Source organism: Paraburkholderia sp. SIMBA_053, assembly GCF_046534895.1.
In the GTDB taxonomy this organism is placed as follows: Bacteria; Pseudomonadota; Gammaproteobacteria; order Burkholderiales; family Burkholderiaceae; genus Paraburkholderia; species Paraburkholderia caledonica.
The window spans coordinates 230,290-657,157 of the sequence record NZ_JAWRXU010000003.1 but is presented as its reverse complement, the minus strand read 5'-3'; the positions used below and the strand labels follow the sequence as shown (position 1 = coordinate 657,157).

The window sequence follows — 426,868 nt, the reverse complement described above, 5'->3', positions numbered from 1 at the left end:
CGATCAACACGACGGACAACGGCACGATCAACATCAGCGGCAACTCGACTGATGGCACGGGCGTGATCGTCGATCCGGACGGTTCGATCAACATCTCCGGCAACGGCTCGGGCGAAATCTCGGGTAACTCGACGAACGGCAACGGGACGATCATCGACGGCAACGTGAACGTGACGGACAACGGCACGGTTGTCATCATCGACAACGGCACCATATTGACCCCCGGCGACAACGGCGGTAGCAACGGCGGCGACAGTGGAGGCAACAACGGCGGTGACAATGGCGGCAATAGCGGCGGCAACAACGGCGGTGACAACGGAGGCAACACGCCGCCGGTCGACAACGGCGGTAACACGCCTCCTGTCGACAATGGTGGCGCCGCATCAGCCGGTGGTTCGAGCGGCGGTAGCGGTGGCATTGCAGCGGGCGCAATTGGCGCGATCGGAATTGGCGGCGCAGCGGCCTATTTCATGAGCGACATGCTGTCGGCCCACTGGTATCTGGAATCCGAGCAGGCGTTGACGCTCGAATCCGGTGACCCGGTGTTCTGGGCAGATGCCGAGCTGGAGCACGTCACGGTCGACATGACGACGAACTCTGCCGACGTGCAGTTGTTCACGCACGCTGGTGCACTGGACCGTCATCTGGCGTACCGCGACGGCGCGGAAGGCGTGAAGCACTTCACGTACGAAGATCCGCAGCAGAAGACGAAGGCGGACCTGTCCGTCAACATGCAGACGCATGAGTACTTCTACACGGAAAGCGGCGTGAAGGACGGCAAGGCGTACGTGGTCAAGTCGCATGGCTGGCTGAAAATGGGCCTCGCGCCCACGGGCAGCCCGGCACGCGCCTCGATCCAGGGCGCAGCCTGACAACCTGCACCGCGCCGGCTGTAAAGCATGTTGAGGCGCGATGAGACGGCAACTGGCTGATCGTCTGCAGTAGGACGATCAGCCCAGCAAGTTCGTGTTTCGTCGATAGAGGGCGGTGCTATATGCACCGCCCTTTTTTATTCCGAATTCCCAATGACGTTGGGCATTAATGAACGCTGTGTTTGTTCGCTTTTCGATGCATTGACAGACCAAAAAAACTTCAACAAACAAGATTAATAGGAATAGTCCTATTTACTGTGGTAATTGTGCCTGTGGCACTTCCAAAACTCCCGTAAGGGCGCTCCACAGCACCCGCGCAGATCCGAAAATCTTTTTTACGATGCTCAGAGTTTTTTTGGAATAGTCCTATTCGCTTCGAAACGCCCGACTCTTAATCTCTTATGTATGGGGCGACGCAGTTTCGGCAGAAAATCCGTAAATCGTGACGCCATGGTATTTAATCTGAGTGCAAGGTTAATTCGATGTTGTCGCAGAAAAGCAAAGTAAATCGGCAAATAACTCGCGCAATGTGGGTTTTGCCATTTTTGACGGCAGGAGTTGCTCACGCCGAGCCTGTCGCAACTGTGAATGCCAGTCTGCCCGCCGTTCAGGCAGCCGTTGCTTTCAAGGTGATTCCCGCAGGTAGCCGCGAAGAGGCAGCCATGACCAAGGTGTTGCGCGAGAAAGCGGCAATGCTCGGCGCTGCTCCCGCGAACGTTGGGGATGTGAATCTCTGGTCCGAACGTCTGACGGACGCGCTGCGTCAGGGCGGCTTCCCGGTCGCCCAGGTGTTGATGACCGACGACGACTGGCGCGCCGCCCAACGAGGCGCCCAACCGGTGTTCGCGGTTTATCCCGGAAGAATCCGGAAAATCGTGGTCCAAAACAAATCCCGCGTCGACGATGCCCGCCTGCAGCGCCTCATTTCACACGCGTTGTGCAACGGCGATCCGATCAACGGCATCTGCGTGCTGAGCACGCCGCACCTTGAACGCTCCACGCAGTTGCTGCAGGACGTGCCGGGCGTCGCGATCGAAAAAGCGCCACAGATTGCGCCCGGCTCGGGCGTAGGCGACATCGACGTGGTGTTCAGCATTGCTGCGAAAGGTAAGCCGATGCAGGCCGACTTGATCATGGACAACCAGGGTATCGAGTCCACCGGCAGCTATCGGTTTGGCGTCACCGCTTCGGGAAACAACTACTTCGGCGCCGGCGAGAGCTACGCATTCACGCTCATGGCCACCGACAAGAAGATGTGGACGGGCTCGCTGACTGGCAGCGTGCCGATCTTCGACGACGGTCTGCGTCTGACGGGCGGCGTCACGCGCCAGCAGTACTCGATCAACGCAGGAACCCCGGTCGCAGGCGTCGCGACCACTGCTCAGGCTGGCGTGCTTTATCCGTTCATGCGTGGTCTGGACGCGAACGTCTGGGGCGCAGCGTCGCTTCTGCACAGCCAGGCTGCGACGACATACAAGGACTTCGGATTCGCTGCGCACAGCACGCTCGATTCTGTACGGCTGTCGGTGCAAGCGGACAACGGCGACCGTCCGCAGCAACTGCGCACGAACATCTTGAGCGGACAGGCAGCCTTGACGCTCGGTCATCAGCGCAACGACGAGCCCGCGCTCGACGCCGGACCGCACCGCGCAGGCAACTACGCGAAGCTCACCGGTTTCGGTTTCGGCACCTACGCGCTGACGCGCAGCGGCAATCTCTTCCTGACGGGCCGCGTCAATTCGCAATTCGCAAGCCGCAATCTGGACTCCAGCGAAAAGCTCACGGCGGGCGGTCCAGACGCAGTCCGCGCCTATCGGACAGACGAAGTTTCGTTCGACGACGGCGTGATCGTCAACGCGGGGCTGTATCAGCGGATTCCTGTCGCCACGGGCCACCAGCTCCAGTTCGGCGTGTTCACAGACTTCGCTGTCGGCCGCGTGAATCACTCGCCGTGGGCTCATTGGGAGCAAAGCTACGTCGGCGTTCCCAACGTCACCAACAGCCGAACGCTAGCCGGCTACGGCGCGAGCGTGGACTGGCTTACGCCGATCGGCGCGACCGTCTCGGCCTCGGTATCGAAACCCTATGGATTTTCCTCGGCTTCATGGGTCGACCCCGGCAAGAAGCCGCTGCAGTACTGGCTGTCGGTCACCTGGAAACATTAACGATCGATGCCGCCTCGCGCACCGATCACCTCATCGCAAGCAATACATCATCCCTCCCGGAGAGCGTCATGAAATTCAGCATCAACAAATTCGAATATCTTTGCTATCGCCGTGAGCACGAAAAGGCGAGCCGTGAACTGCTTCAGCTGCTCAGCAAGATCGACCAGCATTACGGCATCCTGATGGACGTCGACGTCTGGGCTCAATCGAATGAAGCGCAGGACATCATGGACGATCACCTGCTCGCACGTCTCACGTCCGCGATTACGAGCCTCGTGACTGATCCGAAGTTCACGTTCTCCGACGCAGGTATCGTTCGCACGGCCTTGTTCCAGCGTTGGCTTGCCGCGATGTTTGCTGCGAGCCCATTCCGCAACGCCGATCATATTCTTCGCTCGCTTGGCGTCGACGAGCACGCGCGCAACGCCATCGAGCTGCGCAACAGCGAAGTCCGCAAGTTCCAGCTGTTTTATCTGCCCGAGTCGGAAGTCCGTCTCGACTGGGACGCTCTGTGGAAACTCGACAAGACGATGGCGGCATCTCTTGCGATGACGATCATGTCGTCGCGTTTTCTCGGCACGCCGTCGGCGCACCAGAAGCGCGAACTGCTGCTGCGTTGGTTGCCCGAGCGGCTGGAGCAGATCGATAGCATCGATTCTCTGCCGATGGGCGTCTTGCACGACGTCTACATGCACTGCAGCTACGCGGACATGGCAGCCAAGCACGACATCAAGAAGCCGATCAACGCGCTGATTCGCCGCAAGCTCGAGTCGCTAGGCATTTCGGACGTGACGCGCACGGCTGCTCGTGTCGAGGGTGAGAAGCCGGTGCTCCTGGTCGTGCTCGAATGGTTCTCGAAGAACCACTCCATCTATCGCACGCATTCGCAGACGCTCGTCGCGATGCGTGACAAGTTTCACCTGATCGGCATGGGCTACGACGGCCGTGTTGACGGCGCCGGCAAGGCGGTATTTCATGAGTTCATTCCGCTGCAAGGCGCGAACGTGTGGGAAGCCGCGCGTCATGTGCGGGACACGAGCGAAGCGCGCAACGCGCAGCAGATGTACATGCCGAGCGTCGGCATGTTCCCGATCACGATGGTCCTCGCGTGCCTGCGCGTCGCGCCTTTGCAATTGATGGCGCTGGGTCATCCGGCCACGACACACGGTCATGCAATGGATTACGTCGTGGTCGAAGAAGACTATGTGGGCGACGAAGCATGCTTCAGCGAAAAGCTGTTGAAGCTGCCCTCTGACGGCATGCCGTATCGCGCGCCGGCCGCCATGCTAGAACTGGAACTGTCGGCTGAGAAAGAGCCGTCTAATGTCGTGAAAATTGCAGTGGCGGGCACGACGATCAAGCTCAACCCAGGTTTCCTGCACACGTGCGCAGCGATCGCCCGCGAAGCAAGCGTGCCAGTGGAGTTCCATTTCCTGGTAGGTCAGGCGACGGGTCTCGTATTCCCGCAGGTGCGCAACCTGATACGTCGATTGCTTGGGAAAAATGCTGTCGTTCACAAGCATCAGGGCTACGCCGGTTACATGAAGGTGATCGCCGGTTGCGACATGTTCCTGAACCCGTTCCCGTTCGGCAACACGAACGGAATCGTCGATACGGTCTGGGCCGGGCTCGTGGGTGTCTGCAAGACAGGCCGCGAAGTGCATGAACATATCGACGAAGGTATGTTCCGCCGCCTCGGTTTTCCCGAGTGGACCATCACGAAGACGAACGACGAATACAAGGCATCCGCGCTGCGTCTGATTGAAAACGCGCACGAACGCCGCGAGTTGGCCGCGGCAATGGCAGGCCCGAAGGCCATTGAAAAACTGATCTTCCACGGACGTCCGGAAATCCTGGGTGAGCGTATGCAAGCGTTGTGGCTCGACAAGCTGCATGGAGCGCAGTGAGACGAACATGAAAGAGACCAGCAAATCCGCTATGCGTCGCGCACGCGACCCGTCGTTCCAGCAGCACTACTTCGCGGGCAAAGGCATTGACATCGGCGCCGGCGACGACCCGCTGAACGCGCATGCACACGCCTTTCCGCGCGTGACGGAGATCATGTCCTGGGACAAGGCGCAAGGCGACGCGCTTCGCATGGCGGGCGCACCGGACGCATCGTTCGACTTCGTGCACTCGAGTCATTGTCTCGAACACCTGGCCAATCCGTTTCAGGGACTGGCCAGATGGCTGGAACTGCTCAAGCCGGGCGGCTATGCGATCCTGACTGTTCCCGACGAAGATCTGTATGAGAAGGGCAAGTGGCCGAGCCCGTTCAATCGCGAGCACAAGGTCAGCTTCACGATCTGCAAACCGGAGAAAACGCTGCCGGGCTCAGTGAACGTGCTGGATCTGGTGCGTGCATTCGCGCCGGTCGCGTCGTGCGAACGCGTAACTCTGGTGCGTGAGAATTACGATGAGCGGCGTGCGCATGTCGATCAGACAGCGCGTGGCCTCGCCGAATGTGCGATCGAAATCGTGCTGCGAAAGCGCGCGGTACCGAGCGCGCGCGACATGATGAACGTTGCGTCGAAGGCGCGAGACGCGCAGGAAAGTCTGCGTGCCTGGCGACTCGCCGTGAAAACGTATCCCTACCGTTTCGAGGTCTATCACGGTGCGATGCTTGCATGGTTGCGCTGGGATCTGATCGAAGATATCGACCGACTGTGGGCTCAATGCATCGAATGTCTGCCGGATCAGCATCTGCCGCGGCTCTATCACGCGTTGCACACCATCGCGCGAGGCAAGATACAGGAAGGTTTCCGCACGCGCGAATCGTGGATGAGCAAGTTCGGATGGCAGCGCCGCACGACAGTGCAACCGCCGTCGACGATTCGTGCCTGGTCCGGCGAGCCGCTTGGCGGGAAGTCGATCGTGATATGGAGCGAGTTCGGTCTCGGCGACGAAATATTCTTCTTGCGATTCGCGCGTATTCTGCGTGAGCAATGTGGCGCTGCGCAGGTGTCGGTGATATGTCAGGCACCGCTCGTCACCTTGTTCGAACGCTCAGGAGAGGCCGACACGGTGCTCAGCGTCGCGCAAGCCGCCGAGTTGCCGCCGCACGACTACTGGGTGTTTCCGCATGCGATTCCCGCTCACGTCGCGTTGGACCTCCAAGCGTTGCCGAAGTCGGTGCCATACCTGCACGCGCCGGGCACAACCGGGTTCGCTGCGTTGACGGAAAGTAAGAGCAAGCTGAAAGTGGGCGTCGTGTTCAAAGGCGCGCCGACCCATGAGAACGACAGGCAGCGGTCATTGCCGTCGCTTTCTGTGCTGGACGACCTGTTCAAGGTAGATGACGCGGAGTTCTTCAGTTTGCAGAAGGGCGCAGGTGCCGACGAAGCTGCGGACTACGCGAAGCGCCTGCCGAACTTCCACGATGTCGGCGCTTCGCTGCGCACAATGGACGAGACCGCCAACGCGATCGCCGCGCTCGACGTCGTGCTGACCGTGGATACGTCGGTCGCGCATGTGGCGGCTGCAATGGGCAAGCCGGTGTGGTTGATGCTGCCGTTCTTCGGCGACTGGCGCTGGCACTACACACGCAATGACAGTCCGTGGTATCCGACGATGCGGCTGTTCCGTCGGCTTCCGGGCGGCGACTGGTCGGAGGTGGTCGCGCGCATTCGCGGCCGCTTGCTGATGGCGCTGACCTCGGGCGACGCAAACTTGTGACTACCCAGGTGTCCCTTCGAGCGACACAAAACAAACGGGCTCCCTCGGGAGCCCGTTTTGCATTCGGGTAAAGCAACACGCAGCGATCGCGGATTGCTCCGCTGCGTAACCCTTCATCCGTCTGTCCCGATCCTTCTGCGCGCAATCAGTTCCTTCGCATCGGCCAGTTTCTCCGCAAGCTCCGGCCCGCGTTTCAGCGCGACGCCCACAGCGAGAATGTCGCCGATCGCAAGATGCGAAGTGCGCGAGGTCATCGGCGAAAAGATATCGGTGTCTTCGTCGATGTTGGCGAAAAGTCCTACCGACGCAATCCGCGCGAGCGGCGAGTTGCCATGCGTCACGGCAATCACTTTTGCGCCGCCCGCCACAGCCGACCTGGCTGCATCGACGATATCGCGCGTGCGCCCCGTGTTCGAAATCGCGACCACGACGTCGCCCTGGCCGAGCATCGCTGCCGACATCAGGAACGTATGCGGGTCCGAGTAAGCGACGCTAGGCATGCCTAGCCGGAAGAACTTGTGCTGCATGTCGAGCGCGGTGATACCCGAACCGCCGGCGCCGTAGAACTCGATCCGCTTTGCTTGCGCGAGTACGTCGATCGCCGCCGCGACACTATCTGACGACAGATTGTTGCGCACTTGGATCAGCGCGCCGATCGTCCGGTCGAACACCTTGGCGGCGACGCCCGGCGCCGGTTCGTCCGCGCGCACGTCCCGATAAACGGCAGGTACTTCAGTCGCAATGCCTTGCGCGAGCCGGATCTTGAACTCGCGGAATCCCGAGAAGCCGAGCGCATGACAAAAACGCGCTATGGTCGGCTGGCTCACGCCCGCACGCGCGGCGACTTCCGTCATCGAAAGATCGAGTACCTCGCGCGGCGCCTCGATCACGTAATCGGCCAGCTTGCGCTCGGAGGGGCGCAACTGCTCGCGCATCTCTTCAACCTGGGACAGCATCATCGGAAATCTCGCACTATGCTGAAGAATGCGTGGACTATAACTGATTGCCTAGTATGTACAAAAACTACATCTGTGCCGTAGGTGTTATCCCTTAGCTCTTTGCTGAATGTCGCGGAACAGCCGTCAGCAAGGCGTTGAGCGGAATTTTCGATGTCGCATTGCAGCAGGGAATCCGATTGCGGACGTGTAGTTTTTCTACTAACATTGCCGTCGTTGGTTGATTCGACTCTCCGCGATATCTATCTCGCATCATGTCCGCGCGCCTGCCGCCAGCGACGAAGGAGCTCCGATGGTTTCCCCGCATTCGCAATTGTTAAAGGTCACGCAGCGCGTGGTCGAACGCAGCAAGCCGACTCGCGAGGCGTACCTCGCGCGCATTCACGAGGCGCAGGGCAGGTTCCCGGCGCGCGGCGCACTTTCCTGCGCCAATCTGGCCCACGGTTTCGCGGGCCTGGAAGGCAATGACAAGCTCGTCATCAAGCAGATTCGTGAACCGAACATCGGCATTGTCTCCTCGTATAACGAGATGCTGTCGGCTCACGCGCCGTACAAAAACTACCCGGACATCATCAAGCAGGCTGCGCGCGAGAACGGCGGCGTCGCTCAGTTCGCGGGCGGCGTGCCGGCCATGTGCGACGGCATTACGCAAGGCAACGCGGGCATGGAGTTGTCGCTCTTCTCGCGCGAAGTCATCGCGATGAGCACCGCGGTTGCGCTTACGCACAACATGTTCGACGCGGCGCTGTGCCTCGGCATCTGCGACAAGATCGTGCCGGGTCTGTTGATCGGCGCGCTGCAGTTCGGCCATCTGCCGACCATCTTCGTGCCGGCCGGCCCCATGACGAGCGGTCTTTCGAACGACGACAAAGCCAAGACGCGCCAGCAGTTCGCGACCGGCCAGTGCGGCCGCGACGCGCTACTCGAAGCGGAAGCCGCCGCCTATCACGGCCACGGCACCTGCACGTTCTACGGCACCGCGAACAGCAACCAGATGCTGATGGAAATCATGGGCCTGCATCTGCCCGGCTCGGCTTTCGTGCATCCGCATACGCCGTTGCGCGACGCGTTGACGGCGCAGGCCGCGCGCCGCGTGCTCGACCTGACCGTCGAGCGCGGTCACTACATGCCGATTGGTCACGTGATCGACGAGAAAGCGATCGTCAACGGTATCGTCGCTCTGCTGGCGACGGGCGGCTCGACCAATCACACGCTGCACCTCGTCGCGATTGCGCGCGCCGCCGGCATCGTGATCGATTGGGACGACTTCGACACGCTGTCGCAAGCAGTGCCGCTGCTCGCGAAGATCTATCCGAATGGCAAAGCCGACGTGAATCATTTCCACGCCGCCGGTGGCGTGGCGTTTTTGGTGCGCAATCTGCTCGAAGGCGGCTTGCTGCATGAAGACGTCAACACGGTGGCGGGCAAGGGCCTTCATCACTACACGGAAGAACCGAAGCTGCTCGACGGCAAGCTGCAATGGGTTCCCGGCGTTCAGGCCAGCGAAGACACCGCGGTGTTGCGCGGCATCAAGGAGCCTTTCCAGGCAGACGGCGGCCTGCGTTTGATGCAGGGCAAGCTCGGACGCGGCGTGATCAAGATTTCTGCTGTCGCGCAGCAGCATCGCAAGGTGAAAGCGCCGGCCATCGTATTCGACTCGCAGGAAGCCGTGCAGGAAGCGTTCGATAACGGCGAACTGAAGCGTGACTTCATTGCCGTGGTGCGTTTCCAGGGCGCGCGGGCAAACGGCATGCCGGAACTGCATCGTTTGACGCCGCTGCTCGGTGTGTTGCAGGATCAAGGTTTCCATGTCGCGCTGGTCACGGACGGGCGCATGTCCGGAGCGTCGGGTAAGGTGCCCGCGGTGATCCATCTGTCGCCGGAAGCACTGCTGCAAGGGCCGATCGGCAAGGTGCGCAGCGGCGACATGCTGGTGATCGACGCCGAAGCCGGCGTGCTCGACATCGAAATCGACCCGGCCGAGTGGGCTGCGCGCCCGAACGCTGTGCCGCTGCATCAGGCGGAAAACGAAGTCGGTTTCGGCCGCGAGCTGTTCGGTGTGTTTCGCGCGGCGGCAGCGCCTGCGGAGCAGGGCGCGTCGGTGTTTGGGCCGATGGTGGGCGAGGGGACGCTTGTGGACGCATCCGGGCGCGCAACGCATGGCGCTCCGCAAGCCAGCCAGCACGAGAAGTCCCACACCAGCATCACGCAACCCAGCTGAATCCAGCCGAACCCAGTTATACCCAATTAAGCAGGCGTAACAGGCGACTGCGGAATCAAGGAGTTTGACAATGACGTCGAAAACAGTAAGCGATATCGTGCGCCTCGGTCCGGTGATTCCGGTGCTAGCGTTCGATTCCGCCGAGCAGGGCGAACACGTGTCGCGCGCATTGCATGCGGGCGGCGTGAAGGTGCTCGAAATCACGCTGCGCACGGCTGCCGGCCTGGAAGCGATTGAGCGCGCGAGCCACCTTGCCGATGACATCGTGGTCGGCGTCGGCACGATCACCCGACCCGAGCACTGCGCTCAGGCGAAGAAAGCAGGCGCGCAGTTCGGTGTCTCGCCGGGCCTCACGAAGGACATGCACAAAGCTGCGCAGGACGCCGGATTGCCGCTTCTGCCTGGCGTGATGACGCCGAGCGACATCATCACCGCGCTCGAACTCGGTTACGAGATCGTGAAGTTTTTCCCGGCGCAGCAAGCGGGTGGTGTGCCAATGCTGCAAGCTTTTCATGGCCCGTTCCCAACGCTGAAGTTTTGCCCGACCGGCGGCATCACCGCGGAAACGGCCACGCACTTCCTGTCGTTGCCGAACGTGGTGTGCGTCGGCGGATCATGGCTCACGCCGAAAGCTGCATTGGCCGCGCAGAACTGGGAAGAAGTCACGCGTCTCGCGCGCGCCGCGAGCCAGTTGGCCGCGCCCGCTCACTAGTTCTTATCCGCCGCGTCTAGCCCGGTCAACGAGCCAGGAAAGCAAAAGCCTCGTCGATACAGCCGCTCCGGCTGTCGCGGCGAGGCTTCGTTGCAAATATGCTCGTTAGTTTCGCGGGCATTTCGAGACAACAAACAGTAAAATTCAGCGTCCGCGCGGTTCGCACAGTTCTGATGCGTGCCGTCGCCATGAGACGAGGTGGCTGCTGTCTTGCGCACCCACAATCAATAACGCAAAAAGGAGGAGCTTCATGGAAGCTGTTCACGGCAGCACGCTGCTGGTATTCGGGGTAATCGCCATTGCCTTGCTGATCTTGTTGATCACGCGCTACAAGGTCTATCCGTTCCTCGTTCTGATCATCGTGTCGTTGCTGCTCGGGCTCGCGTCCGGCATGCCGATGGCGACCATCGTCAAATCGTTCGAAACGGGCAACGGCAACACGCTGGGTCACATCGCGGTGGTGGTGGGCCTCGGCACGATGCTTGGCAAGATGATGGCCGAATCGGGCGGCGCCGAACGCATCGCAACGACGCTCATCAACTGGTTCGGCGAGAAAAACATTCACTGGGCGATGATGGTCGTCGCGATCATCGTCGGTCTGCCGGTGTTCTTTGAAGTCGGCTTCGTTCTGCTGATTCCGATTGCCTTTAACGTCGCAAAACGCACCAATAAATCGCTGCTGCTGGTCGGCCTGCCGATGGTCGCAGGTCTGTCCGTCGTGCACGGGCTGATTCCGCCGCATCCGGCCGCAATGCTCGCGGTGCAGCAGTATCACGCCGATATCGGCAAGACGATCGCCTATGGCCTGATTATCGGCGTGCCGACGGCTATCGTCGCCGGTCCGCTGTTTGCGCTGCTGATCAGCCGCTACGTCAAGCTGCCGCAAGAAAACGCGCTGGCCGCGCAATTCCTCGGTCACGACGACGCGGCGAAGAACGGTGCAACGAACACAGCGCCGAAGCGCGAACTGCCGAGCTTCGGCATCACGCTCTTCACGGTTTTGCTGCCGGTGATCCTGATGCTGGTGGGTAGCTGGGCGGACCTCGTGTTCACGCCGAAGACCTTGCCGAACGACCTGCTGCATTTCGTCGGCAACTCTGACGTCGCGCTGCTGATCGCGGTGCTGGTCAGCTTCTGGACCTTCGGTGCGAGCCGTGGCTTCAATCGCGATCAGATTCAGAAATTCTGCGGCGAATGTCTTGCGCCGATCGCGGGCATCACGCTGATCGTCGGCGCGGGCGGCGGTTTCGGGCGCGTGCTGATGGATAGCGGCATTTCGAAGGAAATCGTTGCTGCAGCCACTGCAGCGCACTTGTCGCCGTTGCTGTTCGGCTGGCTGGTCGCGGCGCTGATCCGTCTTGCTACGGGTTCGGCGACGGTCGCAATGACCACTGCCTGCGGCATCGTCGCGCCAATCGCGGCGGCAAGCGGTGTGCAAGTGAAGCCGGAACTGCTCGTGCTGGCAACGGGCTCGGGCTCGCTGATTTTCTCGCACGTGAACGACGGCGGTTTCTGGCTGATCAAGGAATACTTCGGTATGACGGTGGGGCAGACCTTCAAGACATGGTCGCTCCTCGAGACCATCATTTCGTTGATGGGTTTGGGCTTGACCTTCGCGCTAGCGGCGGTCCTGTAAGGAGTTTTTGATGATTTTGATCGCAATGGGCGTGTCGGGCGCCGGCAAAACGAGAATTGGCGAGATGCTGGCGGAACGCCTGCACTGCGCGTTCACCGACGGCGACGCGTTCCACAGCGCCGCCAACAAGGAGAAGATGCACCACGGCATTCCGCTCACCGACGAAGACCGGTGGCCGTGGCTCAAAACTATCCGCGCCGCGATCGAAGAAAAGCAGAAGGCGGGCGAGACAGCGGTGTTCACATGTTCGTCGCTGAAACGCTCGTATCGCGACATTCTGCGCGACGGCGACAAGGACGTGTGCTTCGTCTATCTGAAGGGCTCGCGCGAGGTGTTGGAACAACGTCTGACCACGCGTACCGGGCACTTCTTCGATCCGTCGTTGCTGCAGAGCCAGCTCGATACGCTCGAAGAGCCGGGGCCAGACGAAGCAGTGACGGTGAGCATTGAACTGTCGCCGGAACAGATCGTGGACGAGGTGTTGAAGCAGGTCCAACAACGGTAAGCTCCGGCGCAGTGTTTGCCGGTTAGATAAAAAAAGCCGCTCGATCGAGCGGCTTTTTTTTGACCTGTAGAGCGACGAAGGCTTTTAGCGGATGCGCTTCGCCAGTTCGACGGCCTTGCCGATGTACGAACCCGGCGTCATGGCAAGCAGGCGGTCTTTCGCGTCTTGCGGAATGGCCAGGCCACCCACGAACGTTTGCAACGCCTCGCGCGTGATGCCCTTGCCGCGCGTCAACTCCTTCAACTGCTCGTACGGATTCTCAATGCCGTAGCGGCGCATCACCGTTTGCACCGGCTCAGCCAGCACTTCCCAGCAATTGTCGAGGTCTTCGTTCAGGCGTTGTGCGTTCACTTCGAGCTTGTCGAGACCGCGGATCAGCGAGTCGTACGCGAGCAGCGAGTAACCGAACGCGACGCCCATGTTGCGCAGCACCGTGGAGTCGGTCAGGTCGCGCTGCCAGCGCGAAACAGGCAGCTTGTCGGCGAGATGTCGCAGCGTAGCGTTTGCGAGCCCCAGATTGCCTTCGGAGTTTTCGAAGTCGATCGGGTTGACTTTGTGCGGCATCGTCGACGAACCGATCTCGCCGGCCTTCGTGCGTTGCTTGAAGTAGCCGACCGAAATGTAGCCCCACACGTCGCGGTCGAGATCCAGCAGGATCGTATTTGCGCGCGCGACCGCGTCGAACAGCTCGGCCATGTAGTCGTGCGGCTCGATCTGGATCGTGTACGGATTGAATGCGAGCTTCAGACGCTGTTCGACCACTTCACGCGAGAACGCTTCCCAGTCGAACTCCGGATACGCCGACAGATGCGCGTTGAAGTTGCCGACCGCGCCGTTCATCTTGCCGAGCAGTTCGACCTTCGCGATACGGTCGATCGCGCGTTCGAGGCGCGCGGCCACGTTGGCGATCTCCTTGCCGAGCGTGGTCGGGCTAGCCGGCTGGCCGTGCGTGCGCGAGAGCATCGGCTGCTCCGCTTGCGCGTGAGCGAGCGCAACGAGCTTCTGATGCACCGTGCGCAGCGCCGGCAGAATGACGTGTTCGCGGGCGCCCGCAAGCATCAGGCCGTGCGACGTGTTGTTGATGTCCTCCGACGTGCACGCGAAGTGGATGAACTCGCTCGCGCGCTCCAGTTCTTCCTGACCTTTGACCGATTCCTTCAGCCAGTACTCGACCGCTTTCACGTCGTGATTCGTCACGCGCTCGATTTCCTTGATGCGCGCGGCGTCGTGCGCGGTGAAGCGCTCGGCCAGTTGCAACAGGAATTGCTCGGAGGCATCGGAGAAGCGCGGCACTTCCGCGAAACCCGCGCGCGAAAGGGCGATCAGCCAATGAATTTCGACCGTCACGCGATTGCGCATGAACGCGGCTTCCGAGAGCCAGTCGCGCAGGGCTTCGGTTTTCGACGCATAGCGTCCGTCGAGCGGAGAAAGCGCATTCAGCGCGAACAGGGTGTCGGGGCGGGTGTCGGACATGATGGCGGCTGGCTCTGGGCGTTGAGCGCTCACTAAACTCACGGTGAGCGGATCGGAACGGAAGGGAACCGCGAATTTTACCACTAGAGCAGCATCCGCCCGGAGCGCCGGCCGCCGGAGCGCCGGCCGCCGGCCTTCATTGAACGTTCCGCGACGAAAGGCTGCAACGCTCAAGCCGGCGAGCCTTCGTAGCAAGGGAATAGCGTAGGCAGGATGAACGAAGGCATCGAGTAGCGCGAGAAGCAGCGCGACGTCGAGCCCGGATGCACGATATGCAAGCAACTCGCCTGCGGATCGTCCGCGGCAATGACTTTGCGGCCTGCTTCGACCACGGGCCGGATAAAACTTTCGTCGTCGCATAGGTCGATATCGTCGAAGGCGGACACCGCAGCCAGCGCCTTTTCGTACACGTATGAGAAGCCATAGAACAGCACGAAGTCCGCGCCTATCTGCATTTTTTCGTGGAACTCCACATGATTGACCGACTGGCCGCTCAGTTCGTAATGCAGGCCAACTTTCGCGTTGAGGTCCATATAGCCGAAGAATCGCGTGTGCGGCGCATACATGAAAAAGCCCGACAGCTTGACGAGATCGGCGCGGTTTTCACGCATCGTCGAGACCATATGGGCGAGGTAATGCGGCGCATAGTGGTCGTCGTCGTCGAAATGGGCGATCACCGTACCGCGCGCTTCGCCGATCAGAAAGTTACGCTTCGAGCCGATCGACATTCGCGCCGGCGAATGAAAATAGCGAACGCGTGCGTCCTGCGAAGCCAGCGCCAGCAGATAGGCGCTCGGCACGGCGCTGTCATCAAGAATCAGCCATTCCCAGTCGACTCGCTGACGCAACACGCAGCGCGTGATGGCCGGCAGCAGGTGCTCGCGATTGGCGGTCGGCGTGATGATCGAAACGAGTGGCGGCATGGGCGGGGCCGCGTTGCGCGGCAAGGTGAGTAGATGGTTCGACCGATGTGTGCCGGCTGTGTCCGCGGTGGCGGTGTAGCGCGATGAGGGTTGACCGCCCGCGTCGCGCGCCGACGCAAGATAGCGACGCGCGGCGCGCGGGCCTATCGGCAAAATCCGATTTTTTGGCGTAGCTGCGATAAAGCATTCGCCGCCAACGCCGGCGCCGCTGCGACACCCACTAGAATGCTGACTTCTTCTTTCTCGCCGGCAGCAGGCCTCGCATGGAACTGAAATGGCTGGAAGACTTCGTTTCGCTCGCGGAAACGCGCAGTTTCAGCCGCTCGGCTGAGTTGCGTCATGTCACGCAGCCGGCGTTCTCGCGGCGCATTCAGGCGCTCGAGGCGTGGCTCGGCACCGAACTGATCGACCGCTCGGTCTATCCGACGCGGCTCACGGCGGCGGGGCAGGTCTTCAACGAGCAGGCGCTCGCGATGCTGTCGCAGTTCCACGAAGCCCGGGCGCTCCTGCGTGGCCATACAGCGACGCCGCAAGCGACCATCGAGTTCGCCGTGCCGCACACGCTGTCGCTTACGTACTTCCCGCGCTGGCTTCAACGCATCGAGGCGCAGATGGGCCCGATCCATACGCGGCTGCGCGCGCTCAACGTGCACGACGCGGCGCTGTCGCTGGTGGAAGGCGGTTGCGATCTGATGATGGGTTATCACCATCCCAGTCATCCAGTCGCGCTCGATCCCGGCCGCTACGACATGCTGACGCTAGGCAACGAGCCGATCAGCCCATTCTCCGCGCCGGGGCGCGCAGGCCGGCCGCGTCATACGTTGCCGGGCACGGCCGAAGCGCCCACGCCGTATTTGTCGTACACGCCGAATGCGTATCTCGGGCGCATGACCGAGGTGATTCTCGCGAACGCGCACGAACGCCTCTATCTCGACCGGCTCTACGAAACCGACATGGCGGAAGGCCTCAAGGCGATGGCGCTGGCCGGTCATGGCATCGCCTTCCTGCCGCACAGCGCGGTGGAAGACGCGGTCGCGGACGGCAAGCTGATCCGGCTCGACCGCGGTACGCGCGGCACGCCCGAAGGCCAGCTCACGCTGACCATGGAAATTCGTCTGTACCGGGACAAGCTGGCCGCGAAGAGCGACGACGCGCGGCAAATCCTCGTGCGGCAGTTGTGGGACGTGGTGTCGGAAGAACTTGCGCACGGCAGCGCTTGAAGCGACCCGTTACCAACCTGCTTGCCTACGACGCAAATTTGCGGCTTCTCGCAGGTTATGCAAAAAAAACATAATCGGATAAGGAAACGGCATTGGATTTCAAAACGGCGTTTTTCGACAATGCTGCTATTCGAACAACGCCGGAGCGTTCATGTCTTCCCAGCAGCAAGTCGCACAATCTGCCTCAACGTTGCAGTCCGTTCCCTCCTACCTGAATAGCGAAGACCTCGGCCCTTGGGGTAACTACCTGCGCCAGGTCGACCGCGTCGCGCCGTACCTCGGCTCGTTGTCCCGCTGGCTCGAAACCCTGAAGCGCCCCAAGCGCATCCTGATCGTCGACGTGCCTATCGAACTCGATAACGGCACCGTCGCGCACTTCGAGGGCTACCGCGTGCAGCACAACGTGTCGCGCGGTCCGGGCAAGGGCGGTGTGCGTTATCACCAGGACGTGACGCTGTCGGAAGTGATGGCGCTGTCCGCGTGGATGTCGGTGAAGAATGCTGCGGTGAACGTTCCTTACGGCGGCGCGAAGGGCGGCATCCGTGTCGATCCGCGCACCTTGTCGCGTGGCGAACTGGAGCGCATGACGCGTCGCTATACCAGCGAAATCGGCATCATCATCGGACCGAACACCGACATTCCCGCGCCGGACGTGAACACGAACGAGCAGATCATGGCGTGGATGATGGACACGTATTCGATGAACCAGGGCCAAACGGCGACCGGCGTCGTGACCGGCAAGCCCATCACGCTCGGCGGTTCGCTCGGACGTCGTGAAGCGACGGGGCGCGGCGTGTTCGTGGTCGGTTGCGAGGCGGCGCGCCGCATCGGCTTCGACATCGAAGGAGCTCGCATTGCCGTGCAAGGTTTCGGCAATGTCGGCGGGATTGCCGCGCGTCTGTTCCAGGAAGCGGGCGCGAAGGTGGTCGCGGTGCAGGATCACACGGGATCGCTCTACAAGTCGACCGGTATCGACGCGGTTGCGTTGCTCGATCACGTCGCGAAGACGGGCGGCGTCGGTGGTTTCCCTGAAGCCGACGCGGTCACGAATGAAGAATTCTGGACCGTCGAATCCGACATCCTGATCCCGGCTGCGCTGGAAAACCAGATTACCGAAAAGAACGCCGGCAAGATCAAGACGAAGATCGTCGTGGAAGGCGCAAACGGCCCGACCACGACGGCGGCCGACGACATCCTGCACGATCGCGGCATCCTCGTCATTCCGGACGTGGTGGCCAACGCAGGTGGCGTTACGGTGTCTTACTTCGAGTGGGTGCAGGACTTCTCGAGCTTTTTCTGGACCGAAGACGAGATCAACCAGCGCCTCGAACGCGTGATGCGCGAAGCATTTGCCGCTGTGTGGCAGGTGTCGAGCGAGCAGAACGTGTCGGTGAGAACGGCGGCGTTTATCGTCGCGTGTAAGCGGATTTTGCAAGCGCGCGAAATGCGCGGCCTGTACCCCTGATCGCGGGTTGTAACTGCAGGAAACGGCGGGTCTGTTACCTTACCGATCCGTCGCGCATTTCACGTGAATGCGCATGCTCGAACGCGATCCACAAGAGCGCGTGTTTTGCCCGGCGGGCGGCATCGTTACGATGCCGCCCGCCTTTGTATATGCCGAAACCCCGGCCTACTGTGCGAAGCGCCGCCAGGCAATAGCGGCGTGCGCGCAACAACAATGGTTTATAGCCATACTTTCAGAATAATTACTTTGCTAAACTGGCGCCGGTTCTTGCCAAGGAGATCAAACATGAAGGTTAAAAAAGCTGCGCTGCTGCTCGCGACTCTCGGACTGTTTACGGTTGGCGCGCACGCGCAAGACGCCGGTACGCTGAAGAAAATCAAGGACACGGGCGTGATTTCGCTGGGTCATCGCGAATCGTCGATTCCGTTTTCCTACTATGACGACAAACAGAACGTCATTGGCTATTCGCAGGAATTCGCACTGAAGGTGGTTGACGCAGTCAAGCAGAAGCTGAACATGCCGAACCTGAAGGTGAAACTGACGCCGGTCACGTCGCAAAACCGTATTCCGCTGGTGCAGAACGGCACCGTCGACATGGAATGCGGCTCCACCACGAATAATGCAGAGCGCCAGCAACAGGTGGCGTTCTCGAACACGATCTTCGTGATCGGCACGCGTCTGATGACCAAGAAAGATTCGGGCATCAAAGACTGGGCCGACCTGAAGGGCAAGACGGTCGTCACGACCGCCGGCACGACATCCGAGCGCCTGCTTCGCAAGATGAATCAGGACAAGAGCATGGGCATGAACATCATCAGCGCGAAGGACCACGGCGAGTCGTTCCTGACGCTGTCCACCGGTCGTGCTGCTGCCTTCATGATGGACGACGCGCTGCTCGCCGGCGAGCGCGCAAAATCGAACACGCCCAACGATTTCGTGATCGTCGGCGCGCCGCAATCGCATGAAGCTTACGGCTGCATGCTGCGCAAGAACGATCCGGAGTTCAAGAAGGTTGTCGACGACGCAATTGCGAAGGTCGAAACTTCGGGCGAAGCCGATCAGATTTACAAGAAGTGGTTCGAAACGCCGATTCCGCCGAAGGGCCTGAACCTGAACTTCCCGGAAAGCGACGACATCAAGGCGCTCTTCAAGAGCCCGAATGACAAGGCGATCGACTAAACCTTAGCTGTTTTTTTGAAACGCTGAACGAAACGGAAGGGGCCACGCGCTTCTTCCGTTTCTTTTTGCTGGAGTCTTGGTCATGTCATATCACTGGAACTGGGGCATTCTGCTGAGTCCGGTCTCCACCGGCGAGCCGACCACCTATCTGGGCTGGCTGCTGTCGGGCTTTTGGGTGACGATTACCGTGTCGTTGTCGGCATGGGTGATCGCGTTGATCGTCGGTTCGTTGTTCGGCGTGCTGCGCACGGTGCCGAACAAATGGGCGTCGGGCATCGGCACGCTCTACGTCGCGATTTTTCGCAACATCCCGCTGATCGTGCAATTCTTCATCTGGTATCTGGTGATACCCGAATTGCTGCCGGTCTCGATGGGCACCTGGTTCAAGCAACTGCCGCCTGGCGCGCAGTTCTTCTCGTCGTCGATCATCTGTCTCGGGCTCTTTACCGCCGCGCGCGTGTGCGAGCAGGTGCGCTCGGGCATCAACGCATTGCCGCGCGGCCAGCGCGCCGCGGGTCTCGCAATGGGCTTCACGCAATGGCAGACGTACCGCTATGTGCTGCTGCCCGTCGCGTATCGGATCATCGTGCCGCCGCTCACGTCGGAGTTCCTGAATATCTTCAAGAACTCGGCGGTCGCGTCCACAATCGGTCTGCTGGATCTGTCCGCTCAGGCACGCCAACTCGTCGACTACACGTCGCAGACGTATGAGTCGTTTATCGCGGTCACGCTGGCCTACGTGCTGATCAATCTGGTCGTGATGCAACTGATGCGCTGGGTCGAAGCCAAGACCCGGTTGCCCGGCTATATCGGAGGCAAGTGATGCACCACTTCGACTGGAGCGGTATTCCCGGTGCACTGCCCACGCTGTGGACCGGCGCGGTGGTCACATTCAAGATCACGCTCATCGCGATCGTGATCGGCATTGTCTGGGGCACGGTCCTCGCCATGTTGCGGTTGTCGTCGTTCAAGCCTTTCGAGTGGTTCGCGAAGGGTTACGTGACGATTTTCCGCTCGATCCCGCTGGTGATGGTTCTGCTATGGTTCTTCCTGATCGTGCCGCAGGTGCTGCAGAACGTGCTGGGCCTGTCGCCGGATATCGACATTCGTCTCGCGTCCGCAATGGTCGCTTTCTCGCTGTTCGAGGCGGCGTACTATTCCGAGATCATCCGCGCGGGTATTCAGTCCGTGCCGCGCGGGCAGGTCAACGCGTCGTTCGCGCTCGGCATGAACTACGCGCAGTCCATGCGTCTCGTGGTGCTGCCGCAGGCGTTCCGTGCAATGGTGCCGCTGCTGCTCACGCAGGGCATCGTGCTGTTTCAGGATACGTCGCTCGTCTACGTGATCAGCCTCGCCGACTTCTTCCGCACCGCCACGAATATTGGCGATCGTGACGGCACGAATGTCGAAATGGTACTGTTCGCGGGCGCGTGTTATTTCGTGATCTGCGTGATCGCGTCGAGCCTCGTCAAAGGTCTTCAGAAAAAGGTCGCAAGATGATCTCTATCAAGAATGTTTCGAAGTGGTACGGCCAGTTTCAGGTACTGACGGACTGCACGACGGAAGTCAAAAAAGGTGAAGTGGTTGTGGTGTGCGGACCGTCGGGTTCCGGCAAGTCGACGCTGATCAAGACCGTCAATGGTCTCGAGCCGTTTCAGAAGGGCGAGATCGTCATCAACGGTCAATCGCTGACTGACAAGAAAACCAATCTGTCGAAGCTGCGTTCGAAGGTCGGCATGGTGTTCCAGCACTTCGAGCTGTTCCCGCATCTGTCGATCGTGCAAAACCTCACGCTCGCGCAAATCAAGGTGCTCGGCCGCTCGAAAGACGAAGCGTCCGCGAAGGGACTGAAGTTGCTCGATCGCGTCGGTCTGCGCGCGCATGCGGACAAATTTCCGGGCCAGTTGTCGGGCGGTCAGCAGCAGCGTGTGGCGATTGCGCGCGCGTTGTCGATGGATCCGATCGCGATGCTGTTCGACGAACCCACGTCGGCACTCGACCCGGAAATGATCAACGAAGTGCTCGACGTGATGGTCGAACTTGCGCAGGAAGGCATGACCATGATGTGCGTGACGCACGAAATGGGTTTTGCGAAGAAGGTCGCGCATCGCGTGATCTTCATGGACAAGGGCTTGATCGTGGAAGACGACCGCAAGGAAGACTTCTTCGCCAATCCGAAGTCCGATCGCGCAAAGGATTTTCTCGCGAAGATCCTGCACTGAGATTGCGAGTGTCGCGTCGTTTCGCATGCGACCTGCCCGCCAGGGCCGCAACAAAAAAAGCCGCTCGAAAGAGCGGCTTTTTTATTGCTGGAATGCGGCTGAAACGCTGCTGATTCGGGTGTGATCAGGACTCGAACGCCGCGGCGTCGTCCGCCGCTTCGAGATCGACTTCGACTTCCATGGCGGGGGCGGCCGGCGCCGACGCCGCGATCGTACTCGCCGAAGCGGACGCATCCAGCGCGGGATTGCGCATCTTTTCCAGCACCGAAGCCGGCACAGGCACATTGACGCGGCCAATTACGTCGCCGTGCTGGAACATCAACAGATCGCCGGGTTCGAACGCGCTCCACACTTCGTTGTCGGTCAGCGGCTGCGTCGCGATCACTGCAACGCGGTCTTCGGGCGTGGTGTATTTGGCGAAGTCGATCGAGACGTCGGCGTCGACCAGATGCGCGGTCGAAAAAGGCCAGCGCCGCACGATGTAGTGCAGATGCGTGGAGCAATGCGCGAACAGCGCCTGACCATTCGACATCAAAAAATTGAACACGCCGAACTGCGTAATCTCGCGCGTAAGTGTTTCGAGCGCGGCGAAGAGTTCATTGAGCGGCGGTTGCTGAGCGCCGGGAAACGCCTTGCGCAGGCCTTCGAGCAATGCGCAAAAAGCAAGCTCGCTGTCCGTCGTGCCGACTGGCTGATAGACGCCCGAGAGTACTGGCGAAAAGTCTTTCAGATCGCCGTTGTGCGCGAAAATCCAGTGGCGCCCCCACAGTTCGCGCATGAACGGGTGGCAGTTTTCAAGCAGGATGTGCCCTTGCGTCGCCTTACGAATATGCGCGATGGTGTTCTTCGACTTGATCGGATAGCGCTTGACCATTTCGGCGATCGGCGAGGTGGCCGACGATTGATGGTCGATGAACAGGCGACATGCTTTGTCTTCGAAGAAGGCGATGCCCCAGCCGTCGGCGTGGTGGTCGGTGACGCCGCCGCGCGCCGCAAAGCCGGTGAACGAGAACGTGACGTCCGTCGGCGCGGCGCAGTTCATTCCGAGAAGTTGGCACATGTTGCGGGTAAGCCTGTGAACGGGGCGAGCCGTTACAATGATGATTGTTCAAGCATATCACCGAGCCAGAAACGCCAAATAGCAAAATAGACGTGTGTTCAGGCCGCAACACGGCGGTTTGACCTCATTGCTGGCGCATTGCTCGCATTTTCAGCTGCCCCTGTTCCGTTCTCGCTCTCCTCTCGCCATGACCGATTTCAACGCTTCTCCTGATTCCCGCGACTCGATCACGCTCGCACGCCCGGACGACTGGCACTTGCACGTGCGCGACGGCGCAATGCTTGCAGCCGTGTTGCCGGACACAGCCCGCCAGTTCGCTCGCGCGATCATCATGCCGAATCTGAAGCCGCCGGTCACGACCACGGCGATGGCGCAGGCGTACCGCGAGCGCATCGTCGCCGCCATCCCGGCTGGCGCGAAATTCGAGCCGCTCATGACGCTGTATCTGACGGACAACACGCCGCCGGACGAAATCCGCCGCGCGCGCGACAGCGGTTTCGTGCATGGCGTGAAGCTCTACCCGGCGGGCGCTACGACCAACTCGGACGCCGGCGTGACCGACATCATGAAGTGCGCGAAAACGCTTGAAGTGATGCAGGAGACCGGCATGCCGCTCCTCGTGCATGGCGAAGTGACGGACTCGTCGATCGATCTGTTCGATCGCGAAAAGGTGTTCATCGACCGGGTCATGACGCCGTTGCGCCGCGACTTCCCTGCGCTGAAAGTGGTGTTCGAACACATCACCACCAAAGACGCGGTCGACTACATCCGCGAAGCCGGCGTTGCGCCGAACCTGCTCGGCGCGACGATCACCGCACACCACTTGCTGTACAACCGCAACGCGATTTTCCAGGGCGGCATCCGTCCGCATTATTACTGTCTGCCCGTGCTCAAGCGCGAGACGCATCGCGTCGCGCTGGTCGAAGCGGCAATCTCGGGCAATCCACGTTTTTTCCTGGGTACCGACAGCGCGCCGCATCCGAAGGGTTTGAAGGAGCACGCTTGCGGCTGTGCCGGTTGCTATACGGCGCTGCACGCGCTGGAGCTGTACACCGAAGCCTTCGACCAGGCGGGCGCGCTCGACAGGCTCGAAGGCTTCGCGAGCTTCTTCGGCGCGGACTTTTACGGTCTGCCGCGCAATCAGGAGAAGGTCACGCTGCGTCGCGAAGAGTGGACGTTGCCTGCTGAACTGCCTGTCGGCGACACGCCTGTCGTGCCGCTGCGTGGCGGTGAGTCGATCGGTTGGCGGCTGATTTGAGGCGCTGCTAGATGCAGAGCGAAGCAGGCTCGGGTGTGGTCGACGGCGAAGGCTCGGGAGCACAGGTGGGTGCGGAACCGGTGCCGGGCGCGGGGGCCGGGGCGCGCTTCGCCGCTATCGACTGGTCAAGGCCGTGGTTCGCGCAATTCGCCGAGCGCGGCCAGCGCTGGCAGCGGGCCGCGCTCACGAGTTACGCCGCCTTGCTCGCCGAAATGAATGCCGACGCCGCTAACACGTGTCAGACCACAGGCCGCGGCCAACGCCTCGCGTTCATCGCGCAGGACGAACTACCGCCCGGCGCCGCCTACGAGGCGCACATCGCGTCGACCGGCCGCGTGCCGACGCGCCACAATCTGCACGACTTCTTCAACGCGTCGATGTGGTTCGCCTTCCCGCGCATCAAGGCCGCGCTCAATACACGGCAGTCGGCGGCGATCGACCTGCTCGGCGTCGGCTCGACGCGCGGCAGCGTGCGCGATGCGCTGACTCTCTTCGACGAAAACGCACTGTTGTTTGCGTGCAGCGATCCAGCGTTGAGCGCCGCGCTGCGCGGCTTCGACTGGCAGACGTTGCTGCTCCAGCGGCGCGACGCATGGGGTTCGAGCTGCGAGGTGCGCTGCTTCGGCCATGCGCTGCTGGAAAAACTCATCGCGCCGTTCAAGGGCTGCACGGGGCATGCATGGATCGTCGACGTACCGTCGGCGTACTTCGAATGGAACGCCGCCGTCCGCGACGCGTGGCTGGACGAGGCGGTCAGCGCCGCGCTGCTGACCACCGACGCGCTGACGAGCCGGCTGTTCGCGCCGCTTCCGGTGCTCGGAATTCCGGGCTGGTGGCCCGACAACGAGACACCGGCCTTCTACGACGACAAGTCTGTATTCCGCTCCGGGCGGCGCGTGGGTGTTAAAATCGGCGCCAGCAAAGCAGGCCAGGCAGTCGCGGCCTCAGCGGCTTCGGCCAAAGAGGGCGAGGAAAGTCCGGACTCCACAGGGCAGGGTGATGGCTAACGGCCATCCGTGGCGACACGCGGAACAGGGCAACAGAAAGCAAACCGCCGATGGCCCGGCGCAAGTCGGGATCAGGTAAGGGTGAAACGGTGCGGTAAGAGCGCACCGCGGCTGCTGCAAGGCAGACCGGCACGGTAACCTCCACCCGGAGCAATTCCAAGTAGGCAGGCGCGCATCTTCGAGATGCAGGACGGGGCCCCCGTCTCGTCTGCGGGTAGGAAGCTTGAGCGTGTCAGTAATGACTCGCCTAGAGGAATGGCTGCCACGCGCGTCGCGTCTTCGGACGTTGCGCGTGCACAGAATCCGGCTTATCGGCCTGCTTTGCCACCTCATAAAAAATGCCGGCGTCTTTTCAGGACGCCGGCATTTTCGTTTCTCCGTGCGAGGCTTCGGTCAGGACCACCCGCGCGGCTCGTGCTTTCGCCGTGACACTGCGCTCAGTTCGCCACGATATCGAACGAGTGCGTGAGTTCGGCCGTCTTCGCGATCATGATCGACGCCGAGCAGTATTTGTCGTGCGACAGGTTGATCGCGCGCTCCACGGTAGCCGGGTTCAGATTCTTGCCGGTCACGGTGAAGTGGAAGTGGATCTTCGTGAACACTTTCGGATCTTCGCTGGCGCGCTCGGCCTTGAGCGTCACCGAGCACCCGGCGACTTCCTGGCGGCTTTTCTTCAGGATCATCACGACGTCGTAGGCGGTGCAACCGCCCGTGCCGAGCAGAACCATCTCCATCGGACGCGGTGCGAGATTGCGGCCGCCGCCCTCGGGCGCGCCGTCCATCGCAACCAGGTGGCCGCTGCCCGTCTCAGCAGCAAACGCCATCCCGTCTTGCCCCATCCAGCTCACTTTGCATTCCATGCTGTACTCCACCACGCATCGCTATATCGAGACGGCATTGTAGCCCGGCGATCCAGCGTTCGCCCGAGGCGGCTCGCGAGCCAAATATGCGAAATGACGTCTTCTGTGCTGCAGCGCGGCATGTTGAGACGTGGTTCGGCAGATTGCCCTGCGTTTAGGGGATTTACTCTAGTAGCGCTGGCTCGCCCCGCGCAACCGGGCATGCCTCATTGCGGTGGCTCGTTTGGGCGGACGCTCCCGCCGCCCAGTTTCATCCGCATTATGAAATCGAATTTCACATTGCAAATGTTCTTGCGTTGCACAAGCTTGCTTCATATAATTGCTCCATCGGTTGCGGCAGTTCGCAACCTCCGCTGTCTCCTCCACCTCCTCCTTTGGTGGATTAAACCCGAACCGCTCGTTCGGGTTTTTTTTCGCCCGCGTTCTCACGCGCTCCGAAGGCCTCACGAAGGCACATTCGGTATCAAGTCCAGCACGTTTTGACTTGACGTCGCAAATTCCTTTATAATTCAGGGCTTTTCCGCATTCGCGCCCGCGGAGGAAGAAACAGGGAGAGCCTGCACGCGCCTCGATGCGCACACTACAAGCAGGAAAAAACACATTTGGGCGCAGCAATTTTTTTGGATCGATCATGAAGACGTTTTCCGCAAAAGCCCATGAGGTGACGCGCGAATGGTACGTGATTGACGCGACGGATAAGGTTCTCGGGCGTGTCGCCAGCGAAGTGGCACACCGTCTTCGCGGCAAGCACAAGCCTGAATTCACTCCGCACGTCGACACCGGTGATTTCATCATCGTTATCAACGCCGGCAAGCTGAAGGTCACGGGCAACAAGGCTACTGACAAGAAGTACTATCGCCACTCGGGCTACCCGGGCGGTATCTATGAAACGACGTTCGGCAAGATGCAGGAACGCTTCCCGGGCCGTGCGCTCGAGAAAGCGGTCAAAGGCATGCTGCCGAAGGGCCCGCTCGGCTACGCGATGATCAAGAAGCTGAAGGTCTACGCTGAAGCAACGCATCCGCATTCGGCGCAACAGCCGAAAGCGCTCGAGATCTAAGGGGAGCCCACATGATCGGTAACTGGAATTACGGCACGGGCCGCCGCAAGAGCGCCGTCGCACGCGTGTTCATCAAGGCAGGCAAGGGCGAGATCATTGTGAACGGCAAGCCTATCGCCGATTACTTCTCGCGCGAAACGTCGCTGATGATCGTTCGTCAACCGCTGGAACTCACGAACCACGGCGTCACGTTCGACATTAAGGTCAACGTGAACGGTGGCGGTGAAACGGGTCAAGCCGGTGCAGTTCGCCACGGCATCACCCGCGCGCTGATGGACTACGACGCAACGCTGAAGCCGGAACTGTCGAAGGCTGGCTTCGTTACGCGTGACGCTCGTGAAGTCGAACGTAAGAAGGTCGGCTTCCACAAGGCACGTCGCAGGAAGCAATTCTCGAAGCGTTAATCGCTTCGGGTGCGCACCGGCTCCAGGGCCGGAACGCAGCAAAAGCCGCCAACGCTGTCGCGATGGCGGCTTTTTTTATGATTACGGCCCCGCTTGGGGCAATGGCGCGGTCGCCGCTCGGCCCCCGTCGGCGCCGATGCGGGCAGGACTGCGCGCAACGGCAGTGTCGATCGAAGCGACTGTAAGAACCCATTGATTTTGTGGGCTTCGGCACGATATTGAGATCAGCCCTACAATAGCGGTTAGAAGCTTTTTGGAGAGTTCGAATGAACGCAGTCACCGACACACCCGTGACCGAGATGCCCGCCCCCTTCGTCTTTACCGACGCAGCGGCTGACAAGGTCAAGCAACTGATCGAAGAAGAAGGCAATGCGGACCTGAAACTGCGCGTTTTCGTGCAGGGCGGCGGCTGTTCCGGCTTCCAGTACGGCTTTACGTTCGACGAAGCCGTCAACGAAGACGACACCGTCATGAACAAGAGCGGCGTGCAATTGCTGATCGACTCGATGAGCTACCAGTATCTGGTCGGCGCTGAGATCGACTACAAGGACGACATCAACGGCGCGCAGTTCGTGATCAAGAACCCGAACGCGACCACTACGTGCGGTTGCGGTTCGTCGTTCTCGGTCTGACAACGGAAAGACGAAGCGTTGGAAAGCAACGGGGCTTCGCGCCCCGTTTTTTATTGCCTGCGCAAGCCGGCGAGACGCGCTCCCGCGCGACCTCTGCAACCGCGCACGCTCAATGGCCACCGCGTCAACGCGGGTAAATTGCTCCCAACACGCGTTCCGCGCTCGCGCCGGTAACAGCCGGCAAACTTCCCGGCAGGCGCGCGACACAGCGCATCGCGAGCCACGCAAAGGCCAGCGGCTCGACCTGGCTCGGCGGCACGCCGAGGGCGTCGGTCGTCATTACGGGAACGCCGCTTACGCCGCTGTCTTCCAGTGCCTGCTGCAGCGACTTCAGAATCTCGGGATTGCGCGCACCGCCGCCGCACACGTAGACCGCTCGCGCGTCCGGCGCGTGCCGCTCGATCTCGCGCGCGACCGTCACGGCGGTCAGCGCGACCAGCGTCGCTTGCACGTCGGCCGGCGCGAGTCCGCCAAACGGGCGCAGCTTGGCATCGAGCCACTCGGCATTGAACAGGTCGCGACCGGTACTCTTGGGCGGCTGTTGTGCAAAAAACGGTTCGTCGAGCAGCGCGTTCAGCAGTGACCGGTCGACCTGGCCGCTTGCCGCGAACTGACCGTTTTCGTCGAATGGCTTGCCGAGATGGCGCTGCGCCCACTCGTCGAGAAGCGCGTTCGCCGGCCCGCAATCGAAGCCCCGCACGCTGCCGGTCGCATTCAGAATCGTGATGTTGCTGATGCCGCCGAGATTGCACACCACGCGCGTCTCGTCTTTCGCGCCAAAGATGGTCGCATGAAACGCCGGCACGAGCGGCGCGCCCTGGCCGCCAGCGGCCACGTCCCTGCTGCGGAAGTCGGCGACCACGTCGATATGCATCATCTCGGCAAGCAGCGCCGGGTTGTTGATCTGCCGCGTGTAGCCTTTTTCCGGCCTGTGCCGCACCGTCTGCCCATGCACGCCGATCGCGCGCACTTCGGCGGCGGAAACGTGGCAACCTCGTAAGAGCTCGTGACAACACACGGTATAGCGCGTGGCGAGCGCATTGGCGGCCAGCGCTTCCCGTTCGATCTCGTTTTCGCCCGGCTGCTGCAGCGCGAACAACGCGTCGCGCAAGCCAGCCGCAAAGCCGACGAACGCCTCGGCCAGCACCACGGGCGGTTTCCCTTGCGCGAACCGGACAGCCACGCCGTCCACACCGTCCATGCTGGTGCCGGACATCAATCCAAAGTAGACGCCGTCTGCGGGGTCTTGCGCCACGTTGCTGCTCCTGATCATGGTTCGTTGCTCTTTCATTGCCGCTGCTTTGCGAAGGTTTTAGCAGATTATCGATGCAAGCGCGCTCGAATATAAAGCGCGTCCCGGGCGAAGGGACGCGCTGCAGCCGGGATGCGACGTCCAACCCGCACCGTCAGAACGCGCTCTCACCCCTGCCGGTGGGCGCGGCGGCGCGCATCTATGGGACAATCTACCTTTTCCGCGACTTCCCGTTTCCAGCATGAGCACCGAGTCCACCAAGCCTAACGCCGCCCCCGCCTTCCCGATCACCGACGAAGTCCGTCACGCGCTCGCCGTCACCAAGCGAGGCGTCGACGAATTGCTGATCGAAGAAGAATTCGCGCAAAAGCTCGCGAAGAGCGCGGCGACCGGCACGCCGCTGCGTATCAAGCTCGGGCTCGATCCGACCGCGCCGGACATTCATATCGGCCACACGGTCGTCCTGAACAAGATGCGGCAGTTGCAGGATCTCGGTCACACGGTCATTTTCCTGATCGGCGACTTCACGTCGCTCATCGGCGACCCGTCGGGCCGCAATGCCACGCGCCCGCCGCTCACGCGCGAGCAGATCGAATCGAACGCGAAGACCTATTTCGAGCAGGCCGCGCTGGTGCTCGACCGCGAGAAGACCGAGATCCGCTACAACAGCGAGTGGTCGATGCCGCTCGGCGCCGACGGCATGATCAAGCTCGCGTCGCGCTACACGGTTGCGCGAATTCTCGAGCGTGAAGATTTCACCAAGCGTTTTCAGAGCGGCGTGCCGATTTCTATCCACGAATTCCTGTATCCGCTGATGCAGGGTTATGACTCGGTCGCGCTGAATGCCGACTTGGAACTCGGCGGCACCGATCAGAAGTTCAACCTGCTGGTCGGCCGTGAACTGCAGAAGCAGTACGGCCAGGAGCAGCAGTGCATTTTGACGATGCCGCTGCTCGAAGGCCTCGACGGTGTCGAGAAGATGTCGAAGTCGAAGAACAATTACATTGGCATCAGCGAAAAGCCGACAGAGATGTTCGGCAAGCTGATGAGCATTTCCGACGTGCTGATGTGGCGTTACTTCGAATTGCTGTCGTTCCGTCCAATGGACGAAATCGCAGGCTTCAAGAAAGAGATCGAGGCCGGCCGCAATCCGCGCGATTTCAAGGTCATGCTGGGCCAGGAAATCGTCGCGCGCTTTCACTCGCAGGCCGATGCCGAGCGTGCGTTGGAAGACTTCAACCACCGCGCGAAGGGCGGCGTGCCGGACGATATCCCGGCGGTGACGCTGGCGGGCGCACCGCTAGCCATCGGCCAATTGCTCAAGCAGGCCAACCTCGTGCCGTCGACGAGCGAAGCGTTGCGCAACATCGAGCAGGGCGGTGTGAAGATCGACGGCGCGACTGTGTCGGACAAGGGCTTGAAGGTCGAGTCGGGCGAGTACGTCGTGCAGGTCGGCAAGCGCCGCTTTGCGCGCGTCACGCTGACTGCCTGAGTGTGCGGGCAATGAACCGAACTTCGCAGCCGGAGACTGCCCGATGATCGCGTTGATCCAGCGCGTGCGGCGCGCCGAAGTGCGCGTGGCCGACCGCGTGACGGGCGCGATCGACGCGGGCCTGCTCGCGCTCGTGTGCGCGGAGCGCGGCGACACCGAAGCGGCGGCCGACCGGCTGCTCGCCAAAGTGCTCGGCTACCGCGTGTTTAGCGACGCCGCAGGCAAGATGAACCTTTCTGTGCAGAATCTGGACGGCGCCGGGCGCGCTGGCGGTCTGCTGCTGGTTTCGCAGTTCACGCTGGCCGCGGACACCAACAGCGGCTTGCGTCCGAGCTTCACGCCGGCCGCGCCGCCAGACGAGGGCAAGCGCCTGTTCGACTACTTTGTTGCGGCAGCGCGCGCCAGGCATCCTATCGTCGAGACCGGCGAATTCGGCGCCGAGATGCAGGTGTCGCTCGTCAACGACGGGCCGGTCACGTTCTGGCTGCAGACCAACGCCTGATTTCGAGCAGTTCTTGCAACCATAGCGGTTCGGCACAACCGGCCAACAGCGCCCAACTGGATCCCATGACCACGCAGATTCTGTTTATCCGGCACGGCGAGACCGACTGGAACCGCATCAAACGCATTCAAGGGCACATCGACATTCCGCTCGCGGCGGTAGGACTTGCGCAGGCGCAAAGCCTTGCACGCCGCATCGCCGATGAAGTGAAGCACGGCGCGCGGCTCGATGCGATCTATTCGAGCGACCTGCAGCGCGCGCGGCAAACCGCGCAACCCTTCGCGGACGCGCTAGGTTTGCCGGTGCATCTACGCGAAGGTTTGCGCGAGCGCTCATACGGCGCGTTCCAGGGTCACGACAGCGATGAAATCGCCGCGCGTTTCCCGGACGAATACGCACACTGGCAGACCCGCGACCCCGGCTTTACGCCGCCCGGAGGCGAGTCGCAGCGCGCGTTCTACCACCGCGTGCTGCACGCGATCGAACCGCTCGTCGCCGCGCATCCGGGTGGGCGAATTGCCTGCGTCGCGCACGGTGGCGTGCTCGATTGTGTGCGTCGCTTTGCATGCGGTTTACCGCTCGATGCGCCGCGTGACTACGCGCTGCTGAACACTAGTGTGAATGTGGTGGACTTCGACAACGGCCGTGCGACGGTGGTGTCGTGGGGCGACATCTCGCATCTCGACGCGCCTGGCGCCGACGATAGCTTCAAGAAGGGTCCGGAACTGGGGCGTTGATCACTCGCGCCGCGTCGCGTCAACTCGTGTCACGCCGTTGAGCGAATATCCGAGGCCGCGCGCCGCAGTAGCCCGCCGACGCGCGCGTTCGAACACGCCGTTCATTCCGTTAATCTGATTACTGGCCGCGACGACCCGCACGCGCGTCAGGTTGCTCAACCGGCCCAGGAATAGCCGCTCGCGCCGAGATCCGGCTTCAGGTCGCAGCCGAGTCCCACAGCCCAGGCAACGTGCTGGACGCGTCCGGCGCAGCGAGCCCGAAGTGCCGGTAAGTCAGCAGCGTGGCCACACGGCCGCGCGGCGTGCGTTGCAGGAAGCCTTGCTGGATCAGATACGGCTCGAGCACGTCTTCAATAGTGTCGCGCTCTTCGCCAATGGCCGCTGCAAGGTTGTCTACGCCGACCGGTCCGCCGTCGAACTTGTGCAAAATCGCTTCCAGCAGCTTGCGGTCCATCAGGTCGAAGCCGACCGCGTCGACGTCGAGCATTCTGAGCGCCGCGTCGGCGACTTGAGCGGTGATGTTGCCGTCGGCTTTAACCTCGGCGAAATCGCGCACGCGGCGCAGCAACCGGTTGGCGATACGCGGCGTGCCACGCGCGCGTTTGGCGATTTCGAACGCGCCGTCAGGATGAATCTGCGCATTCAGCAGCGAAGCCGAACGCGTAACGATGCGCGCGAGTTCCTCGGCGTTATAAAACTCCAGCCGTGCAACGATGCCGAAGCGATCGCGCAGCGGATTGGTCAACATGCCCGCGCGGGTGGTCGCACCGACCAGCGTGAACGGCTGCAAGTCCAGCTTGACGCTGCGCGCGGCCGGCCCTTCACCGATCATGATGTCGATCTGATAATCCTCCAACGCGGGGTACAGAATTTCCTCGACGACCGGTGAGAGCCGGTGGATTTCGTCGATGAACAACACGTCGTTGGCTTCGAGGTTGGTCAGCAGCGCGGCCAGGTCGCCGGCGCGCTCCAGCACCGGCCCGGAGGTTTGCCGCAGATTGACGCCCATTTCCCGCGCGATGATGTGCGCGAGCGTGGTTTTGCCCAAGCCCGGCGGCCCAAACAGCAACACGTGGTCGAGCGATTCGGAGCGGCGCTTGGCTGCCTCAATGAAGATTTCCAGCTGACCGCGCACTTTTTCCTGCCCGACATATTCTTCGAGCTGGCGCGGTCGCAACGCTCGTTCGAACGCTTCTTCGTTCGGCGAGACGGGCGTGGCCGCGATGATGCGCTCGGCGGCGAGTTTGTCGGTTTCGATCATGTGGTCATTGTACCGCGCGAGGACGGTCGGGAAACCCGGCCGAATGGCCGATGCGCGTCGACCCGACAGACGACCTCACATCACGCGGGCGTCATTGCCTGAGCACGGCGAGGCCGCCGCCAGGGCGTCAGCTTCAGGCCTTGGACAACGCCTTGAGCGCGAGCTTGATCCCTTCCGAAACGCCGGTGCCGGCCGGCACATTCTTGATTGCCGCCAACGCTTCTTTTTCCGAGTAGCCCAATGCGAGCAGCGCGTTGAGAATGTCGGACGCGTGATCCGATGCGGACGCCGCGCCGGCCATCGCGCCGAGGTCGGCACCGAGCTTGCCCTTCAGTTCGAGCAGCAGTCGCTCTGCCGTTTTCTTGCCGATGCCCGGTACGCGCGTGAGGCGCGCGGCGTCCTGCAGCGTGACGGTTTGCGAAAGCTCGTGCACGCTCATGCCGGACAGCACGGCCAGCGCCATGCGCGCGCCGATTCCCGAGATTTTCAACAACTCGCGGAAAGTGGAGCGTTCCTCCGTCGTGCCGAAGCCGTAGAGCAGATGCGCGTCTTCTCGCACGATCATTTGCGTGAGCAGCACCACGCGTTCGCCGGTGGACGGCAAGTTGTAGAACGTGCTCATGGGCACATCGACTTCGTAACCGACACCGTTGCAGTCGACGAGCAGATGCGGCGGGTTTTTTTCCAGCAGAACGCCGGCAATGCGACCGATCATGGCGAATTCAGATTCGAGAGAAAGGGCGAGTGTAGCGCAGGGCGTGTGCGCCGCTTAAGGCCAGTCATTGCATCAAGCGAAAAAATGACGGGCGCCGCGGCAACATCAGCCAACCAGACGCCCACGCCGCACGCGCAGTCCTTTCTTTGCAAGCGATGGCGCGATGCCACCGAGCGTGCTCAATGTCGTGCCGCCGTGCGCATGACAAATGGCCATGCCGAGCGCGTCGGCGGCGTCGGTGCTCGGCACGCCCGAAAGATTGAGCAGGCGCACGACCATCTGCTGCATCTGCTCCTTGGTCGCGCGGCCGTAACCGACTACCGCCTGCTTCAACTGCAGGGCAGTGTATTCGGCAACCGGCACGCCGCCCGCGACGAGTCCGCAGATGGCCGCGCCGCGCGCCTGGCCGAGCAGCAACGTGGATTGCGGATTGACGTTGACGAACACCTTTTCGATCGCCGATTGATCCGGCGAGTGCTGGCGAATCAGCGTCGAGATACCCTCGAAGATAGTGCCGAGCCGCGACGGCAAGTCGGCGTCCGCGGTCTTGATGATGCCGCTCGCGACATAGCTCAGTGTGTGACCGCTTTGATCGATCACGCCGAAGCCGGTCACGCGCAAGCCGGGGTCGATGCCGAGAATTCTCATGAAGTGCCGCAGATGCGGTTAAAACCAGGTGCCTGCGATACTACAACACACACGCCGCGCGGCGGTCCGCATGTGGCGGGGCAGGCGGAATAAAAACTGCTGCCGTGGACACAGGGAGGCGATCGCACATGCAGCGCTATGGGAACAGGAGCGGAAAATCGGGCGTCGTGGCTTACGAAATCGGCGATAACTTCGTCGCCGCTCGCTTCAACTCGGGCACGACCTACTGGTATTCGAAACAGAGCGTCGGCGCGAAACATGTTGCTGCGCTCAAGCGCCTCGCAAAGCAAGGCGAGGGCCTTGGCACCTACATCAGCCAGCACCCGGACGTGAGGGACGGCTACGAGCGCAAGGATCCCCCGGACTGACGACTCAGTCGGCGTTGCGCGGGCGTCCGAAAACAAAACGGCCCGGCGGAAAATTCCACCGGGCCGTTCTATCGTCGCCTACTGCGGATGTTGCAATGACACGCCGCTCGTCAAACCCAAATCAATGCCGGAAATGACGCACGCCGGTCAACACCATCGCGATGTTGTGTTCGTCAGCGGCGCTCACCACTTCGTCGTCGCGCATCGAGCCGCCCGGCTGGATCACGCAGGTCGCGCCCGCTGCCACGACCACGTCGAGGCCGTCGCGGAACGGGAAGAACGCGTCCGACGCGACCGCCGAGCCGCTCAGCTTCAAACCGGCGTTCTGCGCCTTGATGCTCGCGATGCGCGCCGAGTCCACACGGCTCATCTGGCCGGCGCCGACGCCGAGCGTCATGCCGTTGCCGCAGAACACGATTGCGTTCGACTTCACGTACTTCGCCACGCGCCACGCGAACAGCAGGTCGTCCATTTCCTTCGGCGTCGGATGACGCTTCGTGACCACGCGCAACTCGCGCGGCTGCACGTTCTTCGAATCGAGTGATTGGACCAGCAGGCCGCCGCCCACGCGCTTCAGATCGAACGCGTTATGGCCTTCGCCCAGTGCGATTTCAAGCAAGCGCACGTTCTGCTTCGCCGCGAAAACCTGGCGCGCTTCGGCACTGAACGACGGCGCGATCAGCACTTCGACGAACTGCTTGGCCACCGCTTGCGCCGCCGCTTCATCCACTTCGCGATTGAACGCGATGATGCCGCCGAACGCCGACGTCGGATCGGTCTGGAATGCCTTTGAATAGGCTTCGTTCGCGTCCGCGCCGACCGCCACGCCGCACGGATTCGCGTGCTTGACGATCACGCAGGCCGGCACGCCGAAGGTCTTCACGCATTCCCACGCCGCGTCGGAGTCGGCGATGTTGTTGTACGAGAGTTCCTTGCCTTGCAACTGGTTGTAGTTCGCGAGCGCGCCGGCCGGCACCGACAGGTCGCGATAGAACGCGGCGCTCTGATGCGGGTTTTCGCCGTAGCGCAAATCCTGCACCTTGTCGAAGGCGAGGTTGAAGGTCGCCGGATAAGCGTTGCGAGACGCGTGCTGCAGTTCGTCGGTGAGACTCGTCAGATAGTTCGTGATCGCGCCGTCGTACTGCGCGGTGTGTGCGAACACCTTGGTCGCGAGACGGAAGTTCGTCTTGTACGACACCGCGTTGCTGTTCGTGCGCATTTCCTCGAGCACGACCGCGTAATCAGCCGGATCGACCACCACGGTCACGTCGCGATGATTCTTCGCAGCGGAGCGCAGCATGGTCGGGCCGCCGATGTCGATGTTCTCGATCGCGTCTTCCAGCGAGCACTCTTCTTTCGACACCGTCTGCACGAACGGGTACAGGTTCACGACCAGCAGGTCGATGGTCGGAATGTCGTGCTTCTCGAGCGCTGCCATGTGTTCCGGCAGGTCGCGGCGCGCGAGAATGCCGCCGTGCACCTTCGGATGCAGCGTCTTCACGCGCCCGTCGAGCATTTCCGGGAAGCCCGTGTAGTCGGCGACTTCAGTGACGGAGAGGCCGGCGTCCGCGAGCAGTTTCGCGGTGCCGCCGGTCGACAGGATCTTGACACCGAGGTCCGACAGCGACTTGGCGAAGTCGACGATGCCGGACTTGTCGGAAACGGAGATGAGCGCTTGCTTGATCATGATGAAGACGAAAAGCCGAAGGGAAACGTGGCAGGGCGCGAGAAAACTACTTCGAGCTACAACAAACCGTGCTGTTGCAGCTTCTTGCGCAGCGTATTGCGGTTGATGCCGAGATACTCGGCGGCCAGCGACTGATTGCCGCCGGCCTGCTCGAGCACCACTTCGAGCAGGGGTTTTTCAACGCACGAAATCACCATGTCGTACACGTCGTGCGGATTCGAGCCGTCGAGATCCTGGAAGTACACGCCCAGGCTGTCGCGGACAGATTGTTCGATATTATTCTTGCTCATGCTGCTAGTCGGTCTGTGTGGTCCTCGCCCTTGTTGTCGGGCCCGGAGTTGCCGACGGTTTCGTCGACGTAGACGAGGCGGTCGGAGATCGCCTTCTGTGCGTCGAAAAACTCGTTGACGGCGAGGAGTTGTTCGCGCGTGGTGTCCAGCGTATTCATGCGATGCCGGAACACGTTGGCGCCGGAAAGGCCGCGAGTGTACCAGCCGATGTGCTTGCGCGCAGTGCGAACGCCGGTAAATTCCCCGTAGAACTCGTAGTGATCTTCCAGGTGTTCGTTCATGACCTGCTGGATTTCGTCGATGCGCGGCGGCGGCAACAACGCGCCCGTCTGCAGGAAATGTTCGATCTCGCGGAACAACCACGGGCGCCCCTGCGCCGCGCGGCCGATCATGATGGCGTCCGCTCCCGTGACGGCAAGCACGTGGCGCGCTTTTTCCGGCGACGTTATGTCTCCGTTGGCCACCACCGGAATGCGCACCGCCGCTTTGACTGCGGCGATGGTCTCGTATTCGGCGTCGCCGTGATACAGGTCGGCGCGGGTGCGGCCGTGCACAGTCAGCATCGAAATGCCGGCGTTTTCCGCGAGGTGCGCGACATTCAGCGCATTCCTGTTCTCGCGATCCCAGCCGGTGCGGATTTTCAGCGTGACCGGCACCGCGTCGGGACCGACGCCCACTGCGCTCACCACCGCCTCGACAATGCGCTGCACGAGCGGCTCGTTCTGCAACAGGGCCGAACCGGCCGCCACATTGCAAACCTTTTTGGCTGGACAGCCCATATTGATGTCGATGATCTGCGCGCCGTTCGCCACGTTGTAGCGGGCCGCTTCGGCCATCATGGCGGGATCGGCGCCGGCGATCTGCACGGCGATCGGCTCGACCTCGCCCGCGTGATTCGCGCGACGCATGGTCTTCTCGCTTTTCCACAACTGCGCGTTCGACGCGACCATTTCGGACACGGCATAGCCCGCGCCCAGCCGTTTGCACAACTGCCGGAACGGACGGTCGGTCACGCCGGCCATGGGCGCGACGAACAGGTTATTGCGTAAATTGTGCGAGCCGAGAGTGGGCATGACATGGACGCGCCAGCGACCGATTGCACGGTGTTGTCAATCGGAGCGTTCGCGAAATGCGAGGGAAAACCGCTATTTTAGCGTTAACGGATAGCCCGCACCGGACCTGCGAGTGCTGTAACCCATTAAATCTTCTATGAAAGTCGTCGGCGTCATAGAGTTCTGACTGCTCGCTGAACCTGGTTCGGGCGGCGCAGACGCGACGAAAGCGGAGCCGCGCGAGCCGCGCATAAACCGGCACGCGAGCCGCGCGCCTATGCTCAGCGGCGCTGCCCGAACATCATCTGACGCGCGAGCGCGGTTTTCACGGGAGGCACGAATTCGAGCGCGGTCAGCGCGAGGCCGCGCATGACCGCGAGCGGCGGGAAGTCGACGGTGAAAAGACGCGCGAGCGTGTCGGTCGCACCGATCGTCATGCGGCGGTCGAGCGCGCGGCGCTGCGCGAACGTCGCGAGCGCGAGCGGCGTGGGACCTTCCGCCGACAACGCGTCGGCGAGCGCATGCGCGTCGCGCAAGCCGAGATTGAGCCCTTGACCCGCTACCGGATGCAGCGTTTGCGCTGCGTTGCCGATTGCGACAGCACGACCCTTGACGAGCGTATCGACGGCATTCAGGCCGAGCGGGAACGATGCGCGCCCCTTGATGTGCGTGAAGCGTCCCATGCGACCGCCGAACGCGCTGCCGAGTTCGTGCAGGAAATCGTCGTCGGCGAGTTGCGCGCGACGCGCGGCTTCGTCCGGCGAGCAGCACCACACGAGCGCGTAGTCCGCGCCACGCACGCCGCCCATCGGCAGCAACGCGATCGGACCTTCCGGCGTGAAGCGTTCCCACGCGACATGCGGCTGCGGCGCCGACACGGTCACCGTGCCGACCAGCGCTGTTTGCCCGTAGTCGCGCGTGCTCTGCGTGCCCTGTTTGTCCGAGCGTTTGCCGGCATGCTCGCCCGCGTCGTTCGGCGCCGATGTGCGCGTGTGCGCTTCGGGGTCGCGCCCGTCGTCTGCTTCGGTGTCGTTCTCGGTGCTTGCGCCGACCGCCGCGGCTGCGCGCCTCTTCGCGCCGCCGTGCCCGCTTTTCTGGTCGCCGAACAGGCCGCCTTCCGCATTCACGAGAATCCGTGTGCGTAAGCGGCGCGTGACGCCGGCGGTTTCGATCGGCAGCGTGACCCCGTCGTTTTCCTGAACAGGCGCGCCGGCGGAGGTCGAGCGGAACCAGTGCACCGGCGTCGCGTGCACGGCTTCGGCGAGGCCATGCACGATCGAGCCATAGCGCAGCACATAGCCGAGCGCCGGCAGGCCGTGCTCAGCGTGGTCGATCAGCGTGCGGCCGAAACGACCTCGCTGCGATACGTGGATACGTTGGATCGCGGTGGCGTCGGCGGGCCAGCGCAACGGCTCCAGGATCATGCGGCTGCCGTGCGAGACGGCGATCGCGCGCGGATCGGCAATCGAATCTTCGGGCTCGCGGGCGTCCACGAGGCCGACTTTGAGCGCGCGCGTCGCGCTGCGGCGGGCCAGCCAACCGGCCAGCGCGAGCCCCACCGGCCCGGCGCCCACGATCGTCACGTCGAAATCGAATGTCTGATCGAGTGCGGCGGGCCTCAGGATCACCGTGGACGGGGAGACATCGTTCATTGCGGGTTACTTCCTTGTTTCAAGAGCCGCGGGCGTCGCGCATCAGCGCTTCGATCTCGTCGGCGGCGACCGGCACGTCGCGCGTCATCAGTTCGCAGCCTGCGGGCGTGACGATCGCATCGTCCTCTATGCGAATGCCGATGTTCCAGTAGCGCTCGGGCACGCCTTCGGCCGGGCGGATATACAAGCCGGGCTCGATGGTCAGCGTCATGGAAGCCTGCAACGTGCGCCAGGGCAACGCGCCGGTTTCGTCGCGCGGCGCGCCGCGCTCACGGTAGTCGCCGACATCGTGCACGTCCATGCCGAGCCAGTGGCCGGTACGGTGCATATAGAACGGCGCGTAGGCGCGTTCGGCGATCAGGTCGTCGACAGAAGCGAACTTGTTGCGCTCGACAATGCCCGTGTCCAGCAAGCCTTGCGACAGCACGCGCACGGCGGCCTGATGCGGATCGTCGAAGCTGGCGCCGACGCGCGTCGCGTCGACAGCCGCCTGCTGCGCGGCGAGCACGATGTCGTAAAGCTCGCGCTGCGCCGGCGTGAAGCGGCCGCTTGCCGGGAACGTTCGCGTGATGTCGGATGCGTAGCCGTCCAGTTCGCAGGCCGCGTCGATCAGGATGAGGTCGCCATCCTGCGCAATCGCGCTGCCGGCCGGATAGTGCAGCACGCAAGCATTGGCGCCGGCCGCGACGATCGACGTATAGGCGGGCGCCTGCGCACCGAATTTGCGGAACGTGTAGAGCAGCTCCGCCTCGAGTTCGTACTCGCGCACGCCGGGGCGGCACGCCGCCATCGCCCGGCGGTGCGCCTGCGCGGAGATCTGTCCGGCGCGGCGCATGATCGCCAGTTCGTGGTCGTCCTTGATGAGCCGCATGTCGTCGAGCAGCGGCACGAGATCGCGCGCGGCCATGGGCGCCGCTACGCCGCTGCGGCCTTGAGCGCGCACGGCCTCGAGCCAGCTGCGCACCTGGCCGTCGAGTTTCTCCGACGTGCCCAGCGCGTAGTGCAGCGACGGCTTGTCCGCGAGCAGCCTCGGCATGTGCGCGTCGATTTCGCCGAACGGAAACGCGGCGTCGAATCCGAAGGCTACCCGCGCGCCGTCGGGCCCGAAACGGAAGCCTTCCCACGTTTCGCGCTCGATATTTTTCTCGCGGCAGAACAGGATGGACGCGGGCTCGCCGGTTGCGGCGCTTGCGTCGAGCACGAGCAGCGCTTCGGGCTCGGTGAAGCCGGTCAGATAGTAGAAGTAGCTGTCGTGCCGGTACGGATAATCCGCGTCGCGGTTGCGCAGCGCTTCGGGCGCGGTCGGCACGATGGCGACGCCGCCGCCCGCCGCCCGCAGCGCGGCGAGTACGCGCTCGCGGCGTGTACGGTAGACGTCGATGGCAATGGTGGGTTCGGTCGGCTGGTTCATCGTGCGATTGTAGCGCCCAATGCACAGAGTCATTTTGTGCCGATGCCGACGTCGAACGACCGGCGCGTTGGCCGTTCGGCCGGCTAGACGGCGCTCGGGCGGCGCGGCAATGTTGCAATCCATCCACAGCGAACGTGCATGCGGCTCGCAGAGAGCGCACCTGCCGCTCGCGCAACGCGCCAAGCACTTATACTTTCGCCGGATTCAGAAAAAGGCAGATGGCAATGATGAAACTCATCGGTTCGCTCGCCAGCCCGTTCGTGCGCAAAGCGCGCATCGTGCTGGCCGACAAGAAGATCGACTACGAGCTGGTGCCCGAGAACGTCTGGGCGCCGGATACCCGCATCCACACCTTCAATCCGCTCGGCAAAGTCCCGTGCCTCGTGATGGAAGATGGCGAAGCAGTGTTCGACTCGCGCGTGATCTGCGAGTACGTGGACACGCTGTCGCCGGTCGGCAAGCTGATTCCGCAAGCGGGGCGCGAGCGCATCGAGGTGCGTTGCTGGGAAGCGCTCGCCGACGGCCTGCTGGACGCCGCCGTGCTGATCCGCCTTGAAAGCACGCAGCGCACGCCGGAGCAGCGGGTCGACGCGTGGGTGGCGCGGCAGCAGCGCAAGATCGACGAATCGCTCGTCGCCATGTCTCAGGGCCTGGGCAGCAAGCCGTGGTGCGCGGGCAATCACTACACGCTCGCCGATATCGCCGTGGGTTGCGCGTTGGGCTATCTCGACTTTCGCATGCCGGAACTGAACTGGCGCGAGTCGCACCCGAATCTCGACAAGCATTTTCAGAAGCTTTCGTTGCGTCCGTCGTTTATTGATACTGTGCCGGTTAACTGACTGATCCGATAAAGCACCGTGCCCGCGATTACAGCAAGTTTGCAAAATTGCGTTAATCAGTCTTTCAAAGTCATGAATTAATGCTTTCGTTTGTGGTAAAAAAGCGCCTCCCGTCAGGCGCTTTTTTTTCGTCTGCCGCGTGGGGCAATGGTTCTGCGGTTATCTATTCGGCATGTTTCAGCGTCGAAAGCGGCCATTGCGAATGGACGACGCGTTATGTGCGTCGTCAAAACGAATACACCACAAAGAGACTTTCATGATGAAACCGTATCGCTTCGTTATTGCCGCTTCTGCCTGCTCGCTGTTTGCCGCGTGCTCCAATGTGAGCAGCCTTGATCCGTCGGCACTGGTTCAATCCGGTCAGCTGGTCACGCAAGCGGCTACGCTTTCCGACGCCGACGTGCGCACGCTGACCGACAAATCGTGCGCGCAACTCGACAGCGAAAACACGATCGCGCCCGCTAATAGCAAATACCAGAAACGTCTAAACAAGATTGCCGCGCAATTGGGCGACAACATCAACGGCACGCCGGTGAATTACAAGGTGTACATGACGAAGGACGTCAACGCGTGGGCAATGGCTAACGGTTGCGTGCGCGTGTACAGCGGTCTGATGGACATGATGAACGACAACGAGGTGCGCGGCGTGGTCGGCCATGAAATGGGCCACGTGGCGCTCGGCCATACGAAGAAGGCAATGCAGGTTGCGTATGCGGCATCCGCGGCGCGTTCGGTTGCTTCTTCGGCGGGTGGCGTTGCGGGTGCGCTGTCCGGTTCGCAACTGGGCGATTTCTCGGAGAAGCTGATTAACGCGCAATTCTCGCAAACTCAGGAAAGTGCCGCCGACGACTATTCGTTCGATTTGCAGAAAAAGAAAAATCTCGATCCGTCGGGCCTTGTCACGGCGTTCAACAAACTCGCGCAAATAGACGGCGGAAAATCGAGTATGTTGAGTTCGCACCCGGCGTCGCCTGCACGCGCGCAGCATATTCAGCAGCGTATTGCTTCGAATCAATAACGCTTGCGTGGTTCAACAAACGCGCGCTTGCGGCCATGCCGCAGCGCGCGTTTTTTATTGCTTATGCCTCACCGTTCCCGGATTTACCGTTTTTCCGGAAAGTCCTGCCCGGCCCGAAAGCAAAGCCGAATGCGAGCAGGAATAACGAAACGGCGAGCACCGTGTTATTGCCGCTCGTCACATAGGGCGTACGGCCGGCCGTGCCTTGCACGGTGACGTCGAGAGAACCGATCGTGTAGGGCGTGAGCCGTCCGAGCACTTTGCCGTTGGCGTCGATCGCGGCCGTCATGCCCGTGTTGGTCGCACGCAGCATCGGACGGCCGGTTTCGAGCGAGCGCATGCGCGCTATCTGCAAGTGCTGGTCGAGCGCGATGGTGTCGCCGAACCACGCGAGATTGGTGGAGTTGACCAGCACGCCTGCCGGCGTATCGCTTTCGCGGATGGTCCGCGCAATTTCTTCGCCAAAAATGTCTTCGTAGCAAATGTCGACTGCGACCGGCTGGTTGTGCACGACGAACGGCTTTTGCACCGGACCGCCGCGCGCGAAGTCGCCGAGCGGAATGCTCATCAGGTTGACGAACCAGCGAAAGCCCCACGGCACGAACTCGCCGAACGGTACCAGGTGATGCTTGTCGTAGCGGTAGATGTCACGTGTGCCGGGGGTCACGCCAAACAGGCTGTTCGTGTAGTCGACCACGCGGCCTTCGGGTGTGACGGAGCCGCCGATTGCGCCAAACAGGATCGCGCTGCCGGTGGAGTCCGAAAAGCTGCGCACCGCCGACGCGAACGGCGCCGGCAACTGCTGCGCCAGCACGGGAATGGCCGTCTCCGGCGTGACGATCAGGTCGGCGGGCTCGGAGGTGATCATCTGCTGATACTGGTCGATGGCGGCGCGCATGCCCGCTTCCTCGAACTTCATTTCCTGTTTGACGTCGCCTTGCAGGAGGCGCACGGTCAACGGCGCGTTGGCGGGAACAGTCCACTTGGCGAGCGGCAGCAGCAGGCCTGCCGCGATCAGCGCCAGCGCGACGCCGGCCGGCGCGGCGATCCGCGCGGTGCCGCCGCGGGTATCCTCGCCGCCGGACGCAGCCTCGCGAGCCTCGCGGCGACGGCGCAGCAGAGCAACGACTGCCTGCACGATCAACGCCGCTGCAAGCGCGAGCACCCAACCGACGCCATACACGCCCGCAAGTGGGGCGAATCCAGCGAACGGGCCGTCGACTTGCGCGTAGCCGCTAGCGAGCCACGGAAAACCGGTGAACACCGTGCCACGCAACCATTCGCCGATTGCCCATGCGCTGGCGAACGCGAGCGCTCCATGCCATGTCGGCGAGAACGGCGTATCGGTACTCGACGAGCCGTTGCGGGCATGACCGGCGCAGAACGACCAGATGCCCGCGGCCAAAGCAGGATACAGCGCGAGATAAACCGAAAACAGCACGAGCGCCGTGCCGGCAAGCGGCGCTGGCATGCCGCCGAAAAAATGCATGCTGACGTACAACCACCAGACGCCGCTCACAAAGTTGCCGAAGCCAAACGCGCCGCCTGTCAGGGCGGCGCTTTTCCAGCCCGTGGTACGCGTCAGCCAGCCGAAGAAAAACACGAAAATGACAAGTTCGAGCCAGCCGCCATGCGGCGTGGGTGCGAACGACAGCGTGTTCGCCGCGCCCGCCGCCAGCGCGACGAGATAATGCCAGCGAGGAAGCGTGCGCGCTCGCGTGGGTCTGGCGGCAGAAGCGCTCGTGCCGTGACGGGAGCGGGAAGTAATCGGGTCGGCCATTGTTGCGCGGTCGGCGTGAGGAGTGGCAAATTGAAAAGTCAGGCCGCGGAGCCGGCGGGTGGGCATCGGCGGCTGGGCATCGCGGCTTGAAGCGGGAGCAGCCGGGCCGCTCAGGTCTGCACGTGCTGCGCTTCGCGCTCGCGCTGACCGGCAAGCGGATCGCGCCGCACGAGCAGCATGTGAACCTGGCGGGCGTCGCCGCGCAGAATCTCGAAAATGAGATCGTCGATACGAACCTTCTCGCCGCGATGCGGGACGCGCCCGAAGTGATGCGTGACGAGTCCGCCGATCGTATCGACTTCTTCGTCCGAGTAGTGTGTGCCGAATGCCTCGTTGAACTGCTCGATTTCGGTCAGCGCCCGCACACGGAAGCGTCCGTCCGGCGAGGCGATGATGTTGCCGCTCTCTTCGTCGAAATCGTATTCGTCTTCAATATCGCCGACGATCTGTTCCAGCACGTCCTCGATGGTGATGAGACCGGCTACGCCGCCGTATTCGTCGACCACCACCGCGAGGTGATTGCGATTCACCCGGAAATCGTGCAGCAACACATTCAGCCGCTTCGATTCGGGGATAAAGACAGCGGGGCGCAACATGCCGCGCACATCGAACTCTTCTTCCGCGTAGTAACGCAGCAGGTCTTTCGCCAGCAGCACGCCGATGATGTTGTCGCGATTGCCCTCATAAACCGGATAGCGCGAATGCGCTTTTTCCAGCACGTAAGGGATGAATTCGGCGGGATTGTCCGCGATGTTGATCGCGTCCATTTGCGCGCGCGGCACCATGATGTCGCGTGCACTGAGTTCGGTGACCTGGAATACGCCTTCGATCATCGACAGCGAGTCGGCGTCGATCAGGTTGCGCTCGTGCGCGTCCTGCAGAATTTCCAGAAGTTCGGCGCGCGAGTCGGGCTCGGGCGAGATGAAATCGGTAAGACGCTCGAGCAGCGAGCGTTTTTCCTGCGGTTTGTCGGTGTGGCGTCGACTGGGATACGTGTCGTTCATGGTAGTGCGCCCGGCAAGACTGGGCGCGCTGTTGCAGAGCATTAAGGATACACCAGGCACATGGCAGGACCGTGTCCCGCCGCACCTGGCGATGAATGAAACCGGGCTGACACCGTTGCGCCGCAAGGCGCGGGCCATGGGTCAATCCTAACTGATTACCGGGTGAAAAGCGTTTCGGAACAAAAAACGGCGCGGCGCTCAACTAGCGCTTTCTGACGCTTTGTTGAGCCTCACTTACCCGCTTGCGTCTGCCCGCGCACCTCAGCGCCGGCAGACGCGGGCTCGTCATTGCCGGCCTGACAACGCTGGAGTAGCGCTTCCAGCGCCCGGTCCGGCATGCCGCTTTCGCGCAGCGCGTGAACCGTGCGGCTCACGTAGTCGAGTGTCGTGCCGTAGCGGCCGCGTGCGCAGCCGAACACGGTTTTGACAATTTCGTCGCCCAGCTTGCCGGTGTAACTCGGCACGTCGCGGCGCATGACGAACGCGAGTGCGTCGACGCGCCGGCCGTCGGCGAGCACGCACGGCAGCCATGCCGGCCGGTACGAGCCCATCGCCATCTCGCGGCGCCACAGCGCTTCCAGATGCGGCATGGCGCCTTGCGCCGCGAGACGAAACGCAATGCCCGTGCAGGAGCCGCCGCGATCGAGCGCGAGCACGAGGCCCGGCTGTTCCGGCGTGCCGCGATTCACGCGCGACCAGAGATACAGGCCCCGGTGATAACCGTGCACCTTCGAGCGCGTGGCTTCGACGGTGGGCAGACCGGGATTCCAGATCAGCGAGCCATAGCCGAAAAGCCATAAGTCGCTCTGTCGGTCCCAGTCGCGCAGCGTGCATTCGAGCGACGCGCGCAACTCCTCGTCCGTCAGCAGCCGCGACTCGCCGAGCGCGGGAGGATAGTCCGGGCAGGGCGTTCGGGTGTCGGCGTCAGGGGAGAATGAGCTCACGGTTCGGTCCGGGCGACGGTTAGCGATAAGGGTCGGGAAAGCCGAGCTTGCCGAGAATCTCGGTTTCGATCGCTTCCATTTCCTCGGCTTCTTCCTCGACTTCGTGGTCGTAGCCTTGAGCGTGAAGCGTGCCGTGCACGAGCAGATGCGCGTAGTGCGCAAGGAGCGGTTTGCCCTGCTCGGCGGCTTCTTTCTCGACGACGGGGCAGCAGAGGATCAGATCGCCCGTCACCGGATCGTCTGCCGACTCCGCGTACGCGAAAGTCAGCACGTTGGTCGAATAATCCTTGCCGCGATACGTGCGGTTCAACGTCCGGCCTTCTTCCGCGTCGACGAAACGCACGGTCAACTCGCCGTCCGCGAAAAGCGCGGCCTTGACCCAGCTGGCCACGGTGGCGCGAGGCAGCAGCGCCTTGTGCTCGGGCCACGCCTTGGCCGCGGGGAATTGCAGGTTGAGCATCAGTTTAGGGGCGCGGCTCATGCTGGTTGGAAGTGATGCGTGAAGCGAGGCGCGGAACACAGCCGGTCCGTGGGCCGCGCATTCAGCGGATTATCGGTTGCGTCGAGCCGCATTAACGCGAATCCGCCGGGTTGGCAGTCTTCTGCGAATGCGCGTCGTACGCCTCGACAATTCGTGCGACGAGCGGATGCCGCACCACGTCCGCGCTGGTGAAGCGCGTGAGCGCAATGCCGCGCACGTCGGACAGAACCTGCTGCGCTTCGATGAGCCCGCTCTTGTGCCCGCGCGGCAAGTCGACCTGAGTCGTGTCGCCGGTCACCACGGCCTTCGAGCCGAAGCCGATCCGCGTGAGAAACATCTTCATCTGCTCGGGCGTGGTGTTCTGCGCTTCGTCGAGAATGATGAACGCGTGATTCAGCGTGCGGCCGCGCATGTACGCGAGCGGCGCGATTTCGATCATTTGCCGCTCGAACATCTTGGCGGTTTTGTCGAAGCCCAGCAGATCGTAGAGCGCGTCGTACAGCGGACGCAGATACGGATCGACCTTCTGCGCGAGATCGCCCGGCAGAAAGCCGAGACGCTCGCCCGCTTCGACGGCCGGGCGCGTGAGGACGATGCGCTTGACCTGATCGCGTTCGAGCGCGTCAACCGCGCAGGCGACCGCGAGATAGGTCTTGCCCGTGCCGGCCGGACCGACGCCGAACGTGACGTCGTGAGAAATGATCTGCTTCAGATACTCGCGCTGCGCCGGCGTGCGGCCGCGCAGATCGGCGCGCCGTGTGTACAGTTTCGGACCGAGTTCTTCGAGGTCGTCTTCGTCGCTGTCGGCGGGCTGGTCGAACGGATGGTCGGGATTGCCGGGAAAGCCCGGCTCGCCCGCTTCGTCGCCATTCCCATTGCCATTGCCGTTGGTGCGATGCCGTGCCGGGTGGCGCACTTCGACGAGCGCAAGCTGAATGTCGTCGACCGACAGCGGCTCGCGCGCGTTGTTGTAGAAGTTTTCGAGAGCGGTAAGCGCAAGCTTGGCGCCGCGCCCGCGAATCGTAATGCGATGTCCGCGGCGTTGCAGCGTCACGTCGAGCGCCTGCTCGATTTGCCGCAGATTTTCGTCGAGCGGTCCGCAGAGGTTGGCGAGCCGCGCATTGTCGTCGCGCGGAGCGGTGAATTCCAGATGCGGCTGAGTGGTTTTCAAGGCGGTGATTCGATCCTGTCGGTTTCAGTACTCGGGTGCGTCGGGCGGTGCGTGGCGCGGCCCGGCCGCGCCGCTCTGTCAGTTGTCAGTCGGTCAATGCGTGACAGCGCTTGCGTTGTCCGCTGCATTGTCGTGCACCAGCACGAGCTCCCCACGCAGTGAATGTGGGTACGCTTTGACGATTTTCACGTCGACCATCTGACCGGTCAGCCGCGCATGCGAAGCCAACGGCGCGGGGAAATTCACTACGCGGTTGTTCTCGGTGCGGCCCGCAAGTTCGTTCGGATCCTTACGCGCCGGGCGTTCGACCAGAATGCGCTCCACCTTGCCGACCATCGAATCGCTGATTCGCTGCACGTTTTCTTCGATCGTGGCTTGCAGATGTTGCAGGCGACGCAGCTTCACTTCGCGCGGCGTGTCGTCGTGCAGATTTGCAGCCGGCGTGCCCGGGCGCGGACTGTAGATGAACGAGAAGCTCGTGTCGTACTTCATCTCGTGCACGAGCGCCATCATCTTGTCGAAATCTTCTTCCGTCTCGCCGGGGAAGCCGACGATCATGTCCGTGGAAAGCGAAAGGTCCGGGCGGATAGCGCGCAATTTGCGAATCACAGACTTGTATTCGAGCACGGTGTAGCCGCGCTTCATCGCCATGAGAATCCGGTCGGAGCCGTGCTGCACCGGCAGATGCAGGTGACTCACGAGCTTGGGCACCTTCGCGTAGGTGTCGATCAGGCGCTGCGTGAATTCCTTCGGATGCGACGTGGTATAGCGAATCCGCTCGATTCCCGGAATATCCGCAACGTATTCGATCAGCGTCGCAAAGTCGGCGATCTCCGACGAACCCAGCGTGAGCGCGCCACGATAGGCGTTCACGTTCTGACCGAGCAGCGTGACTTCGCGCACGCCCTGGTCGGCGAGGCCGGCAATTTCGGTGAGCACGTCGTCAAGCGGACGCGATACTTCTTCGCCGCGCGTGTACGGCACGACGCAATAGCTGCAGTACTTGCTGCAGCCTTCCATGATCGACACGAACGCGCTCGGACCGTCGACGCGAGCCGGCGGCAAATGGTCGAACTTTTCGATTTCCGGGAAAGTAATGTCGACCTGCGCGCGGCCGCTTTCGCGGCGCTTGTCGATCATTTGCGGCAGACGGTGCAGCGTTTGCGGTCCGAACACCAGATCGACGTACGGCGCGCGCGCTACGATCGACGCGCCTTCCTGACTCGCCACGCAGCCGCCCACGCCGATAATCAGGTTCGGGTTCGCTTCTTTCAGTTCGCGGACACGGCCGAGGTCGGAGAAGACTTTTTCCTGAGCTTTCTCGCGTACCGAGCAGGTGTTGAACAGAATGACGTCCGCGTCTTCCGGCGTGTCCGTCTTGATGAGCCCTTCAGCCGCGCCCAGTACGTCGACCATCTTGTCGGAGTCGTACTCGTTCATCTGGCAGCCAAAGGTCTTTACATAAACTTTCTTGGTCATCGAATTTCGCCGGTCGCAGTGGTTAATCTGGGGGCGTCGTATTAGGGGTCAAGGAGATGCGAAAACGTGCGCGAGGCCTCGAAACGGCCGGCACTTTCAGCGCACTTGGGCGGGCAGGGACCGTAATCCCAGTCATGTCTAGCCGCTTGCCGCGCACGCTCGCAGCGTAACGCAACATTATAGCCCTTCGCCGGATACGGTTTGTCCGCCCGTTCCGGCCCGCGGCACGGGTTGGGGCACGTCGGGCGGCAAGCCCAGCAGGCTTTCCAGTTCGTCGGACACTTGCGCGAAGCGCTCGCTCAGGAAATCCAGCAGAACGCGCACGCGCGGCGCCATGAAACGGTTACGGTGATAGAGCGCGTGCAGCGGCGCGTCGGGATAGCGCCACTCGGGCAGCAGAATTTTCAGGCCGTCGGCGCGCAGATCCGCTTGCACGTCCCACATCGACTTGATTGCGATGCCGTAGCCGCGCAGCGCCCATTCGCGGGCGACGGCGCCGTCGTTGGTCTCGCGCGCGGTTTCGAACGGCACGGTGTACTGCTGCACTTCGTCGCCGCGCGTGAAGCGCCACTCGTTCACGGGACCTGAGCCGGTGCTGAGCACGATGCAATCGAAATTGGCGAGATCGTATGGGTCTTTGGGCTCGCCCTTGCGTGCGATGTATTCTGGCGATGCGCACAGCACGCGCCGGTTGGGCGCCAGCTTGCGCGCGACCAGCGAGCTGTCTTGCGGCACGCCGAAACGGATCGCGAGATCGATGTCCTCCTGCACCAGGTTCGACAGCGAGTCCGACAGCGTCAGGGCGAACGTGACCTCCGGGTAGAGCGCGTTGAACTCGTCGAGCCAGTGCATCAGCAGATTGCGGCCGAAGTCCGACGTCGCCGAGACGCGCACCTTGCCGCGCACCACCCCTTGCCCCGCTTGCAGCGCGGCTTTTGCGTCGTCTAGCGATTGCAGCGCCTGGCGGCAGCAGTTCAGGTAGAGGCGGCCTTCGTCGGTGAGTCGCAACTGCCGGGTGGTGCGCTCGAACAGGCGCGCTTTCAGGCCGGCTTCGAGTTTCGCGAGGCGCGCGCTCGCAGCGGCCGGTGTCAGCCCCATTTTGCGGCCCGCCGCGGAGAGACTGCCGTGCTGTGCGGCCTCTACGAAGAGACGAATGTCGCCAAGGTTATCCATTGCATTCTTCAAATCGCATTTGAAAATGCTTCAAATGCTACGCCAATTATCAAATTGACGCGTCGCGTTCACAATGCAAGCCTCGAAAACCGATGCGGCGCAGTCAGCCGGCCGAAGCCATGCAACTCGATCACGCGACTATCGTCACAGCCGATCTCGACACGGCCCGGCATTTCTTCGTCGATGTAGTCGGGTTGACGCAAGGCGCCCGTCCGGCGTTTTCCGTCGACGGCTACTGGCTGTATGCCAACGGCAGCCCGGTGATCCATCTGGTCGAGAGCACGGTGCCGGACACCTCCATGAGAGCCGCGCCGCGCATCGATCACATTGCATTCCGTCTGGAAAGCGCCGCCGAGTGGCAGGCGCTGCTCGCGCGCCTGCAGGCAACCGGCGTCGACTATCGGACGGCGCAAGTGCCGCCGATGGGCCCGCAAGAAGCCGCCATGCAGATTTTTGTGGCGCTCGCGCCCAGTGTCGTCGTCGAGTTCGTGACGGCGCTGCATCACGCTCAACCGTAGAACCTGGAGAACAACAGTGCCAATTCCATTACTCGCGCTCGCGATCAGCGCCTTCGCTATCGGGACGACCGAGTTCGTCATCATGGGCTTGCTGCCCGAGGTCGCGCGCGATCTCTCGGTGTCGATTCCGTCGGCGGGATTGCTGGTGAGCGGGTATGCGCTCGGCGTCGCGGTCGGCGCGCCGCTGCTTGCCGTCGTCACGAGCCGGATGCCGCGCAAGCTCGCGTTGCAATTGCTGATGGGCGTTTTCATCGTCGGCAATACGTTGTGTGCGATTGCGTCGGACTATTCCGTGCTGATGATCGCGCGCGTGGTGACGTCGTTCGCGCACGGCTCGTTTTTCGGCATTGGCGCAGTGGTGGCCGCGTCGCTCGTGCCGCTCGAGAAGCGCGCGAGCGCAATTGCGCTGATGTTCACCGGCCTCACGCTTGCCAACGTGCTCGGCGTTCCGTTCGGTACTTTCGTAGGTCAGGAGTTTGGCTGGCGCGCGGCCTTCTGGATCGTCAGCGGTTTCGGCGTGCTATCGCTCGCAGGCGTGACGGCACTCGTGCCGAATCGCCACGATTCGGGTCCTGCCGGTCTCGGTCATGAAGTGCGCGTGCTGAAGGACCCGCAAGTCTGGACCGCGCTTGCGATGACGGTGCTCGGCTTCGGCGGCGTGTTCGTCGTGTTCACGTATATCGCGCCGATTCTGGAGCAGGTGAGCGGCTTCTCGCCGCGTGCCGTCACGCTGATCCTGGTGCTGTTCGGCGTGGGGCTGACGATCGGCAACACGGTCGGCGGCAAACTCGCGGACCGTGCGCTGATGCCCTCGTTGATGGGCATTCTCGCTGCGCTGGCGATCGTGATGGCGATTTTCGCGCGTACCAGTCATTCGCCGGTGGCCGCGGCGATCACGGTGTTCGTGTGGGGCATTGCCGCCTTCGCGACCGTGCCGCCGTTGCAGATGCGCGTGGTCGAGAAGGCCGCCAAGGCGCCTAATCTCGCGTCGACGTTAAACATCGGCGCGTTCAATGTCGGCAATGCGGGCGGCGCGTGGCTCGGAGGTCTCGTGATCGATCACGGCCATTCGCTCGATACGTTGCCATGGGTTGCCGCGGCCGTGAGCGTCGTTGCTCTATTGCTGACCTGGTTGGCATCGCGCATGGATCGGCCGGTGCCGCAGCCGGTCAATCGACGCGACATGGAAGTGCGCGAGCGGGCTTGAGTGCTCCGGCTGTGCAAGCGCCGTTGGCTGACCTGTATGGGCGCGCTCTGACGAAAAGCGAAGCCGCGCCCATATGAAAAATCCGCACAAGCTTTGCGAGAAACGTCCTCCGCAATGCTGATAACAGTGTGAAGATAACTTCGTTGGGCACGGCGGGGCGCGATGCTATCTTGCTTCCACTAACTGCTTGCCCGCCGTCCGGCGGCGCTTCTGGAGGCAATCATGCATTCCCCGCTTGCGCTGGTTCGCGATCCAACCGCTGATACCGATGCGCCGCCGCGTGCCGCTGAACCCTTCGATGCACTCGAACATCTGGTCGGCGTGAATCTCGCGCGCTTGCGCGCCGAGCGCCAGTTGTCGCTCGATGCTCTTGCACGCGCATCCGGCGTGTCGCGCGCCATGCTCGCGCAGATCGAGTCGGCGCGCAGCGTGCCGTCGATCAAGGTGCTCTGCAAGGTGGCGGCCGCGTTGAAAGTGTCGGTCGCGGCATTCCTGCGACGTCACGCGACCAACGGCTTCGAACACTTGCCGGCGGAGCGCTCGTCGCGCGTGGTCAGTTCCAACGGACGCTTTTCGGCTCGTCCGCTCTATCCCGATGCCGAACCGACCGCCGCCGAATTCCACGAGTTGCGCATCGCGCCGTTGCACACGGAACCCGGCACACGTCGCGCGCCGGGCACGACGGTGAACCTCGTCGTCAGTGAGGGCACGCTCGAGGTGAGCGTGCACGATCAACGTCAGTTGCTGGCCACGGGCGACGCGATCGTGTTCGACGCCGATCAGCCGCATAGCCTGCGCAATCCCGGCGACACCGAGGCGCGCGCGTTTCGCGTAACGTTGAAGGCCGAGACGCCGCCGCGTTGGGACGTGCCCTCGCAGTCGGACACGGCGCGCGAAGCCGCGCCGGTTTGATCGAACGCAGGGCGGCGCGTCGGCTCGCTGGTCAGCGTCTCGAAGTCAGAAATATGGGTGAGCACGGCGCTCACCGCGAATCCCGTTGCGCAGTAGGGTTGCACTGCAGTTCGCGCGCGACTGTTGTATGCTTGGCCCGCCGGTTATCCGGCAATCAGTGCGTCTTCAGGGCGGGGTGAAATTCCCCACCGGCGGTATGCCGGCAACGCGAGAGCGTGAGCCGGCGAGCCCGCGAGCGCCCGCATTAGTCTGGCTTTCAGCGAACCGGAAGCCGCCGCGGGGTCAGCAGATCTGGTGAGAAACCAGAGCCGACGGTCATAGTCCGGATGGAAGAAGATGTGCAGATAGTCATGTTCGTCTCCGTGGCGCCGCTCGCAGGTTCGGGCGGCGCATGAACACCGCCTCGACTATGCAGAGGCGGTTCGCGGCGCGTCTTTGTCTGTTTGCAATGCCCTGAAACGTTTTTCGCCCCACTTTTGCGATGAGCGTTTCAACATGTCCTTTGCTACTTTTCCTGCCCCGTCGACGATTGCGGACGATGCATTCGCCGATCTCCCGCTGCTCGACACCGAATCCGTTCCGCCGCGTATCGCCGCCGCGCTGCAAGCAATGCGCGACGGCCGCGCCGTCGTGCTCCAAGACGACGACGACCGCGAGAACGAGGCCGACCTGATCGTATCCGCCGAGCGTCTTTCCGTCGAAACAATGGCGCTGCTGATTCGCGAATGCAGCGGGATCGTCTGCCTGTGCCTGCCCGACGAGAAGATTCGCGCGCTCGAACTTCCGCCGATGGTCGCCAACAACGAGAGCCGTCATGGCACGGCGTTCACGGTTTCGATCGAAGCTCGCGAAGGCGTGACGACCGGCGTGTCCGCACTCGACCGCGTGACGACCATTCGCGCCGCCATTGCCGATGCGGCGAAGCCCGGCGACATCGTGAGCCCCGGCCACGTGTTTCCGTTGCGTGCGATGCCTGGCGGCGTGCTTGCGCGGCGCGGACATACGGAGGGCACGGTGGATCTCGCGATTCTCGCGGGCCTGAAGCCGGCCGGCGTACTGTGCGAATTGATGAACGCCGACGGCACGATGACGCGCGGCGCGGACGTCGAACGCTTTGCCGCACAACACAATCTGCCGATGCTGACGATTGCCGAGTTGGCCGAGTTCCGTCGCGCGTTGGCTGAGGCGCGTGAATGCGTCGAGCAGGAAGCGTGAACGCAGCGACGTAGTTCGGGCGGCGCGTTGAATCAACGCGCTCATCGACGTTGCTCTCTGACGGGCTCTTTCCGCTCTGTTGCAGCACGTTGTACTCAAAGCACGAGGCCGACCGCATACGGTCGGCCTGTCTTTTTGAGCGCGACCTTTGGCGCAGGCGGCTGCTACGACTGCACGTCGCCGAACTCTCCCCGCACGCCCGCTTCGAGCAACGCGGGCAATTCGTCCATGTGTTTCATGATGCGCGTCATGCCCATCTTGCGCAGCGCGTCCGCGTAGCCGTCGGGAATATGGCTCGCGCCGACGAAAGCGATCGTCTTCATGCCCGCCGCGCGCGCCGCGTTCAGACCCGCCACGCTGTCTTCCACGACGACGCATCGCGATGGCTCGACGCCGAGCGTCTGCGCAGCAAACAGGTACACATCGGGAAAAGGCTTGGGACGTGCGACCTGTTCGGCGCTGAAAATGCGCTCGCCGAAAATCTGCTGCAGGCCGGCGCGATGCACTGACGCCGTCACGCGCGCCATGCGGCTGTTCGACACGACCGCGGCCGGCAGCGTCACGCGTTGCAGCGCAGTTCGAACACCGTTGATCGGACTGAGCGACGCGGCCAGCGCGAGTTCGACATTGTGTTCAATCGTGTTCAGGAAATCGGACGGCAGAGCGATGTCGAACGCTTTCTCGATGCCTTCGAGAAAGCGCGACGTTTGCTGGCCAAAGGCCGTCTTGACGATGGGTTCGAAGTCGAGGCCGGGGAAAGTCGCCGATAGCGTCTCGAACATGACGCGGTCAGCAATGACTTCGCTGTCGACGAGTACGCCGTCGCAGTCGCAAATGAGATGGTCGATCATGCCTGAAGGAACGGAAAGCGGGGGGCGCGTGGGCCGGAATGGCCAGCCCTCGCGCGCCGGGTGAAAGCGCCATGATACGTGCTTTGACGCGGCGCGCGTCGCGCGGACGCTTTTCGCTGCATTCCACCGATTCGATCGCCCGCGACTTTCGCGCGCGTCAGCTGTTCATCAACGCGCGGCGAGATCAGCGCGTATGCAGATACAGATAAAGAGCCGCCGCCACCGCGCCGCCGACGAGCGGCCCGCACACCGGAATCCATGCATAGCGCCAGTCGCTGTCACGCTTGCCGGGAATCGGCAGCAGCGCATGCATCAGACGCGGCGACAGATCGCGCGCAGGGCTCATCGCGTAACCGGTCGGGCCACCGAGCGAGATGCCGATGCCGAGCACGAGCAGGCCGACCGGCAGCGCGTCGAGCGCACCGAGACCGACTTGCGGCGAAGCCAGATACAGCACGCCGAGAATCAGCACGAAGGTTGCGATCATCTCGGTCAGCAGGTTGTGAGGCACGCTGCGAATCGCCGGCGCGGTGCAGAACACGCCGAGTTTGACGTCGGCGTCGCCTTCTTTCGCGAAGTGCTGGCGATACGCGACCCACACGAGCAGCGCGCCGGCCATCCCGCCGAGCATTTGCGCCGCGATGTAGCCGGGGACCTTGGCCCACGCGAACTTGCCCGCGAGCGCAAGACTGACCGTCACGACCGGATTCAGATGTGCGCCGCTGTACGATGCAGTGACGTAGACCGCGATGAAGACGGCCATTGCCCAGCCCATCACGATCACGATCAGATCCGCGCCCTTGCCTTTGGTGCGCGCGAGCAGCACGTTGGCGACAGCACCGTCGCCGAGCAGCACGACGAGCGCCGTGCCAATGAATTCCGCAATGTATGGTGACATTGTTGGGTATCCGAAATATTGTTGTTAGGAAAACCGCGAGACGGGCGGCCTTGTCGCGTTTCGTGGCCTGGTGTTTGCCGCCTCGTCGTTGGCTTTTGTTGATTCGTTGCGGTTATGTCGCGATCGGGTCGCGCTTTCGTCGCGTTGGGGTCGCGGCCGCGTTCATCCGGGTTGGACTTGCCTCATGGCGAACGCTTAGCCGCGTCCATCGCGAACACCGCTCTCAAGGTGTGTCGGCCCACGCTTTGGCGGCGCGAATCGCGCGCTTCCAGCCGTCGAGACATTCCTCGACATCCGCCTGTTCGAGCGCGGGCGTGAAGCGGCGGTCGAGCTTCCACTGGCTTTGCAGTTCGTCCACATCTTTCCAGTAGCCGACCGCGAGGCCCGCCAGATACGCCGCGCCCAACGCAGTGGTTTCCGACACTTTGGGGCGAACCGCGTCCACACCGAGGATGTCGGCCTGGAACTGCATCAGCAGGTTGTTCGCGCAGGCGCCGCCGTCCACACGCAATTCGCCGATGCGAATGCCGGAGTCGGCTTCCATGGCCTTCAGAACGTCGAGCGACTGATACGCGATCGAATCGAGCGCGGCGCGAGCGATATGCGCCGACGTCGTGCCGCGCGTCACGCCGAACAGCGTGCCGCGGGCACGCGCATTCCAGTGCGGCGCGCCGAGCCCGGCGAACGCGGGCACCAGATAGACGCCGTCGCAATGCGGCACGCCGCGCGCCAACGTTTCGATCTCAGCCGCGTTTTTGATGATGCCCAGACCGTCGCGCAGCCATTGCACGACCGCGCCGCCGATGAAGATGCTGCCTTCGAGCGCGTAGTTGATCTGATCGCCGATCTGCCATGCAATCGTGGTGACGAGATTGTTCTTCGATTCAATTGGCTTGTCGCCGGTGTTCATCACCAGGAAGCAGCCGGTGCCGTAGGTGTTCTTCACCATGCCGGATTCGGTGCACATCTGGCCGAAGAGCGCGGCGTGCTGATCGCCGGCAATGCCCGCGAGCGGAATCTTGGAGGCGAATACGGTGGTCTTGGTAGGCCCATACACTTCGGACGAAGGACGCACTTCGGGCAGCATGCTGCGCGGAATGTCGAGTGCGTCGAGCAGTTCGTCGTCCCACTTCAGTGTGTGGATGTTGAAGAGCATGGTGCGCGACGCGTTGGTCACGTCGGTGACATGCAGGCCGCCCTTGGTGAAATTCCACACGAGCCAACTGTCGACGGTGCCGAACGCGAGGCGGCCTTGCTTCGCTTTTTCGCGTGCACCTTCCACGTTATCGAGAATCCAGCGGATTTTGGTCGCCGAAAAATACGAGTCGATCGGCAAGCCGGTTTTCGCGCGAACTTTGGCTTCGAGGCCTTGTTCCTTGAGCTGGTCGCAGAAGTCGGCGGTGCGGCGGTCTTGCCACACGATAGCGTTGTAGATCGGATGGCCGGTCTCGCGGTCCCAGACAATCGTGGTTTCGCGCTGATTCGTAATGCCGATGGCGGCGATCGACGTGCCGTTCATCCCGGCGCGCGTCACGGCTTCGGCAGCGACGCCCGCCTGCGTCGACCAGATTTCCTGCGGGTTGTGCTCGACCCAGCCCGGACGCGGGTAGATCTGCTCAAACTCCTTTTGTGCCGTCGACACGACGTTGCCGAGGCGGTCGAACAGCATCGCGCGTGAACTGGTGGTGCCCTGGTCAAGCGCGAGGATGTACTGATCCTGCATTGTCTCTTCTCCATGCGTTTTATGAATCGCCGTAACAGCTTACCGGCGACGGGAACGGCTTGTCGTTCCAAGCGGCCGCGACCGCTCGGGTCGGTGCAGCCGGCTCGATGCAGCCGCGGGGTGAAACGGTTTTTTTACGCTGCGAGCGCGCGGACTTCCGTCAGGTCAGGCGCTCTGTCGCTCGGGTTGGCGAGCGAACCATGCGTCGATGTCGCGTGTAATCGAGTCGAGCGTGCCCGGCTCGACGTGAAGACCGAGCTTCGAGCGGCGCCATAGCACGTCGTGCGCGCTGCGTGCCCATTCGGTGTCGCGCAGATACGTCAGTTCGGCCTCGTAGAGACCCGGCGCGAATGCCTGGCCGAGACCGGCGAGCGATCGCGCGTCGCCGATCACGTTCTTCACGCGCGTGCCGTAAGCACGGGCGAGACGATGCGCGAGGTCGGCCGGCAACCACGCGTGCTGCTGCTTGAGTCCAGCGAGAAAGCGCTCGAAGTTTGCCTGCGGGATATCGCCGCCGGGCAACGGCGCGCCGGCCGTCCACGACGGCGCGTCGCTGCCGAGAGCAGGCGCGAGCTTGTCGACGGCTTCTTCGGCGAGCTTGCGAAAGGTCGTGATCTTGCCGCCGAACACGGACAACAGCGGCGCTTCGCCCGCTGGCGCATCCAGTTCGAGCGAATAGTCGCGCGTCACCGCCGACGGATTGTCCGCGCCTTCTTCCTCGAGCAGCGGCCGCACGCCCGAGTAGGTCCAGCGCACGTCGGCCGGGGAGATCTTCTGCTTGAAGTAGCGATTGATCGAGTCGCACAGGTACTGCGTTTCGTCGGCGCTGATTGCCACTTTCGCGGGGTCGCCGCGATATTCGAGATCGGTTGTGCCGATCAGCGTGTAGTCGTGCTCGTACGGAATCGCGAAGATGATCCGCTTGTCCGGATTCTGGAAGATGTACGCGTGGTCGTGTTCGAACAGGCGCCGGGTGACGATGTGGCTGCCCTTGACGAGCCGCACGCTGTGCGACGCCGCGCGGCCGAGCGCGCCCTGGAGCAGTTCGCCGACCCACGGACCGGCGGCGTTCGCGATCGACGCTGCTCGCACGTCGACGGTCGTGCCGTCCGCGCGCCTGAGTTGCGCCCGCCATTCGCCGCCTGCGCGCACGGCGCTCAGCAGCCTGGTGCGCGTGAGAATCTTCGCGCCGTGCTCGGCGGCGTCGAGCGCATTCAACACGACTAGGCGAGCGTCGTTGACCCAGCCGTCGGAGTACACAAAGCCGCGCTTGATCGATTCGACGAGCGGCGCGCCGGCCCGATGATCGCGCATCAAGATGCCGCGCGAGCCGGGCAGCAGTTCGCGCCGGGCGAGATGATCGTAAAGGAAAAGACCGGCGCGAATCAGCCAGGCGGGACGCAGATCGGGCATGTGCGGCATCACGAAGCGCAGCGGCCACATGATGTGCGGCGCTGCGCGCAGCAACGTTTCCCGCTCCTGCAACGCTTTGCGCACCAGTCCGAACTCGCGGTATTCCAGATAGCGCAAACCGCCGTGGATCAGTTTGGTACTCGCCGAGGACGTATGCGCTGCCAGGTCGTCCTGCTCGCACAGCAGCACGGACAGGCCTCGGCCCGCCGCGTCGCGTGCGATGCCTGCGCCGTTGATCCCGCCGCCCACGACGAGCAAATCGTATCTCGTGCCTTGCGTCACCTGCTGCGTCTCCTGACTCGTCCGAAAGTTATGTCCGAAACCTATCGAACCGATAGTGTTCGTTTTCGAACTTTAATGAACATATTCGAAAAAGTAAAGTTCGCGCATTTGGCGTGCGCCTCTATCGAAAGGCCAAGGCAGTAGCGCAACACACGGCCACGGACGATACTCTTGCCAGTAGCCATTTCAGGGTGATTTCATGCGTGTACTTTTCATGGTGGGCGCGGCAGCGCTTCTCGCAGGGTGCGTCGCCTCGCCGAGCTTGAGCGGAACGATGGGCGCGCCGTCGTTCGCGTCGTTGCAGCAGATGTGCAGCGCCCAGACGGTCGATTACGGCAACGACGCTCAAGGCGTGTATGCGACGTTGTTCGACGCTTATGTGGCGAACCGGCGCGGGCGGTTGTCGAAGGAAGATTACTGCGCGTTCCAGACGGAAATCGCGCAGCGCTACACGAGCCAGGGGGCGAGTACCGACCCGCAGATTCGCAACCAGTGGGTTGCGTTCTTTACGGAGCAGCGCGCACGAGCAATAAGCTGGCGCGCCGCAGTGGATCCGACCTTGCGCAGCGGTTGAGGTTTGTTCGTTAGGCGGCGCGGCGGTTTAGTGGTCGGGAGGACGCGGCAGTAATGAAAGTGGGCGCCGCTGCGGGCGCCCACGTTGACACAAACAGAACGGACCTGGCCGGCTCGAGGGCTGGCCGTGTACGTGCGGCTGAGCTGGCAGCCGCACCGGCCGTGAACCGGCAATCAGCCCGACGATGCGCGGGTTGTTATCAGGAAAGGCGTTTGATTGCTCGGAGTGCGCTATCGCCGGATTCCGTTACACGCCATTGTTCATTGCCCGAGGCGAGCCGCTCCAGTTGCACGAGCTGGCGTTCGAGGAGGGCGTCGAGTTCTTCTCGCTCCATGTCCACCTGATTGGGAGCGTCCTTGACGAGCAACAACGTGGCGAATTCGTGCGGACTCAGCATCGTTTCTCTCCATGTCAAGCAAACGCGGACAGCCTCGACGGCGACTGGCATGCATGGCGACAGCCATGGCCGGGTGGTCCGCAAAAAGATGGGGCGGGAGGTGCAGCTACGACAGGTTTACTTAGCACCAGCGGCACGCGGGCACGCAATGAACGCCGGGGAACTGGAGTGTAGTCAAGCAAACGTTAAACACCAAACTGGCCCCTGCAAATTTTCCCTTTGACAAGCGCTCCCCACAGAGGCGGTTATTCGCCGCGGCCAAATCCTTGATTTCACTTGAAGTTTTGCGTGCGCTGCAACATGTCCGCAACTGCCTGGTCAACTGGCCACGTACACCTGGCAATTGGCGGCGGTGAGCGTCTCCGCCATGTCAGGCGGCGGGGCGGCATCGGTGAAGAGCGCGTCGATCTGGTCGAGATGTCCCTGACGAACCAGCGCAGGACGGCCGAACTTCGAACTGTCGGCGGCCAGAAAAACGGTGCGTGCGTGGTGAATGATGGCTTCCGCCACGCGCACTTCGCGCGTATCGAAATCGCGCAGGGTTCCGTCGGGCTCGATGCTCGAGGTGCCGATGATCGCGAAATCCACCTTGAACTGGCGGATGAAGTCGATCGCCAGTTCGCCCACGATGCCCTTGTCCCACGGTCGTACGATGCCGCCCGTCACCAGCACTTCGCAGTCGGGATAGCCGCTCATCATGCTCGCGACGTTCAGATTGTTGGTAATCACGCGCAATCCGCGATGCCGGTTGAGCGCGCGCGCGACTTCCTCGGTGGTGGTCCCGAGATTGATGAAGAGCGACGCCTGGTCGGGAATGTGAGTGGCCACTAGCGCCGCGATGCGCCTTTTTTCGTCATGGAACATGCGCTGTCGCGCGGTGTACGAGACGTTCTCGGAACTGGTCGGCAGGCTCGCGCCGCCGTGATAACGACGCAGCAGATTCATGTCGGCGAGCCAGTTGACGTCGCGGCGGATCGTCTGCGGTGTCACGTCGAAGTGTGCTGCGAGGTCGTCCACGGTCACGAAGCCGTCGCGTTGCACCCACTCCAGCAGTTCCTGTTGCCGGGCATTGAGAGTGAGGCGGGGGTCTCGGGTCATGGGTCTCGGTGATGAGTTGTTATCGGCCTGCCGCAGTCGGCGTGGGCGGGATGCGTATGCGAGTGTGCGTGTATTGTAAGACCATCGCGCGGGTCGTCTGCCAGGTCGTGCGACATGCATAAGCCTGCACGCGCCGCACATCGACGCATCCAGCGCGGCAGCGCGTTTATCCATGCGATAAATGGATTTGTGTTTTGCCGCCGCTCGCGCTGCAATCGAAGATTTTCTGTTCCGTCCGCGTTTCGCCTTTCCGCCATCGGAATTGCGGAGCGCGGTCACGCGGTGGCCAGCATCGTCGCCCATAAGTGGGCTGCAGCCGTTCCGGAATTGAAGGATCAGCCGGGGTTCGCGTCCACCTTCATGCCTCGCGGACGCGCGCCCGAAGTGAGCGAACTCGTGCGTTTTCCCGGCCATGGCAAGACGCTGCGCAAGCTCGCGGAGCAAGGCCCGCGCGCGTACTGCGAAGGCGAGATTGCCGAGCGAATCGCGGCGTTCTCGCGTGAATGCGGCGGCGCGCTGACCGTCGACGATTTGCGCAACTATCGCGCGGATTGGGTCGAGCCGATCGGCAAGGACTATCGCGGGTACACCGTGCACTAGATTCCGCCGACGGGCAGGGCATCGCGGCGCTCATCGCACTTGGCATCCTCGAACAGTTCGATGTGAAGGAATTGACGGTCGACAACGTAGAGTCGCAGCACCTCCAGATCGAGGCGATGAAACTTGCGTTTGCGGACGTCTATCGCTACGTTGCCGATCCGCGTTCTATGGAAGTGACGCCGGAGCAGATGCTCGACGACGCCTATCTTGCGTCGCGTGCGAAGCTGATCGATCACAAGCGCGCCACGCAATTCGATTTCGGCATGCCGAAGGCGGGCGGCACCATCTACATGTCGGTGGCGGACGAGCGTGGCATGATGGTCAGCTTCATTCAGTCGAACTACATGGGCTTCGGATCGGGGATCGTGGTGCCGGATACCGGTATCTCCATGCAGAACCGCGGCTGCGGATTTTCGATGGATCCGAAGTCGCCCAATGTGGTGGAGGGCGGCAAGCGGCCGTTCCACACCATCATCCCGGCCTTCCTCACGCAGCAGGTGAACGGACAGCAGGAAGCGGTCATGAGCTTTGGCGTGATGGGCGGCGACATGCAGCCGCAGGGGCATTTGCAATCTGTCGTGCGCATGCTCGACTACGGTCAGCAGCCGCAGGCCGCGTGCGACGCACCGCGCTGGAAGGTGAACCGCGACTTCACGATCGACATTGAATCGACGCTCGACGCAAAGACGGCAGAAGGGTTGCAGAAGCTCGGCCACACGATCAAATCCGTCGACGATCCTTACATGGATTTCGGTTCCGGCCAGTACATCTGGAAGCTCGATCGCAGTGATCCGGAGCGTGGTTACGTGGCCGCCAGCGACAGCCGCCGCGACGGTTTGGCAGCCGGCTTCTGAGGCCCGTCGGCGCGTTTGCAGCGGGGTGCGAGAGGTAGCTGGACAGGTGGCTCGAAGAATCCGTACCCCGTAACTTTCGAATCACGGTTTGTCGCGTTTTGCGTAGCAAAGCCAGCTCGTTGAGCTGGCTTTTTCGTGCGCCGTGCAATCGAGCTTGCCTCACCGAAACTTTCGTCTATCGTGAAATTGGAACCCTGGCCGATCGGTACGGTCAGTGCTGGGTTGTCTGCAGAGTTGCGAAACAGCGGCTAAGATGCAGACACAAGGGGTTAACTCTAATTCACGGCGCTGTATCCGACACGGCGAACCGCAACGCGAGGTAGCGCGATAGCAGCGGTTCCAAGCATGCTCCACGAGTCGATACAGCTTTCGGAGCAAGACACGATGCACACAGAGCTGAACCATGTCATGCCCTGGCGGATCGAGGACATAGACCTCACGCGCATTGATCGCCAGAAAGCGGTCGCGAACGAAGACCTGTTATTGCTGCTGTGTGCCGCTTCATTTATTGAAAGCGGCACCGATCTTTACACCAGTAATCTGAGCAAGTTTTTCGACGGCGATCCGGAAGTTTCCGCGTGGCTCAACAACGAGTGGGAGCCCGAGGAAATGCAACACGGCCGCGCCCTCAAAACGTATATCGCTTACGTGTGGCCAGAATACGATTGGGACACGGCGTTCCGTAATTTCATGGACGAATATTCGCTAACGTGTTCAGTGGAAGATTTCGAAAAAACCCGCGCGCTTGAAATGGTGGCGCGGTGCGTCGTCGAAACAGGTACGGCCACGCTGTATCGCGCGATTGGCGAGTGTTCGGACGAGCCGGTGCTCAAGGAGATTACCGACAACATTCGTACCGACGAGGTCCGTCATTACAAACACTTTTTCAAGTACTTCAAGAAGTACAACAAGATCGAGGGCAATGGCCGGCTCGCGGTTCTGGGCGCGTTAATGCGTCGTGTAATGGAGATCAAGAACGAAGACTCGGAAATCGCGTTGCGTCATGTGTTCGCGATTCGTTATCCGGAGCGGGTGCGCGACCAGGCTTACAACCGCGAGCGGGCCGCGCGGATTAATGCGCTCGTGCGGCGTAATCTTTCCGCCGACATGTGCGTGAAAATGCTGCTCAAACCGCTCGATTTGCCGGCGAAAATTCAGCCTGGGGTGCATTACCCGCTCGCCAAGATCACGCAGCATGTGTTTTTCCGTTAACCGGTAGTGCGAACCCCGGCAATTCGCCGGCGTACAAGATGGCCCGCCTATGCGGGCCATTTGTGTTTCAGGGCATCATGGAGGCTTGCCTCTTAACCGGACCCATGCGATGAGCGATTCCTCCTTGCCCCAGCGCCCGCTCGAACAGACTGCATTCGACGAATGGCCCGACGCGGTTCGTGCGCTATTCGACGGCTCGTCGCTCGCGAGCAAAGCGGGGTTCACGGCCTCGCTGCTGACCGTCGATGCGAATCAGCATATCCGCACATCGCTGCTCGGCGCTGGCGAGTTGTATGCGCCCGATTCGCGCACGCTGTGTATCGCGCTCTGGCCGCAAGCCCGGGCGGCGCGCGCAATCGCGCAAAGCGGGCGGGCGGCATTGAGCTTCGTCCTGGAAGAGGCGTTTTATCAGGTGCAGTTGCTCGTCGCGCCGCTGCCGCCCGCCGATGGCGACGACAGCGGTCTCGTCTATATGAGCTGCACGATCGATTCAGGCGAAACGCAAAGCGTGCGCTACGCGCGCCTGACAAGCGGCATTACGTTTGAACTGGAAGAAGGGGCGGAGAAGGTGCTCGACCGATGGGAGCGGCAGATCGAGCAGCTGAAACGGGCTGCGGCGTTGGGGGGCTGAGGTGAGGCTTGGCGCCGGTGCTGCGGCTGTGTTGGCTGCGTGGTGACGAGGAGGGCTCTGGGGCCCTCTGGCCCGTATAGTGCGCTTTGCGCGTGGCGGCTGATGGTGAGGCTAGATGGCATCTGAGCTGGCTGCCGGGCTTGACGGCGGTAGTCGGCGGCCTAGCTGAGAGCCGGCAACCCCGCAGCCTCAACCTCCAACCTCAACGACCACGCTGGCCGCTGCGCGCCGGATTGCCACCGCGCGGCGAGTCGTTGCGCGACTTTGCGCCGCCGAGCAATGCACCCGGATTGCCGCTCTGCGGCTTGCGCGGCGCGTGCTGCGCGCCGCTACCTTCATGAGCAACAGCGCGCGGACGGTCGTCCTGACGCTGACCGTCGCGGCGCGGCTGGCCACCGTTGCCGGCCGGCTTCGCGGCTTGTGGCTTCGGCTGCTGCTGGCCGTTCGCCGGGCGTTGCCCCGAGCGCTGCGCTGGCTTGGCGGCACCGCCGTTGCCAGCCTTCGCAGCGCCTTGACCTTGACGCGGCGAACGACCGCCGCCGCCACCGCCCTGGCCCCGGCGCAAAATCGGTTCCGGCTTCGCGGTCGGATCCGGTTCGAACCCGGCGATCACTTCCTGCGGCACCGGACGCTTGATCAGCTTCTCAATGTCCTTCAGCAACTGCAGTTCGTCGACGCACACCAGCGAAATTGCCTCGCCCGTCGCACCCGCGCGACCGGTGCGGCCGATCCGGTGGACGTAATCTTCCGGCACGTTGGGCAGATCGAAATTCACGACGTGCGGCAACTGATCGATGTCGATACCGCGCGCGGCGATGTCGGTGGCGACCAGCACCTGCAGCGTGCCGTCCTTGAACTCGGCAAGCGCACGCGTACGAGCCGACTGGCTCTTGTTGCCGTGAATCGCGAGCGCGCTGATGCCGTCTTTGGTCAACTGTTCAGCAAGGCGATTGGCGCCGTGCTTGGTGCGCGTGAATACCAGCACTTGAAACCAGTTGTGCTGCTTGATCAGGTGCGTGAGCAACTCGCGCTTCTTGTCGCGATCCACCGGGTGAATTTTCTGTGCGACTGTTTCCGCGGTCGTGTTGCGGCGCGCGACTTCGATCAGCGCCGGCGAGTCCAGCAGATTGTCGGCGAGCGTTTTGATCTCGTCGGAGAAAGTAGCCGAGAAGAGCAGGTTCTGGCGCTTCGGCGGCAGCTTGGCCAGCACGCGTTTGATGTCGTGGATGAAGCCCATATCGAGCATACGGTCCGCCTCGTCGAGCACGAGAATCTCGAGATGCGACAGGTCGATGGTCTTCTGCTGCATATGGTCGAGCAATCGGCCAGGCGTCGCGACGACGATGTCCACGCCGCTTCTGAGCGCACCGATCTGCGGATTGATGCCGACGCCGCCAAACATCACCGTCGACTTCAGCTTCAGATACTTGCCGTAAGCGCGCACGCTTTCTTCGACCTGCGCGGCCAGTTCCCGCGTAGGCGTGAGGATCAGCGCGCGCACTGCACGCTTGCCAGACGCGGATGAGTGCGGCGGCATGGAATTGAGACGTTGCAGGATTGGCAGCGTGAAACCGGCCGTCTTGCCGGTGCCGGTTTGTGCGCCAGCGAGCAGATCGCCGCCGTTCAGCACAGCGGGAATCGCTTGCGTCTGGATGGGAGTCGGAGTGGTGTAGCCGAGTTCGTGTACAGCGCGGACCAGGGGTTCGGACAAGCCGAGGGAATCAAAAGACATAGAAACTCTTTGCAATGCAGTTTCGCGAGCGGCACACGTGGGCCCCCAGCGGGCACAAATGCGGCATGAACACGCCGCATGGCGTGATCGAGATCAAGGCCGAAGCCCAGTTCCGTTCGCAGAGAAATCGGCGGCACGCTCGGATGCGTGCCGAATGCTTCAACGCGCTATGCAGACACGTTGACTGGCCTTAAGTTGCATTTCGCCGCCGTGGACGTTACGCGACATAGCGCGCAACGCTGACGAATTGACACAGACTGCCCGCCAGTACGAACAGGTGCCAGATACCATGTCCGTGCCGGATGCGCTCGTCGTTGATGAAGAAGTAGATGCCGGCGCTGTAGATGACTCCGCCGGCCACGAGCCAGGCAGTGCCCGCAGCCGGTAATGCTTGAACCAGCGGGCGGACGGCAACGAGCGCGAGCCATCCCATCAGGACATACAGCACCATCGAAACGCTGCGGGTGCGTCGCCCGAGCGTCAGTTCCTGCACGATGCCGAGAGCAGCAAGCCCCCAGCTTACGCCGAACAGCGACCATCCCCACGGCCCGCGCAACGTGACAAGCGTGAACGGAGTGTAGCTTCCGGCGATCAGCAGATAGATCGCCGAATGGTCGCATTTCTGCAGCACTGCCTTGATACGGGGACTGCGCACGCTGTGGTAAAGCGTCGAGATAGCATACAGCACGAACAGCATCGCACCGTACACGCTGAAGCTGACCACCTTGTATGCGTCGCCCTCTACCGCACCCATCGTCACGAGCGTAGCCAGCCCCGCCACCGACAGCACGGCGCCGACGAGGTGGGTAATGCTGTTGAAACGCTCACCGACATGCACGGGTCTTTCCTCCTGCACGGTTTCATTGAGGCATGTGTTGCCGAAGCCTCATGATACCGGTCCTCAAAAAACGAAGGGCGCGGCCGCGAATTTCGCAGGCCGCGCCCCTGGTGCATCGAACGCTGCTTAGTCGAGCGGCGCCGAACGCAGATCCGACACTTGCTGCGGCGACACGGCCGTGCCGTGGTTGCCCCACGACATACGGATATACGTGACGACAGCGGCTACTTCCTGATTCGACAGCGATTGCGCGAACGGCGGCATGCCGTACGGATGCGGATTCGCGTCCGTGCTCGGAGGATAACCGCCGTTCAGCACCATGCGGATCGGGTTGACCGCCGACGGCATCTGGATCGACTGGTTGTTCGCGAGCGGCGGGAAGGCCGGCGGCTGGCCGAGGCCGTTGTCCGCGTGGCACTTCGCGCAGTTGTCAGCGTAGATCTTCTGACCTTGCTTCAACAGTTCGCCGCCGAACTTTTCGGACGTTTCCAGTTGCAGCGGTTCCGGTGCTTCGCTCTTCTGCGGAATCGTCTTCAGGTACGTGGCCATTGCGTTGATGTCGGCATCGGTCATGTACTGCAGGCTGTTGTGAACCACTTCGGCCATCGGGCCGAAGACCGCACCGCGGTTCGATACACCCGTTTTCAGCAGATCGGCGATGTCTTTCGTTTCCCAGTCGCCGAGGCCTGCTTCCTTGTTCGAAGTGAGCGACGGTGCGTACCAGTTCTGCAGCGGGATCAGGCCACCAGCAAAAGCCGCCGAGCTGACCGGGCCGCCCATTGCGTTGATCGACGTGTGGCACATGCCGCAATGGCCGAGGCCTTCGATCAGGTACGCGCCGCGGTTCCACTCGACAGACTTGGTCGGGTCCGCCTTGTACTCGCCTTCACGGAAGAAAAGCGTGCGCCAGCCGATCAGCATGTTGCGCTGGTTGAACGGGAACTTCAGTTCGTGCGGGCGGCTCGGGACGTTGACCGGCGTGACCGAGCGCAGATACGCGTAAATCGCATCCGAGTCGGCGCGCGTGACCTTCGTGTAGCTCGTGAACGGGAAGCCCGGATAGAGCAGGCTGCCGTCTTTCGAGCGACCGGTGTGCATGGCGCGGTAGAAGTCGTCCTGCGTCCACTTGCCGATACCGTACTGATCGTCAGGCGTGATGTTCGGCGTGAACATCGTGCCGAACGGCGTGGCCATGGGCAGGCCGCCGGCGAACTGCTTGCCGCCGCGGACCGTGTGGCAGGCGATACAGTCGCCGGCGCGGGCGAGGTATTCGCCCTTCTTCACGAGCGCAGCCTGGTCGGCGGGCGTTGCCGCCACGGCCGAGCCGTTATGCAGATTGTCGCCGCCCGACCACAGGACGGGAACGAGTGCAGCAGCCGCAACAACGACAACTGCCGAGAGGGCGAACAAAGACTTGCGTTTCATTTGAGTGTCTCTCCCGGTGCCTTATTGCGGTTCGCTGCCGCAGGCAAGCGGAGTCTTCATCGAGCGGGCCGGAGCCGGCACGGGGTTTTGTGGGGCCTGTTGCGTGGAAAGCCAGGCAGCGACCGCGTTCACGTCTTCGTCTGTGAGACGCGTGGCGATGGTGTGCATGCAATCCGGTGCGATTGCGTGGCGCGTGCCCGAACGCCATGCGCCGAGCTGCGCGCTGATGTAGTCGGAGTGCAGACCGACGAGGCCCGGGATTGCCGGCTCCATACCGGTCAGACCCTTGCCGTGGCAGGCGGCGCAAGCCGGAATCTGCTTCGACGCGTCGCCGTTCAGCACGATCTGCTGGCCGCGAGCGAGCGTGGTCGACGACACCGTCGGCTTGGCCGGCTGCGGATAGGGCGGACGTTGTTTCGAGAAGTACGTGGCGATCTGATGCAGGTAGTCGTCGGAAAGATACGTGACGAGGTAATTCATGGGCGGGTACTTACGGCGCCCTTCGCGGAAATTCTGCAACTGGTTGTACAGATAGTCGGCCGGCTTGCCCGCGAGACGCGGGAAGTAGTCGTTGTCAGTACCTTGACCGTGCGTGCCGTGGCAGGCCGTGCAACCTTGCACGCGCGCTTCCATAGTATCGGGGGCCTTCGGTTGAGTCTGCGCTTTCGCAGCGCTATAGACACCCGCGGAGCCGATCAGCAGAAGGGCAAGCAACGGGCGGAAAATGCGTCTTGAAGACACGCGTAACTCCATCAAAATCGGGGACCTGACCGAACTTCGAGCGGCTCGGTGTGAAGGGCAGCCGGCGCTGCGGCGACGCAGCATTCTATCATCGAAGGGTGATGATGACTATTTGCCACATTCGACAAGCTTGCGGCCGTCACAGGCGTGCGACAGTTTGACGCGTATCGCCATACCGAACCGCCGCGACTTTCAGACTTCGCTGCGTCGTGCACCGTTGCAATCCCTGTACCCGGCGAACTTTTGTCCGCTCGATGTTGAACCGACCCGCGTGCATGCCATCGAAGCGTACACTTCCGGGCGCCGAATCGCGGACGAGATCTGTCCGCGGCCAGGGACCCGGTTCAACCGGTCCGGCAGGCGCCCGCCGTTTTCCCGTTCATCCGCTATCGGCCTTACATGAAGCTAATCAATTTTTTCAGACCGGCGTGGTTTTCGTCCGCGCTCGGCGCCGCGGCGCTCGTTATGACGTCCTCGGCATTCGCACATGCGCATCTCGTTTCCAGCGAACCCGCAGCCAACGCCGAAGTCGCGACACCTGCAGAGGTCACCCTGCACTTCAGCGAGCCGCTCGAGCCGGCCTTCAGCAAAATCGCGCTGAACGACACGAACGGCAAGGCAGCCGCGCCCGCTGCGTCGCAAGTCGACAAGCACGACGCGCGTGTCATGCATCTGCCGCTGCCGCAGTTGGGCGCGGGACGCTACGCGGTGCACTGGACCGCCGTGGCAACCGACGGTCATCGCACGCAAGGCGACTTTGCGTTCATCGTCAAATGAGCGTCGACGGATTGTGGATCGGGCAGGTCGCCATGGCCGCGCTCATGAATGTCGCGTTTGCGTTTGCCGTCGGTTCGGCATTGCTCGGCGCGTGGCTCGCGAACGACGCCAAGGCGAAGATCGCGCCAGGGCGTGCCGCCTGGTTGCGCGCGCAACGTTCAATGCTGACGGCGAGCGTCGTCCTGGTGCTCGCGGACCTCGGCTGGCTGTTGTATCAGGCGGCGTCGATGAGTGGCGTTGCGCTTCCCGCCGCATTTGCCTTCGTGCCGACGGTGCTCACCCAAACGCATGTCGGCTACGGCTGGAGCATTGCGTTCGCGGGCGCACTGGTGTTGCTGGGCACGGCAATGACGGCTCATAGCGGCATGCTGCGCAACGCGCTGCTGTGGCTCGCGGTGATCGCGATCGCCGCAGGCAAGGCGTCGCTCGGGCACGCGGTGGACGCGGGCCCGGCATCCGCGGCCATCGCAATGCAAACGCTTCATGTGCTCGTGACCAGCGTGTGGGCCGGCCTCGCGATTACAGCCGGATTGGCGGTGTTGCCGGCGCTCGGCTTGTCGACCGCTCGCGGCATATTGATCCGCACAGCGACGCAGGTGTCGAACGTGTCCGTGGTCGCGGTGGGATTCGTGCTGCTCTCAGGCGTCTTCAACGCGGTGCGTGGCTCCGGTGGCTCATTCGAGGCGATCGGGTCGAGCACATGGGGCCACGTTTTGATCCTCAAGCTTTCGCTTGTCGCTCTCGCACTTGTGCTCGGCGGCCTCAACCGCTTCCTTGCGCTTCCGCGTCTGCGCCGTACTGCATCGACGATGGACGCCCATACGTTCACCAACGTGCTTTATCTGGAAGCGCTTGCCATGATCGGCGTTCTCGTCGCTGCCGCGGCGCTGTCGCATAGCGTGCCGGCGTTCGCGATGGTGAACTGAGTTCTATACGCGAGATCACCGGCGCCACGGCGTGGGCCGTATTGCCAGTAGGCGTCAGTGCATCCGCGTAAGAATGCGCCGCACGGTTTCAACGTGCGGCGCAATCACCAACTCGAGTGAACAACCGCGTGTCGAGTATTCGACCGATCGACCAATTCATTCCAGACCCAGCCGGTGCCCGAGAATCGGCGCACAAAATAGCGCGATTGCGCAGCCAGCTACTTTGCCTTCGAGTTCGGCTGCTGCCGCATGGGCGCCGTAGACATGCATGAGCAGATCGAAAAGCTGAGGGACGCAATACACGACGGCGGCGACGACAACCCATTTTTCAATCGCCGCGATGCGCCAGCCGCGTTCATACGCAACGGCCGCGCCGATCACGCGAAGCACGCCGAATAGCACCAGCGCGCCGACGGCCGCCTGCTCGCGCAGCAGATAATCCGGAATGAATTCGCCCATGAGACTCCCCGATGCATTCGTTGTTCGGACGCATTTCAGCAAGGAGCAGGCCATGCATCTGTCTGATGGCGAACAAAGGGCGAACAAGCCTTTCGGGCAAGGCCGGGGCGACGCAAGTCTCAGCGCTGTGATCGGTCACGGCGCCCAAAAGAGAACGCCGCCCGCAGGCGGCGTCAGTCAGCAAGCGAGTGAAGCGATTACCACTCGGCGACGCTGCCGTCCGCGTGACGCCAGACCGGATTGCGCCAGCGGTGGCCGACCTTCGCCATCTCGCGTACTTTCTCCTCGTTCACTTCGATTCCGAGGCCCGGACCTTGCGGAATCGACACGAAGCCGTCTTCGTATTTGAAGACTTCCGGGTTCTTGATGTAGTCGAGCAGGTCATTGCCCTGGTTGTAGTGAATCCCGAGGCTTTGTTCCTGGATGAACGCGTTGTAGCTCACGGCGTCGATCTGCAGACAGGTTGCCAGTGCAATCGGGCCGAGCGGACAGTGCAGCGCGAGCGCGACGTCGTAGGCTTCGGCCATCGACGCGATCTTGCGGCACTCGGTGATCCCGCCCGCGTGCGACGCGTCCGGCTGGATGATGTCGACGTAGCCACCGGACAGAATGTGCTTGAAGTCCCAGCGCGAATAGAGACGCTCGCCGAGTGCAATCGGCGTGTTCGTCTGATTGACGATGTCACGCAACGCTTCTGCGTTTTCCGAAAGCACCGGCTCTTCGATGAAAAGCAGCTTGTACGGGTCGAGTTCTTTCGCCAGCACCTTGGCCATGGGCTTATGCACGCGGCCATGAAAGTCCACGCCGATGCCGATGTTCGGCCCTACCGCCTCGCGCACGGCCGCAACGTTGTTGATGACGCCTTGCACCTTGTCGAAGGTATCGATGATCTGCAGCTCTTCTGAGCCGTTCATCTTGACGGCCTTGAAGCCGCGTTCAACCACGGCGCGCGCGTTGTTCGCGACGTCGCTCGGACGGTCGCCGCCGATCCACGAATACACCTTGATCCGGTCACGCACCTGGCCGCCGAGCAGCGCGTGCACCGGCACGCCGTGATGCTTGCCCTTGATGTCCCACAGTGCCTGGTCGACGCCGGCAATCGCGCTCATCGTAATCGGACCGCCGCGATAGAACCCTGCGCGATACATGACCTGCCAGTGGTCTTCGACCAGAAGCGGGTCTTTGCCGACCAGATAGTCCGACAACTCCTCGACCGCTGCTGCGACCGTATGCGCGCGGCCCTCGACCACCGGCTCGCCCCAGCCGACGATGCCTTCGTCGGTCTCGATCTTCAGGAAGCACCAGCGAGGTGGAACGATGAAAGTTTCGAGCTTGGTGATTTTCATAGTGTGCGTCTCCGATCGCATGCCAAATTTTCGAGGATCTTCATGCTACAACAAAAGGCCGCTACAGTACTATTAATAGTACTATTCGCCACATGTTGAGCGGCCTCGCCGCAAGGAGGAACCTATTCAGCACGATCTGCATGGGCGCGTCGCCCACAGGCTGGCCACTGCGATACTGCGCGGCGATTACGCGCCCGATTCGATTCTGCCGCGTGAGGCGGAGCTAATGGACGCGTTTGGCGTGAGCCGCACGGTGTTGCGCGAGGCGCTGCGCACGCTGACGTCGAAAGGGTTGATCGAATCGCGCCCGCGCGTAGGCACGCGGGTGCGGCCACGGCACGCGTGGAATCTGCTCGATGTCGACGTGCTCGACTGGTATTCACGCGTCGCCGAGCCGATGCAGTTCGCGCTCAAGCTGCAGGAAATGCGAGAGATGATCGAGCCGTATGCCGCGGGTCTCGCGGCCGCTTCACATTCCGACGAGACATTCGGCGCACTCGCGGCCGCTCACGCCGCGATGGCCGGTGCGCGTAACGTCGATGAATGGGTGCGGGCCGATCTGCAATTTCACCTGAGCGTGTTGATTGCGTGCAGCAATGAACTGCTGATACCGCTCGGCACGCTGATCGAGCGCACGCTCGAGGCACAGCTTCGGCTGAATGCGAAACGTGCGGACGTCTTCAACGCTTCGCTCGCCGAACATACGGCGGTGTTCGAGGCGATTCGCGACCGCGACGCGCACGCCGCGCGCGACGCAATGGCGCGCCTGCTCAGCGTGACGCGCGCCCGCATCGAGGCGTGACCGGTTCATCGCCGCATGTGCCGCCTGCGCGTCTTGCGTCTAATGCGTCTGGCGGAGTGTCAGTAGTGACGGAATGACCGGCAGCGTCGCGGCGACGAATGTCAGCGTGAGGTCGTTCAGATAAGCGACTATTGACGCCAGCGACGCGGTTCCAGCCGCTGGCGAATTTTCGACTGGAACGGCGGGGTTGAACGGCGTCGAAGTGACCGCCAGCGCCGGTGTCAACGACGCAACTGGCGCAGCCGCTTCCGGTCGCATGCTATTTCGCCTCGGAGCCTGTAGCCGTGCCCGACGGCGGCGCAAGTTCATAGCAGCCCGGCGCGTTTTTGCCCGCTTCCTTACCAGCTTCCGGCGCTTGTGGATCGATGCACTTGAAAGCGCTTTGATCGCGCTGCACGAAAATGGTGTCGGCGGAACCGCCCGCGCCGCGAGCCGTATTGACGACGGCGACGATCTTGTAGCCGTTTTGCAGGAGTGTCGACAACGTGGTCTGACTTGCTCGCCACTGATTGTCGGTCGATTGCGCCAGAACGGCAGTTGCGGAAGCGGCGCCGAGAAGCGCGATCGATACGGCAGCCACGGCGCGCGCGGCGGTGCGGAACGTCATCAAGAAACCTCCTTGAAGTTGCGGGTGTAAAACAAAAAAGCCGCTGAACCTTGCGGATCAGCGGCTTTTTCTTGCAACTGGTGGCGAATCAGGGACTCGAACCCCGGACCTGCGGATTATGATTCCGTCGCTCTAACCAACTGAGCTAATTCGCCGAAAGAAGCGAGATTATGAGGATAGCACCGAGGGCTGTCAACCCCCGGCGCCCAACTTTTTCAGTTGCCGCCCGGGCAGGGCGCCTCAATCCTTCGCGTAGATGTCCGAGTCTTTGGTTTCACGGACAAACAACATGCCGATCACGAAGGTAATGAGCGCGATCACGATCGGATACCACAAGCCCGAGTAGATATTGCCCTTCGCCGCGACGATCGCAAACGCCGTGGCGGGCAGGAAGCCGCCGAACCAGCCGTTGCCGATGTGATACGGAAGCGACATCGACGTATAGCGGATTCGCGTGGGGAACATTTCGACCAGCATCGCCGCAATTGGTCCGTAGACCATCGTCACGTAGATCACGAGGATCGTCAGAATCACCACACTCATCGGCCAGTTGATCTGCGAAGAATCGGCCTTCGGCGGATAGCCGGCGGACTTCAGCGTCGTCGAAAGCGACTTGTCGAACACCTTGCCCTGATCTTTGGCGTCGGCGGCTTTGCCGTCATAGGTGGAGACCACCGTATCGCCGACCTTGATCTGCGCAAGCGTGCCCACCGGAGCGGCGACGTTTTCGTAGTTCAAGCCCGACTTCGAAAGCGCGCTCTTCGCGATGTCGCACGAACTCGTGAACTTCGACGTGCCGACCGGATTGAACTGGAACGAGCATTCGTCCGGGTTCGCGATTACAACGATCGGCGCCTTCGCCGTGGCCGTTTCAAGCGCCGGGTTGACATAGTGCGTCAGCGCCTTGAACAGCGGGAAGTACGTGAGTGCGGCGATCAGCAGGCCGGCCATGATGATCGGCTTGCGGCCGATCCGGTCCGACAGCGAGCCGAAGAACAGGAAGAAGGGCGTGCCGATCAGAAGCGCAATGGCGATCATGATGTTGGCCGTCGCGCCGTCCACCTTCAGCGTCTGCGTCAGGAAGAACAGCGTGTAGAACTGGCCCGTGTACCAGACCACGGCCTGGCCGGCCGTCAGCCCGATCAGCGCGAGAATCACGACCTTCAGGTTCTTCCACTGGCCGAAAGCCTCGGAAAGCGGCGCCTTCGACGTCTTGCCTTCGGCCTTGATGCGCTCGAACACCGGCGATTCGTGCAGTTGCAGGCGGATCCACACCGAAACACCGAGCAGGAGGATCGACGCAATGAACGGAATCCGCCAGCCCCATGCGCCGAACGCGTCTTCGCCCATTGCCGTGCGCACGCCGAGAATGACCAGCAGCGAGAGGAACAGGCCGAGCGTGGCAGTCGTCTGGATCCACGCGGTGTAGAAGCCGCGACGTCCCGGCGGCGCGTGTTCGGCCACATACGTCGCAGCGCCGCCATATTCGCCGCCGAGTGCGAGGCCTTGCAGCATGCGCATCGCGATGAAAATCACCGGCGAAGCAATGCCGATCGCCGCGTAGCCGGGCAGGAAGCCGACCAGGAAGGTCGACAGACCCATGATCACGATGGTGACAAGGAACGTGTACTTGCGGCCGACCATATCGCCGAGGCGTCCGAACACCACCGCGCCGAACGGCCGGACTGCGAAGCCCGCGGCGAAACTGAGCAGCGTGAAGATGAAGCCCGCAGTCGGATTGACGCCGGAGAAAAAGCTCTTGCTGATGAAGGCCGCGAGCGAACCGGCCAGATAGAAGTCGTACCACTCGAAAACCGTACCTAGCGACGATGCGAAGATCACCCGCTTCTCATCGCGCGTCATGGGCACGGGCGAAATGTGTCCGCCAACGGTAGCCATATGTCGTCTCCAATATTGATATGCACGCGGTGCGCCGGCCCGCGGCGTTCCCGTGCAACCGATTATTGGAGTGAAAACTTACGGCCTTCTGACATGAACGGCTACTGCCGCAGCTTTCGACACGCCGGCGGAATGTCGAGAAAATCCGTCAACTTGCATGCAATGTCGCGTAGTGTTGCAAGAACGCCGCCCATCTCGCTATCTGGCGCCCGTCGCGGTCAGTTCGCGTTAGGGTAAGTCCTGCCCCGTTCCAGCACATGCAAACTGACACGTACGAGCGTGCCCGCGAGCCGCGGGGAGTTTTGATAGACGTTGTCGTCGATAGTCAGCTCGCCGCCGTGCATCGTCGCAATCTCGCGAACGATCGCAAGCCCGAGGCCACTGCCGTCGCCCTCACGGCCGAGAATCCGGTAGAACCGCTCGATCACTCGCGACCGTTCGGCCACGGGAATGCCGAGGCCTGTATCTTCCACCTCCAGATGCACGAGCCGCGCGGCTTTCTCGTGCCGCACCCTGACCGTGATGCGGCCGCCCGCCGGCGTGTAACGAATGGCGTTGTCGATGAGATTCGACAACATTTCGCGCAGCATGACGGGATTGCCTTCGACTTCGACGGGCTCGTCCGGCGCTTCGTAGCCGAGATCCATCTGTTTGGCGAACGCTGCCTGCACCCAGTCGCGCACGGCGTTGCGGGCCACTTCTGTCACTTCCACCGGCGTAAAAATCTGTCCGGACATGCGGTTCTCCGCGCGAGCGAGCGCCAGCAACTGCGTGACGAGGCGGGCCGCGTGTTCCGAACTCGTCGCGATCTGCTCGAGCGAGCGATGCACTTCCGCCGACGCGTCCTGCCGCAACGCCAGCTCCGCCTGGGTCCGCAGGCCGGCAAGCGGCGTCTTCATCTGATGCGCGGCGTCGGCGATAAAGCGCTTTTGCAATTCCATGTTCTGTTCGAGGCGCGTCAGCAGATCGTTGAACGACGTGACGAGCGGCTCGATTTCCGGAGGCGCGCGACGCGCTTCCAGCGGCGACAGGTCGTCGGGGCGCCGCGCGCGGATATGCGCCTGCAATGCGTGCAGCGGCGCGAGACCACGCGACAGGCCGAACCACACGAGCAGGATGGCGAGCGGCAGGATCACGAACTGCGGCAGGATCACGCCTTTGATGATGTCGTTGGCAAGCTGACTGCGTTTGTCGAGCGTCTCGGCGACCTGCACGAGCACGGGCTCCGCGCCGGGCGTCTGCGGAAACTCGACCGTCGTATAGGCCACGCGGATGTCGTTGCCGCGCAGCATGTCGTCGCGAAATGCGACGAGCCCCGGTTGCGGCCGGTCTTCTTCGTGCGGCAGCGGCATGTCGCGCTCGCCGGCCACCAGTTCGCCTCGCGTGCCGAGCACCTGATAGAAAACACTGTCGACGTTGTCCGTGCGTAAAAAGTCGCGTGTGGAGTCGGGCAGCGTCAGTTCGGCCACGCCGTTGACTGGGTGGATCTGGCGCGCGAGCACATAGGCGTCGGTTTCGAGCGCGCGGTCGAACGGTCCGTTCGCGATCGACTTGGCGACCAGATACGTCACCGCGAGACTCATCGGCCACAACAGCAACAGCGGCGCGAGCATCCAGTCGAGAATTTCGCCGAACAGCGAGCGCGGGCGGGCCTCGGCGGCGGCTTCGGTTTCGTCGGGCGGAGCGAACGGATTGGCGTAGCGCTCGTCGCGCGCCTCGTCGAGATCCGCCGCGCGGGCCGTCGCGCGATCGGCGCGTGCGGACATGGGTGTGCTCTATTTATAGTGGTGGCTCGCCGGCATCCCGTCTGACTGCGGCGACGAAGGCGAAGAAGGCGGCTCGGGTTCGGGCTCGGCGGGCGCGGACGCGGCGGCATTCGGATTGGGGTTTGCCGGCGCGACCGCCTTCTCGAGACAGTACCCGAGCCCGCGCACGGTAATGATGCGCACGCCGCTCGGCTCGATTTTCTTGCGCAGCCGGTGCACGTATACCTCGATCGCGTTGTTGCTGACTTCCTCGCCCCATTCGCACAGATGATCGACGAGTTGCTCCTTCGAAACCAGACGCCCGATTCGCTGCAGCAGTACTTCGAGCAGTCCGAGCTCGCGCGCCGAAAGCTCGATCACCTGCTCGTTGATATAGGCGATCCGGCCCACCTGGTCGAACGACAGCGAACCGTGCCGCACGACCGTCGGGCCGCCGCCCGCACCGCGCCGCGTCAGCGCGCGCACCCGCGCTTCGAGTTCGTTGAGCGCGAACGGCTTGGCCATGTAGTCGTCGGCGCCGAGATCGAGGCCTTTGACCCGTTCGTCGACGCTGTCCGCAGCGGTCAGGATCAGTACGGGCAGATTGGAGTTTCGGGCGCGCAGGCGGCGTAGCACCTCGAGTCCGGACATGCGCGGCAGGCCGAGATCGAGAATCAGCAGGTCGAAACTTTGCATGGACAGCGCGGTGTCGGCTTCCACGCCGCTCTTCACGTGATCGACAGCATAGGCCGATTGGCGGAGTGATCGAACCAGACCGTCCGCGAGTATGCTGTCGTCTTCGGCAATCAGAATTCGCATGGTGCGCCAGCTCAAGGCTTGGCCGGCACCTCGGGTGTCCCCGCGGCGCACAGCGGTCTCCGAAAATTATTGTGGGTGGTTTGGGCAGCGCGGCGGTAAACATGCGCGTTCGCACGAGAATCGCGCTTGCCAAAACCACTGTTTTTTTATACAGTGTCTGGGTTTCGTGTGCTGTCCTTCAAAAGGTGGGCCGCACATCTGCCTCAGACGCCGTTCATCATAGCAAAGGACGATTCATGGAAGAAAGCAAGAAAGGCTCGGCTGGACTGACTGCTGAAAAGAGCAAGGCACTCGCTGCCGCCCTCGCGCAGATCGAAAAGCAGTTCGGCAAAGGGTCGGTCATGCGGCTCGGCGCAGGTGAGGTAGTCGAAGACATCCAGGTCGTTTCAACGGGATCGCTCGGCCTCGACATCGCACTTGGCGTCGGCGGTTTGCCGCGTGGCCGCGTGGTTGAAATTTACGGTCCGGAGTCGTCGGGTAAAACCACGTTGACGCTGCAAGTTATTGCTGAAATGCAAAAGCTGGGCGGCACGGCAGCGTTTATCGACGCGGAACACGCGCTGGATATCCAGTACGCGGGCAAGCTCGGCGTGAACGTGAACGACCTGCTGGTTTCGCAACCGGACACGGGTGAACAGGCGCTGGAAATTGCCGATGCACTGGTGCGTTCGGGCTCGATCGACATGATCGTGATCGACTCGGTCGCGGCGCTCGTGCCGAAGGCTGAAATCGAAGGCGAAATGGGCGATTCGCTGCCGGGTCTGCAAGCGCGTCTGATGTCGCAGGCGCTGCGCAAACTCACCGGCACGATCAAGCGCACGAACTGCCTCGTGATCTTCATCAACCAGATCCGCATGAAGATCGGCGTGATGTTCGGCAACCCGGAAACCACTACGGGTGGTAACGCGCTGAAGTTTTACGCGTCGGTGCGTCTGGATATTCGCCGCATTGGTTCGATCAAGAAGAACGACGAAGTGATCGGCAACGAAACGCGCGTGAAGGTGGTCAAGAACAAGGTGTCCCCACCGTTCCGCGAGGCGATTTTCGACATCCTGTATGGCGAGGGTATTTCGCGTCAGGGCGAGGTCATCGACTTGGGCGTGCAAGCCAAGATCGTCGACAAGGCCGGCGCGTGGTACAGCTATAACGGTGAGCGTATCGGCCAGGGTAAGGACAACGCGCGCGAATTCCTGCGCGAGAATCCGGACATCGCTCGTGAAATCGAGAACCGTATCCGCGAATCGCTCGGCGTGAATGCAATGGCTGAAGCGGTGACCGGCGCAGGCGCAGAAGTCGCGGGCGAAGAAGAGTAACCATTACGTGATACGCAAGGGCCGGCCACTGTCCGATACCGGACGCAACGCGGGCGGCCCGCGTAATGACGAGAACGAGTCGTTCGATCCGTCCGAATCGTTCGACGCGCATGATCGCGCTGCGGGCCGTGGCCCGCGGCGCGCCCAGTTCCAAAAACCGCCTGCTAGCCCAAATTCCGCAGATTTCGCGGACCCATTCGAGACTGCAGGAAATGCCACGGCTACCGAGCCCACGTACAGCCGCTCACGTGACTCACGCCGAGCATCCGCCGACGCGAAGTCCGGGCAAAACGAAGCGAAAAAATCCCAGCGTCCCGCACGTTCGCTTAAGGGGCGCGCGCTCGGCTATCTTTCTCGTCGCGAATATAGTCGCAGCGAACTTGCCTGTAAGCTGAAGCCGTTCGTCGAAGAGAACGACTCGCTCGATACGCTGCTTGATACGCTAGAAGCCGAGAACTGGCTGTCCGATTCGCGTTTCACCGAAAGTCTGATTCATCGCCGGTCGTCGCGAATGGGCACGAGCCGGATCGTCGGCGAATTGAAGCAGCATTCTGTCGATCAAACGCTAGTCGAAGAGGCGAGCGCCCAATTGCGCGAAACCGAGCTTGCGCGCGCCCAAGCGGTGTGGCGCAAGAAGTTCGGCGAACTTCCGCAGACATCGGCCGAGCGCGCGAAGCAGGCGCGTTTTCTCGCATCGCGCGGTTTTTCGGGCGCCACGATTGGCAAAATCCTCAAGGGCATCGACGAAGAATGGAGCGGTGAATAGGCGCAAGCTCGGGCGTAGTCCGCGACCGCGCACACAGGGTCGTCGAGCACGAAACCGGCTCTGGGCGGCCTGCAGGCCGTTAGGCCGCATTCGGGGCTGTCTCAAATACCCAGTATGCTAAAATTCACGCGTTTTCCAATTCGGCCTTTCCTTTCCGCATGCCGCTTTCCTCGCCAGTGCCCCGTCAATTGCGCCATCGCCGCGCAATCAGAGCGGAAGCTTTTGAGCGAGCCGATGGCCTGTGGGATGTGGAAGCGTGCTTGACCGACGAAAAGCCACGCGATGTGGCGCTTGCGTCGGGCGTCCGGCCCAATGGTCAACCGATCCATGAACTCTGGCTTCGCATCACCATCGATCGCAAGCTCAATGTCGTCGACGCCGAGGCGTCGTCCGACTGGGTGCCCTATCCCGGGCTATGCCAAGCCAGCAATCCTGCCTACCGTGCCCTCATCGGGCTCAATCTCCTTCACAACTTCCGTCGCGATGCTGCCCGTTTGCTGGCCGGCACGGCTGGTTGCACGCATCTCACCGAGTTGTGCGCGATCCTGCCGACCGCTGCTATCCAGGCGTTCGCCGGCGACGTGTGGGATACCGGTGACAAGACAGCAGGCGAGAGCGTCAGTTCAGAAAATGAGTCGGCCGACGGTACCGCCGAACGTTTAAACGACAAACCGCCATTCCAGTTGGGACGCTGCCAGGCGCTGCGTTTCGACGGGGAGGCAGTGCAGAAGTTTTACCCGCGCTGGTATGGCTATGCGCCACGCCCAGCTGACCGCCCGGCATCGCCAGACAACGGGGCGGCCCGCCAAGAAGGCAGGGGCAATGCGCCCGGCATGTTGGACGGTAGCGGAAACGAAGTTCAATCCAACTCTCAGACTGAAGGGAATCACGCATGAAGATTCACGAGTACCAGGGTAAGGAAATCCTGCGGAAATTCGGCGTCGCGGTACCGCGCGGCAAGCCGGTCTTCTCGGTGGATGATGCGGTCAAGGCCGCGGAAGAGCTCGGCGGCCCGGTTTGGGTCGTGAAGGCTCAGATCCACGCGGGTGGCCGTGGCAAGGGTGGCGGCGTGAAGGTTGCCAAGTCGCTGGAACAGGTTCGCGAATACTCGAACCAGATCCTCGGCATGCAACTCGTCACACACCAGACTGGTCCGGAAGGCCAGAAGGTGAATCGCCTGTTGATCGAAGAAGGCGCGGACATCAAGAAGGAACTGTATGTCGGCCTCGTGATCGATCGTGTTTCGCAGAAGATCGTCGTGATGGCATCGAGCGAAGGCGGCATGGACGTCGAAGAAGTCGCGGAAAAGACGCCCGAGCTGATCCACAAGGTTGCGGTCGATCCGTCGACGGGCCTGAAGGACGCCGAAGCTGACGACCTCGCGAAGAAAATCGGCGTGCCCGACGCATCGATCCCGCAAGCGCGCGCGATCCTGCAGGGCCTCTACAAGGCATTCTGGGAAACCGACGCATCGCTCGCCGAAATCAACCCGCTGATCCTGACGGGCGACGGCAAGGTCATCGCGCTCGACGCAAAGTTCAACTTCGATTCGAACGCCCTGTTCCGTCATCCGGAAATCGTCGCGTATCGCGATCTGGACGAAGAAGATCCGGCTGAAGTCGAAGCGTCGAAGTTCGATCTGGCGTACATCTCGCTCGACGGCAACATCGGCTGTCTGGTGAACGGCGCGGGCCTCGCAATGGCAACGATGGACACCATCAAGCTGTTCGGCGGCGAACCGGCGAACTTCCTCGACGTGGGCGGTGGCGCCACGACGGAGAAGGTCACGGAAGCGTTCAAGATCATGCTGAAGAACCCGAACCTGACCGCGATTCTGGTCAACATCTTCGGCGGCATCATGCGCTGCGACGTGATCGCGGAAGGCGTGATCGCGGCGTCGAAGGCCGTGTCGCTGAAGGTGCCGCTCGTGGTCCGCATGAAGGGCACGAACGAAGATCTGGGCAAGAAGATGCTCGCTGAATCCGGTCTGCCGATCATCGCGGCTGACAGCATGGAAGAAGCGGCTCAGAAGGTCGTCGCGGCCGCTTCGGGCAAGGCGTAAGCCTAGTCCACAGCGCGTTTACCAGGATTAACCAGGATTACGAATGGCATCGCGCGAGCGACGCTGGCGGCGAACGTGTCGTCCAGTGGCGCTCCCGCGCGACGCCAAACGAACAGAGGTCAATACATGTCGATTCTGATTAACAAAGACACCAAGGTCATCACGCAGGGCATCACCGGCAAAACCGGTCAGTTCCACACGCGTGCTTGCCGTGAATACGCAAACGGCCGCGAAGCGTACGTTGCCGGCGTGAACCCGAAGCGTGCCGGTGAAGACTTCGAAGGCATTCCTATCTACGCGAGCGTCGCTGAAGCCAAGGCTGAAACGGGCGCGACCGTGTCGGTGATTTACGTGCCGCCGGCGGGCGCTGCTGCCGCAATCTGGGAAGCAGTCGAAGCCGACCTGGATCTCGCAATCTGTATCACGGAAGGCATTCCCGTGCGCGACATGATCGAGATCAAGGACCGCATGCGTCGCGAAAACCGCAAGACGCTGCTGCTCGGACCGAACTGCCCCGGCACGATCACGCCGGACGAGCTGAAGATCGGCATCATGCCGGGCCACATCCACCGCAAGGGCCGCATCGGCGTCGTGTCGCGTTCGGGCACGCTGACGTATGAAGCAGTTGGCCAGTTGACGGCGATCGGCCTCGGTCAGTCGTCGGCAGTCGGTATCGGCGGCGACCCGATCAACGGTCTGAAGCACATCGACGTCATGAAGATGTTCAACGACGATCCGGAAACGGACGCCGTCATCATGATCGGCGAGATCGGCGGTCCGGACGAAGCGAACGCGGCCGAGTGGATCAAGGGCAACATGAAGAAGCCGGTGGTCGGCTTCATCGCCGGTGTGACGGCGCCTCCGGGCAAGCGCATGGGCCACGCCGGCGCGCTGATCTCGGGCGGTGCCGATACGGCGGAAGCGAAGCTGGAAATCATGGACGCATGCGGCATCAAGGTCACGAAGAACCCGTCGGAAATGGCGCGTCTTCTGAAGGCCATGCTGTAAATCGAAACTGGCGCCCAGTTAGAGCGCCTTTTTTGATACGCTTACGAGATCCTTTCGTTAGCGTGCGGTTTCAAGAGCGGGGGAGTTAAACACTCCTCCGCTTTTTTATTGGCCGCGCTTCCCGTTCCCTTCTATTCTTTCGCTCATGTTCGAGTTCCTCGCCACGCTCCATTGGGGCGCAGTCATTCAGATCATCGTCATCGACATCCTACTGGGTGGCGACAACGCCGTCGTGATCGCGCTGGCCTGCCGCAACCTGCCGCCAGCCCAGCGCACGAAGGGCGTGCTGTGGGGCACGGCGGGCGCCATCCTGTTGCGTGTCGTATTGATTGCGTTCGCGGTCGCGCTGCTCGACGTGCCGTTGCTGAAGTTCGCGGGGGGGCTGTTGCTGTTGTGGATCGGCGTTCGCCTGATGGCGCCGGCGCACGACGCGCACGAGAACGTGAAGCCCGCTGACAAGCTGATCTCGGCAATCAAGACCATCATCGTCGCGGATGCCGTGATGAGTCTCGACAACGTGATCGCCATTGCGGGCGCGGCCGAGGCCGCCGACCCGCAGCATCGCCTCGCGCTCGTGATTTTCGGGTTGGTGGTGAGCATTCCGTTGATCGTGTGGGGCAGCCAGTTGGTGCTGAAGCTGCTGGACCGTTTCCCGATCGTGATCACGCTCGGCGCCGCGTTGCTCGGGTGGATTGCGGGCGGGCTCATCATCAACGATCCGGCAGGCGACCGTTGGCCGGTCCTCGATACGCCGGTAGCCGAATATGGGATGAGCATTGCCGGTGCGCTGTTCGTCGTGATCCTTGGCTACCTGATCAAGCGTCGCAACGCGAATCGCGCGGCGGCTCAACATTAGCCATTCGGCCGACTGGGTGACACGAGCGTCGCTCGCTACGATGGAAGCGCCTGTTCCCGATCCCTGGGGCAGGCGTTTTTCGTTTCAGGAGCCTGCCGATGATCGTCACTTTGCCTTATTCCCCATATTCCCAGTCCGCGCTGATCTCACAGTCGCGGCTCACGCGAGCACGCTGGTCGTCTACATTTGCGCGCGCGTGCCGGCGCCTCGGTCTCGGTTTTACGCTGATCGAACTGATGATCGTGCTTGCGATTGTCGGCGTGATTGCGGCTTACGCGATTCCCGCGTATCAGGACTATCTGGCGCGCAGCCGTGTCGGGGAGGGCTTGTCGCTTGCGGCGTCCGCGAGACTCGCCGTATCCGAAAACGCGGCGAGCGGCAACGCGTTTAGCGGCGGCTATGCGTCGCCGCCCGCGACGCGCAACGTCGAGTCCGTCCATGTCGACGACGACACGGGTCAAATCACCGTCGCCTTCACGACACGTGTGGCTCCGTCCGGCTCCAACACGATCACGCTCGTACCGTCGGTGCCCGACAACGTCGATGCACCCACCGCACGCGTCGCGCTGACAAAGGGTTCGGTGCAGGCAGGCGCCCTCGCGTGGGAATGCTTCGCTGGCGGTAAAACGGCGTCCTCTTTGCCCGCGCCGGGCGCGGGACCGAGTCCTGTCAACGCGCCTACGTTGTCGTCGAACCTTGCGCCGCCCGAGTGCCGCACGTAATGCAACGGACGGGCGCATGGCGGGCAGTTCGAGCGTAAATCGCTGATTTTCGGGATATTTCGGCTGGGCCGGCGCACAGCACAAGGATTTTTTTGTATAGTGCGCCGGTTGCTGACGCCCACCGCTTATTCGATGCCCACCCCATTCGCGCGCTACCTTTCTCTCGTTCTATTGGCTCTCGCGTTGGTGCTGCCTTATGCAGTCGTCAACCATACCTATCCGATTCCGACGTTCTACGCGGAGTTCACCGCGCTCGCGCTGTACCTGTTGGTGGGCGCGGGCGTCGTCTTCCTGATCGCGAGTTCGCGGCCGCGAATCGCCTTTGCGTCTCCCGTCGTCGCACTCGTGCCGTTGCTGTTCGGCTTGCTGCTGGTCGCCCAGTCGGTGGTGTTGCCGGTCTCCCAGCCGTCGATGAACTGGCTCGGCGGCGGCTTTCTGCTCGCCGCTTTCATGGCGACACATGCGGGCTATGGCTTCGTACGCGCGAAGCTCAATGAGACGGCGCTCCGGTGGGCCGCCTCAGCGCTGGTTGTCGGCGGTCTTTACGCGGTGTTCTGCCAGGTCATTCAGCTGTTTCATCTCGAGGCACGAGTATCGCCGCTGGTCGTCGCGTACAACGTGACCGTCGAGCGCCGGCCGTTCGGCAACATGGCGCAGGCGAATCACCTCGCCACTTATATCGCGTTCGCGATGGCGGGCGCACTGTTTCTCGTCCAGACGCGCCGGATCGCCGTCGCCATCTGGGCGTTGGTGTCGACGCTATTCGCAGTCGGACTCGCGCTGACCGTCTCGCGCGGACCGTGGCTGCAAATGGGCGTGATCGTGGTAGCCGGTTTCTGGATGGCGTTTGCGCAGACTCGCGCCGAGCCGCAATTGCGCCGCAGTCATCGTCAGTGGCTTATTCCGATCGCGCTAGGGGTGATGTTCTTTGTCGTCAACGCGCTGATCCGATGGGCCAACGTGCGTTATCACCTGGAGCTGGGGCAGTCCGCGGCCGATCGCTTCAAAGATGCCGGCCAGATTGCGCCGCGGCTCGCGCTTTGGAAATACGGCTGGACGATGTTCCGGACTCATCCGCTGATGGGCGTCGGTTGGGGCGAGTTTCCGAGTTATCAGTATCAGTTCGCGAAGACCCTCGGCGGCGTCGAGATCGCCAACAATTCACACGACATTTTTATCGACCTGCTCGCGAAGACGGGCGTGATCGGCCTCGCGATCGTGCTGTTCGGTCTCGTTACGTGGCTGGTGCGGGTGGTGCGCGCTCCGCAGAGCGCCGCGCGTGTTTTTGGCATCGCGCTGATCGGCGTGCTCGTCATGCATGCGCTCGTGGAATATCCGCAGCAGTACATGTTCTTCCTGCTGCCTGCCATGTTCGTGTTCGGCCTGCTGGAGACACGCCCGCTGCGTCTCGTGCCCGCGCGCTTGTCGTTCGGCGCATTTGCGGTGGTCGTGTTCGGTGGCATTGCTGCGCTGTATCCGGTTTATCGCGATTACGCGCGCGCCGAGGTGCTGTACTACGGCTCGCGTCCGGCCGAACAATATCGCGCCGATCCGTCGTTCCTGTTCCAGGCATGGGGCGAATACGGTATGGCCACACTGTTGCCGATGGATTCGACGGATCTGCAACACAAGCTCGCGATGCACCGCCAGGCGATGGCGCTGTTGCCCGGCGAAACCGTGCTGCGTCGTTATGCGGTGCTGCAGGCGTTGAGCGGCGATACGGCCGCAGCATTCGACACCGTTGAGCGGCTGAAAATCTTCGCGCAGGAGTTGAAGGACTGGCCGTCGCAATTGAGTTACCTGTACCAGCTCTGCGATGAGCAGAAGACGCTCGCCGGCTTCAAGGCCGAACTGGTCAAGCGTTATGGCATGCCGTCGGGCGACGTCGCGCCGGACGACGACAGCGAGGAGGATTGAGCCGCGCTGTCGTTTTAAGTTGAGTCGAAGAGGGGACGACGTGAGTGGGTGTTCAGCCCGCCACCCAATCCCCCGACTTCCCGCCATGCTTCTCCATCACCCGCACATCGGTGATCGTCATCCCGCGATCTACCGCCTTGCACATGTCGTACACCGTCAGCAGTCCAACCTGCACGGCGGTGAGTGCCTCCATCTCAACTCCGGTTCTGCCCAGCGTCTCGACCTGCGCAGTGCAATGCACGCCCGGCAGCGTGTCGTCGAGTTCGAAATCCACTTTGACGCGCGTGAGCGCAAGTGGATGACACAGCGGGATCAGGTCGGCGGTGCGCTTCGAGCCCTGGATCGCGGCAATGCGCGCGACGCCGATCACGTCGCCCTTTTTGGCGTTGCCGTCGCGGATCAAGGCGAAGGTTTCCGGCAGCATGCGGATCGAACCGCGTGCGATGGCAATGCGCTTCGTCTCCTGCTTGCCGCCGACGTCCACCATGTGCGCGTCGCCGGCAGCGTCGAAATGAGTGAGTTCAGGCATGGTTGGCTCCTTCAGAGGGCGCCTATCATAGCAGTGCAGCGCGGACGTCTGGCTTGCACGAACGAGCCGGATCCGCGCAACGGCTGATTACAATTGCGGCGTGCCCGCTTATCTTAGACCGCTTGTCCCTGAGCGGAGGGCGTCGCTTTCCGATTCCGTCATACGAACTCGCAATGCGTCCGAACCGGTTCCTTGCTGCGTTGCTGTGTGTCGCGCTTGCAGCGCCGCCCGAGGCGTTCGCACAAGCGCGGGCCGCGTCCGGCGTCGCGCCTGTCGTCACCCAGTCCGCCGAGCCGCCGCTCGTCAGCGGGCCGGTTGAGTCTTACTCCGATCCGATGGTGCCGCCTGAGATCGCGCAAGGCGTGTTCGGCGTATACGGCGGCGCGGAAAGCCGCTTTTCCGGCAATTTTGGTTTGAACCGCGGCACCGGCAATTCGACCGGTGGCGGAAGCAACGACGGCTGGCGCGCGCCGATTGCCGCGCAGCAACTACCCGACCTCGGCAGCGGCGGCTCGGGCTCGCTTACGCCGCAGGCGGAGCGGAAGCTCGGCGAACGCGTCATGCGCGACTTGCGCCGGGACCCCGACTATCTCGACGACTGGCTGGTACGCGACTATCTCAACTCAGTCGCCGCGAAGCTCGCCGCGGCGGCCAACGCGCTCTATATCGGCGGCTATCGCCCGGACTTCGATCTGTTCGCGGTGCGCGACACGCAGATCAACGCCTTCTCGCTGCCAGGCGGTTTCATCGGCGTGAACACGGGGCTGATCGTCGCCACGCAAACCGAGTCTGAACTCGCGTCCGTGCTCGGTCACGAAATGGGGCACGTCCTTCAACGCCATATCTCGCGGATGATCACTGCCGGTGAGCGCAGCACCTACGCCGCGCTCGCCAGCATGCTGTTCGGCGTTCTCGCGGGCGTGCTCGCGCACAGCGGCGACCTGGGGAGCGCCATCGCGTTCGGCGGCCAGGCTTATGCCGTCGACAACCAGTTGCGTTTCTCCCGGTCCGCCGAGCACGAAGCCGACCGCGTCGGCTTTCTCCTGCTTGCCGGCGCAGGCTACGATCCGTATTCGATGATTACGTTTTTCGGCCGGCTCGACCGCGCGGCAATGAGCGACACCGGCATACCGGCGTATGCGCGCACCCATCCGCTGACCGGCGAGCGGATCGCCGACATGGAGGACCGCGCTCGCCGCGCGCCTTACCGTCAGCCGCATCAGGCCGCCGAATACGGATTCGTGCGTGCGCGAGCGCGTCTGTTGCAGGACCGTTCCCGCAGCGAGTACGCGGACGAGATCTCGCGGATGCGCTCGGAGATCGAGGACCGCACCGCGCTGAACATTGCGGCTAACTGGTACGGCATTGCGTTCGGCCAGATGCTGCTCGAACGTTATGACGACGCGGCGGCTTCGCTGGCGTCGTCGCGCGCGGCGTTTGCCGCGGTCACACAGGCGACCAGCGACGCCGCCCGCAGTTCGCCGAGCCTCGACGTGCTGGCCGCCGACATCGCACGGCGCGCGGGCCATGACGACGAAGCCGTCCGTCTCGCCGACCTCGCGCAAAAGCGCTGGCCACAGTCGCATGCCGCTATCGACATGCACATACGCACGCTGCTGACGCTGCGGCGATTTACCGAAGCCCAGGCGCTAGCGCAGAAAGAGACGCAGGCGCAGCCCGATCAGCCCGCATGGTGGTTGTATCTCGCGCAGGCAAGCGTGGGGACTGGCGACGCGCTCACGCGGCGCCGGGCGCTCGCCGAGAAGTTTGCACTCGAAGGCGCGTGGCCGTCGGCGATCCGGCAACTGAAGGACGCGCGCGATATGAAGACTATCGGCTATTACGACCTCGCGACCGTCGACGCCAGACTGCATGAGATGGAGAAGCGCTACCAGGAAGAGCGGCTCGACGAGAAGGGCTAGGCGCGGGTTGAGCGGTTCCGCGCTACGCGAGCATGGTGAGAGGCGCGGCTGTCAATTGAATGCGCAAGCGTGAGCCGCACGAGTTGCACGGCAGATTGCCGAAGGCTTCTGCCTCAAGCGTTCGCCGCCGGACTTTGCACAAAACCGAAGCGCGACGCAACATCCGCCCGGCGCACGGGCTCCAGCGACAGCTTCACGCCGTCGTTCCAGTGAAATTCGCCGCTCAGCGAATCTTCGGCGAGCGCTGCGTGATCCGCGAAAACTTCGAGATCGTGATCGTGCAACACGGCGACTCGCGGCTGCGCGGAGGTGTCGGCGAACACAATGGCGCCTTCGTCGTCGGCCAATACCGCCGACGGCTCGAAATCGTTGCCTGCCTGATCTTTCAGCGCCAGCGTGCCGTCGGGTTCGACTATCAGGCGCACGACCCAGGGCGTGTAGCCGAGCTCCACATATACGCGCTGCGGACCGTTCTGAAAGAACCATTGCCCGCGTTCGTCACGCTCGTAATTGCGGTTGATGAAGCCGAGCAACGCCTCGTGACGGATCGGCACGCCCGACGAACCGCTCGCCTGCGCGGCGTCGTCGCGCATACGCCAGTTGCCGCGCCGGTCGAGCATCAGCCAGCCGGTGCAACTCGGTACGTTCGGCCACTTGGCCAACGCCTGCTTGACGATGTCATCCATGATCGACGTGCTGCTCCAGATAGCCGAGCACGCGCCGCGACAACCAGTCGATGCGGCCCGGAAACGGTCCGGTCATGAAGCCGGCGTGGCCACCGTGCCGCGGCTGATCCAGTTCCACCGCTGCCGACACCTCATGCCGCGACGGCAACGCCTCGGCCGGCAGGAACGGATCGTTGCGCGCGTTCAGCACGAGCGTGGGCACCTGAATGTGCGGCAGCAACGGTCGCGTGGTTGCCGCGCTCCAATAGTGATCAGTATTGCGAAAGCCGTGCAGCGGCGCTGTGACGACATTGTCGAACTCGTACATCGTGCGGCTTGCAAGCATCGCGTCGCGGTCGAAAAGACCCGGAAATTGCACGAGCTTCTGCGAAGCTTTCAGCTTGAGCGTCTTCAGGAAGTTGCGCGTATAGACGAGCCCGAAGCCCTGCGACAACGCTCGGCCGCCAGCGTGCACGTCGATCGGCGTGGAGATCGCGGCGGCGGCGGAGACGATCGACGCCGCGTCCTCACGCTGCTCGCCTAGCCAGCGCAGCAGCACGTTGCCGCCGAGCGAGACGCCCGCCGCGGCGATCGGCCCGCGATGCACAGCGCGCAGGCGCCGCAGGACCCAATCGACTTCGTTGCTATCGGCAAGATGATAAAAGCGCGGCAAGCGATTCAGCGTGCCGCTGCAACTGCGGAAATGCGGCACTACGCCGTGCCAGCCGTACTCGCGTGCGGCCGCCATCAACGTGGACGCGTAGTGCGATGCCGAACTGCCTTCAAGACCGTGGAACAGAACGAGCAGCGGTGCGTCGGCGGCCGGAATTGCGGCTGGCGTATCCGTTGCAAGCGTCGGGCGCGGCTCGCTGCCGTGCACGACCCAGTCGACGTCGATGAAATCGCCGTCTGGCGTATCCCAGCGTTCACGGCGAAACGCCACCGCCGGACGCCGGGCAAACAGCGACGGCACGATAGTCTGCACATGTTTGTTCGGCAGCCAGAGCGGTGCGCGGTAGAGCAGGTCGATGGCTGCCTCGACGGCAGCTTCGGCGCGCGTCACGCCCGAAGACGTGGATCCGTCTTGCATCGTTCCCGACGAGGACTGGCTGCGGGGCGTGCTCATGCCGGCTGTGGAGCGAGAGTGCGGCGCTGCCGACCGCGCGTCAGTGGAGCGACCCTTGGCCATGTCGCATCTTCGTAGCGAACTGGCTGGCTGCTTCGTTCGGCATAGGGCTCGCGTGAATGTGCGCGATGCGCCACTCGCCGCGTTCGTGAACCATCACGTAGGTGGTGAAGACCATTGCAGGCAAGGCTTTCGGATCGACCGGGCGATGCGCTTCCGCGATCGCGTAGACGACGGTGCCCAGGCTGTCGTACACGCGGATATCGAGCGGCTCGATCGAGACCGGCGCGGCTTCGAGCTGGATCTGCAAGCCGGCCCGAATGCTGTCGAGGCCATGCAGATGCGAGCCGTCTGCACAGATGCAGCTCACGAACTCTTCATCGATCCACAGGCCCATGAGGCTGTCGATATTGACCTCGGCCACAGCCTGGTAATAGGCGTTGAGGGTATCGGCGGCAGCTTCGAAGATATGGGCAAAACGTGGCATGGCTCGTCAGTCTCTTGTGCGCGGCGCGCGGTTGCGGGGCAGCGGTCAGCGGGACAGTCCGGCGCACCGGACAATCGCCCCGGGCGCCAGAATGCCCGCGCCGCAAGGCGTGAACATGACGCGACGCGCTCAGGGGCGTGCGGTGTTGCGTGCGAGTGCTGCGTACGAGTGTCAGCCGGGTCAGCGATGCGCGAGCAACATGCCGCGCAGATCGCCGAAAACCTGCTCGGCGCTCAACTGCTTCAGACAGTTCAGATGACCAAGCGGACACTCGCGCTGAAAACAGGGGCTGCATTCGAGATGAAGCCATTGTACCTTCGCAAGCTCCGACAAGGGCGGCGTGTGGCGCGGATCCGTTGAACCGTAGACGGCCACGAGCGGCCGGCGCAGCGCCGCGGCGACGTGCATCAACCCGGAATCGTTCGTGACGACCGCGTTGGCTCGCGCGATCAGCGCGCATGCTTCGCCGAGCGCCGTTTGTCCGCACAGATTGCGCACGTTGGGCGCTTTCTCGGCAATCGCCTGAGCAAGCGGTGCGTCTTTCGGCGAGCCGAGCGCGACGATCTGCGTGTACGGGAACGACTGTCCGACCATTTGCGCGAGCGCCGCGAAATGCTCGGGCGGCCAGCGTTTGGCCGGACCGTACTCGGCGCCGGGACAGAACACGAGCAGCGGCACGCGCGTGTCCAGGTTGAAGCGCGCCGACACGCGCGACGCTTCGTTCGGGTCGGCGTCGAGCCGCGGCATTGGCAGGTCGTCGGGGATTTTGGCGCCGGGAGCGTAGGCGAGGGCGGCGTAATGCCGGACCATCGGCGGACGCTCGTCTTTGCGCGGATTCGCGTGACGCACGTTCAGCAGGCCGAAACGGCTTTCGCCGGTATAGCCGATCCGCAAGCGGATGCCCGCCATCCACGGAATCAGCGCCGACTTGAACGAGTTCGGCAACACGTACGCCGCGTCGTAGCCGACGTCGCGCAAGTCGCTCGCGAGTTGCCAGCGGCGCAGCATCTGCAGCTTGCCGTGCGCGAGGTCGGTCGCGTAGACATCATGGATTTCCGGCATGCGTTCGAGCACGGGCGCGACCCAGGAGGGCGCGACCGCGTCGATGGCGATGCGGGGATGCAGTTTCACGAGGCGAGCAAACAGCGGCTGCGCCATCAATGCGTCACCGATCCAGTTCGGTGCGATAACCAACGCGCGACGCATCAGAGTGATTGTCCGGTGTCGAAACGAAGCGCCGCGCGCGATGCGCGTGGCGCTTCGGATAGGTAAAAGTGAAAGGAGAAGCCGTCAGCGAGGCGCCGCGATGCCGTCATAGCTGTCATGCCGCGTGGCTGCCTTGCTGCTGCCTGCGCGTCTGCTCGCGTTGCCTCGAACGCGCTGCCAATGGAGTGCAATGGAGCGCAACGGAAAGCAACGCGCCGAGACAACGCATGCGAGGCAGAGTCTCGCGACACCGCGCGTTGCAAATTCACGCGATCAGTCGGACAGGCAATGACAGGCAACTTCGCACATAACGCCGCAGACGAGCGAGTCAGAGCGCGAGCTTTAGTGGCCCTTGATGACTTCGCCATCGCGCAGCTTGTAACGGGTGCTGCAATAGGGGCAGCGCGCTTCGCCGTGCGTGACGTCGATAAAGACGCGGGGATGCGCGCTCCAGCGCGGCATGGCCGGATTCGGGCAGTACGCCGGGAGGTCTTTTGCCGTCAGTTCGACCAGCGGCATTTCCTTGATATCGCTCATGAGACTTTCTCGTTGTATGCAGGTGCGTGCGGCGCGCCGTCCCGGACCGTCCTCAAACGAAGGCGGCCCGAAGCCAGGAGCGGCGCGCGTTAGATCTTGGTCAGCCAGTGCGCGTACTTCTCGCTCTTGCCGTTGACGATATCGAAGAAGCCCGACTGCAGCTTCTCCGTGATCGGGCCGCGCGCGCCCGCGCCGATCGTGCGGTTGTCCAGTTCACGGATCGGCGTGACTTCCGCGGCGGTGCCGGTGAAGAACGCTTCGTCGCAGGTATAGACCTCGTCGCGGGTAATGCGCTTTTCAATGACCGGAATGCCCATGTCGCGGGCGAGCGTGATGACCGTGTCGCGCGTGATGCCGTCGAGGCACGACGACAGGTCCGGCGTGTACAGCTTGCCGTTGTTCACGAGGAAGAAGTTCTCGCCGGAGCCTTCCGACACGTAACCGTCGACGTCGAGCAGCAGCGCTTCGTCGTACCCGTCGGCGATGGCTTCCTGGTTGGCGAGAATCGAGTTCACGTACCAGCCCGAGGCCTTCGCGCGGACCATCGACACGTTCACATGATGCCGCGTGAACGACGAAGTCTTTACGCGGATGCCCTTGGCAATGCCGTCTTCACCGAGGTAAGCGCCCCACGGCCACGCCGCGATCGCCACGTGGATGGTATTGCCCTTGGCCGAGACGCCGAGCTTTTCCGAGCCGACCCAGATGATCGGGCGCAGGTAGCACGACTCGAGCTTGTTCTCGCGGACCACCTCGCGCTGCGCGGCGGCGAGCGTTTCGTGGTCGAACGGCACGTCCATCTGGAAAATCTTGGCCGAGTTCAGCAGACGCTTGGTGTGTTCCTGCAAACGGAAAATCGCGGTGCCGCCGTCTGCTGTTTTGTAGGCGCGCACGCCTTCGAAAACTCCCATGCCGTAATGCAGCGTGTGGGTCAGCACGTGGATCTTGGCATCGCGCCAGTCGATCAGCTTGCCATCCATCCAGATCTTGCCGTCGCGGTCGGCCATTGACATACGATTCTCCAGCAGGTGCGTGTTTATCTGAGCCCCCAGGCCCGTCGCCTCGCGTCAGGCCCCCAAAGGGGCGGGAACGCCGGTACTTGCCGACGGCTTCCGGTGGGGTGCGGCGAAGAGCGTCATTTTAGCGTCTTTTGCACACGGAACGGGCATTTGGACGCACTTCGGGCGCTATAATTCGGCACACGCATAATTCACATCCGGACGCGCCAGCGGGTGCTTGACGACCTGGCGCCCATTTCCCTCATCGCGGCCACCTGCGCCGGCGCTTTTTCGCCTCATGCTCGCTCGTCTGTCAGATATCGATCGCCGCGCCTTTCGTGAAGGCGCTCGCGACTATTCGCCAACGCTCATGGCGATCTGCTCGTGGGGTCTCGTCACGGGCATCGCAATGAGCAAGTCGGTGCTCACGCTGCCCCAGGCGCTCGCCATGTCGCTGCTGTGCTACGCCGGTTCGTCGCAGCTGGCGGTGCTACCGCTCCTCGCCGCCAAGCTGCCGGTCTGGACCGTGCTGCTCACGGCCGCCATGGTCAACATGCGTTTCGTGATCTTCAGCGTCGGCCTCGCGCCGCATTTTTCCTATCTGTCGATGTGGCGGCGCATGTCGCTTGGCTACTTCAACGGCGACGTGATCTATCTGCTGTTCGTAAAGAAGAACTTCCCGACCGGCTACGTGCCCGGCAAGGAGGCGTACTTCTGGGGCATGGCGGTGAGCAGCTGGCTGTCGTGGCAGGTCGCGTCGATCGCGGGCATCCTGCTCGCGAGCCTGATTCCCGACAACTGGGGCCTGGCGCTCGCCGGCACGCTTGCGCTGCTGCCAATCATGGTGGCGGCAATCGCGACCCGCTCCACACTGGTGGCGGTCGGCATCGCGGGCGTCGTCTCGCTTCTCGCGTTCGATCTTCCGTACCGGCTCGCGCTGCCGCTCGCGGTGATCGCGGCGATTATCGCGGGCAGTGCTGCGGATCTGATGGTCGAGCGCGCCGACTTACGGCGCATTCGCGGCGGCGCGGGAGATTCGCGGTGACATCCACGGAAATCTGGCTGGCAATTATCGGCATGACCATCGTCACCGCGGTGACACGCGCGATGTTTCTAATCGGCGGCGAGCGCACGGTTTTGCCCGCGCGCGTTCAGCGCATGCTGCGCTATGCGCCGGCCGCGGCGCTCGCGGCGGTAGTGCTGCCCGACGTACTGGCAACGCCCGAGGGCCTGTCGTTTGCGCCGTCCAACCATGAGTTCTATGCGACGCTTGCCGGCCTCGGGTGGTTTTTGTGGCGCCGCACCATGCTCGGTACGATCGTCGTCGGAATGGTGGTGTTCACGATGTTGCGGCTCTTCATGTAACTCCCGTGCGGCCGATGCTGCGCTGCGGCATGCGGCGCGCCGTCCAAATACGGGACATTCGCCTGTTCGCGGGTCAGAAGGCAGTTCGGATCAGTTAAAATGCCCCTTTCCGGGATGATCGCGCCGATGCCTGGCGCCTGCGCCGCGGCCTTGCCGCCGGCCCCCGACTTTGTGGAGCCGCCGTGCCGACGCGCTGGAGTTCACCGCGCCCAAAGCCCTGAGCGACGTCCGCCACCGCCTTCTCATCAACTCGCACACAAACGCCCATGAACAAGGTATTGCGTCTCTCCGATCTGATCGCCGAAGGCAAGCTGTCCGGCAAACGGGTGTTCATCCGCGCCGATCTGAACGTGCCGCAGGACGATCAAGGCAACATCACCGAAGACACCCGCATCCGCGCCTCCGTGCCGGCCGTCAAGGCAGCGCTCGACGCTGGCGCGGCCGTGATGGTCACGTCGCACCTAGGACGTCCGACCGAAGGTGACTTCAAGCCCGAAGATTCTCTCGCGCCGGTTGCAAAGCGTTTCGCCGAACTGCTTGGCCGCGACGTGCCACTCGTCGCGAACTGGGTGGAAAACGGCGTAAACGTCGCGCCGGGCGAGGTTGTGCTGTTGGAGAACTGCCGCGTCAACAAGGGCGAAAAGAAGGACTCCGACGAGCTCGCGCAGAAAATGGCGAAGCTCTGCGAGATCTACGTGAACGACGCGTTCGGCACCGCGCATCGCGCTGAAGCCACCACGCACGGCATCGCGAAATATGCACCGATCGCTTGCGCCGGCCCGCTGCTCGCGGCCGAACTGGAAGCGCTCGGCAAGGCGCTCGGCGCGCCGAAGCGTCCGCTGGTTGCGATCGTCGCGGGCTCGAAGGTGTCCACCAAGCTGACCATTCTGAAGTCGCTGGCCGAGAAGGTCGATCAGCTGATCGTGGGCGGCGGCATCGCCAACACGTTCATGCTGGCGGCCGGTCTGAAGATCGGCAAGTCGCTGGCGGAAGCGGATCTGGTGAACGAAGCCAAGGCGATTATCGACGCGGCGAAAGCACGCGGCGCATCGGTGCCGATCCCCACCGACGTGGTCACCGCCAAAGAGTTCTCGCCGACCGCCAAAGCCGAAATCAAGGCCGTCGCCGATGTCGAAGACGACGACCTGATCCTCGACATCGGGCCGGAAACTTCGAAGGCGCTCGCCGCGCAACTGGAAAAAGCCGGCACCATCGTGTGGAACGGCCCGGTCGGCGTGTTCGAATTCGACCAGTTCGGCAATGGCACGAAGACGTTGGCCGACGCCATCGCGAGATCGTCCGCGTTCTCGATTGCGGGCGGCGGCGATACGCTTGCCGCGATTGCCAAGTACGGCATCCACGACAAGGTGAGCTATATCTCGACGGGCGGCGGCGCCTTCCTCGAGTTCCTGGAAGGCAAGAAGCTGCCCGCCGTTGAAGTACTGGAATCGCGGGCTTAACGTGGCGACGCGCTCACCAACGTCGAAATCTGCAAAAGCGGACGGTCAGCGCGGCAAGCCGCGCGACACCGCAACAGCAGCGGCAGGGGAGCGCGCCACGCGCTCCGACGTGGCAACGGCGACAACGGCGGCCCCGGAGTCGGCGCTTGCCGACACGGTTGCCGCCGCGGTTGCAGCTGTCGGCGAAGCCGCTCACGCTGTCAGTGATCCAGAAACCTCCGGGACTTCTCCCGAGCTCGCGGAGCCGACCACTGCAGGCGACACCGCGGGATCGGCCGGCGACCAGGCTAGCGAATCGGCCGGCCCGCCGGCAGAACACCCCGATCCGCAAGTCGCGCCCGCTCCCTCGCCGGCGCCTCGCGTGCTGGTTTCGAACACTGCTTCACCCCATAAAGCGACGCTGGTTTCAACCGGCGCGCAGCCCCTGGCAGCATCTTTCGGTGCGCAGCCTCCGCATCCGACTCGCAGCGCTCTTTCCAGCGATCCCATCCAGACGAGGAGACTCATGCATCGCGCCACCAAGATTGTCGCTACCATCGGACCGGCTTCCAGCACGCCGGAGATCCTGCTGCAAATGATTCAGGCAGGCGCCGACGTGGTGCGGCTCAATTTCTCGCACGGCACGGCCGACGACCACCGCCAGCGCGCCGAATTCGTGCGCGAGGCGGCTCGCCAGGCGGGCCGCGAGGTCGCCATCATGGCGGACCTGCAAGGCCCGAAGATCCGGGTCGGCAAATTCGAAAACGGCAAGGTTTCGCTCGTCGCGGGTGAGCCGTTCATCCTGGACGCCGACTGCGAGCTCGGCAACCAGGAGCGCGCCGGTCTCGACTACAAGGACTTGCCGCGCGACCTGAAGCCGGGCGACGTGCTGCTGCTCAACGACGGTCTGATCGTGCTGAACGTTCAGCGCGTGATCGGCAACGAGATTCATACGATCGTGAAGATCGGCGGTGACCTGTCCAACAACAAGGGCATCAACCGCCAGGGCGGCGGTCTGTCGGCGCCCGCGCTGACCGCCAAGGACATGGAAGACATCCGCACGGCCATGTCGCTCGGCGTCGATTTTGTCGCGGTGTCGTTCCCGAAGAACGCGACCGACATGGAAATGGCCCGCCAGCTGGCGAACATCGCCGGCGCACCTTACGGCATCAAGCCGAAGATGATCGCCAAGATCGAGCGCGCCGAAGCCATTCCTGCGCTGCAAGGCATTCTCGACGCATCCGACGGCATCATGGTTGCGCGCGGGGATCTCGCCGTGGAAGTGGGGAATGCCGCAGTCCCCGCGCTGCAAAAGCGGATGATTCGTATGGCACGCGAGTCGAACAAGTTCGTGATCACCGCGACGCAGATGATGGAGTCGATGATCTACGCGCCGGTGCCGACCCGCGCCGAAGTGTCGGACGTCGCGAATGCGGTCCTGGACGGTACGGACGCGGTCATGCTGTCGGCGGAATCGGCGGCGGGCAAGTATCCGGTGCAGACCATCGAGACAATGGCGGCGATCTGCGTCGAAGCCGAGAAGTCCGAGCAGTCGGAGCTGGACCGGGATTTCCTCGATCGCACGTTTACGCGCATCGACCAGTCGATCGCCATGGGCGCGCTCTTCACGGCGTTCCACCTTGGCGCGAAGGCGATCGTCGCGTTGACCGAATCGGGTTCGACCGCGCTGTGGATGTCGCGTCACTGGACGCACGTGCCGATCTTCGCGCTCACGCCGCGGGTCGGCAGCGAGCGGGCAATGGCGCTGTACCGCAACGTGACCTCGCTGCATCTGGACACCAACACCGACCGCGACACCGCGTTGCAACAGGCGTTGGAGACGGTGGTCAGCAAGGGGTACGCGTCGCGTGGCGACATGGTCGTGCTGACTGTCGGCGAGCCGATGGGGCAGGCCGGCGGCACGAACACGCTGAAGATCGTGCGGGTCGGCGAGCCGTATTGATCGCATGCCCGGCGGACCGGGGTGAGTGGTTGCACCCGCTCCGGTCGACCGCCCTGCATGGGATCGGAGTAACGCGTTAAAGCGCGAACTCCGGTCGACAGCTTTGCATGGGATCGGAGTAACGCGCTGAAGCGCGAACTCCGATCGACAGCTTTGCATGGGACCGGAGTAACGCGCTAAAGCGCGACTCCGGTCGACAGATTCGCATGACCGGTACTGGCTGGATCGAACGAAGCAGGTTGTCAGGCCCGCGAGAGGCAGTGCACCCGCCGCGATTGCGTGCATGGCGTGAATGAACAGGTGCGCACGGGTATGCAACTTGCTTCGCGACAAGATCGCCCACAAGATGCCGGCGGCACAAGAATTCGTTTCAATCTAAGGAGTTACAGCATGCCTCTCGTATCAATGCGTCAACTGCTGGACCACGCCGCTGAAAACGGCTACGGCCTTCCGGCATTCAACGTGAACAACCTGGAGCAGGTGCAGGCGATCATGGCGGCGGCCGACAAGGTCAATGCGCCGGTCATCATGCAGGCTTCCGCTGGCGCGCGTAAGTACGCGGGCGAAGCGTTCCTGCGCCATCTGATCGAAGCAGCGGTCGAGTCCTATCCGCACATTCCCGTCGTGATGCACCAGGACCACGGCCAGTCGTCGGCGGTCTGCATGGCGGCGATCCGCAGCGGCTTTACGAGCGTGATGATGGACGGCTCGCTCGAAGCCGACGGCAAGACGGTCGCTTCGTACGAGTACAACGTCGACGTATCCCGCAAGGTCGTGGAAGCCGCGCATTCGATCGGCGTGACGGTCGAAGCGGAACTCGGCGTGCTCGGCTCGCTGGAAACCATGAAGGGCGACAAGGAAGACGGCCACGGCGCGGAAGGCACCATGACCCGCGAGCAATTGCTGACCGATCCGGAGCAGGCCGCCGACTTCGTCAAGCTGACGCAGTGCGATGCGCTCGCAATCGCAATCGGCACGTCGCACGGCGCATACAAGTTCAGCAAGAAGCCGACGGGCGACATTCTGTCGATCCAGCGCATCAAGGAAATTCACCAGCGCATTCCGAACACGCACCTCGTGATGCACGGTTCGTCGTCGGTGCCGCAGGAACTGCTCGCGGAAATCCGCGAGTTCGGCGGCGACATGAAGGAAACCTACGGCGTGCCGGTCGAGGAAATTCAGGAAGGCATCAAGCACGGCGTGCGAAAGGTCAACATCGACACCGACCTGCGTCTTGCGATCACCGGCGCAATTCGCCGCTACATGGCGACCAATCCGGGCAAGTTCGATCCGCGCGATTATCTGAAGCCGGCGCGTGAAGCTGCGATGAAGATCTGTATCGAGCGCTACACGCAATTCGGCTGCGAAGGCCAGGCTGGCAAGATCAAGCCCGTTTCGCTTGATAAAATCGCGGAGAAGTACAAGTCGGGCGAGCTTGCGCAGGTCGTCCGCTAAGCGGTATTTGCTTCAGCGCAGGCTCTACACCTGGCCGTCTGGCCAGGTTGTCGTTAGATCGCCGTTCCCGCATCATCCGGGGAACGGCGTTTCCCTTTTGTTCCGGTCACACTTTTTGCCTTACTTTTAGCGAACCATGACGATGTCTACCCTCTACGAATCCACGCTCCGCTCGCTGCCGCTGCTCGGCCGCGGAAAAGTCCGCGACAACTATGCAGTGGGCAACGACCAGTTGCTGATCGTCACGACCGACCGTCTGTCGGCGTTCGACGTCATCATGGGCGAGCCGATTCCGAATAAGGGGCGCGTGCTCAACGAAATGGCGAACTTCTGGTTCGAAAAGCTCAAGCACGTGGTGCCGAATCACCTGACCGGCGTGGCGCCGGAATCGGTTGTGGCGGCGGACGAAGTCGAGCAGGTCAAGGGCCGCGCGGTCGTCGTGAAGCGCCTCGAGCCGATCCTCGTTGAAGCCGTGGTGCGCGGCTATCTGGCCGGCAGCGGCTGGAAAGATTACCAGGCCACGGGTTCGGTGTGCGGCGTCGAATTGCCGGCTGGTCTGCAAAACGCGCAAAAGCTGCCTGAGCCGATCTTCACGCCGGCAGCCAAGGCCGAGATGGGCCATCACGACGAAAACATCACGTACAACGACATGGAGCGTCGCATCGGCACCGAGCTGTCGGCCACGATCCGCGACATTTCGATCAGGCTGTACAAGGAAGCTGCGGATTACGCCGCCACGCGCGGCATCATCATCGCCGACACGAAGTTCGAGTTCGGTCTGGACAACCACGGCAAGCTGTACCTGATGGACGAGGCGCTCACCGCCGATTCGTCGCGCTTCTGGCCGGCCGACCAGTATCAGGTCGGCACCAATCCGCCGTCGTTCGACAAGCAGTTCGTGCGCGACTGGCTGGAAACACAGGACTGGGCGAAAGAGCCGCCCGCGCCGAAGCTGCCGGACGACGTTATCCAGAAGACGGGCGAGAAATACCAGGAAGCGCTCGAACGCCTGACCGGGCAGAAGCTCGCCTGACCAGATCCGGGCCGTTCGAGAAAAGGAAGCCGCAAGATGAGTGAAGCACAGACCGCCCACACGCATGGCGCGCCGGTTATCGGCGTGTTGATGGGCTCCAGTTCCGACTGGGAAGTAATGAAGAACGCCGTCGCGATCCTGCAGGAATTCGGCGTGCCCTACGAGGCAAAGGTCGTCTCCGCGCACCGCATGCCGGACGAAATGTTCGCCTATGCTGAAAGCGCGCGCGAGCGCGGTATCCGCGCGATCATCGCGGGCGCGGGCGGCGCGGCGCATCTGCCGGGCATGCTGGCAGCCAAGACCACGGTGCCGGTGCTCGGCGTGCCGGTGGCGAGCAAGTATCTGAAGGGTGTCGACTCGTTGCATTCGATCGTGCAGATGCCGAAAGGCGTGCCCGTCGCCACGTTTGCAATCGGCGAAGCGGGCGCGGCGAATGCGGCGCTGTTCGCGGTCTCGATCCTGAGCGGCACGAGCGGCGAATATGCCGAGAAGCTTGCGGCGTTCCGCGTGCGCCAGAACGAAGCGGCCCACGCAATGGTATTGCCGGCGCTGTAAGCGCGCGCCGGGAAATGGGCCGATGCACCTGCTGAAACGGCCTCAGTAACGGCTCGATTGATACACGAAGTCCCCTGTCAGACTCACCGGCCGGACGGTTGCCATTGCAGGAGTTGCAGGACTGCAGGCACACCCGGTCGCGACCGACCACTAAGATGAACCCAGACAACACACCGGTTTCACCGATTTTGCCCGGCGCATGGCTCGGCATGGTTGGTGGCGGCCAGCTCGGCCGCATGTTCTGCTTTGCCGCTCAGGCAATGGGCTATCGCGTCGCCGTGCTCGATCCTGATGAAAGCAGCCCCGCGGGCTCGGTCGCCGACCGCCATCTGCGCGCGGCCTACGACGATGAAGCGTCGCTGACCGAACTCGCGCGGCTATGCGCAGCGGTGTCCACCGAATTCGAGAACGTGCCGGCCGCGAGCCTCGACTTCCTCGCGAAGACCACGTTCGTGAGCCCGGCCGGCCGATGCGTCGCCGTGGCCCAGGATCGCATTGCCGAGAAGCGCTTTATCGCTTCGTCGGGCGTGACGGTCGCACCGCACGTGGTGATCGAATCGTCGGACGCGCTCGCCGCGCTTGACGATTCGAAGCTCGAAGCCGTGCTGCCCGGCATCCTCAAAACGGCTCGCATGGGTTATGACGGCAAGGGCCAGGTTCGCGTGCGCAATGCCGCCGAAGTGCGCGAGGCGTATGCGTCGCTCGCCGGCGTGCCGTGCGTGCTGGAAAAGCGCTTGCCGCTGAAGTTCGAAGTTTCCGCGCTGATCGCGCGCGCGGCGAGCGGCGCTTCGGTCGTATACCCGCTCGCGCAAAACACGCATCGCGACGGCGTGCTGTCGCACACCATCGTTCCGGCGCCGGACGCAAGCGCCACACTCGTCGAGCAGGCGCAACAAGCCGCGCTGCAAATCGCGGACAAGCTCGGCTATGTCGGCGTGCTGTGTGTCGAATTCTTCATCCTCGAAGACGGCTCGCTCGTGGCCAATGAAATGGCGCCGCGTCCGCACAACTCCGGGCATTACACCGTCGACGCCTGCGCGACCAGCCAGTTCGAACAGCAGGTACGTGCAATGACCGGCATGCCGCTTGGCGACACCCGTCAGCATTCGCCGGCAGTCATGCTGAACATTCTCGGCGACGTCTGGTTCCCGGACGGCCCGAAGGGCGCGTCGGTTACGCCGCCATGGCACGAGGTCGCGGCGATGCCGGCGGCGCGTTTGCATCTGTACGGCAAGGAAGAAGCCCGTTGCGGCCGCAAGATGGGCCATGTGAATTTCACGGCTGCGACGCTCGAAGAAGCACGCACGGCGGGGCGCGACTGTGCGCGGCTGCTGCACATCGCCACGAGCTGACGCGCAAGCCATGCCCGATCGACAGCAACCCGCCCAACCCGGTGCAGACGCCGCCAATGCGCTGCCCGTGAGCGCCGCGCAAATCGAGCACGCAGCGGCGCTGCTCGACGCAGGCGGTCTCGTCGCGTTTCCTACGGAGACGGTCTACGGGCTCGGCGGCGACGCCGAGAACCCAGACGCGGTGGCTCGCATATATGCGGCGAAGGGCCGGCCGGCGAATCATCCGGTGATCGTGCATCTGGCTCCGCAAGGCGATCCGCACTACTGGGTCGAGCATTTGCCTCAGGAAGCGCAGCGTTTGATCGACGCGTTCTGGCCTGGGCCGCTCACGCTCATCCTGAAGCGCGCCGCGCGCATACCCTCGGCGGTCAGCGGCGGGCAGGATTCGGTTGGACTGCGCTGTCCTTCGCATCCCGTAGCGCAAGCGTTGCTGCAGGCGTTCAGCGCGTTGCGCGACGGACATGGCGGCGTCGCGGCGCCCTCGGCGAATCGTTTTGGGCACGTGAGTCCGACCACCGCACAACATGTCCGCGAGGAGTTCGGCAGCGCGATTCATGTGCTGGACGGCGGCGCGTCCGACGTCGGCATCGAATCGACAATCGTCGATTTGTCGCGTGGTTTTCCTGCCTTGCTGCGACCGGGCCGCGTCACGCCGCAAGATATCGCCGACGTGCTCGGTGAAGCGCCGCGCCTTCCCGACGGCTCCGACGCAACGGCGCCGCGCGCGTCCGGAACGCTGAAGGCGCACTACGCGCCTCGCACGCCGTTGGCGCTGTTGTCGTTCACCGCGCTCGAACCGGTGCTGGCCGCCCGCGAGCCGGGCGAGCGCGTTGCGCTGGTCGCCCGCGCTTCGCGCGCGGGGCATTGGGCCGACGCCGAAGGCGTGCATTTCATTGCGGCGCCGGAAGATCCGCATGTGTATGCACGCGAGCTATACGGCTTGCTGCGGGCGCTCGATCGTGCCGACGTCACGCGCATATTGATCGAGAAGTTGCCGGATACGATCGAATGGATCGCCGTGAACGACCGCCTGGGCCGCGCGGCAGCGGCGTTCGAAGCGCAAAGCCACGCCTGAACTCTCACGTCTCCCGAAGCGCTCCAGAGTAGCGGAGAAGCGCGCAATAAAAAACGCCTGGCTGCAATCGACACGCTCACACAGTCGATCAGCCAGGCGTTTCGCATTCCAACGTTCGCAGCTAAAGACCGCGTCACGCGCGGTCTCCCAAACTCCACTTATTTACCGAGCCCGGTCGCCGCGATCTGCTGCTGGACATACTGCGCGAACAACGCGTGCATGTGCGTGCTCGGGTGGACCGTGTCCGCGAACATGTAGGTCTGGTCGGCACCGGCCACCGTGTAGGTTTGCGGCGAGCAGAACAGCGAAGAGGCGAACTGGCTGCCGTACTGCTCCGGAGTCAGGCCGTTCGTCGCGGCGGGATTGGCTCGGGCGTAGGCCGTTGCATTGGCCTGCATCGCGCTCAGGTTGCACGCAGTGTCGGTGTTGGACACCGTGAAGCCGAGCGCCTTGTAGTTCGGCAACTGCTGATCCTGCCACGCGAACGCATCGACCACGATCACTTTGCCCGTGCCCACGAGGCCGAGCGCCGTGAGGTTCTGAACGAAGAGATAGTTATACGCGGCGGCGATTCCCGACAGCAGCGCGGCGGAGCCCGGTGTCTTCGCGTTGGACGCGACGCCAAGCGGCGTATTGCCGATGTCGGGCACAGTCGAGACCACCACGTGGGTCGCACCCGCGCCAACAATGGTTTTGACTTGCGCGGCCAGTTGGGCGGCGGCCTGAGCGACCTGCGGGTTAGACAGCTGCTGCAGATAGCCGACGATGAACGCGACCTGGCCTGCCTGCGTGTTCGGCAGCTTGCCTGCCTGCACGAGCAGCGGGTATTGCGTCTGTAGCGCGGTGCCGAGCGCGGTCAGGTTAGCGGTGTTTTCCGCGAACTGGAAGATGTCGTTCGCTCCGCCGTTCACGAGCACCAGCTGATTCGGGTTGAAGCTCGAATGGGCACCGAGGTAATTCGCGACTTGAGTCACGATGGGCACCGTCGTGGCCGCCATGTTGTTAGGCGCCCAGCCTTTGCCTTGAGCATTGACGACGTCCGAGCCGCCCTGCGCATAACCGTAGCCGCCCGTTGCGACCAGCGGCTGGCCAAAGCCGCCGAGGTATGCCGGCTTCAAGGTATCGCCGTAATACTCGGCCACTTTCTGCGTCCACACTTCGCCCGGATTGGTCGTGAAGCGGCCGCCGCCGAAGCTGCCCTGAATCACCGGCGAATAGGTGCCGGCGTCCGAGAGGCTGTCGCCGAACGAAACGACTTGCAACTTGACGCCGCCCGCAGGCGTGCTGCTGGCGTTGTTGTTATTGTCGCTGCCACCGCCGCACGCGGCGAGCAGCGCAAACGCCGCGCTCGCGATGGCGGTTTGCGAGAGGCGCAACCAATGCTGTTTCCTCGATGCTGTGTGCTTCATGTTGACTACATCTCCTCGTATGTTTGGCCCTTGCGCCATATATTGCAGGCTGCGTCCACCGCGTCGGCGGCGTGACGACAGCTTACAGAATCTTCTACGGTCTGCGTCGTGCGGAAAACGCGGCCGTATCGTTGCTATCGTCGATGGTTGCGCGCGCAAGCGTGGCCGTTGAGCCGCCGCTGCTGCGCGCGTGATAGTCGGCCGCCCACGCGGGCGGTGCGAAAAGTGCACGCAGCTTGTTGCGCGCGCCGTGCACGCTCGCGAAGTCGCGCGCCATCGACGCCCATTCGTGGAACGTCACCTTCAGCGGGTTATACGTATCGAGCGGCTCCACGATGCCGTACACGGGCGGCTCGCGCGGGTCCTCGTCGACGTAGCTGCCGAACAGCCGGTCCCACACCACGAGCACGCCAGCGTAGTTGCGGTCGATATAGCGGTCATTGCGTGCGTGATGCACGCGGTGAATCGACGGGGTGTTGAATACGTACTCGAGCCAGCCGAGCTTGCTGCCGAATTTACCGATCGCCTGCGTATGCACGAAAAACTGGAAGCCCAGGTTGATCAGCACAATAGCGACGATCTGCTTCGGCGGAAACCCGAGTACGGCGAGCGGAATCCAGAAGAGCCACATGCCAGCCACCGGATACATCAGGCTCTGGCGGAACGCGGTCGAAAAATTCATCCGTGCCGACGAGTGGTGCACGACATGCGCGGCCCACAGCCATCGCACGCTGTGGCTGCAACGGTGAAACACGTAGTAGAGCAGATCCTGCGCGACGAACAGCACGGCAAACGAAAGCCAGCCTGCGTGCCACGTGTAGACGCGGTAGTGATCGTAGAAGAACGCATAGACAGGGATGATCGCGAGCCAGGCGAGCTTGTCGGCGGCTTGCTGCATGAGCGCGAGCGCTGCGTTGCACAGCGTATCGCGCCAGCTATAGAGCCGCGCGCCGGGGCGCGTTCGCCGCAGGTGCCACGCCTCCCAGCCGATACATGCGAGAAAGACTGGCGCCATGGCGAGCAGCAGCAATTCGGCGTCGAATTGCATGGTGTCTTCCTCCGTGGTCCCTTGTCGCCGCGTGATATGCCGCGGTGTTTTGTCGTGTTGCTGTGCGAGCGTGCAGCGCGTCTCGAACACTGCTCGACAGCGTACACGCTTAAGGTCTCACCGCGCGCCGCCTTCGCTAGAAGGAATCCTCAATGCGCTTCGCGCTTGCGCGGGTTTTTCCTGGGCTTGCCATGCGGTGCCACGCCGGCCGATTCCGCGGCAGGCGCCGAGATTTTGCTGAAGCCCGAGCTCGGTCCCTGATACACCCATTCGAGCAGCGCGTCGTGCGCGGCGCGCGCGGCCTCGGAGTGCGGATCGTTGATGAAGCTCACTACCACGTAGCTGTTGCCGTCCGCCGATGCCACGTAGCCCGCGATCGCCCGCACGTCGCGCAAGGTGCCGGTCTTGATTTGCGCGTTGCCGCCCGCGCCCTGGTTGGTCAGCCGGTTGCGCATGGTGCCGTCCACACCGGCGATCGGCAGCGACTGCACGAACACCTGGGCGACAGGGCTCGCGTTGGCGCGTTGCAGCAGGTCGGCGAGCGACAGCGCGGTGATGTGCTCCTCGCGCGAGAGGCCCGAACCGTTGTCGAGCGTCAGATATTCCATGTCGATGCTGTCACGCCGCAGGAACGCCTCGATCGCGCGGGCCGATTTGGCGGGCGTCGCAGGCCCTTTTTCTTCAGCCGCTCCGATCGACAGGAACAGGTTGCGCGCCATGGTGTTATTGCTGAACTTGTTGATGTCGCGAACGATATCCGACAACACCGGCCCCTGATGCGTGGCCACCAGTTTTGCGCCGACGGGCACGGCGCCTTCACGCGTCGCGCCGCTGAAGGTGCCGCCCGTCTGCTGCCACAAAGCAAGGAAGCCGCCCGCGAAGAACGCCGAGTGGTCCAGCACCGCGACGTTGACGGTGCGCGGACCGCAGCGCACCGAATAGTCGCCGGCGAACGATGCGACGAGCGTGCCGTTCGGCGTCGGCGTGACGGTGGGCGACACGGATGCCGCTTCGCCGCGGCACGGGCCGTTGACCGCGCGCATCTGATTGTCGATCTGCAACTGTGCAAGCGCGGGCAGCACGTCGATTGTGACGGTGCCGTCGGATGAAGGCGTCAACGTGAACGATAGCGACTTGAATGCGTATAGCAGCGGGTCGGGCCCGACGTTGTATGGCGCGCTCGCGTCGTCGTCGAACGGCGGCAGATCGCGCGTCGACGGATCGAAGTAGCGCTTGTCGAGCACCAGTGCGCCGTCTATGCCGCGAATCCCCGCCTTGTGGATCTTCTGCACGAGGTCGATGAGTTCTTCAGGCACGAGCTTCGGGTCGCCCGTACCTTGAATGTACAGATTGCCGTGCAGCACGCCGTTGGCGTCGACTGTGCCGTCGGCGTACGCGTTGGTGCGCCAGCGGTAGTCGGGGCCGAGAATCGACAGACCGGAGTAGGTGGTGACGAGCTTCATCGTCGAGGCGGGCATCATCGGCTTGCCCGCATTCAGCGCGACGATCGGCGTGCGATCGCCGACTTTTTCGATGACCACGCTGATCGACGACAACGGCACGTGCGCGCGCTGCAAGCCGATCATCACCGATTGCGGCAACACGGTGCTGACGTTGACGCTCGGATGGGCCGCCTTGACGCGCGCCTGCGCTGCAAGCGGCAGCGACGCGCCGCCGGCAAGCGCGGCACAGACGAGCAGCCATGCGCTCGCGTGCGACGCTGCGCGCCGCGGCGCGGCGGAACCAGCGCAGACGGACAAGGGTGCGATGAAAGACGACGTTAAGCACGAGCGCAGCGCCGCTCGATGAAGATGGCGTGCGGCGAAAGACAGGAAAGCGTGCGTCATGGACGGGCGAGAAAGCAAAATGTCAGGGCGTGCAGCACGCGGCGATTCAAAGCAGTGGAGATGCGCCGCACGAAGGTTCGCAGCGCGTCGGCGGGTTCGTCGTTGCGCATGCGGCGTTGAGGCATTCGAGCTGGCGCGCATTGCTCGCGTACTACGTGAGTCAAGCCCGAAGCCGCCGCGCGACGCAAAGCGCCCATTGTAGTGACATGCCGCCGCGCTGCGGTGAAAAAAGCGCCACACGGCGCGCACGCGCAGAGCGGGCGCTAGAATGCGGCATCATCGAATGTTGAGGAAACGGGACCATGCGCATTTTGCTAGTCGAAGACGACCGGATGATCGCCGAGGGCGTCCGCAAGGCGCTGCGCGGCGAAGGCTTCGCGGTCGACTGGGTGGAAGACGGCGAAGCGGCGCTCAGCGCGGCGGGCAGCCAGCCCTACGACCTCGTGTTGCTCGACCTCGGACTGCCCAAGCGCGATGGTCTCGACGTATTGCGCACGCTGCGCGCGCGCGGCCACGCTTTGCCGGTGCTGATCGTCACGGCGCGCGACGCGGTAGCCGACCGCGTGAAGGGTCTCGACGCCGGCGCGGACGATTACCTCGTCAAGCCATTCGATCTCGACGAACTCGGCGCGCGTATGCGCGCGCTGATCCGTCGCCAGTCGGGCCGCAGCGATTCGACAATCCGCCACGCCAATCTGACGCTCGATCCCGCGTCGCATCAGGTCACGCTCGACGGTGCGCCGGTGGCCTTGTCGGCGCGAGAGTTTGCGCTGCTCGAGGCGCTGCTCGCCCGGCCCGGCGCCGTGCTCTCGAAGAGTCAGCTGGAAGAAAAAATGTACGGCTGGGGCGAGGAGATCGGCAGCAATACCGTCGAGGTCTACATTCATGCGCTGCGCAAGAAGCTCGGCGCGGACCTGATCCGCAACGTGCGTGGCCTTGGCTACATGATTGCCAAGGAAGCCTGAGCCGATGCGTTCAATCCGCCGTCAATTGCTGGTGTGGCTGCTTGCGCTCGTGTTACTCGGCGTCGGCGTGGCGGGCTGGTTGATTTACCGCCAGGCGCTTGCCGAAGCGAATGAACTGTTCGACTACCAGTTGGAGCAGATCGCCGCGGCTCTGCCGTCCGAACCGTTCTCACAAGTGCTCGGCTCGCGCGATACCGGCGACGAAGGCATCGTGCTGCAGATCTGGAATCGCAACGGCGTGCTGATGTACTACTCGCGTCCTCGCGCGCCGCTCGCGCCGCGCGCTGAACTGGGCTTCACGACCGAGCATACGGATCGCGGCGACTGGCGCGTGTATGGGGCGATCGTCGGCGATAACGTCGTGCAGTTGGCGCAGCCGCTGTCGGTGCGCAACCGCCTTGCCGCCGACGTCGCATTGCGCACGTTGTGGCCGTTGATCGTGCTGCTGCCGGCGCTCGGGCTCGCAGTGTGGGTGATCATCGGACGCGGGTTGCGCCCGCTGCGGCGCGTGACGAGCGCGCTCGATGCGCGTCATCCCGAGGCGCTCGATCCGTTGCCCGATCAGCGCCTGCCGCTCGAAGTGCAGCCGCTCGTGCGCGCGTTGAACGGGCTGTTGCAGCGTCTCGCCACCGCGCTCGACATCCAGAAGGCGTTCGTCGCCGACGCCGCGCACGAACTGCGCACGCCGCTTGCCGCCGTGCAGATTCAATCGCAACTGGTGGCGCGCGCGAAAGACGACGCGGCGCGCAGCGAAGCGCTCGCCGACCTGCAAGCGGGTGTGACGCGCGCGACACGCCTTGCCGAGCAACTGCTCGCGCTCGCGCGCTCGGAGCCGGACGGCCTCGGCGCGACCGAGGCCATCGACTTGCGCTCGTTGTTGCAGGACTGCGTGGTGACCTATGCGCCGCTGGCTGAAAATCGCGGCGTGGACCTCGGCATCGAGGCGAGCGAAGCGGCTACCGTGATCGGCGATCCCGAGTCGCTGCGCGTCATGTTCAACAATCTCGTGGATAACGCGACCAAGTACACGCCGCGAGGCGGGCGCGTCGACGTGAGCCTGCATGTCGAACAGGGTCATCCGGTCGTGCGTATCGCCGACAGCGGGCCCGGCATCGAGCCTGCCGAACGCGAGCGTGTCTTCGACCGTTTCTATCGTGCGGGCGCCGGCGAAAATCGCGTACGTACCGATGTGGCCGGCAGCGGACTCGGCCTCGCGATCGTCCGGCGAATCGCGACGCAACATCACGCTACGGTGTCGCTCGACGAATCGCCGGCCGGCGGCCTCGAGGTTACCGTGCGCTTCTGAACCAATGCTTTCAATTTGCATGGTGCGGAAAAACCCCTGAAAAGAAGGCCAAAACACGATCTGTCGCTGCTTAAGACTCTTTTAAGCGATGCCCCGTACGCTTCCTGACATCCAAGTTTCTTTCTCCAGTCAGGAGTACACGATGAACGCGAAAACCTTGTCTCGCAGCGCTGTTGCAGCGGCTGTCGCCGTTGCGCTTTCCGCCGGCTATGTGGCGGGCCATCGCGACGTGCCCGCGCCCCAGGTCATCTCACCGGCGCAAGCGGCCATGATGCCGGCCGAAGCCGCCGCGAAAACCGGCATTCCCGATTTCTCCGGTCTCGTCGAAACGTACGGACCGGCGGTAGTCAACATCAGTGCAAAGCACGTCGTGAAGCGCGCGGCGCTGCGCAGTAATGGCGGCAATGGCGGCATGAGCGGCGGCAATCAGTTGCCGATCGATCCGAGCGACCCGTTCTACCAGTTCTACAAGCACTTCTTTGGCGGCGCGCCGGGCATGCAGGGCGGCGACGGCGGCGATGCGCCCGACCAGCCGAGCGCGAGCCTCGGTTCAGGGTTTATCGTCAGCAGCGACGGTTATATCCTGACCAACGCGCATGTGGTGGACGGCGCAAACGTCGTCACTGTGAGGCTGACCGACAAGCGCGAGTTCAAAGCCAAGGTGATCGGCGCCGACAAGCAGTCGGACGTCGCCGTCCTGAAGATCGACGCAAGCAGTCTGCCGACAGTGAAGATCGGCGATCCGCGTCAGAGCAAGGTCGGTCAATGGGTGGTCGCGATCGGTTCGCCATACGGTTTCGACAATACGGTGACCTCCGGCATCATCAGCGCGAAATCGCGTTCGCTGCCGAACGAAAACTACACGCCGTTCATTCAGACCGACGTGCCCGTGAATCCCGGCAATTCCGGCGGGCCGCTGTTCAATCTGCAAGGCGAGGTGATCGGCATCAACTCCATGATCTACTCGCAGACCGGCGGCTTCCAGGGACTTTCGTTCGCAATCCCGATCAATGAGGCGATCAAGGTCAAGGACGACATCGTCAAGACGGGTCACGTGAGCCGTGGGCGCCTGGGCGTCGCGGTGCAAAGCATGAATCAGACGCTGGCAAATTCGTTCGGCATGCAGAAGCCGCAAGGCGCGCTCGTCAGCTCGGTCGATCCGGACGGTCCTGCCGCGAAGGCGGGGTTGCAGCCGGGAGACGTGATTCTGTCGGTGAACGGCGATCCGGTGGGCGATTCGTCGGCGCTGCCTTCGCAGGTGGCCGGGCTCGCGCCCGGCAGCACGGCCACCGTGCAGGTGTGGCGTGACAAGGGCACGAAGGATCTGAAGGTGACGATTGGCTCGTTGTCGGACGCAAAGCTGGCCTCTGACAAAACCGATCAGCCCGCGCAGTTGCAAGGCCGTCTGGGCGTGGCCGTGCGTCCGCTGACGCCGGAAGAAAAGAGCAGCGCTTCGATCTCGCACGGTCTTCTCGTGCAGCAGTCGGGCGGCGCGGCAGAAAGCGCGGGTATTCAACCGGGCGACGTCATTCTCGCCGTCAACGGCCGGCCGGTGACGAGCGTCGATCAGTTGAAGCAGATGGTCTCCGGCGCGGGCAATAGCATCGCGTTGCTGATCCAGCGCGACAACGCGCAGATTTTCGTGCCGGTCGATCTGGGTTGATCGACGTCCGGTCAGTCATGACTGATCGATGAAGAGCATCGAGTAACGCTTGCCGGTCTGTTTGCACTTACTGCAGACAGACCGGCATTTTTCTTTCTGTGCCGGAAGCCGCAAACCGGGCGCTTTGCGGCGTGTGACGTGCGAAGCGGGCGATTCGCCGTGCTGTCGAGCGGCCGCGTGGCACGGCAGTTGCATCCACATTGAATCCGGTCCCATCGACGGGTAACGGATAAGGACGTCAATAAGGAGCAAACCGATGAAGAACCAACGCACTCAGCGAAAGATCGTAGCCGCCGCGGCCAGCGTGGCGCTCACTCTCGGTCTGGCGGGCGGCGCATACGCGCAGCAGGCGAGCGAAGTAACCGGCGGCACCACCGCCGACCAGACGAGCGCAGGCAACGCCAACGGCGGAGGTCTACCGCAAATCCAGCAACAAGGTGACGTGTCGTTCGTCTCGGGCGGCGTCGGTCTGGACGAGTCCAAGGCACTGCAGCAGGCGCAAAGCCAATGGCCGTTGTCGCTGCGCTTTACCGGACCGGGCTCGGACTATCTAGCCGACGTCCACGTGCGGATCGTCGACGCGCATAACGGCGAGGTGTTGAGCACCGCGTCGCGCGGGCCCTACATGCTCGTGAGGCTGCGCCCGGGGCGCTACACGGTGCATGCGACCTACAAGGACCGCGACCAGTCGAAGGCATTGACGGTGCCCGCAAAGGGCACGGCGAAAGCGGCGTTCTACTGGAACACGCAGTAAACCCGGGGCTTGTCGGGCAGGCAGCACGGAGGCCGCGCAATCGCGAGGACTTTGACCGATAATGAAGCCACGGGCCTGTCCCGTGGCTTTGCTGTATGCACGACCGCACACTTTCACGGAGCCGAGACATGAGCGATGCCTTGACACCTCACGCAAACCCGGACAAACCCTCCGGCGGGCACGCCATTACGATAACGGGCAATCATCACCGGGTGCGGGTGATTCATGGCGGCGTGACAATGGCCGACACGCACGCGGCGCTCACGCTCGCCGAGACCGGTCTGCCCGACGTTTTCTATTTCCCGCGTGAAGACGTGAACATGGCGCGGCTCGAACGCTCCACGCACACGTCGCACTGTCCGTTCAAGGGCGACGCATCGTACTACCACCTGCGCACCGAAGACGGCTTGATCGAAAACGCCGTATGGACTTACGAGACGCCATTCGAACAGGCAGCCCCGATCCAGGGATATCTCGCGTTTTACTCATCGCGCGTCGACCGCATCGATCAGACGTCCTGATCCGCTGTCGCGCGTCTGTCGGAGGCTGGGATGGAACTGAACGACGCGTTACGGATTCCACTTGCGCCGTCCGATGTCTGGGACGCGTTGCAAGACCTCGCGCTCCTACGCGCCAGCCTCGATAACTGCGAGTCGTTCACGCGCCTTTCGCACGGCGAATACGCGCTGGCTATGACGGTGCCGCTCGGACCGCTGCGTGCGCGTTACGAAGCGCGCGCGCACGTCGCGGGCCAGGATTCCGGCCCTGCCGACGCGGAGCGCCGCACGATCAATTTCAAGGCGCGCGCCGAAGGTATCGGCTCACTGCGCGGACAGATCGAAGTGCGTCTGCGCGCGGAAGAGGGCGCGCTCGGCAGCAGGGAGCGCGGCACGCGGATCGACTACACGATCTGGGCGACGTCGTCGGGGCCGCTCGCTGAACTGCCCACGCGTCAGCTCGAAAACGCGCTTCATCATCTCGCCGACGATTTCTTCGCCGAATTCAGCGCGGTCGTGCGTGCGAAGCACGGGCAGGGACCGAACCGCGCGCGCGGTTCGGCGGCGCGTCGTCAGCATGTATTTTTACGGCCTATCACGCTGAGCGGCGTTTCGCGTCGCACCCGCGCCGAACATGGCAACCCGCTCGCCGGACGCGCTGCCAGCGTGTCGCACGGCGTCTCGCACCCCGAGCCGACGCCGCATGCCATGCCGAACTGGGCGTGGGCAGCGATGATTTTTCTCGTCGCGCTTCTGCTGTATGTAGCGCGCTGGATCAGCGAGCACTGACGGCGCTCTCCCTGTTCTTCATGCCTCGACCGGCGCGCGGAACGGTTGCGCAGCGTGCGGGGTCGAGTGTCGTGCGCGCGCGACTACGAATTCGCGGTGACCGACTACGAAAGCGCGTCGCTTTTCACCCTGCGTTGCTTCGCGACGTCGATGCCATGCTTCGCTTTTAATGTGTCATCCGGCGTTTGCTTCGCTCGTAGCGTGCGTGTCACGCGGCAATTGCGTGGGCGCTGTGTTTCATGCGCCGCGAAATTCTCTTCGCCATGCCGAGGGCGAGGTCCGAAAGGCTTCGGCGAAATGTTGACGCAATGACGCCGCCGACCCGAACCCGGCGATGCCCGCAATCGCTTCCACCGACTGATCCGAACTCTCCAGCAACTGCTGCGCGCGCGTGAGCCGTTGTGCGAGCAGCCACGCGCCGACGGTCGTGCCGGTGGCGAGCCTGAAGCGCCGCGTGAAGGTGCGCCGGCTCATCAGCGCGCGCGCCGCGAGGCTGTCGAGCGTGTGCGGCGCGTCGAGGTTGCCGCACACCCAATCGAGCAGACCCGAGAGCCGGTCTTCGCGGACGTTCGGCGGCAGCGGCTGCTGGATGTATTGCGCCTGGCCGCCTTGCCGGTGCGGCGATACGACGAGCCGCCGCGCGACGAAGTTCGCCACCTCGGCGCCGCACATCTTGCGCAGCACATGTAAACAGCAATCGAGGCCGGCAGCCGTGCCCGCCGATGTCAGCACGTTCCCGTCGTCGACATAAAGCACGTCGCGATCGAGCCGGACACGCGGATAACGGGCCGCGAAGTCGTCAGCCCATGCCCAATGCGTGGAGGCCGGGCGGTCGTCGAGAATGCCGGCGGCAGCCAGCACGAACGCGCCGAGGCATAGACCGACGAGTTGCGCGCCGCGTGCGTGCGCCGCGCGCAGTGCGTCGAGCAAAGCGGCTGGCGGCGGCTCCGCGGGATCGCGCCAGCTAGGCACGATGATCGTGTCGGCTTCGGCGAGCGCTTCGAGTCCGTGAGTCACGGCAATGGAGAATCCTGCGGTCGTCGTCAGCGGGCCGGTTTCGGCTGCGCACACGCGGAAGTCGAAGCCGGGAGCGCCGGCGCCGCTGCGGTCCTCGCCGAACACCACGCATGGCACGGAAAGGTGGAATGGGCTGATGCGGTCGAACGCGATCACGGCGACGATGTGCGACCGCTGTGCGCCGGGCTTTGCGGCGGCCGGGGCGGGAAAGGCTGCAGGTGTAGCCATGAGTCAGGCACCTTATGAGAGCGACGACGATGGCCCGATTCTAGCGAAGATTGTCAATCGGGCCGCTGTTGGCAAGACGGGCGTAGGCGAACAATGCGTCATCGCGGCGGCCTCGCTTGCCTGAAGCTCGCGGGGCTGTGGCGCGCGACCTCATCAATCTTTCACAGGAGTCTTGCCATGACCACACCACGCCGCGCGCTGATCGTCATCGACGTGCAGAACGAATACGTAACGGGCAATCTGCCGATCGAGTATCCGGACGTCCAAAGCTCGCTAGCCAACATTGGACGCGCGATCGACGCCGCGCGCACCGCCGGCGTGCCGGTGGTGATCGTGCAGAACTTCGCGCCGGCCACTTCGCCGCTGTTCGCGCGCGGGAGCGAGGGAGCCGAACTGCACCCGGTGGTCGCTTCCCGTGAGCGCGATCACTATGTAGAGAAGTCGCTGCCGAGCGCGTTCACCGGCACGGACCTCGCCGACTGGCTGACAGCAAGGCAGATCGACACGGTGACGGTAGTGGGTTACATGACGCACAACTGCGATGCATCCACCATCAATCATGCGGTCCACGCGGGCCTCGCTGTCGAATTCCTGCACGATGCAACCGGCTCCGTGCCGTATGAAAACAGCGCGGGCTTTGCGAGCGCGGAAGAGATTCATCGCGTGTTCAGTGTGGTGCTGCAATCGCGCTTTGCGGCGGTGGCGAGCACCGACGAATGGCTTGCCGCCGTCAATAGCGGTGTGCCGTTAGAGCGCGGCAACATTTATGCATCGAATCAGAAGGCGCGCAGCCGGAACCGCTGATGCTGGCGTGAGGGACGCGGCTGAAAGGCCGCGAGTCGAGGGTCGCGTTTTGCAGGCCGCGGCGTATGGCGGTCCAACGCTGGTCCAGCGTGACAACGAGCGCTGCGAGGGCGGGCGCGGCCGTTTGCGAAATGGGAAGTTTGCCGACAACCGCGGCAACGACAGCCACCGCTCGGTCGGCCGCAAACTACACCGCGTGCGCCGCCCGCAGCCGCCGCGTCACGTCGACTTGCGCAGCGCCGGACTCAGACGCAATGCGTCGAAAATGCCTTCAACCATCCGCTCGCCGAGCGCGGTGAAATCCGTGGCATCGGGTAGAAACAGCATGTCTCGCAGCGATCCGCCGACAAACGCATGCACCATGGCAGCAGCGAGCTTCGTATCGAGATCTTCCGGCAATTGCCCTTTCGAGATTGCGTTGCGCAAGCCGCCTTCTATCTTGATCAGCGCCTCGCGCATATTGGTCTGATAGCGGACCATGACCGGCCCCATCTCTTCGACCAGCTCGCACTTCAGAAACAGAATGTCGAACACGCGACGGCGCCGCTGATCGGTCGCGGTATCGCGCACACAGACGATGCAGATCTCCATCAACCGCCCAAGCGGATCGGGCTCGTTCGGGTCCAGCGACGCGGCCTTGAGTTCGTCCAGCGGCAGCAGCACGCGGTCGAACATCTCGGTGAACAGATCGCTCTTGTGGGAAAAATGCCAATAAATGGCGCCGCGCGTGACCCCGGCCGCCTGTGCGATGTCGGCGAGCGAAGTGCGCGAAACACCCTTTTCGAAGAAGACCCGTTCGGCTGCGTCGAGGATGCTGTTGCGCGTCTCCAGCGCTTCTTCTTTGGTTCTTCTGACCATATTTGTATAACTTGCCCTGATTGCGGGTTTTCCCGAGCTTTTTTAAGTACGCTCGATGACAATCCGTTTGCCCTGAACTGTTTGGCGAAGCTTTCTTCCGGGTCCCCGCCCCGCAAGAGAAGTAACGCACTTTTACATCCATTCGTGAATGTATATATAATAGCACCCCACGATCGGATAGCCCAAGCTGTGACGACCGGTTAATATCCGTCACTGTTGTCTTCAGAACGCTTACGCGCCGTGCTTCAACGGGCGGCGCGGTGCGGCATTTCCCGGTAAGGCGCATTTGGTTCAGGTTGCCTCGCAACTGTTGCCGGCAACCATGGGCTTTCGGTCGAGCGTCGCAAGACGCATGTGTGCGCCGTCGTCCCCGGGGTAGGGATGCGCGCACTTTTTCATTCTCAGTCATAGACAGAGGTCGCTCCATGCGCGTCGAACGGGTTCCATTCCGCTTAATCAGTGCCGCGACGGCTGCCATATTGCTGGCAGCATGCGGACCAAAACAATCTGCCCCGCCGCAACAGACGCCCGAAGTCGGCGTCGTCACAGTCCAGCCGACTACCGTACCTGTCGTCACTGAATTGCCGGGCCGCACCAGTGCTTTCCTCGTCGCGCAAGTGCGCGCGCGGGTGGACGGCATCGTGCTGCGCCGCGAATTCACCGAAGGCGGCCAGGTCAAGGCAGGCCAGCGCCTGTACAAGATCGATCCGGCGCCGTACATCGCCACGCTGAACAACGCGAAGGCGACGCTCGCCAAGGCGCAGGCCAACCTCGCGTCCACCACGGCGCAGGCAAGCCGCTTCAAGGTGCTGGTTGCGGCCAACGCGGTCAGCAAGCAGGACTACGACAACGCAGTAGCCGCGCAAGGCCAGGCTGCCGCCGACGTCGCCGCCGGCAAGGCCGCGGTCGAGACGGCGCAGATCAACCTGGGCTATACCGACGTGACCTCGCCCGTGACGGGCCAGATCGGCGTGTCGCAAGTCACGCCGGGCGCTTATGTTCAGGCGAGCGCCGCGACCCTGCTCGCCACCGTGCAGCAACTCGATCCGGTCTACGTCGACCTGACGCAATCGAGCCTCGAAGGTCTGAAGTTGCGCCGCCAGATGCAGGAAGGGCGTCTCAAGACGAACGGTCCTGACGCCGCGAAGGTTTCGCTGATTCTGGAGGACGGCCGTACCTATTCCGAAAAGGGCAAGCTGCAGTTCACCGACGTGACGGTCGACCAGGGCACGGGCTCTGTCACGGTCCGCGCGATCTTCCAGAACAAGGACAAGGTGCTGCTGCCGGGCATGTTCGTGCGCGCGAAGATCGAGGAAGGCGTGAACGAAAACGCGCTCGTCGTGCCGCAAGTCGGTATCACGCACGACCAGAAGGGTCAGCCTACTGCGCTCGTCGTCGGTGACGACAACAAGGTCGCGTTGCGTCAGCTCGTCACCTCGGGCACGTACGGTTCGAACTGGGTGGTCGAGAGCGGCCTGAAACCCGGCGACCGCGTGATCGTGCAGGGCACCGACAAGGCGAAACCGGGCATGCAGGTCAAGACCGTCGCCGCGCAACTTCCCGCTACACCCGCCTCCGGCGCAGCCGCTCAAGGTGCGCCGGCCGCCAGCGGCAGTGCGCAGACGGCTCAACCTGCCTCCGCTGCATCGGGCGCGTAATAACAGGGAGCCCGCCACATGGCAAAGTTCTTCATTGATCGCCCGATTTTTGCATGGGTGATCGCCATCATTTTGATGCTCGCGGGTATCGCGTCGGTGTTCACATTGCCGATCGCGCAATACCCGACCATCGCGCCGCCGGCTGTGCAGATCAGCGCAACGTATCCGGGCGCTTCGGCGAAGACGGTGGAAAACACCGTCACGCAGGTGATCGAGCAGCAGATGAGTGGTCTCGACCACTTGCTGTACCTGTCGTCCACTTCCGACGACTCGGGTACCGCAACCATCACGCTGACGTTCGCGGCCGGCACCAATCCTGACATCGCGCAGGTGCAGGTGCAGAACAAGCTGCAGCTCGCTACTCCGTTGCTGCCGCAAGCGGTTCAGCAGCTGGGTACGAAGGTCACGAAGTCGAGCAGCAGCTTCCTGCTGGTCATGGCGTTCGTGTCCGAAGACGGCAGCATGAACAAGTACGACCTCGCGAACTACGTGGCGTCGAACATTCAGGACCCGGTCAGCCGTATCGACGGCGTGGGCACGGTCACGCTGTTCGGCTCGCAGTACGCAATGCGAATCTGGCTCGACGCGAACAAGCTGACCAACTTCGGCCTGACTCCCGTAGACGTGCAGACCGCGCTGCAGGCGCAGAACGTACAGGTTGCCGGCGGCTCGCTCGGCGGCACGCCGTCGGTGCCGGGGCAGGTGTTGCAGGCGACCATCACGGAAGCGACGCTGCTCAATACGCCTGAACAGTTCGGCAACGTGCTGCTGAAGGTCAATCCCGACGGTTCGCAGGTTCGTATCAAGGACGTCGCGCGCGTCGAGCTCGGTGGCGAAAACTACAACTTCGACACCAAGTACAACGGGCAGCCTACCGCCGGCTTCGGTATCCAGCTCGCCACCGGCGCGAATGCGCTCGCAACGGCGAAGGCAGTGCGCGCGAAGGTCGCCGAACTGTCGAAGTACTTCCCGCACGGTCTGGTCGTCCAGTATCCGTACGACACCACGCCGTTCGTGCGTCTGTCGATCGAGGAAGTGGTCAAGACACTGCTCGAAGGTATCGTGCTGGTGTTCCTGGTCATGTACCTGTTCCTGCAAAACCTGCGCGCCACGCTGATCCCGACCATCGCAGTTCCGGTGGTGCTGTTGGGCACGTTCGCGGTCATGAGCATGGTGGGCTTTTCGATCAACACGTTGTCCATGTTCGGGCTCGTGCTGGCAATCGGCCTCCTGGTGGACGACGCGATCGTGGTGGTGGAAAACGTCGAGCGGGTGATGGCGGAGGAGGGCTTATCGCCTCGTGAAGCCACGCGCAAGGCGATGGACCAGATTACCGGCGCGCTCGTCGGCGTGGCGCTCGTGCTGTCGGCGGTGTTCGTGCCGGTGGCGTTCTCGGGCGGTTCGGTCGGCGCTATTTACCGGCAATTCTCGCTGACCATCGTGGCGGCCATGGTGCTGTCGGTGCTGGTCGCGTTGATCCTGACGCCGGCTTTGTGCGCGACGATTCTCAAGCCGATTCCGCAAGGTCATCACGAAGAGAAGAAGGGTTTCTTCGGCTGGTTCAACCGGAACTTCAACAAGAGCCGCGACAAGTATCACTCGGGCGTGCACCACGTGATCAAGCGCTCGGGCCGCTGGCTCATCATCTACATGGTGGTGATCTTTGCGGTTGGTTTGCTGTTCGTGAAACTGCCGAAGTCGTTCCTGCCGGACGAAGACCAGGGCACGATGTTCGTGCTCGTGCAGACGCCTTCGGGTTCCACTCAGGAAACCACGGCGCGCGCGCTGAAAGACGTGTCGGACTATCTGCTCAACGGCGAGAAGGCGATTGTCGAATCCACCTTCACGGTGAACGGCTTCAGCTTCGCGGGCCGCGGTCAGAACGCCGGTCTCGTGTTCGTGCGGATGAAGGACTACGCGCAGCGTCAGCATGCGGATGAAAAGGTACAGGCGCTGGTGGGCCGCCTCTTCATGCACTTCGGCAGCTACAAGGGTGCGCTCGTGTATCCGGTGAATCCGCCGTCCATTCCGGAACTCGGCACGGCTGCCGGCTTCGACTTCGAGCTGCAGGACCGCGCGGGTGTCGGCCACGAAAAGCTGATGCAAGCGCGCAACATGCTGCTCGGCATGGCCGCGCAAGATCCGACGCTGGCTCAGGTGCGCCCGAACGGCCTGAACGATACGCCGCAGTTCAAGGTGAACATCGACCACGAAAAGGCCTCGGCACTCGGCGTATCGCTGTCCGCAATCGACCAGACGTTCTCGATCGCGTGGGCGTCGCAATACGTGAACAACTTCCTCGATACCGACGGCCGTATCAAGAAGGTGTACCTGCAGGGCGATGCACCGTTCCGTATGACGCCGGAAGACCTGAACACCTGGTACGTGCGCAACACGGCAGGCGGCATGGTGCCGTTCTCGTCGTTCGCAAGCGGCCAGTGGACCTATGGTTCGCCGAAGCTCGAGCGTTACAACGGTATTTCCGCGGTGGAAATCCAGGGCGCGGCGGCACCGGGCAAGTCGACGGGTCAGGCGATGACGGCAATGGAAGCGCTCGTGGCGAAGCTGCCCGCGGGTGTCGGCTACGAATGGACGGGCCTGTCGTTGCAGGAACGCCAGTCCGGTTCGCAGGCGCCGATCCTGTACGGCATCTCGATCCTCGTCGTGTTCCTGTGTCTCGCGGCGTTGTATGAGAGCTGGTCCATTCCGTTCTCCGTGATCATGGTGGTGCCGCTCGGCGTGATCGGCGCATTGCTGGCCGCCACGCTGCGTGGGCTCGAGAACGACGTGTTCTTCCAGGTTGGTCTTCTGACAACCGTGGGGCTGTCGGCGAAAAACGCGATCCTGATCGTCGAATTCGCACGCGAATTGCAGCTGAGCGAGGGCATGGGTCCGGTCGAGGCCGCGTTGGAAGCGGCACGTCTGCGGCTGCGTCCGATTCTGATGACGTCGCTCGCGTTCATTCTCGGCGTGATGCCGCTCGCGATCAGTAACGGCGCGGGCTCGGCGAGCCAGCACGCAATTGGTACGGGCGTGATCGGCGGTATGTTGACGGCGACCTTCCTCGCGATTTTCATGATCCCGATGTTCTTCGTCGTGATCCGCGCGAAGTTCGGCGGCGACAAGGAAGACCCGGACGCGGCGCTCGCACACTACAACGAGCACCATCCGCATGATCCGCAAGGTGGCGGAGCGGCTGGCGGTTCCGACACCAATGGCTCGGGCAAGGACGGACATTGAGATGCAAAAACACTCTTTGATTGCAGTGGCGGTCGCGTTCCTCGCCGCCGGTTGCACGATGGCGCCGAAGTACGAACGCCCCGCCGCGCCGGTGACGAGCACGTTCCCGACCGGCGGCGTGTACGACACGCAGCCGGGCACGACGCAGCCTGGCGGGGCCGGTGCGCGCAGCGCGAACGGTCTCGCGGCGGCCGACATCGGCTGGCGCGATTTCTTCATCGATCCGCGCATGCAGCAGTTGATCGACATCGCGCTGAAGAACAACCGGGATTTGCGCGTGTCGGTGCTGAACATGCAGGCGTCGCAGGCGCAGTTCCGGATCGTTCGCGCGGGGCTGTTCCCGACGCTCGACGCCGCGGCATCGCAAAGCAAACAGCGGACGCCGAAAGATCTGTCGGTGTTCGGCAATACGATTTCGAACTCGTATTCGGTCGGCCTGAACGCATCGTGGGAAATCGACTTTTTCGGGCGGATTCAAAGCCTGAAGGACCAGGCGTTGGCTCAGTACCTGGCCACGGCTCAAGCGCGCAAGGCAGCTGAAATCGCGTTGGTCTCGCAGGTGGCGAATCAGTACCTGACGGTGCTCGAACTCGACGATCTGCTGAAGGTCACGCAAGGTACGCTGAAGACCGCGCAGGAGTCGTTTCGCATCACGAAGCTGCAGTTCGACAACGGTACGGGCTCCGAACTCGATGTTCGCCAGGCGCAGACCGTGGTCGAGCAGGCCGAGGCGAACCTGCAAGCGCAGGCGCGTCTGCGGGCACAGGCGGAAAACGCGCTGGTGCTGCTGGTCGGCGAGCCGTTGCCCGCCGGCCTCGCGCCGGGCCTCACGTTGAACGACCAGAATCTGCTCACGGATATTCCGGCGGGTCTGCCGTCCGATCTGCTGACGCGTCGTCCCGATATCATGGAGGCCGAAGAGAATCTGCTTGCGGCCAACGCGAATATCGGCGCCGCGCGCGCGGCCTTCTTCCCGAAGGTTTCGCTCACGGGCAGCTTTGGCACGCTGAGCCCGACGCTCGGCGGCTTGTTCAAGCCGGGTTCGGCAGCGTGGAGTTTCGCGCCGTCGATCACGCTGCCAATTTTCGAGGGCGGTCAGAACATGGCCAACCTCGATCTCGCGAATATCCAGAAGAACGTCCAGATCGCCACGTACGAAAAGGCGATCCAGACGGCCTTCCGCGAGGTAGCAGACGCGCTCGCCGCGCGCGGCACATACGATCAGCAGATCCAGTCGCTCGAGCGCAACGCGTTTGCGGAACAGCGCCGGCTGGATCTGTCGGATCTGCGCTATACGAACGGGGTCGACAGTTACCTCGCGGTGCTGACCGCGCAGACCGCTTTGTATTCGGCGCAGCAGTCGTTGATTACTGCGCGCATGGAGCGTCTGCAGAACCTGGTGACGTTGTACCAGGCGCTCGGCGGCGGCTGGATCGAGCATAGCGGCGATCAGCCGCGTCCGGCCGACGCACCCGTCGACTACGGTGCAGCAAGTGCGCCGGCAGCGGCTTCGGCTGCGACCGCCGGCTGACGGTTACAGCAGTTCGACGGTTAAGCCACCGAAGAAAAAACGCCACGGCATGCCGTGGCGTTTTCTTTTACAGCGGTGAGCGGGGCGCGCCTGCTTGCGAGGCATTGCAATAAAACCCCAAGCTTCGCCGATTCAGCGTCAAAGCCCTCACTTTCAATGCAGGTCCGCCGCGCGCAGCATTTCGTCGCGAGGCTGATCGTTGCCGCCGCGTTCATCGAAATCGTGGCCGGCCTTGCGGATTTCGCACTGCGCCTTCTTCTCGCTTTTGACGCCGTTGAAAATCAGATTCAGCACGACCGCGGATACCGAAGCCAGCAAGATTCCGCTATGCAGCAGCGGTGACAACGCGGGCGGCAGTCTGGAGAAGAAGTGCGGCGACACGACCGGTACGAGTCCCAGCCCGATACTCACCGCGACGATGAACAGGTTGTGGTGATTCCTTACGAAGTCGACTTTCGACAGCACCTTGATGCCATTGGCCGCGACCATGCCGAACATCACGATGCCGGCACCGCCGAGTACGAATGCCGGCACCGACGCGACCACTTGCGCCATCTTCGGAAACAGGCCGAGCAACACGAGGATCACGCCGCCCATCGCGCAGACAAAGCGGCTCTTCACGCCCGTGACGCCGATCAGGCCGACATTCTGCGAGAACGACGTATGCGGAAACGAGTTGAAGATGCCGCCGATCAGCGTGCCGAGTCCGTCCACGCGCAGGCCGCGCACGAGCGCTTTCTGATCGACGGGACGATCGACCATGTCGCCGACCGCGAGGAACATGCCCGTCGATTCGATGAAGGTAACGAACATCACAGTGACCATGGTCGCGATCGACAACGGATCGAAGTGCGGCAGGCCGAAGTGGAACGGCATCACGAAGCCGACCCACGGTGCGTGCGTGACGCCTTCCATGTTGACCCGGCCGAGCGCCAGCGCGATCACGAAGCCCGCGACAATGCCGAGCAATACGGAAATATTCGCGATGAATCCCTTGGCGAACTTGTTGATGAGCAGGATCAGCATCAGCACGAGCAGCGACAGCCCGAGGTAGACCGGGTTGCCGTAGTCGGGATTGCCCACGCCGCCGGCCGCCCAGTTAATGCCGACGCCCATCAGCGACAAACCGATCACCGAGATCACCACGCCGATCACCACCGGTGGAAAGAAGCGCAGCAGCTTGCCGACGGCCGGCGCAAGCAGGATGCCGATCACGCCGGCGGCAATCGTCGAGCCGAAGATGTCGAGAATGCCGAGCGACGGATTCGTGCCGATCGCGACCATCGGACCGACTGCGGCGAACGTGCAGCCCATGATGACCGGCAGGCGGATGCCGAAAATCCACAACCCGAGCGTCTGGATCAACGTGGCGATGCCGCACGAGAACAGGTCGGCGCTGATCAGAAACGCGATCTGGTCTTTCGGCAGTTTCAGCGCGGCGCCGACGATCAGCGGGACGGCGACAGCGCCCGCGTACATCACCAAAACGTGCTGGATGCCGAGGGTGAGCAACTGGCCCGCGGGCAGCCGCTCGTCGCACGGGTGAACCGTGTTCGATTGCATAACGTCTCTCTCCACAATCTAGTTTTGGGATGGACTCCAAGGTATCGGGGACGAAAAAGCGCAACAAGACAGCTGGGGCCTATTCCGGCATTCCCGGTGACGATATGCGCAAGCCCGTTTTGAAAGCCGGAATCGACGCGAGCGGCGGGTTCACCGGCGGTCAGCCCCTTGTAGCGGCGATGCGCGCGCGGTCGTGCGCATGCCCGAGCCGCCGCGATATATGTGAGAATCGATCAGGTGTATCCGGGCTGGCACATAGTCGTGTTTTCACGAAACTCGTCGCCGACCGGGGTTAACCCGCGATCTGGCCGCATTGCGCATGCGGCAGCCCTTGGTTTGCACACATCGCGCGACTGGCAAAAGTCGGCGCTCACGGCACGGTCTGCGTGCTCTCAATCACACCCTAACTGACGACGCTCCATCACTCATGAGCTTTCTCGGCATCGACCTCGGCACCGGCTCCCTCAAAGTTGCAATCGTCGATGAAGACGGCCATGAACGGGCCGCCGCGAGCGTCGCTTATGGTCTTGAGACGCCGCACGCCGGCTGGACGGAGACGTCGGTGCAGACGTGGTGGCGCGCGCTGTGCGAAGCGGCTGCCCGCTTGCCCGACGGCTTGCGTCGCGAGGTCAAGGCGATCGGCTTGTCGGGGCAAATGCACGGCGTCGTGTTGATCGACGAAACCGGCAATGCAGTGCGGCCTGCCATGCTGTGGCCAGACACGCGCGCGCGGACTTTGCTCGACGCGTGGCCCGAGCCGCAGCCCAACCCGGTGGCGCCAGGCATGGCCGGTCCGTTACTGCGCTGGATCGTGTTGCATGAACCGGAGTCCGCGCGCCGCACCCGCTGGGCACTTCAACCAAAAGACTGGCTGCGCGTCGCGTTGGGCGGGGCGGTCGCAACCGATCCGTCGGACGCCTGCGCGACCGCGCTCGCCGATCCTGATGGCACGTGGGACGCGGCGCTGACCGAACGGCTCGGCATTCCGCACGAGTGGTTCCCGCCGTTGGGGCCGTCATATGCAGCCGCCGGTGTGTTGTCACAGAACGCGGCGCAGGCCTTGGGTTTGCGCGCGGGGATCGTGCTTGCGACGGGTGCCGCCGACACCCCATGCGCTGCGCTCGGCAGCGGCATTGCACGCGACGGCGACGCGCTTCTAACGACCGGCACCGGTGGCCAGATCGTCGTACTCGCCGAGCATGAGCCGCCGGCGGTGAAAGGCTTGCATCGTTATCGCGCGGCGAGCGATCACTGGTATCGGATGGCGGCCATGCAGAACGTGGGCATCGCGCTCGAGCGCGCGCGCGGATGGCTATGCTACGAATGGAGCGACGCCTATGCCGAAGCCTTCGGCAAGCACGCGAACCACGGCTCGGAGATCAACGCCAACGCCGCCGCAGCGCTGGCGCCGCTGACCTTCCTCCCGTACCTCACAGGCGAGCGCACACCGTGGCTCAATCCCGCGGCGCGCGGCGGCTGGCTCGGCCTTGCTCTCGATCACACGCGCGGCGCGATGATGCGTGCCGCGTTCGAAGGCGTCGCTTTTTCTCTGCGCGCCGGGCTCGATGCGATCCGCGCGAGCGGCGCAACAGTGACGTCATTGAAGCTCGCGGGAGGCGGTTCCGTCGATGCCCGCTGGCGTCAGTTGCTCGCCGATGCGCTGGATGCGGAACTGCACGCGGTCGATTGTCCGAATGCCGCCCCGCGCGGCGCGGCTATTCTCGGTGGCATTGCAAGCGGTCACTGGCATGTGCACGATCTCGCTGCGCTCGCGCCCGGTGCGACACACGTGGCGAGCCCGCGGGGCGATCGCGCGCTCGCTGAACGCTACGCACGTTTTCTCGATCTATATGGTCGCGTCGAAACATGGTTCGACGCACCCCCGGCGCCTGACGAGCAGAGCGGTAATGTCACCTGCTGACAATGCCGTGACGCACTTTGCAATACCATGACGCTTTTCATGCGTTAGCCTGTAGCTCGCGCGGCGCAGGCATCGGCCGCAGCATGATCCCCGTATATTCGCGCATCGCCATGTTGCAGGCCGCGACGCGCGTCGCATTCACAGACTCACAGGAGCATTCACGATGAAGACCAAAGCAGCAATCGCATGGAAAGCCGGCGCACCGTTGACGATCGAAGAAGTCGATCTCGAAGGACCGCGCGCAGGCGAAGTCCTGATCGAAGTGAAAGCGACGGGCATCTGCCACACCGACTACTACACGCTCTCGGGCGCCGATCCCGAAGGCATTTTCCCGGCGATTCTGGGCCACGAAGGCGCGGGCGTGATCGTCGATACGGGGCCGGGCGTCGGCACGCTTAAGAAGGGCGATCACGTCATTCCTCTTTACACGCCGGAATGCCGTCAGTGCAAATTCTGTCTGTCGCGCAAGACCAACCTGTGTCAGGCGATCCGCTCGACGCAAGGCAAGGGCCTGATGCCCGACGCCACGTCGCGTTTCTCGCTGGACGGCAAGCCTTTGTTCCACTACATGGGCACGTCCACCTTTTCGAACTACATCGTCGTGCCGGAGATCGCGGTTGCCAAGGTGCGTGAAGACGCGCCGTTCGACAAGATCTGCTATATCGGCTGCGGCGTGACGACGGGCGTCGGCGCGGTCGTGTATTCGGCGAAGGTGGAAGCGGGCGCGAACGTGGTCGTATTCGGGCTCGGCGGCATCGGTCTGAATGTGATTCAAGGCGCGAAGATGGTGGGCGCGGACAAGATCATTGGTGTGGACATCAATCCGGGTCGCGTGGAACTCGCGAAAAAATTCGGCATGACGCACTTCATCAACCCGAACGAAGTCGAGAACGTGGTCGATCACATCGTGCAGCTTACCGACGGCGGCGCCGACTATTCGTTCGAATGCATCGGCAATACGAAGGTGATGCGCCAGGCGCTCGAATGCACGCATAAGGGTTGGGGCCAGTCGTTCATCATCGGCGTGGCGGCGGCGGGCGAGGAGATCAGCACGCGTCCGTTCCAGCTCGTCACGGGCCGCGAGTGGAAGGGCTCCGCATTCGGTGGCGCGCGTGGCCGCACCGACGTGCCGAAAATCGTCGACTGGTACATGGAAGGCAAGATCAATATCGACGACCTCATCACGCACCGTCTGCCGCTCGAGCGCATCAACGAGGGCTTCGATCTGATGAAGAAAGGCGAGTCGATCCGCTCGGTCGTGCTGTATTAACTCGGCGCAATCAAAGCGGCTCAATGAAGGCGACTCAATGAAGGCGACCAACAAGGAGCAAGACGATGCTTGAGCTACTGTCGTCGCACGCCTGTCATGGCGGCGAGCAGCGCTTTTACCGGCACGAGTCGCAGACCGTCGGCCTGCCCATGCGCTTCTCGGTGTATCTGCCGCCGCAGGCCCTGCAGCCAGATGCGAAGGTGCCCGCGCTGTTTTATCTCGCGGGGCTCACCTGTACCGAAGAGACGTTCCCGATCAAGGCCGGCGCGCAGCGCTTCGCCGCGCAACATGGCGTTGCGCTCGTCGCGCCGGATACGAGCCCGCGGGGCGCGGGCGTGCCGAACGAGAGTGCCGCGTGGGACTTCGGCGTAGGCGCGGGCTTTTACGTCGATGCAACGCAGGAGCCGTGGGCGCGGCACTACCGGATGTACTCGTACGTGCGCGACGAGCTGCGTGAAACGGTGCTGAAGGAACTGCCCGTCGACGGTTCGCGGCTCGGCATCTTCGGGCATTCAATGGGCGGCCACGGCGCGTTAATGATGGCGCTGCGCAATCCGGACATCTATCGCTCGGTATCGGCCTTCGCGCCGATCGCGGCGCCTACGCGTGCCCCTTGGGGCGAGAAAGCGTTTAGCGGCTATCTGGGCGAGAACCGCGAGACGTGGAAGGAATACGACGCAAGCGAACTCGTGAGGCGCGCATCGCGCCAGTTCGCGGAGGGGATTCTGGTCGATCAGGGACTCGCCGACCAGTTTCTCGCCGAGCAGTTGTACCCGGACGTGTTCGAAGCCGCATGCCGTGAGGCGGGCCAACCGCTGACGTTGCGCCGCCATGCGGGCTACGACCACGGCTATTACTTCATCTCGACCTTCATTCAGGATCACATCGCGCATCACGCGAAGGTCCTGGTCGGCTGAACCGCTAGTACCGATGGCGGCGCCGTTGCGGGCCGCCATCCCAGCTAGCGCCTTTGCGTTTAGCGGCGCTTCAGCAGACTTCCGCCATACACCACCGCCGACAGCGCAGTGATCCAGAAGCTGGTCGGCCAATCGGTATAAAACGCGAGCGTCACGCCGAGCCACGCCTGCAGCAACGCGAACGCGGCGGCGAGCACCAGGCCGGCGGAAAGCCGCGTCGTCATGTTTTGCGCGGCGGCGGCCGGTCCGACCATCAGCGTGAAGACCAGCAGCACGCCGACGATCTGCGTGCACGCGGCCACTGCGAGCGCGGCAATCGCGAGAAACAGCACCGACACGAGACGCAACGACACGCCTTTTGCTTCGGCCAGTTCAGGCTGCAGCGAAGCAAAGAGCAACGGGCGCATGATCGCCGCGAGTGCGAGCAGGCTGACTACGCCCAACGCCGCCAGCACAGCGAGCGTCGACTCGTTGACGCCGAGCACGTTGCCGAACAGCAGCGCTGTGACTTGCGTCGCGTAGGCGGTGAAGAAGTGCAGAAACAGCAGGCCGAAGCCGAGCGACAGCGACAGGATCACGCCGATCGCCACGTCGCGTCCGGCAAGGCGTTCGCCTAGCGCGCCCATGCCGACGCCGGCCGCGAGCGTGAAGCCGACCATCCCCCAGATCGGCGAAATTCCGATCAGCACGGCGCCGGTCGCGCCAGTGAAGCCGACGTGCGAAAGCGCGTGGCCAGCGAAGGTCTGTCCGCGCATCACGAGAAAATAGCCGACCACGCCCGCGAGCACCGCGACGATTCCCGACGCGGCGAACGCGTTCACCATGAAGTCGTATTCAAACATCGTGCTTATGTCCGTCGCGTGAGTCGTGCTGGTGTGAGTGGCCGTGCGCGGGTGCGTGCGAATGACCATGGGAATGCGAGTGGCCGCCGTTCCCGTCGTGTTCATGTTCGTGATCGTGCTTTTCTACTTCGACGCCGCCCGACATCACGAAAATGCGGCCGTTCACGCGCATCACGTCGATGGGCGAACCGTAGAGGCGCGACAGCACGGGCCGGGTGATGACCTCGTCGACGGTGCCGAGCGCGGCCACGCCGCTGCCGAGATACAGCACGCGATCGAGCGAGTTGAGCAGCGGATTGAGTTCGTGCGCCGAGAACAGCACGGCAATGCCGAGTTCCTGCTGCACGCGCCGCACGAGCTCGACGACGCTCTTCTGATGATGCGGGTCGAGGCTGATGAGCGGTTCGTCGAGCAGCAGCAGTTTCGGCGCGCCGAGCAGACATTGCGCGAGCAGCAGGCGCTGCCGCTCTCCGCCCGAGAGTTCGGACAACGGGCGCTCAGCAAGCTTTCGGCCGTCGACCAGTTCGAGCACGCGCTCGACGTCCGCGCGCGTCCTGGCGTCCGCGTGCGGTAGTCCCCAACGGTGGCCGTCGGCCGCCATTGCCACGAAATCGCGGCCACGCACGCGCCGTCCGGCGAGCGCGCTGCGCGTTTGCGGCATATAACCGATCGACGCGTTGCCGCGCTCCACCGGCTGCCCCAGCACGCGGATCGAGCCGCTTGCAGCCGGTACGAGGCCGAGCACCGCGCGCATCAGCGTGGTCTTGCCGGCGCCGTTCGGCCCCAGTACGCCGATGAATTCGCCCTGATTCACGACGAAGCCGGCATCGCGCAAGATCGTGCGGTCCCCGAGTTCGAGCGTGACGTGATCGACCTCGAGCACGGGCGCGCGGCTCGTAGCTGCGCTTGCTGACAGATTGGCTGGCGTGCTGCGGCCAGTGACATTCATTGCGTTTTTCCTTTGACGCTGGCCGCCGCCGCATTCGCACCGGCCGCGTCGCCTTGGGCGAGCGCTGCGCCGAGCGCGTCGAGCTGCGAGAGCATCCACGTCTGATACGTCTTACCCGCGGGCTCGGTCTCGGTGACGCTCATGGTCGGCACCTTCGATTGCTGCGCGAGCTTCAACATGCGTTTGGTCAGAGCCTCGGTTGCCTGGCTGTTATAGATCAGCACGCGCACGCGCTTTTCACGCAGATCGCGTTCGAACGCGGCGATGTCGGACGCGCTCGCTTCGGTTTCGTTCATTGCCGCCAGCTGAAAGCGCATGTTGCGCATGCTCAGCCCGATTGCGTCCGACATATAGCCAAACACCGGCTCCGTTGCCGTGACCGGCGTGCCCGTGTAACGCGCATGCAACTCGGCAACCTTCGCCTCCACCGGTTTCAGCGAATCCAGAAACTTCGCGAGATTCGCATCGTACGCCGACTTGTGCGCCGGGTCAGCCGCGACGAGCGCCTCGTTTACCGCGCGCGCCACCTTGGGCATGGTCGACGGGTCGTACCAGAGATGCGGATTGTCGCCGCTCTTCTTGCCGGTAAGGTCGGCCGCGACGATCGTCGCGCGCTTCGTGCCTTTCGAAGCCGCCAGCAGTTTCACCATCCACGGATCGTAGTCGGCACCGTTGTAGACCACGATGCTCGCGTGTTGCAACGCGCGAGCCGTCTTCGGGCTGGCTTCGAACAGATGCGGGTCCTGGTCCGGATTGCTGAGAATGCTGGTCACGTCGACGCGCTCGCCGCCGAGTTGCTGCACCACGTCCCCATAAAAATTTTCTGCGGCGACCACCGGGATTTTCGCATCCGCGGCAAATGCTGCCTGGCTTAACGCGAAGGCGGCTGTAACCGCGGCGACATACTTCGACAACAACCTCGTGCCGGTCTTTTTCATTATGTGTCCTGCTGCGTGAGGGTTGAATGAATTGCAAACGTGAAGCGATGGCTCATGTGGATGCAGTGGCGCGCGACGCGCGTGCGCACCGTGCGCAAAGACCGCTCAATTCGACGACCGCTCGGTGTACCTCGAAGCCGTGTGCCGGCGCGCTATGCGACAGCTGCCCGGCGAGGACGTCGCCCGGAATCTCGACGGTCGCGCCGCAGCGGTCGCACATCAGAAACTGGCTGCAGTGCGGCACGCCGACCTCGCAGCAGGCGACAAACGCATTCTTCGACTCGATGCGATGCACGAAGCCATGCGCGAGCAGAAAATCGAGCGCGCGATAGACCGTGGTCGGCGGCACGCGGCCGCGTTGCGGTTCGAGCGCGGCAAGCAACTCGTAGGCGCCGACAGGCCGTTCGCTCGCGACAATCGCGGCATACACCTGACGCCGCAGCGGCGTCAGGGCCAAGCCATGCAACGCGGCATGCGCTTCGGCATGCGCAAGCCGCGCAGCATGATGTTCTGCAGTCGATGTAGCCATCAGCGCGGATCTCTTTATCTGACGTCAGGCGGATGTAAGGGCGGCTCGTGATGCGAGGTCGCAATGATATAACGTATCTCCTTTTTTTGTCACCGGTCGGACGCAGGAGCGCTGCAACCGTCGGGCGCGCTCGTTCCGCGCTGCACCATCGAAATCTGAGAGAGCGCCTTGACATGACCGGGTGCGTATCCGATCATTCGATCACAAACAGAGCAATTGATCGCGCAATGAGCGTTCGCTCACCGCGCCTCCAAAAAGCGAAACGAATCGGAGACAAAGCGTGTCGGCACGATTGCAAGACAAGGTGGCCATCCTGACAGGCGCAGCAAGCGGAATCGGCGAAGCCGTGGCGCGACGTTATCTGGACGAAGGCGCGCAATGCGTGCTGGTGGACGTGAAGCCGGCTGACAGTTTCGGCGACACGCTGCGCGCCGCATATGGCGAACGCGTGCTCACGGTCAGCGCGGATGTCACTCGCCGCGAGGACATCGAGCGCATCGTGGCGAGCACGCTGGAGCGCTTCGGCCACGTGGATATCCTGTTCAACAATGCGGCGCTGTTCGATATGCGCCCGATCCTCGACGAATCGTGGGACGTGTTCGACCGCCTCTTCGCGGTCAATGTGAAGGGCATGTTCTTCCTCATGCAAGCCGTTGCACGGCAGATGGTCGAGCAAGGCCGCGGCGGCAAGATCATCAATATGTCGTCGCAAGCGGGGCGGCGCGGAGAAGCACTCGTGTCGCATTACTGCGCGACGAAGGCGGCCGTCCTCAGCTACACGCAATCTGCTGCATTGGCGCTCGCGCCACACAAGATCAACGTAAACGGCATCGCGCCGGGTGTCGTCGATACGCCGATGTGGAAAGAAGTGGACGCGCTTTTCGCCCGCTATGAGAACCGGCCGCTCGGCGAGAAGAAGCGCCTCGTCGGCGAAGCGGTGCCGCTTGGGCGCATGGGCGTGCCCGACGATCTGACCGGAGCGGCACTATTCCTCGCTTCCGCGGATGCAGACTACATCACTGCGCAAACCCTGAACGTCGACGGTGGAAACTGGATGAGTTGAGCGGCTGAACCCGCGTTATCCAGCGTCATTTTCGTAGAACAAACGCAGCATCACATAACGCACGAGAAAGGAGACAACAGACATGAAACCAGCCCTCAAATCCGCGCTCAAGGCGGTTAGCGCAGGCGCCGCTGCATGCTTCGCGCTGAGTGCGTCGGCGGCCACGGTGACGATCGCGACGCTGAACAATCCGGACATGATCGAGCTGAAGAAGCTGTCGCCCGAATTCGAAAAGGCGAATCCGGACATCAAGCTGAACTGGGTGATTCTCGAAGAAAACGTGCTGCGTCAGCGCGCCACGACGGACATCACCACCGGCAGCGGCCAGTTCGACGTGATGACGATCGGCGCATACGAAACACCGCAGTGGGGCAAGCGCGGCTGGCTCACGCCGCTCACGAACCTGCCCGCCGATTACGATCTGAACGACGTCGTGAAGACGGCCCGCGACGGCCTCTCTGCCGGCGGCCAGTTGTATGCGCTGCCGTTTTACGTCGAAAGCTCGATGACGTATTACCGCAAGGACCTGTTTGCGGCGAAGGGCCTGAAAATGCCGGATCAGCCGACCTACGACCAGATCGCGCAATTCGCCGACAAGCTCACCGACAAAGCCAACGGCATGTACGGCATCTGCTTGCGCGGCAAGGCGGGCTGGGGCGAAAACATGGCGTATGGCACGACCGTGGTGAACACGTTCGGCGGCCGCTGGTTCGACGAAAAGTGGCATGCGCAACTCACTTCGCCGGAATGGAAGAAGGCGATCACGTTCTATGTCGATCTGTTGAAGAAGAACGGCCCGCCGGGAGCGAGCTCGAACGGCTTCAACGAAAACCTGACGCTGATGTCCTCGGGCAAGTGCGCAATGTGGATCGACGCGACGGTGGCCGCGGGCATGCTGTACAACAAACAGCAGTCGCAGATCGCGGACAAGGTCGGTTTTGCCGCGGCGCCAATCGCGGTTACACCGAAGGGTTCGCACTGGCTGTGGGCGTGGGCGTTGGCGATTCCGAAGTCCTCCAAGCAGGCTGACGCAGCGAAGAAGTTCATCACGTGGGCTACGTCGAAGCAGTACATCGAGCTCGTCGCGAAAGATGAAGGCTGGGCGTCAGTGCCGCCCGGAACGCGCCAATCGACGTACGCACGCCCCGAGTACAAGCAGGCCGCGCCGTTCGGCGACTTCGTGCTCAAGGCGATCGAAACGGCTGATCCGGAGCATCCGACGGCGAAGCCCGTGCCGTACACCGGTGTGCAATTCGTTGGGATACCTGAATTCCAGTCGTTCGGCACCGTGGTCGGTCAAAGCATCTCCGGCGCAATTGCCGGTCAGATGACGGTCGACCAGGCGCTGGCGGCAGGCCAGGCCACCGCGGATCGCGCGGTGAAGCAGGCCGGGTATCAGAAGTAACGAAGAGTAGATCGGAAAGCTCGCCACTGGAGTTACGTGGCGCGTGCCGGCTGACGCCCGTCAGCCGGCTCACGCAGCACAGCGGGCCGTCACGGCCGCGCATACGCCGCAACGCCGCCTCGTCTTCATAGCGAAATGGCGATTCATGCGGTCCGTGCCGCCCGCGCATTACCGAACAGGTGGTCAATCATGCGTCCTCTGCGCCTGCCTCTCATGCATGCCCATCCCCAGACAGAAAAAGAACGCGAAGTCCGCAAAGCCAATTCCGCGCGCTGGCTCGTGTCGCCGTCGGTCGCGGTGCTGTTGCTGTGGATGACGATTCCGCTCGCGATGACGATCTGGTTCTCGTTCTCGCGCTACAACCTGCTGAATCCCGACGTGAAGGGGTTCGCCGGCTTCGACAACTATCAGTTTCTCGCCAGCGATCCGTCGTTCGGCCCGTCGATCGGCCATACGTTGCAACTGATCGTGTCGGTGCTCGTGATCACCGTGGTCGGCGGCGTGCTGATGGCGATCCTGTTCGACCGCAAGTTCTACGGACAGGGCGTCGCGCGGCTGCTGGCCATCGCGCCGTTCTTCGTAATGCCTACGGTCAGCGCGCTGATCTGGAAGAACATGATCCTGCATCCGGTCTACGGCCTCGTCGCGAGCGGCATGCGCGCGATCGGCCTGCAGCCGATCGACTGGTTCGCCGAGTATCCGTTGACTGCGGTCATCATGATCGTCGCGTGGCAATGGCTGCCGTTCGCGTTTCTGATTCTCTTCACGGCGATCCAGTCGCTCGATCAGGAGCAGAAGGAAGCGGCGCGCATCGACGGAGCGGGTCCATTCTCCATGTTCTTCTACATCACGCTGCCACACCTGAAACGTGCGATTGCCGTGGTGGTGATGATGGAGACGATTTTCCTGCTGTCCATCTTTGCTGAAATCTATACGACGACCGGCGGCGGTCCCGGCACTGCGACCACCAACCTGTCGTACCTGATCTATTCGCTCGGCCTTCAACAGTTCGACGTCGGTCTCGCCTCGGCGGGCGGCATTCTCGCTGTCGTGCTGGCCAATATCGTGTCGTTCTTCCTCGTGCGGATGCTCGCGAAGAACCTCAAAGGGGAGTACGAAAAATGAGCCAGGTTGCCTCTACTCCGGCGTCGACCACGGCGCCCATGACCGTGCCGACGAAGTCGCCGTTCGCCGCGATCCGTCGCGGCATTCCCGGCGCGCTCGCCTGGTTTGTCGCGCTGCTGTTGTTCTTCCCGATCTTCTGGATGACGATCACCGCATTCAAGACGGAACAGCAGGCGTACTCGTCGTCGCTATTTTTTACGCCGACGTTCGACAGCTTCCGCGAGGTATTCGCGCGCAGCAATTACTTTTCGTTCGCGTGGAATTCGATCCTGATCTCGGTCGGCGTGACGGTGCTGTGCCTGATTCTCGCGGTACCGGCCGCCTACGCAATGGCGTTTTTCCCGACGCGTCGCACGCAAAAAGTGCTGCTGTGGATGCTCTCGACCAAGATGATGCCGTCGGTCGGTGTTCTCGTGCCGATCTATCTGCTGTGGAAAAACAGCGGCTTGCTCGATACGGTTTCCGGTCTCGTGATCGTCTATACGCTGATCAATCTGCCGATTGCGGTGTGGATGTCTTTCACGTACTTCGCCGAAATTCCACGCGACATTCTGGAAGCGGGCCGTATCGACGGCGCGGCGACCTGGCAGGAAATCGTCTATCTGCTGATGCCGATGGCGCTGCCGGGGCTCGCTTCCACCGCGCTACTGCTCGTGATCCTTTCGTGGAACGAAGCATTCTGGAGCATCAACCTGTCGAGTTCCAACGCAGCGCCGCTCACGGTTTTCATCGCGTCGTACTCCAGTCCTGAAGGCTTATTCTGGGCCAAGCTGTCCGCGGCTTCGCTGCTTGCGGTGGCGCCGATCCTGATCGTCGGCTGGCTCTCGCAGAAGCAACTCGTGCGCGGCCTCACGTTCGGGGCGGTCAAATGACGGCAGGCACCAGTGCAGGAAATTTCGCGCTGATCTGCGATTGCGACGGTGTATTGATCGACAGCGAAGCGGTGGCTGCGCGCATGCTCGTGCATGAGCTCGAAGCGCGCTGGCCGGGCGCGGATATCGAACCGGTCGTGCTGCCGTTACTTGGGTTGCGCATCGAAAAAGTGCTGGAAGGCACGGCGATGCAACTCGGCAAAAGCCTCGGTCTTGACGACATCGACGCGATTCGCCGCTCCGTGGAAGCGGCGGCGATGCAGGCGCCGGCCGTGCAGGGCATCGAGCAGGCGCTGGCGCAGGTCCCGCTCATCAAAGGCTGCGCGAGCAATAGTTTTCGGCCTTACGTGCAGACTGTTCTTGCGCGTACGGGACTCGTGAGATTTTTCGGCGACCGTCTGTTTTGCGCCGATAGCGTGCCCAATCCGAAGCCCGCACCCGACGTCTATCTGGCCGCGGCGGAAGGTTTGCGGCTCGCGCCGTCTGCATGCCTCGTGGTCGAAGACAGCGTGACCGGCGTCACGGCGGCGAGCGCGGCAGGAATGACGGTGCTGGGATTCATTGGCGGCGGTCATGCGAGCGACGCGCAAATCGACAAACTGCATGCGGCCGGTGCCCGGCATGTATTCGACGACATGCATCAATTGCCGGAACTGGTCGCGCAGTGGACGTTGAGCGCGACGGCCGCGGCGCCGTAAGCGCGGGCGGCTCGGCGCACGATGCACGACGACCGTGCGACCAGCAAAGCTGGCAACGCGCAAACGCAACGCAAGCGCAAACGCAAACGCAAGCGCAAACGCAACGTGGCAACACACGAGCAACACACAGCATTACACGGAGACACATCATGGCAAGCGTAACTCTGCGCAATATCCGGAAGGCCTACGACGACACCGAAGTGATGCGCGACATCAACCTCGACATCGCGGACGGCGAATTCGTCGTGTTCGTAGGTCCGAGCGGTTGCGGTAAATCGACGCTGATGCGGATGATCGCCGGCCTCGAAGATATCAGCGGCGGCGACCTCACCATCGACGGCACGCGCATGAACGACGTGCCGCCTGCGAAGCGCGGTATTGCGATGGTGTTCCAGTCGTACGCGCTGTATCCGCACATGACGCTGTACGACAACATGGCGTTCGGCCTGAAGCTCGCCGGCACGAAGAAGCCGGAGATCGACGCGGCCGTGCGCAACGCCGCGAAGATTCTGCATATCGATCATCTATTGGACCGTAAGCCCAAGCAGCTATCGGGCGGTCAGCGGCAGCGCGTCGCAATCGGCCGCGCGATCACCCGCAAGCCGAAAGTGTTTCTGTTCGACGAACCGCTGTCGAATCTCGACGCCGCGTTGCGCGTGAAAATGCGGCTGGAATTTGCGCGCCTGCATGACGAACTGAAGACCACGATGATCTACGTGACGCACGATCAGGTCGAAGCGATGACGCTCGCCGACAAGATCGTCGTGCTGTCTGCGGGCAATCTCGAACAGGTCGGCAGCCCGACCATGTTGTATCACGCGCCGGCCAATCGTTTCGTCGCGGGTTTCATCGGCTCGCCAAAAATGAATTTCATGGAAGGCGTCGTGCAATCGGTCACGCACGACGGCGTGACGGTGCGCTATGAAACCGGCGAGACGCAACGCGTCGCGGTAGAGCCTGGCGCGGTCAAGCAGGGCGACAAAGTGACGGTGGGCATCCGCCCCGAGCACTTGCATGTCGGTATGACGGACGACGGTGTATCGGCCCGCACGATGGCCGTCGAATCGCTCGGCGACGCCGCGTATCTGTACGCGGAGTCGAGCGTCGCGCCGGACGGTCTGATTGCACGCATTCCGCCGCTTGAACGTCATGCGAAGGGCGAGACGCAAAAGCTCGGCGCGACGCCCGAGCATTGCCATCTGTTCGATAGCGAAGGCAAGGCGTTCCAGCGCAAGATCGTCGAAGTATTGGCGGCTTGACGTGGCGGGAAGGCGCGAGTGCGGCCTTCCCGCTGTTTGTTTCAACGGCGCAGTGGCCTGCGCGTGTGGGGCCGCGCTCAAGCGAACGCCCCGCTCAAACGTGCTGGGCGCTCTTTAAGCTTCGAGAGCCGCCCGCGCGCACAGTTCGTCGGTAACGAGCCCCGACAGCCAGCCACCCTTGAGCACTGCGATCAGTGCTTCACGCTTGCGCTTGCCGCCCGCGAAACCAATGGTCGGCCGCAGCGGGGGCGAATCGATGTCGATGCTGGTGACGCGCCGGCCAGTCGGCGATTCGACGCGGGCACCGGCTGCGTCGATGGGCAGTCCGAGCATTTCGGCCACCGCGCCGTTCTGCATCAGTTCCTTCACTTCCGCCGACGTAATGAAGCCGTCCTCGTGCAGCGGGCATTTCGGCCCAATATTGCCGATGCCGACGAACGCGACGTCAGCCTGCGCCGATAGCGATTCGACGATCCGATAGAGCCGGTGATTGCACCACTGCGCGCGTTCGGCCTCGGTATCGGCAATCAACGGCGCGGGCAGCAGAAAATGCTTGCCTCCGGTCTTCTCCGAAATGTGCAGCGCGACGTCATAGCGGTTCGAGGAGCCGTCCTGAGCGATGGCCCCGACCATCGACACCAGCCGATGCTGCGGACGGTCTAGCTGCGCGATCTGATCGACCGCGGCTTTGAGTGTCCGGCCGCTGCTCACCGCGACCACCATCGGTTTTTCTTCGGCGAGGTAACGTTCCATGACCTGCGCGCCCGCGACCGCGAGTTTGCGATCGACTTCATCGGGCGTGTCGCTGTCGATCGGCACCACCTCGCACATGGCGAGACCGTAGCGTTTCGACAGCTGATCGGCGAGCGACAAACAGTCCGCCAACTGGTGATCGACACGTACGCGGATCAGATTTTTTTCCACCGCGAACGCGACGAGCCGTTGCGCGACCGGGCGCGACACCTGCAGCTTCTCGGCGATCTCGTTCTGGGTATTGCCCGCGACGTAGTAGAGCCACGCGGCGCGAGTAGCAAGATCTAGTTTTTCTGTGGACTTGGGCACGGTGACGATTCGCTTGAAGGGCGCCGATAGTGGCAGCCGGCGCTTGCCTTCAGGCGCCGCCGGTTGCGGTTTGCGCTGTTGCTATGCGTTCAGGCGAGCCGCTCGCGCGCGGGGTCGAATAGCGGCCGCACATGACGGTACAGCGCACGATATGCATCGAGTCGCGTCCGCAATTCAGCGTGGCGGCGCGGGTTCGGCGTGAACTCCTTTTCGATCGGCGGTTTGCTGAGCACGGTCGCCGGATCGCCGCCCGCCGCGAGCCAGCCGAGACGCGCCGCGCCGAGCGCCGCACCCGTCTCGCCGCCGCCATGCTTGCGCGTGGCGGTGTCGAGCGCGTCGGCGAGCAACTGTGCCCAGTAGTCGCTGCGTGCGCCGCCGCCGAGCAGCGACAGCGCCTTTGCTTCGGTGCCGGCTGCGCGCAGCGCGTCGAGACCGTCGGTGAGTGCGAGTGTCACGCCTTCGAGCACCGCGTAGCCGAGCAGCGCACGATCCGTTGCGTGGTTCATGCCGAAGAACACGCCCTGCGCATACGGGTCGTTGTGCGGCGTGCGCTCGCCGGACAGGTACGGCAAGAAGAGCGGTGCGGTGGTGAGCGCTTCTGCGGGCAGTGCTTCTATTTCAGCGAGCAGAGTGGGTTCGTCGGTCGAGGTGAGCTTGCACACCCAACGCAAACAGCTTGCCGCCGACAAGACCACGCTCATCTGATGCCAGCGGTCTGGAATCGCGTGGCAGAACGCGTGCACAGCGGAAGCAGGATTCGGCCGGAAGCTGTCGCCGACCACGCACAATACGCCAGACGTGCCGAGCGATACGAAACCGTCGCCCGGCTGCGTCGCGCCGATGCCGATTGCGCTGGTTGCGTTGTCGCCGCCGCCCGCCGCGACGATCACGCCGTCGGCCAGACCGTATTCGCGCGCGAGTTCCGGCAACAACGTGCCGGACGGCGCACTGCCTTCGGCGAGGCTCGGCATCTGCGCGCGTGTCATGTTGCACGCTGCAAGCAGCGAATCGGACCAGTCGCGTTTTGCGACGTCGAGCCACAGCGTGCCGGCTGCATCCGACGGATCTGAGACCTTGCCGCCTGTCAGCTGCAAACGCAGGTAGTCTTTCGGTAGAAGCACACAGGCAGTGCGTGCAAAGATGTCGGGTTCGTGACGCGCGACCCACAACAGTTTCGGCGCGGTGAAACCCGGCATGGCGAGATTGCCTGCGACGCTATGCAGGTCGGGCGCGCGTTCCGTGAGCTCGGCGCACTCCTTGTCGCTGCGCATGTCGTTCCAGAGAATCGCGGGCCGCAGCACGCGGTCTTCGGCATCCAGCAGCACGGCGCCGTGCATCTGCCCGGAAAGGCCAATGCCGCGAATCTGGGCGAACTCGTCCGGATGTTTCGCGCGCAATGCGGCGAGCGCACTCTGCGTGCCGGCCCACCAGTCTTCGGGATTCTGTTCCGCCCAGCGTTGATGCGGACGCGAAACCGTGAACGGAGAGCCCGCGGTGCCGATCACGCGTCCGTTGGAGGCGAGCAGCAGGACTTTCACTTCGGACGTGCCGAGGTCGATGCCGAGATACATGGGCGGAAAACCTTCGTCGTTAGAGATGCGCTACTTTAGCCGCACACGGCGCGCGGTGCCATGCGCATTAAGCCTGGCACCGCGCGTGAATTCGAACGTGGATGTACGGTGCTTCTTAAGCGTGCGCGCGTTTGGCGAGCCAGACGTCGACACGCGCCAATGCACCGGCCAAAGCAGATTCCAGCTCCGGCGTTTGCGCCATGCTGCCCCACAGCAGGCGATCTGCCGCGAATGCCTGCAAAGGATCGGGCGCGGCGAAGAAGCCGCGCGCGACGCGCTCGTCCATCACGCCGTCCTGATACGTGTAAGGCAGCGTGCCCGCCTGCCAGCGCTCCAGGAAGCGGAAGAAGAGTGCTGGCAGCATCGCGGTGGCTGCGGGCGTTACGCCGCGCTCGAAACATTCGGCGAGCGTCGGCGCGATGAAGCCAGGCAGTTTGGAAAAGCCGTCGGCGGCGACGCGCTGGTTGGTGTCCTGGATATAAGGATTGCCGAAGCGTTCGAGCACGACATCGCGATAACGCTCCAGGTCGAGCGGACTCGGCGACAGGCAGGGAATCACGTCTTCGGTCACGTAGTCGAACGCGAACTTGCGAATGTCTGCGTCTTGTGTGCCTTCGTGGATGTAGTTCAGGCCGACCAGCGTCCCGGCCCACGCGATGCAGCTATGCGTCGCGTTGAGTATGCGGATCTTCGCTTCTTCGTACGGCAGTACCGAATCGACCAGTTCCGCACTGACTTTCTCCCATGCCGGACGGCCCGCTATGAAGCGCTCTTCGATCACCCATTGAATGAACGCTTCGCCCATTACCGGGCACGCGTCGTCCACGCCCGTCGCGGCCTTCACACGTTCTCTCACGTCAGGTGTCGGGCGCGGCGTGATGCGGTCGACCATCGAGCTTGGACACGCGGTATTGTCGTCGAACCATTGCGCCAGTTCGCCCGCGCCGCGTAGTTCGAGAAACGCGCTCATGCCCGCATGAAAACGCTCGCCGTTGCGCCGCAGGTTGTCACAGGTTTGCAGCGTGACCGGACCCGCGCCGTTTTTCATGCGCGCTTCGAGAATCGCCGCGAGCGCGCCGTAGATGGTGGTATGTCCGCCTTTGAGGTCGGTCGAGAGATCGGGGTTGGCCGTGTCGAGCTGGTCATGTTCGTCGAGGTAGTAGCCGCCTTCGGTCACCGTGAACGAGATGATCTTGCAGGCCGGATCGGCACCGGCTTCGATCAGCGCGTCGAGGCTTTCGGTCCACGGCACGACGCGCTCGATCGAGCGGATCGTCTCGTACGCGCGTTCACCCTGAGGCGTGACGGTTTCGAGTGTATAGACGCCATCTTGTGCTGCGAGCGCTTCGAGCACCGCGTTCATGTCGCTGCGGATATTGCCCACGGTGAGCGACCAGTGCGGTTCGCCCGGCAGATTCGCTTCGTTCAACCTGTGGAGATACCACGCCTGATGCGCGCGATGAAACGATCCCGCGCCGATATGCAGGATTACGTGTGCGGCCGCGCCGCTATCTTGCCCGCTGCTCATGTGCGTCTCCATGTATCTGGCTCGCGCGGCTTGTCGCGCGCGTCTTTTCTTCAGTTAGAGCATTTGCTCTGTATGTGAGCGAATGATCGTACCCGGCGAAATGAAAGTCAAGGCGGCTGCACAGGGTTTTCGTGGCGCAGCGCGGCGCAGCATAGTCGCCTGACACGTTGAATGTCCGGGTGACGCGCTTCGTCGCACGTTTTTGCATTGCATCATTCTTGACGTTGAACCCGCCAGGACTTACCCGAATGCAAAAAAGTATCGGTCCGCAGTCTCATTTTTAGTGGTGGCTTACGCGTTTGGAGGCTACTTTTCGCTGTACACGAAGAAGACGAGCGGCATCCTTGTGAGCCGCATCATGGAGGCAGACAGTGCAACCCGATCTGGAGATCGTGGCCGTACGCCGCGACGAGTCGTTCAAAGTGTGGTCGCACGGCTATCCGTATCGCACGGTACGCTGGCACTTTCACCCGGAGTACGAGATTCATCTGATCGTGGCGACCACGGGAAAGATGTTCGTCGGCGATCACATCAGCAGCTTCGCGCCCGGCAACCTCGTGTTGATGGGCCCGAACCTGCCGCACAACTGGGTGAGCGACGTGCCCGAAGGCGAGAGCATCGCGCAGCGCAATCTCGTCGTGCAGTTCGGCCAGGAGTTCGTGTCGAGCTGCCTCGAAAGTTTCCCCGAGTGGCGTCAGGTCGAGGCGCTGCTCGCCGACTCGCGCCGCGGCGTGTCGTTCGGCGCCCGCACGAGCGCCGCGATCCAGCCGCTCTTCCTCGAATTGCTGGCGGCGCGCGGGCTGCGCCGTCTCGTGCTTTTCATGTCGATGCTCGAAATCCTGATGGGCGCAGAAGATCGCGAGACGCTTGCGAGTCCCGCGTATCAGGCCGACTCAACGGGCTTTGCATCGACGCGCATCAATCATGTGCTCTCCTATATCGGCAAGAACCTCGCGAACGAGTTGCGGGAATCGGATCTCGCACAACTGGCCGGTCAGAGCGTGAGCGCCTTTTCGCGTTATTTCCGCCGGCATACGGGCTTGCCGTTCGTGCAATACGTGAACCGCATGCGCATCAATCTCGCATGTCAGTTGCTCACCGATAGCGAGCTCAGCGTCACCGACATCTGCTTCAAAGCGGGCTTTAACAACCTGTCGAATTTCAACCGGCAGTTTCTCTCGGTGAAAGGCATGGCGCCTTCGAGGTTCCGCCGCTATCAGCAACTGAACGACGCGAGCCGCGATGCATCCGAAGAAGCCGCGGCGCGTGGCGCGGGCATCGACGATGCGCCCGCCATCGTGCTCGCGCCGGGTCTGCCGCGTCCTGCCGCCTCTGCGTATCCGCCAACGTAACGCCTACGTTGTTCATACGCCTCGCTTGCCAGCAAGGCGTTCTGCTTCACCTGTGTTTCAACACGTATCGCGCTGCCCGACGGCAGCGTGACGGACGTGCTCACTTCAAGAACGGAGACAACCATGACGCAAACCACCTTCAAACACGCATCGTTGAATACTTTCGCGCGGCGCGGCGCGTTGTTCGCGAGCCTCGCATTCAGCCTGTCCATGATCGCGTCGCCTGCCGCGCAGGCAGCGCCGCTAAAGATCGGCATGACGTTTCAGGAACTGAATAACCCGTACTTCGTGACGATGCAGAAGGCGCTCAACGACGCGGCCGCGTCGACCGGCGCAACGGTGATCGTGACCGACGCGCATCACGACGTGAGCAAACAGGTGAGCGACGTCGAAGACATGCTGCAGAAGAAGATCGACATTCTGCTCGTGAATCCGACCGATTCGACCGGCATTCAATCGGCGGTGACGTCGGCGAAGAAAGCGGGCGTCGTGGTCGTCGCGGTGGATGCGAACGCTAATGGTCCGGTCGACTCGTTCGTCGGCTCCAAGAACTTCGACGCTGGACAGATGGCCTGCGAGTATCTGTCGAAGTCGATCGGCGGCAGCGGCGAAGTGGCGATTCTCGACGGCATTCCGGTCGTGCCGATTCTCGAGCGCGTGCGCGGCTGCAAGGCCGCGCTTGCGAAGTCGCCCGGCGTAAAGCTCGTGGATACGCAGAACGGCAAGCAGGAACGCGCGACGGCGCTCTCGGTGACCGAAAACATGATCCAGGCGCATCCGAATCTGAAGGGCGTGTTCAGCGTGAATGACGGCGGCTCGATGGGCGCGTTATCGGCGATCGAGTCGTCGGGTAAAGACATCAAGCTGACGAGCGTCGACGGTGCGCCCGAAGCGATTGCCGCAATTCAGAAGCCGAATTCGAAATTCGTCGAGACGTCTGCGCAATTTCCTGCTGACCAGGTGCGTATCGCACTGGGCATCGCGTACGCGAAGAAGTGGGGCGCCAATGTGCCGAAAGCGATTCCCGTCGACGTGAAGATGATCGACAAGAGCAATGCCAAGGGTTTTAGCTGGTAAGCCGAATGCCCGCTGCCGCGCTTCGATTCCTGATGCGCGGCGGCGGGCAGTGATGGAGCACCCGATGGACACGATACTCAAGCTCGACAACATCACCAAGAGCTTTCCCGGCGTGAAAGCGTTGCAAGGCATTCACCTCGAGATCGCACGCGGCGAGATTCATGCGCTGCTCGGTGAGAACGGCGCGGGCAAATCGACGTTGATGAAAATCTTGTGCGGCATTTATCAGCCGGACGAAGGCACGATCACGATCGAAGGCGAGCCGCGCCACTTCGCGAACTATCACGATGCGGTGGCTGCGGGCGTCGGCATCGTATTTCAGGAATTCAGTCTGATTCCGTATTTGAACGCCGTGGAGAACATGTTCCTGGGCCGCGAAATGAGGAATGGCCTGGGCCTGCTCAATCGAGGCGGGATGCGCCGCGTGGCTGCGGAAATTTTCGGGCGGCTTGGCGTTTCGATCGACCTGTCGGTGCCTATTCGCGAGCTCTCGGTCGCGCAGCAGCAATTCGTCGAAATCGGCAAGGCGTTGTCGCTCGAAGCGCGCATCCTTATTCTCGATGAGCCGACTGCGACGCTCACGCCTGCCGAAGCGGAGCATCTCTTTGCAATCATGCGCGACCTGAAAAAGCAGGGCGTGGCGATGATTTTCATCTCTCACCACCTCGAGGAAATTTTCGAAGTATGCGACCGCATCACGGTGTTGCGCGACGGCCAGTATGTCGGCATGACAGAAGTTGCGCAGTCCGACGTGGGCCGCCTCGTCGAGATGATGGTGGGGCGCCGCATCGAAAGCAGCTTTCCGCCAAAGCCGCCGTTGCGACCCGACGCGAAAATCGTGCTGGACGTGCAGAAGCTGCAGCTGCTGAAAGACAGCCCGATGCTGCAATTCACGCTGCGCGAAGGCGAGATTCTCGGCTTCGCCGGACTGGTCGGTTCGGGCCGTACCGAAACCGCGCTCGCCGTGATCGGTGCGGATCCGGCTTATGTGAAGGAGATTCGCATCAACGGCGAGGCTGCGAATCTGTCCGATCCGGCCGACGCGCTGCGCGCGGGCGTGGGGATTCTTCCTGAAAGCCGCAAGACGGAAGGGCTGATTACGGACTTCTCGATCAAGCAGAACATCTCGATCAACAACCTCGGCAAGTATCGCTCGCTGCGGTTCTTCATCGATCAGCGCAGCGAAGCGCGCGCCACCGCAGACATCATGAAGCGCGTGGGTGTGAAAGCGCCGACCATGCACACCGAAGTCGCGACGCTCTCGGGTGGCAACCAGCAGAAAGTGGTGATTGCGCGTTGGCTAAACCATCACACCAACATCCTGATCTTCGACGAACCGACGCGCGGTATCGACGTCGGCGCGAAGGCGGAGATCTATTTGCTGATGCGCGAACTCACTGCGCGCGGCTATTCGATCATCATGATTTCGTCCGAACTACCGGAGATCGTCGGCATGTGCGACCGCGTCGCCGTGTTCCGCCAGGGTCGCATCGAAGCACTGCTCGAAGGCGACCAGATCGACTCTAACGCCGTGATGACCTATGCAACCGCCGGCACTCGTGGAGCCCAGCATGAACACGCCTAATCCTTCTTCTTCGCCGAAAACATCGACTGTCAGTAGTGACACGCCCGGCGCGCCGGTGCGCTTTACATGGGCCGCGTTGAAGCGCTCCACGCTGTTCTATCCGTTCATCGGCTTGCTCGTTGTCTGCATCGTCATGGTGTTCGCGAGCGATAGCTTCCTCTCGGGCGCCAACATCGAGAACGTGCTGCGCCAGGTGTCGATCAACGCAATCATCGCGGTCGGCATGACGTGCGTGATTCTGACTGGCGGCATCGATCTGTCCGTGGGCTCCGTGATGGCGCTGGCCGGCACGCTCGCCGCCGGTTTGATGGTGGCCGGCATGAATGCGCTTGCTGCGTTGGCGGTGGGCGTTGCGGTCGGCCTCGGATTCGGCGCGGCCAACGGTTTCTTCGTCGCGTTCGCCGGCATGCCGCCGATCATCGTGACGCTCGCCACCATGGGCATCGCGCGCGGTCTGGCGCTGATCTACACAGGCGGCTATCCGATCGACGGTTTGCCCGACTGGGTCAGCTTTTTCGGCAGCGGCAAGATTCTCGGCATTCAGGCGCCGGTCGTGATCATGGCGGTGATCTATGTCATCGCGTGGGTGTTGCTGGAGCGCATGCCGTTTGGCCGCTACGTGTATGCCATCGGCGGCAATGAACAGGCGACGCGTCTATCCGGCGTGCGCGTGGCGCGCGTGAAGCTGATCGTCTACACGATCGCAGGTTTGACGTCCTCGTTCGCCGCCATCGTATTGACCGCACGTTTGATGAGCGGCCAGCCGAATGCGGGCGTGGGCTTCGAACTCGACGCCATTGCCGCCGTGGTAATGGGCGGCACTTCGATTTCCGGCGGACGCGGCTCGATCATCGGCACGTTGATCGGCGCGCTGCTGCTCGGCGTGTTGAACAACGGGCTGAACATGGTCGGCGTGAATCCGTATGTGCAGAACGTGATCAAGGGCGGAATCATTCTGCTCGCGATTTACATCAGCCGTGACCGTAGAAAGTAAGGCTCGAATTTCCATCTGATCTCCACTTCAGGCAGGATTTGCAATGACGAATCAATCTACTTCATCCGACCAGCAGAACATGACCGCGATTGTTTGCCACGCACCGAAGGACTATCGCGTGGAACAGGTAGCGAAACCGCGTGCGGGAGCGCACGAACTGGTGATCCGTATCGCCGCGTGCGGCATCTGCGCGAGCGACTGCAAATGCCATTCGGGCGCGAAGATGTTCTGGGGCGGTCCAAGCCCCTGGGTCAAGGCGCCAGTGATTCCAGGGCACGAGTTCTTCGGCTTCGTGCAGGAACTCGGAGACGGCGCGGCCGAGCATTTCGGCGTCAAGGTCGGCGACCGTGTGATCGCGGAACAGATCGTGCCGTGCGCAAAGTGCCGCTATTGCAAGTCGGGCCAATACTGGATGTGCGAAGTGCACAACATCTTCGGGTTCCAGCGCGAAGTCGCGGACGGCGGCATGGCCGAGTACATGCGTATTCCGCCGACCGCGATCGTCCACAAGATTCCCGACGGTATCTCACTCGAAGAAGCTGCGATCATCGAGCCGCTCGCGTGCGCGATTCACACCGTCAATCGCGGCGAGTTGCAGCTGGACGACGTCGTCGTGATTGCCGGCGCGGGGCCGCTCGGATTGATGATGACGCAAGTCGCGCATCTGAAGACGCCGAAGAAGCTCGTGGTGATCGACCTCGTGGAAGAGCGCCTCGCGCTTGCGCGCGAATACGGCGCGGATGTCACGATCAATCCAAAAACTGACGACGCGCTCGCGATCATCCATTCGCTTACCGACGGCTACGGCTGCGACGTATATATTGAAACGACCGGTGCGCCGATCGGCGTGAATCAGGGCATGGATCTGATCCGCAAGCTCGGGCGCTTTGTCGAGTTCTCGGTGTTTGGCGCGGATACTACGCTCGACTGGTCGGTGATCGGCGATCGCAAGGAACTCGATGTGCGCGGCGCGCATCTCGGGCCGTATTGCTATCCGATTGCGATCGATCTGCTCGCGCGCGGGCTCGTTACGTCGAAAGGGATTGTCACGCACGGCTTTTCGCTGGAAGAATGGGATGAGGCGATCAAGATCGCCAATTCGCTCGATTCGATCAAAGTACTCATGAAGCCGCGCGCCTGAGCCTGCGCCTGGGCGGAAACCGGAGCGGCATATAAACGGAGACTGTATGGATTACGTCATCGGCGTGGATATCGGCACGCAGAGCACGAAGGCGCTGCTCGTGGACCAGCATGGCGCCATCGTCGCGCATCATGCGTCGAGCTATCAGCCGGATACGCCCAGGCCGCTATGGGCGGAACAGTGGCCCGCCGTGTGGTTCAAGGCGGTCACGGAATGCATTGCCGCGTGCGTTCGCAAGGCACAGGAGGCGGGCGTCGCGGCAAACTCGATCAAGGCCGTGTGCGTGAGCAGCCTGTATGGCGGCTCGGGCATTCCTGTCGACAGCGATATGCGCCCGCTCTATCCGTGCCTGATATGGATGGACCGGCGTGCGACCGATCAGGTCGAGTGGGTGCGCAACAACGTCGACCTCGATCGGCTTTATACGATCACCGGCAACGGCGTGGACAGCTATTACGGCTACACGAAGATGTTGTGGCTGCGCGATCACGAGCCGGACGTATGGGCGCAAACACGTTATTTTCTTCCGCCGAATGCGTATGTGATCTACATGCTGACCGGCGAGATTGCCGTCGACCACAGTTCCGCGGGCAATATCGGCGGCATTTACGACATTGCGAAGCGCGACTGGTCGGACGAGGCGCTCGACATGCTCGGCATTCCCGCAACGATGATGCCGGAGCGCCTCGTTGAATCGTCCGAAGTCGTCGGCAGCCTGCTGTCGCAGTGGACCGAAGAATTGGGACTCGCCGCAGGCACGGCGATCGTCGCGGGCGGTGTGGACGCAGCCGTCGCAACGTTCGCGGCCGGCGTGAGCCGCGCGGGGCAGCATGTGGCGATGATCGGCACGAGCATGTGCTGGGGATACATCAATCAGACAGTGGACGCCCGCCACGGATTGATCAGCATGCCTCACGTTTTCAACGGCCAGCGCGACATTTATGTATTCGGCGGTGCGATCACCGCGGGGGCGTCCGTGACCTGGTATCGCGATCAGTTCTGCCACGCGGAGATCGAAGCCGCGCGCGCGACGCCTCATGGCGATCCGCATCGGCTGCTTGAAGACAACGCCGCGAAGGTGCCGGCGGGGTCCGACGGCGTGATGTTTTTGCCGTATCTGATGGGCGAACGCAGTCCGGTCTGGGACGCAAAGGCGAGCGGCGCATTCGTCGGGCTGAGTCTGTTCCATACGCGCGCGCATCTTTATCGCGCGGTACTGGAGGGCGTGTCTTTCGCGTTGAAGCACAACATAGAGGCAGGCCGCAAAGGCGCGCAGTCGCTGGAAGACAAGCTGGTGGTGGTCGGCGGCGCGGCGCATTCCGACTTGTGGATGCAGATCATCGCCGACATCACCGGCTATCCGGTCTACACCATCGAGCAGGAAGTGGAGGCGGCCATGGGCGCCGCATTGCTCGCGGCGCTGGGCGTCGGACTGATTTCGCAGGAAGCGGCGCAGGGAGGATGGGTCACGCTGGTCGAGCGTGCGCAACCGGACGCCGCGCGAATGGCGCTCTATGAACAGCGCTTCGGTATCTACACGGATCTCTATCCGGCATTGAAGCCGGTCATGCATCGCTTGCAAACATCATGAATGCTACTTTCGATTTTTCTGGCCGCTCGATACTGGTGACGGGCGCTTCGAGCGGAATCGGCCGCGCGACGGTCGAGATGTTGTGCGCTTGCGGCGCGAACGTGGTGGCGGCGGCGCGCAACGTCAGCGAGCTTGCGCGCCTCGCCGAAGAGACCGGCTGCGAGCCGTTGATGCTCGATGTAAGCGATGAAGCTGCAATCGACGATGCGTTTGCGTCGCTCGGTCCCTTCGACGGTCTCGTGAATTGCGCAGGAATCGCGTTGCTCGAACGGGCAGTGGATACCACGGCCGCGAGTTTCGATCGCGTGATGGCAGTGAACACGCGCGGCGCAGTGCTGGTTGCGAAGCATGTGGCGCGAGGAATGATCGAGGCGAAGCGGGCTGGCAGCATCGTCAACGTGTCGAGTCAGGCGGCGCTCGTCGCGCTCGACGATCATCTGAGCTATTCGGCTTCGAAAGCGGCAATGGATGCGGTGACGCGGGCCTTGTGTATCGAATTGGGGCCGTTCGGAATTCGCGCGAATAGCGTTAATCCCACTGTGACGTTGACACCTATGGCCGTGCAGGCCTGGAGCGATCCTGTGAAGCGCGAACCTGCTCTCAAGGCTATTCCACTCGGACGGTTCGCCGAACCCGCTGAAGTGGCTTCGGTCGTGGCGTTCTTGTTGAGCGATGCGGCTTCTATGGTGAGTGGGGTTTCGTTGGCTGTCGATGGGGGATTTACTGCGAGGTGATTGGGGGCTCGTGGCAATTGTTGTTCTTCAACCCTTGGCCGTTCCTTGATGTCACCGTGGTTTATGAGCGCTGCCCCGTGCGAGGCAGCGCACAGCGCCTACAACACAACTACAACATAGTTCTGACATGCCAAAGCTCAGGAAACAGCACCACGTCGAGCATTTTGCGCAGATACGGCGCCCCACTGGTCCCGCCCGTGCCCTGCTTGAATCCAATAATCCGCTCGACCGTAGTCACATGCCTGAACCGCCACTGCCGGAAAGCATCCTCGAGATCGACCAGTTCTTCGGCCATCTCGTACAACTCCCAGTGCTTCGAAGGATTGCGATAAACCTCCAGCCAGGCCGCTTCAACGGAAGCATCATGAACCGTCGGCTGCGTCCAGTCGCGCGTGAGCCGCGAAGGCGAGATCGCAAAGCCGCGACGCGCCAGCAGCTTCACTACTTCATCGTAGAAGGACGGGGACTCGAGAGACGCCTTCACCTCGGCGAGCACTTCAGCACGGTGCGCATGCGGCTTTAGCATCTGCTCGTTCTTGTTGCCAAGCAGAAACTCGATCTGCCGATACTGGTAAGACTGAAACCCCGACGAACTGCCCAGATAAGGACGCATCGACGTGTATTCGGAAGGCGTCATCGTTGCAAGTACGCTCCAGGCTTGCACCAGTTGCTCCATGATCCGCGAGACGCGGGCAAGCATCTTGAACGCCGGAGGCAATTCGTCGCGATGCACAGCGCCCAGCGCGGCGCGCAACTCGTAGAGCGCGAGCTTCATCCACAGTTCGCTTGTCTGATGCTGAATGATGAACAGCATCTCGTTGTGATCGGGCGACAAGGGATGTTGCGCATCCAGCACCGTGCCGAGCGAGAGGTAATCGCCGTAACTCATCGACTCGGAGAAGTCGAGTTGTGCGTCGTGCCAGCCATCGGCTGAAGCAGCGTTTATAGCCGGCGCTTCAGCGGAAGCGGACGCAGCGCGCCCATGACCGAACGGGCAACCTTGCGCAGGTTTTTCTTCGGGCAAGCCCGGCGTTTGCATGTGATCGTTCATCGCGCGCTCCTCAGGTCACCGCGCCGCGCGCGGCGAATTCGGGTGCTCGCCAGGTCTCGCGAACGAGCACCTCGCGCAACGTTTCGACGGCGTCCCATACATCGACGAAGCGCGTATACAGCGGCGTGAAGCCGAAGCGCAATACGTGCGGCTCGCGATAATCGCCGATCACGCCGCGCGCAATCAACGCCTGCATGACCTCGTAACCATGCGGATGTTCGAAGCTCGCATGCGAGCCGCGCTGTGAGTGTGCGCGCGGCGTGACGAGTTTCAACGGAAATTCGTTGCAACGTGTCTCGACCAGTTCGATGAACAGATCGGTCAGCGCGAGCGACTTGCGGCGAATCGCCTGCATGTCGGTCTGCAGGAAAACATCGAGTCCGCATTCGACGAGCGCCATCGAGACCATTGGCTGCGTGCCGCACAGAAAGCGGCCAATGCCGTCATCGGGCTGATACGCGGGGTCCATTTTGAACGGCGCGCGATGCCCCCACCAGCCGGAGAGCGGTTGCGCAAACTCGTTCTGATGGCGCTGCGGCACCCAGACGAATGCGGGCGAGCCAGGGCCGCCGTTCAGGTATTTGTACGTGCAACCGACTGCATAGTCGGCACCCACGCCGTTCAGATCGACCGGCACAGCGCCGGCCGAATGTGCGAGATCCCACAGCGCCAGCGCGCCCTTGTCGTGGATCAGTCTGGTCAACTCGGCCATGTCGTGCATGTAGCCGGTGCGATAGTTGACGTGCGTGATCATCGCGATTGCGGTGTCTTCGCCGATCGCCTCGGGCAATTCGGACGGGTCGTCGACGAGTCGAAGTTCATAGCCGCGGTCGAGCTGCTCGATCAAGCCCTGCGCGATGTAAAGGTCCGTCGGAAAGTTAGAGCGCTCCGAGACGATCACGCGGCGCTTCGGGTCGCGTGCGTTCGCGAGCCGCAGCGCGGCCGACAGCAGCTTGAACAGATTGATCGAAATCGTATCGGTGACGACCACTTCGTTTTCAGCCGCGCCGATTAACGGCGCAAGCTTGTTGCCGAGGCGCCGCGGCAACGCGAACCAGCCGGCGGCGTTCCAGCTGCGGATCAAACCCTCGCCCCATTCGGCGGCGATCACGGTTTGTGCGCGTTGCGCCGCTGCGGCGGGCGGCACACCCAGCGAATTGCCGTCGAGGTAAATAGTGGTCGCCGACAACGCGAACTGGTCGCGTAATGTCGCGAGCGGGTCGGCGCTATCGAGCGCCAATGCTTCTTCGCGGTGTTTCATGGTGGTCTCGTTCAGTCGGATGATGCGGATTCAACAATCAGTGCGCGTCTGGGAGCGCGCGGAGCACTGCGCGCACGGGGCTTGCGTCGAGCGTGGTCAGTTTCAGCGGCAGCGCGATCAGCTCGTATTCGCCGGGAGCGACGTCGTCGAGCACGATGCCTTCAAGAATGGCCATGCCGTGCGCGCGAACGCGGTGATGCGCGTCCATCGTTTTCGATTCCTGTGGATCGAGCGAAGGCGTGTCGATGCCGATCAGCTTCACGCCGTTCGCCGCCAGCAGGTCGATCGTCTCAGGCGCGACGGCGCAGAAGCCGCTGTCCCACGCCGCAGTCGGCGCATTTCTGTAAGTTCGTAGTAAGACTCGCGGTGGCAAGTCGCCCTGCAAACCATCCAGGTGTTGTGGCGTCACAACAGGCGAGGCGCCGATGCAATGAATCACGCGGCATCGTCCGAGGTAGATGTCGAGCGGTACATGGCCAATCGCGGCGCCTGCTGCGTCGTAGTGCAAGGGGGCGTCGGTATGGGCGCCGGTGTGCGGCGAGAGAGTCAGGCGTGCGACGTTTACAGGCGACCCGGCCTCGATTCGCCAGACGCGCTCGATGCCAACGGGGGTGTCGCCAGGCCAGACCGGCGTTGCCGTATCGACGGCGGGGGTGATGTCCCAGAGTGTCTGCATGTCTCCATCTGCGGTTGATGTCTATAGGGAATGATAGGTGTCTGACCGCGAAATGTGATTGCGAAAAAATCACCTTCCGAGCCGTGTCTTGGAACATAATTTGAGACAAATGGGAAAGGGAGACCGAATATGAACGCGATCTCGCTCGACGCCACCGATTGCCGTATTTTGGCGGTGCTCCAGCAAGAAGGACGAATCAGCAATCTCGATCTCGCGGAGCGCATCTCGCTGTCGCCGTCGGCATGCCTGCGGCGCTTGCGTCTACTCGAAGAGCAGGGTGTCATCGAGCACTACCGCGCGTGTCTGAACCGCGAGGTGTTGGGGTTCGAACTGGAAGCGTTCGTGCAGGTGTCGATGCGCAATGACCAGCAGAACTGGCATGAGCGCTTTGCGGATGCGCTGCGCGATTGGCCGGAAGTGGTCGGCGCCTTCGTCGTGACGGGGGAGACGCATTACCTGCTGCGCGTTCTTGCGCACAACCTCAAGCACTATTCGGATTTCGTCCTGGAGCGTCTCTACAAGGCGCCGGGGGTGATGGATATTCGCTCGAATATCGTGCTGCAGACTTTGAAGGAAGATTCGGGCGTGCCGGTGTCGCTGGTCACGAAAACCGGCGGGCACGGCGCGCCGCACAACGACCGTTGAGGCGCTGCCTCGCGTTGGCGCCGTTGCGGGCGCTAAAAACGGTTACAGCGGTTTGAGCCCGTGAAACTGGCCGTTCTGAAACACGAGCGGCGCGATCTCCGCCGCATTCTCATGCACGCCGCAACGCTCCACCTCGCCGACGAAAATCACGTGGTCGCCTTCTTCGTAACGGCTGCGGTTGTGGCACTCGAACCAGGCTAGCGCGCCGTCGAGTACCGGCATGCCCGTGTCGCCCGCCGCGTGCGATACGCCTTCGAACCGATCGCCTTTGACCGTGGCAAAGCGCTTGCATAGATCCAGTTGCGACGAGGCCAGCACATTGACGACGTAATGGCTGTTCGTGCGGAACACCGGCATGGACGCCGAGCGCGTTGCGAGGCTCCACAGCACTAGGGGCGGGTCGAGCGAAACCGAATTAAACGAACTGGCGGTGATGCCGATCAACTGCCCTGACGCCGCACGCGTTGTGATCACGGTGACGCCGGTAGCAAACTGGCTGAGCGCCTGCCGGAAGGCGGCCTGGTCGAAGTTGGGCGGGCTGGCTCGCTTCATTGTGCGCAGGCCGTGGATGCACGTGGGCGGGAGGCCGCGTTAAAGCGCTTGCCCGCACAGCGGGAAACAGATAATTCGAAAGTCATAGTGAAAATCGTCGATTTGCCCCAATTTTAACTGCAATCGCGATGCACCGGCCGGACACAGAACGGCGCATCGCAAAACCCGCTAAGCTGAACACTGCGCCGGCACCATAAGCGCTATGGCGAAGCGGAAGCGGCATAGGCCGATCACGAGCTTGAAGGAGCGAGCAGCATGAGTCAGACAGGCGAAGTCGCCACCTTGGGTGGCGGGTGTTTCTGGTGCCTCGAAGCGGTCTATCTGGGCGTCGAGGGAGTGAACTCCGTGGAGTCGGGCTATGCAGGCGGCGAGACGCAGCGTCCGACATATGAACAGGTGTGCGACGGCGCAACGGGCCACGCCGAAGTCGTCAAGGTGGACTTCGATCCGGCAAAGATCGGCTATCGCGAGATTCTGGATATTTTCTTCGCGATCCACGATCCGACACAGTTGAACCGTCAAGGTAACGACGTGGGCACGCAATATCGCTCAGTGATCTTCACGCACTCCGACGCGCAGCGCGAGACGGCTTTGCAGGCAATCCGCGAGATCGGCGAGCAGGGCATCTACGACGGCCAGATCGTCACGCAGGTACTGCCGCTCGACGGCAACTACTGGCCTGCCGAGGCCTATCATCAGAACTATTTTGCGCAACATCCCAATCAGGGCTACTGCTCCTTCGTGGTCGCGCCGAAGGTCGCGAAGTTCCGTCAGAAGTTCGCGCACCGCATCAAGGCGAGCTGACGGGGAGTGCGCCGAGATCTTCGTGCTCGTGTGCAAGCCGCGCACAGGCTTCGACGATCTCGCGCGCCAGTTCCACACAACTGAGCGGCGCTGAGCCTTCAGCCTTGTTGTTGACCGCGATCACCACCGGCTGTCCGGCAAGCGCATAACGCGCGGCCAGTTCGGCGAGCGACGCGCGCGTCGCCGGGTCCTGGTCGACGAGCCGGTCGAACGGCTCGTACTTCGCCTTCGCCTGCTCGTACTTGAAGCCGCCATGCAAGCTCCAGCGAACGATTAGCGGCCCGGCCGGTTCGCCGTCCAGCAGCGCGAGCGCCGCGGCCTGCCGCAGAGGGTCGGGCATCCGCGCATGGATGCCCACGCAGTAGCGCACGCCCGCCGCTTTGAGCGTACGAATGAAGCGCGGCGTGAGCAGACTAGCGTCGCGGATTTCGATTGCATAGCAGGTGCCTTGCGGCAGCTTCGGCAACGCCATGAGGAAGTCGCCGAGCCGTTCTATGAACGCGGCCGGCTGCGCGAGCATCTGGTCGGGCAGCGGCGACAGCTGGAACACCAGCGCTCCGGCCTTTTCGCCGAGACCTTCCAGACACGGCGTGACGAAGTCGTCGATCGCCATCTGCGCGTTGAGAAAGCATGGGTTCAGCGACACCGGCTCGCCGCGTTCGGCGCGCACGGTTGCGTCGGTGATCGTCATCGGCGCTTTCACGATAAAGCGGAAATGCTCGGGCACCTGCTGCGCGTAGCGCAGATATTCGGTGACCGTGAGCGCCTGATAGAACGACCGGTCGATGCTGACTGTCTTCAGCAACGGATGCGCGCCGTAAGCGGTGAGGCCGTCGCGCGAGAGCTTGCTGTTGCTGTACTCATCGCCGTACACAATGCCGTTCCAGCCGGGAAACGACCATGTCGATGTGCCGAGGTGCACGTGCGGCGGTAGTTGCGCGGCGAGTGCGAGCACCTCCGGTGAGGGCGGGGCGGCGAGGATTTCCTTCGTGCGCCGCTTCTTTGGCGTATCGGCTGGCGGCGGGTTTGCAGCGGCGGATGTCGGCGCTTCGTCCTGCAGCCGGTCCTGCAGCCGATCCTGCTGCTCGTCCTGCTGCCAGAGCGACGCGGCGGCGGCTTTCTCGCGCGCACCGCGCCGGCTCGCGGGCTTCGACACGGGGGCGGAGTTGGCGGCCGGAGACTGGGAGGCGGCCTCTTGCGCGAGCGGCAATGGATCGCCGGACACAGTGCGCGAGGACTTCGCGCGCGCGTCGGTTTCCGCCGACGCAACCGCCAATGCGACCGCCGGTTCCACCGGCATTCCGAATAGATCGAACTGTACCGCTTCGCTTTGCACGTCCGCCTGGAGTGACGCTTCCGGCTCGCCCGGCGCCTGTTCCACTTCGCTTGTCCCGCTCTGGCCCATCGAGATTCGACCTGCTGTTCAGTAGTTTGCGCCGCGGCGGCACGCTGGTGCACGACGCTGCGGCGCTCACGTCACAGCGGCTTCTCGTACATGTAGCGGCGCGACCACGGCAGGGTTTTAGCGCTGCGGCCGGCCTTCCGGCATACGACCTGATAGATGGAGACGTCGTCGTTTTCGAATGCGTACGCACAGCCGGCCAGATAGACGCGCCAGATGCGGAATTTTTCGTCGTCGACGAGCTTGCGGGCTTCTTCCGCATGCGCCTCGAAATTCTCCGCCCAGATGTCGAGCGTGTGCGCATAGTGACGGCGCAGGCTTTCGACGTCAACCGCTTCGAGCCCGCCGCGCTGCATCGATTCGAGCGCGAGGCTGATGTGCGGCAACTCGCCGTCGGGAAACACATAACGGTCGATGAACTCGCCGCCGCCAAGCGCGGTTTCGCCACTATCCGAGTCGCTCGACGTGATGCCGTGGTTCATCGCGACGCCGTCGTCGGCGAGCAGGTCGTGCATCTTCCTGAAATAACCCGGCAGATTTTTGCGGCCGACGTGCTCGAACATGCCCACACTCGTGATGCGGTCGAATTGCCCTTCGACGTCGCGGTAATCCTGCAGACGAATTTCGATCTGATTTTCGAGGCCCGCAGCTTTCACACGCGCCGTGGCGAGATCGAACTGGTTCTGTGACAGCGTCACGCCCACGCATTGCGCACCGAATTTCTGCGCCGCGCGCAGCACCAGCGCGCCCCAGCCGCAGCCGATGTCAAGCAGGCGCTGCCCCGGCTGCAACTGGATCTTGGTGAGGATGTGGTCGATTTTCTTGATCTGCGCGGTCGCCAGATCTTCGTTGCCGTTCTCGAAGTACGCGCACGAGTACACCATGTTCTCGTCGAGCCACAGCTTGTAGAACTCGTTCGAGACGTCGTAGTGATACTGGATCGCCTTCCGGTCCGACGCTTTCGAATGCTGGAAATAGCGCCGCATGCGTGCGAGTTTGCTCGCACTGGTGACGGTATTGCGCGCGAGCTGATAGCCCACGTTGATGATGTCCGAGAGCTTGCCCTCGATGTCGATCTTACCCTTGACGTATGCCTCGCCCAGATTGTCGAGGCTCGGTTCGAGCAGGTAAGGCAGCGCCGTCGCGCTTTTCACATGCAACGTGACCTGAGGCGCGGCGAACCGCCCGAAGTCGTGTTGCTGGCCGTCCCACAGCACGAGACGTGCTGGTAAGTCAGCCTTGGTCTTTACTTCTTCCACCCACTGCGCCAGCTTTTTCTCCCAGAACATGCGATCTCTCCGTGTCCGTTGAACTAAAGCGAAGCTTGTGTGGAGCGCAAATCAGTGCGGCGCGACTCCCATGCCGCGAGATGCGATCCGTGCGCCGCGCGCTGCTGCGTTGGCTGCGCGCTGGCGGCATTGTTTGTGTCGATTCACGGCGAGAGACGGGAGATCTGCCAGTTGCTGTTCTCGCTTACGCGCGTGTAAAGCAGGCGGTCATGCAGACGCGACGGCCGACCTTGCCAGAATTCGATTGCTTCGGGCACCAAACGATAACCGCCCCAATGCGGCGGACGGGGAGGTTCATCGCCATATTGCAGGCGCATTTCGCGTTCGCGCGTTTCGAGCTGCGAACGGCTTTCAATCACCTGACTCTGATTCGATGCCCATGCGCCGATTCGCGAACCGGCCGGACGAGACGCGAAATACGCGTCGCTTTCTTCCGCACTCGTTTTGACGACGCGCCCCTCGATGCGCACCTGGCGCTCGAGCTCGATCCAGTAGAACAGCAGGCTCGCGTACGGATTGGTGGCTAGCTCGCGGCCTTTGCGGCTTTCGTAGTTGGTGAAGAACACGAAGCCCCGTTCGTCGACGCCCTTGATCAACACGATGCGCGCCGAAGGCCGGCCGCGCGAGTCGACGGTGGCGAGCGTCATCGTATTCGGTTCGGGCAGCTTCGCGTCGACAGCCTGTTGAAACCAGACGTCGAATTGCCGGAACGGGTTGCGATCTACGTCGCCGATGTCCAGAGAACCCAGCGAATAGTTTTTTCGAAGTTCGGCGAGTGAGGTCATGTTGTTATGCGAACGCTACAGTCAGGGCAGTATAGCTAAGGCATTAATTTTTTGCGCGCGACTGGGTCAAGCGCGACGCAGGCCCGGCGTGCATGATCGGGTAATGCCCCGGAGCGCGACAGGGTGATTGCGGCGGCAATGCTCATGCAGGCGTTCAGGCAAAATACGGCTGCGCGATCTAGAAGCGCGTCCGTTTCCTGCCTGTTCAATGAGTCCTATCATGTCGACCACCGCGCAATCTGATCTTACTACCAGCCTCGACGGGAGTGAAACCGCCGACCGTGCGCGGCGCTTCGGCGGCATTGCGCGTCTGTACGGCGCGCCGGCGCTCGCCGCTTTCGAAAGCGCGCATGTCGCGGTGATCGGCATTGGCGGAGTTGGGTCGTGGGTGGCCGAAGCGTTGGCGCGCAGCGCTGTCGGCACACTGACGCTGATCGATCTCGACAATGTCGCGGAGAGCAACACGAACCGGCAGATTCACGCGCTTGACGGCAACTACGGAAAACCGAAAGTCGAAGCGATGGCTGAGCGCATCGCGGCAATCAATCCGTTCTGCGACGTGCGCCTCGTGGAAGACTTCGTCGAGCCCGACAACTTCTCGGCGACGCTCGGCGGCGGCTTCGACTATGTGATCGACGCTATCGACAGCGTACGCACCAAAACCGCGCTGATCGCGTGGTGCGTCGAGCGCAAGCAGCCGTTGATCACAATTGGCGGCGCGGGCGGCCAGCTGGATCCGACGCGCATTCGCATCGACGATCTTGCGTTGACGATTCAGGACCCGTTGCTGTCCAAAGTGCGTGGGCAGTTGCGGAAGCAGCACGGGTTTCCGCGCGGGCCGAAAGCGAAATTCAAGGTGAGCGCGGTGTATTCGGACGAGCCGCTCATCTACCCGGAGGCGGCGGTCTGCGATATCGATGCGGAAGCGGAGCACGTCACCACGTCGCCCGGTCATACGGGGCCGATCGGCCTGAACTGTGCGGGCTTCGGTTCGAGCGTTTGCGTGACGGCGAGTTTTGGTTTCGCCGCGGCCGCGCATGTGCTGCGTGCCTTGGCGAAACAGGCGGGGTGATGCGTTTCTGGCGCGGCAAGCGGCGTGCGGCACGAGCCGGAATTCAGCCCGACGCCGCACGCGAGGTGCGGGTGCCTAGACTCGCTTCAGTACAGCGCCGCGCTTAGCTTGCGCCGCCATTGCGACACCAGCTCCGGCTGATGCGCGGCGAGATCGAACACGGAGAGCATGGTCTTACGGCCAATGTCGTCGCGGAACGTGCGGTCGCGCTGCACGATGCCCAGCAGATGTTCCAGCGCGCCCTCGTATTTGCGGCGTGCGATCAGCGCGCTTGCCAGATCGAAACGCGCCTCCAGATCGTCCGGATGACTTGCGACGCGCGCTTCCAGTGCGTCGGTGGGCGGCAGGTCGGCGGCAGCATCCACGGCGTCGAGCCGCGTCTTGATCGCGTTGAAGCGCGCGTCGATGCCTTGCGTGGTTTTCGGCGACAGCAGATCGACTTCGTTGCGCGCCTCGTCGATGCGGTTGTCGTCGAGCAGCATCTCGATGCGATCCATGCGTGCTTCGTCGAAGCCCGGATCGTAGGCGAGCGCGGATTCCAGCGCATCGTAAGCGTCTTCGCGGCGACCTTCTTCGAGCGCGGTCTGCGCCTCGAGACGCGCGGCATCCGCGCCTTGCGGCACGAGCCGCTCGATGAATTCGCGCAGCTGGCCCTCAGGCAGCACGCCGATGAACTGATCCACCGGTTGGCCGTCGGCAAACGCCATGACGTGCGGGATGCTGCGCACCTGGAAGTGCGCGGCGAGTTCCTGATTCTCGTCTACGTTCACCTTGACGAGCTTCCATTTGCCGGCGGCTTCGGCTTCGAGCTTTTCCAGCATCGGGCCAAGCGTCTTGCAGGGGCCGCACCACGGCGCCCAGAAATCGACCAGCACAGGGGCCAGTGTCGACGCCGTGATGACGTCCTTTTCAAATGTGGCCAAAGTGGTGTCCATTGCGTCCTCGTCGATAAAAACGGTTTGTCTGCTAGTTGGGGCCGAACGGCGTGGATTCAATGTTCAATGCGTGCCGCGCCGTCGCCGGGACTGGCCGTCATTTCTTTTGCGGCAGCGGAATCCATTCGGTTTCGCCCGGCACTTTGCCCATCTCCTGATTGGTCCATGCCACTTTCGCGGCTTCGATCTTCTCGCGCGAACTCGCGACGAAATTCCATTCGATAAAGCGTTCACCGTCGAGTTTCTCGCCGCCCAGCACCATCACGCGCGCACCGTGCGTGCTCGCGAGGGTGACGGTCTCGTCGAGCGCGAGCACTGCCATCTGGCCGACTTCGAGCGGCGTGCCGTCGATTTCCAGATCGCCGTCGACAAGATACACGCCGCGTTCCTCGTGCTCCGGTTCCAGCGCGAAGGCGCTGCCCGGCGCGAACTCGCCGGCGACATACAACGTGCCGGAAAACGTCGTGACAGGCGACGTTTCGCCGAAGGCCGTGCCGGCGATCACGCGCAGCGTGACGCCGTTGCGTTCGACCACCGGCAGCGTGTCGGCGGCGTGGTGCGCGAACGACGGCTCCACCTCTTCGTCTTCGAGCGGCAGCGCGACCCACGTCTGAATGCCGTGGATGGTCTGGCCGTTCGCGCGGTCCTCGGCGGGCGTGCGCTCGGAATGGACGATGCCGCGCCCGGCCGTCATCCAGTTGACGTCGCCGGGGATGATTTTCTGCTCGGAGCCGAGGCTGTCGCGATGCATGATCGCGCCTTCGAACAGGAAGGTCACCGTGGCAAGGCCGATATGCGGATGCGGACGAACGTCGAGGCCGACGCCCGGTTCCAGCGTCGCCGGTCCCATGTGGTCGAAAAAGATGAACGGTCCGATCAGCCGCGCGGCCATTGCAGGCAGCACGCGCCGCACAGTCAGACTGCCGACATCGCGCAGATGCGGTTTGAGAACTGCTTTGATCGAAGAGGACATGGCGGGCTCGGCTGAATAAGGAGGAAGAAATTTCTCAATGGACGATTCTACTGCGGAGGGCGCAACGACGACGTTTCGCAGCACAGTCCTGCTCCGAAAATCCGTAGCACGAACAATCACGTGTCCCGCCACCCTCCGCTAAACTGGCAGGTTCAATAATCAATTGGAGACTGGGATGTCACCCAGGGACCTGCTGCTCGCACTGATCGTGGTGATCGCGTGGGGCGTCAATTTCGTTGTGATCAAGGTGGGCTTGCATGGCGTGCCGCCCATGCTGCTAGGCGCGCTGCGCTTCATGCTCGCCGCGTTTCCGGCGGTATTTTTCGTCAAGCGTCCGCAATTGCCGTGGCGATGGCTGCTGGCATACGGCATGACGATCTCCTTAGGGCAGTTCGCCTTCCTGTTCTCGGCCATGTACGTCGGCATGCCTGCGGGGCTCGCGTCGCTCGTATTGCAGGCGCAGGCATTTTTCACGCTGATCTTTGCGGCGTTTTTCCTGCACGAACGCTTCCGCTTGCCGAACGTCGCCGGTTTGCTGATTGCAGCTGCCGGGCTCGCCGTCATAGGCATGCAAGGCGGTCACGCCATGACGCTCGCCGGTTTCCTTCTCACGCTGTGCGCCGCGTGTTCGTGGGCGCTCGGCAACATCGTCACGAAGAAAGTCGGCAAGGTGGATCTGGTCGGCCTCGTGGTGTGGGGCAGCCTGATTCCGCCGCTGCCGTTCCTGGCGCTGTCGTATGCGTTGGAGGGCCCGCAGCGAATCGCTGCGGCGCTGTCGGGTATCAGCGCCATGTCGATCTTCGCGATCGTTTATCTCGCGTTCATCGCCACGCTGATCGGCTACGGTTTGTGGAGCCGTCTGCTGTCGCGCTATCCGGCGAGCCAGGTCGCACCGTTTTCGCTGCTCGTGCCGATCGTCGGCCTGGCATCTGCATCTCTCTTTCTCGATGAACGGCTTTCCGGCGCGCAGATCGCCGGCGCGGTACTGGTAATGGCAGGGCTCGCGGTCAACGTGTTCGGCGGATGGGTCGCTCAGCGCCTGTCGCCGGCGCGTTGAATCGCGCTACTGAACGAGAAGGGAAGGAAAAACGGCCGCATTATTGCGGCCGTTTTTTTTGCGTCGTCGTATGCGTCGTCGAATGACAGCGCACTATACGCGCGTCACGTCATGCGGTTCTTCGCGAGCGGCGGGTTCGCCGCAAAGTAACGCTTGATGCCCGTCATGATCGCGTCCGCCATCTTGTCGCGGTACGCGTCGTCGTTCAGGCGGCGTTCTTCGTCCGGGTTGCTGATGAACGCGGTTTCCACGAGGATCGACGGAATATCCGGCGCCTTCAGCACCGCAAATCCCGCCTGTTCGACCGAGCCCTTGTGCAGCTTGTTGATTCCGCCGATCTCTTTCAGCACGAAGTTGCCGTAGCGCATCGAGTCGCGGATCTGCGCGGTGGTGGACATGTCGAACAGTGCGCGGTTGACGGTCGCGTCGGCGGACTTGATGTTGATGCCGCCAATCTGATCCGACGAGTTCTCCTTGTTCGCCATCCAGCGCGCGGCTGCGCTCGACGCGCCATGCTCCGACAGCGCAAACACCGACGAGCCCCGCGCCTCGGGCGTGGTGAACGCGTCCGCGTGGATCGACACGAACAGATCCGCGCCAACGCGCCGCGCCTTTTGCACGCGCACGTTCAGCGGCACGAAGAAGTCGGCGTCGCGAGTCATCATGGAGCGCATGTTCGGCTGCGCGTCGATCTTCGCGCGCAGCTTCTTGGCGATGTCGAGCGCGACGTGCTTTTCGTAAGTGCCCGAGCCGCCGATTGCCCCCGGATCTTCGCCGCCATGTCCCGGATCGATCGCGACCGTGAGAAGGCGGACCGTGTTGCTCTTGCCCGGCTTCGGCGTGGTGAACGCGTAGGTGTCGTCGCTCGCGTCGTCGTCGTTGCCGAGGCTGTTAGCGCTGTTGCCACCGCTACTACCGTTACTACCGCTGCCTTTATTGCGCGCGATTGCGCTGGGCGGCGACGCGGGAGCGCCCGGTGTCGCCGGCTTCGCGATGATCGGCGGGATCGGCGGCAGTGGCGTGGGTGCGCCGTGCGCGGGCGGACGTGGCACGCTCGGCGCCGACCCGCTGCCGCCGTTTTGCGCATAACGCTCGAAGAACGCTTCGCTGTTGTCGGCGACCGGCGGCGTGGTGCCCGGGCCGCTCAATGTGGCCGGCGGCGCGCTGTTTTCTTCGTTCAGCGTTTGCTGCTTGCGCTCGCTCTGCGCGAGCAGTTCCATCAGCGGATCGGGTGCGACGGCGGGATACAGGTCGAACACGAGCCGGTACTTGTACGCGCCGACAGGCGGCAGTGCGAACACCTGCGGCTTCACCGAGCCCTTCAGGTCGAACACCATACGCACGACGTGCGGCTGGAACTGGCCGACTCGCACCGACTGGATCTGCGGATCGTTTGGCGTGATCTTCGAGACGAGGTCCTTCAGCGCCTGGTCGAGATCGAGGCCGCTGAGATCGACCACGAGCCGGTCCGGACCCTGAAGCAACTGCTGCGCGTTTTGCAGCGGCTGATCGGATTCGATCGTCACCCGCGTGTAGTCGCGCGCGGGCCATACGCGCACGCCGAGCACCGAGCTGGCGAGTGCAAGACGCGGTGCGACGAGACCGAGCACAAGCGTGGATGCGCCCGCGCACAGAATCTGCCGGCGCCGCCAGTTATGCGTTGCGGTTGCCGCCGATTCGATCGAGCGGAACGGTTTGATCAACATCTTTCGAGACATGCCTTTCCTGTTTCGCTGTATGCCCGTGCGACGAGTACGCGGCCGTCGCCCTCGCTATCCAGGTCGAGCGAGAAGACGAGATCCGGCACGCCGAGAAGACGCCCCGCGCGTTGTGGCCATTCGACGAGGCAGACTGCGCCGCTGTCGAAATATTCGCGAAAGCCGGCGTCGGCCCATTCGGCCGGATCGGTGAATCTGTACAGATCGAAGTGATAAAGCGCGAGTTCCCCGGTGGGTCGCTCGAGCACGTAGGGCTCGACGAGCGTGTACGTGGGACTGCGCACGCGGCCCGTGTGACCGAGGCCGCGCAACGTGGCGCGCACGAGTGTGGTTTTGCCCGCGCCGAGATCGCCGACCAGTTGTACTTGTAGACCGTGGAATGCCTGAGCAGCCTCGCCGCTGACCTGGCCTTGTGCTGCGACGGCGACGCTTTCGATGGCCCGTGCGAAGCGCTCGCCGAATGCGAGCGTGGCGGCTTCGTCCGCGAACGTGAAGGCGCGTTCGAGCAGAACTTCGGCGGGCGGCGCGATCGCGCGATCGGGATGGTCAGGCATTCTCGTAAAATGGCGTGATGAACCGAAGTCCGGAGTCTCCCGTGTCCCCTGCGCCCAATGCGCCGACGTCTTGCGACGAGGCGCGCGCCGAGCGTCAATTCGATGAAGCGGCGCTGCATGCGCTCGCGCGAAACATCAAGACGTGGGGTCGTGAACTGGGTTTCGGGGCGATCGGCATTAGCGACACCGATCTCTCCGCTGCCGAAGCGCCGCTTGCAGCCTGGCTGGAAGCGGGGTGCCACGGCGAGATGGATTATATGGCGAAACACGGTATGAAACGCGCGCGGCCTGCCGAGCTTGTGGCCGGCACGCTACGTGTGATTACCGCTCGCATCGCCTATTTGCCCGCCCATGCAATGAGCGGAAAGCCGGACGAAAGCGAACCGCAGGAAGTGCCGCCCAGCGAGGACTGGCGGGCTGTCGAGCATGCGCGCCTGGCCGATCCGTCGGCCGCGGTGGTGTCGATTTATGCGCGCGGCCGCGACTATCACAAGGTGATGCGTAACCGTCTGCAACATCTGTCAGAGAAAATTCAGGCGGAGATCGGCGCGTTCGGTTATCGCGTGTTCACCGACTCCGCGCCGGTGCTCGAAGTGGAGCTTGCGCAAAAGGCCGGCATTGGCTGGCGCGGCAAACATACGCTGCTGCTGCAACGCGATGCGGGTTCGCTGTTCTTCCTTGGCGAAATATATGTCGATGTGCCTTTGCCGACCGACGCCGAGACGTCGCCCGAGCACGCGCCTGAAACGCCGGGCTCGCATTGCGGCAGTTGCGCGCGCTGCATCGGCGCGTGTCCGACAGGCGCGATCGTCGCGCCTTACAAGGTGGATGCCCGCTTGTGCATCTCGTATCTGACCATCGAACTGAAGGGCAGCATTCCCGTCGACATGCGTCCGCTGATCGGCAATCGTGTTTATGGCTGCGACGATTGCCAGCTCGTGTGTCCGTGGAACAAGTTCGCGCAGGCTGCGCCGGTCGCCGATTTCGACGTGCGGCACGGGCTCGATCGCGCGTCGCTGGTGGAACTGTTCGGCTGGAGCGCGGACGAGTTCGACACGCGCATGCAGGGCAGTGCGATCCGCCGTATCGGCTACGAAAGCTGGCTGCGCAATCTCGCCGTGGGCATGGGCAACGCGCTGCGTGCACCGCGCGAGAGTTTGAGTGCGGACGCCCGCAAGGCGATTGTAGAGGCGCTCGAGCGCCGCGCCGGCGACTCTTCTCACGTGGTGCGCGAGCACGTGCAATGGGCGCTCGAAGCGGCATGAAAAGCGGCGTAAAGTATCGGCAATCCGCGAGTCTGTTGTACGTCTCGAATCATCGTCGCGCGAGTCAGGAGGCGCCATGTTCAACGCAGTGATCGACGCGCCGTTCGGCAAGGTCGGCATTCGCCTGGAAGGCGAGGCCGTGCGCGAGATCGTCTATTTGCCCGAGTCGATGCAGAACGTCGCGCCTGACACGCCATTGGCGCGACAGGCGGTCGAGCAGATCGAGCGGTATTTCAGCGAGGCGTCGGCGACATTCGAACTGCCGCTCGCGCCGGTCGGCACCGCTTTCCAGCGACGCGTGTGGCAGGCAATTTGCGAGATTCCGCCGGGTGCCGTGGTGACCTACGGCCAGCTTGCCCGGCAACTCGGCAGTGTGCCGCGTGCGGTCGGCCAAGCGTGCGGCGCCAACCACTTTCCCATTGTCATTCCATGTCATCGCGTGGTGAGTTCGAGCGGCATCGGCGGATTCGCGCATCACGCCGAAGACGGTTTCTTTCGCAACGTCAAGCGCTGGCTGCTGACGCATGAAGGCCTTCCCTACGCATGAGCGATACCCTGGTTGAAGACGCGAGCGCGCAATCGCCTTCGCCGCTATCGTCGCCTTTGTTCGCGACGAGTTCCGCGTCGATCGACGCATTCTGCGACGCGCTCTGGCTCGAACACGGTTTGTCGCGGAACACGCTCGACGCATACCGCCGCGACCTGCGTCTCTTTAGCGAATGGCTCGCGCAAACGCGCAACGCGTCGCTCGACACCGCCAGCGAGGCCGATCTGAACGCGTACAGCGCCGCGCGTCAAAAAGACAAATCGACGTCGGCGAATCGGCGCCTCTCGGTGTTTCGACGCTACTACGGGTGGGCCGTGCGCGAGCATCGCGCGAAAGTCGATCCGACGTTGCGCATTCGTTCGGCGAAGCAACCGCCGCGTTTTCCGTCGACGCTCAGCGAAGCGCAAGTCGAGGCGTTGCTCGGCGCGCCCGACATCGAGACCGCCCTGGGTTTGCGCGATCGCACGATGCTCGAACTCATGTACGCGAGCGGCTTGCGTGTTACCGAACTCGTCACGCTGAAGACGGTGGAAGTCGGGCTGAACGAGGGCGTGGTTCGCGTAATGGGTAAGGGCTCGAAAGAGCGGCTGATTCCGTTCGGCGAAGAGGCGCACGGCTGGATCGAGCGCTACCTGCGCGACGCACGACCGGCGCTGCTCGGCCCGCGCGCGGCAGACGCGCTGTTTGTCACGAGCCGTGCCGAGGGCATGACGCGCCAGCAGTTCTGGAACATCATCAAGCGACATGCCGCGGTGGCCGGTGTGCACGCTCCGTTGTCGCCGCACACGTTGCGGCATGCGTTCGCAACGCATTTGCTCAATCACGGCGCCGACTTGCGCGTGGTGCAATTGCTGCTTGGGCACACCGATATTTCGACCACGCAGATCTACACGCACGTGGCGCGCGAGCGGCTGAAGTCGCTGCATGCGCAGCATCATCCGCGTGGGTGAACGTGGTTTATGAGCTAACCGCTGCCGCTGGCGTCGTGTTGCGGCTTCAGAGGAATTCGCGCAGCCGGTGCTTGAGAATCTTCCCCGTCGATGCAGCCGGTAACGCGGCAAGCACCTTCACTTCGGCGGGCCGCTTGTAGGGCGCGAGGCGCTCGACGCACCAGGCAATCAGTTCGGCCGGTGTCACGCTTGCATTCGCCGCCAGTTCGACGAACGCAATAACCTCTTCGTTGCCCTCGACAGGGCGTCCGATTACCGCCGACTGAACGACCTGCGGATGTGCGTTGAGCACGTGCTCGACCTCGGCGGGATACACGTTGAAACCGGAGCGAATGATCAGATCCTTGCTGCGTCCGACGATATGCAGCGCGCCGTCGGCGTCCTGCCGCGCCAGGTCGCCGGTTTTGAGCCAGCCGTCCTGGGTCACGGCGGCGCGCGTTTGCTGCGGGTTGCGATAGTAGCCAAGCATCACGTTCGGGCCGCGCACCCATAGCTCGCCGGTTTCGCCGACCGCGACATCGGCGCCGTCGAGGCCGACGAAACGCACTTCGACGCCCGGAATGACCTCGCCCACCGAGCAGTCGCGGCGCGGCGCGTCGAGCATGGTCTGTGAAACCGTGGGACTGCTCTCCGTCATGCCATAGCCGTTATGCAGCGGCAGACCGTAGACGCTTTCGACGTGCGCTTTCAGCGCGGCGTCGAGCGGCGAGCCTCCTGAGTAGATGAAGCGCAGATGCGGCGCGTGCCACGCATGCCCGTGCGTCTGCAAATGTTCGATCAATTTCGCATGCATGGCCGGCACGCCCTGGAAAATCGACACGCGTTCGTCGGCAAGCGCGCGCCGCACCGCTTCCGGCGCGAAGCGCGGCGCGAGGCGCAAGGTCGCTCCAGCGTACAGGCTGCCGAGACACACAGACGCAAAGCCGTACACATGCGAGATCGGCAGCACGGCGTAGACGACATCGTCGGGACGGACCTGGCGCAGGCGGCTGGATACCGCGGCGATGAACAGCAGATTGCGATTCGAGAGCATCACGCCTTTTGGCGCGCCGGTCGTGCCGGTCGTGTAGATGAGCGCCGCGCATTGGCGGTCGTTCGCGGCTTCCACCGGTTCGGCCTGCGCGGACGTGTCCACCGTGAAGGACCACGCGCCGATACCCGGCGCGACGTCTGGCGCTGCGCTTGCTCCATGACGCTGCGCGTGCTGACCGGCATCCACTGAGCTTTCCACCGCGTAGGCCGTCACGCGCGGCTGCGCGTGCGCGCGAATCGCGTCAAGTTCGGACGCCGACAGGCGCGCATTCGACACGAGCGCCCAGGCGTCGAGCCGCGCGGTCGCGAAGAGCAGCACGATCTGCGCGATGCTGTTTTCCGCCACGATCATGACCCGGTCGCCGCCACGCACGCCCCAATCGCGAAGCAACGCAGCGGTGGCCTCGACGGCTTGAACCAGTTGCGCGTTGGTGAGACGGCGTCCGTCTTCGATCAACGCGACGTGTTGCGGATCGCGCCCGGCCGCCAGCGCGGAAATATCGGAGATGCGCGCGGGCAGGGCGTCCAGTAGCGCGGGAACGTCGATCGTGGAGCGTAAAGGGGAGGCGGTACTCAAGGGCGTCTCCTGAATGCGATTGCGTGCCCGGCGTGCGTCGCGCCGGAAGATTTTCGAACGATCGTGCCACAATGCATCGAGCCGCACAATTGACCATTCGGCAAATAGCCGTTGTGCAAACTCGCCATTACAATGCGCCGATGAGCAAATCCAGACACGTGTCCGAAACGCCTGCTACGCAGTTCCTGCGCCGTCACGGCGTCGTTTTCGGCGAGCATCCATACGATTATGTCGAGCATGGCGGCACAGGTGAATCGGCGCGCCAGCTGGGCGTGGACGAACATCATGTGGTGAAAACACTCGTCATGGAAGACGAGCATGCCAAGCCGCTCATCGTCCTCATGCATGGCGACCGTACTGTCAGTACCAAGAACCTCGCACGGCAGATTGGCGCGAAGCGCGTCGAGCCGTGCAAGCCCGAAGTGGCGAATCGTCATTCCGGCTATCTGATCGGCGGAACCTCGCCGTTCGGCACGCGCAAGCAGATGCCGGTGTATGTGGAGTCGAGCATTCTCGAGATGGACAGAATCTGGCTGAACGGCGGCCGGCGCGGCTTTCTCATCAGCATCGAGCCGAAGGTGCTCACCGACCTGCTGGCAGCGAAGCCGGTGCAGTGCGCGAGCGTCGATTGACGTTTGCTTGAATGTTCGTAGCGAGCGCGCGTTCGGTAGAATGTGCGCCGCTCGGTCCGCCTCTTTGGTCCGCTGCATTGCGTCACGTTCCGTTGCGATTTTCGTTCCCCGAGCGGTTGAGGTATCCAGTTGCAGACCGCCGATCCTTTTAAGAGTCACAGATGCTAAACCTGATCGTTGCTGTCGTTGCCTACCTGATCGGTTCGGTGTCGTTCGCCGTGATCGTGAGCGCCGCGATGGGGCTCGACGACCCGCGCTCCTACGGCTCGGGCAACCCCGGTGCGACGAATGTATTGCGCAGCGGCAGCAAGAAGGCCGCGATCCTGACGTTGATCGGCGACGCGTTCAAAGGCTGGCTGCCGGTGTGGTTCGTCGTGCATTTCGGCGCCCGTTACGGGCTCGACGATACGTCGGTGGCGATTGCGTGCGTCGCCGTGTTTCTGGGCCACCTGTATCCGGTGTTCTTCCGCTTCAAGGGCGGCAAGGGCGTGGCGACGGCAGCCGGCGTGCTGCTCGCGATCAACCCGATCCTGGGCGTGGCAACGCTGCTGACGTGGCTGATCGTGGCGTTCTTCACGCGCTACTCGTCGCTCGCCGCGTTGGCGGCGGCAGTATTCGCGCCGATCTTCGACGGCTTCCTGTTCGGGCCGCACATCATTGCGCTGGCGATTGTGGTGATGAGCTCGCTGCTCGTGTGGCGTCATCGCGGCAACATCGCCAAGCTGATGCGCGGCGAGGAAAGCCGCATCGGCGACAAGAAAAAGGCGGCTGCGGCTGCGAGCGCAGGGGCGGGCGAGGATCGTTGAGCGGCTGGGTTGCGGCCGCGCGCGGCTGCGTCCTGCGGGTGCCATGCCTTTGCAACTGTTGCTTGCGTTTGCAATGCGCTCGCCGCTGCAGCGCCCGCCATGGCTTACGCGCCGTGGCGCTTCTTGAACAAACGCTCAGTCGCGGAAGTTGTTGAAGTCGAGCGGCGTGTCGGTCACGTCCTTGCGCAACATCGCGATCACGCTTTGCAAATCGTCGCGCTTTGTTCCGGTGACGCGAACCGCGTCGCCCTGAATGCTCGCCTGAACCTTGATCTTGCTGTCCTTCACGAGTCGCACGATTTTCTTCGACAGATCGCCGGACACGCCTTTCTTGATCTTGATGACCTGCTTGACCTTGTCGCCGCCGATTTTCTCGATCTTGCCGTAGTCGAGAAAGCGTACGTCCACGTTGCGCTTCGCCATTTTCGACAGCAGCACGTCTTTCACCTGGCCCAGCTTGAAGTCATCGTCCGCATAGGCGGTGATTTCGTTTTCCTTGTGTTCGACGCGCGCGTCGGACCCTTTGAAGTCGAAGCGGGTTGAGATTTCCTTGTTGGACTGCTCGATCGCGTTCTTGACTTCGATCATGTTCGCTTCGCAGACGACGTCAAACGATGGCATTGCATTCTCCCAATAGTGCGGCGGTGCGCGACGCAGCCGGTCGGCTCGTCGTGTGGCACTCGCTATAATCACGGACCGATGTCATTTTACCGACGCCGCCCCCATTTGCCTAAGGCCGCCGCGCGGCCGCAGCCCGAAGCCGTTTTCGGCTCGTCGCCCGATAGTTCTCATCCAATGTCTCACACCGATTCCGCCGATTCCGCCGAGTTCGTTGCCGGCTATCCGCTCAAGGCCCACAACACTTTCGGCTTCGATGTCCGCTCGCAGTGGGCTTGCCGCATCGAGCGCGAAGCGCAATTGCTCCCCGCAGTGCGCGACCCGCGCGCGGCCGGCTTACCGCGTCTCGTGCTCGGCGGCGGCAGCAATGTCGTGCTGACAGACGATTTCGCTGGACTGGTGCTGCTTGTGGCCTTGCGCGGGCGCCGGATCGTGCGCGAAGACGCCGACGCCGTGTATGTCGAAGCGGCGGCCGGCGAACCGTGGCACGACTTTGTTGCGTGGACTCTCGCTCAAGGGCTACCCGGTCTCGAAAATCTTGCGCTGATTCCCGGGACGGTGGGCGCGGCGCCGATCCAGAACATCGGCGCGTACGGCCTCGAGATGTGCGAGCGCTTCGCGTCGCTGCGGGCCGTCGAGCTTGCGTCCGGCAAGACGGTCGAGTTCGATGCGCAGGCCTGCGCGTTCGGCTACCGCGACAGCTTTTTCAAGCGCGAAGGACGCGATCGTTTCGTGATCACGTCGGTCGTTTTCCGTTTGCCGAAGGTGTGGCAACCGCGCGCGGGTTATGCAGACCTGGCGCGTGAACTCGCCGCGAGCGGCTATGCCGCCAATGGCGAGCAGCCCGGCGCAAAGGCGATCTTCGACGCCGTCGTCGCGGTGCGGCGCGCCAAATTGCCCGATCCGCTTGAACTGGGTAACGCAGGGAGCTTCTTCAAGAATCCGGTGATAGACGCCGCGCAGTTCGAGGCGCTGAAAAGCAGCGAGCCGGACGTGATTTCCTACGCGCAGCCCGACGGGCGCGTGAAACTTGCGGCAGGGTGGATGATCGACCGTTGCGGGTGGAAGGGCCGTGCGCTGGGCGCCGCCGGCGTTCACGAGCGCCAGGCGCTGGTGCTGGTCAATCGTGGCGGTGCGAGTGGGGCGGATGTGCTGGCGCTTGCACGAGCAATTCAACGCGATGTGCAGGCGAGATTTGGCGTCGAACTTGAAGCCGAGCCCGTTTGCGTGTGATTACGGGCGGCGTAAGCCGTTCTGGCGAGCCGAGGACTGTCTGACGGTAAGGAAAAAATAAAGGCGCCGGGGCTTTTTGGCCCCGGCGCCTTTTTGTATGCCTGCGTTGCGGCGTCAGCCGCGCTTTAGCACATCACGCGTCGATCGCGGCTCAGGTCGTCGCCGTCCGCTACCGTGCGCCGCCCAGTGCATGTCTCGGCGCTGAACTTCACACGGCGCGAAGTGGCCGTCGCCGGAGCTTGCGGCTTAGCCGCGCTGACGGCGGGCGTTCTCGGCGATGCGCATACGCAAAGCGTTCAGCTTGATGAAGCCGCCGGCGTCGGCCTGATTGTAGGCGCCGCCGTCGTCGTCGAACGTTGCAATGGTCTTGTCGAACAGCGTTTCCTTCGAATCGCGAGCGACCACCGACACGCTGCCCTTGTACAGCTTCACGCGCACCCAGCCGTTGACTTTCTCCTGCGTGTGGTCGATCAGCACCTGAATCGCGCGACGCTCCGGGCTCCACCAGTAGCCGTTATAAATCAGCGACGCGTAGCGGGCCATCAGGTCGTCTTTCAGGTGCGCGACTTCACGGTCGAGCGTAATCGACTCGATGCCGCGGTGCGCCTTCAACATGATCGTGCCGCCCGGCGTTTCATAGCAGCCGCGCGACTTCATGCCGACATAGCGGTTTTCCACCAGGTCGAGACGGCCAATGCCGTGCTTGCCGCCGAGACGGTTCAACTCGGTGAGCATTTCCGCCGCCGAGAGGCGCTTGCCGTTCAGCGCGACCGGGTCGCCGTGCTCGTATTCGATATCGACGTATTCGGCCTGATCCGGCGCCTGTTCGGGCGACACGGTCCAACGCCACATGTCGGCTTCGGCTTCCGCTTTCGGGTCTTCCAGATGACGGCCTTCGAACGAGATGTGCAACAGGTTCGCGTCCATCGAATACGGCGCGCCGCCTTGCTTGTGCTTCATTTCGATCGGAATGCCAGCTTTTTCCGCATAGGCGAGCAGCTTTTCGCGTGACAGCAGATCCCATTCACGCCACGGCGCGATCACCTTGATGCCCGGCTCGAGCGCGTAGTAGCCGAGTTCGAACCGAACCTGGTCGTTGCCCTTTCCGGTTGCGCCATGCGACACCGCCTCCGCGCCGGTGGCGCGCGCGATTTCGATCTGACGCTTGGCAATCAGCGGACGCGCGATCGACGTGCCCAGCAGGTACTCGCCTTCGTAAATCGTGTTCGCGCGGAACATCGGGAACACGAAGTCGCGCACAAATTCTTCGCGCAGGTCTTCAATGAAGATGTTTTCCTGCTTGATGCCGAGTTGCAGTGCCTTCTTGCGCGCCGGTTCCAGCTCTTCGCCCTGGCCGATGTCGGCCGTGAACGTGACGACTTCGGCGTCGTAGTTGTCCTGCAACCACTTCAGGATGACGGAGGTGTCGAGGCCGCCCGAATAGGCGAGCACGACTTTCTTGATATCGCTCATGGTGAACTCGTAGCTGGAAAAAGCGGGAAAACAAGGCGCGCCGGCGGTCCCGGAGCGCGGAAAACAACTATTTTGACACTAAACGGCTGCGTGGCCGCATTTTGCGGCTTCTGCGACCGAGTGGCGGCGCATTTGCGCGCTCACTTGCGGCCTGATTGTCGACTGGAAGTGCAGCGGCGCATTGGGTGCTGTGCGAGGCCCCGGCGCCGATGCCTTGCCGCGCAGTCGACGCGCGGTCGCGCCTCACGCAGTGGCTGCAAAGCAGTCGGCTCAGTGATTGAGCTTGCCCAGCAGCAGATATTCCATCAACGCCTTCTGCACGTGGAGACGGTTTTCGGCCTCGTCCCACACGACGCTTTGCGGGCCGTCGATCACTTCCGCGCTCACCTCTTCGCCGCGGTGGGCTGGCAGGCAGTGCATGAAGAGGGCGTCCGCATTGGCGCGCGACATCATCTCCGCGTCGACGCACCAATCGGCAAAGGCCTTCTTGCGCGCTTCGTTCTCTGCTTCGAAGCCCATGCTGGTCCACACGTCGGTAGTGACCAGATCGGCACCTGCACAAGCTTCGTTCGGATCGTCGAACTCCTGGAAGAACGGCGCGCTCTCCGCTGCGACCAACGCGCGGTCGAGCTTGTAACCCGGCGGCGTGGACAGGCGCAGCTTGAAGCCGAGAATCTGCGCGGCTTCAATCCATGTGTACAGCATGTTATTGGCGTCCCCGACCCACGCAACCGTTTTTCCGCGAATCGGGCCGCGATGCTCGAAGTACGTGAAAATGTCGGCCAGCACCTGGCACGGGTGATATTCGTTTGTGAGACCGTTGATCACCGGCACGCGCGAATTTTCGGCAAAGCGCTGAATAATGTCCTGACCGAACGTGCGGATCATGATGATATCGACCATGCGCGAGATCACTTGCGCTGCGTCTTCGATCGGTTCGCCGCGACCCAATTGCGTGTCGCGCGTGCTCATGAAGACGGCATGGCCGCCCAACTGGAAAATACCGGCTTCGAACGAGAGGCGTGTGCGAGTCGAATTCTTTTCGAAGATCATCGCCAGCGTGCGGTCGTGCAGCGGATGGTAAGTCTCGTAGTTCTTGAACTTGCGCTTCAGAATTCGCGCGCGCTCCAGCACGTACTCGTAGTCGTCTAGCGAGAAATCCTTGAACTGCAGATAGTGGCGAATTTTCTTGGCGGTCATGAAACAAATACGGCGGTCTCACCCGGCAGGATTGCCGGACGGCGCCGCCGTCGTTATGTGGTAACTCAATGCAGCATAAAGGATTTCGCCTCATTTGACGAGTCGGCGAAAAGGCCGGAAAAGCGCTTCGAAAGGTTCGGTGTGCTGTCGGAACGAGCTTGTGTGCAGTGCGGAAAAAGGCCTGCTGCGCTATAATCTGCGGGTTATTCCAAGGCCCAGCAGGCCGGTGCTTCGCTTCGGCGGGGGCACGGCTCGTATGGCTCGCGCGGTTCGGAAGGGCAGTTCGCGGTGCGCCGTCTCCACGTGCTCACAGCGGCTCAGCCCGCCTCACGGTCTCCGCCGGCGCGGCGCTCTGGAGCGGCTCACACGCGAGGCTCAGGGTTTCGAAATCCGTTTTATCGCTTGCTGTCGCCGTCGTCCGCTGGGCAGTCACACAGGTATTCCTACATGGCCGAAGCAGCTCCAACCGAATATTTCATTCAGGGCATCACGTCGACGGGAAAGAAATTCCGGCCGAGCGACTGGTCGGAGCGGCTCGCGGGTGTGATGTCATCTTTCGGGCCGGGTGCGCGGAAAGGTCCGCACGCCTACATGCAGTACTCGGTGTACGTCCGGCCAACCATGATTGGCGACCTCAAGTGCGTGATTCTCGATTCGCGCTTGCGGGACATCGAGCCCATGGCGTTCGACTTCGTCATGAACTTCGCGAAAGACAACGACCTCGTGGTGACCGAAGCGTGCGAACTCGAACTCGAGCATGCTCCGCCGCCGCAAACCAAACGACACTTCATTTGAGGCGCCCTGCGCTGGCTTTTCAGAATGCAAAAAACCCGCTGCTCGCGGGTTTTTTTGTGTCGGCGTTGGGGCAGAGCCGCGAGCCCTTCTCTAGTCTCGCGCAGCCAACAAAAAAGCCCGCCAAAGCGGGCTTTCATGCGCAGCGGAAACAGGAGGTAGCCCGCCGAGGCGGGCTGACCGGAATTACTGTGCTGCGGACGCCTGCAGACCCTTGATGGCTGCGGCGAGGCGGCTCTTATGGCGAGCTGCCTTGTTTTTGTGAACGATTTTCTTGTCGGCGATGATGTCGATGGTCTTCGACGATGCCTGGAAGATTTCAGCGGCCTTGGCCTTGTCGCCGGCGTCGATCGCCTTGCGCACTGCCTTGATAGCCGTGCGGAACTTCGAGCGCAGTGCCGAGTTGTGCGAGTTTGCCTTGGCGGCCTGGCGGGCGCGCTTGCGTGCTTGTGCGGAGTTAGCCATGACGGTTCCTTATCCTGTTCCTGTTTCCAGTACCTGACCTTCAAGTGGTGAGGCGCTGCTTTTAGATCCGAACTCTTGGAAGCGATTGCCCAAGAGCGCAAAAGTGTCGAAAAACGGTCGAACTACGCGAAGGCGGGCCGATGTTTGCGGCGCCATGTTCCGGCGTATTGCAGACTGGTAGCAGATAACCTGGTGCCAGCCTCAGCCCTATCCGGAAGCCGTCCGCGAACTGAGCGAGCTTCGAAACCGGCGATTATAGCAACAAAATCATGGACGTGGCAACGGGAATGCGCTGCCTGCGTGCCGCGCCTTGGTCGGCAGGATCTCCGTGACCCGAGGCCCCAACGCTGTCCGCGGACGTGCGTCATTTTCAACCGCCCGTGCGCGGGGCAACAAAAAACGATGCAATTCGCCGCCGCGCCGCGAACGTCTGCCGGGTAAATCGGTCCGAATCGCTTCCGGCTCGTCGTCCGCATCTGCGGCACCCTTATAATAAGCGCCCCATGAATCTATTCCGAGCCCTGCTGACGGTCAGCGGCTTCACGCTGTTGTCGCGCGTGACCGGACTGGCCCGCGAAACGCTGATCGCCCGCGCGTTCGGCGCCAGTCAATACACTGACGCGTTCTACGTCGCCTTCCGAATTCCAAATCTGCTGCGCCGCATTTCTGCCGAAGGCGCGTTCTCGCAGGCCTTCGTGCCGATCCTCGCCGAGTTCAAGAACCAGCAGGGGCACGACGCCACCAAGGCGCTCGTCGACGCTACTTCGACGGTGCTCGCCTGGGCGCTCGCCGTGCTGTCGCTGATCGGCGTCCTGGGTGCGTCGGGCGTCGTATTCGTGGTTGCCTCGGGTCTCGCTCACGAAGGTCAGGCCTACGCGCTCGCGGTCACGATGACCCGCATCATGTTCCCGTACATCATCTTCATTTCGCTCACGTCTCTCGCGTCGAGCGTTCTGAACACGTACAAGAACTTTTCGCTGCCCGCGTTCGCGCCGGTTTTGCTCAACGTCGCGTTCATCGTCGCCGCGGTGTTCTTTGCGCCGCGAATGCACACGCCGGTCTATGCGCTCGCGTGGGCCGTGATCGTGGGCGGTCTGTTGCAGTTCCTCGTGCAGTTGCCCGGTCTGAAAAAGATCGACATGGTGCCGCGCATCGGCCTCAATCCGGTTCGCGCGCTCGCGCATCGCGGCGTGAAGCGCGTGCTTTCGAAGATGGTGCCGGCGATGTTCGCTGTGTCCGTCGCGCAGATCAGCCTCATCATCAACACGAACATCGCGTCGCGCATCGGGCCGGGCGTCGTCTCGTGGATCAACTACGCCGACCGGCTGATGGAATTCCCAACCGCGTTGCTCGGGGTGGCGCTTGGCACGATCCTGCTGCCAAGTCTCTCGAAGGCGCATGTCGACGCCGACCCTCACGAATATTCGTCGCTGCTCGACTGGGGCTTGCGCGTCACGTTCCTGCTGGCCGCGCCAAGCGCAGTCGCGCTCTTCTTCTTCGCCGAGCCGTTGACGGCCACGCTGTTCCACTATGGCAAGTTCGACGGCAACTCGGTCGTCATGGTGGGGCGTGCGCTTGCCGCCTACGGCGTTGGCCTGATCGGCCTGATTCTGATCAAGATTCTCGCGCCGGGCTTTTACGCGAAGCAGGACATCAAGACGCCGGTGAAAATCGGCATCGGCGTGCTGGTCCTCACGCAGTTGAGCAACTATGTGTTCGTGCCGATTTTCGCGCATGCAGGGCTCACGCTGAGTGTCGGGCTCGGGGCTTGCGGCAACGCGCTGTTGTTGTTTCTCGGATTGCGCAAGCGCGGTATCTACATGCCGTCGAGCGGCTGGCTCAAGTTTTTCGTGCAGTTGCTCGGTGCGTGCCTCGTGCTGGCCGGCCTGATGCATTGGCTCGCTCAGAGCTTCGACTGGATCGGCATGCATGACCGGCCGATCGACCGTATCGCGCTGCTGGGCGCCTGCCTCGTGCTGTTCGCCGCGCTATATTTCGGTATGCTTTGGCTGATGGGCTTCAAATACGCGTATTTCAAAAGGCGAGTGAAGTGATTACGATGACGCGGGTTCTCGACTATTTCAGCACGCTCGTCGCAGAAGACGAAAGCTTGCCGCTGACCGAGGCGGCGCTCTCGCTCGCGCAAGATGCTTACCCCGACCTCGACTTGCAAGGCACGCTGGCCGAGATCGACGAACTCGTGGTGCGCCTGCAGCGCCGCATGCCGGAGGACGCCGATATCCGTCAAAAGGTCGGCGTTTTGAACCGGTTTTTCTTCCGCGAGCTCGGATTCGCGAGCAATCTGAACGACTATTACGACCCGGACAACAGCCACCTGAACGCGGTGCTCAAGCGTCGCCGCGGCATTCCGATTTCGCTGGCCGTCCTTTATCTGGAGATGGCGGAGCAGGTTGGCATCCCGGCGCGCGGCGTGTCGTTTCCCGGACACTTCCTGCTACGCGTAACGACACCTGACGGCGACGTGATGCTCGATCCCACCAGCGGACATTCGCTGTCGGAGTCGGAAATGGTCGACATGCTGGAGCCGTATGTCGCTTCGGCTGGAGAATCGGTGAGCAGAGCGCTGCGCATGCTGCTGCAGCCGGCCACGCGACGCGAAATCATCGCGCGTATGTTGCGCAATCTGAAGTCCACGTATCTGCAGACGGAGCGCTGGCAGCGCCTGCTTGCCGTCCAGCAGCGCCTCGCGATTTTGCTGCCCGAGAGTATCGAAGAGATTCGCGACCGCGGATTCGCGTACGCGCGTCTCGACTATCTGCGCCCGGCGCTCGAAGACCTCGAACGCTATCTGGGCGAGCGCCCGGATGCCGAAGACGCCACGGTCGTCGAGTCGCAGTTGCAGGAGCTGCGTCAGCGCACGCAGCATAACGATCGCGACTAGCAGACAGCAAATAGCGAACGGCGCTCGCGAGCGCTTGAAAATAAAACGCCTGCACATGCGTCATGTGCAGGCGTTTTTCGTTGTCGCCGCCCGAATTCGCGGCGCAGGCGGTTGTTACTTCGGCTGCATGCGAATGGCGCCGTCAAGACGGATCACTTCGCCATTGAGCATCGGATTATCGAAAATCTGCTTGGCAAGCATGGCGTATTCCGCCGGCTTTCCGAGGCGCGGCGGGAACGGCACCATTGCGCCGAGCGCGTCCTGCACCTCTTGCGGCATGCCGAGCAGCATCGGCGTTTCGAAGATGCCCGGCGCGATCGTCATGACGCGGATCGCATTGCGCGACAGGTCGCGCGCGATAGGCAGGGTCATGCCGACCACGCCGCCCTTCGACGCCGCGTAAGCCGCCTGACCGATCTGACCGTCGTATGCGGCGACCGAGGCGGTATTGATGATCACGCCGCGTTCGCCGTTGGCGTTCGGCTCGTTCTTCGACATGGCCGTAGCCGCGAGCCGGATCATGTTGAACGTGCCGATCAGGTTGATCGAGATCGTGCGCGTGAACGAGTCGAGCGGATGCGGGCCATCTTTGCCGACGGTTTTGACAGCGGGTGCAACACCCGCGCAATTCACGAGGCCGCGCAGCGTGCCCAGCTTCGTTGCAGCGTTAACCGCTTGCGTCGCGTCGTCTTCGCGGCTCACGTCGCATTTGACGAAAATGCCGCCGAGTTCTTTGGCAAGGGCCTCGCCGGCATCCTGATTGAGGTCGGCCAGCACGACCTTGCCGCCGTTCTCCGCGAGAAGGCGCGCGGTGGCGGCCCCGAGACCCGATGCACCGCCGGTGATCAGGAATACGTTGTCGCGAATCTCCATGTTTCCTCCTTTGCTCGATATGGTAGGTAAGTCAGATTGGATCGGCTTTCGATTATTGATAATCCCACAACGCAATGGGCGGAGATCAAATAAAAACGTCCGTGCGGAAACGCAATAAAAAACCCGCCGAAAGGGGCGGGTTTTCTGTGTCAGCGAATGCTAGGAGGCCGATTACTTTAGCGCGTCAAACACGCGGTCACGGATTTCCTCGACCGTGCCGAGGCCCGAAATGCGACGGTATTGCGGTGCCCGCAGCGGCGTGCTTGCGTCGCCGTTCTTCGCCCAACCGTTGTAATAGTCGATCAACGGCTTGGTCTGCGCTTCATACACTTGCAGACGCTTCTTGACCGTTTCTTCCTTGTCGTCCTCGCGCTGGATCAGCGGCTCGCCGGTGACGTCGTCGATTCCTTCGACCTTCGGCGGGTTGAACTTGACGTGATATGTGCGGCCCGACGCCGCGTGCGAGCGGCGGCCGCTCATACGTACGATGATCTCGTCGAACGGCACGTCGATTTCCAGCACATAGTCGATCGCGACGCCTGCCTGCTTCATCGCCTCAGCTTGCGGAATGGTGCGCGGAAAGCCGTCGAACAGATAGCCGTTGGCGCAGTCCGGTTGTTGCAGACGCTCTTTCACCAGGTTGATGATCAATTCGTCTGTGACCAGTTCACCTGCGTCCATAAAGCGCTTTGCTTCCAGGCCGAGAGGTGTGCCAGCTTTGACGGCCGCACGCAGCATGTCACCGGTGGAAATTTGCGGAATGCCGAATTTTTCCTTGATGAAGTTTGCCTGAGTGCCTTTACCCGCGCCGGGCGCACCCAAAAGGATCAAACGCATGTGTATCTCCAGATCTATGTGAATTCTTTGGGGCGCTGCAGGCATCCCACGAGGGCGAGGGACCCGCGTCGGCTACCGTCTGGTCCCGCGCTGCACGTCGAAGACGGCGCTGCAAGAAACACACACGGCGCGACCGGGCAAACCCAGGCTCTCGCGAATAAAACGGGAGGCGCGCACAAGCGTCCGATTATGCCATGGGTTTTTGCGCTCAAGACCCGAATAAAGCCCGCACGCGCGCCAGATCCGCGGGCGTGTCCACGCCCGGAAGCGGCACCTCCGGGGTAATCAGGACCGCGATACGCTCGCCGTGCCACATCGCGCGCAATTGCTCGAGCGCTTCGACCTGTTCGATAGGCGAGATGGCGAGATCGGGATACGTGCGCAGGAACTTGGCGCGATACGCATACAGCCCGATGTGCCGATGAACCACCGCGGGCGCGGGCGGCACGGGCATCGACGCGACGTCGGGCCAGTGCGGCTGATAAGCGTCGCGCGCCCAGGGAATCGGCGCGCGCGAGAAGTACAGTGCCACGCCGCGCGCATCGAGCACGACCTTGACCACGTTTGGATTGAAAATCTCCGCCGCGTCGACGATCGGATGTGCGGCAGTAGCGATCGCGCAGTCGTTTCGTGCCGCGAGGTGCGACGCGACGCCGCACACGAGCGCCGGATCGATCAGCGGTTCATCGCCTTGCACATTGACGACGATCGTCTCGTCGCTCCAGCCGAATTGCGACGCCACCTCGGCAAGGCGGTCCGTGCCCGACGGATGGTCGGCGCGCGTCAACACGGAGTCGAACCCATGCTCGCTGGCGGCATCGAGCACCGACTGCGCGTCCGACGCGATCAACACCTGCTGCGCGCCCGACTCGCGTGCGCGTTCGGCGACCCGCACCACCATCGGCTTACCGCCGATATCGGCGAGCGGCTTGTTGGGCAATCGGCTCGACGCCAGACGCGCGGGCACGACGGCGATGAACGGGGGCGTGGCGGGGTTGGTGTGATTCATCGGAGAGATGCGCGCAAGGGTAGAGAGGACGGGAGCAGGGACGCGGTGAGACTGAGCCAGCAAACGCGGCTTGCGAAGGAGATAAAGCACGAGACAAGGCCGATACGCGTAGTCGACATCGTGGGCGGCAGATCGACAATGCAACGGGCACAGAAACCAGCCCGCCGTGCATTCGCGCTCACGGCGCGGTTTGCGCTACCTGCTGCCTCGCATTGACCGAAAACGCGGTCTGCGTGATATGCCCTTCGCTAGCCTGACCCGCGTTAGGCGACCGAACCCGGATTCAGGTCGACCGGCGTGCCTTCGACGGTTTGACGCGCCTCGTCGACCAGCATCACGGGGATCCCGTCGCGGATCGGATATGCGAGCTTGTCGGCGTTGCAGATCAGTTCCTGCGCGGCACGGTCGTAGCTGAGCGGGCCCTTGCAGATCGGGCAGACGAGAATTTCAAGCAGGCGAGCGTCCACGGACTTTCTCCACAACTAATGCAATGAGGCGATGATCGAGCGCGGCTTCCACGGGAACGACCCAGATGCGCGCGTCGCGCCAGGACCCTAATTTTACCGCATCCTTTTCGGTTATCAGGATGGCATCGGCTTCAGCGTCGGTGAAAGGATTGCGCTCGAAAGCGTAGTGATCCGGCAGCGCGCGAGTTTCAGGCGCAAGGCCCGCAGCACGCAGCGTAGCGAAGAAACGTTCCGGCGCACCGATGCCCGCGGCTGCCAGCACCCGCTCGCCGCTGAACTGCGCGAGCGGACGGCGCAGCGCGGGATTCTCGAGATGCCACGCGTCGGCCGGTGCGAGTTGCAGCGAGAAGGTGTTGGGCCACGCAGGCAGCGTTTTCGCGTACGGGTCGTTGATCAGCGTGGCGTCGCGACGACGCGAGAGCGGCTCGCGCAGCGGTCCTGCCGGCAGCAGAAAACCGTTGCCGCCGAGTCGGTGATCGAATACGACCAGTTCGGCGTCGCGTGCGAGCCGGTAGTGCTGGAGGCCGTCGTCGCTGACAATCACGTCGACGTCCCGATGCGCCGCGCACAGCGCCTGCGCAGCTGCCACGCGATCCGGGCACACCCAGACCGGCGCGCCGGTGCGGCGCGAGATCAGTAGTGGCTCGTCGCCGCCTACACTTGCTGCCGATGCAGGCGTCACCGGCGTCGGCGTCTTCACGCGTGCGCCGTAACCGCGCGACACGACACCAGGGTTGAAGCCGACGCCGCGCAACGCTTCGACTAGCGCGATCACTGTCGGCGTCTTGCCGGTGCCGCCGACGGTCACGTTGCCGACTACCACCACAGGCACGCAGACGCGCACCGACTTGAGCCAGCCGAGTGAGAATGCGGCGCGGCGCATCGCGGCGATTGCGCCGAACATGCAGGCAAGAGGCGTCAGCGACCATGCGAGCGGTCCGCGGTGTTGCCACTCGCGGGCAACCCGCGTTTCCAGGCGATCGAAAATTCCGCTCATCGGCAAAGCGGGCGAGCGGGCGGCGCGCCGCTCGCGGGTCGGTTCAGGTGCAGCGGCGTGGAGGCGCCAGGGGCAATGCGCGGGACAGGCATGAACGCGATTCTCCGGACGGTCGAAGTGTGGAGCACGAGTTGAGCACAGGTCGAGCGCGAAAGGGCGCAGGCGGGTCGACATCGCGCCTAAGCGCCGCTCGGGTGTGCTGTGCTGTGCAACCCGCCACTCTAGCGCGCACGCGTCCCGGCCCGCAAGTCGCGGGCACGGGATCCTACGCCCCCATTTCGTTTAGCCGGTTATTTGCGGCCTGTGGATAACTTTGTGGAGAACTGCCCCGCCATCGGGCCGCGAGGGCCGTTGCAAGCGCTTCGCATCGGCAATCATTCTCATTGCCCATCAGTAAAATTCATATAAATCAACGCGATGGTTCGGATTTCCGTAGTGCTGCGGCCTCTTTGGCGGCATCGTCCTGGTAAGTCCCGACATGTGGACACTTTTGACAATTTGCGCGGCCCGCTGGACGCCGATGGCTGCTCGGTCTATCGTCTGTCCGGCCAGTCCCAACAGGTTTCCTTGCATGAATTCCGATAGTTCTTTTAATTCGCCGACGCTGCCCGGCGGCGAAGTCGTCGTTCCAGTTTCCGCTTTGAACCGAGCGATCGGCAACATGCTCGAACGCTCGTTTCCGCTCGTGTGGGTCGCGGGAGAAGTGTCGAATTTCACGCGTGCCGCGAGCGGTCACTGGTACTTTTCAATCAAGGACGCGCAGGCGCAAATGCGTTGCGTGATGTTCCGCGGCCGTGCGCAGTACGCGGAGTTCATGCCAAAAGAGGGCGACCGTATCGAAGTGCGGGCCCTCGTCACGATGTACGAGCCGCGCGGCGAGTTGCAGCTCAATGTGGAAGCGGTGCGGCGGACCGGGCAGGGGCGTCTTTACGAAGCGTTTCTGCGGCTCAAGGCGCAGCTGGAGGCCGAAGGACTCTTCGCCGCAGAGCGCAAGCGCGCGTTGCCTTCGCATCCGCGCGCAATCGGCATTGTCACCTCGTTGCAGGCGGCGGCGCTGCGCGATGTCCTTACAACGCTGTTACGTCGCGCGCCGCATATTCCGGTGATTGTCTATCCGGCGCCGGTGCAAGGCGTGGGCGCGAGCGCAAAGCTGGCGGCGATGGTCGATGCGGCCAGCGCGCGGCGCGAAGTGGACGTGTTGATCGTATGCCGTGGCGGCGGTTCCATAGAAGATCTGTGGGCCTTCAACGAAGAAGTGGTGGCTCGCGCGATTGCCGAAAGCGCGGTGCCGGTAGTCAGTGGCGTCGGTCACGAGACCGATTTTACGATTGCCGATTTCGCCGCCGATATGCGCGCGCCGACACCCACGGGCGCCGCCGAACTCGTCAGCCCCCAACGCGTGCTGTTGTTGCGCGAACTCGATCATCGGCACGCCGCGCTCGCTCGCGGCTTTGGCCGGATGATGGAGCGGCGCGCCCAGCAACTCGACTGGCTTGCGCGCCGGCTCGTGTCGCCAGCCGAGCGTCTTGCGCGGCAACGCATGCACCTGCAGCAGTTGAGCGCGCGGCTTTCGTCGGCGGGCGCGCGACCAGTGCGCGACGCTCGAGCGCGTTTTTCGTTGCTGCACATGCGTTGGCAGCGCTGGCGTCCCGACCTCGCCGCGCATCAGGCGAAACTCGACAATCTCACGCAGCGGCTCGATGCCGCGCTGTTACGCCAACATGAGCGTCAGGCCGCGCGCATCTCGACACTGGCCGCACGGCTCGAAGTGCTGAGTCCGCAGCGCACGCTCGAACGCGGCTATGCCGCGGTGCTCGATGCGCAAACCGGTCGTGCGTTGCGAGCGCCGTCGTCGTTAAAGCCTGGCCGCCGCCTCACCGTGCATCTCGCAGAAGGCACCGCTGATGTCGCGCTCGCCGATGTGCAACCGCGTCTTGCGGACGGTTTCTGACATTGCGCTGACACCTTGCCGCGTGCGTACTTTTGACTGTGCCTGGCAGCGAATTCGGGTGTAACGCGAGCAGTAATTACGCGGTTTTGCAGGCCATTCGCCGATGCCGGATATAAAGTCCGTTCGTTTGCGGGGTTATTCCAAGTCGCCTACAATCGAGTGCTCTGAAGCGTTATCCGCAGACTCCCCACAACAGATACAGACTGAAGGAAAGCACCATGGAACATACGCTCCCGCCGCTGCCGTTCGCGAAAAACGCACTCGCTCCGCACATGTCGGAAGAGACGCTAGAGTTTCACTATGGCAAGCACCACCAGACCTATGTGACCAACCTGAACAATCTGATCAAGGGCACGGAGTTCGAGAACCTGTCGCTCGAAGAAATCGTGAAGAAGTCGTCGGGCGGCGTGTTCAATAACGCGGCTCAAGTGTGGAATCACACGTTCTTCTGGAACAGCCTGTCGCCGCAAGGTGGCGGCGCTCCGACCGGCGCGCTGGCCGACGCGATCAACGCCAAGTGGGGTTCGTTCGACAAATTCAAGGAAGAGTTTGCGAAGACCGCTATCGGTACGTTCGGCTCGGGCTGGGCATGGCTCGTGAAGAAGGCAGACGGTTCGCTCGACCTCGTGTCGACAAGCAACGCAGCTACGCCGCTGACCACGGACGCTAAGGCGCTGATCACGATCGACGTGTGGGAACACGCGTACTACATCGACTACCGCAACGCACGTCCGAAGTTCGTTGAAGCTTATTGGAACATCGTCAACTGGGAATTCGCGTCGAAGAATTTCGCGTGAGTCGGCAGTGAGCGTAGCAACGGTCCCACCGCTCAGTTAATGAACGGCGGTGTCGTTGTGCTGAGGCTCTAAGCTGGTTGCGATTCGAGCCTTAAGCGTAAGCAGAAATAGAAGCCCTCCGTGTGAGGGCTTTTGTTTTTTCTCGCAGGCTGAGATTTGCGGCTCGCGTGCTTACAGCAACTTTGTCACCGTTCGTAACCGCGCGAGTTAAAAAGGGGCGCTGCTTGGGCCACTTGCGCGGCTTTGTGTGTCGGCGCAAAACATACGGTAACTGTTCGGTAAACATAGCGTGCGCCGATTGGTCTAACGTGTGTTCTCCTAATTCCTGTTACTCGCGCCATCATGATTCCAAATCTAAAACCGGTGCGCGCCGCGCTGCCTCTCGGGGCCGTTGCACTCGCGCTTGCGCTGCTGGGCGGTTGCGCCGTCGTGCCGCCGAGCGGTCCCTCGGTGGTGGCTCTGCCGCGTAGTGGCGAGCCGCTCAGTCAATTCCAGCAAGACGATTACACATGCCGTGACTATGCGTTCCATTCGTCCGATGTAGCCGGCGCCTCGCAGAGCGCGACCACGAGCAGTGTTAACAGCGCAGCGATCGGCACGTTCGGCGGCGCGGCAGTCGGCGCACTGTTGGGTGCGGCGGCGGGCAACCCCGGCGCGGGCGCGGCCATCGGCGCGGGCAGCGGTTTGCTGATCGGCGGTGCTGCCGGCGCGAATGGCGCGCAGTACTCGGCGAACAGCCTCCAGGCACGGTATGACGCAGCCTACGCGCAGTGCATGACGTCGAAAGGCAACACCATCTCGCAGCCTCAAGTGCCGGTCTACGCGCCGCAGCCCGTGTATGCGCCGCAGCCTGTCTACGTCGCTCCGCCGCCGCGTTATTACGGGCCGCCGCCGGTCATGTACTCGCCTTATCCGTACTACTGACTGTAGGTCTTGCACACGCGCGCATGAACCGCGTCCGGCACATGCGCACATGGATGAATGCCGCGACCTATTCCGCGTCGCCGCTCCCCGCCGTCTTGCGCGGCCGACGGTTGCGTGACGACGCCGTTTTTCGCGCGGCTCTCTTCTTCGGCGCTGGCGTTTCCTCCGCGACGGCTGACGTTTCCGCAACTGGCGGGGCAGCTTCCGCGGCGCTGTCCGATTTTTGTGCTGCAGTCTTTCTCGCTTTCTTCGCGGCTGGTTTGCGGGGCTCGCGCGGCCGACGACGTTGAGTCTGCGTGTCGTCTGCCTGCTCCGCCTCGGTATTCGCGACTGCGTCAGCTTCTGTAGTCGTCACGTTGCCCGGTGGCGCGGCGGGTGCCTGAGGCAACTCAGACGAAAAATCCGCATGTGCCTGCGCGGGTGCCTGCCTCGCTCCAGTGTCCGGATCGCTTTGACTGGCCGCGACGTAGTCGTCTTGTCGATCAGCGGCTCCGGCGGATTCGTATGGGCTTTCCGGTGCGGCTTCGCGCATGACTTGCTGGCTCGCTCCTCCTTTCCGGTTGCCACGGCCCCGACGACGCTGATCATGCTTACCGCCTGTCTCGGCTGTCACCGTTTCGGCCGCCTGAGGCTCGAGAAGCTGTTCACCCACGTGCGCGGTATCGGCACGTTCGCTCGCATGTTCGGCCGTCTGCTCGCCCGCACTTTCTCCGAGCACGTTCGATACCGTGCTCCGGTACACGTAAGCGCCTGACTTCTCGTCGCGGCCGAATTCCAGCAGTCCGCGCGCGTGCGCCTCCTCCAGCAGATTGCCGAACGCGCGAAAGCCATAATAGGTCTCGTTGAAATCAGGCTTGCGACGCTTGATGGCGTTTTTCAACACTGATGCCCAGATTTTTCCGCTGTCGCCGCGCTCGGAAGCGAGCGCGTCGAACGTTTGCACTGCAATCTCGATGGCTTTAGTGCGACGCTTTTCGAGGTCTTCCTTGCTGCGGCTTTTATCTTCTTCCTGCGATGGCTTGCCGGATGGCTGAGCCGCCTTCTGTGGCCTTGACGACTCCCGCTTTGCAACCGTCCGTTGACTCTCCCGGACGAGGTCGTCGTAAAAAAAGAACTCGTCGCAGTTTGCGATTAGCAGGTCTGACGTGGATTGCTGCACGCCGACGCCAATCACCTGTTTCGCGTTTTCGCGCAGTTTTGACACCAGCGGTGAAAAGTCCGAGTCGCCGCTGATAATCACAAACGTATTGACGTGCGATTTCGTGTAGCAGAGGTCGAGCGCGTCGACGACCAGCCGGATATCCGCGGAGTTCTTGCCCGATTGGCGCACGTGCGGAATTTCGATCAATTCGAAGTTGGCCTCGTGCATTGCGCCTTTGAAACTCTTATAGCGATCCCAGTCGCAATACGCTTTCTTTACGACAATGCTGCCCTTGAGCAGCAGACGTTCGAGCACCAGCTTGATATCGAACTTGTCGTACTTCGCGTCGCGCACGCCCAGCGCGACATTTTCGAAGTCGCAGAAGAGCGCCATGCTGACGGTTTCATTGGATGACGCCATGTAAATCTCCATTGAAGCGCTCGTCGATGTCGACGAATCGCGACCATGATAGCGATTCCAGCGAAGCTGATCAGCTTTTGTCGAGGCAACGCAGTTCAACGCGCCGACCTACAGATCGTGACGTTTGTCTGGCGCAGCAGGAAACGGGCTTAGCGCCGCCCGCGTTTCCAATACCTCGTCCACCAGGCCATAGGTTTTTGCCGCGAGGGCTGACATGAAATTGTCGCGGTCTGTGTCACGCGCGATTTCCTCGATGCTTCGCCCCGTCCGTTCGGCCATCATCGCGTTCAGGCGTTCGCGCAGATAGAGCACTTCCTTAGCCTGAATGTCTATATCTGCCGCCGTGCCTTGGCTACCGCCCGAGGGCTGGTGGATCATGATGCGTGCGTTAGACAATGCGTACCGTTTGCCGCGTTGGCCGGCGCACAGCAGGAACGTGCCCATGCTTGCAGCAAAGCCGGTGCATAGCGTCGACACTTCCGGCTTGATGAACTGCATGGTGTCGTAAATGGCCAGACCGTCGTACACGGAGCCGCCCGGCGAATTGATGTAAAACGAAATATCCTTGTCGGGGTTCTCGGATTCGAGAAACAGCAGTTGCGCCACGATAAGACTGGCCGACTGCTCGTTCACGGGCCCCACTAGAAACACGATGCGCTCGCGCAACAAACGAGAATAGATGTCGTAGGCGCGCTCACCGCGACCGGACTGCTCTATGACGGTTGGGACGAGCCCGAGACCTGTGACGGATGGGTAATTGGAATGCATTTTTGTCTCGCGGAAGTGGGCTGCTGTCCCTATGACGATCCCGCTGCCGGCGGCGTGACATAAATATTTTTTGGCGCGCCTGTCACGCAACGTATCGCCCAAGCGTCAAGCTGCAATGGATGCCCTTTTGCGGTGAGCAGCCGGAGCATCCTGCATATCAGCGCACGCGCTTTTCATCACGCACGATCTGGAGGTCAACGCATGACAGAACACGAAATCGACAAGGCATCCAGCTTCGGTGCGGTGCGCGCCCGTCTTATCGCATTGGCGTACCGCATGCTGGGCAGTCGCGCGGAGGCAGAAGACATCGTGCAGGACGTCTGGCTGAAGTGGCATCTTGCCGACACGCGTGAAGTGCAAACGCCGGCGGCGTGGCTGACCACACTGACCACGCGCACGGCGATCGACCGTCTGAGAAATGTGCAGCGCGAGCGGGAATCTCAGGCCACCGGCTGGTTGCCGGAGCCTTGGCTCGACGAAGTCGCACCATCCGCTGAAGAACTCGCCTTGCGTGCTGCGGAAATGTCGTATGGCGTGATGCTGTTGCTTGAGCGTCTCAAACCCGACGAGCGCGCGGCGTTCGTGCTGCACGAAGCGTTTGATTGTGACTATGCCGAGATCGGCAAGATCCTGGAGCGTACGCCTGCAAGTTGCAGGCAGATAGTCCATCGAGCAAGAGTTCGTTTACAGCGTGCGGGCGCGCCGTTGCAAAAGCCCGACGCCCAGGCTCACGCGCGGATCGTCGAGCGTTTGCGCAGCGCGTTGGAGGCGCAAGACCGGGCAAGCTTGCTCGACCTGTTTGGCGACACGCCGGTAGTCGTCAGCGACGAGCCGGAGTTCGGGGCGCTGAATGTGGTGGCAAGTTCGCCCGCACCTCTGGTTACGCCTTCAGTCGCGCCTTCAGTTACACGTGGAGGTGCGGACGCTGTAACAAACTCGCCGGGAATACCGGCACAGGCGATTGCCCAAGCACCTGGCTGCGAGCACGAATCTACATTCGGCTCTACATTCGGCGATTGGATCGAGAAGGTGACGTCGCTGGCGGGGCAGGCGAGCCATGTCGAACTGGTATCGGTGGGCGGAGTGCCGTCCATCGCTTTCCTTATCGAAGGCGATGTCGTCGCGCTGATCGACGTCTCTACAGAAGACCCGTACAACAGCCTCACAACCGCCGAGAGGCGCAGTCGGGCACAGGGCCCGGTCTGCAACGCGACCAACAGCGCTCAGAAGATCGTTTCGTTGCACGCGGTAACGAGCGCGTCGCGGCTTCAGGCCGCCAACCGCGTTTTAGGCCGCGCAGCGGTCACTGAGTTGCTGGCGCGAATTACGCGCAACCCGGCGCAGTCAGTTGCGATGGGCCGCGACTTCCCAGTTGATGTCTACGCATAGCACTTGTGTGCCCTTCGGCGTATGCGCGGCGATTGAGGCAGTCACACACAAGTGCGCTTCGTTGATCGAAAGATAGGGAGGTGTTAGGTGCACCTGACCCGGCACACGCATTGCCTGGATGAAATACGGCCGCCGCTCCCAGCTTGCTCCCTCCGAATGCAGCAGTGGGCGGAAGCGTTTGGCGCGTTGCGATGCGCGCCCCGGAGGCAGCACGTTGTCGCCGATCTGCCGTCCTGAGCCGTCCAGAATGAAGCAGCGTGCTGTCTCGCCGAGTTTCAGCAGCGGGGCTGTCGCCTCGGCGGCAGGTCGCCCTGCTACAAGCTCTGCGGCTGCTGTTTGGAGCGCAGTCACGTACGGCGCGAGGCGCGTCGCCTGCGCGCGCTCACGCGCTGCAACCCGCTCACGCAACGCCGCTGAAAGCGAGTCCATCAAACCTGCAGCGGTTTGCGGCTTGACCGCATCGACGCTCGGACCTGCAAAGAAGGCGCCCTGCACGAAGTCGACGTTGCATTCGAGAGCGATCAGCGCATCGCGTTCAGTAGTGAGGCCACCCATCAGCACCAATTGGCCGGACTCATGCAGCAGCGAGACGAGGCCGGGCAGCACGCGTTCAATGTGCGAATGCTCGCTGGCTTGCGCGAGAATGCAGCGATCGAGCGTGACAATGTCGGGGCGCAGGTTCCAGACGCGGTCAATGTTCGAATGCTTGGCGCCGAAGCCATCGAGCGCTATCAGGAAGCCTGACTTGCGGAGTGCGTCGATGATCTCGGCAAAACGGGTTGTTTCGCCGCCCGCCTGTTCGGACACTTCCAGGACTACGCGTTGTGGCGGCAAACCCAACGCCTTGAGGCCGGCCAGAAGTGCGTCGCCATAACTGGTGTCCATCAGTGCGGCCGGGTGAAGGCTTAGGAAGAGCCATTCATCGTGACTGTCGAACGCGTTGAAGTTGCCAAGGTGAAGTGATTCGGCCAGCCGACCCAGCTCCAGCAGGTCGCCGCGGCGCGCGGCCTGGGTGAAGACCTCGTGCGAGGGTACTTGCACCGCGTGCTCGTCGTGCGCGCGCAGCGACGCGTGATAACCGATTGCGCGCCGGTGCGATACCGAGAAAACCGGCTGGAACACGCTGAAGACGGTGTAGCCGCCGTATAGAACGGTGCGCCGGGAGCCTTCGTCACCGGCCATCGGGCGGGGAGGCTGGAAACCGGGAGGATCGAGTTCGATCATGCTCATCATGTCAGTCGTGTGAAGGGCGGCGCGATCGCATGCTCGATGTGGGTGTGCATGCGCGATACGTAAGTTTACAGGATTGAAGAGCAAGATCTATGCACGTGCAGAGATGCTGCGTGCGCGCGCAATTGCCACGAGGGATCGGAAACATTGTGCGCCAACCCGGGCGCTCACGCGATAGTTCGCACTTTGCTGGTGCGGGGAGCGCCCTGCGGCAGAGCCTGCGTTAGCAGCCACGCTGCCGCTGAGACAGCATGGCAGGCGCTCTGCGTGGAGTTGTGTCAGGTGCTCGGACTGCCGTCGGCGACCAACAGCTAACGTCGCTGACTGCCATCAACTATCGCCCCCGAGCGACAGCCAACGCCCCGACGAACGCCCCAACCAACGCCCCAACCAACGCCCCGACGAACGCCCCGACGAACGCCCCAACCAACGCCTCAACCAACGCCCCGACGAACGCCCCAACCCACCCCCAGCCCCCGCAAGCCAACCCAAAAAACTCACGTGCGCTCAGAAGGGTCCGTCTTCTTCGCGGGCGTCCGGATATCAGGCGACAACTGCGCGAAGATCCACGCCGAACCTGCGGTGATGATGCCGACGCACAGGAAAGTCGCGTGGAACGCGGGCAGCGAATTAGCGGCTGTCACGCGTGGCAAGAGGCCCGTGAACGTGGCGAGCAGGGCGCCGGCCACCGTCACGCCGAGGCTCATCGACAGCATCTGGACGAGCGAGAACAAACTGTTGCCGCTGCTTGCGCCGCCGGTCCCGAGATCCTTCAGCGTCAAGGTGTTCATCGCGGTGAATTGCATCGAGTTGACTGCGCCGAACAATGCCAGTTGCACAAGCCTCAACCATAACGGCTGGCCCGCGCTGGTGAGCGAGAAGCTCGCCATCGTCAAGCCGACAAGTATCGTATTGGTCATCAATACGCGGCGATAACTGTACTTAATGATCAACGTCGTCACGAGGCGCTTGGACGCCATGCCCGCAGCCGCGACGGGCAGCATCATCATGCCGGCTTCAAACGCGCTATAGCCGAGGCTCACCTGCAATAGCAAAGGAATCAGATACGGCATCGCGCCGCTGCCTATCCGCGCGAATAGATTGCCAAGCAGTCCGACGCTGAAAGTGTGGATCTTGAACAGATCGAGCGGAAAAATAGGCGATGGCTCACGCACCGCGTGCAAACCGTAGGCGACAAAACACGCGAGGCTCAGGATCAGCAGCACGAGCACGGTCGCGTGTTGAATGCCGAATTCGGTGCGTCCGTCGAGCGCGGACGAAATCGCCACCATGCCGGCCACGAGCAGAAGGTAGCCTTTGACGTCGAACTTGCCGACCTGTTCGTTACGGCTATCCGGCATGAAGATGAATGTGGCGATGCATCCGGCGATGCCCACGGGCACGTTGATCAAAAAGATCCAGTGCCAGGATGCGATCTTCACCAGCCAGCCGCCGAGCGTCGGTCCAATCAACGGACCGATCAGTCCGGGGATGGCAACGAATGACAGCGCCGGCAGATAGCGCTCGGCTGGAAACGTCCGCAGCACGGCAAGCCGCCCGACCGGCAGCAGCATCGCGCCGCCCACGCCCTGCACGATGCGGAACACCACCAATTGGTTCAGCGTATGAGCGTTCGCGCACAGCAATGAGCCGACCGCGAAAACCAGGATCGCGCTGAAGAACACGCGTCGCGTACCGAGTTTGTCGGCGAGCCAGCCGGACACGGGGATCATCACGGCCATCGTCAGTGAATATGCGATGACGACCGACTGCATGCGCAACGGGAGTTCGCCGAGGCTCGTTGCCATCGCTGGGAGGGCGGTGTTGACGATCGTCGAATCGAGCGTCTGCATGAAGAAGCCAGTCGCGACGAGCCACAGCATCACTGTCAGTGAGCGGGCGGAAGGGGCGCTGGCTGCGACGGTTGCCGAGGCAGGCGGAGTTGGCGGCGTGGACATGAAGTAGCGGCTAGGCGCAAGGACGGCAGGGACCCGCTATTCTAGGGAAAAGCAGCCGACGACGCAGGGAGGTCAAGGCCCGAGCCACGCACGGAGGACAGGTCGTGACGTGCTGACGTGCGCGGCGAGGTTAGATGCAACGCAGTGAGGCCGCGGAGCCAGACGCGACAAAACCACGGCAGCCACGCAACGAACCTCAGCCAACAACCCCAAGCCAACAACCCCAACCCCGCAACCACCCTCTCTAACCCCGCAACGCTGCCGCCGCCCGAAAAAACGCTTGCGCCCTCGGCTCGTTTCCGAACGCGGCGTGAATCCTGATCCACGGACTCTGCTCCATCCCCGGCCGGAAATAGCTGCCCGGCGCAACGGTCACGCCTAAAGGCGCACCGCACTCCACCAGCCGCTCCGCATTGTCCACATGCGGCACGCGAGCCCACAGAAATTTGCCCCCGACCGGTTTCTCGAACACCTCCCAGCCGGCATCTTCGAGCGTTTGTATCGTCGAGCCCAGCGCATCGCGCATACGACGTCGCAGTCGCTCGAGATATTTTCGGTATGCGCCGCGCTCGAGCAGCGACGCCGTCACCGTCTCTGCAAAGAGCGACCCGCCGATGCTAGTCAGCATCTTGATATCGACGAGATCCTTGATGATCGCGTGGCTCGCCACGACACAGCCAATGCGCAACGACGACGACAGCGTCTTCGACAATCCGCCGATATAAATCACGTGTTCCAACTGATCGAGCGTCGCGAGGCGGTCCGTGATGTCGGCCTGAAAGTCGGCGTAAATGTCGTCTTCGATAATCGTGAAGTTGTGCTCGCGCGCGAGTTGCAGCAGACGGAACGCCACCGGCGGGGCAACGGTCGTCCCGGTCGGATTGTGGAACACGGTGTTAATGAAGAACAGCTTCGGCCTATGCCGCTTCAACTGCGCCTGCATGACGTCGAGGTCCGGGCCGCTCCGCGTACGCGGAATGCCGATCAGCCGGACGCCGTGCAGCTTCAGCAGGCCATACAGGTTGTAGTAGCCGGGATCCTCGACGAAGATCGTGTCGCCCGCCTTCAGCATGTAGCGCATCAGAAGATCGAACGCCTGGCTTGCGCCGTTCGTAATGAGAATCTGCGAAGTGTCCGCGCGGATACCCAGTTGCGCGATTCGTGCCTGCAAGTGCTCACGCAAGCTCAAGTTGCCCAGCGGCGTTGCGTAGTCGACCATGCTCGCGGGATCGGTGCGCAACACGTGTCGTATCGCCTGGGCGATGTTGTCGGTGTCCCGCCACGGCTCGGGAATGAAGCCGCTGCCAAGTTTGAGTGTTTCGCCGGGATGGTTGAACTGCTGGAGCAGGTGATCGGACTCGTCCTCGGCGCGGCGCGGGTCCGACGTGCCGTCGCATTGCGAGCCGCCCGGCGGCCGGTCGGCCACGTAGAAGCCCGAGCCGTGGCGCGAGTCGACGTAACCGAGCGACACGAGCCGGTCATAAGCCTCGATCACCGGAAAGCGGCTCACGCCATAGTCGGCTGCGAACTGGCGGATCGACGGCAATTTCGAGCCGGGGTGCGCGGCGCGCGAGCGGATCCACGCGGTCACGCCCGCGACGATCTGCTCGGTCAGCGGCACGCCGTTGTCTCTGTCCAGCTGAATATCGAGTCGCATACGGTTTCCTTCGCGAACCCGTTGGGCGGGCCAACGGGGGCCTTCACGCGCCAACTGTTCGGTTTTTCAACTGCACAGTTCCGACGAAAGTGTTCGGAAGTGTGCATGGGTATTCGATCATCGCACGTCAATAATCGATACAACAGAGAAGCCCTTTTGAAGGAGAACGGCAATGCGTGAAGTGAGGATTTTCGAACTGGAACATGAAGAGCCGGCCGCGGCCTGGCATGTCGCGCGCCCGTCTACTTTCAAGGTGATCTCGGGTGAGATCTGGCTGACGGTCGAAGGCGACAGCGAAGACTACTGGCTTGCCACGGGTGAATCGATCGAGTTGCCGCGCCGGGCCGTGGCGTGGATCAGCGCCGGGCGTAATGGTGCGCGCTTCGCGCTCGCAAGCGGATCGGAGCGCGGAACCATCAAGCCGGTGCTCGGCGTGCCGACACCGAACTGGCTGCCGCGCTGGCTCGGCGCTGCCTGACAATACCGGCAGAAGTACCGGCAGAAGTACCGGCGCGAGGGGCGGCTTCCCGCCGCTCAAGCCTCGAGCTCGCCAACATAACGTGCTCGCGGCCGGATCAGACTGCCGTCGCGCGCCTGTTCCATTGCGTGCGCAATCCACCCGACCACTCGTCCCACTGCAAAGAGCGTGAAGGCGGCGCCGGTCGGCAAGCCGAGCACACGCTCGATGGCCGCAAGCGCGAAGTCGACGGTCGGCTCCGCGCCGGTCGTATCGCGCACCGCTCGCGCGAGCGCCAACACCTGAGGGAGCGGCGAGCGGGCCGGCGCACAGTCTTGCAACAAGTCCAGCAGAAGCCGCGCGCGCGGGTCGCCTTCCGGATAAAGCGGATGCCCGAAGCCCGACAGCACCGGCCCTTGCGTGCCTTGCTCGTGACGCGACAAACGGGTAGCCAGGTAACGGTCGAGATCGGCGGCGCGTGAAGCTTCGTCCAATAGCGCGGCAATGCGCACGGTTTCTCCGCCGTGACGCGGGCCCGCAAGCGCGGCGAGACCGCCCGCGACCGCGCCGAACAGATGAGTGCCCGTCGAAGTGATGCAGCGAACCGTAAACGTCGACGCGTTCAGTTCGTGATCCGCGCACGCGACAAGCGCCGCGCGCAGCAGCCCCGCTTGCTGGCGGCTGCGCACCTGCCAGGCCGTTGCCAGTTGCCGATGCAGCGGCGCATTCGACGGCGGCGCCGAGATCATTGCGGCGGCCAGCAGGCGCATCACGGCGCAGGCGCTGTCCAGCTGCGCATCGCGACCGAGCGCCCACACCCGCGGCATTTGTGCCGCCGCCGCAGGCAACAGAACAAGCGCGCGATCGAGCGGCGTATTGTCGCCCCACAGCTTCAGCCACGCGGCCCACTGAGCGGCGGAGATCGGCACGGCCGGCGCATCCGCAATGCGCGCCGCGCTGCACTCCCACAACAACGCGGCGACGTCTTCCAGCGATTCAGTGCGCGCGAGCGCCGTCGCATCATGCCCGCGATACAGCAGGCGTCCGTGTGCGACCAGCGTGATCGACGATTCGAGCACCGGCACGCCCCAGTCCAACACTTTCTGCGCGACTTTGCCCGCGCGTTTGCCGTCTTCCTTGCGCCGCGCGAGCCGCCGTACCTCGCGCGCGTCGTAGCGGCGATGCTTGCCTTGTGCGTCCGGCGACGAGCTAAGCAAGCCCCGGCTCACATACGCATATAGCGTGGCAAGGCTGATGCCGAGTTCGGCGGCGGCTTCGCGGGCGGTCAACGAGTCGGGCAAAGGCATAGGAATGCGCGGCAAAGTAGAGTTCAACCAAAGAAATCAATATATGTTGATTATCATAATCAAGATTGATTAACACAAGGCGCGATTCTAGACTCGATCGCATCCCCGTTACTCGACTGTGAACAACATGACGCCCGAACTCGCGCTCGACCACATCTGGAGCCTCGCGAACTGCGAGCCAGCCGCGCTTCGTTCCGTACATTTCACCGGCTCGGAGCCGGGCTTGCCGTCGGTATTTCGCGTCGGGGCGCTGGCGTCCGCGACCATCGCAGCGGTGGGTTTGGCGGCGGCTGAGTACCATCGGTTGCGCACGAGGCACGGTCAGCGAGTGAGGGTGGACATGCGGCGCGCGCTGGCTTCGTTCCGCAGTGAACGTTACCTGCGCGTCGACGACGGGCCGCCGCCTGCGCTGCGCGATCCGGTGACGGGTTTCTACGAGACGGGAGATGGCCGCTGGATTCAACTGCATACGAATTTCGCGCATCACCTGAACGGCGTGTTGAAGGTGCTCGGTTGCCAGAACGATCGTGCCGCGGTCGCGGCGGCAATTCGCGGCTGGGACGGCGCCACGCTCGATCAGACTCTCGCCGATGCGGGCCTGTGTGCCGCGCTGATCCGCACGCCCGGCGAATGGGCCGCGCTCGAACAGGCGAAAGCGATCGCGGGTTTGCCGCTCTTCGAAATAGAGCGGATCGGCGATGCGCCGCCGGCATTGCCCAAATCCCCGCCGTCGTTCGAGCCGTCATCGCGCAATACTGGCAGCCGGCCGCTGTCCGGCGTGCGGGTGCTGGATCTGTCGCGCATCATCGCAGGACCGGTGGCCGGGCGAGCGCTTGCGCAGCATGGCGCTCAGGTGCTGATGATCAACGGGCCGCATCTGCCGAACATTGCGCCGCTCGTCATCGACAACGGGCGCGGCAAACGCTCGGCCGTGGTCGATCTGCGCGACGCGGCGGGGCGCGAGACGTTGCGCGGTTTGACGCGCGACGCCGACGTCTTTTTGCAGGCGTATCGGCCTGGAGCGCTGGCCGCGCGCGGATTCGGTCCCGAGGACGTGGCGCGCTTGCGGCCCGGCATTGTCTATGTGTCGGTGTGTGCGTATGGATACGAGGGACCATGGGCCTCGCGACGCGGTTTCGATAGTCTCGTGCAGTCCGCGAGCGGCATCGCGATGACCGAGCAATCCGCAGCCGGATCGACCGAGCCGAGACATCTGCCGTGTCAGGCGCTCGATCACGCGACTGGTTATCTCGCCGCTTTCGGTGCCATGGCTGCGTTGGCGCGACGCGCCACCGAAGGCGGAAGCTGGCACGTCAAAGTTTCGCTCGCGCAGACGGGCCAGTGGCTGCAATCGTTCGGCAAGATCGCCGACGGGTGGCAAGCACCCGATGTTTCGCTCGATGACGTGCGCGACTGCCTCGTCACAGTGGACTCGGAATTCGGTCGCGTACAGGCCGTGCAACCGGCCGAACAACTGGAGGAGACGCCGGCTTTCCTCGGGCTGCCGCCGTCGCGCATCGGGGCGCACGACGCGAAGTGGCTGTAACGGAACTGCGTCGCTGCGTCGGCCCGCCCGTGACACGCCCGCCTATTTGCGCAGTTCCGCGACGAAATCGTAGTAGTCGTTGCGGCAATACGTGTCGGTCAATTCGATAGCGCGCTGGTCGGCCGTATACCCGACGCGCGTAATCAGCAGAAGCGCTTCGTTCGGCGCGATGCTCATTTGCTGCGCGATCTCCTCGCTCGCATTCACCGCGCGGAAATGCTGCAGTGCGCGGACGATCGTCAGTCCGCGATTCTCAAGATAGGTGTAAAGCGAATCGCCAATCGCCTGTGGATCGGGAATCACCGCAGCGGGGAATGTGGAGTTCTCGACCGCCATCACGATGCCGTCGGCGAGACGCAAACGCCGCAGCCGCGTCACGGCCGCAGCCGGCGAAAGCCCGAGTTGGATTACCTCTTCGCGATTGGCCGGCAGAATTTCGCGCGACAGCCATTTCGAACTCGGCGTAAAACCTCGCCGCCGCAACATTTCGCTGAAGCTCGACAGACGCGACAGCGGATCTTCATAACGTGGTGTGATGAAACTGCCGGCGCCTTGCGTGCGTCGGATCAATCCCTGCTCGACGAGCAGCGCGATAGCCTTGCGTGAAGTGATCCGCGAGACGCCGAGCGCCTCCGAAAGCACGCGCTCCGACGGCAGTGCCTCGCCGGCGTTCCAGCGGTTCTCGTGAATGGCCGTGCCAAGCTTGCGGGCAAGTTGAAGATAAAGCGGTGTGTCGTTTTCCGGGTCCGGGCGCAGATCGCGCCAGCGGTCTTCCGAGGCAGAGGTCATGGGGCTTACGCTAGAAGGGCGAGGAGCAATTCTAAGACATCGGCGCGCTACGTTATAGCGGGCTTTTGCCTGATGGCCTGTCGGCCGGTCCTGCAACCGCTAAACTCGTCGATACGCTTTCTCGCAGCATCGCCGCGCGTTGGTTCGACGCCGGCGCGTGGTCACACGTTCGGCCACAGTCCACACTCAGTCACCTCAGGAGTCAGCATGACGACCGATATCGCAAGCGTGAGCCTGCCCGACGGCGAGCGCATCCCCAAACTCGGGCAAGGCACGTGGGAAATGGGCGAGCAGCCGGCGCGCCGCGCGGCCGAGATCGCCGCAATCCGCCTGGGTGTCGAGCTTGGCATGACGCTCGTCGATACCGCGGAAATGTACGGCGACGGCGCGACCGAACTGTTGTTGGGCGAAGCGCTCGCGGGGCTGCGCGATCAGGTGTTCCTCGTTAGCAAGGTCTATCCGCATAACGCTAGCAGGCGCGGCGTGATTTCTGCTTGCGAGCAGAGCCTCAAACGCCTGAAGACGGATCGGCTCGATCTGTATCTGCTGCATTGGCGCGGTTCGATACCGCTCGAAGAAACGGTCGCCGGGTTCGAAGCGCTGCGCGACGCGGGGAAGATCCGCCACTGGGGCGTGAGCAACTTCGATACCGAGGACATGGAAGAACTCATCGCTACGCCCGGCGGCACGGCGTGCGCGACGGACCAGATTCTCTACAACGTTGCGCGGCGCGGGCCGGAATTCGATCTGCTGCCGTGGCTCGCCGAGCGCAACATGCCGGCAATGGCCTACAGTCCAGTCGATCACGCACGTCTGCCGAAACGCTCGCCGCTCGACGACATCGCCAGCGCGCGCGGCGTTTCCGTGTTTCAGGTGGCGCTCGCGTGGGTGCTGCAGCAGCCGGGCGTGTTCGCCATTCCGAAGACAGGCCGCGTCGAGCACGTGCGCGACAATCATCGTGCGCTGCAACTGCAGCTCGACGCTCAGGAACTCGCGGCCATCGACAGCTATTTCAAGCCGCCACGTGGCAAGCGCCCGCTTGAAATGCTCTGAGCCAGGCGCGCGCCGCAGAGGTATCGCGGCGCAGTGAGCGCCCGGCGGCATTCAGAGCATTCTTGGCGCGCCGCGTACTACGCACACGAAGCCGCGGCAGAAAAATCGCCGTGCGCGACGCTGCTCAGTGTCGTCAATTGCAATTGTGATGCAGGTGCACAGAGCCCAGCACCGCGACTTCGGCGGGCGTGTGCTTGAGCGAATCTTCGTTGACCTGACCCGCGTCCGCGACGAATTCGTCAACGATCGAAGAAACCGGTGTATTGCGCAGACACAGCGACACACGCTGGGTTTCGTTGGCCGGCAAGGACGCGCGCTGACCGAGGAACAGCACACCGTACTGATAACCGTGGATGATGCCGCGGATCGCGCCGACGCATTGACCGTGCGCGACGTTATCGTTCTTCTGCTTGCAGGCTTGCGCAAGCGAGTATGCAGAGAAGGTGGGGTCCACAGGCGGCGCGGCTTGCGACATCGTGGGCGACAGCGGTTGCGCCGTTGGTGCCGTGCTTTGCGCGCCGGTCTGCGCATTGGCGAGCGAGGCGAAGCTCAGAGCAGCGGCCGCTGCGAAGCCGACGACCGCGCGTGCCGCGGAGCAGGGGACGTTTCGTTGCATGTTGTGGTGCCCTCATATCGAACGTAGAAACTGATATGAGGCAATTGCCGCGCTTTGGTTCCGGACGTATGCGCCGCGCCGGCTCGTGGCATTTGTCGCGCATGCCGGCGTGCAGGCGAGAAAGCGGAGGTGGCACTAGCGCATTCGCCGCGGTGCGTTACTTCCGAAGCAGACGCAGAAAGCCTCGATGCGTTTGCTTCGACACTGGGCGGCAGCACGGCCGCAAACATCGCCTGTGAAGTAGCGCTATGAGTCGCGCCCGGCACCGTTGGCGGGACTCGCGGGCTTGTCACGGGCAACGTCGCTCGCTTCGTCGCGTGCCTGGTCGTTTGCCTGGTCGCGCGACGCGGTTTGCAGTGCACGCAGTTCGTCGGCCGGAATGTGGCAGCGGATCAGATGCTTGCGGCCGATGCCGTTCGTAGCCTCCCGTGCTGAGCCGGTCGCTTGAGACACATACGCTGCATCGGCCGCCTCGGCAAACGGCGGGTCCTGCTGTTCGCAGATCGCGCCGAGCTTGCGTGGACAACGCGTGTGAAACACGCAGCCGGACGGCGGCGACGCGGCGCTCGGCAGATCGCCCGACAGCCGAACGCGGGCCACGCTCTCGTGGCCGTCGAGTGTCGGCACGGAAGACAGCAGTGCTTCCGTATAAGGATGCTGCGGCCCGTCGAATACCGCCGCGGCCGGTCCGATTTCAAGCAGTCTGCCGAGATACAGTACGGCGATGCGATCGGACAAATATCGAACGACGTGCAGATCGTGCGAAATGAATACGTAGCTCACGCCACGCTCGCGCTGCAAATCGGCAAGCAGATTGAGGATCGCCGCCTGCACGGAGACGTCGAGCGCGGAAGTGGGTTCGTCGCACACCACCACGCGCGGCTCGCCGGCGAACGCGCGCGCAATGGCCACGCGTTGCTTGAGTCCGCCGGAAAGCTGGCGCGTGCGCGAGCCGAGATAGCGCTCCGGCAAACGGACTGCGGCCGTCAATGTGGCAAGCCGTTCGTCGATGGCGGCGCCGCGCAGCGCCGCAAGACGCGACAACGCGCGGCCAATCAGCCGCTTCACAGAATGCGCGCGGTTAAGCGCCGAGTCGGGATTCTGGAACACGATCTGCAGCGACTTGACCTGCTCGTCGTTGCGCCGTGTGACGCGCGCGGCGAGCGGCGCGCCGTCGAGTTCGAGCACGCTGCCTGCGTCCGGTGCGAGAAGGCCGAGCATCAGTTTCGCGAGCGTCGTCTTGCCACTGCCCGATTCGCCGACGAGACCCAGCGTTTCGCCGGCCGCGAGATCGAGCGAAACCTTGTCGACGGCGCGCAGCGCTGTGCCGGACACATGGAAAGTCTTCGATAGATTTTCGGCGCGCAAGACGAGTTCTCGCGAATTCTTGTCCGCATTCGCAAGGCCATGCTCGGGCAATGCTTGCGCGATCGCGCGCGGCAACTCGATCGCGCGCTCGTGATAATGACAGCGTGACATCTGATCGCCATGCGCCGCGCTGACGCGGTACGGCGGCGGCGCTTCGCGGCGGCACCGGTCGTCGGCGAGACGACAGCGCTCTGCGTAGATGCAGCCTTGAGTCACCGAGCCAGGCGAGGGCAGGCCGCCTGCAATGGTATCGAGCCGCTCGGTATCCTTGCTGCGTCCAACGGTGGGCAGACAGCGCAACAGTCCCACGGTGTACGGATGACGCGGCCGCGTGAAAACGTCTTGCGTCGCGCCCTCCTCGACGAGCTTGCCCGCGTAAAGCACGCCGACGCGCTCACACATTCGCCCGATCACCGCGAGGTTGTGACTGATAAACAGCACGGCGGTGCCGAGTTCCGCACGCAGTTGTGCGACCAGGTCGAGCACTTCCGCTTCGACGGTGGCGTCGAGCCCGGTGGTCGGCTCATCGAGAATCAGCAGTGCCGGGTTCGACGCGAGCGCCATCGCGATCACCACGCGCTGCTGCATGCCGCCCGACAATTGATGAGGATAGCTTTCCATCACCCGTTCCGGCGATGCAATGCGCACGCGCTGCAGCATCTCGAGCGAGCGTTGCAATGCTTCATCGGGCGCGACACCGGCGGCTTCGAACGCTTCGGACACTTGCCGCGCGATGGTCAACGACGGATTCAGCGCGCGCGCCGGGTCCTGATAGACCATTGAAATGGTGTTGGCGCGCATCGTGCGCAAAGCGTCGGCGTCGAGCTTGTTGACGTCGGCGCCGGCGATGACGATCTTGCCCGCCTTTACCTTGCCGTTGCGCGGCAGATACCGCAGCGCCGCCATCGCGACGGTCGACTTGCCGCAGCCCGATTCGCCGACGAGCCCGTATGCTTCGCCGCGACGCACACGAAACGATACGTCCTGCAACACTTCGCGATCGCGACCGCGGATCCGGTATGTGACCGTCAAGCCGACGACGGTCAGCGCATCCGTGCGGTCGCTCTTCGACACGTCGAAGGCGGGGAACGAGGAGGGCGGAGGTCCGTTCATCGGTCGAGCACGCCTTGTACGCCGTCGGCGATGAGATTCACACCGACGACCAGCGTGGCAATTGCGCCCGCCGCGAATACGACGGTCCACCACGCGCCGCCCGCCATCAGCGTGTACGACTCGGAAAGCGCGAGGCCCCAGTCGGCTGACGGCGGTTGAATGCCGAAGCCGAGAAACGACAGCGTGGCTACCGCGAAGATTGCATAACCGAGCCGCACGGTCGCCTCGACGATGATCGGCGGCAGCACGTTCGGCAGAATTTCCGCGAACATGATGTAGGGCGCGCGTTCGCCACGCAGTTGCGCGGCGGCGACGTAGTCGAGATGGCGCTCGGCGAACACGGCGGCGCGCACGGTGCGCGCGGTAATCGGCGTGAAGGTGATGCCGATCACGAGTATCACGGTCAGGTTCGACGCGCCCACCGCAGCAAGCGCGAGCAGCGCGACGATCACGAGCGGCAGCGCGAGTACCGCGTCGATCGCGCGGCCCACGACGTTATCGACCCAGCCGTCGAAGTAACCGACGACGAGACCTAGCGACGTACCCGCCACTGTGCCGAGCAGTGTCGCGAGCGGCGCAATCGTGAGAATGTCGCGCGCACCGACAATCACGCGCGAGAACACATCGCGCCCCAACTGGTCAGTGCCGAACCAGTGCGCGCGGTCGGGCGGCATGAGCGAATTGAGCGGGTCGGACGCATACGGATCGACAGGCACGAACCATTGCCCGGCAATCGCGCATACGATCCACCACACGACGATGAGCACGCCCACCACGAACGTCGGCGAGCGCAGCAACACACGCAACTGATCGAAGCGCGGCTCGCTCGCTGCGCGCGGCGCGGCCGGCGGAACAATGGTGCTCATTCGGCGCTCCTCACGCGCAGGCGTGGATTGAGCAGCACGTGCAACGCATCCGCAACGAGATTGGCGACGGTATAGACCACGCCGACGGTCAGCACACCTGCCTCCAGCATCGGGAAGTCCTTCGCCTTCGCGGCGTTGTAGATCAGCGAGCCGATGCCCTGATAGTGGAAGAGTGTCTCGACCACCACGAGGCCGCCAATCATGTAGCCGAGTTGAGTGGCGGCCACGGTGATGGTCGGCAGCAGCGCGTTGCGCAACACGTGCCGCCAGATCACGGTGTGACGCGGCAAGCCCTTGAGGATCGCGGTGCGCGTGTAGTCGGCGTCGAGCGCTTCGACGGTGCCGGCGCGCGCCATCCGCGCGATATAGCCGAAGAACACCAGCACCAGCGGCAGCACCGGCAGGATCAGATGACGCAGCTGTTCGAGCGGACCGGCGTCGGGCGCATACGCAGCTTCGATAGGCAGCCAGCGCAGCCACACGCCGAACACGAGAATCAGCACGATCGACGACACGAATTCCGGCACGACGGTCGCCGACAAACCCGCAATGCTGATCGTGCGATCCAGCCAGCGTCCTGCGTGCATTGCGGACCACACGCCGCCCGCAATGCCCAGTGGCACCACGACGATGAACGCGAGCAGGCCGAGCTTCGCGGAATGCGCAAGTGCATCGGCGATAAACGGTCTCACCGGCTCGCGATAAGCGTACGAAAGTCCCATGTCGCCTCGCACGAAATGCGAAATCCACTCGACGTATTGCGTCATCAGCGGACGGTCAGCGCCGAGTTGATGATTAAGCGCCGCCACCGCGCGCGCGTCGGCGAGCGGCCCGAGCACCGCACGCCCGATATCGCCGGGCAGCAGTTGCCCGCCGGCGAACACGATCACGGACAGCAGCCATAGCGTGATCAGCGACAGCCCCACGCGCGTCGCAAGGAAACGCACGACGCGACCGGCGTTGCCTTTCGGGGCCGAGGCGGGAGAACTCACTGTGGTCGACATCGTGAACGCTTGCCGAAGAATTGCGCGACGATGCGAGACGCTTACGCGCTCAACACCGCGCGGTCAAAGTAGAGCTGCGCGAGCGCGGTGAAGCGCACGCCGTTCACGCCCTTGCGCATCGCGATCAACTGATCGTAGAAGAACGGGATGATGATCGGCGTTTCATCGAGCAGCAGCGTCTGGATCTGGCCGGAGATTTTCTTCTGCGATGCGAGGTCGATGGCTGCGACGAATTGCGCGACCAGTTGATCGTATTGCGGGTTCTTGAAGTGCGCGGCATTCCACGTGCCGCTGCTCGTGAGCGGCGCATTCAAAAACACGTTCGGTACGCCGCGATGACCGTAGTCGGTGATGCCGAGCGGCGAGTCGAGCCAGTCTGATTTGCCCGGCGTGCCCGCGCCGTAATACAGCGACTGGCTCTCCACCTTCAGATTGATGCGCACGCCGATCGCCTTCGCCGCGTTCTGCACCACGACCGCGAGGTCGGGAATCTCCATGTACTTTTCAGTGGTGAGCGTCACGTCGAAACCGTTGGGCACGCCCGCTTGCGCGAGCAGTTGCTTCGCTTTCGCTACGTCGATCTTGCGCTGCGCAACACCCGCATCGGACGACGGAAACACCGGCGCAAAGGGACTGTCGTTGCCGAGTTGCGCGCGGCCCTTGAAGAGGCCGCGCACCAGCACCTCGCGATCGATCGATAGCGCAAGCGCCTGACGCACGCGCTTGTCCTTGAAGAGCGGGTTGTCGTTGCGCATGTGAATCTGCCGATGCGCGCTCGACTTCACGCCGATTGCCTTGTAGTCGGGATTGTTCAGAATGGCCGCGCCGCCTTGCACGGTGAAGGTGCCCATTACGTCGGCCTGATGGCCTTGCAATGCGAGCAGTTGCGCTTGTTGGTCCGCATAGAAGGAGAACTGTACGCGTTGCGGTAACGCTTTCTCGCCCCAGTAGTCGGGGTTGCGCACGAACGATGCGCCGACCTTCGGCTGATACTTTTCGAACTTGAACGGACCGGTGCCGATGAAGCTCTTTTCATAGCCGCCCCCGTAGTTCGCGGGCAAGATCACAGCGTTGTAATTGTCCGAGGAAACGTAGTACGGGAAATTGCCGTTCGGTGCGTCCAGGTGGAACGCGACGGTGTGATCGTCAACCACCTTCGCGCCGCCCTTCGACAACACGCCCTTCAGCACCGAGAGCGCCGCCGAGCCGGTCGCAGGGTCGGCGAGCCGGTCGAATGTCGCGACCACGTCTTTCGCCGTGAAGGGCTGGCCGTCGTGGAATTTGACGTTCTCGCGCAGCTTGAACGTCCACACGTCGCCCTTGTCGTTCGGCTTCCAGGACAGCGCGAGGGCGGGCTTCAGCATGAGCTTTTCGCCGTCGTCGTCGATCAGGAATTCGCCGGTCTGATTCAGTAGCGCGAGGCTCGCGGCATCCGTCACGGTCAACGGGTCGACGGCGCCCGCAGGCGTCAGATGCGCGACCCGAATCGTCTGGTTCGACGGACCGCCCGCGCTTGCCTGACCTTGTGCGTGCGCTGCCGGAAGACTCAGCACGCCGCCGCCAACGAGCGACAAGCCGATCACGCTCGCGTAGCGCAGCAGATCGCGGCGAGTGATACGGCCGGCGAGAAATTCGTCGATGGCGTGATTGCCGTACGCGTCGGCGGTGCTGCGGGCGAGGTCGAGAGCGGGGAATCGGTCAGCGGGAGTCTTCATCGATGGAATGTCCAGTCCGTTCGGTTGCCGGTTCTGAGAAGCCGCGCCGGATGCGCCACAGTCAGGCTGCGAGGCGGCACGATTGCGGCGATGCTTGTGACGATATTAGGCGGCTTCAGTTTAAGCGATTGCTCGCGGATTGGAGCGCTTGCGGCGATGTCGTGTTGGCGATCCGCGAATAAAAGGGCCGGTGTGTGTCGTCATCACAACGGTCGGCGCGACATCGCTGTGGCACGTTCGGCGCCTCTCGCGCGGCGCGCCTGCGACTGTCGGCGCTGCAGTGGACGAACCGGCGCGGTAGCTATGGAAAGCTTACCGGCCGCAGCGCACACGCGCGTCGATGCGGACGCAATTACCGCGCCGCGATGGCTGGGCGTTTCCAGCGATGAAACAGCACCGAGCCGATCCAGCACGCCATGAACGCCGCGACGATGCCGTAGCCGAGCACGCCGAACTGCTCATTGGCGTTCGTCACCGCATCCCATATCCCCCCGTTCAGACCGAGCTTGTCGGACAGCAGCCCCAGCGCTTCTACGCCGCCGATCACGATCGCGACGACCGCCGACACGAAGGTAATGCTCGCGTTGTAGTAGAGCTTGCGTTTGGGGTCGTCCATGGCCCAGCCGTATGCATGGACCATCAGCACGTTATCCGTCGAATCGACGAGCGTCATGCCTGCGGTGAAAAGCGCTGGAAACACCAGGATCGAATACAACGGCAAACCCTTGCCGGCTTCGGAGGCGGCAATTGCCAGCAAGCCGATCTCGGTTGCCGTGTCGAAGCCCAGTCCGAACAGCACGCCGACCGGGTACATATGCCAGCTTTTGGTCACGAGGCGGAACAGCGGCCGCAACGCGCGGGACAACAGGCCTCCAGGACCGGCTGCATGGTCAGTGTCCAACGCAGCAGCAGCCAGTTCGCCGTCACGTTGGATATGACGGTAACGCCGCCACACGTCGCGCAGAATCACGAGGTTCACGGCCGCGAGCGTGAGCAGGAATGTTGCCGAAACAAGGGTGCCGATGGTCCCGCCCACGGCCTTGAACGTCTCGAAGCGGCCGTGCAGCGAATGCGCGGTCCACGCGATGCCGAGCGTCGCGAGAATTACGATGCTCGAATGTCCGAGCGAGAACGACAGGCCCACGCCGAGCGGCCGCTTGCCGCTCTGCATCAGTTTGCGCGTGACGGCGTCGATAGCGGCGATGTGGTCGGCGTCGACTGCATGGCGCAGACCGAAACCGTACGCCAGCAGCGCCGTACCGAGCAGCAGCGGATAGTGGCGAAACGCAATCAGCGCCCATGCCCATGCGCCCAGATTGGCCGCGATCAGAACCGTGTACAGCGTGAGAAGGCGAGGGCGCAGCGAAGCAGTCGGCGTCATGAGTCGCGTCAAAGTGATTAGTGATCGTGCGGATGTTTGTGAATCGGATCGACCCAATACACCGCTTCCGGTTGTTCGACTGCGTCGATATTCAGATTGACCACGACCGCTTCGTTGTCGCTGCGCACGAGCACGCATTCGAGCGGATCGTCGGTGCTCGCATTGATTTCCTGATGCGGCACATACGGCGGCACGAAGATGAAGTCGCCAGGACCGGCTTCGGCGGTGAACTCCAGATGCTCACCCCAACGCATCCGCGCCTGGCCGCGCACCACATAGATCACGCTTTCGAGCGCGCCGTGATGGTGAGCGCCGGTCTTCGCATTCGGATGGATCGTCACCGTGCCGGCCCAGATTTTTTGCGCGCCGACGCGTGCGGCATTGATCGCGGCCGCGCGATTCATGCCTGGCGTTTGCGCGGTGTTGGTGTCGAGCTGATCGCCCCGAATCACCTTGACGCCGTGCTCGCGCCAATCGACGGGTGCGGCCTCCTGCTTGTCGCGCTCGTCGTTGTAATGCGGATGTTCGTGATCCTGGCTCATCGCATGTCTCCTCGTGGCTTGCGTTGACATTCGTCGTGGAAAGGGCCGCGGCGCCGTTTGGCATTTTTACACGTTAAAAAACGTCCGTGGGGCGAGTGACCGCCTGCGTATTCGTGGTCGAAAAAAAAGCCCGTCCATGAAGGACGGGCTTTGGCCGGTCAGCCTGAGTGGCCATGCTGCGGCACGCAGGCTTGTTTCATTAGCGCAAGCGCCTACTTGTGCTTCGCGTTGATCACGGCTTCGGCGACATTGCTCGGGGTTTCAGCATAGTGCTTGAACTCCATCGTGTAGGTAGCGCGGCCTTGCGTGGCCGAGCGCAGCGACGTGGAGTAGCCGAACATTTCCGCGAGCGGCACTTCGGCGCGCACCAGTTTGCCGCCGCCGCCCGCAATGTCTTCCATGCCTTGAACGAGGCCGCGGCGGCTGGACAGATCGCCCATCACGTTGCCCATGAAGTCTTCGGGCGTTTCCACCTCGACGGCCATCATCGGCTCGAGCAGCACGGGCTTCGCCTTGCGCATTGCTTCCTTGAACGCCATCGAACCGGCCATGCGGAACGCGTTTTCGTTCGAGTCGACGTCGTGGTACGAACCGAAGGTCAGCGTCACTTTGACATCGACTACCGGATAGCCCGCGAGCACGCCGGCCTTCAGCGTTTCCTGGATGCCCTTGTCCACTGCCGGAATGTATTCGCGCGGAATCACGCCGCCCTTGATCGCGTCGACGAACTCGTAGCCCTTACCCTGCGGCGCCGGCTCGAGCGTCACCACCGCGTGGCCGTACTGACCGCGGCCACCCGATTGCTTGACGAACTTGCCCTCGACGTCTTCGACCTTGTTGCGCACCGTTTCGCGGTAGGCGACCTGCGGCTTGCCGACGGTCGCTTCCACGCCGAATTCGCGCTTCATACGATCGACGAGAATTTCGAGGTGCAGCTCGCCCATGCCGGAAATGATCGTCTGGCCGGATTCCTCGTCCGTTTGCACGCGGAACGAAGGATCTTCCTGCGCAAGACGGTTGAGCGCGATGCCCATCTTTTCCTGGTCGACCTTGGTCTTCGGCTCCACGGCCTGCGAGATCACGGGCTCGGGGAAGATCATCTTTTCGAGGATGATCACGTTGTTCGGATCGCACAGCGTGTCGCCGGTAGTCGCTTCTTTCAGGCCGACGGCCGCAGCGATATCGCCTGCGTACACTTCCTTGATTTCCTTGCGCTCGTTCGCGTGCATTTGCAGAATGCGGCCGAGGCGCTCTTTCTTTTCCTTGATCGCGTTGTAGACGGTGTCGCCCGAATTCACGACGCCCGAATACACGCGGAAGAAAATCAGCTGGCCGACGAACGGGTCGGTCATGATCTTGAAGGCGAGTGCCGAGAACGGATCGGTGTCGTTCGGGTGGCGCTCGATTTCCTTGTCGTGTTCGTCGTGACCGGTAATCGCGGGCACGTCGACCGGCGACGGCAGATAGTCGATCACCGCGTCGAGCATTGCCTGCACGCCCTTGTTCTTGAACGCGCTGCCGCACAGCATCGGCACGATCTCGTTGGCGATGCAACGCGCGCGAATGCCGTGCTTGATTTCCTCTTCGGTCAGCGTTTCGCCGCCCAGATATTTATCGAGCAGTTCTTCGTTCGCCTCGGCGGCGGCCTCGACCATCTTGTCGTGCCATTCCTTCGCGGTGTCAGCGAGCTCCGCCGGAATGTCGCGGTATTCGAACTTGATGCCCTGGTTTTCTTCGTCCCAGAAAATCGCCTTCATCTTGACGAGGTCGACCACGCCCTGGAAGTGTTCTTCCGCGCCGATTGGAATCTGGATCGGCACCGCGACGCCCTTCAGCCGCTCGCCGATCTGCCGCTGCACGCGGAAAAAGTCTGCGCCGACGCGGTCCATCTTGTTGACGAACGCGATGCGCGGCACCTTGTACTTGTTCGCCTGACGCCAGACGGTTTCAGATTGCGGCTGCACGCCGCCCACCGAGTCGTAGACCATGCAGGCGCCGTCGAGCACGCGCATGGAGCGCTCGACTTCAATCGTGAAGTCGACGTGCCCCGGCGTGTCGATGATGTTGATCCGATGCTCGGGATAGTTGCCGGCCATACCTTTCCAGAAGGCGGTGGTGGCTGCCGACGTAATCGTGATGCCGCGCTCCTGCTCCTGTTCCATCCAGTCCATCGTCGCCGCACCGTCGTGAACCTCACCGATCTTGTGGGTCACGCCGGTGTAGAACAGGATGCGTTCGGTGGTGGTGGTTTTGCCGGCATCGATGTGAGCGCTGATGCCGATATTCCGGTAGCGCTCGATGGGAGTCTTGCGGGGCACGTGAACCTCCTTGGAATAGCGCGCCTGAAACGGTTGGCGGGCGGCAGTCTGTGCCGCCCGGACCGCGGGATGCTGCATTGCTAAGAATACTAGGATAGCGCGTCGGCCCGTCTTTTGCAGGAATCTTGCCAGGCGAGGGCTGGCCGGGCGGGGCGGGGGGCGGCGGTGCCGCGATGCAAGAATGACAGGGAGTGCGCGGCAAGAATGACAAAAGCCGCCGCCTTTGGAAAGGCGACGGCTTCAAGGTGGTCGATCTGGCGAAAGCGGCTGGCTTTTCAGGCGCGCTGCCGCTGCGGAACGGGGCGGTGTTTGCGGCGGAGCACTGCGCAATGACGACGCGCGGACTGCCGCGCAAACTCGTGCGCCAGTTGCGCTGGTTACTGCGCAGCCGGCAGCCCCTGAATCTTCATTCCGGGCTTGATACCCTTCGACGTGAACCAGCCCTTGCTCATCTCGAGCGCGTAGACACCGTTATTCTTCGGGCAGTGGTTGTTGGTCGTCTCCGCCTGCATTTCGTCGATGTCGGTCACGGTCCCGTCGGCTCTGATAAATGCAATCGACAACGGGATCAACGTGTTCTTCATCCAGAAGCAATGCACGGCATTCTCGTTGAAGACGAACAGCATGCCTTCGTTCGGCGCCAAATTCGTGCGGTACATCAGACCTTGCTCGCGATCCGCGTCGTTGGCGGCGACGGCCGCGTCGATCACGAACATGCCGGCGGTGAGCTTCGCGCGCGGAAATTCGCCAGGCTGTTTCGCGCCGGCCGGCATTTGCTGCGCATGAGCGGGGGCCGCATTCAGAGCGGCAAACGACACCGCCGACACCGCCGCGAACGGCAGGATTGCGGCAACGGCGAAACGCGCCACCAACGAGCGCATGGAAAATCGCACGGCATGACTCCTTGCTGAGATTAACCGGGGAATGTTACGCGAGCGCGTCAAAAACAAAAAGGCAGATCGCCTTGCGGTGATCTGCCTTTCAACGCCGTAAGAACGGCAATGAAGCTAGTTCTTGACTGCGTCTTTACAACAAACTTACTCCGAAGCGCCCGAAGCTGCAGCAGCAGCTGCTGCCTTCTTGTGCGACTTCTTGTGAGCGTGCTTCGTGGTCTTCTTAGCCGACGAAGCAGCAGCTGCCGGAGCTGCCGAAGCTGCTGCCGGTGCCGAAGCTTGTGCGAATGCTGCCGTTGCGAAGAGGCCAGCGACCAGAGCGGCGATCAGTTTGTTCATTTTGCAAATCCTCAGCTTTAGTTAATTAACCAAATGACCCGGTTATGTTTGAGTCATGTCGGTAAACGTGCCATCCACCTTTCGGTTGACAGGTGCGTCGAACAAATTTTCGACGCGCCCGCCTAGCGCTCAGACTGCCCGCACGGACCGCGCATGCGGCTTGTACAAAGGCCCTTAAGGCTGAATGCCGGACGGCTTAGAGCGGCATCTGCGTCGAATAACGCGTGAGCTCGCGCACCGGTTGACGTAAATTTTCCGGAAAATTTCGATGTGGGACGTTGAGGTGAACCAGGCTTTCGACGAGTTGCGCGTATGCCGGTGTTTCACGGTTTTTCAGTCGCGAGTTTCACGCGCCGTTTTGCTCACGCAGACAATGACTTAGCGATTCAGGCGTAGCCTTCCCAAGGTGCTTTCAGCGGCAGATCGAGGCTTTCTCCCGGCTGCAGACCCAGCGAAAAAATATCGAGCGCGCCGATGCCGACGCGCACGAGACGCAGCGTCGGAAAGCCGACCGCGGCCGTCATGCGGCGCACCTGGCGATTCTTGCCCTCGGTGATCGACAACTCGATCCACGTGGTGGGAATCGCGGCGCGATAGCGGATCGGCGGCGTGCGGGCCCAAAGCGTATCGGGCGGTTCGACATAGTCGGCGCGGCAGGGCTGCGTCACGTAGTCGCCCAGATCGACGCCGCGCGCGAGCTTATTCAACGCGACGGAATCGACGGCGCCTTCCACTTGCGCCCAATAGCGCTTGACGAGCTTATGACGCGGTTCGGCGATACGCGCTTGCAGCGCGCCGTCGTCGGTGAGAAGCAGAAGGCCCTCGCTGTCCGAGTCGAGACGCCCGGCTGGATAGACGCCGGGCACCTTCACCCAGTCGGCCAGCGAAGCGCGCGTCTCGTGCGCGGAAAACTGGCAGATCGTGCCAAACGGCTTGTTCAGGGCGAGAAGGCGCATAAGAAATGATGGAGTCGTGCGACGCCCGTCGCGGCGTGAAGCGCCGATGCGCAAAACAGAACACGCCCGGGCCTGTAGTCGATGGCGCGATCATAAAGCATAGCGCGTGTCCGAAAGCGCTGAGTCCTATGTAAGACACGACGTTCGGCCATGGCGCTCGTGGGCGCTTCATGTTGGAAAACCCCGAGCCGCTCTCGCCTCGGTGCAGCGCCCGCGTGGGCTAGAATAACGGCCAGGCCGCTTGCGGGCGTCCGGCATTGCGCGTAGCGAGGAGCGCCCATTTTCGCAGTCTCCCATCAGCTTTCAGCACAGCCTTCACTGGAGTCCGATCATGCCGTATCAGCACATCAACGTTCCGACCGGTGGTGACAAGATCACCGTCAATGCGGATTTCTCGCTCAACGTGTCCGACCAGCCGATCATTCCGTTTATCGAAGGCGACGGCACCGGTGTCGACATTACGCCGGTCATGATCAAGGTCGTGAACGCCGCCGTGGAAAAAGCCTACGCGGGCAAAAAGAAAATCCACTGGATGGAAATCTACGCGGGCGAGAAGTCGACCAAGGTCTACGGTCCGGACGTGTGGCTGCCGGAAGAAACGCTTCAGGTGCTGAAGGAATATGTCGTGTCGATCAAGGGGCCGCTCACCACGCCCGTCGGCGGCGGCATCCGCTCGCTGAACGTCGCGCTGCGTCAGGAACTCGACCTGTATGTGTGCTTGCGTCCCGTTCAGTACTTTAAAGGCGTGCCTTCGCCCGTGCGCGAGCCGGAGAAAACCAACATGGTGATCTTCCGCGAGAACTCGGAAGACATCTACGCGGGTATCGAATGGCCAGCCGAATCTGAAGAGGCGAAAAAGGTCATCAAATTCCTGAAGGAAGAGATGGGCGTGAAGAAGATCCGCTTCCCCGACACATCGGGAATCGGTATCAAGCCGGTGTCGCGCGAGGGCACGGAGCGTCTGGTGCGCAAGGCGATCCAGTATGCAATCGACAACGATCGCCGCTCGGTCACGCTCGTGCACAAAGGCAACATCATGAAGTACACGGAAGGCGCCTTCCGTGACTACGGCTATGCGCTCGCGCAGAAGGAGTTCAACGCCGAGCTGATCGACGGCGGTCCGTGGATGAAGGTCAAGAACCCGAAAACGGGCGGCGACATCGTCGTGAAGGACGTGATCGCCGACGCGTTCCTGCAGCAGATCCTGTTGCGCCCCGCCGAATACGACGTGATCGCGACGCTCAATCTGAACGGCGACTACGTGTCGGACGCGCTGGCCGCGCAGGTCGGCGGAATCGGCATCGCGCCGGGCGCGAATATGTCGGATTCGGTCGCAATGTTCGAGGCCACCCACGGCACGGCGCCGAAATACGCGGGCAAGGACTACGTGAATCCGGGCTCGGAGATTCTTTCCGCGGAAATGATGCTGCGCCATATGGGCTGGCTGGAAGCGGCGGATCTGATCATCAAGTCGATGGAAACGTCCATTCTGCAAAAGCGGGTCACTTACGATTTCGCGCGTCTGATGGAAGGCGCGACGCAGGTCTCGTGCTCGGGTTTCGGTCAGGTGATGATCGAAAACATGTAAGCGGTGCGTGGCGTGCCGCCTGGCCGGCATTGCAAGGAAACCCGGTTGCGCTTCAGAGGCGGCCGGGTTTTTTTACGCCAGCGCGGCGGTATGAGATCTCGTCACTGACGCGTCTTGGCTGAAAACGGAGCGCGCGATGACACGAGGCGACGCACAGTGGGAGCCTGAATGATCATCTGCCCGTTATTTGGGACGTCGATGTATTTGCAACGGACTTCGGATTAAGCAGAAAGCGTCGCCCAAAAAGAAACCCGGCGCTAAGCCGGGTTTCAAAAGGACGGGTACCGAACAGGTGTCAGGCGGGTGCCTGGATGTTCGATGCCTGCTTGCCTTTCGGGCCTTGCACGACCTCGAAGGTCACTTTTTGGCCTTCCTTGAGGGTCTTGAACCCATTCATCTGGATGGCCGAGAAGTGTGCAAACAGATCCTCACCACCTTCGTCAGGCGTGATGAATCCGAAACCTTTTGCGTCATTGAACCATTTGACCGTACCAGTTGCCATTCCAACTTCCCCTGTAACTCATGTCACTACCACGAGCCCTCGAAAAGCTCGACGACCGCGCGATGCAGCCGCTCCCTCCTCACAAGCTCACCATCGGCATTTTTTCGAATTTGGCGCAGTGAAAAAAGTGCCAGCTTGATTGTTGAGGCTCTTTATTCGAGTGTCAAGAAAATTTTGAGACGGGGTTACACGCGTTGCCAACAGGCGGTTTCCAGGGTTTTTCCCGCTTTTGTTATGTGCGGTTGCGCAAGCGGGGCGTCTTGAAAAGTCGCATAATCGACTCACTTGCTGTTCTGCGGGTCGCTCGCCGCGAGATGGGCGAACGAGTGGCGGTCAGCTAGCTCCGGCAGGTTGTGCGATACTCGATCCGACTGCGGCGCAGCACGGCCGCGACGCATGATCTGGATAGGGGGCCGGCTCCGCAATCGGCTCGTCGAATGGCGCATGCAGGCGGTGAGTTTCCGCCGGGCGGCGGCGTTCGGGTGAACCGGCCGGTTGGCCGGGTTTTGACAGGATTGCGGGCCTGTCCTAGATGTTTAGAATGGGTGTATGGCGATTATCCCGGACAAGCAGGACGGCACCGTACTGGAGCGGCAGGAGAAAAAGCTCAAGCCGCCATCCATGTACAAGGTGGTGCTGCTGAATGACGACTTCACGCCAATGGAATTTGTCGTGATGATCGTGCAGGAATATTTCAATAAAGATCGTGAAACCGCAACACAGGTTATGTTGAAGGTGCATCGCGAGGGCAGGGGAGTTTGTGGGGTCTATACGCGGGACATCGCGTCGACCAAAGTCGAGCAAGTCGTTACCCACTCACGGCAGGCCGGGCATCCGCTGCAGTGTGTGATGGAGGAAGCATGATTGCCCAGGAACTGGAAGTCAGCCTGCACATGGCGTTCATGGAAGCACGCCAGGCGCGGCACGAGTTCATAACGGTCGAACATCTTTTGCTGGCACTGTTGGACAATCCGACAGCGGCGGAAGTGTTGCGTGCATGCGCGGCCAATATCGAGGATCTGCGCCAGAACCTGCGCAACTTCATTCATGACAACACGCCTACCGTGCCCGGCACGGACGACGTCGACACGCAGCCCACGCTGGGTTTCCAGCGTGTGATTCAGCGCGCGATCATGCATGTTCAGTCCACCTCGAATGGCAAGAAGGAAGTGACCGGCGCGAACGTGCTGGTTGCGATCTTCGGCGAGAAGGACTCGCATGCGGTCTACTACCTGCAACAGCAGGGCGTGACACGTCTGGACGTGGTCAATTTCATCTCGCACGGCATCGCCAAGACGAGCAGCACCGACGCCGCGAAAGCGAGCGACGCGAATGCCGAGTCTGACGAAGCCGCCGCGCAGAAAGAAACTCCGCTCGCCCAGTTCACGCAGAATCTGAATCAGATGGCGAAAGACGGCCGCATCGATCCGCTGATCGGGCGCGAGTCGGAAGTGGAGCGCGTGGTCCAGGTGCTGTGCCGCCGCCGCAAGAACAATCCGCTGCTAGTCGGCGAGGCGGGGGTCGGCAAGACGGCGATCGCCGAAGGTCTGGCGTGGCGAATTACGCGCGGCGAAGTGCCGGATATTCTGGCCGACGCTCAGGTGTATTCGCTCGACATGGGCGCGCTGCTGGCCGGTACCAAGTATCGCGGCGATTTCGAGCAACGCCTGAAGACGGTCCTGAAGGAATTGAAGGAACGCCCGCACGCGATTCTTTTCATCGACGAAATTCATACGCTGATCGGCGCCGGCGCCGCGTCGGGCGGTACGCTGGACGCGTCCAACCTGCTGAAGCCGGCGTTGTCGTCGGGTACGCTCAAGTGCATCGGCGCGACTACGTTCACCGAATATCGCGGCATCTTCGAAAAAGACGCGGCATTGTCGCGCCGTTTCCAGAAGGTCGACGTGACTGAGCCGTCTGTCGAACAGACGGTGGCGATTCTGCGCGGCCTGAAGTCGCGTTTCGAAGAGCATCACGGCGTGAAGTATTCGTCGGGCGCGCTGTCGGCGGCAGCAGAATTGTCGGCACGCTTCATCACGGATCGTCATTTGCCGGACAAGGCGATCGACGTTATCGACGAAGCCGGTGCGGCGCAACGCATCCTGCCGAAGTCGAAGCAGAAGAAGACGATCGGCAAGAACGAGATCGAGGAAATCATCTCGAAGATCGCTCGCGTCCCGCCGCAAAGCGTGTCGCAAGACGATCGGAGCAAGCTGCAAACGCTGGATCGCGATCTGAAGAGCGTGGTGTTCGGGCAAGACCCGGCTATCGACGCGCTGTCGGCCGCAATCAAGATGGCGCGTGCGGGTCTCGGCAAGCTGGATAAGCCGATCGGCGCGTTCCTGTTCTCCGGTCCCACGGGCGTCGGCAAGACAGAAGTGGCCAAGCAGTTGGCGTTCACGCTCGGTATCGAGTTGATCCGCTTTGACATGTCCGAGTACATGGAACGTCACGCGGTCAGCCGTTTGATCGGTGCGCCTCCGGGCTATGTCGGTTTCGACCAGGGCGGCCTGTTGACCGAGGCTGTCACCAAGAAGCCGCACTGCGTGCTGCTGCTCGACGAAATCGAGAAGGCGCATCCGGACATTTACAACGTGCTGCTGCAGGTCATGGACCACGGCACGCTGACCGACAACAACGGCCGCAAGGCGGATTTCCGTAACGTCATCATCATCATGACGACGAATGCGGGCGCCGAGGCAATGGGCAAGTCGGTGATCGGCTTCACGAATCGTCGGGAAACCGGCGACGAAATGGTCGACATCAAGCGCATGTTCACGCCGGAGTTCCGTAACCGTCTGGACGCGACAATCAGTTTCCGTGCGCTCGATGAAGAAATCATCATGCGCGTGGTCGACAAGTTCCTGATGCAACTGGAAGATCAGTTGCACGAGAAGAAGGTCGATGCGCTCTTCACCGACGCGTTGCGCAAGCACCTCGCGAAACACGGTTTCGATCCGTTGATGGGCGCGCGGCCAATGCAGCGTCTGATTCAGGACACGATTCGTCGTGCGCTGGCCGACGAACTGCTGTTCGGCAAGCTGATGAGCGGCGGCCGTGTTTCGGTCGACGTCGATGCGGAAGACAAGGTCCAGTTGACCTTCGACGAGCATCCGGCGCCGCGCAATCCGAATCCGGAAGCGGTCGAAGTCGAGTAAGCGTCGAGCGTACTCGTTACAGAAAAAACGGCGTGGACCGCAAGGTCCACGCCGTTTTCATTTGCAGTGTTCAGTTCAGTGTTTGCCGGTGCTGCCGAAGCCGCCTGCGCCGCGTGCACTTTGCTCGAAGTCATCGACGATATTGAATTCGGCCTGCACGACCGGCACGATCACGAGTTGCGCGAGACGCTCCATCGGATTGAGCACGAACGTGGTCTCGCCGCGGTTCCATGTCGAGATCATCAGTTCGCCTTGATAATCCGAATCGATCAGGCCGACCAGATTGCCGAGCACGATTCCGTGCTTATGTCCCAGACCCGAGCGCGGCAGGATCAACGCAGCGTAGCCGGGGTCGCCCACGTGTATCGCGAGCCCGGTCGGCACGAGTGCGGTTTCGCCGGGTTTGAGCGTCAACGGCTCTTTCAGACACGCGCGCAAGTCGAGCCCCGCGCTACCGGTCGTCGCGTAGGCAGGAAGCTGGTCGCGCATGCGCGCATCGAGAATCTTCAGGTCGAGTTTCATGCAGGTTCGAAGGTTTAAGAAGTTGAAGCCGGGCGCCTGAGATCGAACGCTTCGGCCAGGAGTTCATAGGAACGCAAGCGCGCGCGATAGCTGCCTGCGACGGTAAGCACGATCAGCTCGTCGGCCTGGAATTGTTCCTGCAACGCATGAAGGCGCTCGGTCACGACTTCTGGCGTGCCGATGATACTGCGCGGCTTCTCACGGTCGATCACCAGTCTTTCGCGCTCGCCATACTCCTGCGCGACGCCCTGTTCGATATTCGGGATCGGTTCGTTCAAACCATAAGCCATTTGCACGCGACGCAGATCGACGGCTTTTGCCAGATCAGCGGCCTCCTGCTCGGTGTCCGCGCAAATCACGAACACGGCGGCGGCCAGATACGATTGCTGCGTTTCCTCGCTCGGCTTGAAACGCTCGCGATACGCATGCGCGACCTGATGCCCGAAATGGGCGTTGATGAAATGCGCAAACGCGAAGCGGATTCCGAGCTGCGCTGCGAGCAACCCGCCGAATTCGCTTGAACCGAGCATCCACAGCTGCGGACGCGTGGCAACTTGCGGTTGCAGCAGTACGCCTCGCGCGACGTGATCGGCAGGCAGCGTGCCGTGCATCAGGCCGAACAGATCAGCCACCTGTTGCGGGAAGATTTCGCCGCGGTTGTAGTCGCCCGCGGCAACCGCCTGGGCGGTGCGCATGTCGCCGCCGGGCGCGCGTCCTACGCCGAGGTCGATGCGGTTAGGGAACAGCGCCTCCAGCATCATGAATTGCTCGGCGACCTTGAACGGGCTGTAGTACGGCAGCATGATGCCGCCGGAGCCCAGCCGGATGCGTCGCGTGACGCTGCCAAGGCGCGCGAGCATTACTTCGGGGCAGGGGTTCGACACGCCGCGCAAGCCGTGATGCTCAGCGCACCAGTAGCGCGTGTAGCCGAGATCGTCAGCGAGTTGCGCGAGTTCTACCGTGGCGGCAATCGCGTCCGCCACCGAGTGCCCTGAAATGACGGGCGTTTGATCGAGCACGGAAAGTAGCGTCATGTCAGTGTGCTCCAGATGGGTCATTCGCTTCGCCGCGTTGCTTGCGGCGACTGCATGCCGGCGCCGGACCGCCGGCTCAGCGAATCAAACTCGTGTCGGGCAGACGCTTCGCGATCTCCGCGATAAGCGCGCGCGCGAGCGTCTGCTTGTCGGCGCGCGGCAGCCTGGTTGCACCGCCCGCTTCGAACAGGATGACCTCGTTATCGTCCATGCCGAATGTGAGCGGTCCGAGATTGCCGATCAGAAGCGGCACGTTTTTGCGCACGCGTTTTTCCTCGCCATGCACTTCGAGATCGCCGCTTTCCGCGGCGAAGCCGACGGTGAACGGCGGATGCGGCAACTTCGCGACCGAGGCCAGAATGTCCGGATTTTCGACGAACGAAAAAGTGGGCAGCGCGCGATCCGCGCTTTTCTTGATCTTGTGGTCGCTCGGGTGATCGACGCGCCAGTCAGCGACCGCGGCTACGCCGATGAAAATGTCCGCATCTGTCACCGCGCGCATCACGGCATCGTGCATCTGCTGGGCGGTTTGCACGTCTTCGCGGAACACGCCCCACGGCGTTTCGAGCGCGACAGGACCGGCCACGAGGTGCACGTCGGCGCCCGCCTGTTGCGCGGCGCGGGCCAGCGCGAATCCCATCTTGCCACTCGACCGGTTGGTAATGCCGCGCACCGGATCCAGCGGTTCGAACGTCGGGCCGGCGGTCAGCAACACGCGCCGGCCGGAAAGAATTTTCGGCGCGAAAAACGACGCGATCGCCTCATAGGTCGCCGCGGCTTCGAGCATGCGGCCGTCGCCGATTTCGCCGCAAGCCTGGGGACCGGAGTCCGGCCCGAGCACTTCGATCCCGTCCGCGCGCAGTTGTGCGACGTTGCGCTGCGTGGCCGGGTTTTGCCACATCTGCCGGTTCATCGCGGGCACGACGAGCAGCGGACAATCGCGCGCGACGCACAGCGTAGCGAGCAGGTCATCGGCCATGCCGTGTGCGAGTTTGGCGAGGAAGTCGGTGGAGGCGGGCGCGATCACGATCGCGTCGGCTTCGCGCGACAGATCGATATGCGCCATGTTGTTCGCAATACGTGCGTCCCACTGGCTCGTGTAGACGGGCCGGCCAGACAGCGCCTGCATGGTCACCGGGGTGATGAACTGCGTGGCCGCTTCGGTCATGACGACCTGCACGGTTGCGCCGGCCTTGGTCAGCAGGCGCGTGAGTTCGGCGATCTTGTAGCAGGCAATGCCGCCCGTCATGCCGAGGACGAGGTGTTTCCCTGCGAGTTCTGCGGTTGCCAACGAAAGCCTCCGACAAAGCGTGGTGGCCGAGCGCGGCGCGCTTGCACCGTTGCCGGCCGTCAAAGCGGACTTCTGGCGCGAGGCGAGCGGTCGAAAGCCGACCACGGCCTCGCGCGGTGAGGCGACCTTGTTGAGCCGACCTTAACGCGAGCCGCGTACGCGCCGCAACTCGTCGATTACGAGCAGAATCGCGCCGACCGTGATCGCGCTGTCGGCCAGGTTGAACGCCGGCCAGTGCCACGCGCGCACGTGGAAATCCAGGAAGTCGATCACGTGGCCGTACGCGAGCCGGTCGATCACATTGCCGAGCGCACCGCCGAGTATCAACGCAAGCGCCGTGCAAAACATTTTTTGCCCGCCGTGGCGCTTGAGCAGATAGCAGATCACCAGCGCGGCGACCACGCCGAGCGCGGTGAACGCCCAGCGTTGCCAGCCGCCAGCCATTGCGAGGAAGCTGAATGCGGCGCCGCGGTTGTACACGAGAATCAGGTTGAAGAACGACGTGACCTCATGCGCGACGCCATAGGCAAACACCTTCTGCACCGCGATTTTCGTCAACTGATCGAACAGGATCACGATCAGCGCAACGCCCAGCCAGGGCGCCAGCGAACTGTTTCCGGCGGAAGCTTTCGATGTGGTTTTCGCCATGGTTCTCGCCATTATGCCGCGCTCCTCGCTTCACCGTTGCCGAACAGGTTGCTGACACAGCGGCCGCACAGCGTGGGGTGTTCGGCGTCCGCGCCCACGTCCGCGCGATAGTGCCAGCAGCGCTCGCATTTCAGATATTTCGACGTGATCACTTCGACGCCTTCTTCCGCTTCGCTTTCGACCTTGACGACGCTCGCAGCCGACGTGATCAGCACGAACTTCAGGTCGTCGCCGAGGCTTTTCAGCGCGTCGTAACGTGCGCTGCTCGCCCGGATTTCCACTTCCGCCTGCAGCGACGAGCCGATCAGGTTCGCAACGCGCGCTTCTTCCAGCGCCTTCGTCACGTCGCCGCGCGCAGCGCGCAACAAAGTCCATTTGTCGAGCAGCGCGCCGGCGTCCGGCACCGCCGGGAACGCGTGGTACGTCTCGGTGAAAATGGTCTCGCTGTTCGGCTGGAACACCTTCCACGCTTCTTCGGCTGTGAACGACAGGAACGGCGCCATCAGACGCAGCAGGCCTTGCGCGATGTGATACAACGCGGTCTGAGCCGAGCGGCGCGCGACGGAATCCGCAGCGGTGGTGTAAAGGCGGTCCTTCAGCACGTCCAGGTAGAAGCCGCCGAGGTCTTCGGAGCAGAACGTTTGCAGCTTGGCGACGACCGGGTGGAACTCGTACTTGTCGTAATGCGAGAGGATGTCGTTTTGCAGATTCGCCGACAGCGCCACCGCGTAGCGGTCGATCTCGAGCCAGTCTTCAACAGGGCGCGCGTTCTTCTCGAAGTCGAAGTCCGACAGATTCGCGAGCAGGAAGCGCAGCGTGTTGCGAATGCGGCGATAGCCTTCGGTCACGCGCTTCAGGATTTCTTCGGAGATGGCGAGCTCGCCCGAGTAATCGGTCGACGCGATCCACAAGCGGATGATTTCCGCGCCGAGCCGGTTCGCCACTTCGTGCGGATCGATACCATTGCCGAGCGACTTGCTCATCTTGCGGCCTTCGCCGTCGACGGTGAAGCCGTGCGTGAGCAGCGCGTTGTACGGCGGACGGCCGTCGAGCATGGATGCGGTCAAAAGCGACGAGTGGAACCAGCCGCGATGCTGGTCCGAGCCTTCCAGATACAGGTCGGCCGGGAATTGCAGCTCGTCTTTATGCGAGCCGCGCAGCACGTGCCAATGCGTGGTGCCGGAATCGAACCACACGTCGAGCGTGTCGCGGTTCTTTTCGTACATGTTCGCGTCGTCGCCGATCAATTCGCGCGGGTCGAGTGTTTGCCAGGCTTCGATACCGGCCTCTTCGACGCGCTTCGCGACTTCCTCGAGCAACTCCAGCGTACGCGGATGCAGTTCGCCGGTTTCCTTGTGCACGAAGAAGGCCATCGGCACGCCCCATTGGCGCTGACGCGACAGTGTCCAGTCGGGACGGTTCGCGATCATGCTGAAAAGGCGCTGCTTGCCCCACGACGGATAAAACGCCGTGTTTTCGATGCCTTCGAGTGCGGTTTCGCGCAGAGTCTTGTCGGTATCGTTCGGCTTCACGTCCATGCCCGCGAACCATTGCGACGTGGCGCGGTAGATGATCGGCGTTTTGTGGCGCCAGCAGTGCATATAGCTGTGCGTGTACTTCTCGGTGCGCAACAGCGACCCGGCGCCTTGCAGCGCTTCTACGATCTGCGGATTGGCCGCCCAGATCGACAGGCCGCCGAACAGCGCGAGCGATTCGATGTAACGGCCGTCGCCCATCACCGGATTGATGATGTCTGAATCGGCCATGCCGTGTGCCTTGCAGGACACGAAGTCTTCCACGCCATAGGCCGGCGACGAATGCACGATGCCCGTGCCGGTTTCGGTCGTGACGTAGTCGCCCAGGTAGACCGGCGCCGTCCGCTTGTAGCCGGGATGAGCGGACGCGAGCGGATGGTTGAAGCGCAGATTGACGAGCTTCGCGCCGGGCGTGGTCGCGACGACCGAGCCTTCCAGGCCGTATGCGTTCAGACATGCTTCGACGCGCTCTTCGGCGAGGATCAGCAGGCCGCGCGGCGTGTCGACGAGCGCGTAGACGATTTCCGGATGCAGGTTCAGCGCCTGGTTGGCGGGGATCGTCCACGGTGTGGTGGTCCAGATCACGATGCCGCCTTCGTTGCGCGGCAGCGCGGCGAGGCCGAACGCCTGCGCGGTCTTTTCCGGCTCGGCGAAGCTGAACAGCACGTCGATCGTCGGATCGGTCTTGTCCTTGTACTCGACTTCTGCTTCAGCGAGCGCCGAGCCGCAGTCGAAACACCAGTTGACCGGCTTCAGGCCGCGGAACACGTAGCCCTTCTCCATGATCTTCGCGAGTGCGCGGATTTCTCCGGCTTCGTTTGCGAAGTTCATCGTCTTGTACGGGTTGTCCCACTCGCCGAGCACGCCCAGACGACGGAAGCCGACCTTCTGCTTTTCGATCTGCTCGGTCGCATAGGCACGCGCCTTCTGCATCACTTCGGCGGCGGGCAGCGACTTGCCGAACTGCTTTTCGATCTGGATTTCGATCGGCATGCCGTGGCAGTCCCAGCCCGGCACGTAGACCGCGTCGAAGCCCGCCATGTTGCGCGCCTTGACGATCATGTCCTTCAGAATCTTGTTCACCGCGTGCCCGAGGTGAATGTCGCCGTTCGCATACGGAGGGCCGTCGTGCAGGATGAATTTCTTGCGGCCCTTGCTGGCGGCGCGGATCTTTTCGTAGACCTTGCGTTCCTGCCATTCCTTGACCCATTGCGGCTCGCGCTTGGGCAGATCGCCGCGCATCGGGAACGGCGTGTCGAGCAGGTTCACGGGATAACGTGACGGCGGTTTCGAATCGGCTTTCTTGTTGCTCATGATGTGGTCGCGGTGAATTCTTTATAAGCGCAGCGGGGCGCGGGTTGCGCACGATGCGCGAGAGCGTGGGGCGCGCCCGGCAGGCATGTCGCGCGATGCACGGACGCCTTTCGATGCGCGAGAGCGGCGGTCCTTGCGGCAATCAGCGCGCATGGACCGCGGCGGCTACCTAATTCGGTCGGTGGCCGACGTGGCGAAACCGGTGGAACGGCTGCCCGGCGAACCCGCGCCGACGGCCGCGAACCATGCGCGCGCGTTGGCGACGTCGCGCGCAATGGCGGCCGTGAGCGTTTCGAGGTCGATGTACTTTTCCTCGTCACGCAGCTTCTTCAGGAATTCGACGCGCACGAGCTTGCCGTATGCGTCGCCGTGCCAGTCGAGCAGATGCACTTCGAGCAGCACGCGGCCGGAATCGTCGACGGTCGGACGCAGGCCGAGGCTCGCGACGCCCGGCAGCGGTTCGTCCGCCACGCCATGCACGCGCACGACGAAAATGCCCGCGAGCGCCGGACGCTTGTGCGCGATCGGCAGGTTTAGCGTGGGAAAGCCGAGATCGCGGCCGAGCTTCATGCCGTGCACGACGTGACCGCTGATCAGATAATCGCGGCCCAGCGCGGCGCGCGCAGCGTCGAGATCGCCGGCCACCAGCGCGGCGCGCACGCCTGAGCTGGATATACGCGCGCCGGACGGATCGGCGACCGTTGCCATTTGCTCGACTTCGAAGCCGTAATGCTGGCCCGCGGCTTTCAGCGACGCGAAGTCGCCCGCGCGCTTTGTGCCGTAGCGGAAGTCGTCGCCGATCATCACCCAGCGCGCGTGCAGCCCGTTGACGATGATCCGTTCGACGAACGCATCCGGCGACTGGCTCGCGAATGTGTGATTGAAGTGCTCTACGACGACGCGGTCCACACCGTTGGTGCGCAGCGCCTCCAGCTTGTCGCGCAGCATCGCGATGCGCGGCGGCGCGCCAGCGGGATTGAAGAACTCGCGTGGGTGCGGCTCGAAGGTCATCACGCAGACGGGCAGGCCGCGCGCGTCGGCCGCCGCGCGCACGTGCGCGAGCAAAGCCTGATGGCCGCGGTGGACACCGTCGAAGTTGCCGATGGTCAGTGCGCAGGGCGCACGGCTTTCAGCATTGGGAAGACCGCGGAAGACTCTCACGATAGCGCGTCGGGATAGAGCGGGCGAGGTGCCGCAAAACAAATGATTATAAACGCTCGGCGCATGGGACGGCGGCGCGTCGCGGTTTGGGTGCCCTCGAATGATAAAATCCGCGCATGAAAAAACTCGTCATCCTGATTTCAGGGCGGGGAAGCAACATGGAAGCTATCGTTCGAGCCTGCTCGGACGAAGGCTGGGCGGCGCAGGTCGCTGCCGTGATTGCCAACCGTCCGGATGCCGTGGGCCTTGCGTTCGCGGCGTCGCACGGCATTGCCACGGCGGTGGTCGATCACCGCCAGTTTCCCGATCGCGACAGCTTCGACTCCGCGCTCGCTGAACAAATCGATCGTTTCTCGCCCGATCTGGTAGCGCTCGCAGGCTTTATGCGCGTGCTGACAGACGGTTTCGTCGACCGTTATGCGGGACGCATGTTGAACGTGCACCCGTCGCTGCTGCCGAGCTTCCCGGGACTGAAAACGCATCAGCAGGCGCTCGACGCCGGCGTGCGCCTGCACGGCGCGTCGGTGCATTTCGTTACTTCGCAGCTCGATCACGGGCCCATCGTCGCGCAGTCGGCGGTGCCCGTCGTGGCTGGCGATACGCCAGCCACGCTCGCCGACCGCGTGCTTGCAACCGAACACATTATTTATCCACGCGCGGTGCGCTGGTTCGTCGAAGGGCGTCTCGCTCTGGATGGCCTGCGCGTCACGCTTACGCCGCCGGAGCCGCAATGGCTCTTTGCCGGTCACACCGCCGGAGAGGGCGCATGAGATTACATGGTTTTCTGATTGGACAAACTGAGACTTTGCTGGCCGAAGTCCTTCGACTGAACGGTCCTGCCGACGCTACCACGAGCCGTTTTTTTCGTGCGCATCCGAAGCTCGGGCACGGCGAGCGCGGCGTGATTGCCGAGGCGGTTTTCGCAGTGCTGCGTCGCCGGATGGAGTTTGCGCACCTTGCCGAAAGCGGCGCGGGCAGCCCCGCCCGCCGCATGGCCTTGCTCGGCCTGATGCAGACGGCCGGCCGCACGGCGCTCAAGCCGTTCGTGTCCGACTCGGAGTCGAAATGGCTCGAACACGTCGCGATGATCGATCCGGAAAGCTTGCCGCTGCGGATTCGCCTGAACCTGCCCGACTGGATCTATCAGGCGCTCGCAAAGCGTTTTGAACCAGCCGAACTGGCTCAACTGGCCGCCGCGTTGAACTACCCGGCGCCGTTGGATCTGCGCGCGAACCCGATCAAGGCGAGCCGTGACGACGTACTGAACGCGCTCTCGAAAGCCGGTATCGAAGCCGGCGCAACGCCGTTCGCGCCGTTCGGCGTACGGGTAGTGGGCAAGCCGCCGCTCACCAAGCTCGACGCGTTCCAGCACGGTTGGGTCGAGGTGCAGGACGAGGGCAGCCAGTTGCTGTGCTCGCTGGTTGCGCCCAAGCGCGGCGAGATGATCGTCGACTTCTGCGCGGGCGCGGGCGGCAAGACTCTGGCGCTGGGCGCGGCGATGCGCTCCACCGGGCGTCTCTATGCGTTCGACATCTCCGAGCGGCGTCTCGCCAAGCTCAAGCCGCGACTTGCGCGCATCGGTTTGTCGAACGTGAATCCGGTACTGATCGACAGTGAACACGACGCCAAGATCAAGCGGCTCGCCGGCAAGATCGACCGCGTGCTGGTCGACGCGCCCTGCAGCGGTTTGGGCACGCTGCGCCGCAACCCCGACCTCAAATGGCGCCAGTCGCCGGAGTCGGTCGCCGAACTCGCGCCCAAGCAGGCGTCGATTTTGGCGAGCGCGGCGCGTCTGGTGAAGAAGGGCGGTCGCCTCGTGTATGCGACCTGCTCGATCCTTGAAGCGGAAAACGAAGCGGTCGTCCAGCAGTTCCTCGCGGATCATCCGGACTTTGCGCTCGTCCCCGCACGCGAGGTGCTGGCCGAGCAGCGTATCGATCTCGAAATGGGCGATTACCTGTCCCTCTGGCCGCACCGCCACGCGACCGACGGCTTTTTCGCCGCCGTGCTCGAACGTCAGAGCTGAGCCCGCAATAGGCCAGCCGGCTCGCGGATCGATTGTCCGAACCGCGAGCCGCACCTGAGCCGGTCATTCCGGCGACATCATGCAAAACCGTATCTTTTCTCATCTCTTCGGCGATCTCGCGCGCGACTTCGGTCAGCCCGTCATGCTTTGGCAAGTCGGGGTGCTGATTGCCACGCTCGCGCTCGCCTGGTTGCTCGCCCGCCTGTTGCGCCGGGCGCTCGATTTGCGCCGTCAAACCCGCTATCAGACGCTGCGCTTTGGCGCGGAAAGTCTGAACCGGGCGTTTTTCCCGCTGATCGGCGCCGTGCTGGTGTGGATCGCACGGGCGATCGCCGGGCGGTTCATCCACACGTCGCTGCTCGATCTTGCGTTGGTGCCGCTCTTCGGCATCGGCTTGATTTACATCGTGTTTTTCTTGGCGAGGCGCGTCTTCAGCCATGACGGAGAGACGCACCCGTGGCTTTTCCTGGTCGAAAAGATCGTTTCTCTGGGCGTGTGGGTCGCCATGGCGCTCACCGTGATGGGCATTCAGGACGACGTGATCGCGTGGATGGCGAGCGTGCACTTTCGTGTCGCCAACGCGCACATGACGCTGCTCTCGCTCGTCACGGGCCTGCTGTGGGTCTGCGTGACGATGATCGTCGCAATGTGGCTCGGCTCGGCGTTCGAAGACCGTCTGATGCGCGCCGCGACGCTCGACGCGAATCTGAAAGTCGTGGTCGCACGCGTCGGCCGCGCGGCGTTTGTGCTGGCGGCGGTGTTGATCAGCCTGTCGCTGGTTGGCATCGACATCACCGTGCTCGGTGTATTCGGCGGTGCTCTGGGCGTGGGGCTGGGGTTCGGTTTGCAGAAGATTGCCAGTAACTATGTGTCGGGCTTCATCATCCTGATCGACCGGTCGCTACGAATCGGCGACACGATCAACGTGAGCGGCCTGCAAGGCATGGTCACGCAAATCCGCACCCGATATACGGTGGTGCGCGGTCTTGACGGTATCGAAACGCTGATTCCCAACGAAAAACTGATCACCGACGTCGTGCAGAACCAGTCGTCGTATCTGACGCGTGGCTATGCGAAGGCGGCCGTGCAGATCGCCTACACCGCCGATGTCGAGCAGGCCATGGCGCTCCTCGCGCGAGCAGCGGACGGCGTGCCCCGCGTACTGACGGACCCGGCGCCTACGCCTTATCTCGTAGGCTTTGGCGCCGATGGCATCAACCTGGAGCTAGGCTTCTGGATTGCCGACGCGGCAACTGGCACATCGGCCGTCCGCTCGGCGGTCAATCGCAACATCTGGCAGCTTTTTTCCGCACACGGCATCTCCATCCCTTTCGCGCAACGCGAAGTCCGCATTGTCGGGAATGCGGCTGACGTAGCAAATCTCGGAGGCGTGTTGTCCAAACCGGTAAGTGTGACCGGCGGGATGGCGAATCAGGCTGGCAACGCTATTTAGCGGGCACTCGCACGGCACTGATGAGTCTAAGAGAGCTTGCTGCGGGCGTGTTTGTGTTGATGCTGCACAAAAAATCCCTATTTGTTACAAACACTTGGAACGCTTCCAGTAGAATGTCGTCCAATCCCGCTGTATGCTTTCACTTTCTTGACACGCGCAGTTCGCGGGTGTCTCGTGTCTCTCGTTCCACAGGTAAATTGCCTTGTTGAATTCTTTGCTCGATTTCCTTGCCCACGGTCTGATGCGCTTCTCGTGGTGGCAACTTGTTCTGTACACGCTCGCCGTGACACACGTCACGATCATCGGTGTGACGGTCTATCTGCATCGCTGCCAGGCGCACCGCGCGCTAGAGTTGCACCCTGTCGTCAGTCATTTTTTCCGATTCTGGCTGTGGATGACTACGGGCATGCTGACCGGTCAATGGGCGGCTATCCACCGTAAGCACCACGCCAAGTGCGAGACGGAAGAAGATCCCCATAGCCCGCAAACGCGCGGCATCTGGAAGGTGCTGCTCGAAGGCGCGGAACTGTACCGCACGGAAGCGAAAAACGAAGAGACGATGCGCAAGTTCAGTCACGGCACGCCGAACGACTGGATGGAACGCAACGTCTACACGAAGTACCCGATTCTCGGCGTCAGCCTGATGATGGTGCTGAACGTCGCGCTGTTCGGCGTGGTCGGCCTGACCATCTGGGCGGTGCAAATGGTGTGGATTCCCTTCTGGGCAGCCGGCGTGGTGAACGGTCTCGCGCACTTCTGGGGTTATCGCAACTTCAACTCGTCGGACGCCAGCACGAACATTTTCCCGTGGGGCATCATCATCGGCGGTGAAGAGCTGCACAACAATCACCACACGTACGCCACCTCGGCGAAGCTGTCGAACAAGTGGTACGAGTTCGACATCGGCTGGATGTACATCCGCATCATGTCGGCTTTCCGCCTCGCCAAGGTGAAGAAGGTCGCGCCCACGCCGCGTCTGACCACGGGCAAGATGGTGCTCGATCAGGACACGTTGCAGGCCGTGCTGGCTAACCGGTACGAAGTGATGGCGCGTTACGGCAAGGCGCTCAAGCGTGCGTATCGTCAGGAACTCGCGCATCTGAAGGAAGTGGGCGCGCGCGAGAAATATCAGGTCATGCGCGGGGCGCGCAGCTGGTTCCACAAAGAAGAAGCGGGGCTCGACGAGCCGCAAAAGCGGCTGTTGCCGCAAATCTTCGCGAACAGCCAGAAGTTGAAGACCTACATCGACATGCGTAACGAACTTGCGTCAATGTGGGAGCGCTCGAATGCGTCGCGCGATCAGTTGCTGGTGCAGTTGCAGGACTGGTGCCATCGCGCCGAAGCGAGCGGCATCAAGGCGCTGCAGGAATTCGCAATGCGACTGCGCCGTTATGCTTAGTCACGAAATCCATTAAAATTTCGTTACGTCACAAAACCCCGCGTTGGCGGGGTTTTGCTTTTTGGGCCGCGGAATTTGCATGACGCGATGGGTATTCCACGGCGGCAAAGCGAGGGCAGAAGAGATCATGGATCAGCAGGCGATCAGGGCCGTGGAATACGACCGGCCGCAGGCGCAGGGGACATCCTGCGGGATCGGGCAGGCGTGGGCGAAGGTGCCCGAGGTGCCGTCGGCGCAGGAAAAATTGGCGCTGAAAGAGCGCATTCGCGCATTGCTCAAGCGCGAGAAGGCCGTGCTCGTCGCCCACTACTATGTTGACGCCGAATTGCAGGAGCTGGCCGACGAAACCGGCGGCTGCGTGGCCGATTCCCTCGAAATGGCCCGTTTCGGGCGCGATCACGAGGCCCAGACTCTCGTGGTGGCGGGAGTGCGGTTCATGGGCGAGACGGCAAAGATTCTCAGCCCGGACAAGCGCATTCTGATGCCGGATCTCGACGCAACATGTTCGCTGGACCTCGGCTGTCCGGTAGATGAATTTTCGGCTTTCTGCGACGCACATCCGGACCGCACGGTGGTCGTTTATGCGAATACGAGCGCGGCCGTTAAAGCCCGCGCAGACTGGATGGTGACATCGTCGATTGGACTGGAGATCGTGGCCGACCTTCACGCGCGCGGCGAAAAGATCATTTGGGCGCCTGACCGGCACCTTGGCGGTTACATCCAGAACAAGACCGGCGCGGACATGCTGATGTGGCAGGGTTCGTGTCTCGTACACGACGAATTCAAGGGTATTGAACTCGACTTGCTGCGCGCCGAATATCCGGGCGCGAAAGTCCTGGTTCATCCGGAGTCTCCGGCCAACGTGGTGGCTCAAGCGGATGTCGTCGGCTCCACCACTCAGTTGATCGATGCCGCGCAGAAGTTGGATGCGACGCACTTCATCGTGGCAACGGACCTCGGCATCCTCCATAAGATGCAGCTCGCCGCGCCCGGCAAGACGCTGATCGCCGCGCCTACTGCCGGCAACAGCGCGACGTGCAAGAGCTGTGCGCACTGCCCGTGGATGGCGATGAACGGTCTCGCGAATCTCGCCGACGTCCTCGAACGCGGTCATAACGAGATTTTCGTCGAGCGCGCTGTTGGCGAGCGGGCCCGTGTGCCGATCGACCGTATGTTGGACTTTGCCGCGCGCCATAAAAAGCGCGTGCAGGCGAGCGGCGATCTGGCGCGCGACGCGCAGTTGTATTCGAACGTGGGAGCCGCCTGATGACCGCGGCAGCGCAGAGTTCAGCAGTGCCCCGTTCGGCGCCATACAGTCACGCCGAAGCCGTGTCGCCACTCTTCGCCGAGATCCATGCGCAATACGGCGCGGCGTTCGACGCAGCGCTCGCGCGCAATGTCGCCGACGCGCTTGCGGAAGACGTCGGCACGGGTGACCAGACCGGCCGCCTCGTCCCTGCCGATGACGTGCGCCGCGCGCGTGTCGTCGTCCGTGAGGATGCGGTGTTATGCGGCGTGTCGTGGTTTAACGCGGTCTTGCGGCAAGTGGACTCGCGGATCGAGGTGCAGTGGCTTTACCGCGAAGGCGACCGGATGACAGCGGACACTCCCGTGTGCGAACTGCGCGGGCCGGTCCGTGCGCTGCTCACTGCCGAGCGCAACGCGCTTAACTTCCTTCAACTTCTATCAGGCGTGGCGAGCGCGACGCGCCGGTATGTGGATGCGGTCGCTCATACGCGTACCCGCATTCTCGATACGCGCAAGACCTTGCCCGGCTTGCGGCTCGCGCAGAAATACGCGGTGCGCGTGGGCGGCGGAGCGAATCAACGGCTCGCGTTGTATGACGGCATTCTGATCAAGGAAAACCACATTGCCGCTGCCGGCGGAGTGGGGGCGGCTATGGACGCCGCGCTCGCGCTCAACGCGGGCGTCTCTATCCAGATCGAGGTCGAGACGCTCGAGCAGCTGGAAACGGCATTGGCGCATGGCGCGGAGTCTGTTCTGCTCGACAACTTTTCGTTCGATTCGATGCGGGAAGCTGTGCGCATCACCGCGGGGCGCGCCGTACTGGAAGTGTCGGGCGGAGTGAACTTGGAAACAGTGCGGACTATTGCCGAAACGGGCGTCGACCGTGTGTCGATCGGCGCTCTGACGAAAGACGTGCGAGCGACCGACTACTCTTTGCGTATCGTCTGACAGAAGTTCTTACTTGTAAAACGCCACCGGCGGCCCGGAGCCGACGGTGGCGTTTTGCCTTCGATCACACGATGCGGTTTCGGACGTGCTCGGGCGAGAGCACAGTCGGCAGCGCTTTCGGCAACGTTGCCGGCCAGTCGCGGCTGAAATGCAGGCCGCGGCTTTCGCGCCGGGAACGCGCGCCGTCCACGATCAACGAGGCTACGTCCACCAGATTGCGCAACTCCAGCAAATCGCGGCTCACCTTGAAGTTCGCGTAATACTCGTGGATCTCGTCGCGCAACAGCGCCAGACGGTGTTTGGCTCGAGCGAGGCGTTTGTCGGTGCGCACGATGCCAACGTAGTTCCACATGAGCCGGCGAAGCTCGTCCCAATTGTGGGCGACGACCACTTCTTCGTCGGGGTCCGAAACGCGGCTCTCGTCCCAGTCTGGCAATGGCGCGTGGACGGCGCCGCAAAATCCCTCTTCTTCTATCGCGCGTGCCGCCGAGCGGCCAAGCACGAGGCACTCGAGCAGCGAATTGCTGGCGAGGCGGTTCGCGCCGTGCAATCCAGTGCAAGATGTTTCGCCGACTGCATAGAGCCCTGCGAGATCGGTGCGGCCGGCCAGGTCGGTAACTACGCCACCACACGTGTAGTGTGCCGCCGGGACTACGGGGATCGGCTCCTTCGTAATGTCGATACCGAATTCGAGACACCGAGCGAGGATCGTCGGAAAGTGCTCGCGAAGAAAGTCCGTCGGCTGATGGCTGATATCCAGATACACGCAATCTATGCCGCGTTTCTTGATCTCGAAGTCAATCGCGCGCGCCACGATGTCGCGCGGCGCGAGTTCAGCGCGTTCATCGTGATTCGGCATGAACCGCGTGCCGTCCGGGAGCTTAAGGACGCCTCCCTCGCCGCGCACCGCTTCAGAGATCAGGAACGACTTTGCGTACGGGTGGAAGAGGCAGGTGGGATGGAACTGGATGAACTCCATATTCGAGACCCGGCAGCCTGCGCGCCATGCCATCGCGATGCCGTCGCCCGTCGCGGTATCGGGATTTGTCGTGTACAGATAGACCTTGCCGGCGCCCCCGGTGGCAAGCACCGTATGCGGCGCCTCGATCGTGACGGTGCGTCCGCTTTCTACATCGAGCGCGTACAGGCCATGACAACGGCGGCCCGGCAGTCCGAGCCGGTCAGACGTGATCAAGTCGATTGCGTAGTGATCTTCCAGCAGTGTGATGTTCGGATGCTGCCGCACACGCTCGCTCAGCGTGGCGACTACCGCATGGCCCGTCGCATCCGCCGCATGAATGATCCGCCGATGGCTATGGCCGCCTTCGCGAGTCAGATGGAAGCCGAGTTCCGCGGAGTCGTCTTTGGTGAACGGCACGCCTTGTTCGATCAGCCATTCGATCGCAGCGCGCCCGTGCTCGACGATGAAACGCGTAGCGGCTTCATCACACAGGCCGGCGCCTGCAACGAGCGTATCGCGCACGTGATTTTCGATGCTGTCCGCCGAATCGAGCACCGCGGCAATGCCGCCTTGCGCCCAATCGCTCGCACCCTCGGTTATCGACCGCTTGGCGATCACCGCGACCCGCCGCGTCTGCGCGAGGTTGAGCGCGACGCTCAGTCCCGCCAGACCGCTACCGACAATCGCCACATCGAATTCCATTGCTCGCATCTCCGTCTTTCGTTTTGCTGTAGCAGCTTGCGATTTACGCGCTGCTAAAACGGGAAAGGATACGCGCCGCGACGGTCGAGGGAAAGCTGGCTGAACGTTATAAGGCTATGTATCGCCGACGATGGCGACTTGTCAGGGTCAGCTGGTTTGGTTAGTCCAAAACAAAAAGCCTCGCACGAGTGCGAGGCTTTTTGTGTATGTCTTGCCGTCGTCAGGCGGCAGGAGCCAAGATTTATTTAATCTTGGTTTCCTTGTACTCAACATGCTTACGAACGACCGGATCAAATTTCTTGATCAGCATCTTTTCCGGCATGTTGCGTTTGTTTTTCGTCGTCGTGTAGAAGTGACCCGTGCCTGCGGTCGATTCCAGCTTGATCTTGTCGCGTGCGCCTTTCGCCATGATTTACTCCTTAGGCTTCACCGCGTGCGCGCAGATCTGCGAGCACAGCGTCGATACCGTTCTTGTCGATCAGGCGCAGGCCGGCGTTCGAAATACGCAGACGCACCCAACGGTTTTCGCTTTCCACCCAAATACGGCGGCTTTGCAGGTTCGGCAGGAACCGGCGTTTGGTTTTGTTGTTCGCGTGGGAAACGTTGTTGCCGCTCATCGGCGCTTTCCCAGTTACTTGGCATACGCGTGCCATGAGAGCACTCCTAATACGCTAATTCTGAGTTCGAACGCCGTGAAAGTTTCCCGAAAAGAGTCGCGCTGAAATTCAGGCACGTATCCTTTCCGGAACGCCTTGGTGGCTTCGGAACAGGGGGTTGGAAACAGGCAAACCGGAATTCTAGCAGAAAAAAAGCCGCAAAATCAAACCTTATTTGCGGCAGCAAGACAAGGCGCGGGGCCCTTTCCTTTGCCGTTCGTGCTTTTTCCATACCGTTTCGGGACGAGCTGCGGGCGCCGACGCATGGTCCAACGTCAGGGCCAGCCGTCGCGGGCAAAGGAGTATACGCTGTCCGAGCCGATCACCAGATGATCGACCAGTTGAACGTCGATTAGCGCAAGCGCTTCGCGCAGTGCGCGCGTCAGGCTGCAGTCGCTCGCGCTCGGCCGTACAGCGCCAGACGGATGATTATGCGCGACGATCAGGCTTGCCGCATTGAGCGTCAACGCACGCCGCACGATCTCGCGCGGATACACCGCCATACGCGTGAGCGTGCCGCGCGCGCTTTCCTCGCTGCGGATAAGCCGGTGCCGGGCGTCCAGAAACAGCGACACGAACACTTCGTGCGGACGGCCGCCTATCAGCAGGCGCAGGTAGTTTTCGACCGCTTCCGGAGAGTTCATGAGCGACCGGCGGCGCATTTTATCGACCAGCGAGCGCCGCGCCATTTCCATGATCGCGAGCAATTGCGCTTTTTTCGCGGGCCCGATGCCGCGCAGCCCGTCGAAGTCCGTGTAAGTGGCATCGAGCATTGCCCGCAGTGAGCCGAAACGGTCGAGCAGCTCGCGAGCCACGCTGAAAACATCGTGGCCCGGCAAACCGGAGCCCAGTACCAGCACGATCATCTCGGTGTCTGACAGTACGCCGGGGCCCTGGTCGATCAGCCGCTCACGCGGCATGTCACGTTTGGGCCATTTGCGCCTGCGACGCAATCCATCCGCCGTGGGAGCCGGAGCACCCGGTGGCGAACGAGCGAAATCCAACATTGGTTCGTCGATCGTCGACGCATAATCAGACATATACAGACAATTCCTCCGCTTGGGGTTCGGCCCGGTGCGCGCGATGGACGCAAGCCGAGGCCAGCCATGTGGCTTACAATAGACGCTTTGCGCACGGCACGCCGACGGTTTGCCGCACGCGTCAGCTGCGCCCCGCGGCGCACGCGTGAGAGCGCGCTTCGACTGAGCGAGCATTGCATGAGCATCATCGACATTTCCGAAGTGAAGGCCGGTTCACACGTGACGCTTCACTACCGGCTTTCCCTTGCCGATGGCGCCGAAGTCATCAATACCTTCAACGACAAGCCCGCCACGCTGCTGCTCGGTGCGGGACAGCTCGCACCGCCGCTGGAAGACATTCTGATGGGTTTGAAGGTCGGCCACCATTCGACCTTTCAGCTAGCCCCCGGGGCCGCCTTCGGTCCCCGTAATCCGGAGTTGATCCAGCGGGTGTCTCTGGCCACGCTGCGGGAAAACAGCATGATCGGCGAGGATTTTTCGCCAGGCGACCTGGTCGAATTCAACGCGCCGGGCGGCGGCCGCTACGCTGGCGTTCTGAAAGAAGTGAACGAAACGTCGGCCCTGTTCGATTTCAACCACCCGCTTGCCGGCCAGGCGCTGGCATTTGAAGTGAAAATCATCGGGATTCTTTAAACATGATCATCGCGGATACGACCCTTGCAGAAACGGAGATCCTGCTGGCTCAGCCGCGCGGGTTCTGTGCCGGTGTCGATCGGGCTATCGAGATCGTCGAGCGGGCCATCAAGCTGCACGGCTCGCCGATCTACGTGCGCCACGAAATCGTCCATAACGCCTACGTCGTCGAAGATCTGCGCAAGAAGGGCGCTATTTTCATCGAGCGTCTGGAAGAGGTGCCCTCCGGCAATACGGTCATTTTCAGCGCGCACGGTGTCTCGAAAGCGGTGCGCAGCGAGGCCGAGTCGCGCGGGCTGCGCGTCTACGACGCCACCTGTCCGCTCGTCACGAAGGTGCACATCGAAGTGGCGAAGATGCGGCAAGACGGCTTCGACATCGTCATGATCGGTCACAAGGGCCATCCAGAAGTGGAGGGCACGATGGGCCAGGCGGGCGAAGGCATGTACCTCGTCGAAGACATCGAAGACGTGCAGGCGCTGCAACTGGCCCGCCCCGATCGGATCGCGTTCGTCACGCAAACTACGCTTTCCGTCGACGACGCAGCGGAGATCATCGGCGCGCTCAAGGCGAAATATCCGTCCATTCGCGAGCCGAAGAAGCAGGACATCTGTTACGCCACGCAGAACCGCCAGGACGCCGTGAAGTTCATGGCGCCGCAGTGCGACCTGGTGATCGTGGTCGGCAGCCCCAACAGTTCGAACTCCAACCGGCTGCGGGAACTCGCCGAAAAGCTCGGCGTGCCTTCCTATATGGTGGACTCGCCCGACCAGATCGATCCGGCATGGGTCGAGGGCAAACGCCGGATCGGCGTGACTGCCGGTGCGTCGGCGCCTGAGGTGCTTGCGCAGGCCGTAATTGCCCGGCTGCGCGAACTCGGCGTGCGCAACGTGCGCGCGCTCGAGGGCATTGAGGAAAACATCGCGTTCCCGTTGCCGCGTGGCTTGGGTCTGCCAGCCTGACCTTTTTGCAGTAGTCAAAAAAGCGCGCCCTCGGGCGCGCTTTTTTTTGGCCCGTGGCTAACGAGTGCGGCCCGCAATTGGTGCCACATCGTCCAAGGCGCCCGCTTTTCGCCTCCCGTTTCGATATTTTTTCGCGAATTCGATCCGACATTTATTGAAATTTGATGACTGTGGCCCCGTTTTACGAGGCCTGATCCGGCCGCAAACTATTTTGACGCACTAACATGGTGCCGAGAGAGACGCAGCGCCGTTTAAATATGATTTAAGCGAAAGCGCGCTGCGACCGGGCCTTGAACCGACCGTCCGCAACACTTGATGCGAGCGGATCCCACGCTGGTGCAACTGATGCACGAAAATCAGTCGCAACCGGGTTGCGCCTCCGGCTTCGATGCGGTCTTGAAAAGCGGTTGCAATGCAGGAAAACCCTGCCGGTTCAACAATATTGCCCGTCGCAAAATTGGAGTTACAATGCGCGCGTTCTCAAGGCCTTAGGGTCCCGAACAATAGATTTTGCAAGGCGCGGGAGACCTATTTAATGCGAGTCAAGTTTGCTTACGCCGTGTCCATCGCGGCCGCGGTTGCGATGCTGACCGCGTGCGGCAAAAAACAGGATGGCGAGGCGGGAGCAGGAGCATCGGCGGCAGTGGCGGCATCCGCTGCGCCGGCGAGCGAAGCAATCGTTGTGAAGATCGGCCATGCAGCCCCGCTGACGGGCGGCATCGCGCATCTGGGCAAGGACAATGAAAACGGCGCGCGTCTCGCGGTCGAGGAAATCAACGCACAAGGACTGACGATCGACGGCCACAAGATCGACTTGCAGCTCGACGCGCAAGACGACGCGGCGGATCCGAAGGCCGGTACGGCGGTCGCGCAGAAGCTCGTCGACGATCACGTGGTGGCGGTGGTCGGGCATCTGAATTCGGGTGTCTCGATTCCGGCTTCGAAGATTTATAGCGACGCAAGCATCGTGCAGATATCGCCTTCGTCGACGAACCCGGCGTACACGCAGCAAGGTTTCAAGACGACCTATCGCGTCGTCGCGACCGACGCGCAGCAAGGTCCGGCGCTCGCCAATTACGCCACGAAGGCGTTGGGCGCCAAACGCATCGCCGTCGTGGACGATGCAACCGCCTACGGTAAGGGGCTCGCGGACGAATTCGCGAAGACCGTCGAGGCGAGCGGAGCGAAGATCGTCGCGCGGGAAGCGACGAACGACCGGGCCACGGACTTCCGGGCCATCCTCACAAAGATCAAAAGTGTTCATCCGGACGCCATCATGTTCGGCGGCATGGACGCGACGGGCGGGCCGTTTGCCAAACAGGCGGCGGCGCTCGGTATCAGGGCAAAAATCCTTGGCGGCGACGGCGTGTGTACCGACAAGGTGGGGGAGCTGGCGGGAACCGCCGTGCAAAACCTGGTCTGTTCGGAAGCGGGACTCGCGCTTTCGAAAATGGACAGGGGAGCGGACTTCGAAAAGAAGTACGTGGACCGCTTCCACACGCCGGTGCAGATTTACGCACCGTTCACGTATGACGCTGTGTACGTGATTGTCGATGCAATGAAGCGCGCTAATTCGATCGAGGCGCCCAAGGTGCTGGCTGCGATGCCGTCCACCGATTACAACGGGGTAATCGGCCGTATCGCGTTCGACGACAAGGGTGATTTGAAAGAGGGCGCCATTACGCTTTACGACTTCAAGGACGGCAAGAAAGCGGTTCTCGACGTCGTGAAGATGTGATGACGGGACGTTCAGCCTGACGGCACCGAACCACCCAACGGTGCCGTTTTTGCATCCGCTGAAGGCGAGCCTGCGACTGTGACCCAGTCGTCTGGGCAAACCGGCGGCGGATAAACCCTTACCGGTCTTTTACATCAGTACCCGCAGTGCCGTTGAGATTCCGTAACGCATCACCGCCCACCGGCTGATGAAGAGCGCGAATCCAGTCGCACGGGCTAAGGAGCATTAAATGGATATCTTCATCCAGCAGATCCTAAACGGACTGGTGCTGGGCAGCGTTTATGCCATCATCGCACTGGGCTATACGATGGTTTACGGCATTCTTGGCATCATCAACTTCGCTCACGGCGATGTGTTGATGGTGGGCGCGATGGTCGCGCTCTCAGCCATAGGCGTGCTGCAAAACCACTTCCCTGGCCTCGGCAATGTGCCGACGCTGTGCATCGCGCTGGCAATTGCCGCCGTGGTTTGCGCGGTGGTGGGCTACACGATCGAGCGCGTGGCTTACCGGCCGTTGCGCAAGGCGCCGCGTCTCGCCCCGCTGATCACCGCGATCGGCGTGTCGATCCTGCTGCAAACGCTCGCCATGATGATCTGGTCGCGCAACCCGCTGCCTTTCCCGCAGCTTCTGCCCACCGATCCGCTGAACGTGATCAAGGCCACGGACACGACGCCTGGCGCCGTGATCTCGATGACTGAAATCGTGATCATCGTTGTCGCGTTCCTCGTCATGGCAGGCCTGCTGCTGCTCGTGCACAAGACCAAGCTCGGCCGAGCGATGCGCGCCATCGCCGAGAACCCGGGCGTCGCCTCGCTGATGGGCGTGAACCCGAACTTCGTGATCTCGGCGACCTTCATGATCGGCTCCGCACTTGCTGCGCTCGCCGGCGTGATGATCGCATCGGAATACGGCAACGCGCACTTCTACATGGGCTTCATCCCCGGCCTGAAGGCCTTTACCGCGGCGGTGCTCGGCGGTATCGGCAATCTCGGCGGTGCGATGGTGGGCGGCGTGATTCTGGGGCTCATCGAACAGTTGGGCGCCGGCTATATCGGCAACCTGACCGGTGGCGTGTTCGGCAGTAACTATCAGGACGTGTTTGCGTTCATCGTGCTGATCATCGTGCTGGTGTTCCGTCCGTCGGGTCTGCTCGGCGAACGCGTTGCGGATCGCGCTTGATCCAGGCCAAGGAGTAAATCAAATGACCTCAATTCAACCGATCGAGCCGTCCACGACGCTCATTCCCGAGAAGAACCTGGCGAAGACGCTGACCGTCGGCATCATCACTGCGTTCTTCGTGATCGCTGCGCCGATGATCATCGGCACCGCCGGCGGCAACTACTGGGTTCGCGTGCTCGACTTCGCGATGCTGTACGTGATGCTGGCACTCGGTCTCAATGTCGTGGTCGGCTTTGCCGGCCTGCTCGACCTGGGTTATATCGCTTTCTACGCGGTGGGCGCCTATACCGCGGCGCTGTTGTCTTCGCCGCATCTGACCTCGCAGTTCGAGTGGATCGCTCATCTCGCACCGAACGGGCTGCACGTGCCGTTTCTCATCATCGTGCCGTGTGCGATGGCGGTGGCGGCGTTTTTCGGCGTGATACTCGGGGCGCCGACGCTGCGTCTGCGAGGCGATTACCTCGCCATCGTGACGTTGGGCTTCGGGGAAATCGTCCGGATTTTCCTGAACAACCTCGACCGTCCGGTGAACATCACCAACGGCCCGAAAGGCATTACCGGGATCGATTCGGTGCACCTGGGCGACTTCAGTCTCGCGCAGACGCACTCGCTGTTCGGCTTCCAGTTCCCGTCGGTGTACTCGTACTACTACCTGTTCGTGCTTGCCGCGCTGCTCGTGATCTGGGTCTGTACGCGTTTGCAGCACTCGCGTATCGGCCGTGCATGGGCCGCGATCCGCGAAGACGAAATCGCCGCCAAGGCGATGGGCATCAACACGCGTAACGTGAAACTGCTCGCGTTCGCGATGGGCGCGTCGTTCGGCGGCCTGTCGGGCGCGATGTTCGGCGCATTCCAGGGCTTCGTGTCGCCGGAATCGTTCACGCTGCCGGAATCGATCGTCGTGCTGGCGTGCGTGGTGCTGGGCGGCATGGGCCACATTCCTGGCGTGATTCTCGGCGCGGTGCTGCTCGCCGTGCTGCCGGAATTCCTGCGCTCGACGATGGGTCCGCTGCAGCACATGCTGTTCGGCCATGAAATCGTCGACACGGAAGTGATCCGCCAGCTGGTTTACGCACTCGCGATGGTGCTGATCATGCTGTATCGCTCGGAAGGCTTGTGGCCGTCGCCGAAGCACGAAGACAAGATTGCGAAACTGTCGAAGCGTAGCGGCAAGAAGCCGGTGCGCGCCTGACGGACAGGGAGAAAAAACATGAGCGATAACATTCGACTGTCGGTGAAGGGCGTCAACAAGCGCTTCGGCGGTTTGCAGGCACTGTCCGACGTCGGCCTGGAAATCAAGGCCGGCCAGATTTATGGTCTGATCGGCCCGAACGGCGCCGGCAAGACAACGTTCTTCAACGTGATCACGGGCCTGTACACGCCTGACTCGGGCGACTTCAAGCTCGACGGCCAGAACTACACGCCGACCGCGGTGTATCAGGTGGCGAAGGCGGGCATTGCCCGTACGTTCCAGAACATCCGTCTCTTTGGCGGCATGACCGCTCTGGAAAACGTGATGGTCGGCCGGCACGTACGCACGAAACACGGCTTGCTGGGCGCGGTGTTCCAGACGCCGGCCGAGCGCAAGGAAGAGCGCGAGATCAAGGAACGCGCGATCGAACTGCTGGAGTACGTCGGCATTGCGCAGTACGCGGACTACACGTCGCGCAATCTGTCGTACGGCCACCAGCGCCGCCTCGAAATTGCGCGTGCGCTTGCAACCGATCCGAAGCTGCTCGCGCTCGACGAACCCGCCGCCGGCATGAACGCAACGGAAAAGGTCGAACTCACGCGACTGCTCGACAAGATCCGCGCCGACGGCAAGACGATCCTGCTGATCGAGCACGACGTGAAGCTCGTGATGGGTCTGTGCAACCAGATGACGGTGCTCGACTACGGCAAGGTGATTGCGCAAGGACTGCCGCAAGACGTGCAGAAGGATCCGAAGGTGATCGAAGCTTATCTGGGTGCAGGAGTCCACTGATGTCCACGACGCAAGCAATGTTGAAAATCAAGGGCCTGCAGGTCAATTACGGCGGCATCCAGGCAGTGAAGGGCATCGACCTCGAGGTCGGCCAGGGCGAGCTGGTCACGCTGATCGGCGCGAACGGTGCGGGCAAGACCACGACGATGAAGGCGATCACCGGGCTCAAGCCGTATGCCGCAGGCGACATCGAGTACATGGGTCAGTCGATCAAGGGCGTGCCGCCGCATGAGCTTCTGAAGCGCGGCCTCGCGATGGTGCCGGAAGGCCGCGGTATCTTCGCGCGCATGTCGATCGTCGAGAACATGCAGATGGGTGCGTATCTGCGCAGCGACAACGACGGCATCAAGGCCGACGTCGACCGCATGTTCGGTTTCTTTCCGCGTCTGAAAGAACGCGCCACGCAATACGCGGGCACGCTCTCGGGCGGCGAACAGCAGATGCTGGCCATGGCGCGCGCGATCATCTCGCGTCCCAAACTGCTGCTGCTCGACGAACCGTCGATGGGCTTGTCGCCGATCATGGTCGAGAAGATCTTCGAAGTGGTGCGCGCAATTTCGGCTGAAGGCATGACCGTGCTGCTCGTCGAGCAGAACGCGCGTCTCGCGTTGCAGGCGGCGAACCGCGGCTATGTGATGGACTCGGGTCTCGTCACGATGTCGGGTGATGCGAAGCAGATGCTGGACGATCCGAAGGTCCGGGCGGCTTATCTGGGTGAATAAGCTGGGTGAATGAGTTGGGTAAGTAGCCCCTCAAGCTGAACCACCGATGAAAAAAGGCCGCATGCGTGAGTCAAACGCATGCGGCCTTTCTCTTTTTACGACGCATGAAGCGCCTGAAAACTAAACCGGCGGCGAGTCCGCCAACTCACCAAGACGTTTGCCGAAACTGACCACCGCATCCGCGCGATAACCCAGCGCCTCGTAAAACGCGCGGACGTCGCTCTTCGCGGACAACACCTGCAGGTTCAGCTTCGGACAGCCCAAAGCCGTCAACGCGTCTTCGACGTGTGCGACCAGACGCGAGCCGATGCCATGTCGCCGCACCGACTCGTCCACCGCGAGCGAATAAAGCCAGCCGCGATGACCGTCGTAGCCGCCCATGACCGTGCCAACCACTCGCTCACCGAGCACCGCTACAAAGAACAGTTCGGGCTGCGTCGCGAGCTTGTTCGCAATCGACAGATGCGGGTTGCGCTGCGGCTTCGTCACGTCCCTGTATTCCGGGAAGGCCTGCTGCCACAGCGCGACCACGGCGTCGGTGTCGCTCGCGTCGAAGCGGCGGATAGAGAGTGTTGTGGTCGCGGTCGTCGTCATACGCGTTCTGTGCAATTACAGCGTGTCGAGGATCGAACGTAGCATCGCCATCATCTGGTCGATCTCTTCGTTCGTGACGTTCAGCGCAGGCATGAAGCGCAGCAGGTTCGGACGCGCCGCGTTCAGCAGAAGACCGTCGGGCTGCATGTCGCGCGCCTTTTCGACGATCTGGTTGCCGATGTCCTTGCCGAGCAGCAGTGCACGCAACAGACCTTCGCCGCGCTCTCCCTTGAAACCGCGCTCTTCCGACAACTCGAGCAGCTTCGCGCGCAAATACTCGCCGCGCGCACGCACGCCTTCGAGGAAGCCCGGCGCGGTGAGTTGCGAGATCACCGAGTAACCGACCGCGGTCATCAACGGATTGCCGTTGTACGTGCCGCCCTGGTCGCCTGCTTCGAACACGGCGACTTCAGCTTTCGCGAGCAGCGCCGCGAGCGGCACGCCACCGCCAATACCCTTGCCGAGCGTCATGATGTCCGGCTCGATGCCCGACAGCTCATACGCGAACAGCGTGCCGGCACGGCCGCAGCCGCTCTGCACTTCGTCGACGATCAGCAGCACATTGTGCTTGCGTGTCAGCTCACGCAGTTGCTGCATGAATTCGCGCGTTGCCGGAATCACGCCGCCTTCGCCTTGGATCGGTTCGAGCATCACCGCGACCGTCTTCGCGTTGATGAGCTTTTCCACCGACGCGATGTCGTTCAGATCTGCTTTCGGGAAGCCGGGCACTTGCGGCGCGTAGATCGTGTCCCAGCCCGGCTTGCCGCTTGCCGACATCGTGGCGAGCGTGCGGCCGTGGAAGCTGTGATCGAACGTGATGATTTCGAATGCGCCGTCCTTGAATTTCTTGCCCCACTTGCGCGCGAGCTTGATCGCGCCTTCGTTCGCTTCGGCACCGCTGTTCGCGAAGAACACCTTGTCGAAGCAGCTATGTTGCGTGAGCAGCGCCGCGAGCTTCGCCATCGGCTCGTTGTAGAAAGCCGGCGACGGATTGAAGAGCAGTTTCGCCTGCTGGTTCAGCGCTTCGATCATGCCTTCGTTGCAATGACCGAGGCAATTGACCGCCCAGCCCTGAATGAAGTCCAGATATCGCTTGCCGTTGTTGTCGTAGAGCCACGAGCCCTTGCCGTGCGTGAAAACGATTTCGGGCCGGTTGGTGATGTACATCAGCGACTCGATCGGGTATTCATTGAAATTCATGACGGCAGGCTCCAGACAGCGGGTAAGAGGTGGATAAGGCGTTGGCGCACGTCAGCCGATGAGCAAACGGGCCGGAAAAACAAAAAAGCCACGGCATGCCGTGGCTTTCATGATTCGAACAGCTTGCGCTCTGTTGTAGCGCGAATCCGTGACGAAGCCGGCGGCGTCCCTAGGGAAGCGGCGAGCGGCGACGTCGAAGTTCGGATTGGATGCGGTTCATGCGCGAAAGAATACGACAATAAAAGCGCTGGTGTAAACCTTGAATTTGCACGAATTCATCGCGATGGGCGCGTCTGGCAGTTTTTGCGCACCTGTCTTCATGCTGACATGTTGTCTCAGGCACGGCTCGCTCGTTGTTACGAGCGGGCCGTTTCTTTCAGCGGGCTTCGAGTTAAACCGCGTTCGCCAGGTCAGCGGCGCTCGTGAACGAGTCCGCGTAGAACTCGTCTTCGGGCAGGCTGTGATGTTGCGTGAAATCGCGCTGTGCCGACTCGACCATGACCGGCGCGCCGCACGCATATACCTGATACGCGGACAGGTCGGGAAGGTCTTCGATCACTGCCCGATGCACGAAGCCGACACGGCCGGTCCACGCATCGCTCGCGTCCGGCTCCGAAAGCACCGGCACGAACTTGAAGTTCGGAATCTCGCGCGCCCATTGTTCGGCCAGTTCGAGCAGATACAGATCTTTCTTGCGACGCGCGCCCCAGTACAACGTCATCGGGCGGTTCAGGTTCTTGAACACCGCATGCTCGACGATTGCCTTCAGAGGCGCGAAGCCGGTGCCCGAAGCAAGCAGCACAATCGGCTTGTCCGACTCTTCGCGCAGGAAGAACGTGCCGAGCGGCGCTTCGAAGCGCAGGATATCGCGCTCTTTCATAGCGTTGAACACGTGGTCGGTGAACGCGCCGCCGGGCATGTGGCGAATGTGCAATTCGATCGGGCCTTCGACGTGCGGCGCATTCGCCATCGAATAGCTGCGGCGCTTGCCGTCCTTCAGAATGAATTCGAGGTATTGGCCGGCAAGATATTGCAGACGTTCGTTAGCGGGCAATTGCAGCTTGAGCACGACGACGTCGTCGGCCTTGCGCTCGATCGCATTCACACGGCACGGCAGTTTCTTCACCTGCACGTCGCCCACACCTGCCACTTCGCGGATATCGATCTCGAGATCGGAGCACGCCGTTGCGCAGCAGAAGAGCGCCATGCCGCGCGTTTTTTCTTCGTTCGACAAAGCCGACGACGAGTGTGCGCGCTGTTCCACCTGGCCGCTGACCACAGCGCCTTTGCACGAACCGCACGCGCCGTTCTTGCAGCCGTACGGCAGACCGATGCCTTGACGCAAGGCGGCGTTCAGCACCGGCTCGTCCTGTTCTACCTGAAACTGCCGGCCGCTTTGCCGGAGCGTGACGTTGAATGCCATAAAGTGATCGAAGTCGAAAAGTCGGTAATCGTTAAACGGAGAGACAGGGCACGCAAAGCCGGGATCGTCGGAGCCAGCGGTACCGTCGCCCGTCGCCCCGCGTGCTTGACGGCTACAATGCGTGCACCATGAAAGCCACACGAAACTTCCGCCGTCCGCGCGTGCTGATCGTAGGTTGCGGCGATGTCGGCATGCGCTGCGTACCCCTGTTGCAGCGCGCTCACGTCTTTGCACTGACAAGCCATGCGGAGCGCACCGCCGAGTTGCGTGCCGCGGGCGTTTCGCCGCTGGTTGGCGATCTCGACGAACGCCGCAGCCTGAAACGGCTCGCGGGCCTCGCGCCCACAGTGCTGCATCTGGCGCCGCCACAGAAAACCGGCGACGACGACCGCCGCACTCGCGCGTTGCTATCAGCTCTTGCGATGCGCCGCGCTCGCGCGGTGTCAGGCACGCATGGGACCCGCGCCACCGTCGCGCCGGTCGGGCGCTTGCGCCGCGCGCGCGCTTCATGGGCACAAGCACGGCCACTCCCGGAACCAGCCGATATTGTACCCGACGGCCTTCGCCGCGCCGCCGCTTCACGCGCGCCGTTGCGCTTCGTGTATGCAAGCACGACAGGCGTCTATGGCGATTGCGGCGGGGCGTGGATCGACGAGACGCGCGTCACTGAACCCGCCAATGCGCGTGCGAAACGCCGCGTGTCGGCCGAGCAGCAATTGCGACGCGCGACGGCTCGCGGGTCGATTGCCGCGAGCATCGCGCGGATTCCGGGCATTTATGCAGCCAATCGCCTGCCGCTCGCGCGGCTTGAAAAACGCACGCCGGCGCTCGTCGATGCCGACGACGTCTACACCAACCACATTCATGCGGACGACCTCGCCGCGATCCTCGTGCGCCTCGCCACTCATGGCAGGCCGGCGCGCGTGGTCCACGCGTCCGACGACTCGTCGCTGAAAATGGGTGAGTACTTCGATCTCGTCGCCGATGCGTTCGGTTTGGCACGTGCGCCGCGCATCACACGCGCTCAGGCTGAAGAGCAGATCGAGCCGACCTTGCTGTCGTTCATGCGCGAGTCGAGACGGCTCGTGAACCGCCGCCTGAAAGAAGAGCTAGGTGTACGCCTGCGCTATCCGAGCGTCGAAGATTTTTTGCGTGAAGCGGCAGGCGCTGGGGAAGTGAGTAAAGACGCGCCGTGAAGGCCCGGCAGAGGTATCTCGATGCCTTAAAAGCCCGGCGACACAGAGCGGCAAAGAAATTCCGCCGGACATCAGCCGGACAACTTCGTTAAGCGTCGCCGCGCGGCACACCACAGCACCGCATAGCAGCGCGCCTCGTGCCTCAGGTCAGCGCGGGCAGTGCTTCGAGCAGCAGGAAACACAACATCCCGCCGATCAACGCGCCGATCAGATTCGGATCGTATTTGTGCCGCAGCCGCATGACGATCAGCAGTCCGCCGATCACCAGCAACCCGACACATACGAACGCCGGCAACACGTACGAGAGCATGACTCCGTTATGGACGATCATGGCCGCTCCTTGAACTCTTTGTAGTCTTTGTTTAAACGAGTATAGGGCGCGGCCTGATGAAGAGCATGCTGCAGTGCAGCGTCGATCGCATGCGCGCTCGCGCAAATGTGCGCCTGCGCACAGGGCTTTCCTAATCTTGTCAGAAGGTTGCGCGCGACCTACCGGTTTACCCGCTCCGTAAAGATCCGAGGTCGGCTTCGTCGAGCCATTGCCACGCGCCCGGCGCGAGGCTCGCGGGCAAAGCGAGTCCGCCGACGCGCTCGCGATGCAGCGCTTCGCAACGGTTGCCGGCCGCCGCGATCATCCGCTTGACCTGGTGATACTTGCCTTCCATCACGGTGAGCGCCAGCGTGTGCTCGCCGCGTGCATCGGCCGCGACCGCCGCGACCGGCTTCGACTCGCCGTGCAATAGCACGCCATTGCGCAGCGCGCTCAACTGCGCGTCGTCGATCGCATGACGGGTTGTCGCGACATATACCTTCGGGACTTTGCGTTTGGGCGACGTGAACATGTGGACGAACTTGCCGTCGTCGGAGAGCAGCAGCAAGCCGGTGGTGTCCTGGTCGAGCCGGCCGACGCATTGCACGCCGCGCTCGGCGAACTGCGGCGGCAGCAGACTGAATACGCTCAGGTGATGCTGCGGATCGCGCGAGCACTCGTAGCCGGCCGGCTTGTTGAGCAGCAGATACGCGCGCTCCCGGTACGGCCAGACCACGCCGTCAACGCTGAAGCAGAACGACGCATCGTCAGTCGGGAAATCGGCGTCGGCGTCGGTGCACAGTGTTCCGCCGATGCTCACGCGAGCGTCGTTTATCAGCGCGCGGCATTGGCGGCGCGAGCCGAAGCCTTGAGTGAAGAGAATGCTTTCGAGATTCATGGCGAGCGAAGAATAACACCGCAAGAAGCGGGGCGTCCCGCGATGCGTTCGCGGCCACGATGGTCGCTCCTGTTTCGTTGCCGGAGCCATCGATGCACGCCTCGCCGTCTTCAACCCGTGTCCGTTTGCCGGCCGCTTTCCAGCGGCTCGCGTGGTCTAACCTCGTCGCGCAATCCGCCGAGCAGATCAGCCTCGCCGCCGCGCCGCTCGTCGCCGTGTTCGCGCTCGGCGCCGACGCACGCGGCACGGGACTTCTGCAGACAGCGCAGACATTGCCTTTCCTGCTGCTGTCGATCCCGCTCGGCGTATGGGCCGACCGCCGCTCGCGCCGCACCTTGATGGCGCTCGCCGAGAGCGTGCGCGTCGTCGCCATGCTATGCGTGCTTCTGCTGCTGATGACCCATGCGCTCAGCCTGCCGTTGCTCGCCGCGCTCGGCTTCGTGGCCGCGACTGGCACAGTGGCCTACAACGTCGCCGCGCCTTCGCTCGTGCCGTCGCTAGTCTCGCGCGAAGCGTACGCCAGCGCGAACGGCCGTCTGGAACTTGCGCGCAGCGTCGCGTATTCGGCTGGGCCGGCGCTGGGCGGCCTGCTGGTCGGCTGGATCGGCGCCGGATGGGCATACGGCTGCGCGGCCGCATTGTCCGCGCTCGCAGTGGGCTTGCTCGCGGGACTGCGCGAACCGTCGCGCGCGGCGACGCCTGCGCATCACTTCATGGTGGAGTTGCGCGAGGGTACGCGCTTCGTATTGCGCGATTCACTGCTGCTTCCCATGCTCGCGACGGCCGTCTTTTTCAATCTCGGCTTCTTCGTGCTGCAAGCGGTGTATGTGCCGTACGCGGTGCATCGGCTGGGACTGAGCGCCTCGGCGGTAGGCATCACGCTGGGTGCGTATGGCGTCGGCATGGTGTGCGGTGCGTTGGCCGTACCCGCCGTCGCTCGACGCCTCGCGTTCGGTCGTGTGCTCCTGATCGGGCCGTCGTGCGGGCTGCTCGCGTCGCTCGTGATGGTGGGGACGCTCGTCGCGCCGTCGTTCTGGCTTGCGCTGCTCAGTTTCTTTCTGCTCGGCGCCGGACCGATCCTGTGGGTGGTCGGCTCGACCACGCTGCGCCAGGCCATCACGCCGCAACGGATGATGGGCCGCGTCTCCGCGCTGAACAGCACCGCGACCTATGGCGCGCGGCCGGCGGGCGCACTGCTCGGCGCCGCGATCAGCGCGCGCTGGAACATGGACGCCTGCCTGATCGCCGCCGCAGTGGCCTTTTTCGTGCAGGCGTCGATCATCGCGATGTCGCCCGCGGCGCGGCTCGCGGCCATTCCCGACGAACGCGTCACGGCTTGCTGAAGATCAACGTCGCTACACGACGAGCGCCAGGGCAAACCCCCAAAAAATGAAAATGAATTTTTTCTCGGACCAATTCCATGTAAATATACTTTCATCCAATTTGCTTACACCCTCTACGCACTGCCGCGCTGACACGCCGCTTCGCTCGCATGATTCATCAACCGTCCGTTGCATCCAATCCGGCCGAGCAGGCCATCGCTGCGCGCATCGAGGCGGCCATGCCTACGCTCACGCCGATTCATCGGCGCATGGGCGAGTACGTGCTGGCCAATCTGTTCCGCGCGGCCACCATGCGAATCGACGAACTGGCGAGCGTGGTCGGCGCGTCGGTAGCGACCGCGAATCGCTTTGCCCGCGCACTCGGTTTCGACGGCTATCCGCAGTTTCGTGAGGCGCTCGTGCGCGGCTTCGAGGCGACGCTCGCGCCGGTCGAACGTCTGCGTAGCGCGCAGGAGTCGCTCGCTGCGGGCGACGACGTGGTCGACGCGTCGCTCGAACAGGCGGCCAACAACCTGCACCTGACCCGCACGGCGATCGACGGCGCCGCCGCCGAGGCCGCGGTCGAAGCGATCCTCGCCGCGCGGCGTGTGTTCGTGCTCGGCGCAGGAACGAGCGCGTTCCTGGCCGGGCTGATGGAGCACGGCCTGATGGCGTATCACGACAATGTGCAATCGCTCGCGTTCATCGGCGGACCCTCGCATGCGGCGCGGCGCCTGTTCAACTGCGGCAAGGGCGATCTCGTGATCGGCATCGCGTTCCCGCGTTATGTCGACGACACCATCGAACTTGCGCGCCGTGCGGCAACTCGCGGCGCGCGGGTGCTGGCGCTGACCGACGGACCGCGCTCGCCGCTCGCGCAATTCGCCGATCTCTCGTTATACGTGCGCTCTGAACGCCGCCTCGCGGCGAACGCGGATGCCGCTGTTCTTGCTGTGATCGAAGCGCTATGCGACGCGGTCGCCTATCGGGCGAAGCGCTCGGTGAAGGCAGCCGCCGACGTTACCGAGTTCGTATTGCCGTGGCTCACCGATCCGCTGTCCGCATCCGCGAGTGGGGCGGGTGAAGCCGTGCGCGAACCGGCGCGCACTGCGCGTACGTCAGTAGGCGCAGTACAGAACCCTCGCACCACCCAGGCAAAATCCAAACTCAAACGATGAACGACAACGCAGTCATTGCCATTCATGGCGGCGCGGGCACCATCCTGCGCGCGTCGCTGTCGGCCAGTGCCGAAGCCGAATACCACGCCGCTCTGCACGCGGTGCTCGCCGCCGGCCAACGCGTGCTTGCAGACGGCGGCAGCGCGCTCGACGCAGTCAGCGAGGCCGTGCGGTTGCTCGAAGACTGTCCGCTGTTCAACGCGGGCCGGGGTGCGGTCTACACGGCAGCGGGCACGCATGAACTCGACGCGGCGATCATGGACGGCAGCACGCTCGAGGCCGGTGCGATCTGCTGTGTGAAGCGCGTGCGCAATCCGGTTCTGGCCGCGCGCCGCGTGCTCGAGTGCAGCGAACATGTGCTCTTCACCGGCGAAGGCGCGGAAAGTTTCGCGGCCGCGCAGGGACTCGAATTCGTCGAACCGCAGTACTTCGATACCGAGGCGCGTCATCGTCAATGGCTGCTCGCACGCGATCAGCAGCGCGCAGTGCTCGATCACGACGGCGCGACGCTCGCCGCGTCGCCGTCGGCTACAGACAACAGCGATCCCATGCCGCACGAGCCGATCGATCCGAATCGCAAGTTCGGCACTGTCGGCGCGGTCGCACTCGACAGGCACGGCCACGTTGCGGCGGCGACGTCGACGGGCGGCGTCACCAACAAGCAGGTCGGGCGCGTGGGCGATACGCCGCTGATCGGCGCGGGGTGCTATGCGGACGACGCAACCTGCGCGGTCTCGACCACCGGCTCGGGCGAAATGTTCATGCGCATGGTCGCGGCTTACGACGTCGCCGCGCAAATGGCCTACCGCAACGTGTCGTTGCAGGAAGCCGCGCACGACGTCGTGATGAACCGCCTGCCGAAGATCGACGGCCGCGGCGGCCTGATCGCCGTCGACGCACTCGGCAATATCGCGTTGCCGTTCAATACCGAGGGTATGTACCGCGGTTTCGCGCGTATTGGCGAGGCGCCGACGACGGCGATCTACCGTTAGTTCGTTACCCTGAACATTGCTGAAGACCGCTAGCGCGTTCGAATTCAAAGGAATCATTGTGCCGACTTCATCGCACACCGCCAGCCCGCTTACCGAAAACCTGCCGACGCAACGCGTGCTCGCAGTCGACAACCTGTCGGTCGCCTTTCGCAGCGGCGAGACCACCTTCAACGCGGTGCGCAATCTGTCGCTGACGGTCGAGCGCGGCGAGACATTGGCGATAGTAGGCGAATCGGGTTCAGGCAAATCAGTGACATCGCTCGCGTTGATGCGGCTGATCGAGCATGGCGGTGGGCGCCTTGCCGGCGGCAGCATCGCATTCCGGCGCCGCGACGGCAGCGTGCTCGACCTCGCGAAAGCGTCGTCCGGCACGATGCGCTCGATTCGCGGCGCCGACATCGCGATGATTTTTCAGGAGCCGATGACCTCGCTCAATCCAGTCTTCACGGTGGGCGACCAGATCAGTGAGGCGATCTCGCTGCATCAGGGCAAGAGCCGCTCGGCGGCCTTCGCGGAAACACTGCGTCTGCTCGAACTCGTGCGCATTCCCGAGGCGCGGCGCGTGGCGGCGCGGTTTCCGCATCAACTGTCGGGCGGAATGCGCCAGCGCGTAATGATCGCGATGGCGCTGTCGTGCAAGCCCGCGTTGCTGATCGCCGACGAACCGACCACCGCGCTCGACGTGACCATTCAGGCGCAGATCCTGCAACTTATTCGCGGCTTGCAGGACGAGATGAACATGGGCGTGATCTTCATCACGCACGATATGGGTGTGGTCGCCGAAGTGGCGGACCGCGTACTGGTGATGTATCGCGGCGAGAAGGTGGAAGAGGGTGCGTCGGACGCGCTCTTCGCGGCGCCCTCGCATCCTTATACGAAGGCGCTGCTCGCCGCCGTGCCGCGTTTGGGCGCAATGCAAGGCACCGATCAACCCGCGAAATTTCCGATCCTGACGGTCGAGCAGGCGGGCGCGAGCGGTGCCGATGAACCCGTGCGCCCGGCAGCCTCTGTCGCGAAGGAAGCGCAACCGCATGTCGACGAAAGCACGCCGCCGATTCTGCGCGTGCGCGATCTGGTCACGCGCTTTCCGGTCAGGACCGGGCTTTTTGGCCGCCTGACGGGCCGCGTGCATGCAGTCGAAAAAGTTAGTTTCGATCTGCGGCCGGGTGAAACGCTCGCGCTAGTCGGCGAGTCGGGCTGCGGCAAGTCGACCACGGGCCGCTCGCTGTTGCGGCTCGTGGAAAGTCAGAGCGGTTCGATCGAGTTCGACGGCAAGGAAATCAGCTCGCTCACAGGACCTGCGTTGCAGGCACTGCGTCGCGATATCCAGTTTATTTTTCAGGACCCGTTTGCGTCGCTCAACCCGCGGCTGACGGTTGGCTTCTCGATCATGGAGCCGCTCCTCGTGCACGGCGTCGCGCAAGGCGCCGAGGCGCAGGCGCGGGTCGCGTGGCTGCTCGAAAAAGTGGGCTTGCCGCCCGAAGCCGCGCGCCGTTACCCGCATGAATTTTCCGGCGGCCAGCGGCAACGCATCGCGATTGCGCGCGCGCTCGCGCTAAATCCGAAAGTCGTGATTGCCGACGAATCCGTTTCTGCTCTCGACGTCTCCGTGCAGGCGCAGATCGTCAATCTGATGCTCGATCTGCAGCGCGAGCTCGGCGTCGCGTATCTGTTCATCTCGCACGACATGGCGGTCGTGGAGCGCGTCAGTCATCGCGTTGCAGTGATGTACCTCGGCCAGATCGTCGAGATCGGTCCGCGCCGCGCAGTGTTCGAAGCGCCGCAGCATCCGTACACGAGAAAGCTGATGGGCGCGGTGCCCGTTGCCGATCCCGCGCGACGTCACGCGAAACGGATGCTCGCCGCCGATGAAATCCCGAGCCCGATCCGCTCATTGAACGATGAACCGGCCGTGGCGCCGCTCGTCGCTGTGGGGCCGGGGCACTTCGTCGCACAACATCGCGTCGGCGGCGCGTATTGAACGGCAACAAAGCCGGACAACAAGCCGGACAGAAAACCCGATGCAGCAACGTAAAGCAACTCAAAGCAACTTAAAGCAAATCGTCTCGCAGCAACTTAAACCATTTCATTTTCGCAGCCTGGAGCACACTCATGAACCTGCCGGTCCCGTCTTCCACGTTCCGTTTGCGCGCGCTGATCAGCGGCGGCGCGGTAATGTTCGCGATGCTCGCGGGCAATATGGCGCACGCCGAAACCACCGCGGTGATGGCCGTCGCCTCGACCTTCACCACGCTCGATCCGTACGATGCGAACGACACGCTGTCGCAAGCCGTAGCGAAGTCGTTCTACCAGGGGCTCTTCGGCTTCGACAAGGACATGAAGCTCGTCAACGTGCTCGCCGATAGCTACGAAGCGAGCCCGGACGCGCGCGTCTACACCTTCAAGCTGCGCCACGGCGTGAAGTTCCAGGACGGTACCGACTTCAATGCCGCCGCTGTCAAGGCTAACTTCGACCGCGTGACGGATCCGGCGAACAAGCTGAAGCGTTACAACATGTTCAACCGCATCGAGAAGACGGAAGTGGTCGATCCGTACACGGTGAAGATCACGCTGAAGGCGCCGTTCTCGGCCTTCGTCAACGTGCTTGCGCATCCGTCGGCGGTGATGATTTCGCCGGACGCGCTGAAGAAGTACGGCAAGGACATTGCGTTCCATCCGGTCGGCACGGGCCCGTTCGAATTCGTGAAGTGGGACCCGGCAGGTGACCTGACGGTGAAGAAGTTCGGCGGCTACTGGAAGAAGGGCTATCCGAAGGTCGACGCGATCGACTGGAAGCCGGTGGTCGACAACAACACGCGCGCCGCGCTGATGCGCACGGGCGAAGCCGACTTCGCGTTTCAGGTGCCGTTCGAGCAGGCCGCGCAATTGCAGTCGAGCCCGAAGGTCGATCTGATCGCGTCGCCGTCAATCATTCAGCGCTACATCAGCCTGAACATGAATCAGAAGCCGTTCGACAATCCGAAGGTGCGCGAGGCGCTGAACTACGCGGTCAACAAGGAGGCGCTGACCAAGGTCGTGTTCGCCGGATATGCAACGCCTGCCGACGGCGTCGTGCCGCAAGGCGTGGACTACGCGGTGAAGCTCGGGCCCTGGCCGTACGATCCCGCAAAGGCTCGCGCGTTGCTGAAGGAAGCGGGTTACCCGAACGGTTTCGAAACCACGCTGTGGTCCGCGTATAACTACTCGACTGCGCAGAAGGTCATCCAGTTCGTGCAGCAGCAACTGGCGCAAGTCGGCATCAAGGCGCAGGTCGAGGCGCTCGAAGCCGGCCAGCGCGTAGCCAAGGTGGAAAGTGCGCAAGACGCGGCGACCGCGCCGGTGCGCATGTACTACGCCGGCTGGTCGTCGTCCACAGGCGAAGCCGACTGGGCGATCACGCCGCTGCTCGCGTCGGTCTCGTTCCCGCCGAAAATGGTCAATACCGCTTACTACAAGAACGATACGGTCGACGGCGACCTGAAGCAGGCGCTCGAAACCACGGATCGCACGCAGAAGGCAGCGCTTTACACGGACGCGCAAAAACGCATCTGGGCCGACGCGCCGTGGATTTTCCTCGTCAAGGAAAAGGTCGTGTATGCGCGCAGCAAGCGTCTGTCGGGTGCTTATGTCGCGCCGGACGGCTCGTTCAATTTCGACGAGATCGCGGTCAAGTGATGAGTTGACCTTGCGGCGCTGCCTGTTGCATCAGGACATGCAGCGTCGCCCTCCGTATCGCTGCCCTACATAACACCTCGTTGCCCGCTTCATTGCCGGATTGAGCTTCAATGCTGAACTTCCTCGTCAAACGTCTCTTTGGCCTGCTGCCGACGCTCTTTATCGTCGCGGTGCTGGTCTTTCTGTTCGTGCATCTTTTGCCGGGCGATCCGGCGCGGCTCGCCGCCGGTCCCGATGCCGACGAAGCGACCGTCGCACTGGTGCGCGCCGACCTCGGACTCGACAAGCCGATGCCGCAGCAGTTCGCGCACTTCTTCGTGAAGATCGCGCACGGCGATTTCGGCACGTCCACGCGCAGCAAGCGGCCCGTTAGCCAGGAGATCGGCGAGCGTTTCATGCCGACGCTGCTGCTCACGCTCGCAAGCATGGTGTGGGCGGTCGTGATGGGCATGGGCATCGGCATCGTGTCGGCGGTGTGGCGTAACCGCTGGCCTGACCGGCTCGGCATGACGCTCGCGGTGTCGGGCATTTCCTTTCCCGCATTTGCACTCGGCATGCTGCTGATGGAGATTTTCTCGGTGAAGCTCGGCTGGCTGCCCATTGTCGGCGACGGCTCGTGGCAGAGCTACATACTGCCTTCGCTCACCCTTGGTGCGGCTGTCGCCGCGGTGATGGCGCGCTTCACGCGCGCATCGTTCGTCGAAGTGATGAACGAGGACTTCGTGCGCACCGCACGCGCGAAGGGCGTGCCCGAGCGGCTCGTGATCGTCAAACACTGTCTGCGTAACGCAATGATCCCCGTCGTCACGATGATGGGTCTGCAATTCGGCTTTCTGCTCGGCGGCTCGATCGTGGTCGAGGTCGTCTTCAACTGGCCGGGCCTCGGGCGCTTGCTGGTGGATGCGGTGTCGATGCGCGACTATCCGGTGATTCAGGCCGAGGTGCTGCTGTTCTCGCTCGAATTCATCATCATCAATCTGGTCGTCGACGTGCTGTACGCCGTGATCAATCCGACCATCCGTTTCAAGTGAGGCCTGCATGAGCACGACAGCCACCGGGCCCGACGCGGCCAAACCTTCCGGCGCTGAGCGCGCGATCCGCACGCCATGGAGCGAGTTCTGGCGCAAGTTTCGCAAGCAGCACGTCGCGCTCGCCGCGGGTATTTTCGTGTTGCTGCTGGTCGTGATCGCGATTGCCGCGCCGCATATCGTGCCCTACGACCCTGAGAATTTCTTCGACTACGACGCGTTGAATGCGGGGCCTTCAGCCGCGCACTGGTTCGGCGTGGATTCATTGGGCCGCGATATTTTCAGCCGCATTCTCGCGGGCTCACGTATTTCACTCGAAGCCGGCTTTTTGTCCGTAGCGATCGGCGCGGTGATCGGCACATTCTTCGGACTGCTCGCGGGCTACTACGAAGGCTGGTGGGATCGCATCACCATGCGCGTGGCCGACGTGCTGTTCGCTTTCCCCGGCATTCTGCTTGCAATCGGCGTGGTCGCGATTCTCGGCAACGGCATGATCAACGTGATCTGCGCGGTGGCGATCTTCAGCATTCCAGCCTTCGCGCGGCTCGTGCGCGGCAATACGCTGATGCTCAAGCAGCTAACGTATATCGAAGCGGCGCGTAGCATTGGCGCATCGGATTGGACCATTATCGTGCGTCATATCTTGCCGGGCACGATCTCGTCGGTGGTCGTGTACTTCACGATGCGTATCGGCACCTCGATCATCACCGCCGCTAGTCTGTCGTTTCTCGGACTGGGCGCTCAACCGCCAACGCCCGAGTGGGGCGCAATGCTCAACGAAGCACGCGCGGATATGGTCACGGCTCCGCATATCGCGCTGTTTCCGAGTCTCGCGATCTTCCTGACCGTGCTCGCCTTCAATCTGCTGGGTGACGGCTTGCGCGATGCGCTCGATCCGAAGCTCGATCGCCCATGAGTTCGACGCAGTTGCCGGGTTTGCACAAGTTGCCGGATGTGCCGCATATCGGCGAGTTGCAGTGCGGCCCGCTGGGCACGATTGCCGACGTGCATGGCGTGAGCGTCGGACACTGCACGCTCGATGAAGGCGCGCTACAAACCGGCGTGACCGTGATTCGTCCGCATGCGGGTGATCCGTTTCTCGACAAGGTGCCGGCGGCGGCGTCGGTGATCAATGGCTTTGGCAAGAGCGTGGGCCTCGTGCAGGTGGAAGAACTGGGCACGCTCGAAACGCCTATCGCGCTGACCAATACTTTCGGCGTGGGTGCTGTAGCGCAGGCGCAGATTCGCGCGGCCATACGCGCCAATCCAGGCATCGGCCGCGAGTGGCCGACCGTTAATCCGCTGGTGTTCGAATGCAACGACGGATACCTGAACGATATCCAGGCGTTAGCCGTCGGCGAGCAGCACTTCAATGAGGCATACGACGCGGCGAGTACGAGCGTTGCGAGCGGGTCGGTCGGAGCGGGGCGCGGCATGTCGTGTTTCGATCTGAAGGGCGGCATTGGCAACGCTTCGCGTGTGGTGCGGATCGGTCAACGTGAATACACAGTGGGCGCGCTCGTGCTCGCCAACTTCGGCCGTTTGCCGATGCTGATTGTCGACGGTACTCCGCTCGGGCGAATTCTTGCCGGGCGTGCGGCAACAGAGAAGGCGGAATCGGCTGGCAAACGTGCGGACGTCGCGAAGCCCGAGCAAGGCTCGATCATCATGATCGTCGCAACCGATGCACCGCTCGACGCGCGTCAACTCGAGCGCCTTTCGTTGCGCGCGGCCGCGGGTCTTGCGCGCACGGGTTCCGTCTATGGTCACGGTAGCGGCGATATTGCGCTCGCTTTTTCAACGGCTTATACGGTGCCGCATATCGCCGAATTCATCGCGCTCCCGCCTCTGCTCGCCGATCAACACATGGACCCGCTCTTTCGCGCCTGCGCCGACAGCGTCGAACAGGCGATTCTCGATGCGTTGTGGAGCGCGGAGTCCGTGACCGGCCGCGATGGGCATCGACGTTTATCACTGGGCGAGAGCGCTCCCGACCTCGCGCATTTACTGAAAAGAAAGTCCTGATGAAAGTCCTTATTTCCGCCGACATCGAAGGGATTGCCGGCGTGTTCCATCCCGAACAAACGCGCGCGGGCAACGGCGAATACGAAGCTGCGCGCCGCTGGATGACGCTCGAAGCGAACGCGGCGATTGAAGGTGCGTTTGCCGGCGGCGCGACTCAAGTGTGGGTCAACGATTCGCACGGCGGGTTTCGCAATCTGCTGCCCGACCTGCTCGACCCGCGAGCTCAGGTGGTGCTTGGCAAGCCGCGCACGCTCGGCATGATGGCTGGTCTGGAATACGGCGCCGCGCTGGTCTTCATGATCGGGTATCACGCAATGTCGCAAACGCGCGGCATCCTCGCGCACACCATCAACAGTTTCGCGTTTGCACGCGTGTCGCTGAACGGGGAAGAGGTGGGCGAGGCGGGGCTTTACGGCGCGCTGGCGGAAGAATATGGCGCACAGGTAGCGCTTTTATCCGGCGACGACGTTTTCGCCGACGAAACCGCGCCGCGCTTTCCCGGCGCGCGCTTTGTCGTGTCGAAGAGTGCAACCGGACACGCGAGCGGCGTCACGCAGTCGCCGGCCAGCGCTCGCGCAGCTATCGAAAGCGCTGCACGCGAGGTGGTGCAGCAGCATCTCGCCAACGGTCACCCTCCGCAAGCTACGCGCGGCGCGGCCAAGCCTGTCGAGTGCGAACTGCGCGTGCAGACGAGCGCGCTAGCCGATCTGTTTTGCCAGTGGCCGGCTCTCACGCGTGTCGATGCCGTCACATTGCGCTTTGGCGCGGAATCGGCTGAACATGCGGTGCGCATGCTCAACTGTTTATCCGCGATGTCGTTCATGCTGCGCTAGCGTTTGCGTTCTGCATCTTGCGTCTTGCATTTGCATTTGTGTTGCGGGACGCGCCGCGAGTCATTGAACGGCTGTACTACTGCTGCCTGCTCAATTCGCGCGCGGCACGGTCTATCACGTCGGCAATCGCGCCCGCATGCGACACCGGCGCGAGATGGCTCGACGCCATCGGCACGATCTTCGCGCCCATCCGTTCGGCCATGAATCTCTCGACGTCCGGCGACACTGCGCGGTCTTTTGTCGTCACCACGTACCACGACGGCTTCTCTTTCCACGCGACCTGGCTCACCGTTTCGCCGAAAGCCCTAGCGGCGATCGGTACTTGCGCGGCGGACAGCACACGCGTCAGGTTTTCGGGGACGTCGGCGGCGAAGTCGGCGTGGTATTTGCTGCGGTCCAACCACAGAAAACCGCTCGCGTCCTTGATGATGCTCTGACCCGAGGGCATGGGCGCGGCGCGCTTCAGCAGGTCCATTGTCGACTCGTGCAGATCGGGCGCGATTGCCGCGATGTACACGAGCCCCGCGACGTTCGGCGCATTCGCCCCCGCTTCGGTAATCACGACGCCGCCCCATGAGTGGCCGACGAGCATCGTCGGGCCTTCCTGACGAGCAAGCACGCGACGTGTCGCGGCGACGTCGTCGGCGAGCGAGGTCAGCGGGTTTTGCACCGAACTCACGTGGTAGCCCTTCTGCTGCAACTTCGCGACGACGCCGTTCCAGCTCGAGCCGTCGACGAACGCACCGTGAACCAGCACGACATTGCGCACGGGCCCTGTCATCGTCGCGATGGCGGGCTTGGCGGCCGAGGCTGGAGCGGGCGCCCCGGAAGCGGCGGAAGGCGCTGTAGACGGTGTGGCTTCGGCTGCCGGCGGAGCAACCGGCTCGGCGGACTGGGCGGGTTCGGGCGTGCGCTCCGCGGCCGGTGCCGCAGGTGGCGTGGCTGCAGGTGCCGTGTTCTGTGCGACGTGTTGCGCAAAGACGCCGAAACTTTCGAAACCGAGACAAAGGACCGCGGCGCAAAACAGGTGTTTGGGCGACATGTTGCATCTCCTCAGGCATCGAACCCGACTACGGCAACATACAGAAGCGGCGCGGCAGTGACAACCGCTATCCTCCCGTGCCGGTGCGGTGCGAAACAAAGCGCGGGTTGGTACCAGTATTTGGGCAATATCGGCCGAGGTAAAATTTTCGGTTCTGCCGGGGCGGACCACAAGTCCGGTCGGGCGATCGAAATCCATACACTGGGGCGCAATTTGGACAATGCACTACAGCAAGACGGCTTGAAGCGCGGGCTGAAGAACCGCCACATCCAGCTCATCGCATTGGGCGGCGCGATCGGCACGGGACTCTTTCTCGGCTCGGCAAGCGTATTGCAGGCCGCGGGCCCTTCGATGATTCTCGGCTATGCAATTGGCGGCATCATCGCGTTCATGATCATGCGGCAGTTGGGCGAAATGGTCGCGCAGGAACCCGTGGCCGGCTCGTTCAGCCATTTCGCGTACAAGTATTGGGGCGACTTTCCCGGCTTTCTGTCTGGCTGGAACTACTGGGTGCTGTACGTGCTCGTCAGCATGGCCGAATTGACGGCGGTCGGCACATACGTTCACTACTGGTGGCCCGGTGTGCCGACGTGGGTGTCGGCGCTGGTGTGCTTCGCTGGCATCAACGCGATCAACCTCGCGAACGTCAAGGCGTACGGCGAGACGGAATTCTGGTTCGCGATCATCAAGGTCGTGGCGGTCATCGGCATGATCCTGTTCGGCGGCTATCTGCTTGTCAGCGGGCATGGCGGGCCGCAAGCGTCGATCAGCAATCTCTGGAGCCATGGCGGATTTTTCCCGCATGGGTTCCACGGACTCTTCACGATGCTCGCGGTCATCATGTTTTCGTTCGGCGGGCTGGAACTGATCGGCATTACCGCGGCCGAAGCTGACGAGCCGCAAAAGAGCATTCCGAAGGCCGTGAATCAGGTCATCTACCGGATCCTGATTTTTTATATCTGCTCGCTCGCGGTGCTGCTGTCGCTGTATCCGTGGAACGAAGTCGCGGCCGGCGGCAGCCCGTTCGTGATGATCTTTTCGCAGATCGGTTCGACGCTGACCGCCAATGTGCTGAACGTCGTGGTGCTGACCGCGGCGCTGTCCGTGTACAACAGCGGCGTCTATGCGAATAGCCGCATGCTGTACGGTCTCGCGGAACAGGGCAATGCGCCCCGTGCACTGATGAAGGTCGACCGGCGCGGTGTGCCGTATATGGCGATCGGCTTATCGGCGCTCGCCACGTTCACCTGTGTGATCGTCAACTATCTCATTCCCGCCGAGGCGCTCGGCTTGCTGATGGCGCTCGTCGTCGCTGCACTTGTGCTGAACTGGGCGTTGATCAGCCTGACGCATCTGAAGTCGCGCCGGGCGATGGTCGCAGCGGGCGAGACACTCGTCTTCAAGTCGTTCTGGTTTCCCGTCAGCAACTGGATCTGCCTCGCGTTCATGGCGCTGATCCTCGTGATTCTCGCGATGACCCCCGGCCTGTCGGTGTCGGTGCTGCTCGTGCCTGTGTGGCTCGTGGTGATGTGGGCGGGTTATGCGTTCAAGCGTCGTCGCGCGGCGGCGCATGTTGCCGCGCGGGTGGTGGGACGCTAGGAGGATGAGGCGAGCAGGGCGAGAGCCGTGCTCGCCGAAAAGCAAAAACCCGCGAAGCGTTTGGCTTGCGCGGGTTTGCGATACATCTTGCGGCTGATTTCGTGCTGACTACGAAAATGTTTGGTGCCCAGGGCCGGAATCGAACCGGCACGCCTTGCGGCGGGGGATTTTGAGTCCCCTGCGTCTACCAATTTCACCACCTGGGCAGGTCTTGCAGCGCACGCGCGAGATACTGGCGCGTCGCGAAGACGCAGATTATGGCCGAAAATTCGACGACGGGCAAGCCGGTTGCAGCCGCCGCCCGCCATGCCGTCAAACAGTGCGCGAGAAACGTTCGAGCGTCTGTTGGCCGAGATAGCGGTCGAACACCATTGCGATGTTGCGCACGAGCATGCGCCCGGCTGTCTGCACTTCCAGCTTGCGCCCGGTCAGCGACACGAGGCCGTCCTGCTCGAAGCCGCGCAAGCGGTCGAGTTCGGGCTCGAACGTATCGGCGAAGCGGATGCCGTACATCGCTTCGAATTCGTCGAACCGCAATTCCAGATTGCACATCAACTGGGTGATGATGTCGCGGCGTAGACGGTCGTCGGCGGTGAGGCGTACACCGCGTGCAATTGCCAGCTTGCCGGCGCTGATCGCCGCGCCATACGCGGGCAGGTCTTTCGCGTTCTGCGCGTAGACGTCGCCGACCTTGCCGATCGACGACGCGCCGAAGCCGATCAGGTCGCATTCGGCACGCGTGCTGTAGCCCTGGAAGTTGCGGTGCAAGGTTCGCTGTGCCTGCGCGCGCGCCAGTTCGTCGGTGGGTAGCGCGAAGTGATCCATGCCGATGTAGACGTAGCCCGCCGCTGTCAGACGCTCGACTACCCGTTGCAAGATAGCGAGCCGCATTGCAGGCGAGGGCAGCGTGGCCGAGTCCATCTGACGTTGCATTTTAAAGAGCTGCGGCATATGCGCATACGCGAACACGGAGAGGCGATCAGGCGCGAGTTCGATCATCGTATCGAGCGTGCGAGTGAAGCTTTCCACTGTTTGATGCGGCAGCCCGTAAATCAGATCGACGCCGATCGAATGAAAGCCTGTATGCCTCGCGGCCTGCATGACAGAGGCGGTCATATCGAGCGGCTGTATGCGGTTGATGGCGCGCTGCACGAGCGGATCGAAGTCCTGCACGCCGAGACTCAGGCGATTGAAGCCGAGCTTGCGTAGATGCGCGATGGTCTCGGGCGAAGCCTCGCGCGGATCGACTTCGATCGAATATTCGGCTTCGTCGTCGGGCAGCAAGGTGAAGTGCTCGCGGGCCGCGCTCATCAGCTCGGCCAGTTCATCGTTCGACATGAACGTGGGCGTGCCGCCGCCCAGATGCAATTGCGATACTGGCCGGCGCGTATCGAAACACGCCGCCTGCAAGGCCATTTCGCGCTTCAACTGTTCGAGGTAGGGGCGGGCGCGCGCGCGGTTTTTCGTCGCGATCTTGTTGCAGCCGCAGTAGAAGCAAACTGTGTCGCAGAACGGAATATGGAAGTACAGCGAGAGGTCCGCGGCCGATGCGCCGGGGTCCGCTGCGGCGCGTAAATAGTCGGCAACGGAGAAGTTGTCGCGGAACTGAAGGGCAGTGGGATAGGACGTATAGCGCGGGCCGTTCGCGCTGTACTTGGCGAGCAGATCCGGGCGAAACAGCGAATTGGCGGTGGTCATGAAGGGCTCGTTGTGATGGCCACCGGCAAAGAGGCGGGAACTCCGCTGTTTCCCGCATTGATGAACGGAACTCGCGGCGCCTCACGAGCGTGGCCTTGAGGGTCAGTCGAGTTTACGTGAGCGGTCTCGCGCCGGATTGTGTAAAAAGGTCGCACGCGACGCAGTGGCACAATGCGGGTCGGGTGGCGATACGCCGCTCTTCGATTTAAGGACAATGTAGTGAGTGATGTGCGCGATCGCGTGACGAAACGCGACTCTCCGTTTGATGTGGCAGATCATGCGTGCCGCCCCGATTGCGGCGCGTGTTGTATCGCGCCGTCGATTTCGAGTCCGATTCCGGGCATGCCGAACGGCAAGCCGGCGGGCGTGCGCTGCGTGCAACTAGGCGAAGACTTGCGATGCGCGATCTTCGGCCGGCCCGAGCGGCCGGCATGCTGCTCGGGGCTGCAGCCGCAGCTGGACCGGACAGAGAAAGCGCGCTTGCATGGCTCACGCTGCTCGAAGCGCAAACCCGGCCGGAAGTTGGATAAAGCAAGTACCTGGACCGAGGCAGGCTCTCAATGGTGGTTGATCGGAGATTGTGTATGACTGGACTTGTCGCGCCCACCAGGCGCCGTTTTCTACTCGCAGCGCTGGCCGGTGCCGGCGCGCTTGGCGTTGTCTCGCTCACGGCCTGCGCCGCGTCGATCTTTCCGTTCATTCCGTCGCACTACACGTTCTCGCAGCAGCAAGTGCAGGACGCCGTGCAGCGCAAATTCCCGTATCAACGCACTGTCTCACAAGTATTCGACGTCGCGCTGAGCCATCCGGTGGTCGGCTTGCTGCCCGACGCTAACCGTGTTTCGGTGAAGCTCGATGCGCACCTCGCGAGCCCGTTCATGCCGCAGCCGGTTGACGGCGTCTTCACGTTGTCGAGCGAACTCGCGTACGACGCCGCGAGCAAATCCGTCGTGCTGAAATCGCCCAACGTCGACAACGTCAGCGTGAGCGGCGACGCGCAGGCTTATACGCAACAGATCAACGCCGCCGCCGCCGTGCTCGCCACGCAGTTGCTGAGCAATTACCCGATCTACACATTCAAGCCGGAACAACTTCAATTTGCCGGAGTTAATTACGAACCCGGTACAATCACCATCCTTACAAACGGTATACGCGTGCAAATTGTCGAGAAATGACGTTGCGCGTGGCCGGCAGGGCCGACAAACGAAAACGATGAGGGGCACGGATGGACTGGTTATTGGCTTGCAAGGCGTTGATTCTGGGCGTCGTAGAAGGCTTGACGGAATTTTTGCCGGTGTCGAGTACGGGGCACCTGATCGTCGCGGGGAGTCTCCTCAACTTCACCGACGAACATGCTAAGACCTTCGACGTCGTCATTCAGCTCGGCGCGATTCTCGCGGTGTGCTGGGAGTTTCGCCGCCGTATCGGCAGCGTGGTGACCGGCCTGCCGAGCCGTCCGGAAGCGCGGCGCTTTACGTTGAACGTGATCATCGCGACCATTCCGGCGGTCGTGCTCGGTCTACTGCTGGAAAAGTCGATCAAGGCCGCGCTGTTTTCGCCGGTGCCGGTGGCGTTCGCGCTGGTGGTGGGCGGCGTCGTCATCTTGTGGGCAGAAGCGCGCCAGCGCGCGCAAGCCCGCGAAGGCGGACAAGCCAGGGTTGCGCGCGTGACCAGCGTGGACGATCTGAGCGCAATGGACGCGCTGAAGGTCGGCCTCGCTCAATGTTTCGCGTTGATCCCTGGCACGTCGCGCTCGGGCTCGACGATCATCGGCGGGATGTTGTTCGGACTCGACCGGCGCGTGGCCACTGAGTTTTCGTTTTTCCTCGCGATCCCGATCATGTTCGGCGCGACTGCCTACGAGTTGTACAAGGACTGGCATCTGCTGTCCGTCGACGCGCTCGGCGTTTTCGCGATCGGCTTCGTGGCTGCGTTCGTCAGTGCCTTTCTGTGTGTGCGATGGTTGCTTCGCTACATCGCCGGACACGATTTCACGGCGTTCGCGTGGTATCGCATTGGCTTTGGATTGCTGATCTTGCTAGTCGGCTATAGCGGCGCGCTGAGCTGGACGGAGTAAGTCTCCCCGCTTTTCGCCGGCCGGAAAAAAGGTCCGTCACTTGAGGTGGCGGACCTTTTTGTTTATGCGACGTCGCGTTTGCGAAACACGAGATCCCACACACCGTGGCCGAGGCGCAGGCCGCGTCGCTCGAACTTCGTTACGGGACGATATTCGGGGCGCGGTGCATAGCCGTCGACGGTGTTTTGCAACGTCGGCTCGGCATTGAGCACTTCAAGCATTTGCTCGGCGTAGTTCTGCCAGTCGGTCGCGCAATGCAGATAGGCGCCGGGCTTCAGGCGCGACGCGAGCAGCGCGACGAACTTCGGCTGAATCAGGCGACGCTTGTGATGGCGCGCCTTGTGCCACGGGTCGGGAAAGAAGATGTGCACGCCGTCGAGACTGTCCGGCGCGATCATCTGTTCGAGCACTTCCACGGCGTCGTGCTGAATGATGCGGATGTTGGTCAGCGCCTGCTCGCCCATCAACTTCAACAATGCGCCGACACCCGGTTCGTGCACTTCGACGCCGAGAAAATCGTCAGTTGGACGGTGCGAGGCGATTTCCGCGGTGGTCGCGCCCATGCCGAAGCCGATCTCCAGCACGCGCGGCGCTTCACGGCCGAATACGCTGTTCCAGTCCGGCTGCTGCGGCGTGAACGGAACGACGAAGCGCGGGCCGAGCTCGTCCATCGCGCGGCGCTGACCGGTCGACACGCGGCCGGCGCGCGTGACAAAGCTGCGAATGCGCCGAAGATGCAAGGCTTCGCCGTGCGGCGCAGAGTCGTCGGCAGCGGCGGCGACATCGTCTGTTTCGTTGGAGGACGTCGGAAGGTCGTCGGGCAAGCCGGCGTTGTTGGGATCGTGGATCATGGTCGATGCTGCTACAAGGATGAAGGCTTCGCGGCCTGCTCGGCGCGGGTTGGCCAAAATTTGGCGCTGATCGTCGCTCGCTGATGACGACGCGGCGCACCGCGTCAGCACGAGCCGGTTGTGATGTCGGCAAGCGGATTGCAATCAGTCGCCGCGCGGGCTAGCCGTCGCTACAAAAAAGCCGCCTTCGTAGAGGCGGCTCGTGCCTGATTAGTGCCCAAGGCTCGGCAACAAGGTGGAGCGGGCGTTGCAAGTGCGCGTAAGGTAGCACAACGCGAAAGGGTGCGTCCAGACAGCGCGCCGTTCGCCGCGGCCGCAGGCAGCGCACATTACGTTTTAATAACGGTGCAGGTCTTGTATGATTTAATCGTTCTGTAAGCCAGCCTTTTTCAACGATTAAACTACGCGAATACCGTTATGAGTAAGCACACACACACAATCACCGCGAAGCAAAACCAGCGAAAACCGGCTGGAGCCCGATTAAACCCACCAAGATTCCCGCTACGTCCGTGAATGCGCTTCGGGAAGCGATGTCGACTGAAGGTGTGCCGCTGACTCAATTCAACGATCTGCTGTGGCTCATGGCGCAGGAGTCGGGCGGCGCGGTGAATCTGCGCAATCCTAAATCCGGAGCGCGTGGCCTGTTTCAATTGTTGCCGTCGCAATATGAATTGAATCCGGATGGCGTCAAGTCTTTTGGCAATGCAGTGGAAGAATGCCGCGGCGGAATTCGATATATTCTCGGCCGCTATCACAATGCGGCGTCAGCCCGTTTGGCGTGGAAAGCCAATCAGTGGATTTGACGTATCGGGCGTGTTCTGCTTTGCGTAACTGAACTTCAGTGCGGTGAATGCAGATACTTTCTTCGGAGCAGCAGTTGCGAGCGGGTTGCAAAACTGCCGGAAGGTATCTGGAGCGGGCGATGGGAATCGAACCCACGGCTCTAGCTTGGGAAGCTAGGGTATTACCATTATACGACGCCCGCAGAGCGCGCTATTTTACTCGCGAAAGGGCAGCGAGCGCAAACTGCGCCGCTGCTCTTCCTTATGCCGCACTGTGCGCGGCGACATCGTCCGGCATTCCGCTTTGCTTCAGATCACGAAGTAAGTCAGTTGGACAGCGGCACGCGTGACCACCATCAGCAGCACCTGCACGATCACGAAAAGAAGAATCGGCGAGAGGTCGATGCCTCCCAGATGCGGCACGACGCGTCGCAGCGGATTCAGAAACGGTGCGGTCAGTTGATAAAGGATCGGCATTGCCGGCGAACGCGGATTCAGCCACGACAGCAGCGCCATCAGGATCGTCATCCAGATGATCAGATTCAGCGCCCACTTGATCACGGTCAGCACCGCGACGATCAGCAGCGTCGGCACCAGCGTGAGCGGGTCGGCGCCGGTCAGGACCACCATCAGCACGACGTAGACGATCGCCGCGATCAGCGCCGCGACGAGGCTCGCCCAGTCGACGTTGCGCGTGCTCGGCAGAATGCGGCGCAGGGGTAGAACGATCCAGTTCGTCGCTTGTAGCACGGCGTTCGTGACCGGGTTGTACGGCGGCATGCGCACGACCTGCAGCCAGGCGCGCAGCAGCAGCGCCGCGCCGAAGAGGGTGAAGACGGTATTGAGCAGAAAACGGGCGATATCGCCAAACATCGTGTGTCCTTATGCTTCTGATGACAGCCGTGGAACGGCATGGGCGCCGGTGCTTTTCGGTCTGGAGCACAGGCGGGTCAGTAACTGGCATCGACCGCCGACGCGGCCGCATGCATTGCCAAGCGGATGATACGGGTCGTGCAAGGCTCGCATTTTCAACGACGGACGAAGAGCCGCCCCCGCATCAACTGCGGCCAGTCACACGGAAACCTTGATTTCGTTGATGAGAATGGCGCCGTTGCCGCCGTCGGTGTAATTCGGAATGTCGGCCAGCAGGCGTTCGGATGCCGGCTTGAAGACCTTGTAAAAGTCATCCGTGCTCTCGAACAGGAAGTGCCCCGCGGCCACATACGGCGGCGGCGTACCCGGCGGGCCGGCGTTGATGCCCACGTCGACGGACCATCCCTTCAGCGACGGGCCAAACAGTTCCGCCGCGAGCGGCATGTGGGTGACGCAGTAATAGTCCACGTCGAAGTGGCCGTTTTCCCGATACGGATAGAGGATGCTGACCTTGATCATTGTGCGTTCTCGTCTGTTGGTCCCGAAGCGAGGCGCCGGCGGATTGCGCGCGGCGCCGGACGTCACATTATCACGGCTTACTTGACGCTTGCACCTGCTGCCGCCTGATTCAGCGAGCGGCTCAACGAATCTTCCACCGCGTCGGCGATTGCGGCGATTGCCGCAGGCGGCGTGGCGCGGCGTTGCGCCAGCTCGACCGCGCGCCGTGACAGCAAACCGTACAACGCAGCGTGATCTCCGCCGAGGCTTTCCATCAACGCCAACTGCTTTTGCACGACACCGGTGTCGCCGCGCGAGACCGGCCCGGCGAGCGCGTTGGGCAGTCCCTTGTCGCGAGCGGTCTGGATGGTGCCCGCGAGCATCGGCAACAGCGCACGCAACGCTTCGTCCTCGGCAAAACCGAGCGTGCGCCACAGCGCGACGCATTCAGCGAGGCTGCAGAGCGCGAAACTCGCCGCATAGTGCGCGGCGCCGTGGTAAAGCATGCGGCCGCCCGGCGGAATCGACAACGGATGACAGCCTAGCGCGACGGCCAACGCCGTCAGCGTGTCTTTCAGGTCGCCGTCGGCCTCGATCGTCACCGAGCAGCCGGCGATACGGTCGAGGTCGGCCAGCTCGCCGCTGAACAGGTAGAGCGGGTGAAAGCCGCCAGTCGCCGCGCCCTGGTCCCGCGCGCCCGCCAGCAACTCGACTGGCGACGCGCCGCTGCAATGCACGAGCGCCTTGCCATAGACTGCATCGGGGGCGAAACGCAGTGTGTGCGCTGACGTACCGATGCTGTCGTCGGGAACGGCTAAAAAGACAACATCGGCGCCGTCGACGACTTGCTGAGGATCGTCGAGCGCCATGCAGTTGGGAATTTGACTGGCGAGCCGGCTAGTGGAAGCCGGCGTGCGGCTCGCCACTGCCGTTACCGGATAGCCTGCGCGCGAGAAACTCAGCGCGAGGCATCGCGCGAGCCGGCCCGCGCCGATAAAGCCGAGGCGTGGCAAATGGGAGTCGGGCTGGGACTGGGACTGGGACATGTCGACGTGCTCCAGACGGGGCGTGATAGGGAACAAGCAGTATCGCGCATCGGCAAGCGCGCAGCGCGTGCAACGGTCGTCAGATGAGTTTGCCTGCGATATGACGCGAGCTGCTGATCATGGCGTCGCGCGCGCCCTGCGGGCTTGAAAACTGCTCACAATTTCCGGATGGCCGGTCGGCCGTGGCTGTCTATGGGTATTCGCTTCGCAATTTCGCAATCGGATTCGGGGAGGCTACGATGAATATTTTTTCTTACCGGAAGCACTTGCGGTTCTTGACCCACGCTCAGCGGCGTCGCTGGTGGGATCAGAAGAAGCGTCTGAGCCCACGCGTGCGCATCAGCGCCGCCTACGTGCCACCGAACGTGTCCCGCGAGTTCGCTTACGTGAAGGTCGGCTGACCGACATCCGTTTCGAGCCTTAACAAAGCCCGGCCTCTGCGCCGGGTTTTTTATTGGGCCGTTGCTCTGCGCCGTCAGCATTGAAGCTAATTTGTAATTAAAGATTACCGACGCGGCGTCCGTTTAACTCGCCATTGCTTGGCGACACCTTCGTGTCCACCGCGAAGAGGCCCAATCCGTTGATTCCTCAGGCCGTTCGCGTTTTACAAGCGATGCTGCTTTCCAGGCCACAGCGCAAAACCTTTTCGCGTATTGCAATTTGCAACAAATGCGAACAGCGTCGCGCGGGCTTTTTGGATAAATTGGTTTCGTAGCATGCACGGCATGCGAAGTTGGCGACCTTCAATGGGCCGCGCCAGGAGAACAAAAGTGAAGAAGATCGTTCCGTTCGTCGTTGCCGCCGCACTCGGCGTGGGGCTTGCCGCCACCGCGCAGGCACACGTCTCTGTCGGTATCGGTATCGGGGTACCGGTCGCGCCGGCTTATCCTGTCTATGCCGCGCCCGTCTATGCCCCGCCGGCGCCGGTGTACTATTCGCCGCCGCCTCCCGTCGTCTATGCGCCGCCGCCTGTGGTCTATGGGCCGCCGCCCGTCGTAGTGGGTGGGTATTACGCTTATGGTCGACCCTATTATCGCCATGGCTACTACGGTGGTGGTTATGGCCACGGTTACTATCGGCGCTAATTCTGCCTGACCCACGAGTTGTGATCGACACCTGCCTGGTTGACGTCTGGCTGTGGGCGGGCAGACAGTCTTAACGGCGTAACGCCGGCTTGATCGCCGCGTTACGCCGTTTTGCTTTTACGGCATTGGTGAGTTGTTGCCGACGTTTCAAAGCGTCCGCGAAGCTGGGAGAATGGCTGTTTCGCCACCGCTCTGGAGAACTCCGCCAATGCAGCCGATGCACCCACTTCCCGCTCCCACGTTCGACGACGTGCTCGACGCCGCAGGGCGACTCGAGGGCGTCGCGCACCGCACGCCAGTTCTGACCTCGAGTACGTTCAACGAGCGCACCGGAGCGTCGGTATTCTTCAAATGCGAGAACTTTCAGCGAATGGGCGCGTTCAAGTTTCGCGGCGCCTATAACGCGATCTCGCATTTCGACGCGGAGCAGCGCAAGGCCGGCGTGCTGACCTATTCGTCCGGCAACCATGCGCAGGCTATTGCGCTGTCGGCGCGCCTCGCCGGCATCCGCGCGACGATCATCATGCCGCACGACGCGCCCGCAGCCAAAGTGGCCGCCACCAAGGGCTATGGCGGCGAGGTAATCACCTACGACCGCTATAAGGAGAACCGCGAGGAGATCGGCCGACGGCTCGCCGAGGAGCGCGGCATGACGCTGATTCCGCCATACGATCATCCCCATGTGATCGCGGGGCAGGGTACGGCGGTAAAGGAATTGATCGACGAAACGGGGCCGCTCGACATGCTATTCGTGTGTCTGGGCGGTGGCGGGCTGATTGGCGGCAGCGCGTTGTCGGCGGCGGCCTTGAGCCCGGACTGCACGGTAATCGGCGTGGAGCCGCAAGCAGGCAACGACGGTCAGCAATCTCTTGCGCGCGGCGAGATCGTGCATATCGACACGCCGCGCACCATCGCCGATGGCGCGGCCTCGACGCATCTGGGCGACTACACCTTCGCGATCATTCGCAAGCTGGTTGCGCGGATCGAAACCGTCACCGACGAACAGTTGATCGACACCATGCGGTTTTTCGCCCAACGCATGAAAATCGTCGTTGAGCCGACCGGCTGCCTCGCGGCGGCGGCCGTGCTCAACGGCGTGGTGCCAGTGAAGGGCAAGCGTGTGGGCGTGGTGGTGAGCGGCGGTAACGTCGATCTCGAGAAGCTCGCGCAGTACCTGGCCTGATTGTCTTCCGGCGCGAAGCCGGCTTGACGTGTAGGAAGACGGCCCGCCCCAGGTTCATAGGGCGGGCCGTTGCATGTCAGCTCGCCGCTTGTGCGACTGGCGAGCGCTCTGCCGTTTGCAGAATCAGATCGCGGTAACCGTTCACGATCACGCTGTATGAGAAGTAGGCGAACAGCAGCGCGGACAACACATGGCACGCGCGTAGCAAACCAGTGCCGGCTCGCTTGCGGCCGTGGCTGCCGAGGCCGCAGATGAACACCGTCCAGCACAAGCCGCCAAGAAAGAAACCGCCGAGAAATGCGGGCGCGGTTTTGGCGCTCGTCGCGCCGGCTTTGGCGATCAGCGCGCCCCCGACTGCGGCAAACCACAGAATCGCCGAGGGTGACGACACCGCCAGCAACACCCCGCGCAGGAAGCCGCGCCACGCAGACAGATGCGGCGAACTGGCGTCCGCCTCGCCGGCGACAGGAGGTGCCGACGCCGGAAACATCGCTTCGCGCGCCATCTTCCAGGTAAGAAACAGCAGGATCAGCGCGCCGCCAATCCACACGACCCAGCGCACCGACTCGAACTGCAGCAGCGCAGCCATGCCCGCTAGCGCAAGCGCCGCATAAATCAGATCGCCGACGCACGACCCAAGGCCGAGCCAGAAGCCCGGTTTGAATCCGTGAGACAGCGCGAGCGAAATCATCGCGACGTTCACGAGGCCGATGTCGAGACACAACGACAAAGACAGGAAGAACCCGTCCGACATCATCGAGAAGGCATGCATGCCTGCGAATGCTCCATCTGTTTGTTATGCGGCGGCGCGCTCGGTGCGCTCGACGCGCTCACAGTCCCAGTTCGTTCCACAAACTGTCGATTCGCTGCTTCACCGCCGCGTTCATTTCGATAGGCCGGCCCCATTCGCGATCGGTCTCGCCAGGCCATTTATTGGTCGCGTCGAGTCCCATCTTCGAACCTAGGCCCGCGACCGGCGACGCGAAGTCGAGATAGTCGATCGGCGTGCGATCGACGAGCACCGTATCGCGTGTCGGGTCCACGCGCGTGGTGATCGCCCAGATCACTTCTTTCCAGTCGCGAATGTTGACGTCTTCGTCCACGACGACAATGAACTTCGTATACATGAACTGCCGCAGGAAGCTCCAGACGCCGAACATCACGCGCTTGGCGTGACCCGGGTAGCTCTTCTTCATCTGCACGATCGCCATGCGGTAGCTGCATCCTTCTGGCGGCAGATAGAAATCGGTAATCTCGCTGAACTGCTTCTGCAGAAGCGGCACGAACACTTCGTTGAGCGCGACGCCGAGCACGGCGGGCTCGTCGGGCGGTTTGCCGGTGTACGTGGAATGGTAGATCGCGTCGCGGCGCATCGTGATGCGCTCGACAGTGAATACGGGGAACCACTCCTGTTCGTTGTAGTAGCCGGTATGGTCGCCATACGGACCCTCCAGCGCGTGCTCATAGGCGGCCGAGGCGCCCTTGACCGGCCGCGGCGGCGCGCCGGCCGGAGCGGGCGAGGGCGCACCTTCCTGCGGATAGATAAAGCCTTCGAGCACGATTTCCGCGCGCGCGGGTACCTGCAGACCGTCGACGCCGGGCGTAATGCATTTAGCCAGCTCCGTCCGAGCACCGCGCAGCAAGCCTGCGAACTGGTATTCGGACAGCGTGTCCGGCACTGGCGTCACCGCGCCGAGAATGGTTGCCGGATCCGCACCCAGCACGACCGCTACCGGATACGGCTGGCCGGGGTTCTTCAACGCGAACTCGCGGAAGTCGAGCGCGCCCCCGCGATGTGCGAGCCAGCGCATGATCAGCTTCTTGCGTCCGATTAACTGCTGGCGATAGATGCCGAGATTTTGTCGGCTCTTGTTCGGGCCTTTTGTGACGGTCAGGCCCCACGTGATCAGCGGGCCGGCGTCCCCCGGCCAGCAAGTCTGGATAGGCAGCTTTTCCAGGTCGACGTCGTTACCCTCCCACACGATTTCCTGGCAAGGTGGCGCGCTCACAGTTCGTGGCGCCATGTCCCACACCGCCTTCGCAAGCGAGAACAGTTTGCCCGCGTCCTTCAGCCCTTTTGGCGGCTCCGGTTCCTTCAACGCAGAGAGCAGCCGGCCGACGTCGCGCAGAGAGTCGAGCGCGGCGCCGTCGCCTTCGCCGGCTTCAGCGTCGATGCCCATACCGAGCGCTACCCGGCGCGGCGTACCGAACAGGTTGCCAAGCACCGGGAACGCATGCGCCTGCTGGTTCTCAAACAGCAGAGCCGGCCCCCCGGCGCGCAGCACGCGGTCGCACAGTTCAGTCATTTCCAGTACAGGCGATACCTTTTGCGGGATACGGCGCAGTTCTCCAATCGTCTCGAGACGGCCGATGAAGTCACGCAGGTCTTTGTATTTCATCTGATGCGGTTGTGTGCCGCGAGCGGCGATAGAGGAAGCGCGACTGCGGAGGAGGCGCTGGAACGATTGTCGATTTTACCTGCGTTGGCTAGCGCACGTAGATCGGCCGAACGTCATAGGGCGAGCGGCAATCGCCAAAATGCCGAAAAACCGCTCCGTACGGCCCTTTGAGCGGTCGGAACCCTTGTCGTTATTACAATTAGTTATACCTTCGCGAGTTTATAGTGTTGACGATCTATAAAACCGTGCCCTAGAATCCGTCCACGTTGGTTGCAGGGCGTGAACCTTTTACCACTGCCCCCGGTCCCATTAGACGCAACGCGTCACCGCTTACCGAAGCCCTGCACGGTATTCGTCGGTCTTATCGATGTCCTTGCCAGCGCCAACTGACGCTGGTTTTTCGCGTGGGAGCCACCGCCCGCATGTTTTCGGCATGCCGCGGACCGCTTTTCAGGAAGGCTCCCCACAAACGGTATTTGCCGTTTTCCCGACGTCGCTGCTGCCCTAACCAGACAGAGCGCGCGATGTCTTGACTCTGCGAATGTGTGGTACCGCCTGTTTTTCCGGTGGGGTTCGCGGATCATGCAACATGGGAGATCTGAATGAACGCCTGGTTATCGTGGCGTCCCGACGAACGTATCGCGCAAGTCGTGCGCGGTGCAGTCCGTCGCGGTACGCAACTGAGTCATCACCTGTTCAGCATTGTCGGCGGCATTGCCGTGGTGCTGGCAATCGCGCTGTGGCTGATGCCCACGTGGCGCGGCACCCTCGCGGCGAAGCTGATGCCGGTCCTTTCCGCGGCTGTGCAAGCTGGCCCCGCGCGCCTGCTGCAAGGCAACCCCCTGCCTGCTTTCGGGCCGCCGGGGCGTACTTCGTCGGACGAAACGCTGTCCGCGAACTCGAACCCAAACAGCGCTGACGCAGCAAGCGTCGGCAATAACGCGGGCGTGAGCGTCAGCAACACCAGTTATGACGGCGCGTTCGACGGTTCCGGCTCCGCCGGCATGGGGATCGCGGCGCTCAACGGCCTCGATCCGCGCACGATGCAAAGCGTTTCGGCGTTGGCGCGGCTGATTCCGGCGCAACGCGTGTCCGCCGATGCGCGCGACGATCGCGTGTTGATTTCGTCGCGTGAGCAGGCTCTCGTAGCGTCGTACCTGGCTCGTCGCTACCGCGTCGCCCAGGAGCCTGTCGGCGAGCTGGTCAAGGCTGCGTTCGACACCGGTCGCGAAGTCGGTCTCGACCCGCTCCTGTTGCTGTCGGTCATGGCGATCGAATCGGGCTTCAACCCGTACGCCGAGAGCGGCGTGGGCGCCCAGGGCCTGATGCAGGTGATGTCCAAGGTTCATTCGGACAAGTTCCAGTATTTTGGCGGCGAGAGCGCTGCGCTTGAGCCGGTCGCGAACATCAAGGTCGGCGCGCTGGTTCTGAAGGATTGCATCGCGCGCGGCGGTTCGCTGCCGGGCGGACTGCGGCTGTATGTCGGCTCGACGTCGCAGGACGACGGCGGCTACGGCGCCAAGGTGATGGCAGAACGCGCGCGTCTGCGTGACGTGGCCCGCGGCCGCAAGGTGCCGATCAACGCGCCGCAGGCGCCGGTTATCACGGCATCGAATAATGCGTCGTCGTCATCCTCGTCGTCGTCCGCTGCTGCGAACAACAGCAACGGCAAGCGGGTGCAGGTCACGCTGGAAGGAAGCCATCCGTTGAGCGCCGCTGCGCCGGGCAAGACGCCGGTCTCGGAACAGGACGACGCCAGCACGAGTGCTCCCAAACACGTGGCGTCTGCCGCGGAACTGGGCGCCTGAATTGCTCGCAAAGCCAGCCTCATGCTGATCGCCTGACACGAACGCGAACGGCAAGAAAAAGGACACCCTCGGGTGTCCTTTTTTTGCTTTTGGGGAGGTCGCGCGGCCGAAAGACAAACAGATAGCAGCGCCCGGGGCCGGCCGTGCCTGGCTGCAGGGCACCTCTCGCTAGGCACGAGACGCTCGTCAGGCCCGGCTGCCTTGCGCTTCTACTACCGTTGGCCGAAAAGCCGCGCCAGGCGTTCCACCGCCTCTTCCAGCTTCTCGTAGGCGGTTGCGTACGACAGCCGGATATATTGTTTTGGCGCGTGGCTGCCGAAGTCCATTCCTGGCACGAGCACGACACCTGCCTCGTGCAGCATCGCTTTCGTGAGCGCCGAACTGTCGCCTGCGGCAGGGTGAGCGACGCTCCGGCAGTCGGCGTAGACGTAGAACGCGCCGTCGGGCATGACAGGCACTGTGAAGCCCAATGATTCGAGCGCCGGCGCGATGAAGTCACGCCGACGTTTGAACTCGAGACGGCGTGCCTCGTACGTTGCGATGGTTTGCGGTTCGAAGCACGCGAGCGCCGCGTGCTGGGCGAGCGCTGACGCGCAGATGAAGAGATTCTGCGCCAGTTTCTCGAATGCGCTCACCATGCCCGGCGGGACCACCAGCCAGCCAAGGCGCCAGCCCGTCATGTTGAAGTACTTCGAAAAGCTGTTGACCGTGATGACGTCGTCGCCATAGGACAGCGCTGACACGGGTTTAGCGTCGTAGCTCAAGCCTTGGTAAATCTCGTCGACGATCGTGAAGCCCCCACGCGCTCGCACCGCTTTGACAATGCGTTCCAGTTCCGCCGGCTCGATCGACGTGCCGGTCGGGTTGGACGGCGACGCGAGCAGTACGCCACGCGTGCGCTCGTTCCAGAGCCGCTCGACGTCGGCGGCAGTCAGTTGGAAGCGTTCGGCAGGGCCGCTTGGCACCATCACCGGCTTGCCTTCGGCGGCGATCACGAAATGGCGGTTGCACGGGTAGCAGGGGTCCGGCATCAACACTTCGTCGTCGCGATCTACCAGTGCCGCGCACGCCAGCAGCAATGCGGCCGACGCGCCTGCGGTCACCACGATCCGGGCGGGATCCACTTTGACGCCGTAGACCTCTGCGTAGTGCGCCGAAATTGCTTCGCGCAGTGCGTGCAGGCCAAGTGCGCTGGTGTATTGCGTGACGCCGCGGCGCAGTGCGTTCGCTGCTGCCTCGATGACCGGTTCGGGGGCGGTGAAATCGGGCTCGCCGATTCCCATGTGAATGATGTCGCGTCCGTCGCGCTCAAGAAGCGCAGCCTCTTTTGCCAGCTCCATCACGTAGAACGGCTGGATGGAATCGACGCGTGCGGCGAGCCGCATAAGAGGTTCGGTCACGGAGTTCATACGGTCAAATCCAGTTCAAATGCGAAAGCGCGACCGCCATTCGCGCGGTTCTCGCGCGCGGCAGCGTTGTGACAAGCGATGCATTTCGTTGTGTCGGCGTCGCGTACATTTGCGACGGTTTTGCCGCCGTGTTGCGCGAGCCGACCACACGCATGCCTAGCCCTTCTTGCGAGCGGCTTCGATTTCGGCGACGCGCAGCTTGGCCGCCAGCTTGTCGAGCACGCCATTCACGTACTTGTAGCCGTCGGCGCCGCCAAAGGTCTTGGCCAGTTCAACCGCTTCGTTGATCACCACGCGATAAGGAATATCGAGGTGATTCTTCAGTTCAAACGCGGCGACGAGCAGCACGGCGCGTTCGACCGGCGAAAGCTGCTCGATCGGACGGTCCAGGCAAGGCGCGATATCGGCGGACAGCGCCTGCGAATCGCGGATCACGCCGTGCAGAACGGCGTCCAGATGCTCATGGTCCGCTTTGTCGAAGCCCTGCGCGCCGCGCAGTTGCGCGTCGATCTCACCGCCGGGCGAACCCGACAGCAGCCACTGATAAAGCCCCTGCGTGGCCAGTTCGCGGGAGCGTCGGCGTGCGCTCTTCATGCCTCTTCCTCTTCTTCGTCTTCTTCTTCGTCGCCACCGAGTTGTTCCAGCGCGACCGCGAGGTTCGCCATTTCGACCGCCACGCGTGCCGCGTCGCGACCTTTCTCGGTCATGCGAGCGACGGCTTGTTCGTCGTTCTCAGTGGTCAGCACCGCGTTTGCAACAGGAATGCCGAAGTCGAGGCCGATACGCGTGATGCCCGCGCCGCTTTCGTTCGACACCAGTTCGAAGTGGTACGTTTCACCGCGGATCACCGCGCCGAGCGCGATCAGCGCGTCGAACTGCGCGCTCTCAGCGAGCTTTTGAAGCGCCAGCGGGATTTCCAGTGCGCCCGGCACGGTGACGAGCAGCACGTCTTCGCCGGTCACGCCGAGGCGTTCGAGTTCTTCGATGCACGAGTCGGCAAGGCCATTGCAGACGGGTTCGTTAAAACGCGCCTGGACGATGCCGATGCGCAGTCCGTCGCCGTCGAGGTTCGGTTGATATTGTCCGATTTCCATGTGAATTCCGTAGTGTTTTTGGGTGAGCGCGAGGCGCGTGAATGACCGGATCAGCGTTATTGCGGAGGCTGCGCGGCACTGCCTGGCATGGGTATGAAGCCTGTGACTTCGAGGCCGTAACCCGACATGCTGCCCAGCTTGCGCGGATTCGACAGCACCTGCATCTTGCCGACGCCCAGCTCGCGCAAAATCTGCGCGCCGATGCCGTAGGTCTTGAAGTCGACGGGCCGGCGCTTGAGCGCGTCTGCTTTTTCTTTCGAATCGAACGCCTTGAAGACGTCGATCAGATGTTCCTTCGAGTCGCCGCAATTGAGCAGCACGATCACGCCGACTTCGCGCGAGGCGATCTCTTTCATGGCTGCGTCGAGCGTCCACGAATGAGTGGATTCGCCGACTTCGAGCAGGTCGAGCACCGACAGCGGCTCGTGCACGCGCACCGGCGTGTCGTGCTCGGGGTTCGGCGTGCCGCGCACGAGGGCAATGTGCGGCTGGCCGCTTGGCTGATCGAGATACATGACCGCGCGGAAAGCGCCGTGCGCCGTCTGCATGGTGCGCTCGCAAATACGCTCGACGATCGATTCGGTGCGGCTGCGATAGTGGATCAGATCCGCGATCGTGCCGACCTTCAGATCGTGCTCTTTTGCGAACTCCATCAGGTCGGGCAGGCGCGCCATGGTGCCGTCGTCGTTGATGACTTCGCAGATCACTGCAGCCGGCGTAAGGCCTGCCAGCGCGGTGAAGTCGCAGCCTGCCTCCGTGTGGCCGGCGCGCACGAGTACGCCGCCCGGCTGGGCCATGATCGGGAACACGTGGCCCGGCTGCACGATGTGCTCCGCCTTCGCGTCCGGTGCGACTGCCGCGGCGATCGTGCGGGCGCGGTCGGCGGCCGAAATGCCGGTCGTCACGCCCTCCGCCGCCTCGATGCTGACGGTGAACGCGGTTCCATACTGCGTGCCGTTGCGGTACGTCATGAGCGGCAGGTTGAGCAGCTTGCAGCGTTCCTGCGTGAGCGTGAGACAGATCAGGCCCCGGCCGTAGCGCGCCATGAAGTTGATCGCTTCCGGCGTCACGAATTCGGCGGCGAGCACAAGATCGCCCTCGTTTTCGCGATCTTCTTCGTCGACGAGGATCACCATCCGGCCGGCTTTGAGTTCGGCGATGATCTCTGTAGTGGAGGCGAGCGTCATGTTGGCGAGTTTTTCGGGAAAGCGCGTATTTTACGCCACGCGCGGTCCCAAGTCGCCTCCGCCGGACGGCATATGCCGTTTGGCCGACTGGCGCTGCGTCACCGGCCGTTGATATGCTCGGCAGAACGATAGACGCATGGACTGATGAAAAGCGGCAAGGCGCCGCATGCGTGGGCGCCCGGGGGCAGCAGCTGCCTTGTAGCTGGTGTTGCTGTCGGCGTTGTTGCTGGTGTTTTCGCCGACTACTTCGGTGCGTTGAGCATGCGCTCCACGTAGCGAGCGATCAGATCGATTTCCAGGTTCACCGGCGTTCCTTCGCGCAGATGCTTGAGCGCGGTGACTTGCACCGTGTGCGGAATCAGATTGATCGAAAACTCGCAACCGTCGTCACGATCTTTAACCGAGTTGACGGTCAGACTCACTCCGTTGACAGTGATAGAGCCCTTGTACGCCAGATAGCGGCCGATCTCGCGCGACGCCAGCACGCGTAGTTCGTGCGATTCGCCTACCGGCGCAAAGTGGGTGACCGTGCCCAGGCCGTCCACGTGACCCGAGACGATATGGCCGCCCAGCCGGTCGTGCGCGCGCAGTGCCTTCTCCAGGTTGACTTCGCCCACTTCGCCAAGCCCCGCGGTGCGATTCAGGCTTTCGCGCGACACGTCCACTTCGAACGAATGGTCGGTCTTCGCGACCACGGTCATGCAGGCGCCCTGAATGGTGATGCTGTCGCCGAGTTGCACGTCGGCGAGATCGAGGCCGCCGGCTTGCACGTTCAGGCGCACGCCCGCGTCGCCGTTCGTGCCGAGAGGCTTGACTGACTCGATGCGGCCCACTGCCGCGACGATTCCTGTGAACATCGTACTAATCCTCAAAACGAAACGGGTTGGGACGCGGTGTCGGTTCCGGCTGCGGTTACGCCCGCCGGCACGAGGCGCGCGAGAATCCGAAGATCTTCGCCGATCCGCTCGACGTTATGAAAAGCCAGCTTGACGCGTCCTTCAAGTGTTTCAGGCGCGCTCAGGTTGAACATGCTCATCGAGTCGATGCCGAGCAGGCTAGGCGCGAGATAGACGAGTAGTTCGTCCACGCAACCTTCGCGCAGCAGCGAGCCGTTCAGCTTGTAGCCGGCTTCAACGTGTAGTTCGTTGACCTGGCGCTCGCCCAGCACTTTCAGCATGGCCGGAAGGTCCACCTTGCCGGCCGCGTTGGCCAGCTGAACGATCTCGGCGCCACGCTCGCGTAGTGCTTGCGCTCGGTCGCTATGCCGTTGATCGAGATTGCCGCAAAAAATCAGCGTGGGCGCCCCGGCCAGGATCTGCGCCTGTGGCGACACTTCCAGCTGACTGTCGATCAATACGCGTTGCGGCTGACGCGGCGTGTCGACAGCGCGCACGGTCATGCGCGGATCGTCTTCCCTGACTGTGCCGATGCCGGTAAGTACCGCCGACGCGCGGGCGCGCCATGCATGTCCGTCGGCCCGGGCGGCCTCGCCGGTAATCCATTGGCTGACGCCGGAGGGAAGGCCGGTGCGGCCGTCGAGCGAGGCTGCTACTTTCATGCGAACCCACGGCCGGCCGCGTGTCATGCGCGACACGAAGCCAATGTTCAACTCGTGCGCCTCATTGGCGAGCAACCCGCAGCGTACTTCGATCCCGGCGTCACGCAGCACCGCGAGACCGCGTCCGGACACCTGCGGATTGGGGTCTTCCATCGCGGCCACCACGCGCGCGACTTGCGCTTCGATCAGCGCGTTCGCGCACGGCGGCGTGCGTCCAAAGTGGCTGCACGGTTCGAGCGTTACGTAAGCGGTGGCGCCGCGCAGATCGTGACCGCGCGAACGCGCGTCTTTCATCGCGCGGATTTCCGCGTGGTCCTGGCCGGCCGGCTGCGTGAAGCCTTCGCCGATCACTTCGCCGTTCTTGACGAGCACGCAACCCACGCGCGGGTTCGGGTCGGTCGTGTACATGCCGCGCTTGGCCAACGCAAGCGCGCGTTCCATATGGACGAAGTCGGTTTGCGAAAACATCGGTGTGTGGTTAGGTCCGGTGGCAGGGTGGCGACGGTTTCGGGACGCTCGGTCGCTCAGGCGCTCAGCGACGCGAACGCGCCACGGGCGGCATCCACAGTTGCGTCGACGATCGCGTCGTCGTGCGCAATCGAAACAAAGCCTGCTTCATATGCCGACGGTGCGAAGTAGACGCCCGCGTCGAGCATCTTGTGAAAGAACGCGTTAAAGCGCGGCACGTCGCTCCTGGTAACTTCGGCGAAGCTTGTCGGAATCGACTCGGTGAAGTACAGGCCGAACATGCCGCCGAGCGAGTCGGCCGCGAACGGTACGTTGGCTTCGCTGGCGACCTGGGCGAGACCTTTCGCAAGACGGGCAGTGCGCGCGGCGAGTGTTTCGTAAAAGCCCGGCGCCTGGATCAATTGCAGCGTCTTCAGCCCCGCGGCGACCGCGATGGGGTTGCCGGACAACGTGCCCGCCTGGTAGACGCCGCCGAGTGGCGCGAGGTGAGCCATGATGTCGCGCCGTCCGCCGAAGGCGGCCGCCGGCATGCCGCCGCCGATCACTTTGCCAAGACACGTCAGATCCGGCGTGATGCCGTAGACCTCTTGCGCGCCGCCAAGCGCTACGCGGAAACCGCACATGACTTCGTCGAAGATCAGCACCGAGCCGTATTCGGTGCACAGGCGTCGCAGTGCCTGCAAAAACTCGGGCGTGGCACGCACCAGATTCATGTTGCCCGCCACCGGCTCGACGATCACCGAGGCGATTTCGTTGCCGAAGGCTTTGAACGCCTCTTCGAGCGCGGCGACGTTGTTGTATTCCAGAACCGTGGTGTGCTTTGCGATGTCGACCGGCACGCCCGCCGATGTCGGATTGCCAAACGTCAGCAGGCCCGAACCGGCTTTCACGAGCAGGCTGTCGGCATGGCCGTGGTAGCAGCCTTCAAACTTGACGATGCGGCTGCGGTTCGCGAAGCCGCGCGCGAGACGCAGCGCGCTCATTGTCGCTTCGGTGCCGCTCGACACCATGCGCACCTGTTCGATCGACGGCACGAGCTTGCAGATTTCCTCGGCGATTTCGATTTCCGACTCGGTAGGTGCACCGAACGAAAAACCATTGGCCAGCACGCGCTGCACCGCTTCCAGAACTTCCGGGTGCACGTGCCCGAGAATCATGGGTCCCCAGGAGCCGATGTAGTCGATATAACGTTGGCCATCGGCGTCCCAGAAATAAGGACCCTGTGCGCGTTCGATGAAACGCGGCGTGCCGCCGACCGAGCGGAATGCGCGGACCGGCGAATTCACGCCGCCGGGAATGGTGCGTTGCGCGCGGTCGAAGAGGGTTTGATTGTTGGACATGACGATGCCTGGAATTGGGTTGCGCAGCGGCGCGGCTTGCCTGCAAGCGGTTCGTGCGACGCCGGGATAGATGAGAGAAATTGTACCGGAGTCGGTGTGAACAGGTTTTGCGGAGCCACGTGGCTTTCAGACGCATTCTCAGCGCCGCGGCGCGCGCTTCCTTGCGGGCGTCTTCACGGAGGCCTTCACAGGCGATGCGCCGGTGGGCGATTGCGCCGCATTCGCAGTCGCTTTGGTGGAGCGTGCCGGGCCAACCGGCGCGTCCAGTGGCGGCGGCTTGCGTTTGCCCGTGAGTTCAGCCCAGCGTTTTTCTAGCGCGCCTTCCGCGATCGGTTTGATTACCGTGCCTGAACTCTGCGCGTCCCAGGTCTGCACCGAAAATGGATGCACGCGCAACATGTCGCGAGGGATCACCACGCTTTCATGTGCATCGACGAGCCAGTCGTAGACGAAATCGATGCACAGGCGGTAGCCGCGCTTCGTGGCTGGGTCCGGGACCTCGTACGGTGCGCGTGTCACATAGCCCGAACCGAAAATTCCCTTTGGCTCCGTGGCGACACGATGCAGAAACACGCGGTCGCCGGGCAGAATGCCGCGGGCGAATCCACAACCCCACACGTCGGCTACGGCGACGCCCGCCGCAACGCGCTTGGCCACATCGGGCAGTTCTGGCCACGGCCATTTCTTGGGGCTCCAGATCAGCAGGAAGGCAGTCATCGCAACGTTGCACAGAAAGGTATGAGGGACGCGCGCCGCTGGCATATTCAGGCGACGCTGAACGGCCGAAACGGTTCACGCGGCAGCTTAACCGATCAGCGGCGCGCTTGCCCTGCAAGCCTGCAACGGCCTCATGCTGCGGCTCGCGCTCGCTGCTGGCGAAGTCGATGCCTTAACCGTCGCGTACAATCGATGCGACCAACTGCAGTCTTTTTGTACCCCCGCGCGCCGGTTTTCCGAGGACGCGCGCTTCACCTGGATTCCCATGTCTCACGTCACCGGACGCCGGCCAGATGGCCGGCTGATTCTGTTGCTCGGTGCGCTTGCCGCGTGCGGGCCGATTTCCATCGACATGTATTTGCCGAGCTTGCCGACCATCGCGCAGGCGTTCGCGATCGGAACGGGCGCCGCACAAACCACGTTGACCAGTTTTATGTTCGGCTTCTCGATCGGCATGCTGCTTTATGGGCCGCTGTCCGATACATATGGCCGGCGGCCTGTGCTGCTGGGCGGCATCATCATGTATGCGCTGGCGAGCATTGCGTGCACGCTGTCGTTCTCGATCGGCGCGCTGGTCACGTTCCGTTTCGTGCAGGCGCTCGGTGCGGGCGCGGCATCGGTGCTGGCTCGCGCCATTGCCCGCGACGCTTATGGTCCGACCGACGCTGCGCGCGTGTTGTCCTTGCTCGCCATCGTCACGTCGATCGGACCATTGCTCGCGCCGTTGATCGGCGGACAGTTGCTGCTGCTTGGCGGCTGGCGCGTCGTCTTCATTGCGTTGACGCTGTTCGGCATGGTGTGCGCGATAACCGCGTTTCTCAAAGTGCCGGAAACCTGGCCGCGCGAAAAGCGTGCGCATTCGGCGCTATTCAAATCGTTCGCCGCATATGGCCGGCTGTTACGCGATCCGGTTGCCTGGGGGCATATGCTGTGCGGCGGCATGGCATTCGCGTCGATGTTCGCGTACATCACGGCGACGCCGTTCGTCTATATCCAGTACTTCCACGTGTCGGCGCAGCATTATGGCTTTCTGTTCGCGCTGAACATCGTCGGGATCATGCTGGGCAACTTCATGAATACGCGGCTTGTCGGCAGGCTTGGGTCGTTGCCGATCATTTCGTTCGCCGCGAGCGTGAGCTGTATTGCGTCGTTGTTCGTCTGTCTTGTCTCGTTGACGGGTTGGGGCGGGCTGTGGTCGATCGTTGCCGGCCTGTTCTTTGTCGTTGGCGTGGTGGGTTTGCTGTCCGCCAATTGCACGACGGATCTGATGCATCGCTATCCGGTGAATGCGGGTGCGGCCGCTGCCGTGTTCGGCGCGGTGCAACTGGCGCTCGGCGCGCTGTCGAGCCTCGCGGTCGGACTCTGGCAGGACGGCTCGCCGAAAGGCATGGGCGTGGTGGTGGGCGTCGCAGGGTCGCTGTGCTACGTCGGCCGTATCCTGGTCGTCAGATGGCACGGGACGAAGGCGCCGGTGGCTGTCGTCTAAGGACGGTGTGATGGAGATGCGGAATAAAGGCGGCGGAGCAGGGATGCCGTAAAGAGAGCGCCCCGGGTTCCTGCGCCTGGTGCGTACACGCATTTCCGGTGCACGGAGCGCTTCTACCGGAAAACACCAGGTGTTGCGCGCACGCGACCTTGTCTTTGAATTGGCATTGCTATGATGGGATCACTGTTCCTCGGAGCGGCAATCATGGCGATCAGAGATTTGATGAACGGCGAGCGGCAACATGCTGCTTTCGCCGAAGCGCGGAAGCTGGCCGACAGCGGCGCCTATCACGATTACACGGACATCGAATACGTTTTGCGCTTTGATTACGGCTTGACCGATGTGTCCACGCTGCTCGACAGCCAGTTGATGCATCGCGATCTGAACCGGCGTTGCGCCGACGCACGCGAGAAGCTCGACGCGGTTAGTGTGTGACGCGGGGTGGGGGCGTTGTTTGTCGTCGTGCTGTCTTTATGGCGCGTACGGGCAATCGCACACCTGTTCCGCAAGTTCGTACGGCTTCAAGGTTGAAGCCAGGCGGCGGCGCGGGTGTAGTGTGCGGGGCGAGTACAAACAAAAACGGGCCTTGCGGCCCGTGGATGTGTACAGAGATCTGGCGGAGGCGGTGAGATTCGAACTCACGGAAGGATCACTCCTTCGCCGGTTTTCAAGACCGGTGCCTTAAACCGCTCGGCCACACCTCCAAGCCGCAAATTGTAACCTGAAAAAACCTCGCTGCGGCGCTCTCTTGATCCGCATTCACTGCGGATCTTTCAGAAACAACGCCTGTAGATCGTTGAGGAACGCTTGTCCAAGCGGCGTAGGCGCAATCCTTTCGTGGTCTCGCGTAATCAGTTTGCGGCGCTCCGCCTCCTGCAAAGCAGGCTCGATAGAGGTCATCGACAAACCCGTGCGTTCGATGAACCGATGCACCGGAAAGCCTTCCACCAGTCGCAGCGCATTCAGCATGAACTCGAACGGCAGGTCGCGCGGTCCGACTTCGTGTTCTTCCTGCACCGCCGCGCCGGCCTTGGCGTGCTCGATGAACGTGGTCGGATGCTTGTAGCGCGCCTGACGCAACACACGATTCGGAAACGACAGCTTCGTGTGCGCGCCGGCGCCAATGCCAAGGTAGTCGCCGAAACGCCAGTAGTTCAGGTTGTGCTTGCTCTGCCGATGCGGCCTGGCATACGCGGACACTTCGTAGCGCTCATATCCCGCCGCCGACGTGCGCTCGTGAATCCAGTCGTGCATGTCGGCGGACGCGTCGTCGTCCGGCAGCGCAGGCGGGAATTTCGCAAACAGCGTGTTCGGCTCGAGCGTCAGGTGATACAGCGAGAGATGCGGCGGCGCGAACGACAACGCAGTCTCGACATCGGCCTGACACTCGGCAAGCGTCTGCTGCGGCAGCGCGAACATCAGGTCCAGATTGAAATTGTCGAACGTGGTGGCGGCCACTTCCACGGCATGGCGCGCTTGCGTCGAATCGTGAATCCGGCCGAGCGCCTTCAGATGCGCCTCGTTGAAACTCTGTATGCCCACCGACAACCGGTTCACGCCGCTCGCGCGAAACTGCGCGAACTTCGCCGCCTCGAACGTGCCGGGATTGGCCTCGAGAGTGATCTCCGCATCGGCGTCGAGCGGCAAGAGGGCTCGCACGTCCGACAGCATGCGGTCGAGTCCGGCCGCTGACAGCAAGCTCGGCGTACCGCCGCCGATGAACACCGTATGCACCTGCCGTCCCCACACGAGCGGCAACGCCATCTCCAGGTCGGCACGCAATGCGTCGAGATACTCGTTTTCGGGGAAGCTATCGCCTTTCCATTCATGCGAGTTGAAATCGCAGTACGGACACTTGCGCACGCACCACGGAAAATGCACGTACAACGAGAGCGGCGGCAGCGACGTCAGACGGATGCTGCCCGGCGACGTAAATGCTTTGATCACGCCGTTTCCGACATCGGCGGGCGTCGGCTTGATCGGAATCACACTTCCTCCGTCAAACGCGCAAGCAGTTGGCGCAACGCAATCGCGCGATGACTGCTGGCGTTTTTCAGCGCCGGCTCGAGTTCCGCGGCGCTCGCGTTGAGCGACGGCAAAAAGAAGTACGGGTCGTAACCGAAGCCGTTCGCGCCGCGCGGCGCTTCCAGAATCTCGCCATGCCAGCGGCCTTCGGCGATCAGCGGCTCGGGATCGTCGGCGTGACGCACCAGTGCCAGCACGCAGTAGTAGTACGCGCGGCGATCGCTCTCGCCTTGTAGCGCGGAGACGAGCCGCGCGTTGTTTGCCGCGTCGCTCTTTTCGCCGCCGGCCAGTTGCGCGTAACGCGCCGAATAGACGCCCGGCGCGCCGCGCAGCGAGCGCACGCAAAGACCGGAGTCGTCGGCGAGGGCAGGCAGCCCGGTGAGCTTCGCCGCATGCCGTGCCTTGGTCAGCGCGTTTTCGACGAACGTGGGATGCGGTTCTTCCGCTTCCGGCACGCCCAGTTCGCCTTGCGCAATCAACTCGATGCCGGCCGCGCCGAGCAGAGCGGCGAACTCGCGCAGCTTGCCGGCGTTATTCGACGCCAGCACGACCTTGTTCAACGGCGATCCCGATCGAGGCGCGCCATTGCCTTCACGAACTTCACTCACCTCGGTACTCCAATGCTTCTTTCTGTTTCGCGATCAGCGTGGCGATGCCGTCGCTCGCGAGATCCAATAGCGCGTTCATTTCATCGCGCGAAAAAGGCACGCCTTCTGCGGTGCCCTGAATTTCGACGAAGCCGCCCGCGCCCGTCATGACCACGTTCATGTCGGTGTCGCATTGCGAATCTTCGTCGTAATCGAGATCGAGCACCGGCACGCCGTCGTACACGCCGACTGAAATCGCCGCAACGTAGTCTGTGATCGGCGAACTCTCGATGCGCCCCGCAGCCAGCAGTTTGTTCACCGCGTCATGCGCGGCGACAAAAGCGCCGGTGATGCTCGCGGTGCGTGTGCCGCCGTCGGCCTGGATCACGTCGCAGTCGATATGCAGCGTGCGCGCGCCAAGCATCTCCAGATCGAACACCGAGCGCAGCGCGCGGCCGATCAGACGCTGGATTTCCTGGGTGCGCCCGGTCTGCTTGCCGCGCGCAGCCTCGCGGTCGCTGCGCGAATGCGTGGCGCGCGGCAACATGCCGTATTCGGCAGTGAGCCAGCCCTGGCCGCGATCGCGCAGGAACGACGGCACGGTCTCCGCGATGCTCGCCGTGCAGATCACCTTGGTGTCGCCGAATTCGACCAGCACCGAACCCTCCGCGTGCTTCGTATAGTGGCGCGTGATGCGCACGTCGCGCAGCTGATTGGCGAGACGGCCGCTAGGGCGTTGAGTGGTGTCGGTCATGTCGATTGGGTCGGGAAGGAAGCGGGAGGGGAAAGCACGATTTTACAGCCGATCCGCGCAGGGATGCGCCCCGTCGGCGCGCCGCGTCGGCCGGGGCTCTCCAAGGGGTCCCATCGCCAAAAATGGGATAATGCCGTTTCCCCGCCTCGCGTCTCGTACACGCCGGGCGATTCGACTCTTCGGCCAGCGTCTCACGCATGGCCACCATCGCGAGAAATACGATGATCTACAGCATGACTGGCTATGCGAGCGCGACACGCGAACTCGTCGCGGCCTCCGGCACGGGCGGCGTGAGCGTGTCGGTCGAACTGCGCACGGTGAACTCGCGCTTTCTCGACCTGAACTTCCGTATGCCCGAGGACGTGCGCGTGTGCGAACCCACACTGCGCGAAATGCTGATGAACAAGCTGTCGCGCGGCAAGGTGGATATTCGTATCAATCTGCAGCGTAGCGAACAGACGGCAAACGCCGGTTCGATCAATCATGACGCGCTGACGCAGCTTGCGTTGCTGGAGCGCACCGTGCTGGCGACGTTTCCGGAAGCGGGCCGTCTGCGCTCGGGCGAAATTCTGCGCTGGCCCGGCGTGCTCGCCGAGACGGGCGTGGCGCCGGACGTGCTGCGCGACGCAGTGCTCGCATGCGGCAAGCAGGCCATTACGGATCTGATCGACGTACGCGCCCGCGAAGGCGCACAACTGGCCACGATGCTGCTCGCCAACGTCACCGAGATGGAAGCGATCGTCACGAAGATCACGCCGCTCGTGCCGGAACTGATCACGAAGCATCAGCAGAAGATCGTCGAGCGACTGCAGGAAGCGCTCGGCATTGCCGCGCCCGAAACGGCGGCGACCACCGTGTCGCGGGAAGAGATCAACGAGCGGATTCGCCAGGAAGTGACGATGTACGGTATCCGCATCGACATCGCCGAAGAACTGTCGCGGCTCACGGCTCACCTGAACGAAACGCGTCACGTGATCCAGAAGGGCGGCAAGGTCGGCAAGCGGCTCGACTTCATGATGCAGGAACTCAATCGCGAAGCGAATACGCTCGGCTCGAAGGCGGCGGCGAAGGAACTGGCGGATTCGTCGATGACCCTGAAGCTGCTCATCGAACAGATGCGCGAGCAGGTACAGAATCTGGAATAAGGCTGGAGCATCACAACATGACCGATCACCACACACGCGAAAGCGGCGCACCGCGCAACCCGTATGCCGGAGCGTATCCGGGCAACCTGTTCATGGTCGTCGCGCCGTCGGGCGCCGGCAAGTCGACGCTCGTGAACGCGCTGCTTGCCGGCGACGACGCGATTCGTCTCTCAATCTCGTACACGACGCGCCCGCCGCGCCTGAAAGAGCAGGACGGCGAGCATTACCACTTCACGTCCGTCGACGATTTCATGCGGCGTCACGACGAGGGCGAGTTTCTGGAAAGCGCCGAAGTGCACGGCAACTACTACGGCACCTCGCGCGTGTGGATCGAGGAGCAGATGAAGAGCGGCCATGACGTGCTGCTCGAAATCGACTGGCAGGGCGCGCAACAGGTGAAGAAGCAGTTTCACAACGCAGTGGAAATTTTTATCCTGCCGCCGTCGCTCGAAGCGCTCGAAGAGCGTCTGAAAAAGCGCGGTCAGGACGAGCCGAATGTGATTACGCGCCGGCTTCTCGCTGCAGGCAGCGAGATGGCGCACGCGGCCGAAGCGGAGTATGTGGTGATCAACGAGAACTTCGATCGCGCGCTCGGCGAACTGCAGTGTCTCGTGGCTGCTACGCGTTCGCGCTTCGCCTCGCAATACGCGCGTCATACGCAGCTTTTCGTGCAGCTCGGCATTCACCTTCCGCACCCCTGAGCGCGGCGGCGATTCGAGCACATAAGGTAGAATAAGCAACATACTGAGAAGGAACTCAACATGGCCCGCATTACCGTCGAAGACTGTCTCAAACAGATCCCGAATCGTTTCGAACTCGCGCTCGCTGCAACGTATCGCGCGCGTCAGCTCGCTCAAGGCCACACGCCGAAAATCGAAAGCCGTGACAAGCCCACGGTCGTCGCGCTGCGCGAAATCGCGGCCGGCCAGGTCGGCGTCGAAATGCTGAAGAAGGTGCCGGTTTAAGGCGAACTGTTTCTGTTTTCGGTTGGCAAGCATTTTTGCCATAGTTTTTGCGTCACCTGATTGCATCAACGTGCAGACCGGCGTCAACTCTCAACCGCTACGGAGGCGACCATGAGTACTACCCCGCCCACCGCCACGGAAGCGGAGCATGACGCCGACTCGCCCTCGTCTGCACGCAAGTACATCGACGCGGTCCTCGAACAGTCGTTTCGCCATCTGTTCGGGCCGACCGCCACGCCGGAGCAGCCGCGCCGGCATGACGTCGTATCGATTGCCAAGCTGACGTCCGCGTTGTCCGGCTATTTGCAGCCGGAAGAGATCAAAGACGTCAAGGCGGCCTTCCATTTCAGCGACGAAGCCCACCTCGGCCAGTATCGCCAGAGCGGCGAGCCCTACATCACGCACCCGGTTGCCGTTGCGGAAATCTGCGCCGGCTGGAATCTCGACGGCCAGGCAATCATGGCCGCGTTGCTCCATGACGTGATGGAAGACCAGGGCGTGACCAAGGCCGAGCTCGCCGAGCGTTTTGGCGCAAAGGTTGCAGAACTGGTCGACGGTTTGTCGAAGCTCGACAAGATGGAGTTTCGCAATCGCGAGGAAGCGCAGGCGGAAAACTTCCGCAAGATGCTGCTCGCCATGGCGCGCGACGTCCGCGTAATTCTCGTGAAGCTGGCCGACCGGCTGCACAACATGCGCACGCTCGGCGCGGTGCCGCCCGAAAAGCGTCGTCGCGTGGCGCGCGAAACGCTGGACATCTACGCGCCGATTGCGCACCGGCTCGGCTTGAACAATACGTATCGCGAGCTACAGGACCTGAGCTTCGCGAACTTCAATCCGCATAGGTATGCCACGCTCGAGAAAGCCGTGAAGGCGGCGCGCGGCAACCGGCGGGAAGTGGTCGGCAAGATTCTGGAATCGGTGCAGCGCGCAATCGCCGACGCGAAGATCGACGCGGAAGTGACCGGTCGCGAGAAAACCATTTTCAGCATCTACAAGAAGATGCGCGACAAGCAGTTGTCGTTCTCGCAAGTGCTGGACGTGTACGGCTTTCGTGTGGTGGTGGACAGCGCGCTCGAGTGCTACACCTGCATCGGCGCATTGCATGCTCTCTACAAGCCGGTGCCGGGCAAGTTCAAGGACTACATCGCGATCCCGAAGGTCAACGGCTATCAGTCGTTGCACACTACGCTCGTCGGTCCGTTCGGCGCGCCGATCGAGTTCCAGGTGCGTACCCGCAAGATGCACGAGATCGCCGAAGCCGGCGTGGCGGCGCACTGGCTGTACAAGAACGGCAGTGCGGATCTGAACGATGTGCAAAAGCGCGCGCATCAGTGGCTGAAGTCGCTGCTGGACATTCAGAGCGAAGCCGGCGACTCGAGCGAATTCCTCGAGCACGTAAAGATCGACTTGTTCCCGGACGCGGTCTACGTCTTTACGCCGAAGTCGAAAATCATGGCGCTGCCGCGCGGGGCCACGGCGCTCGACTTCGCGTATTCGATCCACAGCGACCTGGGCAACCAGTGCGTCGCGGTCAAGATCAATAATGAATTGCTGCCGCTGCGCACCGAGTTGAAGAGCGGCGATATTGTCGAAGTCATCACGGCGCCGTATTCGAAACCGAATCCGGCGTGGCTGGGTTTCGTGCGCACCGGCAAGGCCCGTTCCGCGATCCGCCATTATCTGAAAACGATGCGGCTGAACGAATCGGTTCAGCTTGGCGAGCGTCTCGTCGATCAGGCTTTGAAGGGCTACGGCCTGGCGCTGTCGGACGTGACGCCCGAAGCGTGGGAAAAGCTCGTGCAGTGGACGGGCAACAAAAATGGCCAGGAAATTTTCGCGGACATCGGTCTCGGCCGACGCGTCGCGGCGGTCATGGCGAAGCGTATCGAAGTGTTGATGAGCGGCCGCGATGCCGACGACGACGGTTCGCGCTCCGAGTCCGGTTCCACGCCGCATGCGCCGCCGGTCGTGATCACCGGCACCGAGGGCATGTCGGTGCAACTGTCCGCATGCTGCCGTCCGATTCCGGGCGACGACATCATGGGCTATATCGGCATTGGCCTCGGCATGGCCATTCACACTACCGACTGCCGCGTTGCACAGCGAATCCACCGGCGCGATCCCGGCCGCTGGATCGACGTGGCGTGGGCGCCGCAACCGGGGCGTCTGTTCGACGTCGCAATCAAGGTGCTGGTCAAGAACACGAAGGGCGTGTTCGCCCGCGTGGCCGCAGACATTACTTCTGCAGACGCGAACATCGTGCATATCGCGATGGACGAAGACCTGTCGCAGGAATCCACGATCTTGCGCTTCGTGATTCAGGTCAGCGATCGCGTTCATCTGGCCAACGTCATGCGCCGCGTGCGTACAAATCTCGACGTAATGCGCATCGCGCGTGAGCGGCCGAGCGACGACGGCCATCACCGGCATGACGGCGGCATGCGAATCGACCGCGAGCGGGCCGATTACTGAGCTTTGCCGCTCACTGGGCGGAGAAGTGCCGTTTCTTTCTGCCGGAACGCCGGCGCCGCTAGCGAGTCTCACCTGAAAACTCAGGGAGAACGCTGATGAAAGTAGCTGACCTCGAAGGCATCGCGCTGGATTATTGGGTGGCCCGCAGCCTGCACGATTTCGTGCGAGAAATTCACTTCACCGACAGCGGCGAGACCGTCGCCATCCGCGGGAACGATCGTGGCCGCCCGTGGGATGGCCGTTTCACACCGACCACCTCATGGGACGCCGCTGCGGCAGTGATGGAGCGCGCGCGTCGGCTCGAAATGCGCGAACGTAGCGGGGGAAGCCCTGCACACTGCGTGGCGGAATTCGAAGGCGGCCGCGGTGAGGTGGAGGGGCGTGGCGACTCGTTGCGCGTGGCGTTGCTGCGGGCTTTCGTGGAAAGCCGGTTTGGCGATAGCGTGGGCGAAATGCTGCACGAGTCGCAGATGCTGGTCGACAACACGGCTCGGCGCATAGCCGAAGCGACTGCAGGCGATACTTTTGAAGAGGTTCCGAGCCCGGACGGGCACATCGGCGATATTCAGTCTCCGCCGCGGCCATAAGGACGACGCGGCGATCACCGTGCTGTCGCGAGCGGTTGACGCAGAAATGCGCCGGAAAGACAAAGGGCCTTCCAACTGGAAGGCCCTTTAGAGGTGGTGCGGCTGGCAGGATTCGAACCCACGACCCCTTGGTTCGTAGCCAAGTACTCTATCCAACTGAGCTACAGCCGCACGCGAAACAGGTGGTGCACTACTTCACTAAAACTGGGTAAAACATAAGGGCCTCCCCGGAGGGAGGCCCTCGAATAAGTGGTGCGGCTGGCAGGATTCGAACCCACGACCCCTTGGTTCGTAGCCAAGTACTCTATCCAACTGAGCTACAGCCGCACGCAGAAACGAGATTATAGCAAAGGTTTCAAAAAAGGGAAGCGTGTAACTGCGATTTGTCTCATTGTCATGATCGTGTACCCTAGTGGAGCAGCCGTTTGCTGCAGCTTTATGGATCATCATGAACAAGGCCTTTGTCAAAGAGTCGAGCGACGATAATGACGACGATCTCGACGTCGCCCAGCCGGAAATCCCCGCCGGAACCAAAAACTACATCACGCCTGCCGGTTACCACCGCATGCGCGATGAACTGCTGCATTTGATCGACGTCGACCGGCCAGAGGTCGTGAAGCTCGTGTCATGGGCTGCGTCGAATGGCGACCGCTCGGAGAACGGCGATTACATCTACGGCAAGCGCCGCCTGCGCGAGATAGATCGGCGCATCCGCTTTCTGACCAAGCGTCTGGATCTCGCCGAGGTTGTCGACAGCAGCAAGCAGGAGAACGTCGATCAGGTCTTTTTCGGGGCGACTGTCGAATATGCGACAGAGGACGGTGAGGAGCACACCGTGACGATTGTCGGCATCGACGAGGTCGATCTCGATATTGGACACGTGAGCTGGATATCGCCGATCGCACGGGCGTTGCTGAAGGCGAAGGTGGGTGACACCGTGACGTTGTACACGCCGGCCGGTCCGCAGCCAATCGACATTCTCGACGTCAAATATCCGCCTGCAAATAGCGACGTCTAGTCTGCCACCTCGTGCAGATTTGCCCGCACGGAGCGTTTTCAGGCAATAAAAAAGGCGCCGCGAACGGCGCCTTCCATGCTGCGAGTCCTGCCAGCAATGTTAGAAGCGGTGACGCAGACCTGCCGTGACCGCAACCTGCTTGTTGTTGCTCGAAGCACCCAGACCGTTGATGTCTGCACCAACGATCGCGCCTTCGTTGACCTGCTGGTATTCACCCTGCAGATAAACGTCGGTGCGCTTGGACAGTGCGTATGCCGTTTGCAGATTGAACTGATTCCAGTGCGGACGGGTGCCCGCGAGGCTCGCGCGCGTGTACGTATACGAACCGGCAATGCTGACAGCCGGCGTCAGAGCGTAACGAGCGTTTGCTTCGTAGTTCTGGAAGTGCGCGCTGTTGTTCGGCAGGCCGATGCCGCCGGGTTGACCCGATGCACCTGCGCCGATGCCGACGAGACCCGACAGGTTCGTCTGCGAATAGACGAGGCCGACGGTTGCCGGACCAAACGCGTAGCTGGCGCCTGCGCCCCACGTCTGCTGACGGCCGGCGAAGAAGGTGTTGTCGCTGGACACTGCACCACCGGAGTTGAACGCTGCAGCCGCGCCGGTCGCGCCGTTGCTGTTCAATTGCAAATACGCTGCGCCGACGTTGAGCCCGCCCCAGTTGTACGATGCGCCCGCGCTGTATGCGCGGTTGTTTGCAAAACCGTCAGCCTGGTTCGAGAAGCCATACAGGCCGCCGAACTTGAAGCCGCCGTAGTTCGCGCTCGTGTATTTGACCGAGTTGTTGATACGGAACGAGTTGTTCAGGTTGTCGTTGTCGAACGGGTGGGCGAACTGCGTGCCGCCGTATTGCGTACCGGTCAGCGCCAGCGGGCCAACGTAGTCAACCATGCTGTCGTATTGACGGCCTAGCGTAACGGCGCCGAACTGGTTGCTCGACAAACCAACGAATGCCTGACGGCCGAATTCGCGACCGCCTTGTTTCAGCGAGCCGTCATTGATGCCGAAGCCGTTTTCCAACGTGAAGATCGCCTTCAGGCCGCCACCAAGGTCTTCGGCACCGCGCAAGCCCCAACGGCTGCCGTTCACCGAACCGCTCGTTTGTTGCCAGTTGCTATGACCGTGCTGGTTGTTGGTGTACGTGATGCCGGCGTCGATCAAGCCGTACAGCGTGACGCTGCTTTGAGCGTGCGCCGCAGTTGCAAAAACGCCCGTCAGGGCCGCGACCATGAGAGTCTTTTTCATTTTGTTACTCCGAAAGCGAGAGTGAGCGGTGAATCGTGCTTCGGAAACCTTCACGCGGGCGCTGCGAGAGGCGTATCCGTGTCAAGGTGCGCTTGAAGGTAGAGCGCTGATTTCCGGTTACGCAAAGTGTAGAGAGAGGCTCGATTCAATGGACGTTTCGATTCTCGCAATAAAGAATTACTTGGTTCGAAACGATGAAAGAATTCCGCCAAAGCCTTGCTGGTCAATGGCTGCAGGCATGCCAGCAAGTATCGGAACTGATGAATGCGAAGTGGCGTTGCGAAATTGCGACGGTAATTCGATGCGAAAAAACAACGAAATCCAGCCGTCAACTTATTGTTGTCGTTCTAGCAACAGACGATTGTATTTTGTGTGAATAATCGGATTGGGATTAAACGCTATACTGAAAGTTCTGCTTTCCGAAGCGGACTTTTTCGTTGACGAAAAAGATCTCCAAACCTTTGTCGGCGCGACTTCCCAGTCGCGCTTTTTTTTCGTCCGCTAATTGGCGAGTCGGCGGCGAGTTGGCGTTATGGCGCCGGGCGATGATCAGTGCGCAGATGCGGCGCGGTCCGCACTCCACTCATCCGCTGTGGTCGCGGTCCAATCTTCCATGACGTAGCGTCGGGCGTCCATTGGGGAGGACAGCAGGTTCTGCCAGTGGTCGCCGTGCCACATCGGATCGAATTCCAGCGCCGATGGCTGACTTGGCTCAGATGGGAGAGGGGAGGCGGCGGGCGATCGTTCCAGATGAGGAATCAGATTGGAAAGGATTCGGCGGATATCACTGAACTGCATGGCAACCTCCTGATGCGCATTACCGCAAACGCTGGTTTCATGATCCGTTTGCGTCGGTCCGCGAACAAGTCGGAGAAACACTTATCAACGTTGCGGCGCGTTACAGGCACTGGCGGTCGGAAAATACTTCTTTCTTTTTATTCAATGGTTATTCGGTCTGAGTAATATTGACGTAAGCGCGTGGAGCGATGCGTTTACGCTGTCGATATGAACGCCCCATCTATCGCATCGCAGAAAAAAGTGCGTATCGCCGGAGTTTCAGCGGACCTATTTAAATAAAGGGCGCCAAATCCATCCGGCGAACAATTTGTTAAGCGCACAAGAAAAAGAATTTCCAAATGCCTTACTAAACCTGCGACTCAATTACTCACGGTCGATATAACGCGCGTACTTTTCAAGCCCCCCGCCGCGTTGCGAGATGAGACTGCCGCCGACTCCCGGAGACCCTTTGCCGAGAAGGACGGACAAGGCCCTGCCGATGCCCGCAGGTCACCGGCCGCCAACTAGTGCATACTTGGCGCAAAGTCACGCGTCCAAGCATTCCTTTCATGTCTGAACAGTTTTTGTCCGAACCGGCCCTCAGCGATCCCATCGTCTTTGTCGATCTGGAAACCACCGGCGGCTCGACTAACGAGCACCGTATTACCGAAGTCGGCGTCGTCGAAGTAGGGCCGGCCGGCGTCTCGCGCTGGAGCAGCCTCGTCGATCCGCAGCAACCGATCCCGTCGTTCATCCAGCAGCTCACCGGCATCACGAACGCGATGGTGCGCGGCGCGCCGACGTTCGACGCCATCGCGCCCGAACTGTTCGCCCGACTCAACGGCAAACTGTTCATCGCGCATAACGCCAGCTTCGACCGAGGGTTTCTGCGCGGCGAGTTCCGCCGTGCCGGCCTGTCCTTCGACCCGGACGTGCTGTGCACCGTGCGCCTGTCGCGCGCGCTGTTCCCGTCTGAAAAGCGCCACGGGCTCGATGCGCTGGTCGAGCGGCACTCGCTGGTGCCGTCCGACCGGCATCGCGCGCTTGCCGACGCCGATCTGATCTGGCAGTTCTGGCAGCGACTTCACGGCCTCGTGCCGCTAGACGTTCTGCGCGCGCATATCGAGCGCACGACGCGGCGCTATCGGTTGGCAGGCGACATCACCGAAGATCTGCTTGAGACCGCACCTGCCGGATGCGGCGTCTACGCATTCTATGGAGACGACGACTTGCCGCTGTACGTCGGACGGAGCGTGCGTGTCCGTCAGCGACTTCGTGCACATCTGACAGGCGAGCGACGTTCGTCGAAAGATATACGGCTTGCGCAGCAAGTGAGGCGCGTAGAGTGGCGCGCCACCGGCGGCGAGTTGGGTGCGATGCTCGCCGAGGCGCAGTGGATCGCGACGCTGCGGCCGGGGCACAACCGTGTGCCGCGCGTATCGAAGAGCGATCCTGCGGGCGCGCCGTGGCCGTTCCAGGGGCCTGTCGTTTTCGAGGAGCATGAAGAAGCGTCGCAGGCGCGCGCTTTCCATGTCGTAGACGAATGGTGTTACATCGGCCATGCGCCGTCGCTGGCGCAGGCGACCGAACTGCATGCGGCCAGTCTGGCCGGCGGCTTCGAAGCGTCGACCTACAAGATTCTTCAGAGCCACCTTGCGCGCGGGTTGCGGATCATGCCGCTCAGCGTGCTGGGCGCCGCGCCCGTCGTAGGCGTCGTTTGATCGCGCTCGCCTGATTGCGCGGCTGCCACGCGTGACCGGGCGAGGTCTCGTTATCCCTCGCCGCGCAACGTTCGTCCTTCGCCCGCTTCTTGCGTCTACCGAACCGTCAGCCGGTTGCGCCGACGCCACCGCTTTCGCATACATGCCCAAGCGCGCGATTCAATGCAGTTGAGCGCGCGGAATCGTAGCGAGTCAGAGACTTCCAGCTAGCCAGCGATTGCGCGACGCGCGACGGACAATCCGGCGCCGCGCGCAGCGGTTGCACGCGAGCAAGGCCGGCGACGAGCGATTGCGTCAAGCGATCCAGTTGTGGACGCGTGCTCGTTGCGAGGTCGGGAGCCGGCTCCTGCGGCGGCTGCGTTGCGCGCCAGCTCGCAAAAAGCGCGTTCTGCACATCTTTGCTCGCGTCGATCTGATCCTGGAAGAACGCGCGCGCGAACGCCGGATCGACATTGGCGGCTGCCGCTCGTTTCTCCACATCAGCAAGCAACGCCTGCTCGCGTGGCGTGTCGGTGATTGCCTGGTGATTAGCCCACTTCCAGCGCGCGACCGGTTCCGCGAGGGCGAGTCGCTGCGACGCGAGCGCGATCAGATTCGTGAGCGCGGTATCGTCGCCGTCGGCGAGGGCAGAACCAGGGGCAGCCAGGAGTGATGCGAGAAGGGCGAGCGCGCACGGCGCGGCGAAGCGAAACAGGCGATTCATAAGGTGGACGATGGCCGGGCGGCTGTAAAAGGAAAGCTGAAGCATAGACGATGCTTCATTGCCCAAGCGTCTTCGCCGGCATCAAAGCGGCGCTGCCGGTCGCGCCAGTACAGCAGTTCACGCGGTCAGAGGCGGTCGCAGGCTCGAGTGCGAGCGTCAACGCCAGTCAGCGCTAGTCCGCCTGGAGAGTGTGATCCAAAGAAATCAGCGAGCCGCGCAGCACCGCGCCTCGTGCCATAAGCACAAGGACCGCTACCGAGTCGCGCCGCTGCACAATTACTTTGCGTCGCAAGACTTGCGTTGTTCGTCGAAAAAGGCGCGCACATGCTCCGGCAATTCCGCCCCGAGAAACTCGACGCCGACAGGTTCCGGATCCGGGCTAAAGACTTTGTCCGGGGTCGGGATCTTCGGTGGTTTGGCATCCATGATCGTTCTCCTTTACAAACCGATTATCGGCCTCGTGCCCCGTTTCGCACCAGTGTCCGATTAACATCACATCATCTTTGTTGCTTTAACGGCACAGCGCACCATTTCAGCAGAGCTTCTGATGAAATTTATAGGTTTGCTTGTGTCGTCGTTCGTGGTCTTGCGTACAGTTTCGACGTCGAATGTTTCAAAATTCTCTCGCGAGCCTTATCTGACGGGCTGTTGCGAAGGTGAGCGGCACCCTCGCGGTATAAGTCGTCAGTATGGTCCGGGTATTCCCCGATTGGCGATCAATTGGTGCATTGCGATATCGGCATAATCTTCCCGGTAAAAAGCGAACGTTCGTTTATTGCCGATCGGACATTTATTCTGTCGTAACCGCGGTGATTACTTTGTAAACGATTTATTTGTCACCTCGTTGACGAGGCGCCAAATTTTAAAGCGCGATGCGCCATAAGGCTCTCCTCGCATGCGAGTGCGTTAGCCGTGTCGTGTTTGCCGGCATCGACGTCGCGCACTTTGCGCCAAAACTTCGTCTGCTTGAGTGACGAGCCTCGCCGCATCAGCGTCGAATCCTATGATGAAGGTGGCTGGTTTCGGTCGGCCACAGTGCGGTGGACAACTGATCCCGGCCAGCCAACGCGGAAGATGGTTGTCTTCGCCTTCAGAGGGTTCGTCATGGAAAACGGTGTGTACTGGAATGGACGGCAGGTCGGAATCGAATGCGATGGCCGCATCTCGTGGTTTCCGTCAGCGCCGAAGGAAGCAGTCGCTGCGTACGGCGACGCTAAACGCACGGAAGGCAAAGACGCCGTTCAGATTCAGATGAGCGACACGATCGTCGCGCGCAACCTGGGAACAGTCGCGCAATTTGGTAGACCTGACTCGCGGGGCTAGGAAGCGAGCGGAATAGGCCGGCGAAAAGCAAAAAAGGTCGACGAAAAGCAAAAAGCCCAGTCACGAGGACTGGGCTTTTTGCTTGAATCTTGATGGTGCCGGAAAGAGGAATCGAACCCCCGACCTTCGCATTACGAATGCGCTGCTCTACCGTCTGAGCTATTCCGGCATCAGGAGAAACGAGATTATAGGGACTTCTTTATTGGCTTGGCAAGCCCTCGAATCACTTTTTTGTTTCGAGATGGTAGCGGGTCACGCGGTCCACTTCGTTCTTCGATCCGAGGAACACCGCAACGCGCTCATGCAAGCTCTTGGGCTGAATGTCGAGGATGCGCTTTTCGCCGTTGGTTGCAGCGCCGCCCGCCTGTTCGACGATGAACGCCATCGGGTTCGCTTCGTACATGAGCCGCAGCTTGCCCGGCTTCTCCGGCGTGCGCTTGTCGGCCGGATACATAAAGATGCCGCCACGATTCAGGATACGGTGCACGTCTGCCACCATCGACGCGATCCAGCGCATATTGAAGTCGCTTTGACGCGGGCCGTCTTTACCCTGCTTGAGTTCGCCGATGTACTGCTCAACCGGCGGATACCAGTGACGTTCGTTCGACGCATTGATTGCGTACTCCCGCGTTTCGACAGGAATGCGCATGTCGCTTTGCGTGAGCACCCACGAACCGAGTTCACGGTCGAGTGTGAAGCAGTTCACGCCATTGCCGGTGGTCAGCACCAGCACGGTTTGCGGTCCGTACACCGCATAACCCGCAGCAACCTGTTCTGTGCCTGGCTGCAGGAACGACTGTTCGGTGGGCTGCTGGCCATCTGGGCAGCGGAGCACCGAAAAGATCGTGCCGATAGAAACGTTCACGTCGATGTTCGATGAGCCGTCGAGCGGATCGAACACCAGCAGGTACTCGCCCTTCGGATAGTTCGCGGGGATAGGGAAGAACTGCTCCATTTCCTCCGACGCCATGCCCGCCAGGTTGCCGCCCCATTCGTTGGCTTCGAGCAGGATTTCGTTCGACAGAATGTCGAGCTTCTTCTGTACTTCACCCTGGACGTTCTCGCTGCCCGCCGTGCCGAGTGCGTCGCCCAATGCGCCTTTGCTAACGTGATAGCTGATCGCCTTGCATGCGCGTGCGACAACTTCGATCAAAAGCCGCAGGTCGGCCGGCAGGTTATTGGTTTCCCGCTGCTGCTCGATCAGGTACTTCGTGAGAGTGGTACGACGTTGCAAGGACATTGCTGTACTCCAGGAGGCTTGAGGAATATCCCGATTTTAACCGCTCGGTGTGTCCGCTCTGTGCTTTTGACATCGGAGCGCGCATGCAATGGCGCCCGATCGGTGCCAGCGGCGCTGCGTGAGCGAGCCGTTCAGCCTTTGCGCCGGGCCTTTCCGCCCGCCGCGTTGCCGCTCACGCTTGCTGCGAGCGCCGCAGCCCGGGCGTGTTCCGCCGATACCTTCGGCAGCTTCGGGCGGTCCGCCTTAGGCATGGGTTCTATCTCGCGTTCGATCTGCTCGCCCGCTGCCGCCGTGGCAACGCGCAGGTCGTATGCGATTTGCAGGTTGAGCCAGAACTGCGCGCTCGCGCCGAAATAGCGCTCGAGGCGCAGTGCAGTGTCGGCGGAAATCGCGCGCTTGCCGCGGACCACGTCGTTGATGCGCGGCGCCGGTACGCGCAACGCGAGCGCAAGCGCGTTGACTGACATGCCGAGCGGTTCGAGAAATTCGCTGCGCAGAATCTCACCCGGATGGATCTCCTCGATGCTGTCTCCCGCGTCGATGTCGGAGAAATCGATACTGTCCAGATCGGAGCGTTTGATGACCATGCCGGTCTCCCAATAATCAGTGATAGTCGACAATCTCAACATTCAGCGCCTCGCCTTCGATAAAGTGGAAACAGATGCGCCACTGCGCGTTGATCCGGATGCTCCATTGCCCGCTGCGCTGGCCTTGCAGTGCTTCGAGCCGGTTGCCGGGCGGCGTGTGCAAGCTGTGGATGCAGTCTGCAGCGTCGATCATCAGTAACTTGCGGTACGCGAGCGCCTGGATATGACGCGGCAACGTATGCACGAACTTGCCCTGAAAGATTCTCGCCGTAGCCTTGTCGCCAAATGTCGTGATCATGGGATGATATAACGCATTGAGTTAAACGTAAACCGTTAAATGGATGCGTTTACTTTCACCCGTCCGGACGCGGCCGACCAGTCAGCCAGACGGCTAACGTCGATGCGAGTCTGAGACCCGAAGTCGTCGCAAAACAAAGGGCGAAAAAAAGCCGGCAACGTGTGCCGGCTTTTCGATACGGAGGACCGCGTCAGAGGAGCGTCATGCGAGCGCTTTCTCGACAATCTCACGCACGTCGCGCGATTTGACATGCGACGCCACTTTCTCCAGCGCCGCGCGCATGCCTTCGCGCAGCGTCGGCGTGAAGCGGCGCCACAATTCGAGCGACCGCGCGAGGCGGGCGGCCACTTGCGGGTTGATCGCGTCGAGTGCGATTACCTGGTCCGCCCAGAACGCGTAACCCGAGCCGTCTTCGGCATGGAATTGCGCGGGGTTGGCCGCGCAGAAGCTGAAAATCAACGAGCGCGCGCGGTTCGGATTTTTCAGATTGAAGGCCGGATGCGTCATCAGCTTGCGTACGACGTCAATGACTGGACGTTGCGCGCTGCCGCGCTGCGTTGCCTGCAAAGCGAACCACTTGTCGATCACAAGCGGCTCCTTGTCGAAGCGCCGGTAGAAGTCGTCGAGCGCATGCTGCGCTTCGGCGCTGCCGCCATTTGCCGCCGACGCATTGAGCAACGCGGACAGCGCCGCCGCGCGGTCCGTCATGTTGTTCGCCGCATCGTATTGCGCGGACGCGAGCCGCACCGTTTCCGACGGATCGTCGAGCTCAGTGAGATAAGACAACGCCAGGTTCTTCAACGCACGGTGGCCTGCCGCCGCCGGCGTGGCTTCGTACGGGCCGGGCGTGCGATGTTGCTCGTAAATCTTGAGCCAGTCGTTCTTGAGTGCATTGGCGAGGCGCTTGCGCACGAACTGCCGCGCCGCATGCACGGCCGCCGGATTGGATTCGGCCATCTGCTCGGCGAGATACGCTTCGGACGGCAGCATCAATGCAAGTTCGCGGAAGGCCGGCGAGAGCGACTCGTCCGTGAGTACGCGTGCGAACGCGGCCGCCACCGAGTCGTCGAGCTGCAGCTCCTCGCCGCTCGCGGCCCGTCCGGCTAGCGTCAGCAACTCGCGCGTGGCGAGCCGTTGACCGGCTTCCCAGCGGTTGAACGGATCGCTGTCGTGCGCGAGGAGGAACGCCAGTTGATCCGCCGAGTAATCGTATTCGACGATCACCGGCGCCGAGAAATTCCGCAGCAGCGACGGCAACGGTTCCTGCGCCACATTGACGAACGTAAAGGTCTGTTCGGTCTGCGTGAATTCGAGCACGCGAGTGGTCGAGTCCGAAGCCTTCGGCTCGCTCTCCAGTTGCAACGGCAAGTCTTTTCCGTCTTTGCCGATCAGGCCGATCGCAAACGGAATCAGCAGCGGGCCTTTTTGCGTTTCGCGTGCGGCCGGTGCCGCGTCGCCATAACCTTGCGTGAGCGTTACGCTGTAGCGCTGCTGCGCGGCGTCGTAACGCGTGCGCACCGTCACCCGCGGCGTGCCCGCCTGGCTGTACCAGCGCTCGAACTGCGCGAGGTCGCGGCCGTTCGCGTCGGCGAGCGCGTGACGGAAGTCGTCGCAAGTCACGGCCTGGCCGTCGTGCCGCTTGAAATACAGGTCCATGCCTTTGCGAAACCCTTCGCGGCCGAACAGCGTCTGATACATCCGCACGACTTCGGAGCCTTTCTCGTAGACCGTCATCGTGTAGAAGTTATTGATCTCGACGTAGCTTTCGGGACGCACCGGGTGGGCCATCGGTCCGGCGTCTTCGGCGAACTGCATCTGGCGCAGCACGCGCACGTCTTCGATGCGCTTGGTGGCGCGCGCGGCTTCGGCACTGCCGTCGGCCTCGCCGGCGGCCATGTCGGCCGAAAATTCCTGATCGCGAAATACTGTCAGGCCTTCCTTGAGGCTCAACTGGAACCAGTCGCGGCAGGTCACGCGATTGCCGGTCCAGTTGTGGAAATACTCGTGGCCGACTACCGCCTCGATATTCGCAAAGTCGGTGTCGGTCGCCGTCTCGGGGTTTGCCAGCACATACTTCGTGTTGAAGATGTTGAGTCCCTTGTTCTCCATCGCGCCCATGTTGAAGTCGCTCACGGCGACGATCATGAAGCGGTCCAGATCCAGTTCAAGCCCGAAGCGCTCCTCGTCCCAGCGGATCGAGTGAATCAGCGAATCCATTGCGTGACGCGTCTTGTCGAGATCGTGCGGCTCGACCCATACCTGCAGCAGCTTTTCCTTGCCCGAACCCGTCTTTACTCGCTCTTCCAGCGCAACGAGCTTGCCGGCGACGAGCGCGAACAGATAGCTCGGCTTTCTGAACGGATCTTCCCAGCGCGCGAAATGGCGGCCGTCCGGCAGATCGCCTTCTTCGAGCAGATTGCCGTTGGACAGCAGCACGGGGTAATCGGCCTTGCTGGCCCGCAGCGTAACCGTGTAAGTGGCCATGACGTCTGGCCGGTCGAGGAAGTACGTGATGCGGCGAAAGCCTTCGGCCTCGCACTGCGTGAAGAAATTCCCACTCGAAACATACAGGCCGGAGAGCGTGGTGTTCGCGGCCGGATTGCAAATGTTCGTGAGCGTGAGCTCGAACTTCTCCGGCACATTGTCGAGGACCAGCCCGTGTTCGTGCGCATGCGCGTTGGCGAACGGCTGGCCGTCGAGCGTAGCGCTGACGAACTCAAGCTGTTCGCCCATTAGCTCGAGATGCGCGGCGCGCGACGCGTCCGGATTGCGGCGCACGCGCATTGTGTTCTTCACGACCGTGCGTTCCGGCAGCAGGTCGAATTCGAGTGCGACGGTGTCGATCAGGAAAGCGGGCGGCGCATAATCGGCGCGGCGGATCACATTGGGCGTTGCGGTATCGGCCATGGCGTTCTGTAGTGATGGGACTCGAGCGGCCGGCGCACAAGGCGTGTGAGCCGGGCTTGTCGAGCCATTGTACAAAGCCTCGGCGAATCGTGCGGAGCGAACTTTCGACCGTTCCCAACGCGCCGCAAAGCCGGCGCGCGACCGGCCGTCCAGACAAACACAGGCCCACGCGGCGGGGCCCGGAACGTGAGGCCTGGCCTACGGTCTACGTACAATACGAACCCGAGCCGACCCAAACGCTTCACGAGGTAGACCATGAAAACGAATCGATGGACGCGCCGCGCCATGCTGCTGCTGGCGGCGCTGACCGTGCTGCTGTCCGGCTGCACGACTTATGTGACGACGCAAGTCACCGCGTTCTCCGACTGGAGCGGCGGCGACGCGACGCGCACCTACGCGTTCATGCGCGAACCCGATCAGCGGAACAATCTCGAACTGACCACGTATGAGCACATCGTCGCCAATGAACTGGCCACGCACGCGTTTCGCCAGGTGGACGGCGCGCAGGCGCGCTATCTGGTCGGACTCTCGTATGGAATTCGTTCGGACGTGGTGACAGTGGCCGAGCCGGTCTATTACAACCCGTGGCCGGCGCCTTACTGGGGGTGGGGGCGTCCGTACGATCCGTGGGGGCCGTGGGGACCGTTTCCCGCCGGATACGTGAACCAGAGCTATCCGATCTTCACGCATCTGCTCGGTGTTCGGATCACGGAGCGCGCGACCGGCAAGGAGGTCTACAACGTGACCGCGCGCAATTCGGGCGGCGAGTCGTCGCTGGTGAGGGCCATGCCGTATCTCGCTCGCAGCGCGCTCGCAGACTTCCCGCTCGGCAATGGTGTTGTGCGTACGGTCAAGATTCCGCTAGGCACCGGCGCAGGCGCTCCGAACGAAACGCCTGTGCCCGCCGCTGCCCCGGCATCGGCAATGGCGCCCGCGCCCGCGTCCGGCGCGAAAGCCGCGCAGTGACGGAGCGGTGACGGAGCAGTGACAGGGCGGTGACGCGCGGCGGCGCGCAATCCGGCTGGCGCCCGGATCGCGCGGTTCGCTTCAGATTCCTGCGCCGAACAGCGCCATTGTCCCGAGAACGACGAACAGCACGGCGGCGATGCCATGCACGACGCCGGTCGGCAGACGGTGAGCGAAACGGTCGCCGAGCAGGATCGCCGGCACGTTGGCGATCATCATGCCGAGCGTGGTGCCGGCCACCACGCCGAAGAAATCGTGAAACCGCGCGGCCAGCGCCACCGTCGCGATCTGCGTCTTGTCGCCCATCTCCGCCAGGAAAAATGCCACGACAGTTGCGCCGAAGACGCCGAGGTGGGTGCGGTTCGTGTTGGCCTCGTCATCGGCTAGCTTGTCGGGCACGAGAATCCACAAACCCATGCCGATGAACGAAATAGCCAGCGCCCAGCGCATCACGGTCGGCGTGAGCAGCGAGCCGAGCCACGCGCCAAGTGCGCCCGCGCCCGCGTGATTGACGAGTGTCGCCGCCAGCACGCCCAGAATAATTGGCACTGGCTTCCGATAACGCGCGGCAAGCACGAGCGACAGCAATTGCGTCTTGTCGCCGATCTCGGCGAGCGCGACCGCTCCGGTCGAAATGAGAAAAGCGTGGATCACGTTGTTTTGAATTCCTGGGCCGAGATTGAACGAGCGACGACCCACGACACGCCGGGCCCAATTGCGGCAGGGTGTGGGTCATCGGTCTCGCCAGGCCTGAGGCTGCGGCTGCCATGGCCGTAACGGCCAAGTCTGTTGACAGGCGCCCCCGCGAGTTCGCGTTCCACGAGCCCGGCCTGCTTGCCGGACGAACGCGCTGCGGGGCGGCTACTCCCCAATGAGGGGCGGATTATAGCAGGCGTGGCATGACGGCCGCAGCGCCGACCCTTGCATCGGCCGGCAAAACGAATGTATTGAAGTGCAACAGCCTTCGCAGAAAGTTTATTGAAAGTTTCAAGCTGCTTTCAACGTAAGCCGCGTTGCGCAACACTGCAATCCGACAGGAAAACACACCGCCATAGGTAGATTCCCAAGCGTCCCTTGAAACGTCCGCGAAATCTAATATCGCCTGAACGGCACCGTGGCAATCGCGACACGGATACAGATGGATACGTCTTTTTTGGCTGATTTAAACGAAAATCTTCAGTATGATTCCGGCCACTGCGGGAGCCGGAGCCAATTTATAAGGTCGATTGTCAGAGGCACCTAAATAATCCGGCCGATGTGCCGTTAATTTCGGTGAACCTACAAAAAGACTGATCGACCCGCGGCTGGAGTTGCCGGTCCGCGCGGCGCGCATACGCTATGAAGGCTGCGTGTTCCGTCAGGCGCTTCAACCTCTCCCTGCTTCTACGCGCGAACACCGATATGCCCGATCCGCACTGGACCATTCCGGTCGCTCGCTGGTCTAGCTGGCCTGCCGCCGCTTCTGCCGCACCCGACATCGGCTTTATCGAGCCGATCGTGCGGCGGCGTCTCAGCACTCTGTCCAGAGTCGCGCTGAAGGTTGCGCACGATTGTGTCGGCGCCGACGAGGCCCGCGTCGTGTTCGCCTCGCGGCACGGAGAATTGCGCCGCACTACCGACATCCTCCGCGCGATCAGTTCCGGCGAGCCCGTCTCGCCGACCGCCTTCAGCCTCTCGGTGCTCAACGCCATGACGGGCGTGTTCGGCATTGCGCGCGGCGACCGCTCGGCGGCGAGCGCGATCTCCGCCGGGCCCGAAACGCTCGGCTATGCGCTCCTCGAAGCCTATGCGCAATTCGCGACGCAGCCTGCGTCGCCGGTATTGCTCGTCTACGCGGACGAGCCCGCAGATCCCGCATACGGCACCATTGAAGACGAAGTCCAAGGCGGCGCGATCGCTATTCTGCTGAGCAGCGAAGGCGCATTGGGCCACCTCGTGTGCGCGCGATCCTCGGTTGTCGCCCGGGACACCGCGCGCGCAGTCGGCCAGCGCGACCCCGGCCCGACGGCCGCAACTGCAGCATCGGCTAGAAGCACAGCGGCCGTTGCAGCCGCTGAAAAATGCGTAGCGCTGGGCCACAGCGCGGCAACAGGTGCAACTGGCGCGGCGCAACCGCCCGATACCGCCGAAGCGGAAACGCGCTTCGCCACGCAAAGCCAGGCGCTGCTGCACTGTCTCGAAACCGGCAAGCCGGCGGCCTGGCAGGGCGCCGGCGCTCTCTGGCATTGGGGATGGCATGACTGCGCGGCTTGATTACGCCTGGCGACTCTTCGCCACCGGCATGGCGTTCGTCGTGTTCGGCATTTGCGGCGTGCTATTTTCTGTGCTCGTGTTTCCGCTCGCGTGGCTGTGGCCGCATCGCGCGTCGCGACAGTTTGCGGTGACGGGCGTGATCCACTGGTTCTTCCGCGCGCTTGTCGCCGTACTGCAGCGCATCGGCGTGATGGAGCTCGAAGTCTCGGGCGTGGATGCGTTGCGTGCACGCACGCCGTCCATCGTGGTCGCGAATCACCCCACGTATCTCGACGTGATGGTGCTGCTCTCGCTCACGCCGCATGCATGCTGCGTCGTGAAAAACGCGCACTGGAGCAATCCGTGTTTCTGGGGCATCGTGCGCTCGGCGGAATATGTCAGCAATGTCGATCCCGCCGAACTGGTCGAGGCCGGCGCGAGGCAGCTGGCCGCGGGCTATACGATGATCATATTTCCGGAAGGCACGCGCAGCCCCGCGCCGAACCGGTTGCATGCGTTTTCGCGCGGTTTCGCGCATATGGCGTTGAAGGTCGGCGCGCCGATCGTGCCTGTGCTGATGGATTGCGATCCGCCCGCGTTCACGAAGCAGATGCGCTGGTACCACGTGCCCGCGCGAGCGTTCCGCATGCGCGTGAACGTGCTGGAACCATTGGGCGTGGACCAGCTCAAGGCAGACGACACCACACCGGCTCTCGCTGCGCGCAGCGTGACGAGTGCCGTCGAAGCACACATTACTCAGCACCTGTTCGATTATGGATTCTTTAAAACTGGAAATTAAGCAGCTCCTCATCGAAGCACTCGATCTGGAAGACCTGAGTCCCGCCGATATCGACGACGACGCGCCGTTGTTCGATACCGACGGCATCGGTCTCGATTCGATCGACGCGCTCGAAATCGGCATCGTGCTGCGCAAACAATACCAATTGACCATTGCGGCAAACGACGAACGCACGCGCGAACACTTCCGCTCGATCAGCACGCTGGCCGCGCTGGTCGAGAGTCAGCGCGAAGCGGCGCACGCTGCGAACGAAACCAACAGAAAAGGGGAATAAATCGTGTCCGAGGCAGAGATTCTTGAACGCATCCGCGCCATCTTCAAAGAGAACTTCGCAATCGAGCCCGAGCGCGTGACGCCCGACGCCCATCTGTTCGAAGACCTCGATCTGGATAGCATCGACGCCGTCGATCTCGCGATCAAGCTGCAGGAAATGACCGGCCGCCGAATCAAGCCGGAAGAGTTCAAGTCGGTGCGCACGGTCGGCGACGTGATCGGCGCTGTCGAATCCCTGCTGGCGGCCCAAGGCTGATGCCGGCAGTGCGCTCGGGAACGCCGGCGGCTGCGACTGAAGCGCCTGCTTCCGGCGCCTCGTCCACCGGCGGGCGTCATTGGGTCAAGGCAGTCGTGCAAGTGCTGGTGAAGCTCGCCTATCCGGCGTTGATCCTGTGCGCGTGGCGGTGGGACACGCCGCGTTATGTCGGCTGCATGCTGTTCGCGATCCTGTGGTTGCAGCGCTGGGCCGGCAGCGGCCCGGTCGCGACATCGCTGCGCCGCCTCTCCGCAATCGACTGGACGGTGGTCGGCTTGCTGAGCTGCGCGTCGGCGGCAATCGTGTGGACCAACAGCGAGCTGTTGTTGCGCCTGTATCCATCGCTCGTCAATCTCGGACTGCTGATCGCGTTCGGCGCGACGCTCGTGCACGGGCCGTCGATGATCGAAAAGTTCGCGCGCCTCGGCAACCCCGATCTGCCACCGGGCGCAGTGCGCCATACGCGGCGCGTTACTCAGGTGTGGTGTGTGTTTTTTCTGCTGAACGGTGCTTTCTCCGCTTATACCGCGCTCTACTGGAGCCGCGCGAGCTGGTCGCTCTATAACGGCGCGATTGCTTACGTGCTGATCGGTGTTTTGCTGATCGCCGAGGTCATATGGCGCTACCTCGTGGTGCTGCCGCGCGCAGCACGTTCGGAGGCGGCATGATCGCGTTGCACGACCTGTTGTCGACTCCGTTGAGTACAGCGGCTGCCGCTACGCCCGTATGCCGCGATCGCGGTTTGCTGCTCGATCGCGCCGCGTTTCGCGCGCGCGTTGCGACGCTGCGGGCGGCGGTGCAATCGCAGGCCGCGCAACGCTACGCATTGTGTATCGACGATCCCTTCGATTTCGCCTGCGCCTTATTTGCGCTGTTCGCATGCGGCAAGGAGCCGGTGATTCCTGCGAACGCGACGCCCGGCTATCTCGCCGACCTCGCCGATGCTTACGACGTCGTGCTCACCGACGCCACGCTGGCGCCGCATGTGCAAGCCGCCGCCGACGACGACGCCGCTCAAGCTCTGGGCACACATATCGACCCGCAAGCACCGCTTACGCTCTATACGTCGGGGAGCAGCGGCCGTCCCAAGCCGATTCGCAAAACGCTCGCGCAGTTCAACGCCGAGGTGCATACGCTCGAAAAGCAGTGGGGTGCGCTGGTCGGCGACGCGACGATGCTTGCGAGCGTCCCGCATCATCACATCTACGGTCTGCTGTTTCGCGTGATGTGGCCGCTGGCCGCCGGCCGCGCATTCGACCGTGAGATCAGCATCGAACCGCTGCATCTGCAAGCGCAACTCGCGCAGTGCGGCGCGGCGGTGATCGTGTCGACGCCCGCGCAGTTATCGCGCTGGCCTGCGCTGCCTGGCTTCGCCGGATTGACGCCCGCACCGCGCGCTTTTTTCTCGTCGGGCGGTCCGCTCGCGCTCGAAGCCGCGCACGAATATGCGGCGGCTTACGGCGCCGCGCCGCTCGAAATCTATGGCAGCACTGAGACCGGTGGCATTGCGTGGCGCCGCCAGGATCAGACGGATGCATGGCAACCGGTGACCGGCATCGAAGTGCGCCGCGACGAAGACGGTGCGCTCAGCGTGCGCTCACCGCATCTGGACCACGACGGCTGGCATCGCACCGACGACCGGATCGCATTCGACGAGCAAGGCCGCTTCCGCTTGCAAGGCCGCCTGGATCGCGTGATGAAGCTCGATGGCAAGCGCGTGTCGCTGCCGGAACTTGAAGCGCGCTTGGCGCTGCATCCATATGTCACGCAAGCGGCAATCGTGCCGCTCGAGGGCGGCGTGCGTGAGCGCGTCGGCGCTGTCGTCGCGTTGACCGAAGCAGGTAATAAAGCATTGCGCGACGAAGGCCGCGTGCTGCTCGCGAAAACCTTGCGCCGACATCTCGCCGATTATTTCGACGTCGTCGTGTTGCCGCGTCACTGGCGCTTTCGTCTTGCGTTGCCGTTCGACGCACGCGGCAAGCTGCCGGTCTCGGCGGTCGCGGCGACGTTCGAGCCGCGCGCCGAAGGCGTCGAAGTGCTGGCTGAAGCGCGCGGTGGCGACACCGAAGAGACACTGCATTTCGAGTTGCGCGTGCCCGCCACGCTCACCCATTTCGCCGGCCACTTTCCGGGCTTGCCGATTCTGCCGGGCGTTGTACAGATCGATTGGGCGATGCGGCTTGCAGCCGAGCAACTGCCTTGCGTGCGCGGTTTTACGTCGATCGATCGATTGAAGTTCATGGCGCCGGTTGGGCCGGGCGCGGTGCTCAAGCTCACGCTCGCGCACGATCCCGCACGTCAGCGCGTGCAGTTCGCGTACCGGGCGAACGAGCGCGAATGTGCGTCGGGCGTGATCGTTTACCGGGCGGACGCATGATGAATTTTGCTCCCTGCATCGTGATCCCGATCTACAACCACAAAGACGCAATTGGTGCGACCGTCGCGCATCTCGCGGTGCACGGCTTGCCGATTTTTGTCGTCGACGACGGCAGCGACGAGGCCACGCAGCAGGTGCTCGCAGAACTCGCGAGCGAGTACGCGGCGCAGCTCACGTTACTGCGCCTGCCCGTCAACGGCGGCAAAGGCGCGGCGGTGATGGCGGGGTTGCGCGCCGCGCGCGACGCCCACTACACGCACGCGTTGCAGATCGACGCCGACGGCCAGCACGACGCCACCGACGTGCCGCGCTTCATCGAAGCGGCGCGCGTCGAACCGGGTGCGGTGATTCTCGGCCGTCCCGTCTACGACGAGAGCGTGCCGAAAGCGCGTCTCTACGGCCGTTATCTGACGCATGTCTGGGTGTGGATCGAAACGCTTTCGCTGACCATTCGCGATTCCATGTGCGGCTTTCGCCTGTATCCGCTTGCGCTGGCTTGCGATCTGATCGACAGCGTGCAGTTGCCCACGCGGATGGACTTCGACATCGAAATTCTCGTGCGCCTTTACTGGCGTCGCGCCGCATTCCGCTCGATTCCCACGCGCGTCACCTACGCGAGCGACGGCGTTTCGCATTTCGACGTGCTGTGGGACAACGTGCGTATCAGCCGCAGCCACACGCGGCTCGTGTGCGGCATGCTGGCGCGTCTGCCCATGCTGCTCGCGCACAAGTTCATGCCACGGCGTGCCGCGCCAGCCGGTGCACGAAGCAAACAGAGCGGCGGCGCCGAGGCTCAGGACTGGTGGCGTATTGCCGAACGCGGCAGTCATCTGGGCATGTCATTGCTCGCGCTCAGTTGCAAGCTGTTCGGCCGCCGCTTCACCGGGCTGTGGCTGCATCCGATCGTTGCGTATTTCCTTTTGACGGGACGTGCCGCGCGCGAGGCGTCGGCGAACTACTTCAGGCGTCTGCACGAGGCCGAACCGCGTGGCGATACGCCTCGCCCAGGCTGGCTCTCCGCGTATCGTCACATGCTGGCATTCGCCCAATCGGGCTTCGACAAGCTCGCCGCGTGGTCCGGGCGCGTCAACAACGCGGACGTCCAGTTCGAAGATCCTTCGGCGTTCGAAGCATTGGTCGCGAGCGGCAAGGGCGCGCTGGTTATCGGCGCGCATCTCGGCAATCTGGAGATGACTCGTGCGCTCGCCGCACAGGGCGCGTATGCGAAAGTCACGGCAGTCGTCTATACCGAACATGCGCGCCGCTTCAACAGTGTGCTGGCCTCCGCGAATAGCGAGTTCACGCGGCACCTGCTGGAAGTCGCCGACTTCGGGCCCGAAACCGCGATGATGATGCAGGAGCGCGTCGACGCGGGCGAGTTGCTGGTGATCGTCGGCGACCGTGTGCCGGCGCACGAAGCCGGCCGCACCACCGAGGCGCGTTTCCTCGGCGCGACTGCGCCTTTCGCGCAAGGTCCATATGTGCTCGCGCATGCACTCGGCTGTCCGGTCTACCTGTTCTTCTGTCTGAAAGAACACGACGGTTATCGTCTTTATTTCGAGCCGTTCGCCGAGCGCATCGAATTGCCGCGCCGCGAACGCACGCAGCATCTCGCGGCCTGGGCGCAGCGTTATGCAGTGCGTCTCGAACATTACTGTCGCAAGGCACCTTATCAATGGTTCAACTTCTTCGATTTCTGGGCTCGCCCCAAGCGAGACGCGAATGGCCGAACATGACCTGATCGACGCGCCGGATGCCGGCGCGCATGCGGCTTCCAACGGCGATAGCCACGCGGCTCGCGTCGTGATCGGCGGGCGCAAGCTGAGTATCGAAGAAGTCGTCGCGATTGCTCAGCATCGCGCGCCGGTTGCGTTGAACGCAGACCCGGCATGGCGCGCCCGTATTCAACGCGGCGCGGATTTTCTGCGCCGCCATCTTGCCGCGGGCGAGACGGTCTACGGCGTCAACACCGGTTACGGCGACGCCTGTGTGGTGGACGTGCCGATGGAACTCGTCGAAGCGTTGCCGTTGCAACTCACGCGTTACCACGGCTGCGGCATGGGCCAATATCTCGACGATGCACAGACGCTCGCCGTCATCGCCGCGCGTCTGAATTCGCTCGCCTATGGTTTTTCAGGCGTGCGCCCGGTATTGCTCGAACGCCTCGCGGACCTCGTCAATCATCGCGTGCTGCCGCGAATTCCCGCCGAGGGTTCGGTCGGTGCGAGCGGCGATCTGACGCCGCTCTCGTATGTCGCCGCAGCACTCGCGGGCGAGCGGGAAGTCATGTTCGAAGGACGTCTGCGCGACGTGCGTGAAGTGTGGAACGAACTCGGACAAACGCCGCTTACGCTCGCGCCGAAAGAAGGCCTCGCACTGATGAACGGCACAGCGGTGATGACCGGCCTCGCGTGTCTGGCGTTCGCTCGCGCGGATCATCTGACCCGGCTCACTGCGCGCCTGACCGCGCTTTGCACCGTCGCGCTCGACGGCCGCGCCGCGCATTTCGACGCCACGCTCTTCGAGGTGAAGCCGCACGCCGGCCAGGCGCAAGCAGCCGCATGGATACGCGACGATCTGGAAGGCCGCGACGATACGCCTGGCCACCGTTTGCAGGACCGTTATTCGATCCGCTGCGCGCCACATGTGATCGGCGTTGCGCGTGATGCGCTGAGCTGGGTGCGTCGCGATATCGAAAACGAACTGAACAGCGCAAACGACAACCCGTTGATCGATCCCGACAACGAGCGGGTACTGCACGGCGGCAACTTCTATGGCGGTCATATCGCATTCGCGATGGATTCGCTGAAAGTTGCGGTCGCCAATCTCGCCGATCTGATGGACCGGCAACTGGCGCTCCTCGTCGACGTCAATTTCAATAATGGCCTGCCGCGCAATCTGACTGGCGCCGCGCCTGCGCGCGCCGCGATCAATCACGGCTTCAAGGCCGTGCAGATTTCGTCGTCCGCGTGGACTGCCGAAGCGCTCAAGAACACGATGCCCGCGAGCGTGTTCTCACGCTCGACCGAGGCGCACAATCAGGACAAGGTCAGCATGGGCACTATCGCCTCGCGCGACTGTTTGCGCGTGCTGGAGTTGACCGAGCAGGTTGCTGCCGCGCATACGCTTGCAACGGTTCAGGCTGCACGTTTGCGCTTGCGCTTCGACAGCGCGACGCCGGTGCCTACGGCGTTGCGAACGTTCATGGAAAACGTCGGCGCGCAATCGCCTTTCGTCGACGAAGATCGCGCGCTCGAACACGATTTGCGCGCGCTGACCGTGCGCATCGCCGCATGCGGGTTGTTGCAGGATTATCGCGGAGGGCCGCAAACATGAGCATGACGGAAAGCGCGACCCGCAAGGTACTGAGCGCCAGTGCAATAGTGGAGGTGCCGTTCCACGACGTGGATGCGATGAATGTGTGCTGGCACGGCCATTATCTGAAGTACTTCGAGATCGGCCGTGCGGCGCTGCTGCGCGCATTCGATTACGACTACCGCGAGATGCAGGCGTCCGGTTATCTGTGGCCGATCGTCGAAGCGCATCTCAAGTATGTTCGCCCGGCTACGTACGGTCAGAAGATCGACGTGCGCACCCAACTGCTCGAACACGAAAACCGCCTGAAAATAGGCTACGAAATTATCGACTGCGAATCGGGCACGAGGCTCACCAAGGGCTATACGATCCAGGTGGCGGTCGATGCCGCCACGCAAGAGTTGCAGTTCGTGTCGCCGCCGGTGGTCTTCGAGAAACTGGAGCGCGTATGGCGATAACGAATTCCGGCGTGCGATTGTTGAACGGACTGCGTGCCTGTGCGTTTTCGTTTGCGGTGGCCAGCGCGTTGAGCATGCCGGCGTGGCCGGTGTGTGCCGCGTCTACAGACGGCAATCCCGCGTTGGTCTCGCAGGTCGCATCGCATCTCGCCCAGGCCAAAGGCGTGCGCGCGCAATTCACGCAAACGCAGACGCTGGCCGCGATGAAGCAGCCGCTCGTCAGTACCGGATCCTTGTTGTTCCTGCGTGAGCGCGGCGTGATCTGGCATATCGACACGCCGTACAAAGCCACTTATGTCATCACCGATGCAGGCGTCGCCGAAATCAATGCCAACGGTCAGCGCGTCACGGCGCACAGCGCGCAAGGCACGCGCGGCGTCGCGCAAGTTTCGAAGATGATGCGTGCAATGCTCGGCGGCGATCTGTCCGCGCTGTATTCCCAATTCGACGTGCAGGCCGAGGGCAGCGCCGCGCACTGGCGCATGCAGCTGACGCCGAACCAGCCGCAGCTTGCGCAGTCGATCAAAGGCTTGCAGATGAGCGGCGGAGACTTCTTGCAGAGTTTGCGTATCGCGCTCGCCAACGGCGATACGACGCAACTCGAATTCAGCAAGAGCGAGGCGGTGAGCGAACCGGCCGCGGCCGAACGCAGTCTGCTCGGGGCGCCCTGATGGACCTGCTGCAACACAGGTCCGCAAAAAACGCGTGGGGCATGCGCGCCGCGTGGCTGCTGCTCGCGCTCGTCGCGGCGCTGTATTGCGGCTGGCGTTTTTCCGGACCGTCGCCGTTGCAGACGAATTTGCTTGCGCTGCTGCCTGCAACTGAGGCAGATCCGGTCGCCGAGAAAGCGGTCGATACGCTGGCGGGCGCTCTCGGCGACCGCACGGTTTTTCTCGTCACCAGTCACGACGATGCGCACGCCAAAGCGGCGGCAAAGCAACTCGGCGCTTCGCTGCAAAAAAGCGGGGCGTTCGCTTCGGTGACGGCGGAGTTGCCGCCATTCGATCTGTCGCAGATTGCGGCGCTGTATCTGCCATATCGTTTCGGCTTGCTGACACCTGCTGACCGCGCGGCAATCGCGAGCAGTAAGGCGCCGGACGCCGCGTTGCGCGACGCGCTCGCCCAACGCATCTATAGCCCATTGCGCGGCGGGCTCACCACGTCGCTTGCCGACGATCCATTCGGCTGGCTCGAACACTGGCTCGGCAATCTGCCGCTCGCGACATCGAATCTCGAACTCGAAGACGGGTTGCTGGTATCGCATCAAGGCACTGCGACGAGCGTACTGATCGTGGCCACCTTGCCAGGCTCCGCTTATGAAACCAAAACGCAGCACGCGGTGCTCGCGGCGCTGTCGCAAGGCGAAAGCGCGTTGAAGCAGGCATTCCCCGACGTGTCGGTCGCACGAACCGGCGCCGTGTTCTACGCCGAGTCGGCGCGCAGTGCATCGGAACGCGAAGTGCATCTGATCGGCGTCGCGTCGCTCATCGGCATCGCGTTGTTGATGATGTGGGTGTTCCGTTCGCCGCGTCTGCTCCTGCTCGGCTTCGTCTCGACCGCGCTCGGCATCGTCTGCGCGCTTGCGGTGACGCTGCTCGTATTCGGCAAGTTGCATCTGCTGACGCTCGTATTCGGCGCAAGTCTGATCGGCGAAGCTGTCGACTATTCGATCCAGTATTTTGTCGTCTATCTCGGTGCCGGGCGCGATTGGGATGCGCGACGGGGCGCACGTGCGGTGCGTCCCGCGTTGAGCGTAGCGCTTGCCACGAGCCTGCTTGGTTACGCGATTCTCACGTGGGTGCCGTTTCCCGCGCTCAAGCAGATCGCATGTTTTGCGATGGCGGGCATCGTGACGGCGTTCGCCTCGGTGATGTGGCTGTTGCCCGCGTTGCTGCCGCACGCGCCGAAGCGCAGTCCCCGGCGACTCTTCGAACGCTCGGCGCGTTTGTTGAGCGCATGGCATTGGTTGATCGGCGGCAAGCGTGCCTGGATCGTCGCCGCGCTGTTGCTGATCGTCGCGATTCCCGGCTGGTTGCGTCTCACGAGCGACGACGACGTTCATCTGCTGATCCAGCGCGACCCGTCGCTCGTCGCGCAAGAGGACAAGGTGCGCAACGCGGTGGGGATCGACAACAGCGCGCAGTTTTTCGTCGTGCGCGGTGAGACGCCGGAGCTCGTGTTGGAGCGTGCCGAAGCGCTGGGTGCAAAACTCGACGCACTTGGCGGCACGCCGAACGGGGTGGGCGGTTATCAATCGGTCGCGCAGTTCGTGCCGTCCGCGCAGCAGCAGAACAGAGACCGCGCGTTGCTCGCGCAGCATGTGTTCGACGACACGGCGGCATTGCGCGCCACGTTGCTGCAAGCGGGCTTCAAGGACGAAGTCGCTGACGCGTGGATCGCAGCGGAAAAGAATGTGCAAACGAAACCGCAATCTCTTCTGACCGTGGACCAGTGGCTCGCCGCGCCGTGGTCGCAACCATACCGACATTTGTGGCTCGGCCAGGTCGATGCGGCGACGAAAGCGTATGCCGCCGTCGTGATTCCGCAAGGCGTGACACCGCGCAACGAGGCCGCCTTGATCGCGACCGCGCGTTCAGTGCCAGGCGTGGCTTTTGTCGACAAGGCCGCGAGCGTGTCGAAGCTGTTCGGTGCGTATCGCGTGGACAGCGGCTGGTGGCTCGGCGGCGCGCTGACATTGGTGCTGATTCTGCTGATCGTGCGCTATGCCCGGAAGCAACCGGACTCGGGGCACGTCGCGAACGAAGTGCCGCTCGCACATCGCATGCGCGGCGGCATCGCCGTGACGCTGCCCGTACTGCTCGCAGTAGGCGTCACGCTGGCGGTATTCGGCTACGCTCGTGTGCCGCTCAATCTGTTCAACTGGCTGGCGCTCATGCTCGTGCTCGGCGTCGGCGCGAACTACGCCGTATTTCTGCGTGAAGGGTGCCTGCGCACGGACGCGGATCTCGGCGCGGTGTGGACGGGCGTGCTGCTTTCGGCCGCCACCACGCTGTTGTCGTTCGGCATGCTTGGCATGAGCGCAATGCCTGCGCTAAAGAGTTTTGGCGCGACGCTCGCGCTCGGCATTGCGGTCTCGGTGCTGCTCGCGCCGATCGGCATGCCATCGGAATCCAGGAGGGCCGCATGAAAGCGCCACCAGTTTATTTGCACGCGCTCGGCATGATCAACGCGCTCGGCGGCGACCTCGACAGCATCGTGCCGGCGCTCGCCGCGAGCCACGCGCGAGGCATGGCGGCCGTGCATACGGGCATCGGCGACGCGTTTGTGGGCAGCGTCCTGACGCCGCTCGATCTCGCTCCGCCCGCCGATCTCACGCGTTACGACTGCCGCAATAATCGCTTGCTGCTCGCCGCGCTCGCGCAGATCTCGCCTGCCGTCGACGCCGCGCGCGAGCGCTACGGCGCGCATCGGATCGGCGTGGTGCTCGGCACCAGCACATCCGGTATCGAAGCGGCTGAGGCGGCGTTCGTGTATCAGGCGCAAGCGGGCGACTTGCCGGCGAACTTCAACTACCGGCAGATGGAAATCGGCACGGCCGCGCCCTTCGCGGCGGCGGCACTCGGCTTGAAAGGCCCCGCGTTTACGATCTCGACGGCCTGCACGTCGAGCGCGAAAGCGTTCGCGTCGGCCCGGCGTCTGTTGCAATTGCAGATGTGCGATGCGGTGGTGGTGGGCGGTGTCGATTCATTGTGCGAACTGACGGTGCAAGGCTTTGCGTCGCTCGAATCGACCAGCGGCGAGCGCACCAATCCAATGAGCCGCAATCGTTGCGGCATCAATGTCGGCGAAGGCGCGGCCGTGTTTCTGATGAGCCGCGACGAAGCGTCGGTGCGCCTCGCGGGTGTCGGCGAATCGAGCGACGCGCATCATATTTCGGCCCCCGATCCGCAAGGCGTGGGTGGCGAAATGGCGCTGCGCGAAGCGATCACGGATGCGGGCATCGCGCCGTCGTCGATCGGTTATGTGAACCTGCACGCCACGGCCACGCGCAAGAACGACGAGATGGAAGCGAACCTGATGTCGCGTGTGTTTCCCGACGGCGTCGCGACGAGCGGCACGAAACCGCTGACCGGCCATCAACTGGGCGCCGCGGGCGCGACCGAACTCGGCTTCGCCTGGCTCACGCTCGCGCGCGACGACGTTGCACTGCCACGCCATATCTGGGACGGTGAAGCGGACCCCGCGCTGCCCGCGCTGGAACTCGTCGAAAGCGAACGGTTTTTGCGGCGCGGCGAGGGCGCTCAATACGTAATGAGCAACTCGTTTGCGTTCGGCGGCAGCAATGTCAGTCTGATTCTTGCACGGTAAGGCGCGATGAACTCGACACGAAGCATTGACGAACTGCTGCAGCAACCTATCGAAGCGATCATCCCGCATCGCGGCACCATGCTGCTGATCGACGCCGTCACCGCGTTCGACGAACAGACACTGAGCGCGCGCGCAACCGTGCATGCCGATGCCTGGTATGCGGACGCGCAAGGCGCGATGCCCGCGTGGATCGGCATCGAGTTGATGGCGCAGTCGATCGCCGCGCATGTCGCGTTGCTCGCCATGCGTGGCGGTGGCCGCGCGCGGCCCGGCGTGCTGCTCGGTTCGCGCAGCTACAAGGCGTTGCAGCCGTCGTTCGCAGGCGGCGCGCAACTGCTGATTCACGCAACGGAATTGCTGCGCAGCGACGAAGGCCACGGTGCATACGAATGCACGATTCATCACGACGACGTGTGTTGCGCCGAGGCGGTGATCAAGGTCTTCCAGCCGTCCGATTTTCAGTCATTCATCGAAGGGAGTTTCAATTCATGAGCCGGCGTGTTCTCGTTACCGGCGCAAGCCGCGGCATTGGCCGCGCGATTGCGTACCAGTTGGCTGCCGACGGCTTTGCAGTGTCCGTGCACTGCCGCACGGGGCGCGCTGAAGCCGAGGCAGTGGCGTCGGGCATCGCCGCTCAGGGCGGCACTGCGCGGGTGCTGCAATTCGACGTGCGCGAGCGCGCGGTGTGCCGCGATGTGCTCGAAACCGATGTGGCGGCGAACGGACCGTACTACGGCATCGTATGCAGCGCAGGCGTGACGCGCGACGCCGCGTTCCCGGCGCTCACCGACGAAGACTGGGACGTCGTGATCGAAACCGGTCTCGACTCGTTCTATAACGTCGTTCATCCGCTGACCATGCCGATGGTGCGTGCCCGCAACGGAGGGCGCATCGTGACTATCGCGTCGGTATCGGGCGTGATGGGCAATCGCGGTCAGGTCAACTACAGCGCGGCAAAGGCCGGCCTGATCGGCGCGACCAAGGCGCTCGCGGTGGAACTCGCGACGCGCAACATCACCGTCAACTGCGTGGCGCCCGGTCTCATTGAAACCGGCATGCTCGACGAGATGCCGCTCGAACACGCATTGAAGACGGTGCCGATGAATCGCGTCGGCCAGCCTGCCGAGGTAGCGTCCGTGGTCAGCTTCCTGATGTCGGATGCGGCCTCGTATGTGACTCGCCAGGTGATCGGCGTCAACGGCGGGATGGTCTGATGAAGCGAGTCGTCATTACCGGCATGGGCGGCGTCACGGCGCTCGGCGATAGCTGGGACGCAATCGAAGCGCGTCTGAAAAGCGGCGTGAACGCAGTGCGGCGCATGCCCGAGTGGGACTACTTCGAATCGTTGCATACGCGGCTCGCATGTCCGTTGCCGCAGTTCGTCACGCCCGCGCATTATCCGCGCAAGAAGACACGTTCGATGGGCCCCGTGTCGATGTATTCGGTGCGCGCAAGCGAACTCGCGCTTGCAGATGCGGGCCTCGCCGACGACGCGAGCATCAAGGACGGCCGCATGGGCGTCGCGTACGGCTCGTCGTCGGGCTCGGTGCAGCCGATCCGCGCGTTCGGCACGATGCTCGAAAGCGGCTCGATGAGCGACGTCACGTCGAACAGCTACGTGCAGATGATGCCGCACACAACAGCCGTCAACGTCAGCCTGTTCTGGGATCTGAAAGGGCGGATCATTCCCACGTCGTGCGCGTGCGCGTCGGGCAGCCAGGCAATCGGCTACGCATATGAAGCGATTCAGACGGGCAAGCAGACGCTGATGCTGGCGGGCGGCGCGGAAGAATTGTCGGGTCCGGCGGTCGCCGTATTCGATACGTTGTACGCAACCAGCACGCGCAACGACGAGCCTCATCTGACGCCGCGTCCATTCGACGCCGCGCGCGACGGCCTCGTGGTCGGCGAAGGCGCCGCTACGCTCGTGCTCGAGGAATACGAGCACGCGGTGGCGCGCGGTGCGCGGATTCACGCGGAGATCGTGGGCTTCGGCTGTAACTCGGACGGCGCGCATATGACGCAGCCCACGGCGGAAACCATGGCGTTCGCGATGCAGCTTGCCCTGAAAGACGCAGCGCTTCCGCCCGAGGCGATCGAGTATGTGAACGCGCATGGCACGTCCACGGATCGCGGCGATGTCGCGGAGAGCCACGCAACCGCGCAGACATTCGGCGAGCGCATGCCGATCAGTTCGCTGAAAAGCTATGTGGGCCACACGCTGGGCGCGTGCGGCGCGCTCGAAGCCTGGTGGACCATCGAGATGATGAAGCGCAACTGGTACGCGCCCACGCTGAATCTGCAGGACGTGGACGCGGCCTGCGCGCGGCTCGATTACATCATCGGGACGGGGCGCGAGATCGACGCCGAACTGGTGATGAGCAACAACTTCGCGTTCGGCGGGATCAACACGTCGCTCATTTTCAGGCGTGTTCGATGAGCGTGGCGTTGCAACGCGTGGTCGTTACCGGCATGGGCATCGTGTCGTGCCTCGGCAATTCGCTCGACGAAGTGTCGGCTGCATTGCGCGCGGGGAAGTCGCGCATCGAACGAGTCGAAGCATGGCGTGAGCGCGGCTTTGCGTCGCAAGTCGCGGGCGTGGCGTCGGTCGCTAATGAAGCGCCTTTCGAGCGCAAGCTGGAGCGCTTCATGGGCGATACCGCGCGCTTTGCCTGCCATGCCGCGCGCAAGGCGATCGACGATGCCGGGCTCGATGCGGCGATGCTGCGCTCGCCGCTTGCCGGCACCGTAATCGGCTCGGGCGTCGGCACGATGTCGAGCTACGACGCCGCGATGACCGTTGCCAACACGCGCGGCGTCGATAAAGTGCCGCCTTACACGGTGCCGCATGCAATGAGCAGCACAGCGTCCGCGAACGTCGCGCAGGTGTTCGGGCTCGAAGGCGTCGGCTATTCGCCGTCGTCGGCATGCACGACTTCCGCGCTCGCCATTGGCCAGGCGATGCAACTGATTCAGACCGGCCGCCAGCAGATCCTGCTCGCGGGCGGTAGCGAGTCGCTGCACGACAACATGACGCTGATGTTCGACGCGATGGGCGCGTTGTCGCGCCGCTCCAACGACGCGCCCGAGCGCGCGTCGCGCCCTTACGATACGAAGCGTGACGGTTTCGTGATCGCGTCGGGCGGCGGCGTGCTCGTGCTCGAAGCGCTGGACCACGCATTGGCGCGGGGCGCGCGTATCTACGCGGAACTCACGGGGTTCGGCGACTGCACGGACGCCGGCATGGTCACGCCGCGCGCGGCAGGCATCGCCCGCGCCGTGCGCGGCGCGCTGGACCAAGCGGGCAAGCGTCCGGACTACATCAACACGCATGCGCCTTCCACGCCGCTTGGCGACGTCGAGGAACTGCATGCGTTGAGGCAGGTGTTCGGTGCCGCATCGGAGCGCGGTGTGCCCGCGTTTTCGTCGACCAAGGGCATGACCGGGCATCCGCTTGGCGCATGCGGCGCACACGAGGCGATCTATACGTTGCTGATGATGCGCGACGGGTTTATTGCAGGCACCACGGGGATCGATTCGGTGGAGCCGGAAATCGACGGCATGTCGCTCGTGCGTGAGACGCGTGACGCGCGCATCGGCTCGGCGATGTCGGTGTCGTTCGGCTTCGGCGGAAGTTGCGCGAGCCTGATGTTCGAGGCATGGCAGGGCGGCTGAAACGGTCGCGATTCTAAAAAACGAGGGTGATAAAAATGAAAAGAACATTGGTGCTGGGTGCATTGACGATTGCAGCCGCGACGCTGACGGGATGTGCGACACAGGTGAAGTCGCTGCCGCTCGCGGCCGCGGGCGGTGAATCGCGCGGCGGCGTTCCCGTGTATTTCGGTGAGCAAAGCCATCCGGCCGTGAAGCGCGGGTTGGGCGACGTCTCATACTCGGTGCGCATCGCGCGCAAGGTCGCGGGCCCCGACGACGCATGCCGCGAGGCGCTTGCCGAGGCGATCGGCAAGCTTCGCGCGGCGGCGCGCGAGCGCAATGCGAATGCGGTGATCGACGTGACGACGCGCTTTCACAGCAGCGAAAGCAATTCGTCCAGCGAGTTCACTTGCGGCGTGAGCCCGAGTGCCGCCGCGATCGCGATCAGCGGACGGCTCGCTGTGCTCGAGGCGAACTGATTTGCAGGGCAGTGAATGCGGGAATCGTAAAACCCATAACAACCAGGAAGGAGTATCAATGAAACGTCATCTGATGTTCGTCACACTCGCCGCTTCTTTTTCGATGCTGAGCGTCGCACCGGCTTTTGCGCGGGACTCGGTGGGTACCTATCCGATCAACGATGCGTTGCATAGCGAGCCGGGCAAGGTCGGCGACGACATACAGTTGTATTTCGCGGGCCAGCGGCATCCGGCCGTCGCGAAAACGATCGGCGAATTTGCGACGAACAAGAAGACCAACGCGTTCGGCAAGAGCGATGAGGCCGCATGCCAGCACGTGTTCCTGTCGGCGGTGATCGAGTTGCAGGATCGCGCGCGCAAGGAAGGCGGCAACGCGGTGATCAACATCAAGAGCAACTACAAGAACGAAGTGCGCGAAAGCGCGACTGAGTTCACCTGCGGCGCGGGTGCAGTGATTGCGGGCGTGGCGCTGAAGGGCGACGTCGTCACGCTGCGCAAGTAACGCAACCTGGCCGACTCAGACGGTCTTCACCGCCGCGACATTGACGAGCGTCTCACGGCGCTTGCCGGGTTGCGGACGGTAAAGGCCGAGCCGTTCGAGCAGACCGAAGTCTTTCGCGCGGCTCCACCAGAGGTACGGCAGGGACACGTTGCGTTCGGTAAAGCTGAAGCCGCCGCGACGAATCATGTCGAGATAGCCGTCCGCGCTTTTTTGCACGTGCATTGGATGACGAAACAGCAGCCGGATCACCCACGACCTGATGTACGCGTCAGTGGATTCGGCGAACAGCAGCACGCCGCCGGGCTTCAACACGCGGCGAAATTCGGCGAGCGCGCGGTCCTGCTCGACGAGATGATGGAAAGTCTGATGGCAGAACACGATGTCTGCGCTCGCATCGGGCAGCGGCAGCGCCGCGCAGTCGCCGTGCAGCAGTTCGATGTCGGCGACCTTGTCGCGGCAGGAGTTGGCCGCATTGGCCGCGAGCGCAAGCGACGGTTCGTGATAGTCGATGCCGACGATGCGGCGCGGCTCGAACGCATCGGCAAGCAGGCGAAACGAAATGCCTTGTCCGCAGCCAACGTCGACGATGACGGGCGCTGCGGGCAACGGCGTATCGATCAGGCGCTTGAGGTCGTTGATCGCGACGCGCAACACATGATGTTCCCATGTGTGAGTACGCAGGAACCAGATTCCAAATGCCGTTTCCGGCACGAACGGCACACTGGATGTTTGAGACGGCGGCACGCTGGACTCCCCGGTGAAATATTTATTGCTGCTAGAGATGCAATGTAACAGGACGTAAGGATGCAGCGTATTGCTGCGTCGGGCAAGCAAACGATTGAGGCGAACTTGAGTACACATGACATGAAGCACACGGCGGAACACACGACGGTCGACGTCGCGATCATCGGCGCCGGCCCGGCCGGTGCAGTGGCGGCCGCGTTGCTGCGCAAAGCGGGCCGCTCGGTGCTCGTGCTGGAGCGCCAGCACTTTCCGCGTTTTTCGATTGGCGAAAGCCTGCTGCCGCAAAGCATGGCTTATCTGGAAGAAGCCGGCATGCTGCAAGCAGTGATCGAGGCCGGATTCCAATACAAGAACGGCGCGCAGTTCGTGTATCGCGGCCAATCTTCGTCGTTCGATTTCCGCGACAAGCACACGGCGGGGTGGGGCACGACGTATCAGGTGGAACGCGCGGTGTTCGACGAGATCCTGATTCGCTGCGCAGCGGAGCAAGGTGCGGATGTGCGCTTCGGGCATACGGTGCAGGCCGTGCATACCGGCGAGGGCACGGGTGCCGCGCCGCGTGTCGACGTGATCGACGAGGCCGGTCATGCGTATCAGGTCGAAACGCGTTTCATATTCGATGCAAGCGGCTTTGGCCGTGTGCTGCCGCGTCTGCTCAACCTGGAGGCGCCCACGCGCATGCCCACGCGCGCCGCACTCTTCTCGCATGTCTACGACGGCCTCCCCGCGGGCGCCCACGACCGCAACAAGATCTGCGTGGCAACGCATCCCGAGCGCCGCGACGTGTGGTTCTGGATGATTCCGCTTGCGGGCGGACGGTCGTCGGTGGGATGCGTCGCCGAGTCGAGTTTTCTCGACGTGCCGCCAACGGAGCGCGAGCCGAAGTTGCGTGCGCTGATCCAGAAGGAGCCGACGTTTAACCGGTTGATCGGCGACGCGCCTTTCCTGTTGCCTGTGCGGCATATCGGCGGCTACTCGGCGAATGTCGAGCGTCTGCACGGACCGGGTTATGCGCTCCTTGGCAACGCGGGCGAGTTTCTCGACCCCGTGTTCTCGTCGGGCGTGACGATCGCACTGCGCTCGGCGCATCTGGCGGTGCAGACCTTGAACCGCCAACTGGATGGCGAGCAGGTTGACTGGTCCGCGAATTACGACGTGCCGTTGCGCAAGGGCATCGACACATTCCGCGCGTTTGTCGAGCGCTGGTACACGGGCGAATTGCAGGACATCATTTTCTATCCCGACCAGACACCGTCGATCCGCCGCATGATCAGCGCGGTGCTAGCGGGCTATGCGTGGGACGAATCCAACCCGTATGTCGCCGACCCGGTGCGCAGGCTCAATGCCTTGCATGAGGTTTGCACGCAGCGCTGAGTCCCCGCGGGTGGGGCATGCATTGAACGTAGAAATTGAAACGGCGCTTCCTCGTCATGCAAGGAAGCGCCGTTTTTATTTAGAAGCAGCGAAAACCACCAAGCCGCATTCGAGCGGCAATCAGGCCGCGAATCGAGCGACGCGCGGCGCGTGCTGCCGCACGTCGTCGCGGCGATGCACGCGCTTGCCGGCCGCATACGTTTCATAGACCGCGCGATCGTCGCCGAGCAGCGCGAAGGCGAACAGCAATTCTTCGAGCGACTCCGTGCGCGCCGTGCGGCGCGCGAGCAGCGGCGTTGCTCGAGGATCGAGCACGACAAAGTCCGCTTCCGACTTCGGCCTGAGCGTGCCCACCTTGTCTGCGAGATCGAGCGCTTCGGCCGCGCCCGCGGTCGCGAGATAGAACATGCGCGTGGCCGTCAAATGGTGACCCGTCAATCGCGCGACCTTGTGCGCTTCGTTCATTGTCTGCAGCATCGAGAACGACGTGCCGCCGCCGACGTCCGTGGCGAGTGCGATCGGCATGTTAGCTTCGTCGGCCTTGTCGAAATCGAACAGACCGCTGCCGAGGAACAGGTTCGACGTCGGGCAATGCGACGCGACCGCGCCGGTTTGAGCCATGCGTTGCCGGTCTTGCGCGTCGAGATGAATGCAATGCCCGTACACCGCGCGGCGGCGTAGCAGGCCGTAGTGGTCGTAGATGTCCAGATAGCTGCGGTGACCGGGGAAAAGACTGTTGACCCATTTCACTTCGTCGGTGTTTTCGGCGACGTGACTCTGGATGAACACATCCGCATGCTTGCCCGCCAGCACGCCGCAAGCTTCCAGTTGCGCTTCGGTCGAAGTCGGCGCGAAACGCGGCGTGAGCGCGTACATCTGACGGCCGCGGTTGTGCCAGCGGCTGATCAGCTCGGCACTGTCGTCATAACCGGATTGCGCGGTGTCGCGCAGGAACTCCGGACAGTTGCGATCCATCAGCACTTTGCCGGCCACCATGCGCAGATTGCGCGCCTCGCTTTCGGCAAAGAGCGCGTCGGCCGACTCCTTGTGCACCGTGCAATAGACAAGTGCGGTCGTCGTGCCGCAAGACAGCAGTTCTTCGAGGAAGAAGCTTGCCGTATCGCGTGCATAAGCCTGATCGGTGAAACGGCGCTCGGTCGGAAACGTGTACGTGTCGAGCCACGGCAACAGGCCAGCCGCAGGCGACGCGATCATGTCCGTTTGCGGGTAATGAATGTGCGTGTCGATGAAGCCCGGCACGATCAGCTTGTCGCGCATGTCCTGAACCGGCGTGCCCGGCGCGAGTCGAGACGCGAGCGCCGCGTACGCGCCCGCTGCGACGACATGGCCGTCTTCGACGATCAGAAGGCCGTCCTCATTGAAGATCGCCGCGTCGGGCGAGCGCGACGGATCGCCGTTGAAAGTCAGCAACTGCGCGCGGAATGCGGATTGGGCCGGGTTAGCCGTTGTAGCCGGGTGAGTCATGAGAAAACCGTCTCCGAATGTGAAAAGCTGAGCAGCGTGGAGGGCCGTGTTGCGATGCCCGCGCTGCAATACATCGGCCCTTTAATGCGGGCCGCTTTGATTCCAATGCGCGTCGAGCTTCGCGATCAGTTCCGCGCGCTCTTGCGGCGTAACGAACGACGCTTCGAAACCGTTGCGGATGATCGTGTAGACCTCGGCATCGTCGAGCTTCAATGCGTCGATGGTCGCCGCATAGTTGGCGTTCACATAGCCGCCGAAATACGCCGGATCGTCGGAATTCACCGTGACGGCGACGCCGCGATCGAGCAGGTCTTTCAGCGTGTGTTTTGTCATGTCGTCGAACACGCAGAGCTTGAGGTTCGACAGCGGACACACCGTCAACGCGACGCGCGTGTCGGCGAGACGCGCGACGAGCACCGGGTCTTCGATGCTTCGCACGCCATGATCGACGCGGTCCACCTTGAGCAGATCGAGCGCTTCATAGATATACGACGGCGGTCCTTCCTCGCCCGCGTGCGCGACGAGCTTCAAGCCGAGCGCACGCGCTTTTGCGAAGACACGTTCGAACTTCGACGGCGGATGGCCGCGCTCCGACGAATCGAGCCCCACGCCGATCAGTCGATGCTTGTACTGGTCGAACAGCGGCCGCGCTTCTTCGAACGTTGCAAGTGCGTCTTCTTCCGACAGGTGACGCAGGAAGCACAGAATCAGCTTGCTCGACATGCCGTGTTTTTCCGCGTCCGCGAGCGCGCGCTCAATGCCGGCCACAACCGTCGCGATGGGCACGCCGCGCTCGGTGTGCGTCTGCGGATCGAAGAAAATCTCGCTATGAATCACGTTGTCGGCGAGGCAGCGCTCGACATACGCCATCGTCATGTCATAGAAGTCCTGCTCGTGCAGCAGCACGCTCGCGCCGGCGTAATAGATGTCGAGAAACGATTGCAGATCGGTGAATGCATAGGCTGCGCGCAGTGCTTCGATCGAGTCGTAAGCGAGCTTCACGCCGTTGCGCTCGGCAAGCGCGAAAATCAGCTCGGGTTCGAGCGAGCCTTCAATGTGAATATGCAGCTCGGCCTTCGGTGCGAGCATGGCCTTTTCGATGAGGGACGTAGCGGTTGTTGTGTTCATGGTCGGTCAGAAGTTTGTTGGTGTCGTTGTGCGCCGGATGCGTAAGCGTGATGTCGACTCGCTTCGTCAAACCGTCTGCACGGCGCGATGCACGCTCGCGTTCGCTTCGACAGCTTGCAGCAGTTGCGCGGCCGCGGAAATCGCAATGATCTCCGGCGACTTGTCGACGATGCCATCCACGCCGAGCGGGCATTTCATCCGCGCAATCCGCGAAGGATCGATGCCGCGCGCGGCGAGCCGGTGTTCGAACTGTTTGCGCTTGCTGTGCGAGCCGATCATGCCGAAGAACGCAAAATCGCCGCGCCGCAAAATACGCTCGGCCAGTTCGAGGTCGCGCGTATGGTTGTGCGTCATGACGATGAAGTACGTGTTGGGCGCAGCCGTGTCGACGGCTTCGTCAGGCGCGTCGTTCGCGTCGATCTTTACGTTGTGCGCGTGCAGCGATTCAACGGGCGGAAACTGCGCGTCGCGTTCGTCCACCCAGCGTACCGTGCAAGGCAGCGTGGCGAGCACGCGAACCAAAGCAGCGCCCACGTGCCCCGCGCCAAACAGCACGACCGGGAAGTCGCCTGGCGCAATCGTCTCGGTGAGCAGCGCGCCGCTGTCGTCGAAACCGGCGCCGTCCCACAGCAGGCAGTCGGCGGCATCGACGCCCGGCTCGGGGTCGGACAGCATCACCGCATCCGGTGCGGGGCCGAATGATACGCTACGCACCGTCGATTGACCTGCGGCCACGCGCTTCGCAAGCGACGTGATCCAGCCGAGATCTCCGATGTCGAGCCGTTCGAACGCGAGTATCACGGCGCCGCCGCAGCATTGCCCGAGACTCGGGCCAAGCGCGAAACGCTCGAGCCGGCGCATATGCGGCGAGCGCATGCCGTCGCGCAGCACCTGGCGCGCGGTCTCGATCGCTTTCCATTCGAGGTGTCCGCCGCCGATCGTATGTTTCGCCGAATCGCGCGTCACGATCATCTTGGTTCCGGCCTCACGGGGCGCCGAACCTTCGACGCGCGCGACCGTCACCAGCACGGCGGCGTCGCCGTGCGCGAGCAGTTGTTGCAGGTCAGGTAGCCATGCTTGCATCCGACGAATCTCCGTACAGTGCCGCTCGGGGTTTCCGTGCGGCCGGTTGAACCTGGTGTGAGGCGATTGTGTCGCACCGGGCGTATCTGCAAGTCACTTGCGTTCGCTGCGCTGCGCCCGGATCTGAGCTTGAGTTGTCTGTTTCGCGCATGTCAGGCAGTCGTGTCGCTGGTCGACGCCTCTATGCTCGTTCCTTGCCCGGATGCCGGCTCGCTCGCGCTTTGTGTGTGCAGCGCATCCAGTGCATCGAGGATCGCTTCGGGCGTCGCGGGCGCGCGCAACATCGGCGCATGCTGTGCGCACGGTACCGCGGCCGCGATCGCGTCGCGAATCGCGAGGAACACGGAGAACGGCAACAACAGCGGCGGCTCGCCGACAGCCTTTGAGCGGAACACCGTCGGCTCTGCGTTCGGGTTTGGGTAAAGCCGCACATGGAAAGCGGCGGGCGTATCGTTCACAGCCGGAATCTTGTACGTGGACGGTGCATGCGTCATCAGACGGCCGTCGCGGTTCCACCATAACTCTTCGGTCGTGAGCCAGCCCATGCCCTGAATGAAGCCGCCTTCGACCTGACCCAGATCGATCGCCGGATTGATCGACTGACCGGCGTCGTGCAGCACGTCGGCACGCAGCAGTTTCCATTCGCCGGTCAGTGTGTCGATCACCACTTCGGACACGGCCGCGCCATACGCGAAGTAATAAAACGGATGACCGGTCAGCGTTTTCGCATCCCAATGCACTTTCGGCGTTGCGTAGAAACCGTCCGACCACAACTGCACGCGCGCGAGGTAAGCGGCGCCGACCAGTTGATCGAAGGGCATCGCACCGCCGTTCACCGTTACCTCGCCGTTCGCGAACAGCACGTCGTCTGCGTCGCCGCCGAGTTGTTTCGCCACGAGTTCGGCAAGCCGCGCACGAATGGTTCGCGCGGCGTCTTGCGCGGCCTTGCCGTTCAGATCGCTGCCGGTGGAAGCCGCGGTCGCCGACGTGTTCGCGATCTTCGAGGTATCGGTTGCGCTCACACGCACGCGCGAGAGCGGCAAGCCGAACTCGTTCGCGACGACTTGCGCGACCTTCGTGTTGAGCCCCTGGCCCATTTCGGTGCCGCCGTGATTGACGAGCACCGAGCCGTCCTTATACACATGCACCAGTGCGCCGGCCTGATTCAGAAAGGGCACGTTGAACGAGATGCCGAACTTGACCGGCGAAAACGCGAGGCCGCGCTTGAGTACCGGGCTTCTGGCGTTGAACGCGGCGATCGCTGCGCGGCGCGCGCGATAGTCGCTGGAGTCCAGTAGATCGTCGGTCAACGGCGCGATGATGTTGTCTTCGACCAGCTGTCCATACGGAGTCGTATTGCGCTCGCCTACGCCGTAGTAGTTGGCGAGGCGTACGTCTAGCGGATCGTGGTTCAGTTGACGCGCAATGCTGTCGAGCATCACTTCCATCACGAGTGCGCCTTGCGGGCCGCCAAAGCCGCGGAACGCGGTGTTCGACTGCGTATTCGTTTTGCAGCACAGCGCGACGATGTCGACGTCGGACAGGTAGTACGCGTTATCGAAATGACATACGGCGCGCGTGGCGACGGCGCCGGAGAGGTCGGCAGAATAGCCTGCGCGCAACGCAATTTCTACGCGCGCGCCGAGAATGCGGCCATTGTCGTCGAAGCCCGCTTCGTATTCGTAGATCGCGTCGTGCCGCTTGCCGGTGATCATGAAGTCGTCGTCGCGATCGGCGCGCAGTTTGACCGGACGACGCAGCAGCTTCGCCGCGAGCGATGCCACGCAGGCAAAGAGCGCCGATTGCGATTCCTTGCCGCCGAAGCCGCCGCCCATCCGGCGGCACTCGCACACCACGTTATGCGCGGGCCAGTCGAGCATATGCGCGACGACCTGCTGCATTTCGCTCGGATGCTGCGTCGAGCTGTAGACGAGCATGCCGTCCATCTCTTTCGGCACCGCATATGCGACCTGGCCTTCCAGATAGAACTGCTCCTGGCCGCCGACTTCGAACGTGCCGCGAATTTTATTCGGAGCGGCCGCGATTTTCGCGTCCGGATCGCCGCGCTTCAGATGCAGCGGCGGCAGCACGAACTGTTTGGCGGCCTTCGCGTCCGCCGGCGTGAGAATCGCGTCGAGCGGCTCGTAGCGGATTACGTCGTCGCTTTTCGCGAGCGCCGCGGCGCGGCGCGCGAGCTCGTGGCTCTGCGCAATCACGGCGAACACAGGCTGACCGAGGTACAGCACTTCATTGACGGCGAGAATCGGGTCGTCGTGCAGCACCGGGCCGCAATTGTTTTCACCGGGGATGTCTTCGGCGGTCAGCACCGCTATGACGCCGGGCGCTTTCCTCACCGCGTCGAGATCCATCGACACGATGCGCGCGTGTGCATGCCGCGACAAGCCAAGCGCCGCGTGCAGCGTGCCTTGCAGTTCGGCGATGTCGTCGGTGTAGGTCGCCTCGCCGCTCACGTGCAGCGCGGCCGATTCATGCGGCAGCGCGACGCCGATCGCGGCTTCGGGTCGATGCAGATCGGCGGGGTTTCCAGCCGGGCCTTCCGCCTGTTTTGCAGCGCGTTCGACAAAAGCATCGGTGCGATTCATCACGACGGCTCCTTCACGATCGCGTCCGGCGTGCCGGCTTCGAACGCAAATGCATTCACGTCGAAGAGCGCGAGCGGCGCGTCCTCGCGCGTTTCCAGATGGAAGCGCCACAGCAGGTTGCGCGCCACCTTCAGCCGATAGGCGCTCGATGCGCGCATGTCGGTGAGTGGCTGGTAGTCGGCGGCAAGTGCGTTCATGGCCTGTCGCGCGGTGCTTTCGTTCCACGTCGCGCCGCTCAGCACAGCTTCGGTTTGCGTGGCCCGCTTCGGCGTTGCAGCCATGCCGCCGAATGCGACGCGAGCCTCGACGATCGTGCTGCCTTCGTCGATATGCAAAGCGAATGCCGCGCAGACCGCCGAGATGTCCTGGTCGTAGCGCTTGGACACTTTGTAGGTGCGAAAGCGCAGATTGCCCGTCGGCCGCGGCACGCGCAGCGCGGCGACGAATTCGCCCGCCGCGAGCGCGGTTTTCTGATAGCCGAGATAGAACCCGTCGAGCGGCAGCGTGCGCGTTTTCGTGCCGTGGCGCAGCACCACTTCGGCACCGAACGCAAGCAGCGCGGGCATCGAATCGCCGATCGGCGAGCCGTTCGCGACATTGCCGCCGAGCGTGCCGGCATTGCGGATCGGCAGCGACGCAAAGCGCGTCCAAAGTTCGGCGAGTTCGGGGTAGTCGGCGGCTAGAGCCGCATACGCGTCTTCAAGCGTGACGGCCGCGCCGATAGTGAGCGTCTGCGCATCGCGCTCGATCGTCTTCAGTTCGCGCACATTGCCAATGTAGAGAACGTCGCCGAGATCGCGGAACTGCTTGGTGACCCACAGGCCGACGTCAGTGCTGCCGGCCACGAGCCGGGCTTGCGGATGTTCGGCGCGAAGCCGCGCGAAAGCGTCGAGCGTGAGCGGCGCGTAAAACGCTGGCGCACCGAAGGCGGCGCCGCGCGTGTCGGGCGCGCGGTACTCGAAGGTGTCGTTGCGTTGCAGTGCGCGCAGCGTTTCTTCGACAGCCTTGCGATCGAGCGTCACGCGCGGATATTGCGCGTAGTCGAACATTTTCTGCGATGCGTCCACGATCGGCCGGTAGCCGGTGCAGCGGCACAGGTTGCCGGACAGCGCGGTGTTGATTTCGTCGCGCGTCGGCAGGCCGGCAGCCGCCGGCTGGTTTTCGTAGAGTGCCCACATCGACATCACGAAGCCTGGCGTGCAGAAACCGCACTGCGAGCCGTGACAGTCGACCATTGCCTGTTGCACGGGATGCAGCGTGCCGTCCGCGGCGCGCAGGTCTTCGACCGTGAACAGGGCTTTGCCGTCGAGCGTGGGCAGGAACTGGATGCAGGCGTTGACCGCTTTTAGCACTAGCACGCCTTGCGCGTCGAGTTCGCCGATGACCACCGTGCAGGCGCCGCAGTCGCCTTCAGCGCAGCCTTCCTTGGTGCCGGTGCAATGCAGGTCTTCGCGCAGATGCTGGAGCACGGTGCGCGATGCGGGTACGCCGGAGATCTCGTGGACGGACCCCTGGCGATAAAAGCGGATGGTTTGCGTTGTCATGGCGAATCCAGAAGACAGTGCGGACCGGGCGCGCGTTACGCATGGGGTCGCGCCAAAGCCGGCCTCGCGCACGTAGATCGCCATCCATATCCGAAGATAGCATTACGGCGCCCCAAAAATATTTCCGATGTCGCATGAAGCTTATTCGGAAGATGCAATGAGATCAGTCCGATTTGAGTCGGATTCGCTTCGTGCGGGGAAGTTGCGTCGGGCGGGGAGGAGGCGCACCGGCGGAAGCTGGCGCGAAACAGGCGAATGGGCAGGAGTTGGAACTGCGGACCAGGCGAAGCGCCGTGCCTGCGGTTGAAAACCGCCGGAAACCGGGGCGCGCGACGGCGGCAGCAACCAGATCGGCAAAAAAAGGAAAACGGCAAAAACCCGACACAGCGCAGAGGCGGCCCGATCCACATAGGCGGTATCACTGCGCCGGTGTCCGCCATGTCGCCGCGCCGCTAGGCGCGGGATAGATGCCAGCGTCGTATAAAACCGGCAAATTCCCTCAAGCAATCCGTCTGCGATTGCGCACGAGGCTAATCGCCAGCGGAACAAAAGCCAGCACGAAGCCGACCAGTGCCCACATCGGGAGCGTCAGCCCCAGGATCGGCGGATAGGCGGTTTCGCATAGCCCGGCCACCTTGAACACGCCCGGCAGCCAATGCGCAGGCGGCAAGCTGTCGACGATCGGCTGCAGCGCGTCGAAGCCACAGCTAAAGCCCGGATTCGCCTGCACATACACGTGCCGGGCCGCGGTCACGATACCCGCCAACGCCGACAGTGCCGCCATCGTTTCGAGCAGACGCACGCCGCGCCAGCTGTTGAACCGCGCGCCGAGGAACGCGAAGATTGCGATCAGCAGGAAGAAGTAGCGCTGGATGATGCACAGCGGGCACGGGTCCTCGTGCTTGACGTATTGCAGATACAGCGCGCCGGCAACGAGGCCGACGCAGATCAGGCCAAGCAGGACCAGCAGGGAGCGCTCGCGGCGCAGCATTGCATTGTCGTTGTTCATGGATCGTGTGGCGGTTGTGTAGCTGTTGTGTGGCCGCTAATCAGCGGAAACGGCGAGTGCCCGCGATTTTAGCGCGAACCCCCGCCCACACGACGCCACACCCGCACGCAAACCGTGACGCCGCTCAGCGAATCGCGTTAAGCACCGCTTCGGCGCCCCGGCCAATGGCGAGAAGCGCGTCGTCGGCATGCGGCGCGCCTGCCAGCATCAGGCCGACCGGTGCATCGCCTCGCAGGTGGCAAGGCAGCGACAGCGCGCAGGCGTCGAGGAAGTTGAACACGCCGGGGTTGCGCAGCATCAGTGCGTTGGTGCGGCCGAAAAGGTCGTCGTCGGAAACGAGTTCGGCGACGCGCGGCGGCAGCATCGGCACGGTCGGCGCCACTACCGCGTCGAAGCGCTGCCACAGCGTGCGGGCCGCTTCGGCGAGCATCGCGTCGCGTTCGGCGAGCAGGTCCAGATAGTCGGCGGCGCTCGCCGGCTGGCCCTTGAGAATGCGCACCAGCACGCGCGGATCGTATTGTTCGCGGTGTTTCTCCAGCAAAGGACGATGCCACGCATACGCTTCGATCGGCGAAAAGCCGAAGCGGTTGATGTCCGGCAGACGGTCGAGCGGTGCAAAGCGCACTTCGCTGACAATCGCTCCGGCCGCTTCGAGGTGCTTGAGCGCGGTGTCGACAGCGGTCGCGACCTCGGGCTCGACGCCGTCGGTAACGTAGTTCGTCAGCACGCCGAGGCGCACGCCTTCGAGCGGCCGCGCAGCCGGCACGCGCGGTTCGAGCCCGGCGAGCATGCGGTCCACCAGTGCGCAGCACGCCACCGAGACGCCGATCGGACCGAACGAATCGAGCGTCGGCGAAAGCGGCACGCCGCCTTGCTTCGGAACGCGCGCGGCGGTCGGCTTGAAACCGGTCAGACCGCACAGCGCGGCCGGAATGCGAAGCGAGCCGCCCGTGTCGGTGCCGAGCGCGACGGCGGCCATGCCGTCCGCGACGGAAGCCGCCGCGCCCGACGACGAGCCCCCCGAGATCCGCTCGTCGCCCTTTACGTCGCGCCGGTACGGCGACAGCGGGTTGCCGTAGTGCGGATTGAGTCCGAGCCCGGAAAACGCGAATTCGCTCATATTGGTTCGTCCGACGATCACCGCGCCCGCCCGCTTAAGGCGCGCGACGGCCACGGCGTCCTGCGTGGCGGCGGGTGCGTCGGCAAGAACCGTCGAGCCGGCGCGGGTCGGCTGTCCTTCGATGTCGAACAAATCTTTCACCGAGACCGGGATGCCGGCGAGCGGCGAGAGTACCGTGCCGGCGGCGCGCAAACGGTCGTGCGCGTCGGCGGCCTGGCGTGCGCCGTCGGCATCGACGTGCATGAAGGCGACCGCGCCCTGGCCGGCCGGATCGGCGATCCGTTCGAGCGCGGTTTCGACGAGCGCGCGGCTCGTGGTCCGCCCCGCGGCAAGGTCGGCGGCGAGTTGGGCAAGCGGCGGGAAGGGCGTGAATTCAGTGGCCATGATGTCGTTCTATCCGGTTGGTCTGCATGAAGCCGCTTACGTAATGTTTCTACATGCGGGTTCTACATGCGGTTGAAAAGCGTCGCGCGGAATGCCTCGATATGTTTCTGCACCGAGCGTTTCGCGCCTTCGGCGTCGCGCTCGCGCAGCAGGCGGAACAGTTCGAGGTGTTCTTCGTGAACGTCTTCGAGATGATGCGGCTCGGAGAGTGAAATGAACCAGAAGCGCAACGAGCGCTCATGCAGTCCGCGCAGAATGTCGGCGAGCACCGCGTTGCGCGAGGCGGCCGAAATGGCCAGATGGAACTCACGGTCAATGTCCATCATGCCTTCTATGTCGTGCGCGGCGACGCACACGGCCGAGCGCTCCAGCAGCGTCTGCATCGCGTCGTAGTCGTGCTGTTGCGCGTGACGCGCGGCGAGTTCGACGCAGTAGCTTTCGTTGACGAGGCGCACGTCGATGATCGCAAGCACGTCGTCGAGTGAAACGGGACGCACCATGATGCCCTTGCGCGGCATGATGGTCAGCATCCCTTCGTGCACGAGCCGGTGCAGCGCCTGGTGCACCGGCGTCCTGCCGATGCCGGTCAGCGCCATCAACTCCGCTTCGTTGAGCACCTCGCTCGGCCGCAAACGCATTGTGATGATTTCGCGCTTGACGAACGCATAAGCCTGTTCGGCGAGACTCGCGTTGGCGGTCGCGCGGGTGGGCCGTGGAGGGCGGGCGGTCTGCAAAAGCGTCATGTGAAGAAGGAGCGGACGATGTCGTCCGCGCATTGTAGAGCAAGGTCGAGCGAGCTTTTCGCGGGCGCGGCGGGCGCGGGCTTCGGTCCGATGCAAGCTGCGTGAACCTGGCCTGTCAGGGGGGCTCGTGCCCGCCACGCCACACCAACTATTGATACCTCACGCGCTGCCCGCCACCGTTGTCGCAGCGTGTTGAACTCTGACACGCGGCATCATCAGCGTGACGAGGCCGCCCACGATCAGCGCGCCCGCGATCAGCACGAGCCCGAACGTCACGCTATGCGTCGCGTCTTTCACGATACCGAGTACATACGGACTGACATAACCGGCGAGGTTGGCGATCGAATTGATCACCGCAATGCCGGCGACCGCAGCGGTGCCTTGCAGGAAGCTCGTCGACATCGACCAGAAGATGCCGAAGCCCGCGAGAATGCCGATATACGCAATCGACAAACCGGTGACGGCTAGCGGAATCGAGTTCGTAACCGACGCGCTGCCGAGCAGGCCCGCCGCGCCGATGAAACAGCACACGGCGTAGTGCCAGCGGCGCTCGCCGGTCACATCCGACGAACGGCCGATCAGAATCATGCCGATACCGGCAGCCAGATACGGAATTGCGGTAACGAAGCCATTGGTCACGAGATTCGTCACGCCGAGGTCTTTGACGATCTGCGGCAGCCAGAACGAAAAACCCGCATTGCCGGTGACGAGGCAGAAGTAGATCAGCGTGAGCAGCCAGAAGCGGCCCGAACGCAATGCGACCGAGAGGCTATGTTCGGCGCCTTCCGCAGCAGCCGCCGCATTCTCGCGCGAGATGCGGGCGAGGATTACGCGTTTTTCGTCGTCGCTCAGCCACGGGGCCTCGGCGGGCGTGTTGCGCAACACGGCGAGCGCCCAGAAGCCGGCGAGAATCGACGGAATGCCTTCGATCAGGAACATCCACTGCCAGCCGCGCAAACCGTGTGCTTCGTGCAGCGCCGACATCAGGAAACCCGACAACGGCGCGCCGATGATGCCCGCTACCGGAATTGCAGCCATGAACACGGCGACCATGCGCGCGCGGCGGTCGGACGGGAACCAGAAAGTCAGATACAGCACGACGCCCGGCACCAGTCCGGCTTCGGCGACGCCGAGGAAAAAGCGCAGCACGTAGAACATGGTCTCGCTGCGTACGAACATCATCAGACACGACAGCAGGCCCCACAGCATCGTGATGCGGGCGATGGTGGCGCGCGCACCGAATTTCTTCAGCAGCAGGTTGCTCGGCACCTCGAATACGAAATAGCCGAAGAAGAAGATTCCCGCGCCCAGTCCGTACGCGGCGTTGGAAAGTCCGAGATCGCCGGTGAACTGCAGCTTCGCATAACCGATGTTGACGCGATCCAGATACGACAGCACGTAGACAAGGAACAGGAACGGCATGATGCGCCACGTGATCTTGTGGATGGCGGCGGCTTCGAGCGAGGCGTCGGAGGACGCGTCGGCAGCGGATGGCGATGGGGTGCTCATGAATGCCTCATTGAACGATAGCTCATTCGACAACAGGTAACGCGCGCACGCGGTAGGCGTGGCGCAGCGTGCGGTTCAGTACGGGGTCGTGCAATTCGAGTTCGAGCGCGTCGCCGTCGACCATACCGACAATGCCGCCTTGAACCGCGAGCGTGCCGCAGAACATGGCCGCGCCTTGTGCGAGCGGCGCGCGCGCGAGCAGGTCGGCGGCCGGGAGCAGCGAGGCGACGCTGCCTTGCTGATACACGCGGCGCTCGCCGTTCGCGATCGCATAGGCGCGCAGTTCGAGCTGATCCCAATGGTCGGCGACGTCCTCAAATCGCCACGCGTCGCGCGCGACCGGCTTCGGACACACCTGCTTGGAGACGGTCACGCCGTAGGCCTCGACTTCGCGGTCGGTGTGATCGGAGCCGACGGTGACGAGCAGTCCCGCACTGGAATGCACCAGCACGCATTCCGCTTCGCCGCTCGACTTCGTGCCGACAACGTCGATCTGTTCGGCTTGCGTCAGCAGTTCGGAGCCGAGACGGTAAAAGCACGGCGTAGTGGACGGCCGCTTCACGCCGAGTTCGGCAAGCTCGGCAATGTGGTGCTCGATTGCGGCCTGATCGCGGCCTGCCCAGCCGGCGATCGTGAGGCGGTTTACATCGATTGAAATGGCGCGCTCGGCGCCGGAACGGTCTACAACCTTGAAAGACACCTGCTGCATGAGTGAACTCCGGAACGATATGCCGCAAATATTATTGTGATATTTCACAGGCGTCCAGCGTGTCAAAAACATTGGCTTCCGATCGCCGACGGGCGCGCAAGCCGCGGCGCCGAAGATGGTTTGTTACACTGCGCTTCTTTGAACATTACTTTTTGTAAGGGAAAGACGCATGCATGAAGGCATCGGCTTCATTCAGGATCTGGCGGTCGTGATGGCGCTCGCCGGCGTCGTTACCGTGCTGTTCCATCGCCTGAAGCAGCCGGTGGTGCTCGGCTATATCGCGGCGGGCGTGATCATTGGGCCGTACACGCCGCCGTTCCAGCTGATCCACGACGAGCAGACCATCAAGACGCTGGGCGAACTGGGCGTTGTGTTCCTGATGTTCTCGCTCGGTCTCGAATTCAGTCTGCGAAAGCTTTTCAAGGTGGGCGCGACCGCGATCGTCGCGGCGCTCTCCGAAATCGTGCTGATGCTGTGGCTAGGCTATGAGATCGGCAGCGCATTCGGCTGGAGCCCGATGGATTCGTTATTCCTCGGCGCGATACTCGCCATTTCGTCGACGACCATCATCGTCAAGGCGTTGTCTGAGCTTGGCCTGAAGCGCGAGAGTTTCGCGCAACTCGTATTCGGCATTCTGATCGTCGAAGACATTCTCGCCATCGCGATGCTCGTGCTGCTGTCCGGCATCGCGCAAACAGGGCAGTTGAGCGCGGGCGTTGCAGCTGTGACGCTGGGCAAGCTGTTGCTGTTCATGACGGTGTCGCTGGTTGTCGGCATTCTCGTCGTGCCGCGCGCGCTGAACTATGTCGCGCGTGCCCGCAGCGACGAGATGTTGCTCGTCGCCGTGCTCGGATTCTGTTTCGGTTTCTGCCTGCTGGTAGTCAAGCTCGACTACAGCATTGCGCTGGGCGCGTTCCTGATCGGCGCGATCATGGCCGAATCGCGTCATCTGCATCGAATCGAGCATTTGATTGCGCCGTTGCGCGACGCGTTTTCTGCGATCTTTTTCGTCACCATCGGCTTGATGCTGAATCCCACGGTGCTCGTCGACTATGCCTGGCCGATTGCCGTCATCACGGTCGCGGTCATCGTCGGCAAGATCGTCTCGTGCGGGCTCGGCACTTTTCTCGCGGGCAAAGATGGCCGCACGGCGATGCGCGTCGGCATGACGGTCTCACAGATCGGTGAGTTCTCGTTCATCATCGCGTCGCTCGGTTTGACGCTGAAGGTGACGAGCGCGTTTCTTTATCCGATTGCGGTGGCCGTATCGGCTTTGACGACGCTTTTCACGCCTTATCTGATACGCGCTGCAGATCCATTCACGCGGCGTTTCGCCGACGCGATGCCGCGCACGCTCGTCAATGTGTTCGGCATGTATAGCCAGTGGTTGAGCAGCCTCAGCACAGAAAGCGGCGAGCCGACGCTTTTCAGCATGACGCGGCGAATCATCCTGCAGATCGCGGTGAATCTCGCGTTGGTTGCCGCGATCTTTCTGATTGTGTCCTACGGCGCGCCTTACATCAGTACGGTGTTGACGCGTTGGGTCAGTTCCGAGCCCATGCAGCGCGTCGTGCTGTGGAGCGTCGCACTGCTCGTGTCGATGCCGTTTCTGGTGGCGGTTTATCGCAAGACCAAGTCGCTCGCGTTGCTGCTCGCCGAGGTGAGCGTGCAGCCGGCGACGGCCGGGCGCTTTACCAGCGCGCTGCGTTATGCGATCTCCGATCTCGTGCCGGTGGTGTGCATGGTCGGCGTGTTTCTGCTCGTCGCAGCGCTCTCGGGCGGTATTCTGCCACCCACCGGCCTGCTCGCCGCGGTGCTGATCTGCGCGGCGCTACTGCTCGCGCTCGTGTGGCGCTGGTGCGTGAAGATTCACGCGGCAATGCAGATCGCGCTGCGCGAAACTTTTGACGAACAGCCGGATCCCTAAGTTAGACGGAACTGCGCGAGGCGGCCCGACAATGTGAGCAATTGTGTGCGGGTTTGCCGGGTCAGGCACGCTGGCGGATAATCAGGGCATATTCATTCGTTCGCGTGGAAGGCGCCTGTCCAACAGTCATGAGCGAAAACAAACCCGAAAACGCTGGTCAACCCGGCAGTTCAACGCCGCCTGCGGCATCGCCGGAAAGCTTCAGCCAAACCCCGGCCGAGCCGACCACATCGTTACCCCTCTCGCATGAAGATGCCATTCAGTCGCCCGTGAAAGATCCGGTCGCGTCGAAGGCGGCGCCGTCGTCTGTGCCCGTTACGGCATCGGTCACGGCGCCGGCCGCTTCGTCGGAGGCGGCTGCGAGGTCATCGACCGACGACCCCGAAAGCGCGTCCACCGTTACGCCAGTCGTCAAGCGGACCGCCCAGCAACGCGACGCGGCCGAGGCGCGCAGTTCCGCTGCGGCTTCCACCGCGAAGCAGGAGGCAGCGGTTCATGAGCGCGACGCGCGCCCGGTTCGCGGGCGCGAAGTTCCGTCCACTCATAGCGCGACGCCGCTGACCAGTGAACCGATTCAAGGCGAACTCATCACTTCGGCCGACGACGTGCTCGCCGCCGAAGACGCCGCCGCATCCACCGCGCGTCCGGCAGGTTCGCCGCCGCCTGGCTTCGGCGCCGCGCCCGATTTCACCGCGACCAACCCGCCGCCGCCGAATGCGTTGCCGCCGTCGCCACCGCGCTATCTCAAGCAGACGGACTCGGCGTGGTCCGTATTTGGCCGCATCATCGCGGCGCGCGCGCGGCAGCTGTTCGATCGGGCCGGTCAGCGGATTACGCAGCGCACGCTGCGCATCGGCGTATCGGCGCGAATCTTTCACCCGGAGCCGGGTGCGAAAGGGCTGCGCGGCAAGACGCTGCAATATCTCGAAGAGTCGATTGCGCACTGGGTGATGTCGCGCGACGTGCTGGTCTTCATGATTCCGACCGTCGGACACCAAGGCATGCTGCATCCGAGCAACATCCGTTTGCGCGACTACGCGAAACATCTCGACGGCCTGTTGCTGCAAGGCGGCGCGGACGTTTCGCCCCAATCGTATGCGGAGGCGGCGACAAGTCCCGAATGGCCCGGCGACCGCGTGCGCGACATGTACGAGCTCGAACTGCTGCATGAATTCATCGAGTCTGGCAAGCCGGTGCTCGGCGTGTGCCGCGGTTGCCAACTGATCAACGTGGCGTTCGGCGGGACCTTGTATCAGGATATCGCCACCGACGTGCCGACCGCCGGTGCGCACGTGAACGAAGATTACGATCAGCATCGGCACGCCATCCATTTCCCCGACGGCTCGACGCTCGCCAATATGTTCCCCGCCCGGCGCGATGCGATCGTCAACTCGATTCACCATCAGGCGGTCAAGACGCTCGGCCGCGATCTGAATATCGAGGCGGTGTCGGCATCGGACGGCATTATCGAAGCCGTGCGCTACCGGCGCGCGCCTTTCGTGATGGGCGTGCAATGGCATCCCGAGTTCCATCGCGCGGGCGGTCCGGAACTGCTGGATTGCACGCCGCTGCTCGATACATTCCTGCGAGTGGCGCGCGAAACGCGCTTCTAGGCACGGGGTGACGGCAGTTCGCGCTTGCGGATTGCCGGCGTGGCCCGGTGCTGAAAAATGTGATTCGTTAGAGGCGCCACTGCGTAAGTGGCGCCTCGTTATTTATGGGTTCGTCGTTATCACTTGCGCGTGACGTCTGGGCGTAACGTCTTGTCGATGGACGTCTTATTTCTCCTGCGTCTCAAGCCTTATCCAGATATGTTTTATTTCGTGATAGGCGGGCATGTCATGTCTTTCGGACAACGTAGTTTTATCTCAATTTAAAGTCCAATTTTGCGATGCTTCAATGCTTCGCTTAAGCGACAATCCGCGCGATAATCCAAAGCTGTTTTCTGGATCCGCATGGAGCATGCACGTATGAAGTACACCTTATTGATACGGCGCGCCATGCTGCTCGCGACTTCGTGTGCGCTGTTGCAGCATGGCGGGTTCGTGCTGGCCGCGCAAGGCGAAATGGCCGCGCCCATGGTCGGCACGCGGCCGGCCATGAACACTCTGACGCCGCAGCCTGTCGTCGCTGCGTTGCGCGACGCGGCGTCGGGGGGCGCCTCGGCCTCGGCTGTGTCGCTTGCGCCAGGCGCCTCGGGTTCGTCAGCTCAGTCCGCTGCATCGCCCGAGTCGCCGATGTCTGGTGACGCGCAAGGCAACGTGGCCGAATTAATGCAAATGATTCAGGACACGAAGCTGAGCGAATTGCGCACCACGTACAACGGCAGTTATGGCGCGAGCCTTTTCTTTTATCCTCGCGAGATGACGTACTACGTCGCGTTGTTTCAGGACAAGCATTTCTGGCGGGTAATCAAGTCGGCGGACGCGGGCCGGGCTGAAGCGATTTACGCGGGATTCGTACAGCAAACCGCGCAGTTGGCTGAGGTAGAGATTCACCGAACGCAGTTGCAGGCGCAGAAGGCATACATCGAGGACACTATCGCGTTATCCGAAGATCGTGCGAAGCGTCTGCAAGCCGACCTCGAAGTCGCCCGCACCCAGCAGGCCAAGGTTAACGACTACCAGCGTCAAACGCTAAACGAAGCCGCCGCGTTACGCGAGGAGAAGGAGCGGGCGCAGGCGCAACTGCGGCAGGTGCAAGGTCAGGTCATGCAATTGCAACGGCAGACCGAAATGGGCTTGGCAGGCCAGAAGTAAAAGCGCTTGAATGCGGAGGAAGCCCGGCTTTGGTAGCCGGGCTTTTTTATGCCGCCGTTCCCGCGGCTATTTGATGAATTGATCTGGGGCTTCCGTCACTCGCCGATGTGTGAGACGGGCGCTCCACTGCTGCCCGGCGCTCCCGTCCAGATTCGCGGATGGTGCCTGCTGCGCCTGCTGAGTCGAGCTGCCATGCCGAATGCTCGCGGACATGTCGACCAACATGTAGTCGCTCGTGCCTGGCTGCGTTGGCGCGGGCGGCGAGTATGAGCCCGCAACCGACGGTTTGACGAACATCCGCGTTACAGGCGGTGACGTTGCGATAGTCGACGCGCTGTCGACTGCATGCCGGCGATGGTTCACAGCGTCAGCTCTCGGGCGATGTCCATAGACGATCCGGCGATCGCCGTCCTTCCTCTCGGCAACCGGCGTGCGTGTGCGGACGATGGTCGCTGACCGGTGCGTTTCGATCGACGCGGTTGTCGGCGAGTGCAGCGTCGAGTTGCCCGGAGCAACGGTCTGGGCCGTGCCGGACGCAGATGCGGTTTGCGCATGCTGCCGTACAGAAACAGCGCTTGCACCGCTCGTGTTTGCTATTTCGGCGACGCTGTTCGAAACGTCAACGGTATCGCGCCGCGGAATGTGCGCGGTCGGCGTCTGGCGCTCGACAACAGCTATGTCGGCGCGCTTCGTGAGGTTGCCATTGCGCGGACCACGGACGTCGACATGACCGAACGCCGTCCATGCGAGCAGTGCCGCGCCGCTCAACGCGCAGGCGCCGCCCGCCAGCGCCCACCGCGGCAAGAGGGGCGCGCGTGCCGCGGGTCCTGCGACATGCGCTTTCACTGGCGCAAAGGCATGCTGAAAAGGGGAAGCCTCAGGCGCAGCCAGACTGTCCGTGAGAACGGAGTGCCCCGGAGGCAAGCCGCCCCGAAGTGGCAACGCCTCCGCCTCATGCTCGCCCACTGCCTCCGGTATTCTGGCGCCCATCGCCAATCCCATCATGGCCGCCGCGGAAGCGTCGGTAATCGGATAATTCGGCGCCACCCATCGACAGAACGAGCGAATAGGCTGGTCGCGTAAGTCAAATGTCTTGAGGACCGCTCCGTAAAGCCCGTGCAGCCCTTTATCCAGGCGGTGGCTTGGCGCGAGCAACGTCCACCCGCGGCCGAAGGGCGCCGGCACATCATTGAACGGGCGGGAGCGGGGCAACGCCATCGCGCCGTCAATTATGGTTAAAGGTGTGGTGGGCATCGATCTCTTCCAGCGCCTCGGGGACGGACGCCGCCTGGCGTCCCGTAGGTCGGTGAGACGATGGCCTCGGAGCAGTACGCGAAGCGGAAAACGCTTCATGCGTCCACGCGCAAAAGCGCGGGGACGCGCATGAGCCTCCGCGAATGCATTAGCACTTCAACAGGAAAGCCATCGTCGGGAAGAAAGCATGATGCGCCCGAACGAAACCGGCAACGCTCAGACGCTTCGCAACGTGAGTGCAGATCTGTCCGGGATTGCAGCGCTCAAGACGCAACTCAAGCGCTCGACTTGTCCAACCGATAAACATAGCGCAGCGCCGTGATATCCACGCCGCCCATGCGATCCGGCTCTGCGCCGACATACTGCCAGCCTTGCCGTTCGTAGAAGCCGATAGCCGGCAGATTGCCCTCTAGCGCGAACAAATAGAGTTGGGTCTCGCCTTGCGCGCGAGCCCAGTCTTCGGCGGCGCGCATCAGCAGTTTGCCGACGCCAATGCCCTGATGCTCCGGTAGTGCATGCAGGTTATCCAGCAGCACGCCCCACGCGGATTCCGGTTGACTCTCCACGCATACGAAGCCAACGGGTGCGCCGCCCAGTTCTGCAATCGCCACCATGCGACGCTCGCCGCCCGGCGCGCTCATGCGGGCTTCCCAATAGGCGGCGCGCTCCTGAGTGACTTCACCGTCCAGAAAAGCGTCGGGCAACAGACCACGATAAGTGGCGCGCCAGCTCGTGCTGTGAATAGACGCGATAAGCGCTGCGTCGGCGATGGTTGCGGGGCGCAGCGAAAGGGCAGAGGCGGTTGGCATCGGGAAGGGCATCACGGCAATGACGAGTTGCAATTCTAACGGTCGCGAGTGGCGCAGCCGGCTGTAATGAAAATGTAGGGAATACGCAACAGCACTATCGACGGTAACATGATGCGGCGCGGCTTCCGGCGGACCTCAACGTTTACCCTGATACCGCTAAAGTGTATTGGGTCGCAGAATTCAGCGCCCCCGGCGCGGCCCAACCTGCGGCCAACCATTTGCCTGTGGCATCCGCATTCTCACCGGGCGCGGATCGTTTCAACTGCCAGATCGCCGCGGCTCGCCGGGCGTGGGCTTATCAGAGAACGTCATGTCAACAGCGTCACACGCTATCTCCTCGTCGCAAGAATCCAAAGCCAAGACAGTGTTCCGCGTAGTCAGCGGCAACTTTCTTGAGATGTACGACTTCATGGTCTACGGCTACTACGCGTCCGCGATTGCCAAGACCTATTTTCCGAGCGGCAGCGAGTTCGCGTCGCTGATGCTTTCGCTGTCGGTATTCGGCGCGGGCTTCCTGATGCGGCCGCTCGGCGCGATCGTCCTCGGCGCTTATATCGACCATCACGGTCGCCGCAAGGGGCTGATCCTCACTCTGGGCCTGATGGCGCTCGGCACGCTGACCGTAGCGTCCATTCCCGGCTACGCGACGATCGGCCTGCTTGCCCCGGTGCTGGTGCTGCTGGGTCGCTTGCTGCAAGGCTTTTCCGCGGGCGTGGAACTGGGCGGCGTGTCGGTGTATCTGTCCGAGATCGCCACCAAAGGCAACAAAGGCTTCTATTGCGCGTGGCAGTCGGGCAGCCAGCAGGTTGCCGTGGTGTTCGCCGCGCTGCTCGGCGTGATGCTCAACAAGATGCTGCCCGCCGACCAGATGAGCGCATGGGGCTGGCGCGTGCCGTTCCTGATCGGCTGCCTGATCGTGCCGTTTCTGTTCATGATTCGCCGCTCGTTGAAGGAAACTGAGGAGTTCTCGGCGCGCAAGCATCGTCCGGGAATGGGCGAGATCATGAAGACCATGGCCGCGAACTGGGGCACCGTGCTGGGCGGCATGGGCATGGTGATCATGACCACCGTGTCCTTCTACATGATCACGGCTTATACGCCGACCTTCGGCAAGGAAGTGCTGAAGCTGTCCTCGATCGATACGCTTGTCGTCACCGTCTGCATCGGTCTGTCGAACCTGATCTGGCTGCCGCTCGCGGGCGCGCTGTCGGATCGCATCGGCCGTCGTCCGGTGTTGCTGGCTTTTACGGCGCTCACCATCGTCACCGCGTACCCGGCGCTGCAATGGCTCGTCGCCGAGCCGTCGTTCGCGCGCCTGCTCGCTGTCGAGTTGTGGCTGTCGTTCCTCTACGGCAGCTATAACGGCGCGATGGTCGTGGCGCTGACCGAAGTCATGCCGGTCGAAGTGCGCACCGCAGGCTTCTCGCTCGCGTACAGCCTTGCCACGACGATCGGCGGTTTCACGCCGGCCATTTCCACGCTGCTGATCCATTCCACCGGCAACAAGGCGGCGCCGGGCCTGTTCCTCGGCGTGGCCGCGATCTGCGGGCTGATTGCAACGCTCGTGCTGTACCGCACGCCTGAATCGCGCGATCAATACAAAGCAGCATGACTCCGAGCATGTGCTGACGCCGCTTGCGACGTCGACGCAACAAAAACAAAAAACCCCGCGCTCGTCGGACCGCGGGGTTTTTTGTTGCCGTAGCAATCACACGACCGGGCGGCTAGCCCCGGCGCAATTCGTTTGCGACCGTCTGCACGACCTCGCGCCATGCATCGGGCTGCGGCTGACGTACCAGTGTCGCGCTGGCGTACCACGGGCTGCGCCTGTCCTCGGCGCACCAGCGCCAATCGGGCGCGAACGGCAACATCAGCCAGAGCGGCTTGCGCAGCGCGCCGGCGAGGTGCGCGATCGACGTATCGATCGACACCACCGCGTCGAGGCGTTCGATGATCGCCGCCGTATCCGCGAAGTCGTCGATCCGCTTGTCGAACCGATGAATCGACCCGGCTCGCGGATGCGCGTCCAGCGCGGCGCATTCATCGGCACTGAGATTGGGCTGCAACACGATCCAGTCGATGCCTTCTATCGCGAAAAGCGGATCGAGCTCGGCGAGCGGCATGGAACGCGTTTCGTTCTGGTGGATGCGCCCCGACCACGCGAGTCCGATCTTGCGCTTTGCCTGGCCGCCCAGCGAGCCGCGCCATTTTCGCCGGTACGCGGGTGGCACTGTGAGATAGGGCGTTCGCTCGGGAATCGTGTCCAACGTCGTGCCGAGCGCGAGCGGCAAGCTCAGCAACGGACACTGAAGATCAGCGGCGGGGCGCGGCGCGCCTCGCGGGATGAGCGTCACACGCCACGCCTGCGCGGCCGGCTCGAGCAGCGGCAGCAACTGCGGCTGTACTTCGAGCACCACACGCGCCGCACGTTGCGCGGCCAGCGGGACGAAGCGCACGAACTGCAACGTATCGCCGAAACCCTGTTCGGCGTGGATCAGCAGCGTGCGTTGTGAGACCGGCTCACCGTGCCAGCGCGGCAAGGTTTCGATGGCCGGCTCGGCGACCGTTTGCAGGCGCCATTCGTATTCAGGCAACCCACGCGCGAAGTCGCCCAGCGCGAGCCACGCTAGCGCCCGGTTCATGTGCGCCGACGCGAGATCCGGCTGCACGCGCAACGCCTGATCGAATGCGCGTACGGCGGTGGCGTGCGCGCCCAGCGCCTGGTGTGCGGTGCCAAGGCTCAGCCACGCGAGCGCGAATTGCGGATCCAGTCCGACTGAGCGTTCGAGATACGGTATCGCTTGAGCGTGACGCCCGAGCGCAGCCAGCGCGTTGCCCATGCCGAAGATGGCGGGCGGCAGGTTTGGCTGCAATGCAAGCGCCGCCTCAAACGAGGCAACCGCTTCTGCGTGACGGCCGGTGGCGTCGAACGTATTCGCGAGGTTGAAATGCGCAGCGACGAAGCGCGGCTCGGCGGCGAGTGCAGCCTGGAAGCATGGGATCGCTTCGTTGGCGCGGCCGAGCGCATTGAGCGACATGCCCATGTTGTTGAGCGCCCCGGCGTGACCTGGGCGCAATTCCAGCGTGCGCCGGAACGAGGCGATGGCTTCCTCGTGACGACCGAGCGCGTGCAATGCGTTGCCCAGATTGTTATGCGACGAGGCGTCGTCCGGCTGCAGGCGCAACGAGCGGCGGAATGCGTCCGCGGCGTCTTCGTGACGACCTGCCGCCGTGTAGGCGTTGCCGAGGTTGTAGTGCGCCATGGGGAACGACGGCGCGAGCGTAAGAGCGTTGCGGAACTGGTCGATGGCTTCGTCGATCTGGCCGAGCGCCTTCAGCGCGTTGCCGAGGTTCAGTTGCAGCGCGGCGTCTTGCGGGCGCAGGTCTACCGCGCGCCGTACGAGTTCGGCGGCCTCGGCGTGCTGGCCCTGCTGGTGGCGCAGGACGCCCAGCAGGTGCAGCGCATCGACGTGCACCGGGTTGCCGTCGAGCGTCGCGCGGTAGCCGCGTTCGGCATCTTCGAGCCGGCCGTCACGATGCGCCGCGAAAGCGCGGTCAAATACAGGTTGCATGACGGGGATGGTAGTCGGGTGAGGCAAAGGCCGCATTTTCCCACACTCGCAGAGCCGCACCCCGGTTTGACCCGGCGTGCCTGTTTCGCTAACATGTGAACACCTGTTCATATATCTGCCGCCTATGATTTCCGCTACGGCTTCGCCGCCATTGCCGCCCTTGCCGGAAAGTTCCGAACCGCGCCTGGCGGACAGGATCGCGCCGCTCGCCGACCTGTTTCGCCTGCTGGGCGATCCGACGCGCTTGCGCATCGTGCTGGCTTGCGTCGACGAACGCCGGGCGGTGGGTGCCATTGCCGAAGAACTGAATTTGTCGCCGTCGCTCGTGAGCCATCATTTGCGGCTGTTGCGCGCGGCGCGAATCGTGCGGGCGCAGCGGCAGGGCAAGCAGGTGTTCTATCTCGCCGCCGACCGCCACATCAGCACGATGCTGGCCGGCATGCTTGAACACGTGGCTGAACCCGCCCGTGATGACGCATTGGATCTGCCATGAAGAAAATCGAAGAAAGGGAAGACGAACACGCCCCGGTGTGGCTCGACGCGACGGACAACAACGACGTCGCGGACACGCAGAGTCGCGTTGCCGGCACGCAGGTACATGAGGACAGTGATCGCGGGGTTGTAGCGGGGGAGCGTTCTGCTCGTGGGTTTGAACAGGACGGCCATGGCGACGGTCGCGATCACAGCCATGCCGCGGGCCACGGGCACGACCACAGCGGCAGCCACGACCAGACTCATGGCCACGACCAGAGCCATGACCACAGTCACGACCATGGCCATGACCACAGTCACAGTCACGGCGGTGGCCACAGCCACGGACACAGCCACGCCCACGCAGGCCACCACCATCACCATCACGCGCCCGTCGCAGGCCACGGCTTCGCGTTCGCGCTGGCTGTCGCTCTGAATGTCGCGATCGTCGTGATTCAGGCGCTATATGGCGTGCTCGCGCACTCGACAGCGCTGCTCGCCGACGCCGGTCACAACCTGTCCGACGTACTCGGCCTGCTGCTCGCCTGGGGCGCCGCCTGGCTTACGACGCGCCGTCCTTCCGCCCGCTACACGTTCGGCTACGGCAGCTCGTCGATTCTTGCGTCGCTGGCCAATGCGGCGCTCCTGTTGTTCGCCTGCGGCGTGATCGTCGCTGAGGCGATCGGCCGCCTGATGAATCCGGCGCCGGTCGCAGGGCTCGCCGTATTCGTCGTTGCGACCGTGGGCGTTGTCGTGAACGGGATTTCCGCGTGGCTCTTCATGCGTGGCCAGAAAGAAGACCTCAACATCCGCGGCGCCTTCCTGCATATGGCAGCAGATGCGGGTGTGTCCGCTGCGGTGGCCATAAGCGGTCTCGTGATTCTCTATACCAACTGGACGTGGCTCGACCCGTTGATGAGCCTGCTGGTGGTGGCGGTCGTCGTGTACGGGACCTGGGGCCTGTTGCGCGATTCGGTGAGGCTCGCGCTCAATGCGGTGCCGTCAGGCGTCGACCTGCAGAGCATCCGCGATTATCTGGCAGACCTGCCCGGCGTCGAGGGCGTGCACGATCTGCACGTGTGGGCGCTGTCGACCACCGGCAACGCGCTCAGCGTGCACCTCGTGATGCCGGCCGGGCATCCCGGCGACGAGCGGCTCGATGGCATCGTGCTCGCGTTGCGGGAACGCTTTTCGATGCAACACGCGACGCTGCAAGTCGACCTCGGCACGACCAGTCATCGTTGCGCGATGGAACATCCGGCAGAACAGCACTGACATCTGCCGACGCAGCAGCCCGCGGAAACACTGAAGCACTGACCCGCCACAGCACAACGCCGCAGTGCCGGTCTACGACAAGCCCGGCTCTGCGCGATACACCTCGCAATTGATGCACCGCGCCGTTCAGCCCGGGGGCTCGGGGCGTACACTAGAGCGCACTGTGCTCTGCGGAGTTTCGCATGGACGCTGCTGCTGATAATGCGTCGCCGGTCCTGATCGTCGGAGCGGGTCCGACCGGCCTCGCTGCTGCGATGAGCCTCGCACGCGCTCATATTCCCGTGCGTCTGATCGACCGCGCGATGCAGCCGAACCCTTATTCGCGGGCAATCGGCATTCAGGCGCGCACACTCGAACTGCTCGAGCAGCATCGGCTCGTCGAGCGGTTTCTCGAACTGGGCCATCGCGCCCGCGTCGCCAATCTGTTTTCGCACGGCATGCGCCTCGCGCAACTCGACTTCGATCCGCTGCATACGCGCTATCCGTATCTGCTGTTTCTCGATCAGTCGGTGACCGAGCGTCTGCTGACCGAGCATCTCGCGACGCTCGGCGTCACGGTCGAGCGGGGCGTCGAACTCACGATGTTCACACAGGGCTCGGCCGGCATTCAGGCGACGCTGCGGCGCGCCGACGGTCACACGCAAACCTTGCGTCCGTCCTACATGATCGCCGCGGACGGCGCGCACAGCATGATCCGCCATGGCCTCGGACTGAGCTTCGAGGGCAAGACGCTCGAGCAGACTTTCCTGCTTGCCGATCTGCACGCCGAGACGGACTGGCCCGAGGACGAATTCCACATCTTCGCTTCCGGCGAAGGTCTCGTCGCACTCTTTCCAATGGGCCACGGCCGGCATCGGCTGATCGCGGATCACGCAGTCGAGCGCGTCGCCGAAGCCGCGCCGCTGTCGCCGGTAGTGCTTGGCGAACCGCCGCTCAATCGTGCACCCGGACCGTCGCTCGACGAATGCAAGGCACTGCTCGCGAGGCGCGTGCATGAACGCGTCGATGTCTCGGAGCTGGCGTGGTCCTCGTATTTCCACCTGAACAGCCGGATGGTCGAGCGGCTGCGCGTGGGGCGCGTCTTCCTTGCCGGCGACGCCGCGCACGTGCATAGTCCGGCCGGCGCGCAGGGAATGAACACCGGCATGCAGGAAGCGTTCAATCTCGGCTGGAAGCTCGCGCGCGTTCTGAAGGGCGCGGCGCCCGATCGCCTGCTCGACACCTACCATCTCGAACGGCATCCCATTGAGCGCGACGTGCTGCGGCAAACCGGCTTCATCACGCAGATGGCCGAGGCGGATCATGGGCCGCTCAAGCTGCTGCGCGAGCGCGTGATGCCGGTTCTCGCCGCGCTCGGTCCGTTGCGCGACGCCGCGCGGCTCACGATCAGCGAATTGTCGGTCCAGTACCGCCGCAGTCCGCTCACGCTCGAACGCGTGCTCGACGGCGGCCCGCGCGCGGGCGAGCGCGCGCCGGATGCGGTGGTGCACGTGGTCGACGGTCCGCTCGGACGCGCGCCTGGCATCGGCTGCATTTTCGATCTGCACGACCCCGCGTTTTTTTCGCTGTTCGTGCTCGTGCCGCCATTGCCCGTCGACGAAAAGCCGCTCGATCCGGATGCAAAGCACGAGCCGCCGCGCGACGCCGAATTCGAGCGTCTCGTGGCCGACATGGAGAGATTGTTGCCAGGCGCAGTGCGCATCTGGCGCGTGACGGATACAACCGGCGACGGCGGTCCGTCGCTAGCCGAGTCGTATGGACGAACGCGGCCGTCGTTCTATCTGCTGCGGCCCGACGGCTACATCAGCGCGCGCGGGCGCACCGGCTCGGACCTGAACGGCCTCTTGCGGCATTGCGAAGCGTGGTTCACGGTTGGCGGACAGATACCCGAGCAGACAGCCGTGTAAAACCGCGGCCGGCGGCTGCCCCGGTGGAGCCGCCGCCTTTACGTGCAGACCGCGTAGAGCGCGCAATCTGCTACATGCCGCTTCAGGCGATCGAAGGTTCCGCAGGCGTCAGGCGTTCGCGGTGTTTGACGAGCGCTTCCCTGACGATCGCCGACATCGCGATGCCGCCTGCGTCTGGGTTATCGAGCGCCGCGAGCAACGCGCGCCGCATGCGCGGCTCCCAGAAGCGGCGGATGTGGTCGGCGACGCCCGTAACCGCCTCTTCCCGATCCGGCATCGAATCGAAAAAGTCGCCGATGCGGTTTGCCATGTCGATCAGATTCTGTGTGTCCATGGCTCGCCTCACTTACCCGCGGTCGCGTTGGCCATCTCGCGCTGCTTCAGCAGTTCGAGTTGCTCCGCGTTAAAGCGTGAATACTCTTTCTGCCATTGCGACGGCTGTTCGACCGGCATCACCTGCACCGCCGTGACCTTGTATTCCGGACAGTTGGTCGCCCAGTCCGAGCTGTCGGTCGTAATCACGTTCGCGCCCGATTCGGGGAAGTGGAACGTCGTATAGACGACGCCGGGCTGCATCCGCTCGGTGACCTTCGCACGCAGCACGGTCTGTCCCGCGCGCGATTCGATGCCGACCCAGTCGCCGGTCTTGATGCCGCGTTCTTCCGCGTCGTGCGGATGCAGTTCGAGGCGGTCCTCGTCGTGCCAGCGCGAGTTCTCCGTGCGGCGCGTTTGCGCACCCACGTTGTACTGCGACAGAATGCGCCCGGTGGTGAGGAGCAGAGGAAATTTGCGCGTGACTTTTTCCGGCGACGCGATGAACTTCGTAATCACGAACTTGCCCTTGCCGCGCACGAACGTATTGATGTGCATGGTCGGCGTGCCGTCGGGCGCCTCTTCGTTGCAAGGCCACTGGATACTGCCGAGTTCGTCGATTTTTTTGTACGACACGCCGTGGAAGGTCGGCGTGAGACGCGCGATTTCGTCCATGATCTCGGACGGATGCGCGTAGTCCATTTCATAGCCGAGTGCGCGCGAAAGCAGCAGCGTGACTTCCCAGTCGGCGTAGCCCGGCACCGGCGGCATGACCTTGCGCACGCGCGAGATGCGGCGCTCCGCATTCGTGAACGTGCCGTCTTTTTCGAGGAACGTCGAGCCGGGCAGCAGCACATGCGCATACTTCGCGGTCTCGTTCAGGAAAATGTCCTGTACGACGATGCATTCCATCGACGACAACGCAGCGGCCACGTGGTGCGTGTTCGGGTCCGACTGTACGATGTCTTCGCCCTGGCAATACAGGCCCATGAAGCTGCCGTCGAGTGCTGCTTCGAACATGTTCGGAATGCGCAGACCCGGTTCGGTTTGCAGCGTGACATTCCACGCGTCCTCGAACTGCGAGCGCACGATCGTATCGCTGATGTGTCGATAGCCCGGCAGCTCGTGCGGGAACGAGCCCATGTCGCACGAACCCTGCACGTTGTTCTGGCCGCGCAGCGGATTGACGCCGACGCCTTCGCGGCCGATGTTGCCGGTGGCCATCGCGAGGTTCGCAATGCCCATCACCATGGTCGACCCCTGCGCGTGTTCAGTGACGCCGAGGCCGTAGTAGATCGCGGCATTGCCGCCGGTTGCATAGATGCGCGCGGCTTCGCGCACGTCTTTGGCCGGCACGCCGGTCACGGCTTCCGTTGCTTCAGGTGCATTCTCCGGAAGCGCGACAAAATCGCGCCATTGCTCGAACGCGCGTCCCTCGCAGCGCTCGGAGATAAATGCTTCGTTCAGTAGCCCTTCGGTCACGATGACGTGAGCGAGCGCGTTGACGATGGCGACATTCGTGCCCGGACGCAATTGCAGATGATGCGACGCCTTGACGTGCGGTGTATCGACGATATCGATGCGGCGCGGATCGACCACGATCAGTTTCGCGCCTTCGCGCACGCGGCGCTTCAGACGCGAGCCGAACACCGGATGGCCGTCGGTCGGATTCGCGCCGATCACCATGATCACGTCGGCCTTATCGACCGAGGCGAACGTCTGCGTGCCCGCGGATTCGCCGAGCGTCGTCTTCAGGCCATAGCCGGTCGGCGAATGGCAGACGCGTGCGCAGGTGTCCACGTTGTTGTTGCCGAACGCGGCCCGCACGAGCTTCTGCACCAGGTACGTTTCTTCGTTCGTACAACGCGACGATGTAATGCCGCCGATCGAATCGCGTCCATGCTTAGCCTGGATGCGGCGGAATTCGGAAGCTGCGTAATTGATCGCCTCTTCCCAGCTGACTTCGCGCCACGGATCGGTGATTTTCGCGCGGATCATCGGCTTGGTGATGCGGTCCTTGTGCGTCGCATAGCCCCATGCAAAGCGGCCCTTCACGCACGCGTGACCTTCATTCGCCTGACCGTTCTTGAACGGCACCATGCGCACGACCTGGTTGCCCTTCATTTCGGCCTTGAACGAGCAGCCGACGCCGCAATACGCGCAGGTGGTGACGACCGAATGTTCGGCCTGGCCGAGCATGACCACGGTCTTTTCCTGAAGCGTGGCGGTCGGGCACGCGGAGACGCACGCGCCGCACGACACGCATTCCGATTCCATGAACGGCTGGTTTTCGCTCGCCGCCACGCGCGATTCGAAACCGCGCCCCGCGATGGTCAGCGCGAACGTACCTTGGGTTTCTTCACATGCACGCACGCAGCGATTGCAGACGATGCATTTCGCCGGATCGTACGTGAAGTACGGATTCGATTCGTCCTTCTTGTCCTGCAGGTGATTCGCGCCGTCAATACCGTAACGCACTTCGCGCAGTCCGGTAACGCCTGCCATGTCCTGCAATTCGCAGTCGCCGTTCGCGGGGCAGGTCAGGCAATCGAGCGGGTGATCGGAGATATACAGTTCCATCACATTGCGGCGCAGCGATTGCAAACGATCGCTCTGCGTGCGCACCTTCATGCCGGCTTCGACCGGCGTCGTGCACGAGGCCGGATAGCCGCGCTTGCCTTCAATCTCGACAAGACACAGGCGGCACGAGCCGAACGGTTCCAGCGAATCGGTCGCGCAGAGCTTCGGCACATTCACGCCGGCTTCGATAGCGGCGCGCATGACCGACGTGCCGGCCGGCACCGTTACCGCCTGGCCGTCGATTTCTAACGTCACGTCGATGTCGGCGTGACGCTCGGGCGTGCCGTAGTCGGTGTCGTCGAAGTAGGAGCGCGGGGTACGCGATTGTGCTTGCGCTTGCGATTTGCACGCGCAGTTGCCGGAGCCGCAGCCGCCGGCAGGAGTGTTGAGCATGTCTGACATGGTTGGGCTCCTCGTTCAGGCCGCGGCTTTCGGTGCGTCGGCGCGAGCGTCGGCGAGACCGAAGTCTTCAGGAAAATGGTCGAGTGCGGACAGCACGGGGTAAGGTGTCATGCCGCCCATCGCGCACAGTGAGCCGGACACCATCGTGTCGCAAAGATCGCGCAGCAACTGCACTTGCCGCGTGGACGTGTCGCCGTTACGGATTCGTGCGATCACTTCGACGCCGCGTGTGGAACCGATGCGGCACGGCGTGCACTTGCCGCAGGATTCGAGCGCGCAGAAGTGCATCGCGTATTGCGCGAGTTCGGCCAGATTCGACGTGTCGTCGTGCACGACGAGCCCGCCGTGGCCGACCACGGCGCCGACCGCCGCATACGCTTCGTAATCCATCGGAATGTCCCACTGGCTTTCCGGCAGATAGGTGCCGAGCGGGCCGCCAACTTGCACGGCGCGCGCGGGCCGGCCGCTTGCCGTGCCGCCGCCGTAGTCGTGGATCAGTTCGCGCAGTGTCACGCCGAATGCAAGTTCCACGAGTCCGCCTTGCTTGACGTTGCCTGCCAGCTGGAACGGCAGCGTGCCGCGCGAACGGCCCATGCCGAAGTCTTTGTAGAACGCCGCTCCGCGCGCGAAGATGATCGGCACCGTGGCGAGCGTGATGACGTTGTTGATCACCGTCGGCTGGCCGTACAGACCGACCAGCGCGGGCACCGGCGGCTTCGCGCGGACGATGCCGCGCTTGCCTTCGAGCGATTCGAGCAGCGCGGTTTCTTCGCCGCAGACGTACGAGCCGGCGCCCTTCGCGACGAACAATTCGAACCGATGCGCGGAGCCGAGCACGCTATCGCCGAGCCACCCGGCGGCGCGCGCTTTTGCGATTGCGGCTTCCAGCGTCGCGATCGAATGCGGATATTCGCTGCGCACGTAGATATAGCCGGCCGTTGCGCCGGTCACGACGCCCGCGATGATCATGCCTTCTATCAGCACATATGGGTCGCTCTCCATCACGAGGCGGTCGGAGAAGGTGCCGGAGTCGCCTTCGTCCGCATTACAGACGATGTACTTCTGCGCGGCTTTCGCCGCGCGCACCGTGCGCCATTTGATGCCGGCGGGGAACGCGGCGCCGCCGCGTCCGCGCAAGCCCGATTCGATCAGCGCTTCGCATGCGGCGTCGCCGTCGGTTTGCAACGCCTGGCGCAAGCCTTCGAGACCGCCGTGCGCAACATAGTCGTCGGTGGAAAGCGGGTCGGTGATGCCGATGCGCGCGAACGTCAGACGCTGTTGCTTCTTCAGATACGGAATCTCGTCCACCACGCCGACGCGGCGAGCGTGCTCGCCACCGTCGACGAAGCCCGCGTCGAAGAGCGCGCCTACGTCACTTTCCTCGACGTTCGCATAACCGACGCGGCCTTCGGCCGTTTGCACTTCGACGAGCGGTTCGAGCCACAGCAAGCCACGCGAGCCGTTGCGGATCAGGTCTATCGCGATGCCGCGGCGTGCGGCCTCGGCTTTGATCGCGTCGGCCAGCGCATCGGCGCCGAGTGCGAGCGCCGACGAATCGCGGGGAACATAGATGCGCGTCATGCCGTCACCTCCACGCATTTGCTGGCGGCCGCGAAAATGGCGTCGAACTTCTGCGGCGTAACCTTGGCATGGAGCGTGCCGTTGACCATCATCGCAGGCGACAGCGCGCATTGGCCAAGGCAGTACACCGACTCGAGTTCGACCGCGTCGCCGGTTTCATGCCCCGCATCGAAGCGGCAGCCCGTATGCGCCTCGATGTGCTGCGCGAGCGCCTCGGTGCCCATGCTGCGGCAGGCTTCCGCGCGGCACAGTTGCACCGTGACGGGCGCGGCCGGACTCGTGCGGAAATGGTGGTAGTAGGTAATGACGCCGTGCACTTCCGCGCGCGACAGGTTCATCACGCGAGCGAGCGATGGCACCGTGGCGGGCGGCACGTAACCGAGTTCGTCCTGAATCGCGTGCAGCACCGCTAGCAGCGACTTGCCAGGCAGCGCATGACGCTCTACGAGCTGTTCCGGCGCGAAGGCGATGAGATCGTCCAAGTGGGGGCTCCTCCAAAGTCATATATGCACTTGTTATTCATAATGTGTGCACTTATGCTTCGTTTATTCGATATGGGATAGCCGAACGATAGGCGGGCGAAACGGCCTATGCAATAGGAGAAACCTGTACATATATGATCAGAATCGAGTGCCACGCGCAACTGGTGTTGAAGGGTCCGGACGGTCGGGAGGCAAGCCTGTCGGACGTCGTGCCGTTGCTCGCTCTCGTGAACGAGTCGGGCAGCATTGCGCAGGCGGCGGCGCTTAAGGGTTTGTCCTACCGTCACGCGTGGGGTTTGTTGCGCGGAATCGAGGAGCGTCTGGGCGGTCCGCTGATCGCGAAGGAGCGCGGCCGAGGTTCGGTGCTTTCGGAACTCGGTCACGCGGTGCTGCGTGCCCAGCGTTTATGCGGCGAGCGGCTCGACGGCAATATGCAGGCGCTGGCGAGCGAGGTGGCAAGCGATCTGAATCGGTGGCTCGCGCCGCCCGTCGATCACGTGCGCATTCACGCATCGCATGGCTATGCCGTGGCGGCGCTCGTGACCGCGCTGGTCGCGAACGAGCTGCCCGTCGAAATCAAATACCGCGACGGCGCCGACGCCGTGAGTGCGCTCGCGCGCGGCGAGTGTGAACTGGCCGGCTTCCACTTGCCGCTCGGCGAGTTTCGCGAGGCTTGCGCCGATACGTACCGGCGCTGGCTCGATCCGCAACGCCATGTGCTCGTGCATCTGACGCGGCGCAAGCAGGGGCTTTTTCTCGGCAAGGGTAATCCGAAGACCATCGGCGGCCTGAGCGACCTCGCGCGCGACGACATCCGCTTCGTCAATCGTCAACATGGCTCCGGCACGCGCATGCTGCTGGATCTGGCGCTGACGAAGCTCGGCATCGACCCGGATCGGGTGAATGGTTATGCGTCGGCGGAGCTTACGCATTCGGCGATCGCCGCATTCGTTGCGAGCGGCATGGCCGACGTGGGCTTTGGCGTGGAACCGGCGGCGCATCATTTTGGGCTCGACTTCATTCCTGCCGTCGACGAAGACTATTACTTCGCATGCGACCGCGCGCGGCTCGAGCGCGAGCCGCTGTCCACGGTGATCGAACTGTTGCGCGGCAGCGCGTTTCATGAAAGCGTCGATCAGCTGCAAGGCTACGATCCGCGCGAGTGCGGCAAAGTCGTGGACCTCGAAGCAGGATTGAGCGGAGCAGGCGCGTAAGCGGTTGTAAACATCGTGGCGCGTTCGACGCTGCGTATGGCTTTCGTTTGGGATACTCTCTAAGCTTCCGCTTTTGCCCAACCGCGCGCCAGGCCGCGCTACGAATCGATATGAAAGCTCTTGTACATGCATGCGCCGCCGCAGCGTCGGCCGGTTTGCTCCTCGTGACCATTCCGGTCGCTTTCGCGCAGAATTCGCCGGGCGTGCCGGGCGGCATTCTGCAGGAGCAGTTCCGGCTTGCTGAACATCCGCAAATGCCGTTCGCGGCTTCCGCGCCGTCGGACAAATATCAGTCGGACAAGAAGTCGGCCATGCGCAAGCGCGGCGACCTGGGCGACCCGAATGGCTGCAACCTGCGCTGTCCCAAAGACGAGTAGGCTGCTGTTCAGTGCATTTTTGCTAGTTGAAACGCCGGCGCTTTGCCGGCGTTTTTCGTTGGTTGTGCGTCTGGGTGCCGGTTACGGCTTTGCCGTGTGCCAGACGTCCTTGAAGCCGTCTCCTTTTGCGTCCCCCGCCTGCTTGTCCGCCGAGTAGCGATAAAGCGGATGACCTTTGTACGCCCATTGCTGCTTGCCGTCGGCCGACGGAATCAGTGTCCAGTCCCCGGACGGTTTGTCGGAGGGGCTCGCCACGGCAGCCGGCCAATAGCTCATGCAGCCGCCTGTGCAGGCGCTGACGCCCGGCGTGGTGTCCTTGTCGAAGGTGTAGAGCGTCATGCCGTCGGCGGTAACGAAGCGGCCGTCGACAACCTTCGGGGGTTCGGCAAAAGCGGCCTGTTGCAGTGCCAGCAAGGCGAGGCAGAAGAGGGTTTTGCGCATGATGTCGGCTCCTGTTGTTTGTGATCGTGTGAGTTGTTAGCGCGCAGGGCGGCTCGCGTCCGCGCGTGAGGTATCAACGAACGAGCCGGGAGGTTTATTCCACGTTTGCCGGATGTGTTCGCTATTCACTTGCGGCCCGATGTTCATTCGCGCCGTCATTTCGTTCCCGGTGCGTTTGCGCTCGCACTGTCACAGTAGGCGACGGATTCGGGTTTAGCAACGCGTCGCGATGTTGCAAGGCGCGATTTATCGCGGCTTTGTTGAATTAGGTTAATTCCTATTTTGACGTAGGAATGTTTCGCATTGTATGTAGGGGCAGCGAATTAGCCGGGTGTATGTTTTTCATGAACACGCGGTCATTAACAAAAATGATTGATGGTATTTTTAGCGTGCGCCCATACCACGCCTGGAAATAGAACCGACTGGTCGATCCGATGGTCAGAGCCGTCATAGCCGGGGCAGGCTCGCCATGTACGCCGCCGGGCAACGTAATCCGGAATATTCATGGATTAAACAAAGAAAATTCTGATGAATAAAGATAAATGAAAAATTCCGTCAAGATGCCGTTTTTTAAAAAAACCGAGTGCTAGAATCTGCGCCGCTCGATGAGCAAGAAATTACTCTCGAGCTAATCATTTATTCAGTTAACTTAGGTAAACAAAAATGCAAAAAATCAACCGTAATGAACTGGCCAAATCAGCTGTTGCCGGCGGCTGCTGCAAGAGCAGCACCGCAAAGACGACGCAGACGACGCTGAAGAGCGCTGCTCCGGTCAAGTCGCGCGCCTAACGCTCGACCGTGCCGGGCCCGCGCCCGCTGGCGCGGTCCCGGCATATGAACGAACGCCAACATGAAGCCGTGGGTCGTCGGGTGGAACTTGCTGACTTTCCTGCGCAACCGGATCGCGAGTGCGAGGCGCAGCGTACAGGTCGCGTTGATTGCGCGCATGCCGCGATCGGCAATCGAGCCGCTGTCCGCCGTTTTATGGCGGGTCCATCGGCTCGTCGATGCGCGTGCCCGGTGGGAAGGCCTGTGCCGTTACGAGATTGGCCGCGACGTACTTGAATTGCCACTGCGCAACCCGGGCCGCGTTGCCGCCGGCCGCTTCCGGGAGCGCCTGATCGACCAGCGGATTTACTTTGGCCGGTTGTCGCGGGGCAGCGAAGCATGGTCCGACCTGCAGCAGATCGCGAGTTCACTCGCCACACGAATCAGGCAACTGCAGGCAAATGAACCCGGTCGCCCGGTCATCGTGTCGCCGTTTCACTATGTGTCGCAATACGCGAACATTTATGTCATCGACGAATTGCGGGCGTTGCTCGGACTCGAATCGATCGCCGTGGTCTCCGGCGTGCCACGAGATATGTATGGCGATGATCACTCGCTCATACCAGGCGTGAACGTGCTGTACACCTACGGGCAAGACGATCGCAATGGCCTCGGCCTGCGTGTCGCGCGCGCGTTGAAGCGCAGTGGCGTCGCGGTGTTATTTGCCGACGTGCCTCCGTTCGCACTGCACCGTTATCCCATGGAGACGGTGAGCGTCTCCATGTTTGGGCGCAACGCGCGAATTCATAACGGTGTGTTCCGGCTGGGCGCGCAGTTCGACGCGATATTGCTGCCGTTCTATTTGCGCTTTGAGCGCGGGCGTTTCGGCGCCGAAATATTCGAGCCGTTGCCGCTTGCCGCGACAGGTGCCGTTCAGCAGGTTGCGAGGTATATCGAAGCCGCGGCCGCGAGCAACTATTCGGATTGGCTGGTTGCCGGCCATCCCTCGATGTACTCGTTCGCGCCCGTTCGCTAAAGCTTTCCCGCCCAGCGCAAGAGCCGCGGTATCGCATTCGTCCCAAAAGCGCGCAGGCATAGAAATGCGCACAGACCAGCACCGGCTGGCATCCGGCAGCAACGAGGCTATGGAACCCATCTATCTCCCACAATTCAGGGACGTCTCGTGGCGTTGGCTCGCTTATGCGGCGTCCACGCTCATCGTTGTCGCGGTCGTTTTCGCGTTCGTTCACGACGTCGAGCTGAAACAGGACGTGCGCGCGGAAATCGTGTCGCCGTCGGAAATCAAGATCCAGGGGCTGAGCGGACTGGTATCGGACATCTATGTCAGCACCTCGGCGCGCGTCGGGCAGGGCGCACCGCTCTTCAGGCTGGAGCGCGATCTTTCGCTGGCGAGCGACGGCCGGCAGCGCCCGGCTTTTGACGCGCATGACCGCGACGAGCAGATTCGTACGAGCGAAGCGCAATACACGCAGCGCAAAGCCGACCTCAGCGCGCAACTGAATGCCGCACGTCTTGCCGCGCAAAGCCGTCGGGCGGAGATCCTCGCGCTCGATGAGCAATTGAGCCAGAACGAGCAATTAGCCAACGAAGCGCAACGTACGGTCGCACGGCTCGAATCGGTGGCGGACTACGTCACCGCAGACCGCGTCGAACAGGCGAGGGCGGTGACGCATCAGGCGAAGGTGTCGGTTGCGCAAAGCGCCGCGCGCCGTCAGCAATTGAACGCCGAACTCGGCGCGGCACTCGGAACCCAAACCGGGCTTGGTGCGCAGTTGACTGAACTCGAAGCGCGCCATGCGCGCGAACTGCAGGACATTCGTGCGCGGTTCGAGCAGATTCGCCAGGACGCGACCATTTCCGCGCCGAAGGCAGGCGTCGTTACGTTTTCTGGGCTGGTTCCCGGCCGCACGCTGTCCACGGACGACGTGGCACTCGTGATATCGACCGGCGAGAAGGGGCCGCTGCGCGCTGCATTGTGTATTCCTTCGCGACGGCGTGGCTTTATCCGCGAAGGGCAAGTCGTGCGGCTCAAGTTCGACGCGTTTCCCTATGCAAAATTCGGCAGCTACGCGGCGCGCATTGATTCGATCTCCCGCACCACGGTGCGATCAGGAATGTCACCGGCGGGCGCTTCGGAGCCGCGCGGTGCGCAAGGCGATTACATGGCATGGGCCACGTTGAGCGACGACAAGTTCAAGTTCGAACAGCAACGCTTTGACATTCTGCCCGGCATGGCCGCGACGGCGAGCATCGTGATCGAACGGCGCACCATCGCCGAATGGGTGCTCGCGCCATTTTTCCGCATGCTGCGAGCTTGACGATGCGCGCGATCTATCAAAACGAAGTTGCCGAGTGCGGCTACGCGTGTCTGGCCATGGTCCTGTCGCACTTCGGTCGAGCCATTGAAGTGCGTGAGTTGCAGGCTTTCAGGCCGATCTCAGCCAACGGCCTCTCGCTGATGGACCTGTACGACGTGGCAGTCGAATTCGGTCTCGCCGTGCAGGCATACCGCTTTGACGCAGGCGATCTGCCGAGCATCAAGCGCGGTTCGATTCTGCATTTCGGCGGCGCGCATTTCGTCGTTTTCGAGAATTGCGGGCGCGGCTATGTGCAAGTGATCGATCCGGCGAGCGGGCGGCGGCGCATCTCCATGGACACCTTTGTCGCGAATGTGTCCGGCTACCTGCTCGAATGTGCGCCGACGCCAGCCATGCCGCGTGTGCGCAACAAGTCGCGTGTGCCAGGCGCGCTGGCTCGCGTGCGGGCGCTCAATCCGCAACTCACCGCGCAGATCGCCAAGGTGATGTTCGTTGCGCTCGGCAGCCAGTTCGCGATTCTCGCCATGCCGTACCTCGGCAATCTGTTGCTCGACGACGTCGTCGCCGCTGACAACCTGAATCTGCTCAATGTATTGATACTGACGTTCGGCGGCATTTTTATCGTCGGTGCGTTGAGCCAGTACGTTCAGACCTACCTCGTCGAGCTTCTGCACGGTTTAGTGCAGATGAACATGACCGAGGGAATCGTGGCGCAGCTGTTGCGCAACCCCATACCGTACTTCGAGAAGCGTCACGTCGGCGACCTGTTCGCACGCGTGAAGGCGCAAGACGAAGTTAGCGCCTTCACCACGCGCACTACGATCTCGTCAGGTATCGACGTCGCGGTCGGCATGCTCGCGCTCGCATTGATGCTGGTGCAAAGCAGGCAACTCACGCTGATCGCCGTGCTGATTTTCATGGTCTACGTGGCGGTGTCCTTCGCGCTGTTTTCGCGCATGCGCGACACTCATGCATTGGTGCTGGAGGAGTCGGCGCGCTGCGACGACACGCTTATCGAAACGATACGCGGGGCTTCGTTGATCAAGCTGTCGCAGGGCGAGGCGCGGCGCACGGCGATCTTCATGGGGAAATATCGGGCGTATATGGCTGCGTTGGTGAAGAACAGCCGTCTCGCGAGCGCACGCGACGCGATCCTCAAACTTGTCGACTACGCGGACATGATCGCGGTGAGCTGGTTCGCCGCGCGTCTGATGTTGAGCGGCACGATTTCGGTGGGCGTCTTCTATTCGTTTCTGATCTACAAGTCGCTGCTGTCCGAGCGCTTTGCGCGAACCGTCAACGCAGCCTTTGAATATTTCATGCTGAGTGTTCCGGTTGCGCGCGTGGGCGATATCGTCGATGGCGAAGCGGAGCGGTACACCGAGCCAGGCGAGATGCATAAGGCCGTTGAGGTGCGAACGTTCGAGCGCATCGACGTGCGCGGCGTCACGTTCCGCTACGGCGTTTCGGATCAACCGGTGCTCAAGGACGCGAACATCGTGATCCGGCGGGGCGACAAGATTGTGATTACCGGCGCCTCGGGAACCGGCAAGTCGACGCTCTTCAAGTTGCTTGCCGCAGCCGAGCCGCTGCAGGAAGGCGAGATCACGCTAAACGGGATCGCGTGGCCGAATCTCAGCGTCGATGAAATCCGACGACATGCCGTTCATATGCGGCAGGGCGATCTGATCCTGCACGGCTCGATTGCCGACAACGTCTCACTTTTCGCGGGCAATGCGGACGAGGCGCGCATTCATGCATTGCTGGACGACGTCGGCTTGCTGTCCGATGTCATGCGCTTGCCGATGCGCACGCGCACGGTGATTAGCGACACGATCGCGAATATTTCAGCGGGCCAGCGGCAACGGCTGCTGCTTGCCCGAGCGTTGTATCAGCAACGGGAACTGCTGCTGCTCGATGAGCCGACTTCGAACCTCGATCCCGCATCCGTGCGGCACGTTGTCGACTTGTTGCTGCGTCTCGAACGCACGGTGGTCGTGATTACGCATGACATGTCGCTCGCTTCGGCGTTCGACACGCGCTATCGATTGGTCGACGGTGAACTGCTATGCGAGGCTCGCGAGGGAGTTCTGGCGCATGAATAAACGCACGATCGCGAGCGCACTGCTTATGTTCAGCAGCGTGGTTTACGCAGAGGCCGCAGAGGCTGTCGATCTGCTCACCGTGGTGGAGCAGAGCACCGATCACGACGCGGATCTGGCGGCGTTTCGCGCCGGTTCGAGAGCCGCGGGAGAGGCCTTGCCGAAAGCCCGCGCGGCGCTGCTGCCACAAGTGGCGGCGGGTTGGGGGCGGGCGTACAACAGCACGGTAACCGAGGGCGTTCCGAACACCCACTACTGGCAGAACGGGTGGACTGTCGCGCTCACGCAGCCTGTTTTCGACTGGAGCAGATGGACCACTTATAAGCAGGCGGATTTCGTTCAGGCGCGCGGCGCGGTCGATCTCGCGCGTGGGCAGCAAGCGGCCATTCTGCGCGCCGTGCAAACGTACTTCGACGAACTCGCAGCCGAAGACGAACTGACACGCGCCGACGACTACACAGCGGCGCTGGATGTGCACCTGGAAGAACTGCGGCGCCGGCGGCGTGCCGGCGAGGCCACGGTGATCGATGTGCAGGAAGCGGAGGCGGCTTGCGAACAGGCGCGATCGCAACAATTGGACGCCCGGGACGACTTGCAGTTGAAACGGCTCGCGTTGGAACACCTCACGGGGCAGCGGTTTGCCGGGCTGTCGCGCTTGTCGGACGCCGCTGTCATGCCAGGACTGTACCCGGAAGATATGGAAAGCTGGGCCTCGCAGGCCGAGGCGCACGACTACACGGTGCAACTGAAGCAGATCGACCGGCGCATTGCAGAACTCGAGGTCGAGAAGGCTCGCGCAGCTCGGTTACCGGTCGTGAATCTGACGGCGAGCCATACGCCAGCCGGCGCAGCGTCCGGCTACGTCCGCCCGACGACGACAACGACGGCGATGCTGTCGGTGAGCATCCCCATTTTCGAAGGCGGTGCAACGAGCGCGAACATCGACGAAAAACTGGCACTCGAAGACCAGGCACAGGACGAACTGGTTGCGGCGACACGGTTGGCGGGAGCGAGCGCACGCGAATACTGGTCGCGCTTTCTTGCCGGCGTCGCCCGCGTGGAAACGCTGTCGCGATTGGTGCAGAGTTCGCGCGCCGCGCTCAACGCGACGAAGGTCGGCTATCGCGTGGGCAGTCGCGGGAGCGCAGATGTACTGCGGGCATCCGACGCCTTTTTCGCGAATCGCCGTGATCTCATTCGGGCGCGGTATGCAACAGTCGTTGGGCTTCTTCAACTGAAGGCGGCAACGGCGAGCCTGAATCTCGACGAAGTGGCGCGCGTTAATGAACTGGTGCTGAACGTTGGAGACCGTCAGCCGGTGACTCGCGCGGATGTGCAACACGCGGTGGTGGATGCCAAAGTGGAGCGGGTGGCGGTTGAGGCAAAGATAGAGACGGCTGCAGCGGATACTGAGATGCCGCTGGCAGGTGGTTGGTACCCAGCCTCCGCAAAGCGTAGCCGGCACGGATCCGCAGCCGGCAGCGATTGACGCGGCCGTGCAACGCGCGCTGGGCTCTATTCGCCAGCAATGAACGTCGACATAATCTGCACCGCACAGTTTGCGGCGGGCGGGATCGCCATACCAAAGCGCTGGCGATCTAAAGACAAAAAACCCCGAGCGGCTAGCGCCGTCGGGGTATTCGTTGAGGCATTGCCATTTGCCTGAAAGGTGTCTGGTGGAGGCGGCGGGAATCGAACCCGCGTCCAGAAGCACTCTACGACCAGTTCTACATGTTTAGTTCTGTCATTTGATTTAACCATAGTGACGCGGACGAACACGCTGCACTACGGCGATTCACTACATTTTCGACCCGGACGTCGTGACTCCGTCAAGGCTTAACTGACGTATATGACCTCTGTCGGTATTGCTACCGGTCTTGCGACTCTAGCCCGTCAGTGAACTAGGCAGAGGACGGCGGCCCTTAGGCTGCCAGTGCGAACGTATCGTCGTTTGCAGTTACGTTTTTCCCATTGATTAACGAGGTGACGGGTCCTCGACATGCCCTAGCCGCTTCGCAACCCCTGTCGAAACCAGGTCGCCCCCGCGGTTCGTTGCTCGGAACTTTGAGCCAACGTATATTTTACAATAGTTTGACGGCCGTGTCTTGGCCCATTCCTCGTGGATGTGAGCTGCCCGTTCGGGCCCGTGCCGGGGCCGGTTGCTAACCGATGTCGCGAAGCAGCTTCTGCAGCTCGGCCGGCGACTGCACGACATGCTGGGCATGCCATTGCGTCGGCGGAATATCGTCGCCGCAGTAGCCGTAGGCCGCAGCCACCGTCTTCATGCCGGCAGCAAACCCAGCCTGCACATCGCGCAGATCGTCGCCGACGTAGACGATGCGCTCGGGCGTCACGTCGAGTTCGCGAGCCGCGTGCAGCAATGGCGCCGGGTGTGGTTTCGAGTGCGGAGTCGTATCGCCGCTGACCACGCAGCCCGCCCGCTCTTCCAGACCCAGTTGCGCGACCAGCGGTTCCGTGAGCCGCGCCACCTTGTTCGTGACGATGCCCCAGCGCACGCCCCGCGCGTCGAGTTCATCGAGCAGTTCGGGGATGCCCGGAAAGAGCGTGGTTTCGATGCAAAGGTCCGCTTCGTAGTTGGCGAGGAACTCCTCGCGCATCGATGCGAACTCGTGGTCGTCAGGCCCAATGCCGAACGCCCCGCCGAGCAGCCCTCGCGCGCCAGCCGACGCGAGCGGCCGTAGTCTTTCGAGCGGGACCATATCCAGCCCGCGATCATGGCGCATCTTGTTGACGGCGGCGGCAAGGTCTGGCGCCGTATCGGCCAGCGTGCCGTCGAGGTCGAACAGCACGGCTTGGCAAAGACCCAGTGCGTCTTCGTGGTCTTCGCGTTGGGGCAGGGGCGTAGGATCGCTCATCGATTGGATTGGGTCGGCGTTCGGGCGGATCAGGCGTCGCGGCGGCAGGCGAGCATGTAGTTCACACTCGTGTCTGCGGAAAGCGCGAAGTGCTTGCTGAGCGGGTTATAGACAATACCCTTGATGTCTGCAGTGCGCAGGCCGGCGGCTCGCACGAAGCCCGCGAGTTCGGACGGACGGATAAAACGCGCGTAGTCGTGCGTGCCTTTGGGCAGCATGCGCGCAATGTATTCCGCGCCGATCACCGCAAACAGGTATGACTTCACGTTACGGTTGAGCGTGGAAAAGAACACCCAGCCGCCCGGTTTGACGAGCGTCTTGCACGCCTCGACGATCGCGGCGGGCTGCGGCACATGTTCCAGCATTTCCATGCAGGTGACCACGTCGTAGGTGCCCGGCTCACGTGCGGCGAGCGCCTCGGCGGCGATCTCCTCGTAATTAACCGTTACACCGCTTTCAAGGCTGTGAAGATCGGCGACGCCAAGAGCTTCGCTCGACAAGTCGATTCCTTTGACGTGCGCACCCAAGCCGGCCATCGACTCGGACAGAATGCCGCCGCCGCAACCGATGTCCAGCACGTGCTTGCCGGCCAGATGCGCGTGGGCGTCGATCCAGTTTAAGCGAACGGGGTTGAGTTCATGCAGCGGTTTGAACTCGGCGTTTGGGTCCCACCAACGATGCGCAAGGTCGCTGAATTTCTGTAGTTCGTGGGGATCGGCGTTGGTCATGGCGAAGCTGCCTCGATGAGAGCGGTGAGCGGGCGCTCGAGGATAAACCCGGAGTATATAGGCGAGGGGCCGGGGCGGCAAAATGCCGCCCGCGCGCGCAAGCGGTTGGCGGCGCTCGCCTGGCTTGATCGGCGATCTGCCCGTCTGCACATAAAAAAAGCCCCGCCGAAGCGGGGCTTTTTCGTACTGCGGTAGTTTGTAGCTTACTGCTTCGAAGTACCGACAACTTCGACTTCCACGCGACGATCCGGTGCGAGGCAGGCGATGAGTTGCTTGCGGTTCTTCTGGTTGCAACCGGTCGTGACCGGGTTGCGCTTGCCCTTGCCTTCCGTGTAGATACGGTTGGATTCGATGCCCTTGCTGACCAGGTATGCCTTCACAGCTTGAGCGCGACGCAGCGACAGACGGTCGTTGTACTTGTCCGAACCGATGCGGTCCGTGTAACCCGTTGCCACGACGACTTCGAGGTTCAAGCCCTGGATCTTCGATGCCAGATCGTCCAGCTTTTCCTTGCCAGCCGGCTTCAGGATAGCCTTGTCGAAGTCGAACAGTGCGTCAGCCTGATACGTGATTTTCTGGCTGGTGATGGCCGGTGCCGGTGCGACCGGTGCCGGCGGCGTCGGAGCCTGGGCAACCAGTGCGCCGTCGCACTTTGCGTTAGCCGTTGCCGGCGTCCAGAATGCATCGCGCCAGCAAAGCTCGTTCGTGCCGTTCATCCACACGTATTCGCCAGTACCATTCACCCAGTTGTCATTGGTAGCTTGTCGCGACGCCGGCACCGACTGTGCCATTGCGGATGCAGCCATAACTGCGGTAGCTGCAATGAACGCGAGCTTTGAAAGTTTATTCATATTTCTCCTCTCGAATTTGAGATTACCGCAGGTTTACTGCGAGCCTGTTGACGAAGACAAGTCATACATTGCTCGAAGTATAACATTGGTGCCAAACAAAAAACGTTGTGTGTAGACTTCGAGCAGTGTCTGACTCTTTGTGCGTTGGCATTTTGCCATATCGTTCCCTTCCGACGATAAAAAAATCCGCCCCCGATCAAAACGCCTTCCAATTGTGGTGCATGCGCAACAGAACCGATCGCCCGGAGCGTCCCGCCAGTCATGGCTGAGCGCGAAATTGCCCCACGCATTAATCGAGCCTGGCCGGCCCGGATATGGGGCATTTGAACGCCGCTCTGACGCCTTTGCCGAGCACTCGCTAATAGGTATACGTGCGACCGTCGGGCGCGGATGACCGGCATGTTAGAATCGCGTGATGCGTTGCGCCTGCAATGCTTACGCGAAGGCGCCGTCTTCCCGTCGCCTTCGCACGTAAAAGATACGGATAATGGATCAATTCGCCAAAGAGACTCTGCCAATCTCCCTAGAGGAGGAAATGCGCCGTTCGTATCTCGATTACGCGATGAGCGTGATCGTAGGGCGTGCGCTTCCCGACGTTCGCGATGGCCTGAAGCCGGTCCACCGGCGCGTGCTTTACGCGATGCACGAACTGAACAACGACTGGAACCGCGCGTACAAGAAGTCGGCGCGTATCGTCGGCGACGTCATCGGTAAGTACCACCCGCACGGCGACACGGCTGTATACGACACCATCGTCCGGATGGCGCAGGACTTTTCGCTGCGCTACATGCTGGTAGACGGCCAGGGCAACTTCGGTTCGGTCGACGGCGACAACGCCGCGGCCATGCGATACACCGAAATCCGCATGGCCAAGATCGGCCACGAACTGCTTGCCGACATCGACAAGGAAACGGTCGACTTCACGCCGAACTACGACGGCAGCGAGAACGAGCCGGCCATTCTGCCCGCGCGCATTCCCAATCTGCTGATCAACGGCTCGTCGGGTATTGCGGTCGGCATGGCGACCAACATTCCGCCGCACAACCTGAACGAGGTTGTCGACGCGTGCCAGCACCTGCTCAGGAACCCGGAAGCCACGATTGACGAGCTGATCGAAATCGTTCCGGCCCCCGATTTCCCGACCGCCGGCATCATTTACGGCGTGGCGGGCGTTCGCGACGGCTATCGCACCGGCCGTGGCCGCGTGGTAATGCGCGCGCTGACGCACTTCGAAGAAATCGATCGCGGCCAGCGCATGTCGATCATCGTCGACGAATTGCCGTATCAGGTGAACAAGCGCTCGCTTCTCGAGCGTATTGCCGAACTCGTCAACGAGAAAAAGCTGGAAGGCATTTCCGATATCCGCGACGAGTCCGACAAGAGCGGTATGCGCGTCGTGATCGAGTTGAAGCGCGGCGAAGTGCCGGAAGTCGTCCTGAACAATCTGTACAAGGCGACCCAGCTTCAGGACACTTTCGGCATGAACATGGTCGCGCTGGTCGACGGCCAGCCGAAGCTGCTGAATCTGAAGGAGATGTTGTCGTGCTTCCTGTCGCATCGCCGGGAAGTGCTGACGCGGCGCACTGTATACGAACTGCGCAAAGCTCGCGAACGTGGCCACGTGCTCGAGGGTCTGGCCGTTGCGCTCGCCAACATCGACGAGTTCATCGCGATCATCAAGGCCGCGCCGACTCCGCCCATCGCTAAGCAGGAATTGATGGCGCGTCCGTGGGATTCCTCCCTGGTGCGAGAAATGTTGTCTCGCGCCGAAACGGAAAACGCGTCGGCCGGTGGCCGCGAAGCCTATCGTCCTGACGGATTGAATCCGTCCTTCGGTATGCAGTCGGACGGCCTCTACCGTTTGTCCGACACCCAGGCTCAGGAAATTCTGCAGATGCGTCTGCAGCGCCTGACCGGCCTGGAGCAGGACAAGATCATTGGCGAGTATCGCGACGTCATGGCGCAGATTGCCGATTTGCTGGACATCCTGGCGCGCCCGGAGCGGATTACGGCGATCATCGTCGACGAACTCACGTCGATCAAGTCGGAATTCGGCGACGCGCGCCGCTCGAAGATCGAGCTGAACGCAACCGAGCTGAACACCGAAGATCTGATCACGCCGCAAGAAATGGTCGTGACCATGTCGCACGCTGGTTACGTCAAATCGCAGCCGTTGTCCGAATATCGCGCCCAGAAGCGCGGCGGTCGCGGCAAGCAGGCGACTTCCATGAAGGAAGACGACTGGATCGACACGCTGTTCATCGCGAACACGCACGACCATATTCTGTGCTTCTCGAACCGCGGCCGCGTGTATTGGGTCAAGGTCTACGAAGTGCCGCAAGGTTCGCGGAACTCGCGCGGTCGTCCGATCGTCAATATGTTCCCGCTGCTGGAAGGCGAGAAGATCACGGTCGTGCTGCCGGTCAAGGAATTTTCCGCAGACAAGTTCGTGTTCATGGCCACCGCGTTAGGAACGGTAAAGAAGACGCCGCTCGAAGCCTTCAGCCGACCGTTGCGCAAGGGTATTATCGCGGTCGGTCTCGATGACGGCGATTACCTGATCGGCGCCGCTATCACAGACGGTCAACACGACGTCATGCTGTTCTCCGATTCTGGCAAGGCGGTCCGCTTCGACGAAAACGACGTGCGGCCAATGGGACGCGAGGCGCGCGGCGTGCGCGGCATGCAACTCGAAGACGGTCAGAATGTGATCGCGTTGCTGGTGGCGGGCGACGAGCAGCAGTCGGTGCTCACGGCTACGGAAAACGGCTTCGGCAAACGCACGCCGATCACCGAGTACACGCGTCACGGTCGCGGCACGAAAGGCATGATCGCGATCCAGACGTCGGAGCGCAACGGCAAGGTCGTTGCGGCCACGCTGGTCGACCAGGAAGCGCAGATCATGCTGATTACCAATACGGGCGTGCTTATCCGTACGCGCGTGTCGGAAATTCGAGAAATGGGCCGTGCAACCCAAGGTGTTACACTCATCAGCCTTGACGAAGGGACCAAGCTTTCAGGTCTGCAACAGGTTGCCGAAGCAGAAGCAGACGTCGATGTGGAAGGCGACGCCGAAGGTCCCGCCGACGGCAGCAACGACGTCGAAGACGGCGGTGCGGCCTGACCTGCGTCGCGGCTTGCGCATTCGTTAACCGGTTGAAAGCTGCGCAGGAAACAATAGCGTGTCGGGCCGACATGCTTTCTGCGCGGCAAGCAGTTCAAGTCAATTTCTATTAGGGAGTAATGATGCAGAAACGATTTAAACAACTGGCGTTGCTGGCTGCCCTCGTGCCGACGTTTGCAATGGCTCAAGCGCTTCAGAGCCAGGCTCCGTCGGCTCCGGCTGCTGCCGCAGCACCGGTTGATCCGGCCAAGCAGGCTGCAATCAAGGACCTGCTGGACGCAATCGACGCGCAGAAGCTCGTCGGCGCAATCGGCAACAGCGCGCAAATGCAAGCAAAGCAACTGGTTCCGGCTATCCTCTCGGACGCGCTGAGCGAGAACAAGACGATGACGGACAAGCAGAAGCAGGCTTCCGTCCCGACGCTGCAAAAGAACGCAGTGCCGAAGCTGGTTGACGGCGCAGGCCAGGTCTTCGCGACGGACAGCTTCCGCCAGGACGCAATGCAAGCTCAGTACGATGCTTACGCAAAGTACTACAGCACGTCGGAAATCAAAGATCTGACCACGTTCTACAAGAGCCCGACGGGCCGCAAGTTCATCCAGGTTCAAGACCAGGTTGGCCGCGACGTCGTCAACGGCTTGATGCAAAAGTACATGCCGCAATCGATCAAGGCGACGCGTGACCAGGCTGACAAGGAAGTCGCTTCGGTCAAGCCGGCTAAGTAAAGCCTCGGGCGAAGACTGCGCTCGCGCGCCAGTGGCGGCCCCTTGCCGGGCCGCCGGGTTTGGCGGGTTCGCGGGGACAGTGCGATAATGGCCGTTTGCGCGTGTGCGCAAATGGCCATTATTTTTTGGCGCGAGATTGTGGAGCCTGCTGCGTTTTGATCGCCGCGTTGCAGATCGACACAGCGTTTCTCGTCTGTCAATAAATCTAGCCGGTTCAGCAGCTTATTTTCGCGGCGGCCTCTTCGCCGACTCGTGCGCGATTTTCCGTTTTCGCGCCGCTTTCAGGATCTCACGATGCGCGTCTTTAATTTCTCCGCCGGCCCGGCGGCCATGCCCGAAGAAGTGCTGCGTCAGGCAGCCGACGAGATGCTCGACTGGCAAGGCAGCGGCATGAGCGTGATGGAAATGAGCCATCGTGGAAAAGAATTCATGTCGATCCACGAGGAAGCGCTCCTCGACCTGCGCGAGTTGCTGGCTGTGCCGGCGAGCCACCGCATTCTGTTTTTGCAAGGCGGAGGTCTCGGCGAAAACGCGATCGTGCCGATGAACCTGCTCGGTTCGAAGCCGCGCGCCGACTTCGTCGTCACGGGTTCGTGGTCGCAAAAGTCACTGAAGGAAGCGCAGAAGTACGGCACCGTGCACGTTGCGGCAAGCGGCGAGACGGCTGACGGTTTCACGCGCGCGCCTGCATTTTCCGAATGGCAAATGTCGGACGATCCGGCTTACGTGCACTTGTGCACGAACGAGACGATCCACGGCGTCGAGACATTCGAAATTCCTGATCTCGGCAACGTGCCGTTGGTGGCGGACGCGTCGTCTCACATCCTGTCGCGTCCCATGGACATCGCCAAATACGGCGTGCTGTTTGGCGGCGCGCAGAAGAATATCGGCATGGCCGGCGTGACGGTCGTGATCGTGCGCGAGGACATGCTGGATCGCGCGCAGGCCATTTGCCCGTCGGCGTTCGAATGGAAGACCGTCGCCGAGAACAATTCCATGTACAACACGCCGCCCACGTATGCGATCTACATCGCGGGGCTGGTGTTCAAATGGTTGAAGAAGCAGGGCGGCCTTGCTGCAATCGAAGCGCGTAATCTCGAAAAATCGAAGCTGTTGTACGACACGATCGACTCGAGCAGCTTCTATCTGAACAAGGTCGAGCGTAGCTCGCGTTCGCGGATGAACGTACCGTTCTTCCTCGCCGACGAGTCGCGCAATGAAGAATTCCTCGCCGGCGCGAAAGCGCGGGGAATGGTGCAGCTAAAGGGCCACAAGTCCGTCGGCGGCATGCGGGCGTCGATTTACAACGCCGTTCCGCTCGAAGGCGTCAAAGCGCTTGTCGAATACATGAAGGAATTTGAACAGCGCAGCGCCTGAGTGCTTCGGCATTCGGCGCGCGCATCCTTTCCAGCACGCTTTTTTTCCAGCAGCTATCGGCAGGACCGTTTTCACGCATGGACGACGAACTCAATAACCGACTCAAACCTCTTCGCGAACGCATCGACGCGCTCGATGCGCAGCTGATCGCGCTTCTCAATCAGCGCGCCGCGGTGGCGCTCGAAGTCGGCGAGGTCAAAAAGCATTTCAACGCGCCGGTGTTTCGCCCCGAGCGTGAGCAGCAGGTGATCGCCCGTCTGCAGGACATGAGCGAGGGGCCGCTCGCGAGCGAGCATATCAGCGCGATCTGGCGCGAGATCATGGCGGCCAGCCGGGCGCTCGAGAAGACAATCAAGGCGGCTTACCTCGGGCCGGTGGGCACCTACAGCGAGCAGGCCATGCACGAGTACTTCGGTCAATCGATCGAGGGGCTGCCGTGTCCTTCGATCGACGAAGTATTTCGCTCGGTCGAAGCAGGCGCCGCCGAATTCGGCGTCGTGCCTGTCGAGAATTCGACCGAAGGCGCGGTATCGCGCACGCTGGATCTGCTGTTGCAAACTCAGTTGGCCATTGGCGGCGAACTTGCGTTGCCGATTCATCACAATCTGTTGACGCTGAATGGCGGCCTTGCGGGCGTCACGCGCGTGTGCGCGCACGCGCAGGCGCTTGCGCAATGTCAGCGCTGGCTCGCGACCAATGCGCCGCATCTGGAGCGCCAGGCGGTGTCGAGCAACGCGGAAGCCGCGCGCATGGCGGCGGAAGATCCGACCGTCGCGGCGATCGCTGGCGACCGCGCTGCGACCCACTACGGCTTGCAAGTCGCCTATGCGCTGATTCAGGACGACCCGCACAACCGCACCCGCTTCGTCATGATCGGCAAGGAGCGCACAGGCGTGAGCGGACACGACCAGACGTCGCTGATCGTGTCGGTGGCAAATGAGCCGGGCGCCGTGTTCAAGCTGCTGGAGCCGCTCGCGCGTCATAGCGTCTCGATGACCCGCTTCGAATCGCGGCCAGCGCGCGTGGGTACGTGGGAGTACTACTTTTATATCGACGTCGAGGGCCACCGCGACGATCCGGCTGTAGCTGCCGCGCTTGAAGAGCTTGGCCAGAAGGCAGCATTTCTGAAGATTCTCGGCTCGTATCCGCGTGCGCGCTAACGGTCAACGGTCGGCGAGTAAGCTCACGCAGACAGCAGGCCGGCGCGCTGGCCGCGACTTTTCTAATAATCGTTCGGAGATTTCATGACAACGTCCTTCGGTCCTTCTTACGTACGCGCTATAGCGCCCTACATTGCCGGTAAGCCCATTTCTGAAGTGGCGCGCGAGTTCGGGCTGGACGAAGCGAACATCGTGAAGCTCGCGTCGAACGAGAACCCGCTCGGCATGCCGGAGTCCGCTAAACGTGCGATGGCGCAAGCCGCGAGCGAGCTGGGCCGCTATCCCGACGCGAATGCGTTCGAACTAAAGGCCGCACTGAGCGAGCGCTACGGCGTGCCGTCGGACTGGATCACGCTCGGTAATGGCAGCAACGACATTCTCGAAATTGCCGCGCACGCGTTCGTCGAAAAAGGGCAGTCGATCATTTACGCGCAGTACTCGTTCGCGGTCTACGCACTCGCCACGCAAGGCCTGGGCGCGCGTGCGATCGTGGTGCCGGCGGTCAAGTACGGGCACGATCTCGACGCGATGCTGGCCGCGATCACCGACGACACGCGTCTGATTTTCGTCGCCAATCCGAACAACCCGACCGGTACGTTTATCGAAGGTTCGAAGCTCGAAGCGTTTCTCGACAAGGTGCCGCGCAACGTGGCAGTGGTTCTGGACGAGGCGTACACCGAATATCTGCCTGCGGAAAAGCGCTACGACTCCATCGAGTGGGTGCGCCGTTATCCGAACCTGCTCGTGTCGCGCACGTTTTCGAAGGCGTTCGGTCTCGCTGGCCTGCGTGTCGGCTTTGCGATCGCCCAACCGGAGTTGACCGACTTGCTGAACCGCCTGCGTCAGCCGTTCAATGTGAACACGCTCGCGCAAGCCGCAGCTATCGCCGCGCTCAACGACAAGGCGTTCCTGGAGAAAAGCGCGGCGCTGAACGCGCAGGGTTATCGCCGTTTGACCGAAGCGTTCGAGAAGCTCGGCCTCGAATACGTGCCGTCCGACGGCAATTTCGTACTGGTGCGTGTGGGCAATGACGACGCGGCCGGCAATCGCGTGAACACTGAATTGCTGAAGCAGGGCGTGATCGTGCGTCCGGTCGGCAACTACGGATTACCGCAGTGGCTGCGCGTCACGATCGGACTGCCGGAAGAAAACGAAGCGTTCATCGCCGCACTCGAAAAAACTCTCGCCACCGCCTAGGCGGCGAACCTTGACCCACGCGCCTCGTCGATATGAAAGGCGCGCTTTTTGTGTGACCGACGTGGCCGCGTTTTCTTTTAACAAGCTGGTGATTTTTGGTGTCGGCCTGATCGGCGGATCGCTTGCGCGCGCACTGCGCGAGCGCGGCGAAGCGGACGGTGCGCGCACGGTGATTGGCGTCGGCCGCTCGGCTGCGTCGACCGGGCGCGCGGTCGAACTCGGCGTAATTGATAGTGCGGCGGCATTGACCGACGACGCTGCCCTGCGCGAAGCGCTTGCCGACGCCGACGTCGTGCTGCTCGCGGCGCCTGTCGCGCAGACTCAGCCGCTTCTTGAACGCATTGCGCCATTTCTCGGCGCGGATACGATCGTGACCGACGCCGGCAGCACCAAATCCGACGTTGTCGCCGCTGCCCGTGCCGCACTGGGCGCGCGCATCGGCCAGTTCGTGCCAGGGCATCCCATTGCCGGGCGCGAGTCGAGCGGCGTCGAGGCCGCGTTGCCGGACCTGTATGTCGGCCGCAATGTCGTACTGTGTCCGTTGCCGGAGAATGCGCCGGGCACCGTCGAGCGCATCGCGGCGATGTGGCGCGCGACTGGCGCGCTCGTGCGCGACATGGCACCAGAGCAGCACGACCGCGTGTTCGCGTCGGTCAGTCATTTGCCGCACGTATTGTCGTTCGCGCTCGTCGAGCAGATTCTCAATTCGCCCGATGCCGCACTGAAATTTTCGTTCGCCGCGGGCGGCTTTCGCGACTTCACGCGAATTGCCGCGTCGAGCCCGGAGATGTGGCGCGACGTCTGCGTCGCCAATCGCGTCGCGCTGCTTGACGAACTCGACGCCTATTCTGCGGTGCTGGCGCGCCTGCGCACGGCTATCGAGGCTGCCGACGGCGCCGCGCTCGAAGCCGTGTTTGCCCGCTCTCGTCTCGCGCGTACCGAATGGCAGGAGCAACGCGCGGGTGGCGGAGCGCCGGGCGACGCGTCCAAATAACCGGAAACTGGACTCAATCATGGAATTCCTCGATCTCGGACCATTTTCTCGTGCGTCCGGCACGGTTCGTTTGCCTGGCTCGAAGAGCATTTCGAATCGGGTGCTGCTGCTGGCGGCGCTCGCCGAAGGCGAAACCACAATCACGAACCTGCTCGACTCCGACGACACGCGCGTGATGCTCGACGCGCTCGAAAAGCTGGGCGTGCGTCTGAAGCGCGACGGCGACACGTGCGTCGTGACCGGCACGCGCGGCGCTTTCACGGCGCGCACGGCCGATCTGTTCCTCGGCAATGCCGGTACGGCGGTCCGTCCGCTGACCGCGGCACTCGCGGTGAATGGCGGCGACTATCGCATTCACGGCGTGCCGCGCATGCACGAGCGGCCAATCGGCGATCTGGTCGATGGATTGCGGCAGATCGGCGCGAGAATCGACTACGAAGAAAACGAAGGCTTTCCGCCGCTGCGAATCCGTCCGGCGCAGATTTCCGCTGAGGCGCCGATCCGCGTGCGCGGCGACGTCTCCAGCCAGTTCCTCACCTCGCTGCTGATGACACTGCCGCTTTTGCGCACCGAAAGCGGCGTGAGCACCGTTCAGGTCGACGGCGAACTCATTTCCAAGCCGTATATCGATATCACGATCAAGCTGATGGCGCGCTTTGGCATCGAGGTCGAGCGCAATGGCTGGCATCAGTTCGTGGTGCCGGCGGGGCAGCGTTACCAATCGCCGGGCACCATCATGGTGGAGGGCGACGCGTCGTCGGCGTCCTATTTCCTCGCGGCGGGCGCGCTCGGCGGCGGGCCGCTGAAAGTGGAGGGCGTCGGCCGTTCAAGCATTCAGGGCGACGTCGGCTTCGCGGATGCGCTCATCAAGATGGGCGCGAATCTGCAAATGGGCGAGGACTGGATCGAAGTGCGCGGCGTCGGCCACGACAGCGGCAAGCTCGAGCCGATCGACATGGACTTCAACCTGATCCCCGACGCCGCTATGACCATAGCGGTTGCCGCGCTGTTCGCCGACGGCACGACCACGCTGCGCAACATTGCGAGCTGGCGCGTGAAAGAGACGGACCGGATCGCGGCGATGGCCACCGAACTGCGCAAGGTCGGCGCGAAGGTGCAGGAGGGCGAAGACTTCCTCGTGGTCACGCCGCCTGAAAAACTGATTCCGAACGCGTCGATCGACACCTACGACGATCACCGCATGGCGATGTGTTTTTCGCTCGTGAGTCTCGGCGGCGTGCCTGTCCGGATCAACGACCCGAAGTGCGTCGGCAAGACATTTCCCGATTATTTCGAGCGCTTCACCGCGCTTGCCCAACCCTGATTCCTGTGCGAATCGCCTGACGTGCGACTCTTTCGATGAAACCGATCCGTCCCTTTCACCAGACGCCCGTCATTACGATCGACGGCCCGAGTGCCTCCGGCAAAGGCACCGTGGCCGCGCTGGTTGCCGCGAGCCTCGGCTTCCACCTGCTCGACAGCGGCGCGCTGTACCGCCTCGCCGCGCTCGCCAGCATTCGCTACAACGTCGCGGCGGACGACGTCGAGGCCCTTGTAAAGCTGATCGACGACCTGCATATCACGTTTCGCGAAGGCCTCGCGCAACTCGACGGAGTGGACGTTTCGGCGGACATTCGCGCCGAGGAAGTGGGCAGCCGCGCTTCAGCGATCGCCGTGCATGCCCCGGTGCGGGCCGCGCTGGTGGCGCGCCAGCGGGCGTTTCGTAAGGAGCCGGGCCTCGTCGCAGACGGTCGCGATATGGGGACAGTCATCTTCCAGGACGCCGTGCTCAAGGTGTTCATGACCGCCAGCGTGGAAGCCCGCGCGGCGCGGCGGCATAAGCAATTGATACAAAAAGGCTTTTCTGCTAACATAGATAACTTGCTCCGGGATTTGCGTGAGCGCGACGAGCGTGACAGTCAGCGCGCAGCCGCGCCGCTTAAGCCCGCAGCGGATGCAAAGCTGCTCGATACGTCCGCCTTATCGGTCGATCAGGCGGTCGAGCAGGTAGTCCAATGGTACGAAGCCCTGGTTCCGCAGGCGTGACTGGAATGCATCGAGCATCGGTCGCACATGAATGCGCGGCCGCAGTCGTAGTTCCATTGTGTGTTGGTGCTTCGCGATGGTCGCGAAGCGTTGTATTAACCCTTTAACCCCGCGTGGCGTTCGCATTCTTGCCGTAGTTGCTGACCGTCCGGCCAGCCGGGCAGCGCGAGAACCATGCAAATTTCGATTTTTATGTCCGACCTGCAAACCTCTACCCCGAATACCGAATCTTTTGCGGCTCTGTTCGAAGAGTCGCTGACCAAGCAAGACATGCGCGCCGGCGAAGTGATCTCCGCCGAAGTCGTGCGTGTTGACCACAACTTCGTGGTCGTCAACGCTGGTCTCAAGTCCGAAGCCTACATCCCGCTCGAAGAGTTCCTGAACGACGCGGGCGAGGTAGAAGTGCAGGCGGGCGACTTCGTTTCCGTCGCGATCGACGCGCTGGAAAACGGCTATGGCGACACGATCCTGTCGCGCGACAAGGCGAAGCGTCTGGCTTCGTGGCTGTCGCTGGAAAAGGCTCTCGACAACAACGAACTCGTGACCGGCACGATCACGGGCAAGGTCAAGGGCGGCATGACCGTCATGGTCAATGGCATCCGCGCGTTCCTGCCGGGTTCGCTGGTCGACACGCGTCCGGTCAAGGACACGACCCCGTACGAAGGCAAGACGCTCGAATTCCGCGTCATCAAGCTCGACCGGAAGCGTAACAACGTCGTGTTGTCGCGCCGTGCCGTGATCGAAGCGACCCAGGGCGAAGAGCGCGCAAAGCTGCTCGAAACGCTGAAGGAAGGCGCGATCGTGGAAGGCGTGGTGAAGAACATCACCGACTACGGCGCGTTCGTGGACCTCGGCGGTATCGACGGCCTGCTGCACATCACCGACATCGCATGGCGTCGTGTGCGTCACCCGAGCGAAGTTCTGTCGGTTGGCCAGGAAGTCACTGCGAAGATCCTCAAGTTCGACCAGGAAAAGAACCGCGTTTCGCTGGGCATCAAGCAACTCGGCGACGATCCGTGGGAAGGCATCTCGCGTCGTTACCCGTCGGGCACGCGCCTGTTCGGTAAGGTCACGAACATCACCGACTACGGCGCATTCGTCGAAGTGGAATCGGGCATCGAAGGCCTCGTCCACGTGTCGGAAATGGATTGGACGAACAAGAACGTTGCACCGTCGAAGGTTGTTCAGCTGGGCGACGAAGTCGAAGTCATGGTTCTCGAAATCGACGAAGACCGCCGCCGTATCAGCCTCGGCATGAAGCAGTGCAAGCCGAACCCGTGGGACGACTTCAGCCGCAACTTCAAGAAGGGCGACAAGCTGCAAGGCGCAATCAAGTCGATCACCGACTTCGGCGTCTTCATCGGTCTGCCGGGCGGCATCGACGGTCTGGTTCACCTGTCGGACCTGTCGTGGTCGGAAACGGGCGAAGAAGCTGTTCGCAAGTACAAGAAGGGCGACGAAGTGGAAGCGATCGTTCTCGGCATCGACGTCGAGAAGGAACGCATTTCGCTGGGTATCAAGCAGCTCGAAGGCGACCCGTTCAGCAACTTCGTTGCAATGAACGACAAGGGCTCGATCGTCGACGGCGTGGTCAAGACGGTAGACGCGAAGGGTGCAGTGGTTCAGCTGTCGGCTGAAGTCGAAGGCTACCTGCGCGCTTCGGAAATCGCCCAAGACCGCGTGGAAGATGCTCGTAACGTGCTGAAGGAAGGCGACAAGGTCAACGCGATGATCATCAACATCGATCGCAAGTCGCGTGGCATCAACCTGTCGATCAAGGCGAAGGACTCGGCTGAGCAACAGGAAGCGATCCGCGGCCTGGCTTCGTCGGATTCCAGCGCAGCTGCTACCGGCACGACCAACCTCGGCGCACTGCTGAAGGCCAAGCTCGACGGTCAGAACCAGTAATTGAGGAACGCCCCCGAACCTGCCGTCTTTGCGCGGCAGGTATCCCTTTGCGGGGAAAACCTGGGGGCGGCTCGGCGTTTTCTTGAGAGGTCTGCTGCAGTATGACCAAATCGGAATTGGTCGCCCAACTGGCTACGCGGTTTCCGCAACTTGTCCTAAAAGATGCGGATTTCGCGGTGAAGACGATGCTTGATGCGATGTCGGAGGCACTTGCCAAAGGTCATCGCATCGAAATTCGAGGTTTCGGCAGCTTCGGCCTGAACCGCCGTCCTTCCCGCGTCGGGCGCAATCCGAAGTCGGGCGAAAAAGTGCTGGTGCCTGAGAAGTACGTGCCGCACTTCAAGCCGGGCAAGGAATTGCGCGAGCGGGTCGATCGTCGCGCGGGTGAGCCGTTGAAGGCGGAAGAGCCGGACGACGATCTGTAAATGCTCCGTCATACGCTGTGCATTTGGCAGCGTGGCTTTGGTAGCGTCAGCGGCCAGTGCCAGTCGGCAAAAAGAAGAAATGCGCCTCCGGGCGCTTTTTTTTCGCCTGCGCATTTTCGGTCCACCTGGGCGGACACGCACGTCCCGGTTACGTTGTCGGCCGCAATGTCCGACGCCTTAATAGCCGCGCTTTCAGCCAAGATCTCAAGCAGTTTCCACGCCGAGTTCTCGGTCGACTTCAAGACCACTTCCCAAGTCGAGTCTCACGCCGCCATCCCAGCCGCCGTCAAGCCGCCATCCAAGCCCCAATCCCGCGACACATCCACCCACACTAAGCTCACAACATTCGCGCCAAATCCGAACCCCCGCCCGCATCATCACCGCTGCTTTGCTGTAAGCGCAGGATCCGCCAGTTCCTGCCCAGTCGCGAGGGCTTCAATTACAATACGGGTCACTTCGGCGCGGGCAACACCGTGGCGCGACGCGTCATCAGGCCGGCGTCACCCCGCAACTGCCGTCAAGAGATCTATTCATGAAATTTATCGTCTGGCTGATCCGTGTACTGGTGTTCGTGCTGCTGTTGGTGCTCGCACTCTCCAATACGCAACCTGCTACGCTGAATTTCCTCGCTGGCTACGCGTGGTCGGCGCCGCTCATCCTGATTGGACTCGCGTTCTTCGGGGTTGGGCTGCTCGCAGGTCTCGTTTCGTCGATGCCGGCTGTCGTGCGCCTGCGCATGGAGAATGGCCGCCTCAAGCGAGAACTGCGTGTGGCACGCGAGGCGCCGGTCGTCGTTGAACAGCCGCCCATGCCGCCGCTGATCTGATTTTGTAGTTCGCCGCGCATATAGCGCGCGGCATTCCATTTCCGCCTTCAGGCTCATTTGCATTCATCGCATGGATCTAGACTTCTGGTGGCTGCTCGTCATACCCGTCGCTTTTGCGTTCGGCTGGATGGCTGCGCGCTACGACCTCAAGACGCTGCTGTCAGAAAGCGCCAATCTTCCGCGCTCCTATTTCCGCGGACTCAACTTTCTGCTCAACGAGCAGCCGGATCAGGCGATCGACGCGTTCATCGAAGTCGTCAAGCTCGATCCTGAAACCGTCGAACTTCACTTCGCACTGGGCAATCTTTTCCGGCGCCGCGGAGAAACGGACCGCGCCATTCGCGTGCATCAGAATCTGCTGAGTCGTGCGGATCTACCGGTCAGCGAGCGTGATCACGCGCTATTCGAACTCGGGCAGGACTTCCTGAAAGCCGGCCTGTTGGACCGCGCGGAAGAAACCTTCCGTTCGCTCGAAACCGGCGACTACGCGTTGGGTGCGCAGCGCGCGCTGCTTACCATCTACGAAATCGAGAAGGACTGGATCAAGTCAATCGACACAGCGCGTCATCTGGAAACAATGGGCGCGGAGTCGCTCGACAAGGAAATCGCGCAGTTCCATTGCGAACTCGCACAGGAAGCGCTGCAACAGAAAAAACCCGACGAAGCACGCCGGCAACTCGGCTTCGCGCTGAAGGCCAACCCTACCAACGTGCGCGCCACGATTCTGTTTGGCGACGTCGACGCGGCCGGCGGCGCACAGGAAGCGGCGATCGAACAATGGCGGCGCGTCGAGGAACAGAACCCTGCCTATCTGCCGCTCGTCGCCGAGAAGCTGATGAAGGCGTACGAAGCGCTCGGCCGCGCGCAGGAAGGCGCCGATCTGCTCACCACGTGGGTCGACCGCTATCCGAGCAATGATCTGCTCGACGTCGCGTACCAGCACGTCGCATCGCTGCGCGGGCCAGATGCGGCGCACGCGCTCGCACGTTCGCAGATGCAAAAGTCGCCGAACCTGGCGGGCATGACGCGGCTGCTCGAAGCGCAACAGGCCGTCGCGGAAGAGCCGCGGCGCAGCGAACTCGAACTGATGCGCACGCTGATCCGCCAGCGCACAAAAAATCTGCCGCGCTACACGTGCCAGAATTGCGGCTTCAGGGCGCGGCTTTTCTACTGGCAGTGCCCGGGTTGCAGCGGTTGGGAAACCTACGCGCCGCGCCGGGTCGAACCGATCACCGCGACGAACTGAGTTCGCGGACGGATTTGACATCGTGCTGATGACTGGCTTCTTCACCGCCGGGAATCATCACCGGAACCTTCAACCGGAAAGCGTATGAAAATCACCATTATCGGCACCGGCTATGTCGGCCTCGTCACTGGCGCGTGCCTCGCTGAAATCGGCAACGACGTGTTCTGTCTCGACGTCGATCCGCGCAAAATCGAAATCCTCAACAACGGTGGCGTGCCCATTCACGAGCCGGGTTTGCAGGAAATCATCGCGCGTACTCGCGCGGCCGGCCGCATCACATTTTCGACGGACATCGAAGCGAGCGTCGCTCACGGCGACGTGCAATTCATCGCCGTCGGCACGCCGCCCGACGAGGACGGCTCGGCCGACCTGCAATACGTGCTGGAAGCCGCGCGCAACATTGGCCGTACTATGAACGGCTTCAAGGTGATCGTCGACAAATCGACGGTGCCGGTCGGCACTGCGCAGCGCGTGCGCGCGGTGATCGAAGAAGAACTGGAGAAGCGCGGGCTTGCCGGCAGCGGACAGCACCGCTTTTCGGTGGTGTCGAATCCTGAGTTCCTGAAGGAAGGCGCCGCGGTAGACGACTTTATGCGGCCCGACCGCATCGTGCTCGGCAGCGACGAAGACGAAGCCGGCTTGCGCGCGCGTGAACTGATGAAGCGCCTGTATGCGCCGTTTAACCGCAATCACGAACGCACGTTGTACATGGACGTGCGTTCGGCCGAATTCACCAAGTACGCAGCCAACGCGATGCTCGCCACGCGCATCTCGTTCATGAACGAGATGTCCAATCTCGCGGACCGTGTCGGCGCGGACATTGAGGCGGTGCGCCGCGGCATCGGCTCGGACCCGCGGATCGGCTATCACTTCCTGTATGCCGGTTGCGGCTACGGCGGCTCGTGCTTCCCGAAAGACGTGCAGGCGCTGATTCGCACTGCCAGCGAAAGCGGCCACAATCTGCGCATTCTCGAGGCCGTCGAGGAAGTGAACTACACGCAGAAAGACGTGCTTGTACAGAAGATCGCGCACAAATGGGGCAACGACCTGTCCGGCCGCACGTTCGCCGTATGGGGCCTCGCGTTCAAGCCGAACACCGACGACATGCGCGAAGCGCCGAGCCGCCGCGTCATCGCTGAACTGCTGGCGCGCGGCGCCAACGTGCGCGCGTACGATCCGGTCGCCGTGGCAGAAGCGCGGCGCGTTTTCGCGATGGATCTGCACGATTCGCCGGAACAACTCGAGCGTCTTACTTTCACGAGCACGCAGGACGAAACGCTCACAGGCGCCGACGCGCTCGTGATCGTCACCGAATGGAAGGAGTTCAAGAGCCCCGACTTCGCGTATCTGAAATCCGTGCTCAAGTCGCCGGTGATTTTCGACGGCCGCAATCTGTACGAGCCGGATGCCATGAACGAACTCGGCATCGACTATCACTCGATTGGACGTCCTTATGCCCAACCCTCCAAACGTGCGGCCGATGCCTGAGATCATGCCCGCATCCGCCACGTCCACGCCCACCTCCACGACGTCGCCCGCACTTACCGTGGTGCCGCGTGCGCAACTCGCTGCCGCGCGCGTCCTCGTGGTCGGCGACGTGATGCTGGACCGCTACTGGTTCGGCGACGTCAATCGTATTTCGCCGGAGGCGCCGGTGCCGGTCGTGCACGTGCAGCGCCAGGAAGACCGGCTTGGCGGCGCGGCGAACGTCGCGCGCAATGCGGCGGCGCTCGGTGCGCAAGCGGGCCTCCTGTGCGTCGTCGGACACGACGAACCGGGTGAGCGCATCGTGCAGTTGCTCGGCGAGAGCGGCGTGAACCCGCATCTCGAACGCGATCCCGCGCTTCTAACGACAATCAAGCTGCGTGTGTTGTCGCGTCAGCAACAGCTGCTGCGCGTCGATTTCGAGAACTCGCCCGCGCATGAAGTGCTGCTCGCGGGTCTTGCTCGCTTCGACGAATTGCTGCCTTCGCACGACGTGATCCTGATGTCCGATTACGCAAAGGGCGGCCTGACCCACGTCACGCAGATGATCGCGAGAGCGCATGCTGCAGGCAAACCGGTGCTGGTCGATCCGAAGGGCGACGACTGGGAACGCTATCGCGGCGCCACCTTGATCACGCCGAATCGCGCGGAGTTGCGCGAAGTGGTCGGTCAGTGGAAATCGGAAGAAGACCTGATCGAGCGCGTGAGCAAACTGCGCGCGGATCTTCAGTTCGAGGCTTTGCTGCTCACGCGTTCGGAAGAGGGCATGACGCTGTTCTCCAACGACGGCATCCTGCACACATCGGCTGTCGCACGTGAAGTGTATGATGTTTCGGGTGCGGGCGACACGGTGATCGCGACGCTCGCGGCCATGCTGGGCGCGGGTCTCACGCTGGTCGAAGCGGTTGGCCTCGCCAATCGCGCGGCCGGCATCGTGGTCGGCAAACTCGGCACCGCCACTGTCGACTACGACGAACTCTTTCAATGACGTCGCCCGCCAGATTCGTTGCCGCACGCCTTCGGGCTGCGTGCAAAATGGATCGACGGGACGTCGACTGACCCTGACGATTCGCGTTGGCGCCTGAGCGCTCACGCGAGTCCTTACAAGGCTCATTACCGCGGGACCATCATGACCCTTATCGTCACCGGCGCGGCCGGTTTTATCGGCAGCAACCTCGTGAAAACGCTCAACGAGCGTGGCGAACAACGCATCATCGCCGTGGACAATCTGACGCGCGCCGACAAGTTCAAGAACCTCGTCGACTGTGAAATCGACGACTACCTGGACAAGACCGAATTCGTGGAGCGCTTCAAGCGTGGCGACTTCGGCAAAGTGCGCGCGATTTTCCACGAAGGCGCCTGTTCGGACACAATGGAAACCGACGGCCGCTACATGATGGAGAACAACTTCCGCTACAGCCGCGACGTGCTCGACGTCTGCCTCGCGCAGAACATCCAGTTCCTGTACGCGTCCTCGGCTGCAACGTATGGCGGCTCGAACCGTTTCGTCGAAGAGCGCGAAGTCGAGCAGCCGTTGAACGTGTACGGCTATTCGAAGTTCCTGTTCGACCAGGTCATTCGCCGCGTGCTGCCCGCTGCCAGAAGCCAGATCGCCGGATTTCGCTACTTCAACGTGTACGGTCCGCGCGAAACGCATAAGGCGCGCATGGCGTCGGTGGCGTTCCACAACTTCAACCAGTTCCGGGCCGAGGGCAAGGTCAAGCTGTTCGGCGAATACAACGGCTACGCCGCGGGCGAACAGACACGCGACTTCGTCTCCGTGGAAGACGTGGTGAAGGTCAACCTGTTCTTCTTCGACAACCCCGACAAGTCAGGCATCTTCAACTTGGGCAGTGGGCGCGCACAGCCGTTCAACGACATTGCGAGCACGGTGGTCAACACGCTGCGCTCGTTGAACAACGAGCCGTCGCTCTCTCTCGCGGATCAGGTGCAACGCGGGCTGATCGAGTACATCCCGTTTCCCGACGCATTACGCGGCAAGTACCAGTGCTTCACGCAAGCGGACCTCACGAAGCTGCGCGCGGCCGGTTACGACGCGCCGTTCCTGAGCGTGCAGGAAGGTGTCGATCGCTACGTGCGTTGGCTGTTCGGCCAGGTGTAAATAATTCGGATACCTCTTTAAACTGGAATCTCCCGGTTGGTGATGTCGCCAACCGGTTGTACGAGGGAGATTCCATATGTTTCGAAAAATTCTGGTTACCGCGGCCATGCTCGCCGCTTTCGGTCACGCGTATGCGTCGGTCGACGTCAACACGGCTAACGAGGACGCACTGCGCGGCATCAAAGGCATCGGTCCTGCCAAAGCGAAAGCCATTCTCGAAGAGCGTTCAGCGCATGGTCCATTCAAGGACCCGAGCGATCTCGGCAAGCGGGTCAAGGGCATGGGCGGGCATACCGTCGAGCGCCTGCAGGCGGAGGGTCTCGCTGTCGGTCCGGCTGGCGCGGCTGCTGGCTCGCAGGTTGCGGCGTCTTCACAGACCAAAGGCGCGACCGTTCCGGTCAACACGCCTAAAGGCGGCGCCACAGTGGCGGTGAAGAAATAGTCTGACGCGAGTCAGACACGATTCAGGCGCGCGGTACCGGTTGTGCCGCGCGCGATTCGCCATCGTATTCCCTTCATGGTCGGAGCCGGCAGCAGCGCTCCTTAAGTCGTCATATGCGTGACTGGCTCCCGCGGTACTCAGCCGCGGGCTTTTTGCGTGGCGGAGGTTGCATCCATGCGGGCAGAAGGGCCGCGCGGCAACCATGGGCACCGTGGTTTAGAATCAAAGCATTAAAGACTTCGCGCATCGACAGCACCAGAACCTATATGGCTTACAAAACGATTGAAGACACGATCGGCAATACGCCGCTCGTGCAGCTCGTCCGGCTCCCCGACGACGAGATCCGCAGCCGTAACAACGTGGTCCTCGCCAAGCTCGAGGGAAACAACCCCGCTGGCTCGGTGAAAGATCGCCCGGCGTTGTCGATGATCAAGAAAGCGGAAGCGCGCGGCCGTATCAAACCGGGCGACACGCTGATCGAATCGACAAGCGGCAACACCGGTATCGCGCTCGCCATGGCAGCGGCGATCCGCGGCTACAAGATGGTTCTGATCATGCCGGAAGACCTGTCGGTAGAGCGCCGTCAAAGCATGGCCGCATACGGCGCGCAGATCATTCTCACACCCGTAACGGGCGGCATGGAATACGCGCGGGATCTGGCCGAACAGATGCAGCGCGACGGCAAGGGCATCATCCTCGATCAATTTGCGAATCCGGACAATCCGGCGGCGCACGTCGAAGGCACAGGCCCCGAAATCTGGCGCGATACCGAGGGGCGTATCACGCACTTCGTGTCGTCCATGGGCACGACGGGCACCATCATGGGCGTGTCCAGTTATCTGAAGCAGCAGAATCAGGCGATCGAAATCGTCGGCGCGCAGCCTGAGGAAGGGTCGCGCATTCCGGGCATCCGTAAATGGCCAGAGGCTTATATGCCGAAGATCTTCGACCGTAGCCGGGTTGACCGCGTCGAGAACGTGAGTCAGGCCGCCGCCGAAGCAATGGCGCGTCGCTTGGCGTCCGTTGAAGGCATTTTTGCGGGCATTTCGTCGGGCGGAGCGTGCGAGGTGGCGTTGCGCGTCGCGCGTCAGGTCGAGAATGCGACCATCGTGTTCATCGTCTGCGACCGCGGCGACCGTTATTTGTCCACTGGCGTGTTTCCGGCGTAAGCGAGCAGTGTCGCTCGCGCGCCATACGAAATAGCGTCAGTTAAAAAAAGCGCCGGCAGGCGCTTTTTTTACATCTATGGCATTCAGGTATCGGCCTGCAGTCCGCGCTATGAACTATTGCGAAGCCGCGCTCGGCGGCGCAGCGTTGTTCTGAGCATTGCCCGGACTCGCTGCGTCGCTGGCTTGCATCTGCGACTTGATGCGTTCGCCCAACTGATAAACCGCGAGTGCATAAAAGAAGCTGCGGTTATAGCGCGTGAGCACGTAGAAGTTTTTCAGGCCCAGCATATATTCCGTGCCGCGGCCCGGCGACGGCAGGTCGACCACCGTGACAGGCGTTCCCGCTTCCGCTGCAATATTCACGCTCGGCTCATTGAGGAGCAGACCCGCACGCAACAACTGGTCGAGCGGCCAATGCGGTTCCGGCGCGCCGTCGGCGGCGGCTTGCGCGACGCCCAGGCTGCCAGCGTCCGTACCGATTTTCCATACCACGGGCCGGCCGTTTTCCCAGCCGTTCTGCCGCAGATAGTTCGCCACGCTGCCGATCGCATCCGCCTGGCTCGTGCGCAGGTCGATTTCCTTGTTGCCGTCGTAGCTCACCGCGTACTGCGTGATGCTGCTCGGCAGGAACTGCGGAATGCCGATCGCGCCCGTGTACGAGCCGAGCACCGTGGTCGGGTCGATCTGCGAATCGCGCGTCCACACCAGGTAGTCTTCGAGATTCTTGCGGAACGTCGCCTGACGGTCGGCGCGATTAGGCGTGTTCGGATAGTCGAAACTGAGCGTAGTCAGCGCGTCGAGGACGCGGAAGTTGCCCATGAAACGCCCGTAGATCGTTTCCACGCCAAGAATGCCGACGATCACCTCCGGCGGCACGCCGAACTCCTCGTACGCACGCTGCAGCGTGGCCTGATTCGCGCGCCAGAAGCGAATGCCCGCGTTGATGCGAATCTGGTCGAGAAAGCGCGACTGATACGCGCGCCAGTTCTTCACCGAAGGAGATGCCGACGGCGTCACCAGCTTGACCGCGGTCGCCGAATAGCTCACGCCGGCAAAAAGCGAGTGTAGCGACGACTCGTCGAAGTCGTAGCGCGCCACCATATCGTTGATGAATGCATCGACATTCGGGTTGTTCGCGTAGCGCTGCGGAATGATTTCTTCTTCGAAGGTTTGCCCTTGCGGCACCGCTGTTTGCGGTTGTGCCTGAGCGAGCAGCGTCGGCGGTTTTTTTCCGGCGATCTGCGCAAGTGCCGGAGTGGTTGCCATGAACATGCACGATGCGATGGAGAGTGCGGCGGCGATGGTTCGGGTGCTGAGCCGGTTTCGTGCAGACAGAGCAAGCTTGACGGTCATAGTGAGCTGGGGGCGCAGTGCGAAAGGACAAAGACATGAGGAAAACGGATCGGGGCAGTATACCCGAGGCCTCTCGCGAAACTGTGCCGGACGCGTTACAGCGACGTCGTGTGGTAACTTGACGATGTTGGCGCGCCGCGGGCGCGCGCCCCTGGATGGAGACGCGCCGCGCACGCCTCGAAGGCCACGCGCCGCAGAAGAAAATCATGGCAACAGGCTTCTATTCTCACGCCGACTGTCTGCTGCACGACATGGGGCAATGGCATCCCGAGTGCCCTGCACGGTTGCAGGCTATCGAAGATCAATTGATCGCGAGCCGCATCGACGCGTTGATCGAACGCGAGTCGCCGCCGCTCGCCGACGAAGCGGCGCTGCTACGCGTGCACACGCAAGCGCACATCGATTACATTCGCAGCCGTTCGCCGGCCGAGGGCATGGCTGAAATCGACCCCGACACGTCGATGAACCCGCATACCTTGCAGGCAGCGTTACGCGCAGCCGGCGCCGCAGTGGCCGCCACCGACGCGGTCATCGAAGGCCGCTTCGACAACGCCTTCTGCAGTGTGCGGCCGCCCGGTCATCACGCGGAACCCGCGCGTGCGATGGGCTTCTGCTTCTTCAACAATGTCGCGATTGCCGCGCGTCATGCGCTGGAGGTGCATGGCTTGCAGCGCGTCGCGATCATCGACTTCGACGTGCACCACGGCAACGGTACCGAGGCGGCGTTTTCCGGCGATTCACGCGTGCTGATGTGCAGCATCTTCCAGCATCCGTTCTATCCGTTCACCGGTGCCGACAATCAGGCGCCCAATATGTGCAACGTGCCGATGCCCGCGCGCTCCAAAGGCATGGCGGTGCGCGAGGCGGTCGACATGCTGTGGCTGCCTCGTCTGCATGAATTCAAGCCTGAGATGCTGTTCATTTCGGCAGGCTTCGACGCGCATCGCGAGGACGATCTCGGCAACATGGGTCTGGTCGAAGACGACTACGTGTGGATCACCGATCAGATGCGCGACATCGCAAACCGCTATGCGCGCGGGCGGATCGTGAGTTGCCTCGAAGGGGGCTACAACCTGTCTGCTCTTGGGCGCAGCGTCGTCGCGCACGTGCGCGCGCTTGCCGGAATCTAAGCAGTCGCCGCGCCGCATAGGCTGCGGTTGCCGGACATTGAAATGGGAGCGAGCCATGAATGCCGATGCACTGAGCGCTTCGCTGATCGAGACGGAGGCCGACGCGTACGGCGTGCCGGGCGTCGTCCTTCTGACGATGAACCGGCCCGATGCGTTCAACGCACTCTCGGAGCCGATGCTCGACGCGTTGCAGGAAGCGTTGAACGGACTCGCTGCGTCGCAAGCGCGCGTGGTGGTGATCGCCGGCGCGGGGCGCGCATTCTGTGCGGGACACGATCTGAAAGAGATGCGTTCGGCGCCGTCGCTCGAGTATTACCAGACGCTGTTCGCGCGCTGCACGAAACTCATGATGACGATTCAGCGCTTGCCTCAGCCGGTGATCGCGCGTGTTCAAGGGATTGCGACGGCGGCCGGCTGCCAGCTCGTCGCGATGTGCGATCTGGCCGTGGCTTCGGACACCGCGCGGTTTGCCGTCTCGGGCGTGAACCTCGGGCTGTTTTGCGCGACGCCGTCGGTGCCGCTGTCGCGCAACCTCTCGCGCAAGGCCGCGCTCGAAATGCTGTTGACCGGCGATTTCATCGATGCCGCAGAGGCGAAGCGGCAAGGCCTCGTCAATCGCGTGGTCCCTGCGGACTCCCTGGATGCGGAGGTGGCAAGGCTTGCCACCAGCATTTGCGCAAAGCCCGTGGAAGCCGTGACTGCCGGCAAGGGGCTGTTCTACCGGCAGCTTGAAATGGGCATCGAAGCCGCGTATCAGCTTGCGGGCCAGACCATGGCCTGCAACATGATGGACGACTCGGCGCTCGAAGGCGTTCAGGCATTCATCGACAAACGCCCGCCTGACTGGAAGCGTTAGCGCGTGCGCCCCAGTCTCTGATCGATCCACTCGATCAGTTCGCTCATCACGCGCTCGCCGTCCAGATCGTTCATCGTCTCGTGAAAGCTGCCTTCATACAGCCGTAGCGTCTTGTCCGGCGATCCGGCGTGCTCGCTAAAGTCGCGGCTTCCTTCAGGCTCGGTGAGCTTGTCGGCGGTGCCGTGATAGACGAGTAGCGGCAAGCGCAGCGCCGCGCGGCCCGCTTCGATGCGCGCCATCGCCAGCAGCAATTCCGCGCCGGTGCGCGCGGGGATCGGACCGTGATGCACGAGCGGGTCGTTGCGGTTCGCGTCCACCACGGCAGGCACGCGCGAGAGCAGGGCGGCGTCGATTTTCATAGCCGGGAAGTTTGGCCAGACGCGGCTGATCACCTGACTCAGCTTGAGCATCCAGCGAGGCACGTCGCGGCCTGGCGCCAGCGCGGGGCTCGACAGGATCAGACCGCTCAAACGTGTGCCGAGGTCGTCGCGAGCGGTGCCGAGGCGCTCGGTCGCGTAAAGCGCGGCTACGGCGCCTCCCATGCTATGGCCCATCAGAAAAAGCGGTGCATGCGGACGTGCCTGGAATGCGGCATCGAGTAAAGCCTGTGCGTCCAGCAGGTAATCGTCGAATCGGTCGACGTATGCACGCTTGCCGGGTGCCCGGCCATGGCCGCGCAAGTCGATGGCCAGCAGTTCGACGCCGGCCGCGTTGAGCCTCGTGGCCAGCGCCCGATAGCGGCCCGCGTGTTCAGCCAGTCCGTGAATGAGTGCGACCGTCGCGCGCGGCGTTCCTATGACAGGCCAGCGGTACAGCGGCAATTCGACGTTGTCGGCTGCAAAGACTGACGAGCGAAAAGGCTCGGTGCTCTCTGCGCCGCTCGGGGCGGCGAAAACGCTGCTGTTTTGGGAAGTCTGCATGACGGCACGTCCGTTGGTTCTGGTCCCGGCAGATCATAGACCGCCGCTAGGTCGCCCGGCAAAATCGCGCCTTGCACCTTCCTCTAATGTCGATTAGTTATGAAAGAATCGTAATTGATTATTAAAGGGAATGACGCCGCCTACGGTAGAATCGCGGGCTCAAATCCCAATAAAAGTGACGGCGGATGCTTGGTCGCAGAGCGCACGGCGCTCGTCGACAAACCCGCCGTTTCGTTTTTCCATGATCGAAATACGCAATATCTCCCAGCGGTTCGCGGGACCCCGGGGCTGGGTCGAGGCACTGCACAACGTCAATCTGTCGATTCCGGCGGGCGAAGTGTTCGGCATCATCGGTCGCAGCGGCGCGGGCAAGAGCACGCTTGTGCGGACCATCAACCTGCTGACGCGTCCGACGGAAGGCAACATCGTCGTCGACGGCCGGGATCTCACCACGCTGCCCGCTGCGCAATTGCGCGAGGCGCGCCGCGAAATCGGCATGATCTTCCAGCACTTCAACCTGCTGTCGTCGCGCACGGTGTACGAGAACGTCGCGCTTCCGCTCGAACTCGCCGGCATGAAGCGCGACGAGATCGAGGCGCACGTGCTGCCGCTGCTTGAACTCGTGGGCTTGTCCGCGCAGAAGGACCGTTACCCGGCGCAGATCAGCGGCGGGCAAAAACAGCGCGTGGGCATCGCGCGAGCGCTCGCTAGCAAGCCGAAGGTGCTGCTCTCGGACGAAGCGACGTCCGCGCTCGATCCCGAAACCACGCGCGCGATCCTCGAACTGCTCAAGCGGATCAATCGCGAACTGAATCTGACCATCGTGTTGATCACGCATCAGATGGACGTGATCAAGCAGGTTTGCGATCGCGTCGCCGTGCTCGACGCGGGCCGCGTGGTCGAACAGGGCAAGGTGATCGACGTGTTCCTCCAGCCGCATCACGAAGTCACGCGCGCGCTGATCGGCGACGTGATCGCGCAAGAGCTCCCGCCTGCAATGAAGGCGCGTGTGGCCGAGCGTCTGAAGACCGGCAGCGGTCACCTGCTGCGCCTCGCGTTTACGGGTTCGGGCGTCGATCAGCCGATTCTCTCGGAGACGATTCGCCGCTACGAACTCGACTTCAACATCCTGCACGGACAGATCGACGAGATCCAGGGCCAGGCGTTCGGCTCGCTCGCGGTGCTCGCGGGCGGCGAGCCGACCAAGGTGGCGCAAGCGCTTGCTTATCTGCGCGAACAAGGTGTGGTGGTGGAGGAACTCTCGTATGTTGAGTGAAATGTTCGATATGTTCGTCCAGTCGTTCTGGGAAACGCTCGTCATGGTGGGCATTTCCGGACTGGTCGGCGCGCTGGTGGGTTTGCCGCTCGGCGTGCTGCTATATCTGACGGACCGTCAAGGCGTATTGCAGAACGTCGCAGTCAATCGTGCGATGGGCGTGGTCGTCAATGCCGTTCGCTCTACGCCGTTCATCATCCTGCTCGTGGCGGTGATTCCGTTCACCCGCCTCGTGGTCGGCTCGTCGATCGGCACGGCTGCGGCCGTTGTGCCGCTGACCATTGCCGCGGCGCCGTTCATTGCGCGACTCGTCGAGACCGCGCTGCGCGAAGTCGATCGCGGCCTGATCGAGGCGGCGCAAGCAATGGGCGCGACCACCAGCCAGATCGTATTCAAGGTGTTGTTGCCGGAATCGCTGCCGGGCGTCGTCGCCGGGTTGACGATCACGTTCGTCTCGCTGGTCGGGTATTCGGCGATGGCGGGCGCGATCGGCGGCGGCGGTCTCGGCGACCTCGGCATTCGGTACGGGTATCAGCGGTTTCTGCCGGAAGTCATGTTGACGGTCGTCGTGATTCTGATCGTCTTCGTGCAATTGGTGCAGTCGTTCGGGGATTGGCTCGTGCGTCGTCTGAGCCATAAATAATCAAAAGGTCCATCATGCAACGTCGTTTCATTTTCAAGCTCGCCGCGGCGCTCGGCGCCGTATCGATGTTCGCCGCCAACGCGGCTCACGCTGAAGACGCGATCAAGGTCGGCGTCACCGGCGGTCCGCACGCGCAGATCATGGAAGTCGTGAAGACTGTCGCGGCAAAGAACGGTCTGAACATCAAGATCGTCGAATTCTCCGACTACGTGCAGCCGAACGCGGCGCTCGCCGGTGGCGACCTCGACGCAAACAGCTATCAGCACGACCCGTACTTGCAGGCGCAGGTGAAGGACCGCGGCTACAAGCTGATTCGTGTCGCCGACACGGTCACGTATCCGATGGGCATCTATTCGAAGAAAGTGAAGACGCTGGCCGAGCTGCAGCCCGGCGCGAAGATCGCGGTGCCGAACGACCCGACCAACGGCGGCCGCGCGCTTTTGCTGCTGCAAAAGCAGGGGCTCCTGAAGTTGCGTGCCGACGCGGGTCTGAAGGCTACGCCGCTCGACATCGTCGACAATCCCCGGAAGCTTAAAATCGTCGAACTCGACGCCGCGCAGATTCCGCGCTCGCTCAACGACGTCGATGCGGCGGCAATCAACACTAACTTCGCGATGGAAGCAGGGCTGAAGCCGAAGCAGGATGCGATCGCGATCGAAGACCCGAAGGGTCCGTACGTGAACATCATCGCAATCCGCGAGGCGGACAGGAATAAGCCGTGGGTCGCCAAGCTGGTGGCGGCTTACCATTCGCCGGAAGTGAAGCAGTTCGTCGAGGGCAAGTTCGGCGGCGCTGTCATCACCGCTTGGTGAGCAGAGCGGCTTCAGATCCAGCAAAACACGTCGGCGATATGAGAATTAGAGTCGTAAGTAAGAACCCGGGGTTGCTGCCCGGGTTTTTTTGCGATTAAAATAGAACGACCGTTCGATATTGCCGTCACGCCACTGGGGAGCGATATCCTCGTGCTAGAACACCCGCGATAAGGCTGCAGTGAGGCAGTCGCTATAATGTTCGCTGGGTTGACGTATTCGTAACTTTGGAGCGTGTGCATGAAAATCCTGGTGCCAGTCAAGAGAGTGGTCGATTACAACGTGAAGGTCCGAGTGAAGTCGGACGGCACGGGCGTCGACATTGCGAACGTGAAGATGTCGATGAATCCGTTCGACGAAATCGCGGTTGAAGAGGCCGTGCGTCTGAAAGAAGCCGGTGTGGCGACTGAGGTGATCGCGGTATCAGCCGGTGTCGCGCAATCGCAGGAAACGCTGCGCACGGCGCTCGCCATCGGCGCCGACCGCGCGATCCTGATCGAGTCGTCGGAAGAATTGCAGCCGCTCGCTGTCGCCAAGCTGCTGAAGGCGCTCGTCGACAAGGAGCAGCCGCAACTGGTGATTCTCGGCAAGCAGGCTATCGACGACGATTCGAATCAGACCGGTCAGATGCTTGCCGCGCTGGCTAACCTGCCGCAGGCAACGTTCGCGTCGAAAGTGATCGTGGCTGACGGCAAGGCTACCGTGTCGCGCGAAGTGGACGGCGGTGCCGAGACGCTGTCGCTCACGCTGCCCGCAGTGGTCACCACCGACCTGCGCCTGAACGAGCCGCGCTATGTGACGCTGCCGAACATCATGAAGGCGAAGAAAAAGCCGCTCGAAACGATCAGGCCGGAAGACCTCGGTGTGGATGTCACGCCGCGTCTGAAAACGCTGAAGGTTGTCGAGCCGCCCAGGCGCTCCGCCGGTGTGAAGGTGCCGGATGTGAAGACGCTGGTCGAGAAGCTGAAGACCGAAGCCAAGGTGCTGTGAGCAGCGCACGGAGACGAATGAAATGACGAATCTGGTGAATCTTGTAATAGCAGAACACGACAACACGTCGATCAAGGGCGCTACGCTGAATACGATCGCAGCGGCGCAGAAAGTCGGCGGCGATATTCATGTGCTGGTCGCAGGTCAGAATGCGCAGGCTGCAGCGGATGCGGCGGCGAAGATCGCCGGTGTTTCCAAAGTGTTGCTGGCCGACGCGCCGCAACTGGCCGAAGGGCTCGCTGAAAACGTCGAAGCCACGGTGCTGAACATTGCAAAGGACTACTCGCACATCTTCGCGCCGGCCACCGCCTACGGCAAGAACATCGCGCCGCGTATTGCAGCGAAGCTCGATGTCGCGCAGATCAGCGATATCACCGCGGTTGATTCCCCGGACACGTTCGAGCGCCCGATCTACGCGGGCAACGCTATTGCGACGGTGCAGTCGGCCGATCCGATCAAGGTCATTACCGTACGCACGACGGGCTTCGACGCCGTTGCAGCCGAAGGCGGCAATGGGACGGTGGAGAAGATCGAAGCAGCCGCGGACGCGGGCATCTCGCAGTTCGTCAGCCGTGAAGTGACGAAGCTGGATCGTCCGGAACTGACGTCGGCGAAGATCATCGTTTCGGGCGGGCGCGGCCTGGGCAACGGCGAGAACTACACCAGGGTTCTCGAGCCGCTGGCCGACAAGCTGAATGCGGCGCTGGGTGCATCGCGTGCAGCAGTGGACGCGGGTTTTGTGCCGAACGACTATCAGGTCGGCCAGACCGGCAAGATCGTCGCGCCGCAACTTTATGTAGCGGTCGGCATCTCGGGCGCGATCCAGCATCTGGCAGGGATGAAGGACAGCAAGGTGATCGTCGCCATCAACAAGGACCCGGAAGCGCCGATTTTCAGCGTTGCCGACTATGGCCTTGTTGGCGATCTGTTTACGCTGGTGCCGGAACTCGTCAGCGAACTCGGCTAAGCGTCCGGGCGCCGTATAAAAGCCATTCAAAGGCGTTAGGCGACATATAAAGGGCGCGGGACCAACAAGTCCGGCGCCCTTTTTCCATCAAGGCAGGAGGAGAACACAATGAGCTATACGGCGCCTATCAAGGACATGCTGTTCGTGATGAAAGAACTGGCGGATATCGAGCAGATCGCGACGCTGCCAGGCTTCGAGGACGCGAATCTGGACACCGCCCAGGCCGTGCTGGAAGAGTCGGCGAAACTATGCGGCGAAGTGCTCGCTCCGCTGAATGTGGAAGGCGATCGCAACCCGAGTAGCTGGAAAGACGGCGTAGTTACCGCGACGCCGGGCTTCAAGGAAGCGTTCCGCCAGTTTGGCGAAGGCGGCTGGCAGGGCGTGCAGCATCCCGTCGACTATGATGGTCAGGGCTTGCCCAAGCTGATCGCGACCGCGTGCATCGAAATGCTGAACGCGTCGAATCTGTCGTTCGCGTTGTGTCCGTTGCTGACCGACGGCGCGATCGAAGCGCTGCTGACCGCCGGCACCGACGCGCAGAAACAGACCTATGTGCCCAAGCTGGTTTCCGGAGAATGGACCGGCACGATGAACCTCACCGAGCCGCAAGCCGGCTCCGACCTCGCGCTCGTGCGCACGCGCGCAGAGCCGCAAGGCGACGATTCGTTCAAGCTCTTCGGCACGAAGATTTTCATCACGTGGGGCGAGCACGACATGGCGAAGAACATCGCGCATCTCGTGCTGGCGCGCACGCCGAATGCGCCTGAAGGCGTGAAGGGCATATCGCTCTTCATCGTTCCAAAGTTTCTGGTCAATGAAGACGGTTCGCTCGGCGAGCGTAACGACGTGCACTGCGTGTCGATCGAACACAAGCTCGGCATCAAGGCGAGCCCGACAGCGGTACTGCAATTCGGCGATCACGGCGGCGCGATCGGGCACTTGATCGGCGAGGAAAATCGCGGACTCGAGTACATGTTCATCATGATGAACGCGGCTCGTTTTGCCGTGGGCATGCAGGGCGTCGGCGTGTCGGATCGCGCGTATCAGAAGGCGGTCGCGTATGCGAAGGACCGCGTACAGAGCCGTCCCGTCGACGGCTCTGCAAAACAGCCGGTCGCGATCATTCAGCATCCGGACGTGCGTCGCATGCTGTCGACAATGCGTGCGCTCACGGAAGCGTCGCGTGCGCTCGCTTACGTCGCGGCAGGGCATTGCGATATCGCGCATCGTCATCCGGACGAAGCGACGCGTGCAAGCCACCAGGCGATCTACGAATTTCTCGTGCCGATCGTGAAGGGCTGGAGTACCGAGCTGTCGATCGACGTGACGAGCCTCGGCGTGCAGGTGCACGGCGGCATGGGTTTCATCGAGGAGACGGGCGCCGCGCAGTATTACCGCGATGCCCGCATCCTGCCGATTTACGAGGGAACGACTGCGATTCAGGCAAACGATCTGATCGGCCGCAAGACGGTGCGTGATGGCGGCAAGGTTGCGAAGGCGCTGCTCGCGGGCGTCGCTGAGACCGTCGAATCGCTCGGCGCGCAGCAAGGGCCTGCGTTCGAGTCGATGAAAAAGTATCTCGAGCAAGGGCAGCGCTCGTTGAGCGCCGCAATCGATTTCGTCGTCGCGAACACGAAAGAGGATCCGAACGCCGTGTTTGCCGGCAGCGTGCCTTATCTGAAGCTCGCCGGGATTGTGCTCGGCGGCTGGCAGATGGCGCGTGCACTCCTCGTCGCCGCTCAGAAGCGCGACGAAGACCCGGCGTTCTACAGCGCGAAAATCGCGACCGCGCAATTCTATGCGGAGCATGTGTTGCCGCTTGCGTCCGCACTCGAAGCGTCGATTGTCAGCGCGAAGGGCAGCGAGGGCGTGCTCGCGTTGTCGGCGGACCAGTTCTGACACGGTCTGTCGCTAGACATTGCCCTGTAAATGCAAACGGCGCCTTGTAGCAAGGCGCCGTTTCTCTTTTTTACGAGTCGCTTCGTGCAGTCACGAACCGGCTGACGACGCGGTATGCGTCAAATCTCGCGAGTTCTCGAAGTCACGCTTCGCGCATAAGCCGGACGATGCGCGCTGCCGGTGTCGCCGAGATAGCGATGTACCGACAGATCGTCTGCCTTGATGGCAGGCTGCTTGCCCGAGATGACGTCGGCGAGCAATTGGCCGGAACCACACGACATGGTCCAGCCGAGCGTGCCGTGGCCGGTGTTCAGGAACAGATTCGCCACCGGCGTGCGGCCGACGATCGGTGTACCGTCCGGCGTCATGGGTCGCAGCCCGGTCCAGAAGCTCGCCTTCGACGTATCGCCGCCACCCGGGAACAGGTCGTTCACGCAAAGTTCCAGCGTTTCACGGCGTGCCTGGCGCAACGACTTGTCGAAGCCGACGATCTCAGCCATGCCGCCCACGCGAATCCGGTTGTCGAAACGGGTGATCGCGATCTTGTAGGTTTCGTCCAGCACCGTGGAAATGGGCGCAGCCGCTTCATTGACGATGGGCGCCGTGATCGAGTAGCCCTTGAGCGGATACACCGGAATCTTCACGAGACCGGACAGGAATTTCGTCGAGTACGAACCCAGCGCGACCACGAACGAATCGGCGCGCACCAGTTCGTTGCCGCATTGCACGCCGGCAATGCGGTCTCCGGCCATGGCGAGTGCGTCGATCGGCGTGTTGTAGCGGAATTTGACACCCAGTTGCTCGGCCAGCGCGGCAAGGCGCGTGGTGAACATCTGACAGTCGCCGGTTTCGTCGCCCGGCAGGCGCAGACCGCCGGTCAACTTGTGGGAGACGGCGGCAAGCGCCGGTTCCGCCTGCGCCAGTTCGGCGGCCGAGAGCAGTTCGTACGGCACGTTGGCTTCGCGCAGCACCGCGATGTCTTTCGCCGCGCCGTCGAATTGCTGCTGCGTGCGGAACACCTGCAGCGTGCCGCCAGTGCGGCCTTCGTACTGGATGCCGGTCTCGGCGCGCAGCGCCTGCAGGCAATCGCGGCTGTATTCGGCAAGACGGACCATGCGGCCTTTGTTGACCGCATAGCGCGACTCGGTGCAGTTCTGCAGCATTTGCCACATCCATTGCAGCTGGAACTGCGTGCCGTCGAGGCGGATTGCGAGCGGTGCATGTTTCTGGAACATCCACTTGACGGCTTTCAGCGGCACGCCTGGTGCAGCCCACGGCGACGCATAACCGGGCGAGATCTGCCCGGCGTTGGCGAAACTGGTTTCGAGCGCCGGGCCGGCTTCCCGATCGATAACGGTCACTTCATGACCCGCCCGTGCCAGGTAATACGCGCTTGTCACGCCGACGACGCCACTGCCCAAAACGACGACTCGCATAGCTGCTCCGGAAAATTCGCAAAAATTCGGGGGCGGTGCGCTCGTTAGTTCGTGGATTCGTGCGATTAACGAGGTGTAACGCGGTTCGCCCAGTGTTAACCGCTATACTATGGTCGAGCCTGCAGGTTTTGTTATTGTATTTTTGCGATTTTCAGAAGAAACACTATGCGTACGCAGCGCCAGCCGGTCCGAGCTCTCGACAAGCTCGATCACAAGATTCTCCGTCTGCTGCAACAGGACGGTCGCATGGCCATGAAAGACCTCGCGGAGCAGGTCGGACTGTCGGTCACGCCGTGTATCGAGCGCGTGAAGCGCATGGAGCGCGACGGCGTCATTACCGGCTACTACGCGCGCGTGAATCCGGCGGAACTGGGCGCGGCGCTGCTCGTATTTGTAGAAATCACGCTGGATCACAAAAGCGGCAACATGTTCGACCAGTTTCGGCGCGAAGTTCAGAAAATCCCCGAAGTGCTCGAATGCCACCTCGTGTCAGGTGACTTCGACTATCTGATCAAGGCGCGGATCGGCGAAATGGCCGACTACCGCAAGCTGCTGGGCGACATCCTGCTGCAGCTCCCCGGCGCGGTGCAGTCGAAAAGCTACGTGGTTATGGAAGAAATCAAGGAAACGCTGACCATTCCCGTCGGCGACGAAGCCACGCGCTAGTTTTCCGCAGGGCTCGACAAACGGCGTAAACACTGTATATTTATACAGGTGTTTTGCGCCGTTTCTCATTAGTCTCCTGCTAGCCGTGACCAAATCCCACGTCTCTTCCGTCCGCGAGTTTCCAATCGCACCGCCAGCGCCTCGCAAGGGGCGCGGTGCGGTAACGAACTTGCAGGGACGCTACGAAGTCGACCACCGCGAAGCCGTAGACGACGGCTGGCTCGCGGTCCCGGACGAAGAGGAAGCACCGAAGGTTCTGCGTACGCAGGTTTTCGAGGAAAGGGCGAAGAGCATCCTCACGCGCAATAGCTCGCCGGATATTCCGTTCAGCGTGTCGCTCAATCCGTACCGTGGTTGCGAACACGGCTGTATCTATTGTTTCGCGCGGCCCACGCACAGCTATCTCGGGCTTTCGCCGGGACTCGACTTCGAAAGCCGGATCTATGCGAAGGTCAATGCGCCTGAATTGCTGGAGCGCGAACTTTCGAAGAAATCGTATGAGCCCGAGCCCATCGCGCTGGGCGTGAATACCGACGCCTGGCAGCCCGCGGAGCGCGATTGGCGGCTCACGCGCCGCGTGGTCGAGGTGCTCAGCGAGCGGAATCATCCATTTGCAGCGATCACGAAGTCGTCGCTGATCGAGCGTGATCTGGATCTGCTTGCGCCTATGGCGGCTCGGGGTCAGTTTATGGCAGCCATTACGATCACTACGCTAGACGCGGATATCGCTCGTACGCTGGAACCGCGCGCGGCTACGCCCTCGCGTCGGCTTCGAACCATCCGCACGTTGAGCGAGGCGGGCATTCCGGTCGGCGTGAGCATTGCGCCCGTCATTCCGTTTGTCACTGAGCCCGACATGGAGCGCGTGCTCGAGGCGTGCGCGGAAGCCGGCGCCAGCAATGCGAGTTATATCGTGCTCCGCTTACCGTGGGAGGTCGCACCGCTTTTCAAAGACTGGCTTGCCGCGCATTTTCCCGATCGCGCTGAACGGGTCATGGCGCGCGTGCGCGATATGCGCGGTGGTAAAGACTACGACTCGTCTTTTTCTGCCCGCATGAAGGGCGAAGGTTTGTGGGCCGATCTGCTTAAGCAGCGTTTCCACAAAGCAGTGCGTCGTTTAGGCCTGAACCAGCGCGACCGGGGCATTCTGGATATGTCCCACTTCCGGCGAAACGAGGCGCAGCGCGTGCCGGCGGCAATTCCGGACAATCCGCAACTCGATCTGTTCTAGCGCATTGCGCGGCGCGCCGGACTATTGCGAAAGTGCTTTGGCGGCCTGAACTTGCCCTTCGAAGTAGGTCTGGAAGGAAATGGCGAGGCCGGTCATCAACAGGAAGGCCCCAATTAGCAGCGAAAAGATCACCACGAAGATTACGGTCCAGCCCGATCGGCTGGTGCGCTGCGTGTGCGCGTTGAACTGCCTGTCCCATTTTTCGTCAGGGCGCAGACCGTAGACGATCGCGGCGAGGAATGCAGCTAAGAGAGAGACGGCGCCAGGAAACGCCAGGACCCAGCCCAGCATTGAGGTGCGTTCGCTCGCCACGAGCAACATCGCGCCTGGAATGCCGATCAGCGTGCCGATCAGGTGAGCCCAGCCGAAAAGGTCGCGCGGTCCGTACAGGTAAAAGCGATGTGCGCCGAGGGTGCCCAGGAAAAATGCCAGTGCGGCGGTAATAGTTTTGGATCGAAAGTAAGTCGAGGTCGAAACTGGCTTGGACATGTAGGCGAGAGCAGAGTAACGGGCGGTCAGTAACGCGGGCCGAAGGGGTAGTCACGGAGCGGGCACACCGTTGCCGCGGACCGTCGCGCATTCTACGCCGCTCGCGTGCGGCCGGTCACGCGGCGTACGGCCTCAGGGGACGCGGGCATGTTGCCGTCTGGCTTGCTGGTTCCTGTGTCGCGCACCGCGAGACCAGATTGACTGCTGGCCCACTGAAATGTGGAGCGGCCGGACGGGCGTTCAAGGCGCAGAGTAAGTGACGCGATAGATAGCGCCGGCGTAGTCGTCGCTGATAAGCAGGGACCCGTCGGGCAGCGGCAGGACATCGGCCGGGCGGCCCCAGACGGTTTCTCCCGGCTGGAGCCATCCTTCGGCGAACACTTCCTGACGCGCATGACTGCCGTCCGGCTCCGTGACGACGCGCATCACGCGGTAACCGGACTTCTTGCTTCGGTTCCAGGAACCGTGCTCGGCAATGAAAATGTTTGCGCGGTAGTCGGGCGGGAACATGGAGCCGCTATAGAAGCGCATGCCGAGCGCGGCCACGTGCGCACCTAGCTTGGCGACGGGCGGCGTATACGCGCTGCATGGGTGGCCCTCGCCAAATTCCGGGTCGGGAATGACGCCGGCGTGGCAGTACGGAAAGCCGAAGTCCATGCCGGCGCGCGGGGCGCGGTTGAGTTCGTCGTCGGGTGCGTCGTCGCCCAGCAGGTCGCGACCGTTATCGGTGAACCATAGTTCGTGCGTCACCGGATGCCAGGCAAACCCGACCGTGTTGCGTACACCGCGCGCCACGACTTCGTAATGATTGCCGTCCGCGTCCATGCGGCCGATCATCGCGTAGCGGTCGCGGTCTTTCTCGCAGACGTTACAGGGCGCGCCTTGCGGCACGTAAAGCTTGCCGTCCGGCCCGAAAGCGATGAATTTCGCGCCATGATGAGTCTCTGTCGGCAGTTTGTCCGTCACTACGACTGGTTTGGGCGGCGCATTAAGGCGCGTATCAATCGAGTCGAAGCGTAAAATCTTCGACACCGCGGAGACGTACAGCGCGCCGTTGTGCCAGGCCACGCCGACCGGAGTCTCCAGCCCCGAGGCCACCACATGGCGCGCGGTTGCGCGTCCGTCCTGCAGCTGGAGCGCGTACACGTGGCCGTCGAGGCTGCCTATATATAGAACGCCTTTCGGCGACAACGTCATGGCGCGAGCACTCGGTACAGCGTCCGACAAGACCTCAATGCGAAAACCGGCCGGCAGCTTGATGCGTTCAATAGGTAGCGCGGCAAACACATTGCACGCAAAGGAGGCCAGGAGTGCCGCCGCGACCGTGCGAAAACGGCGACAGAGCGGGGCGTTAGCGGTCCGACGGGCGAAGTAGACGAGTACGAGAGCGGCTCGGGACAGTGGTTTCACAAGGCGTTCCGTCAGGTTGTTTGGGCTTCTGGGCGCCGCCGACCACCCGCGCTGTATGGGCGGCGCAACCGCGCTGCTCAGTTTATCCCGGTAAGTGTTTGTTATGGCGTCAGTTTCCCGCTATAATCGCGTGTTTCAGTCGTTCCGAACCCCGGTTTTCAAGGATTCTAGTATGGTCATCATCCGCTTGGCTCGTGGCGGCTCCAAGAAGCGCCCGTTCTACAACATCGTCGCAACTGATTCGCGTAACCGTCGTGACGGCCGCTTCATCGAGCGCGTTGGTTTTTACAACCCGGTCGCTACGAAGGGCGAAGCCCTGCGTATCGCTCAAGACCGCCTCACGTACTGGCAAGGCGTTGGCGCACAACTGTCGCCGACCGTCCAGCGTCTCGTGAAAGAAGCGCAAAAGGCGCAGCCGGCTGCTTAATGGTAGCTCGCATGCGGATCGTCGTCGGGTTGCCCGGCGGCTCGCGCAACTTGCATGAGCAGTCCGATACGCAAGATTTTTTGCCGAAGCAGGCGTCGAAGTTCGTTGTGAGGCTCAATCATGTCCGAGCGTGATTCCGGCAGTTCAGGTCGCGTAAAGGCCAAAGAGCCGACACAAGAGCCGCCGAAAGGTGCGAGCTCACGTGCGAAGACGTCTGGTCAGGCGCCATTCGGTGCATTCGTCCGCAAGCCGGTCGAGCGGACCGAAGGCAAGGCGAAAGCCAATGTTGCAAACGCCGGTTCCGAGGCAGCAGCAATGCGCGCGGAAACGGCGGAGAGTTGGCCGGCCGACGCGGTCGAGGTCGGCGCAATCGTCGACGCATACGGTCTCAAAGGCTGGGTCAAGGTAGCTGCTCACGCGGATGCCGGCCATGGCGGCGACGCTTTGCTCAGTGCAAAGCGCTGGTGGCTGATGAAAGGCCGCGAGCGGCAGTCGGCGCCGTCATTGCAGGCGAAAACGCATAGCGACAGTGTGGTGGCCCATCTGGGCGGTGTCACTGACCGTGATGCGGCGTTGTCACTGCGCGGCTCTCGCGTCTATATCAGCCGCAGCGAATTCCCGGCGCTGGAAGCCGACGAATTCTACTGGGTCGACCTGCTCGGCCTGGATGTGGTGAACCTTGCCGGCGTCAACCTGGGCAAGGTGGCAGACATGATCGACAACGGCGCGCATTCGGTGTTGCGTGTCGAATATGCGGCAGCCGACAAGGTCGGCAAGCCGGTCACCGCCGAGCGTTTGATCCCGTTCGTCGGTGTGTTCGTCAAAACGGTGGACCAGGCGGCAAAGCAGATCATCGTCGACTGGGAAGCTGATTATTGACAGTTCAGCAAATCGAGTTCGCTAAAACGGAGAGAGCGATGCAGTTCGATGTCGTCACGCTCTTTCCCGAAATGTTTCGTGCGCTGACCGACTGGGGTATAACCAGCCGGGCAGCAAAGCAGGAGCGCTATGGGTTGCGAACGTGGAATCCGCGTGATTTCACAACCGACAACTACCGCACAATCGACGATCGCCCATACGGCGGCGGCCCCGGCATGGTCATGTTGGCCAAGCCGCTGGAAGATGCGATTGGCGCAGCCAGGGCGGCGCAGGCGGAGCAGGGCATCGGCGCGCCGCGCGTGGTGGTGATGTCGCCGCAAGGCGCCACGTTGAATCACGAGCGTGTCATGAAGTTCGCCGCGCAGCCAGGGCTGATTCTGCTGTGCGGACGCTACGAAGCGATCGATCAGCGTTTGCTTGACCGCGTTGTGGACGAAGAAGTCAGTCTTGGCGACTTCGTGCTGTCGGGCGGAGAGTTGCCCGCCATGGCCTTGATGGATGCGGTCGTGCGCCAACTGCCGGGCGTGCTCAATGATTCGCAGTCGGCGGTGCAGGACAGTTTTGTCGACGTGCTGCTCGATTGTCCGCACTACACGCGGCCCGAGGAATACCAAGGCGTGCGCGTGCCTGATGTGCTGCTTGGCGGCCATCACGCGGAAATCGAAGCGTGGCGTCGGCGCGAGGCCTTGCGAAACACGTTGCACAAGCGGCCTGACCTGATCGTCAAGGCTAGAAAAAACAAGATGTTGAGCCGTGCCGACGAGGCATGGCTTGCAAGTCTCGCGAAGGAAGAGCCGAAGGCGTAAAGCTTCGGTCTTTCGAGCGGACACCAGGCGGCGCCGCACATGCGTGTACGGCGCCTGATGTGAACCCATCCTCTATCGGGGCCGTAGCCGGGCATTTTCATGCGAGGCAGGTACGAACGCCGACAAGATGGACTTAGGAGTCAGTGATGAATCTGATTGCAAAACTCGAGCAGGAAGAAATTGCGCGCGCCCTCGGCGAAAAGACCATTCCCGAATTCGCTCCTGGCGATACGGTGATTGTCAGCGTGAACGTGGTTGAAGGTACGCGTAAGCGTGTTCAGGCTTACGAAGGCGTCGTGATCGCCAAGCGTAACCGTGGTCTGAATTCGTCGTTCATCGTCCGTAAGATTTCGTCGGGCGAAGGCGTCGAGCGTACGTTCCAGACGTACTCGCCGCTGCTGGCAAGCATCGTCGTGAAGCGTCGTGGCGATGTGCGTCGTGCGAAGCTGTACTACCTGCGCGACCGTTCGGGCAAGTCGGCTCGAATCAAGGAAAAGCTGGTCTCGAAAGACCGCGCTGCTTCCCAGGCGTAAATGCTGTAAGAAAAAGCACCCCTCGCGGGTGCTTTTTTGTTTGCCAGGTCAAAATAGCGGCATCGCCTCTACCGCTCACTCGAGAGATCCGTTGATCCGCCCCGCCTTTGAACCTGAAACGTTGCCTGTCGAAGCGACCGGCGCCCACTTGCCGCCAGTGCCCGCGGAGCGTCTCACGCCCGATGGCCTGCGCCGCCGTTTCAAACAGCATCTTTGCTGGACACCCGAGCCGATCGTCGAGGCGCCGTGGCGCAATACTCAGGGCGATCCGCGTGTCGCCTCTGTACTGGTCCCGCTCGTAATCCGCGCAAATGGCCTGACTGTGCTGCTCACGCAGCGTGCCGACCATCTTAACGATCACGCAGGCCAGGTCAGCTTCCCTGGTGGCCGGCAGGAACCGTTCGACGCAGACGCCACAGCCACTGCTTTGCGCGAAGCGCAGGAGGAAGTTGGCTTGGCGCCGTCGCGTGTCGAAGTGCTTGGCGCGCTGCCCGACTATCTGACAGGCACCGGTTTCCGCGTGACGCCGGTAATCGGCCTTGTGCATCCGCCGTTCGCATTGAAAGCGGACGCGCTGGAGGTCGCAGAAGTATTCGAAGTGCCGCTCGCATTTCTAATGAACCCGGCGCATCACGAAGAACGCGTGTTCCGTTACGAAGGAGGCGAACGGCGTTTCTTCGCTATGCCGTACCCGCGCGGCGCGTCATTGGAAGCGGCTGAAAGAGACGACGGCACGGGCAGCCACTATTTCATCTGGGGCGCGACGGCCGCCATGCTGCGCAATTTCTATCGCTTTCTAATGGCTTAAGGCGAGGTGACGCGCACGGTCGCCCGATGTTTGGCAACGACCTCGCTCAGCGGCATCCGACCCTGTGCTATCGTTATGAAACAATCGTAAAACTCGAAAAGCACGGCGCATCGCATGACTTTTTTTTCCGTATTGCTGGCTCTGATCATTGAACAGGTGCGCGCACTGTCGCCGAACAATCCGGTATCCGCGCTGCTTCAATACCACGCGGAGTCGGCGGCGCACGGATTCGATGCGGGCAAGCCCAAGCACGGCCTTCTTGCATGGCTCGTCGTAGTGGTGCCGTGGACACTCGTCGTCGCGCTCGTCTACTACGTGCTGTACAACATCCATTTCGCGCTTGCTTTCCTGTGGAACGTCGCGGTGCTGTACTTCACGCTGGGCTTTCGCCAGTTCAGCCATTACTTTACGGACATTCATCTCGCGCTCAATAACGACGACGTGCCGCGCGCCCGTGAAATTCTGAACGAATGGACCGGCCTCGACACGCTCGACATGCCGGTCAGCGAGATCGTGCGCCATACCCTGATTCACGCAGTTGTCGCGTCGCATCGCCACGTTTTCGGCGTGTTCTTCTGGTTCCTGATTCCGGTGGGGCCGGCGGGCGCGGTGCTGTATCGCATCGCCGAATATTTGTCGCGCACGTGGGCGCGTCCGGTGGACGACCGTACCCTCGCGTTTTCAAGTTTTGCGCAGCGCGCATTTTTCGTGATCGACTGGGTGCCGGCGCGGCTTACGTCGCTGGGCTTTGCGATTGTCGGAAATTTCGAAGACGCGATCTATGCATGGCGTAACCATGCGCGTCAGTGGCCGGATGCGAACGACGGCGTGTTGCTGGCCGCCGGCAGCGGCGCGCTTGGTGCGCGTCTGAGCGGGCCGCTCGCGGAGCCATCGAGTCTCGACGCGCTCGCCACCGGCGACGGCGGTCCCATGCAAGTCGGCGACGATTGCACGCCGCGCACGCTGCAGTCGGCCGTCGGGCTGGTGTGGCGCGCAGTCGTGTTGTGGATGATCCTGTTGCTCATGCTGACAATCGCCGTGTGGCTCGCTTGACCGCACACGCATGCGAACAAAAAAAGCCGGGTCGCCCCGGCTTTTTTTACGTCCTTCTCCAGGCTCAGGGCGCTTTGAGAACTGTAGTCCGCTGAGGCAGAACATCGACCACGCCGCGTCAGTCTGAACAGCATCGCATCAAGCGCATCAGCTCATGTGCGTACTGCGGAGGCGCGAATCACCCGTCCAATGGATCGCGCGCCGTACCGCACTGCCAGCACACGGTGAATTGCGCTTCGAGCCTCTCGCCGCACTGGCGGCACTGCCAGCCGGGCGCACCGGCCGCCGGACCTTGCGATGCAGCATCGATCAAGCGCCGCGCCACGGCCTCGTCACGGTCGTCGACAAGCCAGAGCTCAGGCGCGCACTGATCGGCGGGAATATCGCCGAGCGCGCCGTTCAGATAGCGGTTGTGCAACTCGCACGGAATGCCGGCCGCGGCCAGCACATTGACCCAATGCTGTCCGATGATGAGGTTGGGCGCGCGCATCAGCCTCATGTCAGCGAACGATCTGACTGGCTTCGTGCACGAGTTGCGCGTACAGCGCATGGCGTTCGCGGCGGATACGGCCATCGGCAACCGCCTCGAGGATCGCGCAGCCCGGCTCTTGCAGGTGATGGCAGTTGTAGAAGCGGCAATTGGGCAAGAGCGGCCGGAACTCCGGAAACGCGCGTTCGAGCCGGCCTTCGGTCAAATGATGCAGGCCGAATTCCTGGAAGCCCGGCGAGTCGATCAGTGCGCCGCCTTCGCCATCCACGCTGCGAGTATGGTGCGCGTTGTCCGCCGTGTCATTGCGGGCGAAGTGCGGCAGCGGATAGAGACGCGTGAACGTCGTCGTATGGCGGCCGCTGTTCAGCGCCGTCGAGATCTCGCGCGTGGCGACTTCGGCGTCCGGAATCAGCAGATTCACGAGCGTGGACTTGCCCATGCCGGACTGGCCGAGCAACAGCGTCGAATGACCGCGCAAGTGTTCGATCAACGCGGTGCGAGCGGCCTCGGGTTGGGCCTTGATCGACACTTCCACCACCGTGTAGCCGAGCGCGCGATACGGCTCCAGCCGTTTGCGAGCGCCTTCGAGCGCATCGGTCACGTCGATCTTGTTCAGCACGATCAACGGTTTCAGTTCGTTGGCTTCCGCTGCGACGAGCGCCCGGCCGAGCAGGTCTTCGCTGAAATGCGGCTCTGTCGCGAGCACGATCAGCAACTGGTCGAGATTCGCGGCGAACAGCTTCGACTTGTACTGATCCGAACGATAGAGCAGATTGCGCCGCTCGCCGATTTCGACGATCACGCCCTGGTCGGCGGAAGTAGGCTCGTAGATCACGCGGTCGCCTACCGCGACTTCGCTGCGCTTGCCGCGTGGGAAGCATTGGAGCATCGGGCCGCCGTCTTCGGGCGCGACCAGATAGTGGCGGCCATGCGCGGCCACCACGAGGCCGCCTACGCGCGTGCTGGACGGCGCGCGCGGCGCTTTCTGAGGGCGGCCGCTCATGCGTGGCGCAACAGTCGGTCGATCCGCTGCGACGCAGGCGGATGCGAGTAATAGAACGCGGTGTAGAGCGGATCGGGCGTCAGTGTGGACGCATTGTCTTCATACAGCTTGACGAGGGCGTTGACGAGGTCTTGCGCGCGGGTTTGCGTGGCTGCGAATGCATCGGCCTCGAACTCATGCTTGCGCGACGTGAGACTGCCGAGCGGCGTCACAAAGAACACGAACACAGGCAGTGCAAGGAAGAACAGCACGAGCGCGAGTCCGCTATTACCGCCGACTAGCGACGGCCGCACGCCCAGCCCTTCGTAGAACCACACGGACTGCGTGAGCCAGCCGAGCAAGGCGAGCATAGCGAGGCTGAGCGCGAACGTGACCAGCATCCGCTTGATCACGTGACGGCGTTTAAAGTGGCCGAGTTCGTGCGCAAGCACGGCCTCGATCTCGCTGCCCGACAGGCGCGCAAGCAGCGTGTCGAAGAACACGATCCGCTTGGCCGCGCCGAAGCCGGTGAAATACGCGTTGCCGTGCGCGGAGCGGCGGCTGCCGTCCATGACGAAAAGGCCTTTGGCCGCGAAGCCGCAGCGTTTCATCAGCGCCTCGATGCGGCTTTTCAGCGCTTCGTCCTTGAGCGGTTCGAACTTGTTGAATAGCGGTGCGATAAACGACGGGTACAGCACCAGCACGAGCATCTGGAAGACGACCCAGACGATCCACGTCCACAGCCACCAGAAACTGCCCGCCTGGTTCATCAGCCACAGTACGACGAACAGCAACGGCAGACCGAACGCGACGCCAAGCAGGACGCCCTTCAACCGGTCGACGATGAAAATGCGCTTGCTCATCCGGTTAAAGCCGAAGCGTTGCTCGATTACAAACTGCCGGAAGTAATCGAACGGCAGGTCGATCGCGCTGGTAATCGCGATCACGGCCGCGACCAGTGCGATTTGCCCGACGTAGCCGCGGCCGAGCCAGTCCGTGATCGCCAGATCGAGTGCCTGCACGCCGCCGAGCAGTGTCAGGCCGATCAGCACGGCGGCGCCGACGACAATTTCGATCATCGTGAGACGGGTGCGCTCGACGGTGTAGTCGGCGGCGCGCTGGTGCGCGCTCAGCGCGATAGTGCCGGCAAACTGGCTCGGCACCTGCTCGCGATGGCCGGCGACGAAGCGGATCTGCCGCGACGCGAGCCAGAGTTTCGTGCCGACCATCGCCACGACGGCGACGACGAACAGAACGGTGAAGTACAGGTTAGGCATCCGTGGATTCCGTGGTATCTATGCGAGAATTATATGTTTCTTCCCGCCTCGCAGCGGGGACATGCTCAAACCATCTCAAACGACCAACCGCCGCAGCAATGAGGCTTCCCGCAAGCTTCCTGCCCGGCCATCAGGACTCCCTTCATGACCGACATTCCCGAATCCGCGCAACCGCTGCCGCTCGTGCGCAGTGACATGAATCTCATCTGGCTGGACATGGAAATGACCGGACTCGACCCGGATTCGGACCGCATCATCGAAATTGCGGTGGTGGTGACCAATTCGACACTCGACAGAATGGTCGAGGGCCCGGTTCTGGCGATTCATCAGAGCGACGAGACGCTCGCAAAAATGGACCAATGGAATCAGAACACACACGGCCGGTCGGGACTGATCGACCGCGTGAAGGCATCTACGGTGAGCGAAGCCGATGCCACCGAACAGATTCGCAATTTTCTCAGCACACATGTGCCACCCGGCAAGTCGCCGATGTGCGGCAACTCGATCTGCCAGGACCGCCGCTTCATGGCGCGCTGGATGCCGGAACTGGAGAGCTTTTTCCATTACCGCAATCTCGACGTCAGCACGCTCAAGGAGCTGTGCCGACGCTGGCAGCCGGCAATCTACAAGGGTTTTCAGAAGCGCGCGCTGCATACGGCGCTTGCCGACATTCACGAGTCGATCGACGAACTGAAGTACTACCGGGAGCACTTCCTGATTCCGCCGACGCCGGACGCCTCCCTCAACGCGGAATAAGCTAAGCCTGCCGGGGGGCGCGCACCGCGCTCTTCGGCCGGAACGCCTTCACTACTTCCGCGTTGGTCTCCACGTACGGCCCGCCGATCAGGTCGATGCAGTAGGGGACCGCCGCAAAGATGCCGGGCACCTTCACCGTGCCGCCGGCTTCGGCATCGGCATCGCGCAAGCCTTCCAGCGTTTCCTTGATCGACTTCGGCTGACCCGGCAGGTTGACGATCAGCGCCGCGTGATCCGCCGTCTCGCGGATCACCGCGACCTGGCGAGACAGGATTGCGGTCGGCACGAAATTCAGGCTGATCTGCCGCATCTGTTCGCCGAATCCCGGCATTTCCTTCGTCGCGACCGCGAGCGTGGCTTCGGGCGTCACGTCGCGCCGCGACGGGCCCGTGCCGCCGGTAGTCAGCACGAGATCGCAGCCGACTTCATCGACGAGTTCCGTGAGCGTTGCCGAGATGGTCGGCGCGTCGTCCTGAATCAGGCGCGTCACCACTTGCCACGGCGAACTCAATGCGGCGCCCAGCCATTCCTGCAACGCCGGAATGCCTTTGTCCTCGTAGACGCCGGTGGATGCGCGATCGCTGATCGACACGAGGCCGATCAGGATCTCGTCTGGGTGATTGCGCTTCAGCTTGGTGTCAGGCGTCGCGGTCGTCATCGTCGTCTTCCAGGGCGTCGTCGGCATCGGAATCGCTCGCCGCTGCGGGTCCGTCCGCGTTCTTGATCCACTGGAACAACTCGCGGAAGTAACGCGGCGGCTTGTTCTGCTCGGCTTCCTTGCGGGCGTTGCGGATCAGCGTGCGGCCCTGCTGTGGATCGGCATTCGGATGCTGGCGGATGAAATCGGTCAGCGCGGCGTCGTCGGCAAGCAGTTTCTCGCGAGTGCGCTCGATCCAGTGCAACTTGGCCGTTTCCGCCTTGTTGACACCGTTGTAAGTGTCGAGCGCGGTGCGCAGCGCAGCGGTTTCTTCGTCCAGCAACGAGCGCATCACGCGCCCGACGTACTGCACCTGACGGCGCTTGCCTTCGTGATCGGTGATGCGGCGCGCCTCGCGCACGGCGTCGTCGAGCTTTTCGGGCATCGGCATGCGCTTGAGCGCGTCTTTGGGCAGTGCGATCAGCGCCGAGCCGAGTTCCTGCAGCTCGTGCATTTCGCGCTTGAGTTGCGACTTGCTCGGACGGTCGTAGCCGTTTTCGTCGACTTCCGGCTCGGCGGATTCGATGGGTTGAATGCGGGTTTTGCGTGTCATGTCGATATTGTAGCGTGCCAGGCCCGACGAACCGGCTGCGCCGCCGTGCACGGCGACCGACATCGCCGGAAGCGGGCAGCGAATGCCAGGTGCAGCAGCGCTTAGCTTGATATGATCGCGGGATGCGTGAGTGCGCTCGAACGGACGGCAAACGCAGACTGACGCGCATACGAGCAGCGCATATGAGGCGCACTGAACAGCGCGGCATGTGCGAACACCCAAGGGCCGCTCGGCCCCGAACAGGACGGCAACGACAATGGCAGCAGACATGGACGTCAAGCAGCGCTTTTTTCCGCATACCCAGGATGAACTGAAGGAAATCGCCTCGGACATCCTTCGTCACGCGAAGTCGCTCGGCGGTACCGACGCGGCAACCGAAATTTCCGAAGGCGACGGCCTGTCCGTCTCCGTGCGGCGCGGCGAAGTCGAGACGATCGAACATAACCGCGACAAGATGGTCGGCGTGACCGTGTTCATCGGCAACAAGCGCGGCAACGCGAGTACTTCCGACTTCTCGTCACAAGCGCTGAAGGACACGGTCGCGGCCGCGTACAACATTGCCCGCTTCACGGCGGAAGACGATTGTGCGGGTCTCGCCGAAGCCGAGTTGCTCGAGACCGAGCCGCGCGACCTGGATCTGTACCATCCGTGGAATCTGTCCGCCGACGAAGCCGTGGAAATCGCCCGTCGCGCGGAAGACGCCGCGTTCGCCACCGATCCGCAAATCAAGAACTCGGAAGGCGCGAGCGTGTCGGCGCAGCATTCGCAGTTCGTGCTTGCCACGTCGCGCGGTTTCCTCGCGGGCTATCCGTACTCGCGTCACTACATCGCCTGCGCGCCGATCGCCGGCAGCGGCCGCAACATGCAGCGCGACGACTGGTACACGTCTACGCGCAGCGCGGAGCAACTGGCCGACCCCGAAGCGGTCGGTCGTTACGCGGCGCAGCGCGCGCTTGCGCGCATCGGCGCGCGTGGCCTCGACACGCGCAAGGTGCCGGTGCTGTTCGAAGCACCGCTCGCCGCGGGTCTGCTCGGTGCGTTCGTGCAGGCTACGAGCGGCGGCGCGCTGTATCGCAAGACGTCGTTTCTCGTCGATAGTCTCGGCAAGCCGGTGTTCGCGCCGCATGTGCAGATCGTCGAAGATCCGCACGTGCCGCGTGCCATGGGCAGCGCGCCGTTCGACGAAGAAGGCGTGCGCACGCGGCAGCGCTCGGTGGTGAAAGACGGCGTCGTGGAAGGCTATTTCCTCTCGACCTATTCGGCACGCAAGCTCGGCATGCAGACAACCGGCAACGCGGGCGGCTCGCACAACCTGTCGCTGCTCAGCTCGAACACGCGTGCGGAAGACGACTTCGAAGAAATGCTGCGGAAGCTCGGTACAGGGCTGCTGCTGACCGAACTGATGGGCCAGGGTGTCAACTACGTGACGGGCGACTATTCGCGCGGCGCGTCCGGCTTCTGGGTCGAGAACGGCAAGATCCAGTATCCGGTCGAGGAAATCACCGTCGCGAGCACCTTGCAGGAGATGTTCCGCCATGTCGTAGCGATCGGCGCCGACACGATCACTCGGGGCACCAAGCAGACCGGCTCGGTGCTGATCGAACGGATGACGATCGCCGGGCAGTAAGCGGTTTTCCAGCGTTGTAGCGGTACAGACGAAAACGCCACGCAAGTTTGCGTGGCGTTCTGCTTTTTCGGCGTGCTTCGTTCCGCTTTTGTCAGCGCGCTTCACTGCGCTCGGGCGCCTTACGTCACCGGCTTTTGCGCTTGTATGTGACGAACGCGTAATCGAAATCGTTCGGTGCATGCGCGCGATGCGTTTCGTGTGCGACTTCTTCCCACTCGTTCGGATCGACCGCCGGGAACGTCGCGTCGCCGTCGAAATCGGCGGAAATCTCCGTGACGATCATCTTGTCTGCAAGACGCAACCCTTCCACATACAACTGGGCACCGCCGATCAGAAACGCTTCGGGCGCCTGGTCCTGCGCGGCGAGCTTGAGTGCTTCGCCGAGCGTGGTGGCCGCGTCGCAACCCTGGAAGCGCCGACCGGCATCGCGAGTCACGACAATGTTGCGGCGTCCCGGCAACGGCCTGCCGATCGACTCATGCGTTTTGCGGCCCATGATGATGGGCGCGCCCATGGTGGTCCGCTTGAAAAACGCGAGGTCTTCGGGGAGTCGCCAGGGCAACTGGTTGTCGCGGCCGATCACGCCGTTATTGGCGCGAGCAACGATCAGGGTGAGCGTCGTCATCGAATGGAAGAGGGAACATAACCCGCCTGATTCTACCTGACGCACACGCTCCGGCCGCCGCTCTGGCGTGATCTATCGAGCGGCGACGCCCGGCGGCACCGGCCGAAAAATGCCGCGCGCACTGCGACATCGGCTGAATCCGCGCAATAAAAGCCGATTGAGTGGCGAGCCTTCCTATACATAGCGATTGGCGAACCTCTCGGACCGCTCGCAAACCATTGGTGCATTGGTGAACAACGTCCCCGTCACCAATCAGATAAAGTAGTGGCACAGGAAACTATGCGGGTTGAACCCGCCAGAAGAAAATACCTATTAGATGCTAATTGAAACGGTACGATCTACCTGCGTTCCTACGTATGAGAAAAGCGCTTCCACATTTCGTAATTCGTAAGTTGATTACTTATTTATCGGCGTGGACGCCTTGCTGGGCAAGGGCGGGCGGATTAAATTCGCATAATTGTTTTCCAAGCCGCGCGCGTATAGTAAGCTCTCGGAAAGAGCTTCAATTTTAAAAAAAGCCCGCTAACGGGCCGTCTCAAACACACACGCCGCTTTCTGGGGATCAGCTGTCCGCACGGAATGGAATGGCCGTTCGGTTTTTGCTATTTGCGAATCCCGAATGTGCCAGCGTGTCTGAATTGCGGTTCAGGTGCGTGCATCATCCTTAACGTTCGTTGACGAGAGGATCTGAATAATGGAACCCGCAACGCGGCAACTGATTTACGTTTCGCGAGAGCCAAGCGCGGAACTGAACACCCGCTTCCACCAGCGTGGCTGGAATGTCGAAGTGGTGGGATCGGCGCGCGACGCGCGCCGGGCCGTACGCGCCGGTTCGGCAGCGGGTGGCCTGCTCGATTTATCGAGCCATTTCCAGCCGCATGAAATTGCAGCATTCGAATCCTGCCTGACCATGCCGAACGTCGGCTGGGTCGCCGCGACCATGCCTGGGCAACTCCAGGACGCAGCGCTGCGCCGTCTGGTACGCGATTATTGTTTCGACTATGTGACCGTCCCTTACTCCGGCGACCGGATCGTCGATTCCGTCGGTCACGCATACGGCATGATCTCGCTCGGCGAACCCGCTTCGAACGATGCATCGCAGGGCGCCGAAGGTGAAATGGTCGGGTCGTGCGACGCAATGCTGGCGCTGTTCCGCTCCATCCGCAAAGTCGCAATGACTGACGCGCCGGTCTTTATCTCGGGCGAGTCAGGAACGGGCAAGGAACTGACGGCTGTTGCGATTCACGAACGCTCGGCGCGGCGCAACGCGCCGTTCGTGCCGATCAACTGCGGCGCGATTCCGCCGCATCTGCTGCAGTCCGAACTGTTCGGCTACGAACGGGGCGCGTTTACCGGTGCGAATCAGCGCAAGATCGGCCGCGTGGAAGCGGCCAACGGCGGCACGCTTTTCCTCGACGAAATCGGCGATCTGCCGCTCGAAAGTCAGGCGAGCCTGCTGCGCTTCCTTCAGGAGCGCAAAGTCGAGCGGCTGGGCGGCCATAGCGCGATCGACGTCGATGTGCGGATTATTTCCGCAACGCACGTGGATATGACGGCTGCCATGATCGAAGGACGTTTCCGCTCGGACCTGTATCACCGCCTGTGCGTGCTGCAAATCGACGAACCGCCGCTGCGCGCGCGAGGCAAAGACATCGAGCTGCTCGCGCGCCACATGCTGGAGCGTTTTAAGAAAGACGCGAGCCGGCGTCTGCGCGGCTTCGCACCGGACGCAATCGCCGCTTTGCACAACTACGGCTGGCCGGGCAACGTGCGTGAGCTCATCAACCGCGTGCGTCGTGCGATTGTGATGTCCGAAGGACGCGCGATCACGGCGCGCGATCTCGAACTCGCCGAGTACGTGGAGATCGTGCCGGTGTCGCTCGCTCAGGCGCGCGAAGCGGCCGAGCGCCAGGCGATCGAGCTTGCACTGTTGCGTCATCGTGGACGTCTTGGCGACGCAGCCCAGGAACTCGGTATCTCGCGCGTCACGCTGTACCGGCTGCTGTGCTCGCACGGCATGCGTCATATGGAAAGCGAGCCGCTTGCGTCGCCGCACGGCACGTTGCCCGCATCGGTGCCGCATCTCTGAAACGCGGCCACACGCAACTGTTGTGAGCTGGCCGCTCCGCAGCGGCCGGTAGACCGGACGGCCCGCGACGCGTCGCCCTCCGCGTGGTTTCGCGCGGGGCTCGTCGCACCAGGCCGCCTTGCTTCCATAGTCTTCCGCAAGCGGTCGGCGCCCGCCGGCCGCGCTTGGTAAAATCGGGTTTTCCGCTCAATCTCGCGGCGCACCGCTTGCGGACCGCGTCGAAGGAACCCGCATGAAACAATACCTGGATCTCGTCCGCACGATTCTCGACACTGGCACGTGGCAGGAGAATCGCACCGGCATCCGTACCATCAGCATGCCGGGCGCCATGTTGCGCTTCGATCTTCAGC

Annotated in this window: 388 protein-coding genes, 7 tRNA genes, 2 other RNA genes, 4 pseudogenes and 2 riboswitches (1 of these 403 cut by a window edge); of the genes and pseudogenes, 218 read left to right on the top strand and 183 right to left on the bottom strand. The window is 62.6% G+C overall.

Annotation, left to right across the window (positions count from 1 at the left end; translation table 11 throughout):
- The 4 genes and pseudogenes from SB753_RS15055 to SB753_RS15040 form a co-directional block, all read left to right on the top strand.
- Positions 1 to 872, top strand: a pseudogene (locus SB753_RS15055) (hypothetical protein); the annotation flags it as partial.
- Positions 873 to 1,456: 584 nt separating this feature from the next.
- Positions 1,457 to 3,037, top strand: a complete 1,581-nt coding sequence (locus SB753_RS15050; protein WP_410800517.1) for a ShlB/FhaC/HecB family hemolysin secretion/activation protein — start codon at positions 1,457 to 1,459, stop codon at positions 3,035 to 3,037.
- A gap of 68 nt (positions 3,038 to 3,105) precedes the next feature.
- The gene (locus SB753_RS15045) at positions 3,106 to 4,944 is read left to right on the top strand and encodes a peptide transporter (RefSeq protein ID WP_410800516.1); all 1,839 of its coding nucleotides are present in this window, start codon (positions 3,106 to 3,108) and stop codon (positions 4,942 to 4,944) included.
- A gap of 7 nt (positions 4,945 to 4,951) precedes the next feature.
- A complete protein-coding gene (locus SB753_RS15040; protein WP_410800515.1) occupies positions 4,952 to 6,712 on the top strand; it encodes a methyltransferase domain-containing protein in 1,761 nt (586 codons plus the stop codon).
- Positions 6,713 to 6,825: 113 nt separating this feature from the next.
- Here SB753_RS15040 and SB753_RS15035 read toward each other — a convergent pair whose 3' ends face one another.
- Positions 6,826 to 7,671: a MurR/RpiR family transcriptional regulator gene (locus tag SB753_RS15035; protein WP_087752256.1), complete on the bottom strand. Its 846-nt coding sequence runs from the start codon at positions 7,669 to 7,671 to the stop codon at positions 6,826 to 6,828.
- 289 nt (positions 7,672 to 7,960) lie between these two features.
- Here SB753_RS15035 and edd point away from each other — a divergent pair, with 289 nt between their 5' ends.
- The 4 genes from edd to SB753_RS15015 all read left to right on the top strand — a co-directional run bounded on the left by edd (position 7,961) and on the right by SB753_RS15015 (position 12,742).
- Entirely contained in the window at positions 7,961 to 9,889 is a 1,929-nt protein-coding gene (gene edd / locus SB753_RS15030; RefSeq protein ID WP_410800514.1) for a phosphogluconate dehydratase, read from the top strand.
- Positions 9,890 to 9,959: 70 nt separating this feature from the next.
- Positions 9,960 to 10,601, top strand: a complete 642-nt coding sequence (eda, locus tag SB753_RS15025; protein WP_020069319.1) for a bifunctional 4-hydroxy-2-oxoglutarate aldolase/2-dehydro-3-deoxy-phosphogluconate aldolase — start codon at positions 9,960 to 9,962, stop codon at positions 10,599 to 10,601.
- A 250-nt stretch (positions 10,602 to 10,851) separates the two neighbouring features.
- Positions 10,852 to 12,237 (top strand): GntP family permease, encoded by a 1,386-nt coding sequence (locus tag SB753_RS15020; protein ID WP_020069318.1) that lies wholly within the window; start codon positions 10,852 to 10,854, stop codon positions 12,235 to 12,237.
- 10 nt (positions 12,238 to 12,247) lie between these two features.
- Positions 12,248 to 12,742 (top strand): gluconokinase, encoded by a 495-nt coding sequence (locus tag SB753_RS15015; RefSeq protein ID WP_020069317.1) that lies wholly within the window; start codon positions 12,248 to 12,250, stop codon positions 12,740 to 12,742.
- A gap of 84 nt (positions 12,743 to 12,826) precedes the next feature.
- Here SB753_RS15015 and purB read toward each other — a convergent pair whose 3' ends face one another.
- Both purB and SB753_RS15005 read right to left on the bottom strand, forming a co-directional pair.
- Positions 12,827 to 14,215 (bottom strand): adenylosuccinate lyase, encoded by a 1,389-nt coding sequence (purB, locus tag SB753_RS15010; protein ID WP_020069316.1) that lies wholly within the window; start codon positions 14,213 to 14,215, stop codon positions 12,827 to 12,829.
- A gap of 170 nt (positions 14,216 to 14,385) precedes the next feature.
- The gene (locus SB753_RS15005) at positions 14,386 to 15,138 is read right to left on the bottom strand and encodes a glycosyltransferase family 2 protein (protein ID WP_410800513.1); all 753 of its coding nucleotides are present in this window, start codon (positions 15,136 to 15,138) and stop codon (positions 14,386 to 14,388) included.
- A gap of 263 nt (positions 15,139 to 15,401) precedes the next feature.
- Here SB753_RS15005 and SB753_RS15000 point away from each other — a divergent pair, with 263 nt between their 5' ends.
- The 7 genes from SB753_RS15000 to SB753_RS14970 all read left to right on the top strand — a co-directional run bounded on the left by SB753_RS15000 (position 15,402) and on the right by SB753_RS14970 (position 21,224).
- A complete protein-coding gene (locus SB753_RS15000; protein WP_020069314.1) occupies positions 15,402 to 16,358 on the top strand; it encodes a LysR family transcriptional regulator in 957 nt (318 codons plus the stop codon).
- Between the two features lie 151 nt (positions 16,359 to 16,509).
- The gene (locus SB753_RS14995) at positions 16,510 to 17,823 is read left to right on the top strand and encodes a Glu/Leu/Phe/Val family dehydrogenase (protein ID WP_020069313.1); all 1,314 of its coding nucleotides are present in this window, start codon (positions 16,510 to 16,512) and stop codon (positions 17,821 to 17,823) included.
- Between the two features lie 73 nt (positions 17,824 to 17,896).
- On the top strand, positions 17,897 to 18,064 hold the full coding sequence (locus SB753_RS14990) for a hypothetical protein (protein ID WP_354460456.1): 168 nt from the start codon (positions 17,897 to 17,899) through the stop codon (positions 18,062 to 18,064).
- A gap of 44 nt (positions 18,065 to 18,108) precedes the next feature.
- Complete coding sequence (locus tag SB753_RS14985; protein WP_020069312.1) at positions 18,109 to 19,002, top strand: glutamate/aspartate ABC transporter substrate-binding protein; 894 nt, start codon at positions 18,109 to 18,111, stop codon at positions 19,000 to 19,002.
- A gap of 82 nt (positions 19,003 to 19,084) precedes the next feature.
- Positions 19,085 to 19,825 carry an amino acid ABC transporter permease gene (locus SB753_RS14980; RefSeq protein WP_020069311.1) on the top strand — a complete coding sequence of 247 codons (741 nt, stop codon included), beginning with the start codon at positions 19,085 to 19,087 and terminating at the stop codon, positions 19,823 to 19,825.
- The gene (gltK, locus tag SB753_RS14975; RefSeq protein ID WP_020069310.1) at positions 19,825 to 20,502 is read left to right on the top strand and encodes a glutamate/aspartate ABC transporter permease GltK; all 678 of its coding nucleotides are present in this window, start codon (positions 19,825 to 19,827) and stop codon (positions 20,500 to 20,502) included. Before SB753_RS14980 ends, gltK begins: the two co-directional genes overlap by 1 nt.
- Positions 20,499 to 21,224, top strand: coding sequence for an amino acid ABC transporter ATP-binding protein (locus SB753_RS14970; protein ID WP_020069309.1), 726 nt, complete (start codon positions 20,499 to 20,501; stop codon positions 21,222 to 21,224). Before gltK ends, SB753_RS14970 begins: the two co-directional genes overlap by 4 nt.
- 124 nt (positions 21,225 to 21,348) lie before the next feature.
- Here SB753_RS14970 and SB753_RS14965 read toward each other — a convergent pair whose 3' ends face one another.
- On the bottom strand, positions 21,349 to 22,284 hold the full coding sequence (locus SB753_RS14965) for a class II glutamine amidotransferase (RefSeq protein ID WP_410800512.1): 936 nt from the start codon (positions 22,282 to 22,284) through the stop codon (positions 21,349 to 21,351).
- Positions 22,285 to 22,471: 187 nt separating this feature from the next.
- On the opposite strand from SB753_RS14965, the gene pyrC reads away from it, so the two are divergent.
- The 3 genes and pseudogenes from pyrC (at position 22,472) to rnpB (ending at position 24,876) form a co-directional block, all read left to right on the top strand.
- Entirely contained in the window at positions 22,472 to 23,542 is a 1,071-nt protein-coding gene (gene pyrC / locus SB753_RS14960; protein ID WP_310067419.1) for a dihydroorotase, read from the top strand.
- A gap of 11 nt (positions 23,543 to 23,553) precedes the next feature.
- Positions 23,554 to 24,375 (top strand): annotated as a pseudogene (locus SB753_RS14955) (DUF3025 domain-containing protein); the annotation flags it as partial.
- An 87-nt stretch (positions 24,376 to 24,462) separates the two neighbouring features.
- An RNA gene (rnpB, locus tag SB753_RS14950) (RNase P RNA component class A) lies at positions 24,463 to 24,876 on the top strand.
- 110 nt (positions 24,877 to 24,986) lie between these two features.
- On the opposite strand, the gene SB753_RS14945 is transcribed toward rnpB, so the two are convergent.
- Together SB753_RS14945 and SB753_RS14940 are read right to left on the bottom strand one after the other, a co-directional pair.
- A complete protein-coding gene (locus SB753_RS14945) occupies positions 24,987 to 25,409 on the bottom strand; it encodes an OsmC family protein (protein ID WP_020069305.1) in 423 nt (140 codons plus the stop codon).
- A 168-nt stretch (positions 25,410 to 25,577) separates the two neighbouring features.
- A complete protein-coding gene (locus SB753_RS14940; RefSeq protein ID WP_410800511.1) occupies positions 25,578 to 26,042 on the bottom strand; it encodes a hypothetical protein in 465 nt (154 codons plus the stop codon).
- Here SB753_RS14940 and rplM point away from each other — a divergent pair.
- The 3 genes from rplM (at position 26,041) to erpA (ending at position 27,505) form a co-directional block, all read left to right on the top strand.
- Complete coding sequence (rplM, locus tag SB753_RS14935) at positions 26,041 to 26,469, top strand: 50S ribosomal protein L13 (protein ID WP_020069304.1); 429 nt, start codon at positions 26,041 to 26,043, stop codon at positions 26,467 to 26,469. The two genes, SB753_RS14940 and rplM, sit on opposite strands and share 2 nt — an antisense overlap.
- A gap of 11 nt (positions 26,470 to 26,480) precedes the next feature.
- A complete protein-coding gene (gene rpsI / locus SB753_RS14930) occupies positions 26,481 to 26,873 on the top strand; it encodes a 30S ribosomal protein S9 (RefSeq protein ID WP_007180423.1) in 393 nt (130 codons plus the stop codon).
- A gap of 266 nt (positions 26,874 to 27,139) precedes the next feature.
- Entirely contained in the window at positions 27,140 to 27,505 is a 366-nt protein-coding gene (gene erpA / locus SB753_RS14925) for an iron-sulfur cluster insertion protein ErpA (RefSeq protein WP_007180424.1), read from the top strand.
- Positions 27,506 to 27,629: 124 nt separating this feature from the next.
- Here the strand turns inward: erpA and SB753_RS14920 are convergent, their stop codons facing one another.
- Positions 27,630 to 28,760, bottom strand: coding sequence for an anhydro-N-acetylmuramic acid kinase (locus tag SB753_RS14920; RefSeq protein WP_204522498.1), 1,131 nt, complete (start codon positions 28,758 to 28,760; stop codon positions 27,630 to 27,632).
- A gap of 238 nt (positions 28,761 to 28,998) precedes the next feature.
- Here SB753_RS14920 and tyrS point away from each other — a divergent pair, with 238 nt between their 5' ends.
- The 3 genes from tyrS to SB753_RS14905 all read left to right on the top strand — a co-directional run bounded on the left by tyrS (position 28,999) and on the right by SB753_RS14905 (position 31,488).
- Positions 28,999 to 30,249, top strand: a complete 1,251-nt coding sequence (gene tyrS, locus SB753_RS14915; protein WP_087752490.1) for a tyrosine--tRNA ligase — start codon at positions 28,999 to 29,001, stop codon at positions 30,247 to 30,249.
- A 43-nt stretch (positions 30,250 to 30,292) separates the two neighbouring features.
- Entirely contained in the window at positions 30,293 to 30,751 is a 459-nt protein-coding gene (dtd, locus tag SB753_RS14910) for a D-aminoacyl-tRNA deacylase (RefSeq protein WP_214877872.1), read from the top strand.
- Between the two features lie 65 nt (positions 30,752 to 30,816).
- Positions 30,817 to 31,488: a histidine phosphatase family protein gene (locus SB753_RS14905; RefSeq protein WP_020069300.1), complete on the top strand. Its 672-nt coding sequence runs from the start codon at positions 30,817 to 30,819 to the stop codon at positions 31,486 to 31,488.
- A gap of 196 nt (positions 31,489 to 31,684) precedes the next feature.
- Here the strand turns inward: SB753_RS14905 and ruvB are convergent, their stop codons facing one another.
- The 3 genes from ruvB to ruvC all read right to left on the bottom strand — a co-directional run bounded on the left by ruvB (position 31,685) and on the right by ruvC (position 34,112).
- Positions 31,685 to 32,749 (bottom strand): Holliday junction branch migration DNA helicase RuvB, encoded by a 1,065-nt coding sequence (ruvB, locus tag SB753_RS14900; protein WP_020069299.1) that lies wholly within the window; start codon positions 32,747 to 32,749, stop codon positions 31,685 to 31,687.
- A 133-nt stretch (positions 32,750 to 32,882) separates the two neighbouring features.
- On the bottom strand, positions 32,883 to 33,464 hold the full coding sequence (ruvA, locus tag SB753_RS14895; protein ID WP_020069298.1) for a Holliday junction branch migration protein RuvA: 582 nt from the start codon (positions 33,462 to 33,464) through the stop codon (positions 32,883 to 32,885).
- A gap of 105 nt (positions 33,465 to 33,569) precedes the next feature.
- The gene (ruvC, locus tag SB753_RS14890; protein ID WP_020069297.1) at positions 33,570 to 34,112 is read right to left on the bottom strand and encodes a crossover junction endodeoxyribonuclease RuvC; all 543 of its coding nucleotides are present in this window, start codon (positions 34,110 to 34,112) and stop codon (positions 33,570 to 33,572) included.
- A 128-nt stretch (positions 34,113 to 34,240) separates the two neighbouring features.
- Here ruvC and SB753_RS14885 point away from each other — a divergent pair, with 128 nt between their 5' ends.
- On the top strand, positions 34,241 to 34,480 hold the full coding sequence (locus SB753_RS14885; protein ID WP_087752493.1) for a hypothetical protein: 240 nt from the start codon (positions 34,241 to 34,243) through the stop codon (positions 34,478 to 34,480).
- 121 nt (positions 34,481 to 34,601) lie between these two features.
- Here the strand turns inward: SB753_RS14885 and purH are convergent, their stop codons facing one another.
- The 5 genes from purH to SB753_RS14860 all read right to left on the bottom strand — a co-directional run bounded on the left by purH (position 34,602) and on the right by SB753_RS14860 (position 40,572).
- Entirely contained in the window at positions 34,602 to 36,167 is a 1,566-nt protein-coding gene (gene purH / locus SB753_RS14880) for a bifunctional phosphoribosylaminoimidazolecarboxamide formyltransferase/IMP cyclohydrolase (RefSeq protein ID WP_410800510.1), read from the bottom strand.
- A gap of 56 nt (positions 36,168 to 36,223) precedes the next feature.
- On the bottom strand, positions 36,224 to 36,457 hold the full coding sequence (locus tag SB753_RS14875) for a Fis family transcriptional regulator (RefSeq protein ID WP_020069294.1): 234 nt from the start codon (positions 36,455 to 36,457) through the stop codon (positions 36,224 to 36,226).
- Complete coding sequence (gene dusB / locus SB753_RS14870) at positions 36,454 to 37,530, bottom strand: tRNA dihydrouridine synthase DusB (RefSeq protein WP_088175719.1); 1,077 nt, start codon at positions 37,528 to 37,530, stop codon at positions 36,454 to 36,456. Before dusB ends, SB753_RS14875 begins: the two co-directional genes overlap by 4 nt.
- A gap of 260 nt (positions 37,531 to 37,790) precedes the next feature.
- Complete coding sequence (locus tag SB753_RS14865; protein ID WP_410800509.1) at positions 37,791 to 39,161, bottom strand: UbiH/UbiF/VisC/COQ6 family ubiquinone biosynthesis hydroxylase; 1,371 nt, start codon at positions 39,159 to 39,161, stop codon at positions 37,791 to 37,793.
- Positions 39,162 to 39,180: 19 nt separating this feature from the next.
- A complete protein-coding gene (locus SB753_RS14860; protein ID WP_027804836.1) occupies positions 39,181 to 40,572 on the bottom strand; it encodes an aminopeptidase P N-terminal domain-containing protein in 1,392 nt (463 codons plus the stop codon).
- Positions 40,573 to 40,790: 218 nt separating this feature from the next.
- On the opposite strand from SB753_RS14860, the gene SB753_RS14855 reads away from it, so the two are divergent.
- Both SB753_RS14855 and SB753_RS14850 read left to right on the top strand, forming a co-directional pair.
- Complete coding sequence (locus SB753_RS14855; RefSeq protein ID WP_087752497.1) at positions 40,791 to 41,411, top strand: glutathione S-transferase C-terminal domain-containing protein; 621 nt, start codon at positions 40,791 to 40,793, stop codon at positions 41,409 to 41,411.
- A 259-nt stretch (positions 41,412 to 41,670) separates the two neighbouring features.
- Positions 41,671 to 42,429, top strand: coding sequence for a M48 family metallopeptidase (locus SB753_RS14850; RefSeq protein WP_408416143.1), 759 nt, complete (start codon positions 41,671 to 41,673; stop codon positions 42,427 to 42,429).
- A 61-nt stretch (positions 42,430 to 42,490) separates the two neighbouring features.
- On the opposite strand, the gene lnt is transcribed toward SB753_RS14850, so the two are convergent.
- The 7 genes from lnt to SB753_RS14815 form a co-directional block, all read right to left on the bottom strand.
- The gene (gene lnt, locus SB753_RS14845; protein WP_410800508.1) at positions 42,491 to 44,209 is read right to left on the bottom strand and encodes an apolipoprotein N-acyltransferase; all 1,719 of its coding nucleotides are present in this window, start codon (positions 44,207 to 44,209) and stop codon (positions 42,491 to 42,493) included.
- 110 nt (positions 44,210 to 44,319) lie between these two features.
- Positions 44,320 to 45,213 carry an HlyC/CorC family transporter gene (locus SB753_RS14840; RefSeq protein ID WP_020069287.1) on the bottom strand — a complete coding sequence of 298 codons (894 nt, stop codon included), beginning with the start codon at positions 45,211 to 45,213 and terminating at the stop codon, positions 44,320 to 44,322.
- Positions 45,214 to 45,443: 230 nt separating this feature from the next.
- Entirely contained in the window at positions 45,444 to 46,157 is a 714-nt protein-coding gene (locus SB753_RS14835) for a gamma-glutamylcyclotransferase (RefSeq protein WP_408165666.1), read from the bottom strand.
- Between the two features lie 19 nt (positions 46,158 to 46,176).
- The gene (gene ybeY / locus SB753_RS14830) at positions 46,177 to 46,638 is read right to left on the bottom strand and encodes an rRNA maturation RNase YbeY (protein WP_310352887.1); all 462 of its coding nucleotides are present in this window, start codon (positions 46,636 to 46,638) and stop codon (positions 46,177 to 46,179) included.
- A gap of 91 nt (positions 46,639 to 46,729) precedes the next feature.
- Positions 46,730 to 47,809 (bottom strand): PhoH family protein, encoded by a 1,080-nt coding sequence (locus tag SB753_RS14825; RefSeq protein ID WP_087752501.1) that lies wholly within the window; start codon positions 47,807 to 47,809, stop codon positions 46,730 to 46,732.
- Positions 47,810 to 47,902: 93 nt separating this feature from the next.
- Positions 47,903 to 49,288, bottom strand: coding sequence for a tRNA (N6-isopentenyl adenosine(37)-C2)-methylthiotransferase MiaB (miaB, locus tag SB753_RS14820; protein WP_020069282.1), 1,386 nt, complete (start codon positions 49,286 to 49,288; stop codon positions 47,903 to 47,905).
- 177 nt (positions 49,289 to 49,465) lie between these two features.
- Entirely contained in the window at positions 49,466 to 50,461 is a 996-nt protein-coding gene (locus SB753_RS14815; protein WP_408131642.1) for a LysR family transcriptional regulator, read from the bottom strand.
- Positions 50,462 to 50,580: 119 nt separating this feature from the next.
- Here SB753_RS14815 and SB753_RS14810 point away from each other — a divergent pair, with 119 nt between their 5' ends.
- The 4 genes from SB753_RS14810 to ribB all read left to right on the top strand — a co-directional run bounded on the left by SB753_RS14810 (position 50,581) and on the right by ribB (position 54,313).
- Entirely contained in the window at positions 50,581 to 50,979 is a 399-nt protein-coding gene (locus tag SB753_RS14810) for a VOC family protein (RefSeq protein WP_408131641.1), read from the top strand.
- Between the two features lie 16 nt (positions 50,980 to 50,995).
- Positions 50,996 to 52,186, top strand: coding sequence for an MFS transporter (locus SB753_RS14805; protein ID WP_410800507.1), 1,191 nt, complete (start codon positions 50,996 to 50,998; stop codon positions 52,184 to 52,186).
- Positions 52,187 to 52,408: 222 nt separating this feature from the next.
- Entirely contained in the window at positions 52,409 to 53,098 is a 690-nt protein-coding gene (locus SB753_RS14800) for an XRE family transcriptional regulator (protein ID WP_204522417.1), read from the top strand.
- A 157-nt stretch (positions 53,099 to 53,255) separates the two neighbouring features.
- Positions 53,256 to 53,440: riboswitch (FMN riboswitch) on the top strand.
- Between the two features lie 153 nt (positions 53,441 to 53,593).
- On the top strand, positions 53,594 to 54,313 hold the full coding sequence (ribB, locus tag SB753_RS14795; RefSeq protein WP_408416105.1) for a 3,4-dihydroxy-2-butanone-4-phosphate synthase: 720 nt from the start codon (positions 53,594 to 53,596) through the stop codon (positions 54,311 to 54,313).
- A 164-nt stretch (positions 54,314 to 54,477) separates the two neighbouring features.
- Here ribB and SB753_RS14790 read toward each other — a convergent pair whose 3' ends face one another.
- The 4 genes from SB753_RS14790 to glpD all read right to left on the bottom strand — a co-directional run bounded on the left by SB753_RS14790 (position 54,478) and on the right by glpD (position 59,480).
- Positions 54,478 to 55,164, bottom strand: coding sequence for an HAD family hydrolase (locus tag SB753_RS14790; RefSeq protein WP_410800506.1), 687 nt, complete (start codon positions 55,162 to 55,164; stop codon positions 54,478 to 54,480).
- 184 nt (positions 55,165 to 55,348) lie between these two features.
- Entirely contained in the window at positions 55,349 to 56,062 is a 714-nt protein-coding gene (locus SB753_RS14785) for an MIP/aquaporin family protein (RefSeq protein WP_027778847.1), read from the bottom strand.
- 223 nt (positions 56,063 to 56,285) lie between these two features.
- Positions 56,286 to 57,785: a glycerol kinase GlpK gene (gene glpK / locus SB753_RS14780; protein WP_027778848.1), complete on the bottom strand. Its 1,500-nt coding sequence runs from the start codon at positions 57,783 to 57,785 to the stop codon at positions 56,286 to 56,288.
- A 165-nt stretch (positions 57,786 to 57,950) separates the two neighbouring features.
- Positions 57,951 to 59,480: a glycerol-3-phosphate dehydrogenase gene (glpD, locus tag SB753_RS14775; RefSeq protein ID WP_410800505.1), complete on the bottom strand. Its 1,530-nt coding sequence runs from the start codon at positions 59,478 to 59,480 to the stop codon at positions 57,951 to 57,953.
- Between the two features lie 199 nt (positions 59,481 to 59,679).
- Here glpD and SB753_RS14770 point away from each other — a divergent pair, with 199 nt between their 5' ends.
- The gene (locus tag SB753_RS14770; protein ID WP_027778850.1) at positions 59,680 to 60,054 is read left to right on the top strand and encodes a hypothetical protein; all 375 of its coding nucleotides are present in this window, start codon (positions 59,680 to 59,682) and stop codon (positions 60,052 to 60,054) included.
- A gap of 199 nt (positions 60,055 to 60,253) precedes the next feature.
- Here SB753_RS14770 and SB753_RS14765 read toward each other — a convergent pair whose 3' ends face one another.
- Complete coding sequence (locus tag SB753_RS14765; RefSeq protein WP_006049938.1) at positions 60,254 to 60,451, bottom strand: hypothetical protein; 198 nt, start codon at positions 60,449 to 60,451, stop codon at positions 60,254 to 60,256.
- A 318-nt stretch (positions 60,452 to 60,769) separates the two neighbouring features.
- Entirely contained in the window at positions 60,770 to 61,549 is a 780-nt protein-coding gene (locus tag SB753_RS14760; protein ID WP_027804832.1) for a DeoR/GlpR family DNA-binding transcription regulator, read from the bottom strand.
- A gap of 252 nt (positions 61,550 to 61,801) precedes the next feature.
- On the opposite strand from SB753_RS14760, the pseudogene SB753_RS14755 reads away from it, so the two are divergent.
- The 3 genes and pseudogenes from SB753_RS14755 to SB753_RS14745 all read left to right on the top strand — a co-directional run.
- Positions 61,802 to 63,003: pseudogene (locus SB753_RS14755) on the top strand (gamma-glutamyltransferase family protein); the annotation flags it as partial.
- A gap of 384 nt (positions 63,004 to 63,387) precedes the next feature.
- A complete protein-coding gene (locus SB753_RS14750) occupies positions 63,388 to 64,215 on the top strand; it encodes a ferritin-like domain-containing protein (protein WP_027804831.1) in 828 nt (275 codons plus the stop codon).
- A 109-nt stretch (positions 64,216 to 64,324) separates the two neighbouring features.
- Positions 64,325 to 64,846, top strand: coding sequence for a hypothetical protein (locus SB753_RS14745; protein ID WP_410800504.1), 522 nt, complete (start codon positions 64,325 to 64,327; stop codon positions 64,844 to 64,846).
- A gap of 202 nt (positions 64,847 to 65,048) precedes the next feature.
- Here the strand turns inward: SB753_RS14745 and SB753_RS14740 are convergent, their stop codons facing one another.
- From SB753_RS14740 to SB753_RS14725, 4 genes are all read right to left on the bottom strand, one after another.
- The gene (locus tag SB753_RS14740; RefSeq protein WP_410800503.1) at positions 65,049 to 66,578 is read right to left on the bottom strand and encodes a DEAD/DEAH box helicase; all 1,530 of its coding nucleotides are present in this window, start codon (positions 66,576 to 66,578) and stop codon (positions 65,049 to 65,051) included.
- Positions 66,579 to 66,795: 217 nt separating this feature from the next.
- Complete coding sequence (trhA, locus tag SB753_RS14735) at positions 66,796 to 67,416, bottom strand: PAQR family membrane homeostasis protein TrhA (protein WP_020069265.1); 621 nt, start codon at positions 67,414 to 67,416, stop codon at positions 66,796 to 66,798.
- 126 nt (positions 67,417 to 67,542) lie between these two features.
- Complete coding sequence (locus SB753_RS14730) at positions 67,543 to 68,841, bottom strand: c-type cytochrome (RefSeq protein WP_131320061.1); 1,299 nt, start codon at positions 68,839 to 68,841, stop codon at positions 67,543 to 67,545.
- A gap of 21 nt (positions 68,842 to 68,862) precedes the next feature.
- Positions 68,863 to 69,594, bottom strand: coding sequence for a c-type cytochrome (locus SB753_RS14725; RefSeq protein WP_033379637.1), 732 nt, complete (start codon positions 69,592 to 69,594; stop codon positions 68,863 to 68,865).
- A gap of 387 nt (positions 69,595 to 69,981) precedes the next feature.
- Between SB753_RS14725 and copC the strand changes: the two genes are divergently transcribed.
- Complete coding sequence (copC, locus tag SB753_RS14720) at positions 69,982 to 70,359, top strand: copper homeostasis periplasmic binding protein CopC (RefSeq protein WP_410800502.1); 378 nt, start codon at positions 69,982 to 69,984, stop codon at positions 70,357 to 70,359.
- The gene (locus tag SB753_RS14715) at positions 70,356 to 71,285 is read left to right on the top strand and encodes a CopD family protein (RefSeq protein WP_410800501.1); all 930 of its coding nucleotides are present in this window, start codon (positions 70,356 to 70,358) and stop codon (positions 71,283 to 71,285) included. The genes copC and SB753_RS14715 overlap by 4 nt, the downstream gene beginning before the upstream one ends.
- A gap of 156 nt (positions 71,286 to 71,441) precedes the next feature.
- Here SB753_RS14715 and SB753_RS14710 read toward each other — a convergent pair whose 3' ends face one another.
- Positions 71,442 to 71,744, bottom strand: a complete 303-nt coding sequence (locus SB753_RS14710) for a hypothetical protein (protein WP_410800500.1) — start codon at positions 71,742 to 71,744, stop codon at positions 71,442 to 71,444.
- Between the two features lie 197 nt (positions 71,745 to 71,941).
- The gene (gene dgoD / locus SB753_RS14705) at positions 71,942 to 73,090 is read right to left on the bottom strand and encodes a galactonate dehydratase (protein WP_410800499.1); all 1,149 of its coding nucleotides are present in this window, start codon (positions 73,088 to 73,090) and stop codon (positions 71,942 to 71,944) included.
- 124 nt (positions 73,091 to 73,214) lie between these two features.
- On the opposite strand from dgoD, the gene SB753_RS14700 reads away from it, so the two are divergent.
- Positions 73,215 to 73,892: a FadR/GntR family transcriptional regulator gene (locus SB753_RS14700; RefSeq protein WP_410800530.1), complete on the top strand. Its 678-nt coding sequence runs from the start codon at positions 73,215 to 73,217 to the stop codon at positions 73,890 to 73,892.
- 39 nt (positions 73,893 to 73,931) lie between these two features.
- Here SB753_RS14700 and SB753_RS14695 read toward each other — a convergent pair whose 3' ends face one another.
- The 6 genes from SB753_RS14695 to SB753_RS14670 all read right to left on the bottom strand — a co-directional run bounded on the left by SB753_RS14695 (position 73,932) and on the right by SB753_RS14670 (position 78,962).
- Positions 73,932 to 74,150: a hypothetical protein gene (locus SB753_RS14695; protein ID WP_410800498.1), complete on the bottom strand. Its 219-nt coding sequence runs from the start codon at positions 74,148 to 74,150 to the stop codon at positions 73,932 to 73,934.
- A gap of 1 nt (position 74,151) precedes the next feature.
- Positions 74,152 to 74,499, bottom strand: coding sequence for a hypothetical protein (locus SB753_RS14690; protein WP_410800497.1), 348 nt, complete (start codon positions 74,497 to 74,499; stop codon positions 74,152 to 74,154).
- Positions 74,500 to 74,577: 78 nt separating this feature from the next.
- Positions 74,578 to 74,654: transfer RNA gene (locus tag SB753_RS14685), tRNA-Met, on the bottom strand.
- Positions 74,655 to 74,739: 85 nt separating this feature from the next.
- Positions 74,740 to 76,398 carry an MFS transporter gene (locus tag SB753_RS14680; protein WP_020069256.1) on the bottom strand — a complete coding sequence of 553 codons (1,659 nt, stop codon included), beginning with the start codon at positions 76,396 to 76,398 and terminating at the stop codon, positions 74,740 to 74,742.
- 218 nt (positions 76,399 to 76,616) lie between these two features.
- Positions 76,617 to 78,164 carry a sensor histidine kinase gene (locus SB753_RS14675; protein WP_020069255.1) on the bottom strand — a complete coding sequence of 516 codons (1,548 nt, stop codon included), beginning with the start codon at positions 78,162 to 78,164 and terminating at the stop codon, positions 76,617 to 76,619.
- 9 nt (positions 78,165 to 78,173) lie between these two features.
- A complete protein-coding gene (locus SB753_RS14670; RefSeq protein WP_310067507.1) occupies positions 78,174 to 78,962 on the bottom strand; it encodes a response regulator transcription factor in 789 nt (262 codons plus the stop codon).
- A gap of 236 nt (positions 78,963 to 79,198) precedes the next feature.
- On the opposite strand from SB753_RS14670, the gene recA reads away from it, so the two are divergent.
- The 8 genes from recA (at position 79,199) to SB753_RS14630 (ending at position 87,606) form a co-directional block, all read left to right on the top strand.
- Entirely contained in the window at positions 79,199 to 80,275 is a 1,077-nt protein-coding gene (recA, locus tag SB753_RS14665) for a recombinase RecA (protein WP_020069253.1), read from the top strand.
- 7 nt (positions 80,276 to 80,282) lie between these two features.
- Positions 80,283 to 81,041, top strand: a complete 759-nt coding sequence (gene recX / locus SB753_RS14660) for a recombination regulator RecX (protein WP_410800496.1) — start codon at positions 80,283 to 80,285, stop codon at positions 81,039 to 81,041.
- A gap of 158 nt (positions 81,042 to 81,199) precedes the next feature.
- A complete protein-coding gene (locus SB753_RS14655; protein ID WP_410800495.1) occupies positions 81,200 to 81,937 on the top strand; it encodes a DUF2889 domain-containing protein in 738 nt (245 codons plus the stop codon).
- Positions 81,934 to 83,103 (top strand): ADP-forming succinate--CoA ligase subunit beta, encoded by a 1,170-nt coding sequence (sucC, locus tag SB753_RS14650; RefSeq protein ID WP_020069250.1) that lies wholly within the window; start codon positions 81,934 to 81,936, stop codon positions 83,101 to 83,103. The genes SB753_RS14655 and sucC overlap by 4 nt, the downstream gene beginning before the upstream one ends.
- A gap of 126 nt (positions 83,104 to 83,229) precedes the next feature.
- Entirely contained in the window at positions 83,230 to 84,111 is an 882-nt protein-coding gene (gene sucD / locus SB753_RS14645) for a succinate--CoA ligase subunit alpha (protein WP_020069249.1), read from the top strand.
- Positions 84,112 to 84,256: 145 nt separating this feature from the next.
- Complete coding sequence (locus tag SB753_RS14640) at positions 84,257 to 84,967, top strand: TerC family protein (protein WP_087752945.1); 711 nt, start codon at positions 84,257 to 84,259, stop codon at positions 84,965 to 84,967.
- A gap of 98 nt (positions 84,968 to 85,065) precedes the next feature.
- Positions 85,066 to 85,689, top strand: a complete 624-nt coding sequence (locus tag SB753_RS14635; RefSeq protein ID WP_020069247.1) for a pilin — start codon at positions 85,066 to 85,068, stop codon at positions 85,687 to 85,689.
- Between the two features lie 132 nt (positions 85,690 to 85,821).
- A complete protein-coding gene (locus SB753_RS14630; RefSeq protein WP_410800494.1) occupies positions 85,822 to 87,606 on the top strand; it encodes a PglL family O-oligosaccharyltransferase in 1,785 nt (594 codons plus the stop codon).
- 52 nt (positions 87,607 to 87,658) lie between these two features.
- Here the strand turns inward: SB753_RS14630 and moaC are convergent, their stop codons facing one another.
- Positions 87,659 to 88,135, bottom strand: a complete 477-nt coding sequence (gene moaC, locus SB753_RS14625; RefSeq protein ID WP_131320079.1) for a cyclic pyranopterin monophosphate synthase MoaC — start codon at positions 88,133 to 88,135, stop codon at positions 87,659 to 87,661.
- A 173-nt stretch (positions 88,136 to 88,308) separates the two neighbouring features.
- On the opposite strand from moaC, the gene SB753_RS14620 reads away from it, so the two are divergent.
- Entirely contained in the window at positions 88,309 to 90,057 is a 1,749-nt protein-coding gene (locus SB753_RS14620; RefSeq protein ID WP_410800493.1) for a M48 family metalloprotease, read from the top strand.
- Between the two features lie 113 nt (positions 90,058 to 90,170).
- Here SB753_RS14620 and SB753_RS14615 read toward each other — a convergent pair whose 3' ends face one another.
- From SB753_RS14615 to SB753_RS14590, 6 genes are all read right to left on the bottom strand, one after another.
- Positions 90,171 to 90,743, bottom strand: coding sequence for a DUF2946 family protein (locus SB753_RS14615; RefSeq protein ID WP_087752941.1), 573 nt, complete (start codon positions 90,741 to 90,743; stop codon positions 90,171 to 90,173).
- Positions 90,736 to 91,848, bottom strand: a complete 1,113-nt coding sequence (locus SB753_RS14610) for a YheT family hydrolase (RefSeq protein ID WP_410800492.1) — start codon at positions 91,846 to 91,848, stop codon at positions 90,736 to 90,738. Before SB753_RS14610 ends, SB753_RS14615 begins: the two co-directional genes overlap by 8 nt.
- Before the next feature lie 40 nt (positions 91,849 to 91,888).
- Positions 91,889 to 92,335, bottom strand: a complete 447-nt coding sequence (locus tag SB753_RS14605; protein ID WP_020069241.1) for a nuclear transport factor 2 family protein — start codon at positions 92,333 to 92,335, stop codon at positions 91,889 to 91,891.
- A gap of 180 nt (positions 92,336 to 92,515) precedes the next feature.
- Positions 92,516 to 93,541: a lipopolysaccharide heptosyltransferase II gene (gene waaF / locus SB753_RS14600; protein ID WP_020069240.1), complete on the bottom strand. Its 1,026-nt coding sequence runs from the start codon at positions 93,539 to 93,541 to the stop codon at positions 92,516 to 92,518.
- Positions 93,542 to 93,883: 342 nt separating this feature from the next.
- A complete protein-coding gene (locus SB753_RS14595; protein ID WP_020069238.1) occupies positions 93,884 to 94,078 on the bottom strand; it encodes a zinc-finger domain-containing protein in 195 nt (64 codons plus the stop codon).
- An 89-nt stretch (positions 94,079 to 94,167) separates the two neighbouring features.
- Positions 94,168 to 95,091 (bottom strand): branched-chain amino acid transaminase, encoded by a 924-nt coding sequence (locus SB753_RS14590; protein ID WP_020069237.1) that lies wholly within the window; start codon positions 95,089 to 95,091, stop codon positions 94,168 to 94,170.
- A gap of 283 nt (positions 95,092 to 95,374) precedes the next feature.
- On the opposite strand from SB753_RS14590, the gene SB753_RS14585 reads away from it, so the two are divergent.
- The 9 genes from SB753_RS14585 (at position 95,375) to SB753_RS14545 (ending at position 105,313) form a co-directional block, all read left to right on the top strand.
- On the top strand, positions 95,375 to 96,121 hold the full coding sequence (locus tag SB753_RS14585) for an AzlC family ABC transporter permease (protein ID WP_410800491.1): 747 nt from the start codon (positions 95,375 to 95,377) through the stop codon (positions 96,119 to 96,121).
- Entirely contained in the window at positions 96,118 to 96,441 is a 324-nt protein-coding gene (locus tag SB753_RS14580) for an AzlD domain-containing protein (protein ID WP_027778879.1), read from the top strand. The genes SB753_RS14585 and SB753_RS14580 overlap by 4 nt, the downstream gene beginning before the upstream one ends.
- Positions 96,442 to 96,707: 266 nt before the next feature.
- The gene (locus SB753_RS14575; RefSeq protein ID WP_410800490.1) at positions 96,708 to 97,901 is read left to right on the top strand and encodes a phosphoglycerate kinase; all 1,194 of its coding nucleotides are present in this window, start codon (positions 96,708 to 96,710) and stop codon (positions 97,899 to 97,901) included.
- A gap of 505 nt (positions 97,902 to 98,406) precedes the next feature.
- Positions 98,407 to 99,843: a pyruvate kinase gene (gene pyk / locus SB753_RS14570; RefSeq protein WP_020069233.1), complete on the top strand. Its 1,437-nt coding sequence runs from the start codon at positions 98,407 to 98,409 to the stop codon at positions 99,841 to 99,843.
- 390 nt (positions 99,844 to 100,233) lie between these two features.
- Complete coding sequence (gene fba, locus SB753_RS14565) at positions 100,234 to 101,298, top strand: class II fructose-bisphosphate aldolase (protein WP_410800489.1); 1,065 nt, start codon at positions 100,234 to 100,236, stop codon at positions 101,296 to 101,298.
- Between the two features lie 142 nt (positions 101,299 to 101,440).
- Positions 101,441 to 102,331: a phosphoribosylaminoimidazolesuccinocarboxamide synthase gene (locus SB753_RS14560; protein WP_088175699.1), complete on the top strand. Its 891-nt coding sequence runs from the start codon at positions 101,441 to 101,443 to the stop codon at positions 102,329 to 102,331.
- A gap of 36 nt (positions 102,332 to 102,367) precedes the next feature.
- Positions 102,368 to 102,886 carry a 5-(carboxyamino)imidazole ribonucleotide mutase gene (gene purE, locus SB753_RS14555; protein WP_020069230.1) on the top strand — a complete coding sequence of 173 codons (519 nt, stop codon included), beginning with the start codon at positions 102,368 to 102,370 and terminating at the stop codon, positions 102,884 to 102,886.
- Between the two features lie 155 nt (positions 102,887 to 103,041).
- Complete coding sequence (locus SB753_RS14550; protein WP_410800488.1) at positions 103,042 to 104,238, top strand: 5-(carboxyamino)imidazole ribonucleotide synthase; 1,197 nt, start codon at positions 103,042 to 103,044, stop codon at positions 104,236 to 104,238.
- 10 nt (positions 104,239 to 104,248) lie between these two features.
- A complete protein-coding gene (locus tag SB753_RS14545; protein ID WP_410800487.1) occupies positions 104,249 to 105,313 on the top strand; it encodes an L-threonylcarbamoyladenylate synthase in 1,065 nt (354 codons plus the stop codon).
- A gap of 158 nt (positions 105,314 to 105,471) precedes the next feature.
- Here the strand turns inward: SB753_RS14545 and SB753_RS14540 are convergent, their stop codons facing one another.
- The 3 genes from SB753_RS14540 to dacB all read right to left on the bottom strand — a co-directional run bounded on the left by SB753_RS14540 (position 105,472) and on the right by dacB (position 109,617).
- Positions 105,472 to 106,722, bottom strand: coding sequence for an SGNH/GDSL hydrolase family protein (locus SB753_RS14540; protein ID WP_020069227.1), 1,251 nt, complete (start codon positions 106,720 to 106,722; stop codon positions 105,472 to 105,474).
- A gap of 94 nt (positions 106,723 to 106,816) precedes the next feature.
- Positions 106,817 to 107,770, bottom strand: coding sequence for a sterol desaturase family protein (locus tag SB753_RS14535; protein ID WP_410800486.1), 954 nt, complete (start codon positions 107,768 to 107,770; stop codon positions 106,817 to 106,819).
- 149 nt (positions 107,771 to 107,919) lie between these two features.
- On the bottom strand, positions 107,920 to 109,617 hold the full coding sequence (dacB, locus tag SB753_RS14530) for a D-alanyl-D-alanine carboxypeptidase/D-alanyl-D-alanine-endopeptidase (RefSeq protein WP_410800485.1): 1,698 nt from the start codon (positions 109,615 to 109,617) through the stop codon (positions 107,920 to 107,922).
- Positions 109,618 to 109,919: 302 nt separating this feature from the next.
- Between dacB and SB753_RS14525 the strand changes: the two genes are divergently transcribed.
- The 6 genes from SB753_RS14525 (at position 109,920) to SB753_RS14500 (ending at position 115,591) form a co-directional block, all read left to right on the top strand.
- Positions 109,920 to 110,582 (top strand): response regulator, encoded by a 663-nt coding sequence (locus SB753_RS14525; RefSeq protein WP_020069223.1) that lies wholly within the window; start codon positions 109,920 to 109,922, stop codon positions 110,580 to 110,582.
- 4 nt (positions 110,583 to 110,586) lie between these two features.
- Positions 110,587 to 111,888, top strand: coding sequence for an ATP-binding protein (locus SB753_RS14520; RefSeq protein ID WP_410800484.1), 1,302 nt, complete (start codon positions 110,587 to 110,589; stop codon positions 111,886 to 111,888).
- Positions 111,889 to 112,030: 142 nt separating this feature from the next.
- Positions 112,031 to 113,551 (top strand): DegQ family serine endoprotease, encoded by a 1,521-nt coding sequence (locus tag SB753_RS14515; RefSeq protein WP_410800483.1) that lies wholly within the window; start codon positions 112,031 to 112,033, stop codon positions 113,549 to 113,551.
- A gap of 256 nt (positions 113,552 to 113,807) precedes the next feature.
- The gene (locus SB753_RS14510; protein WP_020069220.1) at positions 113,808 to 114,305 is read left to right on the top strand and encodes a hypothetical protein; all 498 of its coding nucleotides are present in this window, start codon (positions 113,808 to 113,810) and stop codon (positions 114,303 to 114,305) included.
- A 128-nt stretch (positions 114,306 to 114,433) separates the two neighbouring features.
- Positions 114,434 to 114,826, top strand: coding sequence for a DUF427 domain-containing protein (locus tag SB753_RS14505; protein WP_027778891.1), 393 nt, complete (start codon positions 114,434 to 114,436; stop codon positions 114,824 to 114,826).
- A 30-nt stretch (positions 114,827 to 114,856) separates the two neighbouring features.
- Positions 114,857 to 115,591, top strand: a complete 735-nt coding sequence (locus tag SB753_RS14500) for a CoxG family protein (protein WP_020069218.1) — start codon at positions 114,857 to 114,859, stop codon at positions 115,589 to 115,591.
- Positions 115,592 to 115,828: 237 nt separating this feature from the next.
- On the opposite strand, the gene SB753_RS14495 is transcribed toward SB753_RS14500, so the two are convergent.
- Positions 115,829 to 116,836, bottom strand: coding sequence for a helix-turn-helix domain-containing protein (locus SB753_RS14495; protein ID WP_410800482.1), 1,008 nt, complete (start codon positions 116,834 to 116,836; stop codon positions 115,829 to 115,831).
- A gap of 177 nt (positions 116,837 to 117,013) precedes the next feature.
- On the opposite strand from SB753_RS14495, the gene SB753_RS14490 reads away from it, so the two are divergent.
- Positions 117,014 to 117,640, top strand: a complete 627-nt coding sequence (locus SB753_RS14490) for a cysteine hydrolase family protein (RefSeq protein WP_088175692.1) — start codon at positions 117,014 to 117,016, stop codon at positions 117,638 to 117,640.
- Between the two features lie 219 nt (positions 117,641 to 117,859).
- On the opposite strand, the gene SB753_RS14485 is transcribed toward SB753_RS14490, so the two are convergent.
- Entirely contained in the window at positions 117,860 to 118,498 is a 639-nt protein-coding gene (locus SB753_RS14485; RefSeq protein WP_020069213.1) for a TetR family transcriptional regulator, read from the bottom strand.
- Positions 118,499 to 118,923: 425 nt separating this feature from the next.
- Between SB753_RS14485 and SB753_RS14480 the strand changes: the two genes are divergently transcribed.
- The 3 genes from SB753_RS14480 to SB753_RS14470 are packed head-to-tail and all read left to right on the top strand — an operon-like array spanning position 118,924 to position 124,927.
- Complete coding sequence (locus SB753_RS14480; protein WP_131320096.1) at positions 118,924 to 120,156, top strand: efflux RND transporter periplasmic adaptor subunit; 1,233 nt, start codon at positions 118,924 to 118,926, stop codon at positions 120,154 to 120,156.
- An 18-nt stretch (positions 120,157 to 120,174) separates the two neighbouring features.
- The gene (locus SB753_RS14475) at positions 120,175 to 123,396 is read left to right on the top strand and encodes an efflux RND transporter permease subunit (RefSeq protein WP_020069211.1); all 3,222 of its coding nucleotides are present in this window, start codon (positions 120,175 to 120,177) and stop codon (positions 123,394 to 123,396) included.
- A 1-nt stretch (position 123,397) separates the two neighbouring features.
- Positions 123,398 to 124,927 carry an efflux transporter outer membrane subunit gene (locus SB753_RS14470; protein WP_020069210.1) on the top strand — a complete coding sequence of 510 codons (1,530 nt, stop codon included), beginning with the start codon at positions 123,398 to 123,400 and terminating at the stop codon, positions 124,925 to 124,927.
- A gap of 153 nt (positions 124,928 to 125,080) precedes the next feature.
- On the opposite strand, the gene SB753_RS14465 is transcribed toward SB753_RS14470, so the two are convergent.
- Complete coding sequence (locus tag SB753_RS14465; RefSeq protein WP_410800481.1) at positions 125,081 to 126,490, bottom strand: nucleobase:cation symporter-2 family protein; 1,410 nt, start codon at positions 126,488 to 126,490, stop codon at positions 125,081 to 125,083.
- A gap of 427 nt (positions 126,491 to 126,917) precedes the next feature.
- Here SB753_RS14465 and SB753_RS14460 point away from each other — a divergent pair, with 427 nt between their 5' ends.
- The 3 genes from SB753_RS14460 (at position 126,918) to fghA (ending at position 130,598) form a co-directional block, all read left to right on the top strand.
- A complete protein-coding gene (locus tag SB753_RS14460; protein WP_410800480.1) occupies positions 126,918 to 128,411 on the top strand; it encodes a xylulokinase in 1,494 nt (497 codons plus the stop codon).
- A gap of 163 nt (positions 128,412 to 128,574) precedes the next feature.
- Positions 128,575 to 129,681 (top strand): S-(hydroxymethyl)glutathione dehydrogenase/class III alcohol dehydrogenase, encoded by a 1,107-nt coding sequence (locus tag SB753_RS14455; RefSeq protein ID WP_020069206.1) that lies wholly within the window; start codon positions 128,575 to 128,577, stop codon positions 129,679 to 129,681.
- Between the two features lie 65 nt (positions 129,682 to 129,746).
- The gene (fghA, locus tag SB753_RS14450; RefSeq protein WP_087752926.1) at positions 129,747 to 130,598 is read left to right on the top strand and encodes an S-formylglutathione hydrolase; all 852 of its coding nucleotides are present in this window, start codon (positions 129,747 to 129,749) and stop codon (positions 130,596 to 130,598) included.
- A 59-nt stretch (positions 130,599 to 130,657) separates the two neighbouring features.
- Here fghA and SB753_RS14445 read toward each other — a convergent pair whose 3' ends face one another.
- From SB753_RS14445 to SB753_RS14430, 4 genes are read right to left on the bottom strand one after another with little or no spacing between them, the layout of a single operon-like run.
- A complete protein-coding gene (locus SB753_RS14445) occupies positions 130,658 to 131,440 on the bottom strand; it encodes a metal ABC transporter permease (RefSeq protein ID WP_020069204.1) in 783 nt (260 codons plus the stop codon).
- The gene (locus SB753_RS14440) at positions 131,433 to 132,389 is read right to left on the bottom strand and encodes an ABC transporter ATP-binding protein (protein WP_410800479.1); all 957 of its coding nucleotides are present in this window, start codon (positions 132,387 to 132,389) and stop codon (positions 131,433 to 131,435) included. The genes SB753_RS14445 and SB753_RS14440 overlap by 8 nt, the downstream gene beginning before the upstream one ends.
- Positions 132,386 to 133,327 (bottom strand): metal ABC transporter solute-binding protein, encoded by a 942-nt coding sequence (locus SB753_RS14435; protein ID WP_410800478.1) that lies wholly within the window; start codon positions 133,325 to 133,327, stop codon positions 132,386 to 132,388. The genes SB753_RS14440 and SB753_RS14435 overlap by 4 nt, the downstream gene beginning before the upstream one ends.
- Before the next feature lie 52 nt (positions 133,328 to 133,379).
- Positions 133,380 to 133,856, bottom strand: a complete 477-nt coding sequence (locus tag SB753_RS14430; RefSeq protein WP_410800477.1) for a Fur family transcriptional regulator — start codon at positions 133,854 to 133,856, stop codon at positions 133,380 to 133,382.
- 280 nt (positions 133,857 to 134,136) lie between these two features.
- Between SB753_RS14430 and SB753_RS14425 the strand changes: the two genes are divergently transcribed.
- From SB753_RS14425 to SB753_RS14400, 6 genes are all read left to right on the top strand, one after another.
- Complete coding sequence (locus tag SB753_RS14425) at positions 134,137 to 134,919, top strand: L-iditol 2-dehydrogenase (protein WP_020069200.1); 783 nt, start codon at positions 134,137 to 134,139, stop codon at positions 134,917 to 134,919.
- A gap of 82 nt (positions 134,920 to 135,001) precedes the next feature.
- On the top strand, positions 135,002 to 136,324 hold the full coding sequence (locus tag SB753_RS14420; protein WP_020069199.1) for an ABC transporter substrate-binding protein: 1,323 nt from the start codon (positions 135,002 to 135,004) through the stop codon (positions 136,322 to 136,324).
- Between the two features lie 189 nt (positions 136,325 to 136,513).
- On the top strand, positions 136,514 to 137,449 hold the full coding sequence (locus SB753_RS14415; protein ID WP_410800476.1) for a carbohydrate ABC transporter permease: 936 nt from the start codon (positions 136,514 to 136,516) through the stop codon (positions 137,447 to 137,449).
- A gap of 38 nt (positions 137,450 to 137,487) precedes the next feature.
- The gene (locus SB753_RS14410; RefSeq protein WP_410800529.1) at positions 137,488 to 138,321 is read left to right on the top strand and encodes a carbohydrate ABC transporter permease; all 834 of its coding nucleotides are present in this window, start codon (positions 137,488 to 137,490) and stop codon (positions 138,319 to 138,321) included.
- Entirely contained in the window at positions 138,318 to 139,019 is a 702-nt protein-coding gene (locus SB753_RS14405; protein WP_020069196.1) for an HAD family hydrolase, read from the top strand. The genes SB753_RS14410 and SB753_RS14405 overlap by 4 nt, the downstream gene beginning before the upstream one ends.
- A gap of 149 nt (positions 139,020 to 139,168) precedes the next feature.
- Complete coding sequence (locus tag SB753_RS14400; protein ID WP_288825263.1) at positions 139,169 to 140,278, top strand: ABC transporter ATP-binding protein; 1,110 nt, start codon at positions 139,169 to 139,171, stop codon at positions 140,276 to 140,278.
- A gap of 114 nt (positions 140,279 to 140,392) precedes the next feature.
- On the opposite strand, the gene SB753_RS14395 is transcribed toward SB753_RS14400, so the two are convergent.
- The 3 genes from SB753_RS14395 to dalD form a co-directional block, all read right to left on the bottom strand.
- A complete protein-coding gene (locus SB753_RS14395) occupies positions 140,393 to 141,340 on the bottom strand; it encodes a sugar-binding transcriptional regulator (RefSeq protein ID WP_131320114.1) in 948 nt (315 codons plus the stop codon).
- An 89-nt stretch (positions 141,341 to 141,429) separates the two neighbouring features.
- Positions 141,430 to 142,911, bottom strand: coding sequence for a xylulokinase (xylB, locus tag SB753_RS14390; protein WP_020069193.1), 1,482 nt, complete (start codon positions 142,909 to 142,911; stop codon positions 141,430 to 141,432).
- Between the two features lie 115 nt (positions 142,912 to 143,026).
- On the bottom strand, positions 143,027 to 144,439 hold the full coding sequence (dalD, locus tag SB753_RS14385; RefSeq protein WP_410800475.1) for a D-arabinitol 4-dehydrogenase: 1,413 nt from the start codon (positions 144,437 to 144,439) through the stop codon (positions 143,027 to 143,029).
- Between the two features lie 371 nt (positions 144,440 to 144,810).
- On the opposite strand from dalD, the gene SB753_RS14380 reads away from it, so the two are divergent.
- The 7 genes from SB753_RS14380 (at position 144,811) to SB753_RS14350 (ending at position 152,913) form a co-directional block, all read left to right on the top strand.
- Entirely contained in the window at positions 144,811 to 145,791 is a 981-nt protein-coding gene (locus tag SB753_RS14380) for an AraC family transcriptional regulator (protein WP_088175684.1), read from the top strand.
- 123 nt (positions 145,792 to 145,914) lie between these two features.
- Positions 145,915 to 146,868: an ABC transporter substrate-binding protein gene (locus tag SB753_RS14375; RefSeq protein WP_088175683.1), complete on the top strand. Its 954-nt coding sequence runs from the start codon at positions 145,915 to 145,917 to the stop codon at positions 146,866 to 146,868.
- A 64-nt stretch (positions 146,869 to 146,932) separates the two neighbouring features.
- Positions 146,933 to 148,453 (top strand): sugar ABC transporter ATP-binding protein, encoded by a 1,521-nt coding sequence (locus SB753_RS14370; protein WP_410800474.1) that lies wholly within the window; start codon positions 146,933 to 146,935, stop codon positions 148,451 to 148,453.
- Entirely contained in the window at positions 148,440 to 149,447 is a 1,008-nt protein-coding gene (locus tag SB753_RS14365; protein WP_020069188.1) for an ABC transporter permease, read from the top strand. Before SB753_RS14370 ends, SB753_RS14365 begins: the two co-directional genes overlap by 14 nt.
- 43 nt (positions 149,448 to 149,490) lie before the next feature.
- A complete protein-coding gene (locus SB753_RS14360) occupies positions 149,491 to 150,588 on the top strand; it encodes an alcohol dehydrogenase catalytic domain-containing protein (protein ID WP_410800473.1) in 1,098 nt (365 codons plus the stop codon).
- A gap of 46 nt (positions 150,589 to 150,634) precedes the next feature.
- Entirely contained in the window at positions 150,635 to 152,179 is a 1,545-nt protein-coding gene (locus SB753_RS14355) for an FGGY-family carbohydrate kinase (protein WP_310067596.1), read from the top strand.
- The gene (locus SB753_RS14350; protein ID WP_214877802.1) at positions 152,176 to 152,913 is read left to right on the top strand and encodes an SDR family oxidoreductase; all 738 of its coding nucleotides are present in this window, start codon (positions 152,176 to 152,178) and stop codon (positions 152,911 to 152,913) included. The genes SB753_RS14355 and SB753_RS14350 overlap by 4 nt, the downstream gene beginning before the upstream one ends.
- Before the next feature lie 109 nt (positions 152,914 to 153,022).
- Here the strand turns inward: SB753_RS14350 and kynA are convergent, their stop codons facing one another.
- From kynA to kynB, 3 genes are read right to left on the bottom strand one after another with little or no spacing between them, the layout of a single operon-like run.
- Positions 153,023 to 153,964: a tryptophan 2,3-dioxygenase gene (kynA, locus tag SB753_RS14345; RefSeq protein WP_410800472.1), complete on the bottom strand. Its 942-nt coding sequence runs from the start codon at positions 153,962 to 153,964 to the stop codon at positions 153,023 to 153,025.
- 10 nt (positions 153,965 to 153,974) lie between these two features.
- Positions 153,975 to 155,225, bottom strand: a complete 1,251-nt coding sequence (gene kynU, locus SB753_RS14340; RefSeq protein WP_410800471.1) for a kynureninase — start codon at positions 155,223 to 155,225, stop codon at positions 153,975 to 153,977.
- 37 nt (positions 155,226 to 155,262) lie between these two features.
- A complete protein-coding gene (gene kynB / locus SB753_RS14335; protein ID WP_088175677.1) occupies positions 155,263 to 155,901 on the bottom strand; it encodes an arylformamidase in 639 nt (212 codons plus the stop codon).
- A gap of 129 nt (positions 155,902 to 156,030) precedes the next feature.
- Between kynB and SB753_RS14330 the strand changes: the two genes are divergently transcribed.
- Positions 156,031 to 156,546 (top strand): Lrp/AsnC family transcriptional regulator, encoded by a 516-nt coding sequence (locus tag SB753_RS14330; RefSeq protein ID WP_020069181.1) that lies wholly within the window; start codon positions 156,031 to 156,033, stop codon positions 156,544 to 156,546.
- 42 nt (positions 156,547 to 156,588) lie between these two features.
- On the opposite strand, the gene SB753_RS14325 is transcribed toward SB753_RS14330, so the two are convergent.
- Entirely contained in the window at positions 156,589 to 157,098 is a 510-nt protein-coding gene (locus tag SB753_RS14325) for a flavin reductase family protein (protein WP_027804823.1), read from the bottom strand.
- Positions 157,099 to 157,353: 255 nt separating this feature from the next.
- Between SB753_RS14325 and msrA the strand changes: the two genes are divergently transcribed.
- The gene (gene msrA, locus SB753_RS14320; RefSeq protein WP_020069179.1) at positions 157,354 to 157,902 is read left to right on the top strand and encodes a peptide-methionine (S)-S-oxide reductase MsrA; all 549 of its coding nucleotides are present in this window, start codon (positions 157,354 to 157,356) and stop codon (positions 157,900 to 157,902) included.
- Here msrA and SB753_RS14315 read toward each other — a convergent pair.
- From SB753_RS14315 to pdxH, 3 genes are all read right to left on the bottom strand, one after another.
- Positions 157,889 to 159,307, bottom strand: coding sequence for a DUF72 domain-containing protein (locus tag SB753_RS14315; RefSeq protein ID WP_410800470.1), 1,419 nt, complete (start codon positions 159,305 to 159,307; stop codon positions 157,889 to 157,891). The two genes, msrA and SB753_RS14315, sit on opposite strands and share 14 nt — an antisense overlap.
- Before the next feature lie 71 nt (positions 159,308 to 159,378).
- Positions 159,379 to 160,593 carry an SAM-dependent methyltransferase gene (locus tag SB753_RS14310; protein ID WP_020069177.1) on the bottom strand — a complete coding sequence of 405 codons (1,215 nt, stop codon included), beginning with the start codon at positions 160,591 to 160,593 and terminating at the stop codon, positions 159,379 to 159,381.
- Positions 160,594 to 160,736: 143 nt separating this feature from the next.
- On the bottom strand, positions 160,737 to 161,378 hold the full coding sequence (gene pdxH / locus SB753_RS14305; RefSeq protein WP_020069176.1) for a pyridoxamine 5'-phosphate oxidase: 642 nt from the start codon (positions 161,376 to 161,378) through the stop codon (positions 160,737 to 160,739).
- A gap of 220 nt (positions 161,379 to 161,598) precedes the next feature.
- On the opposite strand from pdxH, the gene tcdA reads away from it, so the two are divergent.
- Positions 161,599 to 162,450 carry a tRNA cyclic N6-threonylcarbamoyladenosine(37) synthase TcdA gene (gene tcdA, locus SB753_RS14300; RefSeq protein ID WP_410800469.1) on the top strand — a complete coding sequence of 284 codons (852 nt, stop codon included), beginning with the start codon at positions 161,599 to 161,601 and terminating at the stop codon, positions 162,448 to 162,450.
- Positions 162,451 to 162,536: 86 nt separating this feature from the next.
- Here the strand turns inward: tcdA and trxA are convergent, their stop codons facing one another.
- Entirely contained in the window at positions 162,537 to 163,385 is an 849-nt protein-coding gene (trxA, locus tag SB753_RS14295) for a thioredoxin (protein ID WP_020069174.1), read from the bottom strand.
- A gap of 97 nt (positions 163,386 to 163,482) precedes the next feature.
- On the bottom strand, positions 163,483 to 164,358 hold the full coding sequence (locus SB753_RS14290; RefSeq protein WP_204522378.1) for a pirin family protein: 876 nt from the start codon (positions 164,356 to 164,358) through the stop codon (positions 163,483 to 163,485).
- A 175-nt stretch (positions 164,359 to 164,533) separates the two neighbouring features.
- Here SB753_RS14290 and SB753_RS14285 point away from each other — a divergent pair, with 175 nt between their 5' ends.
- On the top strand, positions 164,534 to 165,415 hold the full coding sequence (locus tag SB753_RS14285) for an EamA family transporter (protein WP_410800468.1): 882 nt from the start codon (positions 164,534 to 164,536) through the stop codon (positions 165,413 to 165,415).
- Between the two features lie 104 nt (positions 165,416 to 165,519).
- On the opposite strand, the gene SB753_RS14280 is transcribed toward SB753_RS14285, so the two are convergent.
- Positions 165,520 to 167,133, bottom strand: a complete 1,614-nt coding sequence (locus SB753_RS14280) for an N-acetylmuramoyl-L-alanine amidase (protein WP_214877591.1) — start codon at positions 167,131 to 167,133, stop codon at positions 165,520 to 165,522.
- The gene (tsaE, locus tag SB753_RS14275) at positions 167,115 to 167,687 is read right to left on the bottom strand and encodes a tRNA (adenosine(37)-N6)-threonylcarbamoyltransferase complex ATPase subunit type 1 TsaE (RefSeq protein WP_410800467.1); all 573 of its coding nucleotides are present in this window, start codon (positions 167,685 to 167,687) and stop codon (positions 167,115 to 167,117) included. Before tsaE ends, SB753_RS14280 begins: the two co-directional genes overlap by 19 nt.
- A 17-nt stretch (positions 167,688 to 167,704) precedes the next feature.
- Here tsaE and queG point away from each other — a divergent pair, with 17 nt between their 5' ends.
- From queG to xerD, 3 genes are all read left to right on the top strand, one after another.
- Positions 167,705 to 168,952 (top strand): tRNA epoxyqueuosine(34) reductase QueG, encoded by a 1,248-nt coding sequence (gene queG, locus SB753_RS14270; protein ID WP_410800466.1) that lies wholly within the window; start codon positions 167,705 to 167,707, stop codon positions 168,950 to 168,952.
- 76 nt (positions 168,953 to 169,028) lie between these two features.
- A complete protein-coding gene (locus SB753_RS14265; protein ID WP_410800465.1) occupies positions 169,029 to 169,499 on the top strand; it encodes a methylated-DNA--[protein]-cysteine S-methyltransferase in 471 nt (156 codons plus the stop codon).
- On the top strand, positions 169,496 to 170,449 hold the full coding sequence (gene xerD / locus SB753_RS14260; protein WP_088175667.1) for a site-specific tyrosine recombinase XerD: 954 nt from the start codon (positions 169,496 to 169,498) through the stop codon (positions 170,447 to 170,449). Before SB753_RS14265 ends, xerD begins: the two co-directional genes overlap by 4 nt.
- A 46-nt stretch (positions 170,450 to 170,495) precedes the next feature.
- Here xerD and SB753_RS14255 read toward each other — a convergent pair whose 3' ends face one another.
- Positions 170,496 to 172,058 (bottom strand): class I adenylate-forming enzyme family protein, encoded by a 1,563-nt coding sequence (locus tag SB753_RS14255; RefSeq protein ID WP_410800464.1) that lies wholly within the window; start codon positions 172,056 to 172,058, stop codon positions 170,496 to 170,498.
- A gap of 140 nt (positions 172,059 to 172,198) precedes the next feature.
- Between SB753_RS14255 and ybaK the strand changes: the two genes are divergently transcribed.
- On the top strand, positions 172,199 to 172,690 hold the full coding sequence (gene ybaK, locus SB753_RS14250; protein WP_020069165.1) for a Cys-tRNA(Pro) deacylase: 492 nt from the start codon (positions 172,199 to 172,201) through the stop codon (positions 172,688 to 172,690).
- 161 nt (positions 172,691 to 172,851) lie between these two features.
- The gene (gene plsY, locus SB753_RS14245; protein WP_410800463.1) at positions 172,852 to 173,496 is read left to right on the top strand and encodes a glycerol-3-phosphate 1-O-acyltransferase PlsY; all 645 of its coding nucleotides are present in this window, start codon (positions 172,852 to 172,854) and stop codon (positions 173,494 to 173,496) included.
- Positions 173,497 to 173,631: 135 nt separating this feature from the next.
- Here the strand turns inward: plsY and SB753_RS14240 are convergent, their stop codons facing one another.
- Complete coding sequence (locus SB753_RS14240; RefSeq protein WP_020069163.1) at positions 173,632 to 174,117, bottom strand: YajQ family cyclic di-GMP-binding protein; 486 nt, start codon at positions 174,115 to 174,117, stop codon at positions 173,632 to 173,634.
- A gap of 174 nt (positions 174,118 to 174,291) precedes the next feature.
- Between SB753_RS14240 and murB the strand changes: the two genes are divergently transcribed.
- The gene (gene murB / locus SB753_RS14235) at positions 174,292 to 175,347 is read left to right on the top strand and encodes a UDP-N-acetylmuramate dehydrogenase (RefSeq protein ID WP_410800462.1); all 1,056 of its coding nucleotides are present in this window, start codon (positions 174,292 to 174,294) and stop codon (positions 175,345 to 175,347) included.
- 246 nt (positions 175,348 to 175,593) lie between these two features.
- Here the strand turns inward: murB and SB753_RS14230 are convergent, their stop codons facing one another.
- On the bottom strand, positions 175,594 to 176,820 hold the full coding sequence (locus SB753_RS14230; protein WP_027778938.1) for an argininosuccinate synthase: 1,227 nt from the start codon (positions 176,818 to 176,820) through the stop codon (positions 175,594 to 175,596).
- A gap of 270 nt (positions 176,821 to 177,090) precedes the next feature.
- Positions 177,091 to 178,020: an ornithine carbamoyltransferase gene (argF, locus tag SB753_RS14225; protein ID WP_020069160.1), complete on the bottom strand. Its 930-nt coding sequence runs from the start codon at positions 178,018 to 178,020 to the stop codon at positions 177,091 to 177,093.
- Between the two features lie 447 nt (positions 178,021 to 178,467).
- Here argF and SB753_RS14220 point away from each other — a divergent pair, with 447 nt between their 5' ends.
- Positions 178,468 to 178,815, top strand: coding sequence for a DUF3579 domain-containing protein (locus tag SB753_RS14220; RefSeq protein ID WP_020069159.1), 348 nt, complete (start codon positions 178,468 to 178,470; stop codon positions 178,813 to 178,815).
- A 183-nt stretch (positions 178,816 to 178,998) separates the two neighbouring features.
- Here SB753_RS14220 and rpsT read toward each other — a convergent pair whose 3' ends face one another.
- Positions 178,999 to 179,277 carry a 30S ribosomal protein S20 gene (gene rpsT / locus SB753_RS14215; RefSeq protein WP_020069158.1) on the bottom strand — a complete coding sequence of 93 codons (279 nt, stop codon included), beginning with the start codon at positions 179,275 to 179,277 and terminating at the stop codon, positions 178,999 to 179,001.
- A gap of 503 nt (positions 179,278 to 179,780) precedes the next feature.
- Here rpsT and murJ point away from each other — a divergent pair.
- Complete coding sequence (murJ, locus tag SB753_RS14210) at positions 179,781 to 181,331, top strand: murein biosynthesis integral membrane protein MurJ (RefSeq protein ID WP_410800461.1); 1,551 nt, start codon at positions 179,781 to 179,783, stop codon at positions 181,329 to 181,331.
- A 5-nt stretch (positions 181,332 to 181,336) separates the two neighbouring features.
- Positions 181,337 to 182,179 carry a SirB1 family protein gene (locus SB753_RS14205; RefSeq protein ID WP_027778942.1) on the top strand — a complete coding sequence of 281 codons (843 nt, stop codon included), beginning with the start codon at positions 181,337 to 181,339 and terminating at the stop codon, positions 182,177 to 182,179.
- Positions 182,180 to 182,293: 114 nt separating this feature from the next.
- On the opposite strand, the gene SB753_RS14200 is transcribed toward SB753_RS14205, so the two are convergent.
- The 6 genes from SB753_RS14200 to SB753_RS14175 all read right to left on the bottom strand — a co-directional run bounded on the left by SB753_RS14200 (position 182,294) and on the right by SB753_RS14175 (position 187,025).
- Complete coding sequence (locus SB753_RS14200) at positions 182,294 to 183,052, bottom strand: 3-hydroxyacyl-CoA dehydrogenase (RefSeq protein WP_410800460.1); 759 nt, start codon at positions 183,050 to 183,052, stop codon at positions 182,294 to 182,296.
- Between the two features lie 171 nt (positions 183,053 to 183,223).
- Positions 183,224 to 183,889 (bottom strand): adenylate kinase, encoded by a 666-nt coding sequence (adk, locus tag SB753_RS14195; protein WP_020069154.1) that lies wholly within the window; start codon positions 183,887 to 183,889, stop codon positions 183,224 to 183,226.
- Positions 183,890 to 184,097: 208 nt separating this feature from the next.
- Complete coding sequence (gene kdsB, locus SB753_RS14190; protein ID WP_087752902.1) at positions 184,098 to 184,898, bottom strand: 3-deoxy-manno-octulosonate cytidylyltransferase; 801 nt, start codon at positions 184,896 to 184,898, stop codon at positions 184,098 to 184,100.
- A 263-nt stretch (positions 184,899 to 185,161) separates the two neighbouring features.
- The gene (locus SB753_RS14185; protein WP_007180583.1) at positions 185,162 to 185,365 is read right to left on the bottom strand and encodes a Trm112 family protein; all 204 of its coding nucleotides are present in this window, start codon (positions 185,363 to 185,365) and stop codon (positions 185,162 to 185,164) included.
- On the bottom strand, positions 185,346 to 186,362 hold the full coding sequence (gene lpxK / locus SB753_RS14180) for a tetraacyldisaccharide 4'-kinase (RefSeq protein WP_410800459.1): 1,017 nt from the start codon (positions 186,360 to 186,362) through the stop codon (positions 185,346 to 185,348). Before lpxK ends, SB753_RS14185 begins: the two co-directional genes overlap by 20 nt.
- A gap of 390 nt (positions 186,363 to 186,752) precedes the next feature.
- Positions 186,753 to 187,025 (bottom strand): hypothetical protein, encoded by a 273-nt coding sequence (locus tag SB753_RS14175; protein ID WP_410800531.1) that lies wholly within the window; start codon positions 187,023 to 187,025, stop codon positions 186,753 to 186,755.
- Between SB753_RS14175 and xseA the strand changes: the two genes are divergently transcribed.
- The 3 genes from xseA to SB753_RS14160 all read left to right on the top strand — a co-directional run bounded on the left by xseA (position 186,934) and on the right by SB753_RS14160 (position 190,034).
- Complete coding sequence (xseA, locus tag SB753_RS14170) at positions 186,934 to 188,313, top strand: exodeoxyribonuclease VII large subunit (protein WP_410800458.1); 1,380 nt, start codon at positions 186,934 to 186,936, stop codon at positions 188,311 to 188,313. The genes SB753_RS14175 and xseA overlap by 92 nt on opposite strands.
- A 218-nt stretch (positions 188,314 to 188,531) precedes the next feature.
- Positions 188,532 to 189,110: a superoxide dismutase [Fe] gene (gene sodB / locus SB753_RS14165; RefSeq protein ID WP_006050063.1), complete on the top strand. Its 579-nt coding sequence runs from the start codon at positions 188,532 to 188,534 to the stop codon at positions 189,108 to 189,110.
- A gap of 342 nt (positions 189,111 to 189,452) precedes the next feature.
- Positions 189,453 to 190,034 carry a YMGG-like glycine zipper-containing protein gene (locus SB753_RS14160; protein ID WP_410800457.1) on the top strand — a complete coding sequence of 194 codons (582 nt, stop codon included), beginning with the start codon at positions 189,453 to 189,455 and terminating at the stop codon, positions 190,032 to 190,034.
- 67 nt (positions 190,035 to 190,101) lie between these two features.
- On the opposite strand, the gene SB753_RS14155 is transcribed toward SB753_RS14160, so the two are convergent.
- Both SB753_RS14155 and clpP read right to left on the bottom strand, forming a co-directional pair.
- Positions 190,102 to 191,595: an NYN domain-containing protein gene (locus SB753_RS14155; RefSeq protein ID WP_410800456.1), complete on the bottom strand. Its 1,494-nt coding sequence runs from the start codon at positions 191,593 to 191,595 to the stop codon at positions 190,102 to 190,104.
- Between the two features lie 108 nt (positions 191,596 to 191,703).
- The gene (clpP, locus tag SB753_RS14150) at positions 191,704 to 192,363 is read right to left on the bottom strand and encodes an ATP-dependent Clp endopeptidase proteolytic subunit ClpP (RefSeq protein WP_410800528.1); all 660 of its coding nucleotides are present in this window, start codon (positions 192,361 to 192,363) and stop codon (positions 191,704 to 191,706) included.
- Between the two features lie 201 nt (positions 192,364 to 192,564).
- On the opposite strand from clpP, the gene SB753_RS14145 reads away from it, so the two are divergent.
- Positions 192,565 to 193,752 (top strand): sigma-70 family RNA polymerase sigma factor, encoded by a 1,188-nt coding sequence (locus SB753_RS14145; RefSeq protein ID WP_410800455.1) that lies wholly within the window; start codon positions 192,565 to 192,567, stop codon positions 193,750 to 193,752.
- Here the strand turns inward: SB753_RS14145 and SB753_RS14140 are convergent.
- The 3 genes from SB753_RS14140 to SB753_RS14130 all read right to left on the bottom strand — a co-directional run bounded on the left by SB753_RS14140 (position 193,708) and on the right by SB753_RS14130 (position 198,597).
- Positions 193,708 to 194,982 (bottom strand): EAL domain-containing protein, encoded by a 1,275-nt coding sequence (locus tag SB753_RS14140; protein ID WP_033379648.1) that lies wholly within the window; start codon positions 194,980 to 194,982, stop codon positions 193,708 to 193,710. The two genes, SB753_RS14145 and SB753_RS14140, sit on opposite strands and share 45 nt — an antisense overlap.
- A 497-nt stretch (positions 194,983 to 195,479) precedes the next feature.
- Complete coding sequence (gene mdtD, locus SB753_RS14135) at positions 195,480 to 196,940, bottom strand: multidrug transporter subunit MdtD (RefSeq protein ID WP_204522363.1); 1,461 nt, start codon at positions 196,938 to 196,940, stop codon at positions 195,480 to 195,482.
- Between the two features lie 244 nt (positions 196,941 to 197,184).
- Entirely contained in the window at positions 197,185 to 198,597 is a 1,413-nt protein-coding gene (locus SB753_RS14130) for a PLP-dependent aminotransferase family protein (RefSeq protein ID WP_088177050.1), read from the bottom strand.
- Positions 198,598 to 198,769: 172 nt separating this feature from the next.
- On the opposite strand from SB753_RS14130, the gene SB753_RS14125 reads away from it, so the two are divergent.
- Positions 198,770 to 199,075, top strand: coding sequence for a DUF2917 domain-containing protein (locus tag SB753_RS14125; RefSeq protein WP_410800454.1), 306 nt, complete (start codon positions 198,770 to 198,772; stop codon positions 199,073 to 199,075).
- A gap of 56 nt (positions 199,076 to 199,131) precedes the next feature.
- On the opposite strand, the gene SB753_RS14120 is transcribed toward SB753_RS14125, so the two are convergent.
- On the bottom strand, positions 199,132 to 200,361 hold the full coding sequence (locus SB753_RS14120; protein ID WP_410800453.1) for a citrate/2-methylcitrate synthase: 1,230 nt from the start codon (positions 200,359 to 200,361) through the stop codon (positions 199,132 to 199,134).
- 127 nt (positions 200,362 to 200,488) lie between these two features.
- On the opposite strand from SB753_RS14120, the gene SB753_RS14115 reads away from it, so the two are divergent.
- Positions 200,489 to 201,907 carry a CoA transferase gene (locus tag SB753_RS14115; protein ID WP_410800452.1) on the top strand — a complete coding sequence of 473 codons (1,419 nt, stop codon included), beginning with the start codon at positions 200,489 to 200,491 and terminating at the stop codon, positions 201,905 to 201,907.
- A 42-nt stretch (positions 201,908 to 201,949) separates the two neighbouring features.
- Here SB753_RS14115 and SB753_RS14110 read toward each other — a convergent pair whose 3' ends face one another.
- Positions 201,950 to 202,696 carry a GntR family transcriptional regulator gene (locus SB753_RS14110; protein WP_020069137.1) on the bottom strand — a complete coding sequence of 249 codons (747 nt, stop codon included), beginning with the start codon at positions 202,694 to 202,696 and terminating at the stop codon, positions 201,950 to 201,952.
- A 207-nt stretch (positions 202,697 to 202,903) separates the two neighbouring features.
- Here SB753_RS14110 and SB753_RS14105 point away from each other — a divergent pair, with 207 nt between their 5' ends.
- On the top strand, positions 202,904 to 203,749 hold the full coding sequence (locus SB753_RS14105) for an aldo/keto reductase (protein WP_310352722.1): 846 nt from the start codon (positions 202,904 to 202,906) through the stop codon (positions 203,747 to 203,749).
- A 133-nt stretch (positions 203,750 to 203,882) separates the two neighbouring features.
- Here SB753_RS14105 and SB753_RS14100 read toward each other — a convergent pair whose 3' ends face one another.
- From SB753_RS14100 to SB753_RS14055, 10 genes are all read right to left on the bottom strand, one after another.
- Complete coding sequence (locus SB753_RS14100; protein ID WP_020069135.1) at positions 203,883 to 204,365, bottom strand: hypothetical protein; 483 nt, start codon at positions 204,363 to 204,365, stop codon at positions 203,883 to 203,885.
- 246 nt (positions 204,366 to 204,611) lie between these two features.
- Positions 204,612 to 206,846, bottom strand: a complete 2,235-nt coding sequence (locus SB753_RS14095; protein ID WP_410800451.1) for an ABC transporter ATP-binding protein — start codon at positions 206,844 to 206,846, stop codon at positions 204,612 to 204,614.
- Positions 206,843 to 207,712: an ABC transporter permease gene (locus SB753_RS14090; protein ID WP_110405006.1), complete on the bottom strand. Its 870-nt coding sequence runs from the start codon at positions 207,710 to 207,712 to the stop codon at positions 206,843 to 206,845. Before SB753_RS14090 ends, SB753_RS14095 begins: the two co-directional genes overlap by 4 nt.
- Complete coding sequence (locus SB753_RS14085; protein ID WP_087752886.1) at positions 207,709 to 208,716, bottom strand: ABC transporter permease; 1,008 nt, start codon at positions 208,714 to 208,716, stop codon at positions 207,709 to 207,711. The genes SB753_RS14090 and SB753_RS14085 overlap by 4 nt, the downstream gene beginning before the upstream one ends.
- Positions 208,717 to 208,757: 41 nt before the next feature.
- Positions 208,758 to 210,431, bottom strand: coding sequence for an ABC transporter substrate-binding protein (locus tag SB753_RS14080; protein WP_410800450.1), 1,674 nt, complete (start codon positions 210,429 to 210,431; stop codon positions 208,758 to 208,760).
- A 352-nt stretch (positions 210,432 to 210,783) separates the two neighbouring features.
- Complete coding sequence (locus SB753_RS14075) at positions 210,784 to 211,812, bottom strand: HoxN/HupN/NixA family nickel/cobalt transporter (protein ID WP_410800449.1); 1,029 nt, start codon at positions 211,810 to 211,812, stop codon at positions 210,784 to 210,786.
- A gap of 17 nt (positions 211,813 to 211,829) precedes the next feature.
- Positions 211,830 to 212,354: a cupin domain-containing protein gene (locus SB753_RS14070; protein ID WP_020069129.1), complete on the bottom strand. Its 525-nt coding sequence runs from the start codon at positions 212,352 to 212,354 to the stop codon at positions 211,830 to 211,832.
- Positions 212,355 to 212,566: 212 nt separating this feature from the next.
- Positions 212,567 to 214,672 (bottom strand): elongation factor G, encoded by a 2,106-nt coding sequence (gene fusA, locus SB753_RS14065; protein ID WP_027804816.1) that lies wholly within the window; start codon positions 214,670 to 214,672, stop codon positions 212,567 to 212,569.
- A 377-nt stretch (positions 214,673 to 215,049) separates the two neighbouring features.
- Entirely contained in the window at positions 215,050 to 215,565 is a 516-nt protein-coding gene (locus SB753_RS14060) for a DUF192 domain-containing protein (RefSeq protein WP_027804815.1), read from the bottom strand.
- A 725-nt stretch (positions 215,566 to 216,290) separates the two neighbouring features.
- Positions 216,291 to 216,860 (bottom strand): pseudouridine synthase, encoded by a 570-nt coding sequence (locus tag SB753_RS14055; RefSeq protein ID WP_310352709.1) that lies wholly within the window; start codon positions 216,858 to 216,860, stop codon positions 216,291 to 216,293.
- 331 nt (positions 216,861 to 217,191) lie between these two features.
- Between SB753_RS14055 and icd the strand changes: the two genes are divergently transcribed.
- A complete protein-coding gene (gene icd, locus SB753_RS14050) occupies positions 217,192 to 218,448 on the top strand; it encodes an NADP-dependent isocitrate dehydrogenase (RefSeq protein WP_087752883.1) in 1,257 nt (418 codons plus the stop codon).
- 295 nt (positions 218,449 to 218,743) lie between these two features.
- On the opposite strand, the gene SB753_RS14045 is transcribed toward icd, so the two are convergent.
- Complete coding sequence (locus SB753_RS14045) at positions 218,744 to 218,950, bottom strand: cold-shock protein (protein ID WP_007180614.1); 207 nt, start codon at positions 218,948 to 218,950, stop codon at positions 218,744 to 218,746.
- A 549-nt stretch (positions 218,951 to 219,499) separates the two neighbouring features.
- Between SB753_RS14045 and clpS the strand changes: the two genes are divergently transcribed.
- Both clpS and clpA read left to right on the top strand, forming a co-directional pair.
- On the top strand, positions 219,500 to 219,814 hold the full coding sequence (gene clpS, locus SB753_RS14040; RefSeq protein ID WP_410800448.1) for an ATP-dependent Clp protease adapter ClpS: 315 nt from the start codon (positions 219,500 to 219,502) through the stop codon (positions 219,812 to 219,814).
- The gene (clpA, locus tag SB753_RS14035; RefSeq protein ID WP_020069123.1) at positions 219,811 to 222,108 is read left to right on the top strand and encodes an ATP-dependent Clp protease ATP-binding subunit ClpA; all 2,298 of its coding nucleotides are present in this window, start codon (positions 219,811 to 219,813) and stop codon (positions 222,106 to 222,108) included. The genes clpS and clpA overlap by 4 nt, the downstream gene beginning before the upstream one ends.
- A gap of 75 nt (positions 222,109 to 222,183) precedes the next feature.
- Here the strand turns inward: clpA and dut are convergent, their stop codons facing one another.
- The 6 genes from dut to SB753_RS14005 form a co-directional block, all read right to left on the bottom strand.
- The gene (gene dut / locus SB753_RS14030) at positions 222,184 to 222,630 is read right to left on the bottom strand and encodes a dUTP diphosphatase (RefSeq protein ID WP_408172669.1); all 447 of its coding nucleotides are present in this window, start codon (positions 222,628 to 222,630) and stop codon (positions 222,184 to 222,186) included.
- Between the two features lie 14 nt (positions 222,631 to 222,644).
- Entirely contained in the window at positions 222,645 to 223,664 is a 1,020-nt protein-coding gene (locus SB753_RS14025; protein ID WP_410800447.1) for an LLM class flavin-dependent oxidoreductase, read from the bottom strand.
- 76 nt (positions 223,665 to 223,740) lie between these two features.
- A complete protein-coding gene (gene coaBC, locus SB753_RS14020; protein ID WP_027804813.1) occupies positions 223,741 to 224,955 on the bottom strand; it encodes a bifunctional phosphopantothenoylcysteine decarboxylase/phosphopantothenate--cysteine ligase CoaBC in 1,215 nt (404 codons plus the stop codon).
- Between the two features lie 141 nt (positions 224,956 to 225,096).
- On the bottom strand, positions 225,097 to 225,603 hold the full coding sequence (gene lspA, locus SB753_RS14015; protein ID WP_020069119.1) for a signal peptidase II: 507 nt from the start codon (positions 225,601 to 225,603) through the stop codon (positions 225,097 to 225,099).
- Positions 225,604 to 225,614: 11 nt separating this feature from the next.
- Positions 225,615 to 228,452, bottom strand: coding sequence for an isoleucine--tRNA ligase (gene ileS, locus SB753_RS14010; protein ID WP_410800446.1), 2,838 nt, complete (start codon positions 228,450 to 228,452; stop codon positions 225,615 to 225,617).
- A 165-nt stretch (positions 228,453 to 228,617) separates the two neighbouring features.
- Entirely contained in the window at positions 228,618 to 229,613 is a 996-nt protein-coding gene (locus SB753_RS14005; RefSeq protein WP_410800445.1) for a bifunctional riboflavin kinase/FAD synthetase, read from the bottom strand.
- A 116-nt stretch (positions 229,614 to 229,729) separates the two neighbouring features.
- On the opposite strand from SB753_RS14005, the gene purN reads away from it, so the two are divergent.
- From purN to nadC, 6 genes are all read left to right on the top strand, one after another.
- A complete protein-coding gene (gene purN / locus SB753_RS14000) occupies positions 229,730 to 230,383 on the top strand; it encodes a phosphoribosylglycinamide formyltransferase (protein WP_410800444.1) in 654 nt (217 codons plus the stop codon).
- Positions 230,380 to 231,639 (top strand): RsmB/NOP family class I SAM-dependent RNA methyltransferase, encoded by a 1,260-nt coding sequence (locus SB753_RS13995; RefSeq protein WP_410800443.1) that lies wholly within the window; start codon positions 230,380 to 230,382, stop codon positions 231,637 to 231,639. Before purN ends, SB753_RS13995 begins: the two co-directional genes overlap by 4 nt.
- Positions 231,640 to 231,718: 79 nt before the next feature.
- On the top strand, positions 231,719 to 233,092 hold the full coding sequence (locus SB753_RS13990) for a mechanosensitive ion channel family protein (RefSeq protein WP_410800442.1): 1,374 nt from the start codon (positions 231,719 to 231,721) through the stop codon (positions 233,090 to 233,092).
- Positions 233,093 to 233,294: 202 nt separating this feature from the next.
- A complete protein-coding gene (locus tag SB753_RS13985) occupies positions 233,295 to 234,491 on the top strand; it encodes an acyl-CoA desaturase (protein WP_027778980.1) in 1,197 nt (398 codons plus the stop codon).
- Between the two features lie 127 nt (positions 234,492 to 234,618).
- Entirely contained in the window at positions 234,619 to 235,758 is a 1,140-nt protein-coding gene (nadA, locus tag SB753_RS13980; RefSeq protein WP_410800527.1) for a quinolinate synthase NadA, read from the top strand.
- Positions 235,758 to 236,687 carry a carboxylating nicotinate-nucleotide diphosphorylase gene (gene nadC, locus SB753_RS13975; RefSeq protein WP_088175221.1) on the top strand — a complete coding sequence of 310 codons (930 nt, stop codon included), beginning with the start codon at positions 235,758 to 235,760 and terminating at the stop codon, positions 236,685 to 236,687. The genes nadA and nadC overlap by 1 nt, the downstream gene beginning before the upstream one ends.
- 64 nt (positions 236,688 to 236,751) lie before the next feature.
- Here nadC and nadB read toward each other — a convergent pair whose 3' ends face one another.
- From nadB to radC, 4 genes are all read right to left on the bottom strand, one after another.
- The gene (gene nadB, locus SB753_RS13970; protein WP_410800441.1) at positions 236,752 to 238,350 is read right to left on the bottom strand and encodes an L-aspartate oxidase; all 1,599 of its coding nucleotides are present in this window, start codon (positions 238,348 to 238,350) and stop codon (positions 236,752 to 236,754) included.
- Between the two features lie 241 nt (positions 238,351 to 238,591).
- Complete coding sequence (gene rpmG, locus SB753_RS13965; RefSeq protein ID WP_007180630.1) at positions 238,592 to 238,759, bottom strand: 50S ribosomal protein L33; 168 nt, start codon at positions 238,757 to 238,759, stop codon at positions 238,592 to 238,594.
- A 10-nt stretch (positions 238,760 to 238,769) separates the two neighbouring features.
- Positions 238,770 to 239,003 carry a 50S ribosomal protein L28 gene (gene rpmB, locus SB753_RS13960; RefSeq protein WP_006050117.1) on the bottom strand — a complete coding sequence of 78 codons (234 nt, stop codon included), beginning with the start codon at positions 239,001 to 239,003 and terminating at the stop codon, positions 238,770 to 238,772.
- 278 nt (positions 239,004 to 239,281) lie between these two features.
- The gene (radC, locus tag SB753_RS13955; protein WP_087752875.1) at positions 239,282 to 240,046 is read right to left on the bottom strand and encodes a RadC family protein; all 765 of its coding nucleotides are present in this window, start codon (positions 240,044 to 240,046) and stop codon (positions 239,282 to 239,284) included.
- Between the two features lie 177 nt (positions 240,047 to 240,223).
- On the opposite strand from radC, the gene SB753_RS13950 reads away from it, so the two are divergent.
- The 7 genes from SB753_RS13950 to SB753_RS13920 all read left to right on the top strand — a co-directional run bounded on the left by SB753_RS13950 (position 240,224) and on the right by SB753_RS13920 (position 247,265).
- Positions 240,224 to 240,679, top strand: a complete 456-nt coding sequence (locus SB753_RS13950; protein ID WP_020069108.1) for a peptidylprolyl isomerase — start codon at positions 240,224 to 240,226, stop codon at positions 240,677 to 240,679.
- Positions 240,680 to 240,681: 2 nt separating this feature from the next.
- A complete protein-coding gene (gene ispH / locus SB753_RS13945; RefSeq protein ID WP_410800440.1) occupies positions 240,682 to 241,641 on the top strand; it encodes a 4-hydroxy-3-methylbut-2-enyl diphosphate reductase in 960 nt (319 codons plus the stop codon).
- Between the two features lie 535 nt (positions 241,642 to 242,176).
- The gene (locus SB753_RS13940) at positions 242,177 to 243,379 is read left to right on the top strand and encodes a branched-chain amino acid ABC transporter substrate-binding protein (protein ID WP_020069106.1); all 1,203 of its coding nucleotides are present in this window, start codon (positions 242,177 to 242,179) and stop codon (positions 243,377 to 243,379) included.
- A 229-nt stretch (positions 243,380 to 243,608) separates the two neighbouring features.
- The gene (locus tag SB753_RS13935) at positions 243,609 to 244,559 is read left to right on the top strand and encodes a branched-chain amino acid ABC transporter permease (RefSeq protein ID WP_013340266.1); all 951 of its coding nucleotides are present in this window, start codon (positions 243,609 to 243,611) and stop codon (positions 244,557 to 244,559) included.
- A gap of 22 nt (positions 244,560 to 244,581) precedes the next feature.
- Positions 244,582 to 245,751, top strand: coding sequence for an ABC transporter permease subunit (locus SB753_RS13930; RefSeq protein ID WP_020069105.1), 1,170 nt, complete (start codon positions 244,582 to 244,584; stop codon positions 245,749 to 245,751).
- A gap of 18 nt (positions 245,752 to 245,769) precedes the next feature.
- A complete protein-coding gene (locus SB753_RS13925) occupies positions 245,770 to 246,543 on the top strand; it encodes an ABC transporter ATP-binding protein (RefSeq protein WP_013340264.1) in 774 nt (257 codons plus the stop codon).
- Between the two features lie 17 nt (positions 246,544 to 246,560).
- On the top strand, positions 246,561 to 247,265 hold the full coding sequence (locus SB753_RS13920; RefSeq protein WP_027804809.1) for an ABC transporter ATP-binding protein: 705 nt from the start codon (positions 246,561 to 246,563) through the stop codon (positions 247,263 to 247,265).
- A 120-nt stretch (positions 247,266 to 247,385) separates the two neighbouring features.
- On the opposite strand, the gene SB753_RS13915 is transcribed toward SB753_RS13920, so the two are convergent.
- The 3 genes from SB753_RS13915 to SB753_RS13905 all read right to left on the bottom strand — a co-directional run bounded on the left by SB753_RS13915 (position 247,386) and on the right by SB753_RS13905 (position 250,482).
- Positions 247,386 to 247,859, bottom strand: a complete 474-nt coding sequence (locus tag SB753_RS13915; RefSeq protein ID WP_410800439.1) for a GNAT family acetyltransferase — start codon at positions 247,857 to 247,859, stop codon at positions 247,386 to 247,388.
- A 15-nt stretch (positions 247,860 to 247,874) separates the two neighbouring features.
- The gene (locus tag SB753_RS13910; protein ID WP_087752873.1) at positions 247,875 to 249,059 is read right to left on the bottom strand and encodes an acetylornithine transaminase; all 1,185 of its coding nucleotides are present in this window, start codon (positions 249,057 to 249,059) and stop codon (positions 247,875 to 247,877) included.
- Between the two features lie 391 nt (positions 249,060 to 249,450).
- Complete coding sequence (locus tag SB753_RS13905) at positions 249,451 to 250,482, bottom strand: CDP-6-deoxy-delta-3,4-glucoseen reductase (RefSeq protein ID WP_087752872.1); 1,032 nt, start codon at positions 250,480 to 250,482, stop codon at positions 249,451 to 249,453.
- Positions 250,483 to 250,610: 128 nt separating this feature from the next.
- Between SB753_RS13905 and SB753_RS13900 the strand changes: the two genes are divergently transcribed.
- Complete coding sequence (locus SB753_RS13900; RefSeq protein ID WP_088175227.1) at positions 250,611 to 251,678, top strand: NAD-dependent epimerase/dehydratase family protein; 1,068 nt, start codon at positions 250,611 to 250,613, stop codon at positions 251,676 to 251,678.
- 142 nt (positions 251,679 to 251,820) lie between these two features.
- Here SB753_RS13900 and SB753_RS13895 read toward each other — a convergent pair whose 3' ends face one another.
- Positions 251,821 to 252,009: a hypothetical protein gene (locus SB753_RS13895; protein WP_410800438.1), complete on the bottom strand. Its 189-nt coding sequence runs from the start codon at positions 252,007 to 252,009 to the stop codon at positions 251,821 to 251,823.
- Between the two features lie 166 nt (positions 252,010 to 252,175).
- Positions 252,176 to 252,886: a pseudouridine synthase gene (locus tag SB753_RS13890; RefSeq protein ID WP_408473522.1), complete on the bottom strand. Its 711-nt coding sequence runs from the start codon at positions 252,884 to 252,886 to the stop codon at positions 252,176 to 252,178.
- A 92-nt stretch (positions 252,887 to 252,978) separates the two neighbouring features.
- Between SB753_RS13890 and SB753_RS13885 the strand changes: the two genes are divergently transcribed.
- The 9 genes from SB753_RS13885 (at position 252,979) to SB753_RS13845 (ending at position 263,939) form a co-directional block, all read left to right on the top strand.
- Positions 252,979 to 254,229 (top strand): MFS transporter, encoded by a 1,251-nt coding sequence (locus tag SB753_RS13885; protein WP_410800437.1) that lies wholly within the window; start codon positions 252,979 to 252,981, stop codon positions 254,227 to 254,229.
- A gap of 149 nt (positions 254,230 to 254,378) precedes the next feature.
- Positions 254,379 to 255,386: a MurR/RpiR family transcriptional regulator gene (locus tag SB753_RS13880; protein WP_410800436.1), complete on the top strand. Its 1,008-nt coding sequence runs from the start codon at positions 254,379 to 254,381 to the stop codon at positions 255,384 to 255,386.
- Positions 255,383 to 256,378, top strand: a complete 996-nt coding sequence (locus tag SB753_RS13875; RefSeq protein WP_410800435.1) for an isoaspartyl peptidase/L-asparaginase family protein — start codon at positions 255,383 to 255,385, stop codon at positions 256,376 to 256,378. The genes SB753_RS13880 and SB753_RS13875 overlap by 4 nt, the downstream gene beginning before the upstream one ends.
- 58 nt (positions 256,379 to 256,436) lie before the next feature.
- Positions 256,437 to 258,359, top strand: a complete 1,923-nt coding sequence (locus SB753_RS13870) for a dipeptide ABC transporter ATP-binding protein (RefSeq protein WP_410800434.1) — start codon at positions 256,437 to 256,439, stop codon at positions 258,357 to 258,359.
- Positions 258,360 to 258,490: 131 nt separating this feature from the next.
- Positions 258,491 to 260,053, top strand: coding sequence for a glutathione ABC transporter substrate-binding protein GsiB (gene gsiB, locus SB753_RS13865; RefSeq protein ID WP_088175231.1), 1,563 nt, complete (start codon positions 258,491 to 258,493; stop codon positions 260,051 to 260,053).
- 110 nt (positions 260,054 to 260,163) lie between these two features.
- Positions 260,164 to 261,084: a glutathione ABC transporter permease GsiC gene (gene gsiC / locus SB753_RS13860; protein WP_020069091.1), complete on the top strand. Its 921-nt coding sequence runs from the start codon at positions 260,164 to 260,166 to the stop codon at positions 261,082 to 261,084.
- A 7-nt stretch (positions 261,085 to 261,091) separates the two neighbouring features.
- Positions 261,092 to 261,997: a glutathione ABC transporter permease GsiD gene (gene gsiD, locus SB753_RS13855; protein ID WP_020069090.1), complete on the top strand. Its 906-nt coding sequence runs from the start codon at positions 261,092 to 261,094 to the stop codon at positions 261,995 to 261,997.
- The gene (locus tag SB753_RS13850; RefSeq protein WP_410800433.1) at positions 261,994 to 263,106 is read left to right on the top strand and encodes a P1 family peptidase; all 1,113 of its coding nucleotides are present in this window, start codon (positions 261,994 to 261,996) and stop codon (positions 263,104 to 263,106) included. The genes gsiD and SB753_RS13850 overlap by 4 nt, the downstream gene beginning before the upstream one ends.
- Positions 263,106 to 263,939: a M55 family metallopeptidase gene (locus tag SB753_RS13845; protein ID WP_204522334.1), complete on the top strand. Its 834-nt coding sequence runs from the start codon at positions 263,106 to 263,108 to the stop codon at positions 263,937 to 263,939. The genes SB753_RS13850 and SB753_RS13845 overlap by 1 nt, the downstream gene beginning before the upstream one ends.
- A 76-nt stretch (positions 263,940 to 264,015) precedes the next feature.
- Here the strand turns inward: SB753_RS13845 and SB753_RS13840 are convergent, their stop codons facing one another.
- Positions 264,016 to 264,981, bottom strand: a complete 966-nt coding sequence (locus SB753_RS13840; RefSeq protein ID WP_410800432.1) for an alpha/beta fold hydrolase — start codon at positions 264,979 to 264,981, stop codon at positions 264,016 to 264,018.
- A gap of 213 nt (positions 264,982 to 265,194) precedes the next feature.
- On the opposite strand from SB753_RS13840, the gene SB753_RS13835 reads away from it, so the two are divergent.
- A complete protein-coding gene (locus tag SB753_RS13835) occupies positions 265,195 to 266,580 on the top strand; it encodes an amino acid permease (RefSeq protein WP_392394276.1) in 1,386 nt (461 codons plus the stop codon).
- Between the two features lie 121 nt (positions 266,581 to 266,701).
- Here the strand turns inward: SB753_RS13835 and SB753_RS13830 are convergent.
- Positions 266,702 to 266,786, bottom strand: a tRNA-Leu gene (locus tag SB753_RS13830).
- Positions 266,787 to 266,892: 106 nt separating this feature from the next.
- On the bottom strand, positions 266,893 to 268,278 hold the full coding sequence (gene hemN, locus SB753_RS13825; RefSeq protein ID WP_410800431.1) for an oxygen-independent coproporphyrinogen III oxidase: 1,386 nt from the start codon (positions 268,276 to 268,278) through the stop codon (positions 266,893 to 266,895).
- Between the two features lie 219 nt (positions 268,279 to 268,497).
- Here hemN and SB753_RS13820 point away from each other — a divergent pair.
- From SB753_RS13820 to SB753_RS13810, 3 genes and pseudogenes are all read left to right on the top strand, one after another.
- Positions 268,498 to 268,808: pseudogene (locus tag SB753_RS13820) on the top strand (YkgJ family cysteine cluster protein).
- Between the two features lie 54 nt (positions 268,809 to 268,862).
- Positions 268,863 to 269,453, top strand: coding sequence for a DUF1439 domain-containing protein (locus SB753_RS13815; RefSeq protein ID WP_087752859.1), 591 nt, complete (start codon positions 268,863 to 268,865; stop codon positions 269,451 to 269,453).
- 50 nt (positions 269,454 to 269,503) lie between these two features.
- Complete coding sequence (locus SB753_RS13810; RefSeq protein WP_088175252.1) at positions 269,504 to 270,355, top strand: undecaprenyl-diphosphate phosphatase; 852 nt, start codon at positions 269,504 to 269,506, stop codon at positions 270,353 to 270,355.
- A gap of 62 nt (positions 270,356 to 270,417) precedes the next feature.
- Here SB753_RS13810 and trmB read toward each other — a convergent pair whose 3' ends face one another.
- Complete coding sequence (trmB, locus tag SB753_RS13805) at positions 270,418 to 271,206, bottom strand: tRNA (guanosine(46)-N7)-methyltransferase TrmB (protein WP_410800430.1); 789 nt, start codon at positions 271,204 to 271,206, stop codon at positions 270,418 to 270,420.
- A gap of 530 nt (positions 271,207 to 271,736) precedes the next feature.
- Here trmB and SB753_RS13800 point away from each other — a divergent pair.
- Complete coding sequence (locus SB753_RS13800; RefSeq protein ID WP_410800429.1) at positions 271,737 to 272,009, top strand: hypothetical protein; 273 nt, start codon at positions 271,737 to 271,739, stop codon at positions 272,007 to 272,009.
- A 108-nt stretch (positions 272,010 to 272,117) separates the two neighbouring features.
- Here SB753_RS13800 and SB753_RS13795 read toward each other — a convergent pair.
- The 4 genes from SB753_RS13795 to SB753_RS13780 all read right to left on the bottom strand — a co-directional run bounded on the left by SB753_RS13795 (position 272,118) and on the right by SB753_RS13780 (position 274,405).
- Positions 272,118 to 272,191, bottom strand: a tRNA-Gly gene (locus tag SB753_RS13795).
- A gap of 106 nt (positions 272,192 to 272,297) precedes the next feature.
- A complete protein-coding gene (locus SB753_RS13790; RefSeq protein WP_027776334.1) occupies positions 272,298 to 272,861 on the bottom strand; it encodes a YggT family protein in 564 nt (187 codons plus the stop codon).
- Between the two features lie 198 nt (positions 272,862 to 273,059).
- Positions 273,060 to 273,380 (bottom strand): EthD family reductase, encoded by a 321-nt coding sequence (locus SB753_RS13785; RefSeq protein WP_410800428.1) that lies wholly within the window; start codon positions 273,378 to 273,380, stop codon positions 273,060 to 273,062.
- Between the two features lie 77 nt (positions 273,381 to 273,457).
- Positions 273,458 to 274,405, bottom strand: coding sequence for a Rossmann-like and DUF2520 domain-containing protein (locus tag SB753_RS13780; RefSeq protein ID WP_410800427.1), 948 nt, complete (start codon positions 274,403 to 274,405; stop codon positions 273,458 to 273,460).
- 239 nt (positions 274,406 to 274,644) lie between these two features.
- Here SB753_RS13780 and SB753_RS13775 point away from each other — a divergent pair, with 239 nt between their 5' ends.
- From SB753_RS13775 to SB753_RS13765, 3 genes are all read left to right on the top strand, one after another.
- A complete protein-coding gene (locus SB753_RS13775) occupies positions 274,645 to 274,806 on the top strand; it encodes a hypothetical protein (protein ID WP_164701921.1) in 162 nt (53 codons plus the stop codon).
- A gap of 369 nt (positions 274,807 to 275,175) precedes the next feature.
- Entirely contained in the window at positions 275,176 to 275,490 is a 315-nt protein-coding gene (locus tag SB753_RS13770; RefSeq protein ID WP_410800426.1) for a hypothetical protein, read from the top strand.
- Positions 275,491 to 275,707: 217 nt separating this feature from the next.
- Positions 275,708 to 276,673 (top strand): threo-3-hydroxy-L-aspartate ammonia-lyase, encoded by a 966-nt coding sequence (locus SB753_RS13765; RefSeq protein ID WP_410800425.1) that lies wholly within the window; start codon positions 275,708 to 275,710, stop codon positions 276,671 to 276,673.
- A 76-nt stretch (positions 276,674 to 276,749) separates the two neighbouring features.
- On the opposite strand, the gene SB753_RS13760 is transcribed toward SB753_RS13765, so the two are convergent.
- Positions 276,750 to 277,445, bottom strand: a complete 696-nt coding sequence (locus tag SB753_RS13760) for a LysE family translocator (protein WP_410800424.1) — start codon at positions 277,443 to 277,445, stop codon at positions 276,750 to 276,752.
- 58 nt (positions 277,446 to 277,503) lie between these two features.
- A complete protein-coding gene (locus SB753_RS13755) occupies positions 277,504 to 279,072 on the bottom strand; it encodes a UbiD family decarboxylase (protein WP_410800423.1) in 1,569 nt (522 codons plus the stop codon).
- Between the two features lie 602 nt (positions 279,073 to 279,674).
- Between SB753_RS13755 and SB753_RS13750 the strand changes: the two genes are divergently transcribed.
- Entirely contained in the window at positions 279,675 to 280,880 is a 1,206-nt protein-coding gene (locus SB753_RS13750) for a lytic transglycosylase domain-containing protein (RefSeq protein ID WP_088175258.1), read from the top strand.
- Between the two features lie 212 nt (positions 280,881 to 281,092).
- Here the strand turns inward: SB753_RS13750 and SB753_RS13745 are convergent, their stop codons facing one another.
- The 8 genes from SB753_RS13745 to SB753_RS13710 all read right to left on the bottom strand — a co-directional run bounded on the left by SB753_RS13745 (position 281,093) and on the right by SB753_RS13710 (position 288,653).
- The gene (locus SB753_RS13745) at positions 281,093 to 282,289 is read right to left on the bottom strand and encodes a pyridoxal phosphate-dependent aminotransferase (protein WP_310067798.1); all 1,197 of its coding nucleotides are present in this window, start codon (positions 282,287 to 282,289) and stop codon (positions 281,093 to 281,095) included.
- A gap of 156 nt (positions 282,290 to 282,445) precedes the next feature.
- Positions 282,446 to 282,883 (bottom strand): transcription antitermination factor NusB, encoded by a 438-nt coding sequence (gene nusB, locus SB753_RS13740; RefSeq protein WP_087752851.1) that lies wholly within the window; start codon positions 282,881 to 282,883, stop codon positions 282,446 to 282,448.
- The gene (gene ribH / locus SB753_RS13735; RefSeq protein ID WP_020069066.1) at positions 282,880 to 283,383 is read right to left on the bottom strand and encodes a 6,7-dimethyl-8-ribityllumazine synthase; all 504 of its coding nucleotides are present in this window, start codon (positions 283,381 to 283,383) and stop codon (positions 282,880 to 282,882) included. Before ribH ends, nusB begins: the two co-directional genes overlap by 4 nt.
- Before the next feature lie 56 nt (positions 283,384 to 283,439).
- Entirely contained in the window at positions 283,440 to 284,570 is a 1,131-nt protein-coding gene (gene ribBA, locus SB753_RS13730) for a bifunctional 3,4-dihydroxy-2-butanone-4-phosphate synthase/GTP cyclohydrolase II (protein WP_088175261.1), read from the bottom strand.
- Between the two features lie 242 nt (positions 284,571 to 284,812).
- On the bottom strand, positions 284,813 to 285,427 hold the full coding sequence (locus SB753_RS13725; RefSeq protein WP_410800422.1) for a riboflavin synthase: 615 nt from the start codon (positions 285,425 to 285,427) through the stop codon (positions 284,813 to 284,815).
- 11 nt (positions 285,428 to 285,438) lie between these two features.
- A complete protein-coding gene (gene ribD / locus SB753_RS13720) occupies positions 285,439 to 286,596 on the bottom strand; it encodes a bifunctional diaminohydroxyphosphoribosylaminopyrimidine deaminase/5-amino-6-(5-phosphoribosylamino)uracil reductase RibD (protein ID WP_087752848.1) in 1,158 nt (385 codons plus the stop codon).
- A gap of 56 nt (positions 286,597 to 286,652) precedes the next feature.
- Positions 286,653 to 287,936: a glutamate-1-semialdehyde 2,1-aminomutase gene (gene hemL / locus SB753_RS13715; RefSeq protein WP_410800421.1), complete on the bottom strand. Its 1,284-nt coding sequence runs from the start codon at positions 287,934 to 287,936 to the stop codon at positions 286,653 to 286,655.
- Between the two features lie 138 nt (positions 287,937 to 288,074).
- Complete coding sequence (locus SB753_RS13710) at positions 288,075 to 288,653, bottom strand: hypothetical protein (RefSeq protein WP_410800420.1); 579 nt, start codon at positions 288,651 to 288,653, stop codon at positions 288,075 to 288,077.
- Positions 288,654 to 288,918: 265 nt separating this feature from the next.
- Between SB753_RS13710 and SB753_RS13705 the strand changes: the two genes are divergently transcribed.
- Both SB753_RS13705 and SB753_RS13700 read left to right on the top strand, forming a co-directional pair.
- Positions 288,919 to 290,139, top strand: a complete 1,221-nt coding sequence (locus SB753_RS13705; protein ID WP_408130938.1) for a Bcr/CflA family multidrug efflux MFS transporter — start codon at positions 288,919 to 288,921, stop codon at positions 290,137 to 290,139.
- A gap of 204 nt (positions 290,140 to 290,343) precedes the next feature.
- Entirely contained in the window at positions 290,344 to 290,574 is a 231-nt protein-coding gene (locus SB753_RS13700; protein WP_020069058.1) for a hypothetical protein, read from the top strand.
- 179 nt (positions 290,575 to 290,753) lie between these two features.
- Here SB753_RS13700 and SB753_RS13695 read toward each other — a convergent pair.
- The 4 genes from SB753_RS13695 to rph form a co-directional block, all read right to left on the bottom strand.
- Positions 290,754 to 290,843, bottom strand: a tRNA-Ser gene (locus tag SB753_RS13695).
- Positions 290,844 to 290,898: 55 nt separating this feature from the next.
- Positions 290,899 to 292,128: a radical SAM family heme chaperone HemW gene (gene hemW / locus SB753_RS13690; protein ID WP_410800419.1), complete on the bottom strand. Its 1,230-nt coding sequence runs from the start codon at positions 292,126 to 292,128 to the stop codon at positions 290,899 to 290,901.
- On the bottom strand, positions 292,125 to 292,772 hold the full coding sequence (gene rdgB / locus SB753_RS13685) for an RdgB/HAM1 family non-canonical purine NTP pyrophosphatase (RefSeq protein ID WP_410800418.1): 648 nt from the start codon (positions 292,770 to 292,772) through the stop codon (positions 292,125 to 292,127). The genes hemW and rdgB overlap by 4 nt, the downstream gene beginning before the upstream one ends.
- Positions 292,765 to 293,505, bottom strand: a complete 741-nt coding sequence (gene rph / locus SB753_RS13680) for a ribonuclease PH (RefSeq protein WP_410800417.1) — start codon at positions 293,503 to 293,505, stop codon at positions 292,765 to 292,767. Before rph ends, rdgB begins: the two co-directional genes overlap by 8 nt.
- A 221-nt stretch (positions 293,506 to 293,726) precedes the next feature.
- Between rph and SB753_RS13675 the strand changes: the two genes are divergently transcribed.
- The 5 genes from SB753_RS13675 to SB753_RS13655 all read left to right on the top strand — a co-directional run bounded on the left by SB753_RS13675 (position 293,727) and on the right by SB753_RS13655 (position 298,674).
- On the top strand, positions 293,727 to 294,650 hold the full coding sequence (locus tag SB753_RS13675) for a YicC/YloC family endoribonuclease (RefSeq protein ID WP_027776353.1): 924 nt from the start codon (positions 293,727 to 293,729) through the stop codon (positions 294,648 to 294,650).
- A gap of 17 nt (positions 294,651 to 294,667) precedes the next feature.
- On the top strand, positions 294,668 to 295,351 hold the full coding sequence (gmk, locus tag SB753_RS13670) for a guanylate kinase (RefSeq protein WP_410800416.1): 684 nt from the start codon (positions 294,668 to 294,670) through the stop codon (positions 295,349 to 295,351).
- A gap of 60 nt (positions 295,352 to 295,411) precedes the next feature.
- On the top strand, positions 295,412 to 295,615 hold the full coding sequence (gene rpoZ / locus SB753_RS13665; protein WP_006025620.1) for a DNA-directed RNA polymerase subunit omega: 204 nt from the start codon (positions 295,412 to 295,414) through the stop codon (positions 295,613 to 295,615).
- A gap of 111 nt (positions 295,616 to 295,726) precedes the next feature.
- Positions 295,727 to 298,087, top strand: coding sequence for a RelA/SpoT family protein (locus SB753_RS13660; RefSeq protein WP_020069049.1), 2,361 nt, complete (start codon positions 295,727 to 295,729; stop codon positions 298,085 to 298,087).
- A gap of 95 nt (positions 298,088 to 298,182) precedes the next feature.
- Positions 298,183 to 298,674 (top strand): phage protein NinX family protein, encoded by a 492-nt coding sequence (locus SB753_RS13655; RefSeq protein ID WP_410800415.1) that lies wholly within the window; start codon positions 298,183 to 298,185, stop codon positions 298,672 to 298,674.
- Positions 298,675 to 298,768: 94 nt separating this feature from the next.
- On the opposite strand, the gene SB753_RS13650 is transcribed toward SB753_RS13655, so the two are convergent.
- Positions 298,769 to 298,845, bottom strand: a tRNA-Arg gene (locus tag SB753_RS13650).
- 79 nt (positions 298,846 to 298,924) lie between these two features.
- Positions 298,925 to 299,001: transfer RNA gene (locus SB753_RS13645), tRNA-Arg, on the bottom strand.
- A 121-nt stretch (positions 299,002 to 299,122) separates the two neighbouring features.
- Between SB753_RS13645 and greB the strand changes: the two genes are divergently transcribed.
- Complete coding sequence (gene greB, locus SB753_RS13640; RefSeq protein WP_204522315.1) at positions 299,123 to 299,692, top strand: transcription elongation factor GreB; 570 nt, start codon at positions 299,123 to 299,125, stop codon at positions 299,690 to 299,692.
- 99 nt (positions 299,693 to 299,791) lie between these two features.
- Here greB and SB753_RS13635 read toward each other — a convergent pair whose 3' ends face one another.
- Together SB753_RS13635 and SB753_RS13630 are read right to left on the bottom strand one after the other, a co-directional pair.
- Positions 299,792 to 300,937: a porin gene (locus tag SB753_RS13635; RefSeq protein ID WP_087752786.1), complete on the bottom strand. Its 1,146-nt coding sequence runs from the start codon at positions 300,935 to 300,937 to the stop codon at positions 299,792 to 299,794.
- A 549-nt stretch (positions 300,938 to 301,486) separates the two neighbouring features.
- Positions 301,487 to 301,735, bottom strand: coding sequence for a hypothetical protein (locus SB753_RS13630; protein ID WP_204522313.1), 249 nt, complete (start codon positions 301,733 to 301,735; stop codon positions 301,487 to 301,489).
- Positions 301,736 to 302,283: 548 nt separating this feature from the next.
- On the opposite strand from SB753_RS13630, the gene SB753_RS13625 reads away from it, so the two are divergent.
- Entirely contained in the window at positions 302,284 to 303,435 is a 1,152-nt protein-coding gene (locus tag SB753_RS13625) for an exonuclease domain-containing protein (RefSeq protein ID WP_410800414.1), read from the top strand.
- 106 nt (positions 303,436 to 303,541) lie between these two features.
- Here SB753_RS13625 and SB753_RS13620 read toward each other — a convergent pair whose 3' ends face one another.
- Together SB753_RS13620 and SB753_RS13615 are read right to left on the bottom strand one after the other, a co-directional pair.
- Positions 303,542 to 304,138: a chorismate mutase gene (locus tag SB753_RS13620; protein ID WP_310068583.1), complete on the bottom strand. Its 597-nt coding sequence runs from the start codon at positions 304,136 to 304,138 to the stop codon at positions 303,542 to 303,544.
- A 276-nt stretch (positions 304,139 to 304,414) separates the two neighbouring features.
- On the bottom strand, positions 304,415 to 304,564 hold the full coding sequence (locus SB753_RS13615; RefSeq protein WP_006050185.1) for a hypothetical protein: 150 nt from the start codon (positions 304,562 to 304,564) through the stop codon (positions 304,415 to 304,417).
- Between the two features lie 678 nt (positions 304,565 to 305,242).
- Here SB753_RS13615 and SB753_RS13610 point away from each other — a divergent pair.
- Positions 305,243 to 305,461: a hypothetical protein gene (locus SB753_RS13610; protein WP_410800413.1), complete on the top strand. Its 219-nt coding sequence runs from the start codon at positions 305,243 to 305,245 to the stop codon at positions 305,459 to 305,461.
- Between the two features lie 93 nt (positions 305,462 to 305,554).
- Here the strand turns inward: SB753_RS13610 and SB753_RS13605 are convergent.
- The 5 genes from SB753_RS13605 to pepN form a co-directional block, all read right to left on the bottom strand.
- Positions 305,555 to 305,630 (bottom strand) — tRNA-Thr (locus SB753_RS13605).
- 54 nt (positions 305,631 to 305,684) lie between these two features.
- Entirely contained in the window at positions 305,685 to 306,701 is a 1,017-nt protein-coding gene (locus SB753_RS13600; protein ID WP_020069041.1) for a class 1 fructose-bisphosphatase, read from the bottom strand.
- A gap of 131 nt (positions 306,702 to 306,832) precedes the next feature.
- The gene (locus SB753_RS13595; RefSeq protein ID WP_410800412.1) at positions 306,833 to 307,288 is read right to left on the bottom strand and encodes a HigA family addiction module antitoxin; all 456 of its coding nucleotides are present in this window, start codon (positions 307,286 to 307,288) and stop codon (positions 306,833 to 306,835) included.
- 16 nt (positions 307,289 to 307,304) lie between these two features.
- Positions 307,305 to 307,586 (bottom strand): type II toxin-antitoxin system RelE/ParE family toxin, encoded by a 282-nt coding sequence (locus tag SB753_RS13590; RefSeq protein ID WP_020069039.1) that lies wholly within the window; start codon positions 307,584 to 307,586, stop codon positions 307,305 to 307,307.
- Between the two features lie 201 nt (positions 307,587 to 307,787).
- The gene (gene pepN / locus SB753_RS13585) at positions 307,788 to 310,493 is read right to left on the bottom strand and encodes an aminopeptidase N (protein WP_410800411.1); all 2,706 of its coding nucleotides are present in this window, start codon (positions 310,491 to 310,493) and stop codon (positions 307,788 to 307,790) included.
- A 255-nt stretch (positions 310,494 to 310,748) separates the two neighbouring features.
- Here pepN and SB753_RS13580 point away from each other — a divergent pair, with 255 nt between their 5' ends.
- Positions 310,749 to 311,459: a DUF4136 domain-containing protein gene (locus SB753_RS13580; protein ID WP_310352586.1), complete on the top strand. Its 711-nt coding sequence runs from the start codon at positions 310,749 to 310,751 to the stop codon at positions 311,457 to 311,459.
- Positions 311,460 to 311,540: 81 nt separating this feature from the next.
- On the opposite strand, the gene SB753_RS13575 is transcribed toward SB753_RS13580, so the two are convergent.
- Positions 311,541 to 312,113: a TMEM165/GDT1 family protein gene (locus SB753_RS13575; protein ID WP_027804801.1), complete on the bottom strand. Its 573-nt coding sequence runs from the start codon at positions 312,111 to 312,113 to the stop codon at positions 311,541 to 311,543.
- Positions 312,114 to 312,125: 12 nt separating this feature from the next.
- Positions 312,126 to 312,341: riboswitch (yybP-ykoY riboswitch) on the bottom strand.
- Between the two features lie 519 nt (positions 312,342 to 312,860).
- On the opposite strand from SB753_RS13575, the gene SB753_RS13570 reads away from it, so the two are divergent.
- The 18 genes from SB753_RS13570 to SB753_RS13485 are packed head-to-tail and all read left to right on the top strand — an operon-like array spanning position 312,861 to position 330,133.
- Positions 312,861 to 313,712: a beta-ketoacyl synthase chain length factor gene (locus SB753_RS13570; RefSeq protein WP_410800410.1), complete on the top strand. Its 852-nt coding sequence runs from the start codon at positions 312,861 to 312,863 to the stop codon at positions 313,710 to 313,712.
- Positions 313,696 to 314,490: a lysophospholipid acyltransferase family protein gene (locus tag SB753_RS13565; RefSeq protein WP_020069034.1), complete on the top strand. Its 795-nt coding sequence runs from the start codon at positions 313,696 to 313,698 to the stop codon at positions 314,488 to 314,490. Before SB753_RS13570 ends, SB753_RS13565 begins: the two co-directional genes overlap by 17 nt.
- Positions 314,465 to 314,764: a phosphopantetheine-binding protein gene (locus tag SB753_RS13560; protein WP_020069033.1), complete on the top strand. Its 300-nt coding sequence runs from the start codon at positions 314,465 to 314,467 to the stop codon at positions 314,762 to 314,764. The genes SB753_RS13565 and SB753_RS13560 overlap by 26 nt, the downstream gene beginning before the upstream one ends.
- A 3-nt stretch (positions 314,765 to 314,767) precedes the next feature.
- The gene (locus SB753_RS13555; protein WP_020069032.1) at positions 314,768 to 315,019 is read left to right on the top strand and encodes an acyl carrier protein; all 252 of its coding nucleotides are present in this window, start codon (positions 314,768 to 314,770) and stop codon (positions 315,017 to 315,019) included.
- Entirely contained in the window at positions 315,019 to 315,687 is a 669-nt protein-coding gene (locus SB753_RS13550; protein WP_020069031.1) for a membrane protein, read from the top strand. The genes SB753_RS13555 and SB753_RS13550 overlap by 1 nt, the downstream gene beginning before the upstream one ends.
- On the top strand, positions 315,684 to 317,396 hold the full coding sequence (locus tag SB753_RS13545; RefSeq protein ID WP_410800526.1) for an AMP-binding protein: 1,713 nt from the start codon (positions 315,684 to 315,686) through the stop codon (positions 317,394 to 317,396). Before SB753_RS13550 ends, SB753_RS13545 begins: the two co-directional genes overlap by 4 nt.
- Positions 317,396 to 319,132, top strand: coding sequence for a glycosyltransferase family 2 protein (locus tag SB753_RS13540; RefSeq protein WP_410800525.1), 1,737 nt, complete (start codon positions 317,396 to 317,398; stop codon positions 319,130 to 319,132). Before SB753_RS13545 ends, SB753_RS13540 begins: the two co-directional genes overlap by 1 nt.
- On the top strand, positions 319,119 to 320,732 hold the full coding sequence (hutH, locus tag SB753_RS13535; protein ID WP_410800409.1) for an HAL/PAL/TAL family ammonia-lyase: 1,614 nt from the start codon (positions 319,119 to 319,121) through the stop codon (positions 320,730 to 320,732). Before SB753_RS13540 ends, hutH begins: the two co-directional genes overlap by 14 nt.
- Positions 320,729 to 321,169: a thioesterase family protein gene (locus tag SB753_RS13530; protein ID WP_310067935.1), complete on the top strand. Its 441-nt coding sequence runs from the start codon at positions 320,729 to 320,731 to the stop codon at positions 321,167 to 321,169. Before hutH ends, SB753_RS13530 begins: the two co-directional genes overlap by 4 nt.
- Positions 321,160 to 321,840: a LolA family protein gene (locus SB753_RS13525; protein ID WP_020069026.1), complete on the top strand. Its 681-nt coding sequence runs from the start codon at positions 321,160 to 321,162 to the stop codon at positions 321,838 to 321,840. The genes SB753_RS13530 and SB753_RS13525 overlap by 10 nt, the downstream gene beginning before the upstream one ends.
- Positions 321,840 to 324,317, top strand: a complete 2,478-nt coding sequence (locus SB753_RS13520) for an MMPL family transporter (RefSeq protein ID WP_410800408.1) — start codon at positions 321,840 to 321,842, stop codon at positions 324,315 to 324,317. The genes SB753_RS13525 and SB753_RS13520 overlap by 1 nt, the downstream gene beginning before the upstream one ends.
- Positions 324,314 to 325,498: a beta-ketoacyl-[acyl-carrier-protein] synthase family protein gene (locus SB753_RS13515; RefSeq protein WP_410800407.1), complete on the top strand. Its 1,185-nt coding sequence runs from the start codon at positions 324,314 to 324,316 to the stop codon at positions 325,496 to 325,498. The genes SB753_RS13520 and SB753_RS13515 overlap by 4 nt, the downstream gene beginning before the upstream one ends.
- A gap of 6 nt (positions 325,499 to 325,504) precedes the next feature.
- Entirely contained in the window at positions 325,505 to 325,990 is a 486-nt protein-coding gene (locus SB753_RS13510; RefSeq protein ID WP_087752772.1) for a hotdog family protein, read from the top strand.
- Complete coding sequence (locus tag SB753_RS13505; protein WP_020069022.1) at positions 325,987 to 326,712, top strand: 3-ketoacyl-ACP reductase FabG2; 726 nt, start codon at positions 325,987 to 325,989, stop codon at positions 326,710 to 326,712. The genes SB753_RS13510 and SB753_RS13505 overlap by 4 nt, the downstream gene beginning before the upstream one ends.
- Positions 326,712 to 327,938 carry a beta-ketoacyl-ACP synthase gene (locus tag SB753_RS13500; protein ID WP_410800406.1) on the top strand — a complete coding sequence of 409 codons (1,227 nt, stop codon included), beginning with the start codon at positions 326,712 to 326,714 and terminating at the stop codon, positions 327,936 to 327,938. The genes SB753_RS13505 and SB753_RS13500 overlap by 1 nt, the downstream gene beginning before the upstream one ends.
- Positions 327,935 to 329,173, top strand: a complete 1,239-nt coding sequence (locus tag SB753_RS13495) for a beta-ketoacyl-[acyl-carrier-protein] synthase family protein (protein ID WP_410800405.1) — start codon at positions 327,935 to 327,937, stop codon at positions 329,171 to 329,173. The genes SB753_RS13500 and SB753_RS13495 overlap by 4 nt, the downstream gene beginning before the upstream one ends.
- A 35-nt stretch (positions 329,174 to 329,208) precedes the next feature.
- Positions 329,209 to 329,631 (top strand): hypothetical protein, encoded by a 423-nt coding sequence (locus SB753_RS13490; protein ID WP_027804797.1) that lies wholly within the window; start codon positions 329,209 to 329,211, stop codon positions 329,629 to 329,631.
- 58 nt (positions 329,632 to 329,689) lie between these two features.
- Positions 329,690 to 330,133 (top strand): excinuclease ABC subunit A, encoded by a 444-nt coding sequence (locus SB753_RS13485; protein WP_410800404.1) that lies wholly within the window; start codon positions 329,690 to 329,692, stop codon positions 330,131 to 330,133.
- A gap of 15 nt (positions 330,134 to 330,148) precedes the next feature.
- On the opposite strand, the gene SB753_RS13480 is transcribed toward SB753_RS13485, so the two are convergent.
- Positions 330,149 to 330,877 carry a class I SAM-dependent methyltransferase gene (locus SB753_RS13480; RefSeq protein ID WP_310352563.1) on the bottom strand — a complete coding sequence of 243 codons (729 nt, stop codon included), beginning with the start codon at positions 330,875 to 330,877 and terminating at the stop codon, positions 330,149 to 330,151.
- A gap of 120 nt (positions 330,878 to 330,997) precedes the next feature.
- Here SB753_RS13480 and SB753_RS13475 point away from each other — a divergent pair, with 120 nt between their 5' ends.
- The gene (locus tag SB753_RS13475; RefSeq protein ID WP_410800524.1) at positions 330,998 to 332,251 is read left to right on the top strand and encodes an NAD(P)/FAD-dependent oxidoreductase; all 1,254 of its coding nucleotides are present in this window, start codon (positions 330,998 to 331,000) and stop codon (positions 332,249 to 332,251) included.
- 120 nt (positions 332,252 to 332,371) lie between these two features.
- Here the strand turns inward: SB753_RS13475 and guaD are convergent, their stop codons facing one another.
- From guaD to SB753_RS13425, 10 genes are all read right to left on the bottom strand, one after another.
- Positions 332,372 to 333,736, bottom strand: a complete 1,365-nt coding sequence (guaD, locus tag SB753_RS13470) for a guanine deaminase (RefSeq protein ID WP_392394241.1) — start codon at positions 333,734 to 333,736, stop codon at positions 332,372 to 332,374.
- Positions 333,737 to 333,817: 81 nt separating this feature from the next.
- Entirely contained in the window at positions 333,818 to 334,864 is a 1,047-nt protein-coding gene (locus tag SB753_RS13465; RefSeq protein WP_410800403.1) for an adenosine deaminase, read from the bottom strand.
- 66 nt (positions 334,865 to 334,930) lie between these two features.
- Positions 334,931 to 335,947, bottom strand: coding sequence for a xanthine dehydrogenase accessory protein XdhC (xdhC, locus tag SB753_RS13460; RefSeq protein WP_410800402.1), 1,017 nt, complete (start codon positions 335,945 to 335,947; stop codon positions 334,931 to 334,933).
- A 152-nt stretch (positions 335,948 to 336,099) separates the two neighbouring features.
- Complete coding sequence (gene xdhB, locus SB753_RS13455; protein ID WP_410800401.1) at positions 336,100 to 338,550, bottom strand: xanthine dehydrogenase molybdopterin binding subunit; 2,451 nt, start codon at positions 338,548 to 338,550, stop codon at positions 336,100 to 336,102.
- Positions 338,550 to 340,094, bottom strand: coding sequence for a xanthine dehydrogenase small subunit (gene xdhA / locus SB753_RS13450; protein WP_410800400.1), 1,545 nt, complete (start codon positions 340,092 to 340,094; stop codon positions 338,550 to 338,552). Before xdhA ends, xdhB begins: the two co-directional genes overlap by 1 nt.
- A gap of 499 nt (positions 340,095 to 340,593) precedes the next feature.
- Complete coding sequence (locus SB753_RS13445) at positions 340,594 to 341,103, bottom strand: disulfide bond formation protein B (RefSeq protein WP_020069009.1); 510 nt, start codon at positions 341,101 to 341,103, stop codon at positions 340,594 to 340,596.
- Between the two features lie 124 nt (positions 341,104 to 341,227).
- Positions 341,228 to 342,607 (bottom strand): amidase, encoded by a 1,380-nt coding sequence (locus SB753_RS13440; RefSeq protein ID WP_310352550.1) that lies wholly within the window; start codon positions 342,605 to 342,607, stop codon positions 341,228 to 341,230.
- A gap of 62 nt (positions 342,608 to 342,669) precedes the next feature.
- Entirely contained in the window at positions 342,670 to 343,350 is a 681-nt protein-coding gene (locus SB753_RS13435) for a GntR family transcriptional regulator (protein WP_020069007.1), read from the bottom strand.
- A gap of 159 nt (positions 343,351 to 343,509) precedes the next feature.
- Complete coding sequence (locus tag SB753_RS13430) at positions 343,510 to 344,859, bottom strand: MFS transporter (RefSeq protein ID WP_410800399.1); 1,350 nt, start codon at positions 344,857 to 344,859, stop codon at positions 343,510 to 343,512.
- Between the two features lie 22 nt (positions 344,860 to 344,881).
- Positions 344,882 to 345,568: a DUF2848 family protein gene (locus tag SB753_RS13425; RefSeq protein ID WP_204522293.1), complete on the bottom strand. Its 687-nt coding sequence runs from the start codon at positions 345,566 to 345,568 to the stop codon at positions 344,882 to 344,884.
- Between the two features lie 169 nt (positions 345,569 to 345,737).
- Between SB753_RS13425 and SB753_RS13420 the strand changes: the two genes are divergently transcribed.
- The 3 genes from SB753_RS13420 (at position 345,738) to SB753_RS13410 (ending at position 350,254) form a co-directional block, all read left to right on the top strand.
- On the top strand, positions 345,738 to 347,495 hold the full coding sequence (locus tag SB753_RS13420) for a cation:proton antiporter (protein ID WP_410800398.1): 1,758 nt from the start codon (positions 345,738 to 345,740) through the stop codon (positions 347,493 to 347,495).
- Positions 347,496 to 347,623: 128 nt separating this feature from the next.
- Complete coding sequence (locus SB753_RS13415; RefSeq protein WP_410800397.1) at positions 347,624 to 349,108, top strand: gamma-glutamyl-gamma-aminobutyrate hydrolase family protein; 1,485 nt, start codon at positions 347,624 to 347,626, stop codon at positions 349,106 to 349,108.
- 357 nt (positions 349,109 to 349,465) lie between these two features.
- The gene (locus SB753_RS13410; protein WP_204522291.1) at positions 349,466 to 350,254 is read left to right on the top strand and encodes a DUF2968 domain-containing protein; all 789 of its coding nucleotides are present in this window, start codon (positions 349,466 to 349,468) and stop codon (positions 350,252 to 350,254) included.
- A 66-nt stretch (positions 350,255 to 350,320) separates the two neighbouring features.
- Here SB753_RS13410 and SB753_RS13405 read toward each other — a convergent pair whose 3' ends face one another.
- Both SB753_RS13405 and SB753_RS13400 read right to left on the bottom strand, forming a co-directional pair.
- Positions 350,321 to 351,058, bottom strand: coding sequence for a hypothetical protein (locus SB753_RS13405; RefSeq protein WP_410800396.1), 738 nt, complete (start codon positions 351,056 to 351,058; stop codon positions 350,321 to 350,323).
- Positions 351,059 to 351,783: 725 nt separating this feature from the next.
- Positions 351,784 to 352,317 (bottom strand): GNAT family N-acetyltransferase, encoded by a 534-nt coding sequence (locus SB753_RS13400; RefSeq protein WP_131317116.1) that lies wholly within the window; start codon positions 352,315 to 352,317, stop codon positions 351,784 to 351,786.
- A gap of 310 nt (positions 352,318 to 352,627) precedes the next feature.
- Here SB753_RS13400 and SB753_RS13395 point away from each other — a divergent pair, with 310 nt between their 5' ends.
- Positions 352,628 to 353,929 (top strand): MFS transporter, encoded by a 1,302-nt coding sequence (locus tag SB753_RS13395; protein WP_027804790.1) that lies wholly within the window; start codon positions 352,628 to 352,630, stop codon positions 353,927 to 353,929.
- Between the two features lie 112 nt (positions 353,930 to 354,041).
- On the opposite strand, the gene SB753_RS13390 is transcribed toward SB753_RS13395, so the two are convergent.
- A complete protein-coding gene (locus tag SB753_RS13390) occupies positions 354,042 to 355,889 on the bottom strand; it encodes a tetratricopeptide repeat protein (protein WP_410800395.1) in 1,848 nt (615 codons plus the stop codon).
- 124 nt (positions 355,890 to 356,013) lie between these two features.
- Here SB753_RS13390 and SB753_RS13385 point away from each other — a divergent pair, with 124 nt between their 5' ends.
- The 3 genes from SB753_RS13385 (at position 356,014) to SB753_RS13375 (ending at position 359,542) form a co-directional block, all read left to right on the top strand.
- The gene (locus SB753_RS13385; protein WP_410800394.1) at positions 356,014 to 356,382 is read left to right on the top strand and encodes an ArsR/SmtB family transcription factor; all 369 of its coding nucleotides are present in this window, start codon (positions 356,014 to 356,016) and stop codon (positions 356,380 to 356,382) included.
- On the top strand, positions 356,379 to 357,635 hold the full coding sequence (locus SB753_RS13380; RefSeq protein WP_410800393.1) for a cation diffusion facilitator family transporter: 1,257 nt from the start codon (positions 356,379 to 356,381) through the stop codon (positions 357,633 to 357,635). Before SB753_RS13385 ends, SB753_RS13380 begins: the two co-directional genes overlap by 4 nt.
- Before the next feature lie 182 nt (positions 357,636 to 357,817).
- The gene (locus SB753_RS13375; protein WP_088175304.1) at positions 357,818 to 359,542 is read left to right on the top strand and encodes an FAD-dependent monooxygenase; all 1,725 of its coding nucleotides are present in this window, start codon (positions 357,818 to 357,820) and stop codon (positions 359,540 to 359,542) included.
- An 82-nt stretch (positions 359,543 to 359,624) separates the two neighbouring features.
- Here SB753_RS13375 and SB753_RS13370 read toward each other — a convergent pair whose 3' ends face one another.
- From SB753_RS13370 to SB753_RS13355, 4 genes are read right to left on the bottom strand one after another with little or no spacing between them, the layout of a single operon-like run.
- Positions 359,625 to 359,876: a formate dehydrogenase subunit delta gene (locus tag SB753_RS13370; protein ID WP_088175305.1), complete on the bottom strand. Its 252-nt coding sequence runs from the start codon at positions 359,874 to 359,876 to the stop codon at positions 359,625 to 359,627.
- An 8-nt stretch (positions 359,877 to 359,884) separates the two neighbouring features.
- Positions 359,885 to 362,836, bottom strand: coding sequence for a formate dehydrogenase subunit alpha (gene fdhF, locus SB753_RS13365; RefSeq protein ID WP_410800392.1), 2,952 nt, complete (start codon positions 362,834 to 362,836; stop codon positions 359,885 to 359,887).
- Between the two features lie 15 nt (positions 362,837 to 362,851).
- The gene (locus SB753_RS13360) at positions 362,852 to 364,417 is read right to left on the bottom strand and encodes a formate dehydrogenase beta subunit (protein WP_204522285.1); all 1,566 of its coding nucleotides are present in this window, start codon (positions 364,415 to 364,417) and stop codon (positions 362,852 to 362,854) included.
- Positions 364,414 to 364,899 (bottom strand): NAD(P)H-dependent oxidoreductase subunit E, encoded by a 486-nt coding sequence (locus SB753_RS13355; RefSeq protein WP_020068990.1) that lies wholly within the window; start codon positions 364,897 to 364,899, stop codon positions 364,414 to 364,416. Before SB753_RS13355 ends, SB753_RS13360 begins: the two co-directional genes overlap by 4 nt.
- 134 nt (positions 364,900 to 365,033) lie before the next feature.
- Here SB753_RS13355 and SB753_RS13350 point away from each other — a divergent pair, with 134 nt between their 5' ends.
- Positions 365,034 to 366,113 (top strand): substrate-binding domain-containing protein, encoded by a 1,080-nt coding sequence (locus SB753_RS13350; RefSeq protein WP_020068989.1) that lies wholly within the window; start codon positions 365,034 to 365,036, stop codon positions 366,111 to 366,113.
- 110 nt (positions 366,114 to 366,223) lie between these two features.
- Entirely contained in the window at positions 366,224 to 366,490 is a 267-nt protein-coding gene (locus SB753_RS13345; protein WP_020068988.1) for a hypothetical protein, read from the top strand.
- An 81-nt stretch (positions 366,491 to 366,571) separates the two neighbouring features.
- On the opposite strand, the gene SB753_RS13340 is transcribed toward SB753_RS13345, so the two are convergent.
- Positions 366,572 to 366,931 carry a hypothetical protein gene (locus SB753_RS13340; protein ID WP_020068987.1) on the bottom strand — a complete coding sequence of 120 codons (360 nt, stop codon included), beginning with the start codon at positions 366,929 to 366,931 and terminating at the stop codon, positions 366,572 to 366,574.
- Between the two features lie 663 nt (positions 366,932 to 367,594).
- On the opposite strand from SB753_RS13340, the gene SB753_RS13335 reads away from it, so the two are divergent.
- The 5 genes from SB753_RS13335 to SB753_RS13315 all read left to right on the top strand — a co-directional run bounded on the left by SB753_RS13335 (position 367,595) and on the right by SB753_RS13315 (position 373,629).
- Complete coding sequence (locus tag SB753_RS13335; RefSeq protein WP_020068986.1) at positions 367,595 to 367,720, top strand: hypothetical protein; 126 nt, start codon at positions 367,595 to 367,597, stop codon at positions 367,718 to 367,720.
- Positions 367,721 to 367,781: 61 nt separating this feature from the next.
- A complete protein-coding gene (locus tag SB753_RS13330; protein WP_410800391.1) occupies positions 367,782 to 368,735 on the top strand; it encodes a hypothetical protein in 954 nt (317 codons plus the stop codon).
- Between the two features lie 109 nt (positions 368,736 to 368,844).
- Positions 368,845 to 370,038: an HlyD family secretion protein gene (locus SB753_RS13325; protein WP_410800390.1), complete on the top strand. Its 1,194-nt coding sequence runs from the start codon at positions 368,845 to 368,847 to the stop codon at positions 370,036 to 370,038.
- Between the two features lie 2 nt (positions 370,039 to 370,040).
- Positions 370,041 to 372,143, top strand: coding sequence for a peptidase domain-containing ABC transporter (locus tag SB753_RS13320; protein ID WP_410800389.1), 2,103 nt, complete (start codon positions 370,041 to 370,043; stop codon positions 372,141 to 372,143).
- Positions 372,136 to 373,629, top strand: a complete 1,494-nt coding sequence (locus SB753_RS13315) for a TolC family outer membrane protein (protein ID WP_410800388.1) — start codon at positions 372,136 to 372,138, stop codon at positions 373,627 to 373,629. Before SB753_RS13320 ends, SB753_RS13315 begins: the two co-directional genes overlap by 8 nt.
- A gap of 185 nt (positions 373,630 to 373,814) precedes the next feature.
- Here the strand turns inward: SB753_RS13315 and ssrA are convergent.
- The 4 genes from ssrA to ompA all read right to left on the bottom strand — a co-directional run bounded on the left by ssrA (position 373,815) and on the right by ompA (position 376,595).
- Positions 373,815 to 374,184: a transfer-messenger RNA gene (gene ssrA / locus SB753_RS13310) on the bottom strand.
- Positions 374,185 to 374,302: 118 nt separating this feature from the next.
- Positions 374,303 to 375,016, bottom strand: a complete 714-nt coding sequence (gph, locus tag SB753_RS13305) for a phosphoglycolate phosphatase (RefSeq protein ID WP_020068981.1) — start codon at positions 375,014 to 375,016, stop codon at positions 374,303 to 374,305.
- A gap of 29 nt (positions 375,017 to 375,045) precedes the next feature.
- Entirely contained in the window at positions 375,046 to 375,744 is a 699-nt protein-coding gene (gene ubiG, locus SB753_RS13300; protein WP_087752748.1) for a bifunctional 2-polyprenyl-6-hydroxyphenol methylase/3-demethylubiquinol 3-O-methyltransferase UbiG, read from the bottom strand.
- Between the two features lie 203 nt (positions 375,745 to 375,947).
- The gene (gene ompA, locus SB753_RS13295; protein WP_013340148.1) at positions 375,948 to 376,595 is read right to left on the bottom strand and encodes an outer membrane protein OmpA; all 648 of its coding nucleotides are present in this window, start codon (positions 376,593 to 376,595) and stop codon (positions 375,948 to 375,950) included.
- 487 nt (positions 376,596 to 377,082) lie between these two features.
- Here ompA and gyrA point away from each other — a divergent pair, with 487 nt between their 5' ends.
- The 17 genes from gyrA to cysM all read left to right on the top strand — a co-directional run bounded on the left by gyrA (position 377,083) and on the right by cysM (position 396,841).
- Positions 377,083 to 379,719, top strand: coding sequence for a DNA gyrase subunit A (gene gyrA / locus SB753_RS13290; RefSeq protein ID WP_027804785.1), 2,637 nt, complete (start codon positions 377,083 to 377,085; stop codon positions 379,717 to 379,719).
- A gap of 122 nt (positions 379,720 to 379,841) precedes the next feature.
- Positions 379,842 to 380,444 carry a DUF2059 domain-containing protein gene (locus tag SB753_RS13285; protein WP_027776416.1) on the top strand — a complete coding sequence of 201 codons (603 nt, stop codon included), beginning with the start codon at positions 379,842 to 379,844 and terminating at the stop codon, positions 380,442 to 380,444.
- Positions 380,445 to 380,738: 294 nt separating this feature from the next.
- Positions 380,739 to 381,821 carry a 3-phosphoserine/phosphohydroxythreonine transaminase gene (gene serC, locus SB753_RS13280; protein ID WP_088175425.1) on the top strand — a complete coding sequence of 361 codons (1,083 nt, stop codon included), beginning with the start codon at positions 380,739 to 380,741 and terminating at the stop codon, positions 381,819 to 381,821.
- Between the two features lie 77 nt (positions 381,822 to 381,898).
- Positions 381,899 to 382,981 (top strand): prephenate dehydratase, encoded by a 1,083-nt coding sequence (gene pheA / locus SB753_RS13275; RefSeq protein WP_027804783.1) that lies wholly within the window; start codon positions 381,899 to 381,901, stop codon positions 382,979 to 382,981.
- Between the two features lie 84 nt (positions 382,982 to 383,065).
- On the top strand, positions 383,066 to 384,178 hold the full coding sequence (gene hisC / locus SB753_RS13270; protein ID WP_288826161.1) for a histidinol-phosphate transaminase: 1,113 nt from the start codon (positions 383,066 to 383,068) through the stop codon (positions 384,176 to 384,178).
- Positions 384,179 to 384,230: 52 nt separating this feature from the next.
- Positions 384,231 to 385,172: a prephenate dehydrogenase gene (locus SB753_RS13265; RefSeq protein ID WP_410800387.1), complete on the top strand. Its 942-nt coding sequence runs from the start codon at positions 384,231 to 384,233 to the stop codon at positions 385,170 to 385,172.
- A 19-nt stretch (positions 385,173 to 385,191) separates the two neighbouring features.
- Complete coding sequence (aroA, locus tag SB753_RS13260; RefSeq protein ID WP_087752745.1) at positions 385,192 to 386,496, top strand: 3-phosphoshikimate 1-carboxyvinyltransferase; 1,305 nt, start codon at positions 385,192 to 385,194, stop codon at positions 386,494 to 386,496.
- A gap of 35 nt (positions 386,497 to 386,531) precedes the next feature.
- Complete coding sequence (gene cmk / locus SB753_RS13255) at positions 386,532 to 387,218, top strand: (d)CMP kinase (RefSeq protein ID WP_088175316.1); 687 nt, start codon at positions 386,532 to 386,534, stop codon at positions 387,216 to 387,218.
- A gap of 174 nt (positions 387,219 to 387,392) precedes the next feature.
- A complete protein-coding gene (gene rpsA / locus SB753_RS13250) occupies positions 387,393 to 389,126 on the top strand; it encodes a 30S ribosomal protein S1 (RefSeq protein ID WP_020068971.1) in 1,734 nt (577 codons plus the stop codon).
- A gap of 101 nt (positions 389,127 to 389,227) precedes the next feature.
- The gene (locus SB753_RS13245; protein WP_006050255.1) at positions 389,228 to 389,551 is read left to right on the top strand and encodes an integration host factor subunit beta; all 324 of its coding nucleotides are present in this window, start codon (positions 389,228 to 389,230) and stop codon (positions 389,549 to 389,551) included.
- Positions 389,552 to 390,083: 532 nt separating this feature from the next.
- A complete protein-coding gene (locus SB753_RS13240) occupies positions 390,084 to 390,377 on the top strand; it encodes a LapA family protein (protein WP_020068970.1) in 294 nt (97 codons plus the stop codon).
- A gap of 70 nt (positions 390,378 to 390,447) precedes the next feature.
- Entirely contained in the window at positions 390,448 to 391,623 is a 1,176-nt protein-coding gene (lapB, locus tag SB753_RS13235; protein WP_027776423.1) for a lipopolysaccharide assembly protein LapB, read from the top strand.
- A gap of 84 nt (positions 391,624 to 391,707) precedes the next feature.
- Complete coding sequence (locus tag SB753_RS13230) at positions 391,708 to 393,111, top strand: UDP-glucose dehydrogenase family protein (protein ID WP_087752742.1); 1,404 nt, start codon at positions 391,708 to 391,710, stop codon at positions 393,109 to 393,111.
- Entirely contained in the window at positions 393,077 to 394,096 is a 1,020-nt protein-coding gene (rfaE1, locus tag SB753_RS13225; RefSeq protein WP_084690147.1) for a D-glycero-beta-D-manno-heptose-7-phosphate kinase, read from the top strand. The genes SB753_RS13230 and rfaE1 overlap by 35 nt, the downstream gene beginning before the upstream one ends.
- A 141-nt stretch (positions 394,097 to 394,237) precedes the next feature.
- Positions 394,238 to 395,230 (top strand): ADP-glyceromanno-heptose 6-epimerase, encoded by a 993-nt coding sequence (gene rfaD, locus SB753_RS13220; protein ID WP_410800386.1) that lies wholly within the window; start codon positions 394,238 to 394,240, stop codon positions 395,228 to 395,230.
- A 76-nt stretch (positions 395,231 to 395,306) separates the two neighbouring features.
- On the top strand, positions 395,307 to 395,672 hold the full coding sequence (locus tag SB753_RS13215; RefSeq protein WP_410800385.1) for a ComEA family DNA-binding protein: 366 nt from the start codon (positions 395,307 to 395,309) through the stop codon (positions 395,670 to 395,672).
- Positions 395,673 to 395,938: 266 nt separating this feature from the next.
- Positions 395,939 to 396,841, top strand: coding sequence for a cysteine synthase CysM (cysM, locus tag SB753_RS13210; RefSeq protein ID WP_020068964.1), 903 nt, complete (start codon positions 395,939 to 395,941; stop codon positions 396,839 to 396,841).
- 114 nt (positions 396,842 to 396,955) lie between these two features.
- On the opposite strand, the gene mltB is transcribed toward cysM, so the two are convergent.
- The gene (gene mltB / locus SB753_RS13205) at positions 396,956 to 398,113 is read right to left on the bottom strand and encodes a lytic murein transglycosylase B (RefSeq protein WP_087752738.1); all 1,158 of its coding nucleotides are present in this window, start codon (positions 398,111 to 398,113) and stop codon (positions 396,956 to 396,958) included.
- 287 nt (positions 398,114 to 398,400) lie between these two features.
- On the opposite strand from mltB, the gene SB753_RS13200 reads away from it, so the two are divergent.
- The gene (locus SB753_RS13200) at positions 398,401 to 399,324 is read left to right on the top strand and encodes a histone deacetylase family protein (protein ID WP_087752788.1); all 924 of its coding nucleotides are present in this window, start codon (positions 398,401 to 398,403) and stop codon (positions 399,322 to 399,324) included.
- 55 nt (positions 399,325 to 399,379) lie between these two features.
- Positions 399,380 to 400,180, top strand: coding sequence for an enoyl-CoA hydratase (locus SB753_RS13195; protein WP_410800384.1), 801 nt, complete (start codon positions 399,380 to 399,382; stop codon positions 400,178 to 400,180).
- On the opposite strand, the gene SB753_RS13190 is transcribed toward SB753_RS13195, so the two are convergent.
- A complete protein-coding gene (locus SB753_RS13190; protein WP_410800383.1) occupies positions 400,177 to 401,100 on the bottom strand; it encodes an alpha/beta hydrolase in 924 nt (307 codons plus the stop codon). The two genes, SB753_RS13195 and SB753_RS13190, sit on opposite strands and share 4 nt — an antisense overlap.
- A gap of 241 nt (positions 401,101 to 401,341) precedes the next feature.
- On the opposite strand from SB753_RS13190, the gene SB753_RS13185 reads away from it, so the two are divergent.
- The 6 genes from SB753_RS13185 (at position 401,342) to SB753_RS13160 (ending at position 407,684) form a co-directional block, all read left to right on the top strand.
- Positions 401,342 to 402,376 (top strand): methionine ABC transporter ATP-binding protein, encoded by a 1,035-nt coding sequence (locus tag SB753_RS13185; RefSeq protein ID WP_410800382.1) that lies wholly within the window; start codon positions 401,342 to 401,344, stop codon positions 402,374 to 402,376.
- Positions 402,366 to 403,019 (top strand): methionine ABC transporter permease, encoded by a 654-nt coding sequence (locus SB753_RS13180; RefSeq protein WP_020068958.1) that lies wholly within the window; start codon positions 402,366 to 402,368, stop codon positions 403,017 to 403,019. The genes SB753_RS13185 and SB753_RS13180 overlap by 11 nt, the downstream gene beginning before the upstream one ends.
- Before the next feature lie 14 nt (positions 403,020 to 403,033).
- The gene (locus SB753_RS13175) at positions 403,034 to 403,831 is read left to right on the top strand and encodes a MetQ/NlpA family ABC transporter substrate-binding protein (protein WP_204522277.1); all 798 of its coding nucleotides are present in this window, start codon (positions 403,034 to 403,036) and stop codon (positions 403,829 to 403,831) included.
- A gap of 237 nt (positions 403,832 to 404,068) precedes the next feature.
- A complete protein-coding gene (locus tag SB753_RS13170) occupies positions 404,069 to 404,818 on the top strand; it encodes an electron transfer flavoprotein subunit beta/FixA family protein (RefSeq protein WP_410800381.1) in 750 nt (249 codons plus the stop codon).
- A gap of 31 nt (positions 404,819 to 404,849) precedes the next feature.
- On the top strand, positions 404,850 to 405,785 hold the full coding sequence (locus tag SB753_RS13165) for an electron transfer flavoprotein subunit alpha/FixB family protein (RefSeq protein WP_410800523.1): 936 nt from the start codon (positions 404,850 to 404,852) through the stop codon (positions 405,783 to 405,785).
- 108 nt (positions 405,786 to 405,893) lie between these two features.
- Complete coding sequence (locus SB753_RS13160; protein WP_410800380.1) at positions 405,894 to 407,684, top strand: acyl-CoA dehydrogenase; 1,791 nt, start codon at positions 405,894 to 405,896, stop codon at positions 407,682 to 407,684.
- A 119-nt stretch (positions 407,685 to 407,803) separates the two neighbouring features.
- Here SB753_RS13160 and SB753_RS13155 read toward each other — a convergent pair whose 3' ends face one another.
- On the bottom strand, positions 407,804 to 409,120 hold the full coding sequence (locus SB753_RS13155; protein ID WP_088173456.1) for a D-amino acid dehydrogenase: 1,317 nt from the start codon (positions 409,118 to 409,120) through the stop codon (positions 407,804 to 407,806).
- Between the two features lie 165 nt (positions 409,121 to 409,285).
- Here SB753_RS13155 and SB753_RS13150 point away from each other — a divergent pair, with 165 nt between their 5' ends.
- Entirely contained in the window at positions 409,286 to 409,786 is a 501-nt protein-coding gene (locus tag SB753_RS13150; protein ID WP_013340120.1) for an Lrp/AsnC ligand binding domain-containing protein, read from the top strand.
- An 85-nt stretch (positions 409,787 to 409,871) separates the two neighbouring features.
- Entirely contained in the window at positions 409,872 to 411,017 is a 1,146-nt protein-coding gene (locus SB753_RS13145) for a PA0069 family radical SAM protein (RefSeq protein ID WP_088173457.1), read from the top strand.
- A 21-nt stretch (positions 411,018 to 411,038) separates the two neighbouring features.
- Here the strand turns inward: SB753_RS13145 and SB753_RS13140 are convergent, their stop codons facing one another.
- Both SB753_RS13140 and SB753_RS13135 read right to left on the bottom strand, forming a co-directional pair.
- Positions 411,039 to 411,506, bottom strand: coding sequence for an NINE protein (locus SB753_RS13140; RefSeq protein WP_087752513.1), 468 nt, complete (start codon positions 411,504 to 411,506; stop codon positions 411,039 to 411,041).
- 240 nt (positions 411,507 to 411,746) lie between these two features.
- Complete coding sequence (locus SB753_RS13135; RefSeq protein ID WP_408200678.1) at positions 411,747 to 412,814, bottom strand: PQQ-dependent sugar dehydrogenase; 1,068 nt, start codon at positions 412,812 to 412,814, stop codon at positions 411,747 to 411,749.
- Between the two features lie 274 nt (positions 412,815 to 413,088).
- Here SB753_RS13135 and rpsP point away from each other — a divergent pair, with 274 nt between their 5' ends.
- The 6 genes from rpsP to SB753_RS13105 all read left to right on the top strand — a co-directional run bounded on the left by rpsP (position 413,089) and on the right by SB753_RS13105 (position 417,422).
- Positions 413,089 to 413,343: a 30S ribosomal protein S16 gene (gene rpsP, locus SB753_RS13130; protein ID WP_006400702.1), complete on the top strand. Its 255-nt coding sequence runs from the start codon at positions 413,089 to 413,091 to the stop codon at positions 413,341 to 413,343.
- A gap of 120 nt (positions 413,344 to 413,463) precedes the next feature.
- A complete protein-coding gene (gene rimM, locus SB753_RS13125; RefSeq protein ID WP_088173459.1) occupies positions 413,464 to 414,222 on the top strand; it encodes a ribosome maturation factor RimM in 759 nt (252 codons plus the stop codon).
- Positions 414,223 to 414,260: 38 nt separating this feature from the next.
- Positions 414,261 to 415,028, top strand: coding sequence for a tRNA (guanosine(37)-N1)-methyltransferase TrmD (gene trmD / locus SB753_RS13120; protein WP_410800379.1), 768 nt, complete (start codon positions 414,261 to 414,263; stop codon positions 415,026 to 415,028).
- Between the two features lie 146 nt (positions 415,029 to 415,174).
- Positions 415,175 to 415,561 (top strand): 50S ribosomal protein L19, encoded by a 387-nt coding sequence (gene rplS / locus SB753_RS13115; RefSeq protein ID WP_020069334.1) that lies wholly within the window; start codon positions 415,175 to 415,177, stop codon positions 415,559 to 415,561.
- Between the two features lie 91 nt (positions 415,562 to 415,652).
- Positions 415,653 to 416,369 carry a CoA pyrophosphatase gene (locus SB753_RS13110; protein WP_020069335.1) on the top strand — a complete coding sequence of 239 codons (717 nt, stop codon included), beginning with the start codon at positions 415,653 to 415,655 and terminating at the stop codon, positions 416,367 to 416,369.
- Between the two features lie 114 nt (positions 416,370 to 416,483).
- A complete protein-coding gene (locus SB753_RS13105) occupies positions 416,484 to 417,422 on the top strand; it encodes a CobD/CbiB family protein (protein WP_410800378.1) in 939 nt (312 codons plus the stop codon).
- Positions 417,423 to 417,600: 178 nt separating this feature from the next.
- On the opposite strand, the gene SB753_RS13100 is transcribed toward SB753_RS13105, so the two are convergent.
- The 3 genes from SB753_RS13100 to SB753_RS13090 are packed head-to-tail and all read right to left on the bottom strand — an operon-like array spanning position 417,601 to position 420,171.
- Positions 417,601 to 417,921 (bottom strand): DUF2007 domain-containing protein, encoded by a 321-nt coding sequence (locus tag SB753_RS13100; protein ID WP_087752516.1) that lies wholly within the window; start codon positions 417,919 to 417,921, stop codon positions 417,601 to 417,603.
- A 1-nt stretch (position 417,922) separates the two neighbouring features.
- Complete coding sequence (gene rsgA, locus SB753_RS13095) at positions 417,923 to 418,915, bottom strand: ribosome small subunit-dependent GTPase A (protein ID WP_020069338.1); 993 nt, start codon at positions 418,913 to 418,915, stop codon at positions 417,923 to 417,925.
- The gene (locus tag SB753_RS13090) at positions 418,912 to 420,171 is read right to left on the bottom strand and encodes a M48 family metallopeptidase (RefSeq protein WP_410800377.1); all 1,260 of its coding nucleotides are present in this window, start codon (positions 420,169 to 420,171) and stop codon (positions 418,912 to 418,914) included. Before SB753_RS13090 ends, rsgA begins: the two co-directional genes overlap by 4 nt.
- Positions 420,172 to 420,315: 144 nt before the next feature.
- On the opposite strand from SB753_RS13090, the gene orn reads away from it, so the two are divergent.
- Positions 420,316 to 420,927 carry an oligoribonuclease gene (gene orn / locus SB753_RS13085; protein ID WP_020069340.1) on the top strand — a complete coding sequence of 204 codons (612 nt, stop codon included), beginning with the start codon at positions 420,316 to 420,318 and terminating at the stop codon, positions 420,925 to 420,927.
- Between the two features lies 1 nt (position 420,928).
- On the opposite strand, the gene mog is transcribed toward orn, so the two are convergent.
- Entirely contained in the window at positions 420,929 to 421,585 is a 657-nt protein-coding gene (mog, locus tag SB753_RS13080) for a molybdopterin adenylyltransferase (protein WP_131321476.1), read from the bottom strand.
- Positions 421,566 to 422,177, bottom strand: coding sequence for a ribosome biogenesis factor YjgA (yjgA, locus tag SB753_RS13075; RefSeq protein WP_088173629.1), 612 nt, complete (start codon positions 422,175 to 422,177; stop codon positions 421,566 to 421,568). Before yjgA ends, mog begins: the two co-directional genes overlap by 20 nt.
- 256 nt (positions 422,178 to 422,433) lie before the next feature.
- Here yjgA and pmbA point away from each other — a divergent pair, with 256 nt between their 5' ends.
- Positions 422,434 to 423,804 carry a metalloprotease PmbA gene (pmbA, locus tag SB753_RS13070; RefSeq protein ID WP_020069344.1) on the top strand — a complete coding sequence of 457 codons (1,371 nt, stop codon included), beginning with the start codon at positions 422,434 to 422,436 and terminating at the stop codon, positions 423,802 to 423,804.
- A gap of 124 nt (positions 423,805 to 423,928) precedes the next feature.
- Here the strand turns inward: pmbA and SB753_RS13065 are convergent, their stop codons facing one another.
- Positions 423,929 to 424,429 (bottom strand): dihydrofolate reductase, encoded by a 501-nt coding sequence (locus tag SB753_RS13065; RefSeq protein WP_020069345.1) that lies wholly within the window; start codon positions 424,427 to 424,429, stop codon positions 423,929 to 423,931.
- A gap of 694 nt (positions 424,430 to 425,123) precedes the next feature.
- Between SB753_RS13065 and SB753_RS13060 the strand changes: the two genes are divergently transcribed.
- Complete coding sequence (locus SB753_RS13060) at positions 425,124 to 426,518, top strand: sigma-54 dependent transcriptional regulator (protein ID WP_020069346.1); 1,395 nt, start codon at positions 425,124 to 425,126, stop codon at positions 426,516 to 426,518.
- A 232-nt stretch (positions 426,519 to 426,750) separates the two neighbouring features.
- Positions 426,751 to 426,868, top strand: partial view of a thymidylate synthase gene (locus SB753_RS13055; protein WP_020069347.1) — the 5' end (the start) only. The gene runs 854 nt beyond the window's last position; 118 of the gene's 972 nt are visible here — the first part of the coding sequence; the start codon lies at positions 426,751 to 426,753; its stop codon lies beyond the right edge, outside the window.

Bases quoted from the DNA above. Each gene is read 5' to 3' on its own strand.
- SB753_RS15045 (WP_410800516.1), top strand. From the start codon at position 3,106: ATGAAATTCAGCATCAACAAATTCGAATATCTTTGCTATCGCCGTGAG.
- SB753_RS15040 (WP_410800515.1), top strand. From the start codon at position 4,952: ATGAAAGAGACCAGCAAATCCGCTATGCGTCGCGCACGCGACCCGTCG.
- SB753_RS15035 (WP_087752256.1), bottom strand. From the start codon at position 7,671: ATGATGCTGTCCCAGGTTGAAGAGATGCGCGAGCAGTTGCGCCCCTCC.
- edd (WP_410800514.1), top strand. From the start codon at position 7,961: ATGGTTTCCCCGCATTCGCAATTGTTAAAGGTCACGCAGCGCGTGGTC.
- eda (WP_020069319.1), top strand. From the start codon at position 9,960: ATGACGTCGAAAACAGTAAGCGATATCGTGCGCCTCGGTCCGGTGATT.
- SB753_RS15020 (WP_020069318.1), top strand. From the start codon at position 10,852: ATGGAAGCTGTTCACGGCAGCACGCTGCTGGTATTCGGGGTAATCGCC.
- SB753_RS15015 (WP_020069317.1), top strand. From the start codon at position 12,248: ATGATTTTGATCGCAATGGGCGTGTCGGGCGCCGGCAAAACGAGAATT.
- purB (WP_020069316.1), bottom strand. From the start codon at position 14,215: ATGTCCGACACCCGCCCCGACACCCTGTTCGCGCTGAATGCGCTTTCT.
- SB753_RS15005 (WP_410800513.1), bottom strand. From the start codon at position 15,138: ATGCCGCCACTCGTTTCGATCATCACGCCGACCGCCAATCGCGAGCAC.
- SB753_RS15000 (WP_020069314.1), top strand. From the start codon at position 15,402: ATGGAACTGAAATGGCTGGAAGACTTCGTTTCGCTCGCGGAAACGCGC.
- SB753_RS14995 (WP_020069313.1), top strand. From the start codon at position 16,510: ATGTCTTCCCAGCAGCAAGTCGCACAATCTGCCTCAACGTTGCAGTCC.
- SB753_RS14990 (WP_354460456.1), top strand. From the start codon at position 17,897: ATGCTCGAACGCGATCCACAAGAGCGCGTGTTTTGCCCGGCGGGCGGC.
- SB753_RS14985 (WP_020069312.1), top strand. From the start codon at position 18,109: ATGAAGGTTAAAAAAGCTGCGCTGCTGCTCGCGACTCTCGGACTGTTT.
- SB753_RS14980 (WP_020069311.1), top strand. From the start codon at position 19,085: ATGTCATATCACTGGAACTGGGGCATTCTGCTGAGTCCGGTCTCCACC.
- gltK (WP_020069310.1), top strand. From the start codon at position 19,825: ATGCACCACTTCGACTGGAGCGGTATTCCCGGTGCACTGCCCACGCTG.
- SB753_RS14970 (WP_020069309.1), top strand. From the start codon at position 20,499: ATGATCTCTATCAAGAATGTTTCGAAGTGGTACGGCCAGTTTCAGGTA.
- SB753_RS14965 (WP_410800512.1), bottom strand. From the start codon at position 22,284: ATGTGCCAACTTCTCGGAATGAACTGCGCCGCGCCGACGGACGTCACG.
- pyrC (WP_310067419.1), top strand. From the start codon at position 22,472: ATGACCGATTTCAACGCTTCTCCTGATTCCCGCGACTCGATCACGCTC.
- SB753_RS14945 (WP_020069305.1), bottom strand. From the start codon at position 25,409: ATGGAATGCAAAGTGAGCTGGATGGGGCAAGACGGGATGGCGTTTGCT.
- rplM (WP_020069304.1), top strand. From the start codon at position 26,041: ATGAAGACGTTTTCCGCAAAAGCCCATGAGGTGACGCGCGAATGGTAC.
- SB753_RS14940 (WP_410800511.1), bottom strand. From the start codon at position 26,042: ATGATCGATCCAAAAAAATTGCTGCGCCCAAATGTGTTTTTTCCTGCT.
- rpsI (WP_007180423.1), top strand. From the start codon at position 26,481: ATGATCGGTAACTGGAATTACGGCACGGGCCGCCGCAAGAGCGCCGTC.
- erpA (WP_007180424.1), top strand. From the start codon at position 27,140: ATGAACGCAGTCACCGACACACCCGTGACCGAGATGCCCGCCCCCTTC.
- tyrS (WP_087752490.1), top strand. From the start codon at position 28,999: ATGAGCACCGAGTCCACCAAGCCTAACGCCGCCCCCGCCTTCCCGATC.
- dtd (WP_214877872.1), top strand. From the start codon at position 30,293: ATGATCGCGTTGATCCAGCGCGTGCGGCGCGCCGAAGTGCGCGTGGCC.
- SB753_RS14905 (WP_020069300.1), top strand. From the start codon at position 30,817: ATGACCACGCAGATTCTGTTTATCCGGCACGGCGAGACCGACTGGAAC.
- ruvB (WP_020069299.1), bottom strand. From the start codon at position 32,749: ATGATCGAAACCGACAAACTCGCCGCCGAGCGCATCATCGCGGCCACG.
- ruvA (WP_020069298.1), bottom strand. From the start codon at position 33,464: ATGATCGGTCGCATTGCCGGCGTTCTGCTGGAAAAAAACCCGCCGCAT.
- ruvC (WP_020069297.1), bottom strand. From the start codon at position 34,112: ATGAGAATTCTCGGCATCGACCCCGGCTTGCGCGTGACCGGCTTCGGC.
- SB753_RS14885 (WP_087752493.1), top strand. From the start codon at position 34,241: ATGCAGCGCTATGGGAACAGGAGCGGAAAATCGGGCGTCGTGGCTTAC.
- purH (WP_410800510.1), bottom strand. From the start codon at position 36,167: ATGATCAAGCAAGCGCTCATCTCCGTTTCCGACAAGTCCGGCATCGTC.
- SB753_RS14875 (WP_020069294.1), bottom strand. From the start codon at position 36,457: ATGAGCAAGAATAATATCGAACAATCTGTCCGCGACAGCCTGGGCGTG.
- dusB (WP_088175719.1), bottom strand. From the start codon at position 37,530: ATGCCCACTCTCGGCTCGCACAATTTACGCAATAACCTGTTCGTCGCG.
- SB753_RS14865 (WP_410800509.1), bottom strand. From the start codon at position 39,161: ATGAACGATGTCTCCCCGTCCACGGTGATCCTGAGGCCCGCCGCACTC.
- SB753_RS14860 (WP_027804836.1), bottom strand. From the start codon at position 40,572: ATGAACCAGCCGACCGAACCCACCATTGCCATCGACGTCTACCGTACA.
- SB753_RS14855 (WP_087752497.1), top strand. From the start codon at position 40,791: ATGGCAATGATGAAACTCATCGGTTCGCTCGCCAGCCCGTTCGTGCGC.
- SB753_RS14850 (WP_408416143.1), top strand. From the start codon at position 41,671: ATGAAACCGTATCGCTTCGTTATTGCCGCTTCTGCCTGCTCGCTGTTT.
- lnt (WP_410800508.1), bottom strand. From the start codon at position 44,209: ATGGCCGACCCGATTACTTCCCGCTCCCGTCACGGCACGAGCGCTTCT.
- SB753_RS14840 (WP_020069287.1), bottom strand. From the start codon at position 45,213: ATGAACGACACGTATCCCAGTCGACGCCACACCGACAAACCGCAGGAA.
- ybeY (WP_310352887.1), bottom strand. From the start codon at position 46,638: ATGAGCCGCGCCCCTAAACTGATGCTCAACCTGCAATTCCCCGCGGCC.
- miaB (WP_020069282.1), bottom strand. From the start codon at position 49,288: ATGACCAAGAAAGTTTATGTAAAGACCTTTGGCTGCCAGATGAACGAG.
- SB753_RS14815 (WP_408131642.1), bottom strand. From the start codon at position 50,461: ATGGATAACCTTGGCGACATTCGTCTCTTCGTAGAGGCCGCACAGCAC.
- SB753_RS14810 (WP_408131641.1), top strand. From the start codon at position 50,581: ATGCAACTCGATCACGCGACTATCGTCACAGCCGATCTCGACACGGCC.
- SB753_RS14800 (WP_204522417.1), top strand. From the start codon at position 52,409: ATGCATTCCCCGCTTGCGCTGGTTCGCGATCCAACCGCTGATACCGAT.
- ribB (WP_408416105.1), top strand. From the start codon at position 53,594: ATGTCCTTTGCTACTTTTCCTGCCCCGTCGACGATTGCGGACGATGCA.
- SB753_RS14790 (WP_410800506.1), bottom strand. From the start codon at position 55,164: ATGATCGACCATCTCATTTGCGACTGCGACGGCGTACTCGTCGACAGC.
- SB753_RS14785 (WP_027778847.1), bottom strand. From the start codon at position 56,062: ATGTCACCATACATTGCGGAATTCATTGGCACGGCGCTCGTCGTGCTG.
- glpK (WP_027778848.1), bottom strand. From the start codon at position 57,785: ATGCAGGATCAGTACATCCTCGCGCTTGACCAGGGCACCACCAGTTCA.
- SB753_RS14770 (WP_027778850.1), top strand. From the start codon at position 59,680: ATGCGTGTACTTTTCATGGTGGGCGCGGCAGCGCTTCTCGCAGGGTGC.
- SB753_RS14765 (WP_006049938.1), bottom strand. From the start codon at position 60,451: ATGCTGAGTCCGCACGAATTCGCCACGTTGTTGCTCGTCAAGGACGCT.
- SB753_RS14760 (WP_027804832.1), bottom strand. From the start codon at position 61,549: ATGACCCGAGACCCCCGCCTCACTCTCAATGCCCGGCAACAGGAACTG.
- SB753_RS14750 (WP_027804831.1), top strand. From the start codon at position 63,388: ATGCACACAGAGCTGAACCATGTCATGCCCTGGCGGATCGAGGACATA.
- SB753_RS14745 (WP_410800504.1), top strand. From the start codon at position 64,325: ATGAGCGATTCCTCCTTGCCCCAGCGCCCGCTCGAACAGACTGCATTC.
- SB753_RS14740 (WP_410800503.1), bottom strand. From the start codon at position 66,578: ATGTCTTTTGATTCCCTCGGCTTGTCCGAACCCCTGGTCCGCGCTGTA.
- SB753_RS14730 (WP_131320061.1), bottom strand. From the start codon at position 68,841: ATGAAACGCAAGTCTTTGTTCGCCCTCTCGGCAGTTGTCGTTGTTGCG.
- SB753_RS14725 (WP_033379637.1), bottom strand. From the start codon at position 69,594: ATGGAGTTACGCGTGTCTTCAAGACGCATTTTCCGCCCGTTGCTTGCC.
- copC (WP_410800502.1), top strand. From the start codon at position 69,982: ATGAAGCTAATCAATTTTTTCAGACCGGCGTGGTTTTCGTCCGCGCTC.
- SB753_RS14715 (WP_410800501.1), top strand. From the start codon at position 70,356: ATGAGCGTCGACGGATTGTGGATCGGGCAGGTCGCCATGGCCGCGCTC.
- SB753_RS14710 (WP_410800500.1), bottom strand. From the start codon at position 71,744: ATGGGCGAATTCATTCCGGATTATCTGCTGCGCGAGCAGGCGGCCGTC.
- dgoD (WP_410800499.1), bottom strand. From the start codon at position 73,090: ATGAAAATCACCAAGCTCGAAACTTTCATCGTTCCACCTCGCTGGTGC.
- SB753_RS14695 (WP_410800498.1), bottom strand. From the start codon at position 74,150: ATGCGACCGGAAGCGGCTGCGCCAGTTGCGTCGTTGACACCGGCGCTG.
- SB753_RS14690 (WP_410800497.1), bottom strand. From the start codon at position 74,499: ATGACGTTCCGCACCGCCGCGCGCGCCGTGGCTGCCGTATCGATCGCG.
- SB753_RS14680 (WP_020069256.1), bottom strand. From the start codon at position 76,398: ATGGCTACCGTTGGCGGACACATTTCGCCCGTGCCCATGACGCGCGAT.
- SB753_RS14675 (WP_020069255.1), bottom strand. From the start codon at position 78,164: ATGTCCGCACGCGCCGATCGCGCGACGGCCCGCGCGGCGGATCTCGAC.
- SB753_RS14670 (WP_310067507.1), bottom strand. From the start codon at position 78,962: ATGCGAATTCTGATTGCCGAAGACGACAGCATACTCGCGGACGGTCTG.
- recA (WP_020069253.1), top strand. From the start codon at position 79,199: ATGGAAGAAAGCAAGAAAGGCTCGGCTGGACTGACTGCTGAAAAGAGC.
- SB753_RS14655 (WP_410800495.1), top strand. From the start codon at position 81,200: ATGCCGCTTTCCTCGCCAGTGCCCCGTCAATTGCGCCATCGCCGCGCA.
- sucC (WP_020069250.1), top strand. From the start codon at position 81,934: ATGAAGATTCACGAGTACCAGGGTAAGGAAATCCTGCGGAAATTCGGC.
- sucD (WP_020069249.1), top strand. From the start codon at position 83,230: ATGTCGATTCTGATTAACAAAGACACCAAGGTCATCACGCAGGGCATC.
- SB753_RS14640 (WP_087752945.1), top strand. From the start codon at position 84,257: ATGTTCGAGTTCCTCGCCACGCTCCATTGGGGCGCAGTCATTCAGATC.
- SB753_RS14635 (WP_020069247.1), top strand. From the start codon at position 85,066: ATGATCGTCACTTTGCCTTATTCCCCATATTCCCAGTCCGCGCTGATC.
- SB753_RS14630 (WP_410800494.1), top strand. From the start codon at position 85,822: ATGCCCACCCCATTCGCGCGCTACCTTTCTCTCGTTCTATTGGCTCTC.
- moaC (WP_131320079.1), bottom strand. From the start codon at position 88,135: ATGCCTGAACTCACTCATTTCGACGCTGCCGGCGACGCGCACATGGTG.
- SB753_RS14620 (WP_410800493.1), top strand. From the start codon at position 88,309: ATGCGTCCGAACCGGTTCCTTGCTGCGTTGCTGTGTGTCGCGCTTGCA.
- SB753_RS14615 (WP_087752941.1), bottom strand. From the start codon at position 90,743: ATGGATGACATCGTCAAGCAGGCGTTGGCCAAGTGGCCGAACGTACCG.
- SB753_RS14610 (WP_410800492.1), bottom strand. From the start codon at position 91,848: ATGAGCACGCCCCGCAGCCAGTCCTCGTCGGGAACGATGCAAGACGGA.
- SB753_RS14605 (WP_020069241.1), bottom strand. From the start codon at position 92,335: ATGCCACGTTTTGCCCATATCTTCGAAGCTGCCGCCGATACCCTCAAC.
- waaF (WP_020069240.1), bottom strand. From the start codon at position 93,541: ATGCGTCGCGCGTTGGTTATCGCACCGAACTGGATCGGTGACGCATTG.
- SB753_RS14595 (WP_020069238.1), bottom strand. From the start codon at position 94,078: ATGAGCGATATCAAGGAAATGCCGCTGGTCGAACTGACGGCAAAAGAC.
- SB753_RS14590 (WP_020069237.1), bottom strand. From the start codon at position 95,091: ATGTCAATGGCCGACCGCGACGGCAAGATCTGGATGGATGGCAAGCTG.
- SB753_RS14585 (WP_410800491.1), top strand. From the start codon at position 95,375: ATGCTCGCTCGTCTGTCAGATATCGATCGCCGCGCCTTTCGTGAAGGC.
- SB753_RS14575 (WP_410800490.1), top strand. From the start codon at position 96,708: ATGAACAAGGTATTGCGTCTCTCCGATCTGATCGCCGAAGGCAAGCTG.
- pyk (WP_020069233.1), top strand. From the start codon at position 98,407: ATGCATCGCGCCACCAAGATTGTCGCTACCATCGGACCGGCTTCCAGC.
- fba (WP_410800489.1), top strand. From the start codon at position 100,234: ATGCCTCTCGTATCAATGCGTCAACTGCTGGACCACGCCGCTGAAAAC.
- SB753_RS14560 (WP_088175699.1), top strand. From the start codon at position 101,441: ATGTCTACCCTCTACGAATCCACGCTCCGCTCGCTGCCGCTGCTCGGC.
- purE (WP_020069230.1), top strand. From the start codon at position 102,368: ATGAGTGAAGCACAGACCGCCCACACGCATGGCGCGCCGGTTATCGGC.
- SB753_RS14550 (WP_410800488.1), top strand. From the start codon at position 103,042: ATGAACCCAGACAACACACCGGTTTCACCGATTTTGCCCGGCGCATGG.
- SB753_RS14545 (WP_410800487.1), top strand. From the start codon at position 104,249: ATGCCCGATCGACAGCAACCCGCCCAACCCGGTGCAGACGCCGCCAAT.
- SB753_RS14540 (WP_020069227.1), bottom strand. From the start codon at position 106,722: ATGAAGCACACAGCATCGAGGAAACAGCATTGGTTGCGCCTCTCGCAA.
- SB753_RS14535 (WP_410800486.1), bottom strand. From the start codon at position 107,770: ATGCAATTCGACGCCGAATTGCTGCTGCTCGCCATGGCGCCAGTCTTT.
- dacB (WP_410800485.1), bottom strand. From the start codon at position 109,617: ATGACGCACGCTTTCCTGTCTTTCGCCGCACGCCATCTTCATCGAGCG.
- SB753_RS14525 (WP_020069223.1), top strand. From the start codon at position 109,920: ATGCGCATTTTGCTAGTCGAAGACGACCGGATGATCGCCGAGGGCGTC.
- SB753_RS14520 (WP_410800484.1), top strand. From the start codon at position 110,587: ATGCGTTCAATCCGCCGTCAATTGCTGGTGTGGCTGCTTGCGCTCGTG.
- SB753_RS14515 (WP_410800483.1), top strand. From the start codon at position 112,031: ATGAACGCGAAAACCTTGTCTCGCAGCGCTGTTGCAGCGGCTGTCGCC.
- SB753_RS14510 (WP_020069220.1), top strand. From the start codon at position 113,808: ATGAAGAACCAACGCACTCAGCGAAAGATCGTAGCCGCCGCGGCCAGC.
- SB753_RS14505 (WP_027778891.1), top strand. From the start codon at position 114,434: ATGAGCGATGCCTTGACACCTCACGCAAACCCGGACAAACCCTCCGGC.
- SB753_RS14500 (WP_020069218.1), top strand. From the start codon at position 114,857: ATGGAACTGAACGACGCGTTACGGATTCCACTTGCGCCGTCCGATGTC.
- SB753_RS14495 (WP_410800482.1), bottom strand. From the start codon at position 116,836: ATGGCTACACCTGCAGCCTTTCCCGCCCCGGCCGCCGCAAAGCCCGGC.
- SB753_RS14490 (WP_088175692.1), top strand. From the start codon at position 117,014: ATGACCACACCACGCCGCGCGCTGATCGTCATCGACGTGCAGAACGAA.
- SB753_RS14485 (WP_020069213.1), bottom strand. From the start codon at position 118,498: ATGGTCAGAAGAACCAAAGAAGAAGCGCTGGAGACGCGCAACAGCATC.
- SB753_RS14480 (WP_131320096.1), top strand. From the start codon at position 118,924: ATGCGCGTCGAACGGGTTCCATTCCGCTTAATCAGTGCCGCGACGGCT.
- SB753_RS14475 (WP_020069211.1), top strand. From the start codon at position 120,175: ATGGCAAAGTTCTTCATTGATCGCCCGATTTTTGCATGGGTGATCGCC.
- SB753_RS14470 (WP_020069210.1), top strand. From the start codon at position 123,398: ATGCAAAAACACTCTTTGATTGCAGTGGCGGTCGCGTTCCTCGCCGCC.
- SB753_RS14465 (WP_410800481.1), bottom strand. From the start codon at position 126,490: ATGCAATCGAACACGGTTCACCCGTGCGACGAGCGGCTGCCCGCGGGC.
- SB753_RS14460 (WP_410800480.1), top strand. From the start codon at position 126,918: ATGAGCTTTCTCGGCATCGACCTCGGCACCGGCTCCCTCAAAGTTGCA.
- SB753_RS14455 (WP_020069206.1), top strand. From the start codon at position 128,575: ATGAAGACCAAAGCAGCAATCGCATGGAAAGCCGGCGCACCGTTGACG.
- fghA (WP_087752926.1), top strand. From the start codon at position 129,747: ATGCTTGAGCTACTGTCGTCGCACGCCTGTCATGGCGGCGAGCAGCGC.
- SB753_RS14445 (WP_020069204.1), bottom strand. From the start codon at position 131,440: ATGTTTGAATACGACTTCATGGTGAACGCGTTCGCCGCGTCGGGAATC.
- SB753_RS14440 (WP_410800479.1), bottom strand. From the start codon at position 132,389: ATGAATGTCACTGGCCGCAGCACGCCAGCCAATCTGTCAGCAAGCGCA.
- SB753_RS14435 (WP_410800478.1), bottom strand. From the start codon at position 133,327: ATGAAAAAGACCGGCACGAGGTTGTTGTCGAAGTATGTCGCCGCGGTT.
- SB753_RS14430 (WP_410800477.1), bottom strand. From the start codon at position 133,856: ATGGCTACATCGACTGCAGAACATCATGCTGCGCGGCTTGCGCATGCC.
- SB753_RS14420 (WP_020069199.1), top strand. From the start codon at position 135,002: ATGAAACCAGCCCTCAAATCCGCGCTCAAGGCGGTTAGCGCAGGCGCC.
- SB753_RS14415 (WP_410800476.1), top strand. From the start codon at position 136,514: ATGCGTCCTCTGCGCCTGCCTCTCATGCATGCCCATCCCCAGACAGAA.
- SB753_RS14410 (WP_410800529.1), top strand. From the start codon at position 137,488: ATGACCGTGCCGACGAAGTCGCCGTTCGCCGCGATCCGTCGCGGCATT.
- SB753_RS14405 (WP_020069196.1), top strand. From the start codon at position 138,318: ATGACGGCAGGCACCAGTGCAGGAAATTTCGCGCTGATCTGCGATTGC.
- SB753_RS14400 (WP_288825263.1), top strand. From the start codon at position 139,169: ATGGCAAGCGTAACTCTGCGCAATATCCGGAAGGCCTACGACGACACC.
- xylB (WP_020069193.1), bottom strand. From the start codon at position 142,911: ATGTATCTCGGCATCGACCTCGGCACGTCCGAAGTGAAAGTCCTGCTG.
- dalD (WP_410800475.1), bottom strand. From the start codon at position 144,439: ATGAGCAGCGGGCAAGATAGCGGCGCGGCCGCACACGTAATCCTGCAT.
- SB753_RS14375 (WP_088175683.1), top strand. From the start codon at position 145,915: ATGACGCAAACCACCTTCAAACACGCATCGTTGAATACTTTCGCGCGG.
- SB753_RS14370 (WP_410800474.1), top strand. From the start codon at position 146,933: ATGGACACGATACTCAAGCTCGACAACATCACCAAGAGCTTTCCCGGC.
- SB753_RS14365 (WP_020069188.1), top strand. From the start codon at position 148,440: ATGAACACGCCTAATCCTTCTTCTTCGCCGAAAACATCGACTGTCAGT.
- SB753_RS14360 (WP_410800473.1), top strand. From the start codon at position 149,491: ATGACGAATCAATCTACTTCATCCGACCAGCAGAACATGACCGCGATT.
- SB753_RS14355 (WP_310067596.1), top strand. From the start codon at position 150,635: ATGGATTACGTCATCGGCGTGGATATCGGCACGCAGAGCACGAAGGCG.
- SB753_RS14350 (WP_214877802.1), top strand. From the start codon at position 152,176: ATGAATGCTACTTTCGATTTTTCTGGCCGCTCGATACTGGTGACGGGC.
- kynA (WP_410800472.1), bottom strand. From the start codon at position 153,964: ATGAACGATCACATGCAAACGCCGGGCTTGCCCGAAGAAAAACCTGCG.
- kynU (WP_410800471.1), bottom strand. From the start codon at position 155,225: ATGAAACACCGCGAAGAAGCATTGGCGCTCGATAGCGCCGACCCGCTC.
- kynB (WP_088175677.1), bottom strand. From the start codon at position 155,901: ATGCAGACACTCTGGGACATCACCCCCGCCGTCGATACGGCAACGCCG.
- SB753_RS14330 (WP_020069181.1), top strand. From the start codon at position 156,031: ATGAACGCGATCTCGCTCGACGCCACCGATTGCCGTATTTTGGCGGTG.
- SB753_RS14325 (WP_027804823.1), bottom strand. From the start codon at position 157,098: ATGAAGCGAGCCAGCCCGCCCAACTTCGACCAGGCCGCCTTCCGGCAG.
- msrA (WP_020069179.1), top strand. From the start codon at position 157,354: ATGAGTCAGACAGGCGAAGTCGCCACCTTGGGTGGCGGGTGTTTCTGG.
- SB753_RS14315 (WP_410800470.1), bottom strand. From the start codon at position 159,307: ATGGGCCAGAGCGGGACAAGCGAAGTGGAACAGGCGCCGGGCGAGCCG.
- SB753_RS14310 (WP_020069177.1), bottom strand. From the start codon at position 160,593: ATGTTCTGGGAGAAAAAGCTGGCGCAGTGGGTGGAAGAAGTAAAGACC.
- pdxH (WP_020069176.1), bottom strand. From the start codon at position 161,378: ATGACCTCACTCGCCGAACTTCGAAAAAACTATTCGCTGGGTTCTCTG.
- tcdA (WP_410800469.1), top strand. From the start codon at position 161,599: ATGTCGACCACCGCGCAATCTGATCTTACTACCAGCCTCGACGGGAGT.
- trxA (WP_020069174.1), bottom strand. From the start codon at position 163,385: ATGGACACCACTTTGGCCACATTTGAAAAGGACGTCATCACGGCGTCG.
- SB753_RS14290 (WP_204522378.1), bottom strand. From the start codon at position 164,358: ATGTCCTCTTCGATCAAAGCAGTTCTCAAACCGCATCTGCGCGATGTC.
- SB753_RS14285 (WP_410800468.1), top strand. From the start codon at position 164,534: ATGTCACCCAGGGACCTGCTGCTCGCACTGATCGTGGTGATCGCGTGG.
- SB753_RS14280 (WP_214877591.1), bottom strand. From the start codon at position 167,133: ATGTCTCGAAAGATGTTGATCAAACCGTTCCGCTCGATCGAATCGGCG.
- tsaE (WP_410800467.1), bottom strand. From the start codon at position 167,687: ATGCCTGACCATCCCGATCGCGCGATCGCGCCGCCCGCCGAAGTTCTG.
- queG (WP_410800466.1), top strand. From the start codon at position 167,705: ATGAACCGAAGTCCGGAGTCTCCCGTGTCCCCTGCGCCCAATGCGCCG.
- SB753_RS14265 (WP_410800465.1), top strand. From the start codon at position 169,029: ATGTTCAACGCAGTGATCGACGCGCCGTTCGGCAAGGTCGGCATTCGC.
- xerD (WP_088175667.1), top strand. From the start codon at position 169,496: ATGAGCGATACCCTGGTTGAAGACGCGAGCGCGCAATCGCCTTCGCCG.
- ybaK (WP_020069165.1), top strand. From the start codon at position 172,199: ATGAGCAAATCCAGACACGTGTCCGAAACGCCTGCTACGCAGTTCCTG.
- plsY (WP_410800463.1), top strand. From the start codon at position 172,852: ATGCTAAACCTGATCGTTGCTGTCGTTGCCTACCTGATCGGTTCGGTG.
- SB753_RS14240 (WP_020069163.1), bottom strand. From the start codon at position 174,117: ATGCCATCGTTTGACGTCGTCTGCGAAGCGAACATGATCGAAGTCAAG.
- murB (WP_410800462.1), top strand. From the start codon at position 174,292: ATGTCTCACACCGATTCCGCCGATTCCGCCGAGTTCGTTGCCGGCTAT.
- SB753_RS14230 (WP_027778938.1), bottom strand. From the start codon at position 176,820: ATGAGCGATATCAAGAAAGTCGTGCTCGCCTATTCGGGCGGCCTCGAC.
- argF (WP_020069160.1), bottom strand. From the start codon at position 178,020: ATGACCGCCAAGAAAATTCGCCACTATCTGCAGTTCAAGGATTTCTCG.
- SB753_RS14220 (WP_020069159.1), top strand. From the start codon at position 178,468: ATGGCCGAAGCAGCTCCAACCGAATATTTCATTCAGGGCATCACGTCG.
- rpsT (WP_020069158.1), bottom strand. From the start codon at position 179,277: ATGGCTAACTCCGCACAAGCACGCAAGCGCGCCCGCCAGGCCGCCAAG.
- murJ (WP_410800461.1), top strand. From the start codon at position 179,781: ATGAATCTATTCCGAGCCCTGCTGACGGTCAGCGGCTTCACGCTGTTG.
- SB753_RS14205 (WP_027778942.1), top strand. From the start codon at position 181,337: ATGACGCGGGTTCTCGACTATTTCAGCACGCTCGTCGCAGAAGACGAA.
- SB753_RS14200 (WP_410800460.1), bottom strand. From the start codon at position 183,052: ATGGAGATTCGCGACAACGTATTCCTGATCACCGGCGGTGCATCGGGT.
- adk (WP_020069154.1), bottom strand. From the start codon at position 183,889: ATGCGTTTGATCCTTTTGGGTGCGCCCGGCGCGGGTAAAGGCACTCAG.
- kdsB (WP_087752902.1), bottom strand. From the start codon at position 184,898: ATGAATCACACCAACCCCGCCACGCCCCCGTTCATCGCCGTCGTGCCC.
- lpxK (WP_410800459.1), bottom strand. From the start codon at position 186,362: ATGAGCGGAATTTTCGATCGCCTGGAAACGCGGGTTGCCCGCGAGTGG.
- xseA (WP_410800458.1), top strand. From the start codon at position 186,934: ATGAATTCCGATAGTTCTTTTAATTCGCCGACGCTGCCCGGCGGCGAA.
- SB753_RS14175 (WP_410800531.1), bottom strand. From the start codon at position 187,025: ATGTTGCCGATCGCTCGGTTCAAAGCGGAAACTGGAACGACGACTTCG.
- sodB (WP_006050063.1), top strand. From the start codon at position 188,532: ATGGAACATACGCTCCCGCCGCTGCCGTTCGCGAAAAACGCACTCGCT.
- SB753_RS14160 (WP_410800457.1), top strand. From the start codon at position 189,453: ATGATTCCAAATCTAAAACCGGTGCGCGCCGCGCTGCCTCTCGGGGCC.
- SB753_RS14155 (WP_410800456.1), bottom strand. From the start codon at position 191,595: ATGGCGTCATCCAATGAAACCGTCAGCATGGCGCTCTTCTGCGACTTC.
- clpP (WP_410800528.1), bottom strand. From the start codon at position 192,363: ATGCATTCCAATTACCCATCCGTCACAGGTCTCGGGCTCGTCCCAACC.
- SB753_RS14145 (WP_410800455.1), top strand. From the start codon at position 192,565: ATGACAGAACACGAAATCGACAAGGCATCCAGCTTCGGTGCGGTGCGC.
- SB753_RS14140 (WP_033379648.1), bottom strand. From the start codon at position 194,982: ATGAGCATGATCGAACTCGATCCTCCCGGTTTCCAGCCTCCCCGCCCG.
- mdtD (WP_204522363.1), bottom strand. From the start codon at position 196,940: ATGTCCACGCCGCCAACTCCGCCTGCCTCGGCAACCGTCGCAGCCAGC.
- SB753_RS14130 (WP_088177050.1), bottom strand. From the start codon at position 198,597: ATGCGACTCGATATTCAGCTGGACAGAGACAACGGCGTGCCGCTGACC.
- SB753_RS14125 (WP_410800454.1), top strand. From the start codon at position 198,770: ATGCGTGAAGTGAGGATTTTCGAACTGGAACATGAAGAGCCGGCCGCG.
- SB753_RS14120 (WP_410800453.1), bottom strand. From the start codon at position 200,361: ATGCCTTTGCCCGACTCGTTGACCGCCCGCGAAGCCGCCGCCGAACTC.
- SB753_RS14115 (WP_410800452.1), top strand. From the start codon at position 200,489: ATGACGCCCGAACTCGCGCTCGACCACATCTGGAGCCTCGCGAACTGC.
- SB753_RS14110 (WP_020069137.1), bottom strand. From the start codon at position 202,696: ATGACCTCTGCCTCGGAAGACCGCTGGCGCGATCTGCGCCCGGACCCG.
- SB753_RS14105 (WP_310352722.1), top strand. From the start codon at position 202,904: ATGACGACCGATATCGCAAGCGTGAGCCTGCCCGACGGCGAGCGCATC.
- SB753_RS14100 (WP_020069135.1), bottom strand. From the start codon at position 204,365: ATGCAACGAAACGTCCCCTGCTCCGCGGCACGCGCGGTCGTCGGCTTC.
- SB753_RS14095 (WP_410800451.1), bottom strand. From the start codon at position 206,846: ATGAACGGACCTCCGCCCTCCTCGTTCCCCGCCTTCGACGTGTCGAAG.
- SB753_RS14090 (WP_110405006.1), bottom strand. From the start codon at position 207,712: ATGAGCACCATTGTTCCGCCGGCCGCGCCGCGCGCAGCGAGCGAGCCG.
- SB753_RS14085 (WP_087752886.1), bottom strand. From the start codon at position 208,716: ATGTCGACCACAGTGAGTTCTCCCGCCTCGGCCCCGAAAGGCAACGCC.
- SB753_RS14080 (WP_410800450.1), bottom strand. From the start codon at position 210,431: ATGAAGACTCCCGCTGACCGATTCCCCGCTCTCGACCTCGCCCGCAGC.
- SB753_RS14075 (WP_410800449.1), bottom strand. From the start codon at position 211,812: ATGACGCCGACTGCTTCGCTGCGCCCTCGCCTTCTCACGCTGTACACG.
- SB753_RS14070 (WP_020069129.1), bottom strand. From the start codon at position 212,354: ATGAGCCAGGATCACGAACATCCGCATTACAACGACGAGCGCGACAAG.
- SB753_RS14055 (WP_310352709.1), bottom strand. From the start codon at position 216,860: ATGCGCCTTCTCGCCCTGAACAAGCCGTTTGGCACGATCTGCCAGTTT.
- icd (WP_087752883.1), top strand. From the start codon at position 217,192: ATGCCGTATCAGCACATCAACGTTCCGACCGGTGGTGACAAGATCACC.
- SB753_RS14045 (WP_007180614.1), bottom strand. From the start codon at position 218,950: ATGGCAACTGGTACGGTCAAATGGTTCAATGACGCAAAAGGTTTCGGA.
- clpS (WP_410800448.1), top strand. From the start codon at position 219,500: ATGGCGATTATCCCGGACAAGCAGGACGGCACCGTACTGGAGCGGCAG.
- clpA (WP_020069123.1), top strand. From the start codon at position 219,811: ATGATTGCCCAGGAACTGGAAGTCAGCCTGCACATGGCGTTCATGGAA.
- dut (WP_408172669.1), bottom strand. From the start codon at position 222,630: ATGAAACTCGACCTGAAGATTCTCGATGCGCGCATGCGCGACCAGCTT.
- SB753_RS14025 (WP_410800447.1), bottom strand. From the start codon at position 223,664: ATGACGCTACTTTCCGTGCTCGATCAAACGCCCGTCATTTCAGGGCAC.
- lspA (WP_020069119.1), bottom strand. From the start codon at position 225,603: ATGGCGAAAACCACATCGAAAGCTTCCGCCGGAAACAGTTCGCTGGCG.
- ileS (WP_410800446.1), bottom strand. From the start codon at position 228,452: ATGAGCAACAAGAAAGCCGATTCGAAACCGCCGTCACGTTATCCCGTG.
- purN (WP_410800444.1), top strand. From the start codon at position 229,730: ATGAAAAAACTCGTCATCCTGATTTCAGGGCGGGGAAGCAACATGGAA.
- SB753_RS13995 (WP_410800443.1), top strand. From the start codon at position 230,380: ATGAGATTACATGGTTTTCTGATTGGACAAACTGAGACTTTGCTGGCC.
- SB753_RS13990 (WP_410800442.1), top strand. From the start codon at position 231,719: ATGCAAAACCGTATCTTTTCTCATCTCTTCGGCGATCTCGCGCGCGAC.
- nadA (WP_410800527.1), top strand. From the start codon at position 234,619: ATGGATCAGCAGGCGATCAGGGCCGTGGAATACGACCGGCCGCAGGCG.
- nadC (WP_088175221.1), top strand. From the start codon at position 235,758: ATGACCGCGGCAGCGCAGAGTTCAGCAGTGCCCCGTTCGGCGCCATAC.
- nadB (WP_410800441.1), bottom strand. From the start codon at position 238,350: ATGGAATTCGATGTGGCGATTGTCGGTAGCGGTCTGGCGGGACTGAGC.
- rpmG (WP_007180630.1), bottom strand. From the start codon at position 238,759: ATGGCGAAAGGCGCACGCGACAAGATCAAGCTGGAATCGACCGCAGGC.
- rpmB (WP_006050117.1), bottom strand. From the start codon at position 239,003: ATGGCACGCGTATGCCAAGTAACTGGGAAAGCGCCGATGAGCGGCAAC.
- radC (WP_087752875.1), bottom strand. From the start codon at position 240,046: ATGTCTGATTATGCGTCGACGATCGACGAACCAATGTTGGATTTCGCT.
- SB753_RS13950 (WP_020069108.1), top strand. From the start codon at position 240,224: ATGAGCATCATCGACATTTCCGAAGTGAAGGCCGGTTCACACGTGACG.
- ispH (WP_410800440.1), top strand. From the start codon at position 240,682: ATGATCATCGCGGATACGACCCTTGCAGAAACGGAGATCCTGCTGGCT.
- SB753_RS13940 (WP_020069106.1), top strand. From the start codon at position 242,177: ATGCGAGTCAAGTTTGCTTACGCCGTGTCCATCGCGGCCGCGGTTGCG.
- SB753_RS13935 (WP_013340266.1), top strand. From the start codon at position 243,609: ATGGATATCTTCATCCAGCAGATCCTAAACGGACTGGTGCTGGGCAGC.
- SB753_RS13930 (WP_020069105.1), top strand. From the start codon at position 244,582: ATGACCTCAATTCAACCGATCGAGCCGTCCACGACGCTCATTCCCGAG.
- SB753_RS13925 (WP_013340264.1), top strand. From the start codon at position 245,770: ATGAGCGATAACATTCGACTGTCGGTGAAGGGCGTCAACAAGCGCTTC.
- SB753_RS13920 (WP_027804809.1), top strand. From the start codon at position 246,561: ATGTTGAAAATCAAGGGCCTGCAGGTCAATTACGGCGGCATCCAGGCA.
- SB753_RS13915 (WP_410800439.1), bottom strand. From the start codon at position 247,859: ATGACGACGACCGCGACCACAACACTCTCTATCCGCCGCTTCGACGCG.
- SB753_RS13910 (WP_087752873.1), bottom strand. From the start codon at position 249,059: ATGAATTTCAATGAATACCCGATCGAGTCGCTGATGTACATCACCAAC.
- SB753_RS13905 (WP_087752872.1), bottom strand. From the start codon at position 250,482: ATGGCATTCAACGTCACGCTCCGGCAAAGCGGCCGGCAGTTTCAGGTA.
- SB753_RS13900 (WP_088175227.1), top strand. From the start codon at position 250,611: ATGAAAGCCACACGAAACTTCCGCCGTCCGCGCGTGCTGATCGTAGGT.
- SB753_RS13895 (WP_410800438.1), bottom strand. From the start codon at position 252,009: ATGATCGTCCATAACGGAGTCATGCTCTCGTACGTGTTGCCGGCGTTC.
- SB753_RS13890 (WP_408473522.1), bottom strand. From the start codon at position 252,886: ATGAATCTCGAAAGCATTCTCTTCACTCAAGGCTTCGGCTCGCGCCGC.
- SB753_RS13885 (WP_410800437.1), top strand. From the start codon at position 252,979: ATGCACGCCTCGCCGTCTTCAACCCGTGTCCGTTTGCCGGCCGCTTTC.
- SB753_RS13880 (WP_410800436.1), top strand. From the start codon at position 254,379: ATGATTCATCAACCGTCCGTTGCATCCAATCCGGCCGAGCAGGCCATC.
- SB753_RS13875 (WP_410800435.1), top strand. From the start codon at position 255,383: ATGAACGACAACGCAGTCATTGCCATTCATGGCGGCGCGGGCACCATC.
- gsiB (WP_088175231.1), top strand. From the start codon at position 258,491: ATGAACCTGCCGGTCCCGTCTTCCACGTTCCGTTTGCGCGCGCTGATC.
- gsiC (WP_020069091.1), top strand. From the start codon at position 260,164: ATGCTGAACTTCCTCGTCAAACGTCTCTTTGGCCTGCTGCCGACGCTC.
- gsiD (WP_020069090.1), top strand. From the start codon at position 261,092: ATGAGCACGACAGCCACCGGGCCCGACGCGGCCAAACCTTCCGGCGCT.
- SB753_RS13850 (WP_410800433.1), top strand. From the start codon at position 261,994: ATGAGTTCGACGCAGTTGCCGGGTTTGCACAAGTTGCCGGATGTGCCG.
- SB753_RS13845 (WP_204522334.1), top strand. From the start codon at position 263,106: ATGAAAGTCCTTATTTCCGCCGACATCGAAGGGATTGCCGGCGTGTTC.
- SB753_RS13840 (WP_410800432.1), bottom strand. From the start codon at position 264,981: ATGTCGCCCAAACACCTGTTTTGCGCCGCGGTCCTTTGTCTCGGTTTC.
- hemN (WP_410800431.1), bottom strand. From the start codon at position 268,278: ATGACCACCGCCAATTCGCTGTTTCGCCCGGATCTGCTCGCCAAGTAC.
- SB753_RS13815 (WP_087752859.1), top strand. From the start codon at position 268,863: ATGACTGGACTTGTCGCGCCCACCAGGCGCCGTTTTCTACTCGCAGCG.
- SB753_RS13810 (WP_088175252.1), top strand. From the start codon at position 269,504: ATGGACTGGTTATTGGCTTGCAAGGCGTTGATTCTGGGCGTCGTAGAA.
- trmB (WP_410800430.1), bottom strand. From the start codon at position 271,206: ATGATCCACGATCCCAACAACGCCGGCTTGCCCGACGACCTTCCGACG.
- SB753_RS13800 (WP_410800429.1), top strand. From the start codon at position 271,737: ATGTCGACTGAAGGTGTGCCGCTGACTCAATTCAACGATCTGCTGTGG.
- SB753_RS13790 (WP_027776334.1), bottom strand. From the start codon at position 272,861: ATGTTTGGCGATATCGCCCGTTTTCTGCTCAATACCGTCTTCACCCTC.
- SB753_RS13785 (WP_410800428.1), bottom strand. From the start codon at position 273,380: ATGATCAAGGTCAGCATCCTCTATCCGTATCGGGAAAACGGCCACTTC.
- SB753_RS13780 (WP_410800427.1), bottom strand. From the start codon at position 274,405: ATGTCCCAGTCCCAGTCCCAGCCCGACTCCCATTTGCCACGCCTCGGC.
- SB753_RS13775 (WP_164701921.1), top strand. From the start codon at position 274,645: ATGAATATTTTTTCTTACCGGAAGCACTTGCGGTTCTTGACCCACGCT.
- SB753_RS13765 (WP_410800425.1), top strand. From the start codon at position 275,708: ATGCACCCACTTCCCGCTCCCACGTTCGACGACGTGCTCGACGCCGCA.
- SB753_RS13760 (WP_410800424.1), bottom strand. From the start codon at position 277,445: ATGCATGCCTTCTCGATGATGTCGGACGGGTTCTTCCTGTCTTTGTCG.
- SB753_RS13755 (WP_410800423.1), bottom strand. From the start codon at position 279,072: ATGAAATACAAAGACCTGCGTGACTTCATCGGCCGTCTCGAGACGATT.
- SB753_RS13750 (WP_088175258.1), top strand. From the start codon at position 279,675: ATGAACGCCTGGTTATCGTGGCGTCCCGACGAACGTATCGCGCAAGTC.
- SB753_RS13745 (WP_310067798.1), bottom strand. From the start codon at position 282,289: ATGAACTCCGTGACCGAACCTCTTATGCGGCTCGCCGCACGCGTCGAT.
- nusB (WP_087752851.1), bottom strand. From the start codon at position 282,883: ATGAAGAGCGCACGCCGACGCTCCCGCGAACTGGCCACGCAGGGGCTT.
- ribH (WP_020069066.1), bottom strand. From the start codon at position 283,383: ATGGAAATCGGACAATATCAACCGAACCTCGACGGCGACGGACTGCGC.
- ribBA (WP_088175261.1), bottom strand. From the start codon at position 284,570: ATGACGCTCGCCTCCACTACAGAGATCATCGCCGAACTCAAAGCCGGC.
- SB753_RS13725 (WP_410800422.1), bottom strand. From the start codon at position 285,427: ATGTTCACAGGAATCGTCGCGGCAGTGGGCCGCATCGAGTCAGTCAAG.
- ribD (WP_087752848.1), bottom strand. From the start codon at position 286,596: ATGTTTTCGCAAACCGACTTCGTCCATATGGAACGCGCGCTTGCGTTG.
- hemL (WP_410800421.1), bottom strand. From the start codon at position 287,936: ATGTCCAACAATCAAACCCTCTTCGACCGCGCGCAACGCACCATTCCC.
- SB753_RS13710 (WP_410800420.1), bottom strand. From the start codon at position 288,653: ATGACTGCCTTCCTGCTGATCTGGAGCCCCAAGAAATGGCCGTGGCCA.
- SB753_RS13705 (WP_408130938.1), top strand. From the start codon at position 288,919: ATGTCTCACGTCACCGGACGCCGGCCAGATGGCCGGCTGATTCTGTTG.
- SB753_RS13700 (WP_020069058.1), top strand. From the start codon at position 290,344: ATGGCGATCAGAGATTTGATGAACGGCGAGCGGCAACATGCTGCTTTC.
- rph (WP_410800417.1), bottom strand. From the start codon at position 293,505: ATGACCGACACCACTCAACGCCCTAGCGGCCGTCTCGCCAATCAGCTG.
- SB753_RS13675 (WP_027776353.1), top strand. From the start codon at position 293,727: ATGATCTACAGCATGACTGGCTATGCGAGCGCGACACGCGAACTCGTC.
- gmk (WP_410800416.1), top strand. From the start codon at position 294,668: ATGACCGATCACCACACACGCGAAAGCGGCGCACCGCGCAACCCGTAT.
- rpoZ (WP_006025620.1), top strand. From the start codon at position 295,412: ATGGCCCGCATTACCGTCGAAGACTGTCTCAAACAGATCCCGAATCGT.
- SB753_RS13660 (WP_020069049.1), top strand. From the start codon at position 295,727: ATGAGTACTACCCCGCCCACCGCCACGGAAGCGGAGCATGACGCCGAC.
- SB753_RS13655 (WP_410800415.1), top strand. From the start codon at position 298,183: ATGAAAGTAGCTGACCTCGAAGGCATCGCGCTGGATTATTGGGTGGCC.
- greB (WP_204522315.1), top strand. From the start codon at position 299,123: ATGAACAAGGCCTTTGTCAAAGAGTCGAGCGACGATAATGACGACGAT.
- SB753_RS13635 (WP_087752786.1), bottom strand. From the start codon at position 300,937: ATGAAAAAGACTCTCATGGTCGCGGCCCTGACGGGCGTTTTTGCAACT.
- SB753_RS13630 (WP_204522313.1), bottom strand. From the start codon at position 301,735: ATGCAGTTCAGTGATATCCGCCGAATCCTTTCCAATCTGATTCCTCAT.
- SB753_RS13625 (WP_410800414.1), top strand. From the start codon at position 302,284: ATGTCTGAACAGTTTTTGTCCGAACCGGCCCTCAGCGATCCCATCGTC.
- SB753_RS13620 (WP_310068583.1), bottom strand. From the start codon at position 304,138: ATGAATCGCCTGTTTCGCTTCGCCGCGCCGTGCGCGCTCGCCCTTCTC.
- SB753_RS13615 (WP_006050185.1), bottom strand. From the start codon at position 304,564: ATGGATGCCAAACCACCGAAGATCCCGACCCCGGACAAAGTCTTTAGC.
- SB753_RS13610 (WP_410800413.1), top strand. From the start codon at position 305,243: ATGGAAAACGGTGTGTACTGGAATGGACGGCAGGTCGGAATCGAATGC.
- SB753_RS13600 (WP_020069041.1), bottom strand. From the start codon at position 306,701: ATGTCCTTGCAACGTCGTACCACTCTCACGAAGTACCTGATCGAGCAG.
- SB753_RS13595 (WP_410800412.1), bottom strand. From the start codon at position 307,288: ATGGTCATCAAACGCTCCGATCTGGACAGTATCGATTTCTCCGACATC.
- SB753_RS13590 (WP_020069039.1), bottom strand. From the start codon at position 307,586: ATGATCACGACATTTGGCGACAAGGCTACGGCGAGAATCTTTCAGGGC.
- pepN (WP_410800411.1), bottom strand. From the start codon at position 310,493: ATGGCCGATACCGCAACGCCCAATGTGATCCGCCGCGCCGATTATGCG.
- SB753_RS13580 (WP_310352586.1), top strand. From the start codon at position 310,749: ATGAAAACGAATCGATGGACGCGCCGCGCCATGCTGCTGCTGGCGGCG.
- SB753_RS13570 (WP_410800410.1), top strand. From the start codon at position 312,861: ATGCCCGATCCGCACTGGACCATTCCGGTCGCTCGCTGGTCTAGCTGG.
- SB753_RS13565 (WP_020069034.1), top strand. From the start codon at position 313,696: ATGACTGCGCGGCTTGATTACGCCTGGCGACTCTTCGCCACCGGCATG.
- SB753_RS13560 (WP_020069033.1), top strand. From the start codon at position 314,465: ATGGATTCTTTAAAACTGGAAATTAAGCAGCTCCTCATCGAAGCACTC.
- SB753_RS13550 (WP_020069031.1), top strand. From the start codon at position 315,019: ATGCCGGCAGTGCGCTCGGGAACGCCGGCGGCTGCGACTGAAGCGCCT.
- SB753_RS13545 (WP_410800526.1), top strand. From the start codon at position 315,684: ATGATCGCGTTGCACGACCTGTTGTCGACTCCGTTGAGTACAGCGGCT.
- SB753_RS13540 (WP_410800525.1), top strand. From the start codon at position 317,396: ATGAATTTTGCTCCCTGCATCGTGATCCCGATCTACAACCACAAAGAC.
- hutH (WP_410800409.1), top strand. From the start codon at position 319,119: ATGGCCGAACATGACCTGATCGACGCGCCGGATGCCGGCGCGCATGCG.
- SB753_RS13530 (WP_310067935.1), top strand. From the start codon at position 320,729: ATGAGCATGACGGAAAGCGCGACCCGCAAGGTACTGAGCGCCAGTGCA.
- SB753_RS13525 (WP_020069026.1), top strand. From the start codon at position 321,160: ATGGCGATAACGAATTCCGGCGTGCGATTGTTGAACGGACTGCGTGCC.
- SB753_RS13520 (WP_410800408.1), top strand. From the start codon at position 321,840: ATGGACCTGCTGCAACACAGGTCCGCAAAAAACGCGTGGGGCATGCGC.
- SB753_RS13515 (WP_410800407.1), top strand. From the start codon at position 324,314: ATGAAAGCGCCACCAGTTTATTTGCACGCGCTCGGCATGATCAACGCG.
- SB753_RS13510 (WP_087752772.1), top strand. From the start codon at position 325,505: ATGAACTCGACACGAAGCATTGACGAACTGCTGCAGCAACCTATCGAA.
- SB753_RS13505 (WP_020069022.1), top strand. From the start codon at position 325,987: ATGAGCCGGCGTGTTCTCGTTACCGGCGCAAGCCGCGGCATTGGCCGC.
- SB753_RS13500 (WP_410800406.1), top strand. From the start codon at position 326,712: ATGAAGCGAGTCGTCATTACCGGCATGGGCGGCGTCACGGCGCTCGGC.
- SB753_RS13495 (WP_410800405.1), top strand. From the start codon at position 327,935: ATGAGCGTGGCGTTGCAACGCGTGGTCGTTACCGGCATGGGCATCGTG.
- SB753_RS13490 (WP_027804797.1), top strand. From the start codon at position 329,209: ATGAAAAGAACATTGGTGCTGGGTGCATTGACGATTGCAGCCGCGACG.
- SB753_RS13485 (WP_410800404.1), top strand. From the start codon at position 329,690: ATGAAACGTCATCTGATGTTCGTCACACTCGCCGCTTCTTTTTCGATG.
- SB753_RS13475 (WP_410800524.1), top strand. From the start codon at position 330,998: ATGAAGCACACGGCGGAACACACGACGGTCGACGTCGCGATCATCGGC.
- guaD (WP_392394241.1), bottom strand. From the start codon at position 333,736: ATGACTCACCCGGCTACAACGGCTAACCCGGCCCAATCCGCATTCCGC.
- SB753_RS13465 (WP_410800403.1), bottom strand. From the start codon at position 334,864: ATGAACACAACAACCGCTACGTCCCTCATCGAAAAGGCCATGCTCGCA.
- xdhC (WP_410800402.1), bottom strand. From the start codon at position 335,947: ATGCAAGCATGGCTACCTGACCTGCAACAACTGCTCGCGCACGGCGAC.
- xdhB (WP_410800401.1), bottom strand. From the start codon at position 338,550: ATGAATCGCACCGATGCTTTTGTCGAACGCGCTGCAAAACAGGCGGAA.
- xdhA (WP_410800400.1), bottom strand. From the start codon at position 340,094: ATGACAACGCAAACCATCCGCTTTTATCGCCAGGGGTCCGTCCACGAG.
- SB753_RS13445 (WP_020069009.1), bottom strand. From the start codon at position 341,103: ATGAACAACGACAATGCAATGCTGCGCCGCGAGCGCTCCCTGCTGGTC.
- SB753_RS13440 (WP_310352550.1), bottom strand. From the start codon at position 342,607: ATGGCCACTGAATTCACGCCCTTCCCGCCGCTTGCCCAACTCGCCGCC.
- SB753_RS13435 (WP_020069007.1), bottom strand. From the start codon at position 343,350: ATGACGCTTTTGCAGACCGCCCGCCCTCCACGGCCCACCCGCGCGACC.
- SB753_RS13430 (WP_410800399.1), bottom strand. From the start codon at position 344,859: ATGAGCACCCCATCGCCATCCGCTGCCGACGCGTCCTCCGACGCCTCG.
- SB753_RS13425 (WP_204522293.1), bottom strand. From the start codon at position 345,568: ATGCAGCAGGTGTCTTTCAAGGTTGTAGACCGTTCCGGCGCCGAGCGC.
- SB753_RS13420 (WP_410800398.1), top strand. From the start codon at position 345,738: ATGCATGAAGGCATCGGCTTCATTCAGGATCTGGCGGTCGTGATGGCG.
- SB753_RS13415 (WP_410800397.1), top strand. From the start codon at position 347,624: ATGAGCGAAAACAAACCCGAAAACGCTGGTCAACCCGGCAGTTCAACG.
- SB753_RS13410 (WP_204522291.1), top strand. From the start codon at position 349,466: ATGAAGTACACCTTATTGATACGGCGCGCCATGCTGCTCGCGACTTCG.
- SB753_RS13400 (WP_131317116.1), bottom strand. From the start codon at position 352,317: ATGCCAACCGCCTCTGCCCTTTCGCTGCGCCCCGCAACCATCGCCGAC.
- SB753_RS13395 (WP_027804790.1), top strand. From the start codon at position 352,628: ATGTCAACAGCGTCACACGCTATCTCCTCGTCGCAAGAATCCAAAGCC.
- SB753_RS13390 (WP_410800395.1), bottom strand. From the start codon at position 355,889: ATGCAACCTGTATTTGACCGCGCTTTCGCGGCGCATCGTGACGGCCGG.
- SB753_RS13385 (WP_410800394.1), top strand. From the start codon at position 356,014: ATGATTTCCGCTACGGCTTCGCCGCCATTGCCGCCCTTGCCGGAAAGT.
- SB753_RS13380 (WP_410800393.1), top strand. From the start codon at position 356,379: ATGAAGAAAATCGAAGAAAGGGAAGACGAACACGCCCCGGTGTGGCTC.
- SB753_RS13375 (WP_088175304.1), top strand. From the start codon at position 357,818: ATGGACGCTGCTGCTGATAATGCGTCGCCGGTCCTGATCGTCGGAGCG.
- SB753_RS13370 (WP_088175305.1), bottom strand. From the start codon at position 359,876: ATGGACACACAGAATCTGATCGACATGGCAAACCGCATCGGCGACTTT.
- fdhF (WP_410800392.1), bottom strand. From the start codon at position 362,836: ATGTCAGACATGCTCAACACTCCTGCCGGCGGCTGCGGCTCCGGCAAC.
- SB753_RS13360 (WP_204522285.1), bottom strand. From the start codon at position 364,417: ATGACGCGCATCTATGTTCCCCGCGATTCGTCGGCGCTCGCACTCGGC.
- SB753_RS13350 (WP_020068989.1), top strand. From the start codon at position 365,034: ATGATCAGAATCGAGTGCCACGCGCAACTGGTGTTGAAGGGTCCGGAC.
- SB753_RS13345 (WP_020068988.1), top strand. From the start codon at position 366,224: ATGAAAGCTCTTGTACATGCATGCGCCGCCGCAGCGTCGGCCGGTTTG.
- SB753_RS13340 (WP_020068987.1), bottom strand. From the start codon at position 366,931: ATGCGCAAAACCCTCTTCTGCCTCGCCTTGCTGGCACTGCAACAGGCC.
- SB753_RS13335 (WP_020068986.1), top strand. From the start codon at position 367,595: ATGCAAAAAATCAACCGTAATGAACTGGCCAAATCAGCTGTTGCCGGC.
- SB753_RS13330 (WP_410800391.1), top strand. From the start codon at position 367,782: ATGAAGCCGTGGGTCGTCGGGTGGAACTTGCTGACTTTCCTGCGCAAC.
- SB753_RS13325 (WP_410800390.1), top strand. From the start codon at position 368,845: ATGGAACCCATCTATCTCCCACAATTCAGGGACGTCTCGTGGCGTTGG.
- SB753_RS13320 (WP_410800389.1), top strand. From the start codon at position 370,041: ATGCGCGCGATCTATCAAAACGAAGTTGCCGAGTGCGGCTACGCGTGT.
- SB753_RS13315 (WP_410800388.1), top strand. From the start codon at position 372,136: ATGAATAAACGCACGATCGCGAGCGCACTGCTTATGTTCAGCAGCGTG.
- gph (WP_020068981.1), bottom strand. From the start codon at position 375,016: ATGAGCGATCCTACGCCCCTGCCCCAACGCGAAGACCACGAAGACGCA.
- ubiG (WP_087752748.1), bottom strand. From the start codon at position 375,744: ATGACCAACGCCGATCCCCACGAACTACAGAAATTCAGCGACCTTGCG.
- ompA (WP_013340148.1), bottom strand. From the start codon at position 376,595: ATGAATAAACTTTCAAAGCTCGCGTTCATTGCAGCTACCGCAGTTATG.
- gyrA (WP_027804785.1), top strand. From the start codon at position 377,083: ATGGATCAATTCGCCAAAGAGACTCTGCCAATCTCCCTAGAGGAGGAA.
- SB753_RS13285 (WP_027776416.1), top strand. From the start codon at position 379,842: ATGCAGAAACGATTTAAACAACTGGCGTTGCTGGCTGCCCTCGTGCCG.
- serC (WP_088175425.1), top strand. From the start codon at position 380,739: ATGCGCGTCTTTAATTTCTCCGCCGGCCCGGCGGCCATGCCCGAAGAA.
- pheA (WP_027804783.1), top strand. From the start codon at position 381,899: ATGGACGACGAACTCAATAACCGACTCAAACCTCTTCGCGAACGCATC.
- hisC (WP_288826161.1), top strand. From the start codon at position 383,066: ATGACAACGTCCTTCGGTCCTTCTTACGTACGCGCTATAGCGCCCTAC.
- aroA (WP_087752745.1), top strand. From the start codon at position 385,192: ATGGAATTCCTCGATCTCGGACCATTTTCTCGTGCGTCCGGCACGGTT.
- cmk (WP_088175316.1), top strand. From the start codon at position 386,532: ATGAAACCGATCCGTCCCTTTCACCAGACGCCCGTCATTACGATCGAC.
- rpsA (WP_020068971.1), top strand. From the start codon at position 387,393: ATGCAAATTTCGATTTTTATGTCCGACCTGCAAACCTCTACCCCGAAT.
- SB753_RS13245 (WP_006050255.1), top strand. From the start codon at position 389,228: ATGACCAAATCGGAATTGGTCGCCCAACTGGCTACGCGGTTTCCGCAA.
- SB753_RS13240 (WP_020068970.1), top strand. From the start codon at position 390,084: ATGAAATTTATCGTCTGGCTGATCCGTGTACTGGTGTTCGTGCTGCTG.
- lapB (WP_027776423.1), top strand. From the start codon at position 390,448: ATGGATCTAGACTTCTGGTGGCTGCTCGTCATACCCGTCGCTTTTGCG.
- SB753_RS13230 (WP_087752742.1), top strand. From the start codon at position 391,708: ATGAAAATCACCATTATCGGCACCGGCTATGTCGGCCTCGTCACTGGC.
- rfaE1 (WP_084690147.1), top strand. From the start codon at position 393,077: ATGCCCAACCCTCCAAACGTGCGGCCGATGCCTGAGATCATGCCCGCA.
- rfaD (WP_410800386.1), top strand. From the start codon at position 394,238: ATGACCCTTATCGTCACCGGCGCGGCCGGTTTTATCGGCAGCAACCTC.
- SB753_RS13215 (WP_410800385.1), top strand. From the start codon at position 395,307: ATGTTTCGAAAAATTCTGGTTACCGCGGCCATGCTCGCCGCTTTCGGT.
- cysM (WP_020068964.1), top strand. From the start codon at position 395,939: ATGGCTTACAAAACGATTGAAGACACGATCGGCAATACGCCGCTCGTG.
- mltB (WP_087752738.1), bottom strand. From the start codon at position 398,113: ATGTTCATGGCAACCACTCCGGCACTTGCGCAGATCGCCGGAAAAAAA.
- SB753_RS13200 (WP_087752788.1), top strand. From the start codon at position 398,401: ATGGCAACAGGCTTCTATTCTCACGCCGACTGTCTGCTGCACGACATG.
- SB753_RS13195 (WP_410800384.1), top strand. From the start codon at position 399,380: ATGAATGCCGATGCACTGAGCGCTTCGCTGATCGAGACGGAGGCCGAC.
- SB753_RS13190 (WP_410800383.1), bottom strand. From the start codon at position 401,100: ATGCAGACTTCCCAAAACAGCAGCGTTTTCGCCGCCCCGAGCGGCGCA.
- SB753_RS13185 (WP_410800382.1), top strand. From the start codon at position 401,342: ATGATCGAAATACGCAATATCTCCCAGCGGTTCGCGGGACCCCGGGGC.
- SB753_RS13180 (WP_020068958.1), top strand. From the start codon at position 402,366: ATGTTGAGTGAAATGTTCGATATGTTCGTCCAGTCGTTCTGGGAAACG.
- SB753_RS13175 (WP_204522277.1), top strand. From the start codon at position 403,034: ATGCAACGTCGTTTCATTTTCAAGCTCGCCGCGGCGCTCGGCGCCGTA.
- SB753_RS13170 (WP_410800381.1), top strand. From the start codon at position 404,069: ATGAAAATCCTGGTGCCAGTCAAGAGAGTGGTCGATTACAACGTGAAG.
- SB753_RS13160 (WP_410800380.1), top strand. From the start codon at position 405,894: ATGAGCTATACGGCGCCTATCAAGGACATGCTGTTCGTGATGAAAGAA.
- SB753_RS13155 (WP_088173456.1), bottom strand. From the start codon at position 409,120: ATGCGAGTCGTCGTTTTGGGCAGTGGCGTCGTCGGCGTGACAAGCGCG.
- SB753_RS13150 (WP_013340120.1), top strand. From the start codon at position 409,286: ATGCGTACGCAGCGCCAGCCGGTCCGAGCTCTCGACAAGCTCGATCAC.
- SB753_RS13140 (WP_087752513.1), bottom strand. From the start codon at position 411,506: ATGTCCAAGCCAGTTTCGACCTCGACTTACTTTCGATCCAAAACTATT.
- rpsP (WP_006400702.1), top strand. From the start codon at position 413,089: ATGGTCATCATCCGCTTGGCTCGTGGCGGCTCCAAGAAGCGCCCGTTC.
- rimM (WP_088173459.1), top strand. From the start codon at position 413,464: ATGTCCGAGCGTGATTCCGGCAGTTCAGGTCGCGTAAAGGCCAAAGAG.
- trmD (WP_410800379.1), top strand. From the start codon at position 414,261: ATGCAGTTCGATGTCGTCACGCTCTTTCCCGAAATGTTTCGTGCGCTG.
- rplS (WP_020069334.1), top strand. From the start codon at position 415,175: ATGAATCTGATTGCAAAACTCGAGCAGGAAGAAATTGCGCGCGCCCTC.
- SB753_RS13105 (WP_410800378.1), top strand. From the start codon at position 416,484: ATGACTTTTTTTTCCGTATTGCTGGCTCTGATCATTGAACAGGTGCGC.
- SB753_RS13100 (WP_087752516.1), bottom strand. From the start codon at position 417,921: ATGAGGCTGATGCGCGCGCCCAACCTCATCATCGGACAGCATTGGGTC.
- rsgA (WP_020069338.1), bottom strand. From the start codon at position 418,915: ATGAGCGGCCGCCCTCAGAAAGCGCCGCGCGCGCCGTCCAGCACGCGC.
- SB753_RS13090 (WP_410800377.1), bottom strand. From the start codon at position 420,171: ATGCCTAACCTGTACTTCACCGTTCTGTTCGTCGTCGCCGTCGTGGCG.
- orn (WP_020069340.1), top strand. From the start codon at position 420,316: ATGACCGACATTCCCGAATCCGCGCAACCGCTGCCGCTCGTGCGCAGT.
- mog (WP_131321476.1), bottom strand. From the start codon at position 421,585: ATGACGACCGCGACGCCTGACACCAAGCTGAAGCGCAATCACCCAGAC.
- yjgA (WP_088173629.1), bottom strand. From the start codon at position 422,177: ATGACACGCAAAACCCGCATTCAACCCATCGAATCCGCCGAGCCGGAA.
- pmbA (WP_020069344.1), top strand. From the start codon at position 422,434: ATGGCAGCAGACATGGACGTCAAGCAGCGCTTTTTTCCGCATACCCAG.
- SB753_RS13065 (WP_020069345.1), bottom strand. From the start codon at position 424,429: ATGACGACGCTCACCCTGATCGTTGCTCGCGCCAATAACGGCGTGATC.
- SB753_RS13060 (WP_020069346.1), top strand. From the start codon at position 425,124: ATGGAACCCGCAACGCGGCAACTGATTTACGTTTCGCGAGAGCCAAGC.